This is a genomic window from Microvirga sp. VF16 (assembly GCF_016864375.1).
Classification (GTDB): domain Bacteria; phylum Pseudomonadota; class Alphaproteobacteria; order Rhizobiales; family Beijerinckiaceae; genus Microvirga.
The window spans coordinates 3744959-4204988 of record NZ_CP069354.1 but is presented as its reverse complement, the minus strand read 5'-3'; the positions used below and the strand labels follow the sequence as shown (position 1 = coordinate 4204988).

General features: G+C 61.4%; 439 protein-coding genes, 6 tRNA genes and 2 pseudogenes (1 of these 447 only partly in view). 236 read left to right on the top strand and 211 right to left on the bottom strand.

What is annotated here, in order from left to right; genetic code table 11:
* The 8 genes from JO965_RS19655 to JO965_RS19620 form a co-directional block, all read left to right on the top strand.
* Positions 1-212, top strand: the final stretch of a protein-coding gene (locus JO965_RS19655; RefSeq protein ID WP_246776626.1) for a S49 family peptidase. Its footprint begins 673 nt before the window's first position; only the last 212 of its 885 coding nucleotides appear in the window; its start codon lies off the left edge, out of view; it ends in the stop codon at positions 210-212.
* Between the two features lie 249 nt (positions 213-461).
* Entirely contained in the window at positions 462-1403 is a 942-nt protein-coding gene (locus JO965_RS19650; protein WP_203440692.1) for a glycine--tRNA ligase subunit alpha, read from the top strand.
* A gap of 44 nt (positions 1404-1447) precedes the next feature.
* On the top strand, positions 1448-3703 hold the full coding sequence (glyS, locus tag JO965_RS19645) for a glycine--tRNA ligase subunit beta (RefSeq protein ID WP_203440691.1): 2256 nt from the start codon (positions 1448-1450) through the stop codon (positions 3701-3703).
* 185 nt (positions 3704-3888) lie between these two features.
* Complete coding sequence (locus tag JO965_RS19640) at positions 3889-4530, top strand: L,D-transpeptidase (protein WP_203440690.1); 642 nt, start codon at positions 3889-3891, stop codon at positions 4528-4530.
* 38 nt (positions 4531-4568) lie between these two features.
* Positions 4569-4856 (top strand): GIY-YIG nuclease family protein, encoded by a 288-nt coding sequence (locus tag JO965_RS19635; RefSeq protein ID WP_203440689.1) that lies wholly within the window; start codon positions 4569-4571, stop codon positions 4854-4856.
* Positions 4857-5144: 288 nt separating this feature from the next.
* Positions 5145-7823 carry a pyruvate, phosphate dikinase gene (ppdK, locus tag JO965_RS19630; RefSeq protein WP_203440688.1) on the top strand — a complete coding sequence of 893 codons (2679 nt, stop codon included), beginning with the start codon at positions 5145-5147 and terminating at the stop codon, positions 7821-7823.
* A complete protein-coding gene (locus JO965_RS19625) occupies positions 7820-8095 on the top strand; it encodes a hypothetical protein (RefSeq protein WP_203440687.1) in 276 nt (91 codons plus the stop codon). Before ppdK ends, JO965_RS19625 begins: the two co-directional genes overlap by 4 nt.
* Positions 8096-8117: 22 nt before the next feature.
* Complete coding sequence (locus tag JO965_RS19620; RefSeq protein WP_203440686.1) at positions 8118-8468, top strand: GFA family protein; 351 nt, start codon at positions 8118-8120, stop codon at positions 8466-8468.
* A 66-nt stretch (positions 8469-8534) separates the two neighbouring features.
* Here the strand turns inward: JO965_RS19620 and JO965_RS19615 are convergent, their stop codons facing one another.
* A complete protein-coding gene (locus JO965_RS19615) occupies positions 8535-8936 on the bottom strand; it encodes a hypothetical protein (protein WP_203440685.1) in 402 nt (133 codons plus the stop codon).
* Positions 8937-9057: 121 nt separating this feature from the next.
* Between JO965_RS19615 and JO965_RS19610 the strand changes: the two genes are divergently transcribed.
* Positions 9058-9900 (top strand): helix-turn-helix domain-containing protein, encoded by an 843-nt coding sequence (locus JO965_RS19610; protein WP_203440684.1) that lies wholly within the window; start codon positions 9058-9060, stop codon positions 9898-9900.
* An 82-nt stretch (positions 9901-9982) separates the two neighbouring features.
* Entirely contained in the window at positions 9983-11242 is a 1260-nt protein-coding gene (locus JO965_RS19605) for a cell wall hydrolase (RefSeq protein WP_203440683.1), read from the top strand.
* 95 nt (positions 11243-11337) lie between these two features.
* On the opposite strand, the gene JO965_RS19600 is transcribed toward JO965_RS19605, so the two are convergent.
* Both JO965_RS19600 and JO965_RS19595 read right to left on the bottom strand, forming a co-directional pair.
* Entirely contained in the window at positions 11338-12510 is a 1173-nt protein-coding gene (locus tag JO965_RS19600; protein WP_203440682.1) for a hypothetical protein, read from the bottom strand.
* A 198-nt stretch (positions 12511-12708) separates the two neighbouring features.
* Positions 12709-13503 (bottom strand): response regulator transcription factor, encoded by a 795-nt coding sequence (locus JO965_RS19595; RefSeq protein ID WP_203440681.1) that lies wholly within the window; start codon positions 13501-13503, stop codon positions 12709-12711.
* A 787-nt stretch (positions 13504-14290) separates the two neighbouring features.
* On the opposite strand from JO965_RS19595, the gene JO965_RS19590 reads away from it, so the two are divergent.
* The 6 genes from JO965_RS19590 to JO965_RS19565 all read left to right on the top strand — a co-directional run bounded on the left by JO965_RS19590 (position 14291) and on the right by JO965_RS19565 (position 23007).
* On the top strand, positions 14291-15601 hold the full coding sequence (locus JO965_RS19590; protein ID WP_203440680.1) for a hypothetical protein: 1311 nt from the start codon (positions 14291-14293) through the stop codon (positions 15599-15601).
* A 120-nt stretch (positions 15602-15721) separates the two neighbouring features.
* Positions 15722-17527 carry a type I secretion system permease/ATPase gene (locus JO965_RS19585; RefSeq protein ID WP_246776625.1) on the top strand — a complete coding sequence of 602 codons (1806 nt, stop codon included), beginning with the start codon at positions 15722-15724 and terminating at the stop codon, positions 17525-17527.
* Entirely contained in the window at positions 17527-18876 is a 1350-nt protein-coding gene (locus JO965_RS19580; RefSeq protein WP_203440679.1) for an HlyD family type I secretion periplasmic adaptor subunit, read from the top strand. The genes JO965_RS19585 and JO965_RS19580 overlap by 1 nt, the downstream gene beginning before the upstream one ends.
* A gap of 239 nt (positions 18877-19115) precedes the next feature.
* Positions 19116-20546 carry a M10 family metallopeptidase C-terminal domain-containing protein gene (locus JO965_RS19575; RefSeq protein WP_203440678.1) on the top strand — a complete coding sequence of 477 codons (1431 nt, stop codon included), beginning with the start codon at positions 19116-19118 and terminating at the stop codon, positions 20544-20546.
* A 150-nt stretch (positions 20547-20696) separates the two neighbouring features.
* On the top strand, positions 20697-21932 hold the full coding sequence (locus JO965_RS19570; protein ID WP_203440677.1) for an MFS transporter: 1236 nt from the start codon (positions 20697-20699) through the stop codon (positions 21930-21932).
* Between the two features lie 85 nt (positions 21933-22017).
* On the top strand, positions 22018-23007 hold the full coding sequence (locus JO965_RS19565; protein ID WP_203440676.1) for an MDR family oxidoreductase: 990 nt from the start codon (positions 22018-22020) through the stop codon (positions 23005-23007).
* 121 nt (positions 23008-23128) lie between these two features.
* On the opposite strand, the gene JO965_RS19560 is transcribed toward JO965_RS19565, so the two are convergent.
* Complete coding sequence (locus tag JO965_RS19560) at positions 23129-24076, bottom strand: LysR family transcriptional regulator (protein ID WP_203440675.1); 948 nt, start codon at positions 24074-24076, stop codon at positions 23129-23131.
* Between the two features lie 163 nt (positions 24077-24239).
* Between JO965_RS19560 and wrbA the strand changes: the two genes are divergently transcribed.
* Positions 24240-24842, top strand: coding sequence for an NAD(P)H:quinone oxidoreductase (wrbA, locus tag JO965_RS19555; RefSeq protein ID WP_203440674.1), 603 nt, complete (start codon positions 24240-24242; stop codon positions 24840-24842).
* 150 nt (positions 24843-24992) lie between these two features.
* On the opposite strand, the gene JO965_RS19550 is transcribed toward wrbA, so the two are convergent.
* On the bottom strand, positions 24993-25982 hold the full coding sequence (locus JO965_RS19550; protein ID WP_371826806.1) for an L-threonylcarbamoyladenylate synthase: 990 nt from the start codon (positions 25980-25982) through the stop codon (positions 24993-24995).
* A 120-nt stretch (positions 25983-26102) separates the two neighbouring features.
* Here JO965_RS19550 and JO965_RS19545 point away from each other — a divergent pair, with 120 nt between their 5' ends.
* From JO965_RS19545 to JO965_RS19530, 4 genes are all read left to right on the top strand, one after another.
* Positions 26103-27881 (top strand): acyl-CoA dehydrogenase, encoded by a 1779-nt coding sequence (locus JO965_RS19545; RefSeq protein ID WP_203440673.1) that lies wholly within the window; start codon positions 26103-26105, stop codon positions 27879-27881.
* A 4-nt stretch (positions 27882-27885) separates the two neighbouring features.
* Positions 27886-28737: an NAD(P)-dependent oxidoreductase gene (locus JO965_RS19540; protein ID WP_203440672.1), complete on the top strand. Its 852-nt coding sequence runs from the start codon at positions 27886-27888 to the stop codon at positions 28735-28737.
* A 163-nt stretch (positions 28738-28900) separates the two neighbouring features.
* A complete protein-coding gene (locus tag JO965_RS19535; protein ID WP_203440671.1) occupies positions 28901-29896 on the top strand; it encodes a magnesium transporter CorA family protein in 996 nt (331 codons plus the stop codon).
* A gap of 79 nt (positions 29897-29975) precedes the next feature.
* Positions 29976-30722 (top strand): SOS response-associated peptidase, encoded by a 747-nt coding sequence (locus JO965_RS19530; RefSeq protein WP_203440670.1) that lies wholly within the window; start codon positions 29976-29978, stop codon positions 30720-30722.
* 245 nt (positions 30723-30967) lie between these two features.
* On the opposite strand, the gene JO965_RS19525 is transcribed toward JO965_RS19530, so the two are convergent.
* Both JO965_RS19525 and JO965_RS19520 read right to left on the bottom strand, forming a co-directional pair.
* Positions 30968-32218 carry a class I SAM-dependent RNA methyltransferase gene (locus tag JO965_RS19525; protein ID WP_203440669.1) on the bottom strand — a complete coding sequence of 417 codons (1251 nt, stop codon included), beginning with the start codon at positions 32216-32218 and terminating at the stop codon, positions 30968-30970.
* Positions 32211-32927, bottom strand: coding sequence for a TlyA family RNA methyltransferase (locus JO965_RS19520; RefSeq protein ID WP_203440668.1), 717 nt, complete (start codon positions 32925-32927; stop codon positions 32211-32213). The genes JO965_RS19525 and JO965_RS19520 overlap by 8 nt, the downstream gene beginning before the upstream one ends.
* A gap of 104 nt (positions 32928-33031) precedes the next feature.
* Between JO965_RS19520 and JO965_RS19515 the strand changes: the two genes are divergently transcribed.
* Positions 33032-33745: a superoxide dismutase gene (locus JO965_RS19515; RefSeq protein WP_203440667.1), complete on the top strand. Its 714-nt coding sequence runs from the start codon at positions 33032-33034 to the stop codon at positions 33743-33745.
* A 172-nt stretch (positions 33746-33917) separates the two neighbouring features.
* Here the strand turns inward: JO965_RS19515 and dxs are convergent, their stop codons facing one another.
* From dxs to JO965_RS19455, 12 genes are all read right to left on the bottom strand, one after another.
* Positions 33918-35825, bottom strand: a complete 1908-nt coding sequence (gene dxs / locus JO965_RS19510; RefSeq protein WP_203440666.1) for a 1-deoxy-D-xylulose-5-phosphate synthase — start codon at positions 35823-35825, stop codon at positions 33918-33920.
* An 18-nt stretch (positions 35826-35843) separates the two neighbouring features.
* A complete protein-coding gene (locus JO965_RS19505; RefSeq protein ID WP_203440665.1) occupies positions 35844-36851 on the bottom strand; it encodes a PrsW family intramembrane metalloprotease in 1008 nt (335 codons plus the stop codon).
* A gap of 5 nt (positions 36852-36856) precedes the next feature.
* Complete coding sequence (locus tag JO965_RS19500; RefSeq protein WP_203440664.1) at positions 36857-37381, bottom strand: DUF2628 domain-containing protein; 525 nt, start codon at positions 37379-37381, stop codon at positions 36857-36859.
* A 134-nt stretch (positions 37382-37515) separates the two neighbouring features.
* A complete protein-coding gene (locus JO965_RS19495) occupies positions 37516-37764 on the bottom strand; it encodes an exodeoxyribonuclease VII small subunit (RefSeq protein WP_009764792.1) in 249 nt (82 codons plus the stop codon).
* Positions 37765-37794: 30 nt separating this feature from the next.
* Positions 37795-40479, bottom strand: coding sequence for a DUF2339 domain-containing protein (locus JO965_RS19490; RefSeq protein ID WP_246776906.1), 2685 nt, complete (start codon positions 40477-40479; stop codon positions 37795-37797).
* A 58-nt stretch (positions 40480-40537) separates the two neighbouring features.
* Positions 40538-41056: a tyrosine phosphatase family protein gene (locus tag JO965_RS19485; RefSeq protein ID WP_203440661.1), complete on the bottom strand. Its 519-nt coding sequence runs from the start codon at positions 41054-41056 to the stop codon at positions 40538-40540.
* A 240-nt stretch (positions 41057-41296) separates the two neighbouring features.
* Positions 41297-41890 carry an HD family hydrolase gene (locus tag JO965_RS19480; RefSeq protein ID WP_203440660.1) on the bottom strand — a complete coding sequence of 198 codons (594 nt, stop codon included), beginning with the start codon at positions 41888-41890 and terminating at the stop codon, positions 41297-41299.
* The gene (locus JO965_RS19475; protein WP_203440659.1) at positions 41891-42499 is read right to left on the bottom strand and encodes a DNA-3-methyladenine glycosylase I; all 609 of its coding nucleotides are present in this window, start codon (positions 42497-42499) and stop codon (positions 41891-41893) included.
* 288 nt (positions 42500-42787) lie between these two features.
* Positions 42788-43276: an aminoglycoside 6'-N-acetyltransferase gene (gene aac(6'), locus JO965_RS19470; protein WP_203440658.1), complete on the bottom strand. Its 489-nt coding sequence runs from the start codon at positions 43274-43276 to the stop codon at positions 42788-42790.
* Entirely contained in the window at positions 43248-43895 is a 648-nt protein-coding gene (locus JO965_RS19465) for an FMN-binding negative transcriptional regulator (RefSeq protein ID WP_203440657.1), read from the bottom strand. The genes aac(6') and JO965_RS19465 overlap by 29 nt, the downstream gene beginning before the upstream one ends.
* Positions 43896-43994: 99 nt before the next feature.
* Positions 43995-45941 carry a PAS domain-containing sensor histidine kinase gene (locus tag JO965_RS19460; RefSeq protein ID WP_203440656.1) on the bottom strand — a complete coding sequence of 649 codons (1947 nt, stop codon included), beginning with the start codon at positions 45939-45941 and terminating at the stop codon, positions 43995-43997.
* A gap of 108 nt (positions 45942-46049) precedes the next feature.
* Positions 46050-46928 (bottom strand): folate-binding protein YgfZ, encoded by an 879-nt coding sequence (locus JO965_RS19455; protein ID WP_203440655.1) that lies wholly within the window; start codon positions 46926-46928, stop codon positions 46050-46052.
* Positions 46929-47003: 75 nt separating this feature from the next.
* Between JO965_RS19455 and JO965_RS19450 the strand changes: the two genes are divergently transcribed.
* On the top strand, positions 47004-48344 hold the full coding sequence (locus JO965_RS19450) for a dihydroorotase (protein ID WP_203440654.1): 1341 nt from the start codon (positions 47004-47006) through the stop codon (positions 48342-48344).
* 38 nt (positions 48345-48382) lie between these two features.
* Here the strand turns inward: JO965_RS19450 and JO965_RS19445 are convergent, their stop codons facing one another.
* The 5 genes from JO965_RS19445 to JO965_RS19425 all read right to left on the bottom strand — a co-directional run bounded on the left by JO965_RS19445 (position 48383) and on the right by JO965_RS19425 (position 51112).
* On the bottom strand, positions 48383-49039 hold the full coding sequence (locus tag JO965_RS19445) for a LysE family translocator (RefSeq protein WP_203440653.1): 657 nt from the start codon (positions 49037-49039) through the stop codon (positions 48383-48385).
* A gap of 43 nt (positions 49040-49082) precedes the next feature.
* Positions 49083-49478: a VOC family protein gene (locus JO965_RS19440; RefSeq protein WP_203440652.1), complete on the bottom strand. Its 396-nt coding sequence runs from the start codon at positions 49476-49478 to the stop codon at positions 49083-49085.
* 16 nt (positions 49479-49494) lie between these two features.
* Positions 49495-49758 (bottom strand): hypothetical protein, encoded by a 264-nt coding sequence (locus JO965_RS19435; RefSeq protein WP_203440651.1) that lies wholly within the window; start codon positions 49756-49758, stop codon positions 49495-49497.
* Positions 49759-49934: 176 nt separating this feature from the next.
* Entirely contained in the window at positions 49935-50513 is a 579-nt protein-coding gene (locus JO965_RS19430) for a TIGR02301 family protein (RefSeq protein ID WP_203440650.1), read from the bottom strand.
* Complete coding sequence (locus JO965_RS19425; RefSeq protein ID WP_371826805.1) at positions 50510-51112, bottom strand: NUDIX hydrolase; 603 nt, start codon at positions 51110-51112, stop codon at positions 50510-50512. The genes JO965_RS19430 and JO965_RS19425 overlap by 4 nt, the downstream gene beginning before the upstream one ends.
* 101 nt (positions 51113-51213) lie before the next feature.
* Between JO965_RS19425 and JO965_RS19420 the strand changes: the two genes are divergently transcribed.
* The gene (locus tag JO965_RS19420) at positions 51214-53217 is read left to right on the top strand and encodes an acyltransferase family protein (protein ID WP_203440649.1); all 2004 of its coding nucleotides are present in this window, start codon (positions 51214-51216) and stop codon (positions 53215-53217) included.
* Between the two features lie 146 nt (positions 53218-53363).
* On the opposite strand, the gene JO965_RS19415 is transcribed toward JO965_RS19420, so the two are convergent.
* The gene (locus JO965_RS19415; RefSeq protein WP_203440648.1) at positions 53364-54497 is read right to left on the bottom strand and encodes a citrate synthase; all 1134 of its coding nucleotides are present in this window, start codon (positions 54495-54497) and stop codon (positions 53364-53366) included.
* 76 nt (positions 54498-54573) lie between these two features.
* Here JO965_RS19415 and JO965_RS19410 point away from each other — a divergent pair, with 76 nt between their 5' ends.
* The gene (locus JO965_RS19410) at positions 54574-55644 is read left to right on the top strand and encodes a citrate synthase/methylcitrate synthase (protein WP_203440647.1); all 1071 of its coding nucleotides are present in this window, start codon (positions 54574-54576) and stop codon (positions 55642-55644) included.
* 790 nt (positions 55645-56434) lie between these two features.
* Here the strand turns inward: JO965_RS19410 and JO965_RS19405 are convergent.
* The 5 genes from JO965_RS19405 to pdxH all read right to left on the bottom strand — a co-directional run bounded on the left by JO965_RS19405 (position 56435) and on the right by pdxH (position 59253).
* Positions 56435-57142 (bottom strand): hypothetical protein, encoded by a 708-nt coding sequence (locus JO965_RS19405; RefSeq protein ID WP_203440646.1) that lies wholly within the window; start codon positions 57140-57142, stop codon positions 56435-56437.
* Between the two features lie 35 nt (positions 57143-57177).
* Positions 57178-57300, bottom strand: coding sequence for a hypothetical protein (locus JO965_RS48940; RefSeq protein ID WP_256451895.1), 123 nt, complete (start codon positions 57298-57300; stop codon positions 57178-57180).
* A gap of 91 nt (positions 57301-57391) precedes the next feature.
* Entirely contained in the window at positions 57392-57808 is a 417-nt protein-coding gene (locus JO965_RS19400) for a hypothetical protein (protein ID WP_203440645.1), read from the bottom strand.
* Positions 57809-57819: 11 nt separating this feature from the next.
* Entirely contained in the window at positions 57820-58542 is a 723-nt protein-coding gene (locus JO965_RS19395; protein WP_203444266.1) for an SDR family NAD(P)-dependent oxidoreductase, read from the bottom strand.
* Between the two features lie 102 nt (positions 58543-58644).
* Positions 58645-59253, bottom strand: coding sequence for a pyridoxamine 5'-phosphate oxidase (pdxH, locus tag JO965_RS19390; protein WP_246776624.1), 609 nt, complete (start codon positions 59251-59253; stop codon positions 58645-58647).
* Positions 59254-59353: 100 nt separating this feature from the next.
* Between pdxH and JO965_RS19385 the strand changes: the two genes are divergently transcribed.
* From JO965_RS19385 to ribB, 9 genes are all read left to right on the top strand, one after another.
* Positions 59354-59779, top strand: a complete 426-nt coding sequence (locus tag JO965_RS19385) for an RT0821/Lpp0805 family surface protein (RefSeq protein WP_203440644.1) — start codon at positions 59354-59356, stop codon at positions 59777-59779.
* Between the two features lie 233 nt (positions 59780-60012).
* A complete protein-coding gene (locus JO965_RS19380; protein ID WP_203440643.1) occupies positions 60013-60957 on the top strand; it encodes a DnaJ C-terminal domain-containing protein in 945 nt (314 codons plus the stop codon).
* Between the two features lie 134 nt (positions 60958-61091).
* Entirely contained in the window at positions 61092-61916 is an 825-nt protein-coding gene (gene fabI, locus JO965_RS19375) for an enoyl-ACP reductase FabI (protein ID WP_203440642.1), read from the top strand.
* A 24-nt stretch (positions 61917-61940) separates the two neighbouring features.
* Positions 61941-62534, top strand: a complete 594-nt coding sequence (locus tag JO965_RS19370) for a histidine phosphatase family protein (protein WP_203440641.1) — start codon at positions 61941-61943, stop codon at positions 62532-62534.
* Between the two features lie 48 nt (positions 62535-62582).
* Positions 62583-63002 (top strand): hypothetical protein, encoded by a 420-nt coding sequence (locus JO965_RS19365; RefSeq protein WP_203440640.1) that lies wholly within the window; start codon positions 62583-62585, stop codon positions 63000-63002.
* 175 nt (positions 63003-63177) lie between these two features.
* Positions 63178-65088 carry a potassium transporter Kup gene (locus JO965_RS19360; RefSeq protein WP_203440639.1) on the top strand — a complete coding sequence of 637 codons (1911 nt, stop codon included), beginning with the start codon at positions 63178-63180 and terminating at the stop codon, positions 65086-65088.
* 805 nt (positions 65089-65893) lie between these two features.
* Complete coding sequence (locus JO965_RS19355) at positions 65894-66067, top strand: hypothetical protein (RefSeq protein WP_203440638.1); 174 nt, start codon at positions 65894-65896, stop codon at positions 66065-66067.
* A gap of 350 nt (positions 66068-66417) precedes the next feature.
* Complete coding sequence (gene aroC / locus JO965_RS19350; RefSeq protein WP_203440637.1) at positions 66418-67533, top strand: chorismate synthase; 1116 nt, start codon at positions 66418-66420, stop codon at positions 67531-67533.
* Positions 67534-67582: 49 nt separating this feature from the next.
* Complete coding sequence (gene ribB / locus JO965_RS19345; RefSeq protein ID WP_203440636.1) at positions 67583-68872, top strand: 3,4-dihydroxy-2-butanone-4-phosphate synthase; 1290 nt, start codon at positions 67583-67585, stop codon at positions 68870-68872.
* A 136-nt stretch (positions 68873-69008) separates the two neighbouring features.
* On the opposite strand, the gene JO965_RS19340 is transcribed toward ribB, so the two are convergent.
* The gene (locus JO965_RS19340) at positions 69009-69950 is read right to left on the bottom strand and encodes a histone deacetylase family protein (protein ID WP_203440635.1); all 942 of its coding nucleotides are present in this window, start codon (positions 69948-69950) and stop codon (positions 69009-69011) included.
* Positions 69951-70138: 188 nt separating this feature from the next.
* On the opposite strand from JO965_RS19340, the gene JO965_RS19335 reads away from it, so the two are divergent.
* Together JO965_RS19335 and JO965_RS19330 are read left to right on the top strand one after the other, a co-directional pair.
* Positions 70139-70726, top strand: a complete 588-nt coding sequence (locus tag JO965_RS19335) for a L,D-transpeptidase (protein ID WP_203440634.1) — start codon at positions 70139-70141, stop codon at positions 70724-70726.
* Positions 70727-71409: 683 nt separating this feature from the next.
* On the top strand, positions 71410-74664 hold the full coding sequence (locus JO965_RS19330) for a peroxidase family protein (protein ID WP_203440633.1): 3255 nt from the start codon (positions 71410-71412) through the stop codon (positions 74662-74664).
* Positions 74665-74757: 93 nt separating this feature from the next.
* Here the strand turns inward: JO965_RS19330 and JO965_RS19325 are convergent, their stop codons facing one another.
* The 4 genes from JO965_RS19325 to JO965_RS19310 form a co-directional block, all read right to left on the bottom strand.
* The gene (locus JO965_RS19325; RefSeq protein ID WP_203440632.1) at positions 74758-74946 is read right to left on the bottom strand and encodes a hypothetical protein; all 189 of its coding nucleotides are present in this window, start codon (positions 74944-74946) and stop codon (positions 74758-74760) included.
* 131 nt (positions 74947-75077) lie between these two features.
* Positions 75078-75548, bottom strand: coding sequence for a DoxX family protein (locus tag JO965_RS19320; RefSeq protein ID WP_203440631.1), 471 nt, complete (start codon positions 75546-75548; stop codon positions 75078-75080).
* Positions 75549-75606: 58 nt separating this feature from the next.
* Entirely contained in the window at positions 75607-76452 is an 846-nt protein-coding gene (locus JO965_RS19315; protein WP_203440630.1) for a patatin-like phospholipase family protein, read from the bottom strand.
* A gap of 8 nt (positions 76453-76460) precedes the next feature.
* Entirely contained in the window at positions 76461-76955 is a 495-nt protein-coding gene (locus JO965_RS19310; RefSeq protein ID WP_203440629.1) for a MarR family winged helix-turn-helix transcriptional regulator, read from the bottom strand.
* A gap of 187 nt (positions 76956-77142) precedes the next feature.
* Here JO965_RS19310 and JO965_RS19305 point away from each other — a divergent pair, with 187 nt between their 5' ends.
* The 3 genes from JO965_RS19305 to JO965_RS19295 are packed head-to-tail and all read left to right on the top strand — an operon-like array spanning position 77143 to position 80230.
* A complete protein-coding gene (locus JO965_RS19305; RefSeq protein WP_203440628.1) occupies positions 77143-78363 on the top strand; it encodes a DUF898 family protein in 1221 nt (406 codons plus the stop codon).
* An 8-nt stretch (positions 78364-78371) separates the two neighbouring features.
* Positions 78372-79451, top strand: a complete 1080-nt coding sequence (locus JO965_RS19300; RefSeq protein ID WP_203440627.1) for a M48 family metallopeptidase — start codon at positions 78372-78374, stop codon at positions 79449-79451.
* Positions 79451-80230 (top strand): DUF1499 domain-containing protein, encoded by a 780-nt coding sequence (locus JO965_RS19295; RefSeq protein ID WP_203440626.1) that lies wholly within the window; start codon positions 79451-79453, stop codon positions 80228-80230. The genes JO965_RS19300 and JO965_RS19295 overlap by 1 nt, the downstream gene beginning before the upstream one ends.
* Here JO965_RS19295 and JO965_RS19290 read toward each other — a convergent pair whose 3' ends face one another.
* Positions 80231-81142, bottom strand: coding sequence for an MBL fold metallo-hydrolase (locus JO965_RS19290; RefSeq protein WP_203440625.1), 912 nt, complete (start codon positions 81140-81142; stop codon positions 80231-80233).
* A 216-nt stretch (positions 81143-81358) separates the two neighbouring features.
* Between JO965_RS19290 and JO965_RS19285 the strand changes: the two genes are divergently transcribed.
* Positions 81359-81967: a biotin transporter BioY gene (locus tag JO965_RS19285; RefSeq protein WP_203440624.1), complete on the top strand. Its 609-nt coding sequence runs from the start codon at positions 81359-81361 to the stop codon at positions 81965-81967.
* A 95-nt stretch (positions 81968-82062) separates the two neighbouring features.
* Here the strand turns inward: JO965_RS19285 and JO965_RS19280 are convergent, their stop codons facing one another.
* Positions 82063-82353, bottom strand: a complete 291-nt coding sequence (locus JO965_RS19280) for a hypothetical protein (RefSeq protein WP_203440623.1) — start codon at positions 82351-82353, stop codon at positions 82063-82065.
* A gap of 177 nt (positions 82354-82530) precedes the next feature.
* Here JO965_RS19280 and JO965_RS19275 point away from each other — a divergent pair, with 177 nt between their 5' ends.
* On the top strand, positions 82531-83217 hold the full coding sequence (locus JO965_RS19275) for a hypothetical protein (RefSeq protein WP_203440622.1): 687 nt from the start codon (positions 82531-82533) through the stop codon (positions 83215-83217).
* A 56-nt stretch (positions 83218-83273) separates the two neighbouring features.
* Here the strand turns inward: JO965_RS19275 and JO965_RS19270 are convergent, their stop codons facing one another.
* Positions 83274-83681, bottom strand: coding sequence for a DoxX family protein (locus JO965_RS19270; RefSeq protein WP_203440621.1), 408 nt, complete (start codon positions 83679-83681; stop codon positions 83274-83276).
* 607 nt (positions 83682-84288) lie between these two features.
* Here JO965_RS19270 and JO965_RS19265 point away from each other — a divergent pair.
* The gene (locus tag JO965_RS19265) at positions 84289-84612 is read left to right on the top strand and encodes a hypothetical protein (protein WP_203440620.1); all 324 of its coding nucleotides are present in this window, start codon (positions 84289-84291) and stop codon (positions 84610-84612) included.
* 66 nt (positions 84613-84678) lie between these two features.
* Here the strand turns inward: JO965_RS19265 and JO965_RS19260 are convergent, their stop codons facing one another.
* From JO965_RS19260 to JO965_RS19250, 3 genes are all read right to left on the bottom strand, one after another.
* A complete protein-coding gene (locus tag JO965_RS19260) occupies positions 84679-84969 on the bottom strand; it encodes a hypothetical protein (protein WP_203440619.1) in 291 nt (96 codons plus the stop codon).
* Positions 84970-85024: 55 nt separating this feature from the next.
* Positions 85025-85981: an IS630 family transposase gene (locus tag JO965_RS19255; protein ID WP_203440618.1), complete on the bottom strand. Its 957-nt coding sequence runs from the start codon at positions 85979-85981 to the stop codon at positions 85025-85027.
* A 709-nt stretch (positions 85982-86690) separates the two neighbouring features.
* Positions 86691-88007 (bottom strand): tyrosine-type recombinase/integrase, encoded by a 1317-nt coding sequence (locus JO965_RS19250; RefSeq protein WP_203440617.1) that lies wholly within the window; start codon positions 88005-88007, stop codon positions 86691-86693.
* A gap of 1522 nt (positions 88008-89529) precedes the next feature.
* Here JO965_RS19250 and JO965_RS19245 point away from each other — a divergent pair.
* From JO965_RS19245 to JO965_RS19235, 3 genes are all read left to right on the top strand, one after another.
* Complete coding sequence (locus JO965_RS19245; RefSeq protein WP_203440616.1) at positions 89530-89964, top strand: hypothetical protein; 435 nt, start codon at positions 89530-89532, stop codon at positions 89962-89964.
* A 24-nt stretch (positions 89965-89988) separates the two neighbouring features.
* Complete coding sequence (locus JO965_RS19240; RefSeq protein ID WP_203440615.1) at positions 89989-90243, top strand: hypothetical protein; 255 nt, start codon at positions 89989-89991, stop codon at positions 90241-90243.
* Positions 90244-90313: 70 nt separating this feature from the next.
* On the top strand, positions 90314-90556 hold the full coding sequence (locus JO965_RS19235) for a hypothetical protein (protein ID WP_203440614.1): 243 nt from the start codon (positions 90314-90316) through the stop codon (positions 90554-90556).
* A gap of 223 nt (positions 90557-90779) precedes the next feature.
* On the opposite strand, the gene JO965_RS19230 is transcribed toward JO965_RS19235, so the two are convergent.
* The 4 genes from JO965_RS19230 to JO965_RS19215 all read right to left on the bottom strand — a co-directional run bounded on the left by JO965_RS19230 (position 90780) and on the right by JO965_RS19215 (position 94257).
* Entirely contained in the window at positions 90780-91622 is an 843-nt protein-coding gene (locus JO965_RS19230; protein ID WP_203440613.1) for a hypothetical protein, read from the bottom strand.
* 471 nt (positions 91623-92093) lie between these two features.
* A complete protein-coding gene (locus tag JO965_RS19225) occupies positions 92094-92600 on the bottom strand; it encodes an SGNH/GDSL hydrolase family protein (protein ID WP_246776623.1) in 507 nt (168 codons plus the stop codon).
* Positions 92601-93367: 767 nt separating this feature from the next.
* Positions 93368-93694: a hypothetical protein gene (locus JO965_RS19220; RefSeq protein ID WP_203440612.1), complete on the bottom strand. Its 327-nt coding sequence runs from the start codon at positions 93692-93694 to the stop codon at positions 93368-93370.
* Positions 93695-93732: 38 nt separating this feature from the next.
* On the bottom strand, positions 93733-94257 hold the full coding sequence (locus tag JO965_RS19215; RefSeq protein ID WP_203440611.1) for a DUF6398 domain-containing protein: 525 nt from the start codon (positions 94255-94257) through the stop codon (positions 93733-93735).
* Between the two features lie 176 nt (positions 94258-94433).
* Here JO965_RS19215 and solA point away from each other — a divergent pair, with 176 nt between their 5' ends.
* Positions 94434-95576 carry an N-methyl-L-tryptophan oxidase gene (gene solA / locus JO965_RS19210; protein WP_203440610.1) on the top strand — a complete coding sequence of 381 codons (1143 nt, stop codon included), beginning with the start codon at positions 94434-94436 and terminating at the stop codon, positions 95574-95576.
* A 62-nt stretch (positions 95577-95638) separates the two neighbouring features.
* On the opposite strand, the gene JO965_RS19205 is transcribed toward solA, so the two are convergent.
* Positions 95639-95974: a hypothetical protein gene (locus tag JO965_RS19205; RefSeq protein ID WP_203440609.1), complete on the bottom strand. Its 336-nt coding sequence runs from the start codon at positions 95972-95974 to the stop codon at positions 95639-95641.
* A gap of 333 nt (positions 95975-96307) precedes the next feature.
* Between JO965_RS19205 and JO965_RS19200 the strand changes: the two genes are divergently transcribed.
* From JO965_RS19200 to JO965_RS19195, 3 genes are read left to right on the top strand one after another with little or no spacing between them, the layout of a single operon-like run.
* On the top strand, positions 96308-97258 hold the full coding sequence (locus tag JO965_RS19200; RefSeq protein ID WP_203440608.1) for an ABC-three component system protein: 951 nt from the start codon (positions 96308-96310) through the stop codon (positions 97256-97258).
* Complete coding sequence (locus tag JO965_RS49415; protein WP_371826804.1) at positions 97255-97506, top strand: ABC-three component system middle component 6; 252 nt, start codon at positions 97255-97257, stop codon at positions 97504-97506. The genes JO965_RS19200 and JO965_RS49415 overlap by 4 nt, the downstream gene beginning before the upstream one ends.
* Positions 97503-99281, top strand: coding sequence for an ABC-three component system protein (locus JO965_RS19195; protein ID WP_203440607.1), 1779 nt, complete (start codon positions 97503-97505; stop codon positions 99279-99281). The genes JO965_RS49415 and JO965_RS19195 overlap by 4 nt, the downstream gene beginning before the upstream one ends.
* Positions 99282-100413: 1132 nt before the next feature.
* Here JO965_RS19195 and JO965_RS19190 read toward each other — a convergent pair.
* Entirely contained in the window at positions 100414-101370 is a 957-nt protein-coding gene (locus tag JO965_RS19190; protein WP_203440606.1) for a site-specific integrase, read from the bottom strand.
* Positions 101371-102110: 740 nt separating this feature from the next.
* On the opposite strand from JO965_RS19190, the gene JO965_RS19185 reads away from it, so the two are divergent.
* Together JO965_RS19185 and JO965_RS19180 are read left to right on the top strand one after the other, a co-directional pair.
* Positions 102111-102458 carry a hypothetical protein gene (locus tag JO965_RS19185; protein ID WP_203440605.1) on the top strand — a complete coding sequence of 116 codons (348 nt, stop codon included), beginning with the start codon at positions 102111-102113 and terminating at the stop codon, positions 102456-102458.
* A 684-nt stretch (positions 102459-103142) separates the two neighbouring features.
* Complete coding sequence (locus tag JO965_RS19180) at positions 103143-103874, top strand: hypothetical protein (protein WP_203440604.1); 732 nt, start codon at positions 103143-103145, stop codon at positions 103872-103874.
* Between the two features lie 313 nt (positions 103875-104187).
* Here the strand turns inward: JO965_RS19180 and JO965_RS19175 are convergent, their stop codons facing one another.
* From JO965_RS19175 to JO965_RS19160, 4 genes are all read right to left on the bottom strand, one after another.
* Positions 104188-104568: an excalibur calcium-binding domain-containing protein gene (locus tag JO965_RS19175; RefSeq protein ID WP_203440603.1), complete on the bottom strand. Its 381-nt coding sequence runs from the start codon at positions 104566-104568 to the stop codon at positions 104188-104190.
* 130 nt (positions 104569-104698) lie between these two features.
* Entirely contained in the window at positions 104699-105541 is an 843-nt protein-coding gene (locus JO965_RS19170; protein WP_203440602.1) for a hypothetical protein, read from the bottom strand.
* A gap of 300 nt (positions 105542-105841) precedes the next feature.
* Positions 105842-106090 (bottom strand): GlsB/YeaQ/YmgE family stress response membrane protein, encoded by a 249-nt coding sequence (locus JO965_RS19165; protein WP_246776622.1) that lies wholly within the window; start codon positions 106088-106090, stop codon positions 105842-105844.
* 197 nt (positions 106091-106287) lie between these two features.
* Positions 106288-106680 carry a hypothetical protein gene (locus tag JO965_RS19160; RefSeq protein ID WP_203440600.1) on the bottom strand — a complete coding sequence of 131 codons (393 nt, stop codon included), beginning with the start codon at positions 106678-106680 and terminating at the stop codon, positions 106288-106290.
* A 229-nt stretch (positions 106681-106909) separates the two neighbouring features.
* On the opposite strand from JO965_RS19160, the gene JO965_RS19155 reads away from it, so the two are divergent.
* Both JO965_RS19155 and JO965_RS19150 read left to right on the top strand, forming a co-directional pair.
* Positions 106910-109120 carry an ATP-dependent RecD-like DNA helicase gene (locus JO965_RS19155; RefSeq protein ID WP_203440599.1) on the top strand — a complete coding sequence of 737 codons (2211 nt, stop codon included), beginning with the start codon at positions 106910-106912 and terminating at the stop codon, positions 109118-109120.
* A gap of 1159 nt (positions 109121-110279) precedes the next feature.
* A complete protein-coding gene (locus JO965_RS19150; protein ID WP_246776621.1) occupies positions 110280-110711 on the top strand; it encodes a response regulator in 432 nt (143 codons plus the stop codon).
* 122 nt (positions 110712-110833) lie between these two features.
* Here JO965_RS19150 and JO965_RS19145 read toward each other — a convergent pair whose 3' ends face one another.
* Positions 110834-113152, bottom strand: a complete 2319-nt coding sequence (locus JO965_RS19145; RefSeq protein ID WP_203440598.1) for a PAS domain-containing sensor histidine kinase — start codon at positions 113150-113152, stop codon at positions 110834-110836.
* A 339-nt stretch (positions 113153-113491) separates the two neighbouring features.
* Here JO965_RS19145 and JO965_RS19140 point away from each other — a divergent pair, with 339 nt between their 5' ends.
* A complete protein-coding gene (locus JO965_RS19140; RefSeq protein ID WP_203440597.1) occupies positions 113492-113869 on the top strand; it encodes a response regulator in 378 nt (125 codons plus the stop codon).
* An 83-nt stretch (positions 113870-113952) separates the two neighbouring features.
* Positions 113953-115107: a sensor histidine kinase gene (locus tag JO965_RS19135; protein ID WP_203440596.1), complete on the top strand. Its 1155-nt coding sequence runs from the start codon at positions 113953-113955 to the stop codon at positions 115105-115107.
* 340 nt (positions 115108-115447) lie between these two features.
* Here the strand turns inward: JO965_RS19135 and JO965_RS19130 are convergent, their stop codons facing one another.
* The 3 genes and pseudogenes from JO965_RS19130 to JO965_RS49410 all read right to left on the bottom strand — a co-directional run.
* Complete coding sequence (locus JO965_RS19130; protein ID WP_203440595.1) at positions 115448-115699, bottom strand: hypothetical protein; 252 nt, start codon at positions 115697-115699, stop codon at positions 115448-115450.
* An 89-nt stretch (positions 115700-115788) separates the two neighbouring features.
* Positions 115789-116193 carry a PRC-barrel domain-containing protein gene (locus JO965_RS19125; RefSeq protein ID WP_203440594.1) on the bottom strand — a complete coding sequence of 135 codons (405 nt, stop codon included), beginning with the start codon at positions 116191-116193 and terminating at the stop codon, positions 115789-115791.
* A gap of 490 nt (positions 116194-116683) precedes the next feature.
* Positions 116684-116866: pseudogene (locus JO965_RS49410) on the bottom strand (hypothetical protein); the annotation flags it as partial.
* Positions 116867-117391: 525 nt separating this feature from the next.
* Between JO965_RS49410 and JO965_RS19115 the strand changes: the two are divergent.
* Positions 117392-117676 (top strand): hypothetical protein, encoded by a 285-nt coding sequence (locus JO965_RS19115; protein WP_203440593.1) that lies wholly within the window; start codon positions 117392-117394, stop codon positions 117674-117676.
* An 83-nt stretch (positions 117677-117759) separates the two neighbouring features.
* Positions 117760-118179, top strand: coding sequence for a hypothetical protein (locus tag JO965_RS19110; RefSeq protein ID WP_203440592.1), 420 nt, complete (start codon positions 117760-117762; stop codon positions 118177-118179).
* Between the two features lie 162 nt (positions 118180-118341).
* On the opposite strand, the gene JO965_RS19105 is transcribed toward JO965_RS19110, so the two are convergent.
* Positions 118342-118623 (bottom strand): hypothetical protein, encoded by a 282-nt coding sequence (locus JO965_RS19105; protein ID WP_203440591.1) that lies wholly within the window; start codon positions 118621-118623, stop codon positions 118342-118344.
* A gap of 114 nt (positions 118624-118737) precedes the next feature.
* On the opposite strand from JO965_RS19105, the gene JO965_RS19100 reads away from it, so the two are divergent.
* Both JO965_RS19100 and hfq read left to right on the top strand, forming a co-directional pair.
* Positions 118738-119016, top strand: coding sequence for a hypothetical protein (locus JO965_RS19100; protein ID WP_203440590.1), 279 nt, complete (start codon positions 118738-118740; stop codon positions 119014-119016).
* 74 nt (positions 119017-119090) lie between these two features.
* Complete coding sequence (gene hfq / locus JO965_RS19095) at positions 119091-119333, top strand: RNA chaperone Hfq (RefSeq protein ID WP_203440589.1); 243 nt, start codon at positions 119091-119093, stop codon at positions 119331-119333.
* Positions 119334-120227: 894 nt separating this feature from the next.
* Here hfq and JO965_RS19090 read toward each other — a convergent pair.
* From JO965_RS19090 to JO965_RS19080, 3 genes are all read right to left on the bottom strand, one after another.
* Positions 120228-120449 carry a hypothetical protein gene (locus JO965_RS19090; protein ID WP_203440588.1) on the bottom strand — a complete coding sequence of 74 codons (222 nt, stop codon included), beginning with the start codon at positions 120447-120449 and terminating at the stop codon, positions 120228-120230.
* Between the two features lie 982 nt (positions 120450-121431).
* Positions 121432-121743 carry an SWIB/MDM2 domain-containing protein gene (locus JO965_RS19085; RefSeq protein ID WP_203440587.1) on the bottom strand — a complete coding sequence of 104 codons (312 nt, stop codon included), beginning with the start codon at positions 121741-121743 and terminating at the stop codon, positions 121432-121434.
* Positions 121744-121777: 34 nt separating this feature from the next.
* Positions 121778-122485, bottom strand: coding sequence for a sigma-70 family RNA polymerase sigma factor (locus tag JO965_RS19080; protein ID WP_203440586.1), 708 nt, complete (start codon positions 122483-122485; stop codon positions 121778-121780).
* Between the two features lie 155 nt (positions 122486-122640).
* Here JO965_RS19080 and JO965_RS19075 point away from each other — a divergent pair, with 155 nt between their 5' ends.
* The 5 genes from JO965_RS19075 (at position 122641) to JO965_RS19055 (ending at position 124871) form a co-directional block, all read left to right on the top strand.
* Positions 122641-123099 (top strand): DUF4440 domain-containing protein, encoded by a 459-nt coding sequence (locus JO965_RS19075; protein WP_203440585.1) that lies wholly within the window; start codon positions 122641-122643, stop codon positions 123097-123099.
* A gap of 79 nt (positions 123100-123178) precedes the next feature.
* Positions 123179-123721 carry an arsenate reductase ArsC gene (locus JO965_RS19070; protein ID WP_203440584.1) on the top strand — a complete coding sequence of 181 codons (543 nt, stop codon included), beginning with the start codon at positions 123179-123181 and terminating at the stop codon, positions 123719-123721.
* A gap of 415 nt (positions 123722-124136) precedes the next feature.
* Positions 124137-124424, top strand: coding sequence for a hypothetical protein (locus tag JO965_RS19065; protein WP_203440583.1), 288 nt, complete (start codon positions 124137-124139; stop codon positions 124422-124424).
* Positions 124425-124471: 47 nt separating this feature from the next.
* On the top strand, positions 124472-124684 hold the full coding sequence (locus tag JO965_RS19060; protein WP_203440582.1) for a hypothetical protein: 213 nt from the start codon (positions 124472-124474) through the stop codon (positions 124682-124684).
* 16 nt (positions 124685-124700) lie between these two features.
* Entirely contained in the window at positions 124701-124871 is a 171-nt protein-coding gene (locus JO965_RS19055; RefSeq protein ID WP_203440581.1) for a hypothetical protein, read from the top strand.
* Positions 124872-125105: 234 nt separating this feature from the next.
* On the opposite strand, the gene JO965_RS19050 is transcribed toward JO965_RS19055, so the two are convergent.
* Positions 125106-125720 carry a PRC-barrel domain-containing protein gene (locus JO965_RS19050; protein ID WP_203440580.1) on the bottom strand — a complete coding sequence of 205 codons (615 nt, stop codon included), beginning with the start codon at positions 125718-125720 and terminating at the stop codon, positions 125106-125108.
* A 250-nt stretch (positions 125721-125970) separates the two neighbouring features.
* Here JO965_RS19050 and JO965_RS19045 point away from each other — a divergent pair, with 250 nt between their 5' ends.
* Positions 125971-126312 carry a cupin domain-containing protein gene (locus JO965_RS19045; RefSeq protein WP_203440579.1) on the top strand — a complete coding sequence of 114 codons (342 nt, stop codon included), beginning with the start codon at positions 125971-125973 and terminating at the stop codon, positions 126310-126312.
* Between the two features lie 233 nt (positions 126313-126545).
* On the opposite strand, the gene JO965_RS19040 is transcribed toward JO965_RS19045, so the two are convergent.
* Positions 126546-126863 carry a glycine zipper domain-containing protein gene (locus JO965_RS19040; RefSeq protein WP_203440578.1) on the bottom strand — a complete coding sequence of 106 codons (318 nt, stop codon included), beginning with the start codon at positions 126861-126863 and terminating at the stop codon, positions 126546-126548.
* Positions 126864-127187: 324 nt separating this feature from the next.
* Here JO965_RS19040 and JO965_RS19035 point away from each other — a divergent pair, with 324 nt between their 5' ends.
* Positions 127188-127667, top strand: coding sequence for a MucR family transcriptional regulator (locus JO965_RS19035; RefSeq protein ID WP_203440577.1), 480 nt, complete (start codon positions 127188-127190; stop codon positions 127665-127667).
* Positions 127668-128065: 398 nt separating this feature from the next.
* Here JO965_RS19035 and JO965_RS19030 read toward each other — a convergent pair whose 3' ends face one another.
* A complete protein-coding gene (locus tag JO965_RS19030; RefSeq protein ID WP_246776905.1) occupies positions 128066-128482 on the bottom strand; it encodes a DUF4440 domain-containing protein in 417 nt (138 codons plus the stop codon).
* On the opposite strand from JO965_RS19030, the gene JO965_RS19025 reads away from it, so the two are divergent.
* Positions 128455-128592, top strand: coding sequence for a hypothetical protein (locus JO965_RS19025; protein WP_203444355.1), 138 nt, complete (start codon positions 128455-128457; stop codon positions 128590-128592). The genes JO965_RS19030 and JO965_RS19025 overlap by 28 nt on opposite strands.
* Before the next feature lie 28 nt (positions 128593-128620).
* On the opposite strand, the gene JO965_RS19020 is transcribed toward JO965_RS19025, so the two are convergent.
* The 3 genes from JO965_RS19020 to JO965_RS19010 form a co-directional block, all read right to left on the bottom strand.
* Positions 128621-129256 (bottom strand): PRC-barrel domain-containing protein, encoded by a 636-nt coding sequence (locus JO965_RS19020; protein ID WP_203440575.1) that lies wholly within the window; start codon positions 129254-129256, stop codon positions 128621-128623.
* Between the two features lie 187 nt (positions 129257-129443).
* Complete coding sequence (locus JO965_RS19015; protein ID WP_203440574.1) at positions 129444-130193, bottom strand: sulfite exporter TauE/SafE family protein; 750 nt, start codon at positions 130191-130193, stop codon at positions 129444-129446.
* 77 nt (positions 130194-130270) lie between these two features.
* Positions 130271-130942, bottom strand: coding sequence for a hypothetical protein (locus tag JO965_RS19010; protein WP_203440573.1), 672 nt, complete (start codon positions 130940-130942; stop codon positions 130271-130273).
* 196 nt (positions 130943-131138) lie between these two features.
* Between JO965_RS19010 and JO965_RS19005 the strand changes: the two genes are divergently transcribed.
* The 4 genes from JO965_RS19005 (at position 131139) to JO965_RS18990 (ending at position 133671) form a co-directional block, all read left to right on the top strand.
* Positions 131139-131306, top strand: a complete 168-nt coding sequence (locus JO965_RS19005; protein ID WP_203440572.1) for a hypothetical protein — start codon at positions 131139-131141, stop codon at positions 131304-131306.
* Between the two features lie 63 nt (positions 131307-131369).
* A complete protein-coding gene (locus tag JO965_RS19000) occupies positions 131370-131582 on the top strand; it encodes a hypothetical protein (protein WP_203440571.1) in 213 nt (70 codons plus the stop codon).
* 939 nt (positions 131583-132521) lie between these two features.
* A complete protein-coding gene (locus tag JO965_RS18995; protein ID WP_203440570.1) occupies positions 132522-133232 on the top strand; it encodes a response regulator transcription factor in 711 nt (236 codons plus the stop codon).
* A gap of 10 nt (positions 133233-133242) precedes the next feature.
* Positions 133243-133671, top strand: coding sequence for a hypothetical protein (locus JO965_RS18990; protein ID WP_203440569.1), 429 nt, complete (start codon positions 133243-133245; stop codon positions 133669-133671).
* A gap of 1023 nt (positions 133672-134694) precedes the next feature.
* Here the strand turns inward: JO965_RS18990 and JO965_RS18985 are convergent.
* Positions 134695-134771 (bottom strand) — tRNA-Pro (locus tag JO965_RS18985).
* A gap of 147 nt (positions 134772-134918) precedes the next feature.
* Between JO965_RS18985 and JO965_RS18980 the strand changes: the two genes are divergently transcribed.
* Positions 134919-134993: transfer RNA gene (locus JO965_RS18980), tRNA-Gln, on the top strand.
* Between the two features lie 429 nt (positions 134994-135422).
* A complete protein-coding gene (locus tag JO965_RS18975; protein ID WP_203440568.1) occupies positions 135423-136310 on the top strand; it encodes a LysR substrate-binding domain-containing protein in 888 nt (295 codons plus the stop codon).
* Between the two features lie 132 nt (positions 136311-136442).
* Here the strand turns inward: JO965_RS18975 and JO965_RS18970 are convergent, their stop codons facing one another.
* From JO965_RS18970 to JO965_RS18960, 3 genes are all read right to left on the bottom strand, one after another.
* Positions 136443-136880, bottom strand: a complete 438-nt coding sequence (locus JO965_RS18970; RefSeq protein ID WP_203440567.1) for a DoxX family protein — start codon at positions 136878-136880, stop codon at positions 136443-136445.
* A 179-nt stretch (positions 136881-137059) separates the two neighbouring features.
* Entirely contained in the window at positions 137060-138079 is a 1020-nt protein-coding gene (locus tag JO965_RS18965; RefSeq protein ID WP_203440566.1) for an aldo/keto reductase, read from the bottom strand.
* A 79-nt stretch (positions 138080-138158) separates the two neighbouring features.
* On the bottom strand, positions 138159-139499 hold the full coding sequence (locus JO965_RS18960) for an NAD(P)H-dependent oxidoreductase (RefSeq protein WP_203440565.1): 1341 nt from the start codon (positions 139497-139499) through the stop codon (positions 138159-138161).
* Positions 139500-139672: 173 nt separating this feature from the next.
* Between JO965_RS18960 and JO965_RS18955 the strand changes: the two genes are divergently transcribed.
* Complete coding sequence (locus JO965_RS18955) at positions 139673-140797, top strand: kelch repeat-containing protein (RefSeq protein WP_203440564.1); 1125 nt, start codon at positions 139673-139675, stop codon at positions 140795-140797.
* Positions 140798-140802: 5 nt separating this feature from the next.
* On the opposite strand, the gene JO965_RS18950 is transcribed toward JO965_RS18955, so the two are convergent.
* The 8 genes from JO965_RS18950 to JO965_RS18915 all read right to left on the bottom strand — a co-directional run bounded on the left by JO965_RS18950 (position 140803) and on the right by JO965_RS18915 (position 148803).
* Positions 140803-141792: a ketopantoate reductase family protein gene (locus JO965_RS18950; RefSeq protein ID WP_203440563.1), complete on the bottom strand. Its 990-nt coding sequence runs from the start codon at positions 141790-141792 to the stop codon at positions 140803-140805.
* Positions 141793-141893: 101 nt separating this feature from the next.
* Positions 141894-142538, bottom strand: a complete 645-nt coding sequence (locus JO965_RS18945) for a ThuA domain-containing protein (RefSeq protein WP_203440562.1) — start codon at positions 142536-142538, stop codon at positions 141894-141896.
* Between the two features lie 30 nt (positions 142539-142568).
* Complete coding sequence (locus JO965_RS18940) at positions 142569-143744, bottom strand: Gfo/Idh/MocA family protein (RefSeq protein WP_203440561.1); 1176 nt, start codon at positions 143742-143744, stop codon at positions 142569-142571.
* A 4-nt stretch (positions 143745-143748) separates the two neighbouring features.
* On the bottom strand, positions 143749-144516 hold the full coding sequence (locus tag JO965_RS18935) for a sugar phosphate isomerase/epimerase (RefSeq protein ID WP_203440560.1): 768 nt from the start codon (positions 144514-144516) through the stop codon (positions 143749-143751).
* A 70-nt stretch (positions 144517-144586) separates the two neighbouring features.
* Positions 144587-145666 carry an ABC transporter ATP-binding protein gene (locus JO965_RS18930; RefSeq protein WP_203440559.1) on the bottom strand — a complete coding sequence of 360 codons (1080 nt, stop codon included), beginning with the start codon at positions 145664-145666 and terminating at the stop codon, positions 144587-144589.
* 3 nt (positions 145667-145669) lie between these two features.
* Positions 145670-146554, bottom strand: coding sequence for a carbohydrate ABC transporter permease (locus tag JO965_RS18925; RefSeq protein WP_203440558.1), 885 nt, complete (start codon positions 146552-146554; stop codon positions 145670-145672).
* Positions 146551-147486, bottom strand: a complete 936-nt coding sequence (locus tag JO965_RS18920) for a carbohydrate ABC transporter permease (RefSeq protein WP_203440557.1) — start codon at positions 147484-147486, stop codon at positions 146551-146553. Before JO965_RS18920 ends, JO965_RS18925 begins: the two co-directional genes overlap by 4 nt.
* A 78-nt stretch (positions 147487-147564) precedes the next feature.
* Complete coding sequence (locus JO965_RS18915; protein WP_203440556.1) at positions 147565-148803, bottom strand: ABC transporter substrate-binding protein; 1239 nt, start codon at positions 148801-148803, stop codon at positions 147565-147567.
* Positions 148804-148986: 183 nt separating this feature from the next.
* Between JO965_RS18915 and JO965_RS18910 the strand changes: the two genes are divergently transcribed.
* From JO965_RS18910 to JO965_RS18900, 3 genes are all read left to right on the top strand, one after another.
* The gene (locus JO965_RS18910) at positions 148987-150033 is read left to right on the top strand and encodes a LacI family DNA-binding transcriptional regulator (RefSeq protein WP_203440555.1); all 1047 of its coding nucleotides are present in this window, start codon (positions 148987-148989) and stop codon (positions 150031-150033) included.
* Positions 150034-150077: 44 nt separating this feature from the next.
* Complete coding sequence (locus tag JO965_RS18905; RefSeq protein WP_203440554.1) at positions 150078-151076, top strand: Gfo/Idh/MocA family protein; 999 nt, start codon at positions 150078-150080, stop codon at positions 151074-151076.
* 233 nt (positions 151077-151309) lie between these two features.
* The gene (locus JO965_RS18900; RefSeq protein WP_371826890.1) at positions 151310-152749 is read left to right on the top strand and encodes a phosphomannomutase; all 1440 of its coding nucleotides are present in this window, start codon (positions 151310-151312) and stop codon (positions 152747-152749) included.
* A 28-nt stretch (positions 152750-152777) separates the two neighbouring features.
* Here the strand turns inward: JO965_RS18900 and JO965_RS18895 are convergent, their stop codons facing one another.
* Complete coding sequence (locus tag JO965_RS18895; RefSeq protein WP_203440553.1) at positions 152778-153680, bottom strand: glycosyltransferase family 2 protein; 903 nt, start codon at positions 153678-153680, stop codon at positions 152778-152780.
* A 385-nt stretch (positions 153681-154065) separates the two neighbouring features.
* On the opposite strand from JO965_RS18895, the gene JO965_RS18890 reads away from it, so the two are divergent.
* The 10 genes from JO965_RS18890 (at position 154066) to JO965_RS18845 (ending at position 167481) form a co-directional block, all read left to right on the top strand.
* Positions 154066-155373: a nucleotide sugar dehydrogenase gene (locus JO965_RS18890; protein WP_203440552.1), complete on the top strand. Its 1308-nt coding sequence runs from the start codon at positions 154066-154068 to the stop codon at positions 155371-155373.
* Between the two features lie 128 nt (positions 155374-155501).
* On the top strand, positions 155502-156305 hold the full coding sequence (locus tag JO965_RS18885) for an ABC transporter permease (protein WP_203440551.1): 804 nt from the start codon (positions 155502-155504) through the stop codon (positions 156303-156305).
* Positions 156306-156314: 9 nt separating this feature from the next.
* Positions 156315-157082 carry an ABC transporter ATP-binding protein gene (locus JO965_RS18880; protein WP_203440550.1) on the top strand — a complete coding sequence of 256 codons (768 nt, stop codon included), beginning with the start codon at positions 156315-156317 and terminating at the stop codon, positions 157080-157082.
* A gap of 83 nt (positions 157083-157165) precedes the next feature.
* On the top strand, positions 157166-159223 hold the full coding sequence (locus tag JO965_RS18875) for a glycosyltransferase domain-containing protein (RefSeq protein ID WP_203440549.1): 2058 nt from the start codon (positions 157166-157168) through the stop codon (positions 159221-159223).
* 203 nt (positions 159224-159426) lie between these two features.
* Complete coding sequence (rfbB, locus tag JO965_RS18870) at positions 159427-160488, top strand: dTDP-glucose 4,6-dehydratase (protein WP_203440548.1); 1062 nt, start codon at positions 159427-159429, stop codon at positions 160486-160488.
* A gap of 87 nt (positions 160489-160575) precedes the next feature.
* Positions 160576-161133, top strand: coding sequence for a dTDP-4-dehydrorhamnose 3,5-epimerase (rfbC, locus tag JO965_RS18865; RefSeq protein WP_203440547.1), 558 nt, complete (start codon positions 160576-160578; stop codon positions 161131-161133).
* A gap of 60 nt (positions 161134-161193) precedes the next feature.
* Positions 161194-162063 carry a glucose-1-phosphate thymidylyltransferase RfbA gene (gene rfbA / locus JO965_RS18860; RefSeq protein WP_203440546.1) on the top strand — a complete coding sequence of 290 codons (870 nt, stop codon included), beginning with the start codon at positions 161194-161196 and terminating at the stop codon, positions 162061-162063.
* A gap of 191 nt (positions 162064-162254) precedes the next feature.
* A complete protein-coding gene (locus JO965_RS18855; RefSeq protein ID WP_203440545.1) occupies positions 162255-165998 on the top strand; it encodes a methyltransferase domain-containing protein in 3744 nt (1247 codons plus the stop codon).
* A gap of 8 nt (positions 165999-166006) precedes the next feature.
* Positions 166007-166771 carry a glycosyltransferase family A protein gene (locus JO965_RS18850; RefSeq protein ID WP_203440544.1) on the top strand — a complete coding sequence of 255 codons (765 nt, stop codon included), beginning with the start codon at positions 166007-166009 and terminating at the stop codon, positions 166769-166771.
* 128 nt (positions 166772-166899) lie between these two features.
* Entirely contained in the window at positions 166900-167481 is a 582-nt protein-coding gene (locus tag JO965_RS18845) for a class I SAM-dependent methyltransferase (RefSeq protein WP_203440543.1), read from the top strand.
* 72 nt (positions 167482-167553) lie between these two features.
* Here the strand turns inward: JO965_RS18845 and JO965_RS18840 are convergent, their stop codons facing one another.
* Positions 167554-168420, bottom strand: a complete 867-nt coding sequence (locus JO965_RS18840) for a class I SAM-dependent methyltransferase (protein WP_203440542.1) — start codon at positions 168418-168420, stop codon at positions 167554-167556.
* A gap of 918 nt (positions 168421-169338) precedes the next feature.
* On the opposite strand from JO965_RS18840, the gene JO965_RS18835 reads away from it, so the two are divergent.
* Positions 169339-171381: a hypothetical protein gene (locus JO965_RS18835; protein WP_203440541.1), complete on the top strand. Its 2043-nt coding sequence runs from the start codon at positions 169339-169341 to the stop codon at positions 171379-171381.
* A 145-nt stretch (positions 171382-171526) separates the two neighbouring features.
* Positions 171527-173008, top strand: coding sequence for a glucosyltransferase domain-containing protein (locus JO965_RS18830; protein WP_203440540.1), 1482 nt, complete (start codon positions 171527-171529; stop codon positions 173006-173008).
* Positions 173009-173256: 248 nt separating this feature from the next.
* On the opposite strand, the gene JO965_RS18825 is transcribed toward JO965_RS18830, so the two are convergent.
* From JO965_RS18825 to JO965_RS18810, 4 genes are all read right to left on the bottom strand, one after another.
* On the bottom strand, positions 173257-173694 hold the full coding sequence (locus JO965_RS18825) for a GtrA family protein (RefSeq protein WP_203440539.1): 438 nt from the start codon (positions 173692-173694) through the stop codon (positions 173257-173259).
* Between the two features lie 90 nt (positions 173695-173784).
* Positions 173785-174492, bottom strand: a complete 708-nt coding sequence (locus JO965_RS18820) for a class I SAM-dependent methyltransferase (protein WP_203440538.1) — start codon at positions 174490-174492, stop codon at positions 173785-173787.
* A gap of 164 nt (positions 174493-174656) precedes the next feature.
* Positions 174657-175628 carry an NAD(P)-dependent oxidoreductase gene (locus JO965_RS18815; RefSeq protein ID WP_203440537.1) on the bottom strand — a complete coding sequence of 324 codons (972 nt, stop codon included), beginning with the start codon at positions 175626-175628 and terminating at the stop codon, positions 174657-174659.
* Complete coding sequence (locus tag JO965_RS18810) at positions 175625-176665, bottom strand: glycosyltransferase (RefSeq protein WP_203440536.1); 1041 nt, start codon at positions 176663-176665, stop codon at positions 175625-175627. The genes JO965_RS18815 and JO965_RS18810 overlap by 4 nt, the downstream gene beginning before the upstream one ends.
* Positions 176666-176793: 128 nt before the next feature.
* On the opposite strand from JO965_RS18810, the gene JO965_RS48935 reads away from it, so the two are divergent.
* A complete protein-coding gene (locus JO965_RS48935) occupies positions 176794-176919 on the top strand; it encodes a hypothetical protein (protein ID WP_256451894.1) in 126 nt (41 codons plus the stop codon).
* Positions 176920-177215: 296 nt separating this feature from the next.
* Here the strand turns inward: JO965_RS48935 and JO965_RS18805 are convergent, their stop codons facing one another.
* On the bottom strand, positions 177216-178283 hold the full coding sequence (locus tag JO965_RS18805; RefSeq protein ID WP_203440535.1) for an acyltransferase: 1068 nt from the start codon (positions 178281-178283) through the stop codon (positions 177216-177218).
* Positions 178284-178762: 479 nt separating this feature from the next.
* On the opposite strand from JO965_RS18805, the gene JO965_RS18800 reads away from it, so the two are divergent.
* A complete protein-coding gene (locus tag JO965_RS18800; RefSeq protein ID WP_203440534.1) occupies positions 178763-179686 on the top strand; it encodes an NAD-dependent epimerase/dehydratase family protein in 924 nt (307 codons plus the stop codon).
* Positions 179687-180154: 468 nt separating this feature from the next.
* Here JO965_RS18800 and JO965_RS18795 read toward each other — a convergent pair whose 3' ends face one another.
* The 3 genes from JO965_RS18795 to JO965_RS18785 form a co-directional block, all read right to left on the bottom strand.
* A complete protein-coding gene (locus JO965_RS18795; RefSeq protein ID WP_203440533.1) occupies positions 180155-182224 on the bottom strand; it encodes a glycosyltransferase in 2070 nt (689 codons plus the stop codon).
* Between the two features lie 165 nt (positions 182225-182389).
* Positions 182390-183550: a glycosyltransferase family 4 protein gene (locus tag JO965_RS18790; protein WP_203440532.1), complete on the bottom strand. Its 1161-nt coding sequence runs from the start codon at positions 183548-183550 to the stop codon at positions 182390-182392.
* Positions 183551-183872: 322 nt separating this feature from the next.
* On the bottom strand, positions 183873-185963 hold the full coding sequence (locus JO965_RS18785; RefSeq protein WP_203440531.1) for a glycosyltransferase: 2091 nt from the start codon (positions 185961-185963) through the stop codon (positions 183873-183875).
* Positions 185964-186552: 589 nt separating this feature from the next.
* On the opposite strand from JO965_RS18785, the gene JO965_RS18780 reads away from it, so the two are divergent.
* Positions 186553-188547 (top strand): acyltransferase family protein, encoded by a 1995-nt coding sequence (locus JO965_RS18780; protein ID WP_203440530.1) that lies wholly within the window; start codon positions 186553-186555, stop codon positions 188545-188547.
* Between the two features lie 232 nt (positions 188548-188779).
* Here JO965_RS18780 and JO965_RS49405 read toward each other — a convergent pair whose 3' ends face one another.
* Positions 188780-188932: a peptidoglycan-binding domain-containing protein gene (locus tag JO965_RS49405; protein ID WP_371826889.1), complete on the bottom strand. Its 153-nt coding sequence runs from the start codon at positions 188930-188932 to the stop codon at positions 188780-188782.
* Between the two features lie 861 nt (positions 188933-189793).
* Here JO965_RS49405 and JO965_RS18770 point away from each other — a divergent pair.
* Positions 189794-189967: a hypothetical protein gene (locus JO965_RS18770; RefSeq protein ID WP_203440528.1), complete on the top strand. Its 174-nt coding sequence runs from the start codon at positions 189794-189796 to the stop codon at positions 189965-189967.
* Between the two features lie 326 nt (positions 189968-190293).
* Positions 190294-190521, top strand: a complete 228-nt coding sequence (locus tag JO965_RS18765) for a hypothetical protein (RefSeq protein ID WP_203440527.1) — start codon at positions 190294-190296, stop codon at positions 190519-190521.
* Here the strand turns inward: JO965_RS18765 and JO965_RS48930 are convergent.
* Positions 190508-190630 (bottom strand): hypothetical protein, encoded by a 123-nt coding sequence (locus JO965_RS48930; RefSeq protein ID WP_256451893.1) that lies wholly within the window; start codon positions 190628-190630, stop codon positions 190508-190510. The genes JO965_RS18765 and JO965_RS48930 overlap by 14 nt on opposite strands.
* Before the next feature lie 627 nt (positions 190631-191257).
* Between JO965_RS48930 and JO965_RS18760 the strand changes: the two genes are divergently transcribed.
* From JO965_RS18760 to JO965_RS18745, 4 genes are all read left to right on the top strand, one after another.
* Positions 191258-191920: a hypothetical protein gene (locus tag JO965_RS18760; protein WP_203440526.1), complete on the top strand. Its 663-nt coding sequence runs from the start codon at positions 191258-191260 to the stop codon at positions 191918-191920.
* Positions 191917-192399: a hypothetical protein gene (locus tag JO965_RS18755; protein WP_203440525.1), complete on the top strand. Its 483-nt coding sequence runs from the start codon at positions 191917-191919 to the stop codon at positions 192397-192399. The genes JO965_RS18760 and JO965_RS18755 overlap by 4 nt, the downstream gene beginning before the upstream one ends.
* A gap of 76 nt (positions 192400-192475) precedes the next feature.
* A complete protein-coding gene (locus JO965_RS18750; RefSeq protein WP_203440524.1) occupies positions 192476-192694 on the top strand; it encodes an antitoxin in 219 nt (72 codons plus the stop codon).
* Positions 192694-193107, top strand: coding sequence for a type II toxin-antitoxin system VapC family toxin (locus tag JO965_RS18745; RefSeq protein ID WP_203440523.1), 414 nt, complete (start codon positions 192694-192696; stop codon positions 193105-193107). The genes JO965_RS18750 and JO965_RS18745 overlap by 1 nt, the downstream gene beginning before the upstream one ends.
* A 77-nt stretch (positions 193108-193184) precedes the next feature.
* Here JO965_RS18745 and JO965_RS18740 read toward each other — a convergent pair whose 3' ends face one another.
* Both JO965_RS18740 and JO965_RS18735 read right to left on the bottom strand, forming a co-directional pair.
* Complete coding sequence (locus JO965_RS18740; RefSeq protein WP_203440522.1) at positions 193185-193562, bottom strand: HNH endonuclease signature motif containing protein; 378 nt, start codon at positions 193560-193562, stop codon at positions 193185-193187.
* A 12-nt stretch (positions 193563-193574) separates the two neighbouring features.
* A complete protein-coding gene (locus JO965_RS18735) occupies positions 193575-194090 on the bottom strand; it encodes a hypothetical protein (RefSeq protein ID WP_203440521.1) in 516 nt (171 codons plus the stop codon).
* Between the two features lie 288 nt (positions 194091-194378).
* Between JO965_RS18735 and JO965_RS18730 the strand changes: the two genes are divergently transcribed.
* Positions 194379-195326: an NAD(P)/FAD-dependent oxidoreductase gene (locus JO965_RS18730; RefSeq protein ID WP_203440520.1), complete on the top strand. Its 948-nt coding sequence runs from the start codon at positions 194379-194381 to the stop codon at positions 195324-195326.
* Between the two features lie 9 nt (positions 195327-195335).
* Here JO965_RS18730 and JO965_RS18725 read toward each other — a convergent pair whose 3' ends face one another.
* Positions 195336-196355 (bottom strand): alpha/beta hydrolase family protein, encoded by a 1020-nt coding sequence (locus JO965_RS18725; RefSeq protein WP_203440519.1) that lies wholly within the window; start codon positions 196353-196355, stop codon positions 195336-195338.
* Positions 196356-196528: 173 nt separating this feature from the next.
* Between JO965_RS18725 and JO965_RS18720 the strand changes: the two genes are divergently transcribed.
* Both JO965_RS18720 and JO965_RS18715 read left to right on the top strand, forming a co-directional pair.
* Positions 196529-197860, top strand: coding sequence for a solute carrier family 23 protein (locus JO965_RS18720; RefSeq protein WP_203440518.1), 1332 nt, complete (start codon positions 196529-196531; stop codon positions 197858-197860).
* Positions 197861-197988: 128 nt separating this feature from the next.
* Positions 197989-198849 carry an SDR family oxidoreductase gene (locus JO965_RS18715; RefSeq protein WP_203440517.1) on the top strand — a complete coding sequence of 287 codons (861 nt, stop codon included), beginning with the start codon at positions 197989-197991 and terminating at the stop codon, positions 198847-198849.
* A gap of 54 nt (positions 198850-198903) precedes the next feature.
* On the opposite strand, the gene JO965_RS18710 is transcribed toward JO965_RS18715, so the two are convergent.
* On the bottom strand, positions 198904-199107 hold the full coding sequence (locus tag JO965_RS18710) for a hypothetical protein (RefSeq protein WP_203440516.1): 204 nt from the start codon (positions 199105-199107) through the stop codon (positions 198904-198906).
* Positions 199108-199304: 197 nt separating this feature from the next.
* Between JO965_RS18710 and JO965_RS18705 the strand changes: the two genes are divergently transcribed.
* Positions 199305-199478, top strand: a complete 174-nt coding sequence (locus JO965_RS18705) for a DUF1328 domain-containing protein (protein WP_009494036.1) — start codon at positions 199305-199307, stop codon at positions 199476-199478.
* Between the two features lie 85 nt (positions 199479-199563).
* On the opposite strand, the gene JO965_RS18700 is transcribed toward JO965_RS18705, so the two are convergent.
* Entirely contained in the window at positions 199564-200109 is a 546-nt protein-coding gene (locus tag JO965_RS18700) for a sigma-70 family RNA polymerase sigma factor (protein WP_203440515.1), read from the bottom strand.
* Positions 200106-200330, bottom strand: a complete 225-nt coding sequence (locus JO965_RS18695) for a NepR family anti-sigma factor (protein WP_203440514.1) — start codon at positions 200328-200330, stop codon at positions 200106-200108. Before JO965_RS18695 ends, JO965_RS18700 begins: the two co-directional genes overlap by 4 nt.
* A 184-nt stretch (positions 200331-200514) precedes the next feature.
* On the opposite strand from JO965_RS18695, the gene JO965_RS18690 reads away from it, so the two are divergent.
* From JO965_RS18690 to JO965_RS18665, 6 genes are all read left to right on the top strand, one after another.
* A complete protein-coding gene (locus tag JO965_RS18690) occupies positions 200515-201321 on the top strand; it encodes a response regulator (RefSeq protein WP_203440513.1) in 807 nt (268 codons plus the stop codon).
* 302 nt (positions 201322-201623) lie between these two features.
* A complete protein-coding gene (locus JO965_RS18685; RefSeq protein WP_203440512.1) occupies positions 201624-202139 on the top strand; it encodes a hypothetical protein in 516 nt (171 codons plus the stop codon).
* 474 nt (positions 202140-202613) lie between these two features.
* Positions 202614-203288, top strand: a complete 675-nt coding sequence (locus JO965_RS18680) for a PRC-barrel domain-containing protein (RefSeq protein WP_203440511.1) — start codon at positions 202614-202616, stop codon at positions 203286-203288.
* 291 nt (positions 203289-203579) lie between these two features.
* Positions 203580-203816 (top strand): hypothetical protein, encoded by a 237-nt coding sequence (locus tag JO965_RS18675; RefSeq protein WP_203440510.1) that lies wholly within the window; start codon positions 203580-203582, stop codon positions 203814-203816.
* A 13-nt stretch (positions 203817-203829) separates the two neighbouring features.
* Complete coding sequence (locus JO965_RS18670) at positions 203830-204378, top strand: hypothetical protein (protein ID WP_203440509.1); 549 nt, start codon at positions 203830-203832, stop codon at positions 204376-204378.
* Between the two features lie 330 nt (positions 204379-204708).
* Positions 204709-205125 carry a VOC family protein gene (locus tag JO965_RS18665; RefSeq protein ID WP_246776619.1) on the top strand — a complete coding sequence of 139 codons (417 nt, stop codon included), beginning with the start codon at positions 204709-204711 and terminating at the stop codon, positions 205123-205125.
* Between the two features lie 55 nt (positions 205126-205180).
* Here JO965_RS18665 and JO965_RS18660 read toward each other — a convergent pair.
* A tRNA-Asn gene (locus JO965_RS18660) sits at positions 205181-205253 on the bottom strand.
* A gap of 315 nt (positions 205254-205568) precedes the next feature.
* On the opposite strand from JO965_RS18660, the gene JO965_RS18655 reads away from it, so the two are divergent.
* Positions 205569-206471, top strand: a complete 903-nt coding sequence (locus JO965_RS18655) for a DMT family transporter (RefSeq protein ID WP_246776618.1) — start codon at positions 205569-205571, stop codon at positions 206469-206471.
* 81 nt (positions 206472-206552) lie between these two features.
* Here JO965_RS18655 and JO965_RS18650 read toward each other — a convergent pair whose 3' ends face one another.
* Positions 206553-206747: a general stress protein gene (locus JO965_RS18650; RefSeq protein WP_099508661.1), complete on the bottom strand. Its 195-nt coding sequence runs from the start codon at positions 206745-206747 to the stop codon at positions 206553-206555.
* A 438-nt stretch (positions 206748-207185) separates the two neighbouring features.
* On the opposite strand from JO965_RS18650, the gene JO965_RS18645 reads away from it, so the two are divergent.
* A complete protein-coding gene (locus JO965_RS18645; protein WP_203440508.1) occupies positions 207186-207608 on the top strand; it encodes an HIT family protein in 423 nt (140 codons plus the stop codon).
* A 54-nt stretch (positions 207609-207662) separates the two neighbouring features.
* On the opposite strand, the gene glpK is transcribed toward JO965_RS18645, so the two are convergent.
* The 3 genes from glpK to JO965_RS18630 form a co-directional block, all read right to left on the bottom strand.
* Complete coding sequence (gene glpK, locus JO965_RS18640) at positions 207663-209159, bottom strand: glycerol kinase GlpK (RefSeq protein ID WP_203440507.1); 1497 nt, start codon at positions 209157-209159, stop codon at positions 207663-207665.
* A 20-nt stretch (positions 209160-209179) separates the two neighbouring features.
* Positions 209180-210700 (bottom strand): glycerol-3-phosphate dehydrogenase, encoded by a 1521-nt coding sequence (locus JO965_RS18635; protein ID WP_203440506.1) that lies wholly within the window; start codon positions 210698-210700, stop codon positions 209180-209182.
* Between the two features lie 87 nt (positions 210701-210787).
* A complete protein-coding gene (locus JO965_RS18630) occupies positions 210788-211990 on the bottom strand; it encodes an MFS transporter (protein WP_203440505.1) in 1203 nt (400 codons plus the stop codon).
* 272 nt (positions 211991-212262) lie between these two features.
* Here JO965_RS18630 and JO965_RS18625 point away from each other — a divergent pair, with 272 nt between their 5' ends.
* The 3 genes from JO965_RS18625 to JO965_RS18615 all read left to right on the top strand — a co-directional run bounded on the left by JO965_RS18625 (position 212263) and on the right by JO965_RS18615 (position 215910).
* Positions 212263-213759 carry a DEAD/DEAH box helicase gene (locus JO965_RS18625; protein WP_203440504.1) on the top strand — a complete coding sequence of 499 codons (1497 nt, stop codon included), beginning with the start codon at positions 212263-212265 and terminating at the stop codon, positions 213757-213759.
* A gap of 182 nt (positions 213760-213941) precedes the next feature.
* Entirely contained in the window at positions 213942-214565 is a 624-nt protein-coding gene (locus JO965_RS18620; RefSeq protein ID WP_203440503.1) for a hypothetical protein, read from the top strand.
* 91 nt (positions 214566-214656) lie between these two features.
* Positions 214657-215910, top strand: a complete 1254-nt coding sequence (locus JO965_RS18615; RefSeq protein WP_203440502.1) for a DUF763 domain-containing protein — start codon at positions 214657-214659, stop codon at positions 215908-215910.
* On the opposite strand, the gene JO965_RS18610 is transcribed toward JO965_RS18615, so the two are convergent.
* From JO965_RS18610 to JO965_RS18565, 10 genes are all read right to left on the bottom strand, one after another.
* Entirely contained in the window at positions 215907-216854 is a 948-nt protein-coding gene (locus JO965_RS18610; RefSeq protein WP_203440501.1) for an acetamidase/formamidase family protein, read from the bottom strand. The two genes, JO965_RS18615 and JO965_RS18610, sit on opposite strands and share 4 nt — an antisense overlap.
* Before the next feature lie 109 nt (positions 216855-216963).
* Positions 216964-217353, bottom strand: coding sequence for a VOC family protein (locus JO965_RS18605; protein ID WP_371826803.1), 390 nt, complete (start codon positions 217351-217353; stop codon positions 216964-216966).
* A 20-nt stretch (positions 217354-217373) separates the two neighbouring features.
* Positions 217374-218537: an ABC transporter permease gene (locus JO965_RS18600; protein WP_203440500.1), complete on the bottom strand. Its 1164-nt coding sequence runs from the start codon at positions 218535-218537 to the stop codon at positions 217374-217376.
* The gene (locus JO965_RS18595) at positions 218534-219553 is read right to left on the bottom strand and encodes an ABC transporter permease (protein ID WP_203440499.1); all 1020 of its coding nucleotides are present in this window, start codon (positions 219551-219553) and stop codon (positions 218534-218536) included. Before JO965_RS18595 ends, JO965_RS18600 begins: the two co-directional genes overlap by 4 nt.
* Complete coding sequence (locus JO965_RS18590) at positions 219550-221463, bottom strand: ABC transporter substrate-binding protein (protein WP_203440498.1); 1914 nt, start codon at positions 221461-221463, stop codon at positions 219550-219552. The genes JO965_RS18595 and JO965_RS18590 overlap by 4 nt, the downstream gene beginning before the upstream one ends.
* On the bottom strand, positions 221463-223328 hold the full coding sequence (locus JO965_RS18585) for an ABC transporter ATP-binding protein (protein ID WP_203440497.1): 1866 nt from the start codon (positions 223326-223328) through the stop codon (positions 221463-221465). The genes JO965_RS18590 and JO965_RS18585 overlap by 1 nt, the downstream gene beginning before the upstream one ends.
* Positions 223329-223359: 31 nt before the next feature.
* Positions 223360-225300 (bottom strand): glycosyltransferase, encoded by a 1941-nt coding sequence (locus JO965_RS18580; RefSeq protein ID WP_203440496.1) that lies wholly within the window; start codon positions 225298-225300, stop codon positions 223360-223362.
* Positions 225301-225309: 9 nt separating this feature from the next.
* Positions 225310-226428: a glycosyltransferase family 4 protein gene (locus tag JO965_RS18575; RefSeq protein ID WP_246776617.1), complete on the bottom strand. Its 1119-nt coding sequence runs from the start codon at positions 226426-226428 to the stop codon at positions 225310-225312.
* Entirely contained in the window at positions 226425-227696 is a 1272-nt protein-coding gene (locus JO965_RS18570) for a glycosyltransferase (protein ID WP_203440495.1), read from the bottom strand. The genes JO965_RS18575 and JO965_RS18570 overlap by 4 nt, the downstream gene beginning before the upstream one ends.
* A gap of 8 nt (positions 227697-227704) precedes the next feature.
* Complete coding sequence (locus JO965_RS18565) at positions 227705-228982, bottom strand: glycosyltransferase family protein (RefSeq protein ID WP_203440494.1); 1278 nt, start codon at positions 228980-228982, stop codon at positions 227705-227707.
* Between the two features lie 397 nt (positions 228983-229379).
* On the opposite strand from JO965_RS18565, the gene JO965_RS18560 reads away from it, so the two are divergent.
* The 3 genes from JO965_RS18560 to JO965_RS18550 all read left to right on the top strand — a co-directional run bounded on the left by JO965_RS18560 (position 229380) and on the right by JO965_RS18550 (position 233692).
* Positions 229380-232004 (top strand): ABC transporter ATP-binding protein, encoded by a 2625-nt coding sequence (locus JO965_RS18560; RefSeq protein WP_246776616.1) that lies wholly within the window; start codon positions 229380-229382, stop codon positions 232002-232004.
* Positions 232001-232447, top strand: a complete 447-nt coding sequence (locus tag JO965_RS18555; RefSeq protein WP_114947152.1) for a Crp/Fnr family transcriptional regulator — start codon at positions 232001-232003, stop codon at positions 232445-232447. Before JO965_RS18560 ends, JO965_RS18555 begins: the two co-directional genes overlap by 4 nt.
* 171 nt (positions 232448-232618) lie before the next feature.
* A complete protein-coding gene (locus JO965_RS18550) occupies positions 232619-233692 on the top strand; it encodes a transglycosylase SLT domain-containing protein (RefSeq protein ID WP_203440492.1) in 1074 nt (357 codons plus the stop codon).
* 113 nt (positions 233693-233805) lie between these two features.
* Here JO965_RS18550 and JO965_RS18545 read toward each other — a convergent pair whose 3' ends face one another.
* On the bottom strand, positions 233806-234165 hold the full coding sequence (locus JO965_RS18545) for a helix-turn-helix domain-containing protein (RefSeq protein WP_203440491.1): 360 nt from the start codon (positions 234163-234165) through the stop codon (positions 233806-233808).
* Positions 234166-234267: 102 nt separating this feature from the next.
* Between JO965_RS18545 and JO965_RS18540 the strand changes: the two genes are divergently transcribed.
* Complete coding sequence (locus JO965_RS18540) at positions 234268-234876, top strand: NAD(P)-dependent oxidoreductase (protein ID WP_203440490.1); 609 nt, start codon at positions 234268-234270, stop codon at positions 234874-234876.
* Between the two features lie 40 nt (positions 234877-234916).
* On the opposite strand, the gene JO965_RS18535 is transcribed toward JO965_RS18540, so the two are convergent.
* From JO965_RS18535 to JO965_RS18525, 3 genes are all read right to left on the bottom strand, one after another.
* A complete protein-coding gene (locus tag JO965_RS18535) occupies positions 234917-235582 on the bottom strand; it encodes a DUF924 family protein (RefSeq protein WP_203440489.1) in 666 nt (221 codons plus the stop codon).
* Positions 235583-235666: 84 nt separating this feature from the next.
* A complete protein-coding gene (locus JO965_RS18530; RefSeq protein ID WP_009494007.1) occupies positions 235667-235903 on the bottom strand; it encodes an Lrp/AsnC ligand binding domain-containing protein in 237 nt (78 codons plus the stop codon).
* A 75-nt stretch (positions 235904-235978) separates the two neighbouring features.
* On the bottom strand, positions 235979-237283 hold the full coding sequence (locus tag JO965_RS18525) for a UDP-glucose/GDP-mannose dehydrogenase family protein (RefSeq protein ID WP_203440488.1): 1305 nt from the start codon (positions 237281-237283) through the stop codon (positions 235979-235981).
* Positions 237284-237452: 169 nt separating this feature from the next.
* On the opposite strand from JO965_RS18525, the gene JO965_RS18520 reads away from it, so the two are divergent.
* A complete protein-coding gene (locus JO965_RS18520; protein ID WP_203440487.1) occupies positions 237453-238466 on the top strand; it encodes an asparaginase in 1014 nt (337 codons plus the stop codon).
* 7 nt (positions 238467-238473) lie between these two features.
* Here the strand turns inward: JO965_RS18520 and JO965_RS18515 are convergent, their stop codons facing one another.
* From JO965_RS18515 to JO965_RS18500, 4 genes are all read right to left on the bottom strand, one after another.
* The gene (locus tag JO965_RS18515) at positions 238474-239265 is read right to left on the bottom strand and encodes a DUF4239 domain-containing protein (RefSeq protein WP_203440486.1); all 792 of its coding nucleotides are present in this window, start codon (positions 239263-239265) and stop codon (positions 238474-238476) included.
* A gap of 106 nt (positions 239266-239371) precedes the next feature.
* Complete coding sequence (gene meaB, locus JO965_RS18510) at positions 239372-240355, bottom strand: methylmalonyl Co-A mutase-associated GTPase MeaB (protein WP_203440485.1); 984 nt, start codon at positions 240353-240355, stop codon at positions 239372-239374.
* A 97-nt stretch (positions 240356-240452) separates the two neighbouring features.
* A complete protein-coding gene (locus tag JO965_RS18505; RefSeq protein WP_203440484.1) occupies positions 240453-240938 on the bottom strand; it encodes a RidA family protein in 486 nt (161 codons plus the stop codon).
* Between the two features lie 131 nt (positions 240939-241069).
* Positions 241070-241828: a DUF3750 domain-containing protein gene (locus JO965_RS18500; protein WP_203444258.1), complete on the bottom strand. Its 759-nt coding sequence runs from the start codon at positions 241826-241828 to the stop codon at positions 241070-241072.
* Between the two features lie 162 nt (positions 241829-241990).
* On the opposite strand from JO965_RS18500, the gene JO965_RS18495 reads away from it, so the two are divergent.
* Positions 241991-242962 carry an alpha/beta hydrolase gene (locus tag JO965_RS18495; RefSeq protein ID WP_203440483.1) on the top strand — a complete coding sequence of 324 codons (972 nt, stop codon included), beginning with the start codon at positions 241991-241993 and terminating at the stop codon, positions 242960-242962.
* 9 nt (positions 242963-242971) lie between these two features.
* Here JO965_RS18495 and scpA read toward each other — a convergent pair whose 3' ends face one another.
* The 5 genes from scpA to JO965_RS18470 all read right to left on the bottom strand — a co-directional run bounded on the left by scpA (position 242972) and on the right by JO965_RS18470 (position 248867).
* Positions 242972-245137: a methylmalonyl-CoA mutase gene (scpA, locus tag JO965_RS18490; RefSeq protein WP_203440482.1), complete on the bottom strand. Its 2166-nt coding sequence runs from the start codon at positions 245135-245137 to the stop codon at positions 242972-242974.
* Positions 245138-245351: 214 nt separating this feature from the next.
* Positions 245352-245720 carry a hypothetical protein gene (locus JO965_RS18485; RefSeq protein ID WP_203440481.1) on the bottom strand — a complete coding sequence of 123 codons (369 nt, stop codon included), beginning with the start codon at positions 245718-245720 and terminating at the stop codon, positions 245352-245354.
* A gap of 146 nt (positions 245721-245866) precedes the next feature.
* Complete coding sequence (locus JO965_RS18480; RefSeq protein ID WP_246776615.1) at positions 245867-246253, bottom strand: hypothetical protein; 387 nt, start codon at positions 246251-246253, stop codon at positions 245867-245869.
* A gap of 45 nt (positions 246254-246298) precedes the next feature.
* On the bottom strand, positions 246299-248266 hold the full coding sequence (locus JO965_RS18475) for a methylmalonyl-CoA mutase family protein (protein WP_203440480.1): 1968 nt from the start codon (positions 248264-248266) through the stop codon (positions 246299-246301).
* Between the two features lie 217 nt (positions 248267-248483).
* Positions 248484-248867 carry a DUF2267 domain-containing protein gene (locus tag JO965_RS18470; RefSeq protein WP_203440479.1) on the bottom strand — a complete coding sequence of 128 codons (384 nt, stop codon included), beginning with the start codon at positions 248865-248867 and terminating at the stop codon, positions 248484-248486.
* Positions 248868-248990: 123 nt separating this feature from the next.
* On the opposite strand from JO965_RS18470, the gene JO965_RS18465 reads away from it, so the two are divergent.
* From JO965_RS18465 to JO965_RS18455, 3 genes are all read left to right on the top strand, one after another.
* Positions 248991-250529, top strand: a complete 1539-nt coding sequence (locus JO965_RS18465) for a helicase HerA-like domain-containing protein (protein WP_203440478.1) — start codon at positions 248991-248993, stop codon at positions 250527-250529.
* Positions 250530-250560: 31 nt separating this feature from the next.
* Positions 250561-251019 carry a GNAT family N-acetyltransferase gene (locus JO965_RS18460; RefSeq protein WP_203440477.1) on the top strand — a complete coding sequence of 153 codons (459 nt, stop codon included), beginning with the start codon at positions 250561-250563 and terminating at the stop codon, positions 251017-251019.
* A gap of 80 nt (positions 251020-251099) precedes the next feature.
* Positions 251100-252482: a M20/M25/M40 family metallo-hydrolase gene (locus tag JO965_RS18455; RefSeq protein ID WP_203440476.1), complete on the top strand. Its 1383-nt coding sequence runs from the start codon at positions 251100-251102 to the stop codon at positions 252480-252482.
* 217 nt (positions 252483-252699) lie between these two features.
* Here JO965_RS18455 and JO965_RS18450 read toward each other — a convergent pair whose 3' ends face one another.
* Positions 252700-253377 carry a haloacid dehalogenase type II gene (locus tag JO965_RS18450; protein WP_203440475.1) on the bottom strand — a complete coding sequence of 226 codons (678 nt, stop codon included), beginning with the start codon at positions 253375-253377 and terminating at the stop codon, positions 252700-252702.
* Between the two features lie 167 nt (positions 253378-253544).
* On the opposite strand from JO965_RS18450, the gene JO965_RS18445 reads away from it, so the two are divergent.
* From JO965_RS18445 to JO965_RS18430, 4 genes are all read left to right on the top strand, one after another.
* Positions 253545-254420, top strand: a complete 876-nt coding sequence (locus JO965_RS18445) for a branched-chain amino acid aminotransferase (RefSeq protein ID WP_203440474.1) — start codon at positions 253545-253547, stop codon at positions 254418-254420.
* A gap of 111 nt (positions 254421-254531) precedes the next feature.
* The gene (locus JO965_RS18440) at positions 254532-255878 is read left to right on the top strand and encodes an esterase-like activity of phytase family protein (protein WP_203440473.1); all 1347 of its coding nucleotides are present in this window, start codon (positions 254532-254534) and stop codon (positions 255876-255878) included.
* 279 nt (positions 255879-256157) lie between these two features.
* Positions 256158-256877, top strand: coding sequence for a DUF1194 domain-containing protein (locus JO965_RS18435; protein ID WP_203440472.1), 720 nt, complete (start codon positions 256158-256160; stop codon positions 256875-256877).
* A gap of 52 nt (positions 256878-256929) precedes the next feature.
* Positions 256930-258108, top strand: a complete 1179-nt coding sequence (locus JO965_RS18430) for an adenylate/guanylate cyclase domain-containing protein (protein WP_203440471.1) — start codon at positions 256930-256932, stop codon at positions 258106-258108.
* A gap of 16 nt (positions 258109-258124) precedes the next feature.
* Here JO965_RS18430 and JO965_RS18425 read toward each other — a convergent pair whose 3' ends face one another.
* From JO965_RS18425 to JO965_RS18405, 5 genes are all read right to left on the bottom strand, one after another.
* Entirely contained in the window at positions 258125-258826 is a 702-nt protein-coding gene (locus tag JO965_RS18425; RefSeq protein ID WP_203440470.1) for an RNA polymerase sigma factor, read from the bottom strand.
* A 70-nt stretch (positions 258827-258896) separates the two neighbouring features.
* Entirely contained in the window at positions 258897-259409 is a 513-nt protein-coding gene (locus JO965_RS18420; RefSeq protein WP_203440469.1) for a plastocyanin/azurin family copper-binding protein, read from the bottom strand.
* Entirely contained in the window at positions 259409-259831 is a 423-nt protein-coding gene (locus tag JO965_RS18415) for a DUF5602 domain-containing protein (RefSeq protein ID WP_203440468.1), read from the bottom strand. The genes JO965_RS18420 and JO965_RS18415 overlap by 1 nt, the downstream gene beginning before the upstream one ends.
* A gap of 210 nt (positions 259832-260041) precedes the next feature.
* Complete coding sequence (gene murJ / locus JO965_RS18410) at positions 260042-261568, bottom strand: murein biosynthesis integral membrane protein MurJ (protein WP_203440467.1); 1527 nt, start codon at positions 261566-261568, stop codon at positions 260042-260044.
* A gap of 3 nt (positions 261569-261571) precedes the next feature.
* Complete coding sequence (locus JO965_RS18405; protein WP_203440466.1) at positions 261572-262558, bottom strand: glycosyltransferase family 2 protein; 987 nt, start codon at positions 262556-262558, stop codon at positions 261572-261574.
* 95 nt (positions 262559-262653) lie between these two features.
* Between JO965_RS18405 and JO965_RS18400 the strand changes: the two genes are divergently transcribed.
* A complete protein-coding gene (locus tag JO965_RS18400) occupies positions 262654-263499 on the top strand; it encodes a ChbG/HpnK family deacetylase (protein WP_203440465.1) in 846 nt (281 codons plus the stop codon).
* Positions 263500-263650: 151 nt separating this feature from the next.
* The gene (locus JO965_RS18395) at positions 263651-264916 is read left to right on the top strand and encodes an adenylate/guanylate cyclase domain-containing protein (protein ID WP_203440464.1); all 1266 of its coding nucleotides are present in this window, start codon (positions 263651-263653) and stop codon (positions 264914-264916) included.
* A gap of 46 nt (positions 264917-264962) precedes the next feature.
* Here the strand turns inward: JO965_RS18395 and JO965_RS18390 are convergent.
* From JO965_RS18390 to JO965_RS18380, 3 genes and pseudogenes are all read right to left on the bottom strand, one after another.
* Positions 264963-265717, bottom strand: a pseudogene (locus JO965_RS18390) (IS5 family transposase).
* A gap of 77 nt (positions 265718-265794) precedes the next feature.
* Complete coding sequence (locus tag JO965_RS18385) at positions 265795-266274, bottom strand: DUF2938 domain-containing protein (RefSeq protein WP_203440462.1); 480 nt, start codon at positions 266272-266274, stop codon at positions 265795-265797.
* A 72-nt stretch (positions 266275-266346) separates the two neighbouring features.
* Positions 266347-266946 carry a superoxide dismutase gene (locus JO965_RS18380; RefSeq protein ID WP_203440461.1) on the bottom strand — a complete coding sequence of 200 codons (600 nt, stop codon included), beginning with the start codon at positions 266944-266946 and terminating at the stop codon, positions 266347-266349.
* 285 nt (positions 266947-267231) lie between these two features.
* On the opposite strand from JO965_RS18380, the gene JO965_RS18375 reads away from it, so the two are divergent.
* On the top strand, positions 267232-268176 hold the full coding sequence (locus JO965_RS18375; RefSeq protein WP_203440460.1) for a hypothetical protein: 945 nt from the start codon (positions 267232-267234) through the stop codon (positions 268174-268176).
* On the opposite strand, the gene JO965_RS18370 is transcribed toward JO965_RS18375, so the two are convergent.
* The 5 genes from JO965_RS18370 to JO965_RS18350 all read right to left on the bottom strand — a co-directional run bounded on the left by JO965_RS18370 (position 268169) and on the right by JO965_RS18350 (position 277127).
* The gene (locus JO965_RS18370; RefSeq protein ID WP_203440459.1) at positions 268169-268723 is read right to left on the bottom strand and encodes an isochorismatase family protein; all 555 of its coding nucleotides are present in this window, start codon (positions 268721-268723) and stop codon (positions 268169-268171) included. The two genes, JO965_RS18375 and JO965_RS18370, sit on opposite strands and share 8 nt — an antisense overlap.
* A 7-nt stretch (positions 268724-268730) precedes the next feature.
* Positions 268731-271109 (bottom strand): PAS domain-containing protein, encoded by a 2379-nt coding sequence (locus JO965_RS18365; protein ID WP_203440458.1) that lies wholly within the window; start codon positions 271107-271109, stop codon positions 268731-268733.
* A gap of 127 nt (positions 271110-271236) precedes the next feature.
* Positions 271237-273627 (bottom strand): PAS domain-containing protein, encoded by a 2391-nt coding sequence (locus JO965_RS18360; protein WP_203440457.1) that lies wholly within the window; start codon positions 273625-273627, stop codon positions 271237-271239.
* An 88-nt stretch (positions 273628-273715) separates the two neighbouring features.
* Positions 273716-275797 (bottom strand): S9 family peptidase, encoded by a 2082-nt coding sequence (locus JO965_RS18355; RefSeq protein ID WP_246776904.1) that lies wholly within the window; start codon positions 275795-275797, stop codon positions 273716-273718.
* A gap of 1 nt (position 275798) precedes the next feature.
* Positions 275799-277127, bottom strand: coding sequence for an IS5 family transposase (locus JO965_RS18350; protein WP_203440456.1), 1329 nt, complete (start codon positions 277125-277127; stop codon positions 275799-275801).
* A gap of 612 nt (positions 277128-277739) precedes the next feature.
* Between JO965_RS18350 and JO965_RS18345 the strand changes: the two genes are divergently transcribed.
* Positions 277740-278174: a MucR family transcriptional regulator gene (locus JO965_RS18345; protein WP_036352441.1), complete on the top strand. Its 435-nt coding sequence runs from the start codon at positions 277740-277742 to the stop codon at positions 278172-278174.
* 2 nt (positions 278175-278176) lie between these two features.
* Here the strand turns inward: JO965_RS18345 and ftrA are convergent, their stop codons facing one another.
* Positions 278177-279202 carry a transcriptional regulator FtrA gene (gene ftrA / locus JO965_RS18340; protein ID WP_203440455.1) on the bottom strand — a complete coding sequence of 342 codons (1026 nt, stop codon included), beginning with the start codon at positions 279200-279202 and terminating at the stop codon, positions 278177-278179.
* Positions 279203-279290: 88 nt separating this feature from the next.
* On the opposite strand from ftrA, the gene JO965_RS18335 reads away from it, so the two are divergent.
* Together JO965_RS18335 and JO965_RS18330 are read left to right on the top strand one after the other, a co-directional pair.
* Positions 279291-279725, top strand: coding sequence for a rhodanese-like domain-containing protein (locus tag JO965_RS18335; RefSeq protein WP_203440454.1), 435 nt, complete (start codon positions 279291-279293; stop codon positions 279723-279725).
* 188 nt (positions 279726-279913) lie between these two features.
* On the top strand, positions 279914-280882 hold the full coding sequence (locus JO965_RS18330; RefSeq protein ID WP_246776614.1) for a DUF6456 domain-containing protein: 969 nt from the start codon (positions 279914-279916) through the stop codon (positions 280880-280882).
* Here JO965_RS18330 and JO965_RS18325 read toward each other — a convergent pair.
* Both JO965_RS18325 and JO965_RS18320 read right to left on the bottom strand, forming a co-directional pair.
* A complete protein-coding gene (locus JO965_RS18325) occupies positions 280879-281334 on the bottom strand; it encodes a SufE family protein (protein ID WP_246776613.1) in 456 nt (151 codons plus the stop codon). The two genes, JO965_RS18330 and JO965_RS18325, sit on opposite strands and share 4 nt — an antisense overlap.
* 41 nt (positions 281335-281375) lie before the next feature.
* Positions 281376-281699 carry a hypothetical protein gene (locus tag JO965_RS18320; RefSeq protein ID WP_203440453.1) on the bottom strand — a complete coding sequence of 108 codons (324 nt, stop codon included), beginning with the start codon at positions 281697-281699 and terminating at the stop codon, positions 281376-281378.
* A 354-nt stretch (positions 281700-282053) separates the two neighbouring features.
* Here JO965_RS18320 and JO965_RS18315 point away from each other — a divergent pair, with 354 nt between their 5' ends.
* On the top strand, positions 282054-282905 hold the full coding sequence (locus tag JO965_RS18315; protein ID WP_203440452.1) for a peptidoglycan-binding domain-containing protein: 852 nt from the start codon (positions 282054-282056) through the stop codon (positions 282903-282905).
* On the top strand, positions 282905-283246 hold the full coding sequence (locus tag JO965_RS18310) for a DUF1491 family protein (RefSeq protein WP_203440451.1): 342 nt from the start codon (positions 282905-282907) through the stop codon (positions 283244-283246). Before JO965_RS18315 ends, JO965_RS18310 begins: the two co-directional genes overlap by 1 nt.
* Here JO965_RS18310 and JO965_RS18305 read toward each other — a convergent pair.
* From JO965_RS18305 to JO965_RS18265, 9 genes are all read right to left on the bottom strand, one after another.
* Positions 283243-284289, bottom strand: a complete 1047-nt coding sequence (locus JO965_RS18305) for an aldo/keto reductase (protein ID WP_203440450.1) — start codon at positions 284287-284289, stop codon at positions 283243-283245. The two genes, JO965_RS18310 and JO965_RS18305, sit on opposite strands and share 4 nt — an antisense overlap.
* Before the next feature lie 3 nt (positions 284290-284292).
* Entirely contained in the window at positions 284293-285513 is a 1221-nt protein-coding gene (locus tag JO965_RS18300) for a multidrug effflux MFS transporter (RefSeq protein WP_246776612.1), read from the bottom strand.
* Positions 285514-285561: 48 nt separating this feature from the next.
* Positions 285562-286137: a TetR/AcrR family transcriptional regulator gene (locus tag JO965_RS18295; protein ID WP_203440449.1), complete on the bottom strand. Its 576-nt coding sequence runs from the start codon at positions 286135-286137 to the stop codon at positions 285562-285564.
* Positions 286138-286415: 278 nt separating this feature from the next.
* Entirely contained in the window at positions 286416-287000 is a 585-nt protein-coding gene (locus tag JO965_RS18290) for a carboxymuconolactone decarboxylase family protein (protein WP_203440448.1), read from the bottom strand.
* Between the two features lie 113 nt (positions 287001-287113).
* Positions 287114-288127 (bottom strand): hypothetical protein, encoded by a 1014-nt coding sequence (locus JO965_RS18285; protein ID WP_203440447.1) that lies wholly within the window; start codon positions 288125-288127, stop codon positions 287114-287116.
* Positions 288128-288613: 486 nt separating this feature from the next.
* The gene (locus JO965_RS18280) at positions 288614-289123 is read right to left on the bottom strand and encodes a GNAT family N-acetyltransferase (RefSeq protein ID WP_203440446.1); all 510 of its coding nucleotides are present in this window, start codon (positions 289121-289123) and stop codon (positions 288614-288616) included.
* Between the two features lie 5 nt (positions 289124-289128).
* Positions 289129-289692, bottom strand: a complete 564-nt coding sequence (locus JO965_RS18275; protein ID WP_203440445.1) for a hypothetical protein — start codon at positions 289690-289692, stop codon at positions 289129-289131.
* Complete coding sequence (locus JO965_RS18270) at positions 289689-290339, bottom strand: DUF1214 domain-containing protein (RefSeq protein ID WP_203440444.1); 651 nt, start codon at positions 290337-290339, stop codon at positions 289689-289691. Before JO965_RS18270 ends, JO965_RS18275 begins: the two co-directional genes overlap by 4 nt.
* Before the next feature lie 21 nt (positions 290340-290360).
* Positions 290361-292544, bottom strand: a complete 2184-nt coding sequence (locus tag JO965_RS18265) for a transglycosylase domain-containing protein (protein ID WP_246776903.1) — start codon at positions 292542-292544, stop codon at positions 290361-290363.
* Positions 292545-292784: 240 nt separating this feature from the next.
* Here JO965_RS18265 and JO965_RS18260 point away from each other — a divergent pair, with 240 nt between their 5' ends.
* The 4 genes from JO965_RS18260 to JO965_RS18245 all read left to right on the top strand — a co-directional run bounded on the left by JO965_RS18260 (position 292785) and on the right by JO965_RS18245 (position 295334).
* The gene (locus tag JO965_RS18260; protein ID WP_203440442.1) at positions 292785-293294 is read left to right on the top strand and encodes a YcgN family cysteine cluster protein; all 510 of its coding nucleotides are present in this window, start codon (positions 292785-292787) and stop codon (positions 293292-293294) included.
* Positions 293295-293352: 58 nt separating this feature from the next.
* A complete protein-coding gene (locus tag JO965_RS18255) occupies positions 293353-293499 on the top strand; it encodes a hypothetical protein (protein WP_203440441.1) in 147 nt (48 codons plus the stop codon).
* 198 nt (positions 293500-293697) lie between these two features.
* Positions 293698-295089: a M10 family metallopeptidase gene (locus tag JO965_RS18250; protein WP_203444252.1), complete on the top strand. Its 1392-nt coding sequence runs from the start codon at positions 293698-293700 to the stop codon at positions 295087-295089.
* Positions 295090-295112: 23 nt separating this feature from the next.
* Positions 295113-295334 (top strand): hypothetical protein, encoded by a 222-nt coding sequence (locus tag JO965_RS18245; protein ID WP_203440440.1) that lies wholly within the window; start codon positions 295113-295115, stop codon positions 295332-295334.
* Positions 295335-295390: 56 nt separating this feature from the next.
* Here the strand turns inward: JO965_RS18245 and JO965_RS18240 are convergent, their stop codons facing one another.
* From JO965_RS18240 to JO965_RS18210, 7 genes are all read right to left on the bottom strand, one after another.
* Positions 295391-295738 carry a hypothetical protein gene (locus tag JO965_RS18240; RefSeq protein WP_203440439.1) on the bottom strand — a complete coding sequence of 116 codons (348 nt, stop codon included), beginning with the start codon at positions 295736-295738 and terminating at the stop codon, positions 295391-295393.
* Between the two features lie 282 nt (positions 295739-296020).
* Positions 296021-297103, bottom strand: coding sequence for an AI-2E family transporter (locus tag JO965_RS18235; RefSeq protein WP_246776902.1), 1083 nt, complete (start codon positions 297101-297103; stop codon positions 296021-296023).
* 390 nt (positions 297104-297493) lie between these two features.
* On the bottom strand, positions 297494-297808 hold the full coding sequence (locus JO965_RS18230) for a glycine zipper domain-containing protein (RefSeq protein WP_203440437.1): 315 nt from the start codon (positions 297806-297808) through the stop codon (positions 297494-297496).
* An 85-nt stretch (positions 297809-297893) separates the two neighbouring features.
* The gene (locus JO965_RS18225) at positions 297894-298484 is read right to left on the bottom strand and encodes a DUF2939 domain-containing protein (RefSeq protein ID WP_203440436.1); all 591 of its coding nucleotides are present in this window, start codon (positions 298482-298484) and stop codon (positions 297894-297896) included.
* Between the two features lie 161 nt (positions 298485-298645).
* A complete protein-coding gene (locus JO965_RS18220) occupies positions 298646-299734 on the bottom strand; it encodes a TRAP transporter substrate-binding protein (RefSeq protein ID WP_203440435.1) in 1089 nt (362 codons plus the stop codon).
* A 139-nt stretch (positions 299735-299873) separates the two neighbouring features.
* Positions 299874-301370, bottom strand: coding sequence for a sensor histidine kinase (locus tag JO965_RS18215; RefSeq protein WP_203440434.1), 1497 nt, complete (start codon positions 301368-301370; stop codon positions 299874-299876).
* 135 nt (positions 301371-301505) lie between these two features.
* The gene (locus JO965_RS18210) at positions 301506-301700 is read right to left on the bottom strand and encodes a hypothetical protein (protein WP_203440433.1); all 195 of its coding nucleotides are present in this window, start codon (positions 301698-301700) and stop codon (positions 301506-301508) included.
* A gap of 161 nt (positions 301701-301861) precedes the next feature.
* Here JO965_RS18210 and JO965_RS18205 point away from each other — a divergent pair, with 161 nt between their 5' ends.
* Positions 301862-302890: an endonuclease/exonuclease/phosphatase family protein gene (locus tag JO965_RS18205; RefSeq protein WP_203440432.1), complete on the top strand. Its 1029-nt coding sequence runs from the start codon at positions 301862-301864 to the stop codon at positions 302888-302890.
* 6 nt (positions 302891-302896) lie between these two features.
* On the opposite strand, the gene JO965_RS49200 is transcribed toward JO965_RS18205, so the two are convergent.
* Positions 302897-305182 (bottom strand): hypothetical protein, encoded by a 2286-nt coding sequence (locus tag JO965_RS49200; RefSeq protein WP_305846550.1) that lies wholly within the window; start codon positions 305180-305182, stop codon positions 302897-302899.
* A gap of 761 nt (positions 305183-305943) precedes the next feature.
* Here JO965_RS49200 and JO965_RS18195 point away from each other — a divergent pair.
* The 8 genes from JO965_RS18195 (at position 305944) to JO965_RS18160 (ending at position 312827) form a co-directional block, all read left to right on the top strand.
* The gene (locus JO965_RS18195; protein ID WP_203440431.1) at positions 305944-306501 is read left to right on the top strand and encodes a hypothetical protein; all 558 of its coding nucleotides are present in this window, start codon (positions 305944-305946) and stop codon (positions 306499-306501) included.
* 103 nt (positions 306502-306604) lie between these two features.
* On the top strand, positions 306605-307762 hold the full coding sequence (locus tag JO965_RS18190; protein WP_203444250.1) for a DNA-packaging protein: 1158 nt from the start codon (positions 306605-306607) through the stop codon (positions 307760-307762).
* A gap of 880 nt (positions 307763-308642) precedes the next feature.
* Entirely contained in the window at positions 308643-309821 is a 1179-nt protein-coding gene (locus tag JO965_RS18185; protein ID WP_203440430.1) for a phage portal protein, read from the top strand.
* Positions 309822-310318: 497 nt separating this feature from the next.
* On the top strand, positions 310319-310516 hold the full coding sequence (locus tag JO965_RS18180; protein ID WP_203440429.1) for a hypothetical protein: 198 nt from the start codon (positions 310319-310321) through the stop codon (positions 310514-310516).
* Positions 310516-310662: a hypothetical protein gene (locus JO965_RS18175; protein ID WP_203440428.1), complete on the top strand. Its 147-nt coding sequence runs from the start codon at positions 310516-310518 to the stop codon at positions 310660-310662. Before JO965_RS18180 ends, JO965_RS18175 begins: the two co-directional genes overlap by 1 nt.
* Positions 310659-311195 (top strand): HK97 family phage prohead protease, encoded by a 537-nt coding sequence (locus JO965_RS18170; protein WP_203440427.1) that lies wholly within the window; start codon positions 310659-310661, stop codon positions 311193-311195. The genes JO965_RS18175 and JO965_RS18170 overlap by 4 nt, the downstream gene beginning before the upstream one ends.
* Before the next feature lie 24 nt (positions 311196-311219).
* A complete protein-coding gene (locus JO965_RS18165; RefSeq protein WP_246776610.1) occupies positions 311220-311513 on the top strand; it encodes a hypothetical protein in 294 nt (97 codons plus the stop codon).
* A 75-nt stretch (positions 311514-311588) separates the two neighbouring features.
* Positions 311589-312827 carry a phage major capsid protein gene (locus JO965_RS18160; protein ID WP_203440426.1) on the top strand — a complete coding sequence of 413 codons (1239 nt, stop codon included), beginning with the start codon at positions 311589-311591 and terminating at the stop codon, positions 312825-312827.
* Between the two features lie 213 nt (positions 312828-313040).
* Here JO965_RS18160 and JO965_RS18155 read toward each other — a convergent pair whose 3' ends face one another.
* Together JO965_RS18155 and JO965_RS18150 are read right to left on the bottom strand one after the other, a co-directional pair.
* Entirely contained in the window at positions 313041-313838 is a 798-nt protein-coding gene (locus JO965_RS18155) for a trypsin-like serine protease (protein WP_203440425.1), read from the bottom strand.
* Between the two features lie 134 nt (positions 313839-313972).
* Positions 313973-314713, bottom strand: a complete 741-nt coding sequence (locus tag JO965_RS18150; RefSeq protein WP_203440424.1) for a trypsin-like serine protease — start codon at positions 314711-314713, stop codon at positions 313973-313975.
* A 24-nt stretch (positions 314714-314737) separates the two neighbouring features.
* Here JO965_RS18150 and JO965_RS18145 point away from each other — a divergent pair, with 24 nt between their 5' ends.
* The 6 genes from JO965_RS18145 (at position 314738) to JO965_RS49400 (ending at position 317594) form a co-directional block, all read left to right on the top strand.
* Positions 314738-315304: a head-tail connector protein gene (locus tag JO965_RS18145; RefSeq protein WP_203440423.1), complete on the top strand. Its 567-nt coding sequence runs from the start codon at positions 314738-314740 to the stop codon at positions 315302-315304.
* A 192-nt stretch (positions 315305-315496) separates the two neighbouring features.
* Positions 315497-315832, top strand: a complete 336-nt coding sequence (locus JO965_RS18140; RefSeq protein ID WP_203440422.1) for a phage head closure protein — start codon at positions 315497-315499, stop codon at positions 315830-315832.
* Positions 315829-316239: a DUF3168 domain-containing protein gene (locus JO965_RS18135; RefSeq protein WP_203440421.1), complete on the top strand. Its 411-nt coding sequence runs from the start codon at positions 315829-315831 to the stop codon at positions 316237-316239. Before JO965_RS18140 ends, JO965_RS18135 begins: the two co-directional genes overlap by 4 nt.
* 220 nt (positions 316240-316459) lie before the next feature.
* The gene (locus JO965_RS18130; RefSeq protein WP_203440420.1) at positions 316460-316870 is read left to right on the top strand and encodes a phage major tail protein, TP901-1 family; all 411 of its coding nucleotides are present in this window, start codon (positions 316460-316462) and stop codon (positions 316868-316870) included.
* Between the two features lie 179 nt (positions 316871-317049).
* The gene (locus JO965_RS18125; protein WP_203440419.1) at positions 317050-317433 is read left to right on the top strand and encodes a gene transfer agent family protein; all 384 of its coding nucleotides are present in this window, start codon (positions 317050-317052) and stop codon (positions 317431-317433) included.
* Positions 317364-317594 carry a phage tail assembly chaperone gene (locus tag JO965_RS49400; protein ID WP_203444248.1) on the top strand — a complete coding sequence of 77 codons (231 nt, stop codon included), beginning with the start codon at positions 317364-317366 and terminating at the stop codon, positions 317592-317594. Before JO965_RS18125 ends, JO965_RS49400 begins: the two co-directional genes overlap by 70 nt.
* 40 nt (positions 317595-317634) lie before the next feature.
* Here the strand turns inward: JO965_RS49400 and JO965_RS18115 are convergent, their stop codons facing one another.
* Positions 317635-318084 (bottom strand): hypothetical protein, encoded by a 450-nt coding sequence (locus JO965_RS18115; RefSeq protein WP_203440418.1) that lies wholly within the window; start codon positions 318082-318084, stop codon positions 317635-317637.
* Here JO965_RS18115 and JO965_RS18110 point away from each other — a divergent pair.
* Positions 318065-318751, top strand: a complete 687-nt coding sequence (locus JO965_RS18110; protein ID WP_203440417.1) for a phage tail tape measure protein — start codon at positions 318065-318067, stop codon at positions 318749-318751. The two genes, JO965_RS18115 and JO965_RS18110, sit on opposite strands and share 20 nt — an antisense overlap.
* Positions 318752-318757: 6 nt before the next feature.
* Here the strand turns inward: JO965_RS18110 and JO965_RS18105 are convergent, their stop codons facing one another.
* Positions 318758-319003 carry a YdcH family protein gene (locus JO965_RS18105; RefSeq protein WP_203440416.1) on the bottom strand — a complete coding sequence of 82 codons (246 nt, stop codon included), beginning with the start codon at positions 319001-319003 and terminating at the stop codon, positions 318758-318760.
* Between the two features lie 81 nt (positions 319004-319084).
* Here JO965_RS18105 and JO965_RS18100 point away from each other — a divergent pair, with 81 nt between their 5' ends.
* The 24 genes from JO965_RS18100 (at position 319085) to JO965_RS17985 (ending at position 350112) form a co-directional block, all read left to right on the top strand.
* Positions 319085-319723 (top strand): DUF2460 domain-containing protein, encoded by a 639-nt coding sequence (locus tag JO965_RS18100; RefSeq protein ID WP_203440415.1) that lies wholly within the window; start codon positions 319085-319087, stop codon positions 319721-319723.
* Positions 319724-319909: 186 nt separating this feature from the next.
* Positions 319910-320800, top strand: coding sequence for a DUF2163 domain-containing protein (locus JO965_RS18095; protein ID WP_203440414.1), 891 nt, complete (start codon positions 319910-319912; stop codon positions 320798-320800).
* 331 nt (positions 320801-321131) lie between these two features.
* Positions 321132-321560: an NlpC/P60 family protein gene (locus JO965_RS18090; protein WP_203440413.1), complete on the top strand. Its 429-nt coding sequence runs from the start codon at positions 321132-321134 to the stop codon at positions 321558-321560.
* Positions 321560-325417, top strand: coding sequence for a glycoside hydrolase/phage tail family protein (locus JO965_RS18085; RefSeq protein ID WP_203440412.1), 3858 nt, complete (start codon positions 321560-321562; stop codon positions 325415-325417). Before JO965_RS18090 ends, JO965_RS18085 begins: the two co-directional genes overlap by 1 nt.
* Before the next feature lie 343 nt (positions 325418-325760).
* Positions 325761-327299: a DUF2793 domain-containing protein gene (locus tag JO965_RS18080; protein WP_203440411.1), complete on the top strand. Its 1539-nt coding sequence runs from the start codon at positions 325761-325763 to the stop codon at positions 327297-327299.
* A gap of 9 nt (positions 327300-327308) precedes the next feature.
* Complete coding sequence (locus JO965_RS18075) at positions 327309-327857, top strand: glycoside hydrolase family 108 protein (RefSeq protein WP_203440410.1); 549 nt, start codon at positions 327309-327311, stop codon at positions 327855-327857.
* Position 327858: 1 nt separating this feature from the next.
* The gene (locus JO965_RS18070; RefSeq protein WP_203440409.1) at positions 327859-328068 is read left to right on the top strand and encodes a hypothetical protein; all 210 of its coding nucleotides are present in this window, start codon (positions 327859-327861) and stop codon (positions 328066-328068) included.
* 140 nt (positions 328069-328208) lie between these two features.
* Positions 328209-328631, top strand: a complete 423-nt coding sequence (locus tag JO965_RS18065) for a YciI family protein (RefSeq protein WP_203440408.1) — start codon at positions 328209-328211, stop codon at positions 328629-328631.
* Positions 328632-328699: 68 nt separating this feature from the next.
* Positions 328700-329962: an RNA polymerase sigma factor gene (locus JO965_RS18060; protein ID WP_203440407.1), complete on the top strand. Its 1263-nt coding sequence runs from the start codon at positions 328700-328702 to the stop codon at positions 329960-329962.
* 101 nt (positions 329963-330063) lie between these two features.
* Positions 330064-330378 (top strand): PepSY domain-containing protein, encoded by a 315-nt coding sequence (locus JO965_RS18055; RefSeq protein WP_203440406.1) that lies wholly within the window; start codon positions 330064-330066, stop codon positions 330376-330378.
* A gap of 127 nt (positions 330379-330505) precedes the next feature.
* Positions 330506-331177 (top strand): response regulator transcription factor, encoded by a 672-nt coding sequence (locus JO965_RS18050; RefSeq protein ID WP_203440405.1) that lies wholly within the window; start codon positions 330506-330508, stop codon positions 331175-331177.
* Positions 331174-332571, top strand: a complete 1398-nt coding sequence (locus JO965_RS18045) for an ATP-binding protein (RefSeq protein WP_203440404.1) — start codon at positions 331174-331176, stop codon at positions 332569-332571. Before JO965_RS18050 ends, JO965_RS18045 begins: the two co-directional genes overlap by 4 nt.
* Positions 332572-332636: 65 nt before the next feature.
* Positions 332637-333737 carry a c-type cytochrome biogenesis protein CcmI gene (gene ccmI, locus JO965_RS18040; RefSeq protein WP_203440403.1) on the top strand — a complete coding sequence of 367 codons (1101 nt, stop codon included), beginning with the start codon at positions 332637-332639 and terminating at the stop codon, positions 333735-333737.
* Complete coding sequence (gene ccmE, locus JO965_RS18035) at positions 333734-334192, top strand: cytochrome c maturation protein CcmE (RefSeq protein ID WP_203440402.1); 459 nt, start codon at positions 333734-333736, stop codon at positions 334190-334192. The genes ccmI and ccmE overlap by 4 nt, the downstream gene beginning before the upstream one ends.
* Before the next feature lie 14 nt (positions 334193-334206).
* Positions 334207-336189 carry a heme lyase CcmF/NrfE family subunit gene (locus JO965_RS18030; protein ID WP_203440401.1) on the top strand — a complete coding sequence of 661 codons (1983 nt, stop codon included), beginning with the start codon at positions 334207-334209 and terminating at the stop codon, positions 336187-336189.
* Between the two features lie 3 nt (positions 336190-336192).
* Complete coding sequence (locus JO965_RS18025) at positions 336193-336651, top strand: cytochrome c-type biogenesis protein (protein WP_203440400.1); 459 nt, start codon at positions 336193-336195, stop codon at positions 336649-336651.
* Between the two features lie 204 nt (positions 336652-336855).
* The gene (locus JO965_RS18020) at positions 336856-337272 is read left to right on the top strand and encodes a hypothetical protein (RefSeq protein ID WP_203440399.1); all 417 of its coding nucleotides are present in this window, start codon (positions 336856-336858) and stop codon (positions 337270-337272) included.
* Positions 337273-337532: 260 nt separating this feature from the next.
* Entirely contained in the window at positions 337533-338747 is a 1215-nt protein-coding gene (locus JO965_RS18015) for a S1C family serine protease (protein ID WP_203440398.1), read from the top strand.
* Positions 338748-338886: 139 nt separating this feature from the next.
* Positions 338887-339585 carry a response regulator transcription factor gene (locus tag JO965_RS18010; protein WP_203440397.1) on the top strand — a complete coding sequence of 233 codons (699 nt, stop codon included), beginning with the start codon at positions 338887-338889 and terminating at the stop codon, positions 339583-339585.
* 10 nt (positions 339586-339595) lie between these two features.
* Positions 339596-341029: an ATP-binding protein gene (locus JO965_RS18005; RefSeq protein WP_203440396.1), complete on the top strand. Its 1434-nt coding sequence runs from the start codon at positions 339596-339598 to the stop codon at positions 341027-341029.
* 94 nt (positions 341030-341123) lie between these two features.
* The gene (locus tag JO965_RS18000) at positions 341124-344069 is read left to right on the top strand and encodes a bifunctional [glutamine synthetase] adenylyltransferase/[glutamine synthetase]-adenylyl-L-tyrosine phosphorylase (RefSeq protein ID WP_203440395.1); all 2946 of its coding nucleotides are present in this window, start codon (positions 341124-341126) and stop codon (positions 344067-344069) included.
* 561 nt (positions 344070-344630) lie between these two features.
* Positions 344631-347108 carry a calcium-binding protein gene (locus JO965_RS17995; protein WP_203440394.1) on the top strand — a complete coding sequence of 826 codons (2478 nt, stop codon included), beginning with the start codon at positions 344631-344633 and terminating at the stop codon, positions 347106-347108.
* Positions 347109-347262: 154 nt separating this feature from the next.
* The gene (locus JO965_RS17990; RefSeq protein ID WP_203440393.1) at positions 347263-347517 is read left to right on the top strand and encodes a hypothetical protein; all 255 of its coding nucleotides are present in this window, start codon (positions 347263-347265) and stop codon (positions 347515-347517) included.
* Positions 347518-348315: 798 nt separating this feature from the next.
* Positions 348316-350112, top strand: a complete 1797-nt coding sequence (locus JO965_RS17985) for a calcium-binding protein (protein ID WP_203440392.1) — start codon at positions 348316-348318, stop codon at positions 350110-350112.
* 93 nt (positions 350113-350205) lie between these two features.
* Here the strand turns inward: JO965_RS17985 and JO965_RS17980 are convergent, their stop codons facing one another.
* Positions 350206-352479: a PAS domain-containing sensor histidine kinase gene (locus tag JO965_RS17980; RefSeq protein ID WP_246776609.1), complete on the bottom strand. Its 2274-nt coding sequence runs from the start codon at positions 352477-352479 to the stop codon at positions 350206-350208.
* 245 nt (positions 352480-352724) lie between these two features.
* Positions 352725-355376 (bottom strand): aminopeptidase N, encoded by a 2652-nt coding sequence (gene pepN / locus JO965_RS17975; protein WP_203440390.1) that lies wholly within the window; start codon positions 355374-355376, stop codon positions 352725-352727.
* 310 nt (positions 355377-355686) lie between these two features.
* Here pepN and JO965_RS17970 point away from each other — a divergent pair, with 310 nt between their 5' ends.
* The 7 genes from JO965_RS17970 to ybaK all read left to right on the top strand — a co-directional run bounded on the left by JO965_RS17970 (position 355687) and on the right by ybaK (position 362863).
* On the top strand, positions 355687-356127 hold the full coding sequence (locus JO965_RS17970; RefSeq protein ID WP_203440389.1) for a VOC family protein: 441 nt from the start codon (positions 355687-355689) through the stop codon (positions 356125-356127).
* Positions 356128-356263: 136 nt separating this feature from the next.
* Positions 356264-357745 (top strand): xanthine dehydrogenase small subunit, encoded by a 1482-nt coding sequence (xdhA, locus tag JO965_RS17965; RefSeq protein WP_203440388.1) that lies wholly within the window; start codon positions 356264-356266, stop codon positions 357743-357745.
* 4 nt (positions 357746-357749) lie between these two features.
* The gene (gene xdhB / locus JO965_RS17960) at positions 357750-360080 is read left to right on the top strand and encodes a xanthine dehydrogenase molybdopterin binding subunit (RefSeq protein WP_203440387.1); all 2331 of its coding nucleotides are present in this window, start codon (positions 357750-357752) and stop codon (positions 360078-360080) included.
* Positions 360077-361006, top strand: a complete 930-nt coding sequence (xdhC, locus tag JO965_RS17955; RefSeq protein WP_203440386.1) for a xanthine dehydrogenase accessory protein XdhC — start codon at positions 360077-360079, stop codon at positions 361004-361006. The genes xdhB and xdhC overlap by 4 nt, the downstream gene beginning before the upstream one ends.
* 155 nt (positions 361007-361161) lie before the next feature.
* Entirely contained in the window at positions 361162-361647 is a 486-nt protein-coding gene (locus JO965_RS17950; protein ID WP_246776608.1) for a nucleoside deaminase, read from the top strand.
* 55 nt (positions 361648-361702) lie between these two features.
* The gene (locus JO965_RS17945; protein ID WP_203440385.1) at positions 361703-362371 is read left to right on the top strand and encodes an urease accessory protein UreE; all 669 of its coding nucleotides are present in this window, start codon (positions 361703-361705) and stop codon (positions 362369-362371) included.
* 21 nt (positions 362372-362392) lie between these two features.
* A complete protein-coding gene (ybaK, locus tag JO965_RS17940; RefSeq protein WP_203440384.1) occupies positions 362393-362863 on the top strand; it encodes a Cys-tRNA(Pro) deacylase in 471 nt (156 codons plus the stop codon).
* Positions 362864-362918: 55 nt separating this feature from the next.
* On the opposite strand, the gene JO965_RS17935 is transcribed toward ybaK, so the two are convergent.
* The gene (locus JO965_RS17935) at positions 362919-363236 is read right to left on the bottom strand and encodes a hypothetical protein (protein ID WP_203440383.1); all 318 of its coding nucleotides are present in this window, start codon (positions 363234-363236) and stop codon (positions 362919-362921) included.
* A gap of 95 nt (positions 363237-363331) precedes the next feature.
* Here JO965_RS17935 and JO965_RS17930 point away from each other — a divergent pair, with 95 nt between their 5' ends.
* On the top strand, positions 363332-364375 hold the full coding sequence (locus tag JO965_RS17930) for an IS110 family transposase (protein WP_203439317.1): 1044 nt from the start codon (positions 363332-363334) through the stop codon (positions 364373-364375).
* Between the two features lie 235 nt (positions 364376-364610).
* Here JO965_RS17930 and JO965_RS17925 read toward each other — a convergent pair whose 3' ends face one another.
* Positions 364611-365111, bottom strand: a complete 501-nt coding sequence (locus JO965_RS17925; protein WP_203440382.1) for a hypothetical protein — start codon at positions 365109-365111, stop codon at positions 364611-364613.
* 232 nt (positions 365112-365343) lie between these two features.
* Between JO965_RS17925 and dusA the strand changes: the two genes are divergently transcribed.
* Complete coding sequence (gene dusA / locus JO965_RS17920) at positions 365344-366342, top strand: tRNA dihydrouridine(20/20a) synthase DusA (protein ID WP_203440381.1); 999 nt, start codon at positions 365344-365346, stop codon at positions 366340-366342.
* A 179-nt stretch (positions 366343-366521) separates the two neighbouring features.
* On the opposite strand, the gene JO965_RS17915 is transcribed toward dusA, so the two are convergent.
* From JO965_RS17915 to cobS, 3 genes are read right to left on the bottom strand one after another with little or no spacing between them, the layout of a single operon-like run.
* Positions 366522-367229, bottom strand: a complete 708-nt coding sequence (locus JO965_RS17915) for a TIGR02281 family clan AA aspartic protease (RefSeq protein ID WP_203440380.1) — start codon at positions 367227-367229, stop codon at positions 366522-366524.
* Positions 367226-367441 (bottom strand): DUF1289 domain-containing protein, encoded by a 216-nt coding sequence (locus JO965_RS17910; protein ID WP_203440379.1) that lies wholly within the window; start codon positions 367439-367441, stop codon positions 367226-367228. Before JO965_RS17910 ends, JO965_RS17915 begins: the two co-directional genes overlap by 4 nt.
* Before the next feature lie 15 nt (positions 367442-367456).
* Positions 367457-368293: an adenosylcobinamide-GDP ribazoletransferase gene (cobS, locus tag JO965_RS17905; protein ID WP_203440378.1), complete on the bottom strand. Its 837-nt coding sequence runs from the start codon at positions 368291-368293 to the stop codon at positions 367457-367459.
* A 77-nt stretch (positions 368294-368370) separates the two neighbouring features.
* On the opposite strand from cobS, the gene cobT reads away from it, so the two are divergent.
* Both cobT and JO965_RS17895 read left to right on the top strand, forming a co-directional pair.
* The gene (cobT, locus tag JO965_RS17900; RefSeq protein ID WP_203440377.1) at positions 368371-369396 is read left to right on the top strand and encodes a nicotinate-nucleotide--dimethylbenzimidazole phosphoribosyltransferase; all 1026 of its coding nucleotides are present in this window, start codon (positions 368371-368373) and stop codon (positions 369394-369396) included.
* The gene (locus tag JO965_RS17895; protein ID WP_203440376.1) at positions 369393-369905 is read left to right on the top strand and encodes a thermonuclease family protein; all 513 of its coding nucleotides are present in this window, start codon (positions 369393-369395) and stop codon (positions 369903-369905) included. Before cobT ends, JO965_RS17895 begins: the two co-directional genes overlap by 4 nt.
* A 21-nt stretch (positions 369906-369926) precedes the next feature.
* On the opposite strand, the gene JO965_RS17890 is transcribed toward JO965_RS17895, so the two are convergent.
* Positions 369927-370349: a VOC family protein gene (locus JO965_RS17890; protein WP_203440375.1), complete on the bottom strand. Its 423-nt coding sequence runs from the start codon at positions 370347-370349 to the stop codon at positions 369927-369929.
* A gap of 103 nt (positions 370350-370452) precedes the next feature.
* On the opposite strand from JO965_RS17890, the gene JO965_RS17885 reads away from it, so the two are divergent.
* The 4 genes from JO965_RS17885 to JO965_RS17870 all read left to right on the top strand — a co-directional run bounded on the left by JO965_RS17885 (position 370453) and on the right by JO965_RS17870 (position 374548).
* Positions 370453-371103 carry a uracil-DNA glycosylase family protein gene (locus JO965_RS17885; RefSeq protein WP_203444246.1) on the top strand — a complete coding sequence of 217 codons (651 nt, stop codon included), beginning with the start codon at positions 370453-370455 and terminating at the stop codon, positions 371101-371103.
* Entirely contained in the window at positions 371100-371891 is a 792-nt protein-coding gene (locus tag JO965_RS17880) for an enoyl-CoA hydratase-related protein (protein WP_203440374.1), read from the top strand. The genes JO965_RS17885 and JO965_RS17880 overlap by 4 nt, the downstream gene beginning before the upstream one ends.
* 13 nt (positions 371892-371904) lie before the next feature.
* A complete protein-coding gene (locus JO965_RS17875; protein WP_036352233.1) occupies positions 371905-372111 on the top strand; it encodes a hypothetical protein in 207 nt (68 codons plus the stop codon).
* Positions 372112-372217: 106 nt separating this feature from the next.
* Positions 372218-374548 (top strand): caspase family protein, encoded by a 2331-nt coding sequence (locus tag JO965_RS17870; protein ID WP_203440373.1) that lies wholly within the window; start codon positions 372218-372220, stop codon positions 374546-374548.
* Between the two features lie 63 nt (positions 374549-374611).
* Here JO965_RS17870 and JO965_RS17865 read toward each other — a convergent pair whose 3' ends face one another.
* The 3 genes from JO965_RS17865 to moaA all read right to left on the bottom strand — a co-directional run bounded on the left by JO965_RS17865 (position 374612) and on the right by moaA (position 377517).
* The gene (locus JO965_RS17865; protein WP_203440372.1) at positions 374612-375478 is read right to left on the bottom strand and encodes an NAD(P)-dependent oxidoreductase; all 867 of its coding nucleotides are present in this window, start codon (positions 375476-375478) and stop codon (positions 374612-374614) included.
* Positions 375479-375664: 186 nt separating this feature from the next.
* On the bottom strand, positions 375665-376450 hold the full coding sequence (locus JO965_RS17860) for a transporter substrate-binding domain-containing protein (RefSeq protein ID WP_203440371.1): 786 nt from the start codon (positions 376448-376450) through the stop codon (positions 375665-375667).
* A gap of 29 nt (positions 376451-376479) precedes the next feature.
* A complete protein-coding gene (gene moaA, locus JO965_RS17855; protein WP_203444245.1) occupies positions 376480-377517 on the bottom strand; it encodes a GTP 3',8-cyclase MoaA in 1038 nt (345 codons plus the stop codon).
* A gap of 94 nt (positions 377518-377611) precedes the next feature.
* On the opposite strand from moaA, the gene JO965_RS17850 reads away from it, so the two are divergent.
* A complete protein-coding gene (locus JO965_RS17850) occupies positions 377612-377980 on the top strand; it encodes a gamma-butyrobetaine hydroxylase-like domain-containing protein (RefSeq protein WP_203440370.1) in 369 nt (122 codons plus the stop codon).
* Positions 377981-378051: 71 nt separating this feature from the next.
* Here JO965_RS17850 and JO965_RS17845 read toward each other — a convergent pair whose 3' ends face one another.
* The gene (locus JO965_RS17845) at positions 378052-378636 is read right to left on the bottom strand and encodes a L,D-transpeptidase (RefSeq protein WP_203440369.1); all 585 of its coding nucleotides are present in this window, start codon (positions 378634-378636) and stop codon (positions 378052-378054) included.
* A 247-nt stretch (positions 378637-378883) separates the two neighbouring features.
* Between JO965_RS17845 and JO965_RS17840 the strand changes: the two genes are divergently transcribed.
* Positions 378884-378958: transfer RNA gene (locus tag JO965_RS17840), tRNA-Val, on the top strand.
* Between the two features lie 66 nt (positions 378959-379024).
* Here JO965_RS17840 and JO965_RS17835 read toward each other — a convergent pair.
* Complete coding sequence (locus tag JO965_RS17835; protein ID WP_203440368.1) at positions 379025-379726, bottom strand: HAD family hydrolase; 702 nt, start codon at positions 379724-379726, stop codon at positions 379025-379027.
* Between the two features lie 229 nt (positions 379727-379955).
* On the opposite strand from JO965_RS17835, the gene JO965_RS17830 reads away from it, so the two are divergent.
* The 4 genes from JO965_RS17830 to JO965_RS17815 all read left to right on the top strand — a co-directional run bounded on the left by JO965_RS17830 (position 379956) and on the right by JO965_RS17815 (position 382283).
* Entirely contained in the window at positions 379956-380387 is a 432-nt protein-coding gene (locus tag JO965_RS17830; protein WP_203440367.1) for a hypothetical protein, read from the top strand.
* A gap of 186 nt (positions 380388-380573) precedes the next feature.
* A complete protein-coding gene (gene rpiA / locus JO965_RS17825; RefSeq protein ID WP_246776899.1) occupies positions 380574-381209 on the top strand; it encodes a ribose-5-phosphate isomerase RpiA in 636 nt (211 codons plus the stop codon).
* 30 nt (positions 381210-381239) lie between these two features.
* Positions 381240-381746 (top strand): DUF2059 domain-containing protein, encoded by a 507-nt coding sequence (locus JO965_RS17820; protein WP_203440365.1) that lies wholly within the window; start codon positions 381240-381242, stop codon positions 381744-381746.
* 213 nt (positions 381747-381959) lie between these two features.
* Positions 381960-382283 carry a DUF2853 family protein gene (locus JO965_RS17815; protein ID WP_203440364.1) on the top strand — a complete coding sequence of 108 codons (324 nt, stop codon included), beginning with the start codon at positions 381960-381962 and terminating at the stop codon, positions 382281-382283.
* Between the two features lie 77 nt (positions 382284-382360).
* Here JO965_RS17815 and JO965_RS17810 read toward each other — a convergent pair whose 3' ends face one another.
* From JO965_RS17810 to JO965_RS17800, 3 genes are all read right to left on the bottom strand, one after another.
* Complete coding sequence (locus JO965_RS17810; RefSeq protein ID WP_203440363.1) at positions 382361-383860, bottom strand: tripartite tricarboxylate transporter permease; 1500 nt, start codon at positions 383858-383860, stop codon at positions 382361-382363.
* Between the two features lie 8 nt (positions 383861-383868).
* Complete coding sequence (locus JO965_RS17805) at positions 383869-384342, bottom strand: tripartite tricarboxylate transporter TctB family protein (RefSeq protein ID WP_203440362.1); 474 nt, start codon at positions 384340-384342, stop codon at positions 383869-383871.
* A 66-nt stretch (positions 384343-384408) separates the two neighbouring features.
* Complete coding sequence (locus JO965_RS17800; RefSeq protein WP_203440361.1) at positions 384409-385380, bottom strand: tripartite tricarboxylate transporter substrate binding protein; 972 nt, start codon at positions 385378-385380, stop codon at positions 384409-384411.
* 229 nt (positions 385381-385609) lie between these two features.
* Between JO965_RS17800 and gor the strand changes: the two genes are divergently transcribed.
* From gor to gltX, 4 genes are all read left to right on the top strand, one after another.
* Complete coding sequence (gene gor / locus JO965_RS17795; protein WP_203440360.1) at positions 385610-386995, top strand: glutathione-disulfide reductase; 1386 nt, start codon at positions 385610-385612, stop codon at positions 386993-386995.
* Between the two features lie 334 nt (positions 386996-387329).
* The gene (locus tag JO965_RS17790) at positions 387330-388715 is read left to right on the top strand and encodes a class II 3-deoxy-7-phosphoheptulonate synthase (protein ID WP_203440359.1); all 1386 of its coding nucleotides are present in this window, start codon (positions 387330-387332) and stop codon (positions 388713-388715) included.
* Between the two features lie 386 nt (positions 388716-389101).
* The gene (locus JO965_RS17785) at positions 389102-390835 is read left to right on the top strand and encodes an NAD+ synthase (protein WP_203440358.1); all 1734 of its coding nucleotides are present in this window, start codon (positions 389102-389104) and stop codon (positions 390833-390835) included.
* A gap of 56 nt (positions 390836-390891) precedes the next feature.
* Positions 390892-392232 carry a glutamate--tRNA ligase gene (gene gltX, locus JO965_RS17780; RefSeq protein WP_203440357.1) on the top strand — a complete coding sequence of 447 codons (1341 nt, stop codon included), beginning with the start codon at positions 390892-390894 and terminating at the stop codon, positions 392230-392232.
* A gap of 122 nt (positions 392233-392354) precedes the next feature.
* Here the strand turns inward: gltX and JO965_RS17775 are convergent, their stop codons facing one another.
* From JO965_RS17775 to JO965_RS17765, 3 genes are all read right to left on the bottom strand, one after another.
* Positions 392355-393116, bottom strand: a complete 762-nt coding sequence (locus JO965_RS17775) for an ABC transporter permease (RefSeq protein ID WP_203440356.1) — start codon at positions 393114-393116, stop codon at positions 392355-392357.
* A complete protein-coding gene (locus JO965_RS17770) occupies positions 393113-394060 on the bottom strand; it encodes an ABC transporter ATP-binding protein (protein WP_246776607.1) in 948 nt (315 codons plus the stop codon). Before JO965_RS17770 ends, JO965_RS17775 begins: the two co-directional genes overlap by 4 nt.
* A 197-nt stretch (positions 394061-394257) precedes the next feature.
* The gene (locus JO965_RS17765; protein ID WP_203440354.1) at positions 394258-395379 is read right to left on the bottom strand and encodes a DUF2865 domain-containing protein; all 1122 of its coding nucleotides are present in this window, start codon (positions 395377-395379) and stop codon (positions 394258-394260) included.
* 156 nt (positions 395380-395535) lie between these two features.
* Here JO965_RS17765 and JO965_RS17760 point away from each other — a divergent pair, with 156 nt between their 5' ends.
* Positions 395536-395919 (top strand): VOC family protein, encoded by a 384-nt coding sequence (locus tag JO965_RS17760; RefSeq protein WP_203440353.1) that lies wholly within the window; start codon positions 395536-395538, stop codon positions 395917-395919.
* A gap of 62 nt (positions 395920-395981) precedes the next feature.
* Complete coding sequence (locus tag JO965_RS17755; protein ID WP_203440352.1) at positions 395982-396485, top strand: CreA family protein; 504 nt, start codon at positions 395982-395984, stop codon at positions 396483-396485.
* Positions 396486-396500: 15 nt separating this feature from the next.
* Here the strand turns inward: JO965_RS17755 and JO965_RS17750 are convergent, their stop codons facing one another.
* A complete protein-coding gene (locus JO965_RS17750) occupies positions 396501-397106 on the bottom strand; it encodes a LysE/ArgO family amino acid transporter (protein ID WP_203440351.1) in 606 nt (201 codons plus the stop codon).
* 91 nt (positions 397107-397197) lie between these two features.
* Here JO965_RS17750 and JO965_RS17745 point away from each other — a divergent pair, with 91 nt between their 5' ends.
* Positions 397198-398088 carry a LysR family transcriptional regulator ArgP gene (locus JO965_RS17745; RefSeq protein ID WP_203440350.1) on the top strand — a complete coding sequence of 297 codons (891 nt, stop codon included), beginning with the start codon at positions 397198-397200 and terminating at the stop codon, positions 398086-398088.
* Here the strand turns inward: JO965_RS17745 and JO965_RS17740 are convergent.
* On the bottom strand, positions 398085-398408 hold the full coding sequence (locus tag JO965_RS17740) for a hypothetical protein (RefSeq protein ID WP_203440349.1): 324 nt from the start codon (positions 398406-398408) through the stop codon (positions 398085-398087). The genes JO965_RS17745 and JO965_RS17740 overlap by 4 nt on opposite strands.
* Before the next feature lie 293 nt (positions 398409-398701).
* Between JO965_RS17740 and cysS the strand changes: the two genes are divergently transcribed.
* The 4 genes from cysS to JO965_RS17720 all read left to right on the top strand — a co-directional run bounded on the left by cysS (position 398702) and on the right by JO965_RS17720 (position 403089).
* Positions 398702-400171: a cysteine--tRNA ligase gene (gene cysS, locus JO965_RS17735; protein ID WP_203440347.1), complete on the top strand. Its 1470-nt coding sequence runs from the start codon at positions 398702-398704 to the stop codon at positions 400169-400171.
* A gap of 136 nt (positions 400172-400307) precedes the next feature.
* Positions 400308-400817, top strand: a complete 510-nt coding sequence (locus tag JO965_RS17730; RefSeq protein WP_203440341.1) for a GNAT family N-acetyltransferase — start codon at positions 400308-400310, stop codon at positions 400815-400817.
* The gene (cimA, locus tag JO965_RS17725; protein ID WP_203440339.1) at positions 400814-402409 is read left to right on the top strand and encodes a citramalate synthase; all 1596 of its coding nucleotides are present in this window, start codon (positions 400814-400816) and stop codon (positions 402407-402409) included. Before JO965_RS17730 ends, cimA begins: the two co-directional genes overlap by 4 nt.
* 158 nt (positions 402410-402567) lie before the next feature.
* Positions 402568-403089 carry a DMT family transporter gene (locus JO965_RS17720; protein ID WP_246776606.1) on the top strand — a complete coding sequence of 174 codons (522 nt, stop codon included), beginning with the start codon at positions 402568-402570 and terminating at the stop codon, positions 403087-403089.
* 5 nt (positions 403090-403094) lie between these two features.
* On the opposite strand, the gene JO965_RS17715 is transcribed toward JO965_RS17720, so the two are convergent.
* Positions 403095-403703, bottom strand: a complete 609-nt coding sequence (locus tag JO965_RS17715) for a TIGR00730 family Rossman fold protein (RefSeq protein ID WP_203440337.1) — start codon at positions 403701-403703, stop codon at positions 403095-403097.
* 128 nt (positions 403704-403831) lie between these two features.
* On the opposite strand from JO965_RS17715, the gene JO965_RS17710 reads away from it, so the two are divergent.
* From JO965_RS17710 to JO965_RS17655, 12 genes are all read left to right on the top strand, one after another.
* Positions 403832-405142 carry a LysM peptidoglycan-binding domain-containing protein gene (locus JO965_RS17710; RefSeq protein WP_203440332.1) on the top strand — a complete coding sequence of 437 codons (1311 nt, stop codon included), beginning with the start codon at positions 403832-403834 and terminating at the stop codon, positions 405140-405142.
* A 94-nt stretch (positions 405143-405236) separates the two neighbouring features.
* Positions 405237-407150 carry an ABC transporter ATP-binding protein/permease gene (locus JO965_RS17705; RefSeq protein WP_203440331.1) on the top strand — a complete coding sequence of 638 codons (1914 nt, stop codon included), beginning with the start codon at positions 405237-405239 and terminating at the stop codon, positions 407148-407150.
* A gap of 166 nt (positions 407151-407316) precedes the next feature.
* Positions 407317-408018 (top strand): phosphatidylserine decarboxylase, encoded by a 702-nt coding sequence (locus tag JO965_RS17700; protein WP_203440330.1) that lies wholly within the window; start codon positions 407317-407319, stop codon positions 408016-408018.
* A 138-nt stretch (positions 408019-408156) separates the two neighbouring features.
* Positions 408157-409011 (top strand): phosphatidylcholine/phosphatidylserine synthase, encoded by an 855-nt coding sequence (locus tag JO965_RS17695; protein WP_203440329.1) that lies wholly within the window; start codon positions 408157-408159, stop codon positions 409009-409011.
* Positions 409012-409117: 106 nt separating this feature from the next.
* Positions 409118-409768: a Maf-like protein gene (locus JO965_RS17690; protein WP_203440327.1), complete on the top strand. Its 651-nt coding sequence runs from the start codon at positions 409118-409120 to the stop codon at positions 409766-409768.
* 86 nt (positions 409769-409854) lie between these two features.
* A complete protein-coding gene (gene yacG / locus JO965_RS17685) occupies positions 409855-410058 on the top strand; it encodes a DNA gyrase inhibitor YacG (RefSeq protein WP_203440325.1) in 204 nt (67 codons plus the stop codon).
* A 101-nt stretch (positions 410059-410159) separates the two neighbouring features.
* Positions 410160-410235: transfer RNA gene (locus tag JO965_RS17680), tRNA-Phe, on the top strand.
* A 595-nt stretch (positions 410236-410830) separates the two neighbouring features.
* On the top strand, positions 410831-411076 hold the full coding sequence (locus tag JO965_RS17675; RefSeq protein ID WP_203440323.1) for a BrnA antitoxin family protein: 246 nt from the start codon (positions 410831-410833) through the stop codon (positions 411074-411076).
* A 3-nt stretch (positions 411077-411079) separates the two neighbouring features.
* Positions 411080-411373 (top strand): hypothetical protein, encoded by a 294-nt coding sequence (locus JO965_RS17670; RefSeq protein WP_203440322.1) that lies wholly within the window; start codon positions 411080-411082, stop codon positions 411371-411373.
* A gap of 228 nt (positions 411374-411601) precedes the next feature.
* Positions 411602-412354 carry an ImuA family protein gene (locus JO965_RS17665; RefSeq protein WP_203440321.1) on the top strand — a complete coding sequence of 251 codons (753 nt, stop codon included), beginning with the start codon at positions 411602-411604 and terminating at the stop codon, positions 412352-412354.
* A complete protein-coding gene (locus JO965_RS17660; protein WP_203440319.1) occupies positions 412272-413777 on the top strand; it encodes a DUF6504 family protein in 1506 nt (501 codons plus the stop codon). Before JO965_RS17665 ends, JO965_RS17660 begins: the two co-directional genes overlap by 83 nt.
* Positions 413774-417031 carry an error-prone DNA polymerase gene (locus JO965_RS17655; protein ID WP_203444243.1) on the top strand — a complete coding sequence of 1086 codons (3258 nt, stop codon included), beginning with the start codon at positions 413774-413776 and terminating at the stop codon, positions 417029-417031. Before JO965_RS17660 ends, JO965_RS17655 begins: the two co-directional genes overlap by 4 nt.
* A gap of 93 nt (positions 417032-417124) precedes the next feature.
* Here JO965_RS17655 and JO965_RS17650 read toward each other — a convergent pair whose 3' ends face one another.
* Together JO965_RS17650 and JO965_RS17645 are read right to left on the bottom strand one after the other, a co-directional pair.
* Positions 417125-417892 carry a calcium-binding protein gene (locus JO965_RS17650; RefSeq protein ID WP_203440317.1) on the bottom strand — a complete coding sequence of 256 codons (768 nt, stop codon included), beginning with the start codon at positions 417890-417892 and terminating at the stop codon, positions 417125-417127.
* Between the two features lie 119 nt (positions 417893-418011).
* The gene (locus tag JO965_RS17645) at positions 418012-418236 is read right to left on the bottom strand and encodes a hypothetical protein (protein ID WP_203440316.1); all 225 of its coding nucleotides are present in this window, start codon (positions 418234-418236) and stop codon (positions 418012-418014) included.
* Between the two features lie 322 nt (positions 418237-418558).
* Here JO965_RS17645 and JO965_RS17640 point away from each other — a divergent pair, with 322 nt between their 5' ends.
* Positions 418559-418936 (top strand): hypothetical protein, encoded by a 378-nt coding sequence (locus JO965_RS17640; protein ID WP_203440314.1) that lies wholly within the window; start codon positions 418559-418561, stop codon positions 418934-418936.
* Between the two features lie 168 nt (positions 418937-419104).
* Here JO965_RS17640 and JO965_RS49195 read toward each other — a convergent pair whose 3' ends face one another.
* The 9 genes from JO965_RS49195 to hutI all read right to left on the bottom strand — a co-directional run bounded on the left by JO965_RS49195 (position 419105) and on the right by hutI (position 428988).
* A complete protein-coding gene (locus JO965_RS49195) occupies positions 419105-420247 on the bottom strand; it encodes a collagen-like protein (protein ID WP_203440312.1) in 1143 nt (380 codons plus the stop codon).
* A 105-nt stretch (positions 420248-420352) separates the two neighbouring features.
* Positions 420353-421144 carry an ABC transporter ATP-binding protein gene (locus JO965_RS17630; protein WP_203440311.1) on the bottom strand — a complete coding sequence of 264 codons (792 nt, stop codon included), beginning with the start codon at positions 421142-421144 and terminating at the stop codon, positions 420353-420355.
* On the bottom strand, positions 421141-421917 hold the full coding sequence (locus tag JO965_RS17625; protein ID WP_203440310.1) for an ABC transporter permease: 777 nt from the start codon (positions 421915-421917) through the stop codon (positions 421141-421143). Before JO965_RS17625 ends, JO965_RS17630 begins: the two co-directional genes overlap by 4 nt.
* Positions 421918-422021: 104 nt before the next feature.
* Positions 422022-422963, bottom strand: coding sequence for an ABC transporter substrate-binding protein (locus JO965_RS17620; protein WP_203440308.1), 942 nt, complete (start codon positions 422961-422963; stop codon positions 422022-422024).
* Between the two features lie 192 nt (positions 422964-423155).
* Positions 423156-423734, bottom strand: coding sequence for a HutD family protein (locus tag JO965_RS17615; protein WP_203440306.1), 579 nt, complete (start codon positions 423732-423734; stop codon positions 423156-423158).
* Positions 423734-425398 (bottom strand): urocanate hydratase, encoded by a 1665-nt coding sequence (hutU, locus tag JO965_RS17610; protein WP_203440304.1) that lies wholly within the window; start codon positions 425396-425398, stop codon positions 423734-423736. Before hutU ends, JO965_RS17615 begins: the two co-directional genes overlap by 1 nt.
* Before the next feature lie 16 nt (positions 425399-425414).
* On the bottom strand, positions 425415-426242 hold the full coding sequence (gene hutG / locus JO965_RS17605) for an N-formylglutamate deformylase (RefSeq protein ID WP_203440303.1): 828 nt from the start codon (positions 426240-426242) through the stop codon (positions 425415-425417).
* Complete coding sequence (hutH, locus tag JO965_RS17600) at positions 426242-427789, bottom strand: histidine ammonia-lyase (RefSeq protein WP_203440302.1); 1548 nt, start codon at positions 427787-427789, stop codon at positions 426242-426244. The genes hutG and hutH overlap by 1 nt, the downstream gene beginning before the upstream one ends.
* Positions 427786-428988 carry an imidazolonepropionase gene (gene hutI / locus JO965_RS17595; RefSeq protein WP_203440301.1) on the bottom strand — a complete coding sequence of 401 codons (1203 nt, stop codon included), beginning with the start codon at positions 428986-428988 and terminating at the stop codon, positions 427786-427788. Before hutI ends, hutH begins: the two co-directional genes overlap by 4 nt.
* A gap of 155 nt (positions 428989-429143) precedes the next feature.
* Here hutI and JO965_RS17590 point away from each other — a divergent pair, with 155 nt between their 5' ends.
* Positions 429144-430502: a formimidoylglutamate deiminase gene (locus JO965_RS17590; protein ID WP_203440300.1), complete on the top strand. Its 1359-nt coding sequence runs from the start codon at positions 429144-429146 to the stop codon at positions 430500-430502.
* Between the two features lie 17 nt (positions 430503-430519).
* The gene (gene hutC, locus JO965_RS17585) at positions 430520-431224 is read left to right on the top strand and encodes a histidine utilization repressor (protein WP_203440299.1); all 705 of its coding nucleotides are present in this window, start codon (positions 430520-430522) and stop codon (positions 431222-431224) included.
* 237 nt (positions 431225-431461) lie between these two features.
* On the opposite strand, the gene JO965_RS17580 is transcribed toward hutC, so the two are convergent.
* Together JO965_RS17580 and JO965_RS17575 are read right to left on the bottom strand one after the other, a co-directional pair.
* Positions 431462-432622 (bottom strand): cystathionine gamma-synthase, encoded by a 1161-nt coding sequence (locus JO965_RS17580; RefSeq protein ID WP_203440298.1) that lies wholly within the window; start codon positions 432620-432622, stop codon positions 431462-431464.
* Entirely contained in the window at positions 432622-433995 is a 1374-nt protein-coding gene (locus tag JO965_RS17575; RefSeq protein ID WP_203440297.1) for a cystathionine beta-synthase, read from the bottom strand. The genes JO965_RS17580 and JO965_RS17575 overlap by 1 nt, the downstream gene beginning before the upstream one ends.
* Before the next feature lie 376 nt (positions 433996-434371).
* On the opposite strand from JO965_RS17575, the gene msuE reads away from it, so the two are divergent.
* Positions 434372-434956, top strand: a complete 585-nt coding sequence (msuE, locus tag JO965_RS17570) for an FMN reductase (RefSeq protein WP_203440296.1) — start codon at positions 434372-434374, stop codon at positions 434954-434956.
* A gap of 87 nt (positions 434957-435043) precedes the next feature.
* Here msuE and JO965_RS17565 read toward each other — a convergent pair whose 3' ends face one another.
* Together JO965_RS17565 and JO965_RS17560 are read right to left on the bottom strand one after the other, a co-directional pair.
* Positions 435044-437959, bottom strand: a complete 2916-nt coding sequence (locus JO965_RS17565) for a right-handed parallel beta-helix repeat-containing protein (protein WP_203440294.1) — start codon at positions 437957-437959, stop codon at positions 435044-435046.
* Positions 437960-438426: 467 nt separating this feature from the next.
* Positions 438427-438732, bottom strand: coding sequence for a hypothetical protein (locus JO965_RS17560; protein WP_203440293.1), 306 nt, complete (start codon positions 438730-438732; stop codon positions 438427-438429).
* A gap of 116 nt (positions 438733-438848) precedes the next feature.
* On the opposite strand from JO965_RS17560, the gene galE reads away from it, so the two are divergent.
* From galE to tyrS, 5 genes are all read left to right on the top strand, one after another.
* Positions 438849-439841 carry a UDP-glucose 4-epimerase GalE gene (gene galE, locus JO965_RS17555; RefSeq protein WP_203440292.1) on the top strand — a complete coding sequence of 331 codons (993 nt, stop codon included), beginning with the start codon at positions 438849-438851 and terminating at the stop codon, positions 439839-439841.
* A gap of 115 nt (positions 439842-439956) precedes the next feature.
* Complete coding sequence (locus tag JO965_RS17550) at positions 439957-440499, top strand: DoxX family protein (RefSeq protein WP_203440291.1); 543 nt, start codon at positions 439957-439959, stop codon at positions 440497-440499.
* A gap of 153 nt (positions 440500-440652) precedes the next feature.
* A complete protein-coding gene (locus JO965_RS17545; protein ID WP_203440290.1) occupies positions 440653-441738 on the top strand; it encodes an outer-membrane lipoprotein carrier protein LolA in 1086 nt (361 codons plus the stop codon).
* Between the two features lie 131 nt (positions 441739-441869).
* Positions 441870-442844 carry a phosphoribosylaminoimidazolesuccinocarboxamide synthase gene (locus JO965_RS17540; protein WP_203440289.1) on the top strand — a complete coding sequence of 325 codons (975 nt, stop codon included), beginning with the start codon at positions 441870-441872 and terminating at the stop codon, positions 442842-442844.
* 207 nt (positions 442845-443051) lie between these two features.
* Positions 443052-444305, top strand: coding sequence for a tyrosine--tRNA ligase (tyrS, locus tag JO965_RS17535; RefSeq protein ID WP_203440288.1), 1254 nt, complete (start codon positions 443052-443054; stop codon positions 444303-444305).
* Between the two features lie 23 nt (positions 444306-444328).
* Here the strand turns inward: tyrS and JO965_RS17530 are convergent, their stop codons facing one another.
* Entirely contained in the window at positions 444329-445174 is an 846-nt protein-coding gene (locus tag JO965_RS17530; RefSeq protein WP_203440287.1) for an alpha/beta fold hydrolase, read from the bottom strand.
* 352 nt (positions 445175-445526) lie between these two features.
* Here JO965_RS17530 and JO965_RS17525 point away from each other — a divergent pair, with 352 nt between their 5' ends.
* A complete protein-coding gene (locus JO965_RS17525; protein ID WP_203440286.1) occupies positions 445527-446486 on the top strand; it encodes a homocysteine S-methyltransferase family protein in 960 nt (319 codons plus the stop codon).
* Here the strand turns inward: JO965_RS17525 and JO965_RS17520 are convergent.
* The 3 genes from JO965_RS17520 to JO965_RS17510 all read right to left on the bottom strand — a co-directional run bounded on the left by JO965_RS17520 (position 446469) and on the right by JO965_RS17510 (position 447979).
* Entirely contained in the window at positions 446469-446852 is a 384-nt protein-coding gene (locus JO965_RS17520; RefSeq protein ID WP_246776603.1) for a DUF1622 domain-containing protein, read from the bottom strand. The two genes, JO965_RS17525 and JO965_RS17520, sit on opposite strands and share 18 nt — an antisense overlap.
* Before the next feature lie 85 nt (positions 446853-446937).
* Positions 446938-447141: a DUF2892 domain-containing protein gene (locus JO965_RS17515; protein WP_203440277.1), complete on the bottom strand. Its 204-nt coding sequence runs from the start codon at positions 447139-447141 to the stop codon at positions 446938-446940.
* Positions 447142-447247: 106 nt separating this feature from the next.
* The gene (locus JO965_RS17510; protein WP_203440275.1) at positions 447248-447979 is read right to left on the bottom strand and encodes a L,D-transpeptidase; all 732 of its coding nucleotides are present in this window, start codon (positions 447977-447979) and stop codon (positions 447248-447250) included.
* Positions 447980-448238: 259 nt separating this feature from the next.
* Between JO965_RS17510 and JO965_RS17505 the strand changes: the two genes are divergently transcribed.
* Complete coding sequence (locus tag JO965_RS17505; protein ID WP_203440273.1) at positions 448239-448817, top strand: tyrosine phosphatase family protein; 579 nt, start codon at positions 448239-448241, stop codon at positions 448815-448817.
* A 22-nt stretch (positions 448818-448839) separates the two neighbouring features.
* Here the strand turns inward: JO965_RS17505 and cueR are convergent, their stop codons facing one another.
* Both cueR and JO965_RS17495 read right to left on the bottom strand, forming a co-directional pair.
* Positions 448840-449295, bottom strand: coding sequence for a Cu(I)-responsive transcriptional regulator (gene cueR, locus JO965_RS17500; protein WP_203440272.1), 456 nt, complete (start codon positions 449293-449295; stop codon positions 448840-448842).
* On the bottom strand, positions 449292-451817 hold the full coding sequence (locus JO965_RS17495; protein WP_203440270.1) for a heavy metal translocating P-type ATPase: 2526 nt from the start codon (positions 451815-451817) through the stop codon (positions 449292-449294). The genes cueR and JO965_RS17495 overlap by 4 nt, the downstream gene beginning before the upstream one ends.
* Positions 451818-452078: 261 nt before the next feature.
* Here JO965_RS17495 and JO965_RS17490 point away from each other — a divergent pair, with 261 nt between their 5' ends.
* The 3 genes from JO965_RS17490 to JO965_RS17480 all read left to right on the top strand — a co-directional run bounded on the left by JO965_RS17490 (position 452079) and on the right by JO965_RS17480 (position 454528).
* A complete protein-coding gene (locus JO965_RS17490) occupies positions 452079-452888 on the top strand; it encodes an endonuclease/exonuclease/phosphatase family protein (RefSeq protein ID WP_203440269.1) in 810 nt (269 codons plus the stop codon).
* A gap of 140 nt (positions 452889-453028) precedes the next feature.
* Positions 453029-453643: a glutathione transferase GstA gene (gene gstA / locus JO965_RS17485; RefSeq protein WP_203440266.1), complete on the top strand. Its 615-nt coding sequence runs from the start codon at positions 453029-453031 to the stop codon at positions 453641-453643.
* Positions 453644-453730: 87 nt separating this feature from the next.
* Positions 453731-454528, top strand: a complete 798-nt coding sequence (locus tag JO965_RS17480) for a glycosyltransferase family 2 protein (protein WP_203440264.1) — start codon at positions 453731-453733, stop codon at positions 454526-454528.
* Between the two features lie 17 nt (positions 454529-454545).
* Here JO965_RS17480 and JO965_RS17475 read toward each other — a convergent pair whose 3' ends face one another.
* From JO965_RS17475 to JO965_RS17445, 7 genes are all read right to left on the bottom strand, one after another.
* Positions 454546-454899, bottom strand: coding sequence for a RidA family protein (locus JO965_RS17475; protein ID WP_203440262.1), 354 nt, complete (start codon positions 454897-454899; stop codon positions 454546-454548).
* Positions 454900-455668: 769 nt separating this feature from the next.
* A complete protein-coding gene (locus JO965_RS17470) occupies positions 455669-457006 on the bottom strand; it encodes a CoF synthetase (protein WP_203440261.1) in 1338 nt (445 codons plus the stop codon).
* A gap of 558 nt (positions 457007-457564) precedes the next feature.
* Positions 457565-457655: transfer RNA gene (locus JO965_RS17465), tRNA-Ser, on the bottom strand.
* Between the two features lie 385 nt (positions 457656-458040).
* Entirely contained in the window at positions 458041-458304 is a 264-nt protein-coding gene (locus JO965_RS17460; RefSeq protein ID WP_246776602.1) for a hypothetical protein, read from the bottom strand.
* A gap of 124 nt (positions 458305-458428) precedes the next feature.
* Positions 458429-458728: a hypothetical protein gene (locus tag JO965_RS17455; protein ID WP_203440259.1), complete on the bottom strand. Its 300-nt coding sequence runs from the start codon at positions 458726-458728 to the stop codon at positions 458429-458431.
* A gap of 197 nt (positions 458729-458925) precedes the next feature.
* On the bottom strand, positions 458926-459168 hold the full coding sequence (locus JO965_RS17450) for a hypothetical protein (RefSeq protein WP_203440258.1): 243 nt from the start codon (positions 459166-459168) through the stop codon (positions 458926-458928).
* A gap of 214 nt (positions 459169-459382) precedes the next feature.
* Entirely contained in the window at positions 459383-459868 is a 486-nt protein-coding gene (locus JO965_RS17445; RefSeq protein WP_203440257.1) for a YidB family protein, read from the bottom strand.
* Positions 459869-460030 lie beyond the last annotated feature (162 nt).

Sequence of the window (460030 nt, the reverse complement as noted above, 5' to 3'; positions counted from 1 at the left end):
TCGGTCTCATCGACGGTCTCGGCGATATCCGCACCATCCTGCGCCAGCGCTTCGGCGAGAAGGTCCAGTTCCGCATGATCGAACCCGCCCGCCCGCTGCTGCTCGGCCGCTTGCTGGGGCGCCGTTCGCTCAACCAGGGCAGCCTCATCGATCCCGGCGAGATAGTGGGAGCCCTCGAAGAGAGGGCCGCCTGGGCGCGGCTGGGGCTTTAAGCCTGCCCCTGTCATTCCGGGGCGGCCAAAGGCCGAGCCCGGAATCCATAAACACCACGTCTCAAGACAGGGCGAGGAGCGTCACGCCCTTTTTGCGTTGTTAGCGGTTATGGATTCCGGGCTCCGCTCCGCGGTCCCGGAATGACAGTGCGGAGGTTGCGAGGCTCCCAAATGGCCCCAGCGCTTGACTTGGGCCGCCCATCATCCCAAGGGTTCGCCTGACATTTTTGAGACAAACCGGACGCCGACATGACGAGCGAACCCGCGCATATGAACCCTGCGCGCTCTTTCCAGGGCCTCATCCTCACGCTCCAGCGCTACTGGGCCGAACAGGGCTGCGTCGTCCTCCAGCCCTACGACATGGAGGTCGGTGCGGGTACGTTCCACCCGGCCACCACCTTGCGGGCGCTTGGTCCCAAACCCTGGCGCGTGGCCTATGTGCAGCCCTCCCGCCGCCCGAAGGACGGGCGCTACGGCGAGAACCCGAACCGACTCCAGCACTACTACCAGTTCCAGGTGATCCTGAAGCCGAACCCGCCGAACCTGCAGGAGCTCTATCTCGGTTCGCTGAAAGCCATCGGCATCGATACGAGCGTCCATGACATCCGCTTCGTAGAGGACGATTGGGAGAGCCCGACGCTCGGCGCCTGGGGGCTTGGCTGGGAATGCTGGTGCGATGGCATGGAAGTGTCGCAGTTCACCTACTTCCAGCAGGTGGCCGGCTTCGAGTGCTCGCCGGTCGCAGGCGAACTGACCTACGGCCTTGAGCGCCTCGCCATGTATCTGCAGGGCGTGGAATCGATCTACGACCTCAACTTCAATGGGCTCGAAGGCGACCGGAAGGTCACCTACGGCGATGTCTTCTTGCAGGCCGAGCAGGAATATTCGCGCCACAACTTCGAATATGCCGACACGGAGATGCTGTTCCGGCATTTCCGCGACGCGGAAGCCGCCTGCCGCAAGTATCTCGCGGACGGCGAGCCGAAGCCCGGTTCCAACGATAACCGCCATCTGATGGCGCTGCCGGCCTACGACCAGTGCATCAAGGCCAGCCACGTGTTCAATCTCCTCGACGCCCGCGGCGTGATCTCCGTCACCGAGCGCCAGAGCTACATCCTGCGCGTCCGCGAACTGGCGAAAGCCTGCGGCGCCGCATGGCTGAAGACCGAGGGCGGAGGCGTGGCGGCTTGATTGCTGCCTCCATCCGTTTCCTTCCTCAGACATAAAGTTCTCCGATGCCCGATCTTCTCCTCGAACTCTTTTCTGAAGAAATCCCCGCCCGCATGCAGCGCCGTGCAGCAGAGGATTTGAAGAAGCTTGTGACCGATGCGCTCGTGGAGCGTGGTTTTCTCTATGAGGGCGCCAGGGCCTTCGCCACGCCGCGTCGTCTGGCGCTGCACATCGCAGGCTTGCCCGTGAAGGGGCAGGACGTGCGTGAGGAGCGCAAAGGTCCACGCGTCGGCTCGCCGGATGCGGCGATCCAGGGCTTCCTGAAGGGTGCGGGGCTTTCTTCCATCGAGCAGGCGAAGATCGAGAGCGATCCGAAGAAGGGCGAGTTCTACGTCGCTATCATCGAGAAGCCCGGCCGCTCGACGCCGGACGTGCTGGCGGAGATCCTGCCCGGCATCGTCAAGAACTTCCCCTGGCCGAAATCCATGCGCTGGGGCGCGGCGTCCGCTGAGCCCGGCTCGCTCCGCTGGGTGCGCCCGCTTCATTCCGTCATCTGCACCTTCGGGCCCGAGACGGAGGATCCGGAGGTGGTGCGGTTCGACATCGATGGCATCACCACAGGCGATGTCACCAGGGGCCATCGTTTCCTCGCGCCGGACGAGATCCGTGTGAAGCGCTTCGACGATTACGCGCCGGCGCTGGAGCGCGCGAAGGTCGTGATCGACACCGATCGCCGCAAGGACATGATCCTGCACGACGCGAAAGATCTCGCCTTCGCGCAAGGACTCGAACTCGTCGAGGATGAAGGCCTGCTCGAAGAGGTTGCCGGCCTGGTAGAATGGCCTGTGGTGCTCATGGGCTCGTTCGACGAAGCTTTTCTCGACATCCCTCCGGAGGTGATCCGCACCACGATCCGCGCGAACCAGAAATGCTTCGTGCTGCGCGATCCCAACACCGGCAAGCTCGCCAACAAGTTCCTGCTCACCTCGAATCTCGTCGCCAGCGACGGCGGCAAGACCATCGTCGGCGGCAACGAGCGCGTGGTGCGCGCGCGCCTCTCCGATGCGAAATTCTTCTGGGAGACGGACCAGAAGGTGAAGCTGGAAGACCGGCTGGAGAAGCTGAAATCCATCATCTTCCACGAGAAGCTCGGCACGCAATACGAGCGCGTGGAGCGCATCGCGGCGTTGGCCAAGGAACTGGCGCCTGTCGTCGGTGCCGATCCTGAACTCGCAGAGCGCGCCGCGCGTCTCGCCAAGGCCGATCTCGTCACCGAGATGGTGGGCGAGTTTCCCGAACTGCAGGGCCTGATGGGCCGCTATTACGCGACGCTGCAGGGCGAGCACCCGTCCATCGCAGCCGCCGTCGAGGAGCATTACAAGCCGCTCGGTCCGTCCGACCGCGTGCCGACCGATCCAGTCTCGGTGGCTGTGGCGCTTGCCGACAAGATCGATACGCTCGTCGGCTTCTGGGCCATCGACGAGAAGCCGACGGGATCGAAGGATCCGTATGCGCTTCGCCGCGCGGCTCTCGGCGTGATCCGGCTGGTGCTGGAGAACAATCTCAAGCTGCCGCTGATCTCCCTGCTGGCGAAACCCTTCGCTCGCGACGCGAAGGACGTTCTCTTCGAGGAATTCATGCAGGCCAAGAAGCTTGTGGAAGCCATCGAGGGCAGCGCTCTCGCCGGGCTCGTCAATCATCCGACGCTGCCGGATCTCGAATCCATCTTCCGGCAGCGGCAATTGGGGAATTCCGAGAGCCTGGCGCGCATCATGTATGTGCGCGCGCTCGACCTTCTCTCGTTCTTCGCCGACCGCCTCAAAGTCTATCTCCGCGACCAGGGTGCGCGCCACGATCTCATCGATGCCGTGTTCTCGCTGGAAGGACAGGATGACCTGCTCATGATCGTCCGCCGCGTGGAGGCGCTGGGCCGCTTCCTCGACACGGAGGACGGCAAGAACCTGCTCGCGGGCTATCGCCGTGCGGCCAATATCCTGCGCATCGAGGAGAAGAAGGACGGCCGCTCCTACAACGAGGCACCCGATCTTCAGATCGTGAACGATCAGGGGCAGATCGAGGAGAAGGCGCTCGCCGTGGTCCTTCACGGGGCCAAGGAAGAGGCGAAGACGGCTGTCGAAGCAGAGGATTTCGAGGGCGCGATGCGCGCCCTGTCCCGCCTGCGTCAGCCCGTGGACGCGTTTTTCGACAAGGTGACCGTCAATGCGGAGGATCCGGCGCTTCGGGCCAACCGCCTGCGGCTCCTCAACGACATCCGCGAGGCGACCCGCACGGTGGCGGACTTCTCTCGCATCGAGGGATAGAAATCTCTGCCGACGGCCGCTCGGGTCCGTCGGCAGGGACATCCACTCAATCCGAAAGAGGAAAGTTCCCTCCTCCTTGGAGACCATCCTCGGGAGTTAATTCATGTTAAGGTGTGGCGCGAGGGGCACAGCCAACTGGCCACCTAGGCTCTAGGTAGGCGGCAACTGATTCATTCAGAAGACCGATGATGATTCGACGCCTCCTGATTGCCGCTCTTCTGAGCGCTCCTCTCGCTGCTTGCCAGACCGCCCAGCAACAGCCGGTCGCCACGGCGGGCGATTCCGCCTGGTATATCGGCTCCATTCCGGACAAGCCGCACAACATCCCGCTGGTCGACCGCCGCAAGATGGAGGCGAAGTACGCCCGCCAGACGGTCGAGTACAAGGGCCCCGAGAAGGCGGGCTCCATCGTGGTCGATATCGATGAGCGCATGCTCTATCTCGTCCAGCCCGAGGGCAAGGCAATCCGCTACGGCGTCGGCGTCGGCAAGCAGGGCTTCTCCTGGAGAGGCATTGCGTCAGTCGGTCGCAAGGGCGTGTGGCCGAACTGGTCGCCCACCAAGACCATGGTCGGCATCAAGCCGGACCTGCCGCGCTACATGGAAGCCGGGATCGACAATCCGCTCGGCGCCCGCGCCCTCTATCTGCACCAGAACGGCGCCGACACGCTGTTCCGCATCCACGGCACCAACGAGCCCTGGAGCATCGGCGAACAGGTCTCCTCCGGCTGCGTGCGCATGCTGAACGAGGATGTCGCCGACCTCTACGAGCGCGTCCCCGTCGGCACGACGGTCTATGTGAAGCGCAACGGGCGCTACCGGGTTTGAGACAAGGCGGCCTTCGGGCCGCCTTTTTCGTTAGGGCCATGACGTATTACGTCTACATGCTCGCAAGCGGTCGCCATGGTACATTGTATATCGGCGTAACGAACGATCTCGTGCGACGTATCTGCGAGCATAAGACAAAGATTATCAAAGGCTTCACCTCGAAATACGACGTAACTCGCCTCGTCTGGTATGAGTCCTATGAAAGAATCGATGAGGCGATTACCCGCGAAAAAGCTCTGAAGAAATGGCAGAGAGACTGGAAGATCCGTCTGATCGAGGAAATGAACCCCGAATGGGAAGATCTCTACCTCATCCTAAACCGGTAAAGCTCTGTCATTCCGGGGCGACCATAGGTCGAGCCCGGAATCCATAGCCGCTGACGATGCAGAATAATACGCGACGCGGATCGCCTCACCTTGAGCCGTCGTGTTTATGGATTCCGGGCTCCGCTGCGCGGCCCCGGAATGACAGGGGCAGTCGGGCGCTCGTGGCTGGAACCTTGCCCTCCTGAAATTTCCCGGAACCTCGGCTGTTCAGCTTGCGTTTGGGCTCCACATGTTTCAAGCCAACACCTGCGCTGCAGCAGGGCGTATTCAGAGCCAAGGGATCGAGCGATGACGCAGTGGGTCTATACCTTCGGGGACGGTAAGGCCGAGGGCCAGGCGGGAATGAAGAACCTGCTCGGCGGCAAGGGGGCCAATCTGGCCGAGATGTCCAACTTAGGCCTGCCGGTGCCTCCGGGCTTCACCATCACGACGGAAGTCTGCACCTATTACTACGACCACGGCCGCTCCTATCCCGAGGAGCTGAAGACCCAGGTCGCCAATGCCCTGGATTTCGTGGGAAAGCTCACCGGCCGCACCTTCGGCGATGCCGCCAATCCGCTCCTCGTCTCCGTCCGCTCCGGTGCCCGGGCCTCCATGCCCGGCATGATGGACACGGTGCTCAATCTCGGCCTCAACGACGTCACCGTCGAGGCGCTCGCCAAGGGCGCCGGCGACGAGCGCTTCGCCTACGACTCGTATCGCCGCTTCATCACCATGTATTCCAACGTGGTGCTCGACATCGAGCACCACCATTTCGAAGAAATCCTCGACGAGTACAAGGACCGCAAGGGCTATACCCTCGACACGGACATGAGTGCTGCAGACTGGAAGGCCATTCTCCCGCGCTACAAGGCGCTGGTCGAGAAGGAGCTCGGAAAACCCTTCCCGCAGGAGCCGCAGGAGCAGCTCTGGGGCGCCATCGGCGCCGTGTTCGGCTCGTGGATGAACAACCGCGCCATCAAGTACCGTGAGCTGCACGCCATCCCGGCGAGCTGGGGCACGGCGGTGAACGTGCAGGCGATGGTGTTCGGCAACATGGGCGAGACCTCGGCCACCGGCGTGGCGTTCACCCGCAATCCCTCGACCGGCGAGAAGGAGCTCTACGGCGAGTTCCTGATCAACGCGCAGGGCGAGGACGTGGTGGCGGGCATCCGCACGCCGCAGGACATCACCGAGAAGGCCCGCATTGCATCCGGTTCCGACAAGCCTTCGATGGAAGGCGCGATGCCCGAGGCTTACAACGAGCTGGTACGCATCTACGGCATCCTCGAGAAACATTACCGTGACATGCAGGACATGGAATTCACGGTCGAAACGGGCAAGCTCTGGATGCTCCAGACCCGCAACGGCAAGCGCACGGCGAAAGCCGCCTTGCGCATCGCCGTGGAGCTCGCAAGCGAAGGCCTGATCACGCAGGAAGAGGCGATCACCCGCGTCGAGCCGGCGGCCCTCGACCAATTGCTGCATCCCACCATCGATCCCAAGGCCGAGCGCAAGATCCTCGCCAGCGGCCTGCCGGCCTCGCCGGGTGCTGCGTCCGGCGAGATCGTGTTCAACTCGGACGATGCGGAAGCGGCCAGGAAGGCCGGTCACAAGGTCATTCTGGTGCGCGTCGAGACTTCGCCTGAGGACATCCACGGCATGCACGCGGCGGAGGGCATCCTGACCACCCGCGGTGGCATGACCTCGCACGCCGCCGTGGTGGCCCGCGGCATGGGCAAACCCTGCGTCTCGGGCGCCGGATCGATCCGCGTCGATTATGCCAAGCAGACGCTGACGGTGGCGGGGCAGACGCTGAAGAAGGGTGATGTGCTGACCATTGACGGTTCCAACGGCCAGGTGCTGCTCGGCCAGGTGGAGATGCTGCAGCCGGAGCTGTCGGGCGAGTTCGCCACCCTCATGGGCTGGGCCGACAAGGTGCGCCACATGAAGGTGCGCGCCAACGCGGAAACGCCGCTCGACGCCAAGACCGCGCGCAACTTCGGCGCGGAGGGCATCGGGCTCTGCCGCACGGAGCACATGTTCTTCGAGGGCGACCGCATCGTTGCTGTGCGCGAGATGATCCTCTCCGACGACGAGGCTGGCCGCCGGGCGGCGCTTGCCAAGCTGTTGCCGATGCAACGCCAGGACTTCGTCGAGCTGTTTTCGATCATGAGCGGTCTGCCCGTCACGATCCGCCTGCTCGATCCGCCGCTGCACGAGTTCCTGCCGCATTCGGAAGAGGAGATGGAGGAGGTGGCAAGGGCCATGAACGCCTCCGTCGACAAGCTCAAGCACCGCGCCCGCGAGCTGCACGAGTTCAACCCGATGCTCGGCTTCCGCGGCTGCCGTCTGGCCGTCGCTTACCCTGAGATCGCCGAGATGCAGGCGCGCGCGATCTTCGAGGCGGCGGTGGAAGCCGGCAAGACGACGGGCCGGCCGGTCGTGCCGGAGGTCATGGTGCCGCTGGTGATGACGAAGGCGGAACTCGACCTTGTGAAGGAGCGCATCGTCGCCATGGCGGAAGCCGTGGCCAAGGAAAGCGGTGTCGCCGTCGAGTATCAGGTCGGCACCATGATCGAGCTGCCGCGTGCAGCCCTGCGTGCGGCTGAGATCGCGGAATCGGCGGAGTTCTTCTCGTTCGGCACCAACGATTTGACGCAGACGACGCTCGGCATCTCGCGCGACGATGCGGCGTCGTTCCTCGGCCCATACACGCAGAAGGGCCTGCTGCCGGCTGATCCGTTCGTGACCATCGATCAGGAGGGGGTCGGCGAGTTGGTGAAGCTCGCAGTGGAGCGCGGCAAGAAAACCCGTAGCAACATCAAGCTCGGAATCTGCGGTGAGCACGGCGGCGATCCGGCGTCGATCCATTTCTGTCAGTCGGTCGGACTCGACTACGTGTCCTGCTCGCCCTACCGCGTGCCGATCGCCCGCCTTGCGGCCGCGCAGGCGGCGCTCGGCAACAAGGCTGCGAGCCAGGCGTGACGATGATGGCTCTGTCGCGTGTCCGCTTGCTCTACATCGTCGCGGTGCTGGCCTCCGGCATCGCGATCGGGTTCGTCGTGTTGCAGCAGCCCCATCTGCAGCAGGCCGCCGTACCGCCGGCGGCCTGGCCCTTTGCCGTGTCGCTGGTGCTCGATCTCATCATCGGCCAGATGGCGGCGCAGGGTAAGGTCGAGCCGCTCACGATGGGCGATCGATTCGTTGCGGTCATTGGTGCTGGTTTGATCGTGACCGCGATGGTAGCTTTGGGATAACAATCTCGAAGAGGGGGCAAAGATGGCGTTGCACAAGGGTTCCTGCCATTGCGGCAAGGTGGCGTACGAGGTCGAGACGGATCTCGAACAGGTGATCGAGTGCAACTGCTCCATCTGCAGCCGGCGGGGCTATCTGCTCACCTTCGTGCCGCGCGGTGCGCTGAATGTGCTGCGCGGTGAAGAAGATCTCACGACCTACACCTTCAACACGCACACCATCCACCATCGCTTCTGCTCCACCTGCGGCGCAGCAACCTTCGGCGAAGGCAAGCAGCCGACGGGCGAAGCCACGGCGGCGATCAACGTACGCTGCCTGGAGACGGTGAACCTGTCGGACATCAAGCCGATCCCGTTCAACGGACGGGATCGATAGGGACGGTCCGTATCGTCATCCCGGATCAGCTTGCGTCGTCCGGGATGACGCGCGATGTGTTGAGGCTCACGCTACCGCTTCTGCCGACCGGCGCAGGCCCACATACTGGAATTCCGCATACATCAGCACCACGAGCGCCTGCGCGATCACGAAGGCATAGCCTGCGCTTGTCGGTGACACCCATCCGCTGGCCAGGAGCAGGAAGCTGTCGGCAACCCACAGCGCATTGCCGAACACCACCGCCCAGGCGATGGGCTTCAGGATCTGCTCGCGCAAGCCGAGCCAGCCGATGAAGGCCGCATAGGGCAGGAGCACGGCACCTGCGATGCGCAGGAGCACCTCCGGCAGCCCGAAGATGCCGCTTAGCGGCCCGGCACCGATCAGCATCATGAGGCCGAAGGCGGCGCTGGTGGTTGCATCCGCCACGAGAGCCTGGCGAAGAAGGGGGGAAGATTGGATCGTCATCATGGCTGTCTCCTTTGACCGGTTGAGAGCTTCAACCTTGCTCCAAGGATTTCGGAAGGAGTGAGCGCCGTCGATTACCTCCGAGGTCATGGAAGATGAGCGCCGCTCACGCTATGGTCCGCCCATGACAACAGCGAGCACCCGACCCGTGACCACCGTCCCCCATGTAGGCGATTACCTGCGTGAATGGCGCCAGCGCCGCCGCCTCAGCCAAATGGATCTTGCACTCGAAGCCGAGATCTCCACGCGGCACCTGAGCTTTCTCGAAACCGGCCGCTCGCAGCCGAGCCGCGAGATGGTGCTGTTGCTGGCGGAGAAACTCGACATGCCGCTGCGCGAGCGCAACATCATGCTGGTCTCGGCGGGCTTCGCGCCGGTCTATTCGCAGCGCTCCCTCGACGACCCGGCGCTGGAAAGCATGCGCCAGGCCGTGGACCTCGTGCTGAAAGGTCACGACCCCTATCCCGCGCTCGCCGTCGACCGGCACTGGTCGCTGGTGTCCGCGAACGATGCGCTCGTCTCGCTGATCGGCGATGTCGACCCGGCCCTGATGAAGCCGCCGGTCAACGTTCTGCGTCTGAGCATCCATCCGGCGGGCCTTGCGCGGCGCATCGTGAACTTCACCGAATGGCGCAGCCATCTGGTGCAGCGCCTGCACAAGCAGGTGGATGCGACAGGCGATGCGGTTCTGGCCGCCTTGATCGAGGAACTGCGTGCCTACCCGACACCCGATGCGGCTGCGCGGGCTCCGAGGACAAGCCATGATTACGCAGGCATCGTCGTGCCGCTGCAGATCATGACGGAGGAGGGTGTTCTGACGCTCTTCAGCACCACCACGATCTTCGGCACGCCGGTGGATGTGACCTTGTCGGAACTCGCCATCGAGGCCTTCTTCCCGGCCGATCCCGAAACGGGCCTCGCGCTGCGGCGTCTCGCGGAGAAGCGTCAGGCTGCCGCAGCCGGGTGAGGAGAGCCCGGCCTTAACCACCCATCAACTTTAACCCGCGATAACTTTAAGACATCGGAGCCCTCCTGCTGGATGCTCCGAGATGTTCAAGAGTTTTTGCAGGGTGTTGCGCGTGCGTCTTCCGTATCGTCGATCTCGGGTGAAATGGATCTGCGCCACGACGGCTCCCTGGGCGCTGGCGACCGGCCTCCTGATCTCGTTCACGGCCTCGGCCAGCAACGATCTGCATTCAGGCGTGAGCTTCGCGCCGCGCAGCGCGACCGCCCGTTTGGTCGACACCGCGCTCATCCCACCCACCGGCGCCTCCCTCGCGGGGGGGAAGCTCGGGATCGATCGGGACATCCTTCGTTCCCTGCCGCGTTACGACCTGCCCGATGAGACGGCCGATTCCGCGCCCCTCAAGGCCGACAGGAAGGCCGATATCAGCGCCGATGCCATCGTCGACCGCTCGCTGAAGAGCAACCCGCTGGTGGCGCCGCATGCCACCCTGTCCCGCCGCGCCAGGCAGTTGCGTCCGACGCTCAATGAGGTCGGCAGCGCGCGGCTGCTCTATGGCCAGGACGAGCGGCTCCTGCCGCCGACCGTTCTCATGGAAGGACAGCTCGAGGCGCCTGAGACGGAGCAGGTCTTCGAGCCCTGGCAGGCGCCCGAATTCACCACGACCCGCCAGGCCACCTCGGTGCAGTCCCCGGCGGCAGCTGCAGCAGGTTCTACCGGCGCCTCGGCAAGCCCGACGACTCCCATGGTCAGGCGCGCCATCGCCCTGTCCTCGACGACGCCGGCGCCGGTCGACGCGACGCCCATCGAGATCGCGGCGGCTCCCGTCTCCCTGCAATCGCCGCGCCTCGACCGCGCTGATAGTGACCTCTCCATCTTGCTGAAGAGCGACGACACGGATCGTCCGCGCTACGCAGACTTGATCGATCCGGACAACCTGGGCAAAGAGCAGCGCTGCCTGGCCGAGGCCGTCTATTTCGAAGCCCGCAGCGAATCCGTGGAAGGGCAGGCCGCGGTGGCTCAAGTGGTGCTCAACCGCGTGAAGAGCGGGCTTTATCCCTCGTCGATCTGTGGCGTGGTCTACCAGAACAGGCATCGCCATCTCGCCTGCCAGTTCACCTTCGCCTGCGAAGGCAAGGCCCTGCGCATCCGCGATACCGAGTCCTGGGAGCGCGCCAAGAGCGTCGCGAGTGCGGTGCTCGAGGGCAAGACCTATCTCGCCGATGTGGGCGGAGCCACGCACTACCACGCGGACTACGTCAGACCTTACTGGGCGCGGCGTTTGAAGAAGATGGATGTGATCGGACGGCACATCTTCTACAAGCTTCGTCCCGGTCAGACCTGACAGGCAGCGTGCAAGTTCATCTGACACTTGCGGGAATGAATGGGAAATGGCTGAGGCACAATAGCTTCTGATGCGATTGCGCGGAAGCTCCAGTCTCAGACAACGGAAAAGTCGATCCTGAGCGTCGTATCCTGATCGATCGTCGCTGTCTGGATGGCATCGACATCGACGCCGAAGCCGCCGTCGGCGTAGTTGATGTCGATATCCGCATCCTGGTCGGCATCGATGGCCTGCTTTACGCCGATCGCCACCTTGATCGCGAACTTCTCCTCGAGTTCGTCCTCGATATCCACGTCCACATCGACATTCTGACGGACATCGAGATCGTTGTTGACGAAGAATTGGCTCTTGCCGTCCCAGCCGTCCATCATCAGATCGAGTTCCGCATCCTGCACGATATCGACCTCGTTCCTGAGATAGAGGTCGACATAGAGGACGCCCTCGGCCTCATAGATATCGAGGTCGATCTCGGTCCCCTGGTCGATCAGCATCGATTGATCGAGGCGCAGGAACATGCGCTCGTTCCCGTCGATGTCGAGCTGAACGTCGGCGTCCTGAACCATCTCGGCATCGTTGTCCATGAAGACGCGGATCTTGCTTTCGCCCATCCAGCCGTTGAGCAGCACGTCCGCATCCTGGTCCACGAAGGCGGTCTGGACGATGTGGATGTCGTCGCCGTCCGGAACCGCGATCGGGATCCCTGCGGGAGTCGGCGTTCCCGATGGCGTGACCGTTTCCGGCGGAGCTCCGGCGGCCGGCACCGGATCCGATATCGGAGTGTCCGTGCCCCTGTCGCCCGAAACATGATCGGGGTCGTCCCGGTCCTCGTCCGTCACATCGTCATCTGTCGAGTGAGGCGAGAGGCCGTTGGGGATGAGCACCGTCGCATGGGACGGGCCCGAGGAGGCCCCATGGGCCGAGAATGTGTCCGACCGGCTGCCGACGTCGTCGATCTCGATGTTCGTGCGCTCGACGTCAATCGCATCTGCGCGGCTCAAATCGACAGGGGATGAGGAAGCATGAGCAGCCGGGTTCTGTGCCGCCGGTATGGAGTTTGCTTGAGGTGATGAGCTGGCGTCCTGATGGATCTGGCCGGTCTGTGGAAGCGCGGGATCGATCGTTGGGTTGGAGGATTGGGAGGTCAGGAGCTCAGGATCCGGGACCGGACGCACATGGCCGTCATCGTCGTCGGCCGCCTGAACGATCTCGTCCTCCTTGTCGATCAGGATCGGGAGCAGGTTGCGTGTTCCCCTGTCGGGCGGCAGCATCAGCGTCGACCTTGCGCCAACATCATGGAACAATCAGTTTAGGACGTGGATGCGAGGATGCACCAGTCACCCATTCAGGCGGCGTCGACCCACCCTGGCCAAGCATGGCGCATCCGACGATCGATGCAGGTAACCATCATGACTTCGATCGATCCCGGCCTAATTCCAACGGACGACACCTGAATGGATTAAGGAACCCTAACTCAATCCATTGAGCTGACGATGTCGAAAAACCGCTTCCGTCCTGTTGGTGGCGTGCAGCTTGCGCATGATGCGCTGGATATGCACCTTGATGGTGTTCTCGGAAATATTGAGGGAATGAGCGATCCATTTGTTGGACCATCCCTTCTGAAGCGCTTCCAGGACATCCAGCTCCCGCGCCGTGAAGATCACGGTTGCTCCGTTTGCCTCTGTCTTCAGCACGTCCCCGGTTTGCTCCACGATTGCGAAATAGGGCCGTTCATTGTCATGAGACAGGACAAGTGGATCGGATCCTTCCGGCATCAGCTCGCGTGCATCCTTGACCCCGTTGACGAATTGCAAGTCTCCATTCACGAAACGCGGAAAATAAGTACCGCCTACCATGACGAGCTGAAGGGCCGCGATGGCGACCTTGAAGGAGGTGCTCATCGGGATGATGCCGCGCACGCCCATGGCCATTGCCTCTCGGATATCCTCGTTGCTCACGCACATGGTGAGAATGACGATCGGAACATCCGGATAGCGCTGAAGGATGCTTCTGGCTTCATTCGTGAGATGACTTCCCGAAAGTGAATGCGATTGAGTCCTCAACAGCACGAGTCCAACCGCTATCCCGTCGGCGTGAGAGAACTCGGCAACAGTTGAAAACCCCATGACTGGCGTGTGAGGGGATGCGCTGCGTATCGCGTGGACAAGGCATTCCCGCGAGAATGGTTCGTCATCGATGATAACGAGGGCCTCCTGAATCATACCATTCGGGTCACCATCAGGCGCTGTGTACGAAAAATGCATCACAACCCTCCATCATGTGAGGCGAATCTCGCTGAATGGGTTCCCAAGAATTTTTGCGCTTCTTAAAGCGATTAATCTCACGCAACGATCGAACACAAGGACCGGATAAGCACTAGTGCCAGCGCTATTCCGCCAATGACCTGCCATACAGCGTAACTTGGCATTTGAGGTCGAATGCGCAATGATACGCATTGGCTATTCTACAATAATCAGGTGCTTATTTTAACCGTTTTTCATGCTGATTTCTAACAATTCAATCGTTAAGCTTGGCTTCAACACGATCATGCCTTGAAGCACTCGTCGGGACTATTACTTTCGAAGCGTTGTTCCAGTGATCCTGAAGGGCGCTCTCAATAGGTCGATTGTCATAATGACTCCCTCCGCGTGATAAGGATGCTATCCCATCCTCTAACGGCATAAGTATTCATTCAGATCAATCGGGCGCCGTGAGACGCGGTGCTACTTTGAGGTAAGTCTCATTTTCCAAGTCTTGAGAGAGCCTCAATAACGAGATTCTCGGATGACTATCATCAGGTTAGAGGATTTACGGCGCATTTCGCTCGTTAGGATTACCGCATTAACCGACGTACCCGTTCGGCTGATGCAATAAGCAATGCAACACCTGTTGATGTGCGCCCATCACCTGAGTGGGCGACCCGAACCGACACCTCACCCATTCTGCGGCATGCAAATCGGCAACTTTCTCTCGCTTCGCGCATGCGGGAAGCTGTGCCAAACCGTCTCGAAACTCCGCGAGACGGCTGTGATCATTTGAGGAGACTCGAGAATGGCAGACCTATCAGAACTCCTGAGCGGATTCGGGTTCGACTTCGATCTCGACGTCGAGCTGAAGAACAGTCTGGATCAATGGCAGGATCAGAACATCGATACGAAGACCGAACAGAAATCCGACATCGATCAGGACAACGACAACTTTGGAGCGGTCAAGTACAGCCCGACTCAACTCGCCTACAACGATGCCAGCGCCAACAACCGCGCCTGGACTGACGTGGACACGGACAATGACTCGACTGTCAGCTCGACCGTGTCGTCCGGTGGCGACTCGAGCGCCTCCACCGATAACGATGCCAATGGCGGTACCGCGACCGCAGGCAGCCCGACTGGTGGAGCCGCCACAGGCGGCGGCACCTTCGGCGGCTGGACCGACAGCGGAGATTCGACCTCTGGTGATACGACGGGAGGCTCTGCGACAGGAACCGGCGGCGCAGGAGGCGGCGCGACGGGCGGAGACGGCACCGCGGGCGACACCTATTCCGGCGACGCCGACACCGGCGATGGCAAAGGCGGAGATGGATATTCCGGCTGGGTCAAGACCGGCTATGCCGATGCCGACGGCGGCGACGGCGGCGACGGCGGCTGGGCCAAGGGCGGTGACGGTGAAGGCGGCTGGGCCAAGGGCGGTGACGGTGAAGGTGGCTGGGCCAAGAGCGGATCCGGCGGTGACGGCACCGGTGGCGACGGCACCGGCGGGTCCGGCACCGGCGGGTCCGGCACGGGCGGAGCTGGTGGCGCAGGCGGCAGCGGCACTGCGACCAGTGGCGACGGCACCTCTGGCAGTGGCACAGGCGGCCCGGGCACTTCGGGGAGCGCGACGACTGGCTCTGCCGATGGCGGTGATGGCACTGGCGGCGCTGGCACCGGTGGCGCCGGTGCAGCCGGGACAGGCGCGGTCGGCAACACGACGGGCGGCAGCTCTACCTCCGGCGCTGCGACGGGCGGCGACACCACCGGCGGCAACACGTCCGGCGGTTCTGCGTCCGGTGGCAATGCCGCCGCCAATGGCGGCACAGCCAGCGGCAATGCCAACTCGCAGGCTGACAACGATGCCATGTCGAGCATCGACTCCGCGGCGAGCGGCAATGCCATGTCCAACACCGAGCAGGGCGGTGGCGGAACCGCCACCTCCAGTCAAGATATCGGTGACTTCGCCTTTGACCAGCACAACGACTCCGACGCCACGTCCACGCAGGACCAGGCGGTAACGGTCGATGTCGACCAACTCATGGAGGCCGCACAGGATGCCAACCTGTCGCTCACCTTCGAGTTCGGCGACTTCGACTTCAGCTTCGGAGTCTGAACTCGGAACAGGCAATCCGGGACCGCGGCACCACCGCGGCCCCGGATCGGCGCTCGCATAAACCTGCTCCTGTCGTGCGAGCGCCGGCCCGATCCCGACTGACGTGCCTGGAGACCGCGTATGGCCATGAACTGGATGAAGGTCCGCCACCAGACTGAGGTGGAGCATGCCTTCCGGCTTTGTCGTTACTCGCTGGCCCTCGTCGCGGGCTTGAGCTTCTTCGTCAATCTGCTCGCCCTGACCATGCCGCTCTACCTGCTGCAGGTCTACGATCATGTGCTGTCGAGCCAGAGCCTCGACACGCTCTTCATGCTGACCCTCATCGTCATCTTCGCGCTCGCGCTCCACGCGGTCATCGAGGCCCTGCGGCGCGAGATGCTTGCCCGCGTCGGAGCCTGGCTCGAAGAGCGCCTGCAGGCTCCTGTGCTGACTGCCGCGGTGCAGGCGGCTTTGCGAGCCGATCCTGCCGGAGCGGCACAGGCATGGCGCGATCTCGGCACCCTGCACCAGTTCTTTGGCGGCTCTGCCTGCACGGCTCTCTTCGATCTGCCGTGGACGCCCATCTTCCTGCTCGCCATGACCCTGGTGCATCCGTTGCTGGGCGCCATCGGCATCGTGGCCTCGCTCATCCTGTTCGGCTTCGCCTGGATCAACGAGACCGTGACGCGGGCTCCCTTCGCGCGCGCCGCTGCGGCTTCGTCCGAGAGCCAGCACCGTTTCGAGTCGCTGATGCGCAATGTGGAGGCGATCACCGCCATGGGCATGCTGCCCGGCGTGGCGCGCATCCTGTCCGACGAACAGGCGCATGCCAAGGAAGCGCAGTTGACGGCTGGAGCGCGCGCCTCAGCAATCCAGGCGCTGGCCCGCTTCGTCCGTTTCCTCGCCCAGGTTCTGGTGATGGCGGCAGCCTCGTTCCTCGTGATCCGGCACGATGTCAGCCCGGCTGCGATTTTCGCCGCTTCGATCCTGCTTGGTCGCTCGCTCGGCCCCGTCGAGGGCGCGATCGGCACCTGGAAGGCCGTCACCAATGTGCGGCTCGCCTATGACCGCATCCGGCGCATCATGCAGGCCGCTCCGCCGCCGGTGAAAGGCATGGAGCTGCCCCCGCCCAGCGGTCTTCTCGAAGTCGAGCAGCTCACCTATGTCCCGCCCGGATCGACCGAGCCCATCGTGCGCCGGCTCTCGATGATGGTCTGCGCCGGCAAGGTGCTCGGCGTCGTCGGTCCCTCGGGTGCCGGAAAATCGACACTCGGCCGCCTGATTGCCGGAACGGTGCCGCCGACCACGGGGCATGTGCGTCTCGACGGGGCCGATGTCGGCGTGTGGATGGCCTCCGGCGGTCACCGTTACTTCGGCTACCTGCCGCAGGACGTCGAGCTCTTCGCCGGCACCGTCGCGGAGAATATCTCCCGTCTGTCCGAGGCGAGTTCCGCGGATGTGATCGCGGCCGCCCGGCTCGTGGATCTCCACGATATCGTCATGCGGCTGCCCAGGGGATACGATACCAATATCGGTGAGGGAGGGACGCGGCTCTCCGGCGGTCAGCGCCAGAAGCTCGGGCTCGCGCGCGCGTTCTTCGGCGATCCGCGCCTGATCGTTCTCGACGAGCCGAATGCCAGCCTCGATCCCGAAGGCGAGGAAGCATTGCGTCGAGCCATCGACGAGATGAAATCCCGTGGTGCGACGATCATCGTCATCGCTCAACGCCTCGGCATCCTGTCCGTCGCCGACAGCGTGCTCGTGCTCGACAACGGCATGGTCAATGCCTATGGCGAGCGCCGCGAAATCGCCGAGAGGATCGCACAGGGCCGCACGGCGATCAGGGTCGTGCAGGCGAAGGCGAAGCCGGACACGCGCATGCCAAAGGTCAACGAGGGGCCGATGATCACTGCATCGGGCCAGCAGGCCGATAAGGGAGCTGCGTGATGGCCAGGACATCTCCCGTCATCGACCTTTCCGATGTCCTGCCCCCACCGCCGCCGACGCCGTTCCAGCGGATCCGCTGGCTGATGGCAATCGCCTTTGGGCTTGTGGTCGTATTCATCGGAGGCTTTGGAATTTGGTCGGTCACGGCGCCGCTGGAAAGCGCTGCCATCGCGGTAGGCTCGGTCGAGGCCGAGACCAGCCGCAAGACGGTGCAGCATCTGGAAGGCGGAATCGTTGCCAAGATCCTGGTGAAGGATGGCGATGCCGTGACGATCGGCCAGCCGCTGATTCAGCTCGACGACACAAGAGCCCGGGCGACCGCGCAGGCGCTTCAGGGTCAGCTCCGCGAGGCGCAGGCCCGCGAGGCGCGGTTGCTGGCTGAACGTGATGGGCATGATACGGTCCTGTTCCCGCTCCGGTTGCGCCAAGCGGCGCAAGAAGACGCTGCTCTCGCCGAGATGCTGTCCGGCCAGCAGCGCATCTTCAACAGCCGCCGGCAACTGTACCAATCGCAATTCGTCGTACTGGTGCAGCGGCAGCAGCAGATCTCACGCCAGATGTTCGGCCTGCGCTATCAGGTCGATGCTGCCGATAAACGGGCCGAGATCATCAGGAGGGAGATGGAATCCATTGCACCGCTCGTCGCCAGAGGCGTCATTGCCCAGCCGCGCAAGTTGGCTCTTGAGCGAGAACAGGCCGAGATTGAAGGAAGGAGAGGTCAGGCAAGGGAGGAGATGGCCCGGGCCGAGCAGGGCGTCGGCGAGGTCAATGCTCAGATCCTCAAGCTGCGCAGCGATCGGGAGGCGGAGATCGCCCAGAGCCTCCGCGAGGTCCAGGCGCTCGTCTTCCAGCTCCATGAACGCTCGGAGGCCGCTGACGATGTCCTTGCCCGCACGCAGGTGCGTGCGCCCGAAGACGGTGTCGTGACCGATCTCAGGATCCGGACGCCGGGCGGTGTGGTGGCGGAAGGCCAGCCGCTGCTCGATCTCGTGCCGAAGCACGACCGCCTCATCGTGACCGCCCAGGTGAGGCCGGATGATATCGATGTCGTCCATCCCGGGCTGCCGGCCCAGGTGCGGCTCATGCCCTATAAGCACCGCCGTGTCCCGCCGGTTGAGGGTACGCTCACCTATGTCTCGGCCGATCGCCTGACAGACAAGACCACCGAGCGTACCTATTACACTGCGCGCATCCGGCTGAGCGAGGATTCGCTGTCTTCGCTGCCGGGGATCGAGGTGATGGCGGGCATGCCGGTCGAGGTCCTGATCAAGACCGGCAAGTTCACGGCAGCCGGCTACATGCTGCGCCCCGTGATGGACAGCTTCAATCGCGCTTTCCGCGAGGATTAGCGGCTATCTATCGACGGTGAATCGTCGAGGAAGATGCCTTGCGCCTCCATGTCCAATGCTCAATCCCTTGATTGGCGCATCGTTTGGTGCGGTTCTTTGATTCCGCACGATGCGTTGGTAGTGGGATTATCTTGGATACTGTGAGGACCTCGTTTCAATGTCTGCATGTGCGCTGAGATACTTGAAGCGTGTAATATAGTACGGCAACATCTTGGCGCGGCGTGTTGGGTGAGGGGATTGTGGCGAGTATCCGAGGTTCAGTTCCGGGCTCCGGCTATGGCAATGGCTTTGTGGATTCCCTCGTTTGGGGAGGCATGGCCTGGGATGTCGCGGGCAGGCCGATCAAAGTCTGGTTCGGCCAAAGCGAGGATTTTGCTGTCGCCGGCGCCGTTCACGGCCCCAGCGAAATTCTGACGAGAGGCGCATCAGTTCAGAATTGGAGCGACCTGGAGAAGTACGTCTTCGATTATGCGACCCGGGTTTACGAGAGCGTCTGCGGGCTGAAATTCGAGCGCGCCAGGTCCGCCGTGGAGGCGGATATGGTCTGGTGGAAGAGCACTTTGGACAATAACGTCCTCGGCATCCACGAAGTCCCGTTCAACGACCAGATCTGGGGATACTTCAACCCTGAAACTCCCTCGTGGGGCAGCCTGTATTTTGGCGGCGACGGTCTCTACACCATACTGCACGAGTTGGGCCATGGCGTGGGCCTGGCCCATCCGCACGATGGTGGGGCACGTGAGGACGCAACGACTTTTCCGGGTGTCGAGGATCCCTTTTCAACCGGGGCATACGGTTTGAACCAGGGTATCTGGACGATCATGTCCTACAACACCGGATGGGATGAGGCAGGATACGACCTGATCTATGGCAATCAGGCCGGACTGGGAGCCTTCGATATCGCCGCGTTGCAGGCGCTCTATGGAAAGAACTTGAAAACGGGCCAGGGGAGCGATGTCTATACGTTGCCGACTTGGAACCTGAACGTCGACCTACGAGGATGGTCTTGCCTCTGGGATGCGGGCGGGCAGGATACGATCACCGCAGTGTGGGCGTCCGCTGGGGTCACTATCGATCTTCGTGCCGCGACCCTGCGGTCGGACGATCCTCATGCGGGCGGCTTCATCTCGCGGGAGAAAGGCGTTGCCGGCGGCTATACGATTGCGAACGGCGTTGTGATCGAGAATGCCATCGGCGGACGCCGTGCCGACAAGCTTCAGGGCAATTCCGCCGCGAATGTGCTGAGCGGCGATGGCGGCGCCGACAGGCTCCTCGGACATGCCGGCAATGACATCCTTCGCGGAGGTGCAGGCAACGACAAGCTCTATGGCGGCGCGGGGCGGGATATCTTCGTCTTCGACTCCACGATCGGCAAGCGTACGAATGTCGACCGGATCTACGACTTCAACTCGACTGACGATTCGATCCGGCTCGAGAACAATATCTTTACTGAACTGGGCTCCGACGGCTCGTCCGGGCGGAAGACCTTCAAGGCCGACATGTTCGTTCAAGCGTCGAAGGCGCAGGACCGAGAGGATCGGATCGTCTACGACAGCAAGAAGGGCGTGCTCTCTTACGATCCGGACGGCAGTGGCGCAGCCGCGCAGGTGAAAATCGCCATGCTGCCGAAGAACCTCAAGATAACCTCGAACGACTTCTTCGTGATCTAGCGACAAGCAATCCTTGTAAGAGAAACGATGGTGCGAGAGCACCCGCACCCATCACAAAGCGTCATACCAAAGGCTACAAACTTTCAATGTTGCTGATGGTGGACTTAGGTTAGTCTGCGCGCCCTTGTTTCCCCTTGAGGGCCCTTGAGCATGTCTACTTCTCCCGCTCGATCCCGTGTTTCGCCGGAACTCATTGTCGTCTGCGGCTGCCTGATCGCCCTGATCACCTTCGGGCCGCGAGCGTCCTCCGGGCTGTTCCAGCTGCCCATGATCACGGAATATGGCTGGGGGCGGGATACCTTCGGCTTTGCCATCGCGATTCAGAACCTGCTCTGGGGCTTGGGCCAGCCTTTCGCGGGCGCCGTGGCGGATCGGTTCGGGGCCTTCCGGGTGCTCTGCACCGGCGCGCTGCTCTATGCCCTCGGCCTCGTCGTGATGGCCTATGCGACCACGCCCGGGATGCTGCATATCGGCGCCGGTGTGCTCATCGGCTTCGGTCTCTCCGGCTGCTCGTTCAATCTGGTGCTCGGCGCCTTCGGCAAGCTGCTGCCGGAGAAGTGGCGCCCCATGGCCTTCGGCGCCGGCACGGCGGCAGGCTCCTTCGGTCAGTTCTTGTTCCCGCCCATCGGCAACGTGCTGATCGATTCCTTCGGCTGGCATCAGGCCCTGCTGGTCTTCGCCGCGAGCGTGCTCCTCGTCATGCCGCTTGCTCTCGCGCTTGCCACACGGCCGACCGACGCCGCCCAGGCCGGAGCGTCCGTGCCGAGTCAATCGATTCGTCAGGCCCTGACCGAGGCGTTCCAGCACCGCTCCTATGTGCTGCTCGTGCTTGGCTTCTTCACCTGCGGCTTCCAGCTCGCTTTCATCACCGTGCACCTTCCGGCCTATCTCAAGGATGCGGGGCTCTCGGCCGCCGTCGGCGGATGGACCCTCGCGGTCATTGGCCTTGCCAATGCGGTCGGGTCGCTGGGTTCGGGCTGGCTCTCCACCCGCATGTCGAAGCGCTGGCTGCTCGCCTGGATCTATCTCGGTCGCTCGGTGGCGATTGCCGCCTTCATCCTGGTCCCGGCGACGCCCGTGACTTCGATCCTGTTCGGCATCTCCATCGGCCTTCTGTGGCTCTCCACCGTGCCGCCCACATCCTCCCTCGTGATGCTGATGTTCGGCACCCGCTACATGGCCATGCTCTACGGCTTCGCCTTCTTCTCGCATCAGGTCGGCGGCTTCCTCGGCGTGTGGCTCGGTGGTCTGCTCTACGAGATCAACGGCAATTACAGCGCGGTCTGGTGGCTCTCCGTCGTACTGGGCCTCGCCTCCGCCCTGATCAATCTGCCGATCAAGGAGCGGCCGGTGCAGCGCGAGCCGGGGCTGCAGCCTGCCGAGTAAGTTTTGTTCTGCTGCGAAGGGCTAAGGCCTTCCTGCTTGCTCTGATCCTCTGCCGCACCACAAATGGGTGCGGGGAGGAATCGGCATGAGCACGTTCAAAGCTGTCGTCATCGACAAGAGTGAAGCAGGTCAGAATGTCGAGATTCGCGCGTTCAATGAGGCGGATCTCATGGACGGCGACGTCACTGTACGCGTGTCGCATTCGACGCTGAACTACAAGGATGGTCTCGCGATCACCGGCAAGGCGCCGGTGGTGCGCCGCTTTCCGATGATTCCCGGCGTCGATCTCGTCGGCACCGTGGAAGCCTCCTTGAATCCCGATTTCAAGCCCGGCGATGCGGTGGTGCTCAATGGCTGGGGCTTGGGCGAGACCCATCTCGGAGCCTATGCGGAGAAGGTGCGGGTGAAGGGCGACTGGCTGATCCCGCTGCCGCAAGGCCTGTCGCCGCTTCAGGCCATGGCCATCGGCACGGCGGGCTATACGGCGATGCTCTGTCTGAAGGCGCTGGAGCGTCATGGCCTACGCCCGGATCGTGGCCCCGCCATCGTCACAGGTGCGGTCGGCGGCGTCGGCTCGGTGGCCGTGGCGCTGCTCGCCAAGGCCGGCTGGCATGTGATCGCCTCGACCGGACGGCCCGAGGAAGTCGATTACCTGAAAGGCCTCGGAGCCGCCGAGATCCTCGACCGCAGCGAACTCACCGGCCCGGCACGGCCACTTGCCAAGGAGCGCTGGGCGGTAGGTGTCGATACGGTCGGCTCCACGACGCTGGCCAACGTGCTGTCCATGACGAAATACGGCGGCGCGATTGCCGCCTGCGGGCTTGCAGGCGGGATGGATCTGCCGACGACGGTCGCACCCTTCATCCTGCGCAACGTGGCGCTGCTCGGCGTCGATTCCGTGATGGCTCCCAAGGCATTGCGGATCGAAGCCTGGAACCGGATCGCCCACGAACTCGACCACGACAAGCTCGCCGCCATGACCTCGACGATCCCTCTCGATCAGGTCTTGGAGGCCGGCAAGAAGATCGTCGAGGGCAAGATCAAGGGGCGCGTGGTGGTGGAGATCGCGCACTGACAACTCTTCACGCCATGGCCGGGCTTGTCCCGGCCATCCCAATTCGAAGAGCACTGTGCCTCTCAAATCGGAATCACCGGCACGAGGCCGGTGATGACGTGGAGAGTTTCCTGATCAAAAACTAAGCCGCCGGAGCAGGGCTCGGAACTTTTCTCCCGGCGCCCTCGATCCATTTCTTCTGCTTGGCGATCTCGGTGGCCATGAAATCCATGAAGGCGCGCACACGCGCGGATTGGCGCAGGTCCGGATGGGTCAGCAGCCACAGGCCCGCAGAGAAATCGCCATTGATGTCCGACAGACGGACGAGATCGGGATTCGAATCCGCGATGAAACAGGGCAGGGGGCCGATGCCGGTTCCGGCCTGGACCGCTTCGGAGAGGCCGAGCACCGTGTTGACCTTGTAGACGATGTTCTCCGGCGTCACGTGCTCGCGCACGAAGCGAGCGACCTTCATCGTCGCCAGATTGTCGCCGAGCGCGACCCAGTGACGGTCGAACAGATCGGCGAGGCTGACATCGTCCGGGCCTCTGACATCGGGAAAATCCGCCACCCGGCCATAGATAGCCCAGGCAATCGTCGCCACGCGGCGTCCGACAAGGGTCTCCGGCGGATCGTCGGTGGCGCGGATCGCCACGTCCGCGTCGCGCTTCGACAGGTTCAGCGCCTGGTTGGCGAGCACCACATCGAGCCGCATCTCGGGACAGGCCGTGATGAAGCGGGCGAAGATCGGGGTCAGAAGGTGGACAAGCAGCGTGTCATTGGTCGTGACCCGCAGCTCTCCGGTCGGGGCCACGGCTTGGCCTGCGAGTTTGCGCGTGAAGGCGGTGACATTCTCGTCCATCTGCTCGGCGAGTGCCGACATCTCTTCCCCGGCGGGCGTGAGGACATAGCCGGTTCGGTGACGCTCGAAGAGCTTGACCCCGAGATTGTCCTCCATCTGGCCTAGTCTGCGAAAGACTGTCGAGTGGTTCACCCCAAGCTTTTCAGCCGCGCCGGCAAGGCCGCTGGCCTCGGCGATGATCTTCACGAGCCTGAAATCGTCCCAGTCGAGATGCTGCTGCTTGGCCATCTTTATGCATTCACGCAAGAGAGACCCTGCATATCTAACACTGGTTTTGCAGCGAGGAAAGGTTATCTTCCACGGCGTCAAACAACGGCAGGCGATGCTCTTCCGGTCCACGCAACGGGAGTCGGAGACGGGTCGTTCTGCATTCCAACGCACTGGAGATCACATGACCAAGGTTCTGGTTCTGTATTATTCGTCCTGGGGGCACATCGAGCAGATGGCCTATGCCGCCGCCGAAGGTGCCCGCGAGGCCGGGGCCGAGGTCGTGGTGAAGCGCGTGCCGGAGCTCGTGCCGGCCGAGATCGCGCAGGCTGCCCATTACAAGACCGACCAGAAGGCGCCCATCGCCACTGTCGAGGAGCTGCCCGAATACGACGCCATCATTTTCGGCACGCCGACCCGCTACGGCACCATGACGGCGCAGATGAAGAACTTCCTCGACCAGACCGGCGGTCTGTGGGCGCAGGGCAAGCTCATCGGCAAGGTCGGCTCGGTCTTCACCTCCACCGCCACCCAGCACGGCGGCCAGGAAGCCACCATCCTCACCACGCTGCCGGTGCTGCTGCACCATGGCATGGTGGTCGTCGGCCTGCCTTACTCGTTCCAGGGTCAGATGGGCGTGGACCAGATCCGCGGTGGCTCGCCCTACGGCGCCTCGACCATCGCCGCCGGCGACGGCTCGCGCCAGCCGAGCGAGATCGATCTCGACGGCGCCCGCTTCCAGGGCAAGCACGTGGCCCAGATCGCGGCCAAGCTCGCCGCGAAGTAACAAACTCTCACGTCATGGCCGTCCCCGGACTTGATCCGGGGATCAGTCCCGGCCATCTCGAGCTGTGAGGCACGGCGCGTCAACCAATCGGGATCACCGGCACAAGGCCGGTGATGACGCGTTGCGGTTCGATGATTCCCTCGGAGCGGATCACCGCTCCGCTGCGGCGCGCTTCAGGCGGTCGTTGATGGCCTCGCCCAGGCCGGTCTCCGGAATGGGGCCGACCGCGATGGTGGCAGCGCCCGAGGCGTCGAGCTGCCTGAGATAGGAAAACAGATGAGCGGCGGCCTCCACGAGGTCGCCGTTTTTGCTGAGGTTCAGGGCGGCGTGCGCCGTGTCCGCTCCCGGAACGGACTCGCCGCCGAAGAGCAGCGCAGCCTCGCCCGGCTGGATGTGCGTCGCGTTCAAACGCACCTGCGCCCGCGGAGCGTAATGGGACGCCAGCATGCCTGGCGCGAGCGGATTGGCCCCTGCCTCTACACCCACCTCGAGCTTTTCGCCGATCAACGCCTCGATGGCCTCACGCGGCACGCCGCCCGGCCGGAGCAGGCGCGGGGTGCCGCCGAGGCACGAAACGATGGTCGATTCGACGCCGACCCGTGCCATACCGCCATCGAGCACCGCCTCGATGCGCCCATCGAGATCCCCCAGCACATGATCCGCATCGGTCGGGCTGACGCGGCCCGAGCGGTTGGCCGAGGGCGCAGCGACGGGGCGCCCAGTCGCCTCCAGAAGGGCATGGGCGAGGGGATGGGCGGGAACTCGCAGGCCGACGCTGTCGAGGCCCGCACGGGCGAGATCGGAGATGGTGCAGGTGGGAGCGACCGGTACCACGAGAGTCAGCGGACCGGGCCAGAAGGCCTCCGCCAGACGCGTGGCCGTCTCGTCGAATGCGCCCTCCCTCTTGGCGGACTCGAAGCTGTCCAGATGAGAGATCAGCGGGTTGAAGCTCGGGCGCTCCTTGGCGGCGTAGATCCGGGCCACGGCTTCCGCATCGGTCGCATCGGCGCCCAGCCCGTAGACCGTCTCCGTCGGGAAGGCCACGAGGCCGCCGCGTCGCAGGATGGTCGCCGCCTGAGCAAGACCCGCCGCATCGGCTGCCAGACGCTCCGTTTGGCGCATTGACCCGTGATCGTTCACGTCTAAACTATCCTCTGCCTGTAAGGCATTTGCCTGTCTGTCTTTGCCCTTGCCGGGCGGGTTTAACGGCGCGAGAACACGCGTCAATATGAAAAGCCTTACCTTTGAGAGGAAACCTTGATGACCTACCGCGCGCCTGTCCCGGACATCGTCTTTACCATGCGGCACGTGGCAGGCCTCGACAGGGCCGTGGCCGACGGGGTCTATGGCGATCTCTCCGCCGATCTGAGCCGGACGATTCTGGAGGAGGCGGGCCGTTTCGCCAACGATGTGATCGCGCCTCTCAATCGGGAGGGCGACAAGTGCGGCGCGACCCTCAAGGACGGTGCAGTAACCACTGCCCCCGGCTGGAAGCAGGCCTACAAGGCCTGGACCGAGGCCGGATGGAACGCGCTGCCGGGACCGGTGGATTTTGGCGGGCAGGGCTTGCCGACCCTGCTCAATTCGGCCTGTGTCGAGATGTGGAATTCCGCCTCCATGGCCTTCGGCATCGGTCCCGTGCTGACCATGGGCGCCATCGAGGCGCTCGTTCAGCATGGCTCGGAGGATCTCAAGAGTCGCTATCTCGAAAAGCTCGTTTCCGGCGAGTGGACGGCGACGATGAATCTGACGGAGCCGCAGGCGGGCTCCGATCTTGCGGCGATCCGCTCGCGTGCCGAACCCTCGGGCGACGGCACCTATCGCATCACGGGCCAGAAGATTTTCATCACTTATGGCGAGCACGATCTGACCGACAACATCGTTCACCTCGTACTCGCGCGCCTGCCGGACGCGCCGGCCGGCACGCGCGGCATCTCGCTCTTCCTGGTGCCGAAGTTTCTGCCCGATGGCACGCGCAACGACGTGCGTTGCCATTCCATAGAACACAAACTCGGCATCCATGCCTCGCCCACCTGCACCATGATCTTCGGCGATCACGGCGGCGCCATCGGCTGGCTCGTGGGTGAGGAAAATCGCGGTCTCGCCTGCATGTTCACGATGATGAACAACGCACGCCTCGCTGTCGGTCTGCAGGGCGTAGCCATTGCCGAGCGCGCCTACCAGCAGGCGCTTGCTTACGCCAAAGAGCGCAAGCAGGGCCGCGCCATCGGTGCGACGGAGGGCATGAGCCCCATCGTCGTGCATCCGGACGTGCAGCGAAACCTGCTCACCATGAAGGCGCTGACCGCAGCCGCGCGTGCGATCTGCTATTTGACGGCAGAGGCCATCGATCGCGCGCATCTCGAAGAGGATCCCACGCGTCGGAAAAAGGCCAATGAGCGCGCCTCCCTGCTCACGCCGGTCGCAAAAGCCTTCTCGACCGATATCGGCATGGAGGTAGCCTCGCTCGGTGTGCAGGTCCATGGCGGCATGGGCTTCGTCGAGGAGACCGGCGCCGCGCAGCATTTCCGCGATGCGCGCATCGCGCCGATCTACGAGGGCACGAACGGCATCCAGGCGATCGATCTCGTCACGCGCAAGCTGCCGCTCTCCGGCGGCGAGACGGTGCGGGCGCAGATCGCTTCCATGCGCGCGACCGTGGCGCGGCTCCTGAAGGAGAATACACCGGCCTTCGGCGCCACCGCGCCGCGCTTGCGCGATACCATCGAGAGTCTCGACCGCGCGACGGGCTATCTCCTGAAGGCCGTCTCGTCCAATGCACAGGGCGAGGCGCTGGCCGGTGCAACGCCATACTTGAGGCTCTTCGCGCTGGCGCAGGGTGGCGCGGCGCTGGCCGAAATGGCGCTCGCTGCGAATGCCCAAGCGGCGGCTGGCGACGCGGATCCCGCCCATGCCGGCCGCATCGCGCTCTGCCGCTTCTTTGCCGAGAACATCGCCGTCGGTGCCAAGGGACTGGAAGATACGGTGATGGGCGGGGCAGGTTTCCTGCAGGATGCAACCCTGGCGCTGGCGAGCTGACAACATGAGTCTCGAAGGTAAAACTCTCTTCATCACCGGCGCCTCGCGCGGCATCGGTCTTGCCATCGGACTTCGCGCCGCGAGGGACGGTGCGAACGTGGTCATCGCGGCCAAGACCACCGACCCGCACCCGAAGCTTCCCGGCACGATCTATACGGCGGCGGAAGAAATCGAGGCGGTGGGCGGCAGGGCACTGCCGCTCGTGGTCGATGTGCGCGACGAGGAGGCGGTGAAGGGTGCGATCGAGAAAACGGTCGAGACATTCGGTGGCCTCGACATCGTGGTCAACAACGCGAGTGCCGTCAGCCTTACCCCGACGCCGCAGACCGACATGAAGCGCTTCGATTTGATGCACCAGATCAATGCGCGCGGCACCTACATGGTCTCGAAATACGCCATTCCGCATCTGGAGAAGGCGAAGAATCCGCACATTCTCATGCTCTCTCCGCCACTCGACATGAGCGAGAAATGGTTCGCGCCGCATCTGGCCTATTCGCTGGCCAAATACGGCATGAGCATCTGCGCCCTGGGTCTTGCAGGGGAATTGCGGGGCAGGGGGATCGCCGTCAACGCGCTCTGGCCACGCACGACGATTGCCACAAGCGCGATCAGGAACCTGCTCGGCGGCGACGAGCTTGTGCAAGCGAGTCGCACCCCCGAGATCCTGGCCGATGCGGCTTACGCGATCTTCCAGAAACCCTCGAAGAGCTTCTCGGGCCAATTCCTCATCGACGATGTGTTCCTGCACGGCGAAGGTGTGACCGATTTCGAGAAATACCGAGTCGATCCGACGAAGCCCCTCGCACCCGACTTCTTCGTGCCGGATGACACACCGCCCCTGTCATCCTTGCGTTAAATGGGTCTGTCCATTGTCACCCCCGGCGAGCCCTAGGCAAGGGAAGGGGATCCACCAAGGCGCTGGGCCCGATTGTGGATCCCCTTCCCCTCCGCTACGCTCCGGCCGGGAATGACAAGGGTTACCTGGTCCAAGCCAAGATTCTTGAGGGGCGAGAGCGCTTATGATTGTGATCCACAAGCCGACACAGGTGATCGGACCGATAGGCGAGTCCCTCGACCGCCATGTTCTCCCGCCGGGCGAGCCGATCCCTCATGATGCCCTGTGGATCGACCTGATCGAGCCGACGAAGGAAGAGGACAGACTCGTCGAGACCTATCTCAACATCGAGATCCCGACCAAGGAGGAGATGGCGGATATCGAGCCCTCTGAAATTCTCTACAACGAGAACAACGCGCGCTACATGACGGCTCGCGTTCTATGCAGCTCCGATACCGAGAATCCGAAACTCATCGATGTCTCCTTCATCCTGACGGAGAAGGCACTCGTGACCGTGCGCTATGGCGAGCCGCGCTCCTTCAACATGTTCATGGCCCGCGCGGTGAAGCCAGGCGGCTGTCGGCACAGACCGGAGGCGGTGCTCGATGGATTGTTGGAGACCATCATCGACCGTGCCGCCGAGATCCTGGGGGCTGTCGGGACGCGCATCGAACGACTATCGCAGGCGATTTTCGAGAACGAAAAGCAAGGTGCGCGCCGCGCTGCCTCCTACCGCGTTGCCCTGAGATCCATCGGTCGCAAGGGCGACATCATCTCAAACGTGCGCGAGAGCATGGTATCGGTGGAGCGCATGTTGCTGTTCCTGTCCGCCAGCATGCCGCGGCCGCAGAAGACGGCGGGCTATCAGTCCGAATGGCGCACGGCGCTTCGCGACGTGCAATCCATCGAGGAGCATGCGAACTTTCTCTCCAGCAAGGTTCAGTTTCTGCTCGACGCAACGCTCGGCTTCGTCACCATGGAACAGAACGACATCATCAAGATCTTCTCGGTCATGTCGGTGATCTTCCTGCCGCCGACCCTGGTCTCGTCGCTCTACGGCATGAACTTCAAGATCATGCCGGAACTCGAATGGGAGTTCGGCTATCTTTGGGCGATCGCCCTGATGGTGCTCGCCGCCGTGCTGCCCTATCTGTTCTTCCGCTGGAAGCGGTGGCTCTGATGTACAGCACTGTCATGCCGGGGCCGCGTAGCGGAGCTCGGAATGGCAGTGGGATAGCCTAAGAACCGAGGAGAAATCCATGTGCGGACGTTTCGCCATCTCTCTCGACCCCGAGATCTATCGGGATTTCTATGGCTATCCCGAGCAGCCGAACTTTCCTCCGCGCTACAACGTGGCTCCTACGCAACCCGTGCCGATCGTGCTGGAGGATCGGGGCGAGCGGCATTTCATGCTGGTGCGCTGGGGCTTCCTGCCGTCCTGGGTGAAGGATCCGAAGGATTTTCCTCTCGTCATCAACGCCCGCGGCGAAACACTGCAGACGAAGCCGACCTTCAAGGCGGCGTTGAAGCGCCGGCGCTGCATTTTCCTCGCCGATGGCTTCTATGAATGGCAGCGCCATGGACGGGAGAAGACGCCATTCCTGATCCGCCCGCGCGACCGCAAACCCATGCCGATGGCAGGCCTGTGGGAAACCTATAGCAGTCCTGACGGCGGCGAGATCGATACGGCCGCCATCGTGACGACCGATGCCAATGGCACGCTTTCCGCTGTGCACGATCGCATGCCGGTGATCCTCTCACCGGACGACATCGCAGCATGGCTTGATGTGCGCGACGAGCGCGCCGACGTGATGCGCCTCGTGCGCCCCTGTCCCGACGAGTGGCTCGATATGGTTCCAGTCTCGAACCGCGTGAACAAAGTCGAGAATGACGATCCGGGTCTGTTGGAGCCGCTGAGCCAGCCGGAGCCTGCGCCGGTGAAGGAGAAGAAGAAAGCGAAGAAGCCGCTCTCCAGCGACGAGGATGGGCAGGGGAGCTTGTTTTAGGCTTTTCCAGCACGGTCATCCCGAACGGAGTATAGCGACGATCCGGGATCGCAGGACCAGTCCAGCACCGTCATCCCGGGGCCGCGCAGCGGAGCCCGGGATCCATAGCCACGACAGAAGTTCAGCTGGCACCGCCAGCGGTTATGGATCCCCGCCTTCGCGGGGATGACAGTGGAGGTTCGGGCGCCTCATCCTGCTGACGATCCCGGATCTCCGCTCCGCTTCGCCCGGGATGACGGTTTGGATTACCGCCGCTTCTTCACCGCGTCCCGCTTCAAGATCCCGACGACTTCCAGATGCGGTGAGTGCTTGAACTGATCGACCGGGATGACGCGTTCCAGGCGATAGCCGCTCGCCATCAAAATCGCGGCATCGCGGGCGAAGGTGGCGGCGTCGCAGGAGACGCTGACGACGAGCGGAACTTTCGACACGGCAAGCTGCTTCACCTGGGCTTCGGCACCCGCGCGGGGTGGATCGAGCACGACGGCGTCGAAGGCGTTGAGCTCAGGCGTCAGCAGCGGTCGACGGAAGAGGTCGCGCGCTTCGGTCGTGACGCGGCGCAGACCCGGCGTCGCGCGCGCGGCCTTGTCGAGGGCTGTCATCGAACCCTTGTCGAATTCGACGGCGTGCACGTCCGCTTTCTCCGCGAGCCGCAATGAGAAGGGGCCTGTTCCGGCAAAAAGATCGGCGACACGCTTGGCACGCGTGCAGGCCTCAACGACGAAACCGGCAAGCGTCTCCTCGCCGAGTCTCGTCGCCTGAAGGAACGAGCCCGGAGGTGGAACTACCGAGGCACGGCCCATGACGATGGCGGGAGGCCGGCGCTCCACGATCACGTCGCCATGGACCGACAGACGCGAGAGATCGAGTTCGCTGGCGAGGTCGATGAGGCTCAGGCGGTCCGCATCCTTCATCGGTCCGTGCCCGCGCACATCCACGTCGAAGCCGGTCTGCGTCGCGGTGATCTGGATGTCGAGCGGCTTGCGCGGGCCTTTCAGATGCTCGCCGATCGCGCGCGCAATCGCCGGTGCCCGTTCCTTCAAAGCAGATTCCGTAATGGGACAGAACGCAATCTCGACGATCTGGTGGCTGCGCGGCGCCATGAAGCCCACATGCATGGCGCGGTCGGGAAAGCGCACGTGCAGCGTGACGCGCCGGCGCCCCTCGCCATGGGCGTCGATGAGCGGCTCGACAGGCGCTTCGATCCGTGCCTGCTTCAAGGTATGGACGAGCGCTCCGTATTTCCACGCCTGATAGAAACCGTGCTTCATGTGCTGCGTTGCGCAGCCGCCGCATGCGTCGAAATAGGGGCAGAACGGCGTCTCGCGCTCGGGCGATGGAACATCGACGCTGATGAGGCGCGCATGCGATCCGTCGCGCTCGATGGTCACAATCTCGTCCGGCAGCACCTTGGGCACGAAAACGGGGCCGGAGGCGCCATCCGCGATTCCGTCACCTTTCGCACCGAGGCGCTTGATCGTTACCTGTTCAACCACGACGGGCTCCCAACAAGAATTCACGATTGCCGTCGCCGCCCTCGATGGGCGAGGGGACGAGCCCGATGATGGTGAAGCCGAGCGAGGCGACGAAAGCCGTCATGTCCTCGGACACGGCGCGATGCACCGCCTCGTCGCGAACGATGCCCTTCTTCACGTAATCGCGTCCGGCCTCGAATTGCGGCTTCACCAGAACGGCGAGTTCTGCGCGGGGCTTCAGCAGGGCGATGGCAGGAGGCAGAACGAGTTTGAGCGAAATGAAGCTCACATCCGAAACCAGCAGATCGGCGGCTTGCGGGATGAGCCCTGTCGTCAGCGAACGGGCATCCGTGCCCTCGAAATTCGTCACCCGTGCATTGCCGACGATGGTGGGGTGCAACTGGCCGTGTCCCACGTCCACCGCGTAGACATGGGCCGCACCGCGCTTCACCAGCACTTCCGTGAAGGCGCCGATGTCGAGGCATATCTTGTTCTTCGGGTCGATGTGGAAGGCGTCGAGCGCCGCCGCCAGCTTCACGCCGCCGCGAGACACGTAAGGATGCGGCTGCTCGGCCGTGATGACCGCTTCCTCAGGGACCGCATCGGACGCCTTGCGGATGACGGCCCCATTCACGGTCACGAGGCCGGCCGCAATCGCCTCCTGCGCCCGGGCGCGGCTTGCAAAGAAGCCCCGCTCGACCAGAACCACATCGGCGCGCCTGCGGGTCATTAAGGCCTCGAATCCATCCGGTTCACGATCCCTTCATGGCCGGAACCTGAGTCCCGCCCTAGAACATCTTTCGTTCACAATCCCTACAGGCCCACGGAGATCCCATGATCAGCCGTCGACATCTTTTGACAGGAGCGACCCTGTTCGCCGCCAGCGCTGCCATTCCCCGCGCCTGGGCGCAAGCCCCATCGGGCCCCTTCAAGCTCGATCCCTTGCCTTATGCGCCGTCCAAGAACGAGCCGCATATTGACGCCCAGACCATGGAGATCCACCATGGCAGGCACCATGCGGCCTATGTCAACAATCTCAACGCGGCCCTGAGCCAGAATGCCGAGGCGGCCAAGATGCCGCTCCAGGACATGCTGGCGAACCTGAACAAAGTCCCTGAGTCGATCCGGGCCGCGATCCGCAACAATGGCGGGGGACATGCCAACCACACCATGTTCTGGCAGATCATGGGCGGGTCGGGCGGCGAGCCATCGGGTGATCTGAAGGCAGCCATCGACCGGGATCTCGGCGGATTCCAGAAGCTCCAGGAGGATTTCAACAATGCAGGGACGCGACAATTCGGCTCCGGCTGGGTCTTCGTGACGGTTGCCCGTGACGGCAAGCTCGCCCTCGTGGCGAAGCCCAACCAGGATACGCCCCTCATGGAAGGGCAGAGGGTCCTGATGGGCAACGACGTGTGGGAGCATGCCTATTACCTGAAATACCAGAACCGCCGGCCGGACTATCTCAAGGCATGGTGGAACGTCCTCGACTGGAACAAGATCGGCCAGCGCTATGCCGCGGCGAAGGCGGGAACGCTGACGGTTTAGGGTCTCAGCTCAGCAATCCGACCGTCATTCCGGGGCGGCCAAAGGCCGAGCCCGGAATCCATAACCGCTAACGTTTCAAGGCAGATTGAGACGCCGGTCGCCCTTTCCTGGGCCGCGGTGGTTATGGATTCCGGGCTCCGCTGCGCGGCCCCGGAATGACAGTGGTGAACCTTTAAGCCCTGACCTTCCGGGCCTCTTCCTTGCCGAGGGCCTCGAACACCTTGGTCACGATGCCGGCCGCGTCGAGGCCAGCCTTGGCGTACATGCGCTCGGGCTTGTCCTGGTCCTGGTAGATGTCCGGCAGGACCATCGAGCGCACCTTCAGGCTGCCCCGGTCGAGCGCACCCTTGTCGGCGAGAAGCTGCAGCACGAAGGAGCCGAAGCCGCCAATCGAGCCTTCCTCGACGGTGACGAGAACCTCGTGATCGCGGGCAAGCCGCAGGATCAGCTCCTCGTCCAGGGGCTTGGCGAAGCGGGCATCGGCCACTGTGGTGGAAAGACCGCGCGCCTCCAGTTCCTCCGCCGCCTTCAGGGCTTCGGAGAGGCGGGTGCCGAGCGACAGAATCGCGATGCGGCTGCCCTCCTTGACGATCCGGCCCTTGCCGATGGCAAGCGGGATGCCCTTTTCGGGCATGTCGACACCAACACCCTCACCGCGCGGATAGCGGAAGGCGATGGGGCCTGAATCATAGGCTGCGGCGGTCGCCACCATATGGACCAGCTCCGCCTCGTCGGCGGCGGCCATGACCACTATGTTCGGCAGGCAGCCGAGATAGGCGATATCGAAGGAGCCCGCATGGGTCGCGCCGTCCGCGCCGACGAGGCCGGCCCGGTCGAGGGCGAAGCGCACCGGCAGGTTCTGGATCGCCACGTCGTGCACGACCTGATCGTAGGCGCGCTGCAGGAAGGTGGAATAGATGGCGCAGAACGGCTTATAGCCCTCCGTCGCCATGCCGGCGGCAAAGGTCACTGCGTGCTGCTCGGCAATGCCCACGTCGAAGGTACGGACGGGGAATTCCTTACCGAACATGTCGATGCCGGTGCCCGACGGCATGGCGGCAGTGACGGCGACGATCTTGTCGTCCTTGTGGGCCTCCTTGATCAGGCTCTCGCCGAACACCTTGGTGTAGGAGGGGGCATTGGCCTTGGCCTTGGTCTGCGCACCCGTCACCACGTCGAAGGTGACGACGCCGTGATACTTGTCGGCGGCGGCCTCGGCGGGCGCATAGCCCTTGCCCTTCTTGGTCACCACATGGACGAGGACCGGGCCAGTCTCGGTGTCGCGCACGTTCTTCAGGATCGGCAGCAGGTGGTCGAGATTGTGCCCGTCGATCGGACCGACATAGTAGAAGCCGAGCTCCTCGAACATGGTGCCGCCGGTCCAGAAACCGCGGGCGAATTCCTCGGCGCGCTGAGCCTTCTCGTAGATGAATTTCGGCAGCTTCTTCGCCAGCTGCTTGGCCGTCTCGCGGATGCCGCGATAGGTGCCGCCCGAGACGAGGCGGGCGAGATAGGACGACATGGCGCCGGTGGGCGGCGCGATCGACATGTCGTTGTCGTTGAGGATGACGATGAGCCGCGAATGCATGGCACCGGCATTGTTCATGGCCTCATAGGCCATGCCGGCCGACATGGCCCCGTCGCCGATCACGGCGATCACGTTATTCGTCTTGCCCTCCAGGTCCCGCGCCACGGCCATGCCGAGACCGGCCGAGATCGAGGTGGAGGAATGGGCCGCGCCGAAGGGGTCGTATTCGCTCTCGGAACGCTTGGTGAAGCCCGACAGCCCGTCCGCCTGGCGCAGGGTCCGGATCCGGTCGCGGCGGCCTGTCAAGATCTTATGGGGGTAGGCCTGGTGGCCCACGTCCCAGATCAGCCGGTCGCGGGGCGTGTCGAACACGTAATGCAGCGCCACCGTCAGCTCGACCACACCCAGGCCCGCGCCGAGATGCCCGCCGGTGACGGACACGGCGCTGATCGTCTCCGTCCGCAGCTCATCCGCCACCTGCCGGAGCTGGTTTTCGGGCAAATGACGCAGATCGTCCGGAGTCTTGATGGTGTCGAGAAGGGGTGTGGACAACGTTTTACTCGCCAAGCTTCAGCCGGAGGTCAGATCCTTTGAAATAGGGACTTGAGGCGAGGGGGTCAAATCGGAAAGGCCAACCTTGACCGGTCCGCGAAGAAGCCAGGTCACGTAGACTATGCCCAGCCAAGCTATGCCAGCACCCGCAAGACCGGATCCGAAGTTCCCTTTCCAGGTCGCGAAGATACCGAAGACGACCAGACCGAGAGAAAGGAGGACGGTGAGGACAACGAATACTGTGAAGGAGTGCTCGATCCAGCGGGATCCGCTGCTTGGCAGCGGCGCTGCCTTGCGCCATCGAACTTGGCCCTGACGTATCAGAAAGGCGGTGAGCCAAGCCTCAAGAGTCATGACGGCACCGAGGCCGAAGGCAAAATACCAGCGATCTATCAAGGTAAGAAACCCGGCGAACTCCTTTCGAAGCGGCAGGACGCAGACGTCATAAAGACCGTGAAGGAGGAAGGGCGCGAAAAATGCGCCAACAATCCACCATATCTTGTGGGCCTTCTCGTCGACGCTCCGTGCGAGCAGGCAACCCATCAACACACCAGTGATGGTGTGGCTTGGAACGGCCGTAACAGCCCGAGCGAAGGCAATGCTCAGCCATCGGCTATCCTTGCCGTTCAACTCTCCGAAAACATAGAAAATGTTCTCAAGACAAGCAAAGCCCAGACTGACCCAACCGGCCGCCAGGATGTAGTCCAGACGACTTTGAATATCTTCATGCCGATAGACGATCGTGAGGAGAACGGCGAGCTTGGCCGCCTCTTCGGGCAGGGCGGCGCGCAAGAAGCTGATAGCCACCACCCCTTTTAAACCGATCACATTGCCCTCTGCTACCGATGAGGCGGTGAGAAAAGATATCAGGACCGTTAGGGCCGATAAGAATCCAGCAATGAAGGCCACATTTGCAGCCTCCGCCATCATCCTTCTTCGAGATGCATAGACGAGCAGCAGGCCGAGCCAGACGACAGGAAAGATAGCGCTGAAAAGAGCGGCCGAGCGCAGCAGATAATCCGGCACGGCTGTCAGCCGCGCCCGGCGACGCTGCTCATGAAGGCCAGTACGTTGAAGCCGATGAACAAAAGAGTGCCAATGACCGCGCCGGGGATGGAAACGCCTCCGGCCTTCTTGACCAAGATTTCAAGCTCCTCTTCGCTGGTGGCGCGGATGCGCAGTTTTTCGATGCGCTTAAGAGCGTGTTGGACATACAATGCTTTGCCCATCATGCCGAGCATTGTGTAGAGTCCGAGCATCCCACTATTCGAGCTCGTTGGAAAAACGAGTGAAAGGATTATACCTCCGCCGATTAGGCCGGCTGCCCAGCCATAGAGTTTGCGATAAAGCAGCCAGGGAATGGTGATGAGGAAGGCCGGCCAGCACCACGTCAGTGGGAGTTTGCGCAGGGTGGGATCCTTTGCCCGCATCTTCTCCAGTGCACGACCGTAGGCTTCGTGATTGGGCCCGACAAACGCTGCGAAGAAAGCATCGGTCTTGGCTGATTCTTCAACTTCGTGCGTTTCCGTCGCACTTATTACTTCTGTCGCCGGCATTTTGCCCCCGCAATCCCAATGTGATTACGTTTGCACAGGCCGGCAAAGGCTGCAAGGCGACGGGTGCTCGAATCCCCATGTCAAAGAATTCAGGGCTGCTCGTTGGAAAGTGCAGCCCTTGTTGAATGCGCGGCCTATTCCGCCACGTCCAGCGGCGCCGTGCCGGAGGCGGCTCCGTCGGGGCCGATGGTGATCTTTTCGATGCGGGCCTCGGCCTTCTTGAGGAGCTGCTCGCAATGCTTCTTCAGGGCCTCGCCGCGCTCATAGATCGCAATCGAATCCTCCAGGGGCACATCGCCGCGCTCGAGGCGGCGGACGATGTCCTCCAGCTCGGCCAGGGCCTTCTCGAAGGGGAGGGTCTTGATGGAAGCGGTATCGGTCATGCGGTTATCCGTATTCATCCTGGCGCCATCTCACGATGGAATTGCGGCATCGCTTGGTCGGCGTGCGAGGAGTCTCTGATAGACGAGACTGATGCTGATGAGAACAAGCCCGAGCCCGATAAATGACAGGGCCCGCATCACGCCCTCCAGATTGGCGAGGTCGACGATGAAGACTTTGAGGACGGCCAGCACCAGATAGACCGCCGAGACAAGGCGAGCGGAGCGGTTGTTGAAAACGAGGCCCAGGCCGAGCAGCAGGATGCCGATGAGGAGCAGAGCCAGTGAATAGCTCCATTGCTCCCCTTGGGTGAATCCCTTCCAAAGCGCCAGCTGGGGGCCCGCCGCGATCCGCCTGATCGCAAGGCCGATATAGGCCGAGAACAGGAGCAGGCTTAAAACGGCCGAGGACAGGCTGTAGGGGCGCGGCCGGGCGCGCCGCTCGATGAGAGCGAGCGCGGCGGCCAGGACAGCCGGCAGTAGATAGGCGGGGATCAGGGCGTTGAAGAGCGGACCGCCTAAGACCTCGTCCTCGGTCAGCAGGGGGTTAACGACGAGAAGAAGTCCACCCGCGCAGAGGACGAGGGAGAGGGCTTTGAAGATCAGCGAGCCCCAGCGATAGACCGGATCGGATTGCCGGATGTCGAGGCGCGTGAGCACGAGTGCGAAGACGAGGCTTTCTGTCGCAACAAGCCCGATCTCCAAAAGATCGGTGGTCGCGGCCAGCGGATCCCCGGCGCGGAGCGCGTGGCGGATCTCGAAGAAGATCAGGAAGGCCGCAAAGGCGATGCCGAGACTTTCCGTCAGCCGCACGGTCCAGTCGCGGCCCGTGCGCTGGAGCAGGCGGCCGGCGGCGAGGAAGGCCAGGGCCGGAACGCCGTAGCCCCAGAGGAGCCAGTTGAACAGGACCGGGCCAGGATCTCCGCCGACGATGGTCGGGTCCCAGATCAGGCGGCCTAAGATGATCACGCCGATGGTGCCGACCGCGTAGCGCAGGGCCGGAATGGCGATCCGATCCGCGACCCAGGCGGTGCCGAGGGCCGTGAGCGCAAAGGCGACGGTGAGCATGCCCTTGTCGAGGGCGAAGGTCAGGCCGAGCGCGAGCGCCGCGAGGGCCGCCGAGGCGGTGGCGCCGAGGGTCAGGCGGATCGGGTTCTCCGGGCTGGAGGGCTGGCGGTTCAGCCAGCCGGCGGCGGCGATGAAGGCGAGGGCAAGCCCGCCCGCGACCAGGGCGAAGGGCAGGCTGCGCTCGAACTCCGCCACCCGCCAATAGGCCGCGATGAGCGCCAGCAGCGGGCCGATGACGGCCGTTCCCGCATACCAGGCAGCGGTGGATACACCGAGATGGGGCGAGCGCGCAGACCGGACCAAGCTGGCGCCCGCGATGGCCGCCGGCAGAAGGAGAGCGAGCGCCAGATAGGCCTGAAGGGCATGGGGGCGCACCGCAAAGGCATCGCCGCTCTGATAGAACAGGTTTTCGGGCGTACCGCCGATCTCAGCCGCAATCGGCCAGACGAGAAGGGCGCCGGCGACGGTCAACGCTGCCCAGGCGGTGGCGGGAGCCGCTGACGAGAAGCGGATGCCCGTCGCGAGCAGGACGAGCGCCATCGCGGCGACGAAGACCGGGCGGGCATCTCCGGCGATGACCGAGCTGGAGATGGCGATGCCGGCCAGCCCGAAGGCGAAAAGAATGCCGCTGGCAGGCCAATCGATGCCGGATTCCGCGTCCGAAACATGGCGGTAGGGGATGACCGCCAGAAAGACGGCGGCAAGGCCGGTCTGGACGACGAGATGCACCATGGCTGGCAGGGCATCCGTGTCGTCCATGATGAAGATGAGAAACGTCCAGGCGAGCACGCCGATGGGTGCGGCGAGCGCAAGCCAGCGCCAGAGCCGCAGATGCGCGACGCCATAGGCGGGCAGCACCACGAAGGCGAGATAGATCACGAGCGCCCAGGGCTGCGGCTTGTCGGAGGAGACGAGGAGTGGGCTTCCTATCGCGCCGAGCAGGCCGAGGGCGGCGAGGATCGGGCCGTGCAGGGTCGCCGCGATCATGGTGAGAACCGCGATGAGGCCGAGCAGCACGAAGGTCGTCGCCGGAGTGATCAAGTCATAGAGCGCATAGGCTGCATAGGCCGAGGCGAAGGCGCTGCAGGTTCCGGCGGCTGTGAGGATCGCGGGCACGTTCGCACTCGGAATGCCGGGCAGAACGAGTTCCAGCTCGCGCCGGCGCAGCCATTCGCCGGCGCCGATCAGGGCAAGGGCGAAGAGCCCGCCCAGGGCGATGCGGGTTCCAGGGCTGAGCAGGTTCTGCTCGATGGAATAGCGCACCAGGAAGATGCCACCGAGCGCCAGCGCGATGCCGCCGATCCAGACGGCCCAGCGGGCTCCGAGCTTCTCCTCGAAATCCTGGCGCGCTGGCGCCGGCTGCGGAACCGTGGCTTGAACGGTCGGCACGGACACGGTCGGTCGGGAGGGTTCCGGCTCGGGAACGACGACGGGCTCTTCGACCGGCGTTTCAGGAGTTGCAGCGGGAGGCGCTTCACTCGCGGAAGCGGTTTGGCCGCCGGTCTGAGCCTTGGCCAACCGCAACTCAGCTTCGAGAATGGCGATGCGCTGGTGCAGAGCATCGAGCCTGCCACGCGCCGAGAGGCCGAGGACCAATCCCGCGATGGCGCAGATCGGAATGCTGAGCACCAGCAGGGCGAGAAGGATCATGTCCAAGAGGAGGCCTCGGCAATTGGCATGGCGCCGCGGCCGTTCCGGATGGAATCGGCTAGCGCCCGTTAAGCTGTAACATGAAGGGCGTGCCCTCCATAGCCTCGGCGCCCCGGCCGATGGCGCGGATCGCATCGACCATCCGGCCCTGGCGTCCCAGGAGATCGTCGGCGAGGGTGATGAAGCGGGCATTCGGCGTTGCGCTGGGGGAGGCTTCCCGGAGGGCCGCGGCAATCGCTGTTTCGTCACGCTCCGGCTTAAGCGCGCAGGCGGCGATATAGGCCGCGGCGGTGGAGCGGCTGATTCCCGCCCAGCAATGGAAGAGGAGAGGACTTTCCCGGCCCCAGGTCCGGACGAAGGTGAGCAACTGCTCGATATGCGCCGCCTCGGCCAGGACATAGCCCTCCCTGGGCTCCACGATATCGCTGACGCCGATGAAGAGGTGGCGCTCGGCTGCGATCGTCGCGGGGCGCTCGACCTCGGCGCCGACGCTCATGAGGCTCACCACATGGCTGGCGCGGATCGCCGTCACGGTGTCGTGCAGGCGGGAGAGGGGGCAGACGTGCAGGGTCGGCATGGGGTTGGTCTCAGGGCTGCTTTTTCCCTCCCCCTTGCGGGGAGGGGTCAGGGGTGGGGGTAGTGCAGCCGGGTGAGTGAGTAAACTAGTTAGACGCTGTAGCGATCTTGGTCATCTGGAAGAAGCGTAATATTCCGACTTTTCGACCCCCCACCCTTTATCCCTCCCCGCAAGGGGGAGGGAAACACGCCTCGATTATACAATCATCCAGTCCTGCAGGACGAAGCGGCTTTCCTATCTTCACCCCGCCAGCGCCGCCATGACTTTCACCTGATACCGCTCCTCGGCCTCCGCCACGGGCCAGGGCTCCAGAAGGGCGAGCACGGACCGGGGCAGGGGCTCGGGCCGGCCGAAGAACCTGATTGCTTCCTCGCGGCCGAAACCCGCGAGATGCGTCGCCTCCAGAAAGGCCGCCTGGCGGTCGGCCTGCTTGATGAATCGCTTGAGCGTTGCCGCCGGCTGGGCGGGCAGGCCGAAATGCACATGGATGGCGCCGAGCAAACCCGCCTCGATGGTCTTGTAGGCGTCGCCGATCACCGCCTTGAAGGGCGAGATGATGTCGCCGATCACGTATTCCGGTGCATCGTGCAGCAGCACCGAGAGGCGCCACTCGCGCGACATGCCCGGATTGATATGGCTCGCAATGGCTTCCACCAGCAGGCTGTGTTGCGCCACGGAAAAGATATGTCCGCCGATTGTCTGCCCGTTCCATCGGGCGACGCGGGCAAGACCGTGGGCGATGTCGTCGAGCTCGACATCGAGCGGCGAGGGGTCGAGCAGGTTGAGGCGGCGGCCGGAGAGCATCCGCTGCCAGACGCGGGGTTCCTTCGCCATTTAAAGCTTCTCAGCGAGAGCGGTGCACTCCGCGTGGCGATAACAGCCAGTGAGATGGTCGTTCACCATGCCCACTGCCTGCATGAAGGCATAGACGATGGTGGGGCCGACGAAGTTGAAGCCCTCCTTCTTCAGCGCCTTCGAGATCTTGCGCGAGACCTCCGTTTCCGTCGGCACGTCCTTGCGCGTCTTCGCGTTGGTCTGCACGGGGCGTCCGTCGATGAAATCCCACAGAAAGCGCGAGAAGCCGCCGCGTTCCTGGATGACGAGCCAGGCGCGGGCGCCCGCAATCGTCGCCTCGATCTTGGCGCGGTTGCGCACGATGCCGGTGTCGAGCATCAAGGCCTCGACCTGCGCCTGATCGAACTGGGCGATCACCGCCGGTTCGAAGCCTGCGAAGGCGCGGCGGAAGTTCTCGCGCTTGCGCAGGATCGTGATCCAGGAGAGGCCCGCCTGGAAGCCGTCGAGAATGAGTTTTTCGAACAGGGCGCGGTCGTCGAATTCCGGCACGCCCCATTCCGTATCGTGATACTCGACATAGAAGGGATCGGTGCCGGGCCACCAGCAGCGGGTCTTATGGTCGGGATGCAGGATCAGTCCGTCGGTCATGGAACGTGTGTAGCGGGACTGTCGGCAAACGGGAAGAGACGCGCCGCTTTTCCCTCCCCCTTGCGGGGAGGGGCAGGGGTGGGGGTGGTTTGACTGGGTTAGCCTTCCCGTCATGGCCTCTCCTGGCCATCCCGATCCGAAGCGCACCGCGCCTTTCTCCATCGGGATCACCGACACAAGGCCGGTGATGACGCGGTAGAGGCTGTGTTGTCTTGCTTAATTCAGCGTAGCGCTCTGACTTTGCGACCCCCACCCTTCATCCCTCCCCGCAAGGGGGAGGGAAGCACTTCAGCGCGACAGCGGCTTTCGGTAATAGACGACCCGATCCGTCTCCTCGAAGCCCAGGGCCTTGTGCATGCACTGTGAGCCAACGTTTTCGAGGAGGACGTCGGAGGCGAATTCGCGGCAGCCGAGGCGTCGTGCCCAATCCTCGACGGCCTTGCACAGCATGCGAGCCAGTCCCCGGTTGCGGTAGTCCGGCTCCACGTAAATGCCTTCGAGGAAGGCGACCGGCGACGTCTCGCAGCCGTTTACATAATCATGGCGCAGAGCCGCTTCCGCGAAGCCGGCTGCCCTGCCGTCGGGCAGACGCACGAGGAAGGCCACGGCCTTTTTCTGCTCCCACAGCATGGCCTGTGCTTCGGAGCGATGCTCCTGCACCGGACCCTCCGGCCAGAGGGCATGGCGCAGGGCCGCCCATTCCTCCAGCGATTGCAGGGTGCAGGGCTCGATCCTCGGGCCGTTCCCGTCATTCACGGCGCAGGGCTCCGCGCTCATCGACCAGATCCGCCATCCTGTGCGAGGTATCGTCCTCGGAGAGCCGCAGGCCTGCCGAGACGCCGAGCCGGTCGGCCTCGGCGCGGTTCTGGCTCACCTTCCACTTGCCCTCGATCCGGGCGATCTCGATCTCGATGCCGACAATGCCCTTGAGCTGTGCGGCCACGAAGGGCGCCGGCGCATCGCTCACGGTCCAGGGCTCCGGACGCGGCGTCTCCTGTAGGTCCGTCATCGCGGTGATCTGCTGCAGCAGCCAGTCCGGATCGTCTTTGATCGTCAGGCGCCCGCGGGCCTGGACGATGGCGTAGTTCCAGGTCGGCACGACCTTGCCGTGCTCGCGCTTCGCCGCATACCAGGACGGCGTGATGTAGGTCTCAGGTCCCTGGAAGACCACGAGGGCTTCCTGCTCGAGGTCGAAGTTGCGCCACTGGCTATTGGCGCGGGAGAGATGGGCTTTGAGGGTTCCCAAGGCCGAGGCGGAGGCATCCAGCACGAAGGGGATGGGATTGGCCTCGAGCCCAGCACTGCCGAACGTCACCAAGAGCCCGAGCGGATGGGCCTTGATGAGAGCGTGTTGAACCGCAAGGTTATCTTCGCGAAAGTGAGGCGGCTGATACATGGCTTTCCCGGCTTAAGAGGGCGGGAATGTTAGCGAGTCACGCCGGTTCGGACCAATCAAAAATCCCGATGCTGATCATCACATGCGGGGATGTGCCCATCAGGCCCCGGTGCGGAGCACCCGCAGCTTCTCAGCCAGTTCCGTCCAGCGGTAAGGTTTGCTGATGAAGGAGACGCCTGTGCTCAATCCTTGGGAGGGCAGGGCCGACACGGGATAGCCCGAGGCGAGAAGAATCTTCAGGTCGGGGCGCATCTCACGGGCCTTGCGGGACAGCTCGACCCCATTCATGCCGTTGGGCATGATCACGTCGCTGAACAGGACATCGATGGAGGGATTGCCGTCGAGGATTCTGATCGCCTCGCTGGCATCGGTCGCCGTTACCACATCATAGCCCAGGCTGTCGAAAATATCGCTCGCAACCTCCCTGACAGTCGGTTCGTCCTCGACGATCAGCACGGTTCCCGCACTGTCCCGAATGGGGTGCGTCGCCTCGGCGTCGTCCTCGATGACCTCCTCACCATTCTCCTGGGCCGGCAGCAGCATGGTAACCTTGGTCCCCTGGCCGGGGGTGCTGTCGATCTTGATGGACCCTCCCGACTGGGTCACGAAACCGTAGACTTGGCTCAGACCCAGGCCTGTTCCCTTGCCGAGTTCCTTGGTGGTGAAGAAGGGCTCGAACACTCGGCTGACGATGTCGGGCGTCATGCCGACGCCCGTGTCCTGTACCGAGATGGAAGCATATTGACCCGGTTGCAGGGTCGATGAAATGGGATTCTGCTCTTTCACCAAGACGTTGCCGGTCATGATCTTGAGGGAGCCGCCATCCGGCATCGCGTCGCGCGCGTTGACGACGAGATTGAGCAGTGCCGACTCGAATTGCGGCGCATCGACCGAGACCCACCGGATCTTCGAGGCAAGCGAGATCTGCAGCCTGATCAATTCGCCGCAGGCTCGCCGCAGAATCGACTCGAAGCCTTCGATGAGTGTGTTCGGATTGTGAGAAGCCGGCTGCAGGGGCTGACGGCGTGAGAAGGCGAGGAGCTGGTGCGTCAGCTTCGCGCCGCGTTCGGCCGCGCTCTGCGCGCTTTCGATCAGCTTGATGTCTCGGGGATCGCGCGCGTTGCGCATCAACAGATCCAGGTTGTTGACGATGACCGTCAGGAGGTTGTTGAAGTCGTGCGCGACGCCGCCCGTGAGCTGCCCGACCGCTTCCATCTTCTGCGCCTGGAACAGAGCGGCCTGCGTCTCCTCAAGCGCCTCCTGCGTCTGCCGGCGTTCGGTGATGTCGCGCGTGACCTTGGCGAAGCCGATCAACGTGCCCTGATCGTTGCGGATCGGATCGATGACAACGCTGGCCCAGAAATGCGTGCCGTCCTTGCGGACGCGCCAGCCTTCGGCCTCGAACTTGCCCTCGCGCGCCGCCGTCTCCAATGCGCGTCGCGGCAGACCTGTGGCGCGATCGTGTTCGGTGTAAAACTGCGAGAAGTGGCGTCCGACGATCTCGCTTTCTGCATAACCCTTGATACGCTGCGCTCCGGCATTCCAATTCGTCACATGGCCTTCAGGGTCGAGCATGTAGATCGCGTAATCCGTGACTCCCTGCACCAGCAGGCGAAAGCGCTCTTCGCTTTCTTTGAGAGCCTCCTGAACCTTCTTTCTCTCGGTGAGGTCACGGGTGATCTTGGCAAAGCCGAGCAGGTTGCCGCGGGAATCGCGAATGGGATCGATGACCACATGCGCCCAGAAGCGCGTGCCGTCCTTGCGGACGCGCCAGCCTTCAGCCTCGAACTTACCGTCGCGCGCTGCCGTGTCGAGTGCGCATTGCGGCAGGTTCGTCGCACGGTCCTCCTCGGTGTAAAAGCGCGAGAAATGCTGGCCGACGACCTCGCTTTCCACATAGCCCTTGAAACGCTGGGCTCCCAGGTTCCAGCTTACCACGATGCCGGTCGGGTCGAGCATGTAGATGGCATAGTCGGTGACCGCGTCAACGAGGAGCTGAAATCGCCCCTCCGGTAACGTCGGCCTGTACTCTGGCACCGCGTTCATCAATAAGTTCCCCGGCAGGACCGTCTATACGTTTCTTTGGTACATGAACTGGCCTAGCGGTCTATAACAAAGGTTGTGCTCCTGTTGTTCCTCCGGTCTGACGAGAACTTAAGCCGGTAGATCAGTCTCTCCCGGAAACGGAAAACCGATCCAGGACGGCTTCTCGAGCCGCACCGGGATACCGCCGGCCCGGATCGTCTCGCCTGCCTGAAGCGCATCCGCCGCCCGGTCGAGACGGATCATCAGGAGCCCCCTGCCTGCGGCGCCGGTCCCGGTCTTGCCCAGAGCCTTCTCTCCGGCCGTGACCTCGACGCCCACATCCGCCGCGAACCCGCCTTCGTAGATGGCGGGTACGATCCGCGTGCGGGCCGTGCCCCGGTGCTGCATGCGCGAGACCACCTCCTGGCCCACATAGCAGCCCTTGTCGAAGTCGACGCCCTGCAGCTGGTCCATCAGGGCTTCGTGCGGGAAGGCATCCCCGAACAGGAAATCGCGCCCGCCCTCCGGCACGCCGAGCGCGATCCGGTGGGCGTGATAGGCTTCGGCCGGGTCGTTCGCGAATTCCGCCGCGTCGCCGGTCGCCACGATGGCGCGCCAGCCGAGGGCAGGCAGGCGTGGATCCTCGACCACGAAACCGGCCTCGTCATCCGGCTTCGGAGCATCCCAGCCGGCCACGACGGCAAGCTGCTCGGAAAGGTCCTCGATCGCCACCTTCGCCCGCAGCTTATAGAAGCCGAGCCGCTTGGCGAGATCGGGCGCGAAGACTTTCAGGACATCGAGATAGTAGGCGCCGCCGATCTCTTCCGGTGCCTGGAAGACGATGAAATCGAACAGGATCTTGCCCTGCGGCGTCAAAAGGGCGCCGAGGCGCGCATTGTGCGCTGACACACGGTCCAGGTCGCAGGTGATGAGATTGTCGAGAAAAGTCTTGGCGTCTTCGCCCGAAACCCTTACCACGCCCCGGTCGGCCAGATGGACTGACGGCATGTGCCCGCTCTCCTTGATCCTGTGAGAGCTGTGACATATGCCCGTTCCGCAGCGGCCTCAAGGGATGAGATTGTTATGCCCCAGACCTTCGACCTGATCCTCAAAGGCGGCATCGTCGTGAACCACGACGGACGCGTGGAGCGCGATATCGGCGTGCGAGGCGGGCGGATCGCCGCCATCGGCGACCTGTCCCAGGCCTCCGCCGCGCGGGAGATCGAATGCCGGGGCCTGCACATCCTGCCGGGCGTCATCGACACCCAGGTCCATTTCCGCGAGCCCGGCCTCGACCACAAGGAGGATCTCGAATCGGGCTCCCGCTCGGCCGTCATGGGCGGCGTCACGGCGGTATTCGAGATGCCCAACACCGACCCGCAGACCACGACGCCGGAGGCGCTCGCCGACAAGGTGCGGCGCGGCCATCATCGCATGCATTGCGACTTCGCCTTCTGGGTCGGCGGCACGCACGAAAATGCGAATGACGTGCCGGAGCTGGAGCGCCTGCCGGGTGCTGCCGGCATCAAGGTGTTCATGGGCTCGTCCACCGGCTCGCTCCTCGTCGAGGACGACGAGGGCATCGCCAACATCCTGCGCCGCACGCGCCGCCGCGCCGCGTTCCATTCCGAAGACGAGGCGATGCTGCGCGAGCGGAAAGGTCTACGCGTCGAGGGCGATCCGCGCTCGCATCCGGTCTGGCGCTCGGCCGAAGTGGCACTCGCCTGCACGCAGCGCCTCGTGCGCATCGCTCAGCAGACGGGCGCGCGCATTCATGTGCTGCACATCACGACGGCGGAAGAGATGGAGCTCCTGAAGGAGCACAAGGATCTCGTCTCAGTCGAGGTGACGCCGCATCACCTGACGCTCGCGGGGCCGGAAGATTACCAGCGCCTCGGCACCTATATCCAGATGAATCCGCCCGTGCGCGACGAGCTGCATCGCGCCGCGCTCTGGCATGGATTGGATGAAGGCATCGCCGACATTCTCGGCTCCGACCACGCGCCGCATACGCGCGAGGAGAAGGACAAGACCTATCCCAACACGCCGTCCGGCATGACCGGCGTGCAGACGCTCGTGCCCGTGATGCTCGACCATGTGAATGCGAGCCGCCTGACGCTGGAGCGCTTCGTCGATCTCACCAGCGCCGGTCCCAAGCGCCTCTTCGGCATCGCCAACAAGGGCCGCATCGCGGTGGGCTACGACGCGGATTTCACCGTGGTCGATCTGAAGCGCACGGAGACGATCACCAACGACTGGATCGCCTCCAAATGCGGCTGGACGCCCTATCACGGCAAGAAGGTTACCGGCTGGCCCGTCGGGACGATCGTGCGCGGCAACGTGGTGATGTGGGACGGTTCGCTCGAAACGCCGTCTCAAGGAGAGGTGGTGCGGTTCGAGGAGACGCTCGCGCCTTCGTCCTGAATGAAACTGCACACCCTGCTACTCTTAAACTCTTGAGCTCAGCGGCGCATCGCAGATGCGTCGCCGCCGAGTGCAAGGCGCAGGCCGAGGCCGACCATGATGAGGCCTGCGAAGCGCTCCTGCCAGGCGATCAGGCCCGGCCGGCGTGACAGCCAATCGCCGATCGTTCCCGTGCCCAGCGCGACGCCACCAAGAACGACGAATCCGGAAAGCTTCTGGACAGCGCCAAGAAACAGCAATTGCGCGGTCACGGACCAGCTGCCCGTCGGGTCGACGAATTGCGGTAGGAAGGCCAGCATGAACACCATCGCCTTCGGGTTGGTGAGATTGTTGATCATGCCCTGGCGCAGGGCGGCGATGTCCGAGATCGGCTGCGGCGTTTTTCGCTTGAGCTCATGAGAGCCGAAGGATCCGATGAGGAGCTTGGCTCCAAGCCAGACGAGATAGGCCGCGCCCGACCAGCGCAGCAGATCGAAGGCCAATGGTGATGCCTGGAGGAGCGAGGTGACGCCGAGAGCCAGGAGCGGCAGCTGCACGAGGGCTGCCAGCAGCGTCATGCCTGTCGCCGTGAGAAGAGCCGTGCGCCGCCCTTGTCCCACGCCGCGGCTCAGCAGCAGAACCATATCGGGTCCGGGGGCGAGCTGAAGGGCCAGAACGGCCGTATAGAAGGTCAGAAAAGTCGGTAGATCCAGCATGGTGGAGCCTTCCGCGAACAGGCTTCGATGATGGATAAAACCGCTACTTCACCCAGGCCATGTTCTGCAAGACGACACGATAGCCGTCGGGATCCTCGAAGGTGACACCCTGTCGGTCCCAATAGGGATTGAAGGACGGGACCGGAGCATATCCGTTGTCGCGCATGCGCTGCACCGCTGCTTGCCACTCCGCTCGGTCGGGCAGATAGAAGACGAGGAGGTTGTCCTGTGTCGGAGCGCGACCGGCGCGATGATCTCGGTGCTGCGTGAATTCGAGGTGCCAGGGAGCCTGCGGATGGCCGAGCATCCGGCCATCGAATCCGTCATGGTCGTCGAAGCTGGCGACGGTCTCGAAGCCGAGACCGTCCCGATAAAAGCGCACGATGTCATCGAGCCGATCCGTCGGCCGGGCGACCCGCAGCGTCACGCCCTTCTTCATGGGCGAGGGGCCGCGTTCAATGCTTCAGCGCCATCGCCATCGAGAACGCGCCGGTGCGGATCTTGTCGGGCAGGGTGGCGGCATATTCCGCAACGGCATCCTCGCCATAGGTGGCGACGAGTTCGGTGAAGGCCGCGAAGAGGGCGGCCTGCGCCATGCAATCGCCATCGAGCCCATCGAGTTCGGCCTCGGCAAAAGCCTCGGTCACATAGCTCAGGGCCGCCTGCTTGAGGGCGCTGAGTTCGGGCAGCTCGTCGAGAGGGACGTCGTTATCGTTCATGATCCAGGCCCCTTTGAAGGGGCGGCGCGCGAGTTCGGTTGATTCATTTCTAGACGTCGCGCCGGCCCACCGCCAGCATCACCTTGCAAGGAGGTTAACGCGAGAGGCTAAAGCTCGAAAAATGTGGATAAGAGGCATCGCTGCAACACCTCGGGATGCGGAGCACAATCCTTCGATCACCCGCCGTAGCGGCCGGTGATGTTGCGGGCGAGCTGTTCGCCCTCGCTCAAGAACCGGACGGAAGCTTCCTGGGCCGAGGGGGTGCAGACCCGATAGGTGAGGGCATAAGCCTGATAGCCCTTGTTGTAGGCCCCGGCGAGACGTTCGCGCCGGCCGGGCGTCGTGCCTTCCGCCTCGAGCAGGACCTGCATGCGTCGGCCCCATTCGGTGCCGTCGGGCGCGCTGCAGAGGGGGCGCAGCATGGCGAGCGATCCGATGATTTCGGCGAGCCGCAGCAACTCCTTCTCGTACGGCGCGGGCGGCGGCTCGACCATGGGTGCGGGCTCCGCCTGCTGCTGCGGTTGCTGCTGGCCGGCAGGTCGCTGCGATTGCGGTTGCTGCGGGCGCCGCTGCTGTTGGGGTTGCTGCGGCCGATATTGCGGCTGGGGACGATATTGCTGCTGCGGCACCGGCTGGCCCGGCTGCGGCCGCGGGGGAAGGCCGAAGAGCCGTTCGAAGAAGCCTTGAGCTGCCGCAGGTTGAGGCGTTGCCAGTAAGATGATGGGAAGGGCGAGGAGCAGGCCTGTCCGCTTCATGGCCTTGGATCCTGACCTGCGAGCCTGAAAGCCCGCTCCAGAATCCCGGTAAGCCCTGCCGTCATCGGCAGATCGACGATGTCCCGTTCCGTGACCCAACGGATTTCCTTTGCTTCCGGACCTGTCTGGGGTTCGCCCGAAACCCAGCGGGCAGCATGGGCGGCGATGACGACGTGATGCTTTATATGGCCTTTCTCGTCCCTTTCAATGAATTCGACCGGGGCGATCAGGCCGATGAGCTTGGCCTCAACCCCGACCTCCTCGCGAAGTTCCCGCAAGGCTGCCTCACCCAGGGTCTCGCCGGCCTCGACCATCCCGCCGGGCAGCGAAAACAACCCCTCGCTCGGCGGCTTGCCCCGTGCGGCGAGCAGGATACGCCCGTCCCGGATCACCGCCACCGAGGCGGCGAGGATCGGGCGAGAGGGATAGAAGCGGTCGCTGGTCATGGGAGAAATGGTTCGCCAGCCACCATATAGCTGGCTCTGCGGCCGCTTAGCGAGTCCAAAGACGGCCTTGGGATAGACGCCAGAGCGTTCGGACACAGTGTCACATACATAGATCCTCGCTCCTTCGGGCAAGAGCTTGACGAGCTTATCCATCGCTGCGCGCCGGCAGGATGCAGCTTGCCACCGGTTTTGATCCTGAGTATCAGCCGCCAGGACTTGGCAGGGTTCAGAACCCTGCCGGAACCAGGACGCCAATGCACCATACCCGCGATCACATCGTCAAAGAGGTTCAGGGACTTCGGGCCGTCGCGGTGGTGTCCGTCCTGATCTATCATATCTGGCCGGCAGTCCTGCCGGGTGGATATGTCGGCGTCGATGTGTTCTTCGTGATCTCCGGTTTCCTGATCACCGGTTCGCTGATCAGGGAGTTCGAGACCAAGGGACGGATCAGCATTTCGGGATTCTATGCCCGTCGGATCCGGCGCCTGCTTCCCGCGGCAACGCTCGTCTCGGCGGCGGTCGCGCTGTCCATTCCTCTTTTCCCCAAAGGTTACTGGGCCGACATCGTCAACGGCATCATGGCGAGCACCGCCTATGTCCAGAACTGGTTTCTGGCTGCGCAGGCAGTCGATTACCTGGCCGGCGATGCGAAAGGGCCCATGAACCATTTCTGGTCCCTGTCGGTCGAGGAACAGTATTATATCGTCTGGCCCCTGATCCTGGTCCCCGTTGTCGCCGTCGCTCGCAGAGCTGGCCTCGATCCCCGTCGGGCGTTCGGATGGATCATCGCCATCGTCGGCGGTGCTTCGCTCGCCTATTCGGTATTTCTCACCCCGCTCGATCCCGGGACGGCCTATTTCGCGACAACCACCCGGGCCTGGGAGTTGGCGCTTGGCGGCGCTCTTTCCATCCTTCTTACCCGAAACGCTCTCGCCGATTCTCAGCGTGCGATCCTGGGGCTGCTCGGCGTCGTCGGCATCGTTGTTGCCTCCATAGCCTATAGCGAAAGCACCCCTTTTCCCGGTTACACGGCGCTCCTCCCGACCCTCGCAGCCGCCGCCGTCATTGCATCGAGCGGCTCGCAGGCACCCTGGTCGGCGCGTGGGCTCTTGAGCTCGCGCCCGTTCCAGTATTTCGGCGACATCTCGTATTCCCTCTACCTCTGGCATTGGCCGCTGATCATCGTCTACGGCGAGGTCACAGACCGAACCATCGGACTTCCCGACGGTTTCGCGCTTTTCCTGGCATCGTGCGGCCTTGCGCATTTGAGCAAGGTCTATGTCGAGGACCGTTTCCGGATCCCGTCCTTCTCCACCGAACGCACCGTCGCCGCTGGTGCCGCATGTATCGCGGCGACGCTTGTGCTGGGTGTCGGCTATCTCGGAATCAGCACTCACGATCAGGATGCGCTGGCTTCGGGGCAGAACAGACGCGGAGCTCTCGCGATGGTCGATCCGCAATACGATTGGCGCTCCGAGGATCTGACAAAGATTATCCCGAAGCTGGAAAACCTTCGCGCGGATGTGCCGAACATCTATGCCAGCAAGTGCCATCAGGAGCAGCGCAAGACGGAGGTTCTCGTCTGTGCCTATGGCGATCCTCGCAGCAAGCGACGGATCGCCATGATCGGCGATTCCCATGCGGGGCATCTCTATCCCGCCTTCGAGGAAATGGTCCGCGACAAAGGAGTTGACTTCCGCGGCCTGTCCAAATCCGCAAGTCTGTTTTCATTGGAGGCTTTCTACTACCAGCCGCTCAAGCGCCCCTATACGGAATGCCTCGAATGGTCGAAGAACGTCATCGCCTGGCTCGAGCGCGAGCGGCCTGACATCGTGCTGATCTCGCAATCGCCGGCCTATCCTGAAACGACCCGTCGGGGCATGGCGGAAGCCTGGTCGCGTCTGCTCGCGATGGGATTGGATGTCCGGATCGTTCGCTCGACGCCCTGGTTGCGCTTCGATCCCGATAAATGCCTGGCAGAGAGCAAAGATTGGAACGTCGATTGCGCGCCTCTGCGGGAAGTCGCTTTCAGAGATGATCCTGTGCTTACGGCCGCTCAGGAACTGAATCTGAATGTGTTGGATCTGACCGATCACTTATGTGATGCGGCGCGCTGCCCGACCGTGATCGGCGGAATCATGGTCTATCGCGACCGGCATCATTTCACGGCGACTTTTGCCAGAACCCTAAGCGGCATATTCGGAAAGGCATTGTCGGTCGAAGGCGCGATCAACTCGAGCATCGGATCAATCCCTTAAGCAGCGCATCGTTGGGAGCGGAATACCGGGTCCACGTTTCACTGACGCGGCCCTCTGGGTCCGCACGATGCGCTAGCGCTTTGAATGGAAGCGAGACCCCGAGTTCCTGCGAGGCGGGCAGCGGAATTGAGAACGGCCGCCGTTGATCATGAGGAAGATTTCTGCGCCGATGGTTCGTCAGTCGCGACATAACGGGCCCGCGGCCGGATGAGGGCTGCTTGGCTGCGCTGCTCGATGGCGTGAGCAAGCCATCCGGCCGTGCGTCCGATGGCAAAGAGCGTAAACGCAGCGCCCACCGGCAGTCCATAGGCCCGCTCCATCATGACGAGAGCGACATCGATGCTGGGACTGCCGCCGGAGGCACTTGTGATCGTCTTCAGGGTCGTGGCGTCCGAAGCCAGAAGCGGCACGTTCTCCAGAAGTGCCCGCCCTCGGGGATCCCCGTCCGGATAAAGGCGGTGTCGGAGGCCAGGGGGCGACGTCGTTCCGGGATTGTCCAAAAATGCCCTGACCCGCTCCGTCATCCCGCCGTGATAGGGGCCGCTCAGGGTCACGAGCCCCGCGATGATGGCATTGCGCAGGGAGGCACCGGTCGAGGCCGTGACCCGGACCGCGAAGGCGGATGAGCTGAGTTCGTGGTCGGCGCAGAGAACGAGGGCGCGCCGGATCTTATCGGCGGCCTGCGGGGAGGTCTTCCAGACAGAAGCCAAGTGGATATGAATCGGCTCGATGCCGGGATCGCCGCCGCTGGCGGCGGCCGTCATCAGGCGCAGGATCGCCGCCACCTCCGCTGCCCGGGTCTCCCTGGGGGCCGGCTCCGAGAGAAGGCGGACAGCCTGCGCCACGTAACCATGGGGGCCGAAGGCCGGACCGGGCAAAGACCCGGGGATCCGGGAGTGCTTAAGGAAGGCATCCTCGTCCAAGGCGCCGACCAGCAATCGCGCGGTGTCCTCGAGGCTGGCGGTGCGGGCGAGCGCGATGGCGTCCTGCCCGCGATAGAAGAGGTGCCCATCCTTGATCTGCGTGATGCTCGTTTCGAGCACCGGCAGTCCCCAGTCGAGGGCGGTCGCGGCCGCGGCAGCGGGGCGGCGGAAGCGGGCTTTTCGCTCCACCAGCGTCTCCACATCCTCGACGGCATAGAGCCGCTGACGCGAATCGTGCGGCGAGGCAAAGGAGCGAACCAAGCCTCGGCTCACATAGGCATAGAGGCTCGCACGGCTGATGCCGAGGCGGGACGAGGCCTCGTCGGCCGATGCGAGATCGAGGGATGCAGTGCTCATATGTTGATATGTTGATTCAAGATTGACCGCCCGGCAAGACTGGCGCGAAGCTCTCCCGCAACACAGGAGAAAGCTCATGACCATCGGACTTGACGACGTCGTGGCGGCCGAGACTACCCTCAGCCATGTGGACGGTGAGGCGGGGCGTCTAATCATCTGCGGACACGATCTCGAGGAGTTGGCTGGCCGAGTGGCCTTCGAGGATGTGGTGGCGATGTTGTGGAGCGGCCTCGTCCTGGACGCCGCAACCGATCCTCATGCCCTTCTCGGTAGGGCACGGGTGAGGGCTTACAGGCATCTTGCTCCGCTTGCCCCATACCTCGCCGGGCTCACACCGGTTGAGGGCATGCGTCTGCTCCTTGCGAGCCTGCCCGATGCGGAGGAGGACCATCCCGCTCTGGCGGTCGGGGCCGCCGGCGTTGCGGCCGCCATGGCGGTTCGAGGAATGCAGGGTCTCGCACCGGTGGAGCCAGACGCATCCGCAGGTCACGCCGCCGACATCCTGCGCATGATGCGCAACGCACCGATCTCAGCGAGTGAGGCGCAGGCCCTCGACACCTATCTCGTGACGGTCATCGACCACGGACTCAATGCCTCGACCTTCACGGCCCGCGTGGTCGCCTCGACACAGGCCGGCATCCTGTCTTCCGTCGTGGCCGGGCTCTGCGCCCTGAAGGGGCCGCTGCATGGCGGCGCGCCCGGTCCGGTGCTCGACATGCTGGACGCGATCGGTTCCATCGAGAATGCGGATTCCTGGCTCGACGATGCCATGGCACGGGGCGAGCGCCTCATGGGCTTCGGCCACCGCATCTACCGGGTGCGCGATCCTCGGGCGGACGTGCTCAAGGCCGCCGTCGGACGGCTGAAGGGAAAGGGCAACCGCATTTCCTTCGCGGAGGCCGTCGAGGTAACGGCCCTGAAGGTGCTGGAGCGCCGCAAGCCGGGCCGCCGGCTCGACACCAATGTGGAGTTCTACACCGCCATCCTGCTCGACGCCCTCGGCGTTCCGCGCGAGGGCTTCACGCCGCTCTTCGCGGCGGGCCGCGCAGCGGGATGGGTGGCCCATGCCATCGAGCAGAGCCGTACCGGCCGCATCATCCGGCCGCAATCGCGCTATGTCGGGTCCTGGCCCGCTCAGGCGGCGTAATGCTAGTCCTCCGGCCGTTGAAGAAGGCATCCCGCTGCTCCTTTGACATCTTGAGGAGGACTCAAGCTTCCGTCTCAATCCACCATTCCCTAGATCAGGTGCTTCTGGTCGGTGAACTCGGAGATGGTGGTGGTGTCGCGGGAGTAGGTCATATCGCCGTTTTGCGCTCAGGACGTAATTTTTCCGCTTATCCAGGACGTGTCGACCACCTGTGACGCATCTCACAGATCAGTCTTTGCGGAGTGGGCCAAAGTGACCGTTCGCCGTCGGAGAACATCCTCGGCGGAAGCTAGCAGCCTTACTGGAAAGGACGTCTCATGAACGGCTACAATATACCTTACGATTCGAGCGGCAACGAACCGCCTGCAATTGCTGTGGGAGAACCCAATCCGGGAGAACCCATACCCGTGGAGCCGAACGGCGGTCCTGGCGGTGATGTAGGTCCGCTATACGGCGGAAATCCATTGTCACACCTGTTAGAGGATCTCTCATCGTGGTTCCCTTCCGGGAATGACCATGGCGGCGGCTATCCTCCGTTTTATGCAACGCCCCCCGGTTCGGGAGACGGTCCCGTCATCATTCCCGGCTATGCCGAAAATCCTCCCGGTCCTAACGAGCCGCTGGAGTGCTGGTAACTCACCTCAGAGCGTCGCAGGTCAAATCTTGCGACGCTCTCTCGTTGAGTCAGCGGCAAATGGCCAGGGCAATGCTGCCGGTATGCTCGGAGCCGGCACGGTGGTGTCACGGGAGTAAGTCATGGGGAGGGTATAGCGGGGAGAAATGGGGCTGGCTACGCTAGAGAGCCTTTGTCACTTGGCCATTTCACGGAATCGAAGAACCGCTTCGACTCCTCTCGTTCTCGCTCCTGCAAGTGCAAGTAATCCAGCGGTTCACCCCTGGCCACGCTCATCAAGCGTGTCATCGTAGATATGGCCGCTACTACTAGAGCATCTGTATCCCCATCCTTGATGAGTTCAATCGCTGCCTTTTGATCATTATAAGTCCATAGCAATGGGTGCGCGATAAACTTGTCGCGAAAATTGCGAACACGCATGATCTGGTCTGAGGCTTCGATCTCCTTAATAGTCGAAATCGCCTCGTCAATCCGGCTCAATTCTGACCTGAGAACCTCTGCGCTCTGATGGGTTGTACTAAGCTGCTCCTCAACAATCTCTAGGACGTTCGGATCGTCGAGCAGAGCGGCTATTGTGGGTAGACCAAACTTTGGCAGGGCCGCCTTATCCCAGAGGCGGCATACGCTGGAAACTTCGAAATTTGTGACGGTCACCAAAAGGGTGAACACTGGTCGTGGCATGTTGTCGTGCCAGAACTCGGCAAGTGTCGGTAAGATCGCCCGCCTTTGTTCCGAGTAGTTTATAGCTTCATGCAGTAACCTATGGGCGTGATCCAGGTGCGTCAGTGAGATATTTATCCGCTCAAGAGGTGAAAGAGCGGCTATAGCCTGAAGTGGGTTTACCCTTATACTTTTCTTGCTCACACTCACGATTTCTCCATAGCAGTCCGGGGCTTGGACTACCATAGCCCGATTGCCTGCCGCAAAGCCACGCCAAGAGCATAGCCAGGCTCATAGGGCAGGGTCCTGATGGCTGCCTGAAGCAGCACCACGAACAATGCCCCTCGCATGAAGTCCGACACCTACTCCCCTCCCTGTCCGGGAGAGCGGAGGGAGGCGCGGCCTGCCGTCGTGATGCGGTAATAGCCCGGCCCGTGCAGGCGGTGTAGCGTCCTATTGCGCTGTCCCGTCCGGCCGCTGCGCCAGACATGGGTCGAGCACGATGAAATCCGGATTCGGGCGGCTATAGCCGCCCGTGATCGTCACCACCTCGCCGACCTTCATGTCGTTGGTCTGGTAGGTGATGCACAGAACCTTCGGTTCGGGCGCGGTGCCGCACAGGCCGAGATAGGCCAGCGTGCCGTCGAAATGCACAAGGGCGAGGGGGCCGGTGACGCTGAAATCGATCCGGGTCGAGCCCGTCTCGCGATCCTTGGTCAATTCGCGGACTTCATGGCATTGCGCCCGATACGAGGGCTGCATGTCCGGATCGGCGAACGGGTTTTTCTCAGGTTCTTCCTGGCTCAGCGCATCCGATACTGAACCGAGGATCAGCACGGCCGCGACGAGCTGCGAAAGGCGCGGAGTCATGTTTCGTCCGTTCAGACGTGCTGACCACCATTGATGTGGAGCTCCGCGCCGTTCACGTAGGAACTCGCATCCGTGCAGAGGAAGTAGATGGCCTTGGCGACCTCGTCCGGGGTGCCCAGCCGCCGCATCGGCAATTGCTCGACGATCTTCTCCGTGCCGGGCGAGAGGATCGCGGTGTCGATCTCGCCGGGCGAGATGGCATTGACGCGCACGCCCAGAGGCCCGAAATCGGCCGCCATCTCGCGGGTGAGCGCGGCGAGCGCCGCCTTCGAGGTGGCATAGGCCGCGCCTGCAAAGGGATGGACGCGGGAGCCCGCGATGGAGGTCACGTTGACCACCGAACCCTTGGCCTTCGTCAGTTCGTCCTGCAGGCCCCGGGCCAGCATGATCGAGGCGAAAAAATTCACCTGGAACACCCGCATCCAATCCTCATGGGAGGTATGGAGCGCGTCCAGCCGCGAGCCGCCTTCGCCCTTCGGCGAGATGCCGGCGTTGTTCACGAGCGCATGCAGGCAGCTGCCCTCGGCGGCGAGCCGCTCCTTCACCTCCGCGATGGCGCGGCGTGTGTCCTCGGCGTCGGCCAGATCGACCTGGAGGTGATCCTCCGGTCCCATCTCCCACGGGCAGTTTTCGGGAAAGCCATGCCGCGAGCAGGTGATGACCCGCCACCCGGCCGCGGAGAAGCGCTTGACGGTCGCGTGTCCGATCCCCCGGCTGGCGCCGGTGAGCAGCATGATGCGGCGGGAGTTGGGGGTGGAGGAGGACATCAGGTTTCTCGCGTAAGGGGCCAGACCCTTATCCCGGTTCAGGGCTAGGGTCTACGGTTTGGGTCGCAATCAGGGATAAAGCCGTACTTTCCGCCAGCCGTCGCCCTCGCGGGTGAAGATGACCCGGTCGTGGAGGCGGAACGGCTTGTCCTGCCAGAATTCGATCGAGACCGGTTCGATGCGAAAGCCCGTCCAGTAGGGCGGGCGCGGCACCTCGCCGATGGCGTATTTGGCCGTGTGAAGCGCGACTGCCTTCTCCAGGGCGAAGCGGCTTTCCAACGGGCGCGATTGCTGGCTCGCCCAGGCGCCGATGCGGCTGTCGCGGGGGCGGCTCTGAAAGTAAGCATCGGCTTCCGCGTCGCCGACGATGGTCACCGGCCCCCGCGCGCGGACCTGCCGGCGCAGGCTCTTCCAGTGCAGAACGATGGCGGCCTTCTTCTGCCCCAGAAGCTCTTGGCCCTTGTTGGATTCCGTGTTGGTGTAGAACACGAAGCCGTTCTCATCGAAGCCCTTGAGGAGAACCATGCGGACATTCGGCAGCCCGGTCTCGTCGACGGTCGCCAGCGCCATCGCGTTGGGATCGTTGGGCTCCGAAGCCTCGGCCTCCGTCAGCCAGGTCTTGAAGAGCGTGAAGGGCTCGTCCGATTCAGTGAAGTCACCGGTTGTTAACGGGTTCAATGTCTTATCTCGTTCTGTGACTTTTGGTTCTGGGGGGATCCGACGCGTGACGTCGACCAATGCGCGCCGTTATAGATCAGATGCTGGCCGGAGCGAAGCCGTGAAACTGCTGGCGGTCGGTCTGATTGCGCTGTCCACGAGCGCATGCAGCTTCTCCTTCGGACTGTCGGCCCTGGACGATGACGAGCCCAAGGCGACCGGCGCCATCGCGGCCAAGGCGGTCACCCCCCTGTCGGCCGATCTCGACAACGAGGACTGGCGTCGGGCCAAGGCGGCGCTGGCCGTCGCCCTCGACCCGCAGGGCCCCGGCACCCAGGTGTCGTGGGACAATCCCGATACGACCCGCAAAGGCACCTTCACGCCCATGGGCGCGCCTTTCGTGAAGGACGACGAGATCTGCCGCACCTTCTCGGCCAATTTGAGCGGCCCTTCCGCGGCCTCCCTGCACGGTATGGCCTGTCGGCCCTCCGGCGGCGAATGGGCGATCAAGGAGGTCAAGCCTCATAAGGGCCAAGCCAAGGTTTAGCTCTTGCAAGGACAAGCTTTAGCCGTTTGAGGCGTTGCAAACCGGCAACACTTCGACCATATGACCGTCAAAGCCGTTGAGCTCTAGCGCATCGTGCGGAAAAGTGGATCCGGTTTTTCCGCTCCGAACGATGCGCCAACTCAGAAGATAGGCATCGGATATATCCCAAAAGTGGAAGTCCACTTTTGGGTCCGATGCTCTAGGCTCCAATCCGACGGTTCATGGATTCCACAATGCGAAACCCCTACGACGTTCTGGGCGTATCCCGCTCCGCGAGCGAAGCGGAGATCAAGAAGGCGTTCCGCAAGCTCGCCAAGACCTATCATCCCGACAGCAACAAGGACGATCCCAAGGCGAAGGACAAGTTCGCCGAGGCGAATGCCGCCTACGAGATCCTCGGCGATGCCAGCAAACGGGTCCAGTTCGACCGGGGCGAAATCGACGCCGAGGGCAAGCCGCGCTTCCAGGGTTTTGAGGGTTTCGGCGGCGGACGAGGCGGTGCGAGATCCGAGGATTTCTCCGGATTCAGCGGCTTCGGCTTCGGCGGCGGCTCCCGCCGCTCGAGCCGGAGCGGTTTTGGGGCCGATCTCGGAGACGATGTCTTCTCCCAGTTCTTCGCCGACGCCTTCCGTTCGGGAGGGGAGAGCACGCGCCAGAGCCGCGGCCGGGCCCAGAAGGGCGAGGACGTGGCCGCGACCTTGACCGTGACCTTGGAAGAGGTGGCCCAGGAGGCCAAGAAGCGCATCAGGCTCTCCACCGGTCGCGACGTGGACGTGGTGATCCCCAAGGGCGTGAGCGACGGCCAGGTGATCCGCCTGCGCGGCTTGGGGCAGGGGGCTCCCGGCATCGATCCCGGCGATGCGCTGCTCACTATCAAGTTCGCGCCCCATGAGCGCTTTACGCCGGAAGGATCCGACCTGCGCCTGCGGCTGCCCGTCGAGATCGAGGAGGCAATCCTCGGCGGCTCGGTGCGCGTTCCGACCCTGACCGGCTCGGTGGAGATGAAGATCCCACCCATGACCAATTCCGGCCGCACCTTCCGCCTGCGCGGCAAGGGTCTGCCGACCAAGGCGGGTCACGGCGATCTCTTCGTGGCCATGGAGATCAGGCTGCCCGAGGTCGTGGATGAGGAGCTGATGGACTATGCCCGCAAGCGCGCCTCGGCCAAGGCCAAGTAGCAAAGCGTGGTAGAAATTCAGTCCTAAGGCGTTCTGATTGTCTCAAGGGGTGCCAAGAGGGCTTCCCCGTGGTCGCTCGGTCGGCTAAAGAGGCCGTTCTTTATTGACCTGTCCTGTGACGATCTAGGTGAATCATGGCGGAGACGAAGGCCACCGGCATCCTGTCCGGTAAGCGTGGCTTGGTGATGGGCGTGGCGAACAACCGTTCGATCGCCTGGGGCATTGCGCAGGCTGCTCGCCAGCATGGGGCGGAGCTCGCCTTCACCTATCAGGGCGACGCCCTGAAGAAGCGGGTCGAGCCCCTGGCGAGGGAACTCGACGCCCATGTAGTCGGCCATTGCGACGTGACGGACGGCGCCACCATCGATGCCGTGTTCGAGGAAGTGAAGCGCCTCTGGGGCTCCATCGACTTCGTCATCCACTGCATTGCTTTCTCCGACAAGGACGAGCTCACCGGCCGCTATGTGGAGACCTCCGAGGGCAACTTCACCAAGTCGCTCCTGATCTCCTGCTATTCCTTCACGGCCATTGCGCAACGCGCCGAGAAGCTGATGAACGACGGCGGCTCGCTCCTGACGCTCACCTACTACGGCGCCGAGAAGTGGATGCCGCATTACAACGTCATGGGCGTGGCCAAGGCGGCGCTTGAGGCGTCCGTGCGCTATCTCGCGGCCGATCTTGGCCCCAAGAACATCCGCGTCAACGCCATCTCGGCGGGCCCGATCAAGACGCTCGCCGCCTCCGGCATCGGCGATTTCCGCTACATTCTGAAGTGGAACGAGTACAACTCGCCGCTGCGCCGCACGGTCACCATCGAGGAGGTCGGCGAGACGGCCGCCTATCTCGTGTCAGACATGTCCCGCGGCATGACCGGCGAGATCCTGCATGTGGACGCCGGCTACCACGTGGTCGGCATGAAGAACCCGGAAGCGCCGGATCTGTCCCTCGATAAAGAGTAACGTCAGCGTATCGGACTTGAAGAAGTGACCCCGTCCCGCCCCAAGATCTACTTCATTCGCCATGGCGAGACGGACTGGAATCTGGAGGGACGACTCCAGGGCCAGAAGGACATTCCGCTCAACGACGTGGGGCGCGTCCAGGCCGAGGAAGCCGCTCGCAAGCTTAAGGCCCTCGTGCCGCATTATGAGGACCTCGCCTATGTGGCGAGCCCCATGACCCGCACCCGCGAGACCATGGAGATCCTGCGCAAGACGCTCGGCCTCTATCCCGAGGGGTACAAGCTCGACGAGCGCCTGGTCGAGCTGACCTTCGGCTCCTGGGAAGGCATGACCTGGAAGGAGGTCCGCAAGGCTGAGCCGGCACTCGCCGCTCTGCGTGAGCAGGACAAGTGGCATTATGCGCCGCCCGGCGGCGGCGAGAGCTATGCCATGCTGGTCGACCGCATCCGCCCGATCCTGGACGATTTCACTCGCGATACCGTGGTCGTCGCCCATGGCGGCGTCGCCCGGGCCTTCCTGTCCATTTCCTGCGGGGTGAACGCCCGCCAAGCCGCCAGCATGGACATCTGGCAGGGCCGGGTGCTCGTGATCGAGGGGCGCAGCTACCGCTGGGTGTGACAGAAGGCCGTTGAGACAACCTTCGCCGCGTTCCCGCGTTGACAGGTTATGCAATACGTCTGCGATGCTCCAGGGACGAAGACTTGGTTCCGGATCGAGACAGAAGGCGAGGCTGCGCTCGAATCGGACGCGATGGGCCACGCTGTCGAGAAGCACTTCCGACACGCCTGGGAGACTGCCGCCAACAGCTATCAGGCGACCTCAAGTCCATTCGTCGAGCAGAATATCGGTCTCAAGGCTCACATCCAGCGCGTCATGCCGCTGTTCCTGACGCTGCGAGATGCGGAGGGCGTGGCTCTCGTCACGGCGATGCTGCCGCCGGGCGGCGAGGACGATCCGGATTTCAGGATCATCATCGTCGGCCCTGAGAACCGCGATCCTTACCCTGAGCATGGCGATGCTATCGCCGCGCTGGGCGATCACTTCGGCCTTTTCCTCGACCGCGACCACTGCTTTCCGTATCGGTGAGTTGTCCGTGATTTCCCCTCTTCCGTGCGGGAGAGGGAGAAGCGCCGCGCCGGTGTCAGGTCTCATCCGATAAAGAACAGTGCCGCGCCTCTTCCTCATCCAGGAACTGAGCAGTATTCTCCCGGTTATACCTGAGCGCGGAAGCCGCATGGACTTGCCGTGCATTCGGACCGTCATGGCTACAGTCGCTGACGCCCATGCTGATGACGCGAGAGCCGGAATCGCCTCACGGGCGGTGGTCCTCGGCGCCCTGGGCGTCGTGTTCGGCGATATCGGCACCAGTCCACTTTACGCATTGAGGGAAGCGGCGGTTGCGGCCAATCACGGTGTCCTATCTCCGGCAACGGTGATGGGAGTGCTGTCGCTCATTCTGTGGTCGCTGATCGTTGTCATCTCGATCAAGTACTGTCTGTTCATTCTCCGGGCCGACAATCGCGGCGAGGGCGGGATCATCGCATTGCTTGCGCTGTTGGGCGTCCGGCGCATTCAGCCGGGCTCCTGGCGCATGTATCTTACCGTCATCGGTCTCATCGGAACGGCTCTGCTCTATGCCGATGGTACGATCACGCCTGCCATTTCCGTCCTGAGCGCCATCGAAGGCCTTGCCGTCGATGCGAAGGAGTTCGAGCCCTATGTGCTGCCGATCACGATGGCCATTCTGGTGACGCTGTTCTCGGTTCAGCGCATGGGCACGGGACGGATCGGGCGCATTTTCGGTCCGTTCATGCTGATCTGGTTTTCGGTGCTGGGTCTGCTTGGGCTTGGTGGGATCGTGGCCGCTCCGGGCGTGATTGCCGCCATCAACCCTATCTATGCGCTGGCCTTTCTGATCGAGACGGATATCGCAGTCACGCTCGCGGTCCTTGCCGCCGTTTTCCTCACCGTGACCGGCGGCGAGGCGCTCTATGCGGATCTCGGCCATTTCGGTCCGGCTCCAATCCGCAATGCATGGTTCTTCATTGTCCTGCCGGCCCTCATGCTGAACTATTTCGGCCAGGGGGCTCTGCTGCTGACGAATCCGGGCGTGATCGAGAGCCCGTTTTACCATCTCGCTCCCGATTGGGCGCACTATCCGCTCGTGGTCCTTGCCACTCTCGCCACGGTCATCGCGTCGCAAGCCGTCATCACGGGCGCTTTCTCGCTGACCCAGCAGGCGATCCAGCTCGGATTCATGCCCCGGATGCGGGTCATTCATACGTCGAGCCACGAGCGCGGACACGTCTATGTGCCCTTCGTGAACTGGACTCTTGCCATGCTGACCTTCGTGGCGGTCCTCGGCTTCGGCTCGTCCAGCAATCTGGCCGGTGCCTATGGTCTCGCCGTGTCGCTCGACATGGTGATCACGACGATTCTCGCGACCTTTGTCGCCCTGCATTGGGGCCATAGACCAATTCTCGTCTATCTGCTCAACGGAACCCTGCTGCTGGTCGATCTGGTCTTCTTCGCCGCCAACACAACGAAGCTTCTGGAAGGTGGCTGGTTCCCGCTTCTGATTGCATTGAGCGCGGCGTTCATGATGCTGACGTGGCGCAAAGGGCAGCAGCTCGTCCAGCGGGCGCGGACGCATCTGCGCATGTCCACGAAGGATTTCCAGCACTTGCTGGAGCGTCAGCCGCCGATCCGCATCCCGGGAACCGCGGTGGTCATGTCCGCGTCGACATCAGGCGTTCCCGGAACTCTTCTGCATCACTTGAAGCACAATAAGGTGCTGCACGAGACAGTGTTCCTCGTCTCGGTGGTGGTGACCGATGAGCCGACCGTCGAAGGAGATGAGCGCGTTCATCTGATGCCAATCTGCGAAGGCGTTCAGCGTCTGGTCCTTCGTCTCGGCTTTACCGAGACACCCGACGTCCCCACGGCGCTGCGTCTCGCGGTAGCTCGCCTCAACCTGCCCGATCTCGACCCCGACACCATCACCTATTATGTCGGCCGCCAGACGGTCGTAGCCTCCAAGAAGCTCCCCGGCATGGCCTTCTGGCGCGAGGTGATCTTCGCCATGCTGAACCGCAACGCCGAGCTGACGGCGGATTATTTCTGCATCCCCGCTGCGCAGGTCGTGGAGATCGGAAGTTCAATCGAGATTTGAGTGAGCGCCTCGCGCTTTCTCACACGAGAGGGAGATAGGCGCCGGTGCCATCTTCGGCGCACGAAGTGCGGGAAGGGGATCCAGAGTACGGAGTGAGAGAGTGGATTCCCGTCCCCCGCGATGGCTACGCCATTCCGGCCGGGAATGACACTGTCATCAAACCCTCTGCCGTCATGGCCGGGCTCGACCCGGCCATCCACGTCTTTGCAACGTTATGGTCCCAAGGCGTGTATCCCCGGGCCAAGCCCGGGGATGACGCGATGGGTGCTTAGGCAATGTTCTCATTTTGTTCTTGACAATGATCCTAACCTCAGCTATATCATTGCCTCAGATCTGCTCCTATCGAGGGGCGCGCTCGCGAGGCGTCGCAGTGTGGGAGCAGGCACGGTCCCGTGCACGCACTGAACGCAGGTGCGGGTGACGGGAGGCCCAGGATGTGGGTTGGTGGTCGGGATCGGTCGCAGGCCGCCGTCGCGCAGACGGTCACCGCCGGCGGCGGTCGACTGAGCTGGCCTCTCCTGTCCGCCTCAAGAAGCCGTGCGCGAAGAGGCAGTTCGGCTCTTCCATCCCACACCAGACATCGAGCCGGGCTGCCTGTCGCGCCACCCTCGATCAACCCTCAGGCTCGCAGCTCACGCTGCGGGCCCACAGGTGCTGGCTCTGACAATGGCCGACAACCAATCCCGGATGGACAGAGACGACTACCGCTGAGTGCAAGTTCCGAGTGCTCATTGCTACCTGTTGTTGTGGTCTTTCTGAGAATATGCTCTTAATAGATACTTTGTTGCAATTTCAGGAGTTCGTTATGTCTCGCATCGTTGCCGCTGCAGCGGGTTTGACCCTGCTAATGAGTTCCGCCTCCGCCGAGACCATCGAGCGGACCGTCAAGGCGAATACGATTACCGCCATCGGCGGGTTCCTCGCCTACGAGATGAATACCTGCTATCCCTCGAACATCCCCGATGTGAAGGTCCGCTAGGCGCCTGCCAGCGGAACCATCCAGATCCGTCCCCATGAACAGACACTCGGCAAGGATACGGTCTGTCCGGGCACGAAGGTTCGCGGCATCGCTTATGTCTACACGCCGAGAAGGGGCTTCAAAGGCATGGATGAGGTCGTCCTCGACATTCCCTGGAGTTCGACCGATGTCGGTCCTGAGACGATCATGACCCGGACCTATCGGATTCGCGTGGAGTAACGCCGGGCAGGTTGCGGTGGTCGAAGAGGCCAGCGGTCGATCTGGAAGCGGGAATGCCGAGAGGCAGATTGCATCGCGCGTGACACCGGGGCGCTTTGGTTCTAAGACGCCCTGAACATCGAAGAAGCGCCATGTCCCACAACACCTTCGGCCACCTGTTCCGCGTCACCACCTTCGGCGAAAGCCACGGCCCCGCGCTCGGCTGCGTCGTCGATGGCTGCCCGCCGATGATCCCGCTCGAGGCCGCCGAGATTCAGGCGGAGCTCGATCGCCGCCGTCCGGGCCAGTCGCGCTTCACCACCCAGCGCCAGGAGCCGGATCAGGTCAAAATCCTGTCCGGCGTGTTCATCGATGAGCGCACGGGCCGGCAGGTGACGACCGGAACGCCGATTGCGCTGCTGATCGAGAACGTGGACCAGCGCTCCAAGGATTATTCCGAGATCAAGGATTCCTACCGTCCGGGCCATGCCGATTTCACCTATGACGTGAAATACGGCATCCGCGATTATCGCGGCGGCGGTCGCTCCTCGGCCCGCGAGACGGCGGCCCGCGTGGCTGCCGGCGCCATCGCCCGAAAAGTGCTGCCCGGGGTCACCATCCGCGGCGCTCTCGTGCAGATGGGACCGCACGCCATCGACCGCGGCAACTGGGATTGGGAGGAGGTGGCACGCAACCCGTTCTTCTGCCCGGATGCGAAGGCGGCTCAGTTCTATGAGGACTATCTCGACGGCCTGCGCAAGGACGGCTCTTCCATCGGTGCGGTCCTGGAGATCGTGGCGGAGGGCGTGCCGGCGGGCCTCGGCGCTCCGATCTATGGCAAGCTCGATTCCGATCTCGCCGCAGCGCTGATGTCGATCAATGCAGTCAAGGGTGTCGAGATCGGCGACGGCTTCGCGGCAGCAAGCTTGCGCGGTGAGGAGAACGCCGACGAGATGCGTCCCGGCAACCAGGGTGCGCCGACCTTCCTGTCGAACCATGCCGGCGGCGTGCTCGGCGGCATCTCGACCGGCCAACCGGTGGTGTGCCGCTTTGCCGTAAAGCCGACCTCGTCGATCCTCACTCCGCGCTCCAGTGTCACCCGTACCGGCGCCGAGGCCGAGGTCCGCACCAAGGGCCGCCACGATCCTTGCGTCGGTATTCGGGCGGTGCCGGTGGGCGAGGCCATGGTCGCTTGCGTTTTGGCAGACCATCTCTTGCGCCATCGCGGACAGGTCGGGCATGGAGCCTCTTGGCCCTTCGAGCTCTGATCCCCAATTTTAGTTTTACTAAAATCGGTTCATCGGCTAAGCCCCCGGCATGAGACTGGCTGAATGGTTGTCCCGCAACAAGGTGTCGCGCGTCGCGTTCGCGCGGCGGATCGGCGTCACTCCTGGCGCCGTCACCCAGTTGTGCAATTCGGGGCAGGCCTGGCTCTCCCGGGACACCGCTGAATTGATTGCCCGTGAAACCCGAGGGGCCGTTACGCCCAACGATTTTCTGCCTGAATCCGCCAAGGAGGCATGGATGCCCCATTCCGTCACCGAAGCCATCGAGGCTTTCGCCCGCGGTGAAATCGTCATCGTCACCGATGACGACGACCGCGAGAACGAGGGCGACCTCATCGTCGCGGCCTCCCTCTGCACGCCGGAGAAGATGGCCTTCATCATCCGCAACACCTGCGGCATCGTCTGTGCCCCGCTCACCGTCGCGGAGGCCCGCCGCCTGCGGCTCGACCCGATGGTGCAGGCTAACGACGCGCCGCTCGGCACTGCTTTCACCGTTACTGTCGACGTGAAGCATGGGCTGACCACGGGCATCTCGGCCGAGCAGCGCTCCAACACCGTGCGGGCGCTCGCCAACAACAATATGGGCGCGGCCGATTTCGTGCGTCCCGGCCACGTCTTCCCGCTCATCGCCAAGGATGGCGGCGTGCTCATGCGCTCCGGCCACACGGAGGCTGCGGTCGATCTGTGCAAGCTCGCAAACCTGCCGCCGGTCGGCGTGATCTGCGAACTCGCCAATGACGACGGCACGGTGATGAAGGGGCCGCAGATCGATGCCTTCGCCGAGAAGCACAATCTCAAGCGCATTTCTGTCGCCGACCTGATCGCCTACCGCCAGGCGCGGGAAAAGCTCGTCGAGCGCATCGGGACTTTTCCGGTGGAGACCCAGTGGGGCTCGTTCACCGGCTACGCCTATTCGACACCCTTCGACAGCGTGCAGCATATCGCGCTCGTCCATGGCCGCATCGGCGACGGCACGAACATTCCGGTGCGCCTGCACCGCGCCAATGCGCTGACCGACGTCTTCGAGGGCGGCAAGACGGTCAACGCGGCTCTGCAGCGTTTCGTGAAGGAAGGCAGAGGCGTTCTCGTCTATTTGCGCGACGGCACGGCCGGCGTTCCGACCACGTCCTTCTCGGAGCATGACGAGACAGGCTCGGAAGCGATGCGCTCGAGCCAATGGCGCGAGATCGGTCTCGGCGCGCAGATCCTGCGGGATCTCGGTGTTGCGTCGATCCGCAATCTTGCGACGTCGAGCCGTTCCTATGTGGGCCTGAGCGGGTTCGGGATCGAGCTCTTGAGCCAGGAACCGATCGAGTGCTGAGGCCGGCTCCCTAAAATCTCCTCGCGAGATCACCGGCCTTGTGCCGGTGATCTCGATCCGTAAAGCGCTGAGCCTCATAAAGGCGAGATTGCCGGGACGAGCCCGGCCGTGACACATGTGATGCGTGGGACCTCGTTTAAACGCCCGTCTCACGTCCCATGAGGGCGTCGAGATGAAAGGCCGTCGATCTCGCAAGGCCTTCGAGGTCGTAACCGCCTTCGAGGACGGAGACGATCCGCCGGCCGCAATGGTGTTCTGCGAGATCCATCAGCTTCTGCGTCGCCCAGGCGAAATCCGATTCCGTCAGGTTCAGGCTGGCGAGCGGATCGCGCCAATGGGCATCGAAGCCGGCCGAGATGATGATCAGGTCGGGCGCAAAATCATCGATGCGCGGCAGGACGACGTTGTCCACCGCCTCGCGGAATGCCTCGCTGCCGTCGCCCGCGCCCAACGGCGCGTTGACGATGGTGCCGTGCTCGCCTCTCTCAGAGAGGGCACCGGTCCCGGGATAGAGAGGGGCTTCATGGGTCGAGCAATAGAGCACGCTCGCATCCGACCAGAAGATGTCCTGCGTGCCGTTGCCGTGATGCACGTCCCAGTCGAAGATCGCGACCCGTTCCGCCCCATGGCGCTTCTGGGCATGGCGCGCGGCGATGGCCGCGTTGTTGAAGAAGCAGAAGCCCATGGCCCGGATGCGCTCGGCATGATGCCCCGGCGGGCGCATCGCCACGAAGGCATTGGTCGCCTGGCCGGACATGACCTCGTCCACCGCCAGCACCGCGCCGCCGGCTCCCCGGAGGGCAGCCTCGTAAGTGCCCGGCGACATGAGCGTGTCCTCGTCAATCCTGACTAACCCTTCTCGGGGGCTGATATCCCGAAGCCGGACGATGTATTCTTCCGGATGGGCGAGGGCGAGGCTCTCCATCTCCGCCATCGGCGCCTGCTCGCGGATGAGCGAGGTGAAACGCTCCTTCTCCAGCGCGCGCTCGATGGCGCGGATACGGTCGGGCCGTTCGGGGTGCCCAAGCGGTGTCTGGTGTTCGAGGCTGGCCGGGTGGGCGATGTAGAGCGTGGACATGAGCATTCTTGAATAGAGATCACCACGAGTGTCGCAGCGTCACGAGCGGCTGTCTATGTTGTTGTGATGCAACACCTTCCGATGCGGAGCCGTGCCATGGTGTGTTTCGATTCGACTTAAGGACCTCGCGGTCTATAACCCCGACTGAAACGACTATTGGCCCAAGCTGAGTCTGCAGAGCTTACACAATGCGCCTTTCCCGTCTGCCCCTTCTTTTGACAATGATCGCGGCTCTGGCCGGATGTAACTACAAGGGCATCCCAGATCCCCAGGTCTCGACCCGCGACACGGAGTGGATGGCGCAGACTCCGAAGGCTGAGGACGATCCTCGCTTTGGTCGATATCTGATCGATGACCCGACGGGTGAGGCGCCGGGCACCATCGTGGTCGATACAAAGGAACGCCAGCTCTACTACGTGCAGGCCAACAAGAAGGCGATCCGCTACGGCGTCGCCGTCGGCGACGAGGCTTATGGCTGGGCCGGCACGGCCACCATTGCCCGCAAGGCGGAATGGCCCGACTGGAATCCGCCGGCCGAGATGAAGGCCCGCTGGCCGCACGTCCAATACACGAAAGGCGGCCCTGAGAATCCGCTCGGTGCGCGGGCGCTCTATCTCTACGAGGGCAACAAGGACACGCTCTATCGCATCCATGGCACGAATGAGCCAGAGAAGATCGGCCACGCAGTGTCCTCGGGCTGCATCCGGATGCGCAACATCGATGTGATCGACCTCTACAACCGCGTTGCCCTGAACACGAAGGTCATCGTCCGCTAATACATCAGCTCGGAAGCAAACCCCGCTTTCGGATTTCATCCGATGCGTCCTTATCGAGAGGCGCATCGGAGAAGCTCTTCCAAACATAAGCACTAGATTCGCGATTCATACAGCTTAGCTGTTCCGGGGTCGAACGGAATGCAATCGCCCGACGTTCTGTCGCCTTTGCTGTTCTTCCGCATGTCATGCCGAGCTAGCCTCCAGCGAAATACTGGGCATACGCAGGATATTGCTTGGTCTTGGAAAACAGCTCTGTGTCCAGCTTGGCTATGAAGCATTTTCTATTGGCTTAGATCACATTTACGTGGTTGAGCCAGAAGGCATGAGCGCGCTTCTTCTACCGACGGATTAATCCGGCCGTTCGTTATGCTGAGTTATCGTATATCAAAGCTGAGGCCTGAGCCTTTTCGATCTTGCTACAGCTTCGCTTTGATCTACGCAGTTCGAGTTGGGGTGTCATTATTCGATAAGATCATTTAAGTAAACTAAGTTTATTACTTTTAAATAAACCCATGATAATTGCCATTATGGCTGTGTTGTTTTCATAAAATATGCACGAATGTTCATATTGGAAAGTAATCGCTCTGCAATTACAGAATTTTTGGCAAGTTTTTAACTTATGATCGCCACAAATTCTGGTCCTACTCCTCCGTCCCACCGGGCCAATTCGGAGGAGACATGTCATGTTGCTCATTCGGTCCGATCTCGACTTCATCCTCTCCCAAATTCTCCAGAGCGAAACGCACACGCCGATCAACGATCCTTCCCTACCGTTCGGGCTTCGAACGGTCAGCGGCACAGGCAACAGCATCGTATCCGGCCACTACGACTACGGCGCCGCCGATCGTGTCTTTCCCCGCCTGACCGATGCTGAATTTCGTGAAGCCGAGAGCGGGACGTCATACGAGCAGGTTCTTAGCGACACGAGAGTGATGGATTCGGAACCCCGCACCATCAGTAACCTGATCGTGGACCAGAATGGAGACACCAACCCGGCAGCACGCGCTGTCGATGAGAACGGGGACGGCCTGATCGCCAATGTGGCGCCCGACGCCGGCGCGGCGCCGTTCAATCAATGGTTCATCCTGTTCGGCCAGTTCTTCGATCACGGCCTCGATCTCGTCAACAAGGGCAAGAGCGGATCGGTCATCATTCCATTGCAGCCGGATGATCCGCTCTACGTGGCCGGCAGCAATGAAAATTTCATGGTGCTGACGCGGGCGACCAATCAGCCGGGACCTGATGGAGTGGTCGGAACGGCAGATGATATTCATGAACACACCAATCAGACCACGCCGTTTATCGATCAGAACCAGACTTACACCTCGCATCCCTCGCATCAGGTGTTCTTGCGCGAATATGCACTCGATGCGAACGGCAAGCCGGTGACCACCGGGGCCTTGCTCGACCATGCCGGTGGCGGGCTTCCGACCTGGGGCGATGTGAAAGCCCAGGCCAGAACTATGCTCGGCATCGAGCTCACCGACGAGGACGTGACCAACATCCCGCTGCTGGCGACCGACGAATATGGCCAGTTCCTTCGGGGGCCCAATGGATTCGCGCAACTTGTGCTGCCGGGTGAGGACGGGCGTGCAGGCACGGATGACGACATTCTTGTCGAAGGCGATCCCTCGGCTCCCGTGAAGACGACCGGCGCTGCCCATACGGGCCACGCCTTTCTCGACGATATCGCGCACGACGCCATTCCGACCGGAAAAGTTGCCGACGGCGACCTCGAGGTCAGCCTCGCCAATCTCGACGGCTCGGACACGACCGGCAATTACGATAACGAACTTCTCGACGCGCATTTCATCACGGGTGACGGGCGTGGGAATGAGAATGTCGGTTTGACGGCGGTGCATCACATCTTCCATGCCGAGCACAACCGGCTGCTCGATCATATCAAGGATCTGATCCGCGCCGAGTTGCCCGCCGATTCCGATTTCGCGCGCCAGTGGCTGCTGCCGGGAGCAGACCTCACCGATGGCATCCAGGAGAGCGAATGGAACGGCGAGCGGTTGTTTCAGGCTGCGCGCTTCGGCACCGAGATGCAATATCAGCATCTGGTGTTCGAGAATTTCGCGCGGCGCATCCAGCCCAATATCGACGAGTTCGAAGCGCACAACGTCAATATCGATCCTGCTATCGCGGCGGAGTTCGCGCATACGGTCTATCGCTTCGGGCATTCCCTGCTGCGGGAGACTGTCGACCGCATCGATGCCGATGGTAATGTGGTCGATGCGGATCCCAATGCTGCGGGCGATCAGCAACTGAGTCTCGTGGGCGCTTTCTTGAATCCAGTGGCTTATGCGCAGCGGGGCATATCCGGCACTGCAGCGGGAGAAATCGTGCGCGGCGCGACCAATCAGGCGGGTAACGAGATCGATGAGTTCGTGACCGACGCCCTGCGCAACAGCGTCTATGGATTGCCACTCGATCTTGCCGCCATCAATCTCGCTCGCGGTCGGGATACGGGCATTCCCTCTCTCAACACGGTGCGCGAGCAATTTTTTGAGGGAACTAACGACTCCGATCTTAAGCCCTATGAGAATTGGGCAGAGTTCGGTGGCAACATCCGCCACCCCGAGTCGTTGATCAATTTCATCGCGGCCTATGGCATTCATCCTCTTCTCGATGAGGCCACGACGGCGGCGGAAAAGCGCGCCGCAGCAACCGTGATTGTCGAGGGGCGAGATGATGATCCTGCGACGGCCGAGAATGAGAGTACTGCTTCGGACACCGACTTCCTGAATGGAACCGGAGGCTTCGCAGGACGTGAGACAGGCATCGACGATATCGATCTGTGGATCGGTGGGCTCGCCGAGAAACCCTTGGCATCCGGCGGCCTTCTCGGTTCGACGTTCAACTTCGTCTTCGAGACGCAGATGGAAAAGCTGCAGAGCGGGGATCGCTTCTATTACCTGTCGCGACTGGAGGGCACCAATTTCCTGACACAGCTCGAAGGAACGTCCTTCTCCGAACTGGTGATGCGAAACACCGGCGCGAAGCATCTTCCCTTCGATGTCTTCTCGGTGCCGGACTACACGATCGAGATCGGCGATCCTTCGACCTATCCGACAGGCGGCTCGGTCGGAGTCGTCTGGCGCGATGGCTGGATCACTTACAATGGCACAGCCCATGTGGTGATGGGTGGGACCGAGCGGATCGATCGCGTAAGGTCCGGCGCCGGTGACGACACGCTCTGGGGCGATGGCGGCAACGACGTGCTCGTTTCAGGTCTTGGGAACGATGCGCTCATCGGCGGCGACGGCAACGACAGAATGTCGGGCGAGGGCGGAGACGATTTCTTCAAGGGTGCGGGCGGAAACGACAGCATGGAAGGAGGGGCTGGAGACGACCTGCTCGTCGGTCTGGAAGGCCGTGATCGCATCTGGGCCGGTGCCGGCGACGACGAGGTCTTCGGCGGCCTCGACAACGACCACATCGACGGCGGCAGCGGTGAGGACGAACTGCTCGGGAACGAAGGCAACGATTGGATCAAGGGCGGAGCCGGCAACGATCATCTGATCGGCGATAACGGCAATCCATTCGGTGAGCCGTTGGCGGACACTGACACGGCCGCCTTTTCCGGCCGCTTCCGCAACTACACCATCAAGCACAGCGCCGACGGCACCGTGACCGTCACCGACAAGGTAGGAAAGGACGGAACCGATACTCTCGAAAACATCGAGAAACTGCAGTTTTCGGATCGGTCGATTCTCGTCGATGATGGATTGGGATTCAAGCATCAAGCAGTTGCGGACTCGGCGACGCAAGACATTGCTGCTGATTTTGAAGGCTTCGAGTCAAGTTCGTCCGAGGATGGACAGGCGCTTTCGGGCTCTGCAGGTGATGAAGCCGTTACTCTGGATCTGTCGCATTCGGAGCCCAGCCCGCAACCACTGTCGTTCGGTTCAAGCGATGTCATTTTGGCCTGAGCGGAACGAGTGACGTGGCGGACGCATAACGGTGGAGCTGCCCAACATCAGCAGGGTAGCTCCACCTCAATATTCGGGTCGGCTGGAGTCAGCTTAATCCAGCACGGCTTCCTTGCGCAGGATTGCAGGAAGCTCGGAGGTCTTCGGACGGCTCTGCTGGAACTTGGCAGCCTGGACGGCTGCGGCGAGAGCGGGCAGAGCGACGGCCTTGAAAGCCGGAATGGAATGGGCGGCGTTCTGTTCGCTCGGTCGGATATCGCGGTCTGAAGCTTGCTGGGTCATGAATCCTCTCTGGAAGTCAGGCTGTCTTGGCAACCTGCTGTTATGATCTGCAGGGCTGTGACCGCTTTGGGGCGGACCTGTGATCATGTGCTGGCTTGGCTGCAGATGAACTCTTCAAGCTGAATCAACCCTTAACGGTGCAACATTCCTGCCGAGGCTGCGATTAGTCTCTGAGCATCTGCAGTCGTCTGGGATGCAGGTCTTGGACGCAGGGCGAGGATCGACACCAGAATGAGCGCGCCGATCATGCCCACATGCTCACCGGCTGTATGGAGCGCCATGACGGCCCGCTCGCCCTCAAGGCGCCAGAAGGCATGAACGATCAGGATGGTCAGGAAGGTGAAGACGCCTAGAGCTCCGGCACCGAGCCAGGTCCAGCGCTTCGCGATGATGAGGGCGGACCCCGTCAGCTGAACGAAGATCGTGAGGCCGTTGAAAAGCCAGGCCGGCTCCAGACCAAACTGACGCATCTCCGCCACGCCGCCCGGGAAATCCAGGAGCTTGATGAGACCACTGGCCCAGAACGGAAAGGTGAGCAGAACCCGGGCGGCAATTTCCGTTCCCCGATTTGAGAGCAATGTGTCGATCCAGCGTGGCGTCATGATGGCTTCCCGTTGCTGACGTTAGGACAGGTAGGGGAGCTTCTAAGGTCAAGCTTCGTTACAAGCTGTGCGCACCCGCACCTTTTGCAAAGGCCTCGCCATCCCTCAAACCCATCTCATAGGCTTTGCGGATGCCAGCAGGATTGGTGATGTCGAACTGCCCGATGGGGACCGGTTCGGAGGGCTGGATATAGGTGCGGCCCTTCACTTTCGGGAAGGCACGATAGAGGCGCGAGAGAATGACGAGGGTTTTGCCGCCCTGCTCCTCGACCGGGAGGAGGGGTTCCGTCGGCACGTTGTCGACAAGCCCGCCATCGAGCGCCGCCATGCCGCCGATACGACCGACAGGCATAAAGGGCGGCACGCTGGCGCTCGCCATCAGGGCAGCCGACAGTTCAGCCGGGGAGGTGAGATCCTGCACCTGGACGAATTCCGGCCGGAAGCCCAGAACGCGTCCGCCGCGCGGATGAACGGGAGAGCGCCATTTCTTCTCGATCTGATAGGTCGCGATGCCGAGCGGAATGGCGAGCGAGAGGGGCAGGCGGCGCGGCTTGCGGGCAAGCCCGATCAGGATGCTCGGGCCCTGCTTCAGGCGTTCCAGCGCATTCTCGTTGATGATGGCTTCGATCAGGCTGCGATACATGAGCGAGACCGGCCAGGGCGAGCCTTCGCTGCGCCAGGCGCGCCATTCGAAGTTGCGGCGCCCGAGGCTACAGCCTTCCGCCACCATCTCGTTCACACGCCGTCCGAGTCCGAGAAGGCTGTAGCAGGCGGACCAGGCGCCCGCGCTCACGCCGACGACCATCTCGGGCTTCAGGCCGAGCAGGGGCGCGGCCGCTTCCCAAAAACCGCCCTGCCAGTAGCAGCGGTTCCCGCCGCCCGCGAATGCCACCGCATCGAACATGGATGGTCCTATCGAGGTTTGGAGGCTGGGGGGTCTTCTTCTGCGCGCGCCCGATCCCGCCAGGCCAGAACGATGCGCTCCAAGTCGGCCAGATCCTGAGGTGGGAGCGTTCCGAGCGTGCGCATGACATAAGCCCGTTGCGCCGCGATCCCGCGATTGGCGAGGTCCCGTCCCTTCGATGTCAGGTAGAGGGCATTGGAACGCCGGTCGCCGGGGATCGAACGCCGCTCGGCGAGTCCGGCCTCGACCATGCGGTCGAGAAGTCCTGAGACGTTGCCCTTGGTGACGTAGAGCCGCTCCGCCAGTTCCTGCTGGCTCATGCCCTCGCGCTCCGTGAGTGTGGAGAGCAGATCGAATTGCGGGATCGACAGGCCCAGCTCTTTCAGTTCCGTAGCAACCGCGTTCGTCGCCCGGCGGTTCAGGCGGATGAAGCGAAACCAGATCCGCAACGGGTCGGCGGTCTCGATGGAGGAAGGGGCTGGCGAGAGAGACGTCAAAGGCATCAGGCTCCTGATACGGGCAAATAGTTTACATTGAAACCGTTGCGCCCGTCACCCCTCGAACAGGAAGCGGGCATTTACCAAGAAATTGCTTTGGATCCCCGAATGGCAGGGCAACTTGCCGCACGATATGTTCTATTGTTGACTTGCCGTGGTAAGAATGAGGCAGAACACCTTTGAAGGTTTCCTCATGACTGCCTCTCTTCATGCGGATGGATCGCTTCCCGCATTGCAAAGCTCACCCATGTCCTTCTCCGGACAGGGCCGCGAATTTCTGAAGCTTCTGATCACCGGAAGTCTTTTCCAGATTCCGACATTTGGCTTTTATCGCTTCTGGCTGATCACGAAATTGCGCCGTCACCTGTGGGCCAATACTCAGGTCGAGGGCGAAGCATTCGAATATACCGGCACGGCCAAGGAGCTGCTCATCGGCTTTCTCATCGCCCTGGCCGTTTTGGTGCCGCTCTATATTGCGTACGCGCTTCTCGGTGTCATTCTCGAGGAGCAATACGCGTTCGCCAGCGTGCCGCTCGTCGTCATCATGTATGTGCTTGCCCACTTCGGCAGCTATCGCGCCCGCAAATATCGCGCAAGCCGCACGGTTTTCCGCGGCGTGCGCTTCTGGATGAAGGGATCGGGCTGGGCCTATGCGGCCAGGGCGGTTCTCTGGGATCTTGCAACGCTTCTCACCCTCGGTCTCGCCCTGCCATGGGCGATGGCCGCGCTCGAGCGCTACCGGATGCGCCACACGTTTTTCGGCAGCATCCAGGGCGGGTTTGCGGGAACCGGCTGGGCGCTCTTCAAGCGCGGTTGGTGGGTTTGGGCCCTCGGCCTCGTTCTGCTGGCCTTTACCTTTTTCGTCTTCGTCATTTCGACCCACATTGCCACGGGGAGCGGCAGGCCCGCCTTGCTGGCCATCACCTTTTTGCTGGGTCTGCTCATTCTGAGCCTCCTGCCGCTCGCGTTGGCCATCTTCACCCGTTGGCACATCGATGGATTGCGCTTCGGCGACGTCACGGCGGTTAGCGATTTTCGGATCGGCACCTATTACGGCTTGTTCTTCAAGCTGATCTTCTCGTCTCTCGGCTTCCTGCTGGCCTTCGGCCTCGTGGTCGGATTGCTGGGCTTCGTCTTTGCCGCTGTTTTCAAAGAAGCGATGGCGGCAGCAGAGGGTTTTTCCTGGGTTTCGGTGAGTGCCGGCCTCTTGGTGGCCATCGGGTATCTCGTGGCCTTGCTCGGACTCGGCGTCCTTCAGCGCTACTTCCTCGGGCGCGGGCTGTGGGCTGCCATCGTGACTTCAACGACGATCACTAATCTGCATTCTATCGATGCAGCCGTGGCGGCTGGCAAACCGGCCGGCGTTCTGGGAGAAGGACTGGCCGACGCTCTCGATTTCAATGTCGGCATATGAGGTCAGTCATGGCGGGTGCGGTGTTCTATGACGGCGAGAGCGCCCGTCGAAGAACGGTTTCCCTAAACGTTACCGCGTCCGCCATCGACATTCATGAAGGCCCTGAATGGATTGCGTCCTGGCCTGTCGGCGAAGTCAGACGTCGTGATTCCCCTGAGGGAATCTTACGGCTCACGCGGGACGGCGCATCCAATCTGGCACGACTCGACATCGCCGATGCTGAGATGAAGGCTGCCATTCGTCTCCATTGTCGGCATCTCGATATATCCGATCACCGGGAGCGGACAGGTCGGATCCTGTTCTGGTCGTTCGCCGCTACCGCGTCGATCCTGTTCTGCGTCTTCGTCCTACTTCCCATCCTGGCGGGTCGGCTGACGCCGCTCATTCCCGTTTCCTACGAGCGCCGCCTCGGTACGGCGGTCGACAATCAAGTGAGAGCGATCTTCGACGACAAGATATGCGAGGAGCCTCGCGGCCTTGCAGCCTTAAAAGTGCTCACGGAACGCCTGCAGAAGGCACAGGATCCGCCGGTGGAAGTTGATATCGCAGTCTTGCAATTGACGATCCCGAACGCCATCGCTCTGCCCGGTGGAAGGATCTATCTGTTCGAGGCTCTGCTCGACAAAGCGCAATCATCCGACGAGATCGCCGGCGTGCTGGCTCATGAAATGGGGCATGTCGCCCATCGCGACGGGCTCCGGACAATGATCCGGGCCGGCGGCACCTCCTATCTGCTCGGTCTGCTGCTCGGCGATGTGACGGGCGGCGGCGCCATCGTGGTCGTCAGCCGCTATCTCATCGACAGTGCCTATTCCCGAGAGGCGGAAGCGGCGGCGGACGATTTCGCCGGGAAGACCATGGCAGCCGTGGGACGCCCGGCCCGCGGGATGGCCCTGCTGCTCAAGCGGATCGAGGGGGACAGAAAGAGTGATGGGAACGATTCCGAGATCCCGGCTTTTCTGTCCACTCACCCCGTCACCGACCAACGGCTGAAAGCTTTGGAAAAACAGGTGCCATCCCAGCAAGGCGAGCCGCTTCTCGATCAAGAGGAGTGGCGCGCGCTCAAAGAGATTTGTAAGACGACCTGATGCGCCGTCTCATCATCGAAGAACCGGTTTCCCGCCCGGCGAAGTGGTCCCCCACGCTGGCATGGTTCGCGCTTGTCGTGACCGTCCTCGCGGTGCTGCTGATCCGCTTCAACCGGATCGATTACCAATCGGGCTTTATCGTACTTGGGACTGGCACCGCCATCGCGCTCCTCGCGGTCGGCATGGCCTTCATGGGCTTCGTGCGGATCTGGCAGGAGGGGCGTCAAGGACTGGGAAGCGCCATCAAGGGGCTTTTCATCGCGGCGATCGTTCTCGCCTATCCGGGCTTCATGGCGCTCAAGGCCGCGACCTTGCCGCCGATCGCCGATGTCAGCACCGATACAGACGACCCGCCGGCCTTTTCCCGCTCACGGGCCGCGCTCCAGGCTCGCGAGGGCCGAGTTCCCCCCGACGTTTCGGCGGAGGCGCGAGAGATGCAGCGTGCCTCCTATGTGCAGATCGCGCCGCTCACGCTGGATATCGGCCCGGAGGAAGCTTTCACCATCGTTCAGAAGGCGGCCCAGAATCTCGGTTGGCAGGTGATCGAGGCCGTCCCGCCTGGAGGACGCGTTGGATTGGGCAGGCTCGAAGCGGTCGACCGTTCGCTTGTGCTCAAGATGCCGAGCGACATCACGGTGCGGGTCCGTCCGCGCGTCGATGGCACACGCATCGATATCCGGTCGGCTTCCCGCTTCGGCAACCACGATTTTGGCATCAATGCGGGATATATTCGCGACTTCCTTGAGGAGGCCTCGAACCTCGCGATCGCGGTACGCTGATCAGGCCGGTCGATATTCGCTGTCGAGAGCGGGAATGCCATCAACGGCCGCCTGTCCCTTGGCGACCAGATCCTCCAGATGCGCGAAGACCGAGAGCCCAGCGGCTCCGACGAGCGCCGGATTCAGACCCTGATAGATTGCGGCTACGATCTCGGGGATCGTCCGGTCACCGGCTTTCAGTCGATTGAGAATCGAGGCCTCGCGCTGGCGCCGGTGATGGATGAGGGCGCGGATGAAACGCTGAGGCTCCTGCACCGGGCCGCCATGACCGGGCCAATAGAGATTTTCCTCGCGGCCTTTCAGCTTGTCGAGGGACGCCATGAAGGCGCTCATCGATCCGTCCGGCGGCGCGACCACGGTCGTGGACCAGGCCATCACATGGTCGCCCGAGAACAGCGCCTTCTCCTCGGGCAGCACGAAGGCGAGGTGGTTGGCCATGTGTCCCGGCGTGGCGAGCGCCTCCAGGGTCCAGCCGGGTCCTTCGACGGCATCGCCCTCGCGCAGTTCCCAGTCGGGCGCATAATCCTTGTCGGAACTGGCCTCAAGCGAATTGACCTCGCCCGAGAACAGGGGGCGGGCACTGTGATGTGGCGCGCAGCCGACGATCTCGGCTCCCGTGGCGGCCTTGATGGCGCGGGCGGCGGGCGAGTGATCCTTATGGGTATGGGTGATGAGGACATGAGTGACCGTCTCGCCTCGCACGGCGTCGAGAAGCGTCTCAATATGGCCGAGCACGTCGGGGCCCGGATCGATGATGGCGACGTTTCCTGAACCGACGATATAGCTGCAGGTGCCCGTAAACGTGATCGGGCCCGGATTGTTGGCGACGATTCGGCGGACGAGGGGGCTCACCCGCACGCATTCGCCCGATTGGGCCGGAGGGCGGATGTCGAAGGTGAGATCGTCGGCCATGCAGGAATCCTCATGGATGCGATTGGAAGCGTCTGGCGCTTCCTAACCATCATCAATCCAGCCGCAAGAGTTTTTTGTCCCGCTCCGGACCATCGGATTAATGGTGTCCACAGCGCCCGGAAATGCCCGAGCCGCGGCTTGAGGCACGGACCGGACCTCCCTATAAGGCTTCATGAGCCGCCGCGCGAATGGCGGAACGATCTGGAGATTCAATTCATGACGACCGGCGTCTCTTCGCTGTCTTCTCCGTCGACCCTCGTCGGCCTCCTCTGGCCCTCCCGGGACGATGCCCGCTTCGCCGCCCTTCGCGCCATCGTGCTGATGGTTGTCGGTACGGCGCTTCTCACCGTGTCGGCCAAGGTTCAGGTGCCGCTGCCTTACGTTCCCATGACGCTGCAGACCCTGGTCGTGCTGATCATCGGCGCGTCCTACGGCTGGCGCCTCGGCGGCGCGACCGTGGGTCTCTATCTGCTTGAGGGCGCCATGGGCATGCCGGTTTTCGCGGGCCCGACCGCCGGCATCGGCTATCTGATGGGTCCCACCGGCGGCTTCCTCTTCGGCTTCCTGGCTGCAGCCATCGTGATGGGCTTCATGGCCGAGCGCGGTTGGGACCGTTCGCTCCCGCGTGTCATCGTCATGATGACCATCGGCCACGCCGTGATCTTCGCCTTCGGCTTGGCGCAACTGTCCTTGGTCATGCCCTTCGCCAAGGCCTGGACCGTGGGCGCTGCCCCGTTCGTGGCTGCTACCCTCGTGAAGACCGCTCTGGCCGTGGCCCTGATGCAGGCAGCCTGGTCGATCACCCGTCGCGGCGGCAAGGCCTGATCGGGCCTTCAAGGATAAAGTTTTCGGAAGCCGCCTTCGGGCGGCTTCTTCATTTTGGGAATTTGCTTGCAGGAGTTGGAGGCAGCTGAGCTTTATCAGCCGACCGAATGCACCAGACGGAGCTTGGGCTTGGCTTTGGTCGTGCCATAGAGGAAGGTGATCTCCGCCCATTCCTCATCGCCGCCGCCTTCCTCGATGCGGTAGCCCATCTGCTTGGCGATGGCCTCGACCTGGCTGAGGTTCGACCGCGAGATCCAGCGGGAAAATTCGCTCAATCCCTGATCCATCAGAACGGCAATCATGCCGATCTCGACGCCTTGATCGAAATCCTCGCTGCGGCCGGGAAAACGCAGCCGCAAACCGTCATCTAGATGGATATGTCGCATAATGGGAAGCCCCCAAATCACCCTTTCCGGGCACCTTTTGTTGGAATGTATCAAGGAACGCCCATCGCTGGAAGGCGGCATGGACGCGCATCTCCCGTCCTGCCCCGAGCGAGAGGGGAACTTGCCCGGCAAGCCGCTCATTAGCCCTGCGATCGGTTTGAAATCAGGAGGCCTCTCATGGCCGAACGCAGGATCACCGCCTTCTTCGACAGCTATGATGAAGCCGCACGGGCGGTGGAACGGCTGGAGGTCGCTCATATTCCGAATTTCGAGATCAGTCTCGTCTCCAACAACTCCAACGATGCCTATACGCATCACGCGACGCGCTCCTTCGACGAGGACGGCTCCTCCCATGAATTCGCCGGTGCTACGGCGGCAGCTGGTACGGTTGCCGGGGCCGGGGCAGGCCTCTTGGCAGGGCTCGGCACGGTGGCCATTCCGGGCTTCGGGCCCGTGGTTGCGGCGGGATGGATTGTCTCGACCCTCGTCGGTGCCGGCGCCGGGGCTGCCGTGGGTGGTCTCGCGGGAGCTCTGGTCGATGCGGGGCTCAGCGACGAGGATGCGCGGAATTACGCCGAAGGCGTTCGTCGCGGCGGAGCGCTCGTGACCGTGAAGGTCGATGAGGCACAGATGGACAGGGTGGTGAAGATTCTCGACGACGAGGGCGAGATCGAGCCGAGCGAAGAGGAAAGGGTAAAGGATGAGGCTCCGGCTCCTCCGATCGGTGCCGCAGCATCGACCACGACGGGCTTGACGACGGATCTCATGCCGATCCCCGTTGACGAGGATGATGGCGACCATACGCTCCATGTCGAACTGGAGGATGAGCGCCTTCGCCGCTCAACGGGCACGAGGTCTGAATAGGAAAATGGCGAGAGACATGAGGTGCCTCTCGCCTTCCATTTTGTCAGTTCACTTGATCAGGCTGCACGACCGTTGCGCAGGATGCGATCCAGGCTCCATGCGCCGCCGCCGGCCGCTGCGATGAACAGGAAGACGAAGCAATAGAGAATGGCCGCATCGCCGCCGTTCAGAACGGGATAGAAGCTGCGCGGAGCATGAGCAATCCAATAAGCGGCGGCCATCAGACCCGAGAGGACGAAAGCGACCGGACGCACGAACAGTCCAGGGACCAGAAGCGCTCCACCCACGATTTCCAGAACACCGGCGATCCAGGGCAGGCTGAAGGCTGCCGGTCCGGGATTGGGAGAGACCGGGAAGCCCAAAAGCTTCTGCGTGCCATGCGCCATGAAGATGAGCGCGGCAACGATGCGCAGGATGCTGAGAAGGCGTGGTGCCCAAACGGTCTCGAGCTGAGTGGTGTTCATCAAGGGGTCTCCAGGCTGGGAAATACAGCGGATGGCTTGGCCGATCCGCCAGTGAGCGCAACTCCGATACAAGTTCAGCCTGGATCTTCCCACCCCTTAAAGCGCAGCTTCCGGTAACGAATTGCTTACCACGTTGCCAACACGGTTTGATCCACCGTAGGGCTCAGGCGTTTCTCCTACGCCAACAGAAAAGGAGGCTTTCATGACCATCCTCGATCCGAAAACCGGACAACTCGTCACCATCGATCTCACCTCCAAGCCGCGCCGCGCGTGAGGCGGCTCACTGTAATTGCCGGCAAGCAGTGAGATCTGAATTCAAGCCATCCAAAATACTGTCTTTCTCCCACTTATTTGATCGACTTCTCCGCTGATCAGCGGCGCGACGCGCCATATTTAACTTCGAGCGGCATGGGCTCGTGACCTAACGCACATCGAAAATGTGCCGTCTTGTCGATAGTCGAAGGGCCGGAACCCTTGCTCTGCAACGGCATTGGCTAACAGGAATGGATTCATTCGAGCGCCAAGGCCGAAGTTTTTGGCTGACTGATCAGCAACCGGAGCGTTGGCGCTCGACCTTTTGAAGAGATCGACAGTTGAGGAGAGTCGGATGGCTCTGACAGGACGTTTTAATCTTCGTAAAACCTTGACCGGCCGCATCGTTCTGCAGGTCGAGGAGGAGGTGACGGGCTTTTGGAGTCGGATGTTCGGCAAGGCCAAGCTGCACCGCCGCTGGCGTGACGCCAATGTGCTGGATCTTGCAGCCCCGGAACTGCGAAGCCTCGTCGATCTGCGCTTCCGCCCGCGCTACATGCCTCAGGCCAACGAGACACCGCAGGACTTGCCCAAGTCACCGCGTCAGCTCGAGGCAATGCCAGCCCAGAGCCTTCACTATGAGACCTACCACGAAGACGGGCGCTTCTCGACGCATTAGCGGCCGCCGCAAGGGGGTGGAGGCTCCAATGAGCGTCCCAGCGTGCGCATCACATGGCGAGCGTCATTAATCCCACCAGTCGCGGGGACCTTGTTTACAGCGGTATCCGACAAAACAAAGCGGCGATTCACGGCTCGGCACATATGCTGCCTGTGCATATTCTGTCACATCGCAGAATGTGCGGTCGCGAACAAACCGATCATAGGTACTGCCGCCGGTGCCCAGGACGATTGCACCTCTTGCGAACACTAACTGGCGACTTGCGCCGCACGGCATGTCCACCGTCGAAGGGCGTGTTTGAGCCTGGGCACTGGTCGCCAACAAGGTAAGAGACAACGCGATTACACCCTTCTGCATTGTCACCTCCTGGTGTCTGCGCTTCCAAGTGCCGATTACCTAGAGCACCGGACGGTTAAACGGACGCATATCCGGCCGCCCTGAGGAAGTTCCAACACTCGTGCGGCTCGAAGAGATTGCAGATGTCGCCGAGGGCGCGCCAAAGCGCGTCAAAGGTTCGGGCTTCAGCTTTGCGCAGGTGTGCCTTGATCTTGGCGAAGGCCTGTTCAATGGGATTAAGATCGGGCGAATAAGCAGGCAGGAACAGAAACCAGGCTCCGCGTTGCTTCAGGCATTGGGCGGCCTTCTCGCTCTTGTGGACCGCCAGGTTGTCGAGGATTACCACGTCTCCTTGGTGCAGCGTCGGCGCGAGCTGGGTCTCGATATAAGCCTCAAACGCCAAGCGGGTGATCGGGCCATCAATCACCCACGGAGCGCTCAACTCGCTGCACCGTAGCCCGGCTACAAAGGTATGGGTTGTCCAGTGTCCAAAGGGAGCTTTCATGCGCAGGCGCTGGCCGCGGCGAGAACGTCCGCGCAGGCGCGTCATCTTGGTGTTGACGTACGTCTCATCGAGAAAGATCAAGCGGTGCGGCTCTTGGCGCATATGCGGCTGACGGTGGGTATGCCAGACGCGGCGCTCATCCCGCACGGCGGCGTGTGCGCATTCCGCCGCCATCAGGACTTTTTTATAGCTGAAGCCGCGGTGGCACAGAAAGCGCGAGAGCATTGCGGGAGCTGCCATCACCCCGTGTTCCTCCAGCAGCCTCGCGGCCAGTTCGGGCATGGTGATGGCGGGGTGGGCCTCGACCGTCTGGATCAGGAAGCTCTCATAAGCCACCAGCTTGCCGCGTCCGGGCGGGCGGCCTTGCCGGGCCGGCGCCGGCGAGCCGGTGTCCCGCGTTCGCCGCACCAGCTTGATGGCGAAGCTCTCGCTGACGTCAAAGTGCTCGGCTGCCGCTCGGCAGGAATGACCGGCCTCGACAAAGTCGGCGACGCGCACCCGCAGATCCAGGGAATAGCAATGACCCATGATCCACCTCCCGTTCCAGCAAGTGAATCACGGATCGCGCCAGCCCAAAACCCCGGGAGTCGGATTTCCAGTCCGGTGCTCTAGACCAATACTCTGCTTGCAGAGTTGCTGGAAGGTCGATCTGCCATCAATTCTGCTTGAGTTCGAGTTGTCTTGGCACCTTGTGGTGATGATGGTGCCACCTCTTGTCCAGGATTCAAATTTTCGAAGGTTACCCCCGCAGCGTACGCTCCATGGTGGCCTTCGCATCGGATACTGACCCAATCCGCTATTCCTCAGGCCAGTCCTGACGGATCAGCCCTTGAACTCGGGGATTGCGGCGGTGTCGCGAGGGTCGATCGGAAGTACTGGAGGGAGAGGCAATTAGGACATTAATCCCAAGCGGTTCATGAAGCGGTCCGCGAAAAATCCGCCCCAGTCGGGGTCAGATTATAACTCTCTGATGATATCGAGGAAAATGGTCGGAGTGGCAGGATTTGAACCTGCGACCCCCACGTCCCGAACGTGGGGGATTCAGAGAAAAAACCAATTATTTCAAGGAGTGGGCGTCTATAGCAGTGCGCTGGAATAGGCATTTTCCCGGCATTTTTTCGGGAATTTTTCGGGAAGTCCCTGTCTGTTCACCGTCCGGGTTCTGCCCCCGTTCCAACCAACGGCCAAAAAGAAAGCCGCCCGAAGGCGGCTTGTTGGGGATAGCTGGATAGGGCGGTTAGTCGCGGGAGATCACCATTTTCAGGTGGGACCGTTTGCGTTCGGTGGCGGTCTTCCGGTGGGCCTTGAAGCCCTCGCCGATATTCGCCTGATAGTCCGGGTGATGATGGGCGTACACCTCCTTCAGCACCTCAACAGTCATGCCCAAGTACTCGGCTATGTCTTCCCAGGTGAGGCCAGACCCCTTCATGCCCTGGACGAGCCACGTGGCCGACGTGTGCCGTAGCGTGTGTACATCTGCGTCCTTCTCGATGCCTGCGTCTTCGAGGACCCCCTCCCAGGACGTACGGACGCGATTCGCCAGCGGTTCGCCATGGTAGTGGATGACGTACAGGACGCCCTCCTTATGGTCGAGCCGACGCCAGCGCCGCAGATGGCGCAGAAGCTCCTCCGGGATGCTGCACGTCGGGGTTCGCTTCTTGGTTTCCCGCACGTCCCAGCCGCGCCGGTAGAAAAGGCCAGCCTCGACATCAATATATGGGGCATCCGGAGTGGGCTCCCACATCGCCTCAAGCATTGCCGTATGACGGGTGCCTGTGTACACGCCCATGATGAGAATGCGCGCGGTATGACGACGACGGTTACGCTTCAAGACACGCACGGGGGCGTGCTTGCTGCCGCCGATCTCATGGGCCATCTGGCCCTTCTCGGCATCCCATTTCCAGCCGAGACAGGCCATGAGCATACGGGCGACCTCACCACGCTCAAGATACTTTTGGCGGCTTGTCCCGCGATCTGCGAGCTTCAGCCGAGGTGCCACGATCCCGTACGGCTTCAGGAACTCGTCCTCGTACACGGTCAGGGCCGCGTTCATTATCTGCCCCTCGCGCCGAATCGTACCGGTGGATACTACCTTAGCAAGCGCCGCTTCGGTCTTCGCGTGCGGGTTCCTCTGCAAGAGCCGCCACGCCATGTACGCTTCTGCTGTCGAGGGCTTGATGTCCGACACGAACTTGTCGTGCCACCACTGCATTAGCCGCTTCACGTTCACGTACGCATTGTCATACGACTTCTGCTTCTCCGGTTTCGCCTCCACCTCCTTATGCTTCACCTCCAGGTAATAGAGGAGCACATCGTTGACGCGAACTTCGTCGAGCTTCTTCCGCCCGATGGTCGAAGGCGTGACTGCATTCTCCTCGATGTAGCGGCTCAGCGCCGCTTGAGCAGCTTCAACTTCGTCAAGTCCGAAGCCGGTGCTGAACTCACGCTTGCCGTGCCTGATGTAGTAGAGGCGCTTACCAACCCTGCTGCGGGGATCGCGAATGACGAGATGCGGGCCTTTCGCGGGGCGACCAGTACGCTTTCCTGTGGACATGCCATCCATTCTTTCATTGTAAGTGGTGTAGTGACGATCCGCCCTGCCTTGTTCCAGGCCCGCAGACGTTTCGCGTAGTACTCGTTCCGGAGGGTGGCAGCCGAGAACAGCCCAGGGGTGAACACGTCGGCAGCCTCCTCCAGCGTCATCAATTCATCGTCTCGCCACTGGTCCGGGTTTGGGCGTTCCAGTGCGCGACTGCGAGCTTTCACGCGGGCCATGTTGAGCCCTCGTGATCGGAAGAGATATTCATGAAAAGTCTCGAAATACCCGGCGAAAAGCCAGGACCAGGGATGCCTACCCCGGTCTTCGGGACTCGACGGAGAGGTGGCTCCAGAGCGTCTTATTCATATCGTGCAGGCTTAAATTCGTATGATGAAGGCTCGTGCGCGGGCTGCCGAGATTGGCAGCCTCTGGCTCTTGTCCGTCTTCGTGGACGACCAAGGGCTGATCAATAAGTCGATGTTAGGAGTTGGCAGATCGCGCCTGCAATATTTTTCTGATCAATGAGAGTTAGCTGCCGAAGTGTGACCAGTTGGTTCAAGCGGAATTCCCTGGTCTTCCGTGCTTTCGCGCAATGCCCTCTCAAACTCCTGCCGCTTTGCCGATGCGCGCCTCTGGCATTTGCAGCCAGAGTTTGCGTCCCACCACAGCGCCTCACCCTGGTGTGCCTTGGTCCATCACTGTCGTAATCGCATTGTGATGATTACGAGCGCAGTCAACCAGCGACCGAGAACGACCGGAGAATAAAGCGTATACAGGCTCAAATCTGGAGGGGCTTTATGAACACCTCTGGTACGTGGTCGATCAGGGAGCCGCACACAGCTTATCGCTGCCGAGTTACACTCCAGATAATCACCCAGGTACAGACGATCCGGAAACGACCTCGGTCCTTATCCGGCCAAGCACCCGAAGCGGCTTACGAGCGCTGCCGAATGCCCTTCGCCCAGCCCAACCCGCAGCCGCCCTCGATTGTAATCCGAATCAGGGGAATGGGAAGGAAACGTCAAGTTGCAATCATCAACGCTGGTGCCACCTGATCTCTCATAGGGCTCACTCCATCACGCGACACAGCATGGCCGCAAAAGGTATTTTTAGCTCCAGTAGCAAGAGCAAGTCAGATCAACTGACCGCGATCTGTAGTTTGCATTATTCCGAGGACAAGACACGAATTCCGGGGATGTCCTCACCATCAGTAATATATTCGAGAACATTTCAGCGCATATTCACGTACTTCTAAAGCGCACTGTCTTTATCATTTTGTCGTATGCTTACGTTTACTCAATTATTCCGCTCAGGAATATTCTATTCTTCTGGATATTTCATAGCGAATATTGCTGGTGCTCCCAACAACAGCGTTGACTTCCTTCGACTTGCCCTCTACGAAGTCATCATCTGATCTGCGCAACTTCGATGTCGGTTGCGTATTTCAGGACTCAAGACATGTCTTGGAAGCCAAACGGGCACGCACCTACACGTGCCCGGACGAACAATTGTGCCTACATTTGGAGTGAAATAAGTCGTGAATACTACCAGTTCTATTGTCGGTCATGCTGGTGTCCTAGTGACGCCTTACAGCCTTACTGCCAGTTTCTTGATACCAAACGAGAATCTCTCGTATTACGAGGTCTCATTCACCTCAGACCTCACCGAGGCTGATGCAGGTCCCGCTGCTCTTCCACTCGACATAGCATTGTTTGGCGGTCGCTTTGATGTGGGGCACGCACGCATTCGTGCCATGATAAAGGCTCTTCAGGCAGGTGATCGCCGCATGGCAGCGGCGAACGCCAAAATGGTCTCAGAAATTTACGGCGTGCGCTGCTACGTGGTCATCACAGACCACCACGGAGACTTACTGGAACAGGGTGTCCGTTCCAGCGGGATTGAAAACCCAGACGAAGCGAGGCGGATGTTCCTAGACCGCGTTTCAGCCGTACAACCAGCAGCGTCAATGTGAGGCCGAATACAAGAGGCTACTAAATTGAATTATCCGCACCAACACCAAATTGATCTGAGCGACTCCGACGTAGAGACCGCACTGAACGTAATCCGCGGCGTGACAATCGCTGCGACCCGGACCTTGGGAGCCTATGGCGGCCTCTGGATGTGGCAAGCTGATGGCACAACCATTACGCTCGGCCTCGACAGCGAGGACGACCTGGGTAAGTTTGCGCAGGCACTCAGCGATGACCTCGGTCTCGCCAAAGCTTGCCCGGAGAGCGACTATGCACTCTGAGGCTTCCTGTGTTCACGTCATCCCTCATGCGCTTATCTGCGACACCCAAATGCGCATCTGGAAAGCTCTCATGGACGAGGGGCTCTCCGAAGCTCGTCACATACGGGGCAGCAAACTCGCCGAAGAGATTGAGGTTCTAAATCTGTATGCTATGGCTGACCGCCTCGGTATCGACCTGCGCGGGCTGTACTCCAGCATTCCTCACCCAACCGGTCATGACGGGCTAACCGTCCTATGTGTGTTCGGTACACAAGGAGACATGGAAAAGTTCCAGAGCGCCGTCGCGTGCAAGGGTCAAAATAGCAGTCGCTGATCAAGGACTGTGATCAAGGATGAAATGAGAGTGTCCTGGTAAAATCCAGGGCACTCGTCGAGTTGTGATGGAACGATCATTGATCCTATCGAAATCGCAGCTTCCCTAGAGCGGAAGATGGCGGTAACCGCTTCCAGCGGATATGCCAGCCCTGGTCAGAAGGAGAATAGCCAAATCTTCCTCCCAGGATCGCCTCTCATTCTCAGCCGCAACTCGGCACGGATTAACGACTGTCGTGAACTTTCAGGACCCCGCAAGAGACATCCCGAATGCCGAACATTGGGTTCTCGACGTGCATCTTACCGACAGGGAAATCGAAGGACTTGGTTTCTCCAGGAGCCACATGGATGGCGGTGCCGCCATAGATGGTCTCCACGCGACCCAGTTCATTCATGAGAGCCGAACACGACAGGCTCAAATAGCCGATGTCCGCATTGCTGTTGTTGGTGATCGAACCTCGGGCCAGGATCGGCGCATATTCGCGCCTGATCTGACCGAGGCGAGTTTCCACTTGGATGGCGCTTCGCGCGAGTAGCAGATCGTCTGGGGTCTTGGGATGCACAAGGCCGCTCCTCATGAGGTCAGCCTGATTCATCCGCACACTTGGTTCGCATTCGAAAGTCGAGGGGATCGCATCTGATGCTGCATCGCGGAGCCAGAATGAGAGCCGCTTGCTCTCTCCCGGATGAATGACGCTGGTTGTCCCCACAGGTGTAGTGAGTCTCCAGGGTTCATTCTCGTCTGGACGAGCGTAGGTACATTTAAAAGCTACATTGGAGATACGCGCTACCGAGCCATTAGAGATCGTCGCTGTGACTTCTCGAACTTCATACTTCTCGAATCTGACCTGAACTTGGGAGGCGGTGATCCTACGCTTCTGATCCTTGATCCGCTCGTACTCGTCACGGCGCAATTCGATCTCATGCTGTTCGCGGATCGGGTCGGTTGTGAGCCAGCCGTACAGCCACCATGCCAACAGAGCGAATAATACAAACCCAACATGGCGGAACAGGAGGCTCAGGAGCACTGCAATAACGCCTCCGATGACTCCAAACGTGATCCACATTCTGGGCTTGTCTCTCGTCAGCCGCTAATGCTTCTGGCCGATTTCAGGGGATTTATTAGAGCGGATTGAACGACAGATCGGTAATCCCTACTATGAGAAGATGACCGCCTGGGGTCTCGACCACAAAGGTCGGAAGCGGCTTGACCCGGACGTTGACCACAGTGCCTGCCGTCCCTGCGGGACACCCAGAAACTGATGACTTTAAGGTGACTGGCCGGTGTAGATGCCGTTGCGCAAAGGAATGGTCTCGGCGGATCGCTTCATTCCAAGAGAGCGAGAGCCATTCGAGAATCTCATCTCCAGTAGTTAGTTCGGGCATCTGCACGGTCACCCCCTGAGCAGCCTCGATGAGCATAGCTGCGAATACCGGGTCAACGTGGAGTCTGGATATACAGGCATTGCGACGGTCGTGCTTCCACGAAGGGCGGCGACGGGCTTCTTGGGCCATGGTATGTCAATACCTCGCAGCCGTTAGTCTATATAGACCTGCGACCTCAACATGGTGCTGCTCCCTGTCACCATATTTGCGATTACCGCAGCGATCTTGTTACCGCCCTGCGCAGATGGCTCGATTGGATTCGCATAGTCTCCCGGCTCATTGCAGATCAGGCGAAGGTCGATCAGCATCAGACCGCGCCGGAATGCCTCCCGCGTAATGACATCGTTGAAAATGGTGAGTGCCGTTGTATTGATCCGCTGTTGTATCTCGTCATCGGCACACCCGTCATAGATCGTACAGATCGCGACCGGGAGCTTCCGTGCCGTGATGGTGTCGAGCATTCGCCGGTAGTCCCTGGCGAACTGCTCTCTAATGGCAGAGAGTTTCACGAGGGCCACCGCAACGGATCGGACGTTCTCGAACAATACATGTGCTGCGCCCAAGGCATCATTGCCTCCGACGCTCACAACGATGTGGCTGGCATCAGTTGGAAGGGATCGAAGCTGGCGCTCGACATCGCGGGTAACGGCCCCATCCACGGCGCATAATGTGGCGCGTCAGTCTGGCGGTAGCTTCGCCCGGACTTGCTGGATCACGGCTGGGTGGCCTGGAACGTAGGCAGCATTATCCAGAACAGAATCGCCGAGAAGGACAACATGCTGCATAGGCGTTCGAGGACTCCGTTGGTGCGAGTGGTCATCACACGACCTCACTTAGGTCTGCCACCTCAATAATAAGCCCGAAGTTGGGATTCACAATGAAACTCACGGATCAACTTCGCTCGCACGCCTCCAGACATCAGTGCGGAATTCAGCGCTCCGTTCCCAGGTTGCCTCGCTAGTCGAATGCCGCAGCGTCACCTGAGCTTACTAACTCGGATGCACTCCATTGGTGACCCCAGAGACCAACCATGCAAGGAAACAGAGGATCGACAATCCGGACATGGACAACCCTATGGCTGTCCAACGGGAGACCCGCTTCTCCCAGACATGGGTCAGATGCTCGACCTCCTCCGTAAGCGGGGCTTTTAGCAGGGCTCGGAACCTGTTGCGGGCATACCAGCCGCCTCCGAGCGGAAGAATCGCCAGCCATCCAAACACAATGGCCAGAAGCCCAAACAGGTCACGAAAACTGCCAACCGTCACATCGGCCCCCTAATCAATCGCGGCTCTCGATCAAACCTGATGCGAAAGGAATGTTGGAAGCCGGTCGATTCCGGTGCCTTGCGGGCGGTGCAGCTTGTGATGAGACCTGTTCATCATCCGCTCGATAAGGTGAGGGCACGGATTCGATCCGGCCCTACCATCTAGTGTGGCTCCATCGCCCGGAGGCTCATTCCATCTATCATTTCGGCTCGACGGGCTTCACACAGCTTGATTTTCCCTGCGATCTGCTCGCGTGTGCTCCTGCTCGATCCGTAAAAGACTATTCCGACGAGTGTGGCGGCAATCCCAACCAGGAGGGCAACCGGGTCAGACCAGATCATTCCGAAAAGCGTCGCTCCGAACACCAGGAAACCGCCGACGATTGCTACCTTCGCAACGATCATGCTCTTTCGGCATCGCTCCGCCACATCAGACAGGGCGTCGATGTCAGCTTCGAGATCAGCAATCTGTTGATGGAGATCGGTCATTCGGTCGCGCCACAAATCAATGGGTTTTGAGCAACAATCTAACCTTGTTCCCGATCTGCGGGAATATAGGGGATCATACCCTTCTCAAAGGCAATCTCCTGAACCTCTCGCGGCATGTCACGAAGGTCCACCAGCAGACCATTCACCTCGGCCATCCAGATTAGCGGGTTCTGTTCCAGGAGGCTCGGTAACGACCATTTCGGGTTCAGCCGGTGGGCATCAAGCGCTCGCGAGATCACCTGCGCCTTGGCGCTCGCCGTACTTTGGCCAACCCCGAACCCGGCGCAGACATCCGCCATAGGCATATAGGGTTCGAACGACTTGTCCGAGAGAAAGTTGATCTGACCCAGCGTATAGATGATCCCACAGGCCCAGGTACGCGGCTGGCCAGAGGTAACTGGACTGGGGCGCTTCCGGCATAGTGCTGCCGCCATGTCCTGTGCCAGTTCAAGGTAGTCGTCATTCAGGCGGTCTCGGCAGAACGCGTTCGTCAGAGCGGTGATGGTGTCATAGGTCACCTGCATGGCTTTCGGCACAGACCTAGAGCGGGAGACTTTCGTCATGTCAGACCCTTGCACCTTTTTGCGTCACGCCTGCTGGCCTCGAACGTCGGACCAGCCCCATGGGTCATCTATCATGACACGGATAACCCAATCGTGCAGGATCGTTGCGCCGGGGCTACGAGCAGATAAACTCACCCACACAGAACCAGGGTAGTCGCGAACGGGGTCACTTCAGGATGAAAAGTTTCGACACCATCGTGATTGGTGTAGGCGGCATGGGCTCTGCCGCCCTATGGCATTTGGCGCGCCGGGGTCAGAAGGTGCTCGGGATCGAACGGTTCGATCTCGGCCACAATATGGGCTCGTCCCATGGTCTGAACCGGATTATCCGCCTCGCATACTTCGAGCACCCGAACTATGTGCCGCTTCTGCGGCGGGCCTATGAGCTATGGCGCGAAACCGAGCAGCTTACCAAGGAGCAGCTTCTGTTCGTGACCGGCGGGATTGATGCGGGAGCGGAAGACAGCCGGATCGTCCAGGGTGCCTTAGCGGCCTGCCGGGAACATGACCTCCCTCATGAAGTGCTCACGGCTCGTGAGACAACACAGCGCTTCCCCGGCTACAGGCTTCCCGATCAGTATGCCGTCGTTTACCAGCCCGACGCAGGCTTCGTTGCGTCAGAACGCGCTATCTTGGCTCATGCCTCCCTCGCCGTCGCGGCTGGCGCGGCAATCCATGGGCGTGAGAAGGTGCTCGCGATTGAGCCTGCCCAGGGGCGGGTAGTGGTCGTGACCGATCAGGGTCGCTATGAAGCTGGTAGGGCCATCGTGTCAGCAGGAGGGTGGATTTCCGATCTAATTCCCACACTCAAGGCCAAAGCCGTACCGGAACGCCAAGTGCTGGGCTGGTTCCTGCCGCAGAAGCCAGACCTTTTCAGACCAGAGGTGTTTCCGGTCTCGAACATCCTGAGCGAGGTGGGTCATTTCTATCAGTTCCCGACCTGGGGCATCCCCGGCTTCAAGATTGGGCTGTACCATCACTTCCATGAGACCGGCCACGCCGACGAGCTTTCCCGCGAGCCGACGCCTGCCGATGAGGAAGCCCTTCGCAAGGGCATCCGACACATGTTCCCTGACGCCGATGGACCGACGCTACGGCTTGCGGCCTGCTTGTTCACCAACACTCCGGACGAGCATTTTGTGATCGACGCCCTTCCAGATGCTCCGGAGGTTGTGGTTGCCTCACCGTGCTCCGGGCATGGCTTCAAGTTCGCCAGTGTGATTGGCGAGATGCTGGCGGACCTCGCCACTAAGGGGACGAGCCAGCTTGATCTGTCGCTGTTCAAGATCAGCCGATTTGACCGGCCCCAACCTACCTGATTGGCACGACTACCAAGAGCCGCTGCCGTCTCAGCTTCCCGCAGATTGGTTTCGACATTCGATCAGAATGTCCAATCGCGCGGAATTTTCGGGTAAGGATTGAATCGCTCTCCCCAAATCAGCGCCTCTTCCATCGAACGCGGGCGGTGCGGGCTCGTCTCGGCGTAGGCCATCCAGGCAGCGTCCAGGGCGCGGGCGGTTTGGGCATCCTGGCAGAGGACTTCGATCTCGAAGACAGGGATGATGGGCACCCGCTCGACACCGATAATCTGGATCGGGCCGTGTTGCTCACATATTGCCCGCAGGTCGGCCCACTCCGCTGTGTAGACGGAGAGCCTTGCGATGCAGTGCTGGTTGTCACGTCTGGCGGGATGGTCGTTGAGTTCATGGTAGCGCATGGTGGCTCCGGGGCTGGGGATATGATGTATTTATCTGCCCGCCCGAGCAGTTTCTGAGGCTACCAACCCTTTACCAAGACGAGCTATACAGTAGCGATCTTGCCGTCGAAGCTCGACTGGTACATTGTCCTATTGCAAGACCCTGACTATCCGCCGTCGCCACGCTGCTAAGCTGAAAGTCCTATGGTCCAAAGTCCTGTCTGGTCATAGCGTGAGTAGTTGGAATCCAAAGAGGGAAATTTGCATTGTTTCCTCCGCGATCAATGATATAACAGACATAAACGCGAAGGCAGAGAGCTTGCTCGGTGCCATTGTGAATTTCTAGGGGCAAAAATGGCAGTAGTACTCACGACCGTAAAGCGGCGCGCGTTCCTTAATGCTCTGGAACTGAAGCTGCGGCGTTCCCGTGGGGACATGTTGCAAGAGTTCCTCGGTGCCCTGATGATCAAAGTGCATGGGGACAATTTCGTACCTGCGACCGCTCACTATTCTCATGGCGATCTAAAGTGCGATGGCCTACTTCATGAGCCATTGACCATCTTCGCCTGCTACGGTGCCACCAACGGCGGTGATGGCATATCGACAAGCGCTCTGGCGCATGCGGTCGCGAAAGTTGCAGAGGATTTCAACGGGGCAGTTAAGCACTGGCCCGATCTGAAGGAGTGGGTTTTTGTTACGAATTTCGTCAAAGCCATCCCACCACAGATAACGAATGAAGTTCTGAAGATTCAGAAGGGCGAAGCGAATCGCCAGTTGAAGCTCTTTGGTCATGCCCAGTTCGAGAAAGCAATCCTGAGCCTTGATCCCGAGGATATCGAAGACCTCATCGGCGATGCGGCTACGGATGCCGACTTCCGTCAAATTCAACTTCCGGAGGTTCAGTCAACTATTAATGACGTGATGGCTGCAATGAACGATGGATTGATACGGGATGATCAACCTATCGAAGTTCCGGCAGAGAAGCTGGACATCAATCAGTTGTCGGAAATTTATCGCTATAGGCTCAAGCAAGGCTTTCAAAGCGCTGGCCGCGTCGGCACCTATCTTCTTGATCATCCAGACCCGATGCTAGACGGAAGGCTGGCAGGCGTGTTCAAGACGAAGTACCTAGAACTCAAGGCGCAGGGGTTTGTATCGGACGAAATCATGAATGGGCTCTACGACTTTGCCCTTGGCGAGCATCGTGGCATAGCGCGAGAAGTGGCAGTTTGGAGTCTCCTCGCGCACTTGTTCGAGAAATGTACGATTTTTGAAGACGATCCGTCGAAGGTAGTAGCTGCATGATCCTGCCGGGTAAACATATTCGACAGGACAGGGCACTCATTTCGATTGGAGGAGATATCCTCTCCGTCCTGAGTGAACCTGCGCCTGTTTCAGACATATGGCAGAACGTTCGTAGTTTGCGGGCTACGCGCCCCAACTCGTCACCGCTTTCATATGATTGGTTCATCCTTTCACTTACCCTCTTACACGCGATTTACGCCGTGGAACTTAAGGGGGACAAAATCGTGCCCGCGAAGAGACGTACATGATCAGGTCGATATCCAGTTCAATTGAAAGCTTCAAGGCGATCTCGTTTCGCCCTGGGCTGAACGTTATCCTGGCGGATGTCACCCGATCCTCGACGGAGAAGCAGACACGCAACAGTGCCGGAAAGACGAGCATAATTGAGATACTGCATTTCCTCCTCGGAGCAGATGCCGACAAAACATCGCTTTTCAAGAAGCCGGAACTAATCAACGAGACCTTCTCAGGCACCTTCAACATCAAAGGTGTTGATCTTGTCGTCACCCGAAGTGGAGCAGATGATCGGAGAATTCTCCTTCCACAAGACGGCTCGCCTGCCTTGCTTGGCATCTCGCTACGTCGCGATGACAAAAGCGGTGCCCAGTACGTAAGCTTGGACGAATGGCGAAACCTTCTTGGTCATCTCTGGTTTGCGCTGCCGTCGAACCGGGAGGGTACGGAGTTCGACGGTCCCTTCGCTCCGACATTCCGCTCGCTGATCGGCTACTTCATCCGGCGGAGGAAAGCTGGAGGCTTTGGCTCTATCGAAAAGCAGAACTTGTTCCAACACCCCTGGGACTGGCAGGTAAACCTTTCGTACCTACTTGGGCTTGACTGGCAGATACCCCGCGAGATTCAGGACCTGAGAGCGCGCAAGAAAACACTGACTTCACTGAGACGAGCAATCAAAGAGGGTGAACTTGGTGAAATGTTCGGCACCTCGGCGGAGATCAGGCCAGAACTGGCCCGGACAGAGGAACGGATCGAGCGCCTCAAGGTCCAGATCGCGAACTTCGAGGTTCTTGAGAGCTACCGCGAGTTGGCGGACGAGGTTGCACGTCTAAAGCACCGAATTTCGGACGAAACTCTTGAGCTTGCGTCTGTTCAGGAGACCATCGCTTATCTCTCTCGCTCGGTCGAAGAAGAGCAGCCGCCGCCGTATGCAGCCGTCGAGAAACTCTACGCGGCAGCCGGGATCGAACTTCCCCAAGTGGCTCTCAGGAGGTTCGACGAGGTCAAGCAATTTCAGCGATCTGTCACGGAAAATCGTCGGCGCTACCTTGAGCAGCAGATCGAGGATGCTCGCAGCAGACAATCTGAACTCCAGACCGATCTCGCAGGTCTGGATCAACGCAAATCCCAGCTACTAAAGGTACTGGATGGCAAGGGAGCATTTGAGGATTTAGTCCGCTTGCATGAAGAGCTTGCAACAATCACAAGCCGTGCCGAGACACTCCGTACGAAGCTCCAGAACGCTAATATCCTTGAGAACAATGTCGCCCAGCAGAAGCTAGAGGCTGCTGACCTTCAACTTAGGTTGCAGGAGGATTACAAGAAGAACGAACCCGCCATCAAGAATGCAACAGTCAAGGTAGATCACGTCATCGGCGAACTCTATGATGATCGGACAGGGAACCTCATTATCACTGCTGGTAGAAATGGTCCGGAGATCAGCATCTCGATTCAGGGCGGTGGTAATCTGGGCGGCATCGACATGATGAAGATTTTTTGCTTCGACATGATGCTCAGCGAGATCGTTGCAGAGCGGCTGGGTGGCCCCGGTTTCGTTGTCCACGACAGTCACTTGTTTGATGGCGTTGATGCGAGACAGGTACGCGCCGCGCTTGGTGTAGGTGCAGCGACTGCTGAGCGCATCAACGGTCAGTACATCGTCACCCTGAACAGCGATGAGTTCGGAAAGATCGACCTTGCCGATGCACCTGAGATCGAAGCCTCAGTTCTTCCAGTCCACCTGACTGACGATGAAGCAGGTGGGCTTTTCGGCTTCAGGTTCGACTAGGGTTAGAATCTAATCAGCGTGGCCGCCTGTACGTCGTACGAGGAGACGATCTTCGAGGGGCCGCTGCCTTCCTGACCGAGGATGGTGCTGATGGATGTCGTGCGACGGTCCTGATCGAGATCGGATTGACGGACATCTCTCTTGCATCCGCCAAGTATAACAAGATCGAAGACGGTCGCCCACGGCGTGGGAGCCGTACGCACCGTTACGCCTCAGACCTGTTGCGGGTTCGCTCAAGGCGCAACTTCAGACTTGTGGAAGTCAATATCTATGGGATCAGGGCTGCTGTCGCATCCCCGATCCGCTGAATGACCTGCGTTGTTCGGGATCGCGATCCCTCACACTTCGGTCCTCCAGCTATGAGTTGTTCGAAGTTCATCAGTCAGATTCTTGAGTGCATCTCGTACCCAAGATTTGATGCGTTTCTCCCCCTCCCGTCCTCTGGATAATGATGAGGACAGGAAGGGGAGATAAACGCAAATTCTCGTACCCTGAGTCCGGAATTGCTCAACAAGCTGCATGCTGGGTTTATTCAGCGGCTGGCGGTTTCCCGATACCAGCATGGGCAGCCCTATCTCCGATCCACTCCGTCCCACGAGGTGAGCTAGGGGTTGCCCGTCTGGGTGTGCTCCGTAGAGCCCTTTCGCACGCGACGGACCTTGCGCTCGGGTGAGTGTTAAAGATCGAAACGGTTAATGATCGGATGATCATAGCTCATACGCCCGACTGTTGAGGGATCGGGCTGTATGCGGAGAAGGGTCAAAGCAGTCTCAAGACACACTTCTCCTCTTTGTGAAGTGCCTTTCGCAGAAATTCCTTTCCGCCGAGCAGCCGTTTCTCACCAAGTCCGTTACGGGCCTCCCCGCACAAGCGTCAACTGATGATGTCCGTCTCGTCGGTCGCCCTACCTCATAACCTCCGGTCAGGCGGCTGACGCCATCACACGTCCTTGCCTTCGATATCTTCCCGGTTGTCGTTTTGGGGCGAAGTCACCCCGAGATTAGCTTCTGAGCGTATGTCTGATGACGAAACACAATCGTGCTTCATACATTCTATTTATCAAAGCACGTTACCGACGCGAAAAACAATAATATAAACTGTCTGCTACAGGCTGAACTGCGTGTACTTAGAATTATAATCCAAGTTCAGTAGTAATCGCGTTTGCAAAAAGGCTGCCCTCGCGGATGTATCTGCGGAGCACATCCATATTCTTATGGCGAGTGGTCGAAGCGATCTTTCGCTCTTCCACTCCGCGTCGAGCAGCTTGCGTCGCGAAGCCAGCGCGCAGGCTGTGGCCGGAATAGTCGCCTTCAAGACCTGCACGGCCAGTGAGCTTCTTGACGATGAGGGCCACACTCTGGTCCGTCATACCGGCTTTGACATTGCCGTGCCTGTCGATGGCCCTGAAAACACGACCCCCGGTAATGCCCGCCCGCTCCAAGTAGGCTTCCAAGTTGGCGACGGGACAAAGGTTTGTACTGGTGCGTCCGATAGCGATTACTTGACCTTCCCCATGCTGATCCCCTTTGGAGCGTCGGATCACGAGCCGCACCCCCTCCGGTGAGAATGTCAGGTCCGAGACTTCAAGCGCGACAAGTTCAGAGCGACGGAGAGCCCCGGCCATCCCGATCAGGATCAGAGTCCGGTCTCGCTGATCCGCTAGGGATTCAAATGTCTTGTCGAGAGCACGCTTGAGGAGCGGCGTGGTCAACGCTGTGACCTGCCGCTGGCGGACTGTCTTAGTGCGTCGTAGGCCGTCCATTACCAGTGCGATTTCACGACACCGAGTGTCGAAAGGGTGATCAGCCATTCTGTGGGCGGCTGCAATCGCGGACAGGCGGCGATTGAGAGTCGCCATGGCATAGTGGTTCTTATGTGCCGACAAGTAGAGGGCGGTGGTCCGGGGCAGGGCAGGGAGCGCCTGGAGGCCCATATCGCGGCACCATGAGGAAAAGTGTACCCAGTCATTCCGGTAAGCGCGAACAGTATTGGCTGCGCGCGCATGTGAGGCGATCTCGGCAGCGTCTTGTTCAAGCTTGATCAGGTCAGGTGAGGGAAGGGCATGCGCAGCAACAACAAGGTCGGTCATTGGCTTCTCAGTATTGATAGCCCAGATTACCACTAATCAGAATTTTGGCCAGGAAACTGCTGCTCGCACGGATTGCCGTCAGAGCGAAGCAAACGGCCTTATCACTTCGATAATGCGGTATGTGGCGTTGCTTTTCAATAGATTGGGGAGGCCGAAAACGCTTCCGGGTGATAAATCATTGTATGAGTGGAATATGTCGAACTAATCACCGATGCGGACAACTTGCGTGCGAGAAATGCGCCCGCCGATATGCAGGCGGTGTCACTCGCCGAATGATGAGAGGGGAAGTTCGCAACCTCTGTGTCGTCGAGATCGAACTTGCACGGTCATCGTTCGCCGACTTTTGGTCTTGGCGTGTAGAGGTACGCAATGTCGTTGATTATCGCCGCCGTACAGATCGGTGGTGGCGCGACCTTGCCCTGAGCGTCTGGCTGAACCAGGACGGCATGATGCGTGGGATCGTTGCCCTGGGACCTGTGACGCCCGATGAGTTTCTGGTAGTGTTCTCACGATGGCCGACTGCATTGCGGCCAATCACGCCATCCACGTTGCGCGGCGAAATCTACGCGATTGTCCAGCCATCGCGGCTTGCTTTCACCGCGTTGCCACCCAGGCGATATCAGAGTCTGAAACTCACAATAGCGGCTCGACGCAACGCTCCGAAAACGATCTCTCCACTGAGCGAGAATGCCGTTAGCCGCTACCTCGAACCAATGCCTATTCTCTTATGAAAGGAATTCATGAAATATCGTACCCCGAAACTGATTATTTGCGGACAGACCTATCATCAAGTCATTGACATCATCTGTCGCCGCAAGCTCCTCAATTGTGAGCCCGAGAGCCAGCCTGTCCTGGGTCTCTTATTTCAAGATAAGAACGATCTGATCGCCTGTGCGCTCGTCTTCAATGATAGCATCGAGATCGACGGTAGCCTTGCCATTGTGCCTGCCGTGCAAAAAGTTGAAGTAGAGAACCTCATTGAGCAGTTGAGCATGGAAGGCCGCGTCGAGTGGGTCGAACTACTTGGAGTATGGTTCTGGGATAGCGCCGATGAGCTTGCTTTCAATCAGGAACTAGATGCGCTCTGAAGGCAGCTTATGCAACCGCGTTTCCGTCAAGGCGGTGGTCGGGGTGAAGGCCGGAACCTGCTGGACCAAGTAGCAGCATCTGGGACCCGGTGTCGCGATATGAAGCCGCTTGATATAGAGCCTCGATGACTTTCAACCAGAAACAGGGTTTAGCGGAGCGCCTCAATAGACGGAACAGCGCGTAGGTTGTTAGCGCTGGCTCAATCCTATCCGGCCCCTTTCACACCCAGGCGGCGTTCTGTCGTTCACGTATTAGTTCTGTATCTCTTCCTGACGTGAGCACTTGTTCGTTCAGGCCGAAGGCCGGAATGTATTTACTTCGTGCCCGACCTGAGCCCGTCTGGGTGCAGGTCGGTTTATTAGCTGAGGACGTGAGCGCTGAAGGCGTGGCGTCCAATTTATCAAAGGACGTGAGGCCGCAGGCCAAGGGTCCGCCTATTAGCTTTCCTGAAGGCCGAAAGGCCGAAGTGCGAAAGCGCAATTATTCGCTCGTCTGAGCGGAGAAAACATGTTTCTCATTAATAATATTATTCTTATTAGCTCTTGTATTATTAATGAGAAACATATTGCATAGCAAAGTTGGTAACTTCTACAATACAAATAATGAGCAGGAGATGTTCGGGAACGAGCTTGAACCTCACGAAACTGCCCAGGATTTTATACTGAAACTATTTTATCTCTATTATGGCCAAAAAACTTCAAAAGGCTTCCCAGGACGCATCCTGGTCGAAGCTCCCGCGCATTGGCGCAATTTCCGTAATTAACGCCCATTTCTTTGACAACACTCAGTCAGCTTCGGGCGTGAAGGGTCAATCTGACCTTGCCGTGAAACTGTTCGTCTATCTCCGTGATGAGAACATCACTCTCCAAGGCGATCACGAGTGGTGGCGCGTCGTTCAGCTTCTCGAACCAAAAACCTTCTTCGGTTGGGCCAAGAAGAAGCATGCTCAGGGTGGCATGACCGACGACGAGTACGCCATCTACGAGAAAGTTTATTCCGGTGCCGTCGATGCACAGGCATCAGGTGAGTTCGAGATCGTTCGTCTGGGTCACATCGCCAGCCCTCCTGGGAAGCAGTATTTTATCGGGCAACTTGTCTATTTCACCAAGCGTAAGGACAACGGCGACGAAAAGGGTGCTGTCAATCTCATGATCGTCAACGGACTGGAGGTCGTCCTCCTAGATGACTGGCAGCCGACGAAGAAGCGTGGCAAGTACCGCAAGTCTGGGACGCCAGTGCTCTATTGCACCTATGATCCTTGTGATTTTGTTGGTCGCACACATCGCGAAAAAGAGGCACTGGAAGCTCGTGGCGGACGCGGTGGGGGGCTGGATATCCAAGCGGAAAGCCTGTCCACAGACCCTGCGGAGCTTCTTAACAGCTTCATCAACCGGCCTGGATCGGGGGTGTTCTGACCCGCCTCTGCGGCTGGGCTTGCCTCTCGGCGATAGAGCGGCCCCAGGATACCAGCAAACTTGCTTTCCAGGCTCTGCGAGCGATCCGGCTGATAATCAACGATGTCTGGGGTGACATTCACCCTGACCTCGATGAGACCCAGCCGTCCGTCAAGAAGGCCAACACGATCAACGCGAGCGCTCGGCCTTCCTCATCGGCGAAAGCCCCTGAATACCCGCGATGGCAGATGAGCCAGTTTTTTGCCGCAAGCTGGATGGCCTTCTCAGGATACCGCAAAGCGGAGGTCTTCTCTGATCCCATCAGACGTTCGTTCTAAAACGGATACGGCTCGCAGGCGATTCCGTCACCATCCCGGTCCAGGCTCGCCCTGTACCCTGGAAAGCCCCTGTACAGAGGTGCGATGCCCAACCGACGAGCCGAAGCGCAGTCGGTGATATAAGCCGCTTGGAGCCGCACTTGCTCGGATAGCCAAAGGTTCGATTTCCAAGCCCAAGTGTAGAAGATGTAGATCGCGGCAGCGGCTAACCTAGCAACGACGATGATCCTGTCCCAGGAGCGGCGTTTGAATTTGCGAGGACCTCGGGTGCGGAAGCTCCGATCCGAAACAGCCTGAAACCGGCGTTTGAGCTTCTGCGCCTCGATCTGCGGATCACGCCTGCTATATCGGCTCGATCTCTCTGGTAGTCCCCTCATGTGCCCCTCATACTGCAAGCGCAGTCGGACTGTGTCCGTCAGGCCGTACTCACTCGCTTCTTTGGTTGCTCCGTTTTGAGACGGCAGGGCAATATGAGCGGAGCGCTCCCGCCCTTTTACCTGAAGCTCCTCAGTGGACCGCTTCCGTCCGCACCGGCACCTCGACCTTGAATCCGACCACCGCATCGAAGAGGGCAGTCTTCCGGAATACGGAGGGCCGCATCCAGTCGGCCTGGACCTCATCATCTCGGCGGGCCATCTCCATCAGCCCCAACCACGTGAGCGGGCGGAGCACGCGGCTCCTCATGGCATGCCCAGAAAAGTCCCTGACTGTACGGTCGAGACGCTCGTCGCGTACCGTGCAGACTTGGGCGAGCATATCGGCATCCGCCCAATTGTTGGCCGCCACGGACAAACACCAGAGCACAATGCCGATATGGTCCTGCGGCCAGTGCTCGACCGGAGCCCGATCAAAATAGGTGAGGCTGACCCGCCACAGGGTAGTCTCGAACAAGAGCGCAAAGAGATCGGCGGATGCGTTCGGGTTCAGAAAGGCTTGAGCCTTCTTAGTGGCGATCAGCATCTTTCCACGACGGCGCAGCAGGCCCGCCACTTGGAGCACGATGCGGGTGATGTGAATTGGCAGGGCATCGGCTTCATTCAGCACCTGATTGACGGCAAGGACTTCATTCTTGGGATAGTCGGGCCAGTCGATCAGATCAAAGAGTGCTCGCGTATCGACCCGTGACAGGGCACCGGTTGCGGTGAGGGGCAAGCCGCCTTGTGCGATAGCCCGTTCAATCACCTGACGGGCGGCCATGACCAGCGGGACAACACTGATCTCGTGCAGCGCACGATCTGGGGTAAGGAAGATGCCCTCGGGTAGGCCGCGCCTTGGTGTCTCCACGAGCGCATGAAGACCCTCTCGATCCAGAAGCCGCCAAGCGGGAATGAGGCGGGTTTCCGCTGTCATGGTGACGCTCGCAATGATTCCAATCCTGCCGATCCGCAGTGACCCGGCGGCACCCTATTCCTGCGCCGCCTTATGGTAACTCGGTCCGATCTATCCCCTTACTGTATCCCACCTGTGGCCAGCAAAGAAAAAGGACGGTTCTGGACTGCCCGGTTGCGCGGCAAGCAAGCCGCCTGAGTGCGCTTGGTGATGTGAGCGCGGTAGGCTGCGGCTGATTTCACTGAAATGGTGCCCACTTCGGTGAGTTTCGTGATCTCGGACGTGGCCCGTCGTGCGCCCTGTGGCAATTGGTAATGCCTCTCAGCCGATGATGCGGGCGAGGAGGACGACGATCATCGCTCCAATAGTTGCGGTCGCAATGCGGCTGGCGGTCTGATTGCGAATGCCGAGATCAATTCCAAAGCGCTCCAGAAGAAAGCCGCCGATGAGTGATCCGGCAAGCCCGGTGACCACGTAGTGAAGAAGGCCAGAGCCGCCAACAAGCCAGCTTGCCAGCCAGCCTGCCACGATTCCGATCCCGACCTGGACAGCGATGGCGCGTTTGTCCAAGGCGTTGAGGGCCTCCCGATCCACGCTGATGCGGATCGGTAGCCGAGCGCCAGCGGGCTCAGGTGATTTGCGCGCACCTCGCCTTTGGCCTGGGTTGCTCTTGGATGTTTTCGCCATGCCGTTGATATGGATGGTCGTGGAGACACTATCCAGGAGTCATGACGGGAGAACCGTAGACCCGTCTGTCTCTCAGATCATCAGGACAGCAAGGGCTGCCGTGACTCCCGGAGGTCTGCCTGAGCGGCCATTCTGCTCGGCGGCTGGACCTTTGCTCCAGCCTTCAGCCTCGCGTTCTCGGCCCGGAGCGTCTCAATCTTCGCTACATGCTCCCGGTTCGCGCGGGTCAGTTCCCTGGTCTCGCCCTTCAGGTCGGCGACCTCAGCCTTGAGTTCCTCTCGCTCGGCAGCAAGGCCATCCTCGTGCTTGGCTTGAGCCTGTAGCTCGCGAATCTGCTGCTTCTGATCCGCGACCTTCTCTTGGAGCTTTCTGATCTGCTGCTCAGCTTTTGCGAGCGTCCGCTTCATGTCCTTCACCTGCTGCTCGGTCTCACTCGGCGCGGCGAGCCTTCGGTCTAATCCTATGCGAATCATGATCTGGTGCCTCTCTCATTCAATGTCGCAAAAAGAACAAACATAGAACATACGGAGTGGTCAAGGTATGACATGACATCCTGCCGCTTGCTTTGAACTTCCTAACACCTGCCCACGAGGGCGGTGCGGGTGGTTTCGGACGGATGCAGGGAGCGAGGAGACACACCTCGTCAGCAGTGCCATCCAGCGATAGATTCGAAGAGGCCGGGAATTCCTCCCAGCAGATAGCATGAACCAGATGTTCCGACCGCCACAGGCTGATCAGAGACCTGTCCCAGAAACTCTTGCGGGTTCGGTGGAGCGCGTCACTTTCCACAATGCGGAGAATGGCTTTGCCGTCCTGAAGGTGCATGCCCGAGGCAAGCGTGACCTTGTGACGGTCGTCGGCCATACCCCTGCCGTCTCCGCAGGCGAATGGATCACCGCCAGCGGCCTCTGGATCAGCGACCGAGATCATGGCCTCCAGTTTAAGGCCGAGGTTCTGAAGACCACCCCGCCGACCGGGGCAGAGGGCATCGAGAAGTATCTTGCCTCGGGGCAGATGCGCGGCATCGGACCAGCCATGGCGAAGCGCATCGTTGCTGCCTTTGGCGTGGACACCTTCGAGATCATCGAAGCCAGTCCTGAGCGCCTGACCGAGGTTTCTGGGATCGGACCCATGCGCGCCTCCCGCATCATCTCAGGCTGGGCCGAGCAGAAAGCTGTGCGGGAGATCATGATCTTCCTGCATGCGCATGGCGTTGGGACGGCGCGGGCAGTGCGCATCTTCAAGACCTACGGCTATGAAGCCATCCAGGTCATGACCGAGGACCCATACCGTCTCGCCAAAGACGTGCGCGGGATCGGTTTCCGGACGGCTGATGCCATTGCCACCAAGCTCGGGATGGAAAAGATTGCCCCCCAGCGCATCCGGGCCGGTATCTCATTCGCACTCCAGACCGCCACCGATGAGGGGCACTGCGCCTTGCCTGTCGAGGCGCTCACTCGACTGGCGGAACAACTGCTTGAGGTGGACGCGGCCCTGATCCGCACGGCCATCGTCGAGGAACTTTCGAAGGGAGAAGTCGTCTCGGACACGATTGGCGACGAGACCTGCCTCTTCCTCAAGGGTCTCTATCTGGCCGAGCAGGCAATCGCATCCCGGTTGATCGAGCGGGCGTCGGGTCCACCGCCCTGGCCCGAGATCGACCTCGACAAGGCAATTCCTTGGGTCGAGGGCCGCACGGGCAAGACCCTGGCGGCCTCGCAACGCGAGGCTCTGAAACTGGTGCTCGGCTCCAAGGTGGCAGTGGTGACCGGCGGCCCCGGCGTCGGCAAGACGACGCTGCTCGACACGATCTTGCGCCTGCTCGTTGCCAAGGGCGTCAAGGTGGCCCTGGCGGCTCCTACCGGGCGCGCGGCCAAGCGCATGACGGAGCAGACTGGGCTGGAGGCGAAAACCATCCACCGCTTGTTGGAGATTGATCCGAAGCACGGCGGCTTCTCGCGCAATGAGGAGAACCCGCTCGATTGCGACCTTCTGGTGGTGGACGAAACCTCGATGGTCGATGTGCCGCTGATGAATGCCCTGACGAAGGCGATTCCGACTCATGCGGGCCTGCTGCTGGTGGGTGATGTGGACCAGTTGCCTTCGGTCGGCTCGGGGCAGGTGCTGGCCGATATCATCGCCTCGGAGCGCATTCAGGTGGCGCGGCTGACCGAGGTCTTTAGGCAAGCGGCGGAGAGCCGGATCGTGGTGAACGCCCACCGCGTCAACAAAGGCCAGATGCCCGAGCCACCGAAGCTGGGAGAAGAGAGCGACTTCTACTTCGTGGAGATCGCCAATCCCGAGGAGGGCGTGCCGAAAATCATCCAGATGATCAAGGAGCGCATGCCGCGCCGGTTCGGGCTCGATCCGATGAAGGACATCCAGGTGCTCTGCCCGATGAACCGAGGTGTGCTCGGAGCCCGCAACCTCAACATCCAGCTTCAGGAGGTGCTCAACCCCAACCCACCAGCCAAGGTGGAGCGGTTCGGCTGGCGCTTCTCGCCGGGAGACCGGGTGATGGAGACGCAGAATGACTATGACCGGGAGGTGTTCAACGGCGACCTTGGGACCGTGGTGCGGATCGACGATGAGGAAGGCGCTCTGATCGCCTCATTCGACGGGCGGGAAGTGTCCTATCCGTTCGGTGAACTCGACACCCTAGTACCCGCGTACGCTACCACGATCCACAAGTCACAGGGCTCAGAGTATCCCGCCGTGATCATTCCGGTCGTGACCCAGCACTTCACGATGCTGGCCCGCAACCTGCTCTATACCGGTGTGACCCGAGGCAAGCGTCTGGTCGTGTTGGTGGGACAGAAGAAGGCTGTCGCCATGGCGGTCAGAGGCGGGCAGATGAAGAAGCGCTGGACGAAACTGCGAGAGTGGCTCTCGCGTGGACCTGCGCCCTCATAGTTGCTGAGTGAGCGACAATGCCAGTGCTAATGGCTTTCGACGGACCTCACGCAAGAAACGTATGGATTGGACAGGAACGCTTACGCGTCCCTGTGCTGATTGCCTTCTCGTTCGCACTCCCTCTTGGGTCGGGAGCGCTCACTTTCAGGCAATCAGCGGATTGCACATAATTGACCAGAAATATTGTCGTGCGCAGGGCGCGCCGAGCCCATTCGCTAGATTTTGCTTGCACACTTTTATCCCCCTGTCCCTTCCAAGGCTGATAGAACAATCGGTCCAATGATGTTCGTCCTTTGGAAGAGACAGGGAGAGAAAAATTGAAGAGAAAGTCGGTGAATGAAGAGTTCATTCGCTGAGTTCCGCCCACAGTGGCTTGGCGACGTACCATCTTTACGATGGAGCAGGTGGCTACCCGAACCCTGCCTGTATTCGCCCTTCCCGACAGGCCATAGCCTGTCTAGCGGTTCAGCGCCGGTGGGCGCTGGCGTCTACACCAAGCCAAGCCTACTCGACAGGGTGCAGATGGATCGTTGTCAATGTGGCCGTGCCGTCAGACAGCGCGATCCTCTTTCGAACAATTACGCCAGAGAGCCTGGGAACGACCGTTCTACGTTCTGGTGCATCCCACACCGCGCACTGGAGGCCCACACTCAGAGGCACAGTGGTTTTGATCCGGGCCAGATCAACAGGTCGGTTCCCGACGCCCTGAAATGTATGCCATTCTTATTTATGATAGCGGCGCACCGAGCCCACCAAAGTACCTATTTTCGGGGCGATTTCGGGCGAAACCGCTTACGCTCCCGCTTGATGGCCATGTTAGTTGGTATGGTTCGCGCGATGCGCGCTTTTATGTTTTGAGTATCGAAGCTCGATCCAGGCTCCGATGAATCCCCTGGTTTTTTTGCCTTCAACGCTTTGAGAATGCCATTCCATTTCTTCATTTGCTCGTCTGTAGGTCGCTGCATAATCAATCAAAAATACTTCAAAATGTAGCCCGAAGCGGGCTGTCTCTATGTATAAATGAATAAAACCATAAGCTGGGGCGGCCTGTCGATTTCTTTAATTATCACGCATGTCACATAGCTCGGGTGCCACTCGAAGCTCTTCGACATACGACTCCTGAGCGGGAAGTGCAGTTTTCTATCGTCAAGTCCTGACGTTGCGGATCATCGCCCTATGTGTCTCGGCGATCATGCCTGAATTCAAAGCCTCCTCTCCCCAAACGGTTGTCCTCGTCGTTGAACCGGACCCCTATGTTCGCGCCATGGCAGCCGACGTGCTTGATCAGGAGGGCTTTGAAGTCATCGAGGCGTCGTCAGCCGACTATGCCTCCACCATCCTCCAAAGCCGCAACGATGTCAGCGTACTGTTTACGGAAGCCGCGACACCCGGAGTTCTCAACGGCTTTGATCTGACCCGTATCGCGCATACACAGAATCCGCAGATCGTCGTGATTATGGTCGTAGGCGCATTGCCATCTGGATTCTCCGGAGCCGCTCCGGAGGCTCGGTTCGTCTGTAAGCCCTACCGCATGGCGGACGTGATACCATTGATCCGTGAACTGACCAGAGATCAATCTCACTCCGGATGAATACCTGTGCAGGCGTTTCCCATCGCGGGGACGCCCGGTTGTCGAACATCTGAGCAGGGCAATGGGGAATGTTGGACGCGGTTGCTGTTCACTGGTGTAGGCAGCAACGAGAGTTCACAGGCTTATGGTGCTTGCCGTGTGAGCAGGATCACGTTTGATGTACCAGCGGGGTGATCTACTGACGTGATCTCTCGGATCGCAGTGAGCAGCACATCAGGCGGGTAAGGCTTGATCAGCAGCGTATAGCCTTCCTCAGTCGCCCGGTTGGCCGCAGCGCTGTACCCCGTCGCCAGCAGCACCGGCAGCGCAGGCCACTTCGCTTGAATGCGGTGGGCCAAGTCCAGCCCATCCAGGTCACCGGGCATCACCATGTCGGAGAACACAAGATCAAAGGCCGGTTCGGCGTGGAGCCGCGCCAATGCCTCATCGGCTGTGCTCGCATGGGTAATCGCATGCCCGTGCTCCGTGAGAAGTGCGACGGCAACATCCGCCACTTGAGGGTTGTCCTCGACGAGCAGGATGCGCAGCGGACGGGATTCGATGGCAGGCGTATCGGCATTCTCGTCTGGCTTCTTGACCGGGTCTTTTGCCTTGGGCAGGTACAAGGTCACTGTCGTGCCCCGGCCCACTTCACTGCGAATATCGACCGTGCCGCCCGACTGCTGCGTGAAACCATAAACCTGGGCCAGCCCGAGTCCGGTGCCTTCGCCGACCTCTTTGGTCGTGAAGAAGGGCTCGAACACCTGGGACAGAGCCTCCTCGGGGATGCCGACCCCGGTATCCGTCAGGCTGATCGCCACCGCCTCCCGCATCTGGCCGCTGCGCAGAACGATGTTCTCCGTCTTCACGCGGAAGGTGCCACCCTTCGGCATCGCGTCACGCGCATTCACTGCGAGATTGATCAGCGCGATCTGAAGCTGGGTTGGGTCCACCTCGACCGGCCAGACCCTCTCAGCCAGATCGAACTCCAGCCGGATGTCGCCGCGTAGCGATTGAGTGAGCATGTCGTCCATTCCGGCGATCATGCCCTTCAGGTCCACTGGTTCCGGGACTAGGGTCTGGCGGCGGCTGAAAGCCAGGAGCCTGCCGGTCAACTTGCGGGCCTGTTCGACCGCTTGTAGGGCATTGTCGATCAACCTGGGGCGACGCTCTTCCTTGGCTCGTTTGAGCATGTCGAGGTTGCCCATGACAACGGTCAGCAGATTGTTGAAGTCGTGGGCAATGCCCGAGGCCAGTTGGGCGATAGCCGCCAGCTTCTGGGACTGGTGGGCCTCAATGCGCGCCTTCTCAAGCTCTTCCTGAGCCTGCTTTCGCTCGGTGATGTCACGGGTGACCTTGGCGAATCCGATTAGGTGGCCCTGCTCATTCCGGATGGCATCAATGATGACATGGGCGAAGAACCGGCTGCCATCCTTGCGGACGCGCCAGCCCTCCTTCTCGAACCGGCCTTCTCGGGCAGCGGTCTCCAGAGCGTGCTGTGGCAGACCGGCCTCGCGATCCTCGGGCGTGTAGAAGGTCGAGAAATGCTGGCCGACGATCTCGTGCTCCCGGTAGCCTTTCAGGCGCTGTGCTCCGGAGTTCCAGTTGGTCACATGGCCTTCAGGATCGAGCATGTAAATGGCGTAGTCGGTGACGCCCTGGACCAGCAGCCGGAAGCGCTCCTCACTCCGTCTCAATTCCTCCTGAGCCTCTTTGCGCTCTGTGATGTCACGGGTGACCTTGGCAAAGCCGATCAGGTGGCCGTGGTCGTCCCGGATCGGGTCGATGACGACATGCGCCCACATGCGAGTGCCGTCCTTGCGCACCCGCCAGCCCTCCTGCTCGAACTTTCCCTCGCGGACTGCCGTCTCCAGCGCCCGCCGTGGCAAGTCGGTCTGCCGATCCTCGTCGGTGTAGAAGCGAGAGAAGTGCTGACCGATGATTTCCTCCTCGGTGTAGCCCTTGAACCGCTTTGCGCCGGGATTCCAACTTGCTACGACCCCTTGTGGGTCGAGCATGTAGATGGCGTAGTCGGTGACCCCTTGAACGAGCAGCCGAAACCGTTCCTCGCTCTGACGCAGCGCTTGCTGGGCCACCCGCCGTTCCGTGATGTCGCGGGTGATCTTGGCAAACCCAATCAAGCGGCCTTGCTCATCCCGGATCGGGTCGATCACGACGTTGGCAAAGAATCGGGTGCCGTCCTTGCGGACACGCCAGCCTTCTGCCTCGAAGCGGCCCTCTCGGGCGGCGGTCTCCAGAGCCAAGGCGGGAATGCCTGCGGCCCGGTCTTCCGGAGTGTAGAAGGTCGAGAAATGGCGACCCAGAATTTCGGGGGCAGCGTAGCGCTTAAGGCGCTGGGCTCCGGAGTTCCAACTCCTCACATGCCCCTGCATATTGAGCATGTAGATAGCATAGTCGGTGATGGAATTGACAAGAAGCTGGAAGCGCTTGTCATCGCTCATGGGCTCTTGGTGAGCCTGTGCAACATCCATCCTGAAATTCCCCAACAGCCCTGGCCTGTGCCCTTGCTTCTGACTTCGGCGGCAAGCCAACTTGCCCTAACGCGGCTTGGCCGTAATGGTTCCCGATGTGGTGGTCGGGACCGTCAATAGTCGCTTGGACCATGCTCGATAAAAGCGGGCTGTGCTCCTGGACCTCTGACCAGTGAAGCCGAACCTGGACCCAACGATGTGACCAAGGCGGCGCTGGCGGCCCGGTAAGCTGCTGCCTTAACCCAAGTGATCGTCAAGCTTGCCCATTATTCAGCATAGATTCAAGCTGGGTGGGCAAAGGCTTTTCCGATGACCAAGCAGGCTCACGGCAAACCGCTTATCCTCCTCCTGGAGGACGAGGCCCTCATCGCGCTCGACCTCCAGGACGAGTTGCAGGACGCAGGCTATGGGGTGGCTGGTCCCTTCCCCACCTGCTCCGCCGCTCTCGAATGGCTCCGGACCGAGACACCTGACTCAGCCATTCTGGATGCTGCTCTGAAAGATGGTCCGTGCCGCGAGATCGCCTTGGAGCTAAGTCGCCGTGAGGTGCCGTTCCTGATCTACTCGGGACACCACGAGGACCGCGAGCTTCTTGCAGAGTTTCATCACCTCACCTGGATCGAGAAGCCAGTCCCGTCTGCGGTTCTGGTCCAAGCTTGCCAGCAGATTCTGGTCGGCTGCCCCTAAATTGCTTTGGGATAAGGTCAATTTGGATTGAACCCAGTCCCAAACAGCACGTTCTTACGGATGTCCCCAGTGGTAACTGGCTCGTGTTGAACGATCAACTGTATCCCTCCTGGACAGAAAGTAACCGGCTCGCAGCCCTGCGCAGCTATCGGGTTCTCGACACGCCGCCAGAGCCTACATTCGATGATCTTGTGCAGGTTGCGGCCAGCACCTGTCAGGCTCCTATCGCCCTTATCAGCCTCATTGACGAGGGCAGGCAGTGGTTCAAGGCCGAGGTGGGGCTTGGGGTGCGCGAGACACCGCTCGACCGCTCAATCTGCCTCAGCGCCATGCTTCAATCTGGGCTGACTGTGGTTCCGGACCTGAACGAGGACCCGCGCTTTGCCCGTAACCCGCTGGTGGCAGGGGAGCCTTACCTGCGCTTCTATGCCGGGGCGGTGCTGGAAACGCCCGCTGGGGTGCCCTTGGGAGCGTTATGTGTGCTCGATCATGCGCCCCGTGCTCTGACAGAGGAGCAGGCTTCCACCCTCACTATGCTGGCGCAGCAGGTGATGTCACAATTCGAACTGCGTCGCATCATCGCCGAGCAGAATGAAAGGCTGGCAGCCAATCGTCAGGTCGAGCAGCGGCAAGCTTTGCTGGTTCGCGAGCTTCATCATCGGGTGAAGAACACCCTGGCGACGGTTCAGGCGCTCGTTGGAGCCACGGGCCGCTCCACCGGCAGCTTTGACGAGTTTTATCGGTCGTTCTCGCGCCGCATCGCCGCATTGGCGAAGACCCATGATTTGCTGACCGAAGACTACTGGCAAACAGCCCCGCTTCGCCAGATTGTCCTCAACGAACTCAAGCCATTCGCTGAGAGCCGAGTGCCTCGATTTATGTTGATTGGACCATCACTTGAGTTAGCGGCTGATTTGGCCGTGCCGGTCGGCATGGCACTTCACGAACTGACCACGAATGCCATCCGCTATGGGGCTCTGTCCGTTCCGGCTGGATACGTTCAGATCAAGTGGAACGTGGTTGAGAGTGATGAGGGCAGAAGGCTTCATCTGGAATGGACAGAGTTCGGTGGTCCACCGGTGAGTGAGCCGCAGCACCAAGGCTTCGGCTCGACATTGCTCCAGCGGGTTCTGCCCATGCAGTGCAATGCCCAGGTGGAGGTTCACTACGACAGGGAGGGGTTGCTGTTCCGGATGGACGCGCCGCTGGTCGAGCAACGGCTTGTGCCGGATTATTAAGGGCTTTGTTGGATCGGAAGGTATGGCCGTGTTCAGCCTTTGGCTTTCCTTCGCACCCCTGACGCCGATTTCTTGGATGGACGTGTTTTGGTCGAGGACGGAGAATTCGGTCGGGTCATCTCATTCAACATGGCCTTCTGCTGGTGGTGCATCTCTGCCGTCCAGAAACCACGGGCAGCACCAGTCCAGGTGTTTGCGGCACTGAGCCAGAGGCTGAGCCAAGGGTTCTTTATCATTTTGAACGCAGCCTTCAATCGCTGTGTGAATGTCTGGTATTATCTGAGGGCATATTGGACCTATACATGGCTCAAGGCTTTCGCGAGCAGAAGTCCAGCACCTGCTACTCCGCAAAGCGAACAAACGCCCTAAGACCCTTGATCAGCAACTCACGCTGATCATCCGGGAGATAGCCCTTGCACGTGGCATCGACGAGTGCTGCCAGTTCCTCTCTGCTTGGTCGCCGCTCTCTGATCTCGCTCGCCCACATGATTATGTCAGAGGCGCGGCTGGCACAGGAGGGGCACTCGTCGGCGATCTGGCGGGCCAGTGCAACGATGCTGTCGAGAGGTGAGGCTTCAGGGTCGTCGGGCATCCTGTGCTATTCCCGTCTGACATCCAGCCAAAGGGCGGTGTGGCCCTTTGGCTCGTGTCTGCTGCCTTCCGATAACCGCACTTGCGACTTCAGATCGGCCAGTAGTACGGGGCTCGCCAGTAGTCGTGCAGTTCCCGTTCGCGCTCCCGGTCGGACCAGTCGTAATCATCGCGATCCCGGTAGAAGGTCGGAGCGCCGCGTAGCTGCTCTTCGGTGATGTCCGTGCGGTAGCCGCCCAGGCCAGTGTCGTAGGTCAGCTTGCCCCACGGGATGGTGTGCTCGTCCTCGCCCATCCCGAGGAAGCCGCCGAACGACATCACCGCGTAGGCGACCTTGCCGCTGAGCTTCTCGATCATCAGGCGCTTGATTGAGCCGAGGTGGTCGCCTTGCGGATCATACACAGCCGTTCCCTCGACCCGATCACTCTCGATCAAGGGCTTGCCGGTCATCACTCCCGGTGCGTCGGTGCGAGTTGTCGTATCAGTTTGTGCCATCACTTCCTCCTTTGAAAAGTGTTCGAGTGACCTTGCTGCTTCCTGTGCGCTGGTGCGCACATCACCACCGATGGTGGGTGTCACCCTGCGAAGCATAGTCGCGTCTGGTTCGGGCATAATCCGGCACGCGCCTGCCGGGACCGCGCTGTTTGCCATGGATCATCCAGGCTAGCCCGTAACCAATCGCCCCCGCCACAAAAAGCGAAGACCATGGGTTGTCCGTCATCCACTGGTGCAGCGTCCGACGACTCGCCCGATAGGAGCGCTCAGCCTCGGGATAGCTGTCGCGGGCATGCCGCACATAGCGCTGGCCCAAGCGGTAAGCCTCGCGCGCCGTCCCGGAGGCCGTCTGCGCCATGTCTTGTAGTGCCTCGTTCACCTGATCCAGAAGCTTCTCGGCGGTTGCCTGCTCAGCTTGATCCTGACCCGCACGGCCCTGGCCCCTGGAGGCGGTGGCGATCACCTCCTGCTGGTCGGGGGCGACGGCCTTTTTGGTGACGATCACCGAGATCGGATCGCTGCTCGGGAAGGTCTCCTCGATGGCATGGTCGAGCCTTGCATCGAGGTTCTCTTGCGAGTTCTCAGGCAGGTCGCAATCCGGCGGACACGTCACAGGCTGACTTGGCGTCTCACCAGGGATGGGCTGGCCGGGGGCTGAGGATGCGTGGACCATCGCCGTTCTCCGCCAGGAGACCGGACTTAGAACGGCATCCGGCTCCGCTTCACCAAACCAACTCCGGGGTCGAGAGTGCCGTTCCAGGCCAAGATCAATATGGGGACAGCATAGCTGAAACCCAGATGAGCGTCGGCGGTTGGGGTCGAGAGCCGTATGAATAGTCTGAACTGATCAGGGGCAGCCGAAAAAGGATCATGGCTGCAAAGTCTCGGTCGCAGGATGGCGCTACGACTCCCGCTAGAGCCGAGGGACGGGCACCCCCAAAGCGCCCCTTCAACGGCTCGCCGACAACGCCACAGCTTGCCGCCGAGATCGGACGCTGTCTCCGATCTCGGTACTCAGTACTTCTCAGGGGCCGCTCTCCATCGAGCTTGCGATCCGCGTTCGCTAGCTACAAGAGCGGGAGGGCGCACGTCCGCTAGGGCAGAGGGAGCCGGACGCCAAGCCAACTGAGCCATAGGTCATTTCTCTGTCAAAAGCGCACCCCCTGACGGTTCTTTGAAAGCACGGGAGGAGATCGACATGCCACGAACTGTCTCGACCCGCCGACGGGCCACTCAGGTAGATCGCACCGACTGCTATCCCGACGATCTGCTCCCCGAACTTCAGATGACACTCGCGGCTCTGGCTGATGTGGAAATCCGCTACGAGGCTGTCTGCGAGCGCCAAGAACACGAGTCCCCTGCTGTCAGACAGCGGTTTCTTATGGAGACTGAGGCACGCTTCCAGCGGGAGCGAGAGCCATACATTCAGCGGCTGGAGCAGCTAAAGCATCAAATCAGGTGTTGCATTCTGTCCGGTTTGTAGTGCGCGAGGGAAGACAGGGACGAGCCCAATCCTGGGACGATGAATGGGCTACCAAAAGTTGCTTCGTGAAGAGGAGGTCAGAGATGGCAAAGGCCAAGATCAAACTCCCGAAGACCATCGCGGGCATGAAGGTGCCAAAGCCGCTGCGCAAGTCGGCGGCGGTCACATCCTTCCTCAACGATCCTGTTGGGCGCGCCGTGCTGGCTGATGCCCTGATCGCTGCCGCTGGAGCCGCCGCCGCGACACTGGCGCAGCACCGGCCCAGCGGCGCTCAGGTCGCACAGGCAGGCGAGACGGTCGTCGATAGGGGCGGGCGGGCTGGAACCGCATCGGCAGACACGGTGCGGTCGGCAGTTGGCTCCTTGGGCAGCATCGCCTCCGAGGTGGTGCAGTCAATCCTGCACAGCGGCGATAGGAAAGCTTCGAAGGGAAAGAGGAACAAAAAACACCGCAACCAGAAAAGCCACCAGACTGGAGATCATAGCTTCGTCAGGCACCATTGAGAGAGCCCTGTGGTCGCGTGCTTTCTGTTCAGCCCGCGCCCTTGTAGTCGCGGCTGACGAAAATGATGCGCCCGCTGAACTTAACTGAGATGATCGGCGATCCCCGGAAATCCAAGAGCGGACGCACCGGACCCGTTCTGCTGGACTGGGTATTGCCGATGCTCAGGCTGCTAGAGTCCGCTTGGTGATGTGCGCCCGGTATGCCGCTGCTGACTTCATGGTGATGGTGCCAGCTTCAGTCAGTTTTACAATCTCGGCTTTGGCTCGCCGTGCCGCCTGTGCGGTGTAGGACGGCTTCAACGTCACCTGAACTCGGCTGGTGATGTGTCGCCGATAAGCACTGGCCTGTCGTGGATTGATGGTCTTTTTGGCGACAAGCTGATCCAGTTGCACGTAGGCCCGCTGGGCTTCTGTGGGTGTATAGCTCTGCTTCTTCTCAAACAAAGGAATATCCTTTCGGCGATTAACGGGGCCATAGGGGTACTGGCCTCGGTTATTTTCAAAGGCCCTCCTATCTTACTACCCAGACGGTTGCCGCGCCTAGAATGGGAGAAATCCATGGCTATGAAGTATGTCATGCTCAAACTCGATGGTGGCGAGTTACTCCCGCTGCTCTTCCCCGAGTTCATGCAGCACGCCCACATGGCCCAGTCTGTTCCAGTCACCGTGGTGAGTGCCGGTCGCGTCTATCTGGAAAACGGAAAGATCACTGCCGGTGGCGCGTCAAGCTCGCTGAATGTTTCTTCACGAGAAGAGGACAGCGGAGTTATCCAGGCGTATTTTGTGGGCAGAATGTCATCCAGCAGGAGCTTTAATCCTCTGCCAGTGGAGCCGTGATGGGTCTTGCCAGCCCGGTGCTTTTACCAGCGGCAGTCTGCTCTAGCGCAGCGATCTTCCAACAGGAACAGGAAATGGCCGCACCAAGCACCTCAACTCTCCAGGACATCTTTCTGAAGCATCTCCGCGACCACAGGATCGAGGTGACGATGTTTCTTGTGAACGGGATCAGGCTCCAGGGCCAGATCAGATCGTTTGACAGCTTCACCGTCCAGCTTGTGCGAGGCAATGGCACACAGATCGTCTACAAGCATGCCATCTCGACTATTCATTCTGTGGAGCCTGTCGAACTGATGGACCAAAATCTCTCTGGGTAGCCTAGCCCTTCCCAGACCCTTTTGACGATGCGGCTCAGGTCCCATAAGGCAACTTCCGACCGCGCAGAGGACGCTTTCTGCCTTCTGTCTAATAGGTACAATAAGCGCGCTATATCCATCCGACAGGAACTCCTATGAAAAAGGTGCGCAAGCTCTACGAAAGCTCAAGCGGTGACCGCTGGTACTTGATTGCAGACCCTTCAGGTGCTGTGTTCATCCGTCACGAGGCCAATGTGGCTTCTGGAGGCAGGTGGAACATGAGGAGATCGCGGCTTTCCTGGGACGCGGCGCAGGTCCGGAACAGCAGGAACTGCTGCGCCTGATCAGAACCCTGGTCGAGGAGGACTCCGCCCACGTGTGACCCTTCGATGAGAGCGGGATTGAGTTGGTGATCGTGAGAACTGCTTGGCGAGGCCGATCAGTTTGGACAGCACGACGAAGGGAAGCCCAGCCAGACGGCGTGCTCTCATTCAGTTCTCGTCCTCTTCTGGCAAGGACTCGATACTCCCAATGCTCCAGGCGCGTTGACCAGCCTGTCTTTCCAGAGCTTCGACCTGCCGAAGAAGCTGTGTCGCGAGTGTTGCTTCGCGCCGGAAGCCCTCATCGCCAGGGTCGCCTCCCAAGCGCGTGTGCATGTCACGTACTCTCGCTTCGAGGGCGCGCCTGAGAACGCCCAGTTGCTCTTTGCTCAGGTCAAGCACCATGGGTGTCTGGCCTCGCGCTCCCGCTGGCGATCAGTTTCATCCCTAGACGAAGAGCATGACCGCCCACCAGCACAAGCCAATCCCGACCACGACGGCTATCCAATTGAGCATACGAGCGAAAAGTCCACTCACTGGAGCCATCTCACGATCACTTGGCTTCGGCGGCGGGTCTACGGGCATGGCATACCCCCTAGTGACGTGAGACCTTCACAGGGTGATCTGGCTCTGCTGGCACCTTCTTGATCTGCGTCTCGCCAACGACGCATTCGGTAGCACTCGACAGCGCCCTGATCCGGTATTGAGACCCGTGCGATGTTTCAGGCAGCGCCTGAACAATCACGTATGTATCGGGATTGGCTCGCCTGGGATGGGCCGGGAGAACCGTCTGACCAACCTGGAACTTGTGCGCCATGAGACACCTCGCCTCGAAACCTCACCGGTACTCGCGCTCGGACTGAACCTGTGATGACAACTGAGGATGATCGGAGCCCTCCATCAAGGCTTGGAGTCGCACAGATGCTCGATGATGACCAGCACTCAGTTGGCGGCCACGTTCCCACTATTCCTAACCTATGTAAACAGTTTTGCAGAAACTGGACCTCCTGCTGCGGGTTGTTTCTCACAACGGGATGAACGGATTTCGCGGGCTTGGGGCAGCCGGAAGATCGCGATGGCTGCGGATACACCGGACGATGGCGAGCCTGATGCTGCGAAGGCTGACAGTTCTTTAGGATCGCATAACCTATACAGAGGCTCGTTGACGCCAGCCGCGCTTACTGCCGAGATTGGACGTTGCCTCCGGTCTCAGAACCCGGTCGCCTTAAACGAGCCCCTTCCGGAAGAACTTGCCTTCCTCATCCAGCGACTGCGGGAGCAGGAGGACGGGGCAAGCTGATTGGAACCCGCTCTGTTGATGCTGTACGGCATCGCGCTATTGCCGATCTCTGAAAGGGACGGTTGTGCCATGCAGGCATACTCGCTGCTCGCAGTCGCGAAGCTCCCGCTCCATCGTCAGGTCGCGAGAATGATGCTCGGGTGGCCCCTGTTCCGACGCAAACCTCTGTCAGGATCACTCTGTTCTGAACGAATATGTTTGGTGTGCAGATGATCGAACTCTGCCACCATCCGGGGTTGCTTCAGCAGGCACAGGTCCTTGAGCATTGGGCCGAATGTCGGGAGCGGGCTGTTGCGAGGCTTGACCTTAAGATCAAGCTACTGGAAGATCAGCATCAATCGGATGAGGCCACCCGCCTGCGGTCTGCGGCCCGTTACCTGCGCAACGCTGCGCTCCGCGAGCGAGTTCACGCCGCTGAACTGAGGCGAGTGGCTCAGCGATAACCCACCACTCAGATCGCTATCCCCAGAAGCTTGCATAGCTTGCCCTTTACCGCATTTCACTTGAGGTGCTGGGCGAGGTGCTTGTTCATCTCGAACATGCTGGCTTTGTTCTTACCTCCGAACACCGCCTGAAGCTTCTCGTCCGCCATGATCTCACGCTTGTTCTGCGGGTTCTGAAGCTTGTGTTTCTTGATGTAGTCCCAGACCTTGCTCACCACCTCCGGGCGCGGCAACGGAGCCGCGCCGACAATGGCAGCGAGTTCCGGCGAGGGCTGGAGCGGCTTCAGGAAAGCGGAAGTCGGCTCTCGGGCCGCACTCTCCGCTGCCTTCGCGTCTTTCGCTGGTTTCTTAGGTTTCGAAGTCGGCATTTGGTCCTCCCTCGGGGTGGAACCAAGAACGGGTTTAAATGGCAGCCGCAACCTTCGGATGTTGGAGTGCGGCTTGCATTAGCCGATCCGGGCCAAGATCATGCCGGTTCTCCATCTGCAATATCGCTACAAGTTGGGTGCGTGCGCGGTTCACGCGGCTCTTGATCGTGCCCTCCGCGACACCGCAGAGAGCCGCCGCATTCTCGTAGGTCTCGCCTTGCTCCGCCACCAGGAGGAGAGCCTCGCGCTGCTCGGGCGGCAGACGCGCCAGCGCGTGTTGTAAGTCTTGCAGCATCAAGTGATGCTCCTGCTCGGGATAAACCATCAGGCGTCTGGCATAACCGCTGTCTGGGTCTTCAACCTCCCGTCTGTGCTTGCGGTGCTCCGAGTAGAAGCTGTTGCGCAGGATCGTGAACAGCCATGCCTCAAGATTCGTGCCCTGCTGGAAGCGATCCAGGTTCGCCCATGCCCGCAGGAGGGTGCTCTGCACAAGATCATCACTCCGGACCGGATCGTGGGTGAGATGCAGCGCAAACGCTCGTAGATGCGGCAGAAAGGCCGTAAGCTGGTGGCGCACGGACTGCGAGCGACGGCCCGCACGAACCTCCTCAACCAGGGCGAGGTGCTGCGCATGAGTGAGGGGATGAGTGTGACGCAGCCGCGCCCGCTTGCGCCGTGCCGACCGGCTGCGATCTGTCTCTTTGAGAATGGGATGGCGGTGTTGGCGAGCGGCTGTGATCATGGCCTTGCTCCACCTTGGCTACAGCGTCAACATACACCTGCGGTTACCCGTCAGCCAGCCCATTCGGCGGCGAACCTGAAGTCTGCTGACGGCTTGACCCCCTGCTGACGCAGGCGCACCCTCCTATCTCCAAGCCTCAGCCCCTGGAGGCTGTCATGGCTGAACAAGATGACGACGTTACCCTGATCCGCCGCTGGTTTCAGAAGCTCCAACTCTGTATTCAAACGGTGGATTTCGCGGGCTCCCGCCCGCTCTTCGCCGCAGACATGATCACCTTCGGCTCGTTCACAGCGTTCACGATGGGGCGCGAGGCAACCGAACAAGAGCAGTGGCGTCATGTCTGGGGGCATATCGACCAGTTCCGCTGGCGTCTTGATGATCTACGTACCATTATCTCGGGCGACCGCCTCACGGCAGTCGGCATGGCGGTGTTCGAGTCCACCGGCTACACCGAAGGCGGCAAGGCATTTGATCGGCCTGGGCGCGCGACGGTTGTGCTCGGGCGGCAGGCCGTGGGCGACGAATGGGTGGCCCAGCACACGCACGTGTCACTGTTCCCTGGCACCCCCGCACGCTCCTTCGGCACCAAGCGGGAGCAACCGCCTGCTTTGTAGAACCAGCACCTCAGCCGCAGAGACTTGGCGCTTCCGAGCACGGGGCTGAGGTGCAATGTCTCGCACAGGGAGGTCATCCATGACCGAGCGAACCTACAATGTCTTGTTCCTCTGCACCGGCAACTCGGCCCGGTCGATTCTGGCGGAAGGCATTCTGCGCAAGGATGGCGCGGGCCGCTTCGTAGCCTATTCGGCAGGCAGCCAGCCCAAGGGCAGCGTGAACCCGCTGGCGCTGAAGGTGCTGGGCGACCACGGCTATCCGATAGACGGGTATCGCTCGAAAAGCTGGGACGAGTTCGCGGCTCCGGGAGCCCCTGTGATGGATTTTGTGCTCACCGTCTGCGACAGCGCGGCTGGCGAAGCCTGCCCGGTCTGGCCCGGACATCCCGCAATCGCGCATTGGGGCATCGACGATCCAGCCGCTGTCGAAGGTTCTGACGCCGACAAGGAGCAAGCCTTCCTTCGCGCCTTCGAGTTCCTGAAGAGCCGGATTGGCACGTTCATTCGCTTGCCGAGAGCAACTCTTGATCAGTTCGGGATTGGCACCCGGCTTCAGGCCATTGGTCATGTGGAAGCGGCAAGCACGGTTCCAGCAGGTGGGGCCGACCCGCATCAAACGTAAGGGATGAGCGGCGGTCGGGACACTCAGGTCTAAAGACAAAAGGGGAGTGGCTGGATCAATCTCTGAGCTTCTGAATTCAAGCCCGGATGGGTTCAGGCGTGAATGGCGAGCGTTCTACCAGCAACATCTTGGCGACTACTCCAACCGACAGCAACTCATCGAGAACATGCTTCATCGGTTCCGATGCTGCTGCGTGTCGAGCATCCTCCATCGTGCGGAACTCCAGCATCGTGAACGGACGATTACGATAGAGTTGACTCTGAGGCTCAGGCATTCGTTTTGGCCGCTTTGCAGACGAGCCATCGGTCAAAGCCTGAAAAATTGATCAATCTCGATCTCCCATCCGATATTCGAGTTACCCCTAACCCGAATGCTGCTATCCTCTCCTTCTTCGTGAGAAGAGGGAGGGTGTTCCATGCCGCATACCTCTGTCGCGCGACAGGCTTCTGCTCTGTCGATGCAAGGCCCATGGTATCCAGCCGACCTGCTGCCCCAACTTCAGAGCACCCTGGCGGCACTGGCGGATATTGAACTTCGCTACCACAGTGACCAGGAGCAGCTTCAGGCGTGGGCAGGCCCCGAAGCCATCAGAACGCGGTTTGCTGCCCAGCTTGAGGAGCGTTACCAGCGCGAGCGTAATCCCCATGTTCAGAAGCTCACCGAGCTACAGCATCTGATGGACCAGATAGTGGTCCGTTCTTAGCTCCGTGACCTTCCGACGCTTACTTGAGAGAAATCAAGGAGGAGCACATGCGCGATGTTCTATCCGCCTCACTCTTAGGGACTGCCCTGCTTGCGTTCTCATCCTCAGTGCTCCTGGCTCAGACGACCGCCCCAGCGACACCCCCTGGCGATGCGGCAGCGCCTGGGGGCGGGCTCGCCACTTGGTGGTGGGTTCTTCTGCTGGTCATCGTGATCGCTGCTGCGGTTTGGTATTTCACCCGCAGGCGGACGACCCTCTAGGGAGGGCGAACCGATCATGAGCAAGACGCCGCTTAGTCCCATTCAGAGGGTTGTCAACTCGGTCTGGAAAGCCGTGCGGATGCTGGAAGAACGCCCCGCACCGACCTCGAAGGTCAAACTCCACGGGCGGCGCGGCTATGGCGACGCCGATGTTCCCGCACCGGACCGAACCCCTGATGGTGGCTGATCCGAAGCCTATGCGTTTCACCGATATCAGCACGGGAAGCATCTGGTGGAAATGGAGTGAGGGGCATTGGGTCGCGGTCGTGAAGCCATACGTTTCGCCTGCGCAGAAGCGGCACAAGATCAACCGCTACGAATAGCTAAATCCACTCTCTCAGGTAGGCACGACTCTACGTGCCTCTGAGACAGCAGCAAAAAGCCGAAGGGGCCGCTCGGCCCCTTCGTGCCAGGATCATACTTACCGAGCGTATTTGAACTCGGGAGCCGCCTTCAACTGATCCTTGGTCATGTTCGTCGTCAGCATCGCATGATCCGGAGCCGCGCGAGCAGCCGCATCGGCAGGCCGATCCGTGGCCACTGTGCCGGTGGTGGTCGGCGCAGTCGTCGGGCTGGCCGCCCCCGGAGCCGTCGCGGTAGCTCTTGGAGCAGCCGGGGCATTCGGATCGGTCGTCGTGGTTGTGGTCGCCACAGCGCGCGGCTCATTCACGAATTTAACCTGATCGAACGGGATCGCCACATCTCGCTCACCGATCCCCAGGAACCCGCCGACGCCGACGACCACGGCCTGTATCTTGCCGCTACTGTCCACGAGCAGTTCGCTGATGTCGCCGATCTTCTCATTGTTCTGATTGTAGATATCCAAGCCTTCGAGCTTGGAGGCCCGCCATTGCCCCGGCTGCTCCTGGGCCAGCCAGTTGCCCGTGTTCATGCGTGCTGGTTCATTCGCGCCGAAGCTGCGGTCACCCGCCGAAGGTGCTGGCGGCGAGCCTGCGGGCGGGCTGGTTTGGGCGAGAGCCGGGGCGGCAATCAGAGTTGTACCAAGAAGAGCTAACGCAAGATGCTTCGCAAACATGTGTTCCTCCATCGGTCGTTCTTGCGCCACGCGGCGCATGCCATAACAACGGGAGGCCCAGCCCCTTCGTTCGGCTCAACTTTCTTTCTTCAGCGGCAGGAACTGACCCAGGTGGGGCGACATTGCCTTACACAGCATGGTTTCTCCTGAAACTCTAACCCCGTCCGCAGACGGGGTTTTTGTTGCAACCCGTCAGCCTCGACGCTGATCACTGCCATAATCCTTCGCAAGGCTGAGTTAGGAGGGTGAGATGACCGACACGACCGTGACAAAAGTGAACAGCGCTTACTCGCCGACCGGTGATCAAGGTGAGGTCTATCTCGCGTCAGGCAAACGGGTGTCGATGCGGCTCTGGCGCGACGAGGAGCCCACGCGAGACAAACCCATGCACAAGCACGACTACGAGGTGGTCGGCTACGTCATCTCCGGACGGGCTGAATTGGAAATCGAGGGGCAGTCCGTGCGGCTGGAACCAGGGGACTCCTGGGTCGTGCCCGCCGGGGCCGAGCACACGTACCGCATTCTGGAGACGTTCACGGCGGTCGAAGCGACCGCTCCTCCTGCTCAGGTACATGGCCGCGAGCAGTCTTAGCGTCACTGCGCCAACCGCCACATTTAGCTGTACTTGATCCCTTTTAGGCTTTTGAGAGCCTTGTCGCACCGCTCGATGTGATCGCGAGCCCGCCGTTGCATCTCAACGGTATTATGGCAGGGTTCATCGACCTCTTGCTTGCAGAATGGGCACATCATCGGACTGGCCTCTCGTGGTTGGGGTGTGTCAGGCCAAAAGCGGTGCGGGAATACGCGTGGCCTGACAGATGGTCGTTAGCATTCGGTTTTCTGCTTTGTGGTGGTGCCTGTTACGTCCGTGGTCTGCTTCGTGGTTGTCGAGCAGCCGGTGCTGCCGGTAGTGCCAACATCCCGGTTCTCAATCACAATGTTCTTCTGGTCTGGTCCTGACGCCGCATCACCAGTAGCGCCACCCACACCGGCACCAACTGCTGCACCAACTGGACCTCCGACGACGGCACCCACTGCACCGCCTGCGGCGGCACCCGCTGCTGCACCACCGGGATCGGCGACAGCGAGGGTCGGGAACAGGAGGGTGACGGCAAGAGCAGCATATTTCATCCCTGCGCGCATGACTTTTCTCCATGAGCCAATCGCGAACCGCGATCTATTGTCCAGTCAACGGCTGTAGCGCGGGAGCGTTTCAGCTTGACGTTTCCCGGCTCGAAGGGTTTCGGGATATTCGAACCCAATCGTGAAGTTTAGTGGCACAAAGGCAATGATTAACTTCAATGTCGGAGGAGGGCGTTGCCAAACTTCAGCAAAGGACATAGGTAAGGCCAAGATCACAGGTATCTGTTGTGCTGCACGGGTCGTGCCTGTTGATCCTGTTAGAACATCATCTTGTTCTACTCACCTCGCGAAAACTATTCCCGTACAGCCAAGGACAAGAAGATCATGAGCGAGAGCGCAACCTCTCCGAGCTACATCGAACTCTGTGCGGACATCGTCTCGGCTTACGTCAGCAACAACTCCGTTCCCGCTGCCGACCTGCCAGTGCTGCTCAACTCCGTCTATGCCGCGCTGACGAAGACCGCCCAAGGGCAGAGCCAGGAACCGTCAGCCGAATTGACACCTGCTGTCGCGATCAAGAAATCCGTCACTTCGGATTACATCATCTGCCTGGAGGATGGGAAGAAGTTCAAGTCGCTCAAGCGCCACCTGCGCTCCACTTACGATATGACCCCTGAGCAGTACCGCGCCAAGTGGAACCTGCCAGCGGATTACCCGATGGTTGCGCCGAACTACGCCAAGGCACGTTCTGAACTTGCCAAGACCATGGGGCTCGGCCAGCAACGCAAGAAGAGGGCGGCTCCAATTGAAGCCCCTGAAGCAGCCGCTCCTGCCAAGGGCCGTCGCACCAAGAAGGCAGCCTAATTCCATCGCTCTATTGCGCGGGTCGGTCCTCGCTGGTCAGACGAAATCCCTTAGACCTGGTGCTGGGTAGCACCGGGTTTTCTTCTGCGCTCTTCCAGTACCTGTGCTGGTGTTCTCAGGGCGCTGAATTTCCTGGAGGTAAAGCGACGCGCTACTTTGCCGGAACAGGCTCTTTTGCTGGTGTGGACGCCGCTTTCCGAGCCGCTGTGTCAGCCTCCTGCTTCAGCTTATCGACAGCTTGGGTGCGTTTAGCCTCAAGCTCCCGTTGGCGATCAGCCTCAGCCTTCGCCCTGTCCTCGGACACATATGATCCTCGATAGTGGCACATGGTGTCCTCCGTTCATGCAGAACAAGAGCCAACGCGATCCAGATACAATAGTTCCGGCTGAGCACTGCGCCTACGCGCAAGAGCCTCCTGACGGCTTTCGGTGTGATGACAGCAGGCTGTAAGCCACGGCTTGCTTGTTTGTGTTCCAGATGTCGGTTGCGAGCTTCCAATCACTCCCGACCTTCTCCCAGACCACCACATACTTGCCAGTGATCTCCTGCGGCTGCGCTCCCTTCGTCCGGAACGTGAAGGTGCCGATCTCTCGCACTGCCTCACTGCCGAGCGGCTTCACATCGACGGTCGTGAGCTTCCCATCGCCAAGTTGCTCGGCAGCGCCTTTCCAGAATACCTGAATGGCACGCCTGCCCTTCATCATCTCGCCCCCTGGCGGGAGGATAACGGCATCTTCGGTATATAGGGCCGCGACTGCTGCTGCATCAACTGAAAGGGACGAAGCAAATGGCCGGTAAATCGCGCATGCGCCCATCATTCAAGAAGCACATCCGCCGCTATAAGGAGGTAATTGTCCCAGCCAAGGTGCGCGAAGGGCAGAAGGACCTCGCGAAGAAACGCCGCTATGCCAATCGCCACGGGTAGCTCCGAAGCGCGTCACAGGAAACAAACCTCAGCGGGGTGCTCTGAACTCGGGAGCCGTCCGCAATTCATCCTTGATGATACTCATTAGCAGAACGGCATGATCGGGGATGGGACCGCTCTTGGCAGCGCCCATTCTTCCCATTCCTGACACTCCTGGTGTGCCAGAGGCAAGAGCGTTGTTGGGAGCCATATTCAAGGCGGCTGGAGCGTTGGAGTCTGCTGGCACTGCTGCTGTTCCGGCTGCGGCGGGGGAGGCGACGGTGCCGCCACCAGGACTGGTTCCTGGCAATCGGGCCTCGCCTGTGGTCGTGCCAGTGGCGTTGCCACGTGGCTCGTTGACGAACCTGATCTGGTCGAACGGCACTGCAATGTCGCGTTCGCCGATTCCCAGATATCCGCCAACCTCGATCACTACGGCCTGGACTTTGCCGCTGTCCTCGAAAAGCAAGTCGCTGATGTCGCCAATCTTGTCGCCGTTGTTACTGCTGTAGACATCCAGCCCCTCCAGCTTGGAAGCCTGCCACCGATCCGCCTGTAACTGGGTGATCGAGCCGCCCGCAGCGGTCTGCGGGGACGACGCTGTGGGCGGGCTCGGTTGCGCCAGAACCGAAGCCGTGATCAGGGCGACACCAAGGACCGGCAGCAGACAGTGATAAACACGCATGTCGCTCTCCAGAGGCTGTAAACGCCCTGCATGAGGAACGAAGGCGCAGCACATGGAGCTAGACTGCCCATGTCACTCGCGACTGATTGTGCCGCTCGCTCAGACCCAAAACTGTCGCACTACAGACCAAAGCGGCAGAATTGCCTGCGTTCCGAGGATTTAGTCAGCCTACGTCGCATCCGTGCTCTTACGTACTGCCGAGTTGCACGAAGTTGTAGACCCCAAGCGCGCTGACGGTCAGGGCCACAAGGCTCATCAGCACCTTCTGCGGCAGCACACGACTGAACCATCCGGCGAATGGAGCCGCCAGAGCCCCACCGATGATCAGGCCCAGAACCACCTGTCCGTAGCTTGCAAGGTCCAGCGTCATGACGAAGGTCGCCGAGATCGCTGCTGTGACGAGGAACTCCGCAAGGCTCACCGACCCGATGCTGATCCGAGGCGTTTCGCCTCGGGCGATCAGGGTCGAGTTGACGATAGGACCCCAACCCCCGCCGCCAACCGCATCCAGAAATCCGCCCGCCACACCAATGGGCAGTGTTCCCCTCACGTGCTTTCGCTCAGCACCGCCGCTGATGACCCGGCGCAGGATCAGGAGGGCCATGCCGAAAAGGTAGAGGATGACAAACACCTTCACCGGCTTCTCTGGTAGTTCAGTGAGGATATAAGCGCCTATTACACCCCCGAAGACACCAGCAGCCGCAAGGCGGCGGAACGTGCGCCACTCCACGTTCTGGTGCCAGACGTGGGATGCACCTGCCAGACCGGTGGTCACCACCTCTGCCGCATGGACGCTGGCGCTGGACAGCGCGGGCGGCGCTCCGGAGGCCAGCAGGACCGAGGTGGCGATCAGGCCGTAGGCCATGCCCAAGGCCCCATCGACAAGCTGGGCACCAAAGCCGAGCGCGATGTAGAACGCGAGGTCGCCCGAGATCATGAGGGCTGCTCCTCAGACTTCGACCCCAACGGGCAGCGCTCACCTTGGTTCCGGCGTTCGCAGTGAGCCAGAAGCGCTTAATTCGAAGAATCTCGGGACCAAGTGGAGCCAGAGGACCTCTCCCGAAAGCAGGCGATGCTGTCCTGGATCATGGCAAAGACCTCTGCGGTCGAGTGACGGCTGCTCAACGGCTCATGGGCCTGCGTGTGCCAGAAGGACAGAACGCGGTCGATCTGGTCCGTTGTCTCAGCTTCCCCGATAAGGCAAATCACAGGACAGGGCAGATAGCCCAGCCATGTGGCATCGGCCCATAATGTGCGCCCACCGCTCAGACCAGGATCGTACCCTGCGGCCCAGCGGAGAAACGCCTGATGCTGGTCGTGCATCTGACCGTCCGGATCGAGCGCCGTTCCAAACCGTGCCCGTTCGCGTCGCTGAAGCCGAGCCAGCCTGATCTCGGTCGGCACATACAGGAAGACCACAAGATCGAGGCTCGGGATCAGAGCATCGCCCCAGCCTGCAATGGACCCGGACAGCACCCATTGGGGAGAGAATGCTGTTGCGTCTGAAAGCAGGCGCACTCGCTCAAGTGTGGGCCGCTTGCTCTGGAAGGCTGGCGTGGTCGGAAGCCAGTGGAAATCGTCGAGGTCGAGGTGCTGACATGCCATCCGTTGCGCCAGCGCCCATCCCAGTGTGGACGATCCGCAACCGGCGGCTCCGACGATGTGAACGCGCTCCAGCGGTCGCATCACTCACCTCAGCAAACCCAGGCATTGGTGGGACAGCAACCGCGCTGGGCTGTACGACTTCGGCCTGTCATTCTCCCGTAATGCCAGAGCGCGGTCAAAGTTTGGGTAGAGGGTGAAGGACAAAATGCTGCTCCATTGGTGCTCTACCTGGAGGGGCACTGTCCCGGAGCGATGAACATCAACGGAGGCTGGTCCGATGCTAAAGCCCTTCTCGCGATATCTGACGGCCATTGAGGAGCACCTTCCCTCCGAGCATCACCAGCTTCTGCGAAATGGCCTCTATTTGGCGATCCTCGATTGGTACACCGATGGCATCGAACCCATAGAAGCTGCTGCTCGGATCAGACATGCGGTGACGGGATAGATTCGGCAACCGAGCACGGCGATCACCGTTCTCCAAAGGATGTGCTGTCCCGAGGAGGTGGCCGTGGCAGGAAACAAGCAACCGAACGAGGATACGGGATTAGAGAACCTGAGCGTCAACAGCAGCCGACGCAGTGGTGTGCAGGAAGACGGAACCGGCAACCCGGCACACCAGGATAGGAAGCACGATCCGAGCGAGAGTGCCAAAGTGCCGGATCAGCAGATACCCGTCGAACAATCACCTGGGATCGAGGAAACGGAGGGGCATCCGACCTGAGAATGCGATTATGCTCATAGGCGGGGCACTGGGTCTGCCCGTTGCGCAAATTCTTGATCCGCGTGTCGGGACTCGGACGGGAAAAGCAAAGCTGAATCGCTCAGAGAGTGGAGTTTGCTGAAGGACCGTCATTGCTCATCCTATCGAGCTATCTCAACAGTATTCGGCTGCGGTGCTGGGCGGAAACTTGGCTTTTTCTTCGTGTGTGTTGGGAATCCGACAGACAAAACCGGCGCGAATCGACCTACTTGCCACCGTACGAGTGGCCCAGCATGAGGCTGGCACAGACCGCGAAGCTCTCCGTAAGAACTGAGCGCGCGCGGTTGGTAGGGGAAATGCCATGACAATGATCCATGCCTCGGCGGCAATCGGTACGGTCCTGCGGGGGTGTGCGTACAACCTCTTCCGCAACAATCAGCGACCCAAGCTCTTCTGCGCGGTGCCTGAAGACCGTCCCATTCCCGGCTTCATCGACGCGGAGGCATGGTCGTTTGAGCGCGTTCTCCGCTGCCAGGATGTCGCGCCACCCGGCTTCCACGACAGAGCAGCCCGTGCTGGTGTGCGGTATAACGGCTTTTACGTATTTCAGGTCACAGTCCGAGAAACTTCTGGCGAGCAATCGGCTCCTCAATGCAGGGCGGAAGAACCAGAAGTCTGCGACGGAGCAAGCTGTCAATAGTCGATCCTAAGACAGTGGTCTCAATCTCTCGGTGAAGATGAGCATAGATCGCTGGTCTGCGTTCTGTATTGCTGAGCTTAGGGAGGGGAATAACTACCGGTAACACTTCGGACTATCGGCTGATCTCTTTCGTCGGGTTTCCGACAGACGAAGCCGTAATGACCTGTTTACATGTGCTTGACGGGGGAAGCTAAACAGGGGCACAGATGACTGCGCAAACGCTGACGCTTGTACACAACCGCCCGTCTCGCAGCGATTGCTTGCCCACCAGTCTCACTCCAACGATCCCGACGGCTCTGATCTGTGACAACTCTCTGCTCCGCTCAGGGCTTCAGCAGATTCTGTCAGGAACTCGCTTTGTCGTTGCCGAGACCGCCCCTGTCGCAGGGCCACGACGGCTCCGGGAATTCGTTTCACAGCCCGCCCTGGTGATCATCGAGGCCAGCCAGAACCCCAGGCGCGTGCTTGAGATTGTTAGGCAGGTGAGAGAACGGATTCCGGAGGTTCGGATCGTGGTTCTGGCGGCTCAGTTCGACCTCAGCTTCGTGCGGCTGGGACACGAGACAGGCGTAGATGGCTTCTGTCTGGCAGCCACTTCTCCCGAGGTTCTGACAAAATCATTGGAACTCATCATGCTCGGCGAGACTGTGGTGCCCTCAATGGTGCTCCGCTCAATTGCGACTGGGGCTGCCCCGTATCGGAACGAACTGCTCCGGAACAACACGGCAGAGTCACACTGGTCTGATTTGAAGGCTTGCAAGCTCTCGGCGCGGGAGAGGCAAATCCTGAGTTGCTTGAGGGAGGGAGCGCCCAACAAGCTCATCGCCCGCAAGCTCGATGTGACTGAAGCCACGGTGAAGGTCCACGTCAAAGCCATCCTGCGCAAGATCGGCGCAGCAAATCGCACCCAAGCGGCCATGTGGGCGTCACAGCGCCTGCCAAGAACAGGAGTATCGACTCTGGATGTCTGAGACATTGCCCATGAAGATTGCGGTGGGGGATGAAGTTCGCGTTCACTTCCATCCACCCGGTCCGATGAGGAGCTATTCCGAGGGAATGATCAGGCGGGTTGATGTGACAACACCAGAAGGGCGCTTCTTTGAGGTGGAGGTCACACGCGAGGTCATCCTTGATCAGGAGCATCGCATCAGGCCCGGTTTCCAGGATTATGTCCGCTACGAGGGCCAGAACGACTTGCCGGGTCGAATTGAACCTTTATCCGCCATAAAACAGAGCGGGATGGAGAACGATGAATCCAGGCGGGACACAGGGCTGAGCCCGGTTGAAATCCCAGATGAGATCGCACAGGAGCTAAAAGCTGAGCAAGAACAGTTCCTGGTTCACCTTGAGCGCCAGGAAGTCCGCCGACGCGGAGGACTGATTGCAGCGCTCTTCGGGCGGCAGAGATAAGTCGTGCCTGCCCGTCGAAAATGAGCACAATTGATTTCTCGTTTTGTCGGCTTCCAGACAGATACGATGAGGGTGTTGTGATTGATACAGGGCGACGCATCAGCGGGAACGAACCACTGTTGTAAGCCGGAAGTCTACTTGCAGGTTGCCTGCGGCTTTCGCTAGAACAGGCCACCTAAGAAAAAAGGCCGCTAGAAAGCGGCCCGAAGTTTAGGGAGGAAACGCCCAAGAAGGGCAGCAACGCTGCGACGCCAATCGCCGTGTTGCAGTGCAAAAGATAGTTCTTGTCTGAACAGTAGGCAAGCTTAAACGGGCAGCATCGCTGCCCTTTTTTGTTGCCGCTGTTATGCAACGGGTGCATGGCGTTATATACCCGCGAAGCCCTTCGCAATTCCCCGAACACTACGACGGAACTCTCCGCCCCTGGTCGGCAGACCGACAAGGTCAACCATCTAGCATGGGCTGGCAAGCTCAAGTAGCCTCGACCTTAAGGAAGATTAGGGGGAGGGCGGCTAGTCACCGCCAAGTCGGTGAACCGAGCCTTGCAATTCAGATCGAACTGGTTCGGAGGCTGCTCCTATGGGAGGCTCTGACGAGGGCGGTCGAAGGCGATCTTATCGAGAAGCTCGCATAGCTGAATGTCGGCCCCGAATTTCTCGCCCAGCCGAGCCAACCGATGCTGACCCTTCCGGTGAGGGGCAGAGCGGGCAATCAATGCGGATGATCACTCATGGAAATTGACGAGCCGTTCAACCATAGCCGTGGCAGAGATGTAGAGCCCAGAACAATCAGAGAGCGAATTTATTGGGCTCGGGTTCGAGTTACTGGGAGTAGGAGAGCCAGCAACGGAGGCTCTGGGTGAGCTAGGGAGTTCACAGGAGGACGCTGCGATCAGGAAGTAATGGATTTTCCCAGATGACCCCTGCTCTGGGAGAACCGGAGAGTTCTTCGGGAACATTTTCGGGAAGGAATTTTGCCTCAGCATATCGCTTCTACTAAGGCATTGATTTTGCAGAAGAAGAATGGTCGGAGTGGCAGGATTTGAACCTGCGACCCCCACGTCCCGAACGTGGTGCGCTACCAGACTGCGCTACACTCCGACACCGAAAATTCTCGGGAGGCCGGTCTTATAGCGGCGAGGTGGGAGCGCCGCAAGGGGAGAATTGAGCCTTTCTTGCAGATAAATGTCTCCTTGCAAAACGGTGTTGCCAGCCGCCATCGGGCCGATTATGTACACGCCACACTATTGGGGCGTCGCCAAGTGGTAAGGCAGCGGTTTTTGGTACCGCCATTCCCAGGTTCGAATCCTGGCGCCCCAGCCATTCTCAACTGAATAATTCAGTTTCCTCCTAGAAAACTCGCAGTTTCCTCGTCCGGGATTGTCGTCGGCGCGGCCTTGTTCGTTGAAACGCTGTGCGCTGCCTCAGTGCAGAGAGGGCCCAAACTCATCTCTCGCGTCGACGAAGGCTTACTTCTGAGAGGAGATGACGCGCCTGCGGATTTGGGCAGGGCAACATTCCGCTGAAGGAGGGCTCCGGTCGAACGGGAGATCCGCCAGCTGCTCCAAACTCATGCGTTGCAGGGCCGGATGGGACAGAGGATCGCCGCTCCAGTCATCCGCGTCCCGTTGCCGGGGGCGGTTGCGGAGAAGCTGCTTTGCTATAGTGAAGGGGTTTAACATCTCTGCATCATGCGCCCATTCTCGCCTTCGAGGGATGGTTTTTCTCTGCATGAGGCTATAGAAAAACTATATGCGAAACTTGAGCCGGTTCCATCTCACGGGCCTGCGCGCCGCCGAGGCGGCGGGCCGATTAGGCAGCCTGAGGGCGGCAGCCGACGAACTCGGCGTCACCATCGGGGCCGTCAGCCAGCAGATCCTGAAGGCCGAGGAGCAGTTCGGACGGTCCCTGTTCGAGCGTCTGCCGAAAGGCCTGAAGCCGACGCCGTTCGGGCAGGACGTCCTGAAATACCTGAACGCTGGATTCGCAGAGATTTCGGTCGGACTTGCTCTCGCCGAACGCCGCCGCGACGATGTGCTGACGGTATCCGTAGCACCCGTCTTCGCAAGCAAGTGGCTGGTGTGGCGCCTGCAGCGTTTTCACGAGCAGTATCCCGATATCCGCATCCGCATCGATGCGGATGTGGCGCTCGTCGATCCGGATACATCGGATGTGGACGTGTGCATCCGGGTCGGTTGGGGCAACTGGCCCCATGTGAAAGCGGAGAAGCTGATCGATCAGCGTATCTTCCCCGTCTGCAGTCCACCGCTTGCCGAGGGACTGCGAAAGCCCGCCGACCTTGCCGGCGCTCCCATCATCCGCGAGCCGACGCCCATGTTCGGCTGGAACGATTGGCTCGGCCCGAACGGTCTCGACGAGTCGATCCTGGGCGATGGGCCGGTCTTCTCGGACGCCTCGCTCTGCCTCGATGCCGCGGTTGCGGGGCAGGGGGTGTTTCTGGCGTGGGAGACGCTGGCAGGAGATGCCATCGCTTTCGGGCGTCTCTCGGCTCCTTTTCCGGACCGCTATGCCACGGGTATCGCCTATTGGTTCGTCACGTCCAAAGCCCTGCCGCAGACGCGGGCGGTATCAGCCTTTCACGATTGGCTGAAAGGCGAACTGGCGAGCATGGAGAACTGATTGCGCTTGGGAGGCGGCTCTGCATGGTTGAATAGTTTGCCTGGAGTCCCTTGTTTCTGGCGTCCCTTGTTTATTGAATGGATGAACGGCCGTGCGGAACGCGCACGGCCGTTCATGATTTCTGTCGAAAGGTTATCCGACCCGAGGGCGAAGCGGAGTGGCAGAACCGAGGCCGAGAGTCAGGGGCTTCATCGCGAAGGCGCCGTCGCCGATCAGGACATGCGCAAGGGCGGCGATCGCCAGAAAAGCGGGATATTCCCAGCCGCCATTGGGAGCGTTGAACACCCAGCCGTTCGGGGCATGCACGAGCAGAGCGCCCAGGAGAACCGGCAGCAGGACGATAGATACTGCGCGACCATAGAAGCCCAGCAGAATGGCAAGGCCGCCGATCAGTTCGGCCAGGATGATGGGCCATGCCAGGAAGGCAGGGAAGCCGACCTGCGAAAGGAAGCCGGCAAAGCCCGGAACCGTAAAGACGGCGATCTTCAGATAGGCATGGGCGATGAACATGATGCCAAGAGCCGCACGCAGGGCGAAAGCACCATAGGGAGCAAGGCGGGTGTCGATCATGGTTTTGTCTCCAGGACCCCTGTGGTCCGTGTGCCAAGAACCTGATCTTTTCATTCATGCAATGCAATGGCACAAAACGCAGTCATTTCATTGCATCAATGCAATGACTGCCCTCCCATGAGGCGGCAGGTCGGTCTCAACTGTTCCTCGTACGCGACCGAATTGCGCCGAAAGGTGCCCTAGCCCGGTGACAATGTCCGTGGCGAACGCCCTTCGAGTGGGTAGGCGGGGTCGTTGTATCCGGGGCTGGAAGGATGCCCGGTCGCGACGAGGCGGTCGACCAGCGCTTCATCCTCGGCCATGAAGCGATAGTCGAGGGCCTTCAGGTAATCGTCCCACTGCTCCTCCGTGCGCGGGCCTGCGATGACGGCCGTGATGAAGCGACTGTTCAACACCCATCCCACCGCGAACTGGCCTGCAGTGATTCCACGCGCCTCGGCATGGCGCTTGATGTCCTGCGCGATCTGCAGGGATTCCGGACGCCATTCGGTCTGCATCATCCGTTTGTCCTGCCGACCGGCGCGGCTCGTCTCCGGTGGCGGAGCATCGGGGCTGTACTTGCCCGTGAGGACGCCGCGCGCGAGCGGCGAGTAGGGCACGACGCCGAGGCCATAATAGTCGCAAGCCGGCAGATGCTCGACCTCCGGCATCCGGTTCATGGCGTTGTAATAGGGCTGGCTCACCACCGGACGATCGATGCCGAGATCGTCGCAGAGGCGGCAGATCTCAGCCACGCGCCAGGCCCGATGGTTCGAGACGCCGAAATACCGGATCTTGCCTTGGCGCACGAGGTCGCCCATGGCGCGCACCGTCTCCAACAGAGGCGTCGTGTGATCTTCTTTATGGAGATAGTAGATATCGATCCAATCCGTGCCGAGGCGCCGCAGGCTTGCCTCTGCGGACTCCATGATGCGCCGGCGCGAGAGACCGCTCTCGTTGGGGCCTTGCCCGGTCGGGTTGGCGACCTTCGTGGCGAGCACCCAATGGGAGCGATGCGCCTTGATCGCGCGTCCCGTGATCTCTTCGGACAGGCCGCCGTTGTAGACATCGGCCGTGTCGATGAAGTTCACACCCGCCTCATGTGCCTTCGCAATGATGCGCGCGGAGAGAGTTTCGTCCGTCGGACCGCCGAACATCATCGTGCCCAGGCAGATCGGCGAGACCTTGAGGCCGCTCCGGCCCAGGCTGCGGTAATCCATGTGAAGCTCCATCATCTTTGTGCGTTGGACGATAATGTGATTGGTCCGACATCCCTATGACCAGAGAGCATGAGACCTTTCACCGCTGAACATGCGGGGCAGCTTGATCATCACGACCACTATAGCGGTCGCACATCTCTCTCCGGATTCTTACCGCAAGTCGGTTGGGATCGAGATCCACATCGTCCTCCGTGACCACGGAACCCGCAGCGACGTCACGGGTCAGGCGGACGCCGTGCGCAATGCCGATGGGCAGCATGCGCTGAGCCTTGCTGCGTGCCGCTGGCGCAAGCCGTCCATAGACGGTGTAGCCGCCTTCGCCGTCGAGACTTTCCCCCGCCTTGAGATTGCGCTTGGCAACCGCAACTGCATCGCCACGCCATGTCCGGCATGAGCCCGTCGGCTCACCGCGCAGCGCGGCGCTCAGAACGGAGATGGACAATTCGAGGCCGATCAGATGGAAGGGCTTGTACATGGCCGCATAGCGGCCGGTCGAATCCGTGGGAAGGCCATATTGCTTGAAGCAGGCTGCCGCATAGTCGTTGGGGGCCTTGAGCACCACGTAGACGCCCCAGCGCAGATCCCGGAATACCGGCCTGCCATCGCGCTCGAGCGAGGACACCACCTCCACCATGCCGTCATGACCGAGTTGACCGCCGATGGCACGGGGACGGAGGATATGAGCGAGATCGTCGACACCGCAGGGCGGGAAGAGCAATCCGTCCTCCGGCACATCGAGGTCGCAGGCATTCGCGATGGCGGCCATTTCGATGGCGGATTTGGTGCCATCGAGGAAGGAGTTGAACATCTGCGGATTCATGCCCGCAGCTTTGGCCTGCTCCGGCGTCAGGCCATAATGGGTCCAGACACCGTCCGGAGTGACCGCGTGGTAGGCCGGCAGGTATTTCGTTCCTTTGCCCGCCGCAGCGACCGTGAATCCCGCGGCACGGGCCCAATCCACCATCTCCGACACGAGTGCAGGCTGGTCGCCATAGGCCATCGAATAGACGATGCCGCGCTCCCGCGCTTTCTCGGCGAGGAGGGGACCTGCCAGGACATCGGCCTCCACATTGACCATGACGATGTGCTTGCCGGCCTCGATGGCCGCCAGCGCATGCTTGATTCCCGCCTCGGGATTGCCGGTCGCTTCGATCACCACCTCGACATCATCCGCCGTGCAGGCCTCCGTTCCATCGGTGGAGAAGCGCATGCTCGCAATTCTCGCCTCGTCCCAGCCGACAGTCCGGCAGGCCTCACGGGCTCGGTCCGGATTGAGATCGACGATCATCGCGACCTCGAGCCCGGCGATGGTCGGCACCTGGGCGAGAAACATCGAGCCGAACTTGCCGGCGCCGATGAGCGCCACGCGAACGGGGCGGCCTGCATCAAACCGTTGACGGAGCAGTGCTGACAGGTTCATGGCGTCTTGCCTCTTATGCTGCGCTTTCTCGTCCGGTCAGGCTCGAAGCTGAAGGCGTGCAAGTCAATGGGCTTCGCTTGGTCTCGAAAACTTGATGAGACGTGCGACATGTTTCCTTGTCACGGACGCTGCCCTCCGCGAGTATCGGCCGGTCACATTGCGCGAGGTCGGACATGGATCGCCGCCACTTCATCGCACTCGCCGGATTGACCGCTCTCGGAGGTTCCCGCGCTCTGGCCCAGCATGCGGGGCACAATGCGCCGCTGCCCGAGGCGGCACCCTCGCCGGATCCCTATACCCGCCTGCAGGGCGGCGTGCCGCATCATCTGACGCCCGAGCAGGAGGCGCAGCGCGTGACCGACAGCCCGGCTCCGGCCGGTGCGCAGGGACGATGGGTCTCTCGTGCGGCGCTGCCCATTCCGCGCAGCGAGATGGCCTGGGCCACGGTTCTGAACGATCGTATGCACATCGTTGGCGGCTATGGCGAGGGTCGGGTCGACCGCGCCTATCATCACGTCTATGATCCTGCCCCGGATCGATGGTTCAATGCGGCCCCGCTGCCGCGCGGAGCCAACCATGTGGCGGTCGCGGCCGATGCCGGGCGGGTCTATGCCTTGGGCGGGTTCATCGAGCAGAACCGCAATCCCGACCCTAATGCGTATGTCTACGATCCAGCTACGGATCGATGGGCGCCGATTGCGCCGCTGCCTCGGCCACGCGGTGCCGCTGCGGCCGTGGTGCTCGATGGCAAAATCCATCTGATCGGCGGAGCCTCGCTACCGGTTGCGGAGAGGGCCAGCGTCGGCTGGCATGAGGTCTACGATCCGCAGACCGACCGTTGGACGCAAGCCAAGGCACTGCCCGGTGCTCGGGATCACGTGGGTTGTGTTGCTCATAACGGTGTCATTCACGTCATCGGCGGACGCTTCAACACCTTCGAATACAATACCAACCTGCATCATGTGTATCTGCCGGCCAAGGACTCATGGGAGGAGCGGGCGCCGCTTCCGACTGCCCGTTCAGGGCACGGGCTGGTGACCTACCGGAACCGGCTTTTCGCCATGGGCGGCGAGGCGGGACGCATCGAGCAGGGAAGGCCGATTCAGGCAAAGGTCTTCGGGCAGATGGAAAGCTACGATCCCGCCTCCGATACATGGCAGCATCACGCGCCGATGACGACGCCGCGGCATGCGGTTGGGGCCACGGTGATCGGCGACTGGATCTATGTGGCCGGAGGCGGCGCCGTGCTCGGCGGCTCGGTCCAGTCCGCCGTGCACGAAGCCTTCACGCTCGGCTGACGAGATCAGCGCCCCGGCAAAGCACCGAGAGCCGACAGTTCCGTCTCGGTCTGGGCGACCGAAATCGCTCCGGGCTTGAGCCCTTCTCGTGCCATGCGGGCTCCCAGCTCCGTGAAGTAGGTGTTCGCGGGCACCGATACGCCGTGAAGGCGTCCGAGCAACACGATTTCGCCGTTGAGGTAGTCGGTCTCGATCGATCCGCCGCCGCGCGCAAGGCTCTGCGTCGTCGAACTGCCCAAGCGGTCGATGCCGGCGATCGGCTGTTGCTTCATCAACTGCGCTCTGCGGGCATCGGCGGCGCCGACATCCAGCCAGGGGATGCCGGCAGCCTTGTAGGCGGCTTCAGCCTCGGTCCGAAGCAACGCTTCCAGGTGCTTGAAATCGGCATCGAGGCCGAGCGCGGCCTGCAGGATGTTGCTCAGGTTGAGAAGCAGCTTGCCGTATTTGCTCTGCATCACGTCCTGCGAGACGAAGGCCGCGACATTGGCCGCCTCTAGAGCTTTCGCGAGCTTGATGTCGTAATCGTTGCTGCCGCCGGGGTAGCGCCCGATGTCGAAGATGCCGTGACGCGGCACGGAAAAGGCGCTGACCTCGCCGGGTGCCGAAATGGCAGCCGGCATCATCACCGTCACGCCATGTACCTCAGGGAAATAGCGGAGAGCCAGTCGCTCGTTGGTCACGCCGTTCTGAACGCAGAAAATTGGCTGCCCGGTGACGCCTGCGGCGCGCAGATGATCGAGCGCGGCAAGTGTATCCTGGGTTTTCATCGTCAGCAGGATGGCGTCATTCGGTCGGAAGTCGATTTCAGACGGATCGGACACGCAGGGAAACTGCGCCCTTGCGGTCTTCTCCGGCGTACGCAGAAACAGCCCATCGGCCTGGATGGCCTTGAGCTGAGCGCCCCGCGCAATGCCGATCACTTCCTGTCCCGAGAGCGTCAGGGCTGCGGCGACGGTCCCACCAATTGCGCCGACGCCATAGACAATGATCCGCATGATGTTCCCCGCGTGAACGTTGGATGGATAAGAAAGACGACTCCAACATCCTTAAACGCGATATCCCGCGTCTTCCAGCGTTTCGAACAAGGCGGTAGATATCAGTCCCGTGCTGCCCACACCATGCCGCGCCGTAGGATGGTGCCCATCTCTGGCACATCGAACTCCCTCGCCACATGGCCGAGGGAGCTGTAGAAGACGCGGCCCTGGCCGTGGCGGCGCTTCCAGACGACCGGCATCACGACGCCTTCGATCCAGGGCGCATGTTCGCCCGAGAAAGTGGTCGTGGCGAGAACCTCGTTCGAGGGGTCCACGTGCATGTAGTACTGCTCGGAACGATAGTCGAAGTCCTGGACACCCTGCATGACCGGATCGTCGGGGCGGGTGATGTTCACGCGGTAGTCGATGATGTTGCCGGGATGGGCCACCCATTGACCGCCGCACATGAACTGATACTCGACCGCCTCGCGGAAGGCATCGCCCATGCCGCCGTGAAAGCCGGCTAGGCCGGTTCCTTCACGGACGGCCTGGGAGAGGTTGGCGACCTCCTCCTTTTCGATCTTCGACATGGTGTAGATCGGCACGATGAGGCTCATCATGGAGAGCTGAGGACTGGCAAAGGCTTGGGTCGAGTTTTCCAGGTGAACCTGAAAACCCTCCTCCCGCAGCATGCCGGCCACGATCGTGGCACATTGTTCCGGCTCATGGCCGTGCCAGCCGCCCCACACGATGAGTGCTTCCCGCATCGTCCGTTCTTTCTGTCTTTTCAATCGATCTCAGGCCGCTGACGCCGTCTTTGGCAGGCCCTTCCAGAGAAGGGCTGCATCGGCATCCTCCAGGACAGCCGGCCGTTCGAGCGTTGTCGTGATCGCCCGAGGCTGTCCCGTCGCCGCGCCTTCGAGGATGCTGTGCATGACCTCCAGAACATGCAAGCCGAGGCGGCCGCTGGAGCGGTGCGGGGTGCCGTTCAGCACGGCGCTCGCGAGGTCGGCGAGGCCGAGGGCGCGGTAGTTCGCCTTGTTCGGAATATCGGGAGCCCAATTGGGCGAGCGCCAATTGGGCGAGCCCAACGGCATCTCGCTCGAGTCGACGGCATGCCAATCACCGCCGCGTTCAGTGATCTCCACTTGGCCACCGAAGAAATTCGGGTCCGGCACGCGCAGCGAGCCCTCCGAGCCGTAGATCTCGATGGCCGGATGGCTGTGCTTCCACACGTCCCAGCTCATGCAGAACGTCACCTGCGCGCCCGAGGCGAATTCGAGGAGCGACATCACATGGGTCGGGGTTTCAACCGCGATCCGATGGCCCTTACGTGGTGATTCCGATGTCACGATGCGCTCGGGGAATCCGATGCTCGACATGGCGAAGACGCGTTGGATCGGACCGATCAGGTTGATAAGGGCGCTCAGATAATAAGGCGCCATGTCGAGGATCGGGCCGCCACCGGGCTTAAAGAAGAATTCCGGATCCGGATGCCAGTGCTCCATGCCATGCGACATCAGGAACGCCGTTCCAGAGAGGATATGCCCGATCTTGCCATCATCGACGAGATTACGGGCGAGGCGTCCGCCGGCGCCGAGGAAGGTGTCGGGGGCGCAGCCGAGATGAAGGCCGCGCGCTTCCGCCTCGTCGACGAGCTTGCGTCCCTGCTCGAAATCGACCGCGAGAGGCTTTTCGGAAAAGACGTGCTTGCCGGCGGAGAGCGCTGCGAGCGAAACGCCAAAATGGGCAGCCGGGACAGTGAGGTTGACCACGAGGTCGATGTCATCGCGGGCCAGAAGCTCGTCGACCGAAAGCGCCTCGACGCCGTGCCGGCTCGCTTGAGCCTGCGCCACCTCCGGCTTCATGTCCGCGCAGGCGCGCAGGGTAAGGCCGCGATAGGCCGGAATGTTCTGGAGATAGATGCTCGAAATGTTGCCGCATCCGATGATGCCGACGTTGAGGGAGTTCATGATCCTAGTCCTCGATTGTGCGCAGGAAGGCGAAGCTGTTGCGGGCCGTCGCGGCCGGGTCTGCCGGTTTGTCGTGCTCGACCACCATCCATTCGGCACCGGCATCGCGGCATACGCGCCAGAGCTCGCGCCAGTTCAAAGTGCCCGAGCCGACATCGGCCCAGCCGTCCTGATCCTCGTTTTGTCCAGCCGGTGCGATGTCTTTCACGTGAGCGGCCGTGATCCTGCGGCGATAACGGTCGATCCATTCCTTGGGATCGACATCGCCACGCACGAGCCAAGCCACGTCGACCTGCCAGGTAAGGGGGCTCGAGCCGGCCGCTTCGAAGATCAGTTCGAGGGCGGTCTTCGTGCCGTCCTTCGGCTTCAGCTCCCAATGATGGTTGTGGTAGCCGAGACGGATGCCCTTTGACTGAAAGCGCTCCGCGATCTGTCCCAATTCACGGCCGAGCGAGAGCCAGCCGTCGGCGGCCATGTCGCGCTCTTCCGGCGGAACGGCCGGCATGTAGAGATGCGTGAGGCCCAGCGTCTTGCAGGCATCCACAATGGCATCGGGCTTCTCGCGCAAAGCCGCCATGCTCACATGGCTGGAGGAAGCCTTGAGGCCCCGCGCATCGAGCTTCGCGCGAACCTCCGCGGCCTTGTCCAGATGCGATCCGACCGTCTCGACATGGCGATAGCCGGCCTCAGCCACCGTATCGAGGATCAGGTCGAGATCCTCCAGGGATCGCAGCGTGTAGAGTTGAATGGAAAGACTATCCGTGACGCTCATGGTGTCCTCAAGGTTCGTGATGGCGGGCGCGACAGGTCATGCGATGAGGCCTGCCGCAATGATGGTGTGGTTACAGGCGCTCGCCGGTCTCGGCCGAGAAGAGAGACACCTGCGTGGGATCGACGTGGAGCGTCAGGCTCTCGCCCGGTGTCGCCTTGCGACTGCCGGTCGTACGCACCTGGACCGAGCCGACAGGATCGCTGCACCAGATCACCGTGTCGGCGCCCATGGGTTCGACGATGTCGACCTTGAAGCCCGGCCACGTGCCGTTACTCGCAATCTCCAGATGCTCCGGCCGAACACCGAGCACGACCTCCTGCCCGGCCGAGGGCGAGGCAGCAAACTGATATGCTGAGAGCGACAGGCGGCGGTCGCCGGCAAGGAAGCTCAAGCCTTCTCCCGTGTTCTCGATCCGGCCCTTGATGAAGTTCATCTGCGGCGATCCGACAAAGCCCGCGACGAACAGGTTGGCCGGACGGTGATAGATCTCGTCGGGCGTGCCGATCTGCTGGATCTTCTGCTCCTTCATGACCACGATCCGGTCGGCCAGTGTCATCGCCTCGATCTGATCGTGCGTGACATAGACCATGGTGGTCTTGCCGAGACGGGCATGCAGACGCTTGATCTCGACCCGGAGTTCGTTTCTCAGCTTGGCATCGAGGTTGGAGAGAGGTTCATCGAAAAGGAACACGGCGGCGTCGCGCACGAGGGCACGACCGATGGCAACACGCTGGCGCTGGCCGCCGGAGAGCTGGTCCGGGCGACGGTCGAGGAGGGGCGTGATTTGCAATAGCTCCGCCGCCTTCGCGACACGCTTTTCAATTTCGGGCCTCGGCGTCTTCGCCATCTTCAGGCCGAAGGACATGTTCTCGCGCACGCTCATGCGCGGATACAGGGCATAGGACTGGAACACCATGGCGATGCCGCGATCTTTCGGCTCCTCCCAGGTCACGTTCTTGCCGTTGATCCAGATCTGCCCCTCGGCAACGTCGAGCAGACCTGCGATGGCATTAAGCAGGGTGGACTTGCCGCAGCCCGATGGTCCGAGCAGGACAATAAATTCGCCCTCGGCGATATCGAGGGAGAGGCCGTCGAAGACCTGAACGGCTTCGAATGCGACGGTCACATCACGAACGGAAACGGTCGACATGCCTTATCCCTTCACAGCGCCGGCGGCGATGCCACGGACGAACCAGCGTCCTGAGACGAAGTAGACGACGAGGGGAACGAGCGCCGCGAGCATGGTGGCTGCCATGTCCACGTTGTAGGCGCGCTCGCCCTGCGTCGAGTTCACGATATTGTTGAGCTGCACGGTCATGGGCAGGTTCTCGCGGCCCGCGAAGGTCAGGCCGAAGATGAAGTCGTTCCAGATGCCGGTGACCTGCAGAATCGTCGCAACCACGATGATGGGCGTCGACATGGGCAGGATCACCCGGAAGAAGATCGACCAGAAGCCGCCGCCATCGATGCGCGCCGCCTTGAACAGCTCGATGGGAAGGCCCGCATAATAATTGCGGAACAAGAGCGTCATCGTCGGCAGGCCGAAGATCACATGCACGAGCACGATGCAGGCGAGGGAGTTGTAGATCCCGGTCAGCGAAAAAATCCGCACCAGGGGATAGAGAAAGACTTGGTACGGGATGAAGGCGCCGAGCAGCAGGATGCCGAACATGACGTTAGCACCTTTGACCCGCCAGAACGACAGGGCATAGCCGTTGATGGCGCCGGCGATGATCGAGAAAATCACCGACGGGACGAGAATGCGCACCGAGTTCCAGAATCCGACGCTGATGCCGTTGCATTCAAGCCCGGTGCAGGCGGAGGACCAAGCCTTGCTCCAGGCCTCGAAGGTCATGGCGGCGGGTACAGCGAGAATGTTGCCGAGCCGGATCTCCTCCATGGGCTTGAGCGAGGTCATGACCATGATCCAGAGCGGCAGCAGGAAGAACAGTGCTGCCGTTACCAGAAAGGCATAGACGCCGATGCGGCCCGCTGTGAGATGTTGCGGGCGACGGCCCTGAGGCACTGAGGGGGTCATGCGTGCCTCCCTTCGGAGCGGACGTAGCGAGCATAGACCCAAGGGGCCAGCACAATCACGACGGTGATCAGCATGATCGTCGCAGCGGCTGTTCCGAGACCGATGTTGTTACGCTCGAACAGGTGATCCATGACGAATTTTGCCGGCACTTCGGTGGCGATACCGGGACCGCCCAGGGTCATGGCGACCACGAGATCGTAGAGCTTCACGACGCCGGTCGCGAGCAGCACGACGGCTGTCACGACCATGGGGCGGAGCAGAGGAAGGACAACGGAGGTATAGACGCGCCAGGTCGGAATGCCATCGACCTTGGCCGCCTTCCAGAGATCTCTGTCCACTCCACGAAGGCCTGCGAGCATGATGGCCATGGTGAGGCCGGATCCGTGCCAGAGTCCGGCTATGACGATGGTGTAGATTGCCATCTTCTGATTCACGAGCCAGTCGAAGGTGAAGGTCTCGAAACCCATATCGCGCACAAGCTTTTGCAGGCCGAGGCCGGGATTGAGGAACCATTGCCACGCGACGCCGGTGACGACGAAGGACATGGAGAAAGGATAAAGAAAGACCGTGCGGAAGAGGCCTTCGCCGCGCACGTTCTGGTCGATGAAGACCGCGAGCAGGAAGCCGATGATCAGACAGCCCGAGATGAACAGCGCGCCGAAGATGACGATATTCTCGGCCGAGGTGAGAAAGCGGTCATTGGCAAAGAGGCGGGTATATTGCGTCAGGCCAAACCAGTCGAGCTTGGGCAGGAGAGTCGAACTTGTGAACGAGAGCCGCACAGTCCAGAGCATGCAGCCAATGTAGACGACAAGGACAATGAGCGCGGTTGGCAGAAGGGCTATGGCGGCGGGCAGGCGTGTTCGCAGGCTGCGTCGGACCTTCGTACCGCTCGGGCTGACGCCGGGAGCGCGGATCGAGATGGTGTCCACCAGACAGGCTCCATTGAAAATGCTTCAAGATCCGTGACCGAAGCCTCGCCCCTGCATGCAGGGGCGAGGCAGAATTCTTTAGGTCGCGTCCCGCATGGCGTTGGTCACCTTCTCGATGAAGGCATCGACCGACATGTTCGGGGTGTTCCAGTACTGCGTGACCGCATCCTGAATGGCGCCCTGGAAATTCGGTGTGGTGAGCATTTCCATCGACTCGACCTGATTGGCGGGATCCTTCAGCACGGCATTGGATCTCTGGGCGCAGACGTCCATGGAGGAAACGTCCACATCCATGCGCACCGGGATCGAACCCTTCTTCTTGTTGAACTCGAGCTGGGTGTTCGGGTCGAGCAGGACCTCGATCAGCTTGTCCTGGGTGGCGAGGGCCGTTTTGTCCTTGGTCGTCGGGAAGACGAAGACGTCACCACCGATCACTTCCTTCGGGCTGTCGCCCACCAGGGTGCAGCCATATTCCTTGCCGGGCGTCTGGCCTGCCGCGGTGAACTCGCCCTTGGCCCAATCGCCATTGAAGTGCATCGCTGCCTTGTTGGTGATCACGAGGGCCGTGGCGTCGTTCCAGTTGCGCCCGGGGCTGCCGGGATCGACAAGGCCGCGCATCTTGCCGAAGAGCTCGACGGTTTGCCTGAATTTCGGATCCTTTAATACATCCGGTTTGCGGACGCCGTAAAACTGACGGAACATCTCGGCACCGCCGTTGCCCACAAGCACAGCCCGGAACAGATTGTGCTCCCAGGTCGGCTGACCGCCAAGGGCGAGCGGGATGACGCCCTTGGCTTTGAGCTTCTCGCCAGTCTCGATCAGCTCAGGAAAGGTCTTTGGAGGCTGAAGGCCGGCGTCCGCAAAGATCTTGGTGTTGTAGAACATCCAGTTCTGGCCGTGGATATTGACCGGGACGGCGTAGAATTTGCCGTTGCGGACCGCCGCCTCGACGATGGGCTTGGGCATAATCTCCCGCCACTTGCCCGCCTTTGCCTGAGCGTCGACGTCGCGCACCAGATCATTGCTGACAAGCTCGTCGAATTGCTTGCCGGTATTGAACTGCATCATGGTCGGGGGATTGCCGCCCACCATCCGGTTGATGCCCGCCGTGCGGGCGTTGACGCCGCCGGCGATGGCGTTGTCGACCCAGGTGCCGCCGGCCTTGGTGAACTGATCCGCGAAGACCTTCACGGAGGCGGATTCACCGGCGGATGTCCACCAGTGAAGAACCTCGGCCTTTTGCTGTGCGAAGGCTCCGGTGCTGCAGAGTAGGGCAATAGAAAGGGTATAGGCGGAAACGCGTGTCTTCATGCTCATGGCTTCCTCCCCAGAAGCGTTTTATCGATTTTTGTAATCGATTACATCTTGCGATATAGGTTGTAGTGGCTTTTTAGATTAGTCAAGACACTAGTTGATGTAAGTTATTTCCTATGAGAGAAGGTAACATATCTTGCCAAGGGTACTGAGGTAACCTGCATGAGTCGGAAAAGGTGGCGTTCCGTGAAGGAGATACGCATCGCCGATGTGGCTCGACTTGCCGGAGTGTCGACGGCAACGGTCAGCCGGGTGCTGTCGGAACCGGAGAAGGTAAGGCAGAAAACGCACGATCTCGTGATGGAGGCCGTGCGCCGCAGCGGCTACATTCCGAACAGCACTGCACAGAAACTGCGCACCCGCCGCACCATGAACGTGCTGGTGGTGGCGCCGCGACTCACCAATCCGGTCTTCGCCGAAATCCTTCGCGGTGTCGATGATGAGCTGACGCAGTCGGGCTATGGCATCATCATCGGCAATCTGGACAACCGCAGGGAGCGTGAGGCCCGCTATGTCGATCTCGCCCTGTCCCGGCAGGTGGACGGTGTTCTTCTGCTGACGGGTTACATTCCGGAGAACGGCACCCGCGACATGAGAGAATCCGGACTGCCGATCGTCGCCATGTGTGCTGCCATCGATGACGACAAGATCCCGAACGTGGTTGTTCAGGATCGCGAGGCATCCCGCCGGGCGGTTGAGTATTTGGCGCAACTCGGGCACCGCAGGTTCGGTTACATTTCGGGGACGCCGAGTTCAATCATTGAACACGAGCGATTTCGAGGATTCCAAGAGGGGATTGCCGCGGCCGGCTTCAGCCCGGACGACTTCGTGCGTTGGGAGGGGCCCTTCGTGTTCTCGACCGGTGTTGCCGCCGCCGAATCCTTCCTGAGGATGAAGGATCGCCCGACCGGAATTTTCGCCGCTTGCGATGAGAGTGCCATTGGCTTCATCAAGCGCGTCCGCGAGGAACGGATCCGCGTTCCGCAGGATGTCTCGGTCGTCGGCTTCGATGGGATCGAGTTTGCCGATTACACCGAACCCACGCTCACCACGTTCCGGCAGCCCCTGTATGAGCTGGGGCGCACAGGTGCCGACGTTCTCATGAAGCTGATCCGGAACGACATGAAGCCCGAAGATTGGAATCTCCGGCTGCCACTGACCCTTTTGGAGCGCGACACGACCGGACCGGTTCTGCATAAGGATTACAAATCTCTGCGACGGTCCGCGATTTGAGATCGCAGCCCTATCAACAGGTATCGAAACATGAGGAGAGCGCCATGCAGCCGGTCCGTTGGGGAATCTTAAGCACCGCGAAGATAGGACGCGTGAAGGTCGTCCCGGGCATGATGAAAAGCCCGCTCTGCGATGTCATTGCCGTTGCATCGCGAGACGAGGCGTCCGCCCGTGACATGGCGGCGGAACTCGGGATCGCGAAGGCTTACGGTTCCTACGAAGCGCTGCTTGCCGATCCCGAGATCGAGGCGATCTACAATCCGCTGCCCAACCATCTTCATGTGCCGATGACTTTGGCGGCCGCTGCCGCCGGCAAGCATGTCTTGTGCGAGAAACCGATTGCCATCACGGCCGACGAGGCGAAGCAGCTCGGGCAGGCTGCATCTCAGGTGCTGGTCGCGGAAGCCTTCATGGTCCGTCATCATCCGCAATGGCATCGCGCCCGTGACGTGATCCGAAGCGGCGAGATCGGAGAGCTGCGCGCCATTCAGATCAGCTTCTCATACTTCAATGTCGATCCCGCGAATATTCGCAACAAAGCCGATATCGGCGGGGGAGGGCTCCTCGATATCGGCTGCTATGCCGTCGTCGCAGGGCGTTACTTCTTCGATGCCGAACCCCTTCGCGTCGTCACGCTCATGGATCGTGACCCGGCCTTCGGCGTCGATCGGACCACCAGTGCCCTGATGGATTTCGGGAATGGTCGGCAATTGTCCTTCACGGTTTCGACCCAGTCCGTGCCGTATCAGCGGGTCCAGATCTTCGGAACGAAGGGGCGGATCGAGATCGAGATCCCCTTCAATGCGCCACCGGACAAGCCGACCCGCATCTTCGTCGACGATGGCAGCGCGCACGGCAATCAATCGGCCCGCGCCATCGAGTTTCCTGTGGTGGATCAATATGGGCTTCAGGGCGAGGCTTTCAGTCAGGCGGTCCGAGGCACTGCGCCTCTGGTCTATGGCTGGGAGGATGCCATCCTGAACATGCGCATCCTGGATGCCTTGCGGCGATCGGAAGCATCTTCCTCTTGGGAAAAGGTCTAGGATCCTCTGTGGGCAACCGTAAGGCCTAAGACTGCAATGCCTTTGGGGTAGGTCAAGTCATTGCCTCCCCCATCCGAGTGACCCGTTCGAGCCTACTGGGTGCGTTGACTTGGACCGCCGCGCTCGGAACTATTCTCATGATCGAATATCGGAGAATGCCGCTCTTTGATTGAGGCGCGGCATCGAACGCCCAGGTTACAGACAGGCAATCCCTTATGGACATGCATCCAGCCATCATCCCGTCGTCCCTGAAATTCGGCACGAGCGGGCTGCGAGGGCTTGTCGTCGAGCTGAACGGTGTTCCGGCTTTCGCCTATACCCGCGCTTTTGCCGAGATGCTCAAGGCGGACGGCTCGGCGGCCGCGTCCCAGAATGTCGTGCTGGTTGGACGGGACCTGCGCGAGAGCAGCCCGAGCATTGCCCAGCTCTGCTATGCAGCCCTGCGCGAATCAGGGCTCACTCCGCTCGATTGCAGCGCTCTTCCCACGCCGGCGCTTGCCTATCACGGCATGCGATTCGGCATCCCGGCGATCATGGTCACCGGAAGCCACATTCCGGAGGACCGCAACGGACTGAAATTCTACCGGGCTCAAGGGGAGATCGATAAGAAGGATGAGGCTGCCATCCTGGCGTGGCATGCCAAGCTCGAGATCACGTCGGTACCCAAGAGCATCAGCGCCTTTCATGCTCAGACGCCTGACATTAATCTGATCGATGCCTACAAGGCCCGCTACCGTGACTTCTTCGGGGCAGGGGCGCTGGCGGGTCTTACTGTCGGTGTCTACCAACATTCCTCGGTGGCCCGCGATGTCATCGTCGAAATGCTTGAGGACCTGGGCGCTCAGGCGGTGCCGCTGGGGCGGGCAACGAGCTTCATCCCCGTCGACACCGAAGCCCTGCGCGAGGAGGACGAGGCTCTGGCGCGGCAATGGGCCCAAGAGCAAGCACTCGATGCCATCGTTTCGACCGATGGCGACGCGGACCGTCCCCTGATTTCCGATGCCAACGGCAACTTCCTGCGCGGCGACCTGGTCGGGGCAATCACAGCCAAGGCTCTGGGGGCGGATGTGATCGTCACCCCCGTGACCTCCAACTCCGCCCTGGAGGCATGCGGTGCATTCAAGACTGTTATCCGCACGCGGGTCGGTTCCCCTTACGTCATCGAGGGCATGGTGGAGGCATCTGAGGCAGGGGGGCGGGCTGTCCTCGGCTTCGAGGCCAATGGCGGTGTCCTACTTGGTTCGGACATTGTACGGGATGGCCGTCAGTTGGCGGCGCTTCCCACCCGGGATGCCATGCTGCCCATCCTCTGCGTTCTCAGCGAGATCGTCACACAGGGCAGGCCTCTCGCCGAAATCGGAGCCACCTTTGCCTTCAAGGCGGCGGCCAGCAACCGTCTGCAGAACGTGGAGACGGACAAGAGCACTGCCTTTGTTTCCCGGTTGCAGCAGGATGGGGCATTTCTCTCCGAACTGATGACTCCTCTAGGAGGTGTGGCCGGGGTCAATTCCTGCGATGGATTGCGGATTACAGCGAAGAATGGCGAGGTCGTGCACTTCCGTCCTTCCGGTAATGCGCCGGAATTGCGGGTTTACGTGGAGGCTACGACCCCGGAGCGCGCTGAGAGTCTGCTTGCTTGGGGACTGGCCGAGGCGGGGCAGCGAATGGGCTGAGCACAGAAGCCGGCTAAGGATCTGAAAATTAAACTTTTCCCTGGTTTAGCCGACCGAGATGTCCGGTGAAGCTGTCCCAGATCCCTCGACAGATGAGTTGTAGCCTTAAGATTCTTTTGTCGACGAGGGTCGTGTAGGCAGCCAGGAAGCCCAGGCTTCGGCTAATGAAATAAAGTTTCCAGGCCGAGGGCGTGTAGGGCTGGCGTGCCAACCACAATGCGTTCCTGACCCAGTAGTAGTTTCTGATCGGGACATGGACGGCAATCTGACGTTTGCCGACTTCTATTGTTCCGCTGCCGAGGTGGTGATCCACCTTAGCAGTGGGGGACAGGAAGCTTCTGTACCCTGCCGCCCTGGCTCGGAAACACCATTCCACATCGACTAGGTCGATAAAGAGATCCTCCTTGAAGCCGCCCACCTTCTTCAGGACGGCCAGTGGAATCAGGGAGCCGGAGGCAATGATGAAGTCGCTCTCCACGGGGTGGTCCGGGCCCTCCAGCGAAATCCGGGACAGACGGAGCCCGTTGGCTCGATAGGCCCGCGTCTGCTTCTGGCTGTTAAGCTCGTAGTAAGCTGGCCCAATGGCAGCCACTCCGCCATGTTCTTTCTCCAGAACCGTCAAGTTGTTCGACAGATCGGCCACGACGCCAGGCGTCAGGACCGTATCCTGGTCGAGCAGCAGGATGTGCGAGTAGCCTTCTGTCTGTGCCATGGCCGCACCCTGATTCTGGGCCGCTGCTATCCCGAGATTCTCTTCATTTGCAAGGACATGCGCCTGAAAGGCTGACGCGACTTCTCTCACTGTCCCGGCATTCGCAGAGCCATTGTCGACCACCACGACGCCCTGGACCTGGGGGGCAGAAGATCGCAGGACCTGGGCCAGCAGGTCCGTGTCTGGATTGTAGGTGACCGCCACGGCCAGGACGCGCATTCAAATTCTCCGGGATCGGAGCTGTCCTAGTAGATCGATCATGGGGGGCGGGCAAGCGAAGGAGGCGCAGGGTTGGGGCTGGGCTCGATGTGAGCTTAATCCTTTGCCGACGGTGAGGTTCGTGGCGCGTGGGCAACTATACGCCGTACGGAGAAGCCCGAAATCTCTGTCATTGCGTCAGGTTGACCCGACGGTGAGTCAGGGTTGCTGGAGCAGGGTCAAAGCGGTATAGCGGCGTCCGAGGGGCTCCGGCTAGGCTTGTTGGCTGGGCGATCTTCCGTTTCGGAAGGCGCGGCACTATGGCGCTTTCCGGAGGTATGCGGGTTGGGTCAATCCCCTTATAGAAGGATCGCGCGATCCCACGCGCCTGAAGCCGAGATTTCCGATGCACAAAGACACGCTGCTGAAAAGATTGAACGACAAGACCGCTGTTATCGGTATCGTCGGACTGGGTTATGTCGGTCTGCCGCTGTCTCTTCGGTATTCCGAGGTCGGGTACAAGGTCGTCGGTTTCGATATCGACCAGAGCAAGGTCGATATCCTCAAGCAGGGACAGACCTATATCGAGCATATCGGCTCCGAGGGCATCGCCAGGGCCATCAAGGACGGATTCGAGCCGACCGCCGATCTGTCGCGGGCTCGCGATGTGGACGCGCTGATCCTGTGCGTTCCCACCCCTCTCAACAAATACCGAGAACCAGATCTCAGCTTCGTGCTGAACACCGTCGATGCTCTTCTGCCGCACCTGAGGACCGGCCAGGTCATGTCGCTGGAAAGCACAACCTATCCCGGCACGACCGAAGAAGAGTTGCGTCCTCGGATCGAGAAGGCCGGCCTCACGGTGGGAGAGGACGTGTTTCTCGTGTTCTCGCCCGAGCGTGAGGATCCAGGCAATGCCAAGTTTACGACACACACCATTCCCAAGGTCTGCGGCGGCAGCACCCCGTCCTGCCTCGAAGTGGGTCTTGCCCTGTATGGCCAGGTGATCAACACGGTCGTTCCGGTGAGCTCCACCCAGGCCGCTGAACTGACGAAGCTGCTGGAGAACATCCACCGCGCGGTGAACATTGGTCTCGTGAACGAGATGAAGATCATCGCTGACCGGATGGGGATTGACATCCACGAAGTCATTCGTGCGGCCGCGACCAAGCCCTTCGGCTTCGTGCCGTACTATCCCGGTCCGGGGCTGGGTGGACACTGCATTCCGATCGATCCGTTCTATCTGACCTGGAAGGCGCGTGAGTATGGTCTGCACACGCGCTTCATCGAGCTTGCCGGTGAAATCAACAGCACGATGCCGGAGTGGGTGGTCGAGAAGATCGCCGATGCTCTGAACGAGCGCGAGAAGCCGATCCGGGGCAGCAAAATCCTTGTCCTCGGCATCGCCTATAAGAAGAACGTCGACGACATGCGGGAGTCGCCGTCCGTCGAGCTGATGAGCATCCTTCAGGCAAAGGGCGCGGAGATCGCTTACAGCGATCCACACGTTCCGAGCTTCCCGAAGATGCGGCGCTACTCTTTCGATCTCGAGAGTGTCGAGCTGACTCCGGAGACGCTGGCTGGGTACGATCTGGTGCTGCTGGCGACGGACCACGACAGGTTCGACTACGACACCATCGAGAAGCACGCCAAGCTCATTGTCGACACGCGTGGGCATTATCTCGGCGTGCGCAGCAATGTGGTGAAGGCTTAATTTGTGGATGTGACACAGTCCGAGGCGAAGCCCGGAACCACGGTCACCGGGCGCATAAGCTTCAGACAGAAGCCGCCCTGTATCTCGGATTGTCGTCTATTGCCGGAAATGGGATCAAGGAAGCGAAGTTGAGAACCGACGGTTCGAAAATGTTGGAGGTGTTGCGCGAGGTTCGCGACGGCTGGCGTTGGCGTGAATTGTGGATGACGCTGGGATGGCGGGACGTGCAAACGCGCCATCGCCGTTCGCGCATCGGACCGTTCTGGAACACGCTCAGCCTGGCGTTTGTGGCGACCTGCATCGGCACGCTGTATGGCGGGATCATGGCACGCCCTATGTCCGACTATATCCCCCATCTCGTCACAGGCTACATGATTTGGGGCTTCGTGCAGGCGTTGGTCATCGAGGGCAAGGACTCTTTCGCGAGCAATGCCGCCGCCATTCGGGAGATCGCGGTTCCGAGGACGGTGTACATCTATAAGCTCCTCTGGAAGAATCTCGTCATCCTTGGCTTCAACTCCCTTGTGTATGTCGCGGTTCTTGCGATTTTCCGGGTGTGGCCGTTCCCGAACATCATCCTGATTCTGCCAGCGCTGGCGATCGTGTTGCTGAACGGAATTTGGGTTGGCCTTCTGCTCGGCCTCATCAATGTTCGCTATCGAGACCTGGGGCAACTGGTCCCGAACGCCATGCGTCTTGCGTTCTTCGTGACGCCGATCCTCTGGTATCCGGAAGACGCCACTGGATTTCGCACGATCTTCGTGGATTTCAATCCCTTCTATTATTTTATCGAAGTGCTGCGTGCACCGCTGCTGGGACAGGCGCCGGATCCTTTGATCTGGATTGTGACCTTGGCGATCACGGTGATCGGTTGGAGCATCACTGTGCCGGTCTATGCCCATTGGGGTCGGCGGATCGCCTTTTGGGTTTGAGGTCTGACAATGGCGCTGATCAAGCTTGAAAACATAACACTGGAATTTCCGGTTCAGGCCTCGAAGTCCGACCGGCGGCGGTCGTCTTCCGAGGAGAAGCCCATCGGCGGGCAATTGTCCTCGGGGCAGTCGGGCCACTTGGTGGTGCGCGCCCTCGATCAATTGTCGCTCACCCTGGGACCGGGCGATCGTCTCGCTCTTCTGGGGCACAATGGTGCAGGCAAGACCACGCTCCTGCGCGTGATGGCCAAGCTCTACGCGCCCACGCATGGACGGGTGACCATTCAGGGACGCGTGGCGCCGCTGTTGAACCTCGGCTTCGGTCTCGACATGGATTCGACCGGGTACGACAACATTTTCATCCGCGGTCTCTTTCTGGGGATGAGCAAGGCCGAGCTGAAGAAAAAGGCCGATGTCATCGCCGAGTTCAGCGAACTCGGCGACTTCCTCGATCTGCCGATGCGCACCTATTCGTCCGGCATGCGCGCGCGTCTGGCCTTTGCCATCTCGACCCATGTCGAGACGGACATCCTGCTGCTGGACGAGGTCGTGGCCACGGGCGATGCCCGCTTCTTGAAGAAAGCTAACGAGAAGCTGGAGAGCTTTGCACGGGAGTCGAAACTTCTCGTTCTGGCGTCGCACTCCAACAAGGTGCTGCGCGAAATCTGCAACAAGGGACTTCTCCTGGAGCACGGCCAGATCAAGGCGTTTGGACCCATTGAGGATGTTATCGAAACCTACGCCGCTGCCACGGGCACGGATGCTAAGGACGGGTGATCCTGGCATGCTGTCAGAGAGGGCAAGGATGATGGGCATGAAACTGATGCGAACAGGTTGCTCGTCTCGGGCTCAGCAATCTCATGCCGTCCCTGGACGGGCTTGCGGGTTATGAGCGGCAAGGTCTCGGACACATGACCCAGGATGCTCTGCATTCTACATCCCACGGCACCGATACGAGCGTTGTAACGGATACCGTCTCCCTGCAGGAGCAAGTCCAACGACAAAGGGACGAGATCGCTGAGCTTAAGGCCACGATCCGGGAACTGCGAACGGAGATCAACGGGCTGCGGGGCTCCTTGTCCTGGACAGTGACACGTCCCTTACGCCTGCTGGCCAGGCGTCTTCCGCGCGTGGCTGCAGGGGTGCAGCGCAGTCTTGATCGAACCAAGGACATTTTAGCCACAAGGTTGCCGAGAAGGGCCGCCCAGGCTTTGTTCGACAATCGCTGGGATGTGAAGGACGATATCGCGCAGCAGATTTCTGTCTATCGTTCCTCTGGCGCGGGAGGGCGAAGGATTGTCGTCTACACGGCCATCTTCGGTGAGTACGACAACCTGCTGCTCCCGGAGCGCATCGATCCGAATGTCGATTACGTGTGCTTCACGGATCGCCCGCGGAACGATTATGGCGTCTGGCAGATGCGTTCCGCGCCGTACTTCCATCCCGATCCGACGAGGGTCGCCCGCTGGGTCAAGACGCACCCGCACGAGCTTTTTCCCACCCATGAGATCGCGGTCTGGCTCGATGCCAATATCGTCTTGAAGGGCGATATCCATCGCTATGTCGAATTGATCGAGCATCAGAATGCCGATCTCGGCCTGGTCCCGCATCCGCATCGCGCCTGCTTCTATGACGAGGCTGAGGCCTGCAAGCGGCTCAAGAAGGATGCCTCGAAGCTCATTGACAGGCAGGTCGAGCATTATAGGAAGGCCGGTTTGCCCCTCAAGCAACCGCTGTTCGAAACCGGCTTCATGATCGTTCCCCTCAGGAAGCGGGAAACAGCGGATGCCCTTCATCTGTGGTGGCAACAGATCGAAGCTTTCAGCCGTCGGGACCAACTCGGTTTTGCATGGGTCAATTATCGACATCCCCACCTCCGGATTGCTCCTCTGCTGCCGCAAGGAGCATCAGTCCGGGATCATGAGGATTTTGTCTATTTCCGACACAGTTTTGCCCGGGCTCTGGTGATCCCGGACATGCTCTTGAAACTGGGCACTCTCTCCAGTCCGTCGACGGGACGCACGTTCGCTGAGGTCAAGAGCCAGCGGCTGGAGCCCTTGACCGAAGCCCCTATCGATATCGTCGTATGCGTTCATAACGCTTTGGAGGATGTCCGCCTCTGCCTGGAGGCGGCAGGGGCATGCCTTCTGCCAAGCCACAGGATCATCGTCGTCAATGATCGCTCCAATGAGGAAACGACCTCCTACCTGCGTGAGTTCGCGAAGGACAGGAATCAGGTCACTCTGCTCGAGAATGAGGAGAACCTGGGCTATACGCGCTCGGCCAATCGCGGTCTTGCCGCCGGAGCCGCGGCCTTTCGCATTCTGCTGAACAGCGACACCATTGTCAGCCCGGATTGGGCCCTGAAGCTTCTCGAAGCCGCCAATCGAAGCGAGAGGGTCGGCATTGTCGGTCCGCTCTCGAATGCTGCTGGCGCTCAATCCATTCCCCACATCAAGGCCACTGGAAAAAACACGGCGATCAACACCTTGCCGAAGGGCAAGACATCTGCCGATCTTGACAAGGCCTGCGAAGCCTGGAGCGATGCGGATCTCCTGCCTCGCGTGCCGCTGGTCCACGGTTTCTGCTTCGGCATCAAGCAAGACGTTATCGAGAGCATCGGCTTCTTCGACGAGGAGAATTTCAAGCTCTTCTACGGCGAGGAGAACGATTATTGCTTGCGGGCGCTCGGCGCCGGCTTCGAACTCGCCGTGGCGACCAACACCTTCGTCTATCATCGCAAGTCGCGGAGCATCGACGAGGAGAAGCGGGTGGTGCATATGGCCGAAGCCTGGAAGCGCCTGCGGGAGCTCTACGGTGCGGACAGGATCCTGGCCGCCTACCGCCAGGTCGAGGAGCACCCCGTGCTGGAGCGGATCCGCAAGGAGGCCGGGCGCTATTTCCAATCGAGGCAGTAGGCGAAGTAGAGATCCGGCATTCTACCTAAGATTGAATATGCCGTTTGAATGTGGCTTATTGCCCCTCGCGCCGAGGTGAGCCCGTAAGCCGTGGACGATATTACCATTATAGGCTAGTACCCTGCCGAAGATGGAGAAAGCGGGGCGCCCATGCCGGATGGTGGGGTTTGCGCGGCAATTGGGGACAGAAAAGAGCAGGGGTCATGGCAAAGCGATACTTGGTCACCGGGGGCGCCGGATTCATCGGATCGGCCGTCGTCCGCAAGCTTATTTCGAACACGCCGCATCAGGTTCTCGTCGTCGACAAGCTTACCTACGCGGGCAACCTCGATTCCCTCCAATCCGTTGCCGGCAGTGACCGCTATCGTTTCATGCGGGCCGATATTGCTGATGCCAAGAAGATGCAGGCTGTGGTCGGTGAATACCAGCCGGACGTGATCATGCACCTTGCGGCCGAAAGCCATGTCGACCGCTCGATCGACGGCCCGGGGGAGTTCGTGCAGACCAACGTCGTCGGTACCTTCTCATTGCTCCAGGCGGCCCTGGCTTACTGGAACAAGCTGGATGCCGCGCGGCGGGACGCCTTCCGCTTCCATCACATCTCGACCGACGAAGTCTTCGGCTCCCTGGGTGAGGAAGGCTTCTTCCACGAAGAGTATCCGTACCAGCCCAACTCGCCGTACTCGGCCTCCAAAGCTGCATCCGACCATTTCGTGCGCGCCTGGCACCACACCTACGGCCTGCCGACGCTGATCACCAACTGCTCCAACAATTATGGGCCGTATCATTTCCCCGAAAAGCTCATTCCCCTCATGATCCTGAATGCGCTCGAGGGAAAGCCTCTGCCGGTTTACGGCAAGGGCGAGAACGTGCGCGACTGGCTCTATGTGGAGGACCATGCCGAGGCGCTGATCCTCGTGGCTGAAAAGGGCAGGGTAGGTGAGAACTACAACATCGGCGGCTGGAATGAGCGCACGAACATCGATGTCGTTCGCTCCATCTGTGGCCTCATCGACGAGATGGTGCCGAGCCATTCGATCGGGCCGCGGGAAAAGCTGATTTCCTACGTGACCGATCGGCCCGGCCATGATCTTCGCTACGCCATCGACGCCAGCAAGATCGAGCGCGAACTGGGATGGCGCCCGGCCGAAACCTTCGAGACCGGACTCCGGAAGACCGTTGCCTGGTATCTCGACAATCGGGCGTGGTGGGAGCGCGTGCGTTCAGGCGTCTACCAGGGAGAACGGCTCGGGATTGCCGTCTAGGGCCGATGTGGCACCGTCTTTTGGGCGGGGCGTCGATACTGTTAAGGCAACATAACGAGTGCCTTGCGAGCAGAGTGAGGATCGAGTGTGCTGACTGTCGAGCCGACAGCTATACCTGAGATTAAGGTGGTCACGCCAAAGCGTTTCGGTGACAATCGCGGGTTCTTTGCCGAAACCTATCACAAGCAGCGCTTTGCTGAAGCCGGGGTCGATATGGAGTTCGTGCAGGACAACCATTCACTCTCGGCCGTCGCCGGCACGGTCAGAGGACTGCATTTCCAGAGCAACCCATTCGCACAGGCCAAGCTCATCCGGGTTGTCCGAGGCCGGGTTCTCGATGTCGCGGTCGACATCCGCAGATCATCGCCGACCTTTGGTAGGCATGTTGCCGTGGAACTGTCCGCTGAAAATGGGCGACAGCTCCTCGTGCCGGTCGGATTCGCTCACGGCTTCTGCACGCTCGAGCCCGATACGGAGATTGTTTACAAGGTCTCGGCCTATTACTCAGCTGCACACGATCACGGTTTGCGTTGGAACGATCCGGCGCTCGCCATCGATTGGCCTGTCGCGCCGACCGATGCGATTTTGTCGGATAAGGACAGGCAGCAGCCGCTGCTCGCCGAACTGCCGGCCTACTTTGCATAAGATGACGATTGGACATAGGGCCCCTCGTGGTGACCCCCTTGTATCCAAGGAGATGAAACGATGAAGGGCATCATTCTGGCGGGAGGCAGCGGAACACGGCTGCATCCGATGACGTATGTGACGTCGAAGCAGCTGCTTCCCATCTATGACAAGCCGATGATCTATTATCCGCTGACCACACTCATGCTGGCCGGCATCCGCGATATTCTCATCATCTCGACTCCGGACGATCTACCGCGCTTCCGCCAGCTGCTTGGAAGCGGAGAGCAGTGGGGTATTCGCCTGTCCTATGCGGAGCAGCCGAAGCCAGAAGGACTCGCGCAGGCCTATATCATAGGAGCAGATTTCGTCGCTGGCGGCCCCTCGGTGCTGATCCTTGGCGACAATGTCTACTACGGGCACGGGTTGACGGAACTCCTCCGCTCTGCAGCAAGCCGCACTTCTGGAGCTTCGGTCTTTGCATACCATGTCACCGATCCCGAGCGTTACGGCGTCGTCGAGTTCGACAGCAACGGCCGAGCAATCTCCATCGAGGAGAAACCAAAGGATCCGCGTTCGAACTGGGCGGTGACGGGGCTGTATTTCTACGATCATCAGGTCGTTGATATTGCGGCAAATCTGAAGCCGTCTGCTCGTGGCGAACTTGAGATCACCGATGTGAACCGCGTCTATCTCGAGAAGGGGCAGCTTCAAGTTGAATTGATGGGGCGTGGTTTCGCCTGGTTGGATACTGGGACTCCTGACAGCCTCGTTGAAGCTGCGGAATTTGTGCGTGCTCTAGAGAAACGCCAAGGTTTCCGGATCGCTTGTCCGGAAGAAATTGCATATGCCTCAGGATGGATTGAGCGGGAGCAACTCGTGGCCCTTGGGACTACGCTCTCAAAAAGCACCTACGGGCAATACTTGCTCAGGATTGCTGCCGGAATGTAGAAGGCGGTGGATCGACTTTCAAACCTATGCCGCGTGTAAGGCGAATAGAGTCTAGGCCAAAGCCTATTATGCCTCGCACTCAAATTGACCCGGACTGCGACCTTGCAGAACGGCCTTAACAAATGGGACGCCAGAAGATGTATAGCCGAAACTTGGAGAAATCGGTCTATCTAGACTCTAGCTCGCGTCAGATGGCTGAGAAGTTAGCCGGCGAGATCCTCAAGGTTTGCGGTTGGGGAAGTGCACTCGATGTCGGCTGTGGGATGGGCGATCTTGTTGCTGCATTATCCGCCCAAGGCATCGCGGCTTCCGGCGTTGATGTGTCAGAAATTGCTGTCGCCGTAGCCGATCGCAAATGTCCCGGCCGGATACGACAGGAATCCATGTTCGCACTGAGCAATCCCAATTGCTCAGTAGATATCGTGACGGCAATTCATAGCCTTGAGTCCATCGCTCAAGAGGACGTGACAGTCGCTCTTCATGAGCTGTTCCGGGTGGCGAAGCGGTCTGTTTACATTCGCGTCAGGACGGAAGTGGATTCTGCTCAATCGTCGGGCGCTCCCCGTCGGGATCGAGCCTGGTGGGAGACGCAGCTTCTTCAAGTCGGCTTCCGGAAGCATCCCAGATACTACGTTGCTATTCCATACGAGAGTCTGGAGAATGAGCCGGACGATATCACCATTGTTATGGAAAGGCCGCCTGCCGCGGTCCTTGAGCGCTATCCGTTGAGCGCACTCGCCGCCGAGCGGGATCTTCATATGGACATGGCTCGGGAGCAGGGTCGTCGCTCCGACGCCCACATGATTCGGTACTTCGAAGCGGCTCGATTCATTCGGCCCGGAGATCGCGTCTTAGATGCAGCGTGTGGCCTTGGATACGGAACACACATTCTAGCCCACAACTCACTTGCGTCTGAGGTCACTGGTATCGATGCCAGCGACTATGCGGTGGAGTATGCGTCCCTTGCCTATGGAGCGCCGAACCGCGGTATTACGTTCCGTAAGGGATTCCTGCCGGACGCGCTTAACCAACTTCCCGAAGGCTCGGTGGATTTCATTGCCAGCTTTGAAACCCTTGAGCATTTGGAGCATGCCGACCCGTTTTTGCAGGCGTGCGCCCGTGTTCTAGCTCCCGGCGGGCGCCTGATGGTCAGTGTCCCACACGATTGGAGTGACGAAACCGGCGTCGACCCCAATCCTCATCATTTCAGACTCTATGATTGGCATGCTCTGATCCGCGAGGTTGGAGCGGAGTTTCTGCTCGAGCGAGCCTTCGTTCAAAGTGCAAGCAGAAAGAAGATTGATGGCGCTTGGAGCGTGACTCCTCGGGAGTGGCGATCACTGCCGGTCGACGACGCTCCGCGGCAAACCAGCGAGTGGTGCCTCCTTCTCGCGATGCGTGATCCGCTTGCCGCAGCAGGTCAGCGATACGAGGAACGTATGTTTCCGCCGGCCGCAGTTGAGGCCAAGCCTGCATTGCTGGACTTCTCGGGCCAGTACAAAAATCCATGGCTCATAAGAAGTATGGTTTCCATCGGGCCACGCATGAGTGACCCAGTTGAGCTGGAGAAAATTGCGGACCGCGTCCTAGAATCGACGGTTGGGGGCTCCGACGAAGCGGCGGCACTCTGCGTAATAGCCTACCGTATGCTGGAAAATGGACGGCCAAAAGCTGAATTTGCGCATCTTATTAAGCGCTTTATGCCTTATACGTCACTGGAGCATCCAGAAACGAGTTCACCCATCGCCATCCGTTGGGCAGTCTCTCTTCTGTATGTTCAAGGCATTCTCGAAATGGGAGCTGGCGATCATCAGGCCGCCAAACAGAGCCTTGAGCGATGCGCCGCACTTCCATTTTGGATCTATTCGCCTTTGCTCGGGACCAAAACCATTGACGCGGCCTTCCGGTTGGGCGTTCTTTCTCAGGTCGAGGGGGATCGGGAGAGCGCTAAACGGTGGTGGCGATGTGCACTTGATATGGCCCAACGAGCTGTTCAATCAGACTGGAATGAACAGTTTGGCAGCCTAGATGCTCCTCCTGACTTTGCCTTCAGAGAGATGACGCAGTTGCTTGATTTGGCAACGCGCTGTGCGACTGCCCTGTCCGTGCTCGATCAGATCTCTGACAACCCGGCTGCAGTTGAGCGTACACTTTATAACAAGGCGAAGCAAGTATACGATCTGCGGGAGGCGGCAACGATCGAGCGGACACGCCTCGAAACCGGCGCTGCGATGGAGAGGGAACATTACCTGGCTGTCATTGGCCGCCTGCAGGCCGAAGCAGAGCATATGAACGTCCATGTTCAAAGCCTGCAGACCGAAGCAGAGCATATGAACGCCCATGTTCAAAGCCTGCAGACCGATATCACGCGTTTGGAGACTGACCTGCGAGCCGCGCGCGCTGTTGGAAAAAGAGTCCCGGAACTTGAGGCGAAGCTTGCCAAGGAGCGCCGCCAAACTGCTCCCTACAGAGGCCAGGTGCCGACATACCGTTGGCTGCTGGGGCATCTTCGTCGGAAGGTCCTTCGAAAAGGAATTCCGATTCTTCCACTGATTCCGGACGCCAAAAAGCAACCTCGCAAGGCACGGCCGAATGCCACGCCGGACAGGCGGGAGCCGAGCAAGGACAGCCCAAAACGGGTCCCGGTCCTCTCTTCAGGCCAAACTCAGACCGTTGCTCAAACGATTATAGATGTCGCCAAATTTGAGCCGGACATCGCGGGTGCTGCGTGCTTTAACGATCTCGATCAGTTGCTCGTCAACCGAAGCATTCCACGAGGTTCACATGTCACGGCGTGGAAGCAACTTTTTGAGTCACTCGATCGGCCGTATGATTATCTGATATTCGTACCATGGTTGACGCGCGGGGGAGCTGACCTTGCTGCGGTGAACGCTGTTCGAGCGGCAATTCAGTTAAGGGGGACCGAAAGGACTCTCCTTGTCGTCACGGACTATGACCGTGTCGAAGCGCGCGACTGGCTGCCAGAAACTGCCAACATTCGAATCTTCTCTGACCTGTTGCCCGACCTCTCGGCATCTGATCGTGTGCGCCTCGTCCAAATGCTGATCATGGCGCTGAAGCCGCGGGCCGTCCTTAACGTCAATAGCGTGGCTTGTTGGGAAGCAATAAAGAAGACCGGGTCTCCTTTATCGACGATGACGGACATTTATGCCTCCCTCTTTTGCAGGGACTATACCTCCGACGGCCGTGCGGCTGGCTACGCCGACACACATTTCAGGGCCTGCCTTCCGTTTACAAGGAAGATTTATTTCGACAACGAGACTTTCGCTCAGCAGATGATCGAGGAGTATGGTGTTCCGCCCTCACTTCAGAGCCGGATCGAGGTCTTGCGGCAGCCTACGTCGAATTCTGCGCAACCACGCGGCTTCGTGCGTCAAGAAGGTGTCGGGAGACTTCCAGTTTTCTGGGCTGGACGGTTTGCTAGACAGAAGAACGTCGATCTCCTCATTGAGATCGTCTCATCGGCACCAGATTTCCATTTCGACGTCTACGGGGATGGAGACGAGAGTTATAAGCAAAAGCTCAATTCAGTGGGATTGAACACTGGCAACCTGACAATGAAGGGAGCTTTTCCATCATTTGAAGCGCTGCCTACGCAGCAATATGGAGCATTCCTCTACACCTCGCTCTGGGACGGTATTCCCACGGTCTTGATTAATGCCGCTTCTCTAGGAGTTCCTATCGTTGCGTCAAACGTCGGTGGCATCGCTGAGCTTGTCGACGACGACACAGGGTGGCTCATCAATGACTACAAGGATCCCAGCGCTTACATCCGGGCACTTGTAGAGATCCGAGCGAATCCAGAGGAGGCCGCGCGTCGGGTCCAATGCATGCTCGAGCGGGTTAAGCGCCTCCACTCCTGGGACACGTATACAACCACCCTTTCCGAAACTCCGTCTTTCTTGGCTTCATGAGAACTGCGATGGATTCATTTGACATCACCGCAATCGTGAATGGGCATCGCGAGGGCCTCATTGCTCAACCGTCGCTCCTGAGCCTGAAGCAGGCGATCGAGCAGAGCGAGCGGAGTGACATTCTGGTTGAGACTGTTATCGTTCTCGACAAGCCTGACACTGTGACGGAAGAACTGGTACAGAGCTTCAGTCATAGTACCAAGAATACACGTGTGGTAACGGTCGATCACGGTGATCTGGGCTTATCACGTAATAGTGGTGTCGCCGCAGCTCAAGGGAAGTGGATCGCATTTCTCGATGCCGACGATCTGTGGGGCAGTACCTGGCTGTCCGCTGCTTTCAATGCGGCGGAGAGTGATCCGCGACCCATTGTATGGCATCCTGAACTGAGTGTCTTGTTCGGGAGCCATCCTCACCTTTACTTGCATATCGATATGGAGGATCCTGAATTCGACCACGCGGCCCTCGCAGTGACGAACTACTGGACCGCGTTGTGCTTTGCTCCGCGCTCGCTTCTCCAGAGCGTCCCATACCGCTATACGCGGATGAGCAGCCAGATCGGATTCGAAGACTGGGGCTGGAACATGGAGACTATCGCGCAGGGATGGTTGCACAAGATAGTACCTGGAACTGGCCATGCAGTTCGAAGGAAAGAGACCTCTCTCTTGCAGCAAACGAAATCTGCAAGCTGTCTTCCCCATCCCTCTAACCTGTTTCGGCAACTTCTAGAGAAGCGTGCTAAAGATGGACGCACACGATCAGTGAGCAGTTAGAGCTAATTCCGCGGTCGCGGAGGGATGTTCGCCATTCCTCGGATGATAGCTTGGAGGCGCTCAGCTAGGGTAGTATCGGAAGTGTGGCGGCAATGGTTCTTGACGGAAGACATAGAGTAGGCATCAGGATGAGCCCGTACGGTGAAATCTACGATAAAGTCTTTTCGGAGCATTCTGGTTATCAGAACCCAATAGGATCGCCGGGCTTCCGGCTTTGCCTTCAGAACCAAGAACGGCTGATGAACCTCGGACCGCATCATCTTGATTACGGCAGCGGGGCAGGCTTCGCGGTCGAGCTTATGCGGTCACATCTCTTCCGCAAGGAGTCGTTCGGTGTAGATGTCAGCGCGAAGATGGCCGCCAGCGCCAATGCTCGGATCGGGGCGGAAGTGATCCATCTTCTTGAGAATAGCCGCGCCCCATTCCCTAATGATACTTTCGACCTTGTGACATGCTTCGATGTTCTGGAGCACCTTGATCCGCCGGATATCTTTGCGACGCGGGATGAGATCCAGCGCGTCCTAAAGCCTGGTGGAACATTCTTCTGCAATATTAGTCTTAGGCTTTCAGGAACGATCGATCAAGAAGGGAGAAATCTACATCGGACGGTTGCAAAACCTGACTGGTGGGACACCATTTTCCAGTTTGATGAGTTCACGGTGACGAAATCCGACATGGAAATGACGGCCTGGAAGCGGCTGCCTGCGTAACTGGCCACGGTAACTGCGCGGCGGGAGATATGCCATTCCGCCGCGATCGCGATCGTCGTACAAGTGTCAGGGCTATTTGATGCGGATGGCGGCCTGGTAGAAGTCTGAGAATGCGATATATTCATACTCGTCATCTGAGAATACTTCTGTCAGGGCCTTATACTCGTGAAAGCGCCATCCCGCATATCCGACAAGTTCATCAAAAAGGATAATTGATCCGCGTCTTAGACGGTTCTTGCACAGCGATAGAATAGTTTTAGCGGGTTCGTAAATGTCGACATCAACATGAACAAACGCAATAGTTTCATTTGGATACTGTGCAAGGAACGCCGGCAATGTGTCATCAATCCAGCCTTTGTGAAGCGACACATTGGGTAGAACGTCAGGAAGGTGGCCATTCAGGTTGAACCTGCCCTTTTGCCAGACGAATCCAGGTCCATCGTGAGATAGGCCTTCAAACGAGTCAAATCCGTGAAGCGTTCGCGTATCATCCCGTCGGACCAACTCGCTTGCAATATAGTTGGTGGACTCTGCGTTGAACACTCCGAATTCAAGGACAAGGCCTTCCTTGGGTATATGACTAAGAGCATAGTGGCGGATCTCTCGGTCCGTTGGAGCTAGGTATACGTGGTCCAAGTGGGCCCGGATTAGTTCAACCGACTTCTGAACCTCCTCTTGAGAAATTCGTGTAAGCAATCGTGGATAACGCCAACCGCCTTGGCCCTGGAGTTCAGGAGCAAGATTGCCGACAATTACGGTAGGTTGATCAGACAACCTAACATTTAAGATCTCCGTTGAAGTAGTCTTTGGTGCCTCAGCTCTCGGTGTCGTAGCCTTACTCACTTCGCGGACGTTGAACACTACATTAGCGGCTACGTACTGCACTAAGGGTAACAGCGTGCGATCTACAAGCCACTTTCCCGCGCTCTTAACTGCCATCCCGGTTCTCTTCTCTTGTCCGATTGCTAGGTAGCCATTGTTCTACTGATACATCTAAAAAACACAAGCACCCGATCCTTGCCCAATCCACCATGCTTGCTAAAACACTCTGTCGTGGACTGAATTGCGCATCCTACCTGGCGCCTATGCCATCTGCGCTCGAATCGAATTCTATTCGCTCCATTGGCTGAACGGGTAACTGACACTAGGTGCTGGCGATACATCCCAGATCTGAGCCAATCAGTCCATCGACATTCAGCCGGAGACGCGGCCGATTCAGAATTCTGCCGAGCAACCCTTGGAGGCGCCGTCGGTCAGGTACTAGAAATAGTTGCCATGGCCTTAACCATTCAGCAGGCCACACAACAGCGGTCTCGTGCACAGCCTTCCACATCAGCCTGTTTACGCCTGTCGGAGGTCACGCCAGGCGCCACCAGCGCCTGCAATGGCGGCAGGTTTGGCCGCTCTGGTGCAACGCTGGTTCTTCGCGCGCAGCTTCGCTTGGACAAGCACCGGGGGGCCTTTCCGTCGACAACGATCCTGGACTTACCTTTTCTTGAGACGCCCAATATGGCCGCACAATCGTCCTAGGTGCCATTTAAACACCGGACTCCCTCGATCCGTCGGCATATTTGGACTAACCTGACGAGGAGGATTATTGCTATCAGAAATGGTGTGGGCCCATGGGCTGAATTGAAGCGCCTTTGCTGCGGTTCCCCGCCGGCCCGAGGGCCTTGAAAGTGCTCAACTCCGTGATCAGTACGTCCCTCGTCAGATGATAAGCTCAGAACGAGTGGCGAGCTGTCGCACTGCTCCGCCTTTTTGCAAGATTGCGCCTCCTTGCGCGACAGTGATCAGTCCATCTATAGAATTTGGACTGACGGGAAGACACACCCTACGGGCGCAGAAATTCAGGCCATGACCTCAGACGCTAAGATCAAAATCTCGGCAATTCATCTAACAGCCATTATTCTGACTATTCTTGCCACTGTGCACGTAGTATTCTTCGTGCAAGGGGAGCACCATGTATATGTCAACGACTTCCGGAATTTCTGGATTGCTTACTGGGAGTCTTCGCTGAGGTTCAAAGAGAGCGTATACTATTGGGCTGTTCATTTGCGCAATGAAATCTGGGCAAGCGACTACAATTCGATGCCGGCTGTTCTGTTGCTCCCGTTCAGCTTGACCTTCGGATATGCCAGAGTTGGCTACATACTAGGAGTGGCTCTGACCTACTTTGTGCCTGTTGCTCTACTCTCTGCAACGGCTGCGTATCTGACCGTTCAGCCGAAAAGCAAACAGACGTTCGCCTTTGTTGCATTCAGCATGTTTGCAGGGTTGTACGTGCCTTATTGGACGCCGACCCTGCTGGGCTTTCCCGATATTGTCGGCCTCATTCCGCTCGCACTTGCGTACATCGTCATCCGTACCACGGGCCTTGGATACCGGGTTAGACCAGGTGTCGCACTTCTCTTAGGTGCGCTGATTTGGATGCCCTTCTTGTTCAGGCGGTGGTATGCATTCACGATTGTCGCTCTTGCTCTGTCCGCCCCTCTTTACTGTCTGGTAGGGGCAGTCATTGAGAAAGGTATCTCTTGGCGAGATGCGCTGAGAAGCACAACTGTCAATTTTGCAATTGGCGGCGCTACGTCAGCCGCGCTGGCTCTCATGCTTCAAGGCGGCCTGATCCAGACTGTTTTGAATACAAGCTATTCAAGCATATATGTGGCGTATCAGCGCCCAGCCTGGGGACACATCACAAATCTCTGGCAGACTTTTGGGACGATCTATCTCGCTTTGGCTGTAGCTGCTCAGGCTTTCCTTTTCGGATCGCTGAGGAAGCGGCTCGATGTGCTCTTCATTAACATCAACATCGCTGTCATTTTCGCGCTGTTCACGCAAACGCAGGGTTTCGGGCCGCAGCATTACCTCCCTCTTGCATTTTGGTTTTTCCTACTGAGTTGTCTTGGGCTATCGCTGCTTTGGTCTTCAATGGCCAAGCCCGTACCCGCAGTTGCTGCAGGGCAGGCGCTTGTCGCTCTCGGAGTTTTTGCAGCCTCGTTTTATCATAGTATCCCTCGGCCGCAGTGGGCCAGCGTTCTCCTCCCTCGTCCGACCTACAAGAATCTCATCGGCAACCAAAGGGAATACGTAAGGCTCACCAAAAGGCTAAACAAACTTTTAGAACCTGGGGAGAAATTTACCGTATTCGCATCAAGCATGTCTCTCAATCGGGATACTCTTCTCAGTGCATCAAGAGAAGCTCTTGCTGGGAAAGATTTGGATGCGTCTCACGTTGATCTTATTCAAGGGCTCACCGTATCCCCGTTCATGGCTCAGTACGCGGTACTATCGAATCCTATTCTGACGCATTTGCCGGAGAATACTCAAAGCGTAATTACAATTCCGGCGAAAGCGATACTCTCTGGCCAAGGCATTGGAGCCGCATACAAGAGGATAGATGGCTCATTCAGGATAGCGAATGGGCTTGAGGCATTCATCTATGAAAAGCAACGCCCCTTCACGTCGGCCGAAGTGAACGCTCTGCTGGAGGAGTTCTACGCAATCTATCCTAGCTGGCGCGATGTTTATGGGAATGCTGCCTTCAGGCTTGCTATGACTTCCGCAATCGAGCTTGGAAACAAATATGGCCGGTTCGAGTATGCAGCTAGTGGTGAACTGATCGTTCATCCTGGGGAGACTGCGCCCACTCGATTCACGTTCCTATCTTCCGGGGCACCGTTGAGGTTAACAGTGGGAGCGCCATGCGCTGATGCTGACGGCGTAGACGTCCAACTCCTGAGGGCCCAAGAAACTATAACTCACATTGAAATTGCCCCAGAAGGAACCGCGACACTTTCTTTGCCCGATGCTGGAGCAATGCTCACGATCGTTATCAGCAAGCGCGGCAATCCTTGGTGTGATGTTGTCCGGATTGCGGAGTTACCTAGCCAACGTTAATGTTGCCCATCGTCGACAGACTGACGTTTCCATCTGCTTTATCGACACGCTAATGATATTCGGGAAGGCAGATTGCAGCTTTAATATTGGCGTTATGGGAGTGTTCTCATAAAGATCGAGAAAGTGTCATTCACTAGAGTTCCTCATGCAATCGCCCCTCAAGACGATCAAACATCATCAAATTTCACTCCTGGTCGTCTTTGGCCTCGTCTTGCTGGCCAAGGCGCCAGCGTTTCTTGGTCCTCTTTACTCAGTTGACGCTTGGATTGCTGCTACTGCAGCGGATGAAAGCAAGTATTTCAGTGATATTACTTTGGTATTGTCTCAATATCGATTCGGCTTGGCAGCGCTGTTTTTGTTCTCTCGACTCTTTGAGTATGGCGCCGCACCTGTCGCTTTCAATTCGGTTCTCCTGGCCTGCGGTCTGCTGACAATTGCAAGCCTATTCTCTTATCTAACGATAGATCCAGAAGGGCGCAGAACTCCATATTTGATTTTCTCTGCGATTTTCTGCCTGCATCCGTTTACGGTGGAAATATTTACGTTCGTCGATGTTGCGTTGTTCGCAAGTATGTCGCTGGTTCTCGGCCAGCTGGGCGGCCTAATACTCTATAAGGGCACGTCGCGACGGGAATGGGCCGGTGGGGTCGCTCTTATCATCGCCGCTCTATCAATTTATCAGATCACGCTGCACTATATTTTTATCACACTTTTGTTTGCTTCGGTCGCTGCGCTTATGCGAGGCGAGAGCCTCCGCCCAGTTCCTCGCGCGATCATCGGCGTAGCAGTGAGTGCAGCTGTTTGCCTCTTAATGGCAAAGGGCATCAATGCCATCCTGCAGATCCCGAGTGAGGCTCGTGGGAGCCTGATCAGCCTTTACGAGATACCTGGTCGAATTGGGGCTCTGCGTGACGCTCTCGTGCGATCGTTCTACCCGCCTCCGCGCCTTGTTCCTCCTGTCACGACGGGCATCGCAGCGTTGGCTCTTACTGCAGCATTATTTGTTTCACTCCGGGTCGTTTTCGTCCGCAAAGGCATTTCAGCAGTTCTCTTGGCGATGGTCGCTCTCGGTGCTGCAGTCTGCTGGATTGCCGGACTTTCGATAGTGGGAAAAACCCTTTGGCTTGTTCCGAGAACCTTGAGTGCCATCGCGGTGTTCCTCGGCGCAGCTGTGGCGCTAGGGTGGCTGGGAGGTGGTCAAGTCATGAGAGGCATTCTTGTCTCAACGACTTCGCTTCTCGTCTTTGGTTACATCGCGTCTAACAACCGCATTCTTTATGATCAGTGGCGCGTGAACAATTGGGATGCTCAGCAAGCGAACCGCATCCTGGCGCGTCTTGAGACTCTCCAGGAGTTTCCACAGATGAAGCGGCTTTCTGTGCAAGGTGGTTTCACTAGATATCGAGCTAGACTACCTACCGCTTTTGCAGACTTGAACATGAGTTCATTTGCGCCGGGACTGTTCAAGAATTACACGATACAGCAAACTACAGGTTACAAGTTCTTGCCTCCGACCCCAGACCAGGGAAAGCTGGCAGTTGGCTATTGCAAGACTGCCCCAAGGTGGCCCGCTTCACAATCGGTCACGATCATAGGAGTGCTTGGGATCGTTTGCTTGAGCGATTGAGGCCGAATCCAAACGTGCCGATCTAGCTACAACAGGAGCCTCTTGGCCTACGCGTCTCGGCTAGCTTCTGGTGGCGGGCTACCACGGCCGCAGCCACATTGTGGTAGCCATTATTGCCGTTGGGGCAGGGATGCGCCGAAGACACGTTGCCTCCGTCGCTAGCAGTCGTCTGCTTACTGCGCTTGCGATGGAAAAGGCTGCAAAGCATGGAGCGGAACAACAACATGCTCCGATTGAACGAGACTAATTTATCGTTCTACGAAAACCCAAATCAAGAAGACCACAAAGTTTGCAATAGGGATAACTCCGGAAACGACTGCGGCACCGATCCAATAGGGCAAACCGGAAATGTGCACCGCCCAATGCATAACCAATGCAGCGACAAGCAAACCGACGAAAGAAACCGAGAGAAATTTCATGATTTGTACAGCTGTGTCGTTCCTGATGCTAAAGGTAAAGCGACTCTGGAGGAAATACGAGACGACAATACAGATCACATAGGCTAGACAAGAAGCCGTTACTGGAGAAACGTCGATATGGCGCACAGCCAGTGTAGCTATAAGAAAGTACAAAGCCGTCGAGATAGCCCCTGCGAGAGCAAAGCGAATGAGCTTCGCGAAAACGCCTTTTGCGGGAACTGCCTTCGTGGAAGGCGCCTCGGAGGGCGCAGTTTGATTATCGTTCATGACCGTCTTGTCTGTAGAAGCAGGCTTCTTCCTAAGTTAGCTTCTGGCTGTTGGTAGGCATTGAAGTACAAGTTGGGAATCCGAGTAATTTCATGTGCGAGCGCTGAGGAAATACTGCGCTCCGGATGGCAATCGTCCCACAATGCGGTCAATGCGCCTCGTGAAGGGTCCGAAGCTCGGAATGTTCAGAATGGATCGTACCTGAATGTCGCGGAATCCTGCCCCATTAAACAGGCCCTTTGTCACATGAGGCTTGAGGAGAACCGCATCGGCATCGAAAGGGCAACGGTTGACGACTTTCATCGTCAGAGGGTTGTAGGGATTGTGCTCGAAAACCAGCGCTAACCCTCCCTTGCGCAGGACCCTGCGCATCTCCCTCACAAAGTTCGTCCATGCTGGAGGAGGAACATGATGCATGACACAGATTGTGAAGGCCACGTCGAAAGTTCCATCGTCGTAGGGCAAGCGGCTTCCATCGTAGCTCTGGTACACTAAGTCAGGATGCCGTGTACGGGCTCTCTCAATACTCTCTGATGAAACATCGCAACCATCAATAGAGCCGAAGCGGCCCTTGATCAACCCATGATAGTTTCCAACGCCACAGCCAATATCAAGGGCCGAAAGCGCGGTGGTTTCGCCAAGGACTTCCCGCGTAAGATCCACAAGGTATTCAGATTTTACTCTTGTGAAATAATCGACATTCATCCCTGGAACGAGCAGAGCGGCATTGACAGCCTCAGAGTATTTGGAATTATAGCGGTCGAACTCTTCCGCAATTGCTTTTTGCTGAGGATCCATCGTGTCACTTTCTATCTGTCGCGGTGCCTTATAGTTAAGGTTCGTCACTCATAAAGAGTTGTGATATTCCAAAAGATCTTGGTATCGAAAGTCAACTTCTGCTACATGACCGAAGCTACCTTGTTAAGGTCCAGCTTGGTCTTTTAATATGGCTGAGCAGATACTTATTCGCTTCGGACGAAAGCTCCACGTAACTGGAGCGCCGTTTGCCGGATTCCGGTATCCAGATCGGTTGGATTCCAAGTGACAGGAAGAGCACTTTTGCAAAAACTGATGTGGCTTGCGTTGGACGGTTGGGAATCAAACTGACAATATAGCTTTCGTCCGACCGCCTGTTCGATCTTATGCAGCATCTCGAACATTGAGCTCGGCTTGCCGCTGGCCAGCAAGAAGACCTGCGAGTTGCTCGGTGGCACGGTAAGTTGTTTCGCCAAGAATGATCCTATGTCCGAGGCCAAAACATAATCTCTGATTGTATGAGGTTCACCGAAGATCCGGGAAACACGATGGCGGATCCCGTTCTGAACCAAGGCACTGACCAGTCCGATGCGCAGTCCGGTTCCGGAGTAACCATAAACCGAGCTCGGTCGATATATCAGCTTCGTGACCTCTTCGGAAGTCGCTGCCAAGTGCTTCTCCTGTTCGAGCTTCAACGCTCCGTAGGGGCGTATCGGCGCGGGAGTACTCTCTCGGTTGACCTGACGCTGCCCTTCGAACAAGCCGCCGGCAGAACTGAAGAGATGAATGGCATGTTGTGCCATTGGCACTTGCTGGCAAAGGCGCTCACTGATCTTCAACACATCTTGGAATGCCTCGAGTTCCTGCTCTACTTCGGCCTGCGACGAGGCGAACCCGGCCCGCCCAGCCGCCCAGACGATATCGAGCCTGCCTATTCGATAAACGTCACCTCGCGCCGGGAGAGCTGTGGTGCTGATCAAGAACTGCTCTATCTGTTTTCTATCCGCAATGCGCTGGCTCGGGTCGCTCCAGGAAAAGGCGAGCTCCTGTGAGGTCCAATCTGATAAGCGCAGAAGCGAAGCGGCAATGGCACGCCCGACGAGCCCCATGCCGAACATAGCGACCACATGCCGTGATCGTTGTCCGAGGCCAATTACCGGGCGCTGAAAGATGATCATGACTTTTTCGGTGCGAAGTGCTGGATAAGAGCCAAATCCATGCTGCGATCGACGATAAAGAAGATAGGACGCCCATGAGCGCTGGTGACAAGAAATGATAGGTATTCGAGGGCAACCCCTATCAAGAAGGTAATGATTCCTCCGAAGAACACTACGGCGAGGATCAGGGAGGTCCAGCCACCGACCAAGATCGTTTCCGGGAAGAGAAGCTTCCTTACCAGCAGTACGAGGCCAAATACCACACTCGCGCCCAGAATCAGCAGGCCTGAGGCTCCACCAATGCGACTCACTTTTGCTCCGCTCGACATCAGCATGCGCCTCGCGTGCGACAGGAGCTTTGAAAACTTGTATCCACTTTTACCTTCTTCGATGAATCTATGATCCTTGAGACGCATCGGTACAACGCCAACCCGTTGAGTGAACCACGACAGGGCGACGTCGAAGTACGTGTCATGGCTACAAACGCTGCCGGCGGCCCGTCCTACGGGCCCTCGGATCAGGCGGAAGCTGTTGAAGAAGCGGATGTTGGAAATGCCACTGAACCTTTCGATAAAGCGCTTGTACAATGAGGAGCCCAGATCCCTGACGCGGTTCTCATGAACCTTCCCCTCGGCCTTCGCATACACCACGTCGCAGCTTGATCGCGCCACTTCACGAAAAAGCTCGTCGATATGAGTTGGAGGATGTTGGAGATCCTCGTCGAGGGTTACGATCCAATCGCCAGAGGTATGTAGAATGCCCGCAATGGTTGCAGGGTGCTGGCCAAAATTGCGCGCAAGGTGAATGGCCGTCACCCATGAATATTGACGTGACAGCTGATCGATCAACTCTGGCGAATTATCGATCGCGGCATCGTCAACAAAAATAGCCTCCACGAGACTGACAGGGGCATTCTCATTTTCCCAGCGATCCTTCAGAAGCTGAAGTTCATCAAAAAGCGCATGTAAATATTGAGCCCCTGAGTAAACGGGAACTACAACTGATACCGTTACTTTCTTCTGTTGGGCATCGCTTGCGATAGACGGTGACCCGGTCATGTTCAATTCGTCCTACTCAGTTCATGCGTCTCTTGCCCAGCAACACTACGGTTAGCCGACAGGTCGCAATCTTGCCTCATCTGTGAGTTGTATCGATATACAACCTTTAGTAACGGAGGGTATGATCGATGTTTCGCAACAAGGAAGCTGAAAATCAAGCCATCATTGGCACCCAACTTGTCATCCGTGCGAGCGAAGATAGTCGCTATTTCATGGCTTGCGGCAACTGTTTCCGTGTTTTGCCAGGAACTTGAAAGTTCTGTCCGGCAAGCTCCTACTAGGCTCGTGAGATCGGTTTTGGTTAGATCCTCATTCATCCACAAAAACTGTGCCTGATGAAGAGGGCAAAACTCGACTAAGTAGTCGACGCTATGATCACTGAGAAGTGTTGTTTCCTAGGTAAATTATCCTTAATGTGAATAAAGTGAGATACGAGCCTCTCATTCAGACCAGACAATAGGAGTCTTTAGACTCCGTCGATGGGCAGGAACTATACTGTCAGGCTTGGCTTTAATAAGCGATAGTTTCCTTTAGTCCCACAAGCCACCACTCAGCCAGAAGTCTGAGTATTACTGCCTTTTGAGGGAAATTTACTGAAGTATCCACCTCCCGATAGAATAGCGGCAAGTCGAGCCTTGTATCCCAAGCACTTTCTTTCGAATGTATGCCAAGTTATATAGCCGCAGGCTACTGTGATAATGAGGGAAACTACCATCGAAAGCCAAAAATCTCCCATAGAAAGAATAGCTAATTGCTGAATTGGGAATGCAAGGATATAGATTCCGTACGAGGCGTCACCGTATCGGCCAAAGGCTGCAAACTTGCTTGTCGTGCAGATAAGGACGACGAGAACGGCAAGTGATATCGTGTAAACGAGGTTGTCCGTAGGAAGAAGCGAACGCGATAAGCAAATCCCTATCAATGAGCAGGATAGTGCTATTAAACGACGGGCAGAAATCAGCGGCCATAATACGGCAACCAGAGCTCCACTGAGAAAATAAAGCCCGAGCTTTCCGACGAAGAAAGAACGAAGGAAAAAGATTCTGCTTTCTTCGGACGCGAACAGGCACAGGCCATTGGCTACAATTACACCTATTAATAATGCTGCCAGCCGGTAGCGTGATGGCAGCAGGAAGATGCAAAAGAGCGAGACATAAAGCCAGAACTCGTAGGGTAGTGTCCAAATAGATCCATTGATGCTCTGTGATGGCTGCCCCGTAAGTATGCCAGGAATGCGTGATCTTGCTCCGTGGAAGAACATTCCCAGGTTGTGGATCACGTAGTCGATGTGGAGACTCAAATTAGCATAATTTGAGAACCATAAGAGCATCACCGCTGAGGCGCAAACCAATGCAAACGCGAGATTGGGCATGATGCGTAGAAATCTCGCGGCGAAAAAGGTACTCCATCGGTTCGAGCGTTGAAGGCTCTCGCAGATCAAATAGCCGCTCACGACGAAGAATACGGCTACGGCAGATCCGCCAAGGGTGTCTCGGAACACCGGGATAAACGGCTCAATAAAGCCACTAAGCGCAAAATGGTGGCTGACCAATACGGAAACGGCAGCCGCGAATCGGATGAAATCGAAGGAATTGTTCCGGTCGCTTGTGCCGATCATAATAAACTCACGTATTTAGAATAAGATGCTTATCGCATCTGGCGACGAATTCCAAAGCTGGAAGGAACTCTCAGACTTGGCGACAGGTCGAGTTGATGCCGTAGACAAAACTACTGTCAGACAAATACAGCAGGGACTGGTCTGATGATTGCCATTACACTCCTAGGGAGGTGAAGGGCAATTGGCTGCTCAGCCAATTTGATCATGTGTTGCCGCAGATCAGAGGCATGCGTGAGGAGCATTGTTGGAGGGAGTTGCATTGATGATGTCTTCGCCAAAATTAAGCGCTTCGTTCGCGCAGGACTTCTTGTCGCACATGTCTGCCAATGCATCGATATCAGACGCAACGAAATCGATGGTCGCCAATGCGCCGAAAGCTAATGAATTATCATTGGGATTGGCAACTTTCTGGACAGAATAGCTCTGATTCGTGCTAGTGGTTTATAAATCAATCGTACAGTGCACTGTTGAAGGTTCTTATGTCCTCCTATCTTGTCACAGGTGGTTGCGGGTTCATTGGATCACATCTCGTGGAGACTTTGCTAGCCGATGGACATTCTGTCCGGGTCCTTGACAACTTCTCGACCGGCAAACGGTCTAACTGCCCGGCTGAAGTGGAAATTATTGAAGGCGACGTTGCTGATGCTGCACTCGTTGCTGACGCCATGCGCCGAGCCGATGGATGCTTTCACTTAGCGGCGGTTGCCTCAGTGGAACTCGGAAACCAGGATTGGCTCGGCACTCATCGCGCCAACCTGAGTGGAACCATTGCGGTCTTCAATGCAGCAAGGCAAGGTAAGAGTGGCCGACCGATCCCAGTTGTCTATGCTTCGTCTGCCGCCGTTTATGGGAACAATCCAAACGTTCCGCTCCAAGAGCATGCTACCAAGGCGCCGCGCTCAGCCTATGGTGCCGATAAGCTTGGTTGTGAACAACATGCACTTGTGGCCGGCATTGTTCACGGAGTCCCTACCTGCGGCTTGCGCTTCTTCAACGTCTATGGGCCCCGGCAGGACCCAAACTCTCCATATTCAGGAGTGATCTCCATCTTCTGTAAGCGTCTGAAGACGGGTGAGCCCATAACCATCTTCGGTGATGGATCGCAGACGCGTGATTTTGTTTATGTTAGTGACATTGCAAGGGCCCTCATCGCTGGTATGGAGCACGCTTCCATCGACGGAAACGTGTACAATGTTTGTACAGGCAGGCCCACAACAATCGTTGATCTCGCCGGCAAGATTGCTGAATGTCTCGGCGTTGATGCCAGGCCCGACTTTGCCTTGCCCCGTAAGGGCGAAATTCGGGAGTCAGTCGGAGACCCCATCAAAGCATCTTTGGGGATCGGATTTTCGGCGAGCGTCGATTTAAAGCTCGGTCTTGCCCAAACCATAGACGCAATATGAGCCTGCCTCCGGAATGTTCCACTAGAGGGGTGATTGAAGTGCTTGGGAGGCTTGACCGAAGCCAAGCGACGTTTTGACCCCTTTGATCCCTTCGGCTAGCGAGGCGCCGGTGGATGCTAAGAGTGTACAAAAGGGGTGAAGGTGTAACGCGCTATGACTGCCGTCGTGGTGGGAACATGATGTCGTTTGGGCGATCCGAGGTGACTGGCCATGCCGATCCAACGCAGAACTGGATTTGACCCGCTGCAGCTTCATTCATTTCCCAGTCTGGGAGGGTGGCCCACCCGCTGGCATCAATGACCTGAACTGCAGGCTGCACCGTCCGTGCAAATTCGATGTCGATGGAACTGATGGAACCCTGGTTTGCAAACCAGGGTCCAACCATCCCAGCTTATCAGCCTTCATCGTCAGGATCGGATCCCGGTGAAGTCAGAGCAGTCGGGTCCAGCCGTCTATTCGAGAGCCTCCTCAGAACAGCTTTCGCTTCAGCCAGCGCAGAGTTTTCGCCACTTTTCTTGGGAGCACTCTCTCGATTAGAAAAATGCGCCCAACAAGCATCCTTTCCTCTATGCGATAGCGCCTCATGAAGAAGGCAGAGACGGGCTGTCGGGTTAAGGCTTCGATGGCCTTAAGACGCGGAAACGGCCGGATCTCGTTTTTGCCTGGGAAGCTGTGTGCCACCTCGGCGGCGATGGTTTCGAGCGAGGTGAGGTACTGCTCCATCGAGTAGTCCTGGTGGCGGGCGAAGGCCGCCTGCGACAGCCGGACAAGCGTGTCCGGGGACAGGCTCTCGAGCCGATCGACCACGGCCTCGGCCGAGTACTCGTCGAGCAGGAAGCCGTCCACGCCATGCCGGATCACCTCGGCCGGGCCGGGCGCATAGCTCGGCGCAATCACCGGCACGCCGAATGAAAATGCCTCCAGGATGACGTTGCCGAGCGACTCCTTCTTCGACGGCAGCAGGAGAACCGAGGCTTCCTCATAGAGCTTGGGTTTGTCGGTGACGTTGTAGGTGATCTCGACCCAGTCGCTCACCCCGGCCGCGGAAAGCTGTGCCAGGAAGGCCGGCAGGTCGGGGGAGTTGGGGCCGTCGGTGGTGAAGATGCGCAGCCGCAGCAGGCCGCGCGCCTTCATCAGCTTTGCGATCGGCACCAGACGCTCGGCGCCCTTGGCATGAAAATCGATGCGCCCGACGTAAGTGACGAAGCGGTTCTTGTCCGGGCTGTAACCGTTATCGGAGCGGGTGGCGACCGGCAGCCGGACCTTGGTCAGCTCATGAAGGCCCATTTGGCGATGGAGCAGCATGTCCATGTCCGACAGGCACAGGATGCGCGAGACCTTGTAGCCGTTGATGTAGCTGGAATGCGCCAGAACCTCGGAATCCTGCAGGAAGAAGGAAAGCTGGCCCGAGGCCATGTGGAGGATGGGCAGGCGATCAAGGTGCGCCCGGACGGCGGGCGAGAAGCCGCGGATGATGTTGTTCGGGGTGATGACCACCGTGTCGGTGGGATGGCACGTACTCAGGAAGGCAAGCACGCCGGCCTCGTCGTCCGCGGCGCGCAGCGCCCCCGGCACGGAATGGTTCGGGTCGCGCCGGGTCAGGCAGACGTGCCGGATGGCTCGGCCCTGGGCGGCGAGCACGGTGTTGCGCACGCGGCTCGAGATCCCGCCGATATACGACAGATCATGAACCAGATGAATAATCGTGCGAAGTTTGAACGGCATGATGTCATTCAATGCCTTACGCAGCGCCAATTTTTCGCTGTCCGTCTGGGACGGATCATCGCTCACGACCGCGAGCAGATTGCGATGCAAATTCTTGAGATAGGTATCGTCGATTCCGTACCGCTCCTTGAGAGTGTGATAATTCTCCACCCTGGTCGCGATTTCCGGTAGAAGAATGTTCTTTGAAAGCGTGGACTTGCGAGCGGACGCGATCAGATAAAAGGGGGCTGTGTCGACCAACTGGACGCGATCAAAGCCGCCTAAGAGAAGCCGTATATTCAGACGCACGTCCTCGCTGCGCCCTTTGACGCTGTCTTGCAGGTGCAGACGAAGCGCATCCCGGTTATAGATTTTTCCTCCGATGCCGGAAAGGATACGTGTAATCGTGTGACTGGAAATCGGGCGCTCAGGATCAATCGCTTCTGGAAACATTCTGTTCCGCCCGATCTCGAAGGGCGTGACGATCATATCGAAACCTGGCGTCAGGCGGCTGGCCATTGCCATGAGAGCTTTCGGCCGGATGAGGTCGTCGCCATCGATAAAGATAACATAAGGCGCTCGTGCCTGGTGGGCGATGAACTGGCGACCAGCGGATGGGGAACCGACATTGACTTTTGCCAGGTGAATCTCGAAGTGGCTCTTCCTCGATATGGGATGCTGTTCAATCAGGGATGCAGTGCCGTCGGTGCTGGCATCGTCGAACAAAACGATTTGAAAGCGCTTCTCGTCCAGCACGGCAAGCCGATCGAGGAGGCGCTCGATGTTGTCCCGTTCATTGTGAGTCGTGACGCCAACCGTCAAAATGGGATGCATGCCTGATCTCAAGTTCACTTTGGAGAAACGACGTTATTCATAGGATATCCATTCGCACCCGCTGAAGCTTGACCGGCATTTTGCTCATGTCCTGGTGCAAGGACTGCCTCCAACAGCTCTCACAAGTGGCGGCAATCATCTCGTGCGCGCTATCGCGATACTCTTCTAGGGTTGAGACTTCCATGTGAGCTTCGCCCGAATGAGACGGAGCGGCTCTGTCATACGCCAAGACAGCGTCCTTTTTATCAGACTTAACCGCAGTTGAGTCCGTTCCAGCCGAGCTGTCAGCATTTCTATCGACTTGATGACGGGGTAGGGTCTGATTTCATTTCTCCCTGAAAAGGTGAGGGCGGTATCGGCGGCGATGGTTTCGAGCGAGGTGAGGTACTGCTCCATCGAGTAGTCCTGGTGGCGGGCGAAGGCCGCCTGCGACAGCCGGACAAGCGTGTCCGGGGACAGGCTCTCGAGCCGATCGACCACGGCCTCGGCCGAGTACTCGTCGAGCAGGAAGCCGTCCACGCCATGCCGGATCACCTCGGCCGGGCCGGGCGCATAGCTCGGCGCAATCACCGGCACGCCGAATGAAAATGCCTCCAGGATGACGTTGCCGAGCGACTCCTTCTTCGACGGCAGCAGGAGAACCGAGGCTTCCTCATAGAGCTTGGGTTTGTCGGTGACGTTGTAGGTGATCTCGACCCAGTCGCTCACCCCGGCCGCGGAAAGCTGTGCCAGGAAGGCCGGCAGGTCGGGGGAGTTGGGGCCGTCGGTGGTGAAGATGCGCAGCCGCAGCAGGCCGCGCGCCTTCATCAGCTTTGCGATCGGCACCAGACGCTCGGCGCCCTTGGCATGAAAATCGATGCGCCCGACGTAAGTGACGAAGCGGTTCTTGTCCGGGCTGTAACCGTTATCGGAGCGGGTGGCGACCGGCAGCCGGACCTTGGTCAGCTCATGAAGGCCCATTTGGCGATGGAGCAGCATGTCCATGTCCGACAGGCACAGGATGCGCGAGACCTTGTAGCCGTTGATGTAGCTGGAATGCGCCAGAACCTCGGAATCCTGCAGGAAGAAGGAAAGCTGGCCCGAGGCCATGTGGAGGATGGGCAGGCGATCAAGGTGCGCCCGGACGGCGGGCGAGAAGCCGCGGATGATGTTGTTCGGGGTGATGACCACCGTGTCGGTGGGATGGCACGTACTCAGGAAGGCAAGCACGCCGGCCTCGTCGTCCGCGGCGCGCAGCGCCCCCGGCACGGAATGGTTCGGGTCGCGCCGGGTCAGGCAGACGTGCCGGATGGCTCGGCCCTGGGCGGCGAGCACGGTGTTGCGCACGCGGCTCGAGATCCCGCCGATATACGACAGATCATGAACCAGATGAATAATCGTGCGAAGCGTCGAGGCCTCCGGAAGCATCGACACTGAAGGTAACTCTGTCATTGCTGAGCTGCTCCAAGCTGCATTCCGTCGGCAAAGATTCGCATATGAGAGCCAAGGTGTAGTCGTAAGGATAACGAGTTGGATTGGGTAACTTGGAATTGTAATTGAATCAACTCTTCATAGGAAGCGTATGTATAAGATGAAGATGATGATGTTGTTTGCAAAATAGTCCCTTGACGTACCGTCAGGCCGTGTTGCCCGAGAGAGGTGTATTATACTAGCCAGAATGAGGGGATTGCGGAACGTTCTGGTTGAGGCTGGCGGTATCCGATCCCTGGCTCAATTGTTGTTGTCTGATAATGTTTCTCGGTTCTAACGGCCGACTTTTGCTTGGAAGGCTAGCAAGAAATCCTTCATCTGAAGATTTTCTCTTCTGTGTTGCGACGCCCTGAAGGTGATATACCTTGCTGTGGGGTGTATAGATAATCCGCTGGTTCATGTGTCGTCGGATAAAGTCGCACAGGATCCAGTCGGAGCGGTAATGCGGACCGTTGCCGCTATCGAGCCCGCCAGCAGCCCTCATTGTTTCCGGCCGTACGAGACCACAGAACAATGGAGCATAGGTGAGTTCGACAAATCCATCCTCCCGGTCGAATTCCAAGTCGATGATGTTGTTGTGGTGAGCGGAAAGATTAATGTCGCATTCGATGGCGCTTACTGCTCCCGGTATATGTACCTTGGAGGCTTTACTATTGGCTGGGAGGGTTTGCCGCGGAACCGCCATGCCCGCGTCGGCATGCTTGAAGAGAACGTAGCGTAACTCATCAAGCCAGTCGGGCGTGGCCAGCGTATCATTGTTGAGGATCAGGATTTTTTCGTCCCGGTCCACGACTTCCGCCAATCCGCGGTTCACGGCAAAGCTGAACCCGGAATGCTTGTCCTCCTTGATCAGACGCACATTCTCAAACAGCGTCGGCAGTTTTTCCAACTGCGCATAGGTCTCCTCGGAGGATCCGTTGTCGACAATCACGACATGATAAGGGGTTGGCGTATGTTCCGCGATGGACCGCAGGCACACCTCGAGTTCGCTCGCTGACTCGTAGTTTGGAATCACGATTTGAACCGGCTCGACAGGTAGTCGAGACAGCTTCGTCTGACGCAGATCCCGTGATCTTTGTCCGATTGAAAAGGCGAGATGTTCTTTCTCGTCCATGGTTGTAAAGGGCTGGGTCCACGCCGACCGTTCAACGAGTCTCAACTGCACAGCCTTGAGGGCGTCAGCGTCATCCCGCGCAGCGCTGGCGTTATCGGTCGGTTCCGTCTGGCTCCCGGCGGCGATGTTTTCGTCGGCCTTTGCCTGACCAGCAGTGCTGAGGGTTTCATCCGCTTTTGCCTGATCGGCCGCGGCGATGTTTTCGTCTTCTTCTGCTTTGGCTTGGAACGAGTGGCCCAGCAGGCAGGGAACAGCAATCGGCTGTGCGACTTCCGTCATCCTGAGGACGAGGTCCCACCCGCCATGCTGCTTTAAAGAGGCATCGAACGGCCCAATCTCATCCAAAAGATCGCGCTCGTGCACGAGTGTGACGGGCGCAATGTAATTGGTATTTTCCAGAAGGGGCCGGTTAAACGGCGCGAACCGAACTCCTTTGAACGTACGGCCTAGCCGAGCGTCGGGATCGAATTTCTCCCACATGACGTGAGCGCAGTATGCGATCCGCGCTCGCTGCGACCGCATCTGATTCAAGAGAATCAGGAGGAAGTCGGGATCCCATTGATCCTCATCACCAAGATAAGCAATGACGCGGCCAGATGAATGCTCAATTCCTGTATTGCGAGCGCCGCCGACCCCAAGCTGCTCGGCAAGACGGACATACTTTATGCGATCATCGCCGAACTGTTTGATCAAGGCCTCCGTCTCGGAATTGTCGCTCGCATCGTCGGCAACGATCAACTCCCAGTTCTTGTATGACTGCATCAGGACCGAGACGATCGCATCAGCAATGACAGCCGCACGATTGCGCGTAGGCATGATGATCGAGATGAGAGTGTCTTGTGGGAGCGTGGAATAATCACGCGCCAACTTTTTCTTGTTGTTGTCCATATAAGCAACAACGCGGAGATCGCTTTCCCATAACTCGGAGCCGATTGCATCGGGCAGAGTCATGGCTCTGTGGCAGTACTCCTCGAACGTATTGTAATGCTTGTGGAGCCGGGTCTTGATCTGATATGGCGCCAGAAATCTCGTGGGCGGCACGCGGCAGAGAACCGGGGAGGCTGTGACGCGATAGAGATGTTCCTGAGGAATATTCGCGCGATCCAGATAGCGGACGTTCTCGAAGACTTGAGCGGGCTGATGGCCCATCTTCATCCCGCTCTCAAGGTAAGTCCGGTATGCCTCTTCAGGGTCCTTCGGGACCTCGGGGTGGCGCGCAGTATACCAGTCCGCGTCGAAGAGTTGTCGCGCCGTTTCAACCCGTGGTGGCTGCGGCGCAGTCTCGGTTTTGAGTGGCTTCTCGACTTTCGGGGGCGGAGGCGGCGGAGCGGGGGCGACAGTGATGCGCTCAGCGATAACTTTCACTGTCCCATGAGGCAGAATGGGCCTGATCCACTGCCGAACAGGCTGGGGGATGAGGAAGAATGCCGATTTGAGAATGCGCCGTATCATGTCCGTTTGCATGCGTTTGCCGGAACAATGCGTTAGCCGCGAGTGCTCCCAAACGCAACCTCATGTGACATGATATCTAAGGGTCGAAGAGCTTCGCCCCAGGTAAGCCTCAGAGGAGTTGCCGTTACGCATGGATTAGGAAGATGGCCAGTCCGGTACCTAAAGTCGCATGCTCGGGATGGCGGTCGGAATCATAGTCGGTCTGGTCAGCACTGCCTTACGATTGCCCAAGCTTGCATGTTGATCAGGACTTTGGCTATGAGCCAAGAGCTATCAGGTTATAAAGTTTTTCATGCTTCTCTCTCGCCATCACCTTGTTCCAGAGATCCAGGGGCTTCGCGCTGTGGCGGTGCTGGCGGTACTGATCTATCACCTCTGGCCTAAGATCTTGCCGGGTGGCTATGTGGGGGTGGATGTCTTCTTCGTCATCTCCGGCTACCTGATCACCGGCTCTCTGTTCAAGGAGTTTGAGGGCACGGGCGGGATCAACATCGCCGGCTTCTATGCCCGCCGGATCCGACGCCTCCTGCCGGCTGCCGCCCTTGTCTCTCTGGCGGTGGCCGTGTCGGTTCCGCTCTTCCCGCGGGGGCAGTGGGCCGATATCGCCAACAGCCTCGTGGCCAGCGCCTTGTACGTCCAGAACTGGTTCCTAGCCGCTCAGGCCGTCGATTATCTGGCCGACGACGCCAAAGGGCCAATGAACCACTTCTGGTCGCTCTCGGTCGAGGAGCAGTACTACATCGTCTGGCCCTTGATCCTCCTGCCCCTCCTGCAGCTCGCACGCCGGACCGCCTTGAGCCCCCGCGCGGCCTTCGGCTGGTTTGTGGGCTTGATCGGGCTGGGATCGCTGGCCTACTCGATCTGGGCGACCCCGCTCAACCCGGACATGGCCTATTTCGCCACCACCACCCGCGCCTGGGAACTGGCCCTCGGGGGAGCCCTGGCTGTCTTTCCGGTAAGGCACGTCCTGCCCCCATCCACGCGTGGGACTCTCGGGCTTGCCGGTCTGGGAGCGATCGTCCTCGCGTGTCTTGCCTACAGCGATGAGACGAGCTTTCCCGGATACATGGCTCTGCTGCCAACCCTTGGCGCGGCGGCGGTGATCGTTTCCAGTGGCGCCCAATCCTCCTGGTCGACTGGTCGGCTGCTGAATTCGCGTCCCTTCCAGTATTGCGGCGACATCTCCTACTCGCTCTACCTCTGGCATTGGCCGCTCATCGTGCTCTATGGCGAGGTGACAGGCCGGGCTATCGGTCCTCGGTCCGGTCTCGTCCTCTTCCTGGCATCAGTGGGCCTGGCTCATCTGAGCAAGATCTTCGTCGAGGATCCTTTCCGAGGCGCACGCTTTTCCATCGGTCGCACCCTTGCTGCCGGTGCGGGTGGGATTGCACTCACCGTCATCGCCGGCGCGATTTATCTCGCGCGGGACGGGAGCGAACCAGTGCCGGGTGCCATTGCGGAGCTCCCGCGGGGGGGACCGGCAATGAAAGATCCGCAATACAATTGGCGAAGGGAAGATCCTTCAAAGGTCATACCTAAACCCGAAAGGGTCAAAGATGATGTATCATCTGCCTATGCTGCCAAATGCCATCAGATGATTGAGGGAACTGAGGTTCTGACCTGCGACTACGGGGATCCCAAGCGTGGTACGAAGATCGTCATGGTCGGCAATTCCCACGCCACGCACTGGTTTCCTGCCTTTGAGGAACTCGCACGCGCACAGCCGATTTACTTTCGTGGACTAGCGAAATCGGCGTGCATATTCTCGTTGGAACCGGTTTACGACGCTGGTCTCAAGCGCCCCTATACGGAGTGTGCGGAATGGTCGAAGAACGTGATCGAGTGGCTCGCGAGGGAACGCCCGGATGTCGTTCTCATTTCCCATTCTCCGGCTGACAGAAAGATCAAGCCCGAAGTACTGGCCGCGACTTGGAAACGCTTGATCGAAATGGGGATGGACATTCGTCATGTCCGATCCATTCCGCGGCTGTCATTCGATCCCGGCAAATGCCTTGAGGGAAATGAGGATTGGATGGCCAAGTGCATACCTTCACGTAAGCGGGCCTTGAAGCAGAACAATCTCTATGTTGTGGCAAAGATGCTGAATGTGGAGATATTAGACTTCTCTGAATATTTCTGTGATGCTGATCGTTGTCCCGTGCTGATCGGTGGAGTTCTCGTTTACCGCGACAGCCATCATATGACGGCGACCTATGCGAGGTCACTTAGTCGGGCTATGGAGGAAAAACTCGCGTCCGTCATACGAGTTAAGGCTGCTGACCGATAGTCGTGTATCCAGGCTTCTGAAATCCTATCTGAATGGTGACGGATTGTTCTCGCCAGTTCATGCTCCTGGGTACGATCTGACCGGATACCTTTCGCTTCCACGCGCTGCTTTTTCCACATGGCAGCCGCCACTTAGGGGCATAAGCTCCGATGTAGTGAATCTTTTGACGCTTGGGCCAAGCCACCGATCGCCGCATGCATCGACCCCAAGGTGCACGTGATTGCCAGTCAATCTAGCGTAGTGAGGGCTGTGCTGCCGTGTGAGAAGCGCGAAGCACACGAATAGTGTCAGCGTCGAGGCGCCCGGTTACTGGCAGCCCTTGGGCTTGCTGGAAAGCCTCAATTGATCGCCGGGTGCCTGGGCCCGATACGCCATCTGGTTTCACGGGCCCATATCCCAGCACCGTGAGCGCCTGCTGTGCCTTGCTGACTTCCTCCTTTGAAAGGGGGATGCTGGCTTCCGCAGGTCGGGCGGGGCTCACCTGTGACGATCCTGTCTCATTTGGAGCTGCTGCTTGAGCCGGACCGTCGGTGGGTTGGGGACGTATCAGGTCAATTTCGCCACTGACTCGAGCCCGAAGATACTCCAGGTGCTTTAGCTCTTGGGTAGCGGCGGCGATCTGCTTTTGCACGTGCTGCAGATCCCGATCCCCCTCTTTGAGACGCTCCAGTTCCACAGCAAGTGCATCACGATTCGCACTGGCCGTCTCAGCTACCTGGGACAAGCGTGCAATCTCAGCTTGAGCATCCGCCTGGGACGATTGGGGACCCAGGACTGAGAAACCATACAGAGCCCACCCCGCTACGGCCACCACAGTCACTGTCAGACGGTTTATCACCACGCACCCCGGTCCTATCCTGCTTCTTGTATGCCGCTGATATGGGCTGCCGAGGGTGTGGCAGGAAGGGGTGACGAGAGGGTTTCATCGATTTCTGTCCGCTGGCTTCTGCCGGCGGAACTCCTTATCGTCTCGCGCTAATCCAAGTGAACCTAATAGGGAAGGTGCATGTCCGGACTTGATATTGTGGGCTGACTCAAGTCCGCCTTAGAATACGAGGGAGATGTACCTCCCAACTAAGTTCAGGTACTCTTCATCGAGGCCGCCGAGACGATCGAGTGCCTTCGGTCCCTGTAGGAACCATTGGATGACGCCGGGCTACAAGACTTGCCGCCCAACGGCAATGCTTAGGTGTTCGGTTGCGGAATGTTGTTGGGGTCGGGTGCGTTGGGCGATTGAGGACTACGCTTGGCGCTTCGCTGGCATGCGGCGGCCATCTTTTCGCCGCAGGACGACGTGGCGCTCTCCATTCATCCCTGTGCCCGCACCCCTGCTATCCGGATCAAGATTGCCCGCTCGGCCGCGCCCGCAGGCGCATTGGCCAAACCTTCCGGCGGGAGCATCGAAACTAGCCGTAAGTGACGCAAACGCAGACCGAGGACTGCCAGGACAGCTCCAGTCGCCCGCACAAGCTGCCCTGAAAAGCCATGGAAGAGGAGCGAGCCAGTGCATTGGGCGATGAGGATCAGAAGAAGAATGTCAATCATCCATTAACATTCATCCGTGACCACCTCATGGGGCTGGCCAGTTTCCAAACAAGCGAACAGGGCATGTCTCATGCTGGTCGCTGATATGACTGATTGCTCATTATATTTAGGTTGTTTAGCAATGATCTGGCCGGAGATCTTCCGCTTCCATGGACTACGCTTGCCACATGGCAGCGGCCTCGTTGACCGTTGGGCGCTGATATGCCGGATCTTCTGCCGCTTGACCCGGGTCGCCCCGCGATGATTATCGCTGCTCTTTATCAAAGCGCGGGCCTCATGGGCCGGTCCCCTGCTGTCAAGATTGTCAGCGCCTCCGAGTTCCAGGGCCCGAATATGCTCGGCAATCCAGCGGTCGCGCACGCCATCGATCTGCTGGTGCGCACCACACACCGGCCGCGTGTCCTCTCCCACATCCTCAGCCGCCGGTAGGGGGCAGCTTCCCACGGGGCGTTGTCCCCACATCCTCAACCTCGACGAACGCCATGCCATTGTCCTTCAGGAGCTGGTCTGCGATCGCGAATAGCGATGGTCGCGTCATCCGTGACGTTCTCCGTCGAGAAGATCGACGATCCTGGAACAGCCGCTCGCATTCACCGCGCAACACCTCACATGAGGCGATGAGGATTGCGATTTCTGACGCGCTTGGGGTCGACGGGAACTGCAGGCCTGTCGAGGCCACGATTCACCCAGACGCTTCTTCACAGCTTCTCTCTGGTGGGCAGACTTCCTCGGTAGGTGAGATTGATCACGGCAGGTCGGAAAAGCCCTCCTGCTGCAGGGATGAGGATTCTTGCCTCGTCCACCGAGCTTGGAGGGGAATGGCCCGATACCAACAGGGGCCGCAAACTGTGCATGATCAGGGCTGCAGGACATGGTTGACATCCAGTTCCAGACTCTGGAAGACGCTGGCATTCCGACGATCATGAGCGTGAAGAACGGGGATTGGTGTTCGCTTGCGCCATCCCAAGCATCCCGCCTCCGGCACCGATCGTCGCCCCGTTCGATGGCCAAAGGAAGCAAGACAACCAGCTTAGGGTTCTCCTGGTCCCGAAGCGCGAGGCTCGTTGGTCCATCTTGTGCAGGATCAGCACGGATGCCCCAGGCCACCGGGTCGCACCCCCGGCATATAGGCCGCGTTTACCGCACAGCCTGCATAATCAGGGCTATGAGTAAGAACAAACCCACACCCAAGCAACCCGCCGAGCAGAACCACGCCTTTGATGGCAACCGGCCACCGGCCGGCGTTGTGTCGATCCTCCAGCAGCGCGCCCTGGTTTGGGGTGAGTCGGCGGCGGACTATGATGCTCTCTTCTCGGCAATCCTCGAAGAGATCATGCCAATCACGACCTTGCAGTGGCTGCACGTGAAGCACCTCACCGACCTGGCCTGGGAGATCCACCGGTACCGTCGCCTGAAGACCAACATCATCAACCTTGCCCGGATCGATGCGGTCGAGACGCTTTTGACGCCCCTTGTTGTTGGTCGCCCTGACACGCTCCAAGCGTATGAACAAGAGGGTCAGGTGCGGCGCGTTGCCCACAATCTGCAGTTCGGCAATGAGGCCGAGCGGTCGGCGGCGTGCCAAACCCTGACGAATTTCGGTATCAAGCCTGATGATGTCACCACTCAATCCATGGTGATGTCGCTCCCCGATGTGATGAAGCTCGAGAGCCTGATTGCCTCGGCCGAGGGCCGGATGGTGCTGCTCCTGCGCGACGTCAATCGCCTCAAGGATGACTTCGCCGCCCGGCTCCAGAGGACCGCCAGCGCCCTTCAGGATAGAACGTTGGCGGGGCCCGCTGCTCCAGATCCGGAGCTGCCCCAATGACCTCCCCACAGCAGAGGGCCTCCAATCGCGCCAACGCGCAAAAGAGCAGTGGTCCACGGTCAAAGGAGGGCAAGGCCCGCTCGGCCCGCAATGCCCTGAAACACGGCCTGGCCGCTCCGGTGGCCCTCGACAACGCCATCGCCTGGCACATCGCGAGCCTCGCCCGGAGCTTTGTCGGGGATCAGGACCCCAACTCTCTGATCTGGATCTATGCCCGGCAGATCGCCGAGGCCGAACTCGATCTCGTGCGCATTCGGCAAGCGCGCGTAAAAGCCTGGAATCAGCAGGCGGCGGAGTGGACGAGCCCCCCAGGACGGAGTTTGCCCGATGAGCGAGGAATCCAAACATACAGGACTCTCAGCAGCCTGCTGGCCAGGATCGACCGCTACGAGCGCCGAGCACTGTCCCGCCGACGGACAGCGATCAAAGCCCTCGACACCGCCCTGCAAGCTCTCAAGGGCAATCACAGCTCAGAGTGACGTGACCGGCGCAGACCAAGTCTTGTCCTGATGACCTCCGTGCGTATATACTATCGTGTATATACGGAGAGTGCGCATGGCATTCGCTAAGGTTTTCCGGTCTGGCAACAGCCAAGCCGTTCGGCTGCCCAAACAATTTCGCCTCACGAGCGACGAGGTCGAGATTTTCCGCCGCGGCGACGAGATCGTCCTGCGCGAGAAGCCCAGAAGCCTGGCACGCGCCTTCGAATTGCTGTGTGATCTTCCGGAAGTCGAGCGCGACGATGCTCCCCCTCAGGAGCGTAAGGGCCTGTAATGCCCGAACCCCGATATCTCCTCGATACCAATATCTGCATCTACATTCGCCGGGAACGCCCACCATCCGTGCTGGATCGGTTCAAGGCCTTGAACCCCGGCTCGACGGTGATCTCCGTCATCACCTATGGTGAGCTGGTCTACGGGGCCCGCAAAAGCCAGGACTCCGACAAAGCGATGATGATCTTGGACGAGCTCACAGAGCTCATTCCCGTGGTCCCCATGGCGACGGATGTGGCAGACACCTATGGACTGATTCGGTCTGATCTGTCGGCGCGCGGTGCCTTGATTGGCAACAATGATCTTTGGATCGCAGCCCATGCCATGAGCCTGAACTTAACTCTCGTGACAAACAATGAGAAAGAGTTTCAGCGGGTTGGCGGCCTCACACTCGAAAACTGGGCCAAGAGATAGGCCTCGGTCATTGCCGGCACGAGCCGGCTGCACACGTTGGCTCAGCCTCCAGCTGGCCTGAAGACGAAGACGACGCGCTACTGGCGCGGCACGATGGTGCCATCAAGTCTTTTCTTCCAGCGGCTTTGCCGGCCACAGGGCATCGGACGTTTGGATTGCGCAGCACCGAGATGCTGGATCTTCTGCTTCTTGGCTTTGGCGGCGCGGCGATGGTCATCCTGTGTCTTGCGCAGCCCACAGGTTTCATGCGCCGGTCCCATGTTGTCCGGTTCATCCAGGCCTCCGAGCTCGAGCGCGCGAATGTGTTCGATGATCCAACGCTCCCGAACACCATCGATCGGTTGCTCACACAGGACGCAGATGCCGCGGGCACGTTCCCAAATCGCCAGTCGCTGGCGCGGCGTGAGCTTGCGCCGCCGTGTCGTTCCCACATCGTTTGGTGCAACAAGGGGCATGTCGCATAGCCGTCATCGTTTGAGGGGCTTGGGATTCGCGTCCACTTCAAGCCCATGCTGATCATGGTCTCGATCGCCGTGGGACGAGGCGGCTGCTTCACCGCCATCGATCGGAATGAGCCGAACCCGCAGACCGGTCGCGGCGACGGTGAGAGCGGAGGCAGCAGGGGCTTGTTGCCGGAAGACGGGTGTCCTGTCGGTGTCGCGTTGTGCACAAGGGACACGCGGTGACGGGTCTTTCTGTGTTGGCACACCCACAAAGGTCAGCACGTACTCTGCGCGCCGGGCCAACCATACAAGTTCTGCCTGAGTGCACGTCAGCTGGTTGAGGTCATTCGTCGTCAGCACCGCTGCAAGATCGCGAATGAGGCGGATCAGAAGATCACAGTCGCGGCAGGTGCGCAGAGCGGCTTCTTCGGCCGCATCGCGGTCCCGCGCGATCAAGGCCATAACAACCGCGCGAGCCGAGGCGATGGCGTAAGAGAGGTTGGCCGAGCAGGCATTGGCAGGATCATGATCACCAAGCATGGGCGGCCTCCTCCATATCGACAATAATATTATATCGTTACTTACGTTACGTCAAGTGCGATGTCATCAAAACTCGCTGATCCCCTCTTGGACGGATACCAAGGGGCTTGCAGAAGCGTCTGGCGATCAGGTTTTGGCAGAACGAACCCAACGCGGTGGCACCGCTTGCAGCCGACCCGCTGACACCATCAGCTTGCCTGATCAGACAGAACGCGGCAAAGGTGCATGACCTTTTCCCGCCCTCATGTGTTGTGCCTCCTGTGAGGCCAGCGGGGAGATCATGCGGGCATGGGGTCGAACGGGGACATTCTGGATTGCCTGATCGTTGGCGGAGGGCCGGCAGGGCTGACGACGGGACTGTACCTGGCCCGTTTCAAGCGCCGGTTCGCGGTGGTGGACGGCGGCACGCCGCGGGCGGCGTGGATTCCGACCAGTCACAACATTCCCGTCTTTGCCGAGGGTATTTCGGGCGAGGACATTCTGGCCCGCGCCCGGGCCAGCCTCGAGCAATACGGCGCTCCGATCCGGACGGGGCAGGTCACCGGCCTGCGCAAGCAGCCGGACCGTTTCATCGGGGTCGTGGAAGGCAATGATGGCAGCACATGCCAGATCGCGGCCAAGCGCGTGGTGCTCGCCACCGGCTCCGTCGATATCGAGCCCGATCTACCCGACTTGCCCAATGCGGTGCAGCGTGGCCTCGTTCGGTATTGCCCGATCTGCGACGGTTATGAATCGCGGGATCGGAAGATCGCCGTCATCGCCTATGGTTCGCACGGGATAGGGGAGGCGGTTTTCATCGCCCGCACCTATTCCCGTGATGTGACCCTGCTTACCCTGGGGCAGCCTCTGGAGCTGAATCCGGAGCAGCGGGGCAGGCTCGAGGAGCACGACATCAAGATCGTGGAAACGCCGGTCGAATCCCTCGACATGGAAGACGACCGGATCTCCGCCGTGCATATGGGCGGCAAGGAGCACCGCTTCGACGTGCTCTATTCGGCGCTTGGGCTCAAGTACCGATCGGATCTCGCGATCTCGCTCGGCGCCGAGCATGACAAGTCGGGCGCTCTCATTGTCGACCGCCATTGCCAGACGAGTGTCAAAGGCCTTTATGCCGCGGGCGACATCGTCCGCGGTCTCGACCAGATCGTGGTCGGGATGGGGCACGCGGCGCTCGCCGCGACCCATATCCATAATCACTGCGAATTGCCGACCGAGGACGAGCCCGGCGGGGCGTGATCCAACCTCTTAAGTGAGCGCCTTCGCCAGAAGCGGCAGGCTGATGTCCATGCGGTAATCGACCGAAGAATGGTCGTCGTGGAATTCCTCGTAAGTATGCGCAATCCCGGCAGCTTCGAGCTTCCGGTGCATGATCCGCGAGCCATAGACCATGTTGTATTGGTCGATGTCTCCGCAATCGATGAAGAAGGTCTTCAGCTTGCGCAGATTCGCCTGATACTCGGCCTGATCGACCATGCGCAAAGGATCCCAGCGCAGCCAGTTGTCCCAGCGCTCCTCGATGATCTCGCAGGTCTCAAGATCGACCGGCAGGCGGATGCCGTAGAACTGGCTCGGATCGGGATCGAAGCTCGCGGCCTGGGCGAGCAGCATCAACGTATGCCAGTCCTTATCCTTGGCCTTCGGACCGGCCTCGAATTTGCGTAAGAAAGCCTCGATGGACATGTTGTGGTCGACGAGGTGGCGCAGCGCGCCGGCGAATTCGCCGAGGTGATAGAGATACTCGAAACCCACATCGCCGGAATGGGAGGCCGCCGCCGACCAGACCGAGCCGCCGTGGCGCAGGGCATGGACCATGGCTCCGAAGCCGCCCGAGCTCTTGCCGAACACGCCCCGGCGCCCGTCTCCGCCGCAACCGAAGCGCTCCTCGACGAAGGGCAGCATCTCCCGGATCAGGAAGGTCTCCCAAAGCCCCATGGCCGCGCTGTCCACATATTGGTTGCCGCCAAGGCGCGTGAAGCAATCGGGAAAGGCCACGACGACCGGCGGCATGGCGCCCGTGCCGATCAGGCGGTCGAGGCGCTCCGGCACGTTCTCGCTGTAGTTCTTCCAGTTGGTATGGGCCGGCCCGCCCGCCGTGTAACCGACGAGATCGACGAGGAGGGGCAGGTTCCGGCCGTCATGGCCCGCCGGTACATAGACATCGATCCGGCGGCGGGACGGGTCCCCGAGAAGGTTGCCCTTGAGGCTTTGGCTGTCGAGCCAGAGGCTATGTACCGTGCCGACCGGCACATCATGGTCCTTGCGCATCGTCACCCTCGTTCATCACGTCGCCCATGATGTGAGCGCCCAACGGGCACTTGTCCAGAATCCGGGCCCTTACGGCGGTTAATAAGTCCTTATCCCACCTAGCCATTCCACCGATAGCGAGTCTACGGTGCAGCCCCAGGAACCATAACCAGGGTCATTTTGGGGGTGTAATCATGACCGACAGTTTCTTGCCACGATGGAGCCTGAAGACCGAAGGCGTCATCATGCCGGACGAACGGCTGCCGACCGGCCAGATGGTGATCGTGGGCCTGCAGCACGTGGTGGCCATGTTCGGCGCAACCGTGCTGGCGCCGATCCTGATGGGTTTCGACCCCAACGTCTCGATCCTGTTCTCGGGTCTTGCCACCATCATCTTCTTCTTCGTGGTCGGCGGCCGGGTGCCGAGCTATCTCGGCTCGAGCTTCGCCTTCATCGGACCCGTTCTCGTCGCCACGGGCGCGAGCGTGGGCAGCCCCAATCCGAACATTTCCCTGGCGCTCGGCGGCATCATCGCGGCGGGTGCGCTCTATTTCCTGATCGGCGTCGTGGTGCAGATGGCGGGACACCGCTGGATCGAGCGGCTGATGCCGCCGGTGGTGACGGGCGCCATCGTGGCCGCCATCGGCCTCGTGCTGGCGCCGATTGCCATCAACAGCGCCTCCGGGGTCACGCCCGATAATGCGGCCGGCAACGATTTCGCGCGCTGGATCGCGCTCGCCACCGTCGTGGCGGTGGGCCTCGTCGCCGTCTATGCGCCGGGCACGGCGCGCCGCCTGCCGGTGCTGATCGGCGGTGCCGCCGGCTACCTGATCTACTACATCTGCGCCAACATCTTAGGGCTCGGGCAGCCGATCGACTTCACCAAGATCAGTCAGGCCGCCTGGTTCGGTCTTCCGACCTTCCAGAGCCCGGTCTTCGATGCGCGGGCGATCAGCCTGATCGCTCCTGTGGCGATCATCCTGGTGGCGGAGAACCTCGGGCACATCAAGGCCATCGGCGCTATGACCGGCCGCAACCTCGATCCCTATCTCGGCCGCGCCTTCATGGGCGACGGTCTTGCCACTATGCTGTCCGGCTCTGCCGGCGGTACGGGCATGACCACTTACGCCGAGAACATGGGCGTGATGGCCGTGACCCGCATCTACTCGACGCTGGTCTTCGTCATCGCGGCCGGCTTCGCGCTGCTTCTCGGCCTGTCGCCCAAGTTCGGAGCCTTCATCGGCACCATTCCGGGGCCGGTGCTCGGCGGGTTGTCCATCGTGGTGTTCGGCCTGATCGCCGCGACCGCGGGCCGGATCTGGGTGGAGAACCGGGTCGATTTCTCGAACCCGCGCAATCTCATCACCGTGGCGGTGGCCCTTGTCCTCGGGGCCGGCAACTTCAAGCTGAACGTTGCGGGCTTCACGCTCGACGGCATCGGCACGGCCACCTTCGGCGCGATCATCCTCTACCACATCCTGCGGATGGCGCCTGCGCCGGCCGAGCGTCCGCACGCAGCGGAATAGGTACGGTCCTTTTCCAGGAACACGCCTTTGGAGCCCGCGTTGAGCCTCAACGCGGGCTTCGTCTTGCATGGCCTTTCTCGATCCCGGCCGTTCGAAGCTCCGCATCCTTTTCCTGCATGGGAGATGCCATGAGCTCCGAACAGAAACAGACCTTGCCGCCTCAGGTCCAGGATCAGCAGCCCGGTCATGAGACCGAGATGAATCCGCGTCCCGACTACGAGCCCCGCTATCCCGGCAGCGGGCGATTGAAAGGGAAGGTTGCCCTCATCACCGGCGGCGACAGCGGTATCGGGCGGGCGACAGCCGTTCTCTTCGCCCGCGAAGGCGCCGATCTCGCCATCCTGTATCTGAACGAGTGCGAGGATGCGCAGGAGACGAAGCGGCTCATCGAGCGGGAGGGGCGCACATGCCTGACCATCGCCGGCGATGTCGGCGATCCGGATTTCTGCCGCTCTGCCGTCGATCAGGTCATCAAGCGTTTCGGCAAGCTCGACGTGCTCGTCAACAACGCGGCCGAGCAGCATCCGAAGAAGGACATCGGCGAGATTACGCCGGATCAGATCGACCGCACCTTCCGCACCAACATCTTCGGCTATTTCTACATGGTGCAGGCCGCCAAGCCGCACCTCAAGAAGGGAGCTGCGATCGTCAACACGGCCTCGGTGACGGCTTATCGCGGTAGTGGAGATCTTCTCGACTACAGCGCCACCAAAGGTGCCATCGTGGCCTTCACGCGCTCGCTGGCGCAGAAGCTTGCGAGCGAGGGAATCCGCGTCAATGGCGTCGCACCCGGTCCGATCTGGACGCCGCTCATTCCATCGACCTTTCCGGCCGAGAAGGTGAAGCAGTTCGGGGCCAACACGCCCATGGAGCGTCCCGGACAACCGAACGAGGTGGCGCCGTCCTTCCTGTTCCTGGCTTGCGAGGATTCCTCTTACATCACCGGTTCGGTTCTGCATCCGAATGGTGGCGATCCGACAGAGGCTTGAATAACAAAAAGGGCGGCCTGACGGGCCGCCCGCTTTACGATTGCCGTTATGACATCAGTGTCTGCGACGGACACGCACCGGAACGAGGCCATGCGCAGGTGTCGTCAAGGCGAAGAAAAGCATGATGGCTGAAAGCGAGCCGCCGATCAGGAAGAGTACTTCTGCAATTTCGACCTGAGAAACCGCACCAGTGATGGCTGAAAGAGCAGTAACAACGGCAAAGATACAAAATGCACGAAGGGCAACTGAACGAGTCATTGACCATCTCTCCCAAGTGATCTGGAAAACGTATGGGTTGAAGACGAGTTCCATGCGAATAAAAGCCTGCCAAACTACTTTTGAATGATTGATGAACGCCGACGATCATGCTTCGCGCAATGGAACCCTACAGTCGCGCTTGGCGTTGTTTGAGCATCGTCGGCTTGAAGTCGATTGTACTTTAGCGAGGTAACACCATGCTCGGTTGGGCAGTCACTTTTCTCATTATCGCTCTGGTCGCCGCTCTGTTCGGCTTCGGTGGTATCGCCGGTACCGCTGTCGAGATCGCCAAGCTGATCTTCTTCGTCGCGATCGTTCTCTTCGCCATCTCGGCCGTCATCGGCCTGCTGCGTGGACGAAGCCCCATGTGATGGCAGACGCATCCTTATTCGCAAACGCCGCTCCGAAAGGGCGGCGTTTTCGTTTGTGCTGCTGACATGGACAGGGCGTGCGAGGTCAGCCCTGCAGGGCAGCTCGTGTCATGCTGTCGGGGCCGAGGTCCTCGATGTCGTCGACATTCAACAGCGAGGCGAGACGAAACCGCGCCCGGTTCACGCGGCTCTTGATGGTGCCGACCGCGCAGCCGCAGATATGCGCAGCTTCCTCGTAGGAAAAGCCCGAGGCGCCGACCAGAAGCAGTGCTTCCCTTTGGTCCGGTGGAAGCTTGGAGAGAGCGCTCCGGAAATCCTCGAAATCCAGGTGTGAGCCCTGTTCGGGCTGCACCTTCAGGCGTCCGGCATAGGACCCGTCCGGATCCTCGACCTCACGGCGGCGCTTGCGATATTCGGAATGGAAGAGATTGCGCAGGATGGTGAAAAGCCAGGCATTCAGGTTCGTTCCCGGTTCGAACCGATGCAGATTGGCCAGAGCTCTTAAGAGGGTGTCCTGGACGAGATCGTCGGCCCTGTCGACCTGACCCGAGAGCGAGATAGCGAAGGCGCGAAGGCTGGGGACCGCCGCGAGAAGGGCATCTCGTAACTCCGGTTCGGGTTCTGGGGTCATTGAGACCCCCCCTTTCCTCCGTTCTTCTTGTCCAGCTGGTCAAGCAGTTCCTTGAAACGGTCAGGGACAGGTTGCTGCATGAGCTCGTCGTACATGGCGCGCAGTTGGTCGCCGATGCGCTTTTGGCTGCCGCTGTCGAGCTTAGGATCGGTTGCAAGCTTATTGCTCACGGACGTGTCCAGAATGGTCCGAGCAAGCTTGTTCCCCTTATCAACCGTCATCGTCGTCCCCTTGCCATCCCATTATCTTTCAGAGGGATAGCCAACCTTGGCAATATCCATATATTGGTTTTCGAGCAATAACGCTGGTTGCGGCACCCGGTTCCATTCATGGAACTTTTGCAGCTTTGCCACGTTGAATGGTCCGTCGGTACAACGAGTCAAAAGCACAGTTAAGGGGAAGCGAATGTCGACAGCGCAGCTTGTCGTCCAGCATTTACCGTATCTTCGCCGCTACGCACGCGCTCTCACAGGCAGCCAGATGGCTGGAGACGCCTATGTGGCCGCCACCTTGGAAACCCTCGTCAGCGAGCCTGAGACCATCGGCCCTTCCGGAAACGTAAAGGTCGAGCTCTTCCAGGTCTTCACCCGAATCTGGAATTCCCTGTCAGTGAATGGCCGCAGCGAGCAGATCCAGCGCGATCTGCCAGCGGAAGTCCGTCTCGGACAGATCACCCCGCTGCCCCGCCAGGCCTTCCTCCTGTCCTGCCTTGAAGGTTTTGGAGAGGAAGAGGTCGGCCAGATCCTCGACGTCGATACGAAGACCGTTCGCGAACTCGTCGACGAAGCGGGCCGGGAACTGGCGGCCGACATGGCCACCGATATTCTCATCATCGAGGATGAGCCTCTGATCGCCATGGATCTCGAGGCTCTGGTTGAAGGCCTCGGCCACAACGTGACGGGCGTCGCCCGCACCAGGACAGAGGCCGTGAAGCTGGCCACGGCGAAGCAGCCGGGTCTGATTCTTGCCGATATCCAGCTCGCGGATGGCAGCTCTGGTCTCGACGCCGTCAACGATCTCCTCAAGGCCTTCGAGGTACCGGTGATCTTCATCACGGCTTACCCTGAGCGCTTCCTCACCGGTGAGCGGCCTGAGCCGGCCTTCCTGATCGCCAAGCCCTTCCAGCCGGCGAATGTTTCGGCCGTTATCAGTCAGGCCCTGTTCTTCCAGCAGAGCGCCCGGCGTCGCGAGGCGCGTGCTGCCACGGCCTGATCCCAAAGCGACAGGGGTTACCAAGTAATCGCCCGGCCTCTGGCCGGGCTTTTCTTTTATGATGATGTATTCAGGGCAAAAAAAGACGGGCTCATGAGCCCGTCTAAGGTGCCGGCCAATGCACAAGGGGAATGCGGGGAGGACCAGGAGGCCGGTGCTTTAAGAACGCCCTATCGAAAACAAAGGTTCCCAGCTTTTTTATGTCCCTTTTTATTCGTCACTCCTACGGAAGCAGGCAGGAACATCAAAGATATGGTCGCGTTATTTTCTCGAATTGCTGAGGTGGATAGCAGGAGAGGGGAATGTTCCGCACACCCGTAGCTTTGGTCGGACTGGCTGGGGCTTTCTTCGTGGCCGGAAGTTTCGCCCCCGCGTCCTTCAATATGCCGCCCCTGATGCAGTCCGAAGCTCTGGCTCTCGCGGCCGCCGGATCGGTCAAGGGTGACCGGCTTGCTGCGCCGGTCCCGGCCAGCAAGCCGGCAGCGGTGTCGATCGTAGAACTGATCGGAGTCACCAATGCTGCCGTGGTCCTGCGCGACCATGATGGAAAGGTGCTTTACAAGTCGGATCCACGCACCGGGATCACGATCTTCGCGCGAGACACGGATCTGCCCGTCGTCACTCTCAAGGACGAGACGGACAACCCTGTCGCCCAACATCCCGCCCGCCGTCAGGAAGGCATCGAGGCTCCGCGGGAACAGAAGCCGAAAGCCCGCAATCCGGTCGGCTGTGTGGGCGATGTCAGTCCGTTAGTGAAAGGCAACGCTCATCGGATGCCGAGCCTCTGCCTCGCGCTACTGGAGCAATCCCTTTCCTGAAGGCGATCAGAGCCGCAATAATCGCACCGAGAGCGAATGTCGTCGCAGCCTCGCTGTCGGATGGCGTCCTGTTCTCGCCGTGATTGAGCCTAGCGCATCGTGCGGACCCGGAGGGCCACGCCAGTGAAAAGTGGATCCGTTTTTCGCTGACGCGGCCCTCCGGGTCCGCCCTAACGATGCTCTAGTGATCGCACGTCAGTCAGGTCGTGGCATCCACCTGCTTTTCATTGGAACCAATCGTCTAAGAGTTGGTTGCCGTTATCGGTATATCTGAGCTGCTTGTCGCTTGATGAGTGGCAATGGAAATGTGTTGTCTCTGAATATTAACAAGTATTCATGTTTAATATGGAAATATAAAGCCAGATAACATTGTCTTGATTAAGGCGTTATTCGGAACGGTTGCTGGTGCCGCGCGTTACACTCCCGCGCACTTCGGTGCCAACGCGATTTAATGGATCCTCAGGAGAAAAAACGATGCTGAAGAAGCATATGGCAGCTTGCCTTGTCGTGACGGCCTTCGCGGCTGCACCCGCCTTCGCACAGACCTCGGCCCCTTCAGGTTCGACCGACCGTCCGGCTGCAACGGGTTCCGGCTCGACCACCACGGGCTCGCCAGCCATGCAGCCTGGCGCATCTACCACGAGTCCGTCTTCGACCACGGGTCAGAGCAGCGCCATGTCCGGCCAGTTCATGACCAAGATGGACGCCAACCAGATCATGGCCTCCGATCTGATTGGCACCCGTGTGGTCAGTGCCAACAACGAGTCCATCGGCGACATCAATGACGTCATCCTGGATCGCAATGGTCAGGTCATGGCGGCTGTCGTGGGCGTGGGTGGTTTCCTCGGAATCGGCGAGAAGGATGTGGCCGTTCCGTTCAAGTCGCTTGAGTTCATGAGCGCCCAGCAGGCACAGGCCCTGGATAGCAGCAAAAACGTCAACACGACCGGCTCGACGGCTACGACGACTGCTCCTGGCTCGTCCAACACGGCGGCGAACACGTCCTCGAGCAACCCGAACGAGCCCGAGCGGGTCGTTCTCCGTATGACGAAGGCCGAGCTGCAGGCTGCTCCGGCGTTCGATGATGACGACGACGCCAACCGCTCGACCACTGGTACAACCGGGACGACGACTGTTCCGAAGCAGTAATCGGAACGCGGTTCTGTCGGTAAGCGGCGTCCGGGGCACACCCGGGCGCCGTTTCTGTTTGCGGTGCGCTGGCCCTCCAAGGCATCGGACCCAAAAGTGGACCCCACTTTTGGGTCCGATGCTCTAAGCGGTTGAGATCGGAACGTGATCCCAAGGAGCTGCTTCCGAAAACCCGAAAGAAGATTTCCCGAGTCCGTTCGGTTCGATCCAATCGGGCAAGACGTCTTGCCGCACGGAACCGAGGATTGGCGCATACGTTGCCGTTTCAAGAGCGATGAGAGGGAACGACCAATGACCGCCACGAACGAACTGGACGCGGTGCTGTGCCAGGAGGAGCTCCCGGACGAGTTTTCCCGGCTCACTTCGAGTTCTCCTCCAAGAGACAGGCCGTCTGTGGCCTCGATGCTCAGTGGCATCATTCCCGTTTGCTCTCAGGACGAGGTGACCTGTCCTCTGTTGTTGAGGCGGCATCTCCTCGTCCCGGCGCTGCCTCATGTGGTGCCGACGGGAACCGTGCCGCGTATCTAAGGTTCGCCCATTGATGGTTGAAGTGTCGTCCTATTCGTCAGCACCTGGATCCGTCGCATTTCTGCTCCATCCGAGTACGGTGCCGGTCATCGACGTGTTCCGGTCGCTCAGCAGTCTTGACGATCAATACGATCTTTCCCTGCTCGATGGGCCTGAACAGGCGCTTGCGACCTATACCAAGCCAGAAACGGCCAAGGGGATCGTTTCCGATGCGCTTCTGCTGGCATTCGCTCTGACCCGGCAACGGGGGAGGCCGTTCTCGCACCGTCCCATCGGATCTCGCCATGGGAGCCTGGATGAATACTGCCTGCTGACCCTGCTCAGTTCCGCACGCAATCCCGCATCGGACGTAGCAATCGAGGCGGCGGCATTTCTGGATATCGTGTCGCTGGATTTCATGGTGGCTCTTGCGGGCGACCTCATCCGCCAGATGGATCTCGGCGCCATCGTGTTCGAGCCCCCGGGCCTGACCGAGTTCAGGGCTCTTATGGGCGATGGACCGTCCGAAGAGATCCTCATCGAGGCTGCTTCGGGCAAGGCCGAATTCAACTTCCGAAACTAGGGTGCTCATAACCGCTACAGGACGGCGGCGAGATGTACGCTGCCAAGGTAGACAGCGGCGGGCCGGTCATACCGAGTAGCAAGCCGCCGGCAGTCTTTCAGGTGGCAGATATACGCTCGATCGCGTTGTGTCTCCTGAGAGCATGCGGCTGAAGCAGCTTTTCCAGCGCCGGCTCGCTTTGAGCGGAATGTTTGGGACGGCGCTCTGGCTCTTGATCAGGGTGCGGATGCGGTCGCTGTCGTAAGCGCGGTCAGCATGCACGATGCGACGCTGCGGCTTATCGGGGAGTTTCTCAATGACTGAAACCGGGCGGCTGCCCGCTTCGATATCATGGCAACCTTTCTGGTCGAGCAGGCCTTCGCACCGAACCTGCCCGGAGGAGAGCACATGAACGTGCAGAAGATCTACACCGTATTGCTGACCGCAGACCTTGCGGCGGCCGAAGGCTGGTATACGAAGCTGCTCGGTCGCGGACCTGACTATCGGCCGATGGACACGATGGTGCAGTGGGAGGTCTTCGATCAGGGTGGGCTAGCGCTTTCAACCGACGACGAGATCGCCGGCAGGGGCGTGATGTTCTTGATCGTCGACGATGTCGCGGCCGAGCGCCGTAGGCTGGAGGGCCTGGGGATCGTGCTTGGAGATGATATTGCGGGCGACTACTCGACGCTGGCGCAGGTGCGTGATCCTGACGGCAATCTGCTCACGCTGGCGACACCGCCCTCGCGGCCCTATCCGCCGGCATGACACGCCGGAGGAGCGAAATCCGCTTTAAACAATCAATGTGCCGGCCGATGAAGGCTGGCTCCCGAGTTGGATTCGAACCAACGGCGCTCGATTAACAGTCGAGAGCTCTACAGCTGCGCTATCGGAGACCACTTGCGGAGGCGGGCGTATAGCAGCGTCAGGTCACGCGGCTTGTTCGGCAGCAGCGGCGCGAGGCGCGCCCATTGCTCGTCGCTTAACCAGAACTCCGACGCCACAAACCTCCCCAATCTACGGAGAGGCTGAGTCACAACGCGACGCCCCTGTGAATCCCCTTTATGGATCTCAGCCCCAGGTCCTTTCCTGGACGGGCGCTGTGAAAAGCCCCGACATCCGTCTGTTCAACCCGACCTACCGCTGCCACGATACCGCCTGTCGGAAATCATTCGTTCGGACGATGGAATGATCGTAATCGGGTCCCCAGCGTGAGTCGCATCGCAGCCTTTGCCCTGATGGCGCTCATCTGGGGGCTGACGTGGTTGCCGATGAAGGTGGCCTCCGAGGTCGTGCCGCCGATCTTTCTCGCTGCGGCCCGTTTCCTGCTCGCTGGACTTGGCTTCTTCCTGATCGCAAAGGCCCAGAGCCTGCCCCTGTATTCCAACCAGTTCGGCCGCGTTGTTGCCGCCTCGCTCCTAATCACCACGGGTTGCTACAGTTTCCTGTTCTGGGGTGTCGCAATGGCTCCCAGCGGTCTATCAGCGATCGTGAATCTGTCGTTGATGCCGATCTTCCTCATCATCATCGGGGCCCTCTACGGCCAGGAGCGCATCACGAAACGACGCGTGGGTGCCATTGGGCTGGGAGTCCTGGGGCTCATGCTCCTGTTTTCCGGTCGAACAGGTGCAGCTCAAACTGGCACCATGGCAGCCTTTGGCCTTGTCGCCGTTGCCATTGGGACCGTTTCCTATGCCTGGGGCTCCGTGATCAGCCGGCCGCTGACCCTGTCCATGCCGCCTCTGGTGCTGGCCTTCTGGCAAAGTCTCATCGATGGGATGGCGCTCGTTCCCGTTTCCCTCCTCATCGAAGGATACGATCCGGCGTATTTCGCGGCCCTTTCCGAGCCGAGAGCTCTTTTCGGTCTCGGTATTCTGGTGCTGGGAGGCTCGCTGATCGCCTTCTGGATCTATCTCGGGCTCGTGCGCGACTGGGGCGCCTTTCGGGCCGGGCTGTATTCCTTCGTCAGCCCGGTCATCGCCGTCGCCGTCGGGGGCATTTATGCGGCCGAGCCGTTCGGGTGGGCTGAAGGTCTCGGCATGGGAATCATGCTGGCCGCAACTGCTCTCTCCCTGTCGGAGAAAAGGGCCGGCAAGGCCGCTGCCCTGGCTTGAGCCTGTCGCAAGAGGCTTCTGACGCGCTCAAAAGTAAAGGGGCCGTTCGGCGGCCCCTAAACCGTAAGAAATGGAAATGAATTATTCCTGGTTGCCGCGGGTGCTGCCTGAGGCCTGACCGCCTTTGCGGCCCGCTTCGGAGGCGAGTTCACGATCCTGAGAGAAGGAACGCTTCTCGGCGGGAACGCTCTTGCCGCCTTTGCTCGCAATCTCCCGCTGCCGGTCAGAATCCATCGACGCGAAGCCACGCTTCGAGGTCGAACTACCTGGCGTCATTTAAGCCTCCTTATCGAATGGTGTTCGTGATTCTTAACCGCTCGCGGATTCGATGGTTCCGGTAAGGAAGAGGGAACCTTTGCAAAAAATTTCATGAAAATATTCATCCAATACGAATTGTTACGCTTAGCTCAAATGTTTGAGCCCGATAAACGTGGCAACAACATGATCATGGGAATATGAACCAAGAAGGTACTTGCCTGGGGCCAAGTTGAAAGGCGGGCTCTATTTACGAATAAGTCGGATGCCAGGCTCAGCCTCTTCTCCTGAAAAGACCGCGCTGCACAACGGCGAGCACTGATCTTCCATGGGAGGACTCGGCATCGACGATGGCACTGAGACCGGAGGAGATGATTGTCGGCTCCGATCAGTATAAATGGCTTGGCGCAAGCGTTCCTCCGGGGACGCTCAGGACGATGCTCAGGAGGAGAGGGCGGGATGACCTACGACGACAATAACGTGTTCGCGAAGATTCTGCGCGGCGAGCTTCCCTGCCATAAGGTCTACGAAACGGATCAGGTTCTCGCCTTCATGGACGTCATGCCGCGCGGCGACGGGCACGTGCTGGTGATCCCGAAAATCAAGGCCCGCAATCTGCTGGATGTCGCACCGGACGATCTGGCCGAACTGGTGAAGGCGGTTCAGATTGTGGGAAAGGCCACGAAGAACGCACTGTCGGCTGATGGCCTGACGATCCAGCAGTTCAATGAGAGCGCAGGCGGGCAGGTGGTCTTCCACATCCACTTCCACGTGCTTCCCCGCTTCGAAGGGGTGGCGCTGAAGCCCCATACGGGTCAGATGGAAAAGCCGGAAGTCCTGGCGGATTTCGCCTCCAAGATCCGCGCCGCCTTGGCGGCATGACCGGGTAAGTATTGGGCGGCAGTAGCGCATGCCTGCCGCCGCCCGTTCACGGGGTCAGTCCACCCAATCGAGAGAGTGGGCTATGGCCTTGTCCCAGACGGCGTTCAGCCGTTCGCGGCGGGATGCCTCCATGGCCGGAACCCAGCGCTTGTCGACGGCCCAATTGCGCACCAGTTCGTCGGTTCCGCTCCAGAATCCCGTTGCCAGCCCGGCGGCATAAGCGGCGCCGAGCGCGGTGGTCTCGATCACCTTGGGACGCACCACGGGGACGTTCAGGATATCGGCCTGGAACTGCATCAGAAGCTCGTTGACGACCATGCCGCCATCCGTGCGCAGCTCCTTGACGGCGATGCCGGTATCCTTGGTCATGGCATCCAGCACTTCGCGGGTCTGGAAGGCGGTGGCCTCGATCGCGGCACGGGCGATGTGGCCTTTGTTGGCGAAGCGCGTCAGGCCGCCGATCAGGCCGCGAGCATGGGAGTTCCAGTGCGGTGCATAGAGGCCCGAGAACGCGGGCACGATGGTCACGCCGCCATTGTCGTCAACGCCGCGGGCGAGAGTCTCGATTTCGCTGCTGTTCCGGATGAGGCCGAGATTGTCCCGCAGCCACTGTACCAGCGCGCCGGCAATGGCGATCGAGCCTTCCAGGGCATAGACGGTCTTTCCCTGGCCGAAGCGGTATCCCACGGTGGTGAGCAGGCCGCATTTCGAAGGGTAGGGGGTCTCGCCGGTGTTCATCAGCATGAAGCAGCCAGTGCCGTAGGTGTTCTTCACCTCGCCCTGCTGGAAGCAGGCCTGCCCCACGAGCGCCGCCTGCTGATCGCCGAGAATGCCCGCGATGGGAACGCCAGCGAGGCTGCCGGTCGCCTCGCCATAGACTTCGCTCGACGAGCGGATCTGCGGCAGGCAGGCTTTCGGGATGTCGAACAGGCTCAGGATCTCCTCGTCCCAATCGAGACTCTGGAGATTCATGAGCTGCGTGCGGCTGGCATTTGTCACGTCAGTGATGTGGCACCCACCATTGGCACCGCCTGTCAGGTTCCAGACCAGCCAGGTGTCGATATTGCCGAACAGCACATCACCGGCCGCAGCCTTGTCCCGGGCGCCCGGGACATTGTCGAGGAGCCAACGCAGTTTCAGACCCGAAAAGTAGCTCGCCAGCGGCAGGCCGGTCTTGTCGCGCAACCGGTCATGGCCGCCATCCTTGGCGAATTCCTCGACGACGGAATCGACGCGGGTGTCCTGCCAGACGAGGGCATTGTAGAGAGGCTTGCCGGTGCGTCGGTCCCAGATCAGCGTCGTCTCGCGCTGGTTGGTGATGCCGATGGCGGCGAGGTCCTGGGGCTTTAAGCCCTTCTTCGCCAGGGCGTCCTGGATGACCTCCTGCGTGTTGCGCCAGATCTCGAGCGGGTCGTGTTCCACATGACCGGGCTTGGGATAGATCTGCTCGTGTTCCTTCTGGCCGACGGAGACGATGGCTCCTGCCTTGTCGAACACGATGAAGCGCGAGCTGGTCGTGCCCTGATCGATGGCGCCGATATACTGAGCCATGGCCTCCCCCGAAAATGTTGTTACTGTGCAGCTATGGCGGCCGCGCGGTTCTTTGCAATGTACGCGTCGATCTTGCCTGCGGCGTCGGCCGGCACGTGCAGACCGAGCTTGGAGCGCCGCCAGAGGATGTCCTCAGCACTGCGCGCCCATTCACGGCGCACCAGATAATCGACCTCCGCTGCCGTCAGTCCGGCGCCGAAATCTTCACCGAGATCGGCGAGCGACTTGGCGGAGCCCAGGAGCTCTTCCATCCGCGTGCCGTAGGCGCGTGCCAGGCGATGGGCGAGATGTTCGGGCAGGAAGGGCCATCGCTGGCGCACGGTGGCGAAGAAGCGGTCGAAATCCGCATCCGGCATGTCGCCGCCCGGCATCTTGGCCTTTTCCGTCCAGGACGGCTTCATGGTGGGGAAATAGGCCTTCAGTTCGTCGAGCGCATGCTCGGCGAGCTTGCGGAAGGTGGTGATCTTGCCGCCGAAAATCGACAGAACCGGCGCCTGATCCTGCGGCGCATCCATATCGAACACGTAATCGCGAGTGACGGCGGAGGCGTTGGTGGAGCCGTCGTCGAAGAGCGGGCGCACGCCGGAATAGGTCCAGACCACGTCCGCCGGCGTCACCGACTTCTTGAAGAAGTGGTTCACGACGTTGCAGAGGTATTGGATCTCGTCCTGGCTGATTTCCACCTTCTTGTCCGGCACGGCCTCGACCGGGATGTCGGTCGTGCCGATGAGAGTGAACTTCTCCTGATAGGGGATCGCGAAGACGATCCGCTTGTCCGTGTTCTGGAGAATGAAGGCTTCCTTGGTGTCGAAGAGCTTGGGCACCACGATGTGGCTGCCCTTCACCAGACGCACGTTCTTGGTGGTGTTGAGACCGAGCTTGGAGTTCAGTATGTCGGCCACGAAGGGGCCGCCGGCATTGACGACAACCTTGGCGCGAACCTCCTCGCTCTGCCCCGTCTCCACGTTCTGGAGGGTGGCCACCCAAATGTCGCCGTCGCGGCGGGCGGAGACGAGCTTGGTGCGGACCCGGATGTCGGCACCTTTCTCGAAGGCGTCGAGGGCGTTGAGGGCAACCATGCGGCTGTCCTCGACCCAGCAGTCGGAGTAGACGAAGGCCGTGTCGAAGCCGGGCTTCAGGGCTTGGCCGGCAAGGTGGCGCGTCAGGTGGATCGTCTCGGTGCCCGGCAGTTTCTTGCGCGGGGCAAGGTGGTCGTAAAGGAACAGGCCGAGACGCACGAACCAGGCTGGGCGGATGCCCTTTTCATGGGGTAGGATGAAGCGCAGGGGCCAGATGATGTGGGGGGCGGATTCCAGCAGGCGCTCGCGCTCGAACAGGGCCTCGCGCACCAGCCGGAATTCGTAGTATTCCAGATAGCGCAAGCCGCCATGGATCAGCTTCGTGGAGGCGGAGGAGGTGTAGCCGGCCAGATCGCCCTGCTCGCAGAGCACCACCGAGAGGCCCCGGCCCACCGCATCACGCGCGATGCCTGCGCCGTTGATGCCGCCGCCCACAATCAGAAGATCAGTCACTGTCGTCACGAAATTTGTCTTTCCTGCAACCCGGTTACCCCGAAGTCCTGCACATGATTTCTTTAGCCGTCTAAAGCAAGCGAATTTTTGCGGACGTCAGGGCTCCCTTGCCAGGGCTAGGTTTAGCATGAAAGCGACCAGGGAGCACACGGCCATGCCTAGGCACAGCAGCAGCACGGCGTCATAATTGCCCCGCCACGCCCAGAGGGCGCCGAAAGCGAAGGGGGCGCCTGCCATGGCGATCCGGACCGGCATGGCAATCATGCCCTGAATCGTCCCGTAATCCTCACGGCCGAACAGTTCCGGTGGGAGGAGAGCCCGCACGATGGTGAGCATTCCGTTGGCTGCGCCGTAGAAGGCAGCAAAGCCCAAGATCAGCCAGGAGCCGGCTGGGACGAAGGGCAGGAGGATGAAGGCTAGGACGCTCAGGGCCATGGTCGCCACCCCGATCCCTCTCAGGCTCATGGCGCGCTCACCAAACCCGGTCAGGAACCGGGCCGCAACCTGGGCCGGACCGATCACCGTATAGGCAGTCACGGCAGCGTCGATAGTGAAGCCCCTCTCAAGCAGGATCGGGATCAGATGAACCGGAATTCCGGTCGAGATCATCCCCTGAAGAATATTGGTAACGACAAAGAGCCAGAAAGCCGGTTTGGCGAGGACACGGCGGGGATCCGAAACAGGGCGGGTAGCGATGTGGCTTTCGCTGCTGTGCTTTGGCCGGACTGGCGCAGCCGGGATGCTTGCCGCATGCAGCAAGGCGCAGATTGCCAGGTTCAAGGCAGCCAGAACGAGCAGCGCGCCGCGCCAACCGTAAGCCTCGATGAGCAGATGGGTGAGGGGGATGAAGACCGTGCTGGCAAAGCCGCCAACCAAGGTCATGATGGTGATCCCGCGGCGGGTCAAAAGGCCGAGCCGGGAGGCCAGAACCGCAAAGCCCGGTTCGTAGAACACGGCACTCATGGCCGCGCCCATGCCGAGCCAGATCAGCACGAAGGCCGGATAATAATCCGTCCAGGCCCAGAGCGCGAGAAGGAGGGCCGCGAGGACGGAGCCGCCTGTCATGACGGCCCGGCCATAGCCCCGGTCGATCAGGCGGCCAATGGGGACCGCAAAGAAGGCGGAGGAAGCGAGGGCGAGGGAGTAGGCGGCGGTCAGGGCTGTTTTCGACCAGCCGAGCTCCCGTTCCATGGGCTCGATGATGAGGGCGAAGGCATAGAAGAGCGTCCCGTAGGAGATCAGCTGCGTGAACGACAGGGCCGAGACGAAACGCCAGGGCATGGAGCTGGGAGGAGACATTCTTGCTTTATGTCAGGCCTTGCGGTTGACGGATAGGTTTTTAGCCTCCATATGCACAGCAGGCGACGGCGCTCGATCACCGAGCAGCTTGAGCGGGACTGCGTGACGGATATTCGCGAAACGGCGAAGACCCCGGTCCCCTTCTTCAATCGCTCACCTCATACGACGGCCCCATCACGCGGGCCTCGCCTCAAGAGCCCTGAAGCGCCTGAGCTTTCCCTAGCCGAACCTGCTCTGCGGCTCACCGCATCCGTTCGAAAGACGATACCACTTTGACACTCTTCACCGATTTCGGATTGGCTCAGCCGATCCTGAAGGCCTTGTCTGCTGAGGGCTATGAGAAGCCCACGCCGATCCAGGCCCAGACCATTCCCTATGCCATGGAAGGCCGCGATGTCTGCGGCATTGCCCAGACCGGCACCGGCAAGACGGCGGCCTTCGCGCTGCCGATCCTGCATCGCCTGAACGCGAACCCGAAGCCGCGCAGGGGCAAGAGCGCCCGCGTGCTCGTGCTCAGCCCGACCCGTGAGCTCTCCGGCCAGATCGCCGACAGCTTCCGCGCCTATGGCCGGAACCTTCGCCTCACCACCGAGGTGGTGTTCGGCGGCGTCACCATCTCCCGTCAGGAGAAGGCGCTGGCGAACGGCGTCGACGTGCTCGTGGCGACGCCCGGCCGCCTGATCGACCTCGTGGACCGCAAGGCCCTGTCCCTGCGCGACATCGAGATCCTCGTCCTCGACGAGGCCGATCAGATGCTCGACCTCGGCTTCATCCATGCGCTGAAGCGCATCGTGACCCTGCTCCCGAAGGAGCGCCAGAGCCTGTTCTTCTCGGCCACCATGCCGAAGACGATCTCGACCCTGGCCGATTCCTTCCTGCGCGATCCGGCGCATGTGGCCGTTACCCCGGTGGCGACGACCGCCGAGCGCGTGGAGCAGAGCGTGATCTTCGTGCAGACCGGCCGCAAGCAGGTTCTGCTCGAAACGCTCCTGCGCGATCCCTCCATCGACCGCGTTCTCGTCTTCACCCGCACCAAGCATGGGGCGGACAAGGTCGTGCGCGGTCTCGACAAGGCCGGCATTGCCGGAGCCGCCATTCACGGCAACAAGTCGCAGCCGCAGCGCGAGCGTGCGCTTGCAGGCTTCCGCGACGGCTCCTGCCGGGTTCTGGTGGCGACGGATATTGCCGCGCGCGGCATTGACGTCGAGGGCGTGAGCCACGTCATCAACTACGACCTGCCGAACGTGCCGGAATCCTATGTCCACCGCATCGGCCGTACGGCCCGCGCGGGCGCTACCGGCCTTGCGATCTCGTTCTGCAACGACGAGGAAAAGGCCTATCTCAAGGACATCGAGAAGCTGACCCGCCTCAAGGTACCGGTCATGCCTCTGCCGGAGGGACTTCCTGCTGCTCCGGCCGCTTCCGAGACCTCCGAGCGCCGCGAGCCGCAGCGCGGTCGTCCGGCTCCCCATGCCCGCGGGCATCAGGGCCACGGCCAGCCGCGCAATACGGATCCGAACGCGGAGCGCGGCCCCAAGCGTCGTCGCGGTCGCGGCGGCAAGCCGGGCGGCAACGGCCAGCAGCAACAGGGCGGCCATGCCGCCGGAAACCAGCAGAGGCCTGCACAGGGTCAGCGCCCGGCGCAAGGCCAACGTCCGGCTCAGGGACAGCGTCCGGCCCAGGGAAAGCCATCATCCGGTCGTCAGGACGGACGCCGCGGCGATGGAGCCCAGGTGGCGTGGCTCGAAAAAAGCCCGCGCCGCCGCTAAGGCTGAACATGGAAAAGGCGCCTCAGGGCGCCTTTTTTATTGGATTTAGTTCGACGCCTTCCATGGCAGATGTTACACAGAAACGCTTGCTGCGGGGTAGGTGATGCATTGGTACGCCTTGAGGCTATTGCTTTTTTGGTTACGCAATCTGGCTCTTGGCGTGGGCGTCTTTTTTTTTAGGGGTGGCTTTTGCTGCAAGCTTCTGGGGAGCTTTATCGACAGAGAGTAATCGCAGAGCCTTTGCACCAGCTTTTATCGATCAGCTAATCATTTATGGTTTGCCTGCTCTTCTAGCGGGGTTGTGTCTTAGCGTTGTTATCACATCTGGCCGGAGACGCCTCTTTTGGGCGTTAGGAATTATCCCTGGTTCTCCAATCTTGCTTCTGATGCTTGCCTTTGCCGGCCTTGTCTCTGGAGCACCTAGCGAGGTCAATAGGGCTCAGCTCGAAGATGGCAGATTGCTAATGTTAGGTATTGAATCGATTCCAACCGATGTTGTGTATAGGCTTTGGCAGGCAGAGGATCGCTATGGGCTTGTTTGGCGGAAATTGTCAGACATTCAACTTACTTATTCCGAGGATGGCTCTTGGACAGATGATCCCGCGTTGATTGCCACGCCTGATGGCAAGCGCGTCCTTATTCGACGAGGTGGTATCTGGACCGATTGCCTTGAGGCGACGCAGGAATTTAAGCAGTGCCCGGGGGTTCACGGCGCGCTTGATTGGACAAGACCTACAGAATGGCTCCAACAATCAGAGCAAATTGCGAGCATCACAGGTTTACTACCCGGTCCAATAGAAAAATAGCCAATCTGTGAGGCGCTCGTCCATGAAATTGCTAGTGCTATAGAAATCTCCCGCGATACCTCAGATCGTTAGTTTAAGGAGACATCACTCGATGGCGAAACGGGCCGGAAGTGCCGACCTGCCGCTCCATACCGGTCATGTGCCGAAATGGCTGGCCGATCGCATGACGCGCCTCGGTGGCGTGGTATCCGAGGCCATCGTGCACCATTATGGGCGCGACGAGCTGCTGCGCCGGCTTGCGCATCCCTTCTGGTTCCAATCCTTCGGCGCGGTGATGGGCATGGATTGGCATTCCTCCGGCATCACCACCAGCGTCATCGGCGCTCTGAAGCGCGGGCTGACGCCGCTCTCGAAAGAGCTCGGGATTCACGTCTGCGGCGGACGGGGGAAGAACTCACGACAGACGCCTCATGAATTGGTTGCCATCGGCGAGCGCGTCGGCTTCGACGGTGCTGCACTCGCAGATGCCAGCCGGCTCGTGGCGAAGGTCGACAGCGCGGCGATCCAGGATGGTTTCGATCTTTATCTCCACGGCTTCATCGTCACGGATGACGGCAAGTGGGCGGTGGTGCAGCAGGGGATGAACGACACGTCCCGGCTCGCGCGCCGCTACCATTGGCTGTCCGAGGATCTGAAGAGCTTCGTCGACGAGCCGCACACGGCCATCGACGGAAAAGGGCAGGGAACAATCGTCAATCTCACCGACCGGCGAGCGGAGGCCTCGCGCAGGGCCCAGATCGAGATTTTGGGCTCCTTGGGCCCTGACGGTGTTGCCCGCAAATTCCTGGCGCTCGAAGAGCGCGAGCCGGAGGCGACGCCCGCCGCGAGTCCACAGCCTCTTCTGCCGCATCTGGTAATGCCCGAGCATCACGACGTTCGAGCGAAGGATGTCGTGCTGCGACGCCTCCACGGGACGCTTGCAGCCGCCGCGGACAGAGGACCTGAGGACTTCCCCGATCTGTTGATGACGCCCGGTGTCGGCGCACGCACGGTTCAGGCGCTCGCCATGGTGGCGGAGGTGGTGCACGGCACGCCGTGCCGCTTCAGCGATCCGGCCCGCTTCTCTCTCGCCCATGGCGGCAAGGACCGGCATCCCTATCCGGTTCCGGTGCGCGTCTATGACGAGACGATCCGCGTGCTGAAATCGGCGGTCCAGAAGGCGAAGCTCGGACAACAGGAAGAGCTGTTCGCTCTGAAAAGGCTCGACGACCAAGCCCGTCAGCTCGAACGCCATGCCAAAGGTCCGAACGTGGAAGAGCACATCCGCCGGGAGCGGGCAAAATCCCATTCCTATGGCGGCCGCTCCATCTTCGGAGACGAGCCGCCACCGGAAGAGACGCCTTAACGCTGCGCCTTCTGCAGCAGGCTCTTGTCGAGCATCACGTGGACGCCCTTGTTGCCGTTGACCACCTGCGTGATCCGTAAGTCAGCCGCGAGGCTGCACAGGGCATAGGCCTCTGGCTTCGTGATGCCGGTGCGGGCGACAATCAGGTCAATCATGTCGCGTAGCGCGATGACCACGCAATCGTCGAGATCCGGATCGAAGGCCATGGTCATGACATGCGTCGGCGTCTCGGCCATCGGCCAGGTGAGGTGCATATCCTCGCGCAGGTGCAGCTCGAAGGTGCCGATCAACCCAGTCTCGATGGCAGTGACGCAGACCTCGCCATCGCCCTGCACGCCGTGCCCGTCGCCAACGGAGAACAGGGCGCCATCCACATGGATCGGCAGATAGAGAGTTGTCCCTGCCACCAGTTCCTTGTTGTCGAGATTGCCGCCGTTGCGACGCGGCGGCAGGGTGCTGAGCGCACCCCAGGCGGCGGGTGGTGCAACGGCCATGACGCCGAAGAACGGCTTCAAGGGCAGCTCCAATCCCCACGGCAGCTTACCCGTCATCCGCTCGCGGTCGAGCGGAATGGTCATGAAGTGAATCTCGTCGAAATCGTCGGGCAGGGCGCCTTTGAGTGGTGCGGAATAGGTGAAGCCCCAGTCGTAATGCAGCTCGATGTCCTTGATGCGCACTTCCAGAACCTGACCGGCTTTGGCGCCGCGGATTGCGACCGGGCCGGTGCAGATGTGACCCGGCAGCTTCGGCTTGTGGGCAGCATGTATGGCCGACAGCGCTTGCGGGATCACGAAAGGCGCCTTCGGCATCGCCTCCGGGCCGCCCGACACGGTGGAAATCGTGATCGCGTCTCCGGAATCGACCGTCAGCAGCGGCGGCAGTTGTGCGTCGAAATAGCCCCAGTGAACGGTCTCGGGGGATGCATCGAGTCGGTGTCTGGCCACGGGATACCTCGGAGTGAAATCGAGCGATGCCGATGCGTCGCGCAGCACCGGTCCTGGTTGTGTCGCATGTTCTGCCGTCGATGAAAACGGTTCCGCAGCCCGGCTCGATCTAGAAATTTCCGAGATTGAAAATGTTGCCGTCCGGATCCTTGAACCATGCCACGCGCAGCTTGCCGAAAACATGGATGTCTCCGTCACGCGTCGCGTCCGGCATGTCGTAATGTTCGAAGGTGACGCCCTTCGCCTTCAGGGCCTGAATGACGGCGTCCAGGTCGTTGCCGAGAGGCCACGTGACAGCGGTTGCTTGGTTGGTTCCAGCGAATGCCGATTCATAGACAAGGATGGTTGAAGAGCCTGCACGATAGCCCTGCACGCCACTCTCATCGCCTTCAACAGGCTCGAGGCCCAGTGTGTTCTCGTAGAAGGTCCTGACTTTAGCCAGATCCTTGACCGCAACGGTCGCGAACGCATCCTTCGTAGCGAGCAGTGTCGGCTTCATATCCACCTCCGTAAGGACGTCTAGTGGTACGGGTCCGCTGCATCGCGCAGGCCGTCACCCATGAAGTTGAAGGCAAGCACGACGATCACCACCGGCACCATCGGGAAGAGGAGCCAGGGGTGCAATTGCACGGCGGCGAGGTTCTGGGCCTCATTCAGCAGCACGCCCCAGCTCGTCACCGGCGGGCGCAGGCCGAGTCCTAGGAAGGAGAGGGCCGTCTCGCCGAGGATCATGGAGGGGATCGAGAGCGTTGCCGAGGCGATCAGGTGGCTCATGAAGTTCGGGATGAGGTGGCGTGCAATGATGCGCTGCTTCGAGGCACCCATCAGTTCCGCGGCCTTCACGAAATCCTCCTCGCGCAGCGATAGAAGCTTCGAGCGCACGGCGCGGGCAAGGCCCGGCCAGTCGAGAAGGCCGAGGATGATCGTGATGCCGAAGAAGACGAGGATCGGGCTCCAATTCGCCGGGAGCGCAGCGGAGAGCGCGAGCCACAGCGGCAGTTCCGGAAGCGAGCGCAGGATCTCGATCATGCGCTGGATCACGTGATCGACCCAGCCGCCGAGGTAACCGGCGAGGCCGCCAAAGAAGAGGCCAAGCGCGAACGATACCGCAATGCCGACAATGCCGATGGTGAGCGAGATCCGCGCTCCGTAGATGATGCGCGAGAGCAGGTCACGTCCGAGCCTGTCGGTGCCGAGCAGGAACATCGTGCCGTCTTCCGGAGGACAGACGAGGTGGAAGTCCATCTGCCAGATGCCCCAGAACTGGTAGGCATCGCCTCGGCAGAAGAAGCGGATCGGCTGCGGCTTCGACGTATCGACGGTGTAGACGCGTCGGAAGCTCTCCAGGTCGAAGTTGTAGGTGTAGGGATAGGTGAAGGGGCCGACGAACCGGCCCTCATGCATCAGGTGGATGCCCTGCGGCGGCGCATAGAGGAAGTCGCCGTGGCGCTTGGTGTGGTTGTAGGGCGCAATCACCTCGACGAAGGGAACGATCGCATAAAAGACAAGAAGCACGAAGGCTGCTGCCACCGCCACCTTATGGCGGCGGAACTTCCACCACATCAGCTGCCAGGACGAGGCGCGATAAAAGCTCTCGTTCTCGGCGCCGACAGGTTCGGTCTTGCCGGGGTCGAAGGGAGCCGGGTCGACGTAATGGCGCTTGGTGGGAAGGGCCGTATTCATCGTCCGCCTCCCATCCGGATCCGTGGATCGAGCCAGGCCAGCAACAGGTCCGAGATCAGCATGCCGACGACCGTGAGCACCGCGACGAACATCAGGATGAATCCGGCCAGGAATTGATCCTGGCTTTTCAGCGCGCTCAGCAGGATCGGACCGACCGTCGGCAGGCTCAGCACCAGCGACACCAGGACCGAGCCGGACACGAGATGCGGCAGCAGGTTGCCGATATCGGCGATGAAGGGATTGAGCGACATGCGGAAAGGATATTTCAGCAGGGCCTTGGTGGGCCCAAGGCCCTTCGCCTTCGCCGTCACGTAATATTGCTTGCCGAGCTCATCGAGCAGGTTCGCGCGCATGCGCCGGATCATGGCGGCCGTGCCGCCGAGGCCGATCACGATGGTCGGCACGACAAGGTGCGAGAGGAGGGACTGTGTCTTGGCCCAGGTCCAGGGCTCGCCCGCATACTCTGCATCGTAGAGCCCACCGATGGAAATGCCGAACCAGCGGTTCATGTAATAGAGCAGAATCAGCGCGAGCAGGAAGCTCGGGGTCGCAAGGCCGATATAGCCGATGAAGGTGGCGAGATAGTCGCCGATGGAATATTGCCGCGTCGCGGAATAGATCGCGATGGGGATCGAGACCACATGGATGAAGATCACCACCGCGAGGTTGACGAGAAGGGTCAGCCACAGGGCATCGCCGACCACATCCACCACGGGTTTGTCGTATTCGAAGGACCAGCCCCAATCGCCCTGGAGCAGACCGGAGAAGCCGTTCGGTCCAGGCATGACACCGAGCCAGACCAGATACTGCTGCCAGGCGGGCTTATCGAGTCCGTATTGCTTGATGAGGAACTCGGCTTTCGCAATCGAGGCGGATTCTCCCTGCGCGCGCAATTCGGCGATCTGATTGGACAGGAAGTCGCCGGGCGGCAGCTTGATGATGAAGAAGACCAAGGCCGAAATGATCAGCAAGGTCACCGCCATGGTGACGACGCGACGCAACAGGAAGCGGATCATCGACGGGCCTCTTTGCCGGCGGCTTTGTTCCAGAAGATCTCATCGACGCGATAGATGCCGAGCATCGCCGTCGGCTCCCAGCTGTAGAGCGCCTTGGCAGGAAGTCCCTGCAATCCGTTGCGGACGACAATGGGCTGCAGTGCGCCGGAGATAGTGCCGATGGACCATTGATTCTCAGCATGATTGCGCAGCATCTCGGTCCAGGCATCCCTCTGCACATCTCGGTTTCCGGTGTTCATCCAGGTGGAATAAAGATCGAGAAGGCGCTGGGCTTCTGGAATATCGACCTGCTCGCCGTTCTTGCCTTTGGTCTCTACGTACTGGCCCCATTTCGGCCAGGTGTAGTTATCCTGACGCATGGGCGCGAGTTCGGTCGGCGGCATGATGGCGGTGGGGATCGCGTTGTCGAGACCGGGAGCCGCCACCATGACGGTCAACCCGGCATAGGAGCGGTTGCGCAACACGGTGCGGTCCTGCGGCTTCACGAAGAGTCTCACGCCGATCTCGCGCCAGAACTCGCCGATCAGGGTCAGGCCGTCGACCACGAGGGTGCTCTCGCCGTCCGTCTCGACGATGATCTCCAGTTCGCGTCCGTCGGGTAGCAGGCGGATTCCAGCGCCGTTGCGTTTCGTCAGGCCGATCTCGTCGAGCAGGCGCGAGGCCTCGTCCGGGTCATAGCCGGCATGGGCTGTGCGCAGTTCCTTCGAAAAGAGCGGGCTTTCCGCGACGATGGTGTTGTTGCCCTCGGTGCCGAGCCCGAAGAGCAGCGCATTGTTCAAGGTCTTGCGGTCGATGCCGAGCGACAGCGCGCGGCGGAAGCGAATATCCCGGTTGAGCTTGCGCCAGACCGGATCCACCGTGTTCAGGTTGGGATAAAGCGCAAGCTCGGTACCCCGTGCATAAGGCCAGAGCAGGGTGGTGTAGCCCTTCGCCTTCTCGCCTTCCTTGAGAACCGGGATGTCGCTCATGGAGAGGCCACGGAACAGGAGGTCGATTTCGCCCGCATTGGCTTTGGCCGCGAAGAGACCGGGAGCCGACACGTCCATGATGAGTCGGTCGACGTAGGGCAGCTGCTGTCCCTGATTGTCGATGCGGTGGTAATAGGGATTGCGCTCGAAGATGAAGCGATTGGCCGGCGCCGCATTCATGACGCGCCAGGGCATGAGCGTGGGAAGGGCAGGATTGGTCTGCTCCTTCATGTCGTCCATGCGATTGTGCAGGGCAGCCCAGGATTTCAACTTCTGCTGCTTCGCCTTTTCCTCAAGGGCGGCCTTATCCGCATATTTGGCGTGGAACTGCTTCAGATAGGCGGAAGCCCGATAGATGCCGGGATCGAGCGGTCCGGCCAATTGCGGCAGGAAGCGCGGATTAGGCTTGTCCCAGGTGAAGCGTACCGTCTGTTCGTCAAGGATCTCGAAGCGCGGAGGCTTGCCGTCGACCAGCATGAATTCGGGCGGTCCGGCCGGTGAGAGATCCGCGTTCTGCGCCACGTCCTCCCAATAATAGCGGAAATCCTCTGTCGTGAAGGGAGCCCCGTCCGACCAGCGATGGCCGGGGCGCAGGACGAAGGTGAACACCCGGTCGTCCTCGTTCTCGAGTTTTTCGAGGAGATCGGGCTGAAGCTGCAGGTTCCTGTCGTAGCCGACAAGGCGGGTATAGGCGAAGGTCGAGATGTAGCGAATGTCGCGCGGTCGCGGCACCAGGGTGATGATGTCGCCGCCATATTGGCCCGCCGCTTCGACGACGATGGGCGCTTTCGGCAGCCGCTCGGCCAGGGGCGGCAGCTTCTTGTCCTTCACCTGATCGGCGAAGAAAGGAGCGTCCTTGAAATCCTGTGCCCCGGCGGGCAGCGCGAGCAGACCGAGTGCGGCGGCAAGGATGAGCGAGTGTGTGCGGGTTTTGAGCAGCATCACGCAGCCTCCTGGGCTGTCAGGCGCCCCAGACGAACCTTATGGCCAGGTTCGATCTCTTTCATCAGGCCGAACTCACCGGGTTTGATGCGGAAGGGTTCTGGCCATTCCGACGGGTGAGAGAAGCGGCCGGTTCGCAGTTTGGCAAAGTCCAAGGGCCGGTCAATATCCGGATCCGGCACGGCGGCAAGGAGCGCCTGCGTGTAGGGATGAACCGGATTACGGAAGAGCGAGGATTTCGGTGCCTCTTCGACGATATAGCCCCGACACATGACCGCGATGGTATCGGCGATATAGTCCACGACCGCGAGGTTGTGGGACACGAAGAGATAGGACAGCCCGAGAGCCGATTGCAGATCCTTGAGCAGGTTCAGCACCTGTGCCTGGACCGACACGTCGAGGGCTGAGACAGGCTCATCGCAGAGCAGGACGCGCGGCTCGAGAGCGAGTGCCCGCGCGATGCCGAGACGCTGGCGCTGGCCGCCGGAGAACGAATGCGGATAACGCCTGAGCGAACGCTGATCGAGACCGACCATGTCGAGGAGCTGCTTCACGCGCTCATAGCGCTCGTCCGAGGTGCCGATGTCGTGGATGCGCAGGGGCTCGGTCAGAAGTTCGTAGACCGTCATGCGCGGATTAAGCGACGAGAACGGATCCTGGAAGATGAACTGCACGGAGCGGCGATAGGCAGTCAGTGCGTCGCCTTCCAGTTTATGCACGTCCTTCGGGCCCGTGCCGTCGTCGAACAGCACCCGGCCCGAATTGGGCGTGAGAGCGCGCATGATCATCTTGGACACGGTGGTTTTGCCACAGCCGGATTCGCCTACGAGCCCTAGCGTCTTGCCTGCGGGCAGGGCCAGATCGACTTCGCTGACTGCGCGTATCTCCTGGGTCTTGCCGGAGAACCAGCCCGACCGAAGAGTGAAGCATTTCGTGAGGTGCTCGGCCTTCAGGATCGGTCCCTTGGGCTGGATGCGTTCGGGTGCATCGGCCGATGCGAGGGTTGCGCTCGTCACTTCGCGGATCGGCGTCAGGCGCTCGTTCTCCGCCATGGCAAAGCGCGGAACGGCGCGCATGAGCGCCTGGAGATAGGCGTGCTGCGGGTTGCGGAAGATGTTCTCCCGTGATCCGGCCTCCATGATCCTGCCTCGATACATCACCACCACCTCGTCAGCCACGTTGGCGACGACGCCGAGGTCGTGCGTGATGAGAAGCACCGACATGCCGGTCTCGATCTGGAGCTCCTTGATGAGATCCAGGATCTGCGCCTGCGTCGTCACGTCGAGTGCCGTCGTTGGCTCGTCCGCGATCAGGAGGGCGGGGCGGGTGATAAGCGCCATGGCGATCATGGCACGCTGGCGAAGACCGCCAGAGAGCTCGAACGGGTAGGTTTTCAGGGCTCGCTTCGGATCGGGGAAGCCGACCCGGGCCAGCACCTCCATGGTCCTCTGGTTCGCCTTGGCCTGATCCGCGTCGGAATGGATCATCAGTGCTTCGGAGATCTGGTCGCCGATGGTGTGGAGCGGAGACAGGGATGTCATCGGTTCCTGGAAGATCATGGCGATGCGCCCGCCGCGCAGGGCATGCATGGCGTCGCTCTCGGGCTGAAGCGCCGCGATATCGACCGTTCCGCCGTTTGCGGGATCGTTGAAGAGGATGGCGCCGCTGGTGATCTTGGCTTTCTTCGTCAGGATCTGGAGGATGGCCTGCGCCGTCACCGATTTACCGGATCCGGACTCGCCGACGAGCGCCACCGTCTTCCCCTTGGGAATATCGAATGTCAGGCCATCGACCGCGCGGAAATTTCCGGCATCGGTGTTGAAATCAACTGTCAGTTGGCGAACCGACAGGAGTGGCGCTTCCATATGCTCCTCCAGGAACTATGAGCATAACGCATCAAATCCCATTAGATCTCAAATGTGATCTTGTTTCCAAGCCGAAACACACATCGGGACACAGGAAACGTATGTCTCTGGCGGCGAGGTGGGCGATAAGTCTTTCGCATAACGCCCAGATGACGTGGTCATGGACGAGATGATGGGTCAGAAACCCGATCGGCTCGTCGCGATCCGCTTCGCCGGCCACACGCCGCTCGATCGCTCTGGCGAGATTGGCAATGATCAGAGCCGGATCGGCCAGACTCTTCGTGCCGTGCCAATCGATGGGATCCGCGTGGGTGTTGATCTGAATCAGCCCTTCGGCGGGGAAGGAGGCCTTCCGGTCGGTGAAGGTGGATAGGCCCCGAAATCCCAGGCGGGGCAGATGAGGGATGAGATCCTGAGAGATCCGATTCCAGGGCGGCACGAAGACAGGCAGGAGCTTTAGCCCAAGGCGTTCTCGCGCCACGTTCAGCGCCTGCTCCGTTTGCGCCGCCATGATGTCCAGGGAGCGATGGGCGCCGAATTCTGCCTTCTTCTCGCCGGCGGCGCCATGATTGGCATGGCTCCAGCCGTGGACGAGGGCGAAGGCCTTGCCCTCTCCTGCTAGACGTGGGGCGAGCGATGCTTCGATGCCTTCAGGAATGACGGCCAAGCCGATTCCGGCGTCGTAGTGGCGGGCGAGACCGAGAAGTCGGTCGAGCTGGGGCGTATCGGCCACCGCATCGTCGTCCCGCCACCAGAAGCGGATGGGGCAGCCCTGATCCCGGGCCTGGTCCAGTGCCAAATCCAAGGGGGCCCAGTCGATGCGTTGCTGAAGAGCGGGCCCGGAGTGCGCGAGGCTTTCGGCCACGGCAACGCTCCGCCGGGCTCCGTCGACGGATATGGACGGAGGCGCGGCGGTCGCACGGGTTAGCCCGCGCCGGATTGCGTCAGCCAGATTTTGCGGTGACAGCTCTGCTTCGGGCACGATTTCAGCAAGGCCCAGCGCATGAAGACGCTCGGCGCGCAGGCGCTGTTCCGTCTCGGACCCGGCCTCGAACGGCACGAGAACCGATGTCACGCCGCTGCGCAGGAGATCGATGGTCGTATTATAGCCAGCTTGGCTCAGGGAGAGTTCGGCGCCGGAAAGCAGAGAACGGAAATCTGACCGTGCGCGCTCGACGGTGACGTGAGGTGGAGCGCCCTCCTGAAGGACCAGGAAATCGGCTTCCCCAACGCCCCGTCCGATGAGGATGCGCCAGGACCGGTCGGCGATGTCTCGGGCTGCCGCAAGGGCCGTACGATAGAGCGGGAGGCTTGCTCCGCTCGATCCACCGGAGACCACGATTCCGTGCCTGTGAGTGTCCGGAACAGGTTCCTCGTTCTCGTCCACATAGCCGGTATAGCGGATGAGAGGCCTGATCCGCTCGTCCAACGGCCAGGAAGCCTCCAGTGGCACCAGCTCCGGATCGCCATGAACGAGAACGGCGTCGTAATCGCGAAGCACACGCTCATGCGCTTCCGCGATCCGCGAGGCTTTCGAGGAGGGCACGAGGATGTCTCGGATCGAGCACAAAACCAGCGGGCGTGGATTCGCATTACGCGCGGTATCGAGCAAAGCGCTGAATTCATCCTTCAGAACGCGACGGCCGAAGGGAAAAAGCTCGGTGATGAGAATATCGGGCCGAGTTTCTTTCAACGCGTTGAGCAGAAGGGTTCGGCGCCGTTCAAGATAGGTTGCATCTACCGGCTCAAAGCGTTCATCGAGCAGCGTCTTGAAATCCGTGCCGACAGTCTGCACGGGTGGCAGCTGAACGAAGGTTACATTCTCCAGATCGGGCAGCCTGGCAGGGCTTCCGCCCGACACCAGCGTCGTTTCATGTCCTTTTCGCGCAAAAGCTCGTGCAAGGGCCGCCGCCCTCGTCAGGTGGCCCGATCCCAACAGATGCGTGACGACAATCAGAATGCGCAAGCTCATTCTCCCGCTCTAAGTCGTGAGCGGTTCGAGCGCATTGCGCAAGCGCAAAGCGGCATGAGCGAGATCGCGTTCCTGTTTGACAAAACGAGACGCGACGGCGCCGAGGCTCCGCAGCCGTTCCCGATCCTGCAGGAGATTGCTCAACGCATCGGCGAAGGCCGCAATGTCGCCGGGTGGCGTCAGTCGTCCGGTCTTCCCGTCGCGCATCACGCTGGCAACTCCGCCATAGGCACCGGCCACCACCGCGCAACCAAGAGCCTGAGCCTCCAGCAGCACCATACCATAGGCCTCGTTGACGGCAGGCCAGACGAAGAGATCGGCTATCTCGTAGAGCGCGGTCAGATCGGCTCTGCTCTCGATCTGACCGTGAAACCGCACACGTTGTGCCATGGGAGAGAAGAGCCGCACGATTTCTTCCCGTGCCTCCCCATCACCCACCACGTCCAGGGACCATGGCAGGTGCTGAATCCGCTGAAGAGCTGCCGCCAGAATGCGATAGGAGGCAAGCTTGTCGCCCTCACGCATCATCGCCACCGTGAGAAGGCGCGGTTCGGTTTCCGGCGAAGGATGTGCGCTCGATGCAGGCCATTCCGCCAAATCCAGGAATGGCGGCAGATCAACCAGAGCCTGATGCGATGGCCTTGCTCTCTCCAGCGCCTCCCGGTCATGCGCGGTCATGACGAAAATCGCATCGGCCCGATCCAGAGCAGCTTCCGCCCCTTCATGACCAAGGGCCCACGAACCTTGCGCACGTTTCGCCGCTCTCGATCCTTCAGCGATCACATAAGGAATGCCGAGAGCTTTCGTGACAGGCGGGCCGATCCAGTCCGGCGCCTTGTAATAGACGTGATAGGTAAACCACAGGCAGGGGCGGTTCTCTTCAGGTAGTGCTTGATAATGCGCGATGAGGCGATCAGCCTCTTCAAGCGATTGTTGCCGAAGGCTTTCCTGATGCTGCCGCTCACCTGCCTTGTCGAGCGTTCGTATTTCGCTGGCGAGAAATGGCGAATAGCCTGCCCGGTCTAAGGCCTTCATCAACAGGCGCGCCATGGTGCGGTCGCCCGAGGGAAGCGGATGGTTCGGGCTCTTCAAGGGGGCGTAGAACGCAACAAGCCTTGAGATGGTCACACCCGCTCCGGTTCTCTCTTTTGTACGTCGGTCACGGCCCGGAGGCGTGCCTCCAGCACATCGATCCCGCCTTCCATGGAAAAGTCCCGCCGCAGGCGCGAGAAGGCGGCATCCCCTAGGGTTTTCCGGCGTTCCGGATCGCGAGCGAGGAGATTGAGGGCGTTCGACAAAGCCTCCCAATCGCCTGGCGGCACAAGCTGGCCTTCCAGGCCGTCGCGGATGAATTCGGGAATGCCCGCGAAGTTCGTCGCCACGATGGCAAGCCCTTGGCTTGCCGCTTCCATGATGACGTTCGGCAATCCGTCCCGGTCGCCGGATTTCGCTTCCTTCGAGGGCAGGACGAAAAGGTCGGCTTCGCGCAGGAGGGCAATGATGTCTGGCTGCGCCTTGGAGCCGAGGAAGGCCACCCTGTCGGCGATGCCTGCGTCCTGCGCCTGCCTTTTCAGGGTGTTGAGCAACTCTCCGCCGCCCACATGGGCGAAGCGCCAGTGAAGATCCTGGGGCAGGGCGGCGAGAGCTTGAATCAGATCACCATAACCCTTCTTCGCTACGGCTCGCCCGACGGACACGATCCGCACCGGATCGAGCGGGTCCGAGCCATCCCTTACAGGGCGGCTTTCAGAGGCGGCCGGAAAGCGGGAAAGATCGAGCCCGTGATAGACAAGCGATACCTTGTCAGAATGCGACAGTGATTGAAGATTGCCCGCTCCCTGCGCCGTGCAGGTCACACCCCAATGGGCTTCCGCCATCTTCTCGCGCTTTTCCCAATCGGGCGTCGTCCAGATGTCCTTGGCATGGGCCGAGAAGGTCCAGCTCCGGCCCGTGAGCAGGGCGGCATAGCGGACGACGGATGCCGGCGTGTGAAGGTAATGCACATGCAGGTGCCGCACATCCTCCGGCATCTCCCGGGCCATCACGAATGCCTGGCCGATGCGGCGTATCCGGTTGGCGGTGAAATCGCGCTTCAGATCGCGCCAGAAGGCCTTGATCGTCGCCTTGAAACCCTTTTGCCCCATGCTCCAGAAGGCGCCGCGTAGCACGCGCAGCGGCTCCTCGTAGAGATACTCGGGCAGATAGGTAACCCGCGCCTTGATCGCCTTGTGCATGGGATGCACGGCCCGTTCTGTCGGATGCCGAAGGGACCAGATCTCGAGCGCGAGGCCGCGTTGCTCGAGGGCTAGGATTTCCTGCGCAATGAAGGTTTCGGAAAGGCGTGGATAGCCTTTGACGACGACGGCGATGCGCCGGGCTGTCAATGAGGGAAGCATCGATACTTTTACTCGGCCGCCTGATGGTAGGCAGGGGCAAATGGCGTCTTGGACCCCGTGAGAGCCTTGAGCCGCTCCTGCACCCGGTCAAGTCCATCAAGCAGGCCGGGAACGGTGACATCCGACGGGCGCGGCTGCGATGACAGAGAACGCAGGGCGGCGGCCATGCGCTCCGGCGTTCGCGGCTTCTTGTAGTCGCTCAGCATGCTCACCAGCCCGAGCCGCTCGCCTTCGACGGCGCGGATATATTGCTCCAGGCGGGGCCTGGTCCGCGGGACGATCAGCGTGCGCTTGTCGAAGGACAGGGCCTCGCAGAAGGTGTTGTATCCGCCCATGGCCACGATGGCATCCGCCTTCTTCATCAGCCATTCGATCTTGTTGTCGAAGGACATCACATCGAGCTTCGGCTGCTTGGCGATGCGTTCGACGAAGGAGCGGCGCTTGTCCCGGTCGATGAACGGCCCGAAGAGAATGAGCGCCGGCTGTTCGAGTTCCGCATCGGTCTCGTAGGCCGAGATGACCCAGTCGATCAGATCGTCGCCATCGCCGCCGCCGCCAGTGGTCACCAGAATGAAGGGCTGCTTCGTGATCTTGGGGTACTTGGTCAGGGACTGGGTTGGTGGCAGGTCCCGGCGCAGATAGCCGGTATAGGTGATGCGCCTTTTGACCTCCACGGGCAGATCGAGTGCCCTGAGCGGCTGATAGACGTCCTTGAGACCGTAAACCCAGATCTCGTCGTAATAGTGGATCAGGGCTTCCTTCGCGCCCTTGCGCTCCCATTCCGGCACGAGAAGAGCCGGTTCATCCATCACGTCGCGGATGCCGAGCACGAGGCGGCAACCGGCCGCCTTAAGGTAATCGAGTGCCGGAACGACCTCGCCGCGAAAGCCCGTCGGTTCCTTGTCGACGATGAAGACATCCGGCTTGAAAGCCTTGGCGGCTTGCAGAATGAGCGCCTGGCGCAGGCCCACCGCCTCATCCAGCTCCACATTGAGGTTGAGGCTGCGGTAATCCCCATCCGGCAGCTTCGTGACCCCCGGGATGCGGATGTAGTCGACCCCGCTGTCGAATTCGAAATTGCCGATGACGGGCGAGCCCGAGATGATAACGACCGAGGTGTCCGGACGGTCCTGCACGATGGCATTCGCAATCGCCCGGGACCGGCGCAGATGGCCGAGGCCAAAGGTGTCATGGCTATAGATAAGAACTCTCGTTCCGCGGGCGCTCTCCGGCTGCACCGAGGCAGAACCTGCGTCCTGATCAAAGTCCATCACCAGGTCTGCCATGCGGCTGCCCCTACGGTCAGGCGGTCGCTCGATTGACGACCCATTCGCCTTCTCTACCTTCTAGAGCATCGGACCCAAAAGTAGACCCACTTTTTGGGATCACTTCCGATACTCCCTCTATACATAGCGCATTGTTGGGGGCGGACCCAGAGGGCCGCGTCAGCGACCCGAAGGGCCAGGTCAGTGAAAACCGGATCCACTTTTCCGCACGATGCGCTAAAGTCCCTATCGATCAAATAAGGCATTGCCCGAGATCGGAAAGAGGTTCATCCAGGCGTACAGAAGTGGTAACCGTTGGGCAATGGAAAAGAGCCTCTTTAGGTATATTTGGATACATTCCAAGCGCGACCAGCTGATTGTCTGCGCCGTTGTGCTCGCTTCCCTGCCGTTCTATTTCATGTCCCTGGATCTGCCTCGCCAGATCGTGAACCAGGCGATCCAGGGCGAGGCTTTCAGAGACGGCAATCCTACGGCCCCCTTCCTTCACCTCAGCTATAACTTGCCGCGATGGCTGGGCGGCGGCACCCTGGAAATCTTTGAAGGCTTCCAGGTCGGCCGGCTTGGCCTGCTCTTCGGTCTCTCGTGCCTGTTCCTGTTCTTCGTCGTCGTCAACGGGGCGTTCAAGTACTGGATCAACGTCGCCAAGGGTATCCTGGGCGAGCGGATGCTGAGGCGCATGCGCTTCGACCTGTTCGCCATGGTTCTGCGCTTTACCCCGGACGCCCTGCGCACCGTCAAATCCTCCGAGACGGCCACGATCATCAAGGACGAGGTCGAGCCTATCGGTGGATTCATTGGGGATGCCTTCATCACCCCGATCTTCCTCGGCCTGCAGGCCATCACGGCGCTTGCTTTCATCATGATCCAGAACGTCTGGCTCGGTCTGATCGCACTGGCGGTGATTGCCATACAGTTCACGATCATTCCGCGGCTGCGGCGAGAGCTGCTTCGCCTGGGAAAACAGCGGCAGATCGCGTCCCGTCAGTTGGCAGGGCGCATTGCCGAGGTCCAGGACGGCATTGAGGTCGTTCAGGTTCACAATGCTTCCAATTGGGAACGAGCGGAGATTGGACACAGGCTCTTCAATCTCTTCACCATCCGGCTCAAGATCTATAACCGGAAATTTTTCGTCAAATCGCTCAACAACTTCCTTGCGCAGCTGACGCCGTTCTTCTTCTACGCCATCGGCGGCTATTTCGCCCTGCGCGGCACCCTCGATATCGGTCAGCTCGTCGCCGTCATCGGCGCTTACCGCGAGCTGCCGCCGCCCTTGAAGGAGTTGATCGATTGGGACCAGCAGCGTCTCGACGTTCAGGTAAAGTACGATCAGGTCACCCAGCATTTCGCGGAAGAGCGGCTCATGCCATTGCTCGAGGCGCGCGAGGAGGCGGAGCAGGATGCACCGCTGATCGGGCCGCTCGTGGCCGAGGACATCCGCGTCGCCGGGCCCCATGGCGACATGATCATCGAAGGAGGGGCTTTCGCGCTCGATCTGCCCGCGAGTGTGGCGCTGGTGTCCAATGGTGGCGCGGCAGCGAGCTCTCTGGCGCGCATCATTGCGCGGCGCATGCCGGAGTTCAGCGGCCAGATCCGCATCGGCGAGCGCGATCTGATGCAGCTTCCCGGATCTGTGGTCGGGCGCAGGATCGCCTATGCGGGGGTCGATCCCATTCTCTTTCCCGGCAGCATCCGCGACAATCTCGTCTATGGCCTGCGCTCCAAACCTCTCGGCAAAACGGAGGAGGAAAGGCGGGAAATGGACCGCCGAATCGCCGAGGCGATCAGAACCGGCAATCCGATTGAGAGCATCGGAGATCGATGGGTCGATTACGAGCGGGTCGGGGCAAGGAATGAAAGCGATCTCGATCGCATTCTCCTCGATCTCCTGGACCGCATCGGCATGGGGGACACGATCTACCTGTTCGGCTTGGCGGGCAGGATCGACCCCGAACGCCACATGGCTCTTGCAGAGCGTATGGTCGAAGCAAGGCGGCGCCTGCGTGAAACGTTCCAGTCGAACGGCATGGCCGATCTGGTCGAGCCCTTCGATCCTGCGCGCTACAACAGTCAGGCCACCATTGCCGAGAATCTTCTCTTCGGTGTGCCGATCTCGGACGAGTTCAAGGGGCGCAATCTGGCAGAGAACAACCGGTTCCGCAGCGCCATCGACAGGGCGGGGCTGACCGACGATCTGGTCCGCATGGGCCTGCAGATCGCCGAGACCATGACCGAAATCTTCGAGGGACTGCCCCCCGGCCATTCGCTGTTCGAGCAGTTTTCCTTCATCGGCGCCGAGGAACTGCGGGACTTCGAGGTCATTCTGCGCCGGCATGCCCGGGGCGAGGGCAGTCTGAGGCGGGAGGACCGGACACGACTTCTGGCCCTGCCTCTGGCCTATATCGAAGCCCGGCACCGCCTCGGTCTTCTCGACGGCAGGCTGATGGCCCGGATCGTAGAGGCTCGCGGCCTCGTTCGGGAGGTGCTCGCCAAGTCTGCCTCCGAGGGTGTGGAGTTTCTCGATCCTGAGCGCTTCTGCGCCGCCGCTCCCCTGCGGGACAACCTTCTGTTCGGGCGCGTCAGCTATCAGGTCGCCAATGCCCGTATTCGGGTCGCGGAGGCGGTTGCGACGGTGGTGCGGGAACTCGACCTGCTGGAGGATATCGAGCGCATCGGCCTCGATTATCAGGTCGGCACGGCGGGCCGGCTCCTGACGCCGCAGGAGAGGGCGAGCGTAAGTCTCGTGCGCTGCCTCGTGAAGCGCCCGGACGTTCTCGTCATCGATGGGGCGCTTGCGCCGTTCGAAGAAGCGCGCGGTCATCAATTGCTTGAATTGCTGCTGGGGCTTCTCGATCAACAAAGCCTGTTCATGGTCCTTCCGAATGATCGACAGGCAGGCGCTTTCGATGTTCAGTTGCGCTTCCGCGACGGACAGATCATCACGGAAAAGACGGCCGCTCCGGCTCTCAGGCCCGCCAGACCTGAACTGGATACCGCCCAAAAGATAACAGGAGAGGTGGCATGACCCTTGAAACCGAGGTTCAGTCCTTGCGGCAGGTCCCGATGTTCCGGGATGTGGATCCAGCCCGCCTGAAGCTTCTCGCCTTCACGAGCGAGCGGGTGCAGTTTTCCGGCGGGCAGCGCTTCTTTTCGCAAGGGGATCCATCCGACGCCGCCTACGTGATCCTCGACGGACGGGCGAGCGTGCTCCTCAATACCCCGGGAGGGGACATCCAGGTGGCCGAACTCGGGAGCAATGCCCTCGTCGGCGAGATGGGCATTCTCTCGGACACGCCCCGTTCCGCCACAATCATGGCAGCTGAGCCGACCACGGCTCTGAGAATCGACAAGCGAGTCTTCCTCGAGCTTCTCGCCCAATTCCCGCAGATGTCCCTGGCGATCATGCGGGAACTGGCGAAGCGCCTTGAGCGGACGAACGCACAGCTTGTCGCACAGTCCTCATCCTAAATTTCCAGGCAAACCCTGAGAATTTTTCGGGGAAAATGCCGGTAAGGTTAGCGAAATCCTACCTCTTATGGTCAAGCTGACCGATTCTCGTCACAACTACCCGTCAACCCTTGTCTTAGAATGACACAAGGGAAGGCCCGACCGTCAGGTCGGGCTGTTGCGGGATAAGTGATGATGAGTAACGCGAGAACGCTGCTTTGCGCGGTTCCGCAGCCCGTTGCGGATGAGCGCAAGAATGTTAGCTACCGCCGTTTCCTTCACTTGACCTTGGTCGCGGGCCTGATTGTGGGCCTTCAAGGCCTGACGGCAGGCCCCGCCGCCGTCGCGACCCTCCCAAGCGCTCTGTTGGCAAGACCCGTTACCGCTCCCATGGTGAAGCCGGTCGTCATGGCCTCCATGGATTTCACGCCGAAGCTCGGAAAGGAGCCGGGGCTTTTCCAAGCCATCCTCGAGGGAGCGTTCTCCTTCGTGAAGCCGCGGGCCGTGAAGCCGGCGCCCGAAACGTTGCCGGAGGAAGTGGCCGGCGATCCGGACGAACTGATCCCGTTCAACGGCCGCAATGTGCCGCGCTGGCTGGTGCATTCCATTCTCAAGGCTGCCCATGTGACCGGCGTAGATCCGGTCTACATGATGACTCTGGCCGATGTGGAATCGAGCCTCTCGCCGGAGGCCAAGGCCCCGACCTCATCCGCCCAAGGGCTGTTCCAGTTCATCGACAGCACCTGGATCGAGACCGTCTATGCCCATGCCGCCGACTACGGGTTCGGCGCGGCAGCGGAGGCAATCGGCTACGTCAACGGCGAGCTGGAGGTGGATGTCAAGCACCGGGAATGGATCATGAGCCTGCGGACGGATCCCTATTTCTCGGCTCTCATGGCTGGCGAGCTGATCAAGGACGTGGAGCGCGCCCTGCAGGCCGAGGGCGAGCGCGAGCTGGCCGAGGCAGAACTCTACTTGGCTCATTTCCTGGGTGCATCCAGCGCCGTTCGCTTCCTCGAAGTCCTCGATCAGGACCCGAATATGAAGGCCTCCAAGCTCTTCCCGAAGGCGGCCAAGGCCAATGCCGGTCTGTTCATGGAAGGGAAGGGCCGCAAGCGCCGCTCGGTCAGCGTGGCCGAACTCTACGACAAGATCGACTCGAAGATCGTCCGCCGTCTCGACCGCTATGAGAGTATCGGTCCCTATCTCGCAGAGATCACCCGTCGGCCTGAGCGGACGGCCGAGGCTGCCCCGCTAGTGCAATAAAGGCGGGAGCCTGAAGCTAGCCGAAGGGCCACGCCAGTGAAAACCGGGGCCATTTTCCGCACGATGCGCCAAGCCTTCGAGAAACGTCTCTGTTCGATCCCGCCGTTCTCGGTTTACGCCGCCGTGTCGTAGCGCTTTTGCGCATCGATGACCTCTCCGATATGCGTCTCCGCCCAAATTCTTAGGGCGTCTACCGTCGAGGTAAGGGTCTGGCCGAGCGGCGTGATGCTGTATTCGACCGTGACCGGCACGGTCGGAAAGGCCCTGCGGCCGATCAAGCCATCTCGCTCGAGGCTTTTGAGAGTCTGCGAGAGCATTTTCTGCGACAGGCCCTCAATCTGGCGGCGCAACTGGTTGAACCGCATCGGCCCTTTCGCCAGCAGCCCCAGGATCAGCACCGTCCATTTGTCCGCAACGCGGTCGAGCACGAGGCGTGTCGGGCAGGCGGCGGCATAAGGATTGGGTACGTTCATGCCGGTATCTCCTAGGTAACCAAGTGATCTGAAAGTGCCTTCTTTACACTAATAAGGCTTTATCACACCTAGTATCTGATAGAAACTTGTTGGAGACCAATCATGAAAGTTGCACTCGTCGGAGCCACCGGTAACGCAGGCTCGCGGATCCTGGTCGAGCTTTCACGCCGCGGGCATGAAATTACAGCCATCGTCCGCAATCCGGACAAGGTGCCGGCCCAGGCCAATGTCACTGCCAGAAGGGGCGATGTGAGCGATCAGGGACGCCTGTCTGAACTCCTCGCTGGCCATGACGTCGCTGTGAGTGCGGTCCATTTTACGCAGAGCGACCCCCGCAAGCTGATCGGAGCCGCCCGCAGCTCCCAGGTGAAACGCTATCTGGTCGTGGGTGGCGCCGGCAGCCTCGAGGTCGCGCCGGGTATCAGGCTGGTCGACACGCCGGATTTCCCGAGCGCTTACAAGGCCGAAGCCTCGGCGGGGGCCGCCTTCCTCGATCTTCTGCGGCAGGAGAGGGAGCTCGATTGGACGTTTATCTCACCCTCGGCAATGTTCGTTCCAGGAGAGCGCACCGGCCGCTTCCGCCTCGGCAAGGACCAGCTCCTTACCAACGAGCAGGGCAGCAGCATCTCCTTCGAGGATTACGCCATCGCGCTCGTCGACGAGGTGGAGAAGCCCGCCCATTCCCGCCAGCGCTTCACGGTCGGTTATTGACCGCTGTCGATTTCGGGAAAGGGCGCGCGCCCTTTCCCGATCATCCAACTGCGCTAATGGCTGAAGATGCCGAAGCCGGCAGCGAGCGTGTATGCACGAAGTCGCCCTTGGCGAGATAGGTCAGCTCCTCCGGCGTAGAGGTCCGCCCGAGAACCGGATTGCGGTGCGGGAACCGGCCGAAACGGGAGATGATATCGAAATTGGCCTGGGCCTGACTGAGAGAGAATTGCCAGACCGCCTTGAGATCGTCCGGAGCCTCATCAATGGCCCGCTCCGAGATGGCAACGATGCGCCTCATCCGCTCCAGATGATCCGGACCCTCCGCATGGGCGAGGGGAAGGAAGTGGAAGAACTTCTCGTAAGGAGTGGTCAGGGCCTCGTAATGCCCATTCCTGAAACCCTCCTCGGCGATCCTCAAGGTGACCGGGTCGGAGGAGTAGGCCTCCGGCGTGCCCGCGAACAAGCCGCGCGGAAACTGATCGAGCACGATGATCAGGCACAACCGGCCGAGAGGCGTCTCAAGCCAATGGTCGAGCTCGCCAGCCTTGGCTGCGTAAACCAGGGGGGCGAACTGGTGCAGTTCCGCATTAGCTCCGCCACGCATCCACCAGGCCATCATCTGCCAGTGCGCCGCGATGCCGGAGCACGACAAATCGACCGGGAACCAGAAGTCGTAGACCCTGTGCCAATCCGTATGAGATGACATCGGCTCCTCCCTGAAGGAGCCCGATATTATCTCGGGTGGAATCCCCGTGCTGTGCTTGGAAACACCTGAAATTCGTCCGGGGCTTCAGAACGCCTTGAACGTGATGATCGTGTGCGTGTCGGCGATTTCGGGGATGACCTGCACGTTCTCGGCGATGAAATGGCCGATATCGACTCCGTCATCCACGTGGAATTTGGCGAGGATGTCGTAATTGCCGGCCGTCGAGTAGATCTCGGACGCGATTTCCCGGTCGGCAAGAGCGTTCGCGACGGCGTAGGTCTTGCCGAGCTTGCATTTGATCTCGACGAAGAAGGTCTGCATGGGGGGCTCCAGGTGGGGCTCTCTATCTCATGGCATCGGGACGAACGGCGCGCAAGCCGATCTCCCCACTACAACTCAGGACCGTCCGACGCTCACATAGGTGAAGCCGTGGCGGCGCATCTCTTCGGGGCGGTAGACATTGCGCAGGTCGACCACCACCGGGGCGGCGAGCGTCGCCTTCAGACGGGCAAGGTCGAGCGCGCGGAACGTATCCCACTCGGTCACCAGAACCAGGGCATCCGCATCGCGGGCGCAATCATAGGCGTCTTTGGTGTAGGCCACGTCCGTGAGCACGGACCGGGCTGCCCCCATGCCCTCCGGATCGTAGGCCTTCACCCGGGCGCCCGCATCCTGCAGCGCCGTGATCACGTCGATGGAGGGTGCATCGCGCATATCGTCCGTATTCGGCTTGAAGGTCAGGCCCAGCACTGCGATGGTCTTCCCACGCACGGAGCCGCCGCAGGCCGCGATCACCTTGCGCCCCATGGCGCGCTTGCGCTGGCTGTTGACCGCCGCCACCGTCTCGACGATGCGGATTGGCGCCGCATGATCCTGCGCCGTCTTGATCAGCGCCAGCGTATCCTTCGGAAAGCAGGAGCCGCCATAGCCAGGACCGGCATGGAGGAATTTCGAGCCGATGCGGTTGTCGAGCCCGATGCCACGGGCGACGTCCTGCACATTGGCGCCCACCTGCTCGCAGAGATCGGCGATCTCATTGATGAAGGTGATCTTGGTGGCCAGAAACGCGTTGGCCGCATATTTCGTCAGCTCCGCCGTGCGCCGGGACATGGCGAGCAGGGGCGCCTGGTTGAGATAGAGCGGGCGGTAGAGCTCGGTCATCACGGCCGTGGCGCGCTCGTCCTCGGTGCCGACGACGATGCGATCCGGGCGTTTGAAATCGGCGATGGCCGCGCCCTCGCGCAGGAATTCCGGGTTCGACACCACGGCGAAATCCGCATCAGGACGGATCTCGCGGATAATCCGTTCCACCTCGTCGCCGGTGCCCACGGGCACGGTCGATTTGGTCACGACGACGGTATAGCCGTCGATAGCGGCAGCGATGTCGCGGGCGGCCTGATAGACGTAGGACAGGTCAGCATGGCCGTCGCCGCGGCGGGACGGGGTGCCGACCGCGATGAAGACCGCCTCGGCGCTCCTGACCGCCTGCGACAGGTCGGTCGTGAAGGTCAGGCGATCCTCGCGGACGTTCTTGGCGACGAGTTCGGCCAGGCCCGGTTCGAAGATCGGGATTTCGCCCCGGTTGAGAGCCTCGATCTTGGCCGGGTCCTTGTCGACGCAGCAGACCTCATGCCCAAAGTCCGCAAAGCAGGCGCCGGAGACCAGGCCGACATAGCCCGCTCCGATCATCGCGACACGCATCGAGAACTCCCTGTTTGGTTGAAACCAGGGTTTAGAATGGCGGCCGCCCTACCGCAACCCGTGGCTTTGGATGATCTCGGGGCACTTTTTCTCGCTTTTGCAACAATGCCCCCTTTGACTTCTCAAATAAGTGCCTCCACAACACCGCCGCTTTTCATACGGGGCATTGATGGACAATCCTTTTCTTGTCGAGGTTACCCGCGGCAACCTGGTCGAGTCGCGCCACAGGGGCAGCGTCTCGGTGGTCGATGCCGAGGGAGCCTCGGTTCTGTCGATCGGCGATGTGGATCGGCGCGTTTTTCCGCGCTCCGCCGTGAAGGCGCTTCAGACCATGCCGCTGGTCGAGAGCGGCATGGCGGACAAGTACGGCCTGACCGACGAAGAGATCGCGCTTGCCTGCGCCTCCCATTCGGGCGAGCCGGCGCATGCGGCAACCGCCAAGGCCATGCTGGCCAAGGCCGGCCAGGATGTCGGCTGCCTCGAATGCGGCGCACACTGGCCCATGGGCGAGGCCGCCAATCGGGCACTTGCTGCCTCGGGCGGCACCCCGAGTGCCCTGCACAACAATTGCTCGGGCAAGCACGCCGGTTTCATCTGCCTTGCCTGCGGTCAGGGCCAGAACCCGAAAGGCTATGTGCTGGCGGACCATCCGGTCCAGCGCAGTGTGCGTGAGGCCCTGGAGGAAATCACCGGCGCCTGCCATACGGTCGAGAAGAGCGGCATCGATGGCTGCTCCATTCCAACCTATGCGATTCCGCTTCCCTCTCTCGCTTTCGGTTTCGCCCGGTTCGGCACCGGAAGCGGCCTGCCGGGCGATGGAAAAGCCGCGGCGGCCCGGATCCGCAAGGCCGTGGCGCGCCACCCCTTCATGGTGGCAGGCACGGACCGCTTCGACACCAAGCTGATGGAACTTCTCGGCGAGCGCGCCTTCGTGAAGGTTGGCGCCGAGGGTGTCTATTGCGCCTCCCTGCCCGAACTCGGCTATGGCGTCGCCTTGAAGGTCGAGGACGGCAATGCCCGCGCGGCGGAGGCCATGATGGCCGGGCTCGTCCTGCGCTTCCTCACCCTGAGTGCCGAGGAGCGCAAGGCCGTCGAGGCCTTGGCCCAGCCGGTGCTGAAGAACTGGAACGGGATCGAAGTCGGCCAGATTAGGGTCACGCCGGAGATCAAGGGTGCAGCCTAAGGCTGCCTTACGGTCGCGGGTTCATCTGCTGGCGGGCATGGGCGAGGTCGTCCGGCTGAAGGCCGTGCGCGCCATGGAATGGCCGGTCGAGGACGCTGACCATATAGACGACCAGGCCGACGAAGATCATCAGCACGCCGCCGAGAATGAAATGAGTCGATCGTTTCAGGTCGAACAGCCATAGAATGAAGACATTCAGGCCGGCGCCGACGATGACGACCGCCCAGATCACCTTTGGAATGCTGGTCCCCGCCGCCTGAATGCGCAGGCGGCGCTGTTCGATGAAATCCTCGAAGATCCGCAGAGCTGCCTGATGGATGAAATCCTCGGCAGCATCCCGATTGGGCTTGAAGTCGAGGAGCTGGCGGCTCAATTGATCGACCAGCAGCGTTCCGCGTGTGGAGGCCCGATTGCTGCGCTGGGAAGCCCAGCCCGGTCCGATCTCCTCGTCCACATATTGGCGCAGCGTATCCGACATGGCGGTGCGGATCGGTTCCGGATAACCGCTGAAGGTGCGGTAGAGCGCGATGACGCTGGACGCCTCACGCGCCACCGCATCCTGCGCCTTGCCGTAATTATCGAAGACCGCGATGGACAGCAGCGCCAGGAGAACGCCGTAATAGAGCGTGAAGGAATTCAGGAGCAGGCCGACGACCATGTTCGGGTCTCGTTCGCCCCGCAGCAGGCGCCCGACGGCAGGCTGCAGCAGCGCCGAGCCGATCAGCGTCGGCACGACGAAGACAAGGCAAACGATCACGGCGCCCAGGGGAAGGGGCAGTTGATGCAGCCTATCGATCACGACGCGGTTCGCTCTCTTCGTGGCTGACAGTCGTTCCCTGCCGATAGAAGCGGATTTCCCGACCGAGATCAGGTGGAATTCCGGATAATGCCGACAGGGCTTTCCGCTATATCCTTAGCAGCTTTACGATCTCGCTCGCCCCGGCATTCGGCGACAGGGTGCCGTTCGCGATGGCCTTTTCGATCTCCGGCACGCGCTGACGCAGTGCCGGGTCGTGATGAAGACGCTCGTGCAGGCGTTCGTGGACGAGGGCCCACATCCATTTCGTATCCTGCGCCCGGCGCTTGGCGGCAAGCTCTCCCGTCGCTTCCAGGCGCTTGCGATGATCCAGGACCTTGGTCCAGAGCTCGTCGAGGCCTTGCCCGGTGAGCCCTGAGATCGTGAGCACGGGGGGCGTCCAGGTCGCAGAGGCGGGCGCCAGAATATGAAGAGCGGCCTTGTATTCGGCCGCGGCGGCCTTCGCCTTTGCGCTCGCGTCGTCGGCCTTGTTGACGGCGATCAGGTCGGCGAGTTCGAGAATGCCTTTCTTGATGCCCTGCAGCTCGTCGCCCGCGCCCGGCAGCATGAGGACGAGGAAGAAGTCGGTCAGGTCCGCGACGGCGGTCTCCGATTGGCCGACGCCTACCGTTTCCACCAGGATGACGTCGAAGCCGGCGGCCTCGCAGAGCAGCATGGTCTCCCGCGTCTTCGCCGCGACGCCGCCAAGCGTGCCGGAGGAGGGGGAGGGGCGGATGAAAGCATTCGGGTCCGTCGCAAGCCGCGCCATCCGGGTCTTGTCGCCGAGGATCGCGCCGCCGGTGCGGGTGGAGGAAGGATCCACTGCGAGCACGGCGACCTTGTGCCCCTTCTCGGTGAGCATGGAGCCCAGTGTGTCGATGGTGGTGGATTTGCCGACGCCCGGAACACCGGTGATGCCGATACGCACCGCATGGCCCGTGTGGGACATCAACTCCTGAAGGAGCGCACGCGCCGCCTCGCGATGATCCGGGCGGCGCGATTCCATGAGAGTGATGGCACGCGCAAGCGCAGCCCGGTCGCCTTTCGCGACCATCTCCGTCGTCACAGCCGTTCTTGGTGAGCCCCCGGTCATGTGAGAGCTTTAGCGCATCGTACGGAAAAGTGGATACGGATTTTGACCCCTCTGGTGTCCATTGCTTTCGCTGCAGTCAAAAGGGAAGCCAGCGTCGCTAATGGCGGATCATCACCTCCGCTTCAACTTCGACGGCGAAGTTGAAGGGAAGACCTGCGACGCCGATGGCTGAGCGGGAGTGCCGTCCGATCTCGGGTCCGAACACGTCGAGAATCAGTTCTGAAAAGCCATTGATCACAGCCGGCGGCTTATCAAAGCCATGCACGCAGTTCACCATGCCAAACACCCGGTACCAGCCGGTGATCCGATCGAGGTCGCCCAACTCGCGCTGAAGGCTCCCGAGCATCGACAGGCCCACCTTCCTGGCGATTTCTCGTCCCTGCTCGATCGAGACCTGATCTCCCACAGCTCCGAAAGGACCAGCAAGGCGACCGTCCGGTTCCTGAGGGCCATGCCCCGATATCAAGGCGCGGTCGCCTCGCACATTCACCCAGGGGAAGGGCAAGACTACGCTGGGAGGAACCTGCACGGGGGGCGGCAGGGCCAATCCAAGTTCCTTCAACCGTGCTCCGACCTTCGACATCCAATCCTCCTCGTTCGTTGCTCAGATCGAAGATGACTGTCGCGCATGCAAATGAACAGAGGTGCTGACTTTCGATAAACAGATCGATGGAGCGCCGGAGCTTTCTCCCGAACGATGCGCTCATCAATGCATCACCAGATGATCGGATCCATGCCGATTCGTCCCCAGGCGGGAATCTTGATGGCGGGGCGGCGGATATCGATGCCGGCCACGAGGCCCATGAAGTCGATCTCGATCCCCTCGACCCAGCCGAGCGCGATGCCGGCATAGCCGCCGAGCGAAACTTGGATTCCGGTGCGGCTTGGGGTCAGGCCGACGATGTCCCGCCAGGGCTGCCAGTCCTTCCCGAGGGCCGTGGGCGGCAGAGCCGCGCCGAGTTCGGGAACCGAGCGCATGACATGGGCCACGAAGGTGTTCGAGTTTGGACCGGGCCAGGCATTGTAGGCGCCGAAGGACTGGTAGGGATAGCTCGCCACTGCCTGACGTACCTGTGGGATCAGCCGTTCCGCTGCTTCGCCCTCGATCACGACGACAGGGTGCGGCGCATTGCCGAACCAACGGCCATCCGGCGCCCAGCCGTTGGTGCGGACCGGGCTGCCCCAACCGACTTTGTCGTAGCGGGTATAGGTGGTGGCGCCGGCTTCCTTCACCACGACCCAGGTGTGGTGGGCGAAGATGCCGCGCCAGCGGCCGACGCGCGCCGCGTAGATCGCCACGAGGGCCTGAGGCGCTTCGGTGATCGCCGGCAGGAGTTTCGCACTGGTCCAGTCGGCCGCGCGCCAGCTCGGCGCGATATCGTCGCGCATGGTCCACCAGAGCGCATGGGTCCCGAGAGGCAGGAGAAAAAGGCCGACGATGACAAGGAAAATGCGGGACAAAAAGGCAAGCATCACGGCACGGTACGTGCGCTCCCTCAGAGCATCAAGGCGACGGGCCGACGCCCTCGTTCACCATTGAGTTACCATATTTCCGATTGAGGCGACCTCTGCCTTGCGCATGCCATGATCGCGGACAAAACAGCACTGCCTCATTGTCTCTTGAAATCCGGCCTCATGCTCTTCCCCGTTTCCCGTCTTGCTCTCGTGTGCCTTGCCAGCCTTGCCCTGTCCGGTTGCCTCGGAGAGGAAACGGCCCTCACAAGCCCGATCTCGTCGCAGGTCGGGTTGGCAAGAGATCCAAAGCTTCTGGTTGCGACCACGCGGCTCCCGGTGGGCGATCCGCCGAAGAGGCCCTGGTTCAGCAGCGAACGCTCCGCGGATCTGGTCTTCGCGGAAGCGCGCCTGAAGCCGCCATCCGATTCTCTCATCGGGACCAGCGGCTGGAGCATCGCCAAGGTCGATTCGGTGGATCGCAGCAATGCGGCGCAGGCTTTTGCCCAGGCGGCCTTCGGACACAACCTGCTGCTCTACATTCACGGCTACAAGGAAAGCTTCGAGACGGCGGCGACCTCGACCGTCGATCTCTCGGAGGGCATCAAGTTCGGCGGTGTGACGGGTCTGTTCACCTGGCCGTCGGCGGCCTCGACCTTCAGCTACGTCGCCGACCGCGAAAGCGCCATGTGGTCCCGCGATGCCTTGGAGGACCTGCTCACCGCCATCGCCAAGACCCCGAGCGGCGGGCGCATCCACATCGTCGCCCACAGCATGGGCACGCTGCTGACGTTGGAGACCTTAAGGATGCTGCGCGCCTCCGGCGGCGAGAACGCCATGGAGCGCATCGGTGCCGTGGTGTTGGCAGCTCCTGACATCGATATCGACCTTTTCGCCCGCGGCTTGGAGCGTCTGGGTCCGGATGCGAAGAAGATCACCGTCATCAGTTCCACCAATGACCGGGCGCTCGCCGTCTCAAGTCGTCTTGCGGGCGGCATCATCCGGGCCGGAGCGGCGGATCGCGAGCGGCTGGAATCGTTGGGCGTGCGCGTGGCCGACGCCTCCGAGTTCGGCGGCGGCATCATCAATCACGATCTCTTCCTGACGAACAAGGAAGTGCAGCAGGTGATCAAACGGGCGATCGAGCGGTCTTAAAGATCGCCGTTACTCTGCCGCCTGCTTCGGGCCGTATCCGAGCCGTTTGTTCAAGTCTCCGATCAGGTTCACCGCCGCGTCCGCGATCACGGTGCCGGGCGGGAAGATCGCCGAGGCGCCGGCTTCGTAAAGCGCGTCGAAATCCTGCGGCGGGATCACGCCGCCGACCACGATCATGATGTCCGCGCGATCGTATTTGGCGAGTTCGGCTTTCAGCTCCGGCACCAGCGTCAGGTGGCCTGCCGCCAGCGACGACACGCCGATGATATGTACATCGTTCTCAATCGCCTGACGGGCCGCCTCCGCCGGTGTCGCGAAGAGCGGGCCGATATCCACGTCGAAGCCGAGATCGGCAAAGGCGGAGGCGATCACCTTCTGGCCGCGATCGTGCCCATCCTGGCCCATCTTGGCGACGAGAATGCGCGGACGGCGACCGTCGTCATGCTCGAACTCTTCCACCAGATGGCGGACTTTCTCTATGGCTGGCGACGTCACGCCTATCTCCCGCTTGTACACGCCCGAGATCGACTTGATCTCGGCCCGGTGGCGGCCCCAGACTTGTTCCAGCGCGTCGGAAATCTCGCCGACTGTCGCCTTGGCGCGGGCTGCCTTCACGGCCAGATCGAGCAAGTTGCCTTCGCCGGACGCGGCCACCTGTGACAGGGCGTTGAGAGCGGCCTCCACATCGGTCTGATTGCGTTCGGCTTTGAGACGATTGAGCTTCTCGATCTGGCTTGTGCGCACGGCGACGTTGTCGACTTTCAGAATGTCGATGGAGGCTTCATCCGTCGTGCGGAAGGCGTTGACGCCGACGATCTTCTGATGGCCGGAATCGATGCGGGCCTGCGTGCGGGCGGCAGCCTCCTCGATCTTCAGCTTCGGAATGCCGGCTTCGATGGCCTTCGCCATGCCGCCCAGTTCCTCGACCTCCTGGATATGCGCCCAGGCCTTCTGCGCGAGCTCATAGGTGAGGCGCTCGACATAATAGGAGCCGCCCCAGGGATCGATGATGCGCGTCGTGCCGCTTTCCTGCTGCAGGAAAAGCTGCGTGTTGCGCGCGATGCGGGCCGAGAAGTCGGTCGGCAGTGCCAGCGCCTCGTCGAGCGCGTTGGTGTGCAGCGATTGCGTGTGGCCTTGCGTTGCCGCCATCGCCTCGATGCAGGTACGGGTGACGTTGTTGAACACGTCCTGCGCGGTGAGCGACCAGCCCGAGGTCTGTGAGTGCGTGCGTAAGGGAAGCGACTTCTCGCTCTGCGGATTGAAACCCTTCACGAGCTTGGCCCAGATGAGGCGCGCGGCACGCATCTTGGCCACTTCCATGAAGAAGTTCATGCCGACCGCCCAGAAGAACGACAGGCGCGGCGCGAACCGGTCGATGGTCAGCCCCGCCGCGATGCCGGCGCGGATGTATTCGACACCGTCCGCGAGGGTATAGGCCAGTTCGAGATCCTGCGTCGCGCCGGCCTCCTGCATGTGGTAGCCGGAGATCGAGATCGAGTTGAACTTCGGCATGTTCTGCGACGTATAGCCGAAGATGTCCGAGATGATGCGCATCGACCCTTTCGGCGGGTAGATATAGGTGTTGCGCACCATGAACTCTTTCAGGATGTCGTTCTGGATCGTGCCGGAGAGCTTTTGCGGCGGCACGCCCTGTTCTTCCGCCGCGACGATGTAGAGGGCGAGCACCGGCAGAACCGCGCCGTTCATGGTCATCGACACGCTCATCTGGTCGAGCGGAATGCCGGCGAACAGCGTGCGCATGTCGTAGATGGAATCGATGGCAACACCCGCCATGCCGACATCGCCCGCCACGCGCGGATGATCGGAATCGTAGCCGCGATGGGTCGCGAGGTCGAAGGCGACCGAGAGACCCTTCTGGCCGGCCGCAAGGTTGCGGCGGTAGAAGGCGTTGGAATCCTCAGCCGTGGAGAAGCCGGCGTACTGGCGCACGGTCCAGGGCTGGTTGACATACATGGTGGGGTAGGGACCGCGCAGGAACGGCGCGAGGCCCGGATAGGTATCGAGGAAATCGAGCCCGACGCGATCCTCAGGGCCATAGGCTCCCTTGACCGCGATGCCCTCCGGCGTCAGCCAGGGCTCGGAGGCAGGCTGCGAGGAGGATGCCAGGGGAGCGTCCATGAAAGCGACGCTCGAAAAGTCCGGGATGCTGGTCATGGCCTTGGAACGGATGCCCTTGACGAATGAAACAATGTGAACAGCTTCATTTTAGGACATCCGGCACCGGGATGCTATCGGAGCATGGTAGGGGCTGCCTGCGATGCCATCCCCGGCGAGCCGAAGGCGAGGGAAGGAGGTCCACGATCAGGCGCGGTGCTATGGATTCCCTCCCCCTCCGCTACTTTCCGGCCGGGAATGACACTGCAACTCATCACCCGCGCTTCTCAGCATTCCAATAACCCGAGCAGACCCGACCGCCCGAGGTCGACCAGGTGCCGCGACCCATATTCCCCGACAGCCGGCCGGAGACATTGGCCCGGTCCTGACCGCGGGAGATGCTGGCGGAGACGGAGCCGTTCGGTCTGACTTGGCCGTTCACGTTGAAGTTCTCCGGCCCGCCGTAGCGGGCGCGGCCGTTCTGGACGACGACCGCGTAACGATAGGCTCGGTCGCAGGCGCCTTGCTCGGTGACGACTTCCACGCTCCAGTTGCCATCGAACCGGTTTGTCTGTGCTTGGGCGTGGGAAGCAACAAGCGACGACATAACAACGGCTGCGCCAAGCCAGGACATCACACGCATGGAACGCTCCAAAACATTAAGAATGGGCTGAACCAACGTGAGGTTTCCGGGCGAGTTCCTGCTTTGTCTTTCAGCTTTGTGTGAACCATGAAAAAGCCGCTGCATCGACGGATGCAGCGGCTTTTGGAGCATCAATGAAGGGATAATCAGACGTCGCGAGAGCGCTTCTGCGCCGTCCAGCGTCCGGAACAGCCGAGCATGGCAAGTTGCCAAGTTCCAGATCCGACTTTGCCGTTGAGGCGTCCATTGGCATCCACCTTGGCAATGCTTCGGCGGATATCGAGATCAACCGCGCCGTCCGAGCCGATCCGACCCGACACAGTGGTCGGAGAATCGCCGGGATTGAGCAGATAGCGCACATTCCCGTTCTCGATGGCGATGGAATAATTGTAACTGCTGTCGCAGACACCGGAATCCGTCACCATCCGCACGCTCCAGGTACCGTCGTGACTGCTGGCGGGAGCAGCAACGGCGCTGCCGACCAGGATAGTGCCGAGGCCCAGGGCCACAGCCAATTGCTTCGTGAAAGTCAAAACCGTGCTCCTCTCCGGTCATTGGCCAGGAGGAGCCTCACAGATCTAGGCGCAGGACTCGTCGAGAGCCTGGCTCAGAACCTTGAGGGTGTCGCACCCAGCAAAAATAAAGTTGGTGATGCCGGCGCGGGTCAGCTCATTTTCGCGTTCGCCCGGGCGCCCTGCGAGGTAGATGAGTTTCGATCCCGCGGAACGCAAGGTTTCTGCGGCATCAAGAGCGTGTTTTTCATAAATTTCATCCGTCGAGCAGATGCAGGACAGCTTGGCTTTGCTTGCCAGATAGGCTCGCTGAAGCTTGTCATTGTCAGAGAAACCATCGTTCATGATGGCTTCTATTCCGCCGGCCTCGAAGAAATTCTTGGCGAAGGTGGCGCGGGCCGTGAAGGCGGAAATCGGCCCCAGATTGGCGAGAAAGACCTTGGGGCGCTCGCCGGTCTTGGCCTGATAGGCATCGGAGAGATCGCGCAGGCGCTCGAAATGTTCGGCCGTCCGGATGGAGGGCAGGGGCGCGATGGAGACCGGCGAAGGGCCGGAGGCAGCGTTAGCGAGTTGGGGCAGGGTTGCGCCTTGTCCGGCCATCTGCACGAGTGTGGCAAAAGACGTTTCTGCAGAGGCCGGGGATGAAGGCGATGGCGAGGAAGCTGCGCTTTTCTCGGTCTCGGACATCGGCAGTAGGACCGTGACATCCGCCTCATTGATGTTCGGGAACTCGCTGGTGCCGGTGATCGGCTCCTTGCGGGTGGCGGCGGCCTTCTCCCGCTGGGCTTGCACGGCGGCGATGCCGGCCTGAAGCTTGTCGCTCTTCAGGCTCTCCAGAATGCCACCTTCACGCTCGATCTCCTGGAACAGCGACCATGCCTTTTCGCACAGCGCCTCGGTGAGCGCTTCGAACCCACCAGCGCCCGCTGCCGGATCGGCGACGCGGGCGAGGTTCGATTCATCGAGCAGGATCAGCTGCGTATTGCGTGCGATCCGGCGGGCGAAGGCATCGGGCAGGCCGAGCGCGACGGTGAAGGGCAGCACCGTGATCGTATCCGCCCCGCCGATCCCGGCCGAGAAAGCGGCCACCGTGGTGCGCAGCATGTTCACCCACGGATCGCGCCTTGTGGTCATGCGCCAGGCGGTTTCCGCATGCAGGCGGATCGGGCTCGGCTCCAGGCCGCAGGCCTGCTCGATCCGCGCCCAGAGACGACGCAGGGCGCGCAGCTTGGCGACGGTGAGAAACTCGTCCGCATCGGCCACGAGCAGGAAAGAGAGCGCTCGGCGGGCGGCGTCGAGCGCATGGCCCCGCGCCTCGAGCGCTCGCAGGTAGCCGACACCGGTTGCCAGCACGGCGGCAAGCTCCTGCGCCTCGCTGGCGCCGGCCTCGTGATAGACCCGTCCATCGGCCAGGAAGGCGCGGCCGGCAAAGCCTTGAGCCGTCAGATGCTCAAGCGTGTCGCCCATGCGTTGGGCCATAGCATCCCAGGAGGCCGACATCCGCCCTTGAGCGGCCATGGCGCCAATGGGATCGAGGCCGAGATCGGCGGAGAGCTCGGACAGCTTGTGGCCGCGCCGCTCGGCCAAGGCGAGGATCAGCGCCGCCATCTGCCGGCCATGGACGCCGGCATCGATGCGCAGGTGGATGAGATCGAGCATCACACCCGACAGCGCCCGGTCGAGCTCGTCGAGGCTGTCGATCCGCACACCGAAGCCCCGCGCGGCCGGAGCCTTATGGGTCACCAGCGTCAGCGCATCCGCACCGCCTTCGAGATCGAGCAGGGCGAGTTCGTTCGCCTTTTGCTGATCGGGATGGTCGATCCGCTGCGACACCCGCCAGCGTCCGGCCTGCTCGCGCGCAATCGGCGTGGATCCTTCCGCTTTCGGATAGAGCGGCTGGATGGCGATGCCGTCATGGCTGCGTGAGACAAGCTTCTTCTGGAAGTCCGCGCCCTTCAGTACGCCTTCGACGAGCTTGAGCCATTGCTCGCGGGTTGCTAGCGGGAAGTCGGTGGCAAGGGGCAGATCGTCCATGGGTATCCTCATCGGGAGGAGGGCAGCGCGAGTTGCGCCGGACAATACCGGGACGAGGAGGTGGTGGGAATGCCTCTAAGGAACGAGAAGCCGGTGTCATCCCGGACGAAGCGCAGCGGAGATCCGGGATCGTTGGCAGAATCAAGCGCAGATCTCTGGGAACGATCCCGGGTTCTGCTGTGCAGCCCCGGGATGACGAGTTGTGACGCCGAAACGCTTAAACGAACTGCGAGAGGCCGGGGATTGAGCCGACAATGGGGCCCATTACGTCCTCGCCCGCCTTCTCGCGGCCATAGGCGAAGAGTTCCTTGCCCAGCGGCTGCATCTGGCCCATGGAGACGCCGATGCCCATGAGTTGGCCGCCGAGCGCCATCACGCCGCCGCCCATGGAGCCCATCATGCCCATGAGGCCACCACCGCTGCCGCCGCTCTTCGATTCCTTGATCGCTTCCTGAGCACCCGGTAGGGCCGCGATCAGCTGATTGACCTCAGCCTGCGGTCCTTCCTTCTGGAGATAGCCCAGAATGATGCCGATGGCCTTGCGGGCGGTTGCCTGTTCGAGGCCGGTCTTCTGCGTCACGCGGGCGATGAGCTCTTCCATCTGATTCTCCTGAAACTGGAATGGTGTTGATGGTTCACATATAAACCATCAAATCAAGAAATCCGAGAGTGAAAACTCGCGGCAACGCTTCTAAGATCCATGGACAGATTCTGGAGAGACGCAATGCTTCAAGACGGAAAGATCTTCATCGGCAAGAGCACCAAGCCGGAATATCTGGATCTGAGGCTGGCCAATCGCCACGGCCTGGTGACGGGCGCTACGGGCACGGGCAAGACCGTTTCGCTCCAGGTGCTGGCCGAAGGATTTTCCAACGCGGGCGTCCCGGTTTTTGCTGCGGACATCAAGGGCGATCTCTCCGGCATGGCGGCTCCCGGCAACGGCAAGGAGCCCCTGGTCAAACGCGCCAAGGAAATCGGCATCGACTACGTGCCCGATAAATTTCCGGTGGTGTTCTGGGACCTGTTCGGCGAACAGGGCCATCGCGTGCGGGCGACCATTTCCGAGATGGGGCCGCTGCTTCTCTCCCGCCTGCTCGACCTCAATGACACGCAGGAGGGCGTGCTCAACATCGCCTTCCGCATCGCCGACGAGCAGGGATTGCTGCTGCTCGATCTGAAGGATCTCCGGGCGCTGCTGCAGCTCATCGCCGATAATGCAGGTGAACTGACAACCGCCTACGGCAATGTGTCGAAGGCCACCATCGGCACGATCCAGCGGCAGCTCCTCGTGCTGGAAAACCAGCAGGGCGACGAGTTCCTCGGCGAGCCGGCGCTCGACATCAAGGATCTGATGCGCACGGATCGCGACGGACGCGGCGTCGTCAATATTCTCGCTGCGGACAAGCTCATGAGCAACCCGCGTCTCTACGCCACTTTCCTCCTGTGGCTGATGTCCGAATTGTTCGAGGAACTGCCGGAAGTCGGCGATGTCGATCAACCCAAGCTCGTCTTCTTCTTCGACGAGGCGCACCTCCTCTTCAACGATGCGCCGAAGGCTCTCGTCGAGACGGTCGAGCGCGTGGTTCGCCTGATCCGTTCGAAAGGCGTCGGCATCTATTTCATCACGCAGAACCCGGTCGATGTGCCCGAGAGCGTGCTGGCGCAGCTCGGCAACCGGGTGCAGCATGCGTTGCGCGCCTATACCCCGCGCGAGCAGAAGGCCGTGCGCGTGGCGGCACAGACCTTCCGTCAGAATCCGGCCTTCGATACGGAGAAGGCCATCACCGAACTCGGTGTCGGCGAGGCCCTGGTCTCGACGCTGGAAGGCAAGGGCGCGCCGTCCATGGTGGAGCGCACGCTGATCGCTCCGCCGATGGCGCAGGTCGGGCCGATCGAGCTCACCGAGAGGCAACAGATCATCGCGTCGAGCCCCATGAGAGGCAAATACGACCAGCCGGTCGATCCGGAATCCGCCTATGAGATGCTTGCCAAGCGGGCCGAGCAGGCGGCCGTCGAGGCCAAGGCGGCGGAAGGAGGTGGCGGCATCCTCGACATGCTCGGCGGCCTCTTCGGAACGACCGGCGCGCGCAAGGGCTCGATGACCGTGACGCAGCGGGTGACCCGTGAGGTCACACGCACCATCGTCAATCAGACGGTGGGGAACTTGGCCGCCGAGATCGGCAAGTCCATCGGCGGCCGTCAGGGCAGCTCCATCGGCCGCGCCATCGTGCGCGGAACCCTGGGCGGATTACTGAGGCGGTAAACATCAGCCGATATCTCGCTTGGCATGGACGATGCAGAATATTCGCCTCGCATATCCCATAGATCTTGCCGCTGTCGAAGCGATCGTCCGGGCCGCCTATACACGGTATATCTCGCTCATCGGGCAAAAGCCCGGACCGATGAGCGACGACTATTCTACGTTAATCGAGAATCAGTGCGTCTATGTCCTCGTCAGCGAGAATAAACTCGTTGGCATGCTTGTTCTTCTTCCAGAGGGCGAAGTCATGCTTCTCGATAATGTGGCCGTCGATCCGGATATGCAGGGGCGGGGATATGGGCGTGAGCTAATCGCTTTTGCGGAAAAGCTTTCCGTCGAACGCGGGTTCAGAGCCATCCGGCTCTATACGAACGAGGCTATGACGGAAAACATTGGTCTCTATAAACGTCTTGGGTTTGTAGAAACGCATCGAGCCGAGGAGAAGGGCTTTCGGCGTGTCTATATGACGAAGTCTCTGGCCCCCTCATCCTGATTCAAAACCTCGGACTTGCGATCACCTGGGCGATGAGAGTACCTCTTGATGCGACCCCGTCCACAAGGCAGTTGCTCTCCATGTCCCATCTCGACCAAGTTCTTCAGCGCATCGACTCCGACCTCGACGCCTCTCTGGAGCGGCTGTTCCAGTGGCTGAAAGTGCCCTCCATCTCCACCGATCCTGCCTATAAGGATCATTGTCGCATTGCCGGGCAATGGCTTGTCGATGAGCTGAAAGGCATCGGTGTCGAGGCCTCCTTGCGCGAGACGGGCGGGCACCCGGTGGTGCTCGGACATGCCAGCGGCGAGGCGAAGTTGCATGTGCTCTTCTACGGCCATTACGACGTGCAGCCCGTCGACCCGCTCGAACTTTGGGAAACGCCGCCCTTCGAGCCGCGTATCATCACGCTTGCCGATGGCCGCAAGGCCATCAGCGCACGCGGCTCTGCCGACGACAAGGGGCAGGTGATGACTTTCGTCGAGGCCTGCCGTGCCTGGAAGGCCGTGACGGGTTCGCTGCCGATCAACATCACTTTCTTCGTCGAGGGTGCGGAGGAGGACGGCTCCAAATTCCTGCCCGAATTCATCGTCGCCAACAAGGACGAGCTGAAGGCCGATGTGGCCCTCGTCTGCGACACGGGCATGTGGGATCAGGATACGCCGGCCATCACGTCGTCCTTGCGCGGCATGGTCTATGAGGAGGTGATCGTTCGCTGCGCCGATCGCGACCTGCATTCCGGCGCCTTCGGCGGTGCTGCGCGCAATCCGATTCATGTTCTCTCGAAAATCATCGCGGCCATTCACGACGATAACGGTCGAATCACGATCCCGGATTTCTACGAAGGCGTACCGGAAACGCCGACGCAGGTTCTCGAACAGTGGAAAGGCCTCAATCTCACCGAGGAGGAATTCCTTGGCCAGATCGGCCTGAAGCATTCCGCCGGCGAGAAGGGGCGCATGCTGATCGAGCAGATCCAGTCGCGCCCCACATGCGACGTGAACGGCATCATCGGCGGCTATACGGGCGAGGGGACCAAGACCGTGATCGCGGCCGAAGCCCGCTGCAAGATCTCCTTCCGCCTCGTAGGGGATCAGGATCCGGCGAAGATCTCTGCGAATTTCGAAACCTTTGTGCGCGAACGCATTCCCGCCGATTGCTCGGTGGAGTTCATCCGGCACAAGGGCTCGCGAGCGCTCGCCCTGCCGCACGACTTCCCGGCGATCACGGCGGCGAAATCGGCGCTTCACGACGAATGGAAGAAGGATCCCATCGTCATCGGCATGGGTGGTTCGATCCCGGTCGGCGGCGATTTCAAGCGCACGCTGGGCCTCGACACCCTCTTCGTCGGCTTCGGCCTCGACGACGACCGCATCCATTCGCCGAACGAGAAATACGACCTTAAGAGCTTCCACAAAGGCACCCGTTCCTGGGCGCGGATTCTGGCGGCATTGGCGAAGTAGTCTCCACTCCACATTGTCATTCCGGGGCGGCTCGTAGAGCCGAGCCCGGAATCCATAGCCGCTAGTGCATCGTGCGGAAAAGTGGACCCGGTTTTCCACATCCATCCGATGCTCTAACGATGCAGAATGACGCTCGACGCTGATCATCTCTCTTTGAGATGTTGTGTTTATGGATTCCGGGCTCCGCTACGCTGCCCCGGAATGACAGTGAAGCGTCTCACACCAATTCCCTGAGTGACGAAATCACCGCGTTTGGGGCAAGCTCAACATATTCATCCGGCAATCCGAGCCGGTTCACCCAGACCGGCGTGAACCCGATTGCGGCAGCGCCTGCGATGTCCCAGCGATTGGAGGAAACGAAGACCACTTCGTTTGTAGCGACGGACAGCGCCTGCAACACGAGTTCATAGGTACGCGGGCTCGTTTTGAATACCTGTGCCGCATCAACCGACAGGATCACGTCAAGATCGTCGGCAAGGGCTGCTGACTCCACCGCGGCGTTCAACATGCCCGGATCGCCGTTCGACAGGATGCCTGTTTTTAGCCCTTGACCTCGCAAGGCGGTCAGCGTCTCTCGCACCTCCGGGTAGGCATCAAGACTGCGATAAGCTTCCAGCAGGAGCGGCCTGACCGAACTGTCAATCTGTGGAAACCGCGCGAAGGCATAATCGAGCGCCTTCTCGGTCAGGGTCCAGAAGGGCTCGTAGCGGCCCGCGAGCGACAGCACCCAGGAATATTCGAGTTGCTTCGCGCGCCAGACTTCCGAGAAACGCGCCGCATCCGGACCGACTGCAGCCATGTGGCGGACGACAGCCGAATGCACATCGAACAATGTTCCATAGGCGTCGAAGATGACGGCCTTCGTGCTGGCGGGGATAAGAGCAGAAAAGGACATGGGGCGATGGTCTCATTGGCGAAAAGCCATGGCAATCCGACCAATGATCAGTCTGTCTCATGGAACTCATCACAAGTCTTTATGCCCTAATCGCCGAAGGAACGATTGACGGTCGGGCCTCTAGGGGATTCGATACGACAGGCATTCTGACCCAAAGGACGAGACAAGTGGCTTGGCATTCGCAGACCTGGAACTGGTTCAATGGCGCGTGGCATGAGGGCAATCCGCCCCTGATCGGGCCACGTTCCCACGTATCCTGGCTCGGCTCCTCCGTGTTCGATGGCGCCCGCGTGTTCGAGGGCGTTGCGCCCGATCTCGACCGGCATTGCGCGCGCGTGAATCGCTCGGCGCCCACCATTGGCCTCAAGCCCACCATGGATGTCCAGACGATGCTGGATCTCGTGCGCGAGGGCGTAAAGAAGTTCGCTCCGGGCACGGCCCTATACGTTAAGCCCATGTATTGGGGCGAGGCCGAGGGCTTGGCCACCATCGCGCCGGATCCGGAATCGACCCAGTTCTGCCTCTCTCTCTTCGAGGCGCCGATGCCGGTGCCGGGTGGCCTCTCGGTGATGAAGTCGAGCTTCCGCCGCCCGACGCTCGAATCCATGCCGACCGACGCGAAAGCGGGCGCACTCTATCCCAACAATGCCCGCGTGCTTCGCGAGGCGAAGGAGAAGGGTTTCGACAACGCGCTCGTCTGCGACGCGCTCGGCAACATCGCCGAAACCGGCACGTCCAACGTCTTCATGGCCAAGGACGGCGTGGTCTATACGCCTTATCCAAACGGCACGTTCCTGAACGGCATCACCCGTCAGCGCGTGATCCAGCTCCTGCGCGACGACGGTGCGACGGTGGTCGAAGGAACCCTGCGCTATGAGGACTTCGCCAGCGCCGACGAGATCTTCATCTCGGGCAACTATTCCAAGGTGATGCCGGTACTGCGCATCGACAGCCGCGATCTTCAGCCTGGCCCGTTCTATCGTCGCGCCCGCGAGTTCTACTGGGCCTTCGCCCACGACAAGGGGATTCTCAAGGCCGCTTGATGCGGTCGGAAATTTCCCTAACGTCATCGACTTGTCGTCGATCTGTTAACGGACGGACATCGGGCTCCTGCAAGAGCAGCCTCGCTTGAACAAGCAAACGAGGTTTTCACGATGTCCGTCCGTCTTCTCGCGGCGCTGCCGCTGACCGTGCTGCTCTGCACAAGTGCCCTGGCGCAGCAGCAATTTCCGGCCGTCCTTGCAGGCCATGCCGTTCTGCCCGCCCTGAGCTTCGTCGATGCTCCTGCGGATGCACCCGCCGATCTGAAGATTTCCGGCAAGTTCACGACGGGCAAGCGCGTCGAGGCTCTAGGAGCCGTCGAGGGCACCTCGGGCGACCGTCCGACCGGCGTGAAGCTGCCCTTCCGCGGCCAGCCGCTTCAGGGCCATTCCGGCATCAAGTCGGTCGGCGACGGCACCTTCTGGGTCATCACCGACAACGGCTTCGGCTCTAAGGCCACCTCGCCGGATTCGATGCTCTATCTCAACCGCCACCGCATCGACTGGAACAAGGGGGCGGTCGAGCGTCTCGAGACGGTGTTCCTGCACGATCCGGACAAGAAGGTCCCGTTCCGCATTGCCAATGAGGCGACCGAGAAGCGGTATCTCACGGGTTCCGATTTCGACATCGAGAGCTTCCAACCCATCGGCGACAAGATCTGGATCGCCGAGGAGTTCGGCCCCTACCTGATCAAGGCTGACCGCTCCGGCAAGATCGAAGCCATCTATGAGACCCTGATCGATGGCAAGCCCGCCCGTTCGCCCGACCATTATGCGGTGACGACGCCTGCGGCTCCTAACGCGACCGTCAATTTCAACGTGCGCCGCTCCAAGGGCTATGAAGGCATGGCCGCTTCCAAGGACGGCAAGTTCCTCTATGCGCTTCTCGAAGGTCCCGTCTGGGACGCTGAAAAGAAGCAATGGGAGAATGTCGACGGACGCGAATATCTGCGCATCCTCGAATTCGATGTGGCGAACGAGAAGTGGACCGGCCGCCACTGGAAATACGGTCTCGACCAGAACGGCCTCGCCATTGGCGACTTCAACATGATCGATGGCACCACCGGTCTCGTCATCGAGCGCGACAACGGCGAAGGCACGGCCGACAAGGCCTGCCCACAGGGTGTAAAGCGGCCCGATTGCTTCCAGGATGTCGCGAAGTTCAAGCGTATCGTGAAGATCGAATTGTCGGATGCGAATGTGAACAGTGCCGTGCGCAAGATCGGCTATGTTGACCTGATGCAGATCGCCGATCCAAACAAGAAGGCGAAGAAGCCCCTCAATGACACTATGCTGACCTTCCCGTTCTTCACCATCGAGAATGTGGATGTGGTCGACGAGCGCCACATCGTCGTCGGCAACGACAACAATCTGCCGTTCTCCACAAGCCGCGAGCCCAACAAGCAGGACGACAACGAATTCGTCCTGCTCGACGTTACGGACCTGCTGAAGGCTCAGTGAGCGCGTCGTGTCATCAGCGCCGGCCCAGAGGGTCGGAATGACATCCTCTACGTCATCACCGGCCTTGTGCCGGTGATCCCGATGCCGAGAAGCACGGCACTTTTCGTATTGGGATGGCCGGGACAGGCCCGGCCATGACGGAAGGGTGTTGCCCTCAGATCAGGAGTTGATCGGAAATGACACGAAGAGCTCCAACAAACTTGTGATCGCCGGGAGAGGCAAACCTCCTTGAGAAAACCCTAAATGGCTCCAGCATTGTGCCCAAAGCCGGAGCCATCGATGCGATTTGTTCTGAATAGCTTATTTGCCTTCAGCCTGCTCACGGCTCCGGCCGTTGCGGAATCGGTTGATCTGGAACTGGTCTTTGCGGCCGACGGCTCAGGTTCTATCGACGACGCCGAATTGCGCCTCCAGCGCCAGGGCTGGGCCGATGCGCTCATGAGCCAGGACGTGCTGAACGGTGTCAAGGACGGCCACATCGGTGCGCTTGCCGTTGCCTTCATGGAATGGGGCGGGCCGAGCTCGCAGGTGCTCATCGTCGACTGGCATGTGATCCGTGACGAGGCGAGCGCGCGGGTCTTTGCCGACAAGCTCATGAGCGCGCCGCGCGGCGCCTATGGCTACAACTCCATCTCGAACGCCATCGACTTCTCCGTCCGTCTCGTGGAGACCAACGCCCATGAGGGAACGCGCAAGATCATCGATGTGTCCGGCGATGGTCCCAACATGAACGGCCGGTCGCTGGAGCAGGCGAGGGCGGATGCGCTTGCCAAAGGTTTCACCATCAATGCCCTTGCCATCCGCCGCCCCGGCAGCGGACGGCCGGGCGGGCCTGGGGGGATGTCGCTCGAGGATTATTACGGCGAGAGCGTCATCGGCGGTCCCGGTTCTTTTGTCGAGATCGCCGACGAGACGCGGCCCTTCGCGGTGGCCGCCCGCCGCAAGCTCCTGACGGAAATCGCCGGAACGGGCGGAGCCTTGCGCCATGCTAGCCGCTGACCCCTAAGCCGGGGCTTGAAGACATCCTGGAGCAGGATGGTAAGGTGAGCCCATGGCGAATCTCGAAGATTGGATCATCGAACAGGGACTGCGGGGCACGAATGTCGGATCGCTGCTCGCCGGCCTCACCGAGCGGCTGGTCGCCGAGGGTATGCCGCTGGTCCGGTCCTATGTCGCCCTGCCGACCGTCAATCCGACAATCCGCGTCTATACCCATGTCTGGACCCGCTCGGCCGGCATGATCGTCGAGGGCGTCTCTCACGAGCGCAACGCTTTTGCCTTCGACCGAAGCCCCTTCGCCTACATGATGCAGACCGAGCAGACGAGCTGCTATTGGCTGATCGATGATCCAGAGGCCCGGCAATTCGATGTTTTTGACGATGTGAGGCGAGAAGGCGGGACGGATTATCTGGCACGCCTGTTCAGTTTCGAGAACACCAGCGCTCCGGATCTCCGGGGCATCGGGATCTCCTTCTCCAGCTCTCGTCCCGAGGGATTCCGACCGGAGGAAATCGCTCGGATCGATTCGCTTCTGCCCCTGCTGGGCTTGGCCGCTTATCGCATGACGCTCTTTGACCTCACGGTTGCGATGCTCGACACCTATGTGGGGCTCTCCGCCGGCCGACGGGTCCTGAGCGGCGAGATCCGGCGCGGATTCGGCACGACCATCACTGCCGCGCTTCTGTTCGCGGATCTGCGCGGCTTCACCACCCTGGCCGATACGGCCGGCATGGACCTGATCGCACGGCTCGATCAGCATCTCGAAGCCATGGCGGACCCCGTGGCGGAGCAGGGCGGGGAAGTGCTCAAGTTCATGGGCGACGGCGTTCTGGCGGCATTTCCGATCACGGAGGAACGCTCCCGGGAGAGCGCTTGCGCGGCAGCAATCCAGGCTGCGCAGACTGCGCTCGATCGCAACGCTGCTGTCAACCGCCTCCATGCCCACGAGACGCCGCTCAGCCTTGATATCGCGCTCCATTGCGGAGATGTGTTCTACGGTAATATCGGCGCGGCCGGCCGCCTCGATTTCACGGTGATCGGCCCGGCCGTGAACGAGGTCAGTCGCATGGAGGCGCTCTGCAACAGCCTCGACTGCTCTGTCATTCTGTCCGATAGCGTCGCCTCGGTGAGTCCGGTTCCCGTCCGCTCCCTCGGTCGTCACCGATTGCGGGGCATCGCAGTGGAACGGGAGCTCTTTACCTTCGCCTCACTCAGTTCCTGGACAGCTTGAGCCTGACTGCACGCAATCAGGGCTCCGCTACCTCCAATCGATCCAACACGGCTTGCGTGATCCTTGCGCACCGGGCGCCGGCGAAAGGAAACGCGTCGGTGAGAGCGTTCGAAAGCGTCTGATCGAGGCTCTGCCGCAGGAGGCGACGGGCACGGTGAAGCCTCGTCTTCACTGTCTCGGGGCGCAGGCCGAGATGAGATGCGGTTGCCTCGACGCTCATTTCCTCGATATCACGAAGAACGAAGACGACACGGAAAGCATCCGGCAACTGATCCACGGCCCTTTCGATCAGGCGGCGGACTTCAGCGCGGGCCGCGGCGGCTTCGGGGTCCCCTTCCTGACGGGCCGAGGGCAGGTAGATCACACGGGCCTCTCCTTGTTCGTCGATCGTGTCGATATGCTTCAATTCGACGGAGGGACGTCGCTTTCGGAGACGCTCCAGCGCCTCGTTGAGTGCGATCCGCGTGAGCCAGGTCGCAAGGCGCGCTTCGCCACGGAAGCCGTCCAGATGGGTAAAGGCGCGAAAATAGGCTTCCTGTACTACATCCTCGGCCTCGGCATCGTCGCCGAGGACACTGCGCGCTATCCGATAGAGCTGCCGATTGTGGCGCTCCATGATCAGACGGAGGGCCGCCCCATCCCTGCACCGAGCCCTCTCGACCAGGGCCAGGTCATCCAGGTTGTCCAGCTGAGGCTTTACGACGAACCTCGGTTGCATCGCCTATCTCCTGCGTCTTGCCGTTAGATGGTCCGGCGTCCCAAAGGTTCCCAAATGATACGGACCGCATTCATGTTCGGCGAACGATGCCTCGCTGTATGATCTCGTCAACCGATGGGAACGCCTGCAAAGCAAGGTCAGGGAGCGCCTGTGCTACGGACCCGCCCGGAGGAGGGCTGCCAGGACGCCCCACGATGATCCGCCCGACCATTCCAGCATGCTCGTGAGGGATGCAGAAGAAATCATACACGCCTTCCACTTTAAGCGTGACTGCAAAGGTCTCACTGGGAAGAAGATAATCCGAGTTCCAGGGCTCAGCCCCTTCAGGCATGCGGAGCGGGTGATCGAAGTTCTTCGGATGATAGGCCGTAGCCGTATGCGAGTTTCCCGGATCCAGGTTGATCCAGCGGATCGTCTGGCCCGGTTCGACGTGCAGGCCGATGGGATCGAACCACACATGGGAGCCGTCTGCCTTGCCCTGCATTCTGATCTCGATCGGTTCGCTCGCGAAGAGCAGGCGGGGCGATGCCAGACCGGCGAGGATACCCCCGCCGATCTGCAGGACATGCCGTCGCGAGGGCATCACTTTGCCGCCACCCGCGTCTCATCGGCCTTCGGCACATGCCACAGGACGACATGGGCATGGGGCTTCTCGACACCGGGATGCCCGGCATTGAAATAGACATCCACATGGTCGACCTTGCCGCCGGGCGCGGCGAGATCTTCGAAGCGCTTGTCCTTGTTGGTGAGGTCCTCAACGGGGAGCATGTAGACCGTGCTGACGAGCTTTCCCTCGCGGTCATAGGCCAGGAACGGACCGGCAGGCAGGGTCTTGGGGTCGACATAGAGCTGACCTAATCCCGGCAGGAAATCGGGCAGCTTCACGAGTTCGCTTACCTTCTTGTAGGCCCCTGACGGCGGAGCCTTCTCGACCTGGTCCGCGGACAGGGCCGGCATGGCGAGCGCGGCAATTCCAATCGCAGCAACGGCGAAGCGCAAGATCATGGTGTCATCCTCTCTAGAGCATCGGACCCGAAGTGGATTTGCACTTTTGGGACCCATCGATGCTCCATTCCTTAGTGAGCGCATCGCCGAGCGCGGAAAACCGGATCCACTTTTCCGCACGATGCGCTGGACCGGCATATCCCGGCACATCCGATTGGATGGATCCTCGGCAAGAAGGTTCCCGAAGAAATCTCGGACTTTGGGAAACGATCAGCGGCGGGACAATCGAACTCCCAGCACCTTGAGCCCGGCGAAGAGCGCACCGCCATAGATCAGCGCACCAATACCTCCGAGAACCGCGAGCAGGATTTCGTTGCGCCAGACAGGGAGCATGGCGGTCCACTCTGCGAGAGGCTCAGGCGCGAACCAGGCGAAGGCAGCAAGCAGCAGGCTCGCCACGGCCACCGCGGCGGCGGTGCGGCCGAGGGTGTTGCTCGGGTTCATCCAGTCCTTGCGCATGGCGAGGAGCACGAGGAGGCCGAGATTGACCCAGATGCCGATGGCGGTGGCCAGCGACAGTCCGACGACGCCGTAGGGACCGGTCAGGACGATCTTCAGGGCCACGTTGACGACAACCGCCGTAAGCGAGGCGATAAGCGGCGTCACCGTATCCGAGCGCGAATAGAAGCTCGCCACGGCCGAGCGGATGAGAACGGCTGCGGGCAGGCCGATGGCATAGGCCGCGAGTACCGCACCGGAGCGCTGGGCGGCGGCGGCATCGAACGCGCCGCGCTGGAACAGAGCCGACATGATGAGACCTGGCATGGTCACGAAGGCCACGACGAACGGCGCCGCGAGCGCCAGCGTCAGGCCCACCGCCCGGTTTTGTGCACCATGGGCGCCCGCCACATCGCCTGCCGCGATCCGGCGGCTCATCTCCGGCAGCAGCACGGTTCCGGCCGCGATGCCGATGACGCCGAGGGGCAGCTGATAGATACGGTCGGCATAATAGAGCGAGGCCACCGCGCCTGTCGGCAGGAAGGAGGCGATGATCGTGTCGGCAAACATCGCAAGCTGCACGCCCGCCGAGCCGATCACGGCAGGCCCCAGAACCTTGAAGAAATGCTTCATGGCTGGGTCGAAGCGTGGCGCTTCGATCTCCGGCGCTACGCCGAGCCGCTTTGCTGAGACCCAGACCAGCAGCAATTCGAGCACGCCCGCGACCGTGACGCCCCACGCTGCGGCATAACCGGCATTGGGGAACAGGAAGGCGATGGCCAAAGCCGCCACGATGGAGACGTTGAGCAGGACGGGGGCAGCAGCAGCTGCCGCGAAGCGCTCATGGGCGTTGAGGATGGCGGAGAGGATCGTCACCAGGGTGACGAAGAGGAGATAGGGGAAGGTGATACGGGTGAGCGTCACCGCGAGATCGAATTTCGCGGGATCGTCCGAGAAGCCGGGGGCGAGCAGCGTCACCACCACCGGCATGGCGATCAGTGCCAGGACGAGCAGCACGATTTGTACGATCAGCATCAGGGTGCTGATGCGGCTGGCAAAAGATCGGGCAGGGACGGCGCCTTCCCGTTCCAGCACGCCCGCATAGGTGGGCAGGAATGCGCTGTTGAAGGCGCCCTCGCTGAAGATGGCACGGAAATGATTGGGGATGCGCGAGGCGACCACGAACGCATCGGCGATGGGGCCGGCGCCCATGATGGCAGCCAACACGACGTCGCGGATGAAGCCGGTGAGGCGCGAAACAAGCGTCCAGCCGCCGACGGAGAGGATCTTTCGAAACATCGGTCAGACCCGGCGCATGCGGTAGCTGTCGGGAACGAGGTCGCTCGACACCTCCGCGGCGCCGCCTATCCGCTCGGCCACCACATAGAGTGGTCGCCGTTTCACCTCCGCGAAGATGCGGCCGACATATTCGCCCACGATGCCGAGCGACATGAGCTGGATGCCGGAGAAGAACATGATCGAGACGATGAGGCTCGGGAAGCCGGGGAGATCGGTGCCGAACAGGAGCGTGCGGATCATGAAGAACAGGGCGGTGGCAATCGACAGGATCGAGATCAGGAAGCCGATATAGGTCCAGATCCGTAGCGGCACGGTCGAGAAGGCGGCAATGCCGTCGAAGGCGAAGCGGAAGAGCTTCCTGAAGCTCCATTTCGAGGTGCCGAACTGGCGCTCCTCCACGACGAAGGGCACGCCGGTGGCCTTGAAGCCGATCCAGGCGTAGAGGCCCTTCGAGAAGCGGGCTTTTTCACCGAGGGTCCGCAACACCTCGACGCCCTTGCGGTCGATGAGGCGGAAATCGCCCGCCCCTTCGGGCAGGCCGATTTCGCCGAAGCGGGAGAAGAGCTGGTAGAACAGATGAGCGAAGCCGCGCTTGACGCGGGTCTCATCGGACCGGTCCGTGCGCTGGCCATAGACCATCAGGTAGCCGTCCCGCCAGCGCTCCACGAAGGTTTCGATCATCTCCGGCGGATGCTGCAGGTCGGCGTCCATGATCACCACCGCGTCGCCCTGGGCGTGATCGAGGCCGGCCGCGATGGCGATCTCTTTGCCGAAATTGCGGCTGAAGGACACGGCGCCGACCCGGGGCTCGGCGAGGCTGATCTCCTTGATTCTGTCCAGGGTATCGTCCCGGCTGCCGTCATCGACGAAGACCACCTCCCAGACCGACGTGATCCGGTTGAGGATGGGGAGTAGCCGTCTGCACAGCGGCGCAATGTTCGCGCTCTCGTTGTGCACGGGAATGATGACGCTGAGCTGAGGCGACGCCACTGAAAGAACCCTTGATTGTCGGGCGCATCAAGAGCCGAGTTTGCGCCTTTGCTCAAGAGCATTAGGGTGCGGCAAAGCCGATTTTAAGGACATTCATGGGTTCCTTTCGTTACGTCATACTCTGCGCCGACGATTTCGGCCTTGCCGACGGGGTCAGCCGGGGCGTCGTGGAACTGGCAGAGATGGGCCGTTTGTCCGCAACCGGAGCGATGACCAATATGCCCGGCTGGCGCCGGGCGGCACCGAGCCTGATGCCTCTTCGCGATCGGATTATAGTCGGATTGCACCTTAATCTGACCACAGGATCGCCTTTGAGCCCTATGCCCGGGCTGGCCTCGTCGGGAGTGTTTCCGGCCTTGAAGGACCTGTTGCCGAAGGCCTTGAAACGGCGATTGCCTAAGGCGGAGATTGCCGAGGAAATCGGCCGCCAGATCGACGCCTTCGAGGAGGTCTTCGGTGAGGCTCCGGCCTTTATCGACGGTCACCAGCACGTCCATGTCTTGCCGGCGATCAGGCCAGCCTTGATCGAGGCTCTGAAGGCGAGGAGCTATGCCGGGCGCGTTTGGCTACGCGATCCATCGGACAAAATCACCGCGATCCTGCGCCGCCCCATCGGGCGCAATAAGGCGCTCATCGTCAAATCCCTTGCCCGAGGCTTTTCCCGAAGCGTCCGTGCAGCGGGCTTCCAGACGAACAAGGGCTTTTCGGGCTTTGCTCCGCTCGATCTTTCAGTTCCGGCCGCTCGGGTCTTCGAAGAGGCGTTCTCGAAGCTCGGGCCTCGCCCCCTCGTCATGTGCCATCCGGGCTACGTAGACGATGAGCTACGGGCCCTCGATCCCGCTCTGGAAAGCCGGGTGGAGGAGCTGAAATATTTGAAGTCGGACGCTTTTCGCGAATTGCTGGAGCAGCGGGGGTTGCGACTAAGCCCTGAGATTGCATGAGACCAAGGCCCTGAAAGCCTCGTCTTAAGGTCAAAACCGACTATATTTCCTGGAAATCCGAGCCTTGAGTTGGTTCACTCTGAGCTATTCCTCAAGGCCGTGCTGTCAGGGGCGATGTCCGCTGGGCTGAAGGGCCCGTGGGAGCGAGACGATGCAGGATGCGCCCTCCGTCAACGAGACCGATCGGGTGGCGACACTCGCCCTCTACCGGATCATGGATACGCCGCCGGAATTCGCCTTCGACGCCGTGACAGAACTCGCGGCCGAGGTGTGCGGCTGCCCGGTCGCGCTGATCAGCCTGATGGACGAGCGGCGCCAGTGGATGAAATCGAAATACGGCCTGCCTGCCGATTATACCGAGTGTCCGCGCGAGATCACGGTCTGCAACGCCACCCTTAACTCAAACGATCTCGTCTACGTGCCGGACCTGACCACCCATGAACGTTATAAACATCTGCCCATCGTCACAGAGGAGCCGCATGTGCGCTTCTATTGCGGCATGCCGCTCATCAATCGGGAAGGCTATGCCCTGGGTACGCTCTGTGTCGTAGCGTTCGAACCGCATGAGCTGCGCCCCTCCCAGCGCGAGGCCGTCCGCCGTTTGTCGCAGCAGGCGATGGCGCTGCTCGAGCTGCGACGACAACTCATTGAACGTGATGCACTTCTGGAGGAGTTGGCGCAGGCCAAGACATCCGCCGAGCACGCGAGGGATCAATCCGATGATCTCCTGCGCAACATCCTGCCTCAGAAGGTGGCCGAGGAACTGAAGGCTAGCGGTCACGTCGAGCCTCGCTTCCACGAGGCCACAACGATTCTGTATGCGGATTTCAAGGAATTCACGCTTCTGACGGAAACCCTCGATCCAGCCCGGCTTCTCGCCCAGCTCGATCAGAATTTCGGGCGGTTCGACGACATTGCCAAGAGGAATCGGCTAGAGACTATCAAGACGATCGGTGATGCTTATCTCTGTGCAGGCGGCTTGCCCGAGGCCAATCGCACCCATGCCATCGATGCCTGCCTGGCCTCTCTGCAGATGCAAGCCTTCATCCATAATGCCAACCGGCAGCGCGAAAAACTCCGGCTTCCGTCCTGGGAGCTGCGCATCGGGGTCAATTCCGGCTCGGTGATTGCCGGTATCGTGGGACAGCGGCGTTTCACCTACGATATCTGGGGCAATTCGGTGAATGTCGCTCAACGCCTGGAGGAGGCCTGCGAGCCGGGAAGGGTGAATATCTCGGCGAGCACGCTTCACCACGTGGCACGCTTGTTCCAGACCGAGCCGCGTGGGCAGGTGGAGGTCAAGCATATCGGCGCGGTCGACATGTATTTCCTCGACCGCATCCGGCCAGAATTCAGCGCGGATCCCGAGGGGTATATGCCGAATGCGGAGTTCTGGAGAGCGAGCGGGACGGCCTGAAAGCAAGACGGCCCTCTGGGTCCGATGCGCTAGGCTGAATCGACATTCATCGCATCCAGAGGATGGCACAGGCGAGGTGGATGAAGCCAAGGAAGTGGTCGGCGCGCCGGTCGTATCGGGTGGCGATCCGCCGGAAGTGCTTGAGCTTATTGAAGCAACGTTCGATGCGATTGCGGGCCTTGTAAGCTTCGAAGTCGTAGGGGATCGGCTGCTTGCGGGTCGGATTGCAGGGGATGACGGCCTCGGCCCCGATCCCAGCGACGATGCGGCGGAGCGCGTTGCTGTCATAGGCCTTGTCGGCGAGGACGCGTCTCGCCGACAAGCCGTTGAGCAAGACCGGCGCCTGGGTGACATCGCCCCGCTGGCCCGGGGTCAGGATGACCCGCAACGGGCGCCCCTGGCCCTCCACGACCATGTGGATCTTGGTGGTCAATCCACCTCGGGAGCGCCCCAGAGCCTGGTTCGGATCCCCCCTTTTCCGGTCGCGGCCTGCTGGTGGGCGCGGACCAGGGTGCTGTCGAGCATCACGTAGTCATTGTCCGGGTCATGGATCAGATCGGCGAACACGCGTTCCCAGACCCCGGCTTTGGCCCAGCGCCGGAAACGCTGATGCGCGGTCTTCCACTTGCCATAGCGCTCGGGAAGGTCGTGCCAGTGCGCGCCAGAGCGCAGGATCCACAACACGCCATTGACGAACACCCGATTATCCCGGCCACTCCGCCCGGGATCGCCGGACTTGCCGGGCAACAGCCCCTCAATGCGCCGCCATTGCTCGCCGGTCAGTTCATATCGCTTGGCCATGCAGGTTCCCCAGATCGAAGCTGGAGACCTATGAATCACGCACCGCCGCGAATTTGAACCCTGAATGTCGATTGGTCCTAGCGTATAAGAAGCGCGGTCGCGTAAAGGCCCAGGCCGAAGACGATGTGTCCGACGATGTTGAGCATCCTGATCTGGTTCGCATTCGGCCGCTTGGAGGCCGCGATGCCCGCGCCCATGCCCGGCTGAAGCAGGAACCAGCCGGCACCGACCGTGACGAGACCGACGACGAGTGGTGGGACCAGCGTGGGCTGCTGCGCCCAGCCGGAGGGCGTCACAGCGAGCAGGATGGCGGCGAAGAGGATCCCGACGAAGTAATGGCCGATCCAGCCGGCTGCCAGCTCATGGGAGAAAGGCGGAGCCTTCGCGATATCGTCGTGAAAGACCTTGCCGCCGGCAAGATGGCAGAACCAACGCCCGACAGGAGCCCAGTTGGCGCCGGGAAGCCCGAAGACATGCTTCAGCAGCAAACCCCACAGATCGAAGATGGCGGTTGCACCGACGCCGATCAGGATGGAGCGGAAGAGGAAATCGGCCACGGCGCAGTCCTTCGGAAAATGACATGAAACGGGCCTCCGAAGAGGCCCGCAAGACAGTATGAACGTTTCTGCCTACTTCGTTGCAGCCTCGAACATCTCTTCCACATGTTCCCAGTTCACGAGATTGTCGAGGAAGGCTTTGAGATAATCGGGACGGCGGTTGCGGTAATCGATGTAGTAGGAATGCTCCCACACGTCGCAGCCGAGGATCGGCTGGGCGCCGTGCACGAGGGGGTTCTCGCCATTCGGGGTCTTCATGATCGTGATCTTGCCGTCCTTCACGGCAAGCCAGGCCCAGCCGGAGCCGAACTGGCCGACGCCGGCCTGGATGAAGTCCTCCTTCATCTTGTCGATCGAGCCGAGGTCCTCGACGATCTTCTTCTCGAGCTTGCCGGGAAGGGCGCCGCCGCCGTTCGGCTTCATCCACAGCCAGAAGTGGATGTGGTTGTAATGCTGACCGGCATTGTTGAAGAGGGCCTGATTCTTGCCGTAGGAGCCTTTCACGACCTCTTCGACGCTCTTGCCCTCGAATTCCGTGCCTTTCAGCAGGTTGTTGCCGGTGTTGACGTAAGCTGCATGGTGTTTGTCGTGGTGAAACTCCAGGGTTTCCTTCGACATGTAGGGCTGCAGGGCATCATAGGCATAAGGCAGTTCGGGCAGAGTGAACGACATCGGCGTCTCCTTTGGATTGAGCGACCTGGAGCATCGGACCCAAAAGTGGAAACCACTTTTAGGATCGATCCGATGCCCCTCTTGCGACTGCGCATCGCCCGATGCGGAAAACTGGATCCACTTTTCCGCACGATGCGCCTGAGCGTTAGTTAAAGCGCGACCTGCCCGAGAGCAACGGCCAAGCTGCGGACTTTTTTCTGCTTAAGCTTCCCAGCCCGTTGCCTTTTGCCTATAGAGGCATAGCTTTGCCTTGATTATCTTTGGTTTGCGTATGATGGAGACGGCATGATCATCGCTCTTCTGGCCCTCGCTTTTGCGATGATCGTTGGTGGGCTGCTCGCTGTAATTTTCGGATGGGATATCGTTCTGGTCGAACGTGGCTGGACGATGGTGATTGCCGGCAGCGTCATGGCTGCAAGCGGCGCCCTCCTGCTCGGCATCGCCGCCGCAGTCTCCAAGCTGGCTAAGATCGAGACCCGGCTGTTGCAGCTCCAGGGCGGCCCCGATGAGGAGGCCCTCCTCGGAACGCCGAAGTCCGCGAAGGGCCTTTCGCTGGCAGCGCTCTCCGGCGGCCTCGTAGCCGGAAAGGCGGCCGCCGAGGCCGAGGAGGTCGAGCATCCTGAGGAGGTGCAACCTACGCTTCCGCTCTTCGAGGAAGAGGACAAGCGGGAGCCGATCAAGGAAGAGGTGAAGGTTGCCGAATGGCCGGAAGAGTCGCGGACCCCCGAATCGGTTGTGCCGTTCCCGCCCAGAACCAGCCTGCCCCCGGCGCCCTCCCGTGAAGAAGACGAACTCGCCATGAAGGTGCCCGACTTCCTCCTGGCGGAGCGGACGCGCGATGCGGATGAAGAACCACGTGTCATCGACGGTGCCGACATCTATCATCGCGACCAGGATGAGCGTGAACCCGAGCCGCGCGATCTCGACGAAAGTGATGATCGTCCGAAGCCTGTTGCTGAGATCGTTTCAGAGCGTGAGCTGGAGCCCGAACCTGCCGTAACGGAGGAAGTCGAAGAGAAAGCGGAATTGGAAGACGATACCGCTGCCGATATGTCTCGTTCTCCCGTCGTCGTCGGGACCTACAACTCAGGCGACAACAAGTATGTCATGTTCTCGGATGGGTCGATCGAGGCGCAGACGCCGAGTGGCGTGTTCCGCTTCCAGTCCCTGGACGAGCTGAAGGAGTTCATCGCTGCGGGAGGCGAAGGTAAATCCTCGTCCTCTATCTGAAGAGGGGAGCCAGTGCGCGGAAATCGTCCGTGGCCGCTTCTCCCATCCATTCGAAGACAGCCATCTCCGTCGTCACCCAATGGCAGCCTGCATGAAGCAGCCGTGCGCAGGCGGTGTTGACACTGTGGCTTGAGCGGCTCGATACCGCATCCCCAACCACAAAGACGTCCAGTCCCATGCTTCTGAACTCCAAAGCGCTCTGCAACACGCAGATATGAGCTTCGGTTCCGCAGATCACGAGCTGATTCAGGCCGCTGCCACGCAGGGTCGCAATGCGCTCGGCAATCGCGGGATCGCGTGCGGCTGAGAAGGTGGTTTTGGTCAAAGTGACCGCGTCAGGCGGCAGCACCTCCTGCACCGTCGGCAGGGTTGCTCCGAGGCCCTTGGGATATTGCTCCGTTACCGTAACGGGAATGCCCAGCCTATTCGCGGCTTCCAGCAGGATCCGCACATTCCTTAAGGTAGTCTCGCCTTCATGAATGGCAGGCATGAGGCGCGCCTGGAGGTCGACGACGATGAGGTGAGAGCGTTTCGCGTCGAGCAGCATGGGCGCCTTACGTGTCCGGATTGAAGGTGGGGGGCTCGGTCGGGATCGGCATCTGCATCGAGAAGCGCAGTCCCTCCTCAGGGAAATCCATGGACACATTAGCCTGCAACTGCGTGGCCAGCACGCGCTGGAGCAGACGGGTGCCGAAGCCCTGGCGCGTCGGCGTGCTCACCCGCGGGCCCCCTTTCTCGATCCAGGAGAACTGCAGCAGCGGACGCTCCCGGTCGAGGATCTCCCAGCGCACCGCGACCTGGCCGCCGAAGGTCGACAGCGCCCCGTGCTTGGCCGCATTGGTGGTCAGCTCATGGATCGCCATGCCGATCGGCACCGCCGCCTCCGACGGCAGCTCGAGCGGCGGCCCTGCGACCGTGATGCGGTTGCGCGCCTCGTCCTCGTAGGGCCCGAGCTCGGTCTGGACGAGCTCCTCCAGGTCGGCCTTCTGCCACAGGTCCTCGGTGAGCAGGTTGTGGGTGCGGGCGAGCGAGACGATGCGGCCGACGAAGCCCTGGTAGAACTCGTCGATGCTCGAGGCGGTGCGGGCGGTGGATCCGACGATGGCTTGGACGGTGGCGAGCGTGTTCTTGACCCGATGGTGCAGCTCTCGGATCAGAAGCTGCTGACGCTGCTCAGCATGCTTATGTTTGGTCACATCGATGTTGACGCCGATGATGCGCGATGGGCTGCCATCCTCGCCGTAGAAGATCATCATGCTGCCTTCGATATGGCGGAAGGTGCTGTCCGGCAGCGGAATGCGATGCGCAAAGGCCAGTTCGTGATCGCCTCGGGCGATAGCCTCGCGAAAGGTCTTCTCGAACTTGGCGACATCGGCAGGATGGATGCGCGAGCTCCACCCTTCGTAGTTTCCTTCGAAGCTGCCGGGCGCGATCCCGAAGAGATTCTCCTGCTCCGGCATCCAGGTGATGGCTCCGCTGGCTACGTCCCAGTCGAATACGCCGATCCGCGCTGCGCGCTGCGCCAGAGCCAGGCGCTCCTCGCTCTTGCGCAAGGCCGCTTCCGTCTCCTTCAGGTTATGGATGTTGATGCTCGTTCCGATCTTGCCCTTGAAGTCGCCGTCGGGGCCATAGAGAGATCCAACCCGCACGGCGTGCCAGTGATAGGTCCCATCGGCAGCTCGGTAGCGCATTTCGGCTTCCAGCACGTCGGATGTGGCGTTCTTGGCGTCAGCCATGATCTTTGCAAGATCTTCCGGGTGGATGATCGACAGCCAGCCGTGACCGAGCGTCTGTTCGCGGGAGAGACCAGAGAATTCAAACCAGCTCTGCTCGTTCACGTAATAGATCAGCTCGAGCTCCGGCGTCGCGATCCATGCAAAGCCTGGCAGTGCCCGGGTGAAGGTGTGAAACCTGAACTCGGTTTCGTGCAAGCTACGTTCAGCGCGCAGCTTCTCAACGGCTGTCCAGGCGCGCTCCGCTACGTCCTCTGCCAGCGATACATCACTATCCGACCAGGAGCGAGGGGTGGATGAGATCGTATAGAGGACGGCCGTGATGTGACCGTCCTTGAGCAGAGGGACCGTGAGAACGGCCCTGGCGTTAAGCGTACTGTAGAAGCTCTGGAGGGCAGGGGTTCCCGTTCGTGGATCGGTTGCGACGTCCTCGATGGTCAGGGTCTGCCCCAGCTTCGAATCGTCGATCATGCCGTGCAGAAATTCCTGCAGGCGGTAGGCACGGCCCTCATTGCTGATCGCGCCCCTGGACCATTCCCGTTCGACGAGAACGACGCCGCGGCTGTCGTCGACCTCGCCGTAGCCGACACAATCCGCCTTCAGGAGCTGGCCGATGCGCTCGGTCGTCGCTTCCATGATCGCAAAGGGATCCTTGAAGCTCCGGAGTTGCTCGTTCAGGTTCAACAGATAGTCCTGGCGGCGCTGGACGTCCTTGAGCTCTTCCTTAGCACGCTCCCGCTCGGTCACATCCTGCGTGACGCCGACCAAGCGGACGGCCTTGCCATTCTCGAAAATCGGAGTGCCTCTCACGCGGAGACGACCGATGTAGCCGTCGGGACGGACGACGCGATGCTCCACGTTGAAGTCGGATCGGGTGGCCAGGGCATAGGTAACAGCCTGGTTGATCCTCTCGACATCACCCGGGTGCTGCAATTTCTTCAGCTTTTCAAAGGTCAGAAGTTCATCGGATGCCAGGCCAAGATGAGCTTTGCAGGTTGAATTCGCGGTTATCTCGTTGGTCACGAGGTCGCGTTCCCAGGATCCCAGCCGGCCAATCTCGAGCGCCAGCCGCAGCGCGGCACTGTTCCCCCGCGCGTCACTCTCGATCGCGGCGTGGCTCCTTTCCTGCGTGCCCGCCAGCCTCTCGGCTTGCGGAGCAACGGCTCTTGGAAAGTGAGGAATTTCGACCCTGTTGGTCATGAACAATGCTCTTGAGCTGCGCCTGCTGCTTTCTAAGCCCTTATCGAGGCTACGTCACCTCGTGCCCTAAAGTCATGCCAATGAGGCAGCAATAAAGCAGAGGAGGTACCGAACATTAAACAGAAGGTTAATTCACGGAATGATCGGGGTTGAAGAGCGGGGGCTCGCCGGGAATAGGCATGATCATGGTAAAATGGAGGCCTTCACTCTGGAAATCCATGGACACATTAGCCTGCAACTGCGTGGCCAGCACGCGCTGGAGCAGACGGGTGCCGAAGCCCTGGCGCGTCGGCGTGCTCACCCGCGGCCCCCCTTTCTCGATCCAGGAGAACTGCAGCAGCGGACGCTCCCGGTCGAGGATCTCCCAGCGCACCGCGACCTGGCCGCCGAAGGTCGACAGCGCCCCGTGCTTGGCCGCATTGGTGGTCAGCTCATGGATCGCCATGCCGATCGGCACCGCCGCCTCCGACGGCAGCTCGAGCGGCGGCCCTGCGATCGTGATGCGGTTGCGCGCCTCGTCCTCGTAGGGCCCGAGCTCGGTCTGGACGAGCTCCTCCAGGTCGGCCTTCTGCCACAGGTCCTCGGTGAGCAGGTTGTGGGTGCGGGCGAGCGAGACGATGCGGCCGACGAAGCCCTGGTAGAACTCGTCGATGCTCGAGGCGGTGCGGGCGGTGGAACCGACGATGGCTTGGACGGTGGCGAGCGTGTTCTTGACCCGATGGTGCAGCTCTCGGATCAGAAGCTGCTGACGCTGCTCAGCATGCTTGCGGTCGGTAATGTCCTGAAGAACGCCAGTAATTCCGCTTAACGAGCCGTCTTGCGCATAGGTGGTCTGCCCTTGTGAAGCGACCCAGATTTGCGCATCGTCATCGAAACGCTTGATGCGATACTCGACGCTATAGGGTCCCTGATGCTCGACCGCTTTCTCCATAGCGGCCTCCATGCGTTTCAGATCAACCGGATTCATCCTTTTCTGGAGATCTGCTGCTGGAAGGATCGAGCCGTTAGGAAGACCAAAGATTTCAGCCGCCCTATCTGAGAAAGTAATGAGATTGGTTGCGGCATCCCAACTCCAATCACCCATCTTGGCGGCCTGAAGGGCGATGCGGAGCTGCTCTTCGCTCTTGCGCAGGGCTTCTTCCGTTTCCTTGAGATCATGGATGTCGACACTGGTGCCGACCCAGCCCTTGAACTCTCCGGTTGGAGAACGAATGGGAGCGCCCTGGATCAAGTGCCAGCGATAGGTGCCCTCATGCGATCGGTAGCGCGCCTCGGTTGTATAGGACGTCTGATGGGTGACGACAGGCACCAGCTCTTCCCTCATCCTCGTCATGTCGGCGGGATGAATCACTCGCATCCAGCTATGGCCCAGAGCCTCCTCGGGCGGCAGGCCCGAATAGGCCACCCAGCGCTCATTCGTGTAGAGCAGCTCGATATTGGGGTTGAGGATCCATACCAGAGCCGGGAGCGATTCCGCGATGAGACGGAAGCGGGCATCGGTCTCGCGCAGTTCGATTTCTGCGCGTGCTTTTTCAACGGCCGTCCATGTTCGCTCAGCCACATCCTCCACGAGAGATAGCTCGTCACCGAACCACGCCCGGGGTTCGGCGGAATGCATGTAGAGCACGGCGGTCAGCCGCTGGTTCTTCAGGAGCGGGACCGCAAGAGCCGCGCGGGCATTGATCGTGCTGTAGGCCGTCTGAACTGCCGGATTATCTGCCCTAGGATCGCTCCTGATGTCCTCGACGAAGATGGGATGCCCCTGTTTGAGTTCCGCCATCATGGTCGGGAGGAAATCGTAGAGACGGTAAGCGCGACCCTCGTTGCCGATGACGCCCTTGGACCATTCGCGCTCCACAAGAATGATGCCGCGTTCCTCGTCGACCTCGCCGTATCCGGCACAGTCCACTTTCAAGAAGCGTCCAAGATGTTCGGCCGTGGTTTCCATGATCGCATCGGGATCATCCAGGCTGCGCAGGTGGTCGTTCAGGTTCAGGAGGAACTCCTGGCGGCGCTGAGCCGAATGCATGTCCTCCTTGGCCTTCTCCCGCGCCGTCACATCCTGGGTGATACCCATGAGACGGACGGGCTTGTCGCCCTCGAAGACCGCGCCGCCGCGCACGAGAACGCGCCCGATGCGTCCGTCCGGACGGATGACCCGATACTCGACATTGAAATCGGTCTTCGTCTTGAGCGCGAAGGCCATGGCCTGGTTAATGCGCTCGACATCGCCGGGATGAACCAGCTTCTGGAACTCATCCTGGGTAAGGGTGGTCTCTGGCGGAAGGCCGAAATTGGCCTTGAAGGCAGGTGTGCCGGTGATTTCCCCGGTCTCGAGATTGCGTTCCCATGCCCCGAGCCTGCCGATATCAAGCGCCATGCGCAACTTGCCGTTGCTCAGGCGAAGAGATTGCTCCGTCTCACGGAGGCGCCGTTCCAGATCGGCAAGCAGCTGTTTGTCGCTTTCCCTATGGGAAGCAACATCGGCGGCCGTCTCTGAATGGCCCCTCTTCGTCATCGACGCGTGCTCTCGAAAATCCCTGATGTCTCATTGCCGCCTCAACTTGTGCGGCAGGATATGGTACAACGGGACATAGGGCTTCGCGTCAAGTCTGAAAGCCCCCGATCGACTTGATGGCGAACGTGTAGGCGAGGGCAACCTCCTCCAGCCGATCGAAGCGGCCTGCAGCGCCGGCGTGCCCGGCCTCCATGTTGAGTTTGAACAGAATCGGCCCGCCGCCCGTCATGGTGGCCCTGAGTCTGGCGACCCATTTCGCCGGCTCCCAATAGGTCACGCGAGGATCGGTGAGACCGGCAAGTGCCAGGATCGCCGGATAGGCCTGTGGCTTCACATTGTCATAAGGCGAGTAGGACAAAATCGTGTGGAAAGCCGTCTCGTCCGCGGCTGGATTGCCCCATTCGGGCCATTCGGGCGGGGTGAGGGGCAATTCGCTGTCCAGCATTGTGTTGAGCACATCGACGAACGGCACCTCGGCGATGATTCCGGCAAAGAGATCCGGCGCCATATTGGCCACCGCTCCCATGAGCATGCCGCCCGCGCTGCCGCCATGAGCGACGATGCGACCGCGGGACGTGTAGCCGGCCTTGATGAGCGCCTCCCCGCAGGCGATGAAGTCCGTGAACGTATTCGTCTTTTTCTCGCGCTTGCCGTCCATGTACCAGCGCCAGCCTTTTTCCGTGCCGCCGCGGATATGTGCGATGGCATAGACGAAGCCACGGTCGACGAGAGACAGGATTCCAGTGCGAAAGCTCGCGGGCATGGACATGCCGTAGGAGCCGTATCCGTAAAGCAGGCACGGTGCGGATCCATCGAGCGCGACCTCGCGTCGATGGACAAGCGAAATGGGAACCTGCTCACCATCGGGAGCCGTGGCGAACAGGCGGCGGGTTACGTAGTCGGCCGGGTTATGGCCGCTCGGTACCTCCTGCCGCTTGCGGAGAACGCGCTCCCCAGTGCGCAGATCATAGTCGATCACCTCGCTCGGCGTGGTCATCGACGAGTAATGATAGCGGATGACATCCGTGTCGAACTCATAGCCTGCCGAGAAGCCGAGCGAATAGGCTTCCTCTTCGAACGCGACCGTTTCCTCACGGCCCGTCGAGAATTCTCTCAGGACGATGCGTGGCTTTGCATTCTCCCGCTCCAGGCGCACGAGATAGCGGGCGAGCGCCACGACGGAGAGGATCATCGTGCCGGTGCGATAGGGCACGAGATCCTGCCAGTGGGTGCGTCCAGGCGTTGCGACGGGAGCCGTGACGATCTTGAAGTCTTCAGAGCCATCCGCATTGGTGAGAATGATCAGGCTATCGCCGTGATGCTCCACATCATACTTGAGCTGTGGTGTGCGCGGTTCGACGAGGCGAGGCTTGGCCGACGCATCGGCTCGGTCGAGCAGCCAGATTTCGGAGGTTTCGTGATCGCTTGCCTCGATGAGGACGAAGGCTTCCGATTGCGTGACACCAAGTTTGACGAAGAAGCCGGGATCCTTTTCTTCGTAGATCACTTCGTTCTGCTCAGGGCTTGAGCCGAGAAGGTGGCGCTTGATACGCACAGGCCGGTGGTTCTCGTCGAGTTCGACATAGTAGAAGCCGGAGGAATCGTTGAGCCATACAGCACCGCCGGAGGTTTGAAGAACCTCGTCGGGAAGATCGGTACCGGTCTCAAGATCTCGCACGCGAATCGTGAAGTATTCCGAGCCCTTGATATCCGCGCCCCAGGCCATCAGACGATGGTCGGGTGAATGATCCGCTCCGCCGAGATCGAAGAAGGGGTGGCCCTCGGCCTCCTTGTCTCCATCCAGCATGATGGTCTCGGACCCACCGTCGCGCGGCTGTCTGCAGACGAGGGGATGCTGACCGCCTTCACGGTAACGGGTGAAATAGGCAAAGGGCCCATCCGGCTCCGGAACGGTGGAATCGTCCTCCTTGATACGCCCGCGCATCTCTGCCACGAGCCGGGCTTGGAATTCCTCCGTGCCGGTGAAGGCTGCCGCTGCGTAGGCATTCTCCTGTTCCAGGACGGTGCGGATGGGGAGATCAAGGGCCGACGGATCCTTGAGGACCTCTTTCCAATTCTCCGCCTTCAACCATGCGTAATCGTCTTGAACCCGAATCCCATGTATTTCGTCGGCCCTGAATAATGCGGCTGCACGAGGCGGGCGCTGGATTTCACGCGACCTGAGAAGGATCCGATTGCGCGGATGAACTGATCAGGGCTGCCATGAGCCAGGCGACAAAAAGCCTGAGCCAGTTCAGGATCAGTCTGAGATTGTGCCCGGCCGCCACGAGGAGCGCATTCATCGCATCCCCGGCCGCTCCGAGCAGGTGACTGCGTCCCAGTCGCCCGTCCGCCTTCATGTGCCCGATCATCGGCTCGATCGCGGATCGGCGTCGCAGTTCCCGCTTGATCGTCGGGGTGAGCCCTCGCCGCTGCCGGGTGATGAACACCCGATCCGTCTTGGCATAATCATGCCCACGATAGCCGCTGTCGACGTAAACGCGTGCGGGCTCCACGTCAGTCATGGCCACGACCTGATCGATTGTCGTGGTGAGCGTATGGCCGTCATACGGATTGCCCTCCAATGCCTTGGAGGCGAGCACGAACCCTTCGCGGTTGGTCACCGCCAGTGCGACCTTGCTGCCGAACTCATACGGCCGATGCGCCTTGCCTTTGGCGATGCACACCACCTCGGGCGCATGCAGGCTGTAGAGTTTGTTCTTGCTCGTGCGCTCCTGCATCAGAAGACGCTCCGTCAGGCCAAGCAGAGGAGCAAACCGACGTGAGAGAACCTCATCCCCGGCGACTTTGCGGGCGATATCGCGGTAGACGCGCCCGAGATAGGTCTTCAGCCGCTTCAGTTCGCGGCGCATGCGCCGCATCTGACGGGCATGGGCATAGCGCCCGACCTGCACGGCCGCGCGTTTGGCCAAACGCGTGTGGGCCTGCCGCAGCTTGAGACCGCACTTCTTGGCCTGCCGCACCAGAGCCAGTACTGCCTTCAGGTACAGCTTCGCGTCGGTCGGATGGGTGATCGCCTTCGGCTGCACCGTGGTGTCGACGCTGATCCGTTCCAAACTGGAGGGCCGCACCGCGCCGCTCTCCAGCCCGGCCTGGATCGTTTCAGCCAGCAGCTTCTCCAGTCCGTCGGGTCCGAGCCGCTTGCGCCAGCGGGTGAGCGAGCTGGGATCACAGGGCAGCTCATGCTGGAAGTACTCGCAGCCACAGAACCATTGCCAGTAAGGGTTTTCGATCCAGCGCTGCACCACCGCCTCATCGGAGAGGTTGAAGGTGTGCTGGAGATACGACAGCCCGACCATCAGGCGCGTCGGCTTCGCGGGCCGTCCGAGCGGGCGATAGAAGCGGCCAAACTCGTGATCGAAGCGGTGCCAGTCGATCAGACCGGCGAGCCGGAACAACTCATGGCGGGGATCGAGGATCTGATCGAGACGGCTGCGGTAGAGATCGCCGGAGCTCGGCAGCGTCGGCTTGGGTCCCATGGCAAAACACCAAGTTTAAGCGGGTCAGTCCCCAGATGCTGGCATTCTACAATGCTTCGCGAAGACGAAGAATCCTTCAACCTCAATCAGTTGTGGGTTGTTCAGGGCCGACTATTTCGACAGCATGCGGTTTGGTTGGAACGCTGGGGGTTGCTGGCTGGGGATGGAAGGGAGGGCGCTCAATATTCATGAAATCGTCCGGTCAAATCATCAAGAAGGGGATTATGCACAGATAACCGGGATTTCCCACGGCAGGTCCATGTCGGGCTTAAAAGCCCTCAATCGTCCAAAACAGGTGCCTTTCTAGTTACTTCTTCGGATCGGAATGATGAAATTTATGTGATGAAAGCCTTAACCTATGGCTGAAGGCATTAACTGTTCAACGTAGGTTTATTGCACAGTGATAGTTGATACGAAGTTTTCCAAAGTTTTCCTTTTGCACATCTTGCAATACGGCTGAATTTGCCATACTTGGACGAGCGAGCACGATTTCTGTGCAAGTACGGTGCGGCTCAAGGAAGAAGCAAGCATTGCTTCAGACAAGAATGCTCAAATATAGGTTGAAATGCTTTTTTGAGCCATTCGAACGGGCCGGAAAGGAAGAAAATCAAAATGAGCGACAACATCGCTGCTTCGAACTACATTGAGTTGGCTGCGGATATCGTTTCGGCTTACGTCAGCAACAATTCTGTTCCTTCGGGCGACCTGCCGACCCTGATCAACGACGTCCATTCGGCTCTTCTGCGTGTCGGGGGCGGCACCGTGGAAGCGCCTGTTGAGGCGCCGAAGCCGGCAATCCCGGTGAAGAAGTCCGTCACGCCGGATTACATCGTCTGCCTCGAGGACGGCAAGAAGTTCAAGTCGCTGAAGCGCCATCTGCGCACCCAGTACAACATGACCCCCGAGCAGTATCGCGAGAAGTGGGCTCTGCCCGTCGATTACCCGATGGTGGCTCCCAACTACGCCAAGGCTCGCTCGGAGCTCGCCAAGGAAATGGGCCTCGGCCAGCAGCGCCGTAAGCGCCGCTCCTCGCGCAGCAGCAGCTAAGGTCAGCCTTCAAGGCTGAAATCAGCCGCCCCAAGGGGCGGCTTTTTGCTTTTTGAGGCCTGCCTGTCGGCTGCTTGAGCAAACCGGCTCCGATAGGCGGCAGGGCTCGTGCCGAGCCGCGCCCGGAAATGGTGGCGAAGAGTGGCCGCGGAGCCAAAGCCGGTCGCATCCGCAATGCTCTCGATGGAATGGCTTGTGGTTTCCAGCAATTCCCGGGCGCGAACCAGGCGCTCGTTGAGCAGCCATTCCCCCGGCGGCTGGCCGGTCGCCGCCTTGAAGCGGCGCAGGAAGGTGCGCACGCTCATCCCCGCTTCCGCAGCCAGCTCCGCGACCGGTTGTTCCTCGCCAAGGCGCGCCCGCATACGGTCGAAGAGGGGCGCAAACCGGAGGCCCTCGCGGGCCGGCGGCACGGGTCGCTCGATGAATTGCGCCTGGCCGCCCTCGCGATGGGGCGGCACCACGAGGCGGCGGGCGAGGCGGTTGGCGATCTCGGGTCCGAAATCCGCACGCACGACATGCAGGCAGAGATCGATGCCCGCCGCGCTGCCAGCGGAGGTCAGAACCCTGCCTTCGTCCACATAGAGAACATCTGGCTCGACTTTGATATCAGGATAGATCGTCGAAAGGTTTTCGACATGGTGCCAGTGCGTGGTCGCGCGCCTGCCAGACAGAAGCCCTGTCGCGGCAAGTACAAAGACGCCGGAGCAGATGGACATGAGGCGCGCGCCTCTATCGTGAGCCTTCCTCAGAGCTTCGATCAGCACTGTGGGGACAGGCTCACTATGGGCCCCGCGCCAGCCGGGGATGACGATAGTGTCCGCCTGATCCAGCAATTCGAGCCCGCCATCCGCCATGATCTGGAAGCCGCCGATGGCCCGCAACGGACCGGGCTCAATGGCGCAGACCGCGAAGCGATACCAATCCGGGCCCATCTCGGGCCGGGGCAGGCCAAAGATCTCGACGGCGATGCCGAATTCGAAGGTGCTCAAACGGTCATAGGCGAGGGCGACGACGAGGCGGTTTGGCATGATGTTTACGTCTGTTGGCAGAAGCGCCACTTTCCACCATGACGCCTTCCGGGAAATCTGGCGACGGCTTTTTCACAAGGAGGTTGTCATGCCAACGAGTACCGTCGCCGCCATTCCCGCTGCCGCGCCGTCCAGGGCCGCTGAGCATTTCGCAGGTCGCCTATCGTTCGAGACGGATTGCGCCGACGTGCACCAATCCCTTTCGGGCGGACCCGTCGATTTCGTGCTCCTCGATGTGCGCGGTCCCAACGCATATGCGCGCAGCCATGTGCCCGGCGCGCTCAATCTCCCGCATCGGGAGATGACGGCGGAGTGCATGGCCACTTGGCCCGAGAGCACGCTGTTCGTGGTCTATTGCGCTGGGCCGCACTGCAACGGCGCGGATCGCGCGGCCTTAAGGCTGTCGCAGCTCGGCCGCCCGGTCAAACTCATGCTCGGCGGCATGACGGGTTGGGCTGACGAAGGCTTTCCCTTCGCGCAGGGCTCCGAGCCTGGCTCGCTGAAGCTGTCGTCCGCCGCCTGATTCAAGCTCGGTCCTTCGCCTGAAAAGGCGGAGGACCTTTGCGGCCTTTGTGGGGAGCGGTCGCCTGCCGGCCGACTTATCCTCGCTCTTATCAACAGTTTTGAATCTTCGTTGACAACTAGGAATATGCCCCCACTATCGAGACTGGAAGGGGTAACCCTTCCTTAGTTTATTTATAGGAACAAAACATGAACATTGAAGACGGCGATGCGGTTCATCAAAGTATTGCCGCACCAAGGATTTCAGCTCCGAACGAGACCCATTCGAAGAGGCGGAGGCGGAACGAAAGCGGCAAACCGGGAGCGACGGCCGGACATGTGGCGGGCGATTCCCTGTCCAGGGAGGCGCGAAGGCTCTTGTCAGCGCTCGCGCAGCCGGAGACCTGGGCCATCGTCGATCCGACGGACCCGGCAAGCGTGCTTGTCCACAGGCGCCGGTCGGGAATCTCCGTGGGGGCAGGGCGCTTTGCCTATGCCGCGGCGGAGGCCCTCGTACGCCGGGATCTCGGCCATTGGGACAAGGCTACCTCCGGGCGGAAAACCCTGCTGCTGACGAAGGCAGGCGGAGCCCGTCTACGCCGTGCGTCGGCGCCTGATGCCGATATGGCGTTCTTTCACCAGCATCGCGAGACGGATCTCGCCACCGTCGAGGCGGAGGCGGGAGCGACGCGAGTGCGCGTGGACGCGGACGAGAGCCCGCTCGATTGGTTGCGCCGCCGTAAGGGGCGTGATGGCGAGCCAATGATCGATAAGGCGTCCTATCAGGCCGGCGAGCGTCTGCGGACCGATATCATGCTCGCCGGGTTGATGCCGGGCGTGACGGCCCGTTGGGACGGCATGCCGAAGAGCGGTGGGCCCGTCTCGCCGGGCGAGGCGACCGACCGCATGGTCGCCGCCCGCCAGCGCCTGCGCAACGCCTTCGATGCCATCGGCGGCGACTTCAGCGACCTGCTCCTTGATCTCTGCGGCTTTTTAAAAGGCCTGGAGCAGATCGAACGTGAGCGGCAATGGCCGCCGCGTTCAGCCAAAATCGTGGTGAGACTTGCCCTGGCGCGGTTGGCCGAGCATTACGGCATCGAGGCTTCAGCCCGCGGCCCGGCCGCATCGCGCGGCATCCGTGCTTGGCAGGCGGTGGTGATCGAAGGCGGGCGGGTTTAAGAGGTCGCCACGGCCATCTGCGCATCGCGGCGAATGCGTTCGACCATGGATCTGACGCCGTTCGAGCGTTGCGGCGTCAGATGCTCCGACAAGCCGAGTTCCTTGAACAGGGCCAGGGCGTCGGTGGAAAGGGCTTCGGAGGGCGTCTTGCCGTTGTAGAGCGAGATCAGGAGGGCGACGAGGCCGCGGACAATGTGGGCGTCGCTGTCGCCGCGCAGATGCAGCACGGGTTCACCGTTCGAGGAATCGAGATCGGCCTGGAGCCAAACCTGGCTGGCGCAGCCCTGGACCTTGTTGACGTCGTTATAGGCCTCGTCCGGCAACGGCTCCATGAGCCGGCCGAGCTCGATGACGTAGCGATACCGCTCCTCCCACTCGTCGAGCAGTTCGAAGTTGGAAACGATTTCGTCGATTGTCGGCAGCATGGCAAACCTGTGTTGTCTGCCTGTCATATAATCATCGCCGCGCCGTTTGGCGATGGAAGGCGCCAAATCTAGGTGCGAGGCTTGGACGCAGCAAGCTCGCGGTCTTCCGGCCGCAGGGTGTCCGTAGACTTGGTAGTGCCGGCAACGGGAAAGCCCGAGGTGGTGAGGATCTTGTCGACCACGGCCTGCTTGGCGCTGTCGGGAAGGGCCTTCCACACGGTTTCGAGATGGCCGGGCTTGTCTCCTGCGGGAACGGGGTCGGCAACGGCCGGTTCGCTCTTCCTAGGGGTGAAGAAAGCCTCGATCGCAGCCGTACCCTCGCCCTGCTGGCGCACCGGCGAGTAGTAGAAGATGGCGCCGACGATAAGGACGAAGCGGAGGATCGAAAACATGAGGCGGCCGGTTGCCTGAAACGAGGAATGATGCAGCACCATAACGTAGGCAGGCAGTGCCGCGTAGGAGGGGAGCGAGGAATCTGGAAACAGGATGAACAAAACATTGCCAGGACCATTGCGCCGCAAACTATTGAAAAATATAGGTAATTTATCGTGTTTGCTTGCCCTTCCTCCTTGTGCGCGTCTCTTCCGGGTTTCTCTCCGCCGCGAGGTCCAGAGCAATTAGGTTTCGCTTAAACCCGCTCTGTCAGGCTTTGCCGTGAGAAAGACAAGAAACGGTGCCTTGCCGTCTTGTCTTGCAGGACGCGCGGACCAAAACGACATCATTCTTCGAAGACGGAAACGACTCCCTTGCGTGAAGCTTTTGTCGATCATCCCGATGACGATCTCGACCTGCCCGCCGTCGTCCGTCGGAAGGCTCCGGCGCGGCCGGCGCAGAAGCGCACCGCCAAGCCGCCGCGCAGGCCGGGCATCGGCGAGAGGGCGGCCACCTTCGTCTTCAGCCATCCGCGCCAGATCCTCGCCGCCCTGTTCCTGACCGGCTGCGGCGGCGCGATCGCCTGGAACGCGCTGGCGCTGCAAAGTAGCCGTCATCCTGCGCCGCTCTTCAACACGCGAGAGATCGTGTTAGCACCGGAGCCAGCGCCCGAGGTCGAGGGCGACACGTTTCAGCCGTTGCCGCCCATGCGTCCGGGAGCGCAATCCGCGGAGGGATTGGCTTCCGCGCCGGCTGCTCACGAATCCGCCGCGCATCCCGTTCCGGAGGCGGCGCCGGCCGCTACTGTCGTTACGCCCAAGGCGCCTGCGCGCAGCCCCATCGCGGAGATGATCCGCAATGGGGGGCAGCCTGCTCCCGCGGCAACACCGCCAGCCCGCGCCCCGCAGGCGGCCCCCGCCGCGCCAGCGCCTGCACCGGTGCGAAGCGCTGCGCGCGACCCCATCGCCGATATGATCCGCATGGGCGGCCCCGTGCCGACGCCGCCCGCCAATGTGGGCCGTTCCGACCCTGGCGATATCGTCCTCGCAGGCCAGCGCGCACTTGCGCGGCTGGGCTACAGCGTGAAGGTGGATGGTTTGATGGGCTCCGGCACGCGACAGGCCATCGAGCGCTTCGAGCAGGATCGTCGCTTGCCCGTCACTGGCGAGTTGAATGCGCGGACAGCCCGTGAGCTTTCCGCTGCATCCGGTATCGCGGTTCAGTAGTGTCCCGCCTCCGCTCGGACTTCTGGGTGTCTGCCTATCTGCGCCGCTGCTCGGTGGAGGGAGTCGAAGCGGCTCTGCGCAAGCGTGGCGCCGCGGAAGCCGGTGCCGTTTTCGTCAAAGTGGACCAGCTCGACGGCACCGCAAGCCTCTATGGTCCTGCGCCTCAGCTCTTCCTCGACGAGAGCGGCGAGCGACTCTTCTCGCCGATCCTGAAAGCTGTGATGCCGCTCGATGTGGAAGAGCGCATGGCGCGCGAGCTCCGCTTCGATCCTGATCTCTGGCTCGTGGAGGTCGACGACAGGACAGGGCGCCACTTCCTCGACCTCGCCGTGGAAGATTAAGCGACAGGAACCGTAGGACGGTCGAGCAGGTCGAACTTGCCGCCGGCGCTGCGCTGCTGTGTTCCCGGTTCATGGATCATCGAGTAGGGGAAGACCGGCGGGAGGCTGCTGACATCGTCGAGCCGTGTGATCTGCTCAGGAGACAGCTTGACCTTCGCCGCCGCGAGATTGCTCTCAAGTTGCGCCGTCGTGCGCGGTCCGATGATCGGGAGCGAGCCCTTGGCGGCGACCCAAGCGATGGCGACCTCGCCCGGCGTGGCGCCAAGCTCTTCCGCCACCGTGATCACCGTGTCGAGCACAGCACTGCGCTGCGCGGAATTCTCGGCCTGGAACACCTTGCCGCCGAGGCCTTGCGCGCGGCCGGATTCTCCCTGCCGATACTTGCCGGTCAGCATGCCGCCGCCGAGCGGAGACCATGCGACGATGCCGAGGCCGAGGGCCTGACCGGCGGGGATGAGTTCCTGCTCGGTCGTACGCTCGACAAGGCTGTGCTCGACCTGCAGCCCGGCGATGGGAACGCTGCCGCGCAATTCCGCGATGGTGGCAGCGCGCGCTACGCGCCAGGCGGGGAAATCAGAGAGGCCCGCATAGAGAATCTTACCCGCCCGCACGAGATCGTCGAAGCCGCGCACGATCTCCTCGATCGGTGTGACACCGTCCGAGTAATGCACCCAGTAAAGATCGATGTGATCGGTTCTCAGACGCTTGAGGCTCGCCTCCACCGAGGACACCATCGCCTTGCGGCTGTTGCCGGTGACGAGAATGCCGTCCTTCGGATTGGCGCGCTGCGTGAATTTCGTCGCCACGACGAAATCATCGCGCCGTCTTTGCAGCAGCTCGCCTAAAATTTCTTCGGACTGCCCGAACTGATAGCTGTCCGCCGTATCGATGAAATTGCCGCCGGCCTCCGCATAGGCGTCGAAGATGCGGTGGGCCTCATCCGGCTCGGTGCCATGACCCCAGCGCGTGCCGAAATTGCCGGTGCCGAGAACGAGTTCTGAAACACGAAGACCCGTATGCTGACCGAAGAGCTTATAGCGCATGGTTTAAGCCTTTCCACGCTTAGGGAGGAACACGATGAGGGCAAGGGCTGAGCCGCCGGTGAGGATGACGCTCAGTGCGCCGACTGGCGACAGCGGAAGAGCCGAGGTGAGGGCAGTGCCGGTGGCCGCGCAGGCCATTTGCAGGAAGCCAAGAAGTGCGGAGGCCAAACCGGCCTGCCGTCCGAACGGGTGCAGCGTGATCGCCGTGCCGAGCGGATTGACCAGCCCCATGCCGAGGAGGAAGACCGCGATCGCCGCTGCGAAGCCGAAGAAGGTCGGCGCTCCGCTCATGAGAAGCAGGAAGCTGCCGCCGAGCACCGCCAGAACGATGCCGATGATGGCGATGGAGCGCGCTCCCCATCTGTGCGCAAGCCGCGGCGCCAGCAACCCACCGGCGAACACGACGAAGACCGTTGTGGCGAAGAACAGACCGAGCTGCAGCGCGGAGAGGCCGAGGCTCAGCATAAGAATGGCAGGTGCCGCGGCAAAGAATGCATAGAGTCCGCCGATGATGAGGCTGACGGCAAGCGCCGGCAGAATAAATCGGACGTCTGCGAGAAGTTGGCCATAGGCGCGCAACGTGGCGGAGAGCGAGATTGCCGAGCGGCGATCAGCCGGGTGCGTCTCGCCTGCCCCAAGCGCATAATAAGCCGCGAGGAAGGCACCTAGAGCACCAACCACGATGAAGGCCGCACGCCAGCCGAACTGCGCATCGAGTGCACTGCCGATGAGAGGGGAAAAGCCCGGTGCGGCCGCCATCGCCACCATGGTCAGCGACAGCGCCTTCGCAAGGGCTTCGCCATCGAAGAGGTCGCGCGCGATGGCACGGGAGAGAACGGATGCCGCGCAGACACCGAGCGCCTGAACGATGCGTCCGACGATCAGCATGGGAAAGCTTTCGGCTCCGCCACAGATCGCGCTGCCGATGATGAAGATCGTCAGACCTCCGAGCACGAACCATCGCCGCCCGTAGCGGTCGGACAACGGGCCGACGAACAGCTGTCCGATGGCGAAGGCGATGAAGAAGCTCGAGAGCGTTAGGCCGAGATCGCGCGCTGGAACGTTCAGCGCTGCGCTGATCGATGGAAAGGAAGGAAGAATGATGTTGGTGGAGAGCGCGCCAATGGCGGCCAATCCTGCTAGCAGGACCAGACGTCCGGCCATCAATTTGCGCTCTGCCGCGGGTTCCGCCACGTTGGTCGATAACGTCTCGATGATGGACACAAGTGTTCTCCTGCAGGATGTGCGGGGACGGATCGTCCGCTGAGCCGCCTATTCCGATTTGGCCGCGATTTCGTCGGCAGCGGCCGACAGGATCTTCTGCGAGAGCGCTTCATCCCCGACTGCACGTGACAGGACGAGGGCTCCGACCAAGGTTGACAGAGTCACGATCGACTTGTTGCGCCGGGCTTCGCCGGACGATGCAGGCACGATACTGTCGAGAAGCTCCAGATATCCCTCGATGCCCTCCCTAAAGGCGGACTGAAGCTCGGGAGAGGAGCGCGGAGCGTCTCCGCCAAGGGCCGCAAGCGCGCAACCTTCGCCGCGCCGGTCCCGATGAGTATCCGTCAGGTAGAGGCGGGCGAGAGCGCCAAGCTTGTCGTTCGGTGTCTCGGCTAGGACTTCGGCCCATCTGTCCTTGCTTCTGGACAGGGCGCGACGGCTCGCCTGGACCTTCAGGTCATCCTTCGACTTGAACTGCCCGTAGAACCCGCCGTGTGTGAGGCCGGATTCCTTCATCAGATCGGTAATGCCAATGCCGTCGAAGCCCCGCTCCCTGAAGAGGCGGCTGGCGACATCGATGACATGATCACGGTTCTTATCCGCCTGCTCCCGGCTGACGCGCATCGGTCCTCTCCATCAAGGAAGATCGTGATGCGTATATATGATGATCATAATTTAAATGCAAGAATAAATGTTGATCATCATTTAAGTTCGCGCTGAGGAATTGAGAGCCGAAGCGGCTTGCAAGCTTGGCTCAAGCCGGGGATCGCCTGTCTGGAGGATGGGCGGCTTTGCTCCCTCCCTCTGCCTGGTGCATCGTTGAGCGCGGAAAAACCGGGGCCACTTTTCACTGGCGTGGCCCTCTGGGTCGCTGACGCGGTCCTCTGGGTCCGCACGATGCGCTAGACGGGGCGGCCGACCGTCATGGTGCTTCGAAATTCCACATCGTTGTCGATGAAGGCGGCCTCGGTGCCCGCGCCGACGGCGTCGAAGAAGCGGCTGACGTAGCAGCGGAAGGCGGCGCAGAGGGCGATGTCGCAGATCTGTTGATCGGAAAATCCGACCGAACGCAGGCGGTCGATATCGGCTTGGGCGATCCGCGATGCGTCCTGCGCGATTGCCTCTGCGTAGGCCAGCATCTCAACATCCTTGTCCGACAGGCCGGCTTTCCGAAAATCCCGCTGGACGGCGAGCACAGCTTCCTTCGAGCCGAGATCCTCGATGAGCTGCTTGCTGTAGACGTGGGAGCAATAAGTCGAGGGAATGTGCTTTGCTGCGATCAGCGTGATCAGACGCCATTCCCGCAGGCCGAGCGAGAAGCTGGCGCGGACGTTGTCGGAGAAATCGGTATAGATCGGCAGCAGATCGGGCCGGGCCGTGAAGCACTTGGCGGCTTCCATGACGAAACCGAGTTGCGCTTTTTGCCTCTCGTAAATTTCGGCCACCCGACCGGTTGCTTGCTCTTCCTTGATCGTCTGCAGGAACATCCGACCCTCCAGGCAAACTGCGAAGATGCCGAATTTAGCAGAAATCCTGTTGAGCCGGCATCCGTCCTGCCTATCGCTCTTAAGGTGAGGGCGCCCAGCGACTGGGCTACAATCTATGCGAGGGCTTCACCTGAGAGAGTCTTCACGCCCAGAATGGTCTCGACGAGAGCAAGGGCGACCGGGCTTGGGACATCTCGCATTTCCCGCGCCAATTCCTTGATGACGGAAAGTGGGTACGACAGCGCAGGATGCAGGGTCAGAAAGATCTTGAGCGCATCCTTCTGCGTCACGCCCAGAGCTTTCAGGGCCAGAGCGAGAAGGCGATGGCGTCCGATTTCGAGAATGCGCCATTCCACCGATGGTGGGAAACCGAAGAGAGTAGTCAGGATAGCTTCCAACCGACGGTCATCGCCTTTGAGACCTGCAGCTCGGAGGTCTGTAAGATCCTGCTCGGTCAGATTGAAGGACAGACTCACACGCCGGCTTGCGAGGGATGTTGCGACACGTTCTCCGATCGCTTCGCGGCGCTCGACATTGGCTGCGAGATAAAGAGAGGCCTGACCGGCTGTCGGAAGATCGGCGCGCTCGAGAAGAATGCGTGCGAGGGCTGGGCGATGGCGCGCCCGCCGCAGCAGATCCGCGAAAAGTGCGGTGTCGGGAGCAAAGGCTGGATTGGCTGCAAGCGCATCTTCGACTGCGCTCTCCCTCAGCGCCAGCAGCTTCTGAATCGTCGTCGCATCGAGATCCGGCTGTGACGCGAGGCGCAGCCGCCCGTCGGGTGTCGCAAGCTGTCTGGTATCCGGCAGAGGCCGCTGTGTCGGGTGGTCGAGTACGAGGTCGCGCACATCGGATGAATGCCGCACCAGGTAATCGAGAATGGAAGCCGGCGTGTCCGGACAGGGAGCCAGGATGCGGGCGAGGTCGAGCAGAGTCGCAGGGTGGGTGTTCGGCAGGAAGCCCAGAACGAGAGCCTCGAAGGTTTCGATGCTCTCACGGTCGCGCGCCGGGGCGGCGACGAACATTTCAGCATTCACTTTCAGGAGAGCTGCGCGCGCATCGGGACCGCCGTCCGATGATCCGAAACCCGACAGGTCCAACCAGAGGTCCGGATTTACAGAGGATGCCATATTCGAACTCGCTTCAACGCAACCGGCCGAAGGCTAGGGGCCGCTCCTTAGCGCATCTTTAACGAGCGTGAACGCCTTGGATTTTAAGCGCTCCGCCGGGGAACAGAAGCGCGACAGTGATTGTTGTTTTCATGTCAGGGTAAGTAATTTTCTCCAGTGCAGAGCCCGGCGGAAACGAACTGTTAACCATACGTCTCCTTTTGTGAGTCAGTCGTCGAGGCAGTCCGCGGCACGATAGAGGAGGGCAAAATGCGAGACATCTGGACCAGATCACCGGGAGTGGTGATCGCATTCCCGGATAGCACGGAGCGGCCACAGCGCCCGCTCTTGTCCGCAGATGAACCCAGGGGCGAGATCCTGCTCTTCACCGGCGTTCGCTATGAGAGGCCTTCTCCCAATCCAGGTCCTTCCCGCCCACTGGCCTCCAACAGTCCTGGACGTCGACGCTCGTAATTCAATAGTGATTTTCATGACGATGAGACGCTGTTAGGCGTCACGTATCGGGCTTGCCAGATCGTGCATCATGAGCACGGCATCCGGCCCGTAGCCCGCGAGCTTCGCCTCCAGGCCCGGTATGGCCAGTACGCGAAAGCCGACTTTCTCCCAGAATGCCTGAGATCTGTTGACGGCGACGAGCGACAGATTGCTGAAACCCGCCTCGCGCGCATGCGCGATCAGCATGTCTGCGATCCGGGCCGCAGCCCCTTTTCCCCGCACAGCCGGCAGCAGGGCAACGTCATGGATGTAATAGGTCGTGGCGTCGTCGGGGAGTTGCCCTAACGGCTCGTTCAGGGGCGGCGGCTCACCCAGGCGCCAGGGATGGGTGAGCGCATAACCGATCGTCTGCCCGTCCTCGACCAGCAGGAAGCAGCCCGGCGGATAGAGGTGCTGCCGTTCGGCCAGAACCTCGAAGTCTTCCGGGTGATTGACATGGATCGTATCCGCGAGACCCTGCACCTGAGGCAGATCTTCGGGCGTCATGGAGCGCCAGCGCATGGTCGTTATGCGTCCTGCTCGGCCATGCAGGACACGGCCCTTGCGGCCTCTTCCGCCTGTGGCCGGAGGCTCGGTGTGGGAGCAGCCACGCGCACGATGACGAAGCCCTGCTGTTCGGGCGCGACGATCCTGACATCGCGGGAGGGATCGTTCTCGTCCTCCGCTGCGCGGGCCTCATCGAGCTGACGGGCGGTCATGGCGACGATCTCGAGTTCGCCGCGCACCGCTGCGCGGTCTGTGACCGCAAAGAACACGCCGCCCGACTCCTTGTGAAACGAAAAGGACAACGGGAGCGGTCCCGTCCGGGCCGCGATGCGCATGGGGCCGTTGCGGAGATCGAAGGCGCAAGCCGCCACAGCGATAGCCGGATCGGGACTCGACAGCCAGGTGTCCTCACCGCCGGGTGCGCTGATGATCTGCGCCTTGTCGGCGGTCAGCGTGGTCTGGACCTTGGCGAAGGCATCCTGCTCGGCAAGGTAAGGGCTTGCGAGGATGGCCACGATATGAACGCCCGCTGCGATCACAATGCCGCAGAGGGTGGCGATCAGAAAACGACCGAAGCCTCTCATGTTCCACACTCCACGCGCTGGATGAGGGGAAAGTCGCTCTCTTCAAGGTTTGCCCCGGCAGCGCCTGGAGGATCGTAAAGACGCAGCACCAAGGTAAAGGGTCCGGATGCCGGGAGCTGGAGCCAGTTGCCCGGCTGCAGATTACGGGACAGGGCAATGGTGAAACGGTCTTGCGAGTCCCGGAGCACTTCCGCCGAGGTGAAGTTTCTGCGTCCTAGCTCGGTTGCGGGCAGGTGTCCGTCGCGGTCGTACAGTGTCAGCGTCCAAAGGCGCGCGATAGGTGCGACCGCGCCGATGTTGTACGTGCAGGCGGAGTCGAGCGGCCGGCCTTCGCTGTCCGTCCTCGCCGTGAAGCCTAGCCCTTCGCCGGTGGCCAGCGGAACGTCGCTGCGCCGGGCGATGATCGCGCGCATATATGGATCGGCCTCGGGCGAGCCGAGCTTCGGCCAGGCCTGCCACGGGCCGAGACGAAGGCTGCCGAAGGGCGGATTCCCATTCATGACCCAATAGGCCGAGCTCAAGCCCAGTCCCAGCGCCAGCAGCAGCGCGTAGACGATGAGAAAGGCGGTTGGGACACGTCTGAAAGTCACGGGCGATAACAGGGTCGATGGCGCGCGCATGGAAGCGGCCGCAGGGGCGTTCGTCAAGTGAGCCTCTGTCTGCATTCTTCAGGGCATTGCAACCTGGCGGCGGTCGTCCGCGACAGCTGAGCTGCGCAGTGTTTCTAAAACCTTGCCCATCGTCACGGAGCGTTCGACCGACTGGAACAGGGTCCCGATCCCGCCAAGGACCTCATAGGACTTGCGGGAGAGGGTGCCCGCCAGGAAGGCTTGCGTAGGCGCCTGAGCCTGATCCGTCGTCGGGCCCTTCGCGGAGGCCACGCGGGAGGCATTGGCAGGGCTCGCTCCCGGAATCGGGCGGATCTCCAGGTTCTGGTGGGCGAGGTTCATCACCTCATGCCATGTCATGGCGGGGAGCGTGCCACCGGTCATGTCGTCCATGGGTGAGGAATCGTCGTTACCGTACCAGACACTGGCGACGAGGTTGCCGGTATAGCCCACGAACCAGGCGTCCTTGTAGCCGTTGGTGGTGCCGGTCTTGCCCGCGACCGGAATGCCTTCGAGAGCCGCGCGCTTGCCCGTGCCTTCCTCGACCACCTTATTGAGCATGAAGTTCATGTCCTGGACCACGCGGGTGTCGAGCACCTGCTTGGGCGGCGTGTCCCGGTCATGGCGATAGATGACGTCGCCGGCGGAATTGCGGACCTCCCAGGTGGCATAAGGATCGGCTCGCTTGCCGCCATTGGCGAAGACCGCATAGGACGCCGCCATGTCGATGGGGGTGACCTCGGCGGCGCCGATGGGGAGCGAGCTCGAATCCGCGAGCGGGTGGGTGAGGCCCATGCGCTTGGCCGTATCCACGATCACGGCGCGGCCTGCCTTGGCGTTGCCCTTGCCGATCTCGACGGACATCTGGACCGGAATGGAGTTGATCGAGCGGGCAAGGGCCGACACCAGTGGCATTGAGCCAGAGAAGGAACGGCCGTAGTTCTGCGGGCACCAATTGCCGAGGCAGATCGGCCGGTCGACGACGGTGGAGTTAGGCCGCAGTTTCGGATTGGTGGTCAGGGCTGCCGCATAGACAAAGGGCTTGAAGGAGGAGCCCGGCTGGCGCAGGCCGGCCGTCGCACGGTTGAACTGGCTCTGTCCGTAATCCCGTCCTCCGACGATGGTGCGCACGGCGCCGTCCACGTCCATGACCACGATCGCACCTTGGCCTGCCTTGTACTGGCGGCCGTGCTGGCGGAGCATGTTCTCGAGGGTCTGTTCCGTGTGCCGCTGCAGCGCGGTGTCGAGCGGAGTCTTCACGATGAGCACCCGTTCGCTGCCGAACTTCTTCTGGGAGGCGAGGCCCTTCACCTGTTCGAAGGCCCAGTCGAGGTAGAAATCGGGGGTCGTCTCGCGCTCGCGGTTGACCGGTGTTGCCGGGTTGCGTCGGGCCGTTTGGATCTGCCCCTCGGTGAGGAAGCCAGCCTCGACCATGTTGCGCAGCACCTCGTTCGCCCGGGCGCGGGCCGCCGGCAGGTTCACGTGCGGGGCGTATTTCGTCGGCGCCTTGAACAGGCCGGCCAGCATGGCCGATTCCGCCAGGGTCAGGTCCTTGGCCGGCTTGCCGAAATAATAATCGGCCGCCGCCACCACGCCGTGGGCGCCGCCGCCCATATAGGCGCGGTCGAGATAGAGCTTGAGGATCTCGTCCTTGGTCAGATGGAACTCGAGCCAGACCGCCAGGAAGGCTTCCTTGATCTTGCGCTCCAGGGAGCGCTCATTGGTCAGGAATAGGTTCTTGGCGAGCTGTTGAGTGATAGAGGAGCCGCCCTGCACCACGCCGCCGCCTTGGGCGTTGACCATGAGGGCGCGGAAAGTACCGATCGGATCGATGCCCCAATGATCATAGAAGCGCCGGTCTTCCGTCGCCAGCGCGGCCTTGATCATATAATCGGGGAAATCCTCAAGCTTGTAGGAATCGTCGAGGTGCAGACCGCGCCGCCCGACCTCCTGACCGTAGCGGTCGAGAAAGGTGACGGCGAGGTCCTGGGTCTTGAGCCAGTCATCCTCCGTCTCCCGGAAGGCGGGGAGGGCGAGGGCCAGCATCACGATACCACCGACGGTGCCCAGGGTCGTCGCCTCACTGGTCAGATCGAGAAGACCACGAACAGGGCCGCGAAACCGCAGACATTTCAGCTTTTCCGAATACCATCCTCCAGCGCTGGCGAGGCTACGCCGGCTTTGGAACAGAGCCGAATTGAGCCACGCATCGAACCAAAGCGCGCCACGCTTGATCCGCGTCATCAGAGGGATGGGGGGCTGCTGGCTCACGGTGGTCCTCGGGCAGGTCTGGGGCCTGACATGCCTTGCTTATGATCGTTGAATTCCCCTGCGGCAACGCCGAAGCGTGGCGATGACGATATATATAACTCAGAACCTTGTTTGTAGGTTCACGGAGATTTACCTCTTCGGAAGTATTAGGCTGCCCGATGTGCGGTTTAGCACTTCCCTCAAACCGCCTCAAAGAGACGTCAAAGCGCCCACATGCCAAATGCCGCACCTGTCATCCGCCCCGAGCCGGAGGAGCAACCCTTCTGGCGCGTGAAGTCGCTCGAAGCCATGAGCCTCGACGAATGGGAGAGCCTGTGCGACGGCTGCGGGCGCTGCTGCCTCGTCAAGCTGGAGGACGAGGATACGGCCGAGGTGATGTACACGGATGTGGGCTGCACTCTCCTCGATGACCAGACCTGCCGCTGTCGCGATTACCCGAACCGCCAATCGAAGGTGGCCGATTGCGTGCGCCTGACTCCCGATGCCGTGCGCAGCCTCTCCTGGCTGCCCCATACCTGCGCCTACCGTCTCCTGGCCGAGGGGCACGATCTCTATTGGTGGCACCCGCTCGTCTCGGGCGATCCGGAGACGGTCCATGCAGCCGGAATTTCCGTCCGGGATCGGGTGGCTGGACCGGAGGAGGACTTTACGGTCGCCGAGCTCCTGGAGCGCATCACCGACTGGCCGATGGAAGACATGGCGTCTGAGGACGCGCGAACGTAACTCAGGCAATTGAGGATGAGCCTTACTCGCCGGCGATTGTGGCCGGATGAGTCAAGCCTTGTCCGCGGCGCTTACGCAATTCGCCGGCACGACAGGCTGGGGCCCTGACCGCGTGAAGCGCCTGTCGAACAAAGAGCGTCTCAACGGTGTCGAGGAGCAAATTACAGGGCAAAGCGTCGCAGATTTGACCATCCCGATCATCTGACGCGGCCTCCTCTCTCCTAGGAGAGAACGCGGTGAACGCCCATGCAACCCAAGCGTGGCTGGGGAAAAGCGAATAGCAAAGCTGAAAAATACCTCTTTTGGGGTAATTGCCAGCCTCACGTTCAAAGGCAAACCTTGTCGGTCCTGCAGCAGTTCTGATCCCGTATTCTTCAGAATAATTTCCGAACAGGATGGTTTTATGCCTGCTATTGCTACTTATGGCCTGACTGGAAATGCGTATATCGATGGGGTTCTTGGCGGATATAAATGGGCAACTAACAGCGTAACCTACAGCTTTCCTACGAGCGGATCATATTACGGAAATTCATACGGCACAGCAGAGAATATTACGAATTTCGGGAGCCTTAGTGCAGCTCAGCAGACGACCGCCCGCAATGCATTGAAGACATATGCGTCGGTCGCGAATCTGACCTTTATGGAAGTCGGTGAAACCTCGACGCAGCACGCCGATCTGCGCTTGGCCATGTCGGACAAGACCGGATCGGCCTGGGCGTATCTTCCCAACACCGCCGCTGAAGGCGGAGATGTCTGGTTCAACAGCTCCAATGGCTATTTCACCAGCCCCGTGAAGGGCAATTACGCTTATCAGGTCTTCCTGCACGAGATCGGGCACGCGCTCGGGCTTGAGCATGCTCATGAAGGCAACGCCATGCCGCAGGACCGGGACTCGCTGGAGTATACGGTCATGAGCTATCGCTCCTATGTCGGAGGCTCGACGACCGCGGGCTACACGAACGAAACCTGGGGCTATGCGCAGTCGCTGATGATGTACGATATCGCGGCCGTGCAGCACATGTATGGCGCGAACTACACGACGAATAGCGGCAACTCGACTTATTCATGGAACGCGGCAACCGGCGCAATGGCCATCAACGGCGTCAGCCAGGGCACGCCGGGTGGCAACAAGGTCTTTCTGACCATCTGGGACGGCGGCGGGAACGATACTTACGACCTCTCCAATTATTCGACCAATCTCAAGGTCGATCTCCGCCCCGGCGAATGGAGCAAGACGTCCACCACTCAGCTTGCGAAACTGCATTGGGACGGCTCAAAGGTTGCTGTCGGTAACATCGCCAATGCCTTGCTCTATCAGGGCGATACGCGCTCGCTCATCGAGAACGCGGTGGGTGGGTCCGGCAACGATTCATTGACCGGCAACGATGGCATCAACCTGCTCAGAGGAGGTGCCGGTTCGGACAAATTGTACGGGCTCGGAGGAGGCGATTCCCTGGATGGTAATATTGGGGCCGATACGCTCTCCGGAGGCGCTGGGGCGGACATCTTCGATTTCAACTCCGTCAAGGATTCTCTTTCGAGCGCGCGCGATACGATTCAGGACTTCGTGCGGGGCGTGGATCGCATCGATCTGCGCACCATTGATGCCAGTACCGCAGCCGGCGGAGATCAGGCTTTCTCGTTCATCGGCAACAAGGTCTTTACGGGTCAGGCCGGGCAGCTGAACTTCACAGGCAGCGTGCTCTCCGGAGATGTGAACGGCGATAGGACTGCGGATTTTCGCATCAACATCCCAGGCATCTCCATGCTGGCGACCACTGACTTCTATCTTTGATAGGAGCTCTTGGGGACGCGTCGATGAGTGATTGGATCGATTTCGACCAGTGGCAAAACTGCGCACGGATGGCGCGGCCCGGCTACGTGTTCGAGGTCCGGAACGGCGAGGGACGGAGTCTGCTGACCACATGCACCGTTCCTCTCCAGCTGCCACCCGATTGGAAATCGCCTCCGGTGCATTTCCGTCTGGTTGAGGCACCGAAGCCGCGCCACTCGAATCCCGTCCCAAAACCGCAGGTCTGACGACGGTTGCTCACGATGCCGATCGTGAGCGGATCAAATGGATTCGCCTCGCGTCGCTATTGGGCGGGCTTCCGGCGGCGCGACACCGCCGTCGGCGTCGTTCCCTGGGCGATCTGCAGGCAGGTGAGCATGTCGACATAACTCGGCGTCCCGCCGATCTGCGCCTCCTGCCCGCAGATATCGCGCTGACCCGCTGCCGCACTGCTCCAGATTTCGCGAAGCTGACGTTCCGCGGCCGTCTCGTCCCTCATGCAGCTTTCATACGGGTTCGTGTCCTCGGCAGTGAGGGGCTGAGCCGCCTTGCAGGTCGCCTCAACATTGAACCGAGGAGGCTCTTGGGCCGTGGCGGGAAAGCTCGCAAGGCTTCCGAACAGCACCATCAAACCAAGCGTGTACGCCTTCATGGCAGCCTCCCTGTTTTTCCTGTCGATCCCGTACGACCACAATTTCGATCGCCAATCCCCGAAGACAAAAGCGCTCGAGGCCTGAGTGATTTGACCGGCAATACAGCGCGCATGGCCTCAGTGCGCCGCGCAGGAGCTTAATCATAGTGTAAGGCACGCGCTCTTGCCCTCAAGTGCGCATGTTGTTGGGATTTCGGGTTGGTTTGCGACAGGCTTAAATCCGCTTAAGTCTTTAGGGCTGTTGAGCGGAATGGAAGACTTCCTCCCGGGCTAACGCCAACGTTATGAGCCGACCTCCCGGTGATCGTCATTGCCGGGCTCGCCCGGGACGTCCGTTTGCTCCCCCAGAGTCTCCCGAACGTACAGCTTTTTCACCAGCACATAGGTGACGACGGCGAGGGGGAAGCCGAAGATCAGTCCGAGGGCGCCGAATAGGACGCTGCCGATCAGGATTGCGAACAGCGCCAGGGCGGGAGGAATGCTGATCACCCGTCTCGCGATCAGAGGGAAGATGACATTCCCTTCGAGTTGCTGGATGGCGATGACCGCGAGTACGGTCCAGAGTGCCGTCTCTCCACTCATGCTGAAGGCGATCATAACGGCGGGAAGGGCTCCCAAGATCGGGCCGAGGAAGGGGATGAAGTCCGCAAGTCCCGCAATGAGGCCGAGGGCAATAGCCGAAGGCAGGCCGATCAGCCGGAAGGCAATGGCCGATAGCACCGCAACGCAAGCCATGGCGATCAATTGCGACGTCAGCCACAATCTCAAGGCCTGGCCGGAGGCCTGCAGCGAACTTTCGACCTGTGGATGGTGGCGTATGGGGAACAGCTTGACGAACCCTTCCCGATAGAGGTCTGGTGCCGCGGCAATGTAGATGCCTGCGATTACCACCAGGGCGAAGTCCGCAAGCCCATCGAGAATAGCACCCCCGATGCCTGCGAGACGGGCTGCCATTCCACCGGCCGGTGCGTTGTTCACGATCTCCGAAAGGTCGTCACTCACCGCGCCGAGTCCAAGCTGCTTGGCGAAGTTGTCGACGGCGAAGGGAAGTTGTTCGACCACGTTGGAGAATTGGGAACGAACCTGGGCTCCGAAGAGCGTGATGATGGCGAGGAACACCATGAAGATGAGGAGAGTAGCGACCGCCAGGCTCCAACGCTCGGGCACCCATAGAAACCGCACGAGCGCATCTGACGCGGCGCGCAGGAGAATGGCGACCAGCACAGCCCCGAAAGCCAGGAGAAGCACGTCCGACAGCTTCCAAATCAGGAAGGCGAGTAATCCCAGACCGAGCACGATGAGCGTTTTGCGGACGAATTCAGCATCCTCTATGAAACTTCGCGCGGGACGGCCCTGATCCTTCATCGTTGACACCTCACCTTCCTCGTTCTGACAATCGAGGGGGCGAGGCTCGGTTCCCTTCGCGAGCGCGATCGATGTAAACCGCAGTTATTTCAGGCTACATCGTCATGGATTGACTTTCTCTCTGTTTGCGTCGTGCCGTAATTCGTCGGAACGTATTTTAATGTTTCTGGTTGTTGTGCCATGGAGGGAAATCGAATGACCTCACAAGTCATCTGTTTTATTCTTGGCGCCGTGTTTCCTCTTGCCTTGGTTGGGTGGTTATTCGTCCACTGAGGCGGTTTGGAGTACTCTGTTCTGCGTTCGAGGATATGCCGGAATTGTTGCGTACCGAGTATCGAAAAGCCCGCCTGATTGAACAGGCGGGCTTTTCGATACTCGGTAGTTCAGAATTTATCGCACGACATCCATGCAGGCCTGATTGCCGTAAGCATCGACAGTGCAGGTTCTTTGCCGGATCGAACCTGTTGCTTCCGGACCGGGGATGACCACAACTTCCGGGGTCGTCTGTATCTTTGCATTCTGCTCGGCAAGTCCGCCCGCGATGCCGCCGACGCCCGCGCCAACCACCGCACCGACCGGCCCGCCGATGATGGCACCTGTCACTGCGCCGGTTGCGACACCAGCAGCAGTTCCCTCCTGCGCTGCGGCAAGTTGAGGGGCAATCAAAAGGCTTGCCGTGGCGATACCTAAAGCAAATTTACGCATACTTGATCCTTCATCAGATGATATTCTGACTGGAAACGTTCTTGTTATGCTCCAGGTTCCGGTAGTAAGCTCGCTGATAATAGTTTTACTTTGCTGCGGCCGCTGCGCGCTTGATCAATTCTTCCTTGATTGGCTCGGGAAGCTCGATCCCGGTTACCCGCCAAGTGATGCCTCTCAGGCGCAGAGTAACCTTGAATTGCTTGTCTTTGGGTTCATCCGCTGGGAGCGGGATGGTAATGGCGCGAAAGCCCTGCGTCTCCGACATGATGAAGGTCCGCCAGGCTTTTCCGAGCGATGAAGCATCGAAACGGATCGGAGAGAGAGCGCCGTTGCCGTTCTGGGCTCCGGCCATCTGCTGCAACTGCCCGTCCTCGAGAAGGTCGATAACGGCCTGCGGCGTAATGAGTTCTTCCAGGACCGGGTTGAGCGTCGCAGTTCCGGCCTGTGCGGCGGTCTGTCGGTCGAGTCCATCGAGGTCCTGCGTCTTCAGGTATTCGCCTAGGATCTGCCGGGCGAGGGAGACGCGAAGAGCGTTGAAATTTACCCGCTCGGTGATCCGGTCCATGTCCCGCGCCTCGACAGCCTTGGATAGATCGTAGAGCGCGACGAAGGGCGAGACCATGAAGATGGCCCAGGCCAGAAAGAGCAGAAAACTGATCCGCAGAGTCCAGCGCATCGTCTGTCGAATGCCCCTTGATACTCACAGGATGAGCGCCCTGCTCGAAGAGAGTGGTGGCAGGACGTCCGTCAGGAAGAATCTTATGTGGGTATGCCGAGATCAACAAAAAAGGGCGACCGAATGGTCGCCCTTCTTCAGGTTTATGGCGTTAAGAAAGATCAGCCGCGCGCACGAGCACGGATCATGAAGGTGTCGTAGGCGTATTCGGCCACTTGGAACCAGAGATATTCTTCATTCCGGAAGCCGCGAACGCTTTCGTAGACCTTTTTGAAGTCGGCATTCTTGGCGGAAACTTCGTCATAGACCTCGTTAGCTGCTTTGTAAGCCGCTTCGAGGATTTCCTGCGAGTAAGGACGCAGTTGCGTGCCGGCGCCGAGCAGGCGACGCAGGGCCGCCGGGTTGCGGGCGTCGTACTTCGCCAGCATGTCGTTGTTGGCGTAGCCGGAAGCAGCGGTCAGGATCGCCTGATACGCCTTCGGGAGCTCTTTCCATTTTGCCTGATTGACGAACAGATGGATCGCGGGGCCACCTTCCCAGAAGCCCGGATAGTAGTAGTAAGGTGCGACCTTCGAGAAGCCGAGCTTCTCGTCATCGTAGGGGCCGACCCACTCGGCAGCATCAATGGTGCCGCGCTCAAGAGCCGGGTAGATGTCGCCGCCGGGGATCTGCTGCGGCACGGCGCCGAGCTTCTGCATCACCATGCCGGCAAGGCCCGCGATGCGCATCTTGAGACCCTGCAGGTCCTGGACGGTCTTGATCTCCTTGCGGAACCAGCCGCCCATCTGCACGCCGGTATTGCCCGCAGGCATGCCGTAGAGATTGTGCTTGGCGTAGAACTCGTTCAGCAGGTCGTTACCGCCGCCGTGATACATCCAGGCGTTCATCTGGCGGGCGTTGAGGCCGAAGGGCAGGGCGGTGCCGATGGCGAAGGTCGGATCCTTGCCGAAATAGTAATAGGAGCAGGTGTGGCCGAGCTCGATGGTGCCGTTGCCGACCGCATCGGCCACCTGGGGCGTGCCGACGATTTCACCGGCCGCGAAAGGCTGAATCTGGAACTTGCCGTCGGTCGCCTCGGAGACGAATTTCGCGATCACTTCGGCTGCGCCGTAGATGGTGTCGAGCGACTTGGGGAAGCCCGATTGCATGCGCCACTTGATCTCCGGCATCGACTGAGCGATGGCCGGAGCGGCAACCGCTGTCGAGGCCGCGCCGACCGTTGCGGCCTGCAAAAACTGACGACGTTTCATAGTAATCTTTTCCTCTCTGGATCGTGACCTTCGTCACTTGCGCGCTATTGACACTAAATACGGTTCCATTCGCAAGATATCTGGCGCCCCCTATCGACTAATGATCTATGCGTCTTTTGAAAACGCCCCCCAGCCCTGCTCAAGAAAGAGGCACGTCGATGGCACAGACGACGCCCTCGGGTTCGTAAATCAGCCGCACATCACCATTCAGCTCCCGCGCCAAGCCTTCCTGAATCAGCCGCGATCCGAAACCCTTGCGCGAAGGCGCAAGGACCAGTGGGCCGCCACGCTCCTCCCACCGCATGACGAGGCGCGAGCCCGTTGCGGTTTTGAGCGTCGACCAGGAGATGTGAACCCGCCCGTCGGGAACGCCCAGGGCACCGTATTTGACGGCATTCGTGCAAAGCTCGTGCAGGGCCATCGACAGACTCAAAGCCATGGGGGGCGACACGCGAAGATCCGAGCCGTCGATCCAGATCCTGCTGCATTCCTCGGACAGGTCGCGGTACGGGGCGAAGGCCTGGCTGACGATTTCGCCGAGACTTGCGCCCTCCCAATTCTCCCGGGTCAGAATGTCGTGGCCGCGGGCGAGGGCGAACAGGCGGGCCTCGAAGGTGGCATAGGCGGAGGGAAGGTCCTGGACGTTTCGGGTCCTGAGGCTGCGGAAGCTCTGGGACGCCAGGGACTGGACGGTCGCAAGCGTGTTCTTGACCCTGTGATTCAGCTCGTTGAGCAGCAGTCGCAGATGCTCCTCGGCCCGCTTGTGCTCGGTAATGTCGATCTGAATGCCGTCCCAGACGATGCTGCCGTTCTCCAGCGTCCGCGGGGTCACGATGATGCGATGCCACCGGGCTTCGCCCGTTCTCGCGTGCCACATCTCGAATTCGGATTCGAATTCCTTGAGGTTGCGATGTCCCTCCAATTCCCGTGCCAGCATCTTGGAGCGATGGTCCGGCAGGACGAGATTGTAGAGAAGGCCAGGGTTGGCCTGCACCTCGGCGGCGGGAATACCGGTGAGCCGCTCGCAGGTCATGGACACGTAGAGAACCTTGCGGTCCTGGAAATCCGAGGAATGGCTCGTCTGGTAGAACATGCAGGCGGGCACGTTGTTCGCGAGCGCACTCAGGCGCGCCTCACTGGCGCGCAGCTCTTCCTCCGCCCGACGGCGCTCCGTCCAGTCGCGGAAGCTGACGCCGATGCCCCCGTTATAGGGAAAGACGTGGAATTCCAGATACCGGCCCTGGCGTCCCACAGCTTCCGACTCGAAGGAGAGGGGCCGGCCTGAGGCGAAGACCTCTTCGTAGCGGCGCCGCAGGTCGGTCCCTTCGGATTCCGGGAACACGTCCCAGATCATGCTGCGCAGCATGGCGTGGCGGGGAATACCGAAATAGCCCTCGGCCGCCCGGTTGATATAGCTGAAGCGCCACTCGGCATCGAGGGAATAGAAAGCATCCCCGATCCCCTCCAGCAGCACCGCGAGTTGCGCGTTGACCTTCGTCTCGACCGTGTGGGCAAGGGCCTGCCGCAGGGCGCTGTCCAGCGCCCCCCTGGGGCTATCGGAGACCGAGGCGACGAGGTCGCCCGTGAGTTGCTCCAAATCGACGGATGCGGCCAAAGCGGGGCTGGGCATGCTCATGATATGAAACATAATCACGAATCTGACCCATGGGCAATATATTAACATTTCCCATGGGTCAGGAAAAGATCAGACATTGGGATGAGGAGGCCCGCTTTTCGAGGGCGTCAAAGGAAACCGCCGGCGCGCCGGGCCCTAGGACTCGGACTGGGCGTGGCCTTTGTCGAAGGGCGGGTTCTTCGGGATGCTGAAGACTTCCGCGGCACAGACCAGGGTGAACAGGACGATGACGCCGCCGATTTCAGCTAGGCTGACAAGGGCCGAAGAGAGGTCGCCAACATAGACGAATGCGCCCGTTGCGAGCGCAACAATAGCAGCCCAAAAGACCATGGGCTTCCTCCCGGCAAAGCTTGATGCGCTCACATAACGGCCCGTACTTAAAAAAGTTCCTAAGGCCAAGCTCAAAGATTCCTGAAATTCGCAGGTCCGGCAAGAGGCGCGACGCCCTAATTGGCAGGAGGCCGAGAAAGTTTTTGAGAAGCTCCTGCACCATGCGCGCTGTGATCGATCGGGTCGTGCAGAACCTCGATGCTCCCGAGGCTTCCATCCTGGAGGAAGCGCGTCGGGCATCGGTGACGGGCGAGGATGCGCATGCGCGCCTGCTGCAGCAGATCCCAGCTTTTCGGGAGATCGAACAGGTGCCGCCTGAGCACGTTCGGCCCTGTCCTGAAATCATCAGAATCGCGGCCTTCAACGCCGAGCGTCTCAAGAACCGGCCGGCGGCTCGCCTCCTCATGAAACAGGCCGGCGCCGACATCGCGCTGCTCAGCGAGGTCGATCTCGGCATGGCGCGCTCCGGCAACACGCATAACCTTCGCGACCTGATCGCAGGCACTGGCGAAGGGTATCTCTACGGGGTCGAATTCGTAGAACTCGATCTCGGGGACCAGGGCGAGATGCGCAAGCATGCAGGCGAGCGCAATATTCGCAGCCTCCACGGCAACGCCATCGTGACCGGACTGGCCTTGGAGCAACCGCACCTGATCCCGCTCGATGAGAGCGGGTTATGGTTCTCCGGCTTCAAGGGCGCGCAGCGACGGATCGGCGGGCGCATGGCGCTGGCCGCCCGTATCGCCGATGCGCCGAGACCTTTATGGATCGTCAGCACCCATCTCGAGAGCAAGACCGATCCAGCCGACCGTCAGGCGCAGATCCTCAACCTGCTGCAAGCGCTTGATGCGATCGCACCGGGCGAGCCTTGCGTGATCGGTGGCGACTTCAACACAAAGGCGCTGCCGCGCGAGGAGAACGAACGGCATCTCCTGCTCGAAGCGCCGGAGCGTTACGAACCGCTCTTCGCCGATCTTCAAAAGGCGGGGTTCACTTGGGCGAACGCCAATCTCGCGCTCCCGACGCAGACACCGGGCCCGAAGAACAAGCACAAGCCGCCCTTTGGCAAGCTCGATTGGATCGTCGTGCGCGGCCTCGCGGCAACAAATCCGCAGATCGTTCCGGCCCTCGACGAAGAGGGCCGGGCGGTGTCGGATCACGAAATGATCGTGGTCGATCTCGTCCTGTGAAACGTCCTACACCACGAAGAAGTCGGTGGCCTTGAGGCCGAGACCTTTCTTCAATTGGGCGATCTCGACAGCGACCTTGGAGCCCGAGCCGTCGACGTCATAGGAGAGGATCCCGGTCTTCTTGCTGTAGATGACGTAATCGTCCTTGTCCTTGGCCTTGTCGGTGGCGAAGTAGCCCTTCTTCAGCGCAGTGGGCTTGGTGATGGAGCCAGCCTTGCCGAGTTTCGTGAACACCTTGTTGTCGAGCCAGATCGCATCGTCCTTCACGACGAAGTCGGTGATCTTGTCGAGATTGCTCTTCTTGTTCGGCCGGGTGTCGAACGCGAACACGTCCTGTCCCGCATCGCCGGTCAATGTGTCCTTGCCCAGTCCGCCGTAGAGAACGTCATTGCCCGTTCCGCCCTTGAGCACGTCAGCGCGGGACGTGCCCTTGACCGTCTCGACGGGAATGTCGCTGAGCATGATCGTGAATGCCGCGTCGGTGATGATGCCGCCCTCATCAACGATGCGCACGACGATGCGATGCGTGGCGCCACTCTCGTAGTCGAGCAGGCTGCCGTTACCCGCGACGATCTGATTGCCCGACAGGGCAAAGCGTCCACCGGCATTGTCGATCAGCTCGAAGCGCAGCCCGTCGCCCGGGGTGGGATCTATCGCCGAGAGCGTCCCGATGACGGTGCCGGTTCCGGCATTCTCCTCCACCGCGCGCGTGCTCAACGAGGCTTGCGCCTCCTGCAGAACGTGGACTCCGCCCGCATCCGTGACCTGCCGGATGCCCTGATGGTAGAGCTGGGTGCGCTCGGCCACTGTGAAGCTGTCGTCGGTCAGGATGACGGCGCCGTTCTGCGTCTGGCTGTGCGCCAGCAGCGCCGTCGCCTTGTCGGCGAAGGTGAGGGAGCCGGTTCCAAGAAGCGTGATGGTCTCGATGCCGGAGACGACTTTGGCCGAGAGATCATAGGTGCCGGCCTGCAGGCGCAACTCGTCACGCCCGGCGCCGCCCTGGATGCCGACGATCTCCGTCAGGCGCGTGGCGTTCGTCGCGATGGTGTCGTTGCCGTTCGAACCCTGGACGATCTCGATGCCGGTCAAAGTATCCGGTGCGGTGAGATCGAGGCTGCCGGCCTCGATCATCTTGAGAACATCGATGCCGCCACCGGCCGCGAGCGTGTCGCCCGCCTCCAGGCCGCCGTTCCTGACCCGAAACACCTCATGATCGCCGGTCCCGGTTCCGCTCTCCGTGCCCTCGCCGAAGGCTGTGACGGGGGTGAAGCGCTGCTGGTAGATGCCGAGACCACCGGGCTCGTCCTGGCTGTTGGAGGTCCAGGTGACGACCCAGCTGCCATCGGCAAGCACCGTCACGCTCGGAGTCGATTGATCGTTTGTCGTATAGGTATTGACCTGCAACTCGCTGCCGCTGAGCGAACCGTCGGCACTGTAGCGCTGCTGATAGGTGCCATAGCCGGAGCCGTCTTGGGTGTTGGAGGCCCACGTCACGACCCAGCCGCCGTCGTCCAGCGCCGTCACGCTCGGAAACGCTTGGTGTTGGTCCGTGACGGTGTTGACCCTCTGCTCGCTGCCGCTGAGCGAGCCATCGGCCTTGTAGCGCTGCTGGTAGGTGCCATAGCCGGAGCCGTCCTGACTCAAGGACATCCAGGTGACGACCCAGCCGCCATCGGCGAGCGCTGTCACGCTCGGAGCCGATTGGTTGTCTATCGTATAGGTATTGACCAGCCGTTCGCCGCCAAAAGGACCGTCGGTGACGGGCGAGCCATCGGCGTTGTAGCGCTGCTGGTAGATGTTATAGGTGCCGTCCTGACCGTTGGAGGTCCAGGTCACGAGCCAGCCGCCATCCGTCAGCGCTGTCACGCTCGGCTCCGATTGGTTATCATCCGTCTCGGTGTTGACCTGCTGTTCGCCGCCATGGGGACCATCGGTGACGGGCGAGCCGTCGGCCTTGTAGCGCTGCTGATAGACGCCCCCGAAAAAGCCGGCATCCTGATCCCAGGACATCCAGGTGACGACCCAGCCACCGTCGGCCAGCGCCGTCACGCTCGGAGCCGATTGGTCGCTTGTCGTATGGGTATTGACCTGCTGTTCACTGCCGCTAAGCGAGCCATCGGCCTTGTAGCGCTGCTGATAGATGCCCCTGAGAGAGCCGTCCTGATTAAAGGATTGCCAGGTCACGACCCAGCCGCCGTCCTTCAGCGCTGTGATGCTCTGTGCTTGTTGGCTGCTGGTCGTGTGACTGTTGACCTTTTGCTCGCCCCCGAGCCGAATGATTGATGCCGCCATGTCTGCTGCCCCCGTTCCCATCCTGTCGTTTCTCGTCCAACCCATCCTGCGTAATGCTCGTCAGGAAGATCTCGTTCCGTAACTTTGTATAGGAATTTCCTGGCTCTACGCCATATGGAATTTTGGCGGAGCGGAGATTCGGTTTCCGAGGCTGGACGAGACAATGACCGGGGAGCCGCGGCCGTCGGGGGCAGGCGTTCAACGAACTCTATCGCAGGACTCTTGTCGTGGAGGGGAACAGGATAACGGTGAAATCCCGCATCGGATGAGTAGCATCTTTGTAACCTATATGAACATGTAGGTTATTATATGATAGTTTTCAGTATTCCTACTCGAATGCGTAGCTATGCATTTATATGGTTTTCTTAGTATACTTAAAAAGTACGGTCAAACGTTGTCTCTTCATTGCTCATATGTTCCGATTTTGATCGCGAAAACATGTAACAGTATCCACTATATTGCTTGATAGGAGAACTTTCAGAGAACACCTTCGATATGAGAAGAGATTCGAGGAGCGATGCCGATTCGCTGCCTAATCTCGTCCCCCTTGTCGCTCCAGGCGAGGGGCAGGGCCATGCAAAGCCTTGCTGCGCATCGGAAGTTCGAAGCGGCCCAGACTCACCTTGACAGCGTGACGCTCTTGGAGTACAAAACGTGAACACTGGCGAAGTGTGAATGAAGCCCCGTCCGCATTCATCGCCCCGGTGCAACCTCCGCCGCTCAAGCTCCCGCTTGGGCGGTTTTTTATTGGATTGTCCCCGATGGCTGTCGCGATCGAAGTGTCTGCCGAACAGAAGCGGCGGGCTTACGAGTATTATTTCAACTGCCCCTCCATGAATCTGCATGAGATCGCGGCCCGGATCGATGTGAGCCGCAGGACCTTCGTGCGTCTGCGGGACAGCTGGGGATGGCCGCACCGGGCGGCCGCACTCGCTCTGAAAGATCGGGATGGTGTCGACGCGGCGGTGGAAGGCCGAGCCGACGATCCATCCGAGGCTTTGTCTGCCCCCGCGGCCTTGCGCGATACCGCGCGATCGCTGGCGCGCGTGACGAAATCTCAAATCAAGGCTCTCGTGAAGGAGCAGCGCGCCGGGCGCGTGACGAGCCACGCCAAGACGGCTCAGATCCTGGCGTCCTACGCCAAGACGTTGATGACGGCGCAGGCCCTTCTGGAACAGGAAGGCTCACCGCTCGATGAATCCGAGCATCATTCTAAACCAAGACGCAGCCTCCACGAGCTGCGCGACGAACTTGCTCACCATCTTAACCGGGTTATCGCGGAAGAGGAGGCTCGCGGATGCGACGGCATCCTGGTCTGAAGACGATTTCGAAAGCGTGCTGCGGCATTGGCCGGTGCGCTGCCGTCCGGAGCAGCGCTTGCCGGGCCTGGCGCGCCTGCACGATCCCTGGACGACTTGGCTCATGCTCGGCGGGCGAGGGGCGGGCAAGACCCGCACCGGCGCCGAGTGGGTGCGCGGCATCGCGCTCGCCGAACCGGATTTTGCGCATCACGCGTCACGGCGCATCGCGCTGATCGGCGAGACCTTTTCGGATGCGCGCAACGTGATGGTGGAGGGGCCTGCCGGCATTCTCTCCATCCATGCGCGCCATGAACGCCCCACATGGTCGCCGTCCTTGCGCAAGCTCGAATGGTCGAACGGCGCGGTGGCGCATGTGTTCTCGGCGGAGGATCCCGATTCCTTGCGCGGTCCGCAATTCGATGCCGCCTGGGCGGACGAACTCGCCAAGTGGAAGCACGTGGAGGAGACCTGGGACATGCTGCAATTCGGTCTTCGTCTCGGCGCGCATCCGCGCCAGATGGTGACGACGACGCCGCGGCCGATCCCGCTCATCAAGCGCTTCCTCGCCGATCCGCATGTCGCGGTGTCGCGCGTGCGCACCGCCGACAATGCGGAGAACCTGGCGCCGGTCTTTCTCGACACCGTCATGCGTCGCTATGCCGGTACGCGTCTCGGTCGGCAGGAGCTCGATGGCGACATCGTCGAGGATCGGCCCGATGCGTTATGGACGCGCGACATCGTCGAAGCGAACCGCGTTTCGTGCGCGCCGCCGCTCATGCGCATCGTCGTCGCCGTCGATCCGCCGGCCTCGTCGTCGAAGCGCGCCGATGCCTGCGGGATCGTTGCAGCAGGCATCGATGACAACGGTGTTGCTTACGTGCTGGAGGATGCAACGGCGTCAGGCTTGAAGCCACCGGAATGGGCGGCGAAGGCCGTGGCGCTGTATCGACGGTTCGAGGCCGATGCGCTCGTCGTCGAGACGAACCAGGGCGGCGAGATGGCGACCGGCGTGATCCGCGAGGTCGATCCGTCCGTGCCTGTCATGGCGGTGCGCGCCACGCGTGGCAAATATTTACGCGCGGAGCCGGTCTCCGTGCTGTACGCACAGAACCGCGTGCGCCATGTGGGCGCGCTGCCGGAGCTTGAGGACGAGCTCTGCGATTTCGGTCCCGGCGGTCTGACATCGGGTCGCTCGCCTGACCGCATGGATGCACTCGTCTGGACGCTGACCGAATTGATGCTGCGGGAGAGGCGGGAGCCAAGAGTGCGGGTGTTGTGAGACTGCTCATGCAGGACCGACAACCTCCTCACGTCATCACCGGCCTTGTGCCGGTGATCCCGATTGGAAAGGCGCGGCGCTTCACTGCATCGGGATGGCCGGGACAAGCCCGGCCATGACGTGGAGGATGTCACGCGAACACCCGCGAATGACACGAGGGAAGAAAGAACGCCCCAGCCGAAGTACAGCGTTCACGCATATCTCCAGCCGGGGCGCCGTGACTCCCGTAGGGGCAAAGAATGGAGCCACTGCGCATAAGCTATTGTGCAGCCGACGATCCTCAACGTCTCCTGATGGAGTGAGCCTTTCGGGCGCATCTGTCTCCAAAGAGGCAACGCGGCGCAACGGAGGGGCTCTCAAAGGTGGGAGTGCTGCTGGAAGGCAGGGGCGGATGGCAGTCCATCCGTGCCGATCCGCCCCGCCATCTGCCTCATGCCGTCCCGAATAGGAGAAAGGACGACAGAGCTCGAGAAACTTGATGGTCGCGCCAGCCGAGTGGGGAAACCAGCTCGGCTGGCGCGTGAATGTCGCCGGATGCCCCGCAACATCTAAAGATTACCTCACGGCATGTGACCGCCCAATGACAGGATGGCGAGAATTGCCCGCTTCTTCATCATCGTCTGCGGAAGATGTCGCCATTCTGAATCAACGCAGAGCAGAGATGTGCCGTTGTAACGGAAGAAGACGCTGGGCCGTCATCCCCGTCCCCGGACTTGATCCGGGGATCAGTCCCGGGGATCCACGTCTTTGCCTCCGTTGAAGACGTGGATGGCCGCAACAAGTGCGGCCATGGCAGGAGGATTGGCAGGAGGAGGAGCATTTCGTTGCTCACACGGCCCTTCATTTTTCGTCATGCCCTCATCCTGGGCAGGAGTTTTTGATGTTCAATCGATTGACCCGCTGGCTTCAGGCGCCGCCCGAGGCCAAGGCTTCGCGCGTGCAAAGCGCCATCGCGCTCTATGTCGCCGGCCGCGCCGTATGGACGCCACGCGATTACGCGGCCTTGTCCCGCGAAGGCTTTCAGAAGAACGCCATCGTGCATCGCGCCGTGCGGCTGGTGAGCGAGGCGGCGGCGGCTTTGCCCCTGGTGCTCAAGAGCGAGGGCAGGGAACTTACGGCGCATCCGCTGCTTGCGCTGCTCGCCAGGCCCAATGCGCGCGAGGGCGGCCAGCGTTTTCTGGAAAGCCTCTACGGCCACCTCATGGTCTCCGGCAACGCCTATGTGGAGGCGGTAAGCCTCGATGGCGCGCCGCACGAACTCTATTGCTTACGGCCCGACCGGATGCGCGTGGTGCCAGATGCCGATGGCTGGCCTGCTGCTTATGAATATGCGGTCGGCACGCAATCCGTGTGCTTCGCGATCCGCGATGACGAGACGCTGCCGCCGATTCTGCATCTCACGCTGTTTCACCCAGTTGATGATCATTACGGTCTCTCGCCGATGGAAGCTGCGGCCACCGCGCTCGACATTCACAACGCGGCGGGCGCCTGGAACAAGGCGCTTCTCGACAACGCGGCACGGCCCTCCGGCGCGCTCGTCGTCGGTGGCGCGACGCTGACCGATGCGCAGTTCGATCGCTTGAAGAGCGAACTCGAAGCGAATTACCAGGGTGCCGGCAATGCGGGACGCCCCCTGCTTCTCGAAGGCGGCCTCGACTGGAAGCCGCTCTCGCTCTCGCCGAAGGACATGGACTTCGTCGAGGCGAAGGCGGCCGCTGCGCGCGAGATCGCGCTCGCCTTCGGGGTGCCGCCGCTGCTGCTCGGTCTTCCCGGCGACAGCACGCACGCCAACTACGCCGAAGCCAACCGCGCCTTCTATCGCCAGACGGTGATCCCGCTCGTGAAGCGCACGGCGGACTCGCTGTCACATTGGCTGGCGCCCGCCTACGGCGAAATGCTGCAACTCGAACCCGATCTCGACGCCGTCGAGGCACTGGCCGACGAACGCGAAAGCCTCTGGCGCCGTGTGTCGGCGGCGGCGTTTTTGAGTGATGATGAGAAGCGTGAGGCGGTGGGGTATGGGCGGGCAACGGTGGGGAAGGGGAGGCAAGTGCGATAAGTGTTGCTTCGACATCATCACCGGCTTTGTGCCGGCGATCCCGATGCGAGGAGCACGGCGCGAAAACCAGTTCAGCACTGTCATCCCGGGGCCGCGCAGCGGAGCCCGGGATCCATAAACGCCAACATTGCAGAACAAGGTATGCCGGCGCCCACTCTTTCCCGAGACGTCGTGGTTATGGATCCCCGCCTTCGCGGGGATGACAGTGTTGAGGTTCCAGCACCAGATCCTGCAAGCGATCCCGGATCTCGCTTCGCTCGTCCGGGATGACGCTCCGTCGATGTCTCGCAAATCCATACGCGCAAGCAACCACCCGAACCACTAGCGCATCGTGCGGAAAAGTGGACCCGGTTTTCCGCACCCAACGATGCGCCGCTTAAGGGCTGAGCATCGGATTAGATCCCAAAAGTGGGTCCACTTTTGGGTCCGATGCTCTAACACCATCCCAATTCCCACGTGCACCCACCCTCAACGGAGTTTTTCCGTAGGAACAAATCATGAACATGTTTGACCAGATCACCGAGGCCGTCATCCGGCGCGGGGATCTTGCCCATCTCGCCCTGTTCGTCTGGGCGAGCGGGGCGTCCGCTTTGCTTGCCATGACCCTGCGCGATCTGTTCGCAGCCAATCGTCGGTTCGATGCGTTCGTGCGCGAGCTGTCCCTCTTCAACCGCCGCCATTCGGGAGAACCCTGATGACCCGCACCATCACCCGCACGCCACGCAAGCCGAAGGCCGCGCGGGACGGGCAGAGCCGCGCCGCGCTCGTGTTTCGCGATTTCGTGCGCCAGCTCGAAAAGCTCGATGCCAAACCGAAAATCGTCCGCGGAGCCGCGCGATGAAGCCCGGCATTCCCATCATTCAGGAACGAAAGTTCCTGTCCGAGCCGCTGAACGCGGTCGATGTCGACGGCGTGTTCGAAGGCTATGCCAGCCTGTTCGGTGAGGCCGATCTCGGCAAGGATGTGGTCATGCCGGGGGCGTTCTCGGATACTTTAAGAAAACGAGGCGCGGCCGATGTGCGGCTCCTCTGGCAGCACGATCCGGGTCAGCCCATCGGGCGCTGGCTTTCCATCGCGGAGGATCGGCGGGGCCTGCGCGTGCGCGGCAAGCTCAACCTTGCCGTGGAGCGTGCGCGGGAGATCCATGCGCTCATGCGCGAAGGCGCGGTCGATGGGCTCTCCATCGGCTTTCGCGCCGAACGTGCGCGGGCCGAGCGGCCCACGGGCCTGCGCCGGCTGGAGAAGCTCGACCTGTGGGAAATCTCCGTCGTGACCTTTCCGATGCTGCCCGATGCGCGGGTCGAAACCGTGAAGAACGTGAGGCCGCAACTCGCCGCCAGCATCCGCAGGGCGGCCGTGCGATTATTGTCCTGAACCTTGTCCTTGGGAGCGCGTTAGATGAACGCCCGCACGGATGCGGAAGTGGCGGGTCCCTTCTTCATCCGGAAGGTGTCGGATCTCCGCGTTTCTTGGGAGGTTGTCATGAAGAAGCTCGTTTTCGTTGCGCTCCTCGGCCTTGCGGCCGCGGCCTGCACCACCACGGAAGAGCGGGTCGGCGGCGCTGCCGTCGGTGCCGGTGTCGGTGCGATTGCAGGACCGCCCGGTGCGATCGTCGGCGGCGCGGTCGGCGCAGCAACCGGGCCCACGGTGGCCAATAGAGTGCAGAGCAACACCCGTCGCGCTCGCCGCTAATCATTCCCTTTTACCGGGAATTAAACGGGCCCGCCCACCGGCGGGCCTTTTCATTTAACAAACCGATTGATTGATATGATCCCCATTGTAGACACCAAATCCGTTTCCGACGATGTCGCCTCGGCTTTCGACGATTTCGCCCGCGCCTTCGAGGCGTTCAAGGATGCCAACGACACGCGCCTGTCCGAGATCGAGACACGGTTGTCGAGCGATGTCGTGACGGACGAAAAGCTGATCCGTATCGACACCGCCCTCGACGATGCCAAGCGCCGCCTCGACCGTCTTGCCCTCGATCGCTCGCGTCCGCCGCTGGGCAGCGGTGCGGACCATGCCCGCGATCCGGCTAAAGGAGAGCACAAGGCAGCGTTCGATTCCTATATCCGCACCGGCGAGGCCGCAGGATTGAAGCGGCTCGAGGAGAAGGCGCTCTCTGCCGGCTCCGGCCCCGATGGCGGCTATCTCGTGCCCGATACGGTCGAGAGCGAGGTGCTGCGCCGTCTCTCGGCCGTTTCGCCGATCCGCGCCATCTCGTCGGTGCGTGTGATTTCCGGTGGCCAGTACAAGCGCGCCTTCTCGACCATGGGTCCCGCGACGGGCTGGGTCGGCGAGACGGCGGCACGTCCTCAGACCGCAAGTCCGACGCTCTCCGAGATGAGCTTCCCGGCCATGGAACTCTATGCCATGCCGGCTGCGACCCAGACCCTTCTCGACGATGCGGTGGTCGATATCGATCGCTGGATCGCGGAGGAAGTCGAGGCTGCCTTCGCCGAGCAGGAAAGCACCGCCTTCGTGACAGGCGACGGCATCAACAAGCCGAAGGGGTTTCTTTCCGCCGATACGATCGAGGAGGAAGTCTGGGAATGGGGCAAGCTCGGCACCGTGCAGACCGGCGGCGCGACCTTTCCGGCCGCCAATCCCTCCGATGTGCTTGTCGACCTGATCTATTCACTGAAGGCCGGCTATCGTCAGAACGCCTCCTTCGTCATGAACCGCAAGACGCAGAGCGCGATCCGCCGGTTCAAGGACGATAACGGCCAATATCTCTGGGCGCCGCCCGCTAGCCTCGGCCAGGCCGCCACCCTGATGGGCTTCCCTGTGGTGGAAGCCGAGGACATGCCCGACATCACGGCGAATGCCTGCGCGGTCGCGTTCGGGGATTTCAAGCGCGGTTATCTCATCGTCGACCGTGCCGGCATGCGTGTGCTGCGCGATCCGTATTCCGCGAAACCTTATTTGCTGTTCTATACCACCAAGCGCGTGGGCGGCGGTGTGCAGGATTACGCGGCGATCAAGCTCTTGAAGTTCGCGGCGTAACGCTACCCTCCACGTCATCACCGGCCTTGTGCCGGTGATGACGTTGGGGCGCAAGCACTGTCATTCCGGGGCCGCATAGCGGAGCCCGGAATCCATAACCACGACATTGCAAGGTAAAGCGAGCAGCGTTACGCTTCTGCCTGCACTGTTAGCGGATATGGATTCCGGGTTCGCCTTCGGCGCCCCGGAATGACACGGTGATTGAAGATCGGTTCAGTTCCCCGTCCACATGCTGCGCGTCCCGTTGAGGCCGCGCATGCTCGATGAGATCCATCCGAGATGCTCGACGATCGGCGTGACGGCCGTCAGGCCGCCGCAGGCGCTCGGCTGGCGGCTGCGCAAGGGGCCGCTCGACCAGCTCGTGATGCCGTAGAGTTGATAGCCTGCGGAGGTCGCGGCCAGGACCGGCCCGCCGGAATCGCCCCGGCAGGCGCCGGCCCCGGCCGTCTCCGCCAGGCGGTTGCGGTCGACGACGATCAGGACGCGGTTGGCGACCTCGATGGGACCGAGCGAGATGAGGTTGGTCTGGCGCAGTGTCCGGGCCGTGCGCCGGGCCCGCTCGGACAACACGCCGAATCCGGCAATCGTCACGCCGTCGCCCACATCGATCCGGCCCGCCTGGGTCGGGTCGAGAGCCAGGAAGTCGGGTCCGAGTGGCCGATCGAGCTTGACGATTGCAAGGTCGATGCCCGGTTGGGTGCGCGGCGTGGTGCCGGGGACGAATGTGGGATGGACGGCGAGCGCGGCGACGTTGAAGCGCTGTTGCCGGAAGGCGCGGTTGAGCGCGGTGACACGGTAGGCGGCCCGATCCGTCATGCAATGGGCGGCGGTGAGCACGAGATCCGGCCCGACCACCACGCCGGAGCAGAGCTCGCCGGTCGAGCTCTCGATGGACACGACCGAGCGCCGCAACCCATTCGGGTCGCGTGTGGTGGCGCCTTGGAGGATGGCCCATGCGGGATTGGCAACAAGGATGAAGACGGCAAGAGCAAGAGTTGGCAGCGCGCGCATGGGATGATGATGCCGTGAGGGGAAAGGATTTTTTAAGGCAAGACCTTGGCCGTCAGGATAGTTCCGTTCCCTTAGGAATTTCTAACGGCAGGGGACAGGGCGCAAAGGTGGATCCTCCTTCTGAGTCGGATGTCCTAATTGCCGCTCCATAACGCTGCGCGATTCCAGCCTTTCAGAATCCGGTCGACCCATTCGCGCTGAGGGCCGACGAGGATGCCCTGCGTCACGCCTCCGCAGCTTCGACCCTTCGCCGGAGATGACCAGCTTGTGATTGCCACAATAGCGGTTCCGGACGCCATCGGACCTCCGGAATCGCCCTGGCAGGCGCTTGCCGTGCCGGATCCCTCGGCCCAGAGCAGAATTTTGCTCGGGCCGTATGGCTCGACCGCGGTCAGGGAGGCGGTGCGGAAGGTGCCGGAGGTTTTCGCATCGCCCTCGCGGGCAAGGCCGTAGCCGCCGACGATGACGGCACTGTTCTCGGCGACTTTCGCGGCCGTGAGCGTCGCCCGCTCGAAGCGGGCGGGCAGGGCCTCAGGGATACGCACCAGGGCGAGATCGACCGAGCGCTGCCGGGTTTCGATGGCCTTCGCATTGTAGCCGGGATGCACGGCCTTCGCGGCGGGCGTGATCAGCACGGGCTCGCCCGTCTCGTCACGAAAATGCACCCGGTGCTCGGCTGCGCCCGTCACGCAATGGGCGGCGGTGAGCACCACGTCTTTGGCCAGCACCACGGCGCTGCAGACGCCGCCATTCGAGCTCAGGACCATCACGCTCTGGCGGGCGAGGGGACCTTCATTCTCGGCACCGCCGACGATGGCATTCGCCTCCGTCGCCATCAGCGACAGGGCAAGACAGAACGTAACCAGACGTTGCATGACTCATAAGGATTCCTGTTCAAGATGATTCCCATATTCATCAGCGGCCCTGCCGTCGAGCCCATAACGCTGGGGGAGATGAAGGCCTATCTTCGCGTCGATGACGATGACGGCATGCAGGATGACCTGATTGCCGGTCTCATCAAGGCGGCGCGGCTCATGATCGAGGCGGCCTCACGGCGGATCCTGATCGAGCAGCGCTGGCGCGTGGTGCTGGACCGCTGGCCCGCTGGCGGAACGATCCTGCTGCCGCTCTCGCCGCTGATCGCGGTCGATGGCATCAAGGTGAGGGATGCTTCGGGTACAGTCACTGATGTTCCGGCGAGCGCCTTCGAGGCGGATATGTTGAGCGATCCGCCGCGCATTGCCGCCACCCATGCACCGGAACCGGGCAGGCCGAGGAACGGCATCTCCATCGAGCTGCGGGCCGGCTACGGCACCGCATCCGAGGCGGTGCCCGCCCCGTTGAAGCTCGCGATCCGCATTCTCGTCGCCCATTGGTTCGAGAACCGCGGCGACGTGATCGGCGAGCAGATCCTGCCGTCGGAGGCATTGGCTCTTGTCGCACCGTTTCAACGGATGCGGCTGTAGACGGGCCCTCTACTGTCATTCCGGGGCGCCGCAGGCGAGCCCGGAATCCATAACCACGACGTCTCAAGACAAGGCAAGCAGCGTTTCACCTCTTTCTGCTCCGTTCGCGGTTATGGATCCCGGGCTCCGCTGCGCGGCCCCGGGATGACAGCAGAATATGTTGTTCAATCACATTCATTCCAAGACATTGCCATGAAAACCAAACCCATTCCCATCGGCGCGCGCTCGCGCCGGTTCGTGCTCGAGATGCCGCTCGAGAGGCCCGACGGTTTCGGCGGCGTTGTCCGCACCTACACCTCCGGCCCGCAGCTCTGGGGTGCGATCGAGATGCTCTCCGGCTCCGAGCGCGTGCGCGCGGACCGATCCGAGCAGAGCCTGACCCATCGCATCACCCTGCGCTATCGCGAGGGCGTGACCGGCGCCATGCGCCTGACTTCGGGCCTGCGCCGCTTCGCCATCCGCGCGGCCTCCGATCCGGACGGCTCGAAGCGCGATCTCGTCTGCCTCGTCGAGGAGATGCGGGCATGACGAGCCCCGTTCTCGCGCTTCGCCGCGCAATCCTCGACACGGCTGCCGCCGATGCGGAACTGCGAGTGCTCATGGGCGGTAGTTTACGCCTCTACGACGAGCCGCCGCGCGGCGCCGAGCCGGTTTACGCGCTGTTCTCGGATGTGCGTGCAACCGATTGGTCCACCGATCACGATCGCGGCCATGAGCAAAGTCTCGGCATCGTCATCTGGTCCGAGCGCGGCAGCGCGCGAGCGGCGCTCACTGTGGCCGAGCGTTTCGATGCGATCCTCGACGATGCCTCGCTCGCACTCGACGGACACCGCCTCGTCAACCTGCGCGTCACGGAGCTTTTCTCCGAGCGCGACAAGGACAGCGGGCTCACCCGCGTTGCCTTGCGCCTGCGCGCGGTGACGGAAGTGGCGTGATCGGCGTGCGTTGTTCCCTCCCCCTTGCGGGGAGGGATGGGGGTGGAACGACCGGGTGAGACAGTAAACGACAGAAGTGCTGTAGCAGTCTTCGTTCTTATCGAAGCGCGCTCCTCACTCTGACTTTTCGACCCCCACCCTTAATTCCTCCCCGCAAGGGGGAGGGAAGAAATCCAACTCTCACGCATATTCACTTCTTCACTCAACAAAAGGACATCCCATGCCTGCTCAGAAGGGCAAGGATCTGCTCATCAAGATCGGCGATGGCGGCAGCGGTTTCGTCACCGTGGCGGGCTTGCGCACGCGCCAGATCGCCTTCAATGCCGAGACCGTCGACGTGACCCATGCGGAATCCGCCGGGCGCTGGCGTGAACTTCTGGCCGGCGTCGGCGTGCGCCGCGCCTCGATCTCCGGTTCCGGCGTGTTCAAGGACGAGGCCTCCGATGCACGCATGCGCCAGGTTTTCTTCGACGGCGACATCCTGACCTATCAGATCGTTATTCCCGATTTCGGTCGCATCGAAGGCCTGTTCCAGATCACGAGCCTGGAATATCGCGGCGACCATGCCGGCGAAGTGACTTTCGAAATGGCGTTCGAATCCGCCGGCGCGCTTGCGTTTGTCGCGCTGTAAACGCGCATTCGAGCCATTCTCATCAACCGAACTCTTCACCGTCATCCCCGTCCCCGGACTTGATCCGGGGATCAGTCCCGGGGATCCACGTCTTAGGAACCGTACCGTTGCAAAGGCGTGGATGGCCGGAACAAGTCCGGCCATGACGGCGAGTAGTTTTCCAGTCAGGAAGAAAACCGATGCCCAACAGACGACGGGGCGAGGTGGCGCTGCAACTCGGCGAGACGCGCTACACCCTCTGCCTCACCCTTGGTGCGCTGGCCGAACTCGAAGAGGCTTTCGGCGTGCAGGATCTCATGGCGCTGGCCGAGCGTTTTGGCACCGGCTGCCTGTCGAGCCGCGACCTGCTCACGCTGCTCGGCGTCGCGCTGCGCGGCGGCGGGCACGCGATGAGCGACGCGGAGGTGGCGAGCCTGCCGCTGCATGACGGCATCGAGCCCGTGGCTGCGGCGCTTGCCGATCTCCTCGTCATGACCTTTGGCGGAGGCGATATATCGCCAAACCCTCCGCATCCGCAGGACTCGAATGCGAGCCTCACGCCTTCCCCTGGGACGATGCGCTGACGCTGGCCTTAAGCATCCTGCGGTGGAGCCCGGAGACCTTCTGGCGCGCAACGCCGCGCGAGCTGATGGCGGCCTGGGAGGGGTTGCAGGGTGGACGAAAGAGCGAGTCTGCCTTGAGCGGCGATCTCAGGCGGTTGATGGAGGCGTTTCCGGATGAGTGAAAGGCTGATCAGGACTTCTGCCTCTCAAGGTTCAAATGCGTCACTGATGGTAGACGACGCCTTTCTGCTTGTAGCACGAGACCTCAAGATCTTCTTGCAGCTCGTCCCGTTGGCGTGAGACAGGGCGCCCGGCCACGGCCGATCTTGCTTCTGCCTTGCAATGCTCAAGAATTGGTTTCCATTTTTCATCGGGCATTGTGAAATCGCCGACATATGTGATGCCTTTCAGTTTCAAGCACATGTTGTAAAGCTCGAACTGTCTGTATCCCACGCTCGTCTTCGCGCTTGCCGATGCCGTCGCCTTTTTGGCTTCGTAAAGGCATTCGTCGTAAATTCGACCCGTTTGAGCAGGGCTAAGGCCGGGCGTCTTGTAAGTCGATCTAGTCGGCGGAGCACTCACGCAGGCATTCTGGGTACACAGCACGAGCGCGGCAAGGATCAGCTTATCCTTCAATCGGAATGAGGCCAATATGCCAGATAATCCTTTCAAGCAGAAACTCGACGAGATTCGGGATGACAAGAAGCAGGCTGCACGGCAGCTTGATACACTCATCGGTCTTTCCGATCGTTTCGGTGAATCCCTGTCCAATGCATTCGCCAAGAACGTCTCGGAAGGCAAGAAATTTGATAACGTTCTCAAAGATCTGCGCAAGTCATTCACAGAATTTGCGCTGAAGTCGGCCATGGCTCCACTGCAGATGGCGCTCACCCGTGGCATGCAAACACTGATGGCAGGCTTGTTCGGCAACGCGCTGCCGATGGGGCCTGATTTGTCCGGCGCAGGGCAAAGTTTAGGCGGTGGGCTGTCGTCTCTCCTCGGCTCCCTGTTTGGCGCCGGCGGGCCTGCCTTGGCCAAGGGTGGCGTACTCTCTCGGGGTATGGTGATGCCGTTCGCGCAAGGCGGGGTGATCGGTGCTCCGACCTATTTTCCGCTCGGGCGCGGGCTCGGCCTCATGGGCGAGCAGGGCGCGGAGGCGGTGATGCCACTGGCGCGCGGGCCGGACGGAAGGCTCGGCGTGCGCTCAGGCCACGGCGGGCGGCCGGTTTCCGTGACGATGAACATCTCGACGCCCGACGCGGAGAGCTTCCGCCGTTCCGAGGCGCAGGTCTCGGCCGCGCTGGCGCGAGCCGTCGCGCGCGGGCAGCGTGGGATGTAGCGCTTCTCAGCCGCCCGCACCGTCGAGCATCGCCATGATCTCGTCCTTGATCTGCAGGCGGCGGCGTTTGAGCTCTTCCTCGACTTCCTCGGGCTTCGGCTCCACCCGGGTTTCGATCCGGTGGATGGTGCGGTTCAGCTCGTCGTATTCGTCGTAGAGCCGCGCGAAGCGGTTGTTGCTCGTCTTGAGCTGGTGGATCCGGTCGCGCTTGTCGGGGAAGTCTTCCGCAAGGTCGTTGGGAGCGTTGCTCATCGCCTGCCGTCTCCTTGGTGGGGCCTTTCCAGGGTCAACGCCACCCTCTTTCTTTCGTTTCACATTCCAAAAGGACGGATCATGACCTCCGATTTCCACGAGGTTCGCTTTCCGCTCGATGTCAGCCTCGGCAGCCGAGGCGGGCCCGTGCGGCGGACCGATATCGTCGCGCTGTCCTCCGGCCGCGAGCACCGCAACAGCCGCTGGGCCGGCTCTCGGCGCCGCTACGATGCGGGGCTCGGGATCAGGACGATCGATGCGCTGCACGCGGTGATCGCTTTCTTCGAGGAGCGTCGCGGTCGGCTCCACGGCTTCCGCTTCCGCGACCGCACCGATTGGCGCTCCGGCCCGCCCTCGAAGGACCCGACGCCGCTGGACCAGCGCATCGGCACCGGCAACGGACAAAGCGTGAGCTTTCCGCTGGTGAAAGCTTATGGCTCGTCCTTTGCGCCCTATAGCCGCTCCATCGCCAAGCCTGTCGGTGGAACGGTGCGGGTGGCGGTCAACGGAATCGAGCAGAGCGTCGGCTCCGGCTTCAACTGCGATCCCACGACGGGCCTCGTGATCTTTGCCGCCGCACCGCCTGCAGGCGCTATCATCACGGCGGGCTTTGCCTTCGACGTGCCGGTGCGCTTCGACACGGACGAGCTCGACATCGACCTCTTCACCTTCGATGCCGGCGGCATCCCGCAGATCCCGCTGATCGAGATCGTTCCTTGACACCCACTGTCATCCCGGGGCCGCGTAGCGGAGCCCGGGATCCATAAACACGACGTTCGCGGAGAAAGCGCAACGGCTGCCGCTGCACGTGTTCTGCTGCGTTAGCGGCTATGGATCCCGGGCTCGCCTTCGGCGCCCCGGGATGACAGTGCGGCCTCGTCTCACATCACATGCAAGTTCGATCTCATGCGCACCATTCCCCCAAACCTCGCTGCCCATCTGGCGGATGGGGTGACGACGCTTTGTCATTGCTGGAAGCTCATCCGGCGCGACGGCGCGACCTTCGGCTTCACCGATCACGACCGCGATCTTTCTTTCGGCGGTACTATCTTTGCGGCCCGAACCGGGCTCGAGGCGGCGGAGGTCACGACCGAACTCGGCTTCGCGGTTGGCGGTGGCGAAGTGTCGGGCGCGCTCGTTTCCGCGGGGCTCACCGAGGACGATATCTCCTCAGGGCTCTATGACGATGCGAGCGTCGAGACCTGGCTCGTCAACTGGAGCAATGTGGAGGAGCGTCTGCTTCTCGATATCGGGTCCATTGGCGAGATCCGTCGCGCGGATGGTGGCTTCGTTGCGGAGGTGAGGGGGCTCATGCACCGCTTCGACGAGGAGCGCGGGCGCCTGTTCCGCGCCACCTGCTCGGCGGATCTCGGTGACGAGCGCTGCGGCATCAATCTTTCCTCGTCCACCTATTCCGACACGGGCACCGTCACCGGAACGGATGGAGCGCTGACCATCGCGGGCTCCGGCATCGGCTTCTCGGACGGATGGTGCACAGCAGGCCAACTCACCTGGATGAGCGGCGACAATGCCGGTCTGTCCGTCGAGATCAAGGTACATCGTGCGATCAGCGGCACGGACGAGTTCGATCTGTGGCAGCGCGCGCCGCAAGCCATCAAGATCGGCGATACGTTTCGCATCACGGCCGGCTGCAACAAGACCCATGCGACCTGCCGGGCGAAGTTCAAGAACGCTGTCAACTTCCGCGGCTTCCCGCACATGCCCGGCAACGACTTCATCATCCGCATGCCGCAGCAGGGCGAGCCGGGCCTGGACGGCGGCAGCTTTTTCAGGTGAGACACGAGTTTCCCCTCCCCCTTGCGGGGAGGGGCAGGGGTGGGGGTGGTTCGGCTGGGTGAGCCCCGAGACCAGCGGGACGCTGGTTCACCTCTCCTTGAGGGAGAGGTCGACGCGCGTCAGCGCGGCGGGTGAGGGGTTACGCCCTTTCTGGAGAACGCTCTCCCCCTCCCCCTCGCTGCGCTCGACCCCTCCCCACCGGGGAGAGGTGAGGCGGTAGCAGCCTCAGTGCCCTCTGGAAGAAGCGTAATACTCCGACTTTTCGACCCCCACCCTCAATCCCTCCCCGCAAGGGGGAGGGAAGTCCCGCACCGTTTTCATGACCAACGCCATGCCCGATACAAACCTCATCCTCACGGAGGCCCGCTCCTGGATCGGAACCCCTTACCGTCACCAGGCCTCGCTCAAGGGCATCGGCTGCGATTGCCTCGGGCTGTTGCGCGGTGTCTGGCGCGGCGTCATGGGCGAAGAACCTGAATTGCCGCCGCCGTACTCGCCTGACTGGGCCGAGGCCGGGGCCGATGCGCTGGTTACGGCCGCGCGAAAACATCTTGTCGAGATCGCGTGCAATGAGTTTGCCGCCGGCGACGTCCTGCTCTTCCGCTGGCGAGCAACCATGCCCGCCAAGCACTGCGCGATTGCGACCTCAGACCAGACCATGATCCACGCCCATGACGGCGCGTCGGTGGCCGAGGTCGCGTTTCACCCCTGGTGGCGGCGACACCTCGCCTATGCCTTTCGCTTTCCGGACAGAAACTGATGGCCACAATCGTTCTTCAAACCGTCGGTGCCGCGGTCGGCGGCATGATCGGCGGGCCTATCGGCGCCATGGCTGGGCGGGCGCTCGGCGGGCTTACGGGTGCCGCCATCGACAACGCACTTTTCGGTGGCGGCGACACCAAATATGTCGAAGGCCCGCGCCTCAAGGACATCGACGGGCTCACCTCCACGGAAGGTGCGCCGATTCCGCGAGTCTATGGCCGTGCGCGCATCGGCGGGCAGCTCATCTGGGCGACACGACTCGAGGAGGTAGTGAACACGAATGTCGATCGCTCGAGCCAGGGTGGCAAGGGCATGGGCGGGCCGAAGACGGTCTCGACCACCTATTCCTATTTCGCCAATCTCGCGGTGGGATTGTGCGAGGGGCGTATCGCCTTCATCCGTCGCGTCTGGGCCGATGGGCGCGAGCTCGATCTCAGCACCATCACCATGCGCGTGCATGCGGGCAGTGAGACTCAAGATCCCGATCCGCTGATCGTCGCGAAGGAGGGCGCTCAATACGCGCCAGCCTATCGCGGCTTGGCTTATGTGGTGTTCGAGCGCCTGCCGCTGACGGATTTCGGCAATCGCGTGCCGCAATTCTCCTTCGAGGTCGTGCGTCCCGTCGATGGCCTCAACCGCATGATCCGGGCTGTCTGTCTCATTCCCGGAGCGAGCGAGTTCGGCTACGACACGCTGCCCGTGACGCAGGTGCTCGATCTCGGCAAGACGCGGCCGGAGAACCGCCACCAGATGCAGCGGGATACCGACGTGGCGGCTTCCCTCGATGCCCTGCAGGCTCTCTGCCCGAACCTCAAGCGCGTGTCGCTGGTGGTGAGCTGGTTCGGCGATGACCTGCGCGCCGGTTCGTGCCTGATCGAGCCGCGGGTGGATGTGAAGACCAAGACCAATGACGGCGCCACATGGTCCGTCGCGGGCCTGACGCGCGAGGATGCGCAAGCGGTTACCCTCGTCAACGGCTCACCGGCCTATGGCGGAACACCCTCAGACGAATCCGTGATCCGGCTGATCAAGAATCTGAAAGCACGCGGGCTGGAGGTGGTGCTCTATCCCTTCGTGATGATGGATGTGCCCATCGGGAATACTCTTCCGGACCCCTATGGCGAGACGGGCCAAGCGGCTTACCCCTGGCGCGGGCGCATCACCTGCCATCCTGCGCCGGGGAGGAGCAGCTCGCCCGACGGGACGAATGCGGCTGAGACGCAGATCGATCAATGGTTCACGCGCAGTGCGGGCTTCAACCGCCTCGTCCTGCATTATGCGAACCTGGCCGAAGAAGCCGGTGGCGTACATGGCTTCATCCTGGGGAGCGAGCTTGTCGGCCTCACGCGCGTGCGCTCGGCATCGGGTGTCTATCCCGCCGTCATGCGGTTGAGGACGCTGGCGGGGCAGGTGCGCGATATCCTGCGCTCGTCCACGAAGATCGTCTATGCGGCGGACTGGACTGAATATGGCGCCCATGTTCTCGACGGCGGCGACGAGGTTCGCTTTCCTCTCGACCCGCTCTTTGCAAGCGAGAACATCGATGCGGTCGGTATCGATTACTACCCGCCGATCTCGGATTGGCGCGACGGTCCAGGCCATGCGGATCTCTCCGCGGCCCGCAGCATCTACGATGTGGATTACTTGCGCACGCGGCTGGGAAGCGGCGAGGCGTTCGACTGGTACTATGCGAATTCGTCCGAGCGGACGGCGCAGACACGCCGGCCCATTACCGATGGCGCCTATGACAAGCCGTGGATCTTCCGCGCGAAGGATCTCGTCTCCTGGTGGTCGAACCGGCATGTGGAGCGCGTGAACGGCGTCGAAATCGGATCGACGTCCTGGCAGGCACGATCGAAGCCGATCTGGCTCACCGAAATCGGCGTACCCGCCGTCGACAAGGGACCCAACGGTCCGAACGTGTTTCCCGATCCGAAATCCTCGGAATCGGCCTATCCGCCGTTTTCGCGCGGAGTGCGTGACGATCTCATCCAGGCGCGCACGCTGGAAGCCATTCTCTCGCGCTTCGATGCTGCTCAGCGAGGCTTCTCGGCAGAGTACAATCCACCATCGTCTTCCTATGGCGGGCGTATGGTCGATCCGGACAACGTCTTCGTCTGGGCCTGGGATGCAAGGCCATTTCCGGCCTTTCCCGATTTCGACATTGTGTGGTCGGACGGCCCCAACTGGGAGACTGGTCACTGGATTACCGGGCGGATCGAGGGCGCGACGCTCGACCGCCTGTTGGCGCGCATTCTGAGGGATTACGGCTTCGCCGATCCCGGCGTCATTCCCGTCGACGGCTTCGTGGATGGTTACGTGATCGACCGGCCCATGTCGGTGCGTGGCGCGATCGAGCCGCTGCTGCGCCTCTTCGGCGTCGATGCGGTTGCGCGCGGCGGCGGCATCGCGTGGCAGGGGCGCGGTGGTCGGGCCATCGTGCATCTGGCGAAGGACGATCTCGTGCTCGGTGACAAGGAACCGTCGCTCAAGCTCACCCGCGCTCAGGAGACCGAACTGCCGCAGCAGGTGGGAATCGGCTTTACGGAAGGCGACACGGATTACCGCCGCGCCTCCGTGGCCTCGCGCCGTCTCTCCGGATCAAGCCGTCGGGAGGCGAGGGCGGACAGCGCCGTCGCCACCCGCCGCGCCGAGGCGCAGCGCCTGGCCGATACCTGGCTGCAGGATCTGTGGGCGGGACGGGAAGGCGCCGAATTCGAGCTCTCGCCTAGGCGGATGGAGCTGGAGCCCGGAGATGTAATTTCTCTTCCGACCGATGCCGGGCCAAAACTTCATCGCATCACCCGCATCACTGACGGACCGACGCGCAAGATCAGCACGCGCGCCGTGGAACCTGCCGTCTTCGAGCGGCCGGGCTCCTCGATGCCAAGGCCGGTCAAACGTCCGCCGCCTTCACCCGGCAAGCCTGTCGCCATCGTGCTCGATCTGCCGGCAAGTCTCGGCGACCCTGTGCCTCTGCAATATCTCGCGGTCGCAGCCGATCCCTGGCCGGGCGCCATGACGATCTGGCGCTCGGGCAACGGCGCGAGCTTCACGCCCTATCGCATGCTCGATCTGCCCGCCGTGATCGGGCGAACGAAAACGGCGCTCGTGCCGGGGCCTCTCTGGCGTTGGGATCCGCGTGCGGTTCTCGACGTGGAGATTTCGTCCGGCGCATTGAGCAGCATCGATGACGAGACAACCCTTGGCGGCCGAAACCTGTTCGCGCTGCAGGGCGCGAATGGCCGGTGGGAAATCTTTTCTGCGGCGCATGCCGAGATGATTGGCGAGCGGACCTATCGTCTGTCGCGCTTCCTGCGCGGCCTTGCCGGGTCCGAGACCGAAGCGAGCCGCACGGTGCCTGCCGGGGCCTTGCTGATCAAACTCGACGAGGCCGTCGCGCCTCTCGCCACGAGCCTGCAGGATCTAGGAGGGACCTGGCGCTACAGGATCGGTCCCGCCGGCCGGGATCATGCCGATCTGTCTGTCACGGAGATTGCCGCGACGGTGGGACGTGAGGCCCTCAAGCCATTGAGCCCCGTTCACGTGACCGCCTATCGTGAGGCCGGCGGCATTCGTATCGCCTGGCTGCGCCGCACGCGCCGCAACGGCGATGGATGGGAAGCCCTCGACGTTCCCTTGGCCGAGGATGCGGAGCGTTATGAGATCGATATCCTTAGAGACAATGTGATCGTGAGGACGCTCACGGGCACGCAAGCCTCAGTTCTCTACGGCAACGCCGAGGAGACCGCCGATTTCGGTGCGCTTCAATCCGCGCTCAGCCTTCGCATCGCGCAGATGAGCGCCGTGGCCGGGCGCGGCTTCGAACGCCACGCGACGATTGCCGTTCGCTGATCCACGCATCATTTTTGCCCTCACTTACGTTTCGGATGACACCCCACTGTCATTCCGGGGCGCCGAAGGCGAGCCCGGAATCCATAACCGCCGACGCTGCAGAACGAAGCATGACGCGGCTCGTCCCTTCCTGAAACGTTGTGTTTATGGATTCCGGGCTCCGCTGCGCGGCCCCGGAATGACAGTGAATGCATCTTTTAACGCGTCATGGCCGGGCCTGTCCCGGCCATCCCGATTGTTTGAAACGCTGCGCTCTTCCAATCGAGATCACCGGCACAAGGCCGGTGATGACGTGAGAGGCTCACTACCAATTTTTCGATCCCTTGCCGGAGCACCTCATCCGATGTCATCGACACCTCATCTCGCCCTGCCGCTGCTTGCAGCGGCGCAGGCCCAGAAACATGTCACTCACAATGAGGCTCTCGCCTCCCTCGATGCACTCGTGCAATTGGCCGTTAAGGAGCGTGATCGAACCGCGCCGCCTACCTCGCCCGCGGAAGGCGACCGCTTTCTCGTCGGTGCCGGGGCAACAGGCGTCTTCGCCAATCAGGAGGGCAACATTGCCCTGTTCGACCTTGGGATCTGGCGGTTCTTCACGCCGCGTCCCGGATGGATCGCCTATGTGGAGGCTGAGGATCTGCTCGTCATCTTCGATGGCAATGCGTGGAAAACATCCGGTTCGGTTCTCGAACAGATCCATAACCTGCAGCGGCTCGGGATCGGCACAACGGCCGATGATCTCAACCGCTTGTCGGCGAAGCTCAATGCGGCCCTGTTTGCCGCATTGGCGGCGGAGGAGGGAGGTACGGGCGACTTGCGCTTCGTGCTCAACAAGAGCACCGAGGCCAATGTTCTCTCGCAGCTCTATCAGCGCGGATTCAGCGGGCGCGCGGAAACGGGATTGATCGGCAGCGACGATTTCGGCATCCGCGTCTCGGCCGACGGAAGCCAATGGCACGACGCGCTGCTGGTCGATCGCCGCACGGGCGTTGCATCCTTTCCTTGCGGTCTTGCCGATGTGCCGAGGCCGAATCTCCTGATCAACTCCGCCTTTCTCGTGAACCAGCGCAAATTCTCGGGTGGGGTACTGGACGCAGGTATCTATGGGTTCGATCGCTGGAAAGGAGGCCCGGGGGGCTGTACGCTCAGCCTCGCAGCAGACGGGACCATCACGCTTTCCGGTGCTCTCGAGCAGGTGATCGATGTGGCTCAGGCCGCCGCCGAGATCGGCGCGGCCAGTTTCGCCGGAGCCTCTTTGACCCTCTCCGCCGACGATCCCTCGGAGCCCTTGCCGGTTGTGATCGGCTCAAAGACCGCCACGATTCCCGCTGGCCCCGGCCGCCGCTCGGCGAGCGTAACGCTCGATGGAGTCGAGACAGGCAACATCACCGTGCGTCTCCAACCGTCCGTCCCATGTTCCTTCAAGCGCGCGAAGCTGGAGGTTGGAGCCCATGCAACGCCATGGGTGGGCGTTCCGTTTGATGTCGAGGAACTCCGCTGTCGGCGTTATTATCAGCGGCTTTCGGTCAGTGGTGGAACACCTGCGATCCTGGGTGCGCTTGGACAGCGCGTTGCAGGCAACAACATCGATGTCCCCTGTACCCTGCCGGTGCCGATGAGAGCCGATCCGGTGTTGACGACCAGTGGTTTCAGTTGGTCGAATGGATCTCCGACCGGCAATCAGATCGGCTTTCATAATAACAGCGGCGCCTCGTGGTTGGCCCTTTCCGGAAGTTTGACGGTGACGACGGTGTCGGCAGCCAGCCCGTCCTGCGTCGCTCTGAGATTCCAGGCCAGTTCCTCGTTCAGCGGTGTGTCCGGAGCCGTCGGTAACCTCTATCTGGGCAATCTGGCCTTCATCGCCCTGCAGGCGGAACTGTGAGGATCGCGCATGAAAGCTTCTCCAACGCGTTTCGAACAAGCCGTCGAGCATGTGCTGAAGCATGAGGGCGGCTTCGTTCAGCATCCCCGCGATCCGGGTGGGGCGACCAAATTCGGCATCACCCGTGAAACGCTCGCCCGGGCGAAAAAACGCCCGGCATCCATCAACGACGTTCGCCGCCTGAGCCGAAAGGAGGCGATCGCCATTTACCGGCAGCTCTATTGGGATGCGGTACGCGCCGATGAGCTTCCGCCGGGGCTCGACCTCGCCGCTTTCGATCTTGCGGTCAATTCCGGTCCGACTCGGGCCGTGAAGATGCTGCAGACAGTTCTCGGGGTCGAGGCGGATGGGATCGTCGGACCAATCACGCTGGGCGCGGCCCTCGAGGCCGACGTCCCGGAGACTATCCGCCGACTCACGAAAGTCCGTCTCGGCTTTCTCGGTCGCCTCGCCACCTGGCCCGTCTTCGGTCTCGGCTGGCGCAGGCGTGTTCTCGCCGTCGAGCAGGAGGCTCTCCGGCTTGCATCCCTTCCATCCTCGTCTTCAAGGACTGTTTGATATGTTCGATACCAAGACCATCCTCGCCAGCCGTACGATCTGGGCCAACCTGATCGGGCTTGCGGCCCTCGTTCTCGGCCTGTTCGGCTTGTACAGTTCGGCTCTTGTTACGGGCGCTTTCGAAGAGGCGCTCGTTCAGCTCATTGCCGCCGGCAGTTTCATCGCCTCGACCGTTTTCCGGATCCTGGCCACGAAACAGATTCTGAACTAACCTCGCGCCGCCCGGCCAGCTTCAGCCCACCATGAAAAATTTTGGAAAAAATTTCGCTCAGGCTGTCGATTCTGCCGATGCTCGTTCGTCGTATGGACAGGAACCCGCATGGGCTTCCTTCAATCAGAGGAGAAAAGACGATGCGCGTGATGGTCATGGTGAAGGCGACGAAGGATAGCGAAGCGGGCATACTGCCTACGAACGAGCTCCTCGAAGCCATGGGCAAATACAACGAACAGCTGGTCAATGCGGGCATCATGCTGGCCGGCGAGGGGCTGAAACCGTCGTCTCAGGGCAAGCGCATCGCCTTCGACGGCCCGAGCCGCACCGTCATCGACGGGCCGTTCGCCGAGACCCGCGAACTCGTGGCCGGCTATTGGTTCTGGGAGGTCAAGGACATGGCCGAGGCCATCGAGTGGGTGAAACGCTGCCCGAATCCGATGCCCGGTCCGAGCGAGATCGAAATCCGACCGGTCTACGAAATGGCCGATTTCGGCGAGGTCATGACCCCGGAAGTCGCCGAACTGCTCGACAGGACAAGCGAGAAGCTGGCCGGCCGTTAAGATCCTGCTGTTGCTTCCGTTGCCATCGTGGCTTGCCGTTCGCCCCGCTTTCCTTTTAAGCGGGGTTCATGACGGCGACGGAAACCCACCGAACGATCGAGACAATCTTCCGCATCGAACAGGCCAGACTCATCGCAGGCTTGGCTCGCATGGTGCGGGACGTGGGCATGGCCGAAGAGCTCGCTCAGGAGGCGCTCGTGACGGCTCTGTCGGAATGGCCGAAGACCGGGGTTCCCCAAAACCCCGGCGCCTGGCTGATGGCCGTGGCCAAACGCCGGGCCCTCGACGGGATCCGGCGCGACAGGATGCTCGCGCGCAAGCACGCCGAAATCGGCCGCGAACTTGAGGGTGAGCACGACCGCAGTGTCGAGGCCATCGAGGCGGCTCTCGATGACGATATCGGCGACGAGCTGCTGAGCCTGATCTTCACCGCCTGCCACCCGGTGCTCTCGCCGGAAGCGCGTGCGGCCCTGACCCTGCGGCTGATCGGCGGACTGACGACGGACGAAATCGCCCGCGCCTTCCTTTCCAGCGAAGCGACCATTGCCCAGCGTATCGTCAGAGCCAAGAAGACGCTGAGCAAGGCCGGCCTGACCTATGAGGTGCCGCGTGGATCGGAACGGGACGAGCGCCTCGCCTCGGTGCTGGAGGTCATCTATCTGATCTTCAACGAGGGTTACGCGGCCACCGCCGGCGAGGATCTGGTCCGACCGGCCCTGTGCGCGGAAGCCCAACGTCTGGGCCGCATTCTCGCCGGCCTCATGCCCGACGAGCCCGAGGTCTTCGGCCTCCTGGCGCTAATGGAAATCCAGGCCTCGCGCATGGCGGCCCGCACCGCGCCGGACGGCTCGCCCATTCCCCTGACTGAACAGAACCGTGCCCGTTGGGACCAGCTCCTGATCCGACGGGGGCTCGCGGCCCTGGAGCGCGCCGAAGCGCTGGGCGGCGCCAAGGGCATCTATGCCCTGCAGGCGGCGCTCGCCGCCTGCCATGCGAGGGCGCGCAAGGCGGAGGAGACGGACTGGACGAGGATCGCCGCGCTCTACGACACGCTCCGCGACGTCATGCCGTCGCCGGTGGTCGATCTCAACCGCGCTGTGGCCCACAGCATGGCCTTTGGACCCGAGGCGGGCCTTGCGCTCATTGGCGATCTCGAACGCTCGGAGATCCTGCGCGGCTATGCTCCCCTGCCGGCAGCAAAAGGCGATTTCCTCTACCGCGCGGGGCGTCTCGCAGAAGCGCGGCCCCAATTCGAGCATGCGGCCGCCCTCAGCCGCAATGAGCGCGAGAAAGCCTTTTTTCTCAAGCGCGCAGCGGATTGCGGTAACTGAACTACCTCGGAGGATCGTAGCTCGGCCGGCCGTTCACACTCGTATAACCGGCTCTAGATAAATTCAGAATTCGTTCATTGCGGCAAGGGCATGGTCGTTTCATGCGTGTGGTTTGGCTGGTCATAGCGTTGTGGGGAATCACGGGGGCAGCGTCCGCGCAAAGCGCGGCGACGGCCCTGAAAAATTGCCTGCCTCCTCGCGAAATGCAGGAGGCGGTCGCCTCCAAGGGCGTTGTCGCGCCGGCCTCGGCCGTGATGACGGCACGGCGTCAGGTCCCGGGGGCGGACGTGGTCCGGGCCAGCCTCTGCCGCAACAGCGACAATCTTGTCTATGTGATCATGGTCTTGCAAAAGGATGGTCGCATCGTGCAAGTGATGATCGACGGCTCTTCCGGGCGTGTGAAGTCGGTCCACTAGCGCATCGTGCGAAAAGTGGACCCGGTTTTCCGCACCGAACGATGCGCCGCTTAAGGGATTAAGCATCGGATTGATCCCAAAAGTGCCTTCCACTTTTGGGTCCGATGCTCTGGAGAAAGCTCGAACCGTGCGCCTACTCGTTGTCGAGGATGACAGAACCCTCAATAAGCAGATCGTGACTGCCCTTGAACAGGCAGGCTACGCGGTGGATACCGCCATGGACGGCGAGGAAGGGCAGTTTCTTGGCGAGACCGAGCCCTACGATGCCATCATCCTCGATCTCGGCTTGCCGAAGGTCGACGGCGTTTCCGTCCTGACGGCCTGGCGCCGCGAAGGACGCAAGACCCCCGTCATCATTCTCACGGCCCGCGACCGCTGGAGCGACAAGGTCCAGGGCTTCGATGCCGGCGCAGACGATTACGTTACGAAACCCTTCCATATGGAAGAGCTTCTCGCCCGTGTCCGCGCTCTGCTGCGCCGCTCGACCGGTCACGCCACGAGCGAGATTGCCTGCGGCCCCGTGAAGCTCGACACCCGTTCCGGCCGCGTCGCCGTCGACGGCAATCCGGTGAAGCTCACCTCCCATGAATACCGGCTCCTGTCCTATCTCATGCACCACACGGGCCGCATCGTCTCGCGCGGCGAGCTGACGGAGCATCTCTACGATCAGGATTTCGACCGGGATTCGAACACCATCGAGGTCTTCATCGGCAGGCTTCGCAAGAAGCTCGGTGTCGACATCATCCAGACGGTTCGAGGCCTGGGTTACCTCCTTGACACGGGCCAGACGAAGACGTGACCCGTCTGCCATCGTTCGTCAAACGTTTCGCCAGCCGGCCCATCGCGGTCCGCCTTGCGGTTTCTTCCGTCTTCTGGAGCTTCGTGATCCTGCTGATTGCAGGGCTTATCCTCTCGACGCTCTATCGTGACAACACGGAGCGCGCGTTCGACCAGCGCCTCCTCGTCTACGCTAATACGCTCGCCTCCAATCTGGTCGGCCCGGGCGATCCGGATCGGGATCTCGGTCCCATCGGCGATCCGCGTTTCGAGCTGCCCCTGTCCGGCTGGTATTGGCAGGTGGCGCGGCCCAATGCGGCGGCGGGCGAGATCCGGTCCTCGAAATCGCTGTTCGGTGGGCAGTTGCCGAACCTCGCCTCCGGCGACAACCGCTTCGGCCAGATCCGTCGCGGATACGGGAAGGCGCCCGACGATCGCAATTTGCGCATCATCGAACGCGACATCGATCTCGGCGAAGATGGACGTTACATCATCCGTGTTGCGGGGCCGGCCGACGAGATCGAGGTGGCCGTGCGGGATTTCATCTTCGCGCTGACCGTCACCTTCGCGCTTCTCGGTCTGGCCCTGGGTTTCACCACGCTCCTGCAGATCCGCTTCGGCCTGCGGCCCCTGTCCAATCTTCGCAGCGCGCTCGGCGCCATCCGGCGAGGGGAGGCGGAGCGGATTGCGGGCGAATATCCCAGGGACATCTCTCCGCTCGCCAGCGAATTGAACCTCCTCCTCGACACCAACCGTGAGATCCTGGAGCGCGCCCGTACCCAGGTCGGCAATCTCGCTCATGCGCTCAAGACGCCGCTCAGCATCATCATGAACGAAGCGGAGAATGCTCCTGAGGACGTTGCCGCCAAAGTCCGCGAGCAGGCGACAACGATGCGCGATCAGGTCAATTACTATCTCGACCGGGCCCGCGCAGCGGCGCTTGCCGGGACGCTCGGAACGCTGACGGAGGCCGAGCCCGTCATCGCGGGCCTCGCCCGCACCTTCGCCAAGATCTATCGCGACAAGGATCTGGAAGTCGAACTGGCCATTCCGCCGAATCTGCGCTTCCGCGGCGAGAAGCAGGACCTGGAGGAGATGGCCGGCAACCTGATCGACAATGCGGCTAAATGGGCTGCGCACAAGGTCGAGGTGGCGGTCGAGATCGTGCGTGAGGACGACAGGTCGCGCTTCCGCCTGCTCATCGACGATGATGGTCCGGGCCTGCCGGAGGCAGCGCGAGAGGAGGTGCTCAAGCGCGGCCGCCGCCTCGACGAGACGAAGCCCGGCTCCGGCCTCGGCCTGTCGATCGTCAGCGATCTCGCTGCTCTCTACCGGGGCTCCTTGATGCTTGATGCCTCCCCCATGGGCGGGCTGCGGGCCATCCTCGAACTCCCCGGGGATAGGGGTTCGCCGTAAGGATATTTACGCGTGACACCGTGCCACCGTCGTGCTTGAGGAGGACACGCAGTAAATAGGACTTTATGGTGATCTGGGTAATCCTCCTGGCAATGACGGCGGCGGCCGTGATGGCGGTGCTATGGCCGTTGTCGCGCCACTATGCCGTGGCGAGGCAGGCGGATCCGGATACGCAATTCTACCGTGAGCAGATCGCTGAGATCGAGCGGGACCAGGCGCGCGGCGTACTCTTGGCCAGCGAGGCCGAAGCCGCCAAGGCCGAGGCCGGGCGGCGTCTCCTGCGGGCGACCGGCATGCATGGCGAGTCTTTTGCGGCCGTCGGAGAGCCGGCCCTGCGCCGCCGCCGCGCCGCCTCGACCCTCGCCCTGTCGATCATCCCAATCCTCGCGCTTGCGACCTACGAGATCTATGGCTCGCCGCAATCCCTGACCCAAGCGCCGAGCGCGCAGATGCCGCAACAGGCCGGTAATATCGATCTCATGCAGGCAGTGGCCCAGATCGAGAGCCACTTGGCGAAGAACCCGCAGGATGGCCGCGGCTGGGAGGTGATCGCCCCGGTCTATCTGCGCATGGGGCGGATCGACGATGCCGTGAAGGCCTATGAAGCGGCGATCCGCCATCAGGCGCCCGATGCCAGCCGCTTCGCGAATTACGGCGAGGTCTTGGTGATGGCCAAGGACGGGCTCGTCTCGGCAGAAGCTCAGGCCGCCTTCGAGGAGTCGGTCAAGCTCGATCCGACCTCTCCCAAGCCACGCTTTTATCTCGCCCGCGCCGCTGCACAGGACGGCCAGATCGAGAAGGCCAAAGCCGCCTATGCGGAACTGATTGCCTCGTCGCCTGCCGATGCGCCCTGGGTCGAGGCCGTGAAGCAGGAACTCGCTTCCCTCGACGCGCCTCAGGCGCCTGCGGGACAGGAAGGCGGAGGACAGATCGGGCCAGAGGCGATCGCCGGAATGGTGGCCGGCCTCGCCAGCCGCCTGGAATCCCAAGGTGGCACGGCGGAGGAATGGGCGCGACTGATGCGCTCCTATGCGGTGTTGGGCCAACGTGATAAAGCCATTGCTGCAGCCCAGCGAGCCCGGGAGGCGCTGGCGAAGGATGACGCCGCATTGAAAACCATCGATACGATGGCGCAAGAACTGAAACTGACCGACGCCCAGCCATGACGAGAAAACAACGCCGCTTGTCCCTGATCGGTGTCGCAGGATGCGTCCTCGCGGTTGCGCTCGGTCTCGTGCTCTACGCCATGAACGACACGATCGTGTTCTTCAACTCGCCGGCCGACATCCAGGCGAAGAACGTGCAGCCCGGCACGCGCATCCGCCTCGGCGGTCTCGTGAAGGAGGGCTCTGTCCAGCGTGGCTCCGATCAGCAGATCACCTTCGAGGTCATGGATGCGCGGGCCGCGATCCAGGTAAACTACAAGGGCCTGCTGCCCGACCTGTTCCGCGAAGGGCAGGGGGTCGTGGCAGAGGGTGTGCTCGTCAGCTCCAGCGTGTTCCGGGCCGATTCCGTTCTCGCCAAGCACGACGAGAACTACATGCCCCGCGAGGTGGCGGATACGCTCAAGAAGCAGGGGCACTGGATGGGCGAGGCCAGTACCGCGCCCAAGACGCAGTAAAAGGGAGAGCCCACGTGTTGGTCGAGGCCGGACATTTTGCACTCGCGCTGGCGCTTGGGTTGTCCCTGATCCAGTTCATCGTTCCGCTCTGGGGCGCACGCGCCAACGATCCCGTGCTGATGGCCGTGGCTCCTGCAAGCGCGCTCGCCGTGCTCGCCTGCATCGCGTTCTCGTTTCTTGCGCTGACCTTCGCTTATCTGAACTCCGATTTCTCGGTGCTCAACGTCGTGCAGAACTCGCACTCCGCGAAGCCCCTGATCTACAAGATCTCCGGTGTATGGGGGAACCATGAAGGCTCCATGCTGCTGTGGGTGCTGATCCTCGCCCTGTTCGGCGGTGTGGTGGCGCTGTCGCGCAACAGCATCCCCATGCGCTTGCAGGCGAACACGCTCGCGGTTCAGGCCTCGATCACACTCGCCTTCCTGCTCTTCATTCTCACGACATCGAATCCCTTCACGCGCGTCATCCCGGCACAACTGGAAGGACAGGATCTCAATCCGCTCCTTCAGGATCCCGGCCTCGCGATTCATCCGCCGCTGCTCTACATCGGCTATGTCGGCTTCTCGATCTCCTTCGCTTTTGCCTGCGCGGCCCTGATCGACGGGCGCATCGATGCGGTGTGGGCCAGGATCGTTCGACCCTGGACGCTCGGCGCTTGGGCTTTCCTGACGCTGGGCATCGCCATGGGCTCCTACTGGGCCTATTACGAACTCGGCTGGGGCGGCTGGTGGTTCTGGGATCCGGTGGAAAACGCCTCGCTCATGCCATGGCTCGCGGGCACGGCGCTCCTGCATTCCACCGTCGTGATGGAAAAGCGTGATGCGCTGAAAGTTTGGACCATTCTTCTCGCCATCCTGACCTTCTCCCTGTCGCTCCTCGGCACTTTTCTCGTTCGCTCCGGCGTGCTCACCTCGGTGCACTCCTTCGCGGTGGATCCGGAGCGCGGGACGTTCATTCTCGGCATCCTGATTTTGTTCATCGGCGGATCGCTGACGCTGTTTGCGTCGCGCGCGCCGATGCTCAAGCAGGGCGGCCTGTTCGCGCCTGTCTCCCGCGAGGGCGCGCTCGTCCTCAACAACCTGTTCCTCGCCACGGCCTGCGCCACCGTGTTCATCGGCACGCTTTATCCGCTGGCGCTGGAGGTGCTGACGGGCGAGAAGATCTCGGTGGGTGCACCGTTCTTCAACTTTACCTTCCTGCCGCTGATCGTGCCGCTGCTGCTGCTTCTGCCGCTCGGTCAGACGTTGTCCTGGAAGCGCGGCAACTTCCTCGGCACGGCCCAGCGTCTCTATGCCGTGTTCGGCATTTCGCTTCTGGCCGCCATCGCCATGTTCGCGTTCCAGCACGGCGGGCCGGTGGCTGCACCGCTCGGTGTTGGCCTCGGCGTCTATCTGGTTCTCGGCTCGCTCAACGAGATCGTCACGCGCTCCTGGTCCAGGGGGACGCCACTCTCCGTTGCATGGCGGAAAGCGCGAGGCCTTCCGCGCTCGGCCTGGGGCACGGCCATCGCCCATGCGGGCGTCGGCCTCACAGTCATCGGCATCGCGGCGACCGCCTGGGGTGTCGAGGCCATCGGCAGTCTCAAGCTGGGCGAGCGGCTCAAGGCGGGCGACTACGAAATTCGGCTTGAACAGATCATCCCGCGCATCGAGGCCAATTATCGGGAAGATGTCGCCGTTCTGACGGTCATCGGCGGCGGTCGCGAACTCGGGACTCTCGAGACCATGAAGCGGCTCTATGTGACGCGCGGCATGCCGACGACAGAGGCAGGAATTCTGACCACGGGCCTCGGCCAGATCTATGCCAGCATCGGTGAAGTGCAGACGGACGGATCGGTAGGCATGAGGCTCTACTACAAGCCGCTGGTTCTGCTGATCTGGATCGGCTCCCTCGTGATGGCGGCAGGTGGCGCCCTGTCCCTGACGGATCGGCGCCTGCGCATCGGTGCTCCGGCCCGTGCGAAGGTGGCGCCGCCAGCCGCGGTTCCCGCGGAGTAGGCGATGCGCTTCATCTTCGTCCTTATTGCAGCTTTCATGCTCGGCGGTCCGGTCTTCGCGGTGCAGCCGGACGAGGTGCTGAAGGATCCCGCTCTGGAAAAGCGCGCACGCGAGATTTCGGCGGGACTGCGCTGCCTCGTCTGCCAGAACCAGTCCATCGACGATTCCGATGCGCAGCTCGCCAAGGATCTGCGGCTGCTCGTTCGCGAGCGCTTGGTGACCGGCGACACCAACCAGGAAGTGGAGAACTTCCTCGTGCAGCGCTACGGCGAATTCGTGCTGCTGAAGCCAACCTTCGGAACGCATACCCTGCTGCTCTGGCTGACGCCGGCTCTCGTCCTGATCCTCGGCGGCATCGGCGCTTATGCCGCGATGAGACGCCGCACACAGCCGGCCGCTGCGCTCGATGCGCAGGAGCAGAAGGCCCTTGAGGATCTGCTCAAGCGCGACGAGGGCGCTTGAAGGCGGACAGCAAGAGCAAGTGAAACACAATCCGCAAAAGGACGTCGAGCAGCGGAGTAATCTGCGCCGAAATGGGCAGAATTCCTTTTGTTAAGCATTTCCGATCCTTGTTGTTGATCATGCCATTTTGTCGCGGTGCCAAGCTTAAAAGCGGCTGATATCGGGCACTCACATCTCCCGATATTCCGCGCGAAAGGTACGGTCGTGAAGCTTGCGGCCTGTGGATTGTGTCTGATCCTTCTTGCCCTCCCTTTCGCATCGCGAGCGAGTGAGAATCTCGTCGCCAAACGCGAGGCCTGCCGCATCGAGGCGAGGAGCCGTATTGCGCCGAAGAGGAAGATCGAAGTTGACGATTACCGGCGCATTGTCGAACGGCGCGCGGCCTATGTGACGCAGTGCATCAACCGAACCGTCGTGGCTCACAGCAACGTCCCGCTTCCGCCGCAAAGGACACTCGACGATGCGATGGATAACGACAAGCAGCGTGTCGTCAGAGTGAGCCGCAAGGAACCCCGTCGTCTTGCCGGGCGTGCGAACCGAGACCGGGCGAAATTGGCTTCGATCAGGTCGACGAAGCTCAAAGGCAAGAAGATCAGATTGTCGCCACGCAGGAGCAAGTGACGCTCCTCGGAGTCTGGCTCGTCGACCTCTTACCTCGTTCTAAGAGGCTGCGCACCGCTAAGCCCTCCTCCCCACAAGGGGGAGGGAAGATGCGTCTGAGTCTCAGAACGAATGACGAGCCAGATTATCAGGTCTGCTCATCCTGAAACCTTACCAACATTTCATCTTGAGGTGAGAGTACCGTAAGGCTTGAACCCCCATCTTGCTCCCATGACGAACCGGCAAGGTTCTTCCAAAGGTTCTTCGAGGAGAGACAAGACATGTTGGACAAGGTTTCCACTCCTGCCCGCAAGCGCACCGCAAAGTGGCTCGGCGCGGCGGCCGTGGCCGCGATCGTCGCGGGCGGCGCCGTCGAGAGCGGTCTGGTTGCTCCCAACCCCGCTCATGCCGAACTGCGCTCCATGGCGCAACCGGTTCAGGGCGCCCCGTCCTTCGCCGAGGTGATCGACCGGGTGAAGCCCGCCGTCGTGGCCGTGAAGGTCAAGGTGCAGAACGTCGCTGACCGAAACGACGACGAGGACGGCCCGCAGTTCTCGATGCCCGATCTGCCCCCCGGCCACCCGATGGAGCGCTTCTTCCGCCAGTTCCGCGACCAGATGCCCGGTGAGCGCGGCGACCGCTCTCCGCGTCGCGAGCGTCCCCGTCCGTTCGGCCAGTCGCTCGGCTCCGGCTTCTTCATCTCGGCTGACGGCTATGTCGTGACCAACAATCATGTGGTCGACAACGCCTCCGAGGTGCAGGTCACCATGGACGACGGCAAGACCCTCGACGCCAAGGTCATCGGCACCGATGAGAAGACCGACCTCGCCCTGCTGAAGGTCGAAGGCAAGGACTTTCCTTACGTTCGCCTCGCCGGCCAGAAGGCCCGGATCGGCGACTGGGTGGTCGCCATCGGCAATCCGTTCGGCCTCGGCGGCACGGTGACGGCCGGCATCGTCTCGGCCCAGCATCGCGACATCGGTGCCGGTCCCTATGACGACTTCATCCAGATCGATGCTTCGGTGAACAAGGGTAATTCCGGCGGCCCGACCTTCAACCTCTCCGGTGAGGTCGTGGGCGTGAACACGGCGATCTTCTCGCCGTCCGGCGGCAATGTGGGTATTGCGTTTGCCATCCCGGCGAGCACCGTCGAGAACGTTGTGGCGTCCCTGAAGGACAAGGGCTCTGTGACCCGCGGCTTCATCGGCGTGCAGATGCAACCGGTGACCAAGGAGATCGCCGAGGCCATCGGCCTCAAGGAGCCCAAGGGCGCCCTCGTGGCTGAAGCCATCAAGGACAGTCCCGCGGCCAAGGCCGGTGTCCGCACCGGCGACACGATCATCGCCGTCGACGGGCAGCCGATCAATGAGGCCAAGGATCTGTCCCGCAAGGTGGCCAATGTCGCTCCGGGCAAGTCCCTGTCTCTCACCCTTTGGCGTGAGGGCAAGGAGCGGACTGTGACCCTGGAGGTCGGAAGCCAGCCGAAGGGTGTCTGATCCACATAAGGTAGTAGGGCACCAGGGTTTATAGTTGATTGCCCCTGACACCTGGTGTCTTCTGCCCACGGCAGGCCGGCCTCTTCCCCCTCCAAGGCCGGTCTGCCGTCGGGTCCTTCATTGCGTTACAAGTGGGCTTATGCGGATTCTCATCATCGAGGACGACAAGGAGGCAGCCTCCTACCTCGTCAAGGCATTTCGCGAAGCGGGCCATATGGCGGATCACGCTGCCGATGGGCTCGATGGCTATGCCATGGCCGAGGAGGGGGATTACGATGTGCTCGTGGTCGACCGCATGCTGCCCAAGCTCGATGGCCTCTCTCTGATCCGTTCCCTGCGCGAGCAGCGGGTCGAAACGCCGGTCCTGATTCTCTCTGCCCTCGGCCAGGTCGACGATCGCGTGAAGGGCCTGCGCGCTGGCGGCGACGATTATCTCCCCAAGCCTTATGCCTTCTCCGAGCTTCTCGCGCGTGTCGAGGTGCTCTCGCGCCGCCGGGCATCGGCCCCCAGCGCGGAGTCGACGGTCTATCGCATCGCCGATCTGGAACTCGACCGCCTGTCGCACCGTGTGACGCGCTCCGGCCATGAGATCGTGCTGCAGCCGCGCGAGTTCAGGCTGCTCGAATATTTGATGAAAAACGCCAATCAGGTGGTCACTCGAACCATGCTGCTCGAGCATGTGTGGGATTACCACTTCGATCCCCAGACCAACGTCATCGACGTTCATGTCTCGCGACTGCGCGCCAAGATCGACAAGGGGTTCGACAAGCCGTTGATTCACACCATCCGGGGCGCGGGTTACATGGTGCGCGTCGGTGCGGAGGGCGACGAGGAATGAGCGTGAAGCCATGAACGCTTCCATGAGTGCGCTCGGCAAGCTCGTCCGGACGACCGCTTTCAAGCTGTCTTTTGCCTACCTGCTCATCTTCACCATCTTCGCCTTCGTGGGCTTGGGCTATGTTGCCTGGAACGCTCAACGGCTGCTGACCGATCAGTTCGTGTCGACCATCGAGACCGAGATCAACAGCCTGTCAGAGCAATACAGGTTTGGCGGTCTGCGCCGGCTCGTGAACATCGTCGAACGCCGCTCGCGTGCACCGGGCGCCATGCTCTACCTTGTCACGACGGAAGCGGGAGAGCGGGTTGCCGGCAATGTGGGAGCGCTGCCGCCCGGTGTGATCGGCCGCACGGGTCAGTTCGAGACGCTCTACAACCGCACGGATGAAACGGAAGCGCGGCCCGACATGGCCATCGTGCGCGTCTATCTTCTCCCTGGCGGATTCCGGCTCCTCGTCGGGCGTGACATCGAGGAGCGCCGGCGCCTGCAGGAGGTCATCTATCGCGCCTTTGGCTATTCGCTGCTCTTCATCGTCGTGCTCGGTTGCGTCGGCGGCTGGTTCATTACGCGGCGCGTCTTGAAACGTGTCGACGACATGACCGAGATTACGCGCCACATCATGACGGGTGATCTGGGAGGACGGTTGAAGATCGCCGGAACCGGCGATGAGCTTGATCGTCTCGCCAAGAACCTCAACGACATGCTCGACCGCATCGGCGAGCTGATGCGCGGCATGCAGGAGGTTTCCGACAATATCGCCCACGACCTGAAGACACCGCTGACGCGCCTGCGCAACAAGGCGGACGAAGCCCTGCGCACTGCGAGCACGCCCGACGAGCTGAAATCCGCTCTCGAGGCCACCATCGAGGAGAGCGACAATCTCATCCGCATCTTCAATGCTCTCCTCATGATCGCGCGCCTGGAGGCCGGCAATGCCCGCGAAGGTCTGGCGGATTTCGATGCTGCCGAGGCGGTGCGCGACGTGGCCGAACTCTACGAGGCTCTCGCGGAAGAGGCGGGCGTGTCGCTCGAGGTTGCCGTCGAGGACGACCTGCCCATCCACGGCAGCCGTGAACTGTTGGGGCAGGCCATGGCGAACCTTCTCGACAATGCCTTGAAATACGGTGCTGCAACCGGCGAGCAAGCGCAGGCGATCAGTGTTTCCGCTCATCGGAGCGACGGCGAGATCAGGATCGTGGTGGCCGATTGCGGCCCCGGCATTCCGGAAGCGGAACGCAGCCGCGTGCTGGAGCGCTTCGTACGCCTGGAAACGGCCCGTTCGCGTCCTGGTTTCGGCCTCGGCCTCAGCCTGGCCGCCGCCGTAGCCCGGCTCCATGGTGGAACCTTGCGGCTGGAAGACAACGGGCCCGGATTGCGGGTCGTCCTGGCTTTGCCGCTGAAGGCCGTCGAACTGCCGCAGTCCCCGCTCCAATCTGCGGCCTGAAAACTAAAGTTGGGATCATAACGGCACTTTTCGATTGCCTCCGGCTCTCCGGCGTGAACACTCAGGGCCATCGCAGATACCCGATGGATTGGCCGTGCCGGACCAGACGAACTCTCTTCTCAGCCGCCTCACGAAAGCTCCGCCTGTTGCGGATACCAGGCGCGCGAAGGCGCAACTGGCGGATTTCGTCAAGCGCGTGCGCGAGGAACCTGAGGCAAAGATCCTCTCAGGTCCCCTCGAAAGCGGATTGTTCCGCGACCTCCTTCTGGCCCTGGCCGACCATTCCCCCTTTCTTTGGCAGCTCGTCGTCAACGATCCGGCCCGGATGGCAAGACTCGCCTTCGAGCCGCCGGAGGAGACGCATCGCGCCATCATCGAGAGCCAGTCCGGTCTTTTCCGAGAACTGCGTTCAGGCGCAATCACGCGCGACGAGGCCGTACGCGCGTTCCGCCGGAACCGCAACGCCCATGCGCTTCTCGTTGCTCTCGCCGATATCGGTGGCCTCTGGAGCACGGAAGAAGTCACGCAGGCTTTGTCCGACTTCGCCGATGCCTCCGTCGCCGGCGGCGTGAACCTGGTTCTGACAGAGACCGCGGATCTCGGTCGTATTAAGCTGCAGAATCCCGACTCTCCTGGCGAGGGCTCCGGCTTCACGGTGCTGGCGCTCGGCAAGCACGGCGCAGGCGAGCTCAATTATTCGAGCGACATCGACCTCGTCATCTTCTTCGATCCCGAGGCGACGGCGCTGAAAGACCCCTACGAGGCGGCCACAGTCTATACGCGCATCGCGCAGCAGCTCGCCAAGCTCCTGCAGGAGCGCACGGCCGACGGTTACGTGCACCGCGTCGATTATCGCCTGCGCCCGGACCCAGGTTCCACGCCGACGGCGGTGTCGCTGGCTTCGGCTTATGTCTATTACGAAACCGTCGGCCAGAACTGGGAGCGCGCGGCGCTCATCAAGGCAAGGCCGGTGGCCGGAGATCTCGCGCTCGGTGAGAATTTTCTGAACGAGCTGCGTCCCTTCATCTGGCGCAAATATTTCGATTTTGCGTCCATCGCCGATGTGCACGCCATGAAGCGGCAGATTCATGCCGTGCGCGGACATGACCAGATCGCGGTCGCCGGCCACGACATCAAGCTCGGACGCGGCGGCATTCGCGAGATCGAATTCTTCGTGCAGACGCAGCAGCTCGTCTTTGGCGGGCGCCGTCCCAACTTGCGCGGACGTCGCACCCTCGACATGCTCAAAAGCCTCCACGTCGAAGGCTGGATCACCGACAAGGCACGAGACGAACTCTCCGACGCCTATCGTTTCCTGCGCACCATCGAGCACCGGCTGCAGATGGTGGCGGACGAGCAGACGCAGCGCCTGCCTTCGGACGAGGAGCAATTGAAGCGCTTCGCCAAATTCTGCGGCTATCCCACTCTCAAAGCCTTCTCCAAAGCCCTCACGGATCAGGCGAAGATCGTGCAGGGGCATTACGCGCTGCTGTTCGAGGAGGGGCCTGAGCTTGCTTCCGATGTCGGCAGCCTCGTCTTCACCGGCACCACCGACGATCCGGAAACTCTCGCAACGCTCCGTCGCCTCGGCTTTCACGAGCCCGAGCGCGTGGCGGAAACCGTTCGCGGCTGGCATTTCGGCCGCCGCCCCGCGATCCAGAGCGCGAGGGCGCGCGAGGTGCTCACCGAACTCACGCCGGCGTTGCTTTCGGCCCTCGGCGGCACGGCCGATCCTGACGGCGCGCTTGCCGCTCTCGACCGTGCTTTCGGCCGCATGCCGGCCGCCGTCGAGCTTCTCACCATCCTGCAATCGCATGACCGCCTGCGGCTTCTCTTCGCCGATCTTCTCGGCACCGCGCCGCGCCTTGCCGACACCGTCGCGCAATCGCCGCATGTGCTCGACGCGCTCATCGATCCCGCCTTCGGTACCCCCACCACCGACGACGAGACCATTGAAGAACAGGTGAGGCAGCTCATCGGTCCGCCGCGCGATTTCGAGGATTTTCTGGATCGCGTTCGAGATGCGACGCGCCAGATGCGCTTCGTCACGGGCGCGCGGCTCCTGTCCGACGTGCTTTCACCCGCGCAGGCGGGAGAGGCCTACGCGGCCATTGCACGCGCCGTCATCCGTGCATCCTTCGATGAAGTGCGCCGCGCCTTCGAGGCCGAGCACGGCACCGTGCCGGGTTCACGCATCGCCATCCTCGGGCTCGGTCGCCTTGGCAGCCGCGAGCTGACGGCGGGCTCCGATCTCGATCTCGTGGTGATCTACGATTTCGACGAAGACATGCGCGACAGCAACGGCCCGCGCAGCCTCGATGCGGTGGTCTATTACACGCGCCTCACGCAGCGCCTCGTCTCGGCGCTCACCGTGCCGACGCGGCGCGGCCTGCTTTACGAAGTCGACCTTCGCCTGCGCCCGCAGGGCGGCAAGGGCCCTGTCGCGTCGCAGTTCAAGGGCTTCGTGAATTACCAGAAGACCGAAGCCGATCTCTGGGAGCATATGGCGCTCACCCGCGCCCGCGTTCTTGCCGGCGACGAGGACTTCGGTGCGCAAGTATCGCAAGCTGTAAAGGACATCCTCACCTCCAAGCGCGATCCGAAAAAGGTGTTCGAGGAGGTGCGCGCCATGCGCGAGCTGATCGCGCAGGAGAAGGGCGACAGCGATCCCTGGGACATGAAGCTCGCCCGCGGCGGTCTCACCGATCTCGATTTTTTGGCGCAAGGCTTGGTGCTGTCTTATGGGAATGCGCATCCGTCTCTGGTTGGGTTATCGACCGAAGGCGGTTTTGCGAAGGCTCAGGCTGCGGGTCTCTTGCCGGAAGATGACGCAAGGACACTCATCGATGCGCACAAGCTCCTCAACGATGTCTTCCAATGGCAGCGCCTGACGATTGAAGGCAAGTTCGACGCCGAAGCGGTGCTGCCCGTGATCCTCAAGCGCCTCGCGACAGTGGCGGGGCTGCCGAGCGCGAAGGTTTTGCTGGAGTATCTGGATGAAACGCGCAGGTATGTGCGCGAGGCGTACGACAAGGTTTGATGCCAGAATTGTAGTGCTACCTGTACTGATCACCTTCCGTTGCAGCATGCAACTTAGAATGATTTTTCGACATAATTTTCAATAAGTTATACAGCTATGGCTATATGATTAAGGGGTAGACTCCTGCCCTCAGTATCCGACAAATGGACCTTGAGTTACTGGGCGAGAGGTTCTTTTACGGCCGCGCCACGGTGAGGGCTCATTGAGGGGGGCTCAATTATGGCAACGATGGATTATCTCTGTTATCTGCACGAAATAGCAAATGGTGGAACTCTGTCATGTTGGTACGGCAACGGGACCTTCATTGGACCGGGTTCGTCACCCACCTCACAAACAGGAAGCACACCAGTCGGCGGGGGCACATCCGCCCCCGCACCGGGCTCGAGTTCCAATACTTCAACTCCTACCACGCCGCCTGCTTCAAGCGGGACCGGCACAGGTGGCACCGGCGGTTCGGGCACTGCAGGGACGGCCGTCCTTACTTTTGATTCTTGGGAGTTCGCAGGTGTGATAGCCGCAATACCCATTGTGAATTTTGTTGTTTTTGATGCTGCGGCTGCTTTGGCTAGCTCCGGTGTAGCCGGCGTCACGACCTATAGCGCCGGGCTGACCTATAGCGTCGAACTCTCCACCGCTGGCATCGTTGGCAGCGGTGCCAGCTTGGCCGTCGTTCCAATCGGTCTAGTCATCGCCGGATTCCTCTTAGGTCCTCCCAGAGATCCCAGAGAGATCGAGCAGGACACTGACTGGGGTGACTCTACGTTCGTCCCAAGGCCTGAAACTCCGGAGAATCCTCAGCCCGTCCACGAAGTCGCACAGTTCGCCGTCGGTGGGAAGGCGTACTTTGTGGAAATTCTGCGAGGGACTGCCAAAGCTGACCACTTGGTCGGAAATGGAGGTCTATCGGGTTTCGAGGGCGATGATACTCTCACTGGTGGCGACAGGGCCGACATCCTCATGGGCGGCTCTGACAATGATTTGCTGGTGGGCGGGCTCGGTCATGACATCCTAACCGGCGGTCTCGGCGCTGATATCCTTGATGGCGGCGAGGGTTTCGACCTCGCCAACTATGCGCAATCTTCTGCCGGTGTCGTCGCGAACCTATCGAACGCAGCCGAGAACACGGGCGAGGCGGCGGGCGACCGCTACAGCAGCATCGAAGGCTTGACCGGCTCGGCCTATGATGACCGCCTGGTCGGCAATGCTTTGCACAATGTCCTGCAGGGCGGGGCCGGCGATGACCTCCTGGAAGGCGGCGAAGGCAGTGATCAGCTCGTGGGCGGCGAGGGCATCGACTACGCAAGCTATGAGAACGCCGCTGCCGGCGTGACGGCAAAGCTGACCCTCAATCATCACAATGAAGGCGAGGCAGCGGGCGATGTCTATGCCTCCATCGAGGGCCTCATCGGCTCGCGCTTCAAGGACGAGCTTGCCGGCGACAAAGGCACGAACGACCTGCAGGGCCGCGACGGCAACGATGTGCTCATCGGGCTGGGCGGCCAGGACCGTCTCGACGGCGGCTTAGGCGACGACACCCTCTATGGCGGCATCGGGGCGGATCACCTTGTCGGCAGCTTCGGGATCGATTGGGCGGCCTACAGCGTCGATGGCACCGGCGTGACGGTGCATCTGGCCAAGCCGCACCTGAACACGGGCGAGGCCGCCGGCGACACCTATGACGGCATCGAGAACGTGTCCGGCACCAAGCTGACCGACACCCTGGTCGGCGATGCCAAGAACAACGTCCTGTCCGGCCTGGGCTCGGACGACATCCTGCGCGGCGGGCTCGGCGCCGACACGCTCGACGGCGGCGAGGGCTTCGACTGGGCGTCCTATGCAGAAGCCACCTCCGGCGTGCGGGCGGATCTCGCCAACCGGGCGCTCAACACCGGTGAGGCGGGAGGCGACGCTTACGTCGGCATCGAGGCGCTGGAAGGCTCGAACCATGGCGATCAGCTCGCCGGCGACGGCGCCGGCAATGCGCTCTCAGGGCTCGGCGGCAACGACGTGCTGCAGGGCCGCGACGGCAACGACACTCTCGACGGCGGCTTGGGCGACGACACCCTGTATGGCGGTACCGGCGCGGATCATCTCATCGGCAGCTACGGCACCGATTGGGTGTCCTATGCCGATGCGATCCGGGGGGTGAATGTGAGCCTGGCGGACGGGCGCGGCTACCACGGCAGCCTCAATGGCGGCGCCGAGGCCGCGGGCGACACCTATGACGGGGTCGAGAACGTCGAGGGATCCAACGGCGGCGACGTGCTCGCCGGCCATGCCGGTGCCAATCACCTGCGCGGCCTGGGAGGCGACGACATCCTGCAGGGCGGGGGCGGCGCCGACACGCTGGACGGCGGCGAGGGCTTCAACTGGGCCTCCTATGCCGGTGCCACGGCGGGCGTGACGGCGAGCCTGAGCTACAGGTCGCTCAACACCGGCGAGGCGGCGGGCGACGTCTACATCGGCATCCGCGGCCTGCAGGGCTCGAACCACAACGACGTGCTGGCCGGCGATGCCACCACGCTCGGCAACGCGCTCTCAGGGCTCGGCGGCAACGACTCCCTGTTGGGCCAGGCCGGCGGCGATCATCTCGATGGCGGCGACGGCGACGACACGCTCTCCGGCAACGGCGCCAACGACATCCTGCTCGGCGGCAACGGCAGCGACCGGCTTTCTGGCGGGGCCGGCGCCGATCAGCTCACGGGCGGGGCGGGGGGGGACAACTTCCGCTTCGACACGGCGCTGGGCGGCGGCAACATCGACACGATCACCGACTTCACGGCGGGCCAGGACCTGATCGTGTTGTCGCGCGGCGTGTTCACGGCCTTCTCCGGCGGCTGGATGCCGTCGCTGACGGTGTCGGCCTCGGCCTTCACCATCGGGGCTGCGGCGAGCAGCTCGGCGCACCGGCTGGTCTACAACGGCGCCACCGGCGCGCTGTCCTACGACGCCGACGGGGTCGGCGGCGTGGCGCAGGTGCAGTTCGCCACCCTGGCCAAGAACCTCGCCCTGACCGCCCACTCATTCCTGCTGATCTGAGCGCCGATCGCAGGCGCAGTTCGCGGCAGCGATGAGCGACCCAGAGCGGATAAGAAAGCCAAAGCCGGCGCCACACGCGCCGGCTTTTGATGGCGTGAGATCGTCCCCGACGATGCAGGGCTTTTAGGCGGCTGCATCCGCGAGCGCAATCTCGGTGCCGGTGTTTTCCTTCAGCGGCCTGAGCGAGGTTGAAACGCGAACGCTCACGGAGGCGCACAGGCTCTTCAACGATGTCTTTCAATGGCAACCCCTGACCATCGAAGGCAAGTTCGACACTGAGATGATGCCGCCCGTGATCCTCAAGCGTCTCGCGACGGTCGCAGGGCTGCCGAGCGCACAAGTGCTGCGGGAGCGGCTTCAGGAGACGTACCGCCGCGTGACAGCGATCTCCGCGACAATGGTCAAGTGAGAACCTTGATGTCGGCCCCCGTGTAAATTGCCGTCTCGGAAGAGACGCATCACGGGTTGCGCTCCCCCACGGGAAGGTAAAACTTTTCGTTATTATTGAAGGACTTAGGGGATAAAGAATCCTTCAATCCTACATATCCCGAGAGTTCTCTACCTCCCGGAAATCTGCTCGGAATGCGGTGCGCGTGGGCGAACTACAAACGTGCAAAATTGACGTTGGGGGCGGTTTGATATGGCGGATAGGCAGCTTTCGGTTCTTGAGGAGGAATATCTCCTGCATACAGGGCGCTATGGTGGGTCGGTCGGATACGGTGGCGCTGTCAATGGCGGCACGAGTGGCGGCGGTGTCACGAGGATCAATACCAATGGAAGCGTAAGCACAGGTAATGTGAGCAACCTCGTTGGCGTAAAAGAAAATTCCGATGGCAGTACGACCAGAACTTACCAGAATCCGGATGGGAGCCTGACAAGTCAAACGCATCCAAATGAGTGGGGTAAGACAACAACGATTACAACGTCAACTGAGGGTGGTCTTACGACAGTAACTTTAAATCGTGGTGGGAATTCAACTATTATAGAAAGATTTCAACAAGTTGGGAGCAGTAATAGACTTACAAGCACATCTGTTGTGACCGATCAGCCAACTGAAAACGGAAATATAAGGACTGTCCATACAATAGATTTCGGATCTGAATATAACGTAGTTTCTTATCTCGATACCAAGGGGGATATGATAACTTATCGGACATATCCCGACGGTACGACATCCCATCACGAAAGAATTTCTGCCGAGCGGCGGTTGAAGGATTTTCAGAACTTTATGAGGGAGCGCTATGGGGAGGGATCGGAAAAGCAATTTCCAGATCGCGCCGAGAGCGAAAGCAGCGAAGATCAAGCTCTGCTGCAGGTTTCTATCGGCGATAAAACATTCTTTGTTTTTGCAACCCTTGGAACGAGCGCGGCCGATCTGCTGACCGCAGATGGTGTGTTGAGCAGCGGGGGCGGTAACGACACTCTTGCGGGAGGGGTGAGTGACGATATCCTTGTGGGCGGCGATGGCGATGACATCCTCAATGGTGGTGCGGGGGCGGATCTGCTGATCGGCGGCGACGGCACGGGCGACACGGCGGCTTATACCGGCCTCAACGGCCAGGGCGTGACGGTGAACCTGGACAACACCGCCTTCAACACTTGGGAGGCGGCAGGCGATACTTATCACGGTATCGAGAACGTGTCCGGCACCGCCTACGCCGACATCCTGACCGGCGATGCTCAAAACAACATGCTCTGCGGCCAGGGCTCCGACGATCTCCTGCGCGGAGGAGTCGGCGCCGACACGCTCGACGGCGGGGTGGGCGATGACACCCTGCTCGGCGGCGGTGGCGCGGATCATCTGATCGGCAGCTACGGCATCGACTGGGCGTCGTATGCCGATGCGATCCAGGGTGTGAATGCCAGCCTGGCCGACGGCCGCGGCGGCTTCGGCAGCCTGAGCGGTGGCGGCGCCGCCGCGGTCGGCGACACCTACGACAATGTCGAGAACCTCGAGGGCAGCCACGGCTGCGACGTGCTCGCCGGCGATGCCGGGGCGAACTGGCTCAAGGGGATCGGCGGCGACGACATCCTGCAGGGCGGGGGTGGCGCCGACACGCTCGAGGGCGGCGCCGGCTTCAACTGGGCCTCGTACGCCAATGCCACATCCGGCGTGGTCGCCAACCTGGCGGCCAGCGCCGCCAATGCCGGCGAGGCGCATGGCGACATCTACATCGCCATCCGCGGCCTGCAGGGCTCGCAGCATGCCGACCGCCTGACCGGCGACCGGAGTGGGGCCGGCAGCGCGCTGTCGGGGCTCGGCGGCAACGACATCCTGTCGGCCTGGGCCGGCAACAGCCATCTCGACGGTGGCGACGGCGACGACATCCTGCAGAGCAACCTCGGCGCCGACGTGCTGGTCGGCGGCGCCGGCTCGGACTGGGCCTCCTATGCCAACGCCACATCCGGCGTGACCGCCAACCTGGCCAACCGCTGGGCCAACACCGGCGAGGCGGCGGGCGATGTCTATCTCGACATCCGCGGCCTGCAGGGCTCGCAGCACGGCGACTATCTGGTGGCGGATGCGACCGGCAACGCGATCCTGGGCCTGGGCGGCCACGACACACTGCAGGGCGGCACCGGCGGCGATGCGCTCGAGGGCGGCGAGGGCAGCGACCAGCTTGCGGGTGGGTTGGGTTCGGATCAGCTCGTCGGTGGCGGCGGGGCGGACTGGTTCCGCTTCGATGCGGCGTTGGGCGCGGGCAACGTCGACACCGTGACCGACTTTGCGGTCGGCCAGGACTCCCTGGTGCTGGCGCGCAGCGTGTTCACGGCGTTCGGCCCCAGCAGCGGCAGCGCAGTGCCGTCGGTCCTGGCCTATGTGGCGCCGGGCGCCTTCACCACCGGGGCGGCGGCGACGAGCACGGCGCACCGGCTGGTCTACAACAGCGTCACCGGCGCGCTGTCCTACGATGCCGACGGCGTCGGCGGCGTGGCGCAGGTGCAGTTCGCCACCCTGGCCAAGAACCTGGCCCTGACCGCCAACTCATTCCTGCTGATCTGAGCGCAGGCATCGGAGCGGACACACAAGCCAAAGCCGGCGCCACACGCGCCGGCTTTTTGATGGCGTGAGATCGTCCCCGACGATGCAGGGCTTTTAGGCGGCTGCATCCGCGAGCGCGATATCCGCGTTGGTGGCCTCCGTCAGCGGCAGGTGGACCAGCACGATGGTGCCGAGGCCTTCCTGGCTTCTGATGCGGAGTGAGCCGCCATGCAGTTCGGCAAGCGAGCGGGCAATGGCGAGGCCGAGGCCGGAACCCTTGTAGCTCTTCGAGAACTCGGTCTCGACCTGTTCGAAGGGCTGGCCGAGCTTGTGCAGGGCGTGATCGGGAATGCCGATGCCGTCGTCTTCCACATAGATGTTGACGGCATTGCCGGCCTGGCGCGTGCGCACCGTGATGCAGCCGCCGTCGCTCGTGAATTTCGTCGCGTTCTGGAGCAGGTTCACGAGGATCTGGTGCAGCGCGCGCTCGTCCGCCGGCACGATGATGTCCTCGGGGTTCACGTCGACGGTGACGGAGAGGTTCTTGGCCTTGGTCTGCTCGCCCACCAGCTTGAGGGCGCGCTGGATCGAGGCGTGGACTTCGATCGGCTGCTTGGTGAGCGTCGTACGGCCGGCCTCGATGCGCGACATGTCGAGAATGTCGTTGATCACCGACAGAAGATATTCGCCGCTCGAGCGGATGTCGGAGCAGTATTCCTCGTACTTGTCGGATCCGAGCGATCCGAAGATGCCGCTCTGCATCACTTCCGCAAAACCGATGATGGCGTTGAGCGGCGTGCGCAGCTCGTGGCTCATATTCGCGAGGAACTCGGACTTGGCGCGGTTGGCGCTTTCGGCCTGAGCCTTCTGGTCGAGATAGCGCTCGGCGAGATCGGCGAGCTGATGCGTCTGCGCTTCGAGCTTCTGGCGCGATTGCTTGAGGTCGAGAACGGTCGCGATCAGCTCCTTCTCGGATTCGACGAGGCGGTGCTCGTGGCGCTTGAGCGCGGTGATGTCCGTGCCGACCGACACGTAGCCGCCGTCCTTGGTGCGGCGCTCGTTGATCTGCAGCCAGCGGCCGTCCTGGAGGCGCGCCTCGAAGGTGCGTGCGCCCACATCCTGCTGCTCCCGGCGCAGGAACTGATGCTGCACCTCCGGCGGCCGGCCGAGCGCCATCACGTCCGCATAGGACTTGCCCTGGAGCTGCGCGTCGGCAGGTAGTTCGTGCAGTTTCTGGAACTTCGAATTGCAGAGCACGAGGTTGTTGTTGGCGTCCCACAGCACGAAAGCCTCGGAGATCGCCTCGATGGCATCGTGCAGGCGCGCATCGGCCTTCGCGGTCTTCTCTTCCAGGCCGCGCTGCTCGGTCACGTCGACGGCAATGCCGACGAGGTGGCTTGCGGCGTCGTCCGGATCGTTCATCAGCTCGGCGCGGGCGCGCAGCCACACCCAATCGCCCGAGATGCTGCGGATGCGGAACTCGTAATCGACGAGCGAGGTGCTGGCGGAGGCGAGCTGCTCGGCGAGGGTGAAGAGATCCTGATCCTCGGGATGGATCATGGTGTTCACTTCGCCGAAGGAGAGGAACTCGTCCTGGCGCTCGTAGCCCAGGAGTTCGTACATCGAGTCGGACCAGTAGATGCGGCCGCGGCCGATATCCCAGTCCCACAATCCGCAGCGTCCGCGATTGAGCGCGGAGTCGATCCTGTCGCGCACCTTCTCGCAGACCTCGTCGGCCGCGCGGGCGCGGTTGGCCTGCATCACATAGGCCACGCCGATGCCGAGCAGAACCATGATCGTGGCGCCGAGCAGCGAGACATGGCCGATGGTGCGCGTCCACCACCCGGACAGAATGTGCGGCATCGGCTGCACGAGCGCGATCTGGCCGGAGGAGGCGTGGAGCGCACGGACCGTCGCCATGCCCTCGGAGCCGCCGGGAAGCTTGATCGTCATGACGCCGGCACGGTCCGCGAACAGCATCAGGGGCTGCGCTTCGCCCAGGATATCCGTGAGCTTCGCCGGTGCGTCTTCCATCGGCGGATGGACCGCGAGGATCGCACCAGCTTGGTCGACCAGCATGAGGGAGCGGTTCTGCGTCAGGGCGCTCGGCGGCATGTCCTTCGCCAGACGCTCAAGCTGAGCTGCGGCCTGCATGCGGTCGGCGGGTGCCCGCGCGGTGCCGAGCTTCGCGGCCGAGAGCGATGCGATGATATCGATGTCGTTGATGGCGTCGAAAAGCGTGTCCTTGCGGCCGTCGCGGATCTGGATCCAGGCGCTGCCGGCCAGCGTGACGAGGAAAAGAACGAGGAGGGCAGGGACTGCGAGCCTCAGCAGAGGCTCATATTGCTCAAGCCGACGATAGGCCGGATTTGCGTCCGATCGCGTCACCCCTAGAATCGTACCCGCGCGTGCGGGTACGCATGCGGTCACCGCCCCCGCCATGCGATGTTTCCTCCGGAACCATTTACGTCCTGTTTCGGAGGACGTGCCGCATCTCTCCGAATCACTAACAATAGAATCTTGAGCGGGTGATTTGTCTAGTTAGTAGAACCCGAAGGTTAATAAAAAATTTCCCATTTTGCATTCCCTTGGGGAAATCTTGGACAACTCGGTAACCTATTCATTTGAATAGGTTATTTCCCCTGGCTCTCCTCGAGGGAGCGGCTCACGATGTCTCCTACATCGCGGGAAAGGTTGGGCTTTTGGGCGATGGAACGAAGGGCCTCTTCCGCATGCGACCGGCGGGCGCTTTCCATCATGCGCCACGTGCTGAACGCGGTCAGAAGACGGGCCGCGAGCTGCGGATTCAACTCGTCCGCGCGTAAAACGATGGAGGCCAGGAAGCGGTAGCCTGCTCCGTCCGCACGATTGAACTGAACCTGGTTCAGCATGGCAAAGCTTCCGATGAGCGAGCGCACGCGATTGGGATTGGCGATGGAGAAAGCCGGATGCTGCATCAAACCCTTGACGCGCTCCAAGGTGCCGTCCTCCGGAATGGCTGCCTGCAGCGTGAACCACTTGTCGAGGACCAGGGGCTCGTTGCGGTAGCGGTCCCCGAACCGGGCGATGGCCTCTTCGCGGACTGCGCCGGGCAAGGTCGTCAGAACGCTCAGTGCTGCAAGGCGATCGGTCATGTTGCTCGCCGATTCAAGCTGCCTCACGGCGAGTGCCTCGCCCACGCAGGGGTCGGATGCAGAGAGAAGGTCGAGGGATGCATTGCGCAAGGATCGGCGTCCGGCGCTTGCCGCATCCGGACTGTAAGCCCTTGCAGCGGACAGGGAATCGTAGAAGCGGTGCAGATGCGTGGCGCAGCTTTGACCGATGCGGCGACGCATCTCCGAACGAGCGCCATGGATGGCGTCGGGATTCACATTCTGCCCGATCTCCTGCGCAATATCCGCCTCGCTCGGAAGCGTGACGACAAGCGCCGCGAAGGCCGGATCGTCCAGGGCATCCCTGTCCATGAAGGAGCAGAGCGCTCCGGAGAAGGCATTGATTTCCTCGTCGGTGACTTGAATGCCCGTCGAGAGAGAAGCCAGCAGACGCATGGCAACGGTCTGAGCCGCCTGCCAGCGATTGAAGGCATCGGTGTCGTGCCGGAGGAGGACCAGCAGTTCCTCATTCGGCAGATCGAGCGATACCTTGACCGGAGCCGAGAACCCTCTGAAGAGCGAAGGGACAGGCAGGGACGTCACACCCGTGAAGGTGATGGTGGCCTCAGGCTTGTCGAACAGGAAGACACCGCGCAGGTCCACGCGGTCGCAAGCTGCAGTCGCCGGTGATCCGTCATGCGTCACCAGACCGAGCGCCACGGGAATCGCCATCGCTTCCTTCTTCGTCTGGCCGGGCGTCGGGGGCGTGCTCTGCGCGAGATCGAGGCGGTAGGTCTGCGCCTCCGGGTCGTATTGCCCCTTCACCTTCACCCGTGGCGTCCCCGATTGCTCGTACCAGCGGGCGAAGTGGGACAGGTCCCGGCCCGTCACGTCGGCGAAGGCGTTCAGGAAATCCTCGACCGTGGCGGCGGTGCCGTCGCAGCGCTCGAAATAGAGATCCATGCCGCGTCGGAAATCTTCTTCGCCGATGATCGTCTTGAGCATGCGGACGATCTCCGCGCCCTTTTCATAGACCGTCGCGGTATAGAAGTTGTTGATCTCACGATATTGGCTCGGACGCACCGGATGGGCGAGGGGACTCGAATCCTCCAGGAACTGCCGCGCCCTTAAAGTTTTCACCTCGGCAATGCGATGCACGGGGCGGGAGCGTTCGTCCGACGAGAATTCCTGGTCGCGGAAGACCGTCAGCCCCTCCTTTAGGCAGAGCTGAAACCAGTCGCGGCAGGTGACGCGGTTGCCGGTCCAGTTGTGGAAATACTCGTGCGCGATGATCGCTTCGATATGGGCGTAGTCCATATCCGTCGCGGTCTCAGGGCTGGCCAGGACATACTTGTCGTTGAAGATGTTGAGACCCTTGTTCTCCATCGCGCCCATGTTGAAGTCGGACACAGCGACGATATTGAACACGTCGAGATCGTATTCGCAGCCGAAGACCTTCTCGTCCCAGCGCATGGAGCGTTCGAGCGCGTCGAGGGCATAATCTGCGCGGTCCTCCTTGCCGGGCTCCACGTAGATCGCAAGCTCCACCTCGCGTCCGCTCATGGTCGTGAAGGTTTTGGAGATCCGGCCGAGTCTCCCTCCCACCAAAGCGAAAAGATAGGACGGCTTCGGGTGCGGATCGTGCCAGACGGCATAATGCTTGCTGGTTCCATCGACAGGCCCGCTTTCCACGGGATTGCCATTGCCGAGAAGAACCGGAACGTCGTCGCGATCCGCCTCGATGCGGGTCGTGTAGACGGCCATCACGTCGGGCCGGTCGAGGAAATAGGTGATGCGCCGGAAGCCCTCGGCCTCGCATTGCGTGCAATAATTGCTGCTCGACCGATAAAGGCCCATGAGCTTCGTGTTGGCCGTCGGGTTTATCTCAGTCTCGATGGTCAGGGTGAAGGGCTGGCGGGGGGCTTGCGCAATCGTGAGCGATTGCGGAGAGGCTTCGAACTCTTCATCGGTCAGGATTCGTCCATTCAGGACCACACCCTTCAGGTTCAGTTCGTCGCCGTCGAGAACAAGGGGGGCGTCCGAGCGCCCCTCTGGATTAGGTCTCATGACGAGGGTGGCGGTGACCCGGGTCTCGGTCGGGTGCAGTTTGACGTCGAGCTCGACGCTGTCGATCAGGAAGTCGCTGGGCCGGTAATCCTCAAGGCGAACAATCGGGCTTGTGTCGGTGCGCATCAGATACTCTTCTGAAACTTAATTACATAAGAGGCTAGGGCCTTGGGGAGAGACTTCCAGTCTGCTTGAAGCAGCATTCATTAAAAGTCACCTGATCTTGAGCAAATCCAAGGCTTTTTCGGCACAAGAAAAAGGTACCCCTTGATCTCCTCGGCAAATACGCCATCACCAGCGCATCGTGCGGAAAAGTGGATTCCGGTTTTCCGCGCCCAACGATGCGCCAGTTTGAAGAAGAAGCATCGGATGGATCCCAAAAGTGCACCCACTTTTGGGTCCGATGCCATAAGCGTGACCCATAGAGAGGCTGATTATGGAATATCTCCACACCATGGTTCGTGTCGCGAACCTCGAAGAATCTCTCGATTTCTTCGTCAATAAGTTCGGTCTGGTCGAGGTCCGTCGGACGGATAACGAGAAGGGACGCTATACCCTCGTTTTCCTCGCAGCTCCCCGCGATGTGGAGAAGGCCAAGGATTCGAAGGCGCCGCTGCTGGAGCTCACCCACAACTGGGACGAGAATGAATATGCCGGGGGCCGCAATTTCGGACATCTCGCCTACCGGGTCGACGATATCTACGAGTTCTGCCGCAAGCTGATGGACGCGGGCGTCACCATCAACCGTCCGCCCCGCGATGGTTACATGGCCTTCGTGAAAACCCCGGACAACATCTCCATCGAGCTGCTTCAGCGCGGCGAGCCGAAGCCGGTCCAGGAGCCCTGGGCGTCCATGCCTAATATCGGCACCTGGTAAGCTTGAGCCTTTGGCCCGTAAAAGACCTGCCTCTTCTCTGGGGGCAGGTTGAGGATCCCCTTGGCGAAAAAGTCTTGCTCCGCCATTCTACCCGGCTCACCATAACAAGGCCGGGTGTAACCGGCGGAGGATTATCGTGGTACGAGACACAATCCGCTTCTGGCGGAACGGACAGGCGGTCGAGGTTTCAGGCTTTCATCCACGCACCACGCTTCTGGACTACTTGAGGCTTCAGGAGCGTCGCGTCGGCACAAAGGAAGGTTGCGCGGAAGGGGATTGCGGCGCCTGCACCGTGGCGTTGGGCCGAGTGAGGGGCGGACGCGTTCATTACGAACCTATCAATGCCTGTATCCTGCTGCTAGGCCAGGTCGACGGAGCGGAACTCGTCACCGTCGAGGATCTTGCGGCCAACGGAGAATTACACCCTGTTCAGTCCGCCATGGTGGAAGCTCATGGCTCCCAGTGCGGGTTCTGCACGCCAGGCATCGTGATGAGCCTGTTCACCCTCTATCACGAGGGCAAGCGGCCCTTGAGCCGCGAGAGCGTCAACGATGCGCTCGCCGGCAATCTCTGCCGCTGTACCGGCTACCGGCCGATCGTGGATGCCACCCTTCAGGCCTGCAGCCAGCAAGCTGACGATGCGTTTTCCGCGAGCCACGAGCAAACCGCTCAGGGACTCATGAGCCTTGCCGACGGACGCGATATCTTCATCGGCAGCGAGACCCGCTTCTTCGCCGCGCCCGCGAGCGAAGCCTCGCTCGCGGCTTTTTACGCGCAGCACCCGGACGCCACGCTCGTCGCCGGCTGCACCGATGTGGGGCTTTGGATCACCAAGGCCATGATGGAGATCGAGAAGATCATCTGGCTTGGTCGCGTGGCCGGCTTGGATCTGATCGAGGATTCCTCGGATGCTCTCGGCATCGGCGCGACCGTGACACATTCGGAGATCTATCCGTCTCTTGCACGGATCGATCCCGATCTCGGCGAGATCATGCGCCGGTTCGGCTCGCTTCAGGTGCGTGCTTCGGGAACGGTCGGCGGCAGCATCGCCAATGGCTCGCCCATCGGCGATCTCGCGCCGGCCTTCATTGCACTCGGCGCAGAGCTCGAACTGCGGCAGGGCGAAACTGTTCGCACCCTGCCGCTCGAAAACTTCTTCATCGCCTATCGCAAGCAGGACCGACTGCCCGGTGAGTTCGTGCGTCGGGTGAGGGTGCCGAAGCTGAAAACTAACGAGATCTTTCGCGCCTACAAGATTTCCAAGCGGTTCGACGAGGACATCTCCTCGGCGCTTGGCGCTTTCAAGTTCACGCTCGACGGACGGCGCATTGCCGACGCCTGCGTCGCCTTTGGCGGCATGGCGGGAACGCCCAAGCGCGCCGCCGAGACAGAGCGCGCACTGACCGGCCTGTCCCTGGACGAGCCGTCGTCCTGGGGCGAGGCGATGGCTGCCATCGCGCGCGACTATCAGCCCCTCGACGATCACCGGGCCTCATCGGCGTACCGCTCGACGGTCGCGCGCAATCTCGTATTCAAGGCTCTGAGCGAAACCGCATCGGGCGCGACACGAGCCACGCGGATCGTCGGCCAGCGCGAAACGCTCGATGCGGCGGAGTAAGGCCATGAACGCACCCGCCAAACCGACGATGGATGCGGAAGCGCACCGTCATATCCGCAAGCCCCTGCCGCACGATTCCGGCGTGAAGCACGTTCAGGGTTCCGCGCAATATATCGACGATATCCGCGAGCCCGAGGGCACGCTGCATATCGCCATTGGACAATCGCCGAAAGCGCGGGGGCGTTTGGTGTCCCTCGACGTCTCGGCCGTACGAGCCGTGCCCGGCGTCGTGGCGGTTCTCACTACGGCCGACATTCCCGGCAAGAACGACGTGTCGCCTGCCTTCGGCGACGATCCGCTTTTCGTCGATAAAGAGATCAGTTTCCTGGGTCAGGCCCTTTTCGCCGTCGTTGCGACGAACCGGGATATAGCACGTCGCGCCATCAAAAAGGCGGTGGTGGAGATCGAATCCGAAGCGCCGAGCATCACGGTCGAGGATGCGCTGGAGCGTGGCGAAACCGTGCTGCCGGATTACGCTTACGGCCGCGGCGATCCTGATGCGGTGATTGCGCGGGCGCCGCAGAAACTGGAAGGCCAGTTTCGTGTCGGCGGGCAGGAGCACTTCTATCTCGAAGGCCAGATCGCCCTCGCGATTCCGGGCGAGGATGGCGACATCCATGTCTATTCCTCCACCCAGCACCCCACAGAGGTGCAGCATGTGGTGGCCCGCGTGCTCGACATTCCCGATGCCTATGTGACCTGCGAGACGCGCCGCATGGGCGGCGGCTTCGGTGGCAAGGAAAGCCAAGCAACGCAATGGGCCGTCACGGCAGCCCTCGCCGCGCGTGTGACGGGAAGGCCGTGCAAGTTGCGTCTTGATCGCGACGACGACTTCGTCCTCACCGGCAAGCGCCACGATTTCCGCTGCGACTGGAAGGTCGGCTTCGACGGCGACGGACGCATCCAGGGCTATGCGGTCGATCTGCTGGCCCGCTGCGGCTATTCGGCAGATCTTTCCAGCGGTGTCGTTGATCGGGCCATGTTCCACGCCGACAACGCCTATTGGATGCCGGCCGTCCACATCGCGTCGAAGCGGCTGAAGACCAACACGGTCTCGAACACTGCCTTCCGCGGCTTCGGCGGCCCGCAGGGCATGCTCGCCATCGAGCATGTGATGGACCAGATCGCCTGGGCGACGGGGCGCGATCCGCTCGATGTGCGCTACGCCAATTTCTATCGGGAGGCTGAGAACGTCACGCCCTATGGCATGGAGGTGGAGGAGACGGATACGCTCCTCAGTCTCGTGCGCACGCTTGAGCAGACTTCGAACTATCGCACGCGCCGCGAAGAAATCGTGGCGTTCAACGCCTCCTCGCCGATCATGAAGCGCGGTATCGCGCTGACGCCTGTGAAATTCGGCATCAGCTTCACGCTCACCCACATGAACCAGGCCGGCGCGCTGGTGCATGTGTATCAGGACGGCTCCGTGCATCTGAACCACGGTGGCACCGAGATGGGGCAGGGGCTCTACATCAAGGTGGCGCAGGTGGTGGCCGAGGAATTCGGTATCGCCATGGAGCGGGTGCGCATCACGGCGACGACGACCGCGAAGGTGCCGAACACCTCGCCGACCGCAGCGTCCTCCGGCTCGGATCTCAACGGCATGGCGGCGCGCATCGCGGCCGGCGCGATCAAGAAGCGCATGATCGCCTATGCGGCCGAGGCCTATAAAGTCCCGGAGGAGCAGATCGAATTCCGCGACGACCGGGTTTTCATCGGCAACGAGAGCCTCGCTTTCGACGAGCTGGTCAAGAAATGCATCCTTGCCCGCGTCGCGCTCTCGGAGGCAGGTCACTACAAGACGCCGAAAATCACCTGGGACCGGGCGAAGGGGACCGGGCGGCCTTTCTTCTATTTCGCCTATGGCGCGGCCTGCTCGGAAGTGATCGTCGATACGCTGACCGGCGAGAACCGCCTGCTGCGCACCGACATCCTCCACGATGTGGGCCGCTCGCTCAATCCGGCCATCGATATCGGCCAGATCGAAGGCGGTTTCGTGCAGGGCATGGGCTGGCTCACGACGGAGGAGCTGGTCTTCAGCAAGGAAGGGCATCTGCTCACGCACGCGCCTTCCACCTATAAGATCCCGGTCGCCTCCGACGTGCCGGCCGATTTCAACGTGGCGCTCTATCCCAACGAGAATCGCGAGGAGACGGTCTACCGCTCCAAGGCTGTGGGCGAGCCGCCGCTCATGCTGGCGAACAGCGTGTTCTGCGCGCTGGCGGACGCGATCCATGCGCTCGATCCGTCAAAGCCCGTGCCGCTGAATGCACCCGCAACGCCGGAGGCGATCCTGCGCGCCTGCGAGGCGCTTCGGGGGAGGCCAATGGGGTGAGGGTTTGGCGCCAGCTCACCGATTTCGTGACGCGGCACGGAGCCGCCGCCCTCATCACTGTGCATGATGTGAAAGGCTCCGCACCCCGGGAGGTCGGCGCGCATATGGTCGTGCGGCCCGATGGGGCGTTTCACGGCACCATCGGTGGTGGGCAGCTAGAATTCCGCATGCTCGACATCGCCCGCGAGATGCTCGGTTCAGGACGCGGCCCGGCACGGATCGTCGATCAGGCACTCGGGCCCGATCTCGGTCAATGCTGCGGCGGCCGGGTGAAAATCCTTATCGAGACTTTTGATAGACAGGACATGGACGATCTCGCGCCGCTCGTGGAGGCTGAAGCCGAGGGAGGCCTGTTTGAGGTCGAATGCCGGATGGAGGACGGCCGTGTGAAGCGCGAATTCGCCTCCGCCGTGGGCGACGATGATTGGACCGGCTGGCGCGAGACCCATGGCGAGGTCCGCATGCCCGTTCTCGTCTTCGGTGCCGGTCATGTCGGCCGCGCGCTCGTTTTGTCGCTCGCGCCGCTCCCCTTTGCGGTGCGCTGGCTCGACGACCGGGAGAACGCTTTCCCCTCCCACATTCCGGCGAATGTAAAGGCGGTCCGTATGCGCGACCCCGAGGCCGAGATCGCCGAGGCTGTCCCCAACTCCCTCGTCCTGGTCATGACTCATGACCACCCCCTCGACATGGCGATCACGGCAGCGGCCCTGAAGCGGGACTTCCCCTATGTCGGCCTCATCGGCAGCGCCACGAAACGGGCGCGCTTCGAGAAGCGTTTCCGGGAGCTGGGTTTGCCCGAGGAGAAAATCCACTCCCTCGTCTGCCCCATCGGGCTCCCCGGCATCGCGGACAAGGACCCGGCCGTGATCGCCGCCTCCGTGACGGCGCAGCTGCTGCAGGTTCGGGAGAGGGTCAAGCAAGGCTGATCCCCTTTGTCATCCCCGGCGGCCCGCAGGGCCGGGAAGGGGATCCACTGACAGACTCGGCGCTATGGATTCCCTTCCCCTCCGCTGCGCTCCGGCCGGGAATGATACTAAGGAAATCTCTCGCCACCTGCCGCCTCAAACGATACATAAGCTCCATGAGCACCATGAAGACCGACGATCAGCTTTATCTGGCGCGTGCCATCGAATTGTCCCGCGAGCACATGGACAGGGGAGCCGGAGGCCCGTTCGGCGCCCTGATCGTGCGCGAGGGGAAGGTTCTGGCCGAGGGCTGGAATCAGGTGACCTCCTCCAACGATCCGACAGCCCATGCCGAGGTCACGGCGATCCGCCGCGCCTGCGAAGCGGTTGGCGATTTCTCGCTGGAGGGCGCCACGCTCTATACGAGCTGCGAGCCTTGCCCCATGTGCCTCGCCTCGGCCTATTGGGCGCGGGTGAGCCGGATCGTCTTCGCCAATACCCGGCAGGATGCGGCCGATATCGGCTTCGACGACAGCCTGATCTATGACGAGATTCCAAAACCCCACGCCGAGCGCATCCTCCCCATGGATCACCTGCCGAGCCTGGAGGCGAGGGCGGTATTCGACGCCTGGGCGGACAAGGACGACAAGATCGCCTATTAATATCCGGCTGCGCTTCCTATCTGAGCCTCACCCGACATCTACCTGAGACACACCCATGCCCCGCGTCACCACCATCGTCCGCAAACCCGCCGTGAAGGCCGACCGCGTCGTCGACACGATCACCCTCGACCACGAGGCGCGCAACCGCCGCCAGGGGAAGCTGAGGGCCGAAGGCGGGACGGAGATCCTGCTCGATCTCGACATGGAAACCACCGTCAATGACGGCGATGCCCTGCGGCTCGAGGATGGGTATCTCGTCCAAGTGAAGGCTGCCGCCGAGCCCCTGCTGGAGGTGAAGGCCGAGAACCCCTTACGCCTCACGCGCCTCGCCTGGCATCTCGGCAGCAGCCATGGCCTGGTCGAGGTCACGGCGGACGCTCTCTATGTCGAGAACGATCCGGCCGTGGCCGAACTCGTGCGCGGACAGGGCTGCACGGCGACCCCGGTCGAGCGTCCCTTCAGGCCGGAGCGCAGCATCCATGTCTGCGACCACGACCATGGGCATCACCACCATCATGGTCACGGCCATAGCCATGCCGAGAGCCACAGCCACGCTCATTCTCATGCCCACAGCCATGAGCATCATGACCATGGGCACGATCATGGGCATGACCACAAGCATGATCACGACCATCATCACCATGACCATGCGCATCATCATGAGCACGGTCCCGGCTGCGGATGCGGCGGTCATAACCACCATGGGCACAAGCACGATCACTGATCGGCCCTAAACGACCCGGCCATGTCCAAGACCACCCGCGCGACGTTAGCCCTGCAGCAGGCGGGCGTTTCCTTCACGTTTCACGCCTACGAGTACGATCCGAATGCGGACCGCATCGGCCTGCAGGCGGCCGAGGCCATGGGGGCCGATCCCGCAAGCGTGCTCAAGACCCTGATGGTGCTGGTGGATAACAAGCCCGCCTGCGTGATCCTGCCCTCGGATCAGGAAGTGAACCTGAAGAAGCTTGCCGCCGCTCTCGGCGGCAAGGCGGCCCAGATGATGAAGCCCACGGACGCCGAGCGCATCACCGGCTACCACGTCGGCGGCATCAGCCCTTTCGGCCAGAAGAAGCGCGTCCCGACCGTGCTGGAGCAGTCGGCCTTCGAGCACGCGCAAGTGTTCATGAACGGCGGCCAGAGAGGCCTGCAGGTCAAGCTCGATCCTCGCGATGCGGCGAAGGTGCTGGATGCCAAAGTAGTCGGCGTGATTTGAACAGCATCCCCTGTTCGGCATGGCCGCAAAGAGTGCCGCCATGCCGGGGTGGTCACTAGAAGGTGAAATCATCAAAGTTGACGTGGAAGCCGAGTTTCTTCGGCAGAGCATCCAGCACTTGCTCCTGGATTGTCGGAAGAGTCTCATGGTTTGCCACGGCGAGCTCGATCAAGCTCTTCGGGTGCCACGGGTCGGTGACGAATTCCAACGCGTCTGTCAGGAAATTGCTTGCTCCTCCGAAGACGTAAGCAAAGGCGTCGTCGGTGAGATCGATGGGGATGGCAGGGGACTTCGTCTGGGAGATTCTGGCGGCGAGATCGAGCAGCTTGTCCGCCGCAAAGGCGAAGATGGGCTCGTCTCGCGCGGCAAGCACGGCGGCGGTTTGCTGCTGTTGGAGTGGACGGCCCCCTTACGGCATCGCTGTGCCAGAATGAGGTCGTTGCAGATCTCAGTCACAGGAGACCGTCCATGGACCAGATTATCCGCATCGGAATGGATACGTCAAAGCACGTCTTCCAACTGCACGGCGTGAATGCCGCCGAGGAGCCGGTGCTGCGCAAGAAGCTGCGGCGCCAGGATCTGATCACCTTCTTTGGCAAGCTTCCGCCCACCGTAGTTGCCCTTGAAGCCTGTGGGGGCTCGCACCATTGGGCGCGCCTTCTGCAGTCGTTAGGGCACCAGGTGAAGCTGATCGCGCCGCAATTGGCCAAGCCGTACGTCAAGCGTGGCAAGAACGATGCGGCTGATGCCGAGGCGATCTGCGAGGCGATGAGCCGGCCCACCATGCGCTTCGTGCCGGTCAAAACAGCCGACCAGCAGGCGGCCTTGATGCTGGTGGGCGTGCGCGATCGCTTGATCCGGCAGCGCACCCAGCTGGTCAACGTGATCCGCGGCTATGCGGCGGAGTTCGGGCTCATTGCCCCTAAGGGGCTGTGCCGGATCGAGCCTCTGCTGGAGCGGGTCAAAACCGAGGAGACCTTGCCGGCTCTCGCCCGGGAGCTGTTTGCGATGCAGGCCACGGAGTATGCGCAGCTGCAGGCCCGATTGGAGGAGATTGAAGATCGCCTCATGGCTTGGCACCGCGCCCATGAGATCAGCCGACGCTTGGCCAGGATTCCTGGGGTGGGTCCGATCGGCGCTGCGATGTTGGTGATGAAGACGCCTGCACCCGAGGCCTTTCGCTCGGCCCGCCACTTTGCCGCCTGGCTTGGCTTGACCCCGAAGGATCATTCCACCGCCGGCAAGGTGCGGCATGGGGTGATCACGCGGGCCGGTGACGAGGCCCTGCGCAGCGTGCTGGTGGTCGGGGCGACTGCTGTCATCCGGCAGTTGCGGCGCGGCCAGAGTGCGCCGCCTTCGCCGTGGCTGGTGGCGTTGCTCCAGCGCAAGCCGCCCAAGCTGGTTGCCGTGGCGCTGGCCAACAAGATCGCCCGCATTGCCTGGAAGCTGATGGTGACAGGGGAGAGCTACAAAGCCCCAGCGTCAGTATCGGCAGCGGCGTGCGCTGTGTAGAGATCAGCCCGACATGAGAACCCTTCAAGCGCTCTCGTGTTGAGCTGGTGTCGGACCTTGCAAGGAAGCGAGCAGATGGTGTGATCGATCGATCCAGACGGTGAGACACTCCGCACATGACTGTGGTCTGGCGAGGCCGCGGTGCTGTTGGGAACTCACAGAGCGGACGCCATCTTGGCCAGCGGTCATGTGTGACTGCAATGAAAGGCCGGACATATGACCGCAAGCGATCCGATCAAACCATGCCGAAATCTTCTTGCGAGGCGGGGGCCGTCCACATAAGCCATGTGGTGAGGGCTGCGACTTCCTGCGGCTCGGGCGTGATGCTGCCGTCCTCGATGCGGTCGAGAGCGCCCTGGATGATCTTGCCCAGATCGACCTTGGCCAGAAGTTCGGGATGGCCGTTCACGACCGCGATCTGGTGGAGCATGGCCAGCACGGCAGCCCCTGCATAAAGATCACCTTCGCCCGTGACGGCATCGGGAGACTGCTTCAGGATCTCCTTGATCAGTCGAAGATCGGCCTTGGCCCGCAGGAGGGTGTCGGGTTGATCATAGGCCTTGTCATGGCGGCGGAACAGGGCGTCCAGCGGGTCCTCGGGCTTGACGGTATAATTCCCTGGCTCGTCGTCACCGACAAATTCGCCGCCCGACCAGTTGGGGCCGCCATATTGGCCGTAAGTGGGGATGGGAATGCCGCTAGGACTTTCTGTGAGAAGCAGCCAATTGATCTGCATGGATCCGTCCTCATCTGAATCATATGGTTTTCGAACGGGATTCGGCTCAGCCGAGCTTGCAGGTCACAGGCTCAATCTGGCCAGAATGCGGTGAGCTCGACCGTTGAAACTTTGGCAATCAGCGCCTGTGGCATCGGATCCCGCTTATTTTCCTTGAGATTGCAAGCACCATATTGGAAAAGCCTCGCCAACGCCCGATCGACCGGAAACCTCTCCTAGAAACTATTCCGAGATGACTCAGAAATTTCTCACCGTTGCGCCCATGATGGAGTGGACCGACCGGCATTGCCGGGCGTTCCACCGCGTCCTGTCGCGCCGGGCACGGCTTTATACGGAGATGGTCACCACGGGAGCGGTCATTCATGGGCCGCGGGAGCGGTTGTTAGGCTTCAGCCCTTCCGAGCATCCGGTGGCGGTGCAGCTTGGCGGGTCGGATCCGGCCGATCTGGCGAAAGCCGCCAGGATCTGCGCCGATTTCGGTTATGACGAGATCAACCTCAATGTGGGCTGCCCCTCCGACCGGGTGCAGAACGGCCGTTTCGGCGCCTGCCTGATGCAGGAGCCGGTGCTGGTCGGCGAGTGCGTGGCGGCCATGAAGGCGGCCGTGTCCCTGCCGGTGACGGTGAAGTGCCGGATCGGCGTCGACGATCAGGATACGGAAGAGGCTTTGAACCGCCTGACCGATTGCGTGGTGGCGGCCGGCTGCGACGAGCTGACGGTCCATGCCCGCAAAGCCTGGCTGCAAGGTTTGTCGCCGAAGGAAAACCGAGACATTCCGCCGCTCGATTACAACAGGGTCTACCAGCTGAAGCAGGCCCGCCCGGATCTTCCCATCGCCATCAATGGCGGCATCAAGACCATGGCCGAGGTGCACGAGCACCTGAAGCATGTGGACGGCGTGATGCTCGGCCGCGTGGCCTATCACGAGCCTGAAATCCTGCTTGGGGTCGATCCCGAGCTTTATGGCGAAGCTTCCCCCGTTGTGGACGGGTTCGAGGCGGTCGAGGCCTATGAGCCCTATATCGCGGAGCAACTCGCGAAGGGCGAGCGCCTGCACAACATCACCCGCCACATGCTCGGTCTCTTCACCGGCCGCCCCGGCGCACGGGCCTATCGCCGCCATCTGGCGACGGAGGCGGTGAAGCCGGGCGCGAATCTGCAGACCTTGCGGGATGCGGTGGCGCATGTGGCGCGGAGCGAGACGGTGCCTGCGCTTAACGCTGCCGAGTAAGTTTGCTGTCATCCCGGGGCCGCGCAGCGGAGCCCGGGATCCATAGCCACAACCTTCAACCAGTTTGGCGCCGTCAGCATTTATGGATTCCCGCCTTCGCGGGAATGACAGTGTTGAGGTCAGACACCTCATCCTGCATCCGATCCCGGATCGGCTTTGCCGTCCGGGATGACAGCGTGCTAGCTGGCGTCTTCCTTGCCCCGCAAAATCAGACGGTTGCCCCGCACCTCGTAGGAGCCCAGCCGCTCGAGAAAGCTCATCCCGAGCAAGTTGGCATGCAGCACGCCTGAGCGGGCGATCAGCGCGCGGACGTTGCGCTCGGTGATCGAGCCGATGGTCAGGCGGTCGATGACGATGGGGGCGGCGAGGGCGCTGCCATTGGCGGTCGCAACGGGGATGGAGTAGTTCAGGCTCTCAGGCTTGAAGCCGAGGGCTTCGGCATTCTCCGCACGCAGCACCACGGTGCTGGCGCCGGTGTCGAAGATGAAACGGGTCTCGTGGCCGTTCACCTCGCCCCGCACCATGAAGCTGCCATCCGTCCGGCGCGCGGCCACCACCTCGCCCTCCGGTGTGACGACAGTGCGGCCGACCGCGATGTCGCCGATGGCGCGGTCGATCACGGTCTGCAATTCGCTTCGCGATGCATAGATCGCCAGCAGGGCGATGAGAATGCCGCCGCTGATCGCGATGGATTGAACGCCATAGGTCCAATGGCGGGAAAAGCCTTCGACGATGGAACCGGCCATGAGGAAAGAAAGACCGCCGAGGGCTAAAAGGCCGGACGCTTCGAGAGCCGAGAACTCGCCGACGGGATCATCGGCGAACAGCCCGACCAGGAGGGCGGCCAGGAGAAGGAGGAGGCCCGCGCCGCGAATCCCCAGCATCATTCCGCCTTGTCGGGTTCGGGCGCGAAGGGAGACACAAGGGCGAAGGCCTCGCGCATGCGCTCTGGCAGCTCGGCCATGATACGCTGGCGTTCCTCCTCCGGAATTCGGTACCAGCTGGCGATTTCCTCCCGCGTGCGGCCGCAACCTTCGCAGAGCCCGGTTTCAGGGTCGAGAGTGCAGACTCGGATGCAGGGGCTGGAGACGCGGGTCATTCTACCTTCATGTCGTCACGGCTGGACAACGGTCAAGAGGCCGATCAACGCAGCGATTTCCGCCACCTGCTGCGCGGCGCCCGCAACATCTCCCGTCTGCCCGCCGAGGTGGCGCGAGGCGAAGCCGGTGAGCGCAGCACCCGAGAGGGCCGACAGCACCAGCATCAGGGCGATGCCGGATGGAGGCAGGCCAGCAATCGCTCCCAGAATGACGGAGATTCCGCCCGCGATCCCCGCCGCGAGCCAAAACGTCTCTCGCGCCGGCTGCCCGACAGACCGGGCGATTCCGTCCCGGCGGGCCGGGGAGAGGAAGACAAGGGGCATGAGGCCTGCCGTACGGGACAGGGAAGCGACGATGAGAACCACCGCGATAACGGCGCTGCCGTCGATACGCGAAGCAAGTGTGGCGAGAGCGCCGATCCGGAGTGCGAGGGACAGGAACAGGGCCGAGGCGCCGAAGGAGCCGATTCGGCTGTCCCGCATGATCTCCAGGCGCTTTTCGCGGGTCGAACCGCCGAAGCTGTCTGCCATGTCGGCAAGCCCGTCCTCGTGAAGCCCCCCGGTCGTGATCACCATGGCGGCGACCGCGAGGATGGCGGAGAGCCAGGGGCCGAGTCCGAGCGTCAGCGCCAAGCCCAGCAAAGCCGCCGGCAAGAGGCCGATCACGAGGCCAGCGAGGGGAATCATCCGTACCAAGCGCGGAAAACTCGGCAGCGCATGGGCGTTCTGCTCCCACGGCAGGGCTGGCACCGGAAGGCGGGAATAGAAGCGCACGCAATGGGCTAGGTCGGCCGCAGCCGCCTGCCAACCACTCAAGGTCGCGGCCTCGCCCTGTTCAAATTGCTCCGACATGCTTCACCCCGCGTGCATGGGTCGTTATAGGTCACGCCTCTTCGCGTTCTGCAATGCCCCTTGGGCCGGAGCCCTCCATGTCTGATGCCGTGTCCTCACCTTTCGACGATATCCGCCGCCTGATCACGACCATGCCGGGTCCGGACGAGGCCGCCGTCGAGGCCGTGCGGCTGCGGGATCAGCAACTCACCAAGCCCGCCGGGAGCCTAGGCCGTCTGGAGCGGATCGCCGAGTGGCTCGCCGCCTGGCAGGCCAAATCGACCCCCAGCGTCGACCGTCCGCTCGTCTGCGTCTTTGCGGCAAGCCATGGCGTTACCGCCAGGGGCGTCTCGGCTTTTCCCTCGGACGTGAACCGCCAGATGCTGGAGAACTTCGCCGCGGGCGGGGCTGCCATCAACCAGATCTGCGCGGCCTACGGCCTGGGCTTCAAGGTCTTCGATCTCGCCATCGACATGCCGACCGGCGACATCACCGAAACTGAGGCCATGGACGAAAAGGCCTGCGTCGCCACCATGGCCTTCGGCATGGAGGCGATTGCCGGTGGCACCGATCTTCTCGCTATCGGCGAGATGGGCATCGGCAACACGACCATCGCGGCCGCGATCTATACGGCGCTTTACGGCGGGCCGGCCGAGCATTGGGTGGGACGCGGCACGGGCGTGGACGACGAGGGCCTCAGACGCAAGGTCGCGGCGGTCGAGGCGGCCATCGCCCATCACGGCGACAACCTGAAGGATCCGCTTGAGGTGCTGCGCCGCCTCGGCGGACGCGAGATTGCCGCCATGGTCGGCGCGATCCTGGCCGCGCGGCTGCAGCGGATCCCGGTGGTGCTCGATGGCTATGTGGCGACGTCTGCCGCTTCCATCCTCCACGCCATTCACCCCTCGACCATCGATCATTGCATCGCCGGCCATTTGAGCGCGGAAGGCGCACACCAGGATGTGCTGACCCGACTGGGTAAGGTCCCGCTGCTCGCGCTCGGCATGCGGCTGGGCGAGGGCTCGGGCGCGGCTTTGGCGGTCGGTCTCGTGAAGGCGGCGGCGGCGGTCCACAGGGACATGGCCACCTTTGGGCAGGCAGGAGTTTCCGAGCGCCTGTCGTGAGGTTTCGACGTCGCCGCTCCCGGTCGAGCGGCATCACCTCGCTGATCGTTGCGCTGGGGCTCGCCGGCGGGGCCGGGCTCGTGCTGAAGCCGAGTGGGCGCTTGCTCGAGGGCAGGGCGCAGGTCACCGATGGGGATACGATCCGTATCGGCGAGACCCGCATCCGCATCAAGGGCATCGACGCGCCGGAGCTGGAGCAAAGATGCGCTCGCGCTGGGCGGACTTACGCCTGCGGCGAGATCTCACGCCGGGCGCTGATCGATCTCGTCTCCGGCGAGACTGTTCGCTGCCGCGCCGCCGGCCGCGACCGCTATCAGCGCATCCTGGCGCGCTGCACGGTGGCTGGTCGAGACATCGGCGCCCGTATGGTGGAGGACGGCTGGGCCGTCTCCTATGGGCGCGATTACGACTATGAGGAAACCCGCGCCCGCAATCGCTCGGCGGGTCTCTGGGAGGGCGAGTTCGAGCGGCCGCAGGACTGGCGCAGGGCGCATGTTCACGGCGGCTGATTTTAGCCGAGACTGTTCCGGTCAATCGGTTGGGAGGAAGGCCGGATTCCAGACGATTTCCCAAACATGCCCGTCCGGGTCCTGGAAATAGCCGGCATAGCCGCCGTAGAACGTGTCCTGCGCTTCCTTGAAGATGGTTGCGCCGGCTTTCCGGGCCTGTTCCATCACCGCGCCGACTTCGCTCTTGCTTGCGACGTTGTGGCCGATCGTGAAGCCAGTCGGAGAGCGGGCCGTCTTCGGGAGGCCCGTGTCATGAGCGATGTCGTTCTGCGCCCAGACTGCCAGCTTCAATCCCGATTGCAGGTCGAAGAAGGCGACGGCACCGTGTTCGAACTCCTTGCCAATGATGCCTTCGGTCGCGAGCCCCAAGCCATCGCGGTAGAAGGCAACGGATCGCTCGAGATCGTCGACGCCAAGCGTCAACACTGAAATGCGCGGTTTCATGGATCCTCCCGATGGGCTCCTCGTTCCGATGGCGACAAGCTGCCACCGCGCGGGAGCGCCGGCAATCCTCGATAAATCCCGTTCCGATCCCCATCTGGCGAGGATGGATTCCCCACACAATTTCGACGTTCTCGCCTCACAACTGAGAGCCTGCCGCATCTGCCGGGACGCACCGCGCTATGGAGCGGCCCTGCCGCATGAGCCGCGGCCGATCATCCAGGGCAGCGTGACCGCGCGCCTGTGCATCGCCAGCCAAGCACCCGGAACCCGTGCCCATGCGAGCGGAATCCCGTTCGACGACCGCTCGGGCACACGGCTGCGCGACTGGCTCGGGATCGACAAGGCCACCTTCTACGACGCCTCCAAGATCGCCATCGTCCCCATGGGCTCCTGCTTCCCGGGGCAGGATGCCAAGGGCGGCGATCTCAGCCCGCGCCGGGAATGTGCAGAGGCCTGGCGCCAGCCGCTCTTCGAGGCGCTTCCCCATCTCGATCTCGTCCTGCTGATCGGGCAATACGCCCAGGCCTGGCATATGGGCGACGATTTCAAGGATGGGCTGACCGAGACCGTCCGGCGCTGGCGCGAGATTCTCGGCAATCCGCAAAAGCCCCGCATCCTGCCCCTGCCGCATCCATCCTGGCGCAACAACGGCTGGCTTAAGACTAATTCCTGGTTCGAGGCCGAGCTTTTGCCGGTTCTCCGGTCTGAGATCCGTACTATGTTCCAGCCCAACCAAAAGGAGCTTGAGGCATGAGCCCGACCACCCTGCGCACGACCGTCGACGGCCCCGTCGCGACGATCACGCTCGCGCGGCCCGAGAGGATGAATGCGTTCAACGCCGCCATGCATGCGGAATTGCGTGAGGCGCTGGACCGGTGCGAGCGGGACGAGGCGGTGCGTGTCGTGGTTCTTACTGGCGAGGGGCGCGCCTTCTCCTCGGGCCAGGATCTGACAGTCGACCCGAAGCGCGATGAACAGGGGCGCCTTGATCTCGGGCCTGCCCTGGAGCGCGACTACAACCCGCTTGTTCTCAGGCTCTCCAATTATGCAAAGCCGATCATCGCGGCCCTGAACGGGCCTGCGGTTGGCGCTTCCATGAACATCGCGCTTGCCTGCGACATCGTCGTGGCGGCGCGCTCGGCCTATCTGCAGGAAGCCTTCGCCAAGATCGGCCTGATCCCGGATGCCGGCGGCACCTGGATCCTGCCGCGCCTCGTCGGCCCCAAGCAGGCTCTCGCCCTCATGCTGAGCGCCGAGGCCGTTCCGGCCGAGGAGGCCCAGCGCATGGGGCTCGTCTACAAGGTGTTCGACGACGTGTCGTTTGCCGTCGACGTGGCGGCCTTCGCTGCAAGGCTGGCAGAAGGGCCGGGGCTCGCCTATCGCCTGACCAAGCAGGCAGTGGCACAAAGCCTGTCCAACGATCTGGAATCCCAGCTTAAACTCGAAGCCAGGCTTCAGACCGAGGCCGGATCGAGCCAGGATTTCATGGAGGGCGTCGCCGCCTTCCGCGAGAAGCGCGCTCCCCGGTTCGCGGGACGATAAGGAGATCAACCCGATGCGCCCCACCTACTGGATTCTCGGCCTTGCGACTTTAAGCATCGTGATCGGCCTCTTCATGTCGCGCGATCCGGAGCGCGCTGAGCGACTCAACCAGATGTACCGAGACGCGGCACTCACGGGCGAGACGCGCCAGATGGTACTCATGGGACTCGCCATCGCGATCGGCGCCTTCGTCGTCTATCTGACGATGACGCGGCGGTGACGCTTCAACCAAGGCCGCTTGTCCCGTTTTGTTCACGGCCCATTCAACTGTCCTGACCTTTTCTGTTCGCGAATACCCGCAGAGCGGGTGAAAGGGTGCGTGAACCGTGTCTTATCTGAAACGTGCTATCGTTTTTGTCGCCTTTGCTGTTGCCGCCGTCGTCGGTCAGGCGTCCTTGGCGTCCGCTCAGGATCGTCTCGCGCTGGTCGTCGGGCAGGGTGCTTATCAGGGCCGCCCGCTTCCGACGACCGTCAACGATGCCGGCCTGATCGCCCAGACGCTCACCAGCGCCGGGTTCGAGGTCATCCAGGGTCGCGATCTTGGCGCCAATGACCTGCGCAGCCTCGTCCGCGACTTTCTCGACAAGGCTCAGGACCTGGAGCCCGACTCCACGGTGATGGTCTATCTGGCCGGACATGGGGTGCAACTCGAAGGCGATAACTATCTCCTTCCGATCGATGCCCGCATCGAGCGCGACGTGGACGTCCCGATCGAGGGCTTTCGTCTCTCCGATCTCATCCGCTCCCTCGAGCGCAGTCCCGCAAAGGTGCGCGTGATCGTTGCCGATATGGCGCGGGATTATCCGCTGGGCTCCACCGGTGAGCCGATGGCCAAGGGGCTTGCCCTCATGGAGCCGCCGGCCGGTTTCGTGATGGCTTTCTCCTCGGCTCCCAACATCGTCGCCAGCGATGGACAGGGACCTTATGGTGCCTATGCGACGGCGCTTGCCGAGATGATCCGCCAGCCGGGCATGTCTCTCGACGAAGCCTTTGCCCGCACGCGGCTTCGCACGCACGAGGCCACGAACGGCCTGCAGATCCCATGGCATTCGGCCAATCTCGGCAATGCTTCCTTCGCCTTCTTCGAGCAGGCGGAAGCCGCGGCCCCGCTAGTGCGCGAGGTCCGTCGGATCGAGGATGTGCCTGCCGAAGAAGCCTATGCCATCGCTGTCGAGCGCGACACGATCCAGGGCTATCAGGACTTCCTGCGCCGCTATCCGGACCATCGCCTCGCCCGCCGGGTGACGGCGCTGCTGGCTGCGCGCCGTGAAGCCATCGTCTGGCGCCGCACGCTCGCGAGTAACACGCGGGAGGCCTATTGGACCTATCTGCGGCGCTATCCGACCGGCCCGCATGCGGCGGATTGCCGACGCCGGCTGGTGCGGCTTTCTGCGCCTTACGCTCCGCCGGCGGCTTTCGAGGAGGTGGTCTATGATGACCTCCCGCCGCCGCTGCCCGGCGTGGAGCGGGTCGAAGTGGTGGAGGTCGTGACGATCATCCGCGATGTGCCGCCGCCCCGTGCGCCAGCCTATCTTTTGCCGCGGTGGGACGAGGATGAGGAGTTCGTCACGATCATCCGTGAGCCACCTCCGCCGCCGATCATGGCCGGCGTGCTGCCGATCCCGATGGCGATCCCGGTTCCGATGCGCGCCCGTCCTCCGCGCTCGTTCTATCAGCCCATCGCGCCGGTGACGCCGCGCGGGCCGATGGCCATTCCGGTGGCCGCCCCGCCGGTCTTCGGCGCCCTCATGGGCGACGAGCGCGGTCCCCGGCCACGCCGCGGGCTTCGTCCCGAGCCGGTCGTTCCGCGCCAGCCCGGGCTTGCCGCGCCGATCCGGCCGATCCCGGTCTCAGCGGAGCCGCGGGCTCCGCGCGAGGAGAGGGGCGCCCGCCCCGGCCGCATTCCCGCGCGCCCGATCCCGCTCGTGAACATCCCCGAGGAGCGGCTCCGTCCCGGCCGGTCCGATATCGGTGAACCGGCCCGCCCGGATGTCACGCGCGGCTCGCGCCCCGAGGCGCCAGTACGCGACGCTGCTCGTCCCAGGGATCAGAGACCTATTCCGGACGAGGTTCTTCCGCGGACACAAAGGCCCGAGAGGCCCCGGATCGACATCGACCGCGATCGCTCCGACAGGGACAGAGATAGGGACAGGGGAGGGCGTGATTCCGACCGCCGCGATGCATCCCGATCCGTGAGGCCGCTGCCGGATGCACCAGGCCTGACGGTGCCGGAGGAACGTCGTCGCTCACGGGACGTGGATGCTCCGCGTTCGCGCATCGAACGACCGGCTTCGGTGGAGCGGCCGGACAGGGAGCGTTCGTCGCGTCCCCAAAGGCCGTCTCCGTTCGACGATCCGCGGTTCGACGGTCCGGCGCGCGGGCAGCCGCGCGGAGACGACAGGGCGGAACGGCGGATGCGCCAGCTCCAGGAGGAGCGCCCCGCAGCGCGGATTGCGCCTCCCGTGGAGCGTCCACGTCCGTCACCTCGGATCGAGGCGCCGGCGCGCGAGGAACGCGCCTTCCGCGAGCAGCCTCGTTCAGGTCGCGATATGGACAGGTCGCCCCAGATCCGTCCCTCTCCCTCCGGAGGACGCCAAGGCGGCAACAATTCCGAGCGCTGCCGTCCCGGACGGCCCTGCGCCGAAGAAGTGCGCTGAATAGAAAAGCGCCGGAGCCCTTCAGCTCCGGCGCTTTGCTTTCGATATCGCTCTTAAAAAATCTTACTTGTCGAGCCGGGCGATCAGGCTCGACGTATCCCAGCGCTTACCACCCATCTTCTGCACGTCGGCGTAGAACTGGTCGACCAGGGCGGTGACCGGCAGGCTGGCGCCATTCTTGCGGGCTTCGCCCAGCACGATGGACAGATCCTTGCGCATCCAGTCGACGGCGAAGCCGAAATCGAACTTGCCCTGGTTCATGGTCTTGCCGCGGTTCTCCATCTGCCAGGAGCCGGCGGCACCCTTCGAGATCACCTCGAGCACCGCCTCGATGTCGAGGCCGGCCTTCTTGCCGAAATGAATGCCCTCGGCGAGACCCTGCACGAGGCCGGCGATGCAGATCTGATTGATCATCTTGGTGAGCTGGCCTGCACCAGCCGGGCCCAACAGGCGCGAAGCCCGAGCAAAGCTCATGATCACAGGCTCGGCCTTGGCATAGACATCCGCATCGCCACCGCACATGACCGTGAGAACGCCGTTCTCCGCGCCGGCCTGACCGCCCGAGACGGGAGCGTCGATGAAGTTAAAACTCCTGTCCTTGGCGGCAGCATAGAGTTCGCGTGCCACTTCAGCCGAGGCGGTGGTGTGATCGACGAAGATGGTGCCTTTGCCCATGCCATGGAAGGCGCCGTCGGGACCGAGCGTGACTTGGCGCAGATCGTCGTCATTGCCGACGCAGGCAAACACGATCTCCTGCCCCTCGGCTGCTTCGCGCGGCGTCTTGGCGGAGCGCCCACCGTTCTCCGACACCCATTGTTCGGCCTTTGCCGTCGTGCGGTTATAGACCGTCACCTCGTGGCCCTTCGCCTTGAGGTGGCGCGCCATGGGATAGCCCATCACGCCAAGTCCGAGGAATGCAACTTTCGCCATCGTCTGCTCCCTGAATGTTCTGCCGGTTCTAACGCATCGCGTGAAAAAGTGGACCCGGTTTTTCACATCCCCCACGTCATCACCGGCCTTGTGCCGGTGATCCCGATTGGAAATGCGCGGCGCTTTACAGGATCGGGATGGCCGGGACAGGCCCGGCCATGACCTGAGAGAGTTGATCGAGCATCTCTACTTAATATCGAAGGAAAAATATTTGGCGCGGATCCGGTCATAGGTGCCGTCGGCCTTCACCTGTGCGATGGCGCGGTTGAACTGCTCGCGCAGGCCGTCGTCCCCCTTGCGCAGGCCGATGCCGTAGGCTTCACGCTTATAGGCGGGCTCGGCCGGCGCGTCACCGAGGATATGGCAGCAGGCTCCCTCGCGGCTTTCCAGGAATTTCGACAGGAGCAGTTCGTCGGCGAAGACGGCATCGATGCGGCCGACGAGCAGATCGAGATTGGCCTCCTCCGCCTTGGCGAAGAGGACGATCTCGGAGTCCTTGTAGAAGGTCTTGAGATAGGTCTCGTGATCGGTGCGCTCGATGGTGCCGATCTTCTTTCCCGCCATGGCGGCAGGCGTAACCTCGCCGGGGGCCGTCTCCTTGGAGCCGATAAAGACGGCGGGGATGCGATAGTAGGGATCGGAGAAGGCGATCCTCTTCTGGCGCCGCTCCAGGATCTCCAGCGACGACATGATCGCATCGTATTCGCGGTTCACGAGTCCCTTGACGATGCCGTCCCAGGCATGGGGCACCAGTTCGCATGTGGCCTTCATCGCCTCGCAGAGGCTCTTGAGCAGGTCGACCTCGAAGCCCTGCAGCTCGTTGTTGGCATCGATGAAGTTGAAGGGCGGATAGGCGCCTTCGACGGCGACGCGGATCGTGGGCTTTTGTGCAGCGGCATCCTGCGCAAGACCTGCATGACTCCCGAATCCGATGAGCAGGCCCGCAAGGATCGCGAGCCTTCGCCCGAACATTGAAACTCTCATACTCATGATAAAGCGCCTTATCCCCCTGTGACGCTCATGTGGCGGCTCAGCGCAGGGCGGGCGTGACGCCGGTCGATGATGAAGTCGTGGCCCTTCGGCTTGCGGGCGATGGCATCGACAATCGCTCGATCAAGAAGCTCGTTGCTCTCGGAGGCGCGCGCCGGCGCCCGCAGGTCGGCGGCGTCCTCCTGGCCGAGGCACATGAAAAGCTGGCCGGTGCAGGTGAGGCGCACCCGGTTGCAGCTTTCGCAGAAATTATGGGTCATCGGCGTGATGAAGCCGAGCCGACCGCCGGTCTCCTTCACCCGTACGTAGCGCGCCGGTCCGCCGGTGCGGTCGGCGAGATCCTCCAGCGTGTAATGCGCAGCGAGACGTGCGCGCACCAGCGAGAGAGGCAGGAACTGGTCGATGCGCTGCCCGTCGATCTCGCCGAGCGGCATCACCTCGATGAAGGTCAGATCCATGCCGCGTCCGTGCGCCCATTCAAGCAGCGACTCGATTTCGCCCTCGTTCACGCCCTTGAGGGCGACGGTGTTGATCTTGATCTTGAGACCGGCATTCTGCGCGGCATCGAGGCCTTGGAGCACCTTGGTCAGGTCGCCCCAGCGGGTGATGCGGCGGAACTTGTCGGCGTCGAGAGTGTCGATCGACACGTTGATCCGCCTCACGCCGCAGGCGGCGAGATCCTGCGCATGGCGGGCGAGCTGCGAGCCGTTGGTGGTCACCGTGAGTTCGTCGAGCGCGCCCGAAGCCAGATGGCGGGACAGGGTACGGAAGAGTTTCATGATGTCCCGCCGCACCAGGGGCTCGCCGCCGGTGATGCGCAGCTTACGCACCCCACGGTCGACGAAAGCCGAGCAGATGCGGTCGAGCTCTTCCAGGGTAAGCAGGTCGCGCTTGGGCAGGAAGGCCATGTCCTCGGACATGCAGTAGACACAGCGGAAATCGCAGCGATCCGTCACGGAGACGCGCAGATAGGTGATCGCCCGGCCAAACGGATCCAATAGGGACCGGCCGGTATCGGAATTCTCGAGATGAGCCGGAATGGCTCCCATGGCGGAGAAATCCTTGTTCGCGCGAGAACTTGCCTTCAACTTGATGATCAAGCAGTTAGCGTGAAATCGCAAACCAGGAAAGAGGTGTACGCCTATGACATCTGAGCGCTGGCCGACGGAGCTCCGGCTTGCCAAGGACAAGCGCAGCCTCCGCATCGCCTTCGACGACGGCAAGGCCTTCGACCTGTCGGCCGAGTATTTGCGGGTCACGAGCCCCTCGGCGGAGGTTCAGGGGCACAGTCCCGCCGAGCGCAAGACGGTTCCGGGCAAGCGGGAGGTGGAGATCATCGGCGTGGAGCCGGTCGGCAATTACGCGGTCAAGCTCGTCTTCGACGACATGCACGACACCGGGATCTACGGCTGGGATTATCTCTACCAGCTCGGGGCAGAGCAGGGGGAAAAGTGGCAGGCCTATCTCGACGAGCTAGCGGCCAAGGGGCTGTCGCGGGACCGGCTGCGCTGACAGTGGAGAGAGTGCATTTCCGACGAAAGTGGCCGGGACAAGCCCGGCCATGACGCGCGATTTCTGAACTCTTACCGAACAACCACGACACGCGCGCCGACCTTGGCGCGGTTGTAGAGGTCCGTCACGTCCTCGTTGGTCATGCGGATGCAGCCCGAAGAGACGGCCTCACCGATGGTCTCCGGCTCGTTCGAACCGTGGATGCGGTAGATCGTGCTGCCGATGTAGAGGGCGCGAGCGCCGAGCGGGTTGTCCGGCCCGCCCTTCATGTAGCGGGGCAGGTCGGGACGGCGCTTCAGCATGGCCGCTGGCGGGCGCCAATCCGGCCATTCCCGCTTCATGGTGACGGAATGGGTACCGGACCAGGTGAAGCCCGGACGGCCCACGCCGACGCCGTATTGAATGGCTTGACCGTTACCGAGCACGTACCACAAGCGGCGTTCGCTGGTGGACACGACGATGGTGCCGGGCGCGTAGCGGCCAGTGAAGGTGACGATCTCGCGCGGGACCGGCGCAGCCTGGGCCTTGAGGGCGTCTTCCGCGCTGTAGAGCGGCTGGCGGGTGAGAGGGTCGATTGCCGTAAATGCCGCAGCCGGCGTCGCGAGGGCGACGAAGGCGCAGACGAGCCCGGAGAGGGCAACGCGAGTGCGTCCCATAATTGCCTCAGATAAAACATGGTTGCTGGCAGGTTCTGCAATTGCTCAACGCAACAGCCCCGCTTCGGATCCAAGCTTTATCAAGGTTCTGCTATAAAATCCTAGTGCGGAAATGCCCCATTTCCGTCACATCGTAAGCAACGGGTTAAAGTTACGGTGCCACAATTCGTGAGGCAAAATACTTCGCCTAAGGTGCGCTTCTTTGGCTTGACGCAGAGGGTTCTACGCCTTTAGAAGGCCCTTGTCAGGGCGCGTAGCTCAGCGGGAGAGCATTCGCTTCACACGCGAAGGGTCACAGGTTCAATCCCTGTCGCGCCCACCATTCCTTCCTGACAGGCAAGCTTCACTTTTTCGTGTGTGCACCCGCATGCACGATGGATGTTGCGTGTCAGGCCGCCATCGGCCGCATGACGGCCCGAACGGCGGTGAACAGCTCATCGAAATGGTTGATAACGAGGTCCGGCCCCAATTCACGGACCGGCACGTCGGTATAACCGAAGGGAACTGCGACCACCGGAATACCGGCGTTCTGCGCGGTCACGATATCCGTCCGGGAATCTCCGATCATTACTGCACGGCCCGGGTGTCCGCCGGCACGCTCGATGGTCAGGGTCAGGTGGCGCGGGTCGGGCTTGAAATAGGGAAACGTGTCGCGCCCGCAATTGGCCGCGAAGCGATGGCCGACACCGAGCTCGTCGAGCAGCTTGACTGAATGCTCCTCGACCTTGTTGGTGCAGACCGCCAGGATGAAGCCTGCCTGTTCCAGCTGGTCGAGGGCCGAGGCTACTCCGGGATAGAGGCGCGTCTGGACGCAGATATTCTCCCCGTAATGGATCATGAACTGTTGGAACAGCTCGTCCAGATAGGCGGGCGTCAGCTCCTTGCCGGCGGCTTCGAAGCCACGTTGGATGAGGGCGCGTGCGCCTGCTCCGATCATGTCGCGCGCCTTGGCCACCGGCAGGGAGGCGAGCCCCTCTCGCTCGAGGATGACGTTGAGGGTCCCGACGAGGTCGCCAGCCGTGTCGGCCAGGGTTCCATCGAGGTCGAAGACGGCGATGGGCGAGACGTTGTGCGGGGTATCAATGGCCATGAAGGTCGGCTACCTGCTGGAGGCAAGGGAATCAAGCTTCGGGATGATATGGTGCCGATGGTTGATTCGTTCTTACCGAATGGAGTGGTGAATGCGGCTCTCAGCGCATCGTGCGAAAAAGTGGATCCGGTTTTTCGCACCGAACGATGCGCCATTTAAGGAATTAGGCATCGGATTCGTCCCAAAAGTGGGAACCACTTTTGGGTCCGATGCCCTAGGTTCCGCGGCGTTGAGTTTGGCAGTCCTGGCGCTGGGAGGGCTTTTCGGTTCCGCCCTGGCCGCATCCTATGATTTTGTGCCCGCGCCTCAGACCGATCTGAACCGGATTTATAGGATCGATCGGATCACGGGCGAGGTGAGTTCCTGCCAGTATGGACTACAGGAAGGCACAATTGGGGTCACGCTGTGCTTCAGCGCGGGCGAGGGCGCAGGTCCACAGGCTCCGGGCGAGTATGGGCTCGTTGCCTCCCGCCACGAGCGGGAAGGGGGCGTCTTCCGGGTCAATTTCCGGACCGGGCAGATGAGCATCTGCTACGTGTTCGATGAGCGGGTAGTATGTACACCTCAGATGACCCCATCGCCTGCCGCATCGACGGCTGCGCCGACCGCTGCGACGCCGAGCGTCGGCTCGGGGACGGGCGCCTCGCCGCAGCGTCCTTGAGGGCCGACGAGATTTTTCGGGCTCTGCCGAAGGTGAAACGTTCTTTCTTCCAGCCGTCCTGACATGCTAGAGGCGAACAAAACAGTCTTTCACAGGCCAGAGCGGACATATTCTCAGAGGATTTCAGTGAGCGACAATCTCAAGCGCGCTGCAGCCGAACGGGCTGCCGAGCTCGTCACGGACGGCATGAGACTGGGCTTGGGCACCGGTTCGACCGCCGCGCATTTCGTTGCGGCCATCGGTGAGCGCGTCCGCAGTGGGCTCAAGGTGGTGGGTGTTCCCACCTCCGAGGCGACCCGCGACCAGGCGCAGCGCGAGGGCATTCCCCTGTCGACCCTCGACGAAACCCCGGACCTCGACCTGACGGTCGACGGAGCCGACGAGCTCGATGACGACCTTCGCCTCATCAAGGGCGGAGGTGGCGCTCTCCTGCGCGAGAAGATCGTCGCGTCCGCGAGCCAGCGGATGATCGTTATCGCCGACGGATCGAAGCACGTCTCGAAGCTCGGCCGCTTTCCTCTCCCCATCGAGGTCGTGCCCTTCGGCCTCACGGCCACCGAGCGGGCCATCGTCCGGCTCCTGGATAGCCTCGGCATGAGCGGCGAGCTGCATCTCCGGCATGCTCCCGATGGTGCGGCCTACGTCACCGATGGCGGCCATTTCATTCTCGATGCGCATCTTGGGCGCATCGACAAGCCGAACGTGCTTGCCTCGACGCTGAACAACATTCCCGGCGTCGTGGAGCACGGTCTTTTCCTGGGCCTTGCCACCGGCGCGATCCTCGCAACGGGTGACGGGCTTGTCGAACTCGGTCAGCTCTGACCATAAGCTATGACGATTGGAGCCACTTCTATGATCCGCAACGCCTCCCGCCTGGCCGCGACCTCCGTCGCGCTGTTCATGCTCGCGAGCCCGGCTTTCGCGCAGCAGGCGCAGCAGCCCAGCGCCAGCCACCTTGCCGCCGGCCGCGATGTCGCCGTCAGCTCCGGCATGACGGCCGCCTTCGACGCGATGACCGGCCCGCTGCTCAACCAGCTTCAGCAGATGAACGTGACCCGACCGGAGATCCGGCAGGATCTGGAGCAGGTCGTGGCCATCATCCGACCTGAGGTCGAGCAGAAGAAGCAGGAGATGATCGATACCACCGCGCGCATCTTCACGACACGGATGACCGAGGCCGAGCTGAAGGAGGTTGCGGCCTTCTACAAGTCTCCGGTCGGCCAGAAATACGTGCTGATCCAGCCCGGCGTCCTCGACGACGTAGTCCGCGATCTTTCCGTCTGGTCGCAGCGGACTTCGGAGTTCATCATGACGCGCGCCCGCCAGGAAATGGGCAAGCGCGGACATCAGCTGAACTGAGGTTCTGCCCGTTCACTTCCCAGTGTCAGGAAAGCCCGGCTTGCCGGGCTTTTTCATTGCGGGCGCCAACCCTTGCCGCTGCCAAGCTCAGCACTAGCATTGTCTCTGCAGGGCTTTCTCCTCAGGTTTGCCGGCCCGCATGCCGCGCGCCGCCAATGGACGAAGCCTTTCCACCTCCCCGCCCGCAGGGCAGGGGCCTCAGAGGAGTGAGCCATGGCTGAAGACTGGGCTGCCGATGTCAAGAAATATGCTGCGAATGCCGACGACAAGGCGATCGCCGGTATCGTGCGATACCTCGGCATTGCATTGCAGAACCGCGACTCCGCACTCGTCTCTTTCTCGGACAAGGAGGAGCTTGCTCGTGTGCGTGACAATTTCCTGAAGAAGAAGCTCGGGCTGACGGCATCGGACGCCGAACTCGATCAGGCCGTTCTCGCGGTCGGGGAAAAGCTCAAAGGCGACCGCAGCAAGAACCGGGTGACGGTTTATTATCTGCTGGCCGAACAATTCGGAAAGCTATCGGCCTTCTCATCGTAGACCGCTTACGACCCTCCTAAGGCCGCTGTGCTCCTCGCCCTCAATGAAGGGCGAGGAGGGGTTTGTACATTGCGAGATTAATCCTCGACAGCCTTGAAGCGGCTCAATCCCTTCAGGAAGAAGGGCAGGAGCAGGGCGATCAGGGCAATGACGAGCAGCGTCGCCGAGATCGGGCTCTGCAGCAGCACCATCGGATCGCCGAGGCTGATCGAGAGGGCTCGCCGCAGCTGGCTCTCCGCGATCGGTCCCAGGATCAATCCGACGACGACCGGAGCGATGGGGAAGTCGAACCGCCGCATCAGGAAACCGAGCACGCCGAAGATCGTCAGCATGATGAGCTCCACCGGCGACGGATTGGCCGCGATGGTGCCCATGGTGGCGAAGACCAGAATGCCCGCATAGAGCCAGGGCTGCGGAATCTTCAGGAGACGGACCCAGAGGCCGACCAGCGGCAGATTCAGCACCAGCAGCATGACGTTGGCGATGAACAGGCTGGCGATCAGGCCCCAGACCAGTTTCGGCTGGTCGGCGAAGAGCAGCGGGCCTGGGTTGAGGCCGTATTGCTGGAAGCCCGCCAGCATCATGGCCGCCGTGGCCGAGGTGGGGAGGCCGAGCGTCAGCAGGGGCACGAGGGTGCCGGCGGCCGCCGCATTGTTGGCCGCTTCGGGGCCTGCCACGCCCTCAATGGCGCCCTTGCCGAATTCCTCCGGATGATTCGTCAGACGCTTCTCGGTCGAATAGGACAGGAAGGTCGGAATCTCTGCGCCACCGGCCGGAAGCGCACCGATGGGGAAGCCGAAGGCGGTTCCGCGCAACCAGGGCTTCCACGAACGCTTCCAGTCCTCCTTTGTCATCCAGAGAGAGCCTCGGACGGCCTCGAGCTTCTCCTCGTGCACGTGGCGGCGCGAGGCCACATAGAGCGCCTCGCCCACGGCGAAGAGACCGACCGCCAGGGTCGTCACCTCGATGTTGTCGTAGAGTTCCGGAATGCCGAAGCTCAGGCGCGACTGGCCGGAGAGAATGTCGATGCCGACAAGGCCAAGCAAGAGGCCGATGGCCAGGCTGGTCAGGCCGCGCACGGGAGAATCGCCGAAGGTGGCCGAGACGGTCACGAACGCGACGCACATGAGGGCGAAGTAATCCTCGGGGCCGAAGCTGACCGCGATGTCGACGAGGTAGGGCGCCAGGAAGGTCAGGCCGAGGGTGGCGACGGTCCCGGCAACGAAGGAGCCGATGGCCGCCGTGGCCAGCGCCGGGCCGCCGCGTCCGGCCTTGGCCATTTTATTGCCTTCGAGCGCGGTCGCCATGGAGGCGCTTTCGCCGGGTGTATTGATCAGGATGGCCGTGGTTGAGCCGCCATACATGCCGCCATAATAGATGCCGGCGAACATGATGATCGATCCGCCTGGATCGAGCTTGAAGGTGATCGGCAGGAGCAGGGCCACGGTGAGCGCCGGGCCGATGCCAGGCAGAACGCCGACCGCGGTGCCGAGAAGAACGCCGATGAGCGCGAACAGCAGGTTCATCGGCTGGATGGCGACGGCAAGGCCGCTCGCAAGGGAGGCAAAGGCTTCCATGACAGGCCTCAGAATAGACGTTCAAGCGGCCCGGCCGGCAGGGACAGGGTCAGGAGCTTGGCGAAGAGCACATAGATGAAGACGGCAATCACCGCGCCGATCAGGAGATCGGTGAGGAAGGCGCGACGACCGAAGGCCGCTGAGGTCGTAGCGAACAGGATCGCCGTACCGATCATGAAGCCGCCGCCAATGGCGATGAGGATGATCAGGCAGGCGAGCCCACCGAGGATCAGGGCAATCGGCTTCCAGTCGAGGTGGTCGCGGGCGGGCAAGTCACCGCGCAGGGCGCCGATGGCGTTGCCGATGGCCAAGAGCGCAAGGCCTATCGAGACGATGACGGGCATCACCTTCGGGCCGAGGTCATAGGGGGAGAGAATCTGCAGCTTGGACATGTCCCACCAGACCACGCCGGCGAGGACAAGAAGAATGAGTGCGATGACGAGGCCTGCCACGTCGATGCGCCGCTGGGAAGATGGTGCCATGGAATATCCCAAAAAAGAAGCGCCGCGCACATGACGCGGCGCTTCCAACGGCCTTTATCTTGAAATTTAAGACTTCACCAGCCCCACCGCAGTGAGCACTTCTTTCGTGCGGGACTGCTCGTCGGCCAGAATCTTAGTGAAGGCATCGCCGGAGATGTAGGCGTTTTCCCAGCCCTTGGCCTTCAGGATTTCCTGCCACTCCTTCGACTGGGCCATCTTGTCCATGGCGTCCGTCAGGGCCTTCTTCTGATCGGCGGAGATGCCTGGAGGGGCAACGACGGCGCGCCAGTTGGCGATCTCGAGATCGATGCCCTGCTCCTTGATGGAGGGCACGTCCACATTGGCCGTCTTGGTGGCCGAGGTCAGGCCGATGAGGCGCAGCTTGCCTGCCTTCACCTGGCTCTCGAACTCGCCATAGCCCGAAATACCCGCCGTCACCTTGCCGCCGAGGATGGCTGCCAGAGCCTCGCCGCCGCCGGAGAACGGAATGTAGTTGATCTTGGTCGGATCGGCGCCCGCTGCCTTGGCGAAGAGGGCAGCCGCGATATGATCGACGCCGCCGGCCGAGCCGCCAGCCCAGGTCACCTTGGCCGGATCGGCCTTGATGGCCGCGGCGAGATCCTTGGCGTTCTTGATCGGCGAGTCGGCCGGAACCACGATCGCTTCGTATTCGGTCGTCAGGCGCGCGATGGGCGTCGTCTGTTCGAGGGTGATGGGCGACTTGTTGGTCAGGAGTGCGCCCACCATCACGTAGCCCATGACCATGAGCTGATGGCCGTCGCCCTTGGAATTGTTCACGAGCTGGGCGATGCCGATGGAGCCGCCGGCGCCGGGAACGTTGGTGACCTGCACGCTCTTGGCGATGCCGGACTGGGTCAGGGCCTGCTGCATGGAGCGGGCCGTCTGGTCCCAACCGCCGCCCGGCGCTGCCGGAGCCATGATCTTGAGCTCCATCTGAGCTGCAGCCGATGTCACGAATCCTGCCACGGCCGCCGCAGCGAGAGCGCTGCGCCAAAGACCTTTACGGAACTGGCTCATAAGTTTCCTCCCTTGACGCTGAAAATCGGGTCAGCGCGTCCGGGCAGACCCTAATGAGGGAACGCGGGAGCGGCAAGCGGCTTGCTTCTTTATCGCTGTTGAACCTTCGCGTAAGAGCTTCACTCTCAGGCGGACAGCCATGTGCCCGAAGCAGGGCTGGCGGGCGACTTCGTCCGAAACCGTCACTATATGAATAATCAAGTTTACAGAATTGAGCGGAGACCGCGCCATGTCCTCATTCGACGTTGACCTATTCGTGATCGGAGGCGGATCCGGCGGTGTTCGCGCAGCGCGTATCGCGGCGAACTACGGCGCGAAGGTCATGCTGGCCGAGGAAGACCGGCTCGGCGGAACCTGCGTCATTCGCGGCTGCGTGCCGAAGAAGCTGATGGTCTATGCCAGCCGTTTCGCCGACGATTTCCACGATGCGGAAGGCTTCGGCTGGAACATCGGTGAGACGCGCTTCGACTGGGCGACTCTGATCCGCAACAAGGACAAGGAGATCGACCGGCTCGAGAGCATCTATCGGGCAAACCTGGAAAAGGCGGGCGTCGAAATCGTCGACAGTCGGGCCGTGATCGAGGATGCGCATACGGTCCGCCTGCTCAAGTCCGGCGCGCGCATCCGCGCCCGCTACATCCTGGTGGCGGCTGGCGCCCATCCGACCCTGGAGCCAGCTATTCCGGGTGGGGAACTCGGCATCACGTCCAACGAGGTCTTCCATCTCGAGAGCCTGCCGAAGCGCATCCTGGTGGTCGGCGGCGGCTATATCGCCGTCGAGTTCGCCGGCGTCTTTGCTGGTCTCGGCAGCGAGGTCACGCTCCTGCACCGGGGCGACAAGCTCCTGCGCGGATTCGATGATGATGTGCGGGAGGCGCTCGGCGAAGCCTACATTCAGCGCGGAATCAACGTTGCCCTGAACAGGACGGTGACGCAGCTCGCCAAGACGTCGGACGGCATCGCCGCGACCCTGTCCGACGGCTCCGTGCTAACGGTCGATCAGGCTCTCGTCGCCACGGGACGGCGTCCGAACACGAAAGGGCTCGGACTGGAGAATGCGGGCATTGCCGTCGACGAGGTCGGTGCCATTCCGGTCGACGGCTATTCGCAGACAATCATTCCTTCCATCTATGCCGTGGGCGACATCACCAACCGGGTCAATCTGACCCCCGTCGCCATCCGCGAGGGGCATGCCTTCGCGGACACGGTGTTCGGGGCTAAGCCGACCATCGTGGACCACGACCTGATTCCCACGGCCGTCTTCTCGACCCCCGAGATCGGCGTGATCGGCTGCGGTGAGGCGGTCGCGCGGGCGGTTTATGGCGAGATCGACGTCTATAAGACTGCCTTCAGGCCGATGAAGGCCACGCTCTCGGGCGGGAAAGACCGAGTCTTCATGAAGCTCATCGTCGACAAGGCGACCGACAAGGTCGTGGGCGTCCACATCATGGGGCACGACGCGGGCGAGATGATCCAGCTTGCCGGCATCGCCGTCACCATGGGCGCCACCAAGGCCGATTTCGACCGCACCGTCGCGGTTCACCCAACGGCAGCCGAAGAGCTGGTCACCATGCGCACCCCTGTGGTGGTCAAGAAGCCGGTGGCAGTGGGATAATGGTGTTGAAATTGATCTTGAGGGACCTGAAGCCATGACTCTCCTGGAAGCCTATGTCTGCTTCGGCATCCCGGTCATCGCCGTGGCGATGGGGTTTGGCGCCCTCTGGATGTCCCGGCGCGAGAACCTTCAGCGCCACGCACGCTGAGGAACACTTTTCCCATTTCGCAGGATTCAAGATAAAATTGGGATGCTCGCAGCATGCGGTCTCCGAATGCTCGGCGTCTCTCTAACGCACTCGCCTTTTTGTTTATGTCGTGTATAGGTGCCCGTTCGTGCCGCTTGTTGCGGTGAACGATGAGGATATTTGAGAAAGGACACGGGGGTAAGGGTCATGACCGAGCGGTGGACGCCCGATAGCTGGAGAAACAAGCCGATCCAGCAGGTTCCGGCCTATCCGGACCTTGAGGCACTCGAGAGCGTCGAGCAGCAGCTCGCCGGCTTTCCCCCGCTCGTTTTTGCAGGCGAGGCCCGCAAACTGAAGCGGACACTCGGTAAGGTCGCTAAGGGCGAGGCCTTCCTGCTCCAGGGCGGCGATTGCGCCGAGAGCTTCGCCGAGCATTCGGCCGACAACATTCGCGATTTCTTCCGCCTCTTCCTCCAGATGGCCGTGGTGCTGACCTATGCGGGCGGCTCGCCGGTCGTGAAGGTCGGCCGTGCGGCCGGCCAGTTCGCCAAGCCGCGCTCGGCCCCGACGGAGACTATCGACGGTGTCGAGCTGCCGAGCTACCGGGGCGACATCATCAGCGACATCGCCTTCACCCCGGAGGCCCGCACGCCGGATCCGCGCCGCCAGCTCATGGCTTACCGCCAGTCAGCCGCGACGCTCAACCTGATCCGCGCCTTCGCCACCGGCGGCTACGCGAACCTTGAGAATGCCCATCGCTGGATGCTCGGCTTCGTGAAGGATTCGCCGCAATCCTCCCGCTACAGCGAGCTCGCCGAGCGCATCACCGAGAGCCTGAACTTCATGCGGGCCATCGGCATCGATCCCGAGACGCATCCCGAGATGCGCTCGACGGATTTCTATACCAGCCACGAGGCTCTGCTGCTCGGCTACGAGGAGGCCATGACCCGCGTCGATTCCACGACCGGCGACTGGTATGCCACCTCGGGCCACATGCTGTGGATCGGCGACCGTACGCGTCAGGTCGACCACGCCCATGTGGAATACATGCGCGGCATCAAGAACCCGATCGGCCTCAAATGCGGCCCATCGCTCTCACCGGACGGGCTGCTCAAGCTCATCGACACCCTCAATCCCGAGGACGAGGCCGGACGCCTGACCCTGATCTGCCGCTTCGGCGCAGACAAGGTAGGCGATCACCTGCCGGGCCTGATCCGCGCGGTGCAGCGGGAAGGGCGCACGGTCGTGTGGTCCTGCGATCCGATGCATGGCAACACCATCAAGGCGGCCTCGGGCTACAAGACCCGGCCGTTCGAGCGGGTCATGGGCGAGGTTCAGGACTTCTTCGCCATCCATCAGGCCGAAGGCACCCATGCCGGCGGCATCCACCTGGAGATGACCGGCAAGAATGTGACGGAATGCACCGGCGGCGCCCGCGCGCTCACCGATGCAGACCTGCGCGACCGGTACCACACCTATTGCGATCCGCGCCTTAATGCCGAGCAGGCGCTCGAAATCGCCTTCCTGACTTCGGAGCTCATCAAGCGGGAGCGCCAATCAAGGGAACTACCGGCCGCCCTAGCGGCGGAATGAACGACTGGGCTGATTAAGAAAAAGGGGCGCCAAAAGCGCCCCTTTTTCTTTACGCATACGCAACTCTACTCGTATTCGCTATCAGCTCAGATAGCCCATGAAGAAGAGAATAAGAATGATCGGCAGCGGAATGCCGATGAGCCAGAGCAGGCCGCCTTTCAACATGTCAGTCTCCCAGAGTTTCGTGTGGAAACAACGAACTGAACTGTTGCAGGTTCCCATAAAGCTTGAGCTTTGCCGAAGTTATTGAAGCGCGAAATTCAATCCACCGTGAGACCTATGCAAAGGCACCGGATCAGCCTTGCCCGATGAGCGTTTAAGAGTTCATGGGAAAGCTTTACCCTTGCATTGCTGCGCCCTCGGTGGCGCGCTAAGTCATTGGTGCCATGGCTCAGAACACGCTCAAGATCGCACTCGCGCAACTCAACCCCATCGTCGGCGATGTGGCCGGCAACGAAGAGAAGGCACGGGTAGCCCGCGCGGAAGCGGCCCGGCTCGGGGCCGATCTCGTGATGTTCGCCGAGCAGTTCCTTGCGGGCTATCCCGCCGAGGACCTCGTGCTGAAGCCCGCCTTTCAGGATTCCTGCCGCGCCGCTCTCGAACGGCTCGCCCGTGAGACGGCGGATGGCGGCCCCGGCGTGCTCATCGGCCTGCCATGGCGGGAAGGTGGTGAGCTTTACAATGCCTATGCGCTGCTCGACGGCGGCGCTATCTCCGTGCGTTTCAAGGTCGATCTGCCGAATTACGGCGTCTTCGACGAGAAGCGCAATTTCGCGGCCGGGCCTCTGCCAGGGCCGGTGAATTTCCGCGGCATCCGCTTAGGCCTTCCAATCTGCGAGGACATTTGGACCGGCGATGTGGTCGAGTGTCTTGCCGAGACCGGCGCCGAGATGCTCCTCGTCCCCAATGGCTCGCCCTATTGGCGCGGCAAGACCGAGGAGCGGTTCAATATCGCGGCGGCCCGCGTGACCGAGAGCGGACTTCCGCTCGTCTATCTCAATCAGGTCGGCGGTCAGGACGAACTGGTCTTCGACGGCGCCTCCTTCGTGTTCAACGCCGATTGCTCTCTTGCCTGCCAGCTGCCCGCCAACGAGGAGATCGTTGCGCTCACGATCTGGGAGAAGGGCGAGGATGGCTGGGTCTGCCGCGACGCGCCGATCGTCACAGTGGAGGAGGGCGAGGAGGCCGATTATGCCGCCTGCGTTCTGGGCCTGCGCGACTACGTGAACAAGAATCGTTTCCCTGGCGTGGTGCTGGGTCTGTCCGGTGGTATCGACTCCGCCATTTGCGCCGCCATGGCGGTGGATGCGCTCGGACCTGAGCGGGTGCATTGCGTGATGCTGCCCTACCGATACACCTCCGGCGAGTCGCTCAAAGATGCGGAGGAATGCGCCAAGGCCCTCGGCGTTCGCTACGACATCCTGCCGATTGCTGAGCCTGTCGAGGGTTTCGAGGCCTCGTTGCAGCCTCTGTTCGCGGGCCGGGAGCGCGACATCACGGAGGAGAACCTCCAGAGCCGCGCCCGCGGCACCATCCTCATGGCGATCTCGAATAAGTTCGGCGCCATGGTGGTGACGACCGGCAACAAGTCGGAAATGTCGGTCGGCTACGCTACGATCTACGGCGACATGAACGGCGGCTTCAACCCGATCAAGGATCTCTACAAGATGGAGGTCTATCGTATCTCGGCTCTGCGCAACCGTTGGAAGCCAACGGGGGCGCTGGGTCCGGACGGCATCGTCATCCCCGAGAACATCCTGATCAAGGCTCCGACCGCCGAACTGCGCGAGAACCAGAAGGACCAGGATTCGCTGCCGCCTTACGAGGCTCTCGACGAGATCCTGCGCGGCCTCGTGGAGGAGGAGCTTCGCGTTTCCGAGATTGTCGCGAAGGGCTACGACCGCGAGGTCGTCAAGAAAGTGGAGCGACTGCTCTACATCGCCGAATACAAGCGCCGTCAGGCTGCACCCGGCGTGAAGGTCACCCGCAAGAATTTCGGCCGCGACCGCCGCTATCCCATCATCAACCGCTACCGCGATCAGGGATTGGAGGCGCACCAGAAGGATGAGGCGCTCGAGCGCGCCATCGGCAAGCCGCGCACTGGTTCGATGGATGTGTGATCTTTCCTTACCGGCGCCCCCTTGCGCCGCGGTGCGCGCTTCGCCATAGCATCTGCATGTCCAAGCCCATCGTTCGCTTTGCCCCGTCCCCGACCGGGCACATCCATATCGGCAACACCCGCGTTGCCCTGCTCAACGCGCTCTACGCGCGGCGGGAAGGCGGCACCTTCATCCTGCGCTTCGACGATACGGACGTGGTGCGGTCGAAGAAAGAATATGCGGATTCCATCGAGGCCGACCTGCACTGGCTCGGCATCCCGCCCGATGTGATCGTGCGCCAGTCGGACCGGTTCGACCTCTATGATGCCGCCGCCGAGCGCCTCAAGGCGGTCGGCCGCCTTTACCCCTGCTACGAGACGCAGGAGGAGCTGGAATTCCGCCGCAAGCGCCAGCTCGCCCGCGGCCTGCCGCCGATCTACGACCGAGCTGCCCTCAAGCTCACGGACGAGGATCGGGCCAAGCTCGAACAGGAGGGGCGCCGGCCCCATTGGCGCTTCCGGCTCGAGCCCACAAACGTGACCTGGGAAGACCTCGTGCGCGGCCATTGCCATGTGGATTGCAGTTCGCTGTCCGATCCGGTGCTGGTGCGCGAGGACGGGACCTACCTCTACACCCTGCCGTCGGTGGTGGACGACATCGAGCTTAACGTGACCCATGTGATCCGCGGCGAGGATCACGTCACCAACACGGCGGTGCAGATCCAGATCTTCGAGGCTCTGGGTGCTGACGCTCCCACTTTTGCCCATCACAGCCTGCTGATCACCGCGAGCGGCGAGGGCCTGTCCAAGCGTCTCGGGCACCTCTCGATCAAGGGCCTGCGCGATGCCGGGCTTGAGCCGCAGTCGGTGGCCTCGCTCGCCGTGCTGGTCGGCTCCGCGGAGGCCGTGCGTCCGGTGGCCGATCTCAACGAGCTCGCCCGCCTGATCGATTTCTCCCACATCTCCCGCGCGCCGGCGAAATTCGACGAGAGCGAGCTGGAGCACCTGAATGCCCGCCTCATCCACGAGATGCCCTACGGGGCCGCGCGGGAGCGCCTCGCGCAGCTCGATGCGGATGCCGGCGAAGCCTTCTGGCTCGCCGTGCGCGGCAACCTGACGAAGGTTCGGGATGCGGTCGAGTGGGCGAAGGTCATGCGCGGTCCGGTAACGCCGGTGATCGAGGACAAAGCCTTCATCGAGGCGGCCACGGCCGTTCTGCCCGCGGAGCCTTGGGATGCTTCGACCTGGAAGGCTTGGACGGAGGCCGTGAAGACCGCCACCGGCGTGAAGGGCAAAGCCCTGTTCATGCCGCTGCGCCTCGCGCTCACCGGGCTCGATCACGGGCCGGAGCTGGGAGCGCTGCTTCCTCTGATCGGACCTGAGCGCGCGAAGGCGCGGCTGTCGGGGCAGGTGGCGTAATCGCGCCCAAACGTTATTCTCGTCATGCCCGCACTTGTTGCGGGCATCCACATCTTTGAACCACCGCGCCATCAAGGCGTGGATGGCCGGGACAAGCCCGGCCATGACGACGTGGCGAAACCTTAAGCTTTGATCTTGTACCCCGTCCTGAAAATCCACCAGACGGCGGCGAGGCAGATCAGCATGAATATGAGCGTCATCGTGAGGCTGATGCCTACGCCCACATCGGCGACGCCAAAAAAACTCCAGCGGAAGCCGCTCACCAGATAGACCACTGGGTTGAAGAGCGCGACCGTCTGCCAGAAGGGCGGCAGCATGTTGATGGAATAGAAGCTGCCGCCGAGGAAGGCGAGAGGCGTCACGATCATCAAGGGCACGACCTGCAGCTTCTGGAAGCTGTCGGCCCAGATGCCGATGATGAAGCCGAAGAGGCTGAAGGTGACGGAGGTGAGCACCAGGAAGGCGATCATCCAGAAAGGATGCTCGATGGAGAAATCCACGAAGAGCCGCGCGGTGATGAGGATGATGGTGCCGATGATCACCGACTTGGTGGCGGCTGCTCCCACATAACCGATCACCGTTTCGACCGCTGAGATTGGCGCGGAGAGGAGCTCGTAGATGGTACCGGTGAATTTCGGCATGTAGATGCCGAACGAGGCGTTCGAGATGCTCTCCGTCAGGATGGAGAGCATGATCAGGCCCGGCACGATGAAGGCGCCGTAGCTCACGCCGTCGATATTGGCCATGCGCGATCCGATGGCGGAGCCGAAGACGATGAAATAGAGCGAGGTCGAGAGGACCGGCGAGGCGATGCTCTGCATCAGCGTGCGCCAGGTACGAGCCATCTCGAAAAGATAGATGGCCTTGATTCCGTAAAGGTTCATGGACGCCCCCTGACCAGGCTGACGAAGATCTCCTCAAGCGAGCTTTCGGATGTCTGCAGGTCCTTGAAGTCGATGCCGTGCTCGTTCAGGCGGCGCAGAAGTCCCGCGATGCCGGTTTCATGGTTTTGCGTGTCGAAGGTGTAGACGAGCTCGGTGCCGTCGGCGGAGAGGTGCAGGCTTTCCGATTGCAACTCGGGTGGCAGGCTGGTGAGAGGGCTCTGCAGATGCAGGGTGAGTTGCTTCTGGCCGAGCTTCTGCATCAGGACATTCTTGTCCTCGACCAGGATGATCTCGCCCTTGCTGATCACCCCGATCCGGTCGGCCATCTCCTCGGCCTCTTCGATATAGTGGGTGGTCAGGATGATGGTGACGCCGTTCTCGCGCAGTCTCCGGACCATGTTCCACATGTCCCGCCGCAGCTCCACATCGACGCCGGCGGTCGGCTCGTCGAGGAACAGGATTTTGGGCTCGTGCGACAGGGCTTTGGCGATCATCACGCGACGCTTCATGCCGCCGGAAAGGGTCATGATCTTGCTATCGCGTTTCTCCCACAGGGAGAGATCCTTCAGGATCTTCTCGATATAGGCCGGGTTGGGCTTCTTGCCGAAGAGCCCCCGGCTGAACGTCACCGTCGCCCAGACGCTTTCGAAGGCGTCGGTGGTGAGTTCCTGCGGAACGAGGCCGATCTTGGTGCGTGCGGCCCGGTAATCTCGGATGATGTCATGGCCATCGGCCATGACATGGCCTGTGCTCGGGTTGACGATCCCGCAGACGATGCTGATCAGCGTCGTCTTGCCGGCACCGTTGGGGCCGAGCAGCGCGAAGATCTCGCCTCGGCGAATCTCCATGTCGATCGTCTTCAAGGCTTGGAAGCCCGATGCGTAGGTCTTGCTGAGGCCAGAGACAGCAATAATCGGATCGGACGCGCCCGTGGGCCGGGGCATCTCAAGGGAATCGAGCGGTTTCATGTCGGGGGTAATAGCATGACGGGGAGCGATGCGGAATGTGTACGAAATTGACACCCGCCACCGTCATCCCCGGGCTTGTCCCGGGGATCCACGTCTTTATCCCGCTGTGGTTCCTAAGACGTGGATGGCCGGGACAAGCCCGGCCATGACGCGAGAGGTGTTAATCCAAACAATCAGTTCTGAGCGTGCGGAACCGGGATCAGGTTGGGGGCGATCACGCGCACGGTCTTCTTCTGGCCGTTGCCGGCGACAACCTCCTGCTTCGAGCCTTCGCCTTGGCTGACCACGGCGTTGGTCTCGATCGATTGCGGGCCGATACCGGCTGATTCCTTGCTCGCGGTCGGAGCGGCAGCGGCGATTTCGGCGGCTTCCTTGGTCTCCTCATCGGCCTTCTTGTCGGCGGCCTTGCGGGCAGCCTGCACCTTCGGCCGGGACAGCTCCTCCGCCTTCTCGGCGGTCACGATCATGTCGCCCTTGCGCTGCTCGAGCATGCTCTCCGCCTTGCGCAGAACCACGGCCCAGCTCTCATCCTGCTTCTTGCAGGCGCAGCTCTCGTCGAAGGTCTTGCGGAACTTGAAGGCGTTCGCCAGCGACGTATAGGCCTGGTTCGTCGAGAGCGAGGCGGCGCGGTTGAGGCCGCTGTCGCCGCCCGGATAGGCAAAAGCCAGGGTTTCCGTGCCGGGGCAAAGAGACTGGCACATCTCGTTGGCGCTCTGTCCGCCGCCCGGGGGCGTGGTGAGCGGGAAGAAGGATCCGTCGCAGGTCTTGACGCAGATCAGGCGCCCGCCACCGAGGGAGGGCGGTCCGTCATCGGCGATGATCGGCTGTCCCTCCGGCATGATCTGCTGCTGTTGCTGACGCGGGGCGCCGAACAGCGATTCGAAAAAGCCGCGAGGCTGGTCGGTGGAGCAGGTCTGCTGGATGGCGACCTGCAACTGCCGGCGGCGGGCCTCGATCTGGCCTGCATCAAGGGACTGCGAGGCAAGGCGGGCATAGCCGCCCTCGAGCTGGCGGATCTGTTGGGCGATCGAGCCGCATTCGGCCGGGGCCGGGCCGGAGAGGAACCCGAGGGGGCCGCGCTCGCAGCCGATATTGCGATAGTAGCCGACGAGACGGTTGATCTCAGCCCGCTGGGCCTGCATCTGGCCGCTCGGCGCGCTTCCGCCGCTGCGCTCCAGGGAGGCCAGTTCAGCCTGGAACCGCTGGCACTGCGCCGACTGGGCATAGGCGGCCTGGCCGGCGGCCAGGAAGGCCGTCACGGCGATGAGGGAGCGGAGAAAAGATGTCTTTGCCATAGAGCTGATCGCAGAACCGGTCCGTTGCGGCGTCAAATGCCTGGGGAGGCTCGTCATGTGCCGCTGGAATTTGACCCTATTGTGATTAACGCCTTGCCGCCTTTCGGGGAAGCTGTCTAGCTTTCACGGAACAGCGACTCCGAAAAGAGATCCAGCATGTACTCTCATACGACCATCGGAGCAAACGACCTCGATCGGGCGAAAGGCTTCTACGACGCCGTGCTGGCGCCCCTTGGGTTGGAGGTTCGCTATTCGGGAGACGACATCATCGGCTGGGGTTTGCCCGGCGGGCGGCCGCAATTCCTGATCGTCCGCCCCTTCGATGGCAGAGAGCCCAGCGTCGGCAACGGCTCCATGATCGCGCTGCTGGCCGCGAAGCGCAGCCTTGTCGATGCCTGTTATGCCGCCGCCATGGAGCAGGGCGGGACGGATGAGGGCGCCCCGGGCCTGCGTCCGCACTATCACCGCAACTACTATGGTGCCTATTTTCGCGATCTCGATGGCAACAAGATCTGCATCGTCAGCCATCACGCCGAATAGGCTCTCGTCAAAGGCCAAAACCATCCCCACATGACAGCGTAACCGTGGGAGTTGAATGGAAGATGCTTGCTCGAATCGCTTTGGCCCTGGCCCTGACGATGGGTGCCGTCACCGGTGCCGCCGCTCAGGAGCCTGACCTGATTTTCAAGAAATCGACGGTCTGGCGGGCGCTGACTCCGGATGACAAGCTCGCGGTCTATGGGATCGACGATCCCGTGGTCGAAGGCGTGGCTTGTCATTACACGACCCCGGAGCGCGGCGGCATTTCCGGCACCTTCGGCGTCGCCGAGGAGGTCTCCGACATCTCGCTCTCCTGCCGACAGGTCGGCCCGGTCAAGTTCAAGCAGAAATTCGGCCAGGGCGACGTGGTGTTCAGCGAGCGCCGGTCGCTGATTTTCAAAAAGATGCAGATCGTTCGCGGCTGTGACGCGAAGCGGAACACCCTGGTCTACATGGTCTATTCGGACCGACCCATCGAGGGCTCGCCGAAGAACTCCACCTCGACCGTCCCGCTGATGCCCTGGGGAACCGAGGTTCCCGCGAAATGCGGGGACTGGCTGAAGTAAGCCGCGTCGTCCTCATCAGCCCTCGTTCAGCAGCAGCCTTGCTGCGGTCACCCACATGATCAGCCCGATGGCAACGTCGAGAATGCGCCATGTGACGGGCCGGGCGAAGAGTGGCTTCAGCAGACGGGCGCCGAAGCCGAGGGACAAGAAGAAGGCGAAGGAAGCCAGCATGGCGCCTGCCGCAAACCATCCTTTGCCCTCCTCGAACTGCGTCGAGATCGAGCCGATCAGAACCAGCGTATCGAGATAGACATGCGGGTTGAGCCAGGTCAGGGCGAGGCAGGTAAGAAGCACCCGGCTGAGGCTTTCAGGTGCCGCCTCGGACGGCCTTAAGGAGGCGGACCCGAAAGCGGCTATGAAGTTGCGCGCGCCGTAGGCGAGCAGGAACGCGGCACCGCCATAAAGCAGAACCGTCTCGGCCCAGGGCACGCGTGCGCTGAGTTGCGCGAAGCCGGAAACGCCGGCCAGGATGAGCACCGCATCCGAGAGCGCACAGGTGAGACATACCGCGAGCACATGCTCGCCGCGCAGTCCGATGCGCAGCACGAAGGCGTTCTGGGCGCCGATGGCGAGGATGAGGCTAAGGCAGAGCAGAAAGCCTGCGAGAAAAGGAGCGGTCATATCGATTTTCCAAGGAGTCGACGCTTCCTAGTTCCGGCCTTAGGATTAGGATAGTTAAAGTCTCTGATCTCAATTTAGTAAAACTAATCCAATGCTGGATTACGCCCTCCTCTCCGCCCTGGCCTCAGTGGTGCGCACCGGTAGCTTCGAGCGGGCAGCACAGCAGCTCAACGTGACGCCTTCAGCCGTCTCCCAGAGGATCAAGCTGCTGGAGGAGCGGATCGGGACCGTTCTTGTCGTCCGGGGCCAGCCCTGTCTAGCGACTGAGGCTGGCCAGCACCTGTGCCAGCACGTGGAGCAGGTCGCGCTGCTCGAAAGCTCCCTGCGTCAGAACCTGCCCGGCCTGGAGCCCGAGACGCGACCGGTGACCCTGCGCATTGCCGTCAATGCCGATAGCCTTGCCACCTGGTTCATCCCGGCGATGGCCCAGACGGAGGGCTTCCTGTTCGATCTCGTGGTGGACGACCAGGACCACAGCGCCGAATGGCTGCGGCGCGGCGAGGTCGTTGCGGCCGTGACCTCCCACGGCAAGCCGATCCAAGGCTGCAATTGTTATCCTCTCGGCACCTTGCGCTATCTCGCGACGGCGAGCCCGGGATTTGTGAAACGGTGGCTGCCGGATGGGCTGAACGAGCAATCGGCCGCCCGGGCGCCGTGTCTCGTCTTCAATCGGAAGGATCAGCTCCAGGCGCTTTGGCTTCGGCGAGCCCTTGGGGTCGACATCAGGCCGCCAGCCCACTGGCTGCCGTCATCGCAGGCCTTCGTGGATGCGGCTCTCGCGGGATTGGGCTGGGGGATGAACATGGAAACGACGATTCAGAAGCATATTCGCTCAGGGCGCCTTGTGGCGCTCGAACCGTCAGAACCGCTGGAAGTGCCTTTGTTCTGGCAGCAGAGCCGGATCGTCGGTCCTCTGCTTGCCGATGTAACCCGGGCCGTTCTTACGACCGCCCGGGCCATGCTTTCGCCGATGCCGACTTAGTTCGAGCAGGTCACGGAGACCGGTCGTTCCTTGGAGTCGAGGGAGGCCTTCTGGATGCTACCCGTCACCTCGTCAGGGGTGATCTGCCGATAAGAAACTGCCTTTACGTAGCCATGGGCCTCGCACCAGGCGTTTGCCACAACTTGGCCACAGGCCTGGTTTGTGATCAGGCATTCCGCAACGCCGTAGCCGTCGGCGGCAGGAACCATGAAGGTCGCTTGGGTCGAAGAGGCCTTGGTGCCGTTGGGAAGCAGCGTCAGGGACGCGGCTGCAAGAAACACGACAGTACCCATTCCGAGCATGGTGAATGCGCGGCGCATCGAAGACCTCTTTGGTTGAACTCGTGCCATAATGTCACGAGTGTGCGTGAACAAAGCTCTAACGCGCTTGGCTGGAACGCGTTTCATGCGGCTGTGCAAATAAAATATGCTTACCAAATAGGAAACCTTGACGTCCCAAGGCTGAAAAGGCATTGATGGCTTCATGAACACGGCAACGATCCTCATTTCCGGGATTATTTGCGGCTAGCGCATTTCGCTGGCTGGAGCCGTCTCGTTCTCATTCCAAGATCGAAACCATCCTCCGGCCTGCGGCCTGACAGGGATTTGGTTTCATGGCGGCAAGCTTGAGGCTCTACAACACGCTGACCCGGTCGAAGGACGCTTTCGTTCCGATCGATCCTGAAAACGTGCGCCTCTACGTCTGCGGACCCACCGTTTACGACTACGCCCACATCGGCAACGCCCGCCCGATCATCGTCTTCGACCTTCTCTTCCGTCTGTTGAGGCATGTTTACGGTAAGGAAGCCGTCACGTATGTGCGCAATATCACCGATGTCGACGACAAGATTAACGCCCGCGCCGCCCGGGATTACCCGGACTTAGGCCATAACGAGGCCATCCGCGCCGTCACCAGCAAGACGGAAGAGCAGTTCCACGCCGATATCCGAGCGCTGGGCGTGCTCATGCCGGAGGACGTGAACGAGGCGGGGAAGGCTCCGCGCTTCGTCGAGCCCCGGGCGACCGAGCATATCGACGAGATGCGCATGATCATCGAGCGGCTGATCGCTCGCGGAGCGGCCTATGTGGCCGAGGAGCATGTGCTCTTCTCCGTCGCTGCCATGCAGCGCCTCTCGAACGTGCCCAAGTACGGCACCCTCTCCAAGCGCTCCCTGGACGAACTGCTCTCCGGCGCCCGCGTGGATGTGGCGCCCTACAAGCGCGATCCGATGGATTTCGTGCTCTGGAAGCCTTCGGGGTCACAGGATCCCGCATGGCCGTCGCCGGCCGGCATCGCGACGCCGGGTCGTCCGGGCTGGCACATCGAGTGCTCGGCCATGTCCTGGAAGCATCTGGTCCAGGCTTTCGAGACACGGCTTTCCTGCACCGATCCGACAGCTCGCGAGATCTTCGACATCCACGGCGGCGGCATCGACCTCGTCTTCCCGCACCACGAGAACGAGATCGCGCAGAGCTGCTGCGCGTTCGACACGCCGCGCATGGCCAATGTGTGGATGCACAACGGCTTCCTGCAGGTGGAAGGCGAGAAGATGTCGAAGTCCCTCGGCAACTTCTTCACCATCAACGAGCTGCTTCAGGATTGGCCCGGCGAGGTCTTGCGTTTCAACATGCTGCGCACCCATTACCGCCAGCCCATCGACTGGACGGTGAAGGGGCTCGAGGAGAGTGAGAAGACCCTCGACCGCTGGTACGAACTGGCGGGCAGGGGAGAGACGGCTTTTCTCTCCGACCATATCGTCGATGCGCTCACGGACGATCTCAACACGCCGAAGATGTTGGCGGAGCTGCATGCTCTCGACGGGCAGGGCGCTCATGAGGAACTCGGCGCGAATCTTCGTGCGCTCGGTTTCCTTCTCGAAGGAGCCGAGGTCTGGAAGGCGCGCAAGCAGGCTTCGCTCAGCGTCGATCCTGCACAGGTCGAGGCGCTGATCGCAGCCCGCAAGGAAGCACGCGCTGCCAAGAACTGGGCCGAGTCCGACCGCATCCGCGACGAGCTCGCGGCGCTGAATGTCGTCGTAAAGGACAACAAGGACGGCACGACCACCTGGGAGGTCGCGCGATGAGCGTTCTTATCCCCACCACCGTCATCCCCGGGCTTGTCCCGGGGATCCACGTCTTCAACCACGGCAAAGACGTGGATGGCCGCAACAAGTGCGGCCATGACGTGCGTTGTAGCCTAACCGAGAGAAGGGCACGCTGATGGGACAGGCTTTGCCGAAACCTGGGCTTCGTCCTTTTCTGCCGGCGGATCTGCCGATCCTCGTCGACATCTATGAGGAGAGCATCGCGGAGCTGACGGGCGAGGATTACAGCGAGAGTCAGCAGGAAGCCTGGATTGCTCGTGCCGAGGACGATTCTTTCGCTCAGAGGCTGACACAGAGCCTCACGCTGATTGCGACCGTCGAGGGCTCTCCCGTCGGCTTCATCGCGCTCAAGGACAACGAGCTGATCGACCTGTTCTACGTACATCCGGCCGTGGCCGGGCAGGGGATCGGCACGATGCTCTACGATGCCATCGAGAAGCTTGCCGGCGCGCGCGGAGCGGCGCGCCTCGTGGCGGAGGTCAGCGACAATGCACTGCCCTTCTTCCAGAAGAACGGATTTCAGCCGCAGCGCCGCAACACGATGCCGCTCGGCGACGAATGGCTCGGCACCACCACCATGGAAAAGCGCCTGGCGCCGCAGGAAGATAGGAAATTGTCGTCATGAGCCGTGAACGCGTCTATCTCTTCGACACCACCCTGCGCGACGGGGCGCAGACCACAGGCGTGGATTTCTCGCTCGAGGACAAGAAGGCAATCGCCACGCTCCTCGACAAGCTCGGCATCGATTACGTGGAAGGCGGTTATCCCGGGGCAAACCCGCTGGATACCACCTTTTTTTCTGAGAAGCGCACGAAGAACGCCAAGTTCACGGCCTTCGGCATGACGAAGCGGGCAGGGCGTTCCGTCTCCAACGATCCCGGCGTCGCGGCTTTGCTTGAGGCTGAGGCCGATGCGATCTGCTTCGTCGCGAAATCCTGGGACTATCATGTGCGCGTTGCGCTCGAGACGACGCCGGAAGAAAACCTCGCCGGCATCCATGAGAGCGTCGAAGCCGCCCGTGCGAGGGGTCGTGAGGTGCTCGTCGATTGCGAGCATTTCTTCGACGGCTACAAGGCCAATCCCGATTACGCCCTGTCCTGTGTGAAGACGGCCTACGAGGCTGGGGCGCGCTGGATCGTGCTCTGCGACACCAATGGCGGCACGCTGCCTCACGAGGTGAGGGAGATCGTCACGGCAGTGACGAAAGTGGTGCCGGGCGCGCATGTCGGCATCCATGCGCATGACGATTGCGGCTGCGCGGTTGCCAATTCCCTTGCCGCGGTTGAGGCAGGTGCGCGCCATATCCAGGGCACGCTCAACGGCCTCGGTGAGCGCTGCGGCAACGCCAACCTCATCACGCTTATCGGCGCCCTGAAGCTGAAGGATGGCTATGCCGCCCGCTTCGATCTCGGCGTCACCGAAGATTCACTGAGCCAGCTCACCCATGTCTCGCGGCAGGTGGACGAGATCCTCAACCGACAGCCGAACCGCCATGCGCCTTTCGTGGGCTCGAGCGCCTTCGCGACGAAGGCCGGCATCCATGCCTCCGCTGTGCTGAAGGATCCGCGCACCTATGAGCATGTGGAGCCGGAAGTCGTCGGCAATGTGCGAAAAGTCCTGGTCTCGGATCAGGGCGGACAGTCGAACATTCTCGCCGAGCTGAAGCGCTGCGGCTTCGAGCTCGAAAAGGGCGATCCGCGCATCGCGCGTGTGCTCGATGAGGTGAAGCGCAAGGAGGCGCAAGGCTTCGCGTTCGAAGGCGCGGACGCGTCCTTCTACGTGCTGGTCAAGCGCATGCTGGGCGAAGTGCCGGCTTTCTTCGACGTGGAGCGCTTCTCCGTCAACGTGGAGCGCCGCTTCAACGCGGTCGGCGAACTCGTCACCGCCTCGGAAGCTATTGTGAAGGTGCGCGTGGGCGACGAGGTGCTGATCTCGGCCGCCGAGGGCAATGGCCCGGTGAATGCGCTCGACGTGGCATTGCGCAAGGATCTCGGCAAGTATCAGCACCTGATTCAGGATCTGGAGCTTGTGGACTATAAAGTGCGCATCTATCAGGGCGGTTCGGATGCCGTGACGCGCGTGCTGATCGAGTTCATGGACGGCTCCGGCGAACGCTGGACCACCATCGGCGTCTCGGCCAACATCATCGACGCTTCGTTCCAGGCGCTGACGGATTCGATGGTCTACAAGCTTCTGAAGGGCGGCGCTTCGCTTTGATGCGAGGCGCGTTCTCCCTTCCCCTTGTGGGGTGGGATCAAGGGTGAGGATGTGAGCGGTGGCCAATCCACGTGTGGCGCCGACACCCCACCTCCAACTCCTTCCTACAAAGGAGGAGAGTTCCAGTGCTCTCTGGATCCTCTTCGAGACGCAGCCTGATGGCTGCTCCTCAGGATGAGGCGGGTGTGAATTTATCTGTCGCTGAAATCGAACCTGCTCCAGGCCCTCCCATGAACATCTCGATCCTGCTGCCGCTCTTAGGGATCCTCCTGGGCGGCATATTTCTCTCCTCTCAGGCACCCATTAATGCGGCGCTGGCTCGATCTCTCGGCGATCCGGTGCTGGCAGCCTGTGTCTCGTTCGGAATCGGCTTCGTCATTCTGGCGGCGATCAGCGTCTTTCGCGGCGCATGGCCGTCCGGCGCTGCCGTTGCGGCGGCGCCCTGGTGGTCCTGGTTCGGCGGCTTTCTCGGCGCCTTCTATGTTGCCGTCGTGATCTGGGGGGTGCCGCAGCTCGGTGTCGTCAGCACCGTGGCCGCATTGATCCTAGGACAAGTCGCGGCCGCCTTGGTGCTCGATGCGGTGGGAGCCTTCGGCCTTCCCGTGCAGCCGATCACGTGGCAGCGGCTTCTCGCGGCGGGCATGATCCTGGGCGGGCTTGTGTTGTCTCGCGTAGGGTAAGAACCTCAGAAGTGGCTTTCGATGGCCTCATCGTTGCTCACGATCCCGACGCGCCGGGCCGCATTCTCGAGCATCGGAATGACCTCTTCGACCCGCTCTGCGACGAGATAGTTGAGCTCAAGGCCCGGTCGGATGAAACCTTGTTCGCGCATATGGGCGATCAGGGTGAGGAGCGGCTTCCAGAAGCCCTTGGTACTCAGCATCAGGATCGGTTTGGTATGCCGGCCGAGCTGCGACCAAGTCATCTGCTCGACGAGCTCCTCCAAGGTCCCGATGCCGCCGGGCAGGGCGACGAAGGCGTCGGCCTTCTCGAACATCAGTCGCTTGCGGGTGTGCATGTCGGGCACGACGATGGTGTCCTGCACATCGTCGAGAAGCTTCTCACGGGACTTCAGAAAGTCCGGGATGATCCCTGTGACATATCCGCCATGGTCGAGGACGGATTGGGCCACCGTGCCCATGAGGCCTACATTGCCGCCACCATAGACCAGATTGATCCCTTGCTCGGCCATGGAACGGCCCAATACCGCCGCATTCTCAGCGAAAACGGGGTCGTCCCCGAAGCCGGAGCCGCAATAAACACAAATCGATTTGATCGTTCTGGTGGATGACATGGGCATTTCGGGGAAGCGGGGAGCCTCCCGCGCTGAATCATAGGGCATTATTTGTCCTTTATGGCCGTAGCCTTTTGAAAGATAAACGGTTTAAATGCACGAAAGTGCCGCGTTCGAGAAAAAGCACCATGGCGCATCCGAAGGAAATTAAAGGTACAATTGCGTTACTGGGTGCCGCTGCGGCAGCCGTTGTCGCAGTCCTTCTCGGGGTTCTCTACTGGTCATGGTCTGGCAAGCCTGAGACCTCGCAGAATACAGCTCCCGCCCAGACGGCCCAACCCTCCGCTCCGTCACAGACAGCACCGGGACAGCAGGCCGCTACCAAGCCGGCAGCCCCGAGCGAGGCTCCCGCGGCTCAGCCCAAGGATGCATCCATCGCGCCTTCCTTCGATCTGGTGCGGGTCGAGCCGGATGGCGAGAGCGTGATTGCCGGGCGCGCAGCTCCGGGTGCAACCATCGAATTGTTGAGAGGCGATCAGGTCCACGCTCGTGCTGCAGCCGATGCCTCAGGTCTGTTCGCCATCGTGCCTCCACCCTTGCCGCCGGGCTCCCATCTGGTGGTGCTGCAATCCATCGCGCCGGACGGTACCCGTCAGCGCTCCGCCCAGAGCGTGACGGTTGTCATCACCGATGCCAAGACACGACCGCTCGTGACTTTGACGGCTCCGGACAAACCGACGGTGGTCCTGTCCAATCCCGAGCCGCCGGCCAAGGTGGCAGAGGAGCCGAAGCCTGACACGAAGACGGCCGAAGCCCAACCTGCAGCGCCTCAGCCAGCTCAGCCGGCTCCACAGCAGCAGGCCGGCGCTGCGCCGACGGTGTCTCCGCCTCCAGCGCCTGCGCAACCGGCGCCACGACCCGAGATCAAGATCGTGACCGTCGAGGCCGAGGAGGGGAAGCTCTTCGTGTCCGGCCAGTCGGCACCCGGTGCGACCGTGCGTCTTTACCTCAACGAGAGCCTGATCGCTCCCGGCGGAGCCGGCAGTGATGGCAAGGTGTCCTTCTCGATCGGCAGCGGTGTGAAGCCCGGCGATTACCGAATCCGCCTCGATGATGTGGATCCGGTCTCCGGTCAGGTGAGGTCACGCGCCGAGGTGGGCTTCAACGTGCCCGTCCAGGTCGCTTCTGCACAGCCGCAGGGGCCGGCATCGTCTCAGCCGACCGCTCCGACCGCCCAGTCCCAGGCTTCGCAGGATGTGGCCTCCGCCATGCCCCACGGACAGGTGGCCGGTGCCGGAACGGTCGTGATCCCCAACATCAACACCACCATCGTGTCTCGCGGAGACAATCTCTGGCGCATCAGCCAGCGGGTCTATGGCAAGGGTTTGCGCTATACGGTGATCTATGGCGCGAACCAGGAACAGATCCGCAATCCGGACCTGATCTATCCCGGTCAGGTTTTCGTGCTGCCCGGCGAGCAGGAGCCGAAGAGCAATTAAGCTTCCGACACACTGGAACAATTACAGACTTAGGGTGAATTCATCCCGTCGATAGCTTATATCGAGGTCCAAGATTTCGATTGGATTCTCGCGTATGCCTCCCTCCACCGCCGTCCCACTGACGAGCGCTGCTGCGCCAAAGCCTAACGGCTTGGCGGCCACCTGGACAAAACTCTGGCCCTATCTCTGGCCCCACGGCAGGCCCGATCTCCAGCGACGGGTCTTCCTGGCCTTCGGCCTTCTGCTGGTCGCGAAAGGCGTGACCATGGTGACGCCGTTCGCCTTCAAATGGGCAACGGACGCACTCGTGGCGGTCACGAGCGGCGGTGGTCAGGGTGCCGAGGCGGCGGCCACCGCAGGCTCATGGCTCTGGAAGGCGCCGATCCTGCTGACTGTGATCTACGGAATCACCCGCATCCTCATGGCGGTGCTGACGCAGGTGCGCGACGGCATCTTCGCCAAGGTTGCCATGCATGCGGTGAGGCAGCTCGCCCTGCAGACCTTCGAGCATATGCACCGCCTGTCCCTGCGTTTTCATCTCGAGCGCAAGACCGGCGGCCTGACCCGCGTGCTGGAGCGCGGCCGCGAGGGCATCGAGGAGTTGTCGCGGCTGGTGGTTTTGACCCTCCTGCCGACGATCCTCGAATTCGTCCTGGTGCTGGGCCTGCTCGCCTGGGAGTTCAACTGGCTTTATTCCGCCGTCGTCTTCGTGATGGTGGTCGTCTATCTCGCCTATACCTACAAGGCGACCCAGTGGCGGATCTCGATCCGCAAGCAGATGAACGACTCCGACACGGACGCCAACACCAAGGCAGTCGACTCGCTGCTCAACTACGAGACCGTGAAGTATTTCGGCGCCGAGCAGCGGGAGACCGCCCGTTACGACCGCTCCATGGAGCGTTACGAAAAGGCCTCGACCCAGACCTATACGTCGCTTGCCGTGCTCAATGCGGGCCAAGCCGTGATCTTCTCCATCGGCATGGCCATCGTCATGGTCCTGGCGGCGCGGGACATTATGGAAGGCCGCGCGTCCATCGGCAGCTTCGTGCTCGTCAACGCCATGCTGGTTCAGCTCTATATACCGCTGAACTTCATGGGCATGCTCTATCGCGAGATCAAACAGGCTCTCATCGATATCGACGACATGTTCGCAATCATCGAGCGCAATCCCGAGATTCAGGACAAGCCCGGTTCTAAGCCGCTGCAGGTGGCGGAAGGCGTGGTGCGCTTCGAGGATGTGCATTTCGCCTATATCCCCGAGCGCCCCATCCTCAAGGGTGTGAGTTTCGAGGTGCCGGCGGGCCATACGGTCGCCATCGTCGGGCCTTCGGGCGCCGGCAAATCGACCATCTCCCGCCTGCTGTTCCGCTTCTATGAGCCCACCAGCGGCCGCATCCTCATCGATGGACAGGATATCGCCGGGGTGCAGCAGGCAAGCTTGCGCAAGGTCATCGGCATGGTCCCGCAGGATACGGTGCTGTTCAACGACACCATCGGTTACAACGTCCAGTACGGACGCTGGGACGCAACGCCGGAGGAGGTGAGGGAGGCTGCCCGCCTAGCCCAGATCGACCGCTTCATCGGCCTCCTGCCGGAGGGCTACGACACGCCCGTGGGCGAGCGCGGCCTGAAGCTCTCAGGCGGCGAGAAGCAGCGCGTGGCCATTGCCCGCACGATCTTGAAAGCGCCCCCGATCCTGGTGCTCGACGAGGCGACCTCGGCGCTCGACACCTTCACCGAAAAGGAGATCCAGGACGCCCTCGACCGGGTCAGCCGGGGGCGGACCACCCTGGTGATCGCCCATCGGTTGTCCACAGTCATCGGAGCCGACGAGATCATCGTTCTCGACCAGGGAAGGGTAGTCGAGCGCGGCAATCATGCGAGCCTGCTGGTCCATGGCGGGGTCTATGCCGCCATGTGGAACCGCCAGCGCGAGGCGGATCAGGCCCGAGAAACCCTCAAGCGGGCCGAGGAGGAAGAGCGTAGCCCCGAGAGCGTGGCAGGTTGACGGACGCTCTTTCGCCTGCCATCCCACGCTAGAGCATCGGACCCAAAAGTGGATTTGCACTTTTGGGACCTATCCGATGCTTATTTTTGACTAGGCGCATCGTTCGGGGCGGAAAACCGAGGCCACTTTTCCGCACGATGCGCTGGCGCTCTGAGGCTGTGAAAATATGACCGATATCCTGGAATCGATGCGCCGCATCTTCGTGCCGATCCACAAGGAGGGCTATCCCTTCATCCTGATCGCGCTGTTTGCGACGATTGTCCTGGCGTGGCTCTGGTCGCCCCTGGGCTGGATCGGCGCGATCCTGACCGTGTGGGTCTGCTATTTCTTTCGCGATCCGCCGCGGGTGACGCCCCTCCGGGAGGGTCTTGTCGTTTCTCCCGCCGACGGCCGGGTGAACCTCATCACCACTGCCGTGCCGCCGGCCGAGCTCGACCTGCCGCCCGAACCGATGACCCGCATCTCGGTGTTCATGAACGTGTTCGACTGCCACGTGAACCGCTCGCCGGTCTCGGGTCGGATCGCCCAGATCCTCTATACGCCGGGCCTCTTCCTCAATGCCGAGCTCGACAAGGCGAGCGAAGACAACGAGCGCAATGCCCTCGTGATCGAGACGGCGGGCACCAAGATCGGCGTCGTTCAGATCGCCGGCCTCGTGGCGCGCCGCATCGTGTCCTTCGTCAAGATTGGCGATCATTTGAGCACCGGCGAGCGCTTCGGCCTCATCCGGTTCGGCTCCCGCCTCGACATTTTCGTGCCGCTCAACGCCCAGGTTCTCGTGGGCCTTGGCCAGACGGCGGTCGCGGGCGAGACGGTGCTCGCGGATCTCACCGCCAACGAGCCCGCGCGCCAGTACCGGGTGGGCTGATGCATTGCGTCGGCAGGGGAAAGCTTTCCCTGCCGGCCCCCTGGACGGAACCGTCCACAGCAGTTTGCGCTTCTTCCATCACCCGCAAACTGCCCAGCTCTGCTTGTCGGTCAGGCTGGCTCCTCTTAGGTTGTTGCCATGAGTGACCTTTTCCCGCCCTTCGCCCCGGATCCGAACGAGCCGCGCAAGCGGCTCTTCAAGCCGGTTCCGTTCCGGATGATCGCGCCCAACATCATCACATTGATCGCTCTCTGTCTGGGACTCTGGGCGATCCGGCTGGCTTTCGATGGGCAATACGAGCGAGCCGTCGTGGCCGTCATCGTCGCCGCCTTTCTGGACGGCGTCGACGGGCGCATCGCCCGGCTTCTGAAGGGCACCTCCCGCTTTGGCGCGGAACTCGACTCTCTGGCTGACTTTCTGAATTTCGGCGTCACCCCGGCCCTGATCCTCTACAGCTTCGTCCTGCACGAACTGGGGCGCGTGGGCTGGATCGGCTCCATCGTGCTTGCGATTGCGGCGGCGCTTCGCCTCGCCCGGTTCAACGTCATGATCGACGATCCCAACCGGCCGGAATGGAAGAAGAACTTTTTTGTAGGCATGGCGGCACCCATGGGTGCCATGAGCGCGCTGCTGCCGCTTTACCTGTCGTTCCTCGGCATGCCGATCCAGGATTCCTCGGTCGCGCCCGTGATCCTCGTTTATGTGGTGGGCATCGCGTTCCTCATGGTCTCGACGATCCCGACCTATTCGGGGAAGACCATGGGCAAGTACGTACCGCGCCAGTGGGTTCTGCCCATCTTCGTCCTGTCCGTCGCGGCGTTCGGCCTGCTCGTCAGCTTCCCCTGGGAAATGCTGAGCCTGATCACCGTCATCTTCCTGCTGACGATCCCGGTCAGCGTGATGCGCTATCGCAAACTGGAACGGGCCGGTGCCGCGCGCGATGACGAGACCACGTCGTCCCCATCCGGTACTGAACCGCCGCCTGTCGCTTGATCGACTTGATTCAACTGTCTCCGGTGCCATGTTGTCGCCGGGACAAGCTTAGACGGTTTGAGCATTCTTGAGGGGTCCCGAAGGATCCCGGAGCGTGGAGAGAAAAGTGGCGTCTTCTTCCGAGGTGTCGAAGCCCAGCGGGCGTCCGAAGCTCATTCTCGCCTCCGCCTCACCGCGCAGGCTCGCCATCCTGCAGCAGGCCGGCATCGAGCCTGATGCCCTTCTGCCCGCCGACGTGGACGAGACCCCGTTGAAGAACGAGGGCGTCAAGGAACTGGCGAAGCGCCTGGCACGCTCGAAGGCGGAAGTGGCCCGGAAAGTTGCCCGCACCCGCGAGGATCTGAAGGATTCCTATATCCTCTCCGCCGACACGGTCGTGGCGGTCGGGCGGCGTATCCTGCCCAAGGCCGAGGTGGTGGACGAGGCGGCAGGCTGCCTGCGCCAGCTCTCGGGCCGCCAGCACCGGGTCTATACCTCGATCTGCCTGATCACGCCGAAGGACTCCGTCCGCGAGCGTCTGGTAGAGACACGCGTGCGCTTCAAGCGCCTCTCACGGGACGAGTTCGAGCGCTACCTCGCCTCCGGCGAGTGGCGCGGCAAGGCGGGCGGCTATGCCATCCAGGGCCTCGCTGGAACCTTCGTGGTCAAGCTCGTCGGCTCCTACACCAATGTGGTGGGCCTGCCCCTCTACGAAGCGGCGACCTTGCTCGACGGGGAGGGCTATCCCGTCCGGTTCAGCTGGCTCGACGCGGCCTGAACTCGCTCTCTGCATTTATAGGCCGCCTTGCACAATGATGAGCCGATAACCACGTAGTTGCTCCGCAATGGAAGGAGGCGCGAGGCATGAACGCCGCCAATGAAAACAATCCCCTGGCTTCATCCGGCAAGTGCCCGATCTGCGGCAAGCCCACTCAAGCTGAATACCGGCCCTTCTGCTCCAAGCGCTGTGCCGACGTAGACCTGAACCGCTGGCTCTCCGGCAGCTATGCGATTCCAGCCGTTGAAAGCGAGGAAAACGACCGGGATGAGGATGACCGGGAAGCCTGAACACATTTCCCGGAATTTTTGTCGCCTGAACCGCTGGACATGCGATCCATGTCTGACTATACACCCCTCCACGACGCGCACGGCTCCGCCGCGCATCGGATGCCCAGGTAGCTCAGTTGGTAGAGCATGCGACTGAAAATCGCAGTGTCGGTGGTTCGATTCCGCCCCTGGGCACCACTTAATCCTTGAAAACATTAGACATCAGTTTCGCACGCAACCGGGTTAGACACTCTCGCGTGCCCAACGGTCCAATTTCTCCACAGCCCTTCGAACCGTCGACCTTTTCTTCGCTCGCTCCGAATAGTGCTGTGCCATGGCACTGGTCCCTTGACCCGGCGCCCTACCTGATCTTGTCCAGGCCGGCTTCCGACTCCGCCAGCATCTCGCCAACCGTGTGACGCAGACCGTGGATTGTCAGGCCTTCTCCGATATCCCCGTTCTCGTGCAGCTTGTCCTTGAAGCGGCCCCAATCCTCAAGAGCCGCCAGCCAAACGATTAGGAATTCTCATCTCTCAACTTACAATTACCTGAAAGCTGAGCAATATGTGGACACCTGAGCGCGAGTTTCGGGAACAGCGAAGAGGACACAGAATGACCTTGCACCAGCACATGCAGAGACACTGGAAGACCGCTGCCCTCCTCGTTGTAGCCGGCATCCTTGCTTATAGCATCTCTTCCTTCTGGTGATGTGGCGGCTGTCCTCGCTACGGGAGATCCGACGCCTGAAGAAAGCGTAGAGGGCTCACTGCAGAAGAAGTTAGGGAGAGAAACGATGTCGAGGTCACCAAGCGGCCGGCGCCCAAGCGATCCGATGAAGGCCGCCGAGGCCGCCTTCAAGAAGGCTACAACGAAGCCGATCGAGGGGCCTCCGAAGGCTGCAGCGATCCCTGGCGTGAAAGAAACCGTTACCCTCCGCATTGATCAGGATGTGCTTGAGTTCTTCCAGGAGGATGGTCCCGGCTGGCAGGATCGCATCAACGCGGCCCTGCGAAAGGCCGCTGGCAAGTCCGATGATTGAGAAGTGGCCGCCACGCTGAAACCCGATCTTCGCGAGCGGGTTGCCTCATTAATATGGGTTAGGGGAATGCCAGGCAAACGGAGCCTGGTCATGCTGACTGATGACGAGCAGATCCAGGGGCTTCGGCTCCCCAATACCCTTGCACTGCCGCCAAGCCATACAGCTGCGATGGTGGGACATTTTCTCAAGGGCCTTTATGCCGACACCCTTAGGGCAGATCATCCTCGCCACCTGATGGATCTGGTTGAAAAGATCGATATAGCCGAGCGCAGGTCTATGAAGTCGAGCCGGCGCTGATACCAAACGGGAATGTGAAAACGGCAAGCTGGAATTTGCCCTTTTCCGTCAGAAGTTGCTTTACCAGGAATCCCCATCCTTTCCACAGGTCGCTCCGGGGGTGCTTTCCCTGCGGAAATAGGGTCTTTGTCCACACAACCTGCTGCTCCCGCTGCGTCAGTTTGACTCTGAGGCAAATGAGAACATAATAGGAACATCTTGAAACGACGGACAGGTTGAGCAAGGCGCATGCGGGCCGGGCAACAGACGACGCTTGCCGATTTGCGGCACCGGATCGAGCGCCTGGAAGGAGGGCGGCACAGGCGTCGCCCTCTGCCTTTTGCCGTTGCTGCCGTCGACCGGCGACTTCCTCAGGGAGGCCTTGCTCTTGGGGCTCTGCACGAGATGGTCGAGGGCGGTCCTGCGGCGGAGTTCGCGGGCGCTGCGACCCTCTTCATCGCCGGCATCGCCGCACGGCTCAAGGGACCCGTGCTCTGGTGCCTCAACCGCCGCGATCTATTCGTGCCCGGCCTGATGAGCGTAGGCCTGCATCCCGACCGCGTGATTTACGCCGAGACCTTTCGCGAGCGCGAGGTTCTGGCCGTCATGGAGGAGGGGCTGCGCGAGCGGGGGCTTGCCGCCGTCATCGGCGAGGTGACGAGCCTCGGCCTCACCGCATCCCGCCGTCTGCAGCTCGCGGCCGAGGCCTCGGGCGTTCCGGCTCTTGCACTGCGGCGCTGGTGGACTGTGGCCGAGAAGGAGCTGACAGGCCTTCCCTCCGCAGCTGTCACGCGCTGGCGCATCTCTCCCTTCGCCTCTCATGCTCCACCGACACCGGGCTTAGGTCGTGCCCGATGGCATGTCGAACTCCTGCGCTGCCGTGGCGGCGAACCTTACTCCTGGATTGTCGAGGCCTGCGATGCGAAGGGTCGTCTCGCTCTATCTCCCGACCTGGCCGACCGACCGGATCAGGCGCCGCAAAGGCGCGCCGCCGCACGGTGAGCCGCTCGTTACCGTGAAAACGGAAGGTTCGCGCCGCCTGGTCGCTTCTGTCGATCACGCGGCGCACGAACTTGGCCTGCACCCCGGCCAGACCATCGCTCACGCGCAAGCGCTGGTGCCGAACCTGCATATCGTCGATGCGACGCCGGAGGAGGACGAAGCCTCTCTCACTGAGCTGGCGCGCTGGTGCATCGGCTACTCGCCCATCGTCGCTCCCAATCCTCCTGACGGCGTGTGGATCGACATTGCCGGTGCAGATCATTTGCACGGAGGTGAAAAAGAACTCCTCACCAAACTCGTCCGACGTATTCGTGACCAAAAGATTGGCGCAGATGCCTGCGTGGCCGATGCGCCGGGCACGGCCTGGGCCGTCGTGCGATATGGAAAAGAGATTGTCATTCCTCCTGGCCGTTCCATAGAAGCGGTGGCGAATCTGCCAGTTCCTGCTCTGCGCGTGCCGCCGGCAACAGTCGAGGCGCTGCATCGACTTGGGATTGAACGCATCGGGCAGCTTGCAGCCATGCCGCGCGCGCCGCTGGTTCGTCGCTTCGGCAAGGAAGTGGCGCTTCGGCTCGATCAGGCTTTCGGGCATGTCTTCGAGCCGCTCAATCCGCTCGTTCCGACAGAAATGCCGGCACAGCGCGTCACCTTCGTCGAGCCGATCGGACGGCTCGAGGATCTGCAGAGCGTGGTGAAAAGGCTTGCTGACAGGCTCTGCCGCGATCTCGAACGCGCATCTCTCGGTGTGCGCCGTCTCGATCTTGTGTTCGAGCGCATCGACCGGCGCAGCACTGCGCTTCGCGTCGGAACCGCGAAAGCGACACGCGAGGCGGGCCATCTTGCAAAGCTATTCCACGAACGCCTGCAAACGGTCGATCCTGGCTTCGGTATCGAAGCGGCCATGCTTATTGCCAGCAAGGCCGAGCCGCTGAGCGAGAGGCAAATCGAGGCGAATGGATTGACGGAGGGCGACACGGCCGATGTGGATTTGAGCCGCCTCGTCGATCGACTCAGTGCACGGCTCGGGCCAAAGCGCGTCTACCGTCTCGCTCCCGTCGAAAGCCGCGTGCCGGAACGGTCCATGAAGCGCGTTCCGCCTCTCTCTCCTGCAATAGGCGTTGTCTGGCCGGAGAACCTGCCGCGGCCGACGCGTCTTCTCGATCCGCCCGAGCCTGTGACGGCCATGGCACTGCTGCCGGATCATCCGCCCCGCTTTTTCGTCTGGCGCCGGGTGCAGCATCGCGTGGTGAGAGCCGACGGACCGGAGCGCATCACGGGCGAGTGGTGGAAGTCCGAGCGTGAACGCGCGTCCCTGCGGGACTACTACCGGGTCGAGAATGAGCAGGGTGCGCGTTTCTGGCTCTTTCGCGATGCGCCGGCGGCTCAGGGCGGGCGCTGGTGGCTGCACGGGCTGTTCGCATGACCTATGCGGAGCTCCAGGTCACGACGCATTTCTCGTTCCTGCGCGGCGCTTCGAGCCCGCGCGAGCTGTTCGAACAGGCGAAGCTCGTCGGCTTGTCCGCGCTCGGAATTGTCGACCGCAATTCCTTGGCCGGAATCGTGCGGGCCTATGAAGCTGCCAAGGAAACGGGCGTGCGCCTCGTGGTCGGTTGCCGGCTCGATCTCATGGATAATACTTCGCTTCTTGTTTATCCGACGGATCGCGCGGCCTATTCGCGCCTGTGCCGGTTGCTGAGTCTCGGCAAGAGCCGAGCAGGGAAGGGCAAATGCGCGCTTGCGTGGGAGGATGTGGAGGCTTGGAACGAAGGCCTGCTTGCGGTGCTGCTCGGCGATCATGCCGATGAAAGCCTGTCGTTCAATCTGCAGCGATTGAAGCACACCTTCGGCAATCGCGCCTATATGGCGCTGATCCGCCGCTTCGCATCCAATGAGCATCTTCGTCTGTGGCAGGTCGAGCAGGCGGCGCAAGCTGCGGGCGTGCCAACAGTCGCGATGGGCGATGTCCTCTATCACCATCCCTCGCGCCGGATGCTACAGGACGTCGTGTCCTGCATCCGCCAGGGTTGCTCCATCGACGAGGCTGGCTTCCGTCTGGAGCGGCATGCGGACCGCTTCCTCAAGGATCCGGCTGAGATGGTGCGTCTGTTCGAGAGGCATCCTGAAGCGCTCGCACGAACGGACGAAATCGTCAGACGCTGTCGCTTCTCCCTTGATGAGCTGCGCTATCAATATCCGAGCGAGACAGAGCCGGGCGAGACCGCACAGGAGAAACTGGAGCGGTTGACCTGGGAGGGAGCCGAGAGACGGTACGGCAAGGATTTGCCGGATCGAGAGGCATCGCAACTGCGGCATGAGCTCAAACTGATCGAGAGCCTCAACTACGCTCCTTATTTCCTGACCGTTCATTCCATCGTGAGCTTCGCCCGCGGCCAAGGCATCCTGTGCCAAGGACGCGGCTCGGCGGCGAATTCCGCCGTATGCTACGTGCTCGGCATCACCTCCATCGATCCCGTCCGCTCCGGTCTTCTCTTCGAACGCTTCATCTCGCAGGAACGCAACGAACCGCCCGACATCGACGTGGATTTCGAGCACGAGCGGCGCGAGGAGGTGATCCAGTGGATCTACGACACCTATGGCCGCAACCGGGCTGCGCTCACCGCCGTCGTGAGCTGTTATCGCGCCCGTGGGGCGGTGCGCGAAGTCGGCAAAGTGCTGGGCATGCCGGAGGATGTGACGAGTGCTCTGTCAGGCCTTGTCCGAGGCTGGGGTGCGGAAGGCGTGAGCGAGGAAGAGGTCAAGGACTTGAACCTCAACCTCGATAATCCGCGCCTGCGGTTGACCCTTGAACTGGCCCGCGAGTTGATTGGCACGCCGCGCCATCTCTCGCAGCATCCGGGTGGCTTCGTGCTGACGCAGGACCGTCTCGACGATCTGGTGCCCATCGAGCCCGCCGCCATGGAGAACCGGCAGGTCATCGAATGGGACAAGAACGATATCGAGATCCTGAAATTCATGAAGGTCGATGTGCTGGGCCTCGGCATGCTCGGCTGCATGCGCCGGTCCTTCGAGCTCCTGCTGGAGCACAAGGATATCAGCCACGATCTGGCGTCCATTCCGGCGGAGGATCCTGAGACCTACGCCATGATCCGCCGCGCCGATACGATCGGCGTGTTCCAGATCGAAAGCCGCGCGCAGATGGCGATGCTGCCGCGGCTGAAGCCCGAAACATTCTACGATCTCGTGATCGAGGTGGCGATCGTCCGGCCCGGACCGATCCAGGGCGACATGGTTCATCCCTTCATCCGCAGGCGGGAGGGCCGCGAAGAAGTATCTTATCCGACACCGGAGCTTGAAAACGTTCTCGGCAAGACGCTCGGTGTGCCACTCTTTCAGGAACAGGCGATGCGCGTCGCCATCGAATGCGCGGGCTTCACACCCTCGGAGGCCGATCAGCTGCGGCGCTCCATGGCGACCTTCAAAGCCCACGGCGATGTCTCGAAATTTCAGACCAAGCTCATCCAGGGGATGCTGGCTCGAAACTACACGCAGGAATTCGCCGAACGCATCTTCAAGCAGCTCGAGGGTTTCGGCTCCTATGGCTTCCCAGAGAGCCATGCCGCAAGCTTCGCTCTGATCGCCTATGCCTCGTCCTGGATGAAATGCCACCATCCGGACGTGTTCTGCTGCGCTCTTTTGAACTCGCAGCCTATGGGTTTCTACGCGCCGGCGCAGATCGTACGCGATGCGAGGGAGCATGGGGTCGACGTCCTGCCGGTGGACGTGAATCACTCGCGCTGGGACTGCACGTTGGAACCGACTGGCCGGAAGGGCCGCTATGCTGTACGCCTCGGGCTTCGCATGGCAAAGGGGCTCGCCAATGGCGATGCCGCCTCGATTGTTGCGGCACGCAGTTATGTCCTCTTCGGTTCAATCGAGGATATGTGGCTTCGCGCGAAGGTGAAGGTTGCCGCTCTCGAACGGCTCGCCGAGGCCGACGCCTTTGGCTCCCTAAATGTCAATCGCCGGGATGCGCTTTGGACAATCAAGGGGCTGAGCGATACCCCTCTGCCGCTCTTTGCGGCGGCGGACGAGCGTGATGAACGATTCCGTGCGGAAGGGTTCGAGCCGGACGTGTCCTTGACGCCGATGACGGCAGGGCGCGAGGTGGTCGAGGATTATCGCTCGAAAGGCCTGACACTGCGGCGTCATCCGGTCGCCTTCCTGCGAGAGGAACTGGAGCGTCGCCGTATGATCCGTTGTGCGGAGCTCAAGAACATCCGTGATGGCCGGCGCGTCAGCCTCGCCGGTTTCGTCCTCGTGCGTCAGAGACCGGGATCGGCGCAGGGAGTGACGTTCATGACGATCGAGGATGAGACCGATGTGGCAAACCTCGTCATCTGGCCGTCCCTCTTCGAGCAGCAACGACGGTTGATCCTGTCATCGGGGATGATTGGCTGTCGTGGCCGCGTGCAGAAGGAGGGAGACGTGATCCATGTGGTGGCGGAGCACATGCTGGACCTCTCCGATCTTCTCAGGAGTGTCGGGGACCGTGAGGAGCCATCCCCCTTGCTGTATGGGTGTGGCGACGAAGCCATGCATGACAGCCGCTGCGATTCGCACAAAGCGCCGGCGATCGAGGACAAGCTTCGAAACATGGATACCATGCATCAGCGAGTCGGGAACGGGATCAGGATCAAGGCACGGGATTTTCGGTAATGATGCCGCTCCAGTCTTCGTGCCAAAAAGGCGGCTCCATTCAGGGCCGCCTTTCACTATGAATGCCTTATTAAACCTTCGTGCCCGAAGGGATCAGAGCACGAAGTAGGATTTGGAGATGCTGGCGATATTCTTCATGTGGATCGAAAAGTCCGCATTGCCGTCGCCATTGACGTCGCCGCTGATCAGGACGCCGCTACCATATTTCTCGTAGCGCAGCTCGCCAGCCTTGTCGTGAAAGTCGTTGCGGCCGATGAAGGTGAAAGCCTGGTTGCCGGCAACGGTTGTCTTGGCGTCGATGGAGCGCAGGTCGACCCTGTCCTTCTGGGAGGCCGAGAAGTCCTGGATCGTGTCGCGCTCGCCTGCATCGACAGCGCTGTCCCTGACGGACTTGAACGTGAACGCATCGGCACCGGAGCCGCCATAGAGTCTGTCCGCACCTTGCCGTCCATACAGGACGTCATTGCCGCCGAAGCCTTCCAGCTTGTCGCTGTAGCTGCCGCCCGTGATCCTGTCGCTGCCGGAGAGAACGGATCGGAAAACTTTGAGGTCGTCCGAGCTCGAACCGGTCGCGGCCGCATTCGCCAAAGTTGTCACGGCAATCGATGCGCCATCGATCGAGCCGACCTTCCGGCCGAGATCGTAGGACGCATAGCTGGTGACGACACCCCCTGTCGGAACACCATCGACATTATAGGTGAAGCCGGAGCCCCGGAATTCATCCCGCGTGGAGCCGCTGTAATTGTATTTGACGACAAAGTGGGTCGAGGTTTGGGTGTAGTCGATCCCATAAGCAAGATTGCTCAGATCGAGGTCGGCTAGGTTGAACCCGAACGAGCCGTTCCACGTGAGTGTCGCCATTGCTGCCCCCTATGAATGGATAGGGCGCTGTAGCTCGTCACACGAGGTGACGCAATGCCACAAAAGGATCGAGGGCTCCATGTCTCCAACGGGAGACGTTAATGCTGCCGCCATGGCAATCAGGACAGAAGTTGAGCTGCTTCCTTCTCATGCGCGGGCTCGGACATCTTCGTCCGCATGAGGGATGCCCGGCAGTGGGAGATCTGCTGTTGCAGGAGCGTGATGGCCGTGCGGGCCAGATCCCTGAACTGCTCCTGCAGGAGCTCGGGAGCGTCGTCCCAGTCGCCGGAATGCTCGGCAGCGTAAAACGCCTGCGCGACAAGCTCAACCTGGTTTGGCGTCATGCAAGTTCTCCCTGCACCTATTAACCAGATAGGTACCAAGAGAGGCATTCGTTCCCCGACTCTTTGGGATTACCACTTATGAGCAGATAGAAGTCATTGATATTCTTAGTCTTGCTACCGCTTTCGAGTAAGAGGCGATCTTAGGACCATTTCCATAGACGAATAGGGACGCGTCCGACGTATTGGATCTGTCGCCAGCAGGCTCGACCTAGATGCGACACATTGAAGGATCTTCTCTACTACTCTTGGGTTACACCTATATGCTATTACGAGCTTCGGAATGCAGTCCAGGTGCGCGATTGCACAATCTGAGACACGGGCGATGACGGATTTGGACCAACTGAAGAAGAGCATTGTCGCGACGTGGCGCGACGAGGAAATGGTGTCGTCCGCGTGCTACGGTGTCGATGCCTATTCGAGGCTCTGGCCTCATGTCTTCATGGTCAATGATTGGCGTGTCTGGAACGAGAGCGGGCGAGATCTGAACCATGAAGTTGTCCGATGGCTCGACGAGCAGGGAAGTGCCTGGGACTTCTATCACCTGCTCGATGAGTGGGGCTTGGTGGGTTTCGACGACCTGAGGACCGCAACGCGCTTCAGGCATCGCTGGTTCGGTGCACTCAAAGTCGTGTCGTCATCCGACAGCACTTGGAACCCGCATCCGCTCAACAGCACCTTTGCTCCGAGCCTCGTGGGCTGAGGCTCTTAGAGCATCGGACCCAAAAGTGGACTCCACTTTTGGGATCGATCCGATGCTAATCCCTTAAGTGGCGCATCGTCGGGCGCGGAAAACCGGGTCCACTTTTCCGCACGATGTGCTAGCGCGTGACGGGATTCTCAGCCGGCCGCTCTCTCCGTCCCGAGCGGTTCACTTCTTCGCGCAGATCGCCCGAGCAATCATACCCTTCGGGCTCTCACTCGTAGAGAAGCAATACACGCCGACTTCATCCATATCGAGACGGTCGCCGCGGTTGCATGTGCCGTTGATCGGGTATTCGTCCTGGTCGCAGCGCGCCATGCATCGGCCCTGGGAAGCACATTCCTGGACGAAGACGCGCAGGATCGTTCCTGCCAGTCCCGCCTTGCCTTCCGGACCCATCTTTCCCTCCGGACCCAAGGGACCGGGAGGCCCGGCAGGACCCGTGAGGCCGGCTGGACCGATGGGCCCAATGGGGCCCGGAGGTCCGATGGGGCCGATGGCTCCGGCGATCCCCTGCGGTCCTGGAGGTCCGGCAGGTCCCACGGACCCAATCGGCCCTTCCGCTCCCACAGGACCAGGCTGCCCGATCGAGCCGGGTGGGCCGGCGGGTCCGGGTTCGCCTCGCGGCCCCGGAACACCCTGGGGCCCCTGCGGTCCCTGATGGCCTGCAAGACCCTGGGGCCCCTGCGGACCGGGAGGACCCGCCGGGCCTTCGGGCCCGGTAGCTCCTGCGGGCCCCGCGGGACCTGGCTGCCCTTCAGGGACGGCACGTGCTTCCATATTCCCGGGAGGCCCAGCAGGCCCTTGCGCTCCCACCGGACCGGCCGGTCCGGGCTCGCCGCGCGGTCCTGGAGGGCCGGCGGCTCCTTGCGGACCTTGAGGCCCCTCCGGTCCCGCAGCACCCTGCGGACCTGGCGCTCCGTCGCGGCCGGGTTCTCCTTGAGGACCGGGCGGTCCCACGGGCCCAGGCTGGACAGATGCAGCGGCGGCGGATTGCTGTGCTGTGCCCGATCCGTCCGGGCCGCGCTGACCGCAGAAGCCGATGACCGCCTGCCGCTGCTCGGTCTCTGCCTGAAGGTTCACGATGCACGTGGCGGGATGATAGGCGATCCGGAAGGTGAAGCGACCGTTGGCATCCGCTTTCGTCTCGAACCGTTCGTCGAGGAAGATCGATACCTGCCGCGGTTTGCTCAATCGACCGACGATGCGCAGCTCACCAGCCGTGATCATGGCTTGATCGATGAGAATATCCGCCATGGCCGGCGTGCCGCTGGCGATCAGGATGGACCCGGCTAACAGGCGCTTGAACATCGTGCCTTCCCCGTATCGGAGACACGAAGCGTCGCCTGAAGAGGGCGGAAGCGTCAATTCACCCGGAAGAGTACCGCAAATGCCTTATGTCATAGGCGCAGCGAATTAATGCACGCCTTCCGCCTGCATCGCTTCCACGCGGATCTCTTCCGTCAGCTGCGCCTTCAGGGCCGAGAATTCCGGTGTCGTCTTCATGGTGTAGTGACGGGGATGCGGCAGGTCGACGGGGATGTCGGCCTTGATGCGGCCGGGGCGGGCCGACATGACGATGACACGCGAGGCGAGGAAGATCGCTTCCTCGATGTCGTGGGTCACGAAGAGCACGGTTTTCTGCTCGCGCTCCCAGATGCCGAGCAGCAATTCCTGCATCAGCCCGCGGGTCTGGTTGTCAAGGGCGCCGAAGGGCTCGTCGAGGAGCAGAATTTCCGGATCGTTGGCAAGCGCGCGAGCAATCGCCGTGCGCTGCTGCATGCCGCCGGAGAGCTGCTTGGGATAATGGTTCTCGAAGCCGCGCAGGCCCACTTTCTCGGTATAGGAGGCGACGATGTCCTGGCGCTCCGCTTTCGGAACGCCCTTCTCGCGCAGGCCGTAGGCGATGTTTTCCGCAATCGTGAGCCAGGGAAAGAGGGTGTAGGATTGGAACACCATGCCACGGTCGGCACCGGGGCCTTTGATCTCGCGGCCGTTGAGCAGCACGCGCCCATTGCTCGGGCGGTCGAGGCCGGCGACGATGCGCAGGAGCGTGGATTTTCCGCAGCCGGAGGGGCCGAGGATCGTGATGAAATCGTTCTGCGCCACCTGCAGGTTCGTGGGCTCGAGCGCACGCACCGGTGCGCCGCCACGCACGCCGGGAAACACGCGCGAGACATCGTCGATCTGGAGGATCGTCTTCGTCATGCGAGCCTCCAGGGAAAGAGCTTGCGGTTGGCGGCCTTGAACAGGAAGTCGGAAATCAGGCCGATGATGCCGATGACGATGATGCCGAAGATCATCTGGCCTGTCGCAAGCAGCGCCTGGCTGTCGATGATCATGTGGCCGATGCCGGACGAGGAGCCGATGAGTTCCGCCACGATCACATAGGTCCAGGCCCAACCGAGCACGAGGCGCAGGATCTCGGCGATCTCCGGCGCGTTGGCGGGGATGAGCACGCGCTTGACCACACCCCGATCCTTCGAGCCCAGCGTATAGGCGGCCTCGACGAGGTCGCGGCGCGTGTTGCCCACCGCAACGGCGACCATGAGAATGATCTGAAAGACGGAGCCGATGAAAATGACGAGGAGCTTCTGCATCTCGCCGATGCCGGCCCAGAGGATGAGCAGCGGCACGAAGGCCGAGGCTGGCAGATAGCGTGCGAAGGACACGAAGGGCTCAAGGAACGCCTCGAAGGATTTATAGGCGCCCATCATGATGCCGAGCGGCACGGCGACAATGGCCGCAAGGATGAAGCCGCCGACGACGCGCCAAACCGTGATGCCGATATCGCCTAGGAAACCGAAGCGGGTGAGCAGCAGCCAGCCGTCCTGCATCATGGTGATTGGATCGGCGAGGAAGGTGCGCGACACGAATCCGCCCAGCGTCGCGAAGGCCCATGCTGCAAAGAAGAGAATGAAGAACGAAATGCCGAGCGTGACGCGCGTGCTCTGGCTGACCGGTTCGAGAGGACGAGGCATGAAGGATCTGTTCTGTCATCCGGACACGGCGTGCCGGATAGTGCTCCTGAGAAAATGAAAGGCGATGGCCCGCAAGAAAACGAGCCATCGCCGCGGTGAGGTCACTACTGGATGAAGCTGGTATCGGCCAGCGCTTCCATGTCCGGCTTCTGCTTGATGATACCCGTCTCAAGCAACAGGTCGGCCGCCTCGTTCGAGAAGGTCTTGAATTCGCCGGCGAAGAACTTCTTGTTGGCTTCGCGATCCTGCCAGCGCAGGAACTGAGCCGACTTGCCGAAGGCCTCGCCCGTCTGCTTCACGTCCGCGCCCATGATCTCGTAGGCCTTCGCCTGATCCTTGGCGATCATGTCGAGGGCTTCGAAATAGCTGTCGGCGAAGGCCTTGGCGGCCTTCGGGTTGTCGGCGAGGAATTTCGGCGTGCAGCCGAAGGTATCCATCACCATCGGATAATCGAGCGTCGTGGCGATGATCTTGCCGGATTGCGGCGCGGCGCGCACGGAGGAAAGATAAGGCTCGTAGGTCATCGCCGCATCGTTCTGCCCCGCGATAAAAGCCTGGGCGGCAGGGCCCGGCTCCATGTTGACGACCGTCACGTCCTTCACGGACAGCCCGTTCTTCTTCAGCATCCAGGCGAGCGCGAAATAAGGCGACGTGCCGGGCGCTGAGGCCGCCACCTGCTTGCCCTTGATGTCCTTGATCGAGGCGATGTCGTTCTTCACCACCATGCCGTCGGCGCCGTAGCTCTTGTCGAGCTGGAAGATCTGCTTGGTGGGTACGCCATTCGCATTCCACACGATCCAAGTCTCCACCGTGGTGGCGGCGCATTGGATATCGCCAGACTGGATCGCGAGGTGGCGGCTCGCCTGCGGCACCTTCTTGATCGTGACGTCGAGGCCGTTCTTCTTGAAGATGCCGGCCTCCTTCGCGAGCGTCAGGGGCGCAAAGCCCGTCCAGCCCGAGATGCCGACAGCCACCTTCGTTTCCTGCGCCGAGGCGGATCCGACCGCCAGCGCCAACACGGCCAAACCACCCAATACCGCCTTCATTACAGCCTCCGTTCTATCCAAATTCCTGTCTCGTTCCGCCGACCGCGCCCTCTGGAAGGTTTCTCATGTTTCGCGTGTCGGGCGTTCTTCAAATCGAGCGGGCGAATGGCACCATGCCCGAACGGCAATGTCAAATGTATAGACATTTTGACCTGCCGCTGTTTTGGGCATCGCGCACCAAAATTTGCGCTCCTACGATACACCGGGGGCAATCTCGACGAGGATCGCCCGCCCGCTCCCGGAGAGCAGGATCAGCTCCTGCGTCGCCTCCAGCATCAGCGTATCAAGCACCTGGAGCGAATGGATCGTCGAATCGAGCGTCACGTCGAAGGGGGCGTCGAGCGGGACGAGAAACGCGACGCTCGTGTCCTCCGACAGCAACGCGACACCCGACTCGACGAACCGCGTCCGCTGCCGGAACTCGCCGCGCCGGGTCATCACGTTGAGATCGCGGATCGCGCCGGAGAGCAGTCGGCCTGTGGTGATGTCGTCGCCGGAGAAGGAGAGCTTGGGAGACGTTTTGTCGAGCGGATAGGCGATGCCCTCCACATCGAGCTCGATGCCCTCGCCCTCGACGACGATCAGCGTGCGGTCGATCCCGGGAAAGGCCGAGAAGGGTCCGTCGGAGGCGACATCCGCCATGCTGATGCGCCAGCCGAAGGTCTCGAAACTCGAGCCTTCCGGAAAGGCGGCGACCTCCGCGGTGGTGCCGCCGCCGTTCTTCCACGGAACGCGGACGAGATCCGCGTTGCGGATAATCCGCGCCGCCATCAGCGCAGGCTCGGCAGATTGAGGCCGTGCTCGCGGGCGCAGTCGATGGCGATGTCGTAGCCCGCATCCGCGTGGCGCATGACGCCGGTGGCCGGATCGTTCCAGAGCACGCGCTCGACGCGCTTGGCCGCTTCCGGCGTGCCGTCGCAGACGATCACCATGCCTGAATGCTGCGAGAAGCCCATGCCGACGCCGCCGCCATGATGCAGCGACACCCAGGTCGCGCCGGACGCGCAGTTGAGGAGTGCGTTGAGGAGCGGCCAGTCGGAGACCGCATCCGAGCCGTCCTTCATGGCTTCCGTCTCGCGGTTCGGGCTTGCGACCGAGCCGGAATCGAGATGGTCGCGACCGATCACGATGGGCGCCTTCAGCTCGCCCTTGGCCACCATCTCGTTGAAGGCGAGGCCGAGGCGATGCCGGTCGCCGAGACCCACCCAGCAGATGCGCGCGGGCAGGCCCTGGAACTTGATGCGCTCCTTCGCCATGTCGAGCCAGTTGTGCAGATGCTTGTTGTCGGGCAGCAGCTCCTTCACCTTGGCGTCGGTCTTGTAGATATCCTCCGGGTCGCCCGAGAGCGCGGCCCAGCGGAACGGGCCGATGCCGCGGCAGAAGAGCGGACGGATATAGGCCGGCACGAAGCCCGGGAAGTCGAAGGCGTTGTCGACGCCTTCCTCCTTCGCCATCTGGCGGATGTTGTTGCCGTAGTCGAGGGTCGGAACGCCGGCCTTGTGGAAGTCGAGCATGGCGCGCACGTGCTCGGCCATGGATTGCTTGGCGGCGTGTTCCACGGCTTTGGGATTGCTCTCGCGCTTGGCTTCCCACTCGCTAAGCGTCCAGCCCTTCGGCAGATAGCCATTGATGGGATCGTGTGCCGAGGTCTGGTCGGTGACTGCATCGGGGCGGATGCCACGCCGGTAGATCTCGGGGAAGATCTCGGCGGCATTGCCGAGGAGGCCGACCGAAACCGGCTTCTTGTCGCGGCAGGATTGCTCGATGATGGCCAGCGCCTCGTCGAGGGTGTCGGCGCGTTGGTCGACATAGCCCGTGCGCAGACGAAACTCGATGCGGCTCGGCTGGCATTCCACCGCCAGGCAGGAAGCGCCCGCCATGGTGGCGGCGAGAGGCTGCGCGCCGCCCATGCCGCCGAGCCCTGCGGTGAGGATCCAGCGGCCGGAGAGATCGCCGTTGTAGTGCTGGCGGCCCACCTCCACGAAGGTCTCGTAGGTGCCCTGCACGATGCCCTGCGTGCCGATATAGATCCAGGAGCCGGCCGTCATCTGGCCGTACATCATGAGCCCCTTTCGATCGAGCTCATGGAACTTGTCCCAGGTGGCCCAGTGCGGCACGAGGTTGGAATTGGCGATCAGCACGCGTGGCGCGTCCGGGTGTGTGCGGAACACGCCGACCGGCTTGCCCGACTGCACGAGCAGCGTCTCGTCATCATTAAGGTTCTTCAGCGCCGCTACGATGCGGTCGAAGCTCTCCCAGTCGCGCGCGGCGCGGCCGATGCCGCCATAGACGACGAGCTCGCCGGGCCTCTCTGCAACGTCGGGGTCGAGGTTGTTCATCAGCATGCGCAGGGGCGCCTCAGTCAGCCAGCTCTTGGCCGACAATTCGGTGCCGTGGGGGGCGCGGATCACGCGGGCGTTGTCGATGCGGGTCATGGGACGGATCCTCGGGTCAGGCTTTGGATTGGGTGAAAGTGAGACAGGTCTGGAGAATGAGGGTCAGCGCCGCACGCATGGGTGCTGCATAATGCTCGTCGTAAGGCGTCGGCCACTTGTCCTCGGCGACGGGGCCGAGCGGCTCCTTCATGTAGCCGCGGCAGGCGAGCTCCATCTGGACGGCATGAACACCGGCCTCAGGATGCCCAAGGCTGCGCGTGATATAGCCGCCCTTGAAGCGGCCATTGACCACATGGCTGAAGCCGCTGCCGGAGCAGATTTTTTCAATGGCGTCACTCAAGGCAGGCGCGCAGGTGGTGCCGCCATTGGTGCCGATGTTGAAATGGGGCAGGGTGCCGTCGAACAGGCGCGGAATGACCGAGCGGATCGAGTGACAATCGTAGACAACGACAGTGTCATGCCGTGCCCGCAGCCTCTCGATCTCGGCGCGGAGTGTTGCGTGATACGGATCGAAGAAACGGGTACGACGCTCGGCGATTTCCTCGGTACTCGGCTCGGTTCCAGGCTCGTAGAGCGGCTCGCCGTCGAAGGTGGTGGTGGGACAAAGCTCGGTCGTCGCCTGGCCCGGATAGAGAGAGATGCCGGACGGATCGCGGTTCACGTCGATCACCGTGCGGGAGATCGTCGTTCGGATCACGGTGGCGCCGAGCGAGGGAGCGAAATCGTAGAGCCGCTCGATCCACCAATCCGCATCCTTGCGCGCGAGCCAGGGCGAGACGAGGCCACGTTCATACGCGGCCGGGATCTCGGTGCCCGTATGCGGCAGGCTGACAACGAGGGGCGCATCGCCGCGGGTGACGGTGAGCCAGTCTGGATGACTCATCACGCCGCCTCATCCGTCACGAGCGGCAACGCGTCGACACCGGCGGCTTCCGACAGAGCGCCGGAAACAACGAGAGCCGTGGCCTGCTCCATATCGGGCGCCATATGCCGGTCGTCATCGAGATGGGGCACCTTCGAACGCAGCAGCGCGCGGGCACGCTCCAGACGCTCGCTCGATTGCATCGGCGCGTGGAAGTCGCAGCCCTGGACGGCGGCGAGAAGCTCGATGCCGATCACATTGGCTGTGTTCGCCGCCATCGGCAGGAGCCGACGTGCGCCATGGGTCGCCATGGAGACATGGTCTTCCTGATTGGCAGAGGTCGGGATCGAGTCGACGCTCGCCGGATAGGCGCGCTGCTTATTCTCGGAAACGAGGGCAGCGGCCGTCACCTGTGGGATCATGAAGCCGGAATTGAGCCCGGGCTTCGGCGTAAGGAAAGCCGGAAGGCCCGACAAGGCTGGGTCGACCAGCATGGCGATGCGCCGCTCGGCGAGAGAGCCGATCTCGCACAGCGCCATGGCGATCATGTCGGCGGCGAAGGCCACCGGCTCGGCATGGAAGTTGCCGCCGGAGATGACCTCGCCGGTTTCCGAGAAGACGAGCGGGTTGTCTGAGACGCCGTTCGCTTCCGTGCCGAGCGTTTCGCCCGCCTGACGCAGCAGATCGAGCACCGCACCCATCACCTGCGGCTGGCAGCGCAGGCAGTAGGGATCCTGCACGCGATCATCGTTGGTGAGGTGCGAGGCGCGGATGGCGCTTCCCTGCATCAGAGTGCGGAGGGAGGCGGCAACTTCGATCTGCCCGCGGTGGCGCCGCAGCTTCTGGATACGCTCATCAAACGGACCATCCGAGCCTTTGGCGGCATCGGTCGCGAGCGCTCCGGTGACGAGCGCGGACTGAAACACGCGCTCGGCCTCGAACAGGCCAGCCAGCGCCAGGGCGGTCGAGACCTGCGTGCCATTGAGAAGGGCTAAGCCTTCCTTCGGGCCGAGAACGAGCGGCGAAAGACCTGCGCGTGCGAGAGCCGCTTCTGCCGGCAGGCGCGCTCCATCGACGAAGAACTCGCCGACGCCCATGAGGGCCGCCGTCATGTGGGAAAGCGGCGCAAGATCACCCGAGGCACCGACCGAACCCTGACCCGGAATGACGGGAACGAGGTTCGCCTTCAGACAGGCCGTGAGATGCTCGATGGTGGACCAGCGCACACCCGATGCCCCTTGTGCGAGGCTCGCGAGCTTGAGCGCCATCACGAGGCGCACGACGGAAGGCGGCAAGGGATCGCCGACGCCGGCCGCGTGCGAGAGCACGATGTTGCGCTGGAGTGTCGCGAGATCGGCCGTGCCGATGCGCACACTGGCGAGCTTTCCGAAGCCGGTATTGATGCCATAGACCGGCTCGCCGTTGGCGACGATGGCCTCGATGGTCCTCGCCCCGGCCTCGATGGCGGCGCGGCAATCCTGATCGAGCGCTATCTCTGCGCCGAGATAGACTTGGGCCCAATCGGCCAAGGCAACGGAGCCGGGATGAAGTGTTACTGTTTTGGTCACTGTCCTCTCCAGACGCGGGCGTGAAGCGGGTTGAATCCGATGCGGTAGACGAGTTCCGCAGGGCGTTCGATGTTCCAGATGGCGAGATCGCAGGACTTGCCCGTCTCCAGCGTGCCGATTTCATCGAGTTGACCCAGCGCACGCGCAGCCTCGCGCGTGACGCCGGCGATGCATTCCTCGACAGTCATGCGGAACAGAGTCGCGCCCATGTTCATGGTGAGCAGAAGCGAGGTCAGCGGCGAGGTGCCGGGATTGCAATCGGTCGCCAGCGCCAAGCGTGTGCCGGCTTTGCGGAAGGCGGCGATCGGCGGCACTTTCGTCTCGCGCAGCATGTAGAAGGCACCGGGCAGCAGCACGGCGACCGTGCCGGCCTTCGCCATGGCGACAGCGCCATCCCCATCCGTGTATTCGAGATGATCGGCCGAGAGAGCGCCGTAATCGGCTGCGAGCTTGGCTCCATGCAGGTTGGAAAGCTGGTCGGCGTGGAGTTTGATTGCGAGATTATGTGCCTTCGCGGCGTCAAACACGCGCGCCGTCTGTTCAGGAGAAAACGCGATGCCTTCGCAGAAGGCATCGACCGCATCGGCCAGCCCATCGCGGGCGAGCACCGGCAGCATCTCACGGCAGATCTTGTCGATGAAGGCATCCTTGTCGCCGTTCACCTCCGGCGGCAGGGCGTGGGCGCCGAGGAAGGTGGTGGTGACGGAAATCGGACGTTCCTCGGCGAGGCGTCGCGCGGCGCGTAAGGAGCGAGCCTCGGTTTCCAGATTGAGGCCGTAGCCCGACTTGATCTCGATGGTGGTGCAGCCCTCGGCGATGAGGTGATCGAGGCGGGGCAGGGCGCTCGCCACAAGCTCATCCTCGGTCGCCGCGCGGGTCGCCTTCACGGTGGAGACGATGCCGCCGCCGGCCCTGGCGATCTCCTCATAGCTCGCGCCTTTCAAGCGCAGCTCGAATTCATGCGCCCGGTCGCCGCCATAGACGAGATGCGTGTGACAATCGACGAGCCCGGGAGTGATCCATCGTCCTTCGCAATCGATCCGCTCGGCGGCGTCCCAGCCGGTCGGAAGGTCCCGTTCGGGCCCAGCGAAGGCAATCCGGCCATCCTTGGCGGCAACGGCTCCATGCTCGACAATCCCCAGACCGTTGCCGGTAAGCGTAGCAAGGCGAGCATTGAGCCAGACCCGGTCGAAGCGCATGTTTCTGCTCCGGTGAGGTTTCGATAATGTCTATACATAATCGCAATTAATCGGTAATGTCTAGACTTATTCGATCGGTTTTTGATGATTGGGCGTTGGAATGGCTTTTTGGCGGCTTCCGATGCTCAGGCCGATCCGCAGCAAAGGTGACAGCAATGCGTAGGCTCATCCTCGATCACGCCCTTCTCCCGGAGGGCTGGGCAAAGAATGTCGGAATCGACATCGAAAGCGGAACGATCACGGTTGTCCATCCGAATGCCTCCGCCGAGGGGCGCGAGCGAATCACCGGAATTGCGCTGCCCGGATTGCCCAATCTGCACAGCCACACCTTCCAGCGTGGCATGGCGGGCCTTGCCGAAACCCGCGGGCCGGAAGGGGACAGCTTCTGGACTTGGCGACAGGTGATGTACCGGTTCCTCGGTTCCCTCACGCCGGACGATGTCGAGGCGATCGCGGCCTTCGCGATGATGGAAATGCTCGAGGGTGGCTTCACCGCGCTCGCCGAGTTCCATTACCTCCATCACGATGTGAACGGTCGCCCCCATGCCGACATCGCGGAACTCTCCCACCGCATCGCTGCCGCGTCGCGGGAGACCAGCATGGGGCTGACGCTGCTGCCGGTCTTTTATGCGCAGGGAGGCTTCGGCGGCACGGCGCCTGCAGAGGGGCAGCGGCGCTTCATCAACGATGTCGAGACTTATGCGCGCCTGCTCGAAGGCGCCCGTAAGGCCGTCGCAGGCCTCGAGGATGCCGTCGTCGGCATCGCGCCGCACAGTCTGCGCGCGGTGACGCCCGAGAGCCTGCGCGACGTCGTCGCGATGGCGGGCGAGGGGCCGATTCACGTCCACATCGCTGAGCAGGTGAAGGAGGTCGAGGATTGCCTCGCCTGGTCCGGGCAGCGTCCGGTCGCATGGCTGCTCGATCACGCGCCCGTCGACAAGCGCTGGTGCCTGATCCATGCGACGCATCTCGATGCGCAGGAAGTCAAGAACATCGCCAATAGTGGCGCGGTGGCGGGCCTGTGCCCGATCACCGAGGCCAATCTCGGCGACGGCATCTTTGAAGGTGTCGACTATCTCGGCGCCGGAGGCTGCTTCGGCGTCGGGTCCGATTCCAACATCGAGATCTCGGCTCCGGGAGAGCTCAAGCTTTTCGAATACAGCCAGCGCCTCAAACACCGCGCCCGCAACGTGCTGGCCGAGCGGGAAGGCCAGTCGACCGGGCGCAGTCTCTATGACAAGGCACTGTCGGGCGGAGCCCAAGCGCTCGGCCGGCGCATCGGCGCCATTGCGGCAGGGTATCGGGCCGATCTCGTAGTGCTCGATGCTGCTCATCCAGATCTCTCCGCCGTTTCAGGAGACCGCTGGATCGACTCTTACGTGTTCGTGACCGGCACGGCTGCCATCGATACAGTGTTCGTAGCCGGCAAGCCTGTGGTAAGGAGTGGCCGGCATCTTCATCGCGAGGCAATCCGCACTCGCTATGAGCGCGCCTTGGCCCGCATCCTGGTTTAAGAGAAACGTCGTTCGGCATGAAACATCTTCACCAGCGCATCCGCGACGATATCGAGGCCAAGATCATGTCCGGCGAATGGGCGCCAGGTTACCGCATCCCGTTTGAGCACGAGTTGATGGCCGAATACGGCTGCTCGCGCATGACGGTGAACAAGGTGCTCTCGACTCTCGCCGCCAACGGCCTCATCACGCGCCGGCGCCGGGCAGGCTCGGTGGTGGCGGAGCCGAGCAACCAGCAGGCCGTGCTGCAGATCCAGGATTTCGCCCTTGAGGCGGCACGCGCCGGCACCGAATACCGCTTCAAGATCCTGTATCGTGCCATCGAGCCCATCGATGCCGCCGCCGCGCAGCGGATCGGTTTGCCCGCGGGGACCAAGATGCTCTGCCTCTCCACGCTTCACGTCATGGACGACGTGCCGCAGGCCTTCGAGCAGCGCCTGATCAACCTCGCCACTGTACCCGAAGCCGACGAGGAGACGTTCAAGGACGATCCGCCGGGAACCTGGCTGTTGCGACGCGTGCCATGGACGGATGCGGAGCACATCGTGCGCGCCGTCAATGCCGACAGCGTGATGGCGAAGCGTCTGCAGATTCAAACGGGAACGGCCTGTCTCGTGCTGGAGCGACGCACTTGGCAGGCGGGTGCCTTCGTGACCGAGGCGCGCATCACCTATCCCGGCGACAGGCATCAGCTCGTGGGACGGTTCTCGCCGGTGGCGTGAATGGAGCGTGTCATCCCCGGCTCCCACTGTCATTCCGGGGCGAGCGTAGCGAGAGCCCGGAATCCATAACCGCTAACGTTGCAGACAGAGGCGCAACGCTGCTCACTCTTTCCTGAGACGTCGTGTTTATGGATTCCGGGCTCCGCTGCGCGGCCCCGGAATGACAGCAGCGTTACCTCTCAAAGCGAGATCACCGGCACAAGGCCGGTGATGACATGCAGTCAATCAAGCTGGCTCTTAAGCCAAAGCCGAGCGCAGATCTTGAATGAGGTCGTCCGCATCCTCAATGCCGACCGACAGGCGCACGAGGCCATCGTCGATGCCGAGCTCGGCCCGTACGTCCGGCGGCACGGAGGCATGGGTCATGATCCCCGGATGCTCGATCAGGCTTTCCACTCCGCCCAGACTCTCAGCGAGCGTGAAGAGCTGGCAGCGCTCCAGGAAACGCGTTGCACCATCGAGGCCGCCCTTGATGCGGGCGGTGATGATGCCACCGAAGCCGCGCATCTGACGCTTGGCAAGTTCATGTTGGGGATGCGAGGCGAGGCCCGGATAGATCACGCCGTCCACGCCCGGATGGGATTCGAGGAACTGGGCGATCTTGAGCGCCGAGGTGCAGTGCCGCTCCATCCGCAGCGAAAGCGTCTTGAGACCGCGCAGGGCCAGGAAGCTGTCGAAGGGGCCGGAGACGGAGCCGACTGCGTTCTGCAGGAACGCGATCTTCTCGCGAACCTCCTGGTTCTGATCCACGATCACCACGCCGCCGACCATGTCGGAATGGCCGTTGAGGTATTTCGTGGTGGAATGCAGCACGATGTCGAAGCCGAATTCGAGCGGTCGCTGCACATAAGGACTCGCGAAGGTGTTGTCAGCGACGAGCCACGTGCCATGTCCGCGCGTTGCGGCCGCAATGGCTTCGAGATCGGCAAGTTTCAGGAGCGGATTGGTGGGCGTCTCGACCCAGACGAGCTTGGTGTTCGGACGCAGGGCCGCCTTCACTGCATCGGGGTTGCCGAGATCGACATAGGTAATCTCAAGTCCGGCCGACTTCTTGCGCACGCGCTCGAAGAGGCGGCGCGTGCCACCATAGAGATCGTCGGAGGCGACGACGTGCGAGCCTTGCTCCAGCATGTCGAGCACGGTGGCGCTTGCCGCGAGTCCTGAGGAGAAAGCGAAGGCCGCCGAGCCACCCTCGAGATCCGCGATGCAGCGCTCGAAAGCCATGCGGGTCGGGTTCTGCGAGCGGGCATATTCGAAGCCCTTGTGAACGCCGGGGCTCTCCTGCGCGAAGGTCGAGGTGGCGTAGATCGGCATCATCACCGCGCCGGTAGTGGGATCCGGCGACTGGCCCGCATGGATGCAGCGGGTGGCGAAATCGAGCTGGTTGCGGGCAGTCATTATGGATGGATCCGGTAGAAGTTGATGAGGTCGATGCGGGTGGCGAGGCCGACGAAGGAATCGCCATCCATGATCACCGGCACGAGGCCGGCGGCGAAGAGCGGCAGAAGCTTCTTGACGGGAGCATCGGCGGCAATGGTCTTGAGGCGCGTCACCATCACGTCACGCGCCGGCTTGTTGAACACGCTTTGCGGCGCATTCTCGTTGGCGACGAGCGCGTCGAGGATGTCGCTTTCGTCGATCAGCCCGACCACGTGCCCGTCCTCGATTACCGGCAACTGCGAGATGTCGGAGGAGCGCATGCGGGCGAAGGCGGAGCGCAGGGTCTCATTCGGCGAGACGAAGATGGTGGCGCCCTCGCCGAAGGGATTGATCACCACGTCGCGCGCCGTGCCGGTCATCTTGCGATCGAGCCAGCCTTCCTGTGCGATGAAGGCATCGTTGAACACCTTCGACAGATATTTGGCGCCCGTGTCGCAGACGAGGGTGACGACCCGCTTCGGCTCGGTCTGCTCGCGGCAATAGCGCAGGGCCGCGGCCAGCAGTGTGCCCGAGGACGAGCCTGCCAGAATGCCTTCCTTGCGGAGCAATTCGCGCGCGGCCGAGAAGCTCTCCTTATCGCCAATGGAATAGGCCTTCTTCACCAAGGAGAGGTCGCAATTCGGCGGCACGAAATCCTCGCCGATACCTTCAACGGCCCATGATCCAGCCTCGGTCATCTGCCCGGTTTCGACCAGTGGGGCGAGGACCGATCCTACCGGATCGGCCAGCACCATGATCGTCTTGGGCGAGGCCTTCTTGAGATATCGACCGACTCCCGTGAGCGTGCCGCCCGAGCCGACGCCGACCACGACGGCATCCACGTCGCCGTCCATTCCTTCCAGGATCTCAGGGCCGGTGCTCGCCTCGTGAGCCGCTGGGTTGGCGGGGTTTTCGAACTGATTGATGTAGACCGCGCCAGGCGTCCTGTTTGTGATCGCCTGAGCGAGGTCCTGGTAATAATCTGGGTGGCCCTTGCCGACATCGGAGCGGGTGATAACGACCTCGGCGCCCAGGGCCTTGGCATGGAGAACTTTCTCCCGAGACATCTTGTCGGGCACCACGAGGAGAGTGCGATAGCCTTTGCTCGCGCCCACCAGCGCCAGCCCGACCCCGGTATTGCCGGCGGTCGCCTCGACGATGGTGCCGCCCGGCTTCAGGCGGTCATCGGCTTCCGCCGCCTCGATCATGGCGCGCGCGGGACGGTCCTTGATCGATCCGCTGGGGTTGGCACTCTCAAGCTTGAGGAAGAGCTTGCAGGGACCGGTATCCAGAGTCGTCACCTCCATGAGAGGAGTTCCTCCGATCAGGTCGAGGGCTCCATGCGCGGCCATTTTGCATCTTTCTAATGTAAAATAGATTATTTGTTTCTTTTTTGATGTGAAACAGAAGCGTCCTTACAGATCATTATGTGGATTGTCACCTGCCGTTCTCTTCATTCAACTTCAATCCACTGCCTTTGGTCCCAAGGGTTTAAGTCTCCCTAAGGGGGCCCCGCATCCATTCTCGCCCTGACAATCGAAATCTCCCGAAGTGCCCGAAAAGAGAAAATCCTTCTTTTCTGTTCGTTTAAACGAACATTCGAATTGACAGAGCGGATTTGCCGGATGAACCTGACGTTAGTTCCATGGTCGGCGCAGGCTGGTGACGGAAAATTGATCCGTTGCTCAGAGCGAGGCCTTGCTCATCGTATCAGAAAGGGTTCCTCCCATGGCGCACCCTCGGATCGTCGGCATCGCCGGCAGCTTTCGCCGTCCCTCGAAGACACGGTCTCTTGTCGAAGTTCTCGGAGCCGAGATCGGGCGGACAAGATCGATCGACTTCATTGTCCACGATCTGGTGGAGATCGGATCCGGGCTGGGCGCTGCCTTCTCGCGCTCACAATTGCCGCCGGATGCCGCGCGTGTTCTCAAAGATATCGAGACCGCGGATGCCCTAATCGTCGGAACGCCCGTCTTCAAGGGATCCTATACGGGCCTGTTCAAGCACCTGTTCGATCTCGTCGAGCCAGATGCCCTGAAGGATGTGCCCGTTCTGCTGACCGCCACAGGCGGCGGATTGCGCCATGCCCTCGTGGTCGAGCATTATCTGCGCCCGCTCTTCGGCTTCTTCGAAGCGCTTACCATTCCGACCGCCGTCTATGCGAGCGAGAGTAATTTCATCGATGGCACGCTCGTGGATGCTGCCGTGCGCGAACGCGCCTCGACGGCTGCCGCACAGCTCTCGGCTGTGCTGAGTCAGCGAGTCGAGCAGATACGCAGCCGCGAGCCGGTGCGTCTCGCCGCCGTCCGCTGAGGGCGGTTTCAGCGAGTGGTTCTGCTCAAGCAGGTCAGAATGAGAAGGCCCCGCGCCTGCGCCGGGGCCTTCTTTCGATCCGAGTAATCAGATGACGAAGAAGTCCTTGTAGGCCAGCTTGAGATTCTTGGAGAGTTGCGCGAATTCCACGGCCTCCTTGGAGCCCGACCCGTCGGCGTCGTAACTGAGAACGCCGGTCTTCTTGTTGTAGATGAGGTAGTCGTCCTTCTCACGCGCCTTGGTGCCTGTGACGAAGAACTCCTTGTTCAGTTGCTTCGGGTTGGATGATATCCCGCTTCCGAGCTTCTTGAAGACGGCGTTGTCGAGCCAGAAGCTGTCGAACGTGACGTTGAAATCCTTGACTGAGTCGAAGTTGTATGCGCGATCGGTCTTCGCCGTTCCCAACCTGGTATTGAAGACGAACGTGTCCCAGCCTGAATTGCCGTAGAGCGTATCGTTGCTGGCGCCGCCGTAGATGGTGTCGTCGCCGGTGCTTCCGGAAATTCTGTCCTTTCCGGCATCGCCGTAGAGACGATCGTGGCCTGCACCGCCATTGATTGAGTCGTTTCCGGAGCCACCATAGAGCCTGTCGTCCGCCCCACGGCCCATGATCACGTCATTGCCGCCCATTCCCTTGATGAAGTTGATGTTTTCATTGCCGAGAAGGTTTTCGGATCGTGACGAGCCGACACGGGTCTCGACTGGGATTGCAGGATTGCTGGGATTGCTGGGCGTGTTCGGATTGCCAGGATTATTGGGCAGGACGACACCCGGCTGCCACACCTCGCCGACGAGGCGACCGTCGGAGAACTGGATAATTTCGACATTCTTGAGCGTATCTGCGCCCTCAGCGCTGGACACGGTTCGATCTACGAGAGTGCCGTTTAGCGCGTAGCTGGCGCGCGTGCCTGCATAGACCACCGTGTCGGTATCGGCTCCGCCATCAATGGTATCGTCTCCGAGCCCGCCCTGGAGCGTGTCATTTCCAAGCCCACCCGAAAGTTTGTTGGCTCCATCATTGCCGACAATGAAGTTGGCGAGGGTGTTGCCTGTCCCGTTGAGAGCGGCGAAGCCCTGGAGGATGAGGTTCTCGACATTCGGGGCAAGCACATAGGAAATGGAACTGTAGACCGTATCCGTGCCGCCGTCGGCATTCTCGGCGACGGTGTCGCCGGAATGATTGACGTAGTAGGTGTCGTTCCCCAATCCGCCTGTCATGAGGTCGGCGCCGGCCTGACCGTCGAGAATGTTGTTGCCTGAATTTCCGGTCAGAACGTTGGCAGAAGCATTGCCGATGGCATTGATGTGGGCCGAGCCCGACAAGACAAGATTTTCGACGTCCTTCGAAAGCGTGTAGCTGGCCGTGGTGTAGACTGTGTCCGTGCCGCCGGCGCCCAGGTTTTCCTTCTCGACGATCACGTCACCGGCGGAATCAACATAATAGATGTCGTTGCCGTCGCCGCCCTGGAGATTGTCATCACCGGCGCCGCCGTCGAGAATGTCATTCCCGCCGAGGCCCTTCAGTTCGTTGACGGCAGCATTGCCCGTCAGCTTGTTGGCAAGTTCGTTGCCCGTGCCGTTGATGGGAGCGGCCCCGACCAGCGTCAGGTGTTCGACATTGGCGCCCAGTGTGAACTTGACGGAGGCAACGACGTGGTCCTCACCTTCACTCGCCTGTTCGATCACGACGTCGGTCGAATGGTTCACCGTGTAGACGTCGTTGCCGGCGAGACCTCTCATCTCATCGCCGCCATCGGTGCCCAGCACAAAGTCGTTGCCGACCGTGCCGACGACAGGATTGAGAAAGCCCGGAACGGACACGGATCCTGAATTCATGCCGTAGAACGTGTTGTTCTGCAGGAAGGTATTGGTCGGCCCGTTGTCGTCGTTCGTCGGCTCCTCCCGGACACCATAGCGGGCGTTGATGGCGCCATCGGAGTAGATCTGATTGTTGATGATTTTCGTGTTGAGCGAATAGTAGGTCTGCTGGGAATAGTCGTCGTCGAAACGCAGTCGAATATTGACCTCGTCGTAAAGGCCGTCGCCTTCCTGCGAGTTGTTGTAGATCCGGCTCCCGTCGACAGTCACGTTCTTTGAGCCTTCGATCCTCACACCCTGTCGCTGGTTGCCAAAGATATCGGCATCGGTGATCGTGATCTTCTCCGACAGTTTGACGAGGATGCCTTCCTTTCCGTTGTTGTAGTATGAACCGCCGATGATCTGGATGTCGGACACCCATGGGATGACCGTCGAACCGACCGGAGGGATATTCCCGCGCTGAATGGTGATACCGGCGCCCCCGGCGAGCTCACCGTTGAACATGTAGCGGTAGCCGTTATCGTATGCGACATTTTCTCTCAGAATGAGATTCTTCGTCTCGTTTTGAATGTTGAATCCATGACGATCGTTGTCATAGGAAGTGTTGTTTGCGTATTCGCCGCCGAAGACCGCATCCGCCACGAAGCCGTCGAGGCCATTGTTGTGAGCAATGGAGTTCTTGACGATCATATTATACGTGATCTCGTGCGGGTTGATTCCGTAAGCCGTACAATTCATCACCTCGACACCGTCGATCGTGATGTTGGTTTGTGTCCGACCGGATCCATCTTCCTTGATGCCGCAAATGAAGCCTGCCTGGTGACCCACATTGTTGGCGCGGTTGCCATCGATGACGAGGTTCGAGACTTTGACGTTGTCGACTGTCTCCAGTGCGGTGCGAACGATGCCGTTGAGTCTCGCATTGAAGCCATCTTCGAGCTTGATGACCGTTTCACGCACGCCTGAGCCGGTCAGCTCGACCCCGGAGAGAAGCTCGATGGCACCTTTCGAAGCGTTGTTCTTGTCGCCCGTGACAACCCAGGTTCCCGCGGCGAGCTGGACCGTCACCCGACCCGCGGAAGGGTCCGCCATATATTGCTGATGGGCTGCTTCGATGGCGGCCTTGATCTTCTCTACGTTGTCCGCCGCATTGGTCGTCGGGTTGGTCACCAAAATGGTCGGCATTATGAAAATCCTTACATGTTTGGAGATGCGCGAGCGAGGGCGTGCGTGAGCGCCATCGTCACCAGAGCATCTCCGGTGCGCGCATTGCGAAAGCCGATTGTTCTTGAAATGGCCGCTAGCGGAGCGGCGGCGTTCAGATCTGCGTCGTTATTGATCTGAAGAAACGATTCTGCCGCAAGGGCAGGTTATCCATCCGGATCTTCGAGACGGGATCGGATTCCGTCTCGCTTGAAGTCATGAGCATCGGGGCGTTTTCCTCTGCGGTATCGGCCTGATTACTCAGAATTAAATAGGCATATCCGGCAAAGTGAAATGGATCTATTTTATACGCGCGAGGCAATTCGGAGTTAATGAATCGGGTGTCGTGAACAGCTGTAATGCTGTTGAAGTATAGACCTACCTCAAACGGGATGAAGCCTTTTTGATAGTATCCCTATACCTATATCGATAAGCCTGCGCACAGGCCTTCATTTGATGAGGTCGTAAAGCTGCCCTGAGCATTGGGCGACGAGGATCAGCAGAAGAATGCCGATGAGCCATAGCCAGGAACCGCTTCGCTGCGGTCCGGTTGCCGGTGGTTGCGGTATGTGAGGTCTGATGACCGGCATCGGAGGAGCGGGCAGACGCTCGATCAGCTCGGCCGATGCGGCGGGAATGCTGTCGGCCATTCCGATGAACCTGAAGCTCACGGGAATGCCGCCGACGAATTCGACCTCGGCCGGCTGAACCATAGCCTCATGTTGAACCCACCAGTATTCCTTGCGGTCATCCATTCCGCACCCTTTCAAAATCGACCCGCTAGCCTTCCCTTGATCTCAACTTGATCTAGAAATCTAGAGCCAATAAAGCCAGCATGGTGAAACGTTAAGCAGGGTTTTCAGGAGATCCCATGAACGTTCTCGTAACAGGCGGGGCAGGGTATATCGGAGGCCATATGGATCTGGCCCTGCTCGATGCGGGCCATAAGCCGATCGTGTTCGACAACCTGTCGACCGGCTTCCGCTGGTCGGTTCCGGACGGCGTACCTCTCGTCGTCGGCGACGTGGGCGATTACGAGTTGGTTCTGCGGACGCTTCAACTGCATCAGATTGATGCCATCGCCCATTTCGCCGCTAAGCTCGTGGTACCGGAATCCGTCTCCGATCCGCTGGGCTATTATCTGAACAACACCGTCAAGAGCCGCTCGCTCATGGCTGCGGCTGTTGCGGCCGGCATCAAGAAATTCGTGTTCTCGTCCACGGCTGCCGTCTACGGCGACACCTCCGACAAGCCAATCGATGAGAACGCGCCTTTGGGTCCTCTGTCACCTTACGGCAGCTCAAAGCAGCTGACCGAAGTGATGCTGCGGGACATCGCAGCGGCCCATGATATGCGCTACGTGGTCCTGCGCTATTTCAACGTCGCAGGCGCCGATCCGCTGATGCGCCATGGTCAGTCGACGGCGAATGCCACTCATCTGATCAAGGTGGCGGTTCAGACGGCGCTCGGCATGCGGTCCCACATGGAAGTCTTCGGCACGGATTATCCGACGCCAGACGGCACCTGTATCCGCGACTACATCCATGTGAGCGATCTGATCGCGGCTCACATGCAGGCCCTGGCCCATCTCGATAGTGGGGGTGAAAGCCTCATCATGAATTGCGGCTACGGGCACGGCTATTCCGTCTCCGAGGTCATCGAGACGGTGCGGCGGGTCTCGGGCAAGCCGGTGGATGCGCGGATCGGGCCGCGGCGCGCGGGCGACCCGGTGACCATCGTGGCGGATTCGACCCGCATCCGGTCCAAATTGGGATGGGCCCCGCGTCATGACGATCTCGACACCATCGTGGAACACACCCTGCGGTGGGAGACGATGCTCCGGGAAAGAAATCTCAAGCTCTAAAGTCTGGTGGATCGCAGCCCGCCGCTAAGGGCGGGTTAAGAACCTCTGCCTCAAATGCTCGTCAGGCGCCGGCCGATTCCCGGCGCCGCTAGGCAGGCGAGTGGAGGGCAAAAGCATGGGCGAGGACAGAGGAGCGGGCGTCAACGGGATTCTGCTGCTGAACCGCCTGCTGCTGGCGGGCTGCTTTCTGCCGGCTGCCATTGGGCGCCTTTCGAATATTTCCGGGCTTGCCGCCACGCTGACCCTCAAGGGGATGCCCTATGGCGATGTGGTGGCGACCCTGATCGTCCTCGCCGAGGTGTTCGGGCCGCTGGCCCTGATCTTCGGATTCGCGCCGCGCCTGAGTGCCTCCGTTCTCATTGCCGCTTTGGTGGTGACGACCGGCACGATGCATCGCTTCTGGGATTATGGCGGCCTGAACCGCCAGGCCGAGCAGGCGATCTTCCTGTCTCATCTCGGGGTTCTGGCCGGTCTCCTCTTCTATGGCCTAGTGGGGGCAGGGGCCTGGAGCTGGCAGGGCTGGTGGAAAGGGGTGAGCGGCAAGGCGAAGCCCGCCAAGGGGAAAAAGAAGCAGCCGTCCCGCCCGCGTACTCCCAAACCCCGGCCTGCGCCAGCCCGTCCCATGGCGGATGAGGACGAACTGGCGGATGCAGCTTGAGATCCCCGACATAGGGTGCGATCTGTCTGGACGCGACTCGCTTTCGCCTACAGGGTGCTGCCTTCATTCAGCCTCTTATCGAAGCCATAAACCATTGCTGCGCCGTGCTTTTGCGCACAGGCATCGATGATTTCTCAGGTTAGCAGTGGCGTCATGCTCAATTTGTCTTCGCGTTGCATTCTCGGTCTGGCTCTAGCTCTCTCATGCGCTTTTCCCGCCATTGCCCAGCAGCCCCCCGATCCTCTGACGCGCTTCCTCGACGGCATCTTCAAAAAGCCGGGGACTCCTGCCACCAACGCTCCCCAGCAGCAGCCTGCACCGCAGGCGGTCCCCCAGCCGCCTGCGGCCCCGCGCGCTCAGGCGCAGCCGCAGCAGGCGCCTAAGCCAGCGGCGGCGGTTCAGAAGCCTCAAACGCCGCCGCAGCGTGCAGCCCAGCCGCGGCCTCAGCCTGCGCCTCAAACCGCAGCGAAGCCCGAGCCTCAGCCCCGCACACCGACCTCCGAGAAGGTGGAAGCCAAGCCAGCTGCCTCCGAGCCTCAGAAGCCCGTGGCCGAGCCATCCGTGCAGGCGGCCGAGCCGGCTAAACCCGCCACACCGCCCCCGGCCAAGGTGGCGGAGCCGCCGAAGCCTGCCCGATCCACTCCGATTCAATCTGCGGCGCCCGCTCTGACCTCCGTCGCCGCGCCGTCCACCGCCCCGACGCCGACATCGCCGCCCGGACCCCGCACACCCGAAGAGGCGCTCGACCGGGTCAACGCCTATTTCAACAGCCTCGATGTGATGTCGGCCTATTTCGTGCAGAAGAACCCGAATGGCCAGCAGGCCGAGGGCACGCTCTCCATGCGCCGCCCGGGCCAGTTCCACTTCGCCTATGCCCCGCCGAGCACCCTCGAGGTGGTCTCCGACGGCCGCAACGTGGCGATCCGCGACAAGAAGCTCGGCACCAACGACGTCTATCCCGTCGGGCAGACGCCTCTGAAATTCCTTGTCCAGGACAATATCGACCTGTCCCGCGACACCAAGGTACGCGACGTGCAGGTGGGACGCGACGGCATCGTCACGGTCCGTTTCGACGACAGCGCGACTCTGGGCGGCACCTCGAAGATCACCCTGCGCTTCGACAGCCGGGCCAATGCACTCAAGCAATGGACCATTGTCGACGCCCAGGGCTACGAAACCACCGTGACCCTGTCGGGCCTCAACGCGACCTATCGCCGAGACGCCAGGGCGACCCAATAAGGCTTCGGCCGGCTGTGCTCGTGGAAAGAGCTATTTTTTGCCGATTTGGGCCTAGCGTGATGAGGATTTCGGTCTAGAACACGGCCAGCGCGCTATGGGAGCGCGGCGCCCGAAATCCTTGGCAGGTGAGCATGGTCGATAAAGCAGCCCTTGGAGCCTATGCCGGTTACGTCCTCGAAGATGCGACCATCCCGGAACTGCCGAACCATTATCGCGGCAAGGTGCGAGACAATTACGACCTGCCGGACGGACGCCGCATCATCATCGCATCGGACCGCATCAGCGCCTTCGACCGCAACCTGGCGGCCATTCCCCTGAAAGGCCAGGTGCTGACGCAGACCGCCAAGTTCTGGTTCGAGGCGACGGCGGATATCTGCCCCAACCACGTGATCGAATATCCGGATCCGAACGTGCTCATCGGCCGCAGGCTCACCATCCTCCCCGTGGAGATCGTGGTGCGCGATTACCTCGCCGGCACGACCGGCACGTCGATTCTGTCCCTCTACAAAGCCGGCCAGCGCGAGATGTATGGCATGAGTCTGCCGGACGGCATGCGCGACAACGAGAAGCTGCCGCAGACCATCATCACGCCGACCACCAAGGCCTTCGATGGTGGCCACGACGAACCCCTGACCGCGCAGGAGATCGTCGAGCGCGGACTTCTCACGCCTGAGCAGTGGAAGACGGTCTCCGATTACGCCCTCGCGCTCTTCGCGAAGGGCAGGGAGATGGCCCGCGAGCGAGGTCTCATCCTCGTCGACACCAAATACGAGTTCGGCATCGACGAGAGCGGGAAGATCATGATCGCCGACGAGATCCACACGCCGGACTCGAGCCGCTACTGGTTCCTGGACAGCTACCGGCAGCGCTTCGAAGCCGGCGAGAGGCCCGAGAGCTTCGACAAGGATTTCATCCGCACCTGGGTCGTCGCCCGCTGCGATCCCTACAAGGACGAGATTCCGGAAATCCCGCAGGATGTCGTGCTGGAGACCTCGCGCGTCTATATCGACGCCTTCGAGCGCATCACAGGCCAGACCTTTGCGTTGCCGCCGAAGGATGTGCCGGTGCTGGAGCGAGTGAGGGGGAATTTGAAGGCGTATTTTTGAAGCCGGTTGACGATCCGGCCTCATATCCGTATTTTGCGCCCATGATCACCGGTCGCTACAGCTTCGTGAACTATTTTACGCCGTCCCCATAGGGCGGCTCCGTTCGGTTGCGACCAGACGTTCGATGCCGCCGCTCTCCGGCGGCATCTTCATTTGGTGATCAGGTCTCCGGGCAGCGGCTCCCGCCAATCCCCAGGAGACGAGAAGATGAGCACCCCGAAATCAGACTTCCTGAAGACGCTTTCCGAGCGCGGCTTCATCCACCAATGCACGGACCTAGACACCCTCGATGAGCGCCTCTCGGCCGGTCCCGTCGCGGCCTACATCGGCTTCGATGCCACGGCTGACAGCCTGCATGTGGGCAGCCTCGTGCAGATCATGACTTTGCGCTGGCTGCAGAAATGCGGCCACAAGCCGGTCGTGCTCATTGGCGGCGGCACCACGCAGATCGGCGATCCGAGCTTCCGCGATGCGAGCCGACCATTGCTCGACGATGAGCAGATCGCCAAAAATGCCACGGGTCTGAAGCAGGTCTTCTCCCGTTACCTCACTTTCGGCGACGGGCCGACCGATGCGGTGATGGTGGACAATGCCGTCTGGCTCGATCCCTTACGCTACCTGCCATTCCTGCGCGATTTCGGCACCCATTTCACGATCAACCGGATGCTGAGCTTCGACAGCGTGCGCCAGCGGTTGGAGCGCGAGCAGCCGCTCACGCTGCTTGAGTTCAACTACATGGTACTTCAGGCCTTCGACTTCCTGGAGCTGTCGCGCCATCATGCTTGCGTGCTGCAGATGGGCGGCTCGGACCAGTGGGGCAACATCGTCAACGGCATCGAGCTTGCGCGCCGCATCGACCAGCGCCAGCTCTTCGGGCTGACGACTCCGTTGCTCACCACCTCTGCCGGGGCCAAGATGGGCAAGACGGCCGGCGGCGCGGTGTGGCTCAATGCCGAGAAGCTCAGTGCTTACGATTTCTGGCAGTTCTGGCGCAACACCGAGGATGACGATGTCGCCCGCTTCCTGCGCCTCTTCACGGAACTCCCGCTCGACGAGGTACATCGTCTCGGCCAGTTGAAGGGCTCCGAGATCAATGAAGCAAAGCGCGTTCTCGCCAACGAGGCAACCCGCCTCGCGCATGGAGAGGAGGCCGCACGGGATGCCGCCGATACCGCGCGCCGCGCCTTCGAGGACGGAGAGAATGCCTCCGGGCTTCCGAGCATCGGTCTCTCCCGGTCCGATCTCGAAACCGGCGTCACCGTCGCGCAGCTTCTCGTCCTTGCGGGTCTTTCAAGCTCCAAGAGCGAGGCGCGCCGTCTGGTTCTGAATAGTGGAGCAAGGCTCAACGGACATGTCGTGCAGCATGCGGATGCTCAAGTCGGCATGGCGGACCTTGCCGATGGCGCCTTAAAGCTGACGGCCGGCAAGAAGCGGCATGTGCTGGTTCATGTGAGCGATTGATACACGAAGCAGGAGCGGCGGCTCTAACGGGAGCCGCCGTTCTTCGCCGATTGTTGCTTCTGGAGAAACCGTGCAACTACCTTCGCCACGTCCCGTGACCGCTCGACGGGAAGCATATGCGTCTCGTTCTTGAACAGTTGCAGGTATGCCGAAGGAATGAGCCGGGCCGTTTCTTCGAGAGCCGCGATATCGAAGAATGGGTCGCGCGTCGCACCGACGATCAGGGTCGGCGCTGCGATGCGTGTCAGCCATGACGGATCGCTGCCGAAATCCTCCCCTGCAACGGCATTGAGGCCGCGGACGATGACGGCAGGATCGTTCATCGTCTCATGCAGTCGCTGCCGCTCCTGCCTGAACCGCCAGCGGATCAACCAATTGAGCCAGGGGCGACGGAAGACGAGGCCGAACTCGTCGAGAAATCCTTCGAAGTCGCCTTGCCAGGCATAGTCGATCTGCCGATCGATGCTGCGGCGTCCCCTTGAGGAGAAGCGATGCGCGCTGACCATCAGGATCAGCCCCTTCACGAGATCGGGGTGATCCGCTGCGAGCCGCGCGGCCACGAAGCCACCGAAGGAGATGCCCATGACGGTTGCTGGACCGATCTCGTCCCGCAGAATCTGCGCGACATCCCGCACGATTGTCCTGATGCAATAATCGGCGGAAGGTGCCGGATCGTAGCCCAGCACATAGACTGTCCGGTCTTTGGGCAGCAGACGCGCAATGCGCTTGGCGTCCCTCTCGGCACGGGCAGGCGTCGGGCGTCTGACAAAGGCCTGACCGCCATTCAGGACGATAATGGGGGCAGGGCCCGAGCCTGCTTTCACATAGGGAATTCTGTCGAGGAACAGACCCGTTTCGAATCTTGTCATGGTCGTATCGCCGGAGGGCAGCCGTTGCAGCGTCTGTGTCTGCTTTGAAAGTGCTGCTCGAGGTTTCGAAAAAACATCTGCCTGAAAGGCCGTCGCTTTTTGTGCTTGAGCGACAGGGCGCGCCAACCACAGGGCTGGAGCGGTAGGAAAAGGCAGGAATGAGAGCCGACGGACACTGGAAGAGTGGCGGCGGCTGGCGGGCCGGGAGGAAGTTCCTAGTGACTCTGTTCCGTATAGTCAACTGCTTGGATTGCTTCCACGGTTTCGATGTGTGCCGGAGCACCGTCGAGTGCGCCGTGACGGCCTAAAAGGGAACGGACGGGCGGGGGCGCATGATGCGGGAGTCGCATTCATGACCGGCGGCCGATTTGTCTTTCCACCCTCGAACGAGGCGATCTTTCTGACCGATGGCGGCCTCGAGACGACGCTCGTCTTTCTCGAAGGCATGGACCTTCCCTGCTTCGCGGCGTTTCCGCTTCTGCGCAGCAAGGAGGGGAGGGCCAAGCTCGAACGCTATTTCGAGCCTTATATCCGCACCGCTATCGAACGGGATGTGGGCTTCATCCTCGACACGCCCACATGGCGGGCCAATACGGACTGGGCTGCGAAGCTCGACGTCTCACCCGAAGATCTCGCAGATGTGAACCGAGAGGCTGTACGCTGGGCATCCAGCCTTCGCGATAGGCTCTCAGACAACAATGAACGTGTCCTCATCAATGGCGCCATCGGTCCCCGCGGCGACGGCTACAGGGCCGATGCGCAGATGTCGGCAGAGGAGGCGCAGGCCTACCATGCGCCGCAGGTCGAAGCCTTTCGCGAGGGCGGAGCGGACATGGTGAGCGCCGTCACCATGAACTATGCGGAAGAAGCCATCGGCATCGCGCGGGCGGCAGAGGCTCTCGGCTTGCCGGTGGTGATCTCGTTCACGGTGGAGACGGACGGCAAGCTGGCTTCCGGCGAGACGCTCCAATCCGCCATCGAGCGGACGGATCGCGAGACAGGTCATATTCCGGCCTATTATATGATCAACTGCGCGCACCCGACCCACTTCGACGGCATTTTGTCCGAGAGGGACGAATGGACCCGGCGTATCCGCGGACTTCGCGCCAATGCATCAACAAAGAGCCATGCGGAACTCGACGAATCCACGGAACTCGATCCAGGCGATCCCGACGATCTTGCTCGACGCTACCGGGGCCTGCGTGAGCGCATGACGCAGCTCGCCGTGCTCGGCGGATGCTGCGGCACTGATCACCGCCACATCGCGGCGATCTGCGAGGCCTGCGTGCCGACGTCAAGCCGTTTGTCGTGATGAGCTGCCGCTTTCGCCCTTGTGCCGGTCCCAGGGCCAGCGCCCTTCGATTTCGACTTCGAGCGAGAAGCTGAGGAAGGTTCGGATGAGGACGATGCCGCCGAGGATGAGGAGGCTCTGAAGGGTCGGCTCGATGGCTACCGTGTTGATGATGTCGGCCGCGACGAGGAATTCGAGGCCGAGCAGAATGGCGCGCCCGACATTCGAGCGATAGAGGTTGAAGGCGGTCGATCCGGAGTGCCCGTGCAAGATCTGCCAGAGGACCGCAACGCTCGATCCGAGGATTCCGAGGACGATGATGGCGATCCCGCCGACCTCGATGGCGCGTGTCGTCACTTTGAGCGCCAAAAAATACCAATCGTCCATGAGCGGTCCTTCGCAAGCCTCATGGATATTGATTCATAGGACAGCTTGGCAATGCCTCCAGGGGAGGGCAGTGCTGGCGTGTAGATCAGGTGAAGCCGGGTTTGCTCGGCAGCCCCATGCGCTTGAACACCATCACGACCGGGCATAGTCCCGTGAAGGATGCCTGTACCAGATGGGCGCCCAGGAGTCCGGTGAGCCAGAGCCAGTTGATGTTGACGGTAACGGCGAGCAGGACACTGACGATGATGAGCCCGCCGACGGTCAGAAGGATCGCACGTTCTACGGTCATGACCATGCCTCCAGCAGAGACTGGCCGATTTTATATCAAGCCTGGCAGGGACAAAAGAAAAAGGGCCGGCCAGATGATCAACCCCTTTGAACTTATGCAAATACCGTCAGTAGGCTGCGGACACCCGCATTTCATCCTCCACGTCGAACAGGCGCTGTCCCTGGAGCACGACCACGGGTGAACCGACCGGCACACGGCTATGAAGGTCGATGATGTCCTGATTGAACAGGCGGATGCAGCCGCTCGATACCGATTGGCCGATCGACCAGGGCTCGGTGGTGCCGTGAATGCGGTACATGGTATCGCGACCGCCGTCATAGAGATACAGGGCGCGCGCGCCGAGAGGATTGTCCAGGCCGCCCTGCATGCCGCTGGCCCACTTGGCATTGCGCTCGGGCTCGCGCCGGATCATCGCAGCGGTGGGCGTCCAGTTCGGCCACGTGGCCTTGCGGCCGACGCGGGCGCGACCACCCCAGGCCAGGCCTTCCTTGCCGACGCCGATGCCATAGCGGATGGCCCGACCGCCTTCACGCACGAGATAGAGATAGCGGGAGGCGGTGTCGACTACGATGGTGCCGGGCTCCTCGCGGCCATAATAGGCGACCTCGCGGCGCAGGAAGCGCGGATCGACCTCGGAGATGTCGGTGGCCGGCAGCGGATGTGCCTCGTCCGGACGGGCTCCGTACATGGCAGCATAGGCGGGATCGATGCGGCGTAAGGCTTGCTGCGGAGGCGCTTGTGTCGAGACACAGGCCGCCAAGGCCATCGGAAGAAGAAGCGTGGAGAAGCGAAGTACGTTTCGCAACGAGGGCAGGCTCGGGGCCGGTGCAGCAAACATCAGTGGGGTGACCTGTAGTTTCTGGTTTTTGGCTTCATTCGCCGACGTTTAGGAGCGACGGCATTACTCTCGAAGAGACATAGCCCCGGCGGTGACGACAAGGTGGATCTCGCATGGCAGAAATGTGGCAAAGGTCCAGTGTGGTTTGCAAGACACAGTATTTTGAACGTGTCGATCCAATCAGTTAGAAGTGAGTTAACTGTTTGGTGAGGGGCGTTAAGGTTCATGTCTCACTTCAGCTGCGAACGAGCGGTTTTTCATGCAACGCGTACCCATTCAAATGCTCACGATCTGCGGCATCTCGGAACTGCCGGATCAGTGTGAGCGGTCCGTGACCCACGTTCTCTCGATTCTCGACCCGGATCATCCCGATCCGGAAGCGTTCGGAGCATACAACCCCCATCACAGAACGATCCTGCGCTTTCATGATATCATCCACCCGATCCCAGGCATGATCCTGCCCGCGCCAAAGGACGTGGAGGCCGTCCTTCGCTTCGGGGATGAGGTGGCAGAGGGACGGACCGAGTACGCGGAGGGGCACCTGCTCGTCCATTGCCATATGGGCGTCTCGCGTTCGACCGCCGCGATGCTAACCCTCATGGCGCAGGCCAATCCGGATGAAAGTGAGGACAGGTTGTTCGAGCGGCTGGCGAAGATCCGGCCCCAGGCCTGGCCAAACTCTCTCATGATCGACTTCGCGGACGAACTCCTGTCGCGCAACGGCCGTCTCATCGAGGCGCTGAGGCGGCATTATGGTCGTCAGATCCAGCGCATGCCGAACTACGTGCAGCTGATGCACGATCTCGGCCGTGGCCGCGAGGTCGAGATGGCGGCTTGAAGGGCCGCCACTCGCTTATTGTTTAACGCGCCAAAGCCTTTCCCAGTGCGCCGAACTTCGCATCCGGTTTGACAGTGAGAGGTTCAGCGCCGTCGCTTGCCAGTTCCTCAATGATCGGGCAATGCGGGCGCGCGTCGCCATGACAATTCCTGGCGAGATGCTTCAGAGTCGAAGCCATCTCCTGCAATTCCCTGATCTTGCGCTCGAGCACGCCGACATGTTCGAGCGCGATGGCTTTCACATCCTTGCTTGCGCGCTCGCGATCCTGCCAGAGCGACACGAGATCCGCGATTTGCTCGACCGAGAAGCCGAGGTCCCGCGAGCGACGGATGAAGCGCAGGGTATGCACATCATAATCCGAATAGACCCGGTATCCGGATTCCGTGCGCACTGTCTTCGGGATCAGTCCGATGGATTCGTAATAGCGGATCATCTTGGCCGAAACGCCAGAGGCCGTGGCTGCCTGTCCGATATTCATGCGACACCTTCGACGGTCTGAGAGTGAGTGACGGCCTGCGCCGATGCGATGGGGGCCTTGAAGCGGCGCAGGCGTAAGGCATTGCCGAGAACGAAGACGCTGGAGAGCGCCATGGCGCCGGCCGCAAAGATCGGCGAGAGCAGAGTGCCATCGACAGGATAGAGCACGCCCGCAGCGACCGGGATCAGCAGCACGTTATAGGCGAAGGCCCAGAACAGGTTCTGCTGGATGTTGCGGATAGTCGCCTTCGAGAGGGCGATGGCATTCACGACACCGCGCACGTCGCCGGACATCAGCACCACGTCGGCGCTTTCGATGGCGATATCCGTGCCTGTGCCGATAGCGATGCCGATATCGGCTTCGGCAAGCGCGGGCGCATCGTTGATGCCGTCGCCGACGAAGGCGATCCTGCCGTGCTCTTCGCGCAGGCGCTTCACGACCTCGACCTTGCCGTCGGGCAGAACTTCTGCCACCACCTCGTCGATTCCGATCCGCTTCGCGATGGCCTCGGCGGTCCTCCGGTTGTCGCCGGTGACCATGGCGACCTTCAGGCCGAGCGCATGCAGAGCCGCAATGGCTTCCGGAGTCGAAGGCTTGATCGGATCGGCGACCGCGACGATGGCGGCAAGCCTACCGTCGATGGCAGCATAGAGCGGGCTCTTGCCCTCGGCCCCTAGACGAGTCGCGATATCGGCGAAATCGGAGACGGTCAGACCGAGCTTCGCCATGAAGCGGTCCGCGCCCACATCCACTTTCCGTCCCTCGACTATCGCCGAGACGCCGAAGCCCGGCACGGCCTCGAAGCTGTCGGTGGCGGGCAGAGCGAGCCCGCGTCGCTCGGCGGCTGCGACGATAGCCTGCGCGATCGGATGCTCGGAGCGGCTTTCGACGGCAGCGATCAGCCGCAGGGCCTCGCCTTCAGAAAAGCCGGAAGCCGTCACGAAATCGGTGAGTTCGGGTCGTCCTTGAGTCAGGGTGCCGGTCTTGTCCAAAGCGACGACGCCGACCTCCTTGAGGCTCTGCAAGGCCTCTCCCTGGCGGAACAGCACGCCGAGCTCCGCCGCCCGACCAGTGCCGACCATGATCGAGGTCGGCGTCGCCAGACCCATGGCGCAGGGGCAGGCGATGATCAGCACGGCGACCGCATTGATCAGCGCGAAGGTGAGGGCTGGCTCAGGTCCGAGCGTGAGCCAGACCAGGAAGGTGAGGGCAGCCGCTGCCATGACGGCGGGCACGAACCAGGCCGTCACCTGGTCGACGAGAGCCTGGATCGGAAGCTTCGAGCCCTGCGCCTGCTCGACCATCCGGATGATCTGGGCCAGAACCGTATCGGAGCCGATGCGAGTGGCTCGGAAGGTGAAGCTGCCATTCTTGTTGATGGTACCGCCTACCACTTCGCTACCTTGAGATTTCTGCACCGGAACCGGCTCGCCCGTGATCATGGATTCATCGACGAAGGAGGAGCCTTCCACTACTTCGCCATCGACCGGAATCTTCTCACCGGGACGGACCTGGACGACATCGCCGGTCAGGACCTGATCCAGCGGGATCTCCAGAGCCTCGCCGTTCCGCAGCACGCGGGCGGTTTTTGCCTGGAGCCCCATGAGGCGCTTGATCGCCTCGGATGTACGACCCTTGGCCTTGGCTTCGAGATAGCGCCCCAGCAGGATCAGGGACACGATGACGGCTGCAGCCTCGTAATACACGTTCTCCATGCCGGCCGGCAGGAAGCCGGGCAGGAACGTCGCCACCACGGAATAGGCATAGGCCGCGCTCGTGCCGAGAACGACAAGCGAGTTCATGTCCGGCGACAGGCGCAGGAGGGCAGGGACTCCTTTCTGGAAGAAGCGCAGACCGGGGCCGAACAGGACGAGGGTTGTCAGGGCGAATTGCAGATACCAGCTGTCGCCGTGACCGAGCGTTCCCATCACCCAGTCGTGGATGGCTGGGATGAAATGCGAGCCCATTTCGAGGATGAAGACCGGCAGGGTCAGGACCGTCGCGATCAGCACGGAGCGACGGAGGCTGGCGATCTCGATGTCCCGAGCCTCCCGTTCGCGGTCCGTTTGAGCATCTTCCCGTTGGATCGGCCTTGCCTCGTAGCCCGTCTGCTCGACGGCGCCTATCAGGCGCTCCACGATATCCACATTGCCGAGATAGCGAACGGAGGCCCGCTCAGTGGCGAGATTGACGGACGCATCCACCACCCCGGGAACGCGCTTGAGCGCCTTCTCGACCCGGTTGACGCAGGAAGCACAGGTCATGCCATCGATCTTCAGCTCGGTCGTCTTCTCAGACGGCTCGTAACCGGCCGCCCGGATCGCCTCCGCAACTGCCGTAGGGTTGGCCTCGGAAGGGGCGAACTCTACATGCGCCCGTTCGGTCGCCAGGTTGACGTTGGCTGCCGTGACACCGTCCACAGATCGAATCGCCTTCTCCACGCGACCGACGCAGGAGGCGCAACTCATGCCCTGAATGGGAATGTCGATGCTGTCGATGGGGCTAAGCTTGCCGGCGGCCATGGTGAATCTCCTGATCCTCATATGGGATGAGGGTGTAATCCTTCCAATCATGGGAAGGTCAAGCCACCAGCAAAACTGTCTGTGAAACTCTTGGTTGGCTCGGCCCTAAGCGCCTACCAAGGGGAACCAAGCTTGAGCCTGGGTCATTGATCCGACACGTTTGCCAATTAGGCGGCCAGATGGGCGGTGGGGGTAATTTCCCGCTTGTGCCGAATGACGCGGTGCTTTTACCTTTAACGACTGACGAGCCGGTGCTGACCTTTGAAGCATAGCGACAAACAGGGGCGAACCCTTCGGATCCTCACCTACAATGTCCATCGCTGGCTTGGCACGGACAGACAGATCTCACCGAACCGGATCGCGGAGGTTATTGCCTCCTGCGACCCGGACATTGTCGCGCTGCAGGAGGTCCGCGTCGGACGCGAGCGGGCAGGCGAGATCGACCAGGCGGCTGCCGTCGCGGCGAGGCTCGGGATGGATCTGCATTTTCAGCCCACGATCCGCATTCTGGGCGAGCAATACGGCATCGCTGTCCTGACCCGCCATTCTTCGAAAATCGTCAGGTCCGGGCGCCTGCCCACACAATCGACGAGGCCGTCCTTCGAGAAGCGCAGTGCCCTCTGGGTCGCTGTCGAGATCGAAGGCCAGACCATCCAGGTCGTCAACGCTCACCTGTCTCTAAGGTCCGGAGAGCGGCGGACGCAGGCGGCTGCTCTGATCGGGCCGGATTGGGTCGGCCATCCCGATTGCGCCGATCCAGCCGTCCTGCTGGGCGATTTCAATGCTCCACCCTATTCACGCTCATACCGGCTGATCGCCAATCGGATGCAGGACGCTCAACTCGCCAATTCCTTTGGAGAGCCTCAGCCGACTTTTCACACCCGGGCACCCGTTCTGCGCCTCGATCATGTCTTCGTGACAAAATCCATCGAGGTGGTCGATGCCGGGCCTGTCCGGAACCCCTTGACCCGGGTGGCGTCGGATCATTTTCCGCTCCTAGCGGAGCTACGCGTCCGTAAGCGGCTCGGGGCCGTTACGACACGCCACGCGCGTGAGGGCATGCTTCTCTAAAAATCCTTGTTGCTGAGTGAGTGAAATATTGTAGCAAATAGTCTAAGGCGCCTTGAATGCGCCATTGTGTGACGTACTAATAACGCATCTTGTTACGTTATAAATTTATATTCTCAGCAGGTAGGGGGCGCGGAACTGTGATGAAGCTGTACTACACCCCAGGAGCCACCTCCCTTGCACCGCGTATCATTGCTTTCGAGGCCGGCCTGGAGATCGAGTACGACAAGGTCGATCTGAAAACCAAAACCACCGCCTCTGGGCGTGACTTCATTCGGATCAACCCCAAGGGTCATGTTCCAGCCCTTGCATTGCAAAGTGGCGAAGTCCTGGCCGAAGTTCCCGTTATTCTGGAGTACCTTGCAGACCAAGCGCCATCGGCTCAGCTTCTTCCGAAGCTGGGCTCCTGGGAGCGTTATCGGGTTAGAGAATGGCTCGATTTCACGGGTACGGAGCTTCATAAGGGCTTCGATCCGCTATGGGAGGCCCCCATGCCCCCGAAGGCACGTCAATTGGCCGTGAACCGCCTCCAACGACGCCTCGCTTATCTGGATCAATGCCTGAGAGGGCGCCTCTATCTGGCAGGACAGCAATTCACCGTTGCCGATGCCTATTGCTTCACGGTTCTGAGTTGGGCCCGCTTCCACAGGATCGATTTATCGGACTATTCCACGGTCACAGAGTACATGCAGCGGATTTTCAATCGACAGATGGTCAAGCGGGCCCTGCTGGCTGAGGGACTGCCTGTTGCAGCTTGATCGGAGGCGCAGACGACAGTACTGCGGCCATTTACTGGGCCCAAAGCCCTTGCCATGACCCCTCAGGGCGGCTAGGCACCCGAGGCCATGCTTCCTGTTTCCGTTTTCATCATTGCCAAAAACGAGGCCGACCGGATCGGAGCGACGATCCGTGCGATCCGAGGGCTGACGGACGATCTCGTCGTGGTCGATTCAGGTTCGACGGATGGAACCCAGGCGGTAGCCCAGGACCTCGGCGCCCGGGTGATCTTCAATCCCTGGCCAGGCTACGGTCTCCAGAAGCGTTTCGCGGAGGATCAGTGCCGGCACGAATGGCTCTTGAATCTCGATGCAGACGAGGAGGTCTCGCCAGAACTGCTGGCCGAGATGCGTGCGCTGTTCGCTCATGGACAGCCTCCCTGCCAAGCCTATGGCATTCGGATTGCTGAAACATTCCCCGGAGAAAGTGCTCCTCATCCTCTGGCTTATCGGGTCGCGCCGGTCCGGCTCTATCGCCGGGATGCGGGCCGGTATTCGTCTTCGCTCGTCCATGACCGGGTCGACCTGAAGCCGGGAACCAGGATTGGCAAGCTGAAGGGACTCGTGCACCACCGGTCCGTGCGCTCCCTCGGCGACCAACTCGCCAAGCTCAACAGCTACACCGACCAGCAGGCCATCGACCTTGAGGTGAGGGGCATTTCGATCCCCACATGGCGGGTCTATTTCGAGTTTCCCGCGGCCTTCGTGAAGGCCTATTTCGGTCGGCTGCATTTCCTGCGCGGCACCTACGGTTTCCTGATCGCCATGAACTATGCCACGTGGCGACACCTACGTCTGGCAAAGCACTATGAGCGCAAGCGCTTGGGAGCTCTTGCGAAATCGAGCTCCCAGACGGAGCGGGCATAGAGAGCTGCCGGACCAGATCAGAGGGCAGCGATGACCTGGATCTCGAGCTTGTAATCGGGGTCCGCCAATCTCGACTCGACGCAGGCGCGCGCCGGAGCTTGACCCGGGACAACCCAGGCATCCCAGACCGCGTTCATCTCGTCATAGAAGGAGATGTCTGCCAGCCAGATCGTCGCCCGGAGTAGCTTGGCCTTGTCGCTGCCGATTTCGATGAGGGACTGTTCGATCTGCCCGAGAATATCCTGGGTCTGTTCCGTGACCGAGAGGCCCAAGGTCGTCTCGGGCACGTAGCCCGAGAAATAGGCCGTTCCATCATGGATCACGAGGTCGCTATAGCGTGCGGCGACGCCGATCCGCCTGATGTCCACCACGATACCGCTCCCCTTTGTACGATCACCGTTTCGGCTCCTACCACAGGTCGGGGCATGAGTGACAGCCGAAGGTCCTTGGACGGGCCGATGCCGGGAAGCCGCGGGAAGTAAACGGCGGACACGGAGGCCGCCAAACCATGCCTCCCCGCGGTCCGCAGGTGCATCAAAAGGACCAGTAACTTAATGGTGATAAGTCTTCTGGCATCCACGTTCGTCCGCGAAAACCCGGTTAATTAGGTCGGGACGGCGCATGGCCCTTTTAGACGTCTGATGGCCCCTGCGCGCGTCCGCTTAAATCCCGTACCCCCACACAGAGCCTACTTTGGACCGACTGTTGCAAGAGCGACAAAGCCAAATACTTTATCGGATTACTCTTTTCGAATTAGCTGTATCCTACTATTTTGCATGAGAATCGGGAGCGAGGTTCCTCATGGCAGGACTGACATTAGCGGTTATCGCTTGGTTGGGCGGGTTATTCGCACTTGCTGTACTTTGGCCCTACGGAGTTTTCGCAGCGCTTGCCGGGATCCCGATTGGGGGATTCTTAGCCGCGTTAGCGGCAGGCCTGTATCTTGCCTATCGACGCAGGGGTAAAGCAGAGGCCAGATTCCAACCTGAGCCTGAGATGCCGCGCGCGACAACCCGCTAATGTGAAACGGAAGAGACCCAATTCCAGTAAAGCATGGGTGAACATCGTCGACGCGTTACGTCAGCGACGGCCTTGCCCACTTCATCTGCATAGTTTCTCCACTTCGTTCCTCTCGCCGCTCTAATCCCATTCGTATTGAGACACATAGCGATTGGTCTGAGAAAAACTGCGGTGAGGGCTATCAACTGCGAAACCAGCGGCATTCATCGCGGCAGCGATATCGAGCTGTTGAATCACGAACTTCCGCTTGCCCCGCCCCGATAGCGGGATCGATCTGACAACTTCTGGAATGAAGGACAACCCGCCAGCTGCCCGTTCCGTCACGAGCTTGACATACGAGTCAAGGGTATGCGGCGGCGCCCCTTCCGCGAGCACCACCCGTATGAGAACCTCGCCGGGTGTATGCTGTTCAAACTGGTAATCGGTCACAAATCGGAGGACATCGTCCGCCATAGCAAGGGATGTCGCTGGAATGAGATGGTTGTATCGCGACAGAAAGAAATCGTGAGCCCGTCTCGGTACGATATTCGCGACGCGAAGACGATAGCCGTTGCGCCTTTCTGGAGGCTCGACGAGCGTGGCCTCGTCGCCGGTGTCGTAGCGAATGAACGGCATCCCGGTGAACTGAAGCCCAGTTGACACCACCCGCCCAACCCGGCCTGGCTCTGTGATCGGAGCGCCGGATTTGTCGAGGAGTTCGGTGAAGCCATAGAGTGGATCCATCTCGTAGAGGCCGGGCACGTCTTCGACCTCGGTGCCGAACGCACATTTCTCACTCAGGCCATAGAACGGGATGATCTTCGCCCTGGGAAAGCCACGGCTGATGGTGCGGCGAAAGTCTGAGTAGATCGGTTCGGAATGTAGCATCACTCCCCGGATCTTGTGGCGTATGGGCAGATCCCGGCGGGTCAGGAAGGCTGCGAAAGTGGCAATGGCAGAGGGGTACCCCTGCAGGAAAGCGATCCCGCGCCGCTCCAGTTCCTGCGCATAGCGTTCCATCAGGTCATCGCATAAGTGAAATACCGAGATCCTGACTTCGCGCAGGCCGAACTCGATCTCGAACGGCTGTGTGTCGACGTTCGGAATATGCCACCCTCTGAACGAGGCCCGCCATGTGTCGGGGCAGCATCCGGCCCGCGCCCACTGATGCACCACGAAGGCGTACTCGATCGGACTGCGGTCTCGATCGACGAAGAAGGGCAGTGGCTGGCCTGAGGAGCCGCTTGTCATCGCTCGATCGAGCCTGTTCAGCGGCCGCGTGCACATTCGCTCGGCCTCGCGACGGACGATCTGGTTGGAGAGAATGGGGATGCGCCGCCACTGCTCCGCGACGATAAGCTCTTCCGCCTTGATAGATGGGCCGAAGACCGCCGTAAGCGTCTCGCGATAGTAGCTTGATTGGTTGAGAGCCGTTGCCAGGACGTGCCGCAGCCGGTTCTGTTGCTCATGAATGGCCAAGTCCGGATCGTTCCGTGCCTGCTCAATGAGCGCGCGGCAGACACGGTAGGTTGTGCCGAGGCGTATATCCTTCGGCAGGCTTTGAAGGGCGCGCCCTAAATACTGTCGCAGTGAAAATGGAATTTTAAGGTAAGCTGTTCGGCCGATATCAAGTAATTTTCCTGAATAAATATCGTCCATAGCGTAACCTTCGCGCTTTTCCCCTAATTTGCTGTCATTCTAATGGTTTATATGATCCTGTTCAGTGCAAAGATTTTGCAGTTTTACGCATTTGTAGCCTTGGATCACAAAAAATTTATCATGTTTTTCTGAGTTTTTCGGCATCTCAAAGAGCTAACTAACAAATCCTTGGGATTACCCCGCAACGCACTCCGATACTCCCATCTCCATTGCGGGCGGTCTTGATCCCCCTCCGGCGCGGTATCGAGTATCATTGTACAAGCCGTGCGGCGTTATGTGCTTACCCACAGGTTGGCGCGACAAAACACACCGCAAAGCTGCTATAAGCAGCGTTGCGGACGACACGATAAGTACTTGAAATTATTGAGAAAAGTTGGGTGGCGGAGACGGAGGGATTCGAACCCTCGATACCCTTTTGGGGTATGCTCATTTAGCAAACGAGTGCCTTCAGCCGCTCGGCCACGTCTCCAGGCGAAAAGACCGGATCTGGGATCCCGCTTCGCAGGTGGCGCAATAGACGCGAACAGGGTTCTTTCGTCAAGGTCCAAAATGGCTTGATCGCGTCAGTCGCCGAGGGAAAGCCGGCTCTTGGCTGACCCGAGGGCGGGTTCTACCAAATCAGATAGGATAGGGCGAGACTCGCAAGCCCGATGCCGGAAAGGAAGACCGGAAACCACTTCGGGCATGAGCATTTTGCTTCGTTGAGTTCCACCCCATCCCTCCAATTGGTCCTGAGCGGGGCCCATAAAAGCGGTTGTGGGCCCAATAGGGAAGAGGGCAGGTTGATGAAGTATGAGCCAATAAGCCCAAATGCAGGGCATTGTGAATATCGGAGGAGCCTTAGCCCACTTCGCTCATGACGCAGGTGCCATCTCCGCCTTCTCGTAGAGATGCCGGATCTCCTCGAGGCTGCGGATGGTCGGTCCCGACTGCCGCACGATGACGGCACTCAACTGCCTGAACTTGTCATCGGCCCAATCTTCGATGACCAGGGCGATGGCATCCCGAAGCGGCAATGTTGCGATCTTGCATGCCATGTTCATACCCCTCGATCTCTCAAAGGGCCGGCTTAATGCAAGAAGATCCACCATCTCATCGAAATCGTGGGCTGTGGTCACAATCGTCTCCACTGCAAAGGCTCGAACGATCTCGGCCATTGGCAGTGAATTGTGGCGACCGAATGCCCAAGCTTGCCGCAAGCTTGCGTTTGAACGCCGAATTCAGAGGAAAAGGCTCGCCAGCTTAAGGCAGCGGCCTTCTTGCTGGGTACCTGAAGTGCTTGAGCAACTCGTCATTGTGGCCGACGAGCAGTGCAGCCTCCGAGGGGAGTGCATCCTCGGTCACGCACTCGAACCCTGAAAAGAAGCCGAGGAATGTCGTGTTCGGGAGACTCATGAGGAAGATCGATTGGCCGGATGCCGGGTCGGATGCAGAAGCGAGCATCATCTGCTTCGGGCTTCCAAGCTTGACGAAAAGCTCTTCGAACTGATCCTGCGTCGGGCCCCATTCGGCGGGGTCGATTGCTTTCTTTGCCCAGAGCATTGCCGACGTCCCGCTCCAAAGAGCACATCACGTATCAAATCCTAACCTAGTGCTGGCGCACAAGCGAGCGAATGCTCAAAGGAGAAACTATTGGGTTTGAAAAGAAAGCTGTTCGGATGAGGACGTTCGCCGAGCCCATCCCGATCTGCAAATGCGGTTCACGCGATAGGTTGGTGTCGGTCGACGCGGAGATGGCTCTAATTCAGGTTCTTCTTCCGAACGGATCCTTCCACGTGCGAATAGGGTTTGGAGACGTCGTCCGAGCCATCTGGAATGATAAGCACGGATACGGCATGGCCATTGGATGCGAGTATATCCGCCGCGTCAAAAGCCGACCGTTCCGCGTCCTCGCGTGTTGCGAATGATGTCTGTTCCCGATCTGCGTAGGTTACCAGCCATTCGTCCTGAAACTTGAAGACGACAAAGCGGTCCGTATGCATCAGCCCCTCCCATCCTCCGCTTCGCAACCGAGTGTTGGAAAGGCTACCTGATTGCGGCTTTTCCGGAACGAAGCGTCGGAGGTAGCAGGCAGGTCAAAAGGATAGAGCGCCCAGCCCCTTAAGGAAGCCGCGGCGCTCTGCACTCATCCGGAGTATTGCGCCGCAGCCGCTCATCTCAACCGCGCCCCGTTTGTAAATGAACGGGCAGACCGGTTCAGGTCGTAGGGATCCGTCCGTCCGGTGTGTATCTGTCGACAGCTTGCGGAAGCTCCCTCGACAGCCTAGCAAGGATCTCGTCTCGCGACAGGCCAGTCTGCTGTGCCAGAGTTGCCAACACATCGGAGCCGATCGCCTGCTCCAGTTGCTGAGGCGCGACCTCCTTGTTGGGGCCTGTGCCAACCCAGGAATCGGCAATATCGCCCTGGCCGTTCTGGCGGAAACTATCGACCAGTTCGCCCAGACCGCCGCTCAGAAGGCCACCCGGATTTTGCCCGCCCAGACCACCCAGCAATCCGCCTAGGCCGCCTAAGGCACCGAGATCGCCCAAGCCACCTTGCGGCTGGCCAGGTTTTCCCGGTGTGCCTCCAGGATTGTTGGATGTGAGACCACCGAGCATCTCGGCAATCTTATCTCTGTTCTGAAAGCCGGCGACGGCAAGTAGCCCCAACAGGGCCGTCATGGATGGAAAGCCTCGGCTCATCTGATCCTCCTCGTCCGATGCACGAGAACCGCAGCTACGTCGAAAGGGTTCCAAGACCCGGCATCTGAACCACGGTCCGCCGATCAATATAGGTCAGCATGAATCAATGAGGATGGCGGAAGCTTTTCGGGCGCCGCATCCCAGAATGTTCCCTCATTCAAG

Bases quoted from the DNA above. Each gene is read 5' to 3' on its own strand.
- JO965_RS19015 (WP_203440574.1), bottom strand. From the start codon at position 130,193: ATGATCTCGGGCGACCTCGCGTTCTACATCGCGCTCGGCTTTGGTGCC.
- JO965_RS17455 (WP_203440259.1), bottom strand. From the start codon at position 458,728: ATGCTCTGGGCAAAGAAAGCAATCGACCCCGCCGAATGGGGCCCGACG.
- ppdK (WP_203440688.1), top strand. From the start codon at position 5,145: ATGACGCAGTGGGTCTATACCTTCGGGGACGGTAAGGCCGAGGGCCAG.
- JO965_RS18350 (WP_203440456.1), bottom strand. From the start codon at position 277,127: ATGGGACCCAAGCCGACGCTGCCGAGCTCCGGCGATCTCTACCGCAGC.
- JO965_RS18700 (WP_203440515.1), bottom strand. From the start codon at position 200,109: ATGACCCCAGAACCCGAACCGGAGTTACGAGATGCCCTTCTCGCGGCG.
- JO965_RS18970 (WP_203440567.1), bottom strand. From the start codon at position 136,880: ATGATCGACACCCGCCTTGCTCCCTATGGTGCTTTCGCCCTGCGTGCG.
- JO965_RS18055 (WP_203440406.1), top strand. From the start codon at position 330,064: ATGCGTGTGGTTTGGCTGGTCATAGCGTTGTGGGGAATCACGGGGGCA.
- JO965_RS19600 (WP_203440682.1), bottom strand. From the start codon at position 12,510: ATGCTGCCGCCCGACAGGGGAACACGCAACCTGCTCCCGATCCTGATC.
- moaA (WP_203444245.1), bottom strand. From the start codon at position 377,517: ATGGGAGCCATTCCGGCTCATCTCGAGAATTCCGATACCGGCCGGTCC.
- JO965_RS19540 (WP_203440672.1), top strand. From the start codon at position 27,886: ATGAGTCTCGAAGGTAAAACTCTCTTCATCACCGGCGCCTCGCGCGGC.
- meaB (WP_203440485.1), bottom strand. From the start codon at position 240,355: ATGACCGGGGGCTCACCAAGAACGGCTGTGACGACGGAGATGGTCGCG.
- JO965_RS18505 (WP_203440484.1), bottom strand. From the start codon at position 240,938: ATGTCGAAGGTCGGAGCACGGTTGAAGGAACTTGGATTGGCCCTGCCG.
- JO965_RS18560 (WP_246776616.1), top strand. From the start codon at position 229,380: ATGTCCCTGGATCTGCCTCGCCAGATCGTGAACCAGGCGATCCAGGGC.
- hutU (WP_203440304.1), bottom strand. From the start codon at position 425,398: ATGACCCGCATCGACAACGCCCGCGTGATCCGCGCCCCCCACGGCACC.
- JO965_RS19570 (WP_203440677.1), top strand. From the start codon at position 20,697: ATGTCTACTTCTCCCGCTCGATCCCGTGTTTCGCCGGAACTCATTGTC.
- JO965_RS18415 (WP_203440468.1), bottom strand. From the start codon at position 259,831: ATGATCTTGCGCTTCGCCGTTGCTGCGATTGGAATTGCCGCGCTCGCC.
- JO965_RS17495 (WP_203440270.1), bottom strand. From the start codon at position 451,817: ATGGCCGCCGGCAAGCTTAGCCCCATCGACAGCATCGACATTCCCATT.
- cobT (WP_203440377.1), top strand. From the start codon at position 368,371: ATGTCTGATGCCGTGTCCTCACCTTTCGACGATATCCGCCGCCTGATC.
- JO965_RS19520 (WP_203440668.1), bottom strand. From the start codon at position 32,927: ATGACCCGCAGGCGCGCCGATGTGGTTCTGGTCGAGCGGGGCTTCTTT.
- JO965_RS17510 (WP_203440275.1), bottom strand. From the start codon at position 447,979: ATGTTTGCTGCACCGGCCCCGAGCCTGCCCTCGTTGCGAAACGTACTT.
- cimA (WP_203440339.1), top strand. From the start codon at position 400,814: ATGAGCCGTGAACGCGTCTATCTCTTCGACACCACCCTGCGCGACGGG.
- JO965_RS18110 (WP_203440417.1), top strand. From the start codon at position 318,065: ATGCCAGATAATCCTTTCAAGCAGAAACTCGACGAGATTCGGGATGAC.
- JO965_RS19455 (WP_203440655.1), bottom strand. From the start codon at position 46,928: ATGCCGTCAGTCCATCTGGCCGACCGGGGCGTGGTAAGGGTTTCGGGC.
- JO965_RS18205 (WP_203440432.1), top strand. From the start codon at position 301,862: ATGCGCGCTGTGATCGATCGGGTCGTGCAGAACCTCGATGCTCCCGAG.
- JO965_RS19300 (WP_203440627.1), top strand. From the start codon at position 78,372: ATGGCGGGTGCGGTGTTCTATGACGGCGAGAGCGCCCGTCGAAGAACG.
- JO965_RS19430 (WP_203440650.1), bottom strand. From the start codon at position 50,513: ATGAAGCGGACAGGCCTGCTCCTCGCCCTTCCCATCATCTTACTGGCA.
- JO965_RS49200 (WP_305846550.1), bottom strand. From the start codon at position 305,182: ATGGCGGCATCAATCATTCGGCTCGGGGGCGAGCAAAAGGTCAACAGT.
- JO965_RS17875 (WP_036352233.1), top strand. From the start codon at position 371,905: ATGCGCCCCACCTACTGGATTCTCGGCCTTGCGACTTTAAGCATCGTG.
- JO965_RS18065 (WP_203440408.1), top strand. From the start codon at position 328,209: ATGCGCGTGATGGTCATGGTGAAGGCGACGAAGGATAGCGAAGCGGGC.
- JO965_RS17575 (WP_203440297.1), bottom strand. From the start codon at position 433,995: ATGGCCGCGCATGGAGCCCTCGACCTGATCGGAGGAACTCCTCTCATG.
- wrbA (WP_203440674.1), top strand. From the start codon at position 24,240: ATGACCAAGGTTCTGGTTCTGTATTATTCGTCCTGGGGGCACATCGAG.
- JO965_RS19650 (WP_203440692.1), top strand. From the start codon at position 462: ATGACGAGCGAACCCGCGCATATGAACCCTGCGCGCTCTTTCCAGGGC.
- JO965_RS18785 (WP_203440531.1), bottom strand. From the start codon at position 185,963: ATGAAGATGGGCCATCAGCCCGCTCAAGTCTTCGAGAACGTCCGCTAT.
- JO965_RS17950 (WP_246776608.1), top strand. From the start codon at position 361,162: ATGAGCACCATGAAGACCGACGATCAGCTTTATCTGGCGCGTGCCATC.
- JO965_RS18130 (WP_203440420.1), top strand. From the start codon at position 316,460: ATGCCTGCTCAGAAGGGCAAGGATCTGCTCATCAAGATCGGCGATGGC.
- JO965_RS19415 (WP_203440648.1), bottom strand. From the start codon at position 54,497: ATGAGCACTGCATCCCTCGATCTCGCATCGGCCGACGAGGCCTCGTCC.
- JO965_RS19185 (WP_203440605.1), top strand. From the start codon at position 102,111: ATGAAATATCGTACCCCGAAACTGATTATTTGCGGACAGACCTATCAT.
- JO965_RS19275 (WP_203440622.1), top strand. From the start codon at position 82,531: ATGGCCGAACGCAGGATCACCGCCTTCTTCGACAGCTATGATGAAGCC.
- JO965_RS18195 (WP_203440431.1), top strand. From the start codon at position 305,944: ATGGCTGTCGCGATCGAAGTGTCTGCCGAACAGAAGCGGCGGGCTTAC.
- rpiA (WP_246776899.1), top strand. From the start codon at position 380,574: ATGAGACTGGGCTTGGGCACCGGTTCGACCGCCGCGCATTTCGTTGCG.
- JO965_RS18360 (WP_203440457.1), bottom strand. From the start codon at position 273,627: ATGACGAAGAGGGGCCATTCAGAGACGGCCGCCGATGTTGCTTCCCAT.
- JO965_RS17810 (WP_203440363.1), bottom strand. From the start codon at position 383,860: ATGGAAGCCTTTGCCTCCCTTGCGAGCGGCCTTGCCGTCGCCATCCAG.
- JO965_RS19055 (WP_203440581.1), top strand. From the start codon at position 124,701: ATGAGCAAGACGCCGCTTAGTCCCATTCAGAGGGTTGTCAACTCGGTC.
- JO965_RS19310 (WP_203440629.1), bottom strand. From the start codon at position 76,955: ATGCCTTTGACGTCTCTCTCGCCAGCCCCTTCCTCCATCGAGACCGCC.
- JO965_RS18495 (WP_203440483.1), top strand. From the start codon at position 241,991: ATGCTCTTCCCCGTTTCCCGTCTTGCTCTCGTGTGCCTTGCCAGCCTT.
- JO965_RS18595 (WP_203440499.1), bottom strand. From the start codon at position 219,553: ATGATCCGCTTCCTGTTGCGTCGCGTCGTCACCATGGCGGTGACCTTG.
- JO965_RS18220 (WP_203440435.1), bottom strand. From the start codon at position 299,734: ATGAAACGTCGTCAGTTTTTGCAGGCCGCAACGGTCGGCGCGGCCTCG.
- JO965_RS17970 (WP_203440389.1), top strand. From the start codon at position 355,687: ATGGAATATCTCCACACCATGGTTCGTGTCGCGAACCTCGAAGAATCT.
- JO965_RS19565 (WP_203440676.1), top strand. From the start codon at position 22,018: ATGAGCACGTTCAAAGCTGTCGTCATCGACAAGAGTGAAGCAGGTCAG.
- JO965_RS18570 (WP_203440495.1), bottom strand. From the start codon at position 227,696: ATGCTTCCCTCATTGACAGCCCGGCGCATCGCCGTCGTCGTCAAAGGC.
- JO965_RS19160 (WP_203440600.1), bottom strand. From the start codon at position 106,680: ATGATTCGCATAGGATTAGACCGAAGGCTCGCCGCGCCGAGTGAGACC.
- JO965_RS17515 (WP_203440277.1), bottom strand. From the start codon at position 447,141: ATGACCGTAGAACGTGCGATCCTTCTGACCGTCGGCGGGCTCATCATC.
- JO965_RS19175 (WP_203440603.1), bottom strand. From the start codon at position 104,568: ATGAGGGGACTACCAGAGAGATCGAGCCGATATAGCAGGCGTGATCCG.
- JO965_RS19480 (WP_203440660.1), bottom strand. From the start codon at position 41,890: ATGGCGAAGGAACCCCGCGTCTGGCAGCGGATGCTCTCCGGCCGCCGC.
- JO965_RS18675 (WP_203440510.1), top strand. From the start codon at position 203,580: ATGACCGCCACGAACGAACTGGACGCGGTGCTGTGCCAGGAGGAGCTC.
- JO965_RS18565 (WP_203440494.1), bottom strand. From the start codon at position 228,982: ATGGCAGACCTGGTGATGGACTTTGATCAGGACGCAGGTTCTGCCTCG.
- JO965_RS17730 (WP_203440341.1), top strand. From the start codon at position 400,308: ATGGGACAGGCTTTGCCGAAACCTGGGCTTCGTCCTTTTCTGCCGGCG.
- JO965_RS17625 (WP_203440310.1), bottom strand. From the start codon at position 421,917: ATGCCTCGTCCTCTCGAACCGGTCAGCCAGAGCACGCGCGTCACGCTC.
- JO965_RS19515 (WP_203440667.1), top strand. From the start codon at position 33,032: ATGATCAGCCGTCGACATCTTTTGACAGGAGCGACCCTGTTCGCCGCC.
- JO965_RS18715 (WP_203440517.1), top strand. From the start codon at position 197,989: ATGAGCTCCGAACAGAAACAGACCTTGCCGCCTCAGGTCCAGGATCAG.
- JO965_RS18670 (WP_203440509.1), top strand. From the start codon at position 203,830: ATGGTTGAAGTGTCGTCCTATTCGTCAGCACCTGGATCCGTCGCATTT.
- JO965_RS19320 (WP_203440631.1), bottom strand. From the start codon at position 75,548: ATGACGCCACGCTGGATCGACACATTGCTCTCAAATCGGGGAACGGAA.
- JO965_RS19620 (WP_203440686.1), top strand. From the start codon at position 8,118: ATGGCGTTGCACAAGGGTTCCTGCCATTGCGGCAAGGTGGCGTACGAG.
- JO965_RS19060 (WP_203440582.1), top strand. From the start codon at position 124,472: ATGCGCGATGTTCTATCCGCCTCACTCTTAGGGACTGCCCTGCTTGCG.
- JO965_RS18965 (WP_203440566.1), bottom strand. From the start codon at position 138,079: ATGGATTACCGCAGCCTGGGCCGGAGCGGCCTCAAGGTCTCGCCGATC.
- JO965_RS18470 (WP_203440479.1), bottom strand. From the start codon at position 248,867: ATGGAAGAGCTCATCGCCCGCGTGACGCAGAAGACCGGCCTCGAACAG.
- JO965_RS17945 (WP_203440385.1), top strand. From the start codon at position 361,703: ATGCCCCGCGTCACCACCATCGTCCGCAAACCCGCCGTGAAGGCCGAC.
- JO965_RS18235 (WP_246776902.1), bottom strand. From the start codon at position 297,103: ATGAAGGATCAGGGCCGTCCCGCGCGAAGTTTCATAGAGGATGCTGAA.
- JO965_RS17545 (WP_203440290.1), top strand. From the start codon at position 440,653: ATGCTCAATTTGTCTTCGCGTTGCATTCTCGGTCTGGCTCTAGCTCTC.
- JO965_RS18500 (WP_203444258.1), bottom strand. From the start codon at position 241,828: ATGCTTGCCTTTTTGTCCCGCATTTTCCTTGTCATCGTCGGCCTTTTT.
- JO965_RS18545 (WP_203440491.1), bottom strand. From the start codon at position 234,165: ATGAACGTACCCAATCCTTATGCCGCCGCCTGCCCGACACGCCTCGTG.
- JO965_RS18260 (WP_203440442.1), top strand. From the start codon at position 292,785: ATGCCAAATGCCGCACCTGTCATCCGCCCCGAGCCGGAGGAGCAACCC.
- JO965_RS17620 (WP_203440308.1), bottom strand. From the start codon at position 422,963: ATGAAGGCGGTATTGGGTGGTTTGGCCGTGTTGGCGCTGGCGGTCGGA.
- JO965_RS18915 (WP_203440556.1), bottom strand. From the start codon at position 148,803: ATGAGCATGAAGACACGCGTTTCCGCCTATACCCTTTCTATTGCCCTA.
- JO965_RS18275 (WP_203440445.1), bottom strand. From the start codon at position 289,692: ATGAGAGGCTTCGGTCGTTTTCTGATCGCCACCCTCTGCGGCATTGTG.
- JO965_RS19460 (WP_203440656.1), bottom strand. From the start codon at position 45,941: ATGAACGCGGTGCCAGAGTACAGGCCGACGTTACCGGAGGGGCGATTT.
- JO965_RS17885 (WP_203444246.1), top strand. From the start codon at position 370,453: ATGGATTCCCCACACAATTTCGACGTTCTCGCCTCACAACTGAGAGCC.
- JO965_RS18745 (WP_203440523.1), top strand. From the start codon at position 192,694: ATGCCCGAACCCCGATATCTCCTCGATACCAATATCTGCATCTACATT.
- JO965_RS17930 (WP_203439317.1), top strand. From the start codon at position 363,332: ATGGACCAGATTATCCGCATCGGAATGGATACGTCAAAGCACGTCTTC.
- JO965_RS17665 (WP_203440321.1), top strand. From the start codon at position 411,602: ATGCGGGCCGGGCAACAGACGACGCTTGCCGATTTGCGGCACCGGATC.
- JO965_RS19400 (WP_203440645.1), bottom strand. From the start codon at position 57,808: ATGACTCCGCGCCTTTCGCAGCTCGTCGCGGCCGTGCTGATCCTCGGT.
- JO965_RS18250 (WP_203444252.1), top strand. From the start codon at position 293,698: ATGCCTGCTATTGCTACTTATGGCCTGACTGGAAATGCGTATATCGAT.
- JO965_RS18750 (WP_203440524.1), top strand. From the start codon at position 192,476: ATGGCATTCGCTAAGGTTTTCCGGTCTGGCAACAGCCAAGCCGTTCGG.
- JO965_RS19140 (WP_203440597.1), top strand. From the start codon at position 113,492: ATGACCAAGCAGGCTCACGGCAAACCGCTTATCCTCCTCCTGGAGGAC.
- JO965_RS17550 (WP_203440291.1), top strand. From the start codon at position 439,957: ATGGGCGAGGACAGAGGAGCGGGCGTCAACGGGATTCTGCTGCTGAAC.
- JO965_RS19215 (WP_203440611.1), bottom strand. From the start codon at position 94,257: ATGACGAAAGTCTCCCGCTCTAGGTCTGTGCCGAAAGCCATGCAGGTG.
- JO965_RS18105 (WP_203440416.1), bottom strand. From the start codon at position 319,003: ATGAGCAACGCTCCCAACGACCTTGCGGAAGACTTCCCCGACAAGCGC.
- JO965_RS18370 (WP_203440459.1), bottom strand. From the start codon at position 268,723: ATGCTGCTCGACGCGAAACGCTCTCACCTCATCGTCGTCGACCTCCAG.
- gor (WP_203440360.1), top strand. From the start codon at position 385,610: ATGTCCTCATTCGACGTTGACCTATTCGTGATCGGAGGCGGATCCGGC.
- JO965_RS18930 (WP_203440559.1), bottom strand. From the start codon at position 145,666: ATGTCGACCGTTTCCGTTCGTGATGTGACCGTCGCATTCGAAGCCGTT.
- JO965_RS18380 (WP_203440461.1), bottom strand. From the start codon at position 266,946: ATGTCGTTCACTCTGCCCGAACTGCCTTATGCCTATGATGCCCTGCAG.
- JO965_RS17815 (WP_203440364.1), top strand. From the start codon at position 381,960: ATGGCTGAAGACTGGGCTGCCGATGTCAAGAAATATGCTGCGAATGCC.
- JO965_RS18805 (WP_203440535.1), bottom strand. From the start codon at position 178,283: ATGATCGGCACAAGCGACCGGAACAATTCCTTCGATTTCATCCGATTC.
- JO965_RS18840 (WP_203440542.1), bottom strand. From the start codon at position 168,420: ATGGCAGTTAAGAGCGCGGGAAAGTGGCTTGTAGATCGCACGCTGTTA.
- JO965_RS18280 (WP_203440446.1), bottom strand. From the start codon at position 289,123: ATGCGCTGGCGCTCCATGACGCCCGAAGATCTGCCTCAGGTGCAGGGT.
- JO965_RS17915 (WP_203440380.1), bottom strand. From the start codon at position 367,229: ATGATGCTGGGGATTCGCGGCGCGGGCCTCCTCCTTCTCCTGGCCGCC.
- JO965_RS18185 (WP_203440430.1), top strand. From the start codon at position 308,643: ATGTTCAATCGATTGACCCGCTGGCTTCAGGCGCCGCCCGAGGCCAAG.
- JO965_RS17760 (WP_203440353.1), top strand. From the start codon at position 395,536: ATGTACTCTCATACGACCATCGGAGCAAACGACCTCGATCGGGCGAAA.
- JO965_RS19190 (WP_203440606.1), bottom strand. From the start codon at position 101,370: ATGACCGACCTTGTTGTTGCTGCGCATGCCCTTCCCTCACCTGACCTG.
- JO965_RS18725 (WP_203440519.1), bottom strand. From the start codon at position 196,355: ATGCGCAAGGACCATGATGTGCCGGTCGGCACGGTACATAGCCTCTGG.
- JO965_RS18330 (WP_246776614.1), top strand. From the start codon at position 279,914: ATGAACATTGAAGACGGCGATGCGGTTCATCAAAGTATTGCCGCACCA.
- JO965_RS18765 (WP_203440527.1), top strand. From the start codon at position 190,294: ATGCCGGATCTTCTGCCGCTTGACCCGGGTCGCCCCGCGATGATTATC.
- JO965_RS17835 (WP_203440368.1), bottom strand. From the start codon at position 379,726: ATGGCCATTGATACCCCGCACAACGTCTCGCCCATCGCCGTCTTCGAC.
- JO965_RS18825 (WP_203440539.1), bottom strand. From the start codon at position 173,694: ATGAACGATAATCAAACTGCGCCCTCCGAGGCGCCTTCCACGAAGGCA.
- gstA (WP_203440266.1), top strand. From the start codon at position 453,029: ATGAAGCTGTACTACACCCCAGGAGCCACCTCCCTTGCACCGCGTATC.
- JO965_RS19045 (WP_203440579.1), top strand. From the start codon at position 125,971: ATGACCGACACGACCGTGACAAAAGTGAACAGCGCTTACTCGCCGACC.
- JO965_RS19355 (WP_203440638.1), top strand. From the start codon at position 65,894: ATGTCTCGCATCGTTGCCGCTGCAGCGGGTTTGACCCTGCTAATGAGT.
- JO965_RS19545 (WP_203440673.1), top strand. From the start codon at position 26,103: ATGACCTACCGCGCGCCTGTCCCGGACATCGTCTTTACCATGCGGCAC.
- JO965_RS19230 (WP_203440613.1), bottom strand. From the start codon at position 91,622: ATGTGGATCACGTTTGGAGTCATCGGAGGCGTTATTGCAGTGCTCCTG.
- JO965_RS18005 (WP_203440396.1), top strand. From the start codon at position 339,596: ATGAACGCTTCCATGAGTGCGCTCGGCAAGCTCGTCCGGACGACCGCT.
- JO965_RS17720 (WP_246776606.1), top strand. From the start codon at position 402,568: ATGGCTGCTCCTCAGGATGAGGCGGGTGTGAATTTATCTGTCGCTGAA.
- JO965_RS18075 (WP_203440410.1), top strand. From the start codon at position 327,309: ATGAAAGCTTCTCCAACGCGTTTCGAACAAGCCGTCGAGCATGTGCTG.
- JO965_RS18590 (WP_203440498.1), bottom strand. From the start codon at position 221,463: ATGCTGCTCAAAACCCGCACACACTCGCTCATCCTTGCCGCCGCACTC.
- JO965_RS19130 (WP_203440595.1), bottom strand. From the start codon at position 115,699: ATGCCCGACGACCCTGAAGCCTCACCTCTCGACAGCATCGTTGCACTG.
- JO965_RS17520 (WP_246776603.1), bottom strand. From the start codon at position 446,852: ATGGACGATTGGTATTTTTTGGCGCTCAAAGTGACGACACGCGCCATC.
- JO965_RS17590 (WP_203440300.1), top strand. From the start codon at position 429,144: ATGCGTAGGCTCATCCTCGATCACGCCCTTCTCCCGGAGGGCTGGGCA.
- JO965_RS19100 (WP_203440590.1), top strand. From the start codon at position 118,738: ATGGCTATGAAGTATGTCATGCTCAAACTCGATGGTGGCGAGTTACTC.
- JO965_RS18305 (WP_203440450.1), bottom strand. From the start codon at position 284,289: ATGCGCTATAAGCTCTTCGGTCAGCATACGGGTCTTCGTGTTTCAGAA.
- JO965_RS18710 (WP_203440516.1), bottom strand. From the start codon at position 199,107: ATGACTCGTTCAGTTGCCCTTCGTGCATTTTGTATCTTTGCCGTTGTT.
- JO965_RS18605 (WP_371826803.1), bottom strand. From the start codon at position 217,353: ATGAAGCCGACACTGCTCGCTACGAAGGATGCGTTCGCGACCGTTGCG.
- hutG (WP_203440303.1), bottom strand. From the start codon at position 426,242: ATGAGTCATCCAGACTGGCTCACCGTCACCCGCGGCGATGCGCCCCTC.
- JO965_RS19425 (WP_371826805.1), bottom strand. From the start codon at position 51,112: ATGGATAAGCTCGTCAAGCTCTTGCCCGAAGGAGCGAGGATCTATGTA.
- JO965_RS18085 (WP_203440412.1), top strand. From the start codon at position 321,560: ATGGCCACAATCGTTCTTCAAACCGTCGGTGCCGCGGTCGGCGGCATG.
- JO965_RS18550 (WP_203440492.1), top strand. From the start codon at position 232,619: ATGATGAGTAACGCGAGAACGCTGCTTTGCGCGGTTCCGCAGCCCGTT.
- JO965_RS17480 (WP_203440264.1), top strand. From the start codon at position 453,731: ATGCTTCCTGTTTCCGTTTTCATCATTGCCAAAAACGAGGCCGACCGG.
- yacG (WP_203440325.1), top strand. From the start codon at position 409,855: ATGAACGCCGCCAATGAAAACAATCCCCTGGCTTCATCCGGCAAGTGC.
- JO965_RS18905 (WP_203440554.1), top strand. From the start codon at position 150,078: ATGCAGCCGGTCCGTTGGGGAATCTTAAGCACCGCGAAGATAGGACGC.
- JO965_RS18925 (WP_203440558.1), bottom strand. From the start codon at position 146,554: ATGACCCCCTCAGTGCCTCAGGGCCGTCGCCCGCAACATCTCACAGCG.
- JO965_RS17710 (WP_203440332.1), top strand. From the start codon at position 403,832: ATGGCGCATCCGAAGGAAATTAAAGGTACAATTGCGTTACTGGGTGCC.
- JO965_RS18580 (WP_203440496.1), bottom strand. From the start codon at position 225,300: ATGAGCTTGCGCATTCTGATTGTCGTCACGCATCTGTTGGGATCGGGC.
- JO965_RS17865 (WP_203440372.1), bottom strand. From the start codon at position 375,478: ATGGCGAAAGTTGCATTCCTCGGACTTGGCGTGATGGGCTATCCCATG.
- JO965_RS19030 (WP_246776905.1), bottom strand. From the start codon at position 128,482: ATGGGCGCATGCGCGATTTACCGGCCATTTGCTTCGTCCCTTTCAGTT.
- rfbA (WP_203440546.1), top strand. From the start codon at position 161,194: ATGAAGGGCATCATTCTGGCGGGAGGCAGCGGAACACGGCTGCATCCG.
- fabI (WP_203440642.1), top strand. From the start codon at position 61,092: ATGGCGGAGACGAAGGCCACCGGCATCCTGTCCGGTAAGCGTGGCTTG.
- JO965_RS19180 (WP_203440604.1), top strand. From the start codon at position 103,143: ATGGCCAAAAAACTTCAAAAGGCTTCCCAGGACGCATCCTGGTCGAAG.
- JO965_RS18705 (WP_009494036.1), top strand. From the start codon at position 199,305: ATGCTCGGTTGGGCAGTCACTTTTCTCATTATCGCTCTGGTCGCCGCT.
- JO965_RS19640 (WP_203440690.1), top strand. From the start codon at position 3,889: ATGATGATTCGACGCCTCCTGATTGCCGCTCTTCTGAGCGCTCCTCTC.
- JO965_RS19605 (WP_203440683.1), top strand. From the start codon at position 9,983: ATGTTCAAGAGTTTTTGCAGGGTGTTGCGCGTGCGTCTTCCGTATCGT.
- JO965_RS17880 (WP_203440374.1), top strand. From the start codon at position 371,100: ATGAGCCCGACCACCCTGCGCACGACCGTCGACGGCCCCGTCGCGACG.
- JO965_RS19340 (WP_203440635.1), bottom strand. From the start codon at position 69,950: ATGTCCACGCTCTACATCGCCCACCCGGCCAGCCTCGAACACCAGACA.
- JO965_RS18240 (WP_203440439.1), bottom strand. From the start codon at position 295,738: ATGAAGGCGTACACGCTTGGTTTGATGGTGCTGTTCGGAAGCCTTGCG.
- JO965_RS17705 (WP_203440331.1), top strand. From the start codon at position 405,237: ATGCCTCCCTCCACCGCCGTCCCACTGACGAGCGCTGCTGCGCCAAAG.
- JO965_RS19590 (WP_203440680.1), top strand. From the start codon at position 14,291: ATGGCAGACCTATCAGAACTCCTGAGCGGATTCGGGTTCGACTTCGAT.
- ccmE (WP_203440402.1), top strand. From the start codon at position 333,734: ATGACGAGAAAACAACGCCGCTTGTCCCTGATCGGTGTCGCAGGATGC.
- ftrA (WP_203440455.1), bottom strand. From the start codon at position 279,202: ATGCCAAACCGCCTCGTCGTCGCCCTCGCCTATGACCGTTTGAGCACC.
- JO965_RS17560 (WP_203440293.1), bottom strand. From the start codon at position 438,732: ATGGATGACCGCAAGGAATACTGGTGGGTTCAACATGAGGCTATGGTT.
- JO965_RS19635 (WP_203440689.1), top strand. From the start codon at position 4,569: ATGACGTATTACGTCTACATGCTCGCAAGCGGTCGCCATGGTACATTG.
- JO965_RS18850 (WP_203440544.1), top strand. From the start codon at position 166,007: ATGGATTCATTTGACATCACCGCAATCGTGAATGGGCATCGCGAGGGC.
- JO965_RS18435 (WP_203440472.1), top strand. From the start codon at position 256,158: ATGCGATTTGTTCTGAATAGCTTATTTGCCTTCAGCCTGCTCACGGCT.
- galE (WP_203440292.1), top strand. From the start codon at position 438,849: ATGAACGTTCTCGTAACAGGCGGGGCAGGGTATATCGGAGGCCATATG.
- JO965_RS19535 (WP_203440671.1), top strand. From the start codon at position 28,901: ATGATTGTGATCCACAAGCCGACACAGGTGATCGGACCGATAGGCGAG.
- JO965_RS18555 (WP_114947152.1), top strand. From the start codon at position 232,001: ATGACCCTTGAAACCGAGGTTCAGTCCTTGCGGCAGGTCCCGATGTTC.
- JO965_RS18780 (WP_203440530.1), top strand. From the start codon at position 186,553: ATGCTTCTCTCTCGCCATCACCTTGTTCCAGAGATCCAGGGGCTTCGC.
- JO965_RS19235 (WP_203440614.1), top strand. From the start codon at position 90,314: ATGGACGAGGGGCTCTCCGAAGCTCGTCACATACGGGGCAGCAAACTC.
- JO965_RS19220 (WP_203440612.1), bottom strand. From the start codon at position 93,694: ATGACCGATCTCCATCAACAGATTGCTGATCTCGAAGCTGACATCGAC.
- JO965_RS18395 (WP_203440464.1), top strand. From the start codon at position 263,651: ATGCAGGATGCGCCCTCCGTCAACGAGACCGATCGGGTGGCGACACTC.
- JO965_RS19195 (WP_203440607.1), top strand. From the start codon at position 97,503: ATGATCAGGTCGATATCCAGTTCAATTGAAAGCTTCAAGGCGATCTCG.
- JO965_RS19315 (WP_203440630.1), bottom strand. From the start codon at position 76,452: ATGTTCGATGCGGTGGCATTCGCGGGCGGCGGGAACCGCTGCTACTGG.
- JO965_RS17785 (WP_203440358.1), top strand. From the start codon at position 389,102: ATGGCTCAGAACACGCTCAAGATCGCACTCGCGCAACTCAACCCCATC.
- msuE (WP_203440296.1), top strand. From the start codon at position 434,372: ATGGCGCACCCTCGGATCGTCGGCATCGCCGGCAGCTTTCGCCGTCCC.
- JO965_RS18440 (WP_203440473.1), top strand. From the start codon at position 254,532: ATGTCCGTCCGTCTTCTCGCGGCGCTGCCGCTGACCGTGCTGCTCTGC.
- JO965_RS19335 (WP_203440634.1), top strand. From the start codon at position 70,139: ATGCGCCTTTCCCGTCTGCCCCTTCTTTTGACAATGATCGCGGCTCTG.
- JO965_RS18650 (WP_099508661.1), bottom strand. From the start codon at position 206,747: ATGACGCCAGGTAGTTCGACCTCGAAGCGTGGCTTCGCGTCGATGGAT.
- JO965_RS19365 (WP_203440640.1), top strand. From the start codon at position 62,583: ATGCAATACGTCTGCGATGCTCCAGGGACGAAGACTTGGTTCCGGATC.
- cobS (WP_203440378.1), bottom strand. From the start codon at position 368,293: ATGTCGGAGCAATTTGAACAGGGCGAGGCCGCGACCTTGAGTGGTTGG.
- JO965_RS19110 (WP_203440592.1), top strand. From the start codon at position 117,760: ATGGCAAAGGCCAAGATCAAACTCCCGAAGACCATCGCGGGCATGAAG.
- JO965_RS18150 (WP_203440424.1), bottom strand. From the start codon at position 314,713: ATGCAACGTCTGGTTACGTTCTGTCTTGCCCTGTCGCTGATGGCGACG.
- JO965_RS18095 (WP_203440414.1), top strand. From the start codon at position 319,910: ATGCGCACCATTCCCCCAAACCTCGCTGCCCATCTGGCGGATGGGGTG.
- JO965_RS49195 (WP_203440312.1), bottom strand. From the start codon at position 420,247: ATGTTCAAGCGCCTGTTAGCCGGGTCCATCCTGATCGCCAGCGGCACG.
- JO965_RS19585 (WP_246776625.1), top strand. From the start codon at position 15,722: ATGGCCATGAACTGGATGAAGGTCCGCCACCAGACTGAGGTGGAGCAT.
- JO965_RS19560 (WP_203440675.1), bottom strand. From the start codon at position 24,076: ATGGCCAAGCAGCAGCATCTCGACTGGGACGATTTCAGGCTCGTGAAG.
- JO965_RS17445 (WP_203440257.1), bottom strand. From the start codon at position 459,868: ATGAGCCGAGGCTTTCCATCCATGACGGCCCTGTTGGGGCTACTTGCC.
- JO965_RS18945 (WP_203440562.1), bottom strand. From the start codon at position 142,538: ATGCGGGAAGCACTCATCGTGTGGGGCGGCTGGCACGGCCATGAGCCG.
- JO965_RS18735 (WP_203440521.1), bottom strand. From the start codon at position 194,090: ATGCTTGGTGATCATGATCCTGCCAATGCCTGCTCGGCCAACCTCTCT.
- JO965_RS17695 (WP_203440329.1), top strand. From the start codon at position 408,157: ATGAGTGACCTTTTCCCGCCCTTCGCCCCGGATCCGAACGAGCCGCGC.
- JO965_RS17675 (WP_203440323.1), top strand. From the start codon at position 410,831: ATGTCGAGGTCACCAAGCGGCCGGCGCCCAAGCGATCCGATGAAGGCC.
- JO965_RS19325 (WP_203440632.1), bottom strand. From the start codon at position 74,946: ATGACCCAGCAAGCTTCAGACCGCGATATCCGACCGAGCGAACAGAAC.
- JO965_RS48930 (WP_256451893.1), bottom strand. From the start codon at position 190,630: ATGACGCGACCATCGCTATTCGCGATCGCAGACCAGCTCCTGAAGGAC.
- JO965_RS18645 (WP_203440508.1), top strand. From the start codon at position 207,186: ATGACCTACGACGACAATAACGTGTTCGCGAAGATTCTGCGCGGCGAG.
- JO965_RS19205 (WP_203440609.1), bottom strand. From the start codon at position 95,974: ATGCGCTACCATGAACTCAACGACCATCCCGCCAGACGTGACAACCAG.
- JO965_RS18530 (WP_009494007.1), bottom strand. From the start codon at position 235,903: ATGCAGACCTTCTTCGTCGAGATCAAATGCAAGCTCGGCAAGACCTAC.
- JO965_RS19020 (WP_203440575.1), bottom strand. From the start codon at position 129,256: ATGCGTGTTTATCACTGTCTGCTGCCGGTCCTTGGTGTCGCCCTGATC.
- JO965_RS17750 (WP_203440351.1), bottom strand. From the start codon at position 397,106: ATGACCGCTCCTTTTCTCGCAGGCTTTCTGCTCTGCCTTAGCCTCATC.
- JO965_RS17775 (WP_203440356.1), bottom strand. From the start codon at position 393,116: ATGAACCTTTACGGAATCAAGGCCATCTATCTTTTCGAGATGGCTCGT.
- JO965_RS18425 (WP_203440470.1), bottom strand. From the start codon at position 258,826: ATGCAACCGAGGTTCGTCGTAAAGCCTCAGCTGGACAACCTGGATGAC.
- JO965_RS18835 (WP_203440541.1), top strand. From the start codon at position 169,339: ATGACCTCAGACGCTAAGATCAAAATCTCGGCAATTCATCTAACAGCC.
- JO965_RS18180 (WP_203440429.1), top strand. From the start codon at position 310,319: ATGAACATGTTTGACCAGATCACCGAGGCCGTCATCCGGCGCGGGGAT.
- JO965_RS18690 (WP_203440513.1), top strand. From the start codon at position 200,515: ATGTCGACAGCGCAGCTTGTCGTCCAGCATTTACCGTATCTTCGCCGC.
- JO965_RS17910 (WP_203440379.1), bottom strand. From the start codon at position 367,441: ATGACCCGCGTCTCCAGCCCCTGCATCCGAGTCTGCACTCTCGACCCT.
- JO965_RS19050 (WP_203440580.1), bottom strand. From the start codon at position 125,720: ATGTTTGCGAAGCATCTTGCGTTAGCTCTTCTTGGTACAACTCTGATT.
- JO965_RS18540 (WP_203440490.1), top strand. From the start codon at position 234,268: ATGAAAGTTGCACTCGTCGGAGCCACCGGTAACGCAGGCTCGCGGATC.
- JO965_RS19330 (WP_203440633.1), top strand. From the start codon at position 71,410: ATGTTGCTCATTCGGTCCGATCTCGACTTCATCCTCTCCCAAATTCTC.
- JO965_RS18140 (WP_203440422.1), top strand. From the start codon at position 315,497: ATGAAAACCAAACCCATTCCCATCGGCGCGCGCTCGCGCCGGTTCGTG.
- JO965_RS19010 (WP_203440573.1), bottom strand. From the start codon at position 130,942: ATGCGACCGCTGGAGCGCGTTCACATCGTCGGAGCCGCCGGTTGCGGA.
- JO965_RS18320 (WP_203440453.1), bottom strand. From the start codon at position 281,699: ATGTTTTCGATCCTCCGCTTCGTCCTTATCGTCGGCGCCATCTTCTAC.
- JO965_RS19085 (WP_203440587.1), bottom strand. From the start codon at position 121,743: ATGCCGACTTCGAAACCTAAGAAACCAGCGAAAGACGCGAAGGCAGCG.
- JO965_RS19285 (WP_203440624.1), top strand. From the start codon at position 81,359: ATGACGACCGGCGTCTCTTCGCTGTCTTCTCCGTCGACCCTCGTCGGC.
- JO965_RS19115 (WP_203440593.1), top strand. From the start codon at position 117,392: ATGCCACGAACTGTCTCGACCCGCCGACGGGCCACTCAGGTAGATCGC.
- JO965_RS18365 (WP_203440458.1), bottom strand. From the start codon at position 271,109: ATGACCAACAGGGTCGAAATTCCTCACTTTCCAAGAGCCGTTGCTCCG.
- JO965_RS18060 (WP_203440407.1), top strand. From the start codon at position 328,700: ATGACGGCGACGGAAACCCACCGAACGATCGAGACAATCTTCCGCATC.
- JO965_RS19145 (WP_203440598.1), bottom strand. From the start codon at position 113,152: ATGAGCGATGACAAGCGCTTCCAGCTTCTTGTCAATTCCATCACCGAC.
- JO965_RS19125 (WP_203440594.1), bottom strand. From the start codon at position 116,193: ATGGCACAAACTGATACGACAACTCGCACCGACGCACCGGGAGTGATG.
- JO965_RS19280 (WP_203440623.1), bottom strand. From the start codon at position 82,353: ATGCGACATATCCATCTAGATGACGGTTTGCGGCTGCGTTTTCCCGGC.
- JO965_RS19075 (WP_203440585.1), top strand. From the start codon at position 122,641: ATGGCTGAACAAGATGACGACGTTACCCTGATCCGCCGCTGGTTTCAG.
- JO965_RS18400 (WP_203440465.1), top strand. From the start codon at position 262,654: ATGGGTTCCTTTCGTTACGTCATACTCTGCGCCGACGATTTCGGCCTT.
- JO965_RS17505 (WP_203440273.1), top strand. From the start codon at position 448,239: ATGCAACGCGTACCCATTCAAATGCTCACGATCTGCGGCATCTCGGAA.
- JO965_RS19265 (WP_203440620.1), top strand. From the start codon at position 84,289: ATGGCTCTGACAGGACGTTTTAATCTTCGTAAAACCTTGACCGGCCGC.
- JO965_RS18345 (WP_036352441.1), top strand. From the start codon at position 277,740: ATGAGCGACAACATCGCTGCTTCGAACTACATTGAGTTGGCTGCGGAT.
- JO965_RS18585 (WP_203440497.1), bottom strand. From the start codon at position 223,328: ATGGAAGCGCCACTCCTGTCGGTTCGCCAACTGACAGTTGATTTCAAC.
- JO965_RS18125 (WP_203440419.1), top strand. From the start codon at position 317,050: ATGCCCAACAGACGACGGGGCGAGGTGGCGCTGCAACTCGGCGAGACG.
- JO965_RS18430 (WP_203440471.1), top strand. From the start codon at position 256,930: ATGGCGAATCTCGAAGATTGGATCATCGAACAGGGACTGCGGGGCACG.
- JO965_RS48935 (WP_256451894.1), top strand. From the start codon at position 176,794: ATGTTTCGCAACAAGGAAGCTGAAAATCAAGCCATCATTGGCACCCAA.
- JO965_RS18535 (WP_203440489.1), bottom strand. From the start codon at position 235,582: ATGTCATCTCATACGGATTGGCACAGGGTCTACGACTTCTGGTTCCCG.
- JO965_RS17540 (WP_203440289.1), top strand. From the start codon at position 441,870: ATGGTCGATAAAGCAGCCCTTGGAGCCTATGCCGGTTACGTCCTCGAA.
- JO965_RS18975 (WP_203440568.1), top strand. From the start codon at position 135,423: ATGCGAAACTTGAGCCGGTTCCATCTCACGGGCCTGCGCGCCGCCGAG.
- JO965_RS18155 (WP_203440425.1), bottom strand. From the start codon at position 313,838: ATGCGCGCGCTGCCAACTCTTGCTCTTGCCGTCTTCATCCTTGTTGCC.
- JO965_RS19255 (WP_203440618.1), bottom strand. From the start codon at position 85,981: ATGGGTCATTGCTATTCCCTGGATCTGCGGGTGCGCGTCGCCGACTTT.
- JO965_RS18160 (WP_203440426.1), top strand. From the start codon at position 311,589: ATGATCCCCATTGTAGACACCAAATCCGTTTCCGACGATGTCGCCTCG.
- murJ (WP_203440467.1), bottom strand. From the start codon at position 261,568: ATGTTTCGAAAGATCCTCTCCGTCGGCGGCTGGACGCTTGTTTCGCGC.
- JO965_RS19435 (WP_203440651.1), bottom strand. From the start codon at position 49,758: ATGAACGATAACGACGTCCCTCTCGACGAGCTGCCCGAACTCAGCGCC.
- JO965_RS19080 (WP_203440586.1), bottom strand. From the start codon at position 122,485: ATGATCACAGCCGCTCGCCAACACCGCCATCCCATTCTCAAAGAGACA.
- JO965_RS19305 (WP_203440628.1), top strand. From the start codon at position 77,143: ATGACTGCCTCTCTTCATGCGGATGGATCGCTTCCCGCATTGCAAAGC.
- JO965_RS18335 (WP_203440454.1), top strand. From the start codon at position 279,291: ATGCCAACGAGTACCGTCGCCGCCATTCCCGCTGCCGCGCCGTCCAGG.
- JO965_RS19380 (WP_203440643.1), top strand. From the start codon at position 60,013: ATGCGAAACCCCTACGACGTTCTGGGCGTATCCCGCTCCGCGAGCGAA.
- JO965_RS19250 (WP_203440617.1), bottom strand. From the start codon at position 88,007: ATGTCCACAGGAAAGCGTACTGGTCGCCCCGCGAAAGGCCCGCATCTC.
- JO965_RS18485 (WP_203440481.1), bottom strand. From the start codon at position 245,720: ATGCGTGTGATGTCCTGGCTTGGCGCAGCCGTTGTTATGTCGTCGCTT.
- JO965_RS18665 (WP_246776619.1), top strand. From the start codon at position 204,709: ATGGCAACCTTTCTGGTCGAGCAGGCCTTCGCACCGAACCTGCCCGGA.
- JO965_RS19615 (WP_203440685.1), bottom strand. From the start codon at position 8,936: ATGATGACGATCCAATCTTCCCCCCTTCTTCGCCAGGCTCTCGTGGCG.
- JO965_RS19025 (WP_203444355.1), top strand. From the start codon at position 128,455: ATGGCCGGTAAATCGCGCATGCGCCCATCATTCAAGAAGCACATCCGC.
- JO965_RS17770 (WP_246776607.1), bottom strand. From the start codon at position 394,060: ATGCCCCGGCCCACGGGCGCGTCCGATCCGATTATTGCTGTCTCTGGC.
- JO965_RS19170 (WP_203440602.1), bottom strand. From the start codon at position 105,541: ATGACAGCGGAAACCCGCCTCATTCCCGCTTGGCGGCTTCTGGATCGA.
- cysS (WP_203440347.1), top strand. From the start codon at position 398,702: ATGGCGGCAAGCTTGAGGCTCTACAACACGCTGACCCGGTCGAAGGAC.
- JO965_RS19420 (WP_203440649.1), top strand. From the start codon at position 51,214: ATGCACCATACCCGCGATCACATCGTCAAAGAGGTTCAGGGACTTCGG.
- JO965_RS19485 (WP_203440661.1), bottom strand. From the start codon at position 41,056: ATGCCGACCCTGCACGTCTGCCCCCTCTCCCGCCTGCACGACACCGTG.
- JO965_RS17530 (WP_203440287.1), bottom strand. From the start codon at position 445,174: ATGACAAGATTCGAAACGGGTCTGTTCCTCGACAGAATTCCCTATGTG.
- JO965_RS19040 (WP_203440578.1), bottom strand. From the start codon at position 126,863: ATGCGCGCAGGGATGAAATATGCTGCTCTTGCCGTCACCCTCCTGTTC.
- JO965_RS18815 (WP_203440537.1), bottom strand. From the start codon at position 175,628: ATGATCATCTTTCAGCGCCCGGTAATTGGCCTCGGACAACGATCACGG.
- JO965_RS19200 (WP_203440608.1), top strand. From the start codon at position 96,308: ATGGCAGTAGTACTCACGACCGTAAAGCGGCGCGCGTTCCTTAATGCT.
- JO965_RS19595 (WP_203440681.1), bottom strand. From the start codon at position 13,503: ATGCATTTTTCGTACACAGCGCCTGATGGTGACCCGAATGGTATGATT.
- JO965_RS17655 (WP_203444243.1), top strand. From the start codon at position 413,774: ATGACCTATGCGGAGCTCCAGGTCACGACGCATTTCTCGTTCCTGCGC.
- JO965_RS18895 (WP_203440553.1), bottom strand. From the start codon at position 153,680: ATGCGCGTCCTGGCCGTGGCGGTCACCTACAATCCAGACACGGACCTG.
- JO965_RS18070 (WP_203440409.1), top strand. From the start codon at position 327,859: ATGTTCGATACCAAGACCATCCTCGCCAGCCGTACGATCTGGGCCAAC.
- JO965_RS17525 (WP_203440286.1), top strand. From the start codon at position 445,527: ATGACCGGCGGCCGATTTGTCTTTCCACCCTCGAACGAGGCGATCTTT.
- JO965_RS17565 (WP_203440294.1), bottom strand. From the start codon at position 437,959: ATGCCGACCATTTTGGTGACCAACCCGACGACCAATGCGGCGGACAAC.
- xdhB (WP_203440387.1), top strand. From the start codon at position 357,750: ATGAACGCACCCGCCAAACCGACGATGGATGCGGAAGCGCACCGTCAT.
- JO965_RS18015 (WP_203440398.1), top strand. From the start codon at position 337,533: ATGTTGGACAAGGTTTCCACTCCTGCCCGCAAGCGCACCGCAAAGTGG.
- JO965_RS19490 (WP_246776906.1), bottom strand. From the start codon at position 40,479: ATGATCCTTCTCGCCCTGCTGGTGCTCAGCATTCCGATCTGCGCCATC.
- JO965_RS18820 (WP_203440538.1), bottom strand. From the start codon at position 174,492: ATGGATCCTCAGCAAAAAGCAATTGCGGAAGAGTTCGACCGCTATAAT.
- JO965_RS17845 (WP_203440369.1), bottom strand. From the start codon at position 378,636: ATGGGACGCACTCGCGTTGCCCTCTCCGGGCTCGTCTGCGCCTTCGTC.
- JO965_RS17805 (WP_203440362.1), bottom strand. From the start codon at position 384,342: ATGGCACCATCTTCCCAGCGGCGCATCGACGTGGCAGGCCTCGTCATC.
- JO965_RS18420 (WP_203440469.1), bottom strand. From the start codon at position 259,409: ATGCCCTCGCGACGGCATGTCCTGCAGATCGGCGGGGGTATCCTCGCC.
- JO965_RS18880 (WP_203440550.1), top strand. From the start codon at position 156,315: ATGGCGCTGATCAAGCTTGAAAACATAACACTGGAATTTCCGGTTCAG.
- JO965_RS18950 (WP_203440563.1), bottom strand. From the start codon at position 141,792: ATGCGGATCATTGTCTATGGCGTCGGCGCAATTGGTGGGACCGTCGCC.
- JO965_RS17700 (WP_203440330.1), top strand. From the start codon at position 407,317: ATGACCGATATCCTGGAATCGATGCGCCGCATCTTCGTGCCGATCCAC.
- JO965_RS18475 (WP_203440480.1), bottom strand. From the start codon at position 248,266: ATGGACGATCTGCCCCTTGCCACCGACTTCCCGCTAGCAACCCGCGAG.
- JO965_RS18265 (WP_246776903.1), bottom strand. From the start codon at position 292,544: ATGACGCGGATCAAGCGTGGCGCGCTTTGGTTCGATGCGTGGCTCAAT.
- JO965_RS18685 (WP_203440512.1), top strand. From the start codon at position 201,624: ATGTTCCGCACACCCGTAGCTTTGGTCGGACTGGCTGGGGCTTTCTTC.
- JO965_RS18890 (WP_203440552.1), top strand. From the start codon at position 154,066: ATGCACAAAGACACGCTGCTGAAAAGATTGAACGACAAGACCGCTGTT.
- JO965_RS17745 (WP_203440350.1), top strand. From the start codon at position 397,198: ATGCTGGATTACGCCCTCCTCTCCGCCCTGGCCTCAGTGGTGCGCACC.
- JO965_RS19610 (WP_203440684.1), top strand. From the start codon at position 9,058: ATGACAACAGCGAGCACCCGACCCGTGACCACCGTCCCCCATGTAGGC.
- JO965_RS17850 (WP_203440370.1), top strand. From the start codon at position 377,612: ATGACATCTGAGCGCTGGCCGACGGAGCTCCGGCTTGCCAAGGACAAG.
- JO965_RS17800 (WP_203440361.1), bottom strand. From the start codon at position 385,380: ATGAGCCAGTTCCGTAAAGGTCTTTGGCGCAGCGCTCTCGCTGCGGCG.
- JO965_RS18615 (WP_203440502.1), top strand. From the start codon at position 214,657: ATGGCGAAACGGGCCGGAAGTGCCGACCTGCCGCTCCATACCGGTCAT.
- JO965_RS18875 (WP_203440549.1), top strand. From the start codon at position 157,166: ATGCCGTCCCTGGACGGGCTTGCGGGTTATGAGCGGCAAGGTCTCGGA.
- JO965_RS18600 (WP_203440500.1), bottom strand. From the start codon at position 218,537: ATGAATACGGCCCTTCCCACCAAGCGCCATTACGTCGACCCGGCTCCC.
- JO965_RS18830 (WP_203440540.1), top strand. From the start codon at position 171,527: ATGCAATCGCCCCTCAAGACGATCAAACATCATCAAATTTCACTCCTG.
- JO965_RS18465 (WP_203440478.1), top strand. From the start codon at position 248,991: ATGCTTCAAGACGGAAAGATCTTCATCGGCAAGAGCACCAAGCCGGAA.
- JO965_RS18225 (WP_203440436.1), bottom strand. From the start codon at position 298,484: ATGCGCTGGACTCTGCGGATCAGTTTTCTGCTCTTTCTGGCCTGGGCC.
- JO965_RS18295 (WP_203440449.1), bottom strand. From the start codon at position 286,137: ATGCGCGTCAGCCGGGAGCAGGCGGATAAGAACCGTGATCATGTCATC.
- JO965_RS17645 (WP_203440316.1), bottom strand. From the start codon at position 418,236: ATGACGCCAAACCAGGTTGAGCTTGTCGCGCAGGCGTTTTACGCTGCC.
- JO965_RS19360 (WP_203440639.1), top strand. From the start codon at position 63,178: ATGGCTACAGTCGCTGACGCCCATGCTGATGACGCGAGAGCCGGAATC.
- JO965_RS18740 (WP_203440522.1), bottom strand. From the start codon at position 193,562: ATGCCCCTTGTTGCACCAAACGATGTGGGAACGACACGGCGGCGCAAG.
- JO965_RS19445 (WP_203440653.1), bottom strand. From the start codon at position 49,039: ATGCTGGATCTACCGACTTTTCTGACCTTCTATACGGCCGTTCTGGCC.
- JO965_RS49415 (WP_371826804.1), top strand. From the start codon at position 97,255: ATGATCCTGCCGGGTAAACATATTCGACAGGACAGGGCACTCATTTCG.
- JO965_RS19065 (WP_203440583.1), top strand. From the start codon at position 124,137: ATGCCGCATACCTCTGTCGCGCGACAGGCTTCTGCTCTGTCGATGCAA.
- JO965_RS18955 (WP_203440564.1), top strand. From the start codon at position 139,673: ATGGATCGCCGCCACTTCATCGCACTCGCCGGATTGACCGCTCTCGGA.
- JO965_RS18285 (WP_203440447.1), bottom strand. From the start codon at position 288,127: ATGGCATCCTCTGTAAATCCGGACCTCTGGTTGGACCTGTCGGGTTTC.
- JO965_RS17740 (WP_203440349.1), bottom strand. From the start codon at position 398,408: ATGCGCCGCGCATTCACCATGCTCGGAATGGGTACTGTCGTGTTTCTT.
- JO965_RS18145 (WP_203440423.1), top strand. From the start codon at position 314,738: ATGATTCCCATATTCATCAGCGGCCCTGCCGTCGAGCCCATAACGCTG.
- JO965_RS18940 (WP_203440561.1), bottom strand. From the start codon at position 143,744: ATGAACTCCCTCAACGTCGGCATCATCGGATGCGGCAACATTTCGAGC.
- gltX (WP_203440357.1), top strand. From the start codon at position 390,892: ATGTCCAAGCCCATCGTTCGCTTTGCCCCGTCCCCGACCGGGCACATC.
- JO965_RS19465 (WP_203440657.1), bottom strand. From the start codon at position 43,895: ATGTATCAGCCGCCTCACTTTCGCGAAGATAACCTTGCGGTTCAACAC.
- JO965_RS19260 (WP_203440619.1), bottom strand. From the start codon at position 84,969: ATGCAGAAGGGTGTAATCGCGTTGTCTCTTACCTTGTTGGCGACCAGT.
- JO965_RS17580 (WP_203440298.1), bottom strand. From the start codon at position 432,622: ATGACTGCCCGCAACCAGCTCGATTTCGCCACCCGCTGCATCCATGCG.
- JO965_RS19070 (WP_203440584.1), top strand. From the start codon at position 123,179: ATGACCGAGCGAACCTACAATGTCTTGTTCCTCTGCACCGGCAACTCG.
- ribB (WP_203440636.1), top strand. From the start codon at position 67,583: ATGAGACTGGCTGAATGGTTGTCCCGCAACAAGGTGTCGCGCGTCGCG.
- JO965_RS18325 (WP_246776613.1), bottom strand. From the start codon at position 281,334: ATGACAGGCAGACAACACAGGTTTGCCATGCTGCCGACAATCGACGAA.
- JO965_RS19475 (WP_203440659.1), bottom strand. From the start codon at position 42,499: ATGACCGACGGACTGATCCTGCATCCCGACCATAAGACCCGCTGCTGG.
- JO965_RS17820 (WP_203440365.1), top strand. From the start codon at position 381,240: ATGATCCGCAACGCCTCCCGCCTGGCCGCGACCTCCGTCGCGCTGTTC.
- JO965_RS17925 (WP_203440382.1), bottom strand. From the start codon at position 365,111: ATGCAGATCAATTGGCTGCTTCTCACAGAAAGTCCTAGCGGCATTCCC.
- solA (WP_203440610.1), top strand. From the start codon at position 94,434: ATGAAAAGTTTCGACACCATCGTGATTGGTGTAGGCGGCATGGGCTCT.
- JO965_RS17765 (WP_203440354.1), bottom strand. From the start codon at position 395,379: ATGGCAAAGACATCTTTTCTCCGCTCCCTCATCGCCGTGACGGCCTTC.
- JO965_RS18290 (WP_203440448.1), bottom strand. From the start codon at position 287,000: ATGTTCCTGCAGACGATCAAGGAAGAGCAAGCAACCGGTCGGGTGGCC.
- glyS (WP_203440691.1), top strand. From the start codon at position 1,448: ATGCCCGATCTTCTCCTCGAACTCTTTTCTGAAGAAATCCCCGCCCGC.
- JO965_RS18680 (WP_203440511.1), top strand. From the start codon at position 202,614: ATGCTGAAGAAGCATATGGCAGCTTGCCTTGTCGTGACGGCCTTCGCG.
- JO965_RS18960 (WP_203440565.1), bottom strand. From the start codon at position 139,499: ATGAACCTGTCAGCACTGCTCCGTCAACGGTTTGATGCAGGCCGCCCC.
- JO965_RS18460 (WP_203440477.1), top strand. From the start codon at position 250,561: ATGCAGAATATTCGCCTCGCATATCCCATAGATCTTGCCGCTGTCGAA.
- JO965_RS17660 (WP_203440319.1), top strand. From the start codon at position 412,272: ATGCGAAGGGTCGTCTCGCTCTATCTCCCGACCTGGCCGACCGACCGG.
- JO965_RS17615 (WP_203440306.1), bottom strand. From the start codon at position 423,734: ATGGCGGCGCGGATTATCCGCAACGCGGATCTCGTCCGCGTTCCGTGG.
- JO965_RS18175 (WP_203440428.1), top strand. From the start codon at position 310,516: ATGACCCGCACCATCACCCGCACGCCACGCAAGCCGAAGGCCGCGCGG.
- JO965_RS19440 (WP_203440652.1), bottom strand. From the start codon at position 49,478: ATGAAGAAGGGCGTGACGCTGCGGGTCGCCCGGCCGACGGATCGGCTC.
- JO965_RS18210 (WP_203440433.1), bottom strand. From the start codon at position 301,700: ATGGTCTTTTGGGCTGCTATTGTTGCGCTCGCAACGGGCGCATTCGTC.
- JO965_RS18990 (WP_203440569.1), top strand. From the start codon at position 133,243: ATGAAGATTGCGGTGGGGGATGAAGTTCGCGTTCACTTCCATCCACCC.
- JO965_RS19005 (WP_203440572.1), top strand. From the start codon at position 131,139: ATGCTAAAGCCCTTCTCGCGATATCTGACGGCCATTGAGGAGCACCTT.
- JO965_RS18090 (WP_203440413.1), top strand. From the start codon at position 321,132: ATGCCCGATACAAACCTCATCCTCACGGAGGCCCGCTCCTGGATCGGA.
- JO965_RS19270 (WP_203440621.1), bottom strand. From the start codon at position 83,681: ATGAACACCACTCAGCTCGAGACCGTTTGGGCACCACGCCTTCTCAGC.
- JO965_RS18230 (WP_203440437.1), bottom strand. From the start codon at position 297,808: ATGCGTAAATTTGCTTTAGGTATCGCCACGGCAAGCCTTTTGATTGCC.
- rfbB (WP_203440548.1), top strand. From the start codon at position 159,427: ATGGCAAAGCGATACTTGGTCACCGGGGGCGCCGGATTCATCGGATCG.
- aroC (WP_203440637.1), top strand. From the start codon at position 66,418: ATGTCCCACAACACCTTCGGCCACCTGTTCCGCGTCACCACCTTCGGC.
- JO965_RS18455 (WP_203440476.1), top strand. From the start codon at position 251,100: ATGTCCCATCTCGACCAAGTTCTTCAGCGCATCGACTCCGACCTCGAC.
- JO965_RS18695 (WP_203440514.1), bottom strand. From the start codon at position 200,330: ATGACGGTTGATAAGGGGAACAAGCTTGCTCGGACCATTCTGGACACG.
- JO965_RS18760 (WP_203440526.1), top strand. From the start codon at position 191,258: ATGAGTAAGAACAAACCCACACCCAAGCAACCCGCCGAGCAGAACCAC.
- JO965_RS19450 (WP_203440654.1), top strand. From the start codon at position 47,004: ATGCCCCAGACCTTCGACCTGATCCTCAAAGGCGGCATCGTCGTGAAC.
- JO965_RS17790 (WP_203440359.1), top strand. From the start codon at position 387,330: ATGACCGAGCGGTGGACGCCCGATAGCTGGAGAAACAAGCCGATCCAG.
- JO965_RS19500 (WP_203440664.1), bottom strand. From the start codon at position 37,381: ATGCCGGCGACAGAAGTAATAAGTGCGACGGAAACGCACGAAGTTGAA.
- JO965_RS18800 (WP_203440534.1), top strand. From the start codon at position 178,763: ATGTCCTCCTATCTTGTCACAGGTGGTTGCGGGTTCATTGGATCACAT.
- JO965_RS17640 (WP_203440314.1), top strand. From the start codon at position 418,559: ATGACGGATTTGGACCAACTGAAGAAGAGCATTGTCGCGACGTGGCGC.
- JO965_RS18795 (WP_203440533.1), bottom strand. From the start codon at position 182,224: ATGCATCCCATTTTGACGGTTGGCGTCACGACTCACAATGAACGGGAC.
- JO965_RS18135 (WP_203440421.1), top strand. From the start codon at position 315,829: ATGACGAGCCCCGTTCTCGCGCTTCGCCGCGCAATCCTCGACACGGCT.
- glpK (WP_203440507.1), bottom strand. From the start codon at position 209,159: ATGGCTCAGTATATCGGCGCCATCGATCAGGGCACGACCAGCTCGCGC.
- JO965_RS18520 (WP_203440487.1), top strand. From the start codon at position 237,453: ATGGACAATCCTTTTCTTGTCGAGGTTACCCGCGGCAACCTGGTCGAG.
- JO965_RS18755 (WP_203440525.1), top strand. From the start codon at position 191,917: ATGACCTCCCCACAGCAGAGGGCCTCCAATCGCGCCAACGCGCAAAAG.
- JO965_RS18375 (WP_203440460.1), top strand. From the start codon at position 267,232: ATGATCATCGCTCTTCTGGCCCTCGCTTTTGCGATGATCGTTGGTGGG.
- JO965_RS17715 (WP_203440337.1), bottom strand. From the start codon at position 403,703: ATGTCATCCACCAGAACGATCAAATCGATTTGTGTTTATTGCGGCTCC.
- JO965_RS19090 (WP_203440588.1), bottom strand. From the start codon at position 120,449: ATGGCGCACAAGTTCCAGGTTGGTCAGACGGTTCTCCCGGCCCATCCC.
- JO965_RS18025 (WP_203440400.1), top strand. From the start codon at position 336,193: ATGCGCTTCATCTTCGTCCTTATTGCAGCTTTCATGCTCGGCGGTCCG.
- JO965_RS17890 (WP_203440375.1), bottom strand. From the start codon at position 370,349: ATGAAACCGCGCATTTCAGTGTTGACGCTTGGCGTCGACGATCTCGAG.
- JO965_RS19035 (WP_203440577.1), top strand. From the start codon at position 127,188: ATGAGCGAGAGCGCAACCTCTCCGAGCTACATCGAACTCTGTGCGGAC.
- JO965_RS19395 (WP_203444266.1), bottom strand. From the start codon at position 58,542: ATGCTGCTCACCGGCGCCAGCCGGGGGATCGGACACGCGACCGTCAAG.
- JO965_RS19410 (WP_203440647.1), top strand. From the start codon at position 54,574: ATGACCATCGGACTTGACGACGTCGTGGCGGCCGAGACTACCCTCAGC.
- JO965_RS19155 (WP_203440599.1), top strand. From the start codon at position 106,910: ATGAACCAGATGTTCCGACCGCCACAGGCTGATCAGAGACCTGTCCCA.
- ybaK (WP_203440384.1), top strand. From the start codon at position 362,393: ATGTCCAAGACCACCCGCGCGACGTTAGCCCTGCAGCAGGCGGGCGTT.
- dusA (WP_203440381.1), top strand. From the start codon at position 365,344: ATGACTCAGAAATTTCTCACCGTTGCGCCCATGATGGAGTGGACCGAC.
- JO965_RS18730 (WP_203440520.1), top strand. From the start codon at position 194,379: ATGGGGTCGAACGGGGACATTCTGGATTGCCTGATCGTTGGCGGAGGG.
- JO965_RS17650 (WP_203440317.1), bottom strand. From the start codon at position 417,892: ATGGCGACACTCACGTGGAACGGCTCGTTCGGGTTCAACCTAGCCGAC.
- hfq (WP_203440589.1), top strand. From the start codon at position 119,091: ATGGCCGCACCAAGCACCTCAACTCTCCAGGACATCTTTCTGAAGCAT.
- JO965_RS18935 (WP_203440560.1), bottom strand. From the start codon at position 144,516: ATGAGCGTCACGGATAGTCTTTCCATTCAACTCTACACGCTGCGATCC.
- tyrS (WP_203440288.1), top strand. From the start codon at position 443,052: ATGAGCACCCCGAAATCAGACTTCCTGAAGACGCTTTCCGAGCGCGGC.
- scpA (WP_203440482.1), bottom strand. From the start codon at position 245,137: ATGACCAGCATCCCGGACTTTTCGAGCGTCGCTTTCATGGACGCTCCC.
- hutI (WP_203440301.1), bottom strand. From the start codon at position 428,988: ATGCGCTTCGACCGGGTCTGGCTCAATGCTCGCCTTGCTACGCTTACC.
- JO965_RS18810 (WP_203440536.1), bottom strand. From the start codon at position 176,665: ATGACCGGGTCACCGTCTATCGCAAGCGATGCCCAACAGAAGAAAGTA.
- pepN (WP_203440390.1), bottom strand. From the start codon at position 355,376: ATGCGCACCGACACAAGCCCGATTGTTCGCCTTGAGGATTACCGGCCC.
- JO965_RS18165 (WP_246776610.1), top strand. From the start codon at position 311,220: ATGAACGCCCGCACGGATGCGGAAGTGGCGGGTCCCTTCTTCATCCGG.
- JO965_RS19290 (WP_203440625.1), bottom strand. From the start codon at position 81,142: ATGGCCGACGATCTCACCTTCGACATCCGCCCTCCGGCCCAATCGGGC.
- JO965_RS18100 (WP_203440415.1), top strand. From the start codon at position 319,085: ATGACCTCCGATTTCCACGAGGTTCGCTTTCCGCTCGATGTCAGCCTC.
- JO965_RS19580 (WP_203440679.1), top strand. From the start codon at position 17,527: ATGGCCAGGACATCTCCCGTCATCGACCTTTCCGATGTCCTGCCCCCA.
- JO965_RS19495 (WP_009764792.1), bottom strand. From the start codon at position 37,764: ATGACCGATACCGCTTCCATCAAGACCCTCCCCTTCGAGAAGGCCCTG.
- JO965_RS18450 (WP_203440475.1), bottom strand. From the start codon at position 253,377: ATGTCCTTTTCTGCTCTTATCCCCGCCAGCACGAAGGCCGTCATCTTC.
- JO965_RS18855 (WP_203440545.1), top strand. From the start codon at position 162,255: ATGGCTGAGAAGTTAGCCGGCGAGATCCTCAAGGTTTGCGGTTGGGGA.
- hutC (WP_203440299.1), top strand. From the start codon at position 430,520: ATGAAACATCTTCACCAGCGCATCCGCGACGATATCGAGGCCAAGATC.
- JO965_RS18245 (WP_203440440.1), top strand. From the start codon at position 295,113: ATGAGTGATTGGATCGATTTCGACCAGTGGCAAAACTGCGCACGGATG.
- JO965_RS18845 (WP_203440543.1), top strand. From the start codon at position 166,900: ATGAGCCCGTACGGTGAAATCTACGATAAAGTCTTTTCGGAGCATTCT.
- JO965_RS18010 (WP_203440397.1), top strand. From the start codon at position 338,887: ATGCGGATTCTCATCATCGAGGACGACAAGGAGGCAGCCTCCTACCTC.
- JO965_RS18720 (WP_203440518.1), top strand. From the start codon at position 196,529: ATGACCGACAGTTTCTTGCCACGATGGAGCCTGAAGACCGAAGGCGTC.
- JO965_RS17755 (WP_203440352.1), top strand. From the start codon at position 395,982: ATGCTTGCTCGAATCGCTTTGGCCCTGGCCCTGACGATGGGTGCCGTC.
- JO965_RS17860 (WP_203440371.1), bottom strand. From the start codon at position 376,450: ATGTTCGGGCGAAGGCTCGCGATCCTTGCGGGCCTGCTCATCGGATTC.
- JO965_RS18190 (WP_203444250.1), top strand. From the start codon at position 306,605: ATGCTCGGCGGGCGAGGGGCGGGCAAGACCCGCACCGGCGCCGAGTGG.
- cueR (WP_203440272.1), bottom strand. From the start codon at position 449,295: ATGAATATCGGACAGGCAGCCACGGCCTCTGGCGTTTCGGCCAAGATG.
- JO965_RS18525 (WP_203440488.1), bottom strand. From the start codon at position 237,283: ATGCGTGTCGCGATGATCGGAGCGGGCTATGTCGGCCTGGTCTCCGGC.
- JO965_RS19530 (WP_203440670.1), top strand. From the start codon at position 29,976: ATGTGCGGACGTTTCGCCATCTCTCTCGACCCCGAGATCTATCGGGAT.
- JO965_RS17630 (WP_203440311.1), bottom strand. From the start codon at position 421,144: ATGACGAAGACGATCCTCCAGATCGACGATGTCTCGCGCGTGTTTCCC.
- JO965_RS18630 (WP_203440505.1), bottom strand. From the start codon at position 211,990: ATGTCTCCTCCCAGCTCCATGCCCTGGCGTTTCGTCTCGGCCCTGTCG.
- JO965_RS19295 (WP_203440626.1), top strand. From the start codon at position 79,451: ATGCGCCGTCTCATCATCGAAGAACCGGTTTCCCGCCCGGCGAAGTGG.
- JO965_RS18215 (WP_203440434.1), bottom strand. From the start codon at position 301,370: ATGAGCATGCCCAGCCCCGCTTTGGCCGCATCCGTCGATTTGGAGCAA.
- JO965_RS18170 (WP_203440427.1), top strand. From the start codon at position 310,659: ATGAAGCCCGGCATTCCCATCATTCAGGAACGAAAGTTCCTGTCCGAG.
- ccmI (WP_203440403.1), top strand. From the start codon at position 332,637: ATGGTGATCTGGGTAATCCTCCTGGCAATGACGGCGGCGGCCGTGATG.
- JO965_RS18080 (WP_203440411.1), top strand. From the start codon at position 325,761: ATGTCATCGACACCTCATCTCGCCCTGCCGCTGCTTGCAGCGGCGCAG.
- JO965_RS17450 (WP_203440258.1), bottom strand. From the start codon at position 459,168: ATGCATACGGACCGCTTTGTCGTCTTCAAGTTTCAGGACGAATGGCTG.